Genomic DNA, 457640 nt, shown 5'->3' with positions numbered 1-457640 from the left:
TCGTGCGAATCGGTGATGTGACGCCGTTCACCGTGATCCCTCTTGTCGGAGTCGCAGGGTCGTTCTATCGTCGAGATGTATCGAGCCGATACATCAGCACGACATAAAGAGTCGATACATGGGCCCGCGACAGTGAGGAGGCGACGATGAGCCGACGTTCCGGCATCCTCGAATTCGCCGTACTCGGACTGCTTCGCGAGTCCCCGATGCACGGCTATGAGCTGCGCAAACGACTCAATACGTCGCTGGGGGTCTTCCGTGCCTTCAGTTACGGGACGCTGTATCCCTGCCTCAAGACGCTGGTCGCCAACGGCTGGTTGATCGAGGAATCGGGTCCTGGTCCCGCCGACGCCCATGCCGCACCACTCGCAGGGCGTCGCGCCAAGATCGTCTATCGGTTGACGGCGGAAGGTAAGGAGCACTTCGAGGACCTGCTCGCGCAGACCGGCCCCGATGCATACGAGGACGAGACCTTCGCCGCGCGATTCGCCTTCTTCGGGCAGACGTCACGCGATGTGCGGATGAGAGTCCTCGAGGGCCGTCGCAGTCGGCTGGAGGAGCGCCTCGAGAAGATGCGCCTCTCCTTCGCCCGCACGCGGGAGCGCCTGGACGACTACACGCTTGAGCTGCAGCGGCACGGCATGGAGTCCGTGGAGCGCGAAGTGCGCTGGCTGAACGAGCTCATCGAGAGCGAGCGCGCGGGACGCGACCAGCGACGGTCGGGCCCGGAGAGCGCAGCTCAGCAGGACACATCTGGAGAGACGGGCGGCCTGCCCCGGCACCGGGACAGCACCCGGCCGGATCCGTCCGATGACACCGCCATGTGAAGTCCGCTCAGGACTTCACCAGTACACACAGGGAGCAACCGGAATGGGTTCGGTTCGCGTAGCCATCGTCGGCGTGGGCAACTGCGCCGCCTCGCTGGTGCAGGGCGTCGAGTTCTACAAGGACGCTGACCCGGAGACCAAGGTCCCCGGCCTCATGCACGTCCAGTTCGGCGACTACCACGTCGGTGACGTCGAGTTCGTCGCCGCGTTCGACGTCGACGCGAAGAAGGTCGGCCTCGACCTCTCCGACGCCATCGGCGCCTCCGAGAACAACACCATCAAGATCTGCGACGTCCCGAACTCGGGCGTCCAGGTCCAGCGTGGCCACACGCTCGACGGTCTGGGCAAGTACTACCGCGAGACGATCGAGGAGTCCGCCGAGGCCCCGGTCGACGTCGTCCAGATCCTCAAGGACAAGCAGGTCGACGTTCTCGTCTGCTACCTGCCCGTCGGTTCCGAGGACGCTGCGAAGTTCTACGCGCAGTGCGCCATCGACGCCAAGGTCGCGTTCGTCAACGCTCTTCCGGTCTTCATCGCCGGCACCAAGGAGTGGGCGGACAAGTTCACCGAGGCGGGCGTCCCGATCGTCGGCGACGACATCAAGTCGCAGGTCGGCGCCACCATCACGCACCGCGTGATGGCGAAGCTGTTCGAGGACCGCGGTGTCCGTCTTGAGCGCACCATGCAGCTCAACGTCGGCGGCAACATGGACTTCAAGAACATGCTGGAGCGCGACCGCCTCGAGTCGAAGAAGATCTCGAAGACGCAGGCCGTCACCTCGCAGATCCGTGACCGTGAGCTGGGCGAGAAGAACGTCCACATCGGCCCGTCCGACTACGTCGCGTGGCTCGACGACCGCAAGTGGGCGTACGTCCGCCTCGAGGGTCGCGCCTTCGGTGAGGTCCCGCTGAACCTGGAGTACAAGCTCGAGGTCTGGGACTCCCCGAACTCCGCGGGTGTCATCATCGACGCCCTGCGCGCCGCGAAGATCGCCAAGGACCGCGGCATCGGTGGCCCGATCCTCTCCGCGTCCTCGTACTTCATGAAGTCCCCGCCGGTGCAGTACTTCGACGACGAGGCCTACAGCAACGTCGAGAAGTTCATCAAGGGCGAGGTCGAGCGCTGAGCGCCGACTTCTCCTGACGGCCGGCCCGGATGTTTCACGTGAAACCGTGAGGCATTCGTCGCCCGAGGCTGGTGAGGCCCCTGGATCGCACTCTCGTGCGCCGGGGGCCTTCCTCGTATGTGAGGCTGTGCCCCATGGCTGTCGTCCGTGACCTGCGTGTCCTGCTGTGTCTGCGTGACTTCCGGGGCCTGCTCACCCTGCGGCTGCTGTCCCAGGGGGCCGACGGCGTCTACCAGGTCGCGCTCGCCACCTACGTGGTGTTCTCCCCGGAGAAGCAGACCTCCCCGGCGGCGATCGCCTCCGCCATGGCCGTCCTGTTGCTGCCCTACTCGCTCGTGGGACCGTTCGCGGGCGTCCTGCTGGACCGCTGGCGCCGCAGGCAGGTCTTCCTCTACGGCAATCTCCTCCGCGTCGTGCTCGCCTCCGCGACGGCCGCCCTCATGCTGAGCCACGCGCCCGACTGGCTCTTCTACGCCTCCGCGCTCTGCGTCACCGCGGTCAACCGATTCGTTCTGTCGGGCCTTTCGGCCGCTCTCCCGCGCGTGGTCGACGCCGACCGCCTCGTCGTCGCCAACTCGCTCTCCCCGACCGCGGGGACGCTCGCCGCGACCGTGGGCGGCGGTCTGGCGTTCGTGGTGCGTATCGCCGCCTCGGACTCGGATGCGGCCGTCGTGCTGCTCGGCGCCTTCCTCTACCTCTGCGCGGCCCTCGCCTCGTTGCGCATGAACGTAGAACTGCTCGGACCGGACCCCGAGCTGGTGCGGCCACGCCTCGCCTCCGCGCTGTCCGGCGCGGCGCAGGACCTCGTCTCCGGCGTACGGCACCTCGCCTCCCGCCCGGCCGCCGCGCGCGCTCTGGCCGCGATGACAGCGATGCGGTTCTGCTACGGCGCCCTGCTCGTCATGGTGCTGATGCTGTGCCGGTACGCGTGGTCGTCCACGGACGCGCAGGGACTGGCCCTGCTCGGTACGGCGGTGGGGATCTCGGGGGCCGGGTTCTTCGTCGCCGCCGTCATCACTCCGGCCGCCGCAGGACGCTTCGGACCGGCAGGCTGGATGGCGATCTGCGCTGCCGTCGCCGCCGTCCTGGAGCTCGCCCTGGGGCTCCCCTTCGAGCCGGGCCCGACCATGGTCGCCGCCTTCGTCCTGGGGCTGTCCACGCAGGGCGCCAAGATCGCCACCGACACCGTCGTCCAGTCGTCCGTCGACGACGGCTTCCGGGGCCGGATCTTCTCCGTCTACGACGTCCTGTTCAACGCGTCGTTCGTCGGCGCGGCCGGAGTGGCGGCGCTGATGCTGCCGCCGGACGGGCGCTCGGTTCCCCTCGTGGTCCTGGTGGCGTCGGTCTACGCCGCCGTTGCGCTGACGATGCGCCGTCACCGTCGTTTCACGTGAAACAACGCCACCCCTTCAACGACTCTGGGCTCTGTTTCACGTGAAACAGAGCCCAGAGGTCAACGAAGAGCGCGTCAGTCCTGCGCCTGGTCCGCCCACCACTCCTTGAGCGCCGCGACCGCCGCGTCGTGCTCCATCGGCCCGTTCTCCAGACGCAGTTCGAGCAGGAACTTGTAGGCCTGACCGATCACCGGCCCCGGAGAAACGCCCAGCGTCTCCATGATCTGGTTGCCGTCGAGGTCCGGGCGGATCGAGTCCAGCTCCTCCTGCTCCTGGAGACGCTCGATGCGCTCCTCCAGACCGTCGTAGGCCCGCGAGAGCGTGTTCGCCTTGCGCTTGTTGCGGGTCGTGCAGTCGGAGCGGGTCAGCTTGTGCAGCCGCCCCAGGAGCGGTCCGGCATCGCGTACGTAGCGGCGTACGGCCGAGTCCGTCCACTCACCGGTGCCGTAGCCGTGGAAGCGCAGATGCAGCTCCACGAGGCGGGAGACGTCCTTCACCAGCTCGTTGGAGTACTTGAGCGCGGTCATGCGCTTCTTCGTCATCTTGGCGCCGACCACCTCGTGGTGGTGGAAGGAGACCCGGCCGTCGTTCTCGAAGCGGCGCGTGCGGGGCTTGCCGATGTCGTGCAGCAGGGCCGCGAGGCGCAGCGTCAGATCCGGGCCGTCGGTCTCCAGCGCCATCGCCTGCTCCAGGACGATCAGCGTGTGGTCGTAGACGTCCTTGTGCCGGTGGTGCTCGTCGCGCTCCAGACGCAGGGCGGGCAGCTCGGGCAGGACGCGCTCGGCCAGACCGGTGTCGACGAGCAGGGTGAGGCCCTTGCGCGGGTGCGCCGAGAGGATCAGCTTGTTCAGCTCGTCCCGGACCCGCTCGGCGGAGACGATCTCGATCCGGTCGGCCATCGCCGTCATCGCGGCGACGACCTCCGGGGCCACCTCGAAGTCGAGCTGCGCGGCGAACCGGGCCGCACGCATCATCCGCAGCGGATCGTCGGAGAAGGAGTCCTCGGGGGTGCCCGGCGTGCGCAGGATCCGCTCGGCCAGGTCCTTCAGACCGCCGTGCGGGTCGATGAAGTCCTTCTCCGGGAGCGCGACGGCCATCGCGTTCACGGTGAAGTCCCGGCGGACGAGATCTTCCTCGATCGAGTCGCCGTACGACACCTCGGGCTTGCGGGAGGTGCGGTCGTACGCCTCGGAGCGGTACGTCGTGACCTCGACCTGGAAGCTCTGGTCCTCACCGTCGACCCGGGCGTCCTTCTGGCAGCCGACGGTGCCGAAGGCGATCCCGACCTCCCAGACCGCGTCGGCCCACGGCCGGACGATCTTGAGTACGTCCTCGGGGCGCGCGTCGGTGGTGAAGTCCAGGTCGTTGCCGAGCCGGCCGAGCAGTGCGTCCCGGACCGAACCGCCGACCAGGGCGAGAGAGAACCCGGCCTCCTGGAATCTGCGGGCGAGATCGTCTGCGACAGGCGAGACACGCAGCAATTCGCTGACCGCGCGGTGCTGCACCTGGCTCAGGGCACTGGGGTTGTCTTCATTGGCGTTCGGCACAACAGGACAGGGTACGTGCCTCTCACCACCCGGGCCGAACCGTTAGCCGGGGCCGCGGCGTCCTCATGATTGCGGCCCCCTACCCTGGCTGCACGATCTTGCGGGGCGGACCCAGGCACTCAAGCCCAGCCCTGCTCGTTACGATGCGTGGACACATCTGCGACCACTGACGACGACGAGGGACGGACGAGCGCGTGGCCGAGGCGGCAGACTACCCAGGGATGAATCCCTCACCTGCCCGCCGACTGCTGCGGCGCACAGGAGCTCTGCTCGCCGCGGCGCCGCTCCTCGCGGCGCCCGCACTGCTCGTCGGCACCGCACCCGCGCAGGCCGACGCCCCTGCCGCCGCGAGCGCGGCGGCGACCGGCACGAGCACGGTCGACGTGGCGGTGAACGAGCTGTCGCCGAGCGCACCGGTCTCCGGCGACACCCTGACCATCAAGGGCAAGGTCACCAACAAGGGCAGGCAGGCCGTCACCGACGCGCACATCGGCCTGCGGGTCGGCACGTCGTACACCGGGCGCTCGTCGTTGGACCAGGCGGCGAAGAACGGGACGGGCGGCTCCCCGGACGGCTCCGAGGTCCCGGGCAAGTACGCGAAGAAGTTCGCGAAGCTGGAGCCCGGGGTCACCCAGGACTTCACGCTGTCCGTGCCCGTGAAGGCGCTGAACCTGGGCGCCGACGGCGTCTACCAGATCAGCGCCGCCCTCATGGGGCAGACCGCGGCGGCCCCGTACCAGCAGACGCTCGGCATCCAGCGGACGTTCCTGCCGTGGCAGCCCGACGCCGCCGGCACCAGGACGAGGACCACGGTCCTGTGGCCGCTGATCTCCGAGACCGGCCTCACCGCCGAGACGGGGACGAACGAGACGCAGACCGCGGTCTTCGGCAACGACGACCTCGCCAAGGAGATCGCCCCGGGCGGCCGCCTCCAGCAGATGCTGGCGCTCGGCAGCGCGCTGGACGTCACCTGGGTGATCGACCCCGATCTGCTCGCCTCGGTCGACGCCATGACGGAGGCGTACAAGGTCAAGGGAGCGGACGGCAAGCTCACCTCGGGCAGGCAGCAGGGTGTGGCCAACGAGTGGCTGAAGGACCTCCAAGCGGCGGTGCAGGACCAGAAGGTGGTCACGCTGCCGTTCGCCGACCCCGATCTGGCCTCGCTGGCCCACAGCGGCACGAAGGTCACCGGCTCGCTGAGCCACCTCAAGGACGCCACGGACGCCGCCGTGCGGGCCGTGGACACGATCCTCCACGTGACGCCGGACGCCTCCTACGCGTGGCCCGTCGAGGGCGCCGTGGACCGGGACATCGTCAAGGTCGCCACCTCCGCCGGCGCCAACAAGATCATCGCGCGCAGCGACAGCTTCGGTGAGTCCGAGAAACTCTCGTACACGCCGTCCGCGGCCCGGCCCATCGGCGGCGGCACCACAGCGGTGGTCGCCGACGCTCGCCTGTCGACCGCCTTCCAGGGCGACCTGACGAGCGCCGAGCACTCCACGCTCGCCGTCCAGGAGTTCCTCGCCCAGAGCCTGATGCTCGACCGGCAGACGGACCGTCAGCGCACCGCCGTGATCGCCCCGCAGCGCACGCCCACGGCAAGCCAGGCCCAGACGATGGCCAAGGCCGTGGCGGTGCTCCAGGGCGGCACCTGGACGCAGTCGCAGAGCCTGTCCGCGACCGCCTCGGCGAAGCCCGACCCGGGCGCGACGACCACTGTGCCGTCCTCACGCGCGTACCCCTCGAAGCTCCGCAAGCAGGAGCTGCCGCAGTCGGCCTTCGAGCAGATCCAGGCCACCCAGCGCGAGCTGGAGAACTTCAAGGTCGTCCTGACCGACGAATCCCGCGTGGTGACGCCGTTCGGGCGGGCCGTGGACCGGGAGATGTCCACGTCCTGGCGCGGCAGGACGGCGGCCTCCGACGGCTTCCGCACCGGCGTCTCGGAGTATCTGTCCGGCCTCACCGACCAGGTGTCGCTGATCGACAAGTCCGAGGTGAAGCTCTCCGGGCGCAGCGCGACCATCCCGGTGTCCGTGCAGAACAACCTGTGGCAGGACGTCGACCACCTCAAGCTGCGGCTCACGTCCGACAACGGCACCCGTCTGAAGATCGGTGACGGCGCCTCCCAGGAGCAGGAGGTGACGATCACCAGTGGCCACAGCCAGTCCGTGAAGTTCACCACCACGGCCAAGGCCACCGGCCCGGTCTGGGTCTACGCCCAGCTCCTCACCGAGGACAACCAGCCCTACGGCAAGCAGATCGCCTTCCAGGTCGACGTCACCGAGGTCACGCCGACCGTGATGCTCGTCATCGCCGGCGGCGTCCTGCTGCTGGTCCTGGCCGGGTTCCGCATGTACACCCATCGCAAGCGCGCCGCGGTCGAGAAGGCCGGGGAGCCGGACGAGCCGGGTACGGACGGCACGGACGACGGCCCGCGGGACGATGCGGAACCGGCCGCGCAGGCGGAGCCCGAGGACGAGGCGGCATCCCCCGCACGGGCCGACGTCCCGCAGCAGCCGAGTGACCCGGTGGCTGACACCGCTTCCGAAAGCACGGCCCCGTCGAGCACGGGTGAGAGAGTGGACCGTTGAGCGATGTCGTGGCCGGTGGGCCGGGGACGATGAGGTGGGGTAACCATGAACGCGCCGTACGACGGTGAGCGTGGCCAGGGCTCGGGCGGCTCTGCCTCGGGCGACGGCCGACCGTACGCCGGCTCCCACGGTGCCGGCGGGCAGGTCCCGCCGCCCCAGCCGGCCCCTGACGCGTATCCGCAGGACGCGTACCTCCAGGACGCCTACGACCAGGATCCGTACCGCGGCCAGGACCTGACCGCGCAGGACCCGGTCGGCGAGGCGCTGTACGACCGTGCCGCGCACCCGCCGCCGCCCCCGGGCACGTACCAGGCGCAGCCGCCGCTCTACGCCCAGCCCGCGAACCAGTACCAGCCCGACCCGCGCGTGTGGGCGCAGACGCCCGCGCCTGAGCCGGAGGGCCCCACGCAGTACCTGCCGTACGGCGACGACGCGCGGACCACGCAGTTCGTGGGCGTCGACGACCTGGTGACGCAGGCGAGCGAGGAGCGGCACGAGCCGGACGCCTTCGCGCACCTCTTCCGTGACCAGCAGCCCGGCTACAGCGGTGGTGGCCGTCCGCCGGTCCCGCAGCCGGTCGACGATCCGACCCAGGTCCTCGGCCAGGCCGCGGTGCCCGCCGCGCCGCCCGCCGCCGCGCCCGCACCCGCGGCCCCCAAGAAGGGCGGCCGCGCCTCCAGCCTCATGAAGTCGAGCGCGGTGATGGCGGCGGGCACGCTCGTCTCCCGCCTCACCGGCTTCGTCCGCACCATGGTGATCACCGCGGCGCTCGGCGCCGGACTGCTCGGTGACACCTGGACCGTCGCGTACACGCTGCCGACGATGATCTACATCCTGACCGTCGGCGGCGGCCTCAACTCGGTGTTCGTACCGCAGCTGGTGCGCGCCATGAAGGACGACGAGGACGGCGGCGAGGCCTTCGCCAACCGGCTGCTCACCCTGGTGATGGTGGTGCTCGCCGTCATCACGGCGATCGTCGTCTTCGCGGCGCCACTCCTGATCCACCTGATGTCGAACCCGGTGGCCAGCGACCCGGACGCCGACCGCGTGGGCATCGCCTTCGCCCGCTACTGCCTGCCCACGATCTTCTTCATGGGCGTGCACGTGGTCATGGGCCAGATCCTCAACGCCCGCGGGAAGTTCGGCGCGATGATGTGGACCCCGGTCCTCAACAACATCGTCATGATCTTCACGTTCGGCATGTTCCTGTGGGTCTACGGTCCCTGGTCGCAGACGGGCATGAAGGTCGGCACCATCCCCGACGAGGCCGTCACCCTCCTGGGCATCGGCACCCTGCTGGGCCTGGTCGTCCAGTCGCTGGCGATGATCCCGTACCTGCGCGAGACCGGCTTCCGCTTCCGGCTCCGGTTCGACTGGAAGGGCCACGGCCTCGGCAAGGCCGTCAAGCTCGCCAAGTGGACCGTGCTGTTCGTCCTCGCCAACCAGGCGGGCGTCGTCGTCGTCACCCAGCTCGCCACCGCGGCCGGCAAGGCATCCCCCGTGGACGGCACCGGCATCATGGGCTACTCCAACGCCCAGCTGATCTGGGGCATGCCGCAGGCGATCATCACCGTCTCGGTCATGGCCGCGATGCTGCCGCGCATCTCGCGCTCCGCCCACGACGGCGACTCGGGCGCGGTCCGCGACGACATCTCCTCCGGCCTGCGCACCTCGGCCGTGGCGATCGTCCCCGTCGCGTTCATGTTCGTGGCGCTCGGCATCCCGATGTGCACCCTGCTCTTCGGCTCCAGCGGCATCGAGTCCGCCCAGTCCATGGGCTACATCCTCATGGCGTTCGGACTCGGGCTGATCCCGTACTCCGTGCAGTACGTCGTCCTGCGCGGCTTCTACGCGTACGAGGACACCCGCACCCCCTTCTACAACACGGTGATCGTCGCCGCGGTCAACGCCGCCGCCTCGGCCCTCTGCTACGTGATCCTGCCCGCCCGCTGGGCCGTCGTCGGCATGGCCCTCTCGTACGGTCTCGCGTACGCGATCGGCGTCGGTGTCGCATGGCGGCGGCTGCGCAAGCGGCTCGGCGGCGACCTGGACGGTGCGAACGTCGTTCGTACGTACGCGCGGCTCTGCCTGGCGTCCGTACCCGCTACGGTCATCAGCGGCGGAATCGGGTACGCGCTCACCAAGGCCCTCGGCCACGGCGTGTTCGGCTCGATCGCCGCGCTGCTCGTGGGCTGCGTGGCGCTGCTCGGTGTCTTCTACGTGGCAGCCCGCAAGATGCGAATCGAAGAACTGAATTCACTGGTCGGAATGGTCCGTGGCCGTCTTGGTCGCTGACTCGGCCCGAAGTGCGCACAACCATCGGTGGCCACTGCGTGTCGTGCATAGCGCCGGACTGTGGGCACAATTGGCTTTGGCGTCGCAGTGAGTGCAACGGATGGGGAGGCAGGAACGACGGTGGCGGAACGGAGCACGGCTGCCGTCGACGTGGCCGACAACGGCGGGGACGAACCGCTGACCGCCAAGGCGGACAAGGCGGAGCGAGCCACGGCCGACGGTGTGGTCGACAGCGGGAAGCGGGACAGCACGGCGTCCGGGACGCCGGCGGACACCGCGGAGACGGGCACGCACGTGAGCCCCGGTAAGACATCACCTCCCGAGCTGCACAGCGGGCACAAGCTCGCGAGGCGCTATCGGCTTGAAGAGTGCGTCACACGTCTGGACGGTTTCAGCAGCTGGCGCGCGGTGGACGAGAAGCTGCGCCGCGCCGTCGGCGTGCACCTGCTGCCCGCCGACCATCCCCGGGCGCGCTCGGTGCTGGCCGCGGCCCGCTCGTCGGCGCTGCTCGGCGATCCCCGCTTCGTCCAGGTCCTGGACGCGGTCGAGGAGAACGATCTCGTCTACGTCGTCCACGAGTGGCTGCCCGACGCCACCGAGCTGACCGCGCTGCTCGCGGTGGGCTCGCTGGAGGCGCACGACGCGTACGACATGGTCACGCAGGTCTCGCACGCCATGGCCGCCGCGCACCGCGAGGGCCTGGCCCATCTGCGGCTCACGCCGAGCGCCGTGCTGCGCACGTCGACGGGCCAGTGGCGCATCCGCGGCCTCGCGGTGAACGCCGCGCTGCGCGGGATCACCTCCGACACCCCGCAGCGCACCGACGCCGAGGCGATCGGCGCGCTCCTGTACGCCTCGCTGACGCAGCGGTGGCCGTACGAGAACGACGCCTACGGCCTGGCCGGGCTGCCCAAGGACGTCGGGCTCATCGCACCGGACCAGGTGCGGGCCGGCGTCCACCGCGGTCTCGCCGAGCTCGCCATGCGCGCCCTCGCCAACGACGGGGCCACCGCGTCCCGTCAGGAGCCTCCGTGCACCACGCCGGAGGAGCTGGTGAAGGCCATCGGCGAGATGCCCAAGATCCGCCCGCCGGAGCCCGCGTTCACCGCGCCGCCGGAGTACCAGCGGACCACCTATCAGCAGGGCTCCTACGGCCGTCCTGCCGTGCCCGGCGCCACCCAGATCATCCCCACGCCTCCGCCCCCGTTGCAGAGCCGCACCGGCAAGGCCCTCAAGTGGGCCGTCTCGGCGCTGCTGATCGCCGCCCTGGGTCTCGGCAGCTGGCAGCTCGCGGACGCCCTCATGGACCACGGGAACTCCAGCGGCACGGAGGACACCCACACCACGGACGACGGCGGCAAGGACGACAAGAAGATCGCCAAGCCGATCAGCATCGCGGGCGCCAAGGAGTTCGTCGCCTCGGGCGACGCCCAGGCACCGCAGGACGTCGACAAGACGTACGACGACGACAGTGCCTCCTACTGGCGTACCTTCGCCTTCAAGGACGGCCCCGAGATGGTCATAAAGCCGGGTGTCGGCATCGTCTACGACCTCGGTTCCGCCAAGAACGTCTCTGCCGCGTCGATAAAGTTCCGCTACGCCGGTGACCACACCACGGTCTCGCTGTACGCGTCGAGCTCGCTCACCCCGTCCTCGGTGGACGGTCTGCAGCGGATCGGCCCCAAGACCGACACGACGAACACGTCGGCGAGCATCAAGGCCGACAAGCCGGTGAAGACGCGGTACGTGCTCGTATGGCTGACCGCGCTGCCCAAGGCGGGCCAGGATGGGTACAGCGGCGCCGGCTACAAGCAGGGCATCACGAATGTGAAGTTCACCGGCTGACGCACCGGGGCTCGACGGAGCCCACCACGGGGAGGGGGTTCGGCAGTGGACGACGCCTACGGCGGAGCGAGCGATCAGGACCTCCTCGCCCGCCACGTCGCGGGGGACCAGGACGCCTTCGGCGAGATAGTGCGACGGCACCGGGACCGCTTGTGGGCGGTGGCCCTGCGGACGCTGGGGGACCGCGAGGAGGCCGCCGACGCGGTGCAGGACGCGCTTGTCTCCGCCTACCGCGCCGCGCACACCTTCCGCGGGCAGTCCGCCGTCACGACCTGGCTGCACCGCATCACCGTCAACGCGTGCTTGGACCGGGCCCGCAAGGCGGCCTCCCGCAGAACCTCGCCGATGGACGACACCGAGCGCCTCGAACAGCTTCTGGAGCCCCAGGAGTCCGCGGACGCGCCCGTGGAGCGTGACGATCTGCACCGCGAGCTCCTGGGCGCCCTGGGGTCCCTTCCGGCCGATCAGCGGGCGGTGCTCGTTCTCGTCGACATGCAGGGCTATCCGGTGGCCGAGGCCGCCAGAATCCTCGATGTCCCCACAGGCACCGTGAAGAGCCGCTGTGCCCGTGGCCGAGCCCGGCTGCTTCCTCTTCTCGCGCACCTGCGGACGGAGAGCGGGCCGGAGAAAACCGACGGCGACGGCGACGCCGGCAAGAACCCGCCCCCTGGAAGGAACCGACCGCGGGGGACATCCGTCCCACCCGCAGCGGGACCTCGGGACGAGGCCGGACCACATGACTCGACTGCGGTGAAGGGCGGAGGTGGGCGAGCGTGACATCCACGACCGACACCGCGGAGCACCCTGAGGTCACCGAGATCTCCGATCTTGCCGAGGGGCTTCTGCCGCCGTCCCGCAGCTCCGACATCCGGCGGCACCTCGACGGCTGTGTCCTGTGCGCCGATGTCTACTCCTCGCTGGAGGAGATCCGCGGCCTGCTCGGCACGCTTCCCGACGCACCCCGTATGCCCGAGGACGTCGCCACACGCATCGATGCCGCCCTCGCCGCGGAAGCCCTCCTGGACGTCGTCGCGTACGAGGACGGGGAGAGCGACGAGAGCCGTGAGCGTGAAACGGCTCCTGTTTCACGTGAAACATCGGCCGAGCGTTCCGGTCCCGCACCGCGTCCCGCGGACCGGCCCTCCGGTCACGCCCCCTCCGCCACCGGACCGGGTCGCAGGTCGCGCGTCACCCGGCGCCGCACCGGCGCCGCCATCGGAGCCGTCCTCACAGCCGCCGCCATCGGTACGGGGGTCTTGCTCGCGCAGAGCGGCGGCGACACCTCGACCGTGAGCAAGACGCCGCCCAGCGCCAGTCAGAGCGCGTCGAGCTTCGCCAAGGCCAACCTGGAGTCGAAGGTCTCGGAGCTGCTGCACGAGGGAGACCCGACGACGCTCGGAACCGAGGGCACCAGTCCCAGGCCGTCTCTGAAGAACCCCGAAATCCCGAAGGCCGCGATGACTCCACCGGCCTGCGTCCAGCGCGGTACCCATCGCAACGAGGACCCGCTCGGGTTCAAGCAGGGCACGTACGAGGGGAAAGCCGTCTACCTCCTCGTGCTGCCCCACAGGAGCGATCCGGCGCACCGCGTCACGGCGTTCATCGTCGACGCGTCCTGCGCGGCGAAGAACTCCCCCGCAGCGGGCGAGCTGCTGTACACCCACTCATACAAGCGCGGCTGAACAGCATCCGAAGACGGTCCGGGCGTGCGCCCGGACACGTCGGGAATGCATGCCCCGTAGGATCCGTTGGGTGGGGTGAGAGTCCTGAGAAGAGGCTCCCCCGGCAGTACGCAGCAGTCCCGCAGAGACGAGGAATCAAGCCGTGAGTGACGTCCGTAACGTGATCATCATCGGCTCCGGGCCCGCCGGCTACACGGCGGCGCTCTACACCGCGCGCGCGTCGCTGAAGCCGCTGGTGTTCGAGGGCGCCGTCACCGCCGGTGGCGCCCTGATGAACACCACCGAGGTGGAGAACTTCCCGGGCTTCCAGGACGGCATCATGGGCCCCGAGCTCATGGACAACATGCGCGGCCAGGCCGAGCGCTTCGGCGCCGAGCTCATCCCCGACGATGTCGTGGCCGTCGACCTCAGCGGTGAGATCAAGACCGTGACCGATACCTCGGGCACCGTGCACCGTGCGAAGGCCGTCATCGTCACCACCGGCTCCCAGCACCGCAAGCTCGGCCTGCCGAACGAGGACGCGCTGTCCGGCCGTGGCGTCTCCTGGTGCGCGACCTGTGACGGCTTCTTCTTCAAGGACCAGGACATCGCCGTGATCGGCGGCGGCGACACCGCGATGGAGGAGGCCACCTTCCTCTCGCGCTTCGCCAAGTCCGTGACGATCGTGCACCGCCGTGACACCCTGCGCGCCTCCAAGGCGATGCAGGAGCGCGCCTTCGCCGACCCGAAGATCAAGTTCGTCTGGGACAGCGAGGTCGCGGAGATCAAGGGCGACCCGAAGCTCGCCGGTCTGACGCTGCGCAACCTGAAGACGGGCGAGACGTCCGAGCTGCCGGTGACGGGTCTGTTCATCGCGATCGGCCACGACCCGCGGACGGAGCTCTTCAAGGGCCAGCTCGAACTGGACGACGAGGGCTACCTGAAGGTCCAGGCGCCGTCGACGCGCACGAACCTGACCGGTGTCTTCGGCGCCGGTGACGTCGTGGACCACACCTACCGTCAGGCGATCACGGCGGCCGGCACCGGCTGCTCCGCCGCTCTCGACGCCGAGCGCTTCCTGGCCGCTCTCGCCGACGGCGAGGCCGCCGAGCCGGAGAAGACCCCGACCGCCACCGTCTGACCCCTGACTTCCCCCTCTCGCACCCCCCATAGAAAAGAGGAGCCCGCTGTGGCCGGCAACCTGAAGAACGTGACGGACGCCTCCTTCGACGAGGACGTCCTGAAGAGCGACAAGCCCGTCCTGGTCGACTTCTGGGCCGCCTGGTGCGGTCCGTGCCGCCAGATCGCCCCGTCGCTCGAGGCGATCGCGGCCGAGTACGGCGACAAGATCGAGATCGTCAAGCTCAACATCGACGAGAACCCGGGCACGGCCGCCAAGTACGGCGTCATGTCGATCCCGACCCTGAACGTCTACCAGGGTGGCGAGGTCGCCAAGACCATCGTCGGCGCCAAGCCGAAGGCCGCCATCGTGCGCGACCTCGAGGACTTCATCGCCGAGTAGTTCTCTGTTTCACGTGAAACATGAACGGGCCGACCCGCAAGGGTCGGCCCGTTCGACGCTCCGGTTCCGCAGAAGGGATCTCACAGCGGACGGAGCGCGGGTTCCTTCTGTACCGCTCCGAGAAGCCGGTCCAGCGCCATCTCCACGTCCTCTTTCCACGACAGCGTCGTCCGCAGTTCAAGCCTCAGCCGCGGGTACGAGGGATGCGGACGGACGGTCTTGAAGCCGACGGCCAGGAGATGGTCGGCGGGGAGCAGACAGGACGGCTCTTTCCACTGCGCGTCGCCGAAGGCCTCGATCGCCTTGAAGCCTCTGCGCAGAAGATCCTTCGCGACGGTCTGCACGATGACCCGCCCGAGCCCCTGGCCCTGATAGTTCGGAGTGATCCAGGCCGTCATCAACTGGACGGCATCAGGGGAGACGGGGCTCGTCGGAAAGGAAAGGGACCGCGGGACATAGGCAGGCGGCGCGTAGAGCACGAAGCCGACCGGGACGTCATCGACGTAGACGACGCGGCCGCAGGAGCCCCACTCCAGCAGAACCGCCGAGATCCACGCTTCCTTCTCCAGCTCCGGGGTCCCCGCCTTCACCGCGGCTTGGCCGCTGACCGGGTCCAGCTCCCAGAAAACACATGACCGGCACCGCTTGGGAAGGTCCGGGAGGTTGTCCAGCGTGAGCGGTACGAGCCGACGCCCCATGAAGGCAGTTCCTCGCTTTCTCCGCCGGCCGCAGCGCGGGCGGCTGTCAGAGCGCTTCGTTCCCTGAGCAGACTGCCGACGAACCCGCCGACGGCACCCAGGCCGAGACCTGCGGTCATCAGACCGCTTCGACTCACCGATCGCATGACCCCGCCCCCCTGAGGCACTGCCGGGTGGATGCGCTCTTCCCGATCGCATCGTAACCACGATGCGATTCCCTCGATACCGTAAGAAAGCAAAGAGCGGGCCGTGTTCCGGTACACACCGGACACAGCCCGCTCCCACGCACAGCACAGGACAGTCAGTCCTGTTCGTCGCCCTCGGTCTCCTCGGACTCTTCGGAGAGCCTGCTCTGGAGAACCGGTCCTTCGCCCGGAGCCAGCGAGCCGAGGATGCGCTCCAGATCGTCCATCGAGGCGAACTCGACGACGATCTTGCCCTTCTTCTGGCCCAGGTCGACCTTCACCCGCGTCTCGAACCGGTCCGAGAGCCGCGTCGCAAGGTTGCTCAGCGCCGGGGAGACCCGAGCACCGGCCCGCGGGCCCTTGGCCCGGGTCGTGCTCGTGGGCCGCGACCCCATGAGGGTCACGATCTCCTCGACGGCCCGCACGGAAAGCCCCTCCGCAACGATGCGGTGAGCGAGCCGGTCCTGCTCCTCCGAGTCCTCGACGGAGAGCAGCGCCCGGGCGTGACCCGCGGACAGCACACCGGCCGCCACCCGCCGCTGCACGGCCGGCGAGAGCTTCAGCAGACGCAGGGTGTTGGAGACCTGCGGGCGGGAGCGACCGATGCGGTCCGCCAGCTGGTCGTGCGTGCAGTTGAAGTCCTTGAGGAGCTGGTCGTAGGCGGCCGCCTCTTCCAGCGGGTTCAGCTGAGCCCGGTGCAGGTTCTCCAGGAGCGCGTCCAGGAGGAGCTTCTCGTCGTCCGTGGCCCGCACGATGGCAGGGATGCGGTCGAGCCCCGCCTCACGCGTGGCCCTCCAGCGCCGCTCGCCCATGATGAGCTCGTAGCGCGCCGGCCCCACCTGTCGTACGACGACGGGCTGCAGCAGGCCGACTTCCTTGATGGACGTGACGAGCTCGGCGAGGGCGTCCTCGTCGAACACATCACGCGGCTGGCGCGGGTTGGGCGTGATCGCGTCGAGCGGCAGCTCGGCGAAGTGCGCACCCGCGGGACGCACGAAGTCGTCCGCCGCGCCGTTCACCGACGCCTCGGTTTCCCGTGAAACATCGCTCTGCGACAGCGATGCCACCTTCGCCGCGGCCACTCCGCGCTCTGCCGTCAGCACCGGCATCGAGGCGGGAGAGGAAGAGGCTCCCCCTCCCGAAGCTGCCGGAATCGTCTTCTCAGGGGTGGGGGCAGCCGGAATCAGCGCGCCGAGACCACGGCCCAGTCCCCTCCGTCGGTCGCTCACTGAATCCCCTCCGCGGTGGTCTGCTGGTCAAGTTGAGTGCCCGTGTGGGCATGCTGGGCGTCGTAGTGAATGCCGACGCCACGCAGCGCCATCTCCCGTGCTGCCTCGAGGTAGGAGAGCGCACCGCTCGACCCTGGATCGTAGGTCAGAACGGTCTGTCCGTAGCTCGGCGCCTCCGAGATGCGGACCGAGCGAGGAATGCTCGTCCGCAGCACTTCCTTGCCGAAGTGGTTACGGACCTCGTCGGCGACCTGGGAGGCCAGCCGGGTGCGTCCGTCGTACATCGTGAGCAGGATCGTCGAGACGTGCAGCGCGGGATTGAGGTGCCCGCGGACGAGATCCACGTTGCGCAGAAGCTGGCCGAGGCCCTCCAGCGCGTAGTACTCGCACTGGATCGGGATCAGCACTTCCGCGCCGGCCACCAGCGCGTTGACCGTCAGCAGGCCGAGCGACGGCGGGCAGTCGATGAGGATGTAGTCCAGCGGCTGCTCGTACGCCTGGATCGCTCGCTGCAACCGGCTCTCACGAGCCACGAGGGAGACCAGCTCGATCTCCGCACCGGCGAGATCGATGGTGGCCGGAGCGCAGAAGAGCCCCTCCACATCCGCGACCGGCTGGACGACGTCCGAGAGCGGCCTGCTGTCCACCAGTACGTCGTAGATGGAGGGCACTTCGGCGTGGTGGTCGATCCCCAGCGCCGTCGAGGCGTTGCCCTGTGGGTCCAGGTCGATCACCAGAACGCGTGCACCGTGCAGCGCGAGCGACGCGGCAAGGTTGACCGTCGTCGTGGTCTTGCCGACCCCGCCCTTCTGGTTGGCCACCACCATGACGCGGGTCTGCTCAGGACGTGGCAGGCCCTCGCCCGCACGGCCAAGAGCTTCCACTGCCAGTTGGGCAGCGCGACCGATGGGTGTGTCGTCCATCGGGGGCGGTGTTTCACGTGAAACATCCTCCCCCGCCGACTCGGTGCGGGGACCGGGGACCGGATCGGTCATCGGTCCCGCGATGTTGGCGTCGGACCGCAAGGATTCACTCTCCTCGACTTCAGGCTCGCAATGAACAGAGCCTCCCATGCCTTCGGGGTCGAGAACCAGCGAGGCCCGGTCTTCTGTGGATGAATCCCCTTCTGTGGACAACTCCGTGCCCGTCACAGAGGACGATTCGAGAGTTCCGAGGGGCTTACGGTCGCGGGGAGCGGCCGCTGCGCGGCCGCGACTGATGATGCCATGCAGCAGTGAGCGACGTTTCACGTGAAACACGATGCACCGCGGCACAGCACGCACTCGTGCGACACCCCGAGATGCGTATGTTTGACAGCTTTTGTGGAGTACCGCTGGTTCTCACTATGGATCAGCGGTACTCATCACGGCCGGGTCAGGCGCTCAGCGACTCAACGCCTGCGCCGAGCACGCCCCGTACGAGCCGCCTTGGCCCGCTTGGCGGCGAAGCGCACACCGCCGGGGCTCTCCCCGACCTCCACCCGCACCACGGTCGAGAGCGGATCCACCACGCCCTCACCGACCTGCAGCACCGAGGTCGCGACGGCACCGAGCTTGCTCAGGGCCGCACCGGCACTCTTGACCTCTTCCTCGGCCGTGTCGCCCTTGAGCGCCAGCATCTCTCCGTACGGCCGCAGCAGCGGAACACCCCACGCCGCGAGCCGGTCGAGCGGTGCCACGGCGCGGGCCGTGACGACATGGACGGGCGGCAGCTTGCCGAGGACTTCCTCGGCCCGGCCGCGCACCACGGTCACATGGTCGAGCCCGAGCAGTTCGACGACCTCGGTGAGGAACGTCGTACGGCGCAGCAGCGGCTCCAGGAGGGTGATCTTCAGGTCAGGGCGGACCAGCGCCAGCGGGATGCCCGGCAGCCCGGCACCCGAACCGACGTCGCAGACGGTCACGCCTTCGGGTACGACCTCGGAGAGCACCGCGCAGTTCAGAATGTGCCGCTCCCACAGGCGCGGCACTTCGCGGGGGCCGATGAGGCCACGCTGCACTCCCGCGTCAGCGAGAAGCTCCGCGTACCGGACCGCGTCCGGGAAGCGCTCGCCGAACACCTCCCGAGCACGCTCCGGAGCCGGGGGGAGTTCTGCTGCCTCCGTCACGGGGACCGTCCTTCCGTACCTCACCGCTCCACCGCGTGGGTGGCTCTGATGAACAGGCTGACAAAGATCGGCCCCGCCTGCGAACAGACGGGGCCGGAGAGCGACGTACCGCTCAGGCAGGAAGCACGACGACGAAGCGCTGCGGCTCCTCGCCCTCGGACTCGCTGCGCAGTCCGGCGGCCTTGACCGCGTCGTGCACGACCTTGCGCTCGAACGGCGTCATCGGCTGCATCTTGACCGGCTCGCCGCTGTTCTTCACCTCGGCCGCGGCCTTGGCGCCCTGCTCGGTGAGCTCGGCACGCTTCTTGGCCCGGTATCCGGCGATGTCCAGCATCAGCCGGCTGCGGTCGCCGGTCTCCCGGTGCACCGCGAGACGGGTCAGCTCCTGAAGCGCCTCGAGGACCTCACCGTCACGGCCGACCAGCTTCTGCAGGTCGCGGCTGTTCGCGTCGCTGACGATGGACACCGCGGCACGGTCGGCCTCGACGTCCATGTCGATGTCACCGTCGAGGTCGGCGATGTCCAGCAGACCCTCGAGGTAGTCCGCAGCGATCTCACCCTCCTGCTCGAGGCGGGTCAGGGTGTCGCCACCCTCAGGAGCGGAGGTGGTGCCTTCCGTCACGGGAGGACTCCTTCTTGAGTCAAAGGCTTACGCCAGCGTCTTACGTCGAGGTCTTACTTCTTGGACGGGGACTTGGGCCGCTGCGGCCCGCCCTTTCGCTGCCCGGACTTGGCCTTGCTCCGCGCCTGGTTGCCACCGGCCGGCTTGGCCTTGGCGGCACCCTGACCGTTCTGCGGCTTGGCGGCGGCGTCCGACTCGGCCGCGTCCTTCTTCTCCAGCGACGGCTTGCCGGAGTCCTGCGCGGTGCCGTCGGACTTGGCCGCGGTGGGCCCCGACTGGCGCTGCGACTTGGACTGGCGCTTGGGCTGCTGGCGCTTGGGCGCACCCGAGGGCGTGCCGTCCTCGTCCAGGACAGCGGTGGACGTGCCGGCCACCACGGTGCCGTCGGCCTGGGCGGCGAGGCTGGCCTTGGTCAGACCGTTGATGAACTTGCGCTCGTACTCGTTGCGGTCCCGGCCCTTGGCGACGATCGCCTTGACGATGTTCCGCTCGCGCTTGGTGCGGGTCGCGCCGTGACCGACCACGTGCTTCTGCAGGCCCTCCAGCATCTTGGCCTGGGCCTTGCTGCCGGGGGTGGGGTTCCGGCTGATCACGTACATCTGCTGGCCCATGGTCCACACGTTGGTGGTCAGCCAGTAGACGAGGACACCGACGGGGAAGTTGATGCCCATGAACAGGAAGATGACCGGGAAGACGTACATCAGCATCTTCTGCTGCTGCATGAACGGCGTCTTGACCGTGAGGTCGACGTTCTTCGTCATCAGCTGACGCTGCGTGTAGAACTGCGACGCCGACATCATGATGATCATGACCGCCGTGACGACGCGGACGTCCATCAGCGTGGCGCCCATCTTGGCGACCTCGTCGGCGGTGTCCATGAACTTCGCGGCCAGCGGGGCACCGAAGATGTGGGCCTTCTGCGCGCTGTCGAGCAGCGACTGGTCGATGACGCCGATCTTCTTGTTCTCGGCGATGCCGGCCAGCGTGTGGTAGAGCGCGAAGAAGAACGGCGACTGCACGAGGATGGGAAGGCACGAGGAGAGCGGGTTGGTGCCCGTCTCCTTGTACAGCTTCATCATCTCTTCGGACTGACGCTGCTTGTCGTTCTTGTACCGCTCCTGGATCGCCTTCATCTGCGGCTGGAGCAGCTGCATGTTCCGCGTCGACTTGATCTGCTTCACGAAGAGCGGGATCAGGCAGATGCGGATCAGCACCACCAGGGACACGATGGAGAGACCCCAGGCCCATCCAGTGTCAGGGCCGAAGATGGCCCCGAAGACCTTGTGGAACTGGACGATGACCCAGGACACCGGGGTCGTGAGAAACGCGAAGACACCAGAAATCGCGTTGACGATATCGGAAATCATGTCCCTGATCAGGCTCCTTGGGCATGGGGCGGGGTCGCTGCGGACGGGCTGTCCTGGGCAGTGGCGCTGTCGTCCTGAACGACGGGGGCCGCTTTCTTGTCCCCGCGCAAGGCGTCGCGGAGCATCTCGTGCCAGCGCGGCCGCTTACGCGGCGGAACGTGGTCGACACCACCGTGGGACCACGGATTGCACCGGAGGATCCGCCAGGCGGTGAGGGCTGTTCCCTTGATCGCGCCGTGCCGGTCGATGGCCGTGAAGCCGTAGTGGGAGCACGACGGGTAGTACTTGCACACGGGACCGAGCAGCGGACTGATGGTCCACTGGTAGATCTTGATCAGTGCAAGCAGTGGGTACTTCATCGCGCGCCCCCTCCCAGCAGCCGCTGCAGGGCGGCATCCAGGTCTCGGGCCAGCTGTGCGTGGGAGGCGTCACCCGCACCGGGCAACGCACGTACGACTACCAGGCTACCTGGGGGCAACTGAGCCACCCGGTCGCGCATGAGGTGTCGAAGCCTGCGCTTCACCGTGTTCCGTACGACGGCGCCGCCCACGGCCTTGCTCACGACGAAACCCGCACGCGACGGGGGAACGCTCTCCCCAGGCACGTGCGGGTCCGTTGAACCGCTGCGTAGGTGGACGACGAGAAGCGGGCGTCCGGCCCGACGGCCTCGTCGTACCGCGGTCGCGAATTCTTCGCGCCGCCTCAGCCGATGCTCGGTAGGCAGCACGTCATGACCTGTTTACGCGATCAGGCGGACAGGCTGGCGCGACCCTTGCCACGGCGGTTGGCGAGGATCGCACGACCGGCGCGGGTCCGCATGCGAAGGCGGAAACCGTGGGTCTTGGCGCGACGACGGTTGTTCGGCTGGAAGGTGCGCTTGCTCACTCGGGGGCTCCTGAAAAACGTGGGTTGGCGGGACATCGCCTGGCTGTCACCGTGCGCCCACGAGTAGCTCGCAATACGCCCGAGTGCACCGCTAGACGGACCACAGAGAAGCTGAAAAAACTCGTGGACCGTGACCTTGCCCATCGGAGGCAGGCGGCAGCAGCCATCGACAACTCGACCTGGTTACGGTACGCGCGGCTACGCCATCCGGTCAAACCAGCGTCACGCGGGAGACACTGTCCACAGGCTGGGGACAACAACTTGAACCGCAGCGGTCGCGCTGACTACCGTGGCTGAACTCCGATTCGTTCCCTTCTCACCACCCCACCCGGTTTCCTTCCCGATCCGGCTCCGGCCTCCCCACCCAATCCGTCCCAGGAATCACACGTTCGTGGGACCAGCGAGAGAGCGTGCCCTGTGGCTGACGTACCTGCCGATCTTGCCGCAGTGTGGCCACGAGTTCTGGAGCAACTCCTCGGGGAAGGCCGCGGGCAGGGCGTCGAGACGAAGGACGAACACTGGATCAAGCGCTGCCAGCCCTTGGCCCTCGTCGCCGACACGGCCCTCCTGGCGGTGCCCAACGAATTCGCGAAGGGCGTACTCGAGGGCCGGCTCGCGCCGGTCGTGAGCGAGACCCTCAGCCGCGAGTGCGGCCGCCCCATCCGGATCGCGATCACGGTCGACGACTCCATGGGCGAGCCGCCCGCGCCCCCGGCCCCGCCGGTCCAGCAGCAGCGCTACGAGGAGTACGAGAGCTACCCGGACACCGAGCCGTCCTCCGCGCCCGGTCAGGGACACGAGCCGTACGAGAGCCGTGACACCCGCGACACCCACGACTCCTACACCGGCCGTGACGCCTACGGCGGCTACGACCCGTACGAGCGCCGGGGCGGGGACGACCGCGGCCAGGGCGGCCAGGCCGTCACCCGCGGCGACCAGCGCGACCAGCAGCAGCCCTCCCCGCGCGAGCGGGACCGTGAGCGCGAGGACCAGCTGCCGACCGCCCGCCCCGCCTACCCGGACTACCAGCGCCCCCAGCCCGGCGCCTGGCCCCGGCCGCAGCAGGACGACTACGGGTGGCAGCAGCAGCGGCTCGGCTTCCCCGAGCGCGACCCGTACGCGACGCCCCCGCAGCAGCCCCAGCACGACTACCGGCAGCAGGAGCGCCCGCCCTACGAGCCGCAGGGCTACGAGTCCGAGCGCGGCCGCTACGACCAGCAGCCGGAGCGCTCGCCGTACGAGCAGAAGCCGGTGGACCGCCCCTCCTACGAAGAGCGCTCCCCTTATGAGGAACGCGGCGGCTACGACGCGGCGCCGCGCGAGAGCCGGCGGCGGGACGGCGGCGAGCCCACGATGGGCGGCCGCCCCGGGCACGACGGCGGGCCCGGCCGCGGTGTGCCGTCGGGTGCCCCCGGTCCGCTGGCCGCGCAGCCGGCGCCCGCGACGGGCCCCGGTGAGCCGACCGCGCGCCTGAATCCCAAGTACCTCTTCGACACGTTCGTCATCGGCGCGTCGAACCGCTTCGCGCACGCGGCCGCGGTCGCCGTCGCCGAGGCGCCGGCCAAGGCGTACAACCCGCTCTTCATCTACGGGGAGTCGGGTCTCGGCAAGACGCACCTGCTGCACGCCATCGGTCACTACGCGCGCAGCCTCTATCCGGGCACGCGCGTGCGGTACGTGAGCTCCGAGGAGTTCACCAACGAGTTCATCAACTCGATCCGCGACGGCAAGGGCGACTCCTTCCGCAAGCGGTACCGCGAGATGGACATCCTGCTCGTCGACGACATCCAGTTCCTCGCGGACAAGGAGTCGACGCAGGAGGAGTTCTTCCACACCTTCAACACCCTCCACAACGCGAACAAGCAGATCGTGCTCTCCAGCGACCGGCCGCCCAAGCAGCTGGTGACCCTGGAGGACCGGCTGCGGAACCGTTTCGAGTGGGGCCTGATCACGGACGTCCAGCCGCCCGAGCTGGAGACCCGTATCGCGATCCTCCGCAAGAAGGCGGTGCAGGAGCAGCTCAACGCGCCGCCGGAGGTCCTGGAGTTCATCGCGTCCCGCATCTCGCGGAACATCCGTGAGCTGGAAGGGGCGTTGATCCGCGTCACGGCGTTCGCCTCGCTCAACCGGCAGCCGGTGGACCTGGGCCTCACGGAGATCGTCCTGAAGGACCTGATCCCCGGCGGCGAGGACGCGGCTCCCGAGATCACGGCGTCGGCGATCATGGCGGCGACCGCGGACTACTTCGGGCTCACGGTGGAGGATCTGTGCGGATCCTCGCGCAGCCGCGTGCTCGTGACGGCCCGGCAGATCGCGATGTACCTGTGCCGTGAGCTGACGGACCTCTCCCTGCCGAAGATCGGCGCGCAGTTCGGCGGCCGCGACCACACGACCGTGATGCACGCCGACCGCAAGATCCGCGCGCTGATGGCCGAGCGGCGCTCCATCTACAACCAGGTCACCGAGCTGACCAACCGCATCAAGAACGGCTGACAGCGGGCCGCTGACGGCTCTCGTACGTCCCTGAAGGGCGCTCCGGAACAACTCCGGGGCGCCCTTTTCGGTGTCTCCGGGGGCGCGGCGCGGGCCCCCGAGCTGAGCCGGTGTTCGATTCCGCAGCAAGTTACGGGGGTTCTCCACAGATGTGCCGGGTTTTTCCGGTCCACACCCTGGGGACCGGAAAGTTGTCCAGACGGCATCCACAGCGCAGGCGCATGACAGGGCATCAGCCCAGCTCAGAGGGCTGTGGATTCGTGGACAGACGATCTCCACACCCTGTGGACAGATTTTTCTTCCACAGGCTGTGCATGCCGTTGTCCACCGCCGACCCACAGGATGCCAGCTGTTGTGCACAGTGATCCGGAGCTTCTCCACACGGCTGTCCACTGTTCGGCAACGCGACGCGCCTCATCACCGTCGCGAGTGAAAGGCGTCACACCAAGGGGGTCGGTTGGGCTGTGGGGAACGCGGGCAAAGCTGGGGACGGCGCTGGGGAGAAGTCGCCTCAGCCTGTGCATCGGGTGTGCAGAACTTTCGCCCGTCCACAGAAGTGCCCTGTTTTCCACGGCCGCGGCCCACAGGCGCAGTGGACAAAAAACCGCCTCTGACCTGCGAAGAAGAGGTTTTCCACGGTTTCCACAGCCCCTACTACTACTGACAACTAGAGAGAGCTGGGAATCCGTATCGAAGCGGGGGCTGTGCACAACTCGCTCTCGGCACCTCGACCGCGCCTCGGCATGACTTGACCGAGGAAGGCACCAGCTGTCAGTGCGGTGCGTCAGACTGGTCCCCGGTGTTCATCCCCAGCTGTGGGTCGATCGACACCGACGTCAGCCGACGAAGACCGAAGACCGATGCAGGGCGAGAGCAGCCAGCAACAGCAGGAGGCGGCTTAAGTGAAGATCCGGGTGGAACGCGACGTACTCGCGGAGGCGGTGGCCTGGGCGGCGCGCAGCCTTCCGGCACGACCGCCTGCGCCCGTCCTCGCGGGCCTTCTGCTGAAGGCCGAGGAGGGCGCGCTCAGCCTGTCGAGCTTCGACTACGAGGTCTCGGCACGCGTCTCCGTGGACGCGGAGATCGACGAGGAGGGCACGGTGCTCGTCTCCGGCCGCCTCCTCGCCGACATCTGCCGCGCCCTGCCCAACCGCCCGGTGGAGATCTCCACAGACGGTGTACGGGCGACCGTGGTCTGCGGCTCCTCGCGATTCACACTCCACACGCTTCCTGTGGAGGAGTACCCGGCGCTGCCGCAGATGCCGACCGCCACGGGCACCGTCCCGGGCGACGTCTTCGCCTCCGCCGCGCAGCAGGTGGCCATCGCCGCCGGCCGCGACGACACGCTGCCCGTCCTCACCGGTGTGCGCATCGAGATCGAGGGCGGCACGGTGACCCTGGCGTCCACCGACCGCTACCGCTTCGCCGTGCGCGAGTTCCAGTGGAAGCCGGAGGACGACGAGGCGTCCGCGGTCGCCCTGGTGCCCGCCAAGACGCTCCTGGACACCGCCAAGGCCCTCACGAGCGGCGACACGGTCACCCTGGCGCTGTCCGGCTCGGGCGCGGGCGAGGGCCTCATCGGCTTCGAGGGCGCGGGCCGTCGCACGACCACCCGCCTCCTGGAGGGCGACCTCCCGAAGTACCGCACGCTGTTCCCGACGGAGTTCAACTCCGTGGCCGTGATCGAGACCGCCCCCTTCGTGGAGGCCGTCAAGCGTGTGGCCCTGGTCGCCGAGCGCAACACCCCGGTGCGGCTCAGCTTCGAGCAGGGCGTGCTCATCCTGGAGGCCGGCTCCAGCGACGACGCACAGGCTGTGGAAAGGGTCGACGCCCAGCTGGACGGCGACGACATCTCCATCGCCTTCAACCCGACGTTCCTGCTGGACGGCCTGAGCGCGATCGACTCCCCGGTCGCCCAGCTGTCGTTCACGACGTCCACCAAGCCCGCGCTGCTCTCCGGCAAGCCGGCCGTGGACGCCGAGGCGGACGACGCGTACAAGTACCTGATCATGCCGGTGCGGCTGTCGGGCTGAGGCCACCGCGGGGCGGGCCGCTCCCGGGTTCACCGGAGCGGCTTTGCCCACAGGTGGGCGGGAGCGTCCGGGTTTAGGCTCGGACGCGGGTACGAGACGGCACGCAGGCGTGCGTGCCCGTACCGCTCCACCCACCACCTCACGCCCCGTCGCAACGTAAGGAACCACTGATGGAGCTCGGTCTCGTCGGCCTCGGCAAGATGGGCGGCAACATGCGCGAGCGCATCCGCCGCGCAGGCCACACCGTCATCGGCTACGACCGCAATCCGGACCTCGCGGACGTCCACAGCCTCGAAGAGCTTGTGGGCAGCCTCAAGGGCCCGCGCGTGGTGTGGGTGATGGTCCCCGCCGGCGCCGCGACCCAGTCCACCGTCGACGAGCTGGCCGACCTGCTCGAGCCGGGCGACGTCGTCGTCGACGGCGGCAATTCGCGCTGGACGGACGACGAGAAGCACGCGGTCGAGCTCGGCATCAAGAACATCGGCTTCGTCGACTGCGGCGTCTCCGGCGGCGTCTGGGGCCTGGAGAACGGGTACGCGCTGATGTACGGCGGCGCGGCCGAGGACGTCGCCAAGGTGCAGCCGATCTTCGACGCGCTGAAGCCGGAGGGCGACTTCGGTTCGGTCCACGCGGGCAAGGTCGGCGCGGGCCACTTCGCGAAGATGGTCCACAACGGCATCGAGTACGCCATGATGCAGGCCTACGCCGAGGGCTGGGAGCTCCTGGAGGCCGTGGACTCGGTGACTGACGTCCGTGAGGTCTTCCGCTCCTGGCAGGAGGGCACGGTCATCCGTTCCTGGCTGCTCGACCTCGCCGTCAACGCCCTCGACGAGGACGAGCACCTGGAGCAGCTGCGCGGCTTCGCGCAGGACTCCGGCGAGGGCCGCTGGACGGTGGAGGCCGCGATCGACAACGCGGTGCCGCTGCCCGCGATCACCGCGTCGCTCTTCGCGCGCTTCGCGTCCCGCCAGGACGACTCGCCGCAGATGAAGATGATCGCCGCGCTGCGCAACCAGTTCGGCGGTCACGCCGTCGAGAAGAAGTAATCCACAGCTGTAGACAACCGCTGTTCAGAACGTTCGGAACGTTGGGGGAGGTCGGCCCACGACCATGCACGTCACGCATCTGTCACTGGCCGACTTCCGCTCGTACGCCCGGGCCGAGGTCGCCCTCGACCCGGGCGTCACCGCGTTCGTGGGCCCCAACGGCCAGGGCAAGACGAACCTCGTCGAGGCCGTCGGCTATCTGGCCTCCCTGGGCAGTCACCGCGTCTCCTCCGACGCGCCCCTGGTGCGCATGGGCGCCGAGCGCGCCGTCATCAGGGCCCAGGTGCGCCAGGGCGAGCGCCAGCAGCTGATCGAGCTGGAGCTGAACCCCGGCAAGGCCAACCGCGCCCGTATCAACAGGTCCTCGCAGGTCAGGCCGCGTGACGTGCTGGGCATCGTCCGCACGGTGCTGTTCGCCCCCGAGGACCTCGCGCTCATCAAGGGCGATCCCGGAGAGCGCCGCCGCTTCCTCGACGAGCTGATCACCGCCCGCTCGCCGCGCATGGCCGGGGTGCGCTCCGACTACGACCGCGTCCTCAAGCAGCGCAACACGCTCCTGAAGTCCGCGGCCCTCGCCCGCCGCCACGGCGGCCGCACCATGGACCTGTCCACGCTCGATGTGTGGGACCAGCACCTCGCGCGCGCGGGCGCGGAACTGCTCGCCCAGCGGCTCGACCTCATCGCGACACTCCAGCCGCTGGCCGACAAGGCGTACGAGCAGCTGGCCCCCGGCGGCGGACCGGTCGCCCTGGAGTACAAGCCGTCCTCGCCCGACATCGTCGGCCACGCGCGCGAGGAGCTGTACGAGCAACTGCTCGCGGCTCTGGAAGGCGCCCGCAAGCAGGAGATCGAGCGGGGCGTCACGCTCGTAGGACCCCACCGGGACGAACTGCTGCTCAAGCTGGGCCAGCTCCCCGCCAAGGGGTACGCGAGCCACGGCGAGTCCTGGTCGTACGCGCTGGCGCTGCGCCTGGCCTCGTACGACCTGCTGCGCGCCGAGGGGAACGAGCCGGTGCTCGTCCTCGACGACGTCTTCGCCGAGCTGGACGCCCGCCGCCGCGAGCGCCTGGCGGAACTCGTCGCGCCCGGTGAGCAGGTCCTGGTGACGGCCGCGGTCGACGACGACGTCCCCGGCGTGCTGACCGGCACCCGGTACGCGGTCTCCGAAGGCACCGTGGAGCGGCTGTGAGCGGCGACCAGCCGAAGCCGCAGCCCGAGGGCGGACCCGAGCCGTCCGGCGTCGACCTCGCGCGCGTGGCGCTGCGTGCGGCAAAAGAAGCGGCACGCGCGCGTGGTGCCTCGGCGCAGCAGAAGAAGCAGGCGCGGCGCGGCGGCGGACTGCGCTCCGGTGCGCGTGCCGACGGCCGCGACCCGATGGGGCTCGGCGCCGCCATCAACCGGCTGATCACCGAGCGCGGCTGGGAGGCGCCGGCCGCCGTCGGCGGGGTGATGGGCCGCTGGCCGCAGATCGTGGGTGAGGATCTCGCCAAACATTGCGTGCCTCAGAAGTACGACGAGGACGAGCGCGTCCTGGTGGTGCAGTGCGACTCGACGGCCTGGGCGACGCAGGTCCGGATGCTGGCTCCGCAGCTGGTCAGGCGCCTGAACGAGGACCTCGGGCACGGCACCGTGCGCCGCATCGACATCAAGAATCCCGGTGGTGGCCCCCGCCGCTACGGCCCCCTGCGCGCCCCCGGAAGCACCGGTCACGACTCCACCTTCGGGTGAGAGCGCGGTCACGGTAGCTGCTGGTTGACACCTCGAAGCGCTGAGTGCCGCTGTGAGCCTCTTGGAGCCCCTTTCCGAATGGGGGGAGTCGGCCGAGACCGGTTGAGGGCGGCACGTGCGGACTCAGGTACCGGCAAACCCCCATCACTGTCGGCGCTACCGGTACACTGGAGAGCAATCCCGCCCCACTTGTGGGACGCACCGAGCAAAGCTGACTAGGGCCTACCGAACCAACACGCCGCAGCCGCTCCGGCCACCAGCCGGGAGTCAGGCTTGTGCTGTGCCAGAAAGGGCGCTTCGTGGCCGATTCCGGCAACCCCAACGAGAACATCCCGTCCACCGACGCCGAGGCGCACGTAGGGGCCACAGAGGCCTCCTACGACGCCAGCGCGATCACCGTCCTCGAAGGGCTGGACGCGGTCCGCAAGCGACCCGGCATGTACATCGGCTCGACCGGTGAGCGTGGTCTGCACCACATGGTGCAGGAGGTTGTGGACAACTCCGTCGACGAGGCGCTGGCCGGCCACGCTGACACGATCGACGTGACGATCCTGCCCGACGGCGGCGTCCGCGTCATCGACAACGGCCGCGGCATCCCCGTCGGCATCATCCCGTCCGAGGGCAAGCCGGCCGTCGAGGTCGTGCTGACCGTCCTGCACGCGGGCGGCAAGTTCGGCGGCGGCGGTTACGCCGTCTCCGGCGGTCTGCACGGCGTCGGCGTCTCCGTGGTGAACGCGCTGTCCACCAAGGTCTCCGTCGAGATCAAGACCGACGGTTTCCGCTGGACGCAGGACTACAAGGCGGGCGTGCCGACCGCGCCGCTGGCGAAGCACGAGGCCACCGAGGAGACCGGCACCTCGGTCACCTTCTGGTCCGACGGCGACATCTTCGAGACGACCGACTACTCCTTCGAGACGCTGTCGCGGCGCTTCCAGGAGATGGCCTTCCTCAACAAGGGCCTGACGATCAAGCTCACGGACGAGCGCGAGTCGGCCAAGGCGACCGCCGGTGCGGACGCCTCCGAGGCGGGCGACGACACCGCTTTCGAGCCGCGCACGGTGACGTACCACTACGAGGGCGGCATCGTCGACTTCGTGAAGTACCTCAACTCCCGCAAGGGCGAGGTCGTCCACGACTCGGTGATCGACCTGGAGGCCGAGGACAAGGAGCGTCTCCTGTCCGTCGAGGTCGCCATGCAGTGGAACAGTAGTTACAGCGAGGGCGTCTACTCCTTCGCCAACACGATCCACACGCACGAGGGCGGCACCCACGAGGAGGGCTTCCGTGCCGCGCTGACCGGTCTCATCAACCGGTACGCGCGCGACAAGAAGCTGCTGCGCGAGAAGGACGACAACCTCACGGGTGACGACATCCGCGAGGGTCTGACCGCGATCATCTCGGTGAAGCTGGGCGAGCCGCAGTTCGAGGGCCAGACCAAGACCAAGCTGGGCAACACGGAGGCGAAGACCTTCGTGCAGAAGGTCGTCCACGAGCACCTCACGGACTGGCTCGACCGGAACCCGGTCGAGGCGTCGGACATCATCCGCAAGTCCATCCAGGCGGCCACCGCGCGCGTGGCGGCACGCAAGGCGCGCGACCTGACGCGCCGCAAGGGCCTGCTGGAGTCCGCCTCCCTGCCGGGCAAGCTCTCCGACTGCCAGTCGAACGACCCCACCAAGTGCGAGATCTTCATCGTCGAGGGTGACTCCGCCGGCGGCTCGGCCAAGTCCGGCCGGAACCCGCAGTACCAGGCGATCCTCCCGATCCGAGGCAAGATCCTCAACGTCGAGAAGGCGCGGATCGACAAGATCCTTCAGAACCAGGAGATCCAGGCGCTGATCTCGGCCTTCGGCACCGGAGTCCACGAGGACTTCGACATCGAGAAGCTCCGCTATCACAAGATCATCTTGATGGCGGACGCCGACGTCGACGGCCAGCACATCAACACCCTGCTGCTGACGTTCCTGTTCCGCTTCATGCGGCCGCTGGTCGAGGCGGGCCACGTCTTCCTGTCGCGGCCCCCGCTCTACAAGATCAAGTGGGGCCGGGACGACTTCGAGTACGCGTACTCGGACCGCGAGCGCGACGCCCTCATCGAGCTGGGCCGCCAGGCCGGCAAGCGCATCAGGGACGACTCGGTCCAGCGCTTCAAGGGTCTCGGCGAGATGAACGCCGAGGAGCTGCGCATCACGACCATGGACCAGGAGCACCGCGTCCTCGGCCAGGTCACGCTCGACGACGCCGCCCAGGCCGACGACCTGTTCTCGGTCCTCATGGGTGAGGACGTCGAGGCTCGCCGTTCGTTCATCCAGCGCAACGCCAAGGACGTCCGCTTCCTCGACATCTGAGTCGGTCTCAGCTGACCGCCGCAGAAAGGATCTTCACCAGCAATGGCCGACGAGAACACCCCCACGCCGCCTTCCGAGAACGAGGACGGCAGCGCCCTCGCGATGCGCATCGAGCCCGTCGGGCTCGAGACGGAGATGCAGCGCTCCTACCTCGACTACGCGATGTCCGTCATCGTGTCCCGCGCGCTGCCCGACGTACGGGACGGCCTCAAGCCCGTCCACCGCCGCGTCCTGTACGCCATGTACGACGGCGGCTACCGGCCCGAGAAGGGCTTCTACAAGTGCGCCCGCGTCGTCGGTGACGTCATGGGTAACTACCACCCGCACGGCGACTCCTCGATCTACGACGCCCTGGTGCGCCTCGCCCAGCCGTGGTCGATGCGCATGCCGCTGGTGGACTCCAACGGAAACTTCGGCTCCCCGGGCAACGACCCGGCGGCCGCCATGCGCTACACCGAGTGCAAGATGGCGCCGCTGTCCATGGAGATGGTCCGGGACATCGACGAGGACACCGTCGACTTCACGGACAACTACGACGGCCGCTCCCAGGAGCCGACCGTCCTGCCGTCCCGCTTCCCGAACCTGCTGATCAACGGCTCGGCCGGTATCGCGGTCGGCATGGCCACCAACATCCCGCCGCACAACCTGCGCGAGGTCGCGGCCGGCGCCCAGTGGTACCTGGAGAACCCGGAGGCCTCGCACGAGGAGCTCCTGGACGCTCTCGTCGAGCGCATCAAGGGCCCCGACTTCCCGACGGGCGCCCTTGTAGTGGGCCGCAAGGGCATCGAGGAGGCGTACCGCACCGGTCGCGGCTCCATCACGATGCGCGCGGTCGTCGAGGTCGAGGAGATCCAGAACCGCCAGTGCCTGGTGGTCACGGAGCTGCCCTACCAGGTCAACCCGGACAACCTCGCGCAGAAGATCGCCGACCTCGTCAAGGACGGCAAGATCGGCGGCATCGCGGACGTCCGCGACGAGACCTCGTCCCGTACGGGCCAGCGCCTCGTCATCGTCCTCAAGCGCGACGCGGTCGCCAAGGTCGTCCTGAACAACCTGTACAAGCACACCGACCTGCAGACGAACTTCGGCGCCAACATGCTGGCGCTCGTCGACGGCGTGCCGCGCACCCTCTCCCTGGACGCGTTCATCCGCCACTGGGTGACGCACCAGATCGAGGTCATCGTCCGCCGGACGAAGTTCCGGCTGCGCAAGGCCGAGGAGCGCGCCCACATCCTGCGCGGCCTCCTGAAGGCCCTGGACGCCATCGACGAGGTCATCGCCCTCATCCGGCGCAGCGACACCGTGGAGATCGCGCGAGAGGGCCTCATGGGCCTCCTCCAGATCGACGAGATCCAGGCCAACGCCATCCTCGAGATGCAGCTGCGCCGGCTCGCCGCCCTGGAGCGCCAGAAGATCGTCGCCGAGCACGACGAACTTCAGGCGAAGATCAACGAGTACAACGCGATCCTGGCCTCGCCCGAGCGGCAGCGCCAGATCATCAGCGAGGAGCTGCAGGCGATCGTCGACAAGTTCGGCGACGACCGGCGCTCCAAGCTGGTCCCCTTCGAGGGCGACATGTCCATCGAGGACCTCATCGCCGAAGAGGACATCGTCGTCACGATCTCGCGCGGCGGTTACGTCAAGCGGACCAAGACGGACGACTACCGCTCCCAGAAGCGCGGCGGCAAGGGCGTGCGCGGCACGAAGCTCAAGGAAGACGACATCGTCGACCACTTCTTCGTGTCCACGACCCACCACTGGCTGCTCTTCTTCACCAACAAGGGCCGCGTCTACCGCGCGAAGGCGTACGAGCTTCCGGACGCCGGCCGTGACGCGCGCGGGCAGCACGTGGCGAACCTGCTGGCCTTCCAGCCGGACGAGGCGATCGCCGAGATCCTCGCGATCCGTGACTACGACGCCGCGCCCTACCTGGTGCTCGCCACCAAGGCGGGCCTGGTGAAGAAGACGTCCCTGAAGGACTACGACTCGCCCCGTTCCGGCGGCGTCATCGCGATCAACCTCCGCGAGGCGGCGGACGGTTCGGACGATGAGCTGATCGGCGCCGAGCTGGTCTCCGCCGAGGACGATCTGCTGCTCATCAGCAAGAAGGCGCAGTCCATCCGGTTCACCGCGACGGACGACGCACTGCGCCCGATGGGCCGCGCCACGTCCGGTGTGAAGGGCATGAGTTTCCGCGAGGGCGACGAACTGCTCTCGATGAATGTCGTCAGGCCGGGTACGTTCGTGTTCACCGCCACCGACGGTGGGTACGCAAAGCGGACCAACGTCGACGAGTACCGCGTCCAGGGTCGCGGTGGCCTCGGCATCAAGGCCGCCAAGATCGTGGAGGACCGCGGCTCGCTGGTCGGCGCGCTGGTGGTCGAGGAGACCGACGAGATCCTCGCCATCACGCTGTCCGGCGGTGTGATTCGTACGCGAGTCAACGAGGTCAGGGAGACGGGCCGTGACACCATGGGCGTCCAACTGATCAACCTGGGCAAGCGCGATGCCGTCGTCGGCATCGCTCGTAATGCCGAGGCCGGCCGTGAGGCCGAGGAAGTCGACGGGACCGCCGAGCTGGTGGACGGTGCCGAGACCGACGAATCGGCCCAGGGCGAGACGGCCGTCGGAACGGACGAGGGCGAGCAGTCCTCGGCCGAGTAGCGCGAGGAGAGAGTCATCGTGAGCGGAGCCACGGGCGCAGGCTCTACCGGGACATCCACCGGTACGGAATCGGAGAGCGGCCGTGGCTCCGCTCGCGACGTCAAGGACTCGAGCGGCTCGGCGAACGCGCACGAGTCTCATGGATCCCAGGGGGGAACTGTGACGGACACCCGAGGTCCGCAGACCCAGCAGTACGCCGCCGGTGGCGGCGGGGCCCTGCCCGGCGAGCGGCAGCAGCCGCAGCAGCCGGCCGGGCCGTATCACCCGCCGCAGGCGTACCAGAACGCACCGGCGGGCGGAGCGGTGCGCAGGCCGCGTACGGGGGCGCGCACCACACCGCGCACCCGTAAGGCCCGCCTGCGCGTGGCCAAGGCCGACCCGTGGTCGGTGATGAAGGTCAGCTTCCTGCTGTCCATCGCGCTCGGCATCTGCACCATCATCGCGGCCGCCGTGCTGTGGATGGTCATGGACGCCATGGGCGTCTTCTCCACGGTCGGCGGCACGATCTCCGAGGCCACGGGCTCGAACGAGGGCAACGGCTTCGACCTCCAGTCGTTCCTGTCGCTCCCGCGCGTGCTGATGTTCACGACGGTCATCGCGGTCATCGACGTCGTCCTGGCGACGGCTCTCGCGACGCTCGGCGCGTTCATCTACAACCTCTCCGCGGGCTTCGTCGGCGGCGTCGAGCTCACGCTCGCCGAGGACGAGTGAGCCTCGTGGAGGTCTGAAGACCTGCTGGTGGGCGGGCCAGGACTATCGATTTTGGGACTGGCCCTCCAGTGCGCTAATCTTCAGGAGTCAGCGCGCGGGACACACACCGCAGAGCGCGGCGGGGCTATAGCTCAGTTGGTTAGAGCGCATCCCTGATAAGGATGAGGCCACAGGTTCAAATCCTGTTAGCCCCACATGCGAAAGACCCCCAGCCAGAATCGGCTGGGGGTCTTTGACATCTGCGGCCGGGCTGAGAGCGGCCTGCCTCGCCCTGAACAGGCCAGAGGGGCTCCCCATCATGAGCAGCACCATGTCGTCCTTTCCCGAGCGGATCGAGCTCTCGGGGGAGGGACTCGTCCTTCGCGACTGGACGGAGGCGGACCTGGCCGTGATGCCGGAGCTGTTCGACCACCCCGACATCGCGTACTGGACACCGATGGCCTCCCCCTTCGACGCGGACGCCGCCCGCGCGCGGCTGGACCGGGACCGGCAACTGCGGGCGGACGGTACGACGATCCTGCTCGCCATCACCGTCGACGGCGGCGCACCGCTCGGCGAGGTGATGCTGCGGCGTGCCTCCGAGGGCACGGAGCTCGGCTACGCGATCGGCCCGGCGCACCGCGGCCGGGGGCTGGCGGTGCGGGCGGTGCGGGTGATGGCCGCGTACGCCTTCGAGGAACTGGACGCGGAGCAGGTGATCCTGGAGTTGGAGGCCGAGAACGCCGCCAGTGTCGCCGTGGCCACCAAGGCAGGCTTCGAACTGCTCGACGTGCCGCTGATCACGGGTGACGAGAAGGGGCGGCCCTTCGCCCTGCAGACGTGGGGTCTCAACCGCTCCTGACCCGCTGCCCGCACCAGGGCCGGGCTGCTCTGCCCCACCCGGAAGAGGACATGCCGAAAGGGCCCTCTCAGCCGGATGTGCTGGCTGGGGCCTGGTGGTGCTTGTCCTATGTGGTGGTGCGGGGGCGTGCGGGAGACCCAGGAGCGGGCCGGTGGTTCTCGGCGGGTGGCGTGGGCGTGCCGCTGTGCGCGGTGCCGCGTCGTCGTCCCGTGCGCGTACTGCCTGTTGTGGCCGTCGTGCGAGCCACGTGCTGCTGGTGCTGACCGGTGTGCGGCCTACCTGCCGCTGCTACCACCCGTCGTGCGGCTTACGTGCCACTGGTACTACCTACCGTGCGTACGGGCTGCCGCAGGTGGTTCGTCCTGCTGGTTCCGTCCGCTTGCTGCTGTGCTCACCGCGTACTGCAAATGTTCGGTGCTGCTTGTGCTGCGCTGTTTTTCGGGCGTGCTGTTCTTGCCGCAGCGTGTGCCGCGCTCGCGCGCCTGCTTCCGCTGCTCTCTCAGGGCGCGTACGGGCTACAGCTGCCCCGCGAGTGCTTCGTTCGCCAGGTCCGTGTCGCTGTCGGACTGCTCGGAGTCGGCCGGCGGGCGGTGGCGGCAGCTGGGGGAGGAACCGTGGGCCTCGGCGCGGATGCGCTGCTTCATCGTCGGGGGCAGGGACCTCTTGAAGGCCCAGAAGGGATACGACGTCGTGGCGTCGGGGACGTCGGCCTCGATGGTCCGGTGCGCCTCCTCCGTCTGCTGGACGGGAGCTGCCGCGGCGGCCGGGGAGACGAGACCGAGCGCCGAGAAGAGCGCGATGAAGGCAGAGATGACGATGGTCCACAGCGTCATGACCTTGTTCTTGGTCATGGCCCCTCACTTTCAGGTTGGGCGATTTGCGTACTTTCCCAATGATGTGTACGCAGGGCCTCGACGGCGGGACCGACCCTCGCGGCGCGTCGATCTTCAGATGAACACCACTCGGATGGCCCCAAGCAGGGGCAAGAACGTCCATGACTGCTGAAAAGCAGCGAATCTCACAGTCCGGGAATGAGACAGCGTCGATCCCTGGAGCCGGTTGCTCCGATTCGACTGCTGTGACGCGGACGGGAGTTGAGGCGGGATCCAGGTCACCGATCGGTATCGGTCGGTGTGTATAGTCGGGCGCCAGAGGTCCCCTACGTCAATGAAAGACGAGGTCGCGCGGTGAAGAAGCTTCTCCTGGTCGCACTGGCCGCCATCGGCGGGCTCCTCGTGTACCGCCAGATCCAGGCGGATCGCGCCGAGCAGGATCTGTGGACGGAGGCGACCGACTCCGTGCCCACGGGTTCGTGAGTATCGACAACAGTCTCGTCATGGAGCCCCGGTCGCAGTAGCGGCCGGGGCTCCATGCTGTCCGGGTGCGGGGCGCTGTGAATCGTGCTCGGCCCTCGGCGCCGCGTTCACATCTGCGATGAAGCCTCTTGCGTCGGCGGAGTGAGTGGCGGGATTTACGGCGCGCGGCGGACAGCGCGCGCCCCGGGGCGGCAGGATGGCTGTTCATGAGGGGAGTCATGAGGCGGCTGTGGGCGGGGCGGCGTGGCCGGGCCTGGCTGACGGTCGTCGCCGGGGTGGGTCTGTGCGGGATCGCTGCGTCGGCCGGAGCGGTCGGCACCGGGGCGAGCGACCCGTACGTCTTCGCCGAGGGCGCGCAGAACGTACGGGGAACGCAGGGCGGAACGGGCGCGCCCAGGCTCACGACCGGTGAGACGTACCAGAGTTCGCTCGGAGCGGGGGCGAGCGCCACCGCCCACTACCGCGTGGCTCTCGACGGCGCTGCCAACGCCTATGTCTCCGTGGTCGCGGTTCCTCCGCTCGGCTCGGGAGTGAAGGCGGCGTCCTCGGACGGTGTCACCGTGACCCTTCAGGACCAAGGCGGGAACGAGTGCGACTCCCAGCGCGCGACCTTCCGTTCCGGCGCGTATCCGCGGCCCGTCGCGGCCGTCGTCGAGCGGCTCGTGAAGACGGGCGGCCTGCGGTGTCAGTCGGCGGGAATCTACGACGTGGCCGTGGAGCGGGTGGCGGAGTCCGACTCGACGGGCGGGACCTGGGGTCTCGAACTGAAGGTGGCCACCGAGCCCGGTCTGGTCACCCCGGCGACCAGTGAAGACCCGCGGACCTCGCCGTCGGCGACGGTACGGCCTCCGTCGGGGGCCGGCACGCAGCGCACCGGCGGCACCGGCTTCAACGACGCGCGGGCCCTGTCGGAAGGGGCCTGGAAGGACCGGGTCGGACCCGGGCAGAGCCATTTCTTCCGCGTCCCCGTGGACTGGGGGCAGCAACTGTCCGTCGACGCCGAGCTGAGTTCCTCCGCGGAGCGCTCCGCGCACGAGGGCGGCGTGAGCTCCGCGTTCGACGTGCGGCTGTACAACCCAGCGCGGGCCCCCGTCACGGCGAAGGACGCCGCGTACGAGGATGATCCGGCCTCGGTGACGCTCGATCCGCTGCCACCCGTGGCCTACGAGAACCGGTACCAGTCGCACGAGGACCGGGCGGCGATGCGGTTCGCGGGCTGGTACTACCTCGAGGTCACCGTGAATCCGGCGGTGGCTCAGAAGCTCGGGGACAAGGCGCCGCTGGTGACGCTGCGGGTGACCGTCGGCGGGAGCGCTGTCCAGCCGCCCGACTATGTACGGGAGGCGGGGGACTTCCAGATCACCGAAGCCGACCGGAAAGCCGCGGAGAACGGTGCGGGCGGGGCGGTGTGGGAGGACCTGGAGGTCGCGCAGGGTGGCGCTTCGGGCGGGTCCGCCGATGAGAAGGGCGGGCGCGGTGAATCGGACGGTTCTTCCGGCGCGGGTTCCGCCGATGCGGGCTCGTCCTCCGGGGCCGGGTCTGCCTCCTCCTCTTCTACGTCGCCGGGGAGCGCGGTGATGACGGTCATCGGCGTCGCCGGGATCGGGACAGGCACAGCGTTGCTGCTGTGGCTCGCGGTGTGGCGGGTGGTCGCGGTGCGGCGGGTGCGGGTGCGGAACTGAGGGGAGTGGCCGAGGCGGGGCGGGCCCGTCTCAGGCCTGGGTCAGCGCCCAGATCCCCACGCCGAAGCAGATCAGCGCGATGAGCACGACCGGGATCGTCACCCGTGGGGGTGGCCCGGGGCGCCGCCGGGGAACTTCCGCGTTCTCCGATGCGTACAGAGAGTGACGAACCTGATCGGGTGGGGTCACGGTCGTCACCGTGTGTGCGGATCGAGGGGAGAGGGAGAGGCCGTGGGGGGACGTGACGGCGGGGGCCGCGGACTTCGTCCGAGGAGCGGGTGCCGGGCGCTGGGGTTCGGGGACCGGAGCGGGCGGCGGCGTGACGGGCTGGACCGGCGGCATCGGAGGCACCGAGGACGGCTGCGGAGTCTGCTCCTCGGGTGGCGCCGGCGGCGGGAGATGGAAGCTGCCCGTCTCCGACATGGAGGGGAGGGGAGCTTGTGGAGCCGGTGGTTCGGGGTTCTGGGGGTTCTGAGAGGTCTGGGGGTTCTGCGAGGTCTCGGGATGCTGGGAGTTCTGAGCGGGCTCGGGGAGCTGGGGTCGCTCGGGCTCCGGCGCGAAGGTCGGCGTGGGCGCCGGTATGGGGACGGGAGAGAGGGCCGCGGGTATCGGCCCGGGAGTGGGAGTGACCGGCGGCACCGGTGGCGGCGGTGGCGTGAGCGGCTTCTCGGGCGCGGGGGCGGGCGTGGGGGCGGGCGCGGGCGCGGGCGGGGTCAGGGGCCGTTCGGGCACCACCGTCGACTGGGTGTGCGAGGAAGCGGGCGCGGGCGAGGGAGCCGTGGGGGCGTGCAGCGGGCGGGCCCTGCGGCCGCGGGTGGCCGGCCCCTCGGGGCTGAACCCCGGGGGCAGGGGGCCGAGTTGGTCGAAGACCTCGATCAGTTCGTCGTCGGGGCCCGGCTCCGGCAGGAGCTCGGCGGCGACGAGCAGCGCCTTGCGGGCCCCGGTCGCGGTGCGGAAGCGCGCCTCGGGATCCGGCTGCAGCAGCCCGGCGAGGACACCCCACAGCGGCCCTGGCACGCCCTGAGGGGGCCCAGGAGTGCCGTGCTCGGCGAAGTGTTCGATCAGGGCCTTGCTGTCCGGCTTGGCGCCCTCGAGGAGATAGAGCGCGACCAGACCGGCGGCGAACAGGTCGGCGGGAAAGTCCGGCTCGGCTCCCAGGGCCTGCTCGGGGGCGATGTAACCGGGCGTGCCCACCACATAGTTGGCCTCCGTCAGCCGCGGCTCGCCCTTGCGCATCGCGATGCCGAAGTCCGAAAGACGCAGATGCGGCAGGCCCGTGCCGGTGGCTTCGAGCAGGATGTTGGCCGGCTTGATGTCGCGGTGCACCACGCCTTCTCCGTGCACGGCGGCGAGCCCGGCCAGCAACTGGTCGAGCAGGAGACAGACGAACTGCGGGGGCAGTGGCCCGTAGTCGCCGATCAGGTGGGCGAGCGAGCCGCCCGAGACCAGGTCCATGGTGAACAGGACCTTGTCGTCGTCCGCGGCCCAGCTCGCCGGGGCGAGGACGTGCGGATGATCGATGCGCAGGGCCTGCTCGCGCACGAAGCGCAGCAGCGTGTGGGCGTCGCTCTGCTGCAGGACCTTGGCCGCCACATAGCGGTGGCGCCGGTGGTCCCAGGCGCGCCACACGGCGCCCACTCCCCCGCGGCCGATGGGGTCGGCCAGTTCGTACCGGCCGGCGAAGACCTCACCCATGGTCGTGCGTCGCTCCCCTCCCGGGCCCACGCTGCGCAGGGCTCCATCGGACGTCGCGCGAGATCCCCCGGCGCGGTGCGCGACCACCGTCGATGTCGGTGGTCACGGCACCGGCTGCCGTGCGGTGACCTCGGCGGATCAGCTCTGGTGCGCCTGGTAGTGGGCGACCGCGTCCGAGGTGCGTCCCGCGCCGTACACCCGGAGGAACTCTGCCAGTTCCGGGTGGGTCGCCGCGAGGGAGTCGGCGGCGTCGATGATGTCGCCGGCGGCGGAGACGGAGCGCAGCAGCGACTGGATCTCACGCACCACGCGCTTGACCGTCGGAGCGCCCGAACCGGAGGAGGTCTGGCCGGTGTTGGTGAGGACCGAGCCGCCCTGCGACTTCTTGATCTCGTCCATGCGCTCGGTGGCCTCGGCCGCGCTGACGCTGCCGTCGGCGACCTGCCCGGACAGTTCCTGCAACTGCTGCACGCGCTGCACCACCGCGGGGTTTCCGATCTTCGCGCGCTGACCGCTCATCAGCTGGGACAGCATGGGCGCGGACAGGCCGAGCACTCCCGCCAGACGGGCCTGGTTGAGACCGAGGTCCTCGATCAGCCGACGGAAGAGCGCCCCCAGCGGCTCCCCGTACCAGCTGCGCTGGAGCTCCCGGGCTCTTGCGGTAGCTTCCTGCTGTGCGGCGTCCATTGCGTCTCCCCATCGCTTCCCCAAGTACGGTGCTTCGCTGCCGCGAAGCACGTGGGGCATCTTACGGAGAGTGGTCGTCCGCCGGGACCCCCAATCCTTTTGCGGGATCCCGGGGGTGACCCGGTACTCTGGTCTGCGGTGCTCGCCCGGAGCGTGATTCATCCGGTGCGACGCGTCGTTTTCGGGGCCTTAGCTCAGTTGGTAGAGCGCTGTCTTTGCATGGCAGATGTCAGGGGTTCGACTCCCCTAGGCTCCACAGCGAAGAACCCCCTTGACCGTGTTTCCACAGGTCAAGGGGGTTCTTTCGTCGGACGTGGCGGTGTCCCGGAGTCAGTGCTTGTCGTCCGGGCCCGTCTCGGCCTCGGCCTGCTTGGCCTGGACCTCGGGGTCGAGGATGTCCTGGCCGCTGGGGTCGACCGAGGTCAGCGGGGCGGCGTCGGGCACCTCGGTGGCGGCCGGCGGCTCGACGAGCCAGTCCGGGTTGGCCTGCTTGTCCCACCACTTCCAGGCGACGAACGCCCCACCGGCCAGGATGCCCAGCACGGCCAGGCCCTTGGCGAGACGTCCGGCACGGGCCCGGCGCTCCTGCTTGCGGGTCAGCTTCCTGATCTGCTCAGGGGAGACCTGCCCGCGCAGCGCGGCGAATGCCGCGACGCTGCGGGCCGTCGCCTCGTCGCGGACCGGGCCGGCCGCGGCCACGGCGTGCTCCAGGCGCGGCTTGGAGTAGTCGGCGGCCTGCCGGGCAGCCGAGCGGGTGCGGACCGCTGCCTCGTGCGCGGCGTGATCGACCTTCGGCGGCACATGGGTGCGGGCCTGCTCCAGGCGCGGCGCGAGATGGGCGTCGTACTGGACGCGGGCTTGCTGCGCGGCCTGCGAGACCTTGGGAGCGAGCACGACACGGGCGTCGTGCGCGTACTGCGCGGCCTTGTCCTTGGCCGTCCCCGCGTAGGGCGCCACCACTTCCGCGGCGTGCAGCACGCTGTCCTTCGCCGAGCCGGTCGCGGCGCGCACGCTGTCGATGCGGGTCACGTGATCCTCCTCCTCGGTGGCGTATAGGTATTTCACCTTTCCACCCTTTTGCTGATCATGCCTGCTGGAAGTGCCCTACGGCGGTAAGGCTTGATAAGGATCGGTACCGATCAGTAAGGATCAGTACGAAGCGGAAAGAACGGTAAGAACGGTAAGGGCGGGTAAGACCGGTAAATAGGGCTTGGCGACGACAATGCCACGGATCGTGGCGGTGCGCTCCTGCTCTGTATCGAGTAGACCGGATTCCGGTGGCTGAAACCCCCGTACCTGCTCCGTGCGAGGATCGGGCGAGCACAGGAGACGACGGAAGGCGGATCGTGGCCGAGCAGCTGTATGCCACCCTCAGGACGAATCAGGGCGACATCGAGGTCAGGCTTCTGCCGAACCACGCGCCCAAGACGGTCAAGAACTTCGTCGAGCTCGCCAAGGGCGAGCGGGAGTGGACCAACCCGGAGTCCGGCGAGAAGTCCACGGACCCGCTGTACGACGGCACCGTCTTCCACCGTGTGATCAGCGGCTTCATGATCCAGGGCGGCGACCCGCTGGGGAACGGCACGGGCGGCCCCGGCTATCAGTTCGACGACGAGTTCCACCCCGACCTGGCCTTCACCAAGCCGTACCTGCTGGCGATGGCCAACGCCGGCCCGGGGACCAACGGCTCGCAGTTCTTCATCACCGTCTCGCCGACCGCCTGGCTGACCCGCAAGCACACCATCTTCGGCGAGGTCGTCGACGAGGCCAGCCAGAAGATCGTGGACACCATCGCCAAGGCGCCCACCAACCCGCGCACCGACCGCCCGGTCAACGACGTCGTCATCGAGTCGGTGACCGTCGAGACGCGTTAGAGCACGCGCCGGTAGCGCATCAGGGAACCAATGCGCCCCGCTCGTCCGTAAGGATGGGCGGGGCGGTGCGTTGTCGCGCGGCGCCTCATCACCGCTCTCACCTAGGGGACGACCGACATGGAACAGGCGCCCGGCAGCCCGCAGGAACCGCAGGACGCGCAGGGCCTGCCCGGCTGCTACCGGCATCCGGACCGGCCGACCGGCATCCGCTGCACCCGTTGTGAGCGGCCCATCTGTCCGGAGTGCATGGTCAGCGCCTCGGTCGGGTTCCAGTGCCCGGAGTGTGTGCGCAGCGGCTCGGGCACGGGGCACGCGGCCAGTGCCAGTCAGCCACGCACCATCGCGGGCGGCACGATCGCGAGCGACCCGCGGCTGGTCACCAAGGTGCTGATCGGGCTTTGTCTGCTCGCGTTCGTGTTCCAGCTGGCGGTTGGTGACTCCTTCGACGAACGCTTCGAGCTGTTCGGCCGCGCGCCGACGTCGGACTACGGTGCTTGGGAGGGCGTCGCCGAGGGCCAGTGGTACCGGCTGGTGACCTCGATGTTCCTGCACGTCGGCTATGTCCACCTCGCCTTCAACATGCTCAGCCTCTGGTGGATCGGAGGCCCGCTGGAGGCAGCGCTCGGCAGGGCGAGGTACATCGCCCTTTACTTCGTGTCCGGCCTCGCCGGTAGCGCCCTGACCTATCTGCTCACCGCGCCGAACCAGGCAACGCTCGGCGCCTCCGGAGCGATCTTCGGTCTCTTCGGCGCGACGGGGGTCCTGATGCGGCGCCTCAACTACGACCTGCGCCCTGTCATCGCGCTGCTCGTGATCAACCTGATCTTCACGTTCAACCCGGCGTTCAACATCGCCTGGCAGGCCCACATCGGTGGTCTCGTCGCCGGTCTGGCCGTCGGTTACGCGATGGTGCACGCCCCGCGGGAGCACCGTTCGCTCATCCAGTACGGGACCTGCGCGGTGGTGCTGCTCGCCGTGATCGTCACCGTCGTTGTCAGAACGGCTCAGCTCACCTGAGCGCAGTTATCCACCGTTGTTGGTGCCAGTTGTCCACAGTGGATCGGGCAGTGGGCACGACGGTCCGTAAACGACCTCGCCCCTCGCCTCTGACCTGGGATTTCCCCGGGAGAGGCAAGGGGCGAACGTGTGCTCGACGGGTGCTTGATTAGTCACACCAGCGTCAACAGTCTGAGGGTTATCCACAGATCGTAGAGTTATCCCCACTGTGGACAAGTGTTGTGGATAACTCAGTGGATAGCTTGGGGCAGAGCTGGCGCTCGGGCCGGAGTGTGCGCTATTTCCACTGGGTGGAGACGCCGAACCCGGCTGCGATGAAGCCGAAGCCCACCACGATGTTCCAGTTGCCGAACGCCTCGATGGGCAGCTGGGTGTCCGACACGTAGAAGACGACGATCCAGGCCAGCCCGATCAGGAACAGGGCGAGCATCACGGGAGCCACCCAACCGCGGTTGGTCAGCTTGATGTTGGCTGCCTGCTTCGACGCCGGCGGCGGCGTGTAGTCGGCCTTCTTGCGGATACGTGACTTCGGCACGAGGGTCTCTCCTGTCGATGCGCTGCGTGGCCGCGCAGGGAACGTGGGCTGGCTCCGGGCAGCGTACAAGCGGAACTTCAAAGGACTATGAGCGCTCCCCCGGCCGTCCGTTAGCGTAGTGCTTCCACGGCGTTGAAGGAGATAAGGGTACGTTGAGCAATTCTGCCGACCCCCGAAACCGCCCTGACCAGGGAGGTGCCCGCGGCCGTTTCCGGCCCGTGCGGGTGCTCACCGTGGGAGTTTTCGCCCTTGCCGGGCTGATCTTCTTCACCAGTTTCAATACGGCCAAGGGCACCAATATCCGCACGGATGCCTCTCTCCTGAAGCTCTCCGACCTCATTCAGGAGCGCAGCCACAAGAACCAGGAACTGGAAGCGGCCAACAGCGGCACCCGCGGCGACGTCGAGCGGCTCGCGCGGCGCGACGACGGCTCGACCAAGGCGGAGGACGAGAAGCTGGACCGCCTCCAGAAGGCGTCCGGCACCAAGAAGCTGACCGGCGAGGCGGTCTCCGTCACCCTCGACGACGCCCCCTCTGACGCCACCGTCCGGCTCCCCGGCTACCCCGACCCGCAGCCCGACGACCTCGTCATCCACCAGCAGGACCTCCAGGCCGTGGTGAACGCCCTGTGGCACGGCGGCGCCAAGGGCATCAAGGTCATGGACCAGCGCCTGATCGGCACGTCCGCGGTGCGCTGCGTCGGCAACACCCTGATCCTTCAGGGCCGCGTCTACTCGCCCCCGTACAAGATCACGGCCGTCGGTGACCCGGAGAAGCTGAAGGCCGCCGTCGCCGCCTCGCCCGAGATCCAGACGTACATGCTCTACGTCAACGCCTACGGGCTCGGCTGGAAAGTCGAGGACGACGGGGCGGTGACTCTTCCCGGCTACTCGGGCACAGTGGATCTCCACTACGCGAAGCCCGTGGAATAGGCGTGGAACAGCCGTGAAGTAGCTGCCCCTGGGGGACCAGTGTCGGTGCGAGTCGTCGTCCGGACGTTCAGCGAGTTGTGCATCACGGTGGGCGCCGTGATCGTGCTGTTCGTCGCGTACGTGCTGTTCTGGACCGGTGTGAAGGCCGACAGCGCGATGGACCACCAGATCGACGACCTCCAGAGACAGTGGGCGAAGAGACCGGTGGCCAGTGCCGCGCCGTCGGACGGGCCGACCGCTACCTCGCCGCCGAAGCCCGCCGCGTACCAGGACGGCAAGCCGTTCGCCGTGATGTACATCCCACGCCTTGGTTTCACGTGGAACAAGCCGGTCCTGGAGGACACCGACGTCGGCACCCTGAAGAAGGGGCTCGCCCACTACTCGGGGACCGCGCAGCTCGGGCAGAAGGGGAACTTCGCGGTGGCCGGCCACCGGCGTACGTACGGAGACCCGTTCAAGGACTTCCCGAAGCTGCGGCCCGGCGACGACGTGGTGCTCACGGACGGGACGACCTGGTTCACGTACGTCATCGACACCGAGCCGTACAAGACGCTGCCCAGCGATGTGGCCGTCATCGACCCGGTGCCGCCCAAGTCCGGATACACCGAACCGGGCCGCTATCTGACGCTCACGACCTGCGAGCCCGAGTGGGGTCACAGCCATCGGCTGATCGTGTGGGGGCACCTTGATTCCACTCAGCCTGTAGAGGCCGGGAAACCGAAAGCCCTGCGCCGTTAGTCTGGTGCCGTAGCGGACGGTGTGGAGGGAGCGACCGGCATGTACGGCTGGATCTGGCGGCATCTGCCGGGGAACGCTTGGGTGAGGGCACTGATTTCGGTCGTGCTGGTTCTGGCAGTCGTCTATGTGCTGTTCCAGTACGTCTTTCCGTGGGCCGAGCCGCTGCTGCCCTTCAACGACGTAACGGTGGACGGTCAGTGAGCACTCGAACGACCCGGGACGAGACGCGCGACGCGAACCGCAGGACGCGCATCCTCGTCGTCGACAACTACGACAGCTTCGTCTTCAACCTCGTCCAGTACCTGTACCAGCTGGGTGCCGAGTGCGAGGTGCTGCGCAACGACGAGGTGACGACCGCGCACGCCCAGGACGGCTTCGACGGCGTGCTGCTGTCGCCGGGACCCGGCGCCCCCGAACAGGCCGGTGTCTGCATCGAGATGGTGCGCCACTGCGCCGCGACCGGGGTGCCCGTCTTCGGCGTCTGCCTCGGCATGCAGTCGATGCAGGTGGCGTACGGGGGTGTGGTGGACCGGGCGCCGGAGCTGCTGCACGGCAAGACGTCCCTGGTGCGGCACGAGGGCAAGGGCGTCTTCGCCGGGCTGCCCGACCCCTTCACCGCGACCCGCTACCACTCGCTGGCCGCCGAACCGGGCACGGTCCCGGCCGAGATGGAGGTCACCGCCCGCACCGAGGACGGCATCATCATGGGGCTGCGCCACCGTGAACTGCCCGTCGAGGGCGTCCAGTTCCATCCGGAGTCCGTCCTCACCGAGCACGGGCACCTGATGCTGGCGAACTGGCTCGCGGAGTGCGGGGACACCGGCGCGGTCGCCCGATCGGCCGGGCTGGCCCCGGTCGTGGGCAGGGCCTCGGCGTGACCGCGGTGCGCCCCGAGCGCGAGGGTGGAGGGGAGTCGGGGGAGCTGGCGGACGCCGTGCGGCGCCTCGACGACCCCCTCAGCGACCCGTTGCCGGGGCAGCATCCCTCACCGTGGTTCAGGGCGGCGCAGGAAGAGCCACAGGCCGACCCTCAGCGGCCCGAGCCGGAGCCCGAGTGGTACGACCCCGACGGGTACGCGACGGACTGGTACGGCGGCGCTCAGCGGCCTTCTGAGCCGGCGCCCGCCCCGGCCCCCGCCCCGGCGCCCGGTCGTTCGGCACCGGCACCCGCACCGGCCGCCCCTCCGGCTCCCGCTCCGGCTCCCGCCCCCACCCCCGAGCCCGCCTTCATCCCCGTACGGGACGACGAGACGGTCGCGCTGCGCACCGCCGACACCCGGCGCGCGGCCGAGCCGGAGCCGCCCGTCGTCACCGGCGGCCGGGCCGAGCGCCGGAAGGCCGCCAAGCGCGGCGGCAGGCGGCACGCGGGAGCGCCCACCGCCGAGGACGAGCCGGCGACCGACGGCAGGCCGCTGAGCCGCGTCGAGGCCCGCCGGGCGGCGAAGGCGGCCAAGCCGGGCGCCGGGGTCATAGCCAGCCGCGCGATCGGCGAAGTCTTCATCACCCTCGGGGTGCTGATGCTGCTGTTCGTCACCTACCAGCTCTGGTGGTCGAACATACGGGCCCACAATCTGGCGGGCAGCGCGCGCGACCATCTCGAGGACGACTGGGCGAACGGCAAGCGCAAGCCAGGGACGTTCGAGCCGGGCCAGGGCTTCGCGATCCTCTACATACCCAAGCTGGACGTCGTCGTGCCGATCGCCGAGGGCATCAGCAAGACGAAGGTCCTCGACAAGGGGATGGTCGGGCACTACGGCAAGGACAGCATCCCGACCGCGATGCCGGACGCGAAGACCGGCAACTTCTCGCTCGCCGGGCACCGCAACACCCATGGCGAGCCGTTCCGCTACATCAACCGCCTGGAGCCGGGCGATCCGATCGTGGTCGAGACGCAGGACAAGTACTACGTGTACAAGATGTCCAGCAGGCTGAACCAGACCTCGCCGTCGAACACCGCGGTGATCGATCCGGTCCCGGCGGGTTCCGGATTCACCAAGCCGGGTCGTTACATCACTCTGACGACGTGCACTCCGGAATTCACCAGTACGTATCGAATGATCGTCTGGGGCAAGATGGTCGAGGAGCGCCCGCGCAGCAAGGGCAAGCCGGACGCGCTCGTCGAATAGCGAGTCGTGCAGGGCGCAGTCGACCACCGGTAGTACGGGCACAGGGACGGGGCAACAAGCAGTGGCAGCGACGACCACCGACCACGACGAGGACGCGGCCGAGCCGAAGGCCCCCTCTCCCACGCCCTCGCCGCGTCGCGGACGGCTCGCGACGGCCGTCAGCGTCTTCGGTGAACTCCTCATCACGGCGGGCCTGATCCTCGGCCTGTTCGTCGTCTATTCACTGTGGTGGACGAACGTCGTCGCCGACCGTGCCGCCCACAAACAGGGCGACAAGGTCCGTGAGCACTGGGGGGCCGGCGGGCCCGGCGCCCTGGACACCAAGGACGGCATCGGCTTCCTGCACGTCCCGGCGATGAAGAACGGCGAGGTGCTGGTCAAGAAGGGCACCTCGACGAAGATCCTCAACGACGGTGTCGCCGGCTACTACACGGACCCGGTGAAGGCGGACCTGCCGACGACCGACAAGAACGGCAACTTCTCGCTGGCCGCGCACCGCGACGGGCACGGCGCCAAGTTCCACAACATCGACAAGATCGATAAGGGCGACCCGATCGTCTTCGAGACCAAGGACGACTGGTACGTCTACAAGGTCTACGACATCCTCCCGGAGACCTCGAAGTTCAACGTCGACGTGATCGACCGGGTCCCCAAGGAGTCGGGCGTCAAGAAGCCCGGGAAGTACATCACGCTGACGACCTGCACCCCGGTCTACACGTCGGAGTACCGCTACGTGGTGTGGGGCGAGCTGGAGCGCGTGGAGAAGGTGAACAGCGACCGGACGCCGCCGAAGGAGCTCAGGTAGTACCTGAGGGACACGAGCAAAAAGGCCCCGCCCCTCCCGGAGGAGGAGCGGGGCCTTTCGCGTACGCGGGGTGCGGGTCAGCCGTTGTTGCCGCCGAGGAACCCGCCGTTGCCGTTCCCGCCGTTGTTGCCGCCGTTCCCGCCGATCGTGGTCAGGGTGACCGTGGCGCTGGCCGGGTCGACCTGGCTGCCGGGGGCCGGGTCCGCGTTGGCGACCACGGCGTTGTCGTCGCCGCTGCTGCCGTCCGCGAGCTGGATGTTCTTGAAGCCCGCGTCCTGGAGCATCTTCTTGGCGTCCTTGAGCGAGCGGCCGCGCACCTCGGGCACCGCGGTCTGGGCCGGTGCCTTCGCGACGGTCAGGGTGACCGTCGAGTTGGGGTCGGCCTGGGAGCCGGCGACGAGGCTCTGCTTGAAGACCTTGCCGGCCTCGACCGAGGCGTTCTCCTCCTCGGTGCAGGACGCCTTCAGGTCGGCCTCCTGGAGCTTGGCCGTGGCCTGGTCGCAGGTGAGGTTGGTGCCGGAGGACACGTCCGGGACCTGGGTCTGGGCCTTCTCCTTGGACACCGTGATGGTGACCTTGGAGCCGGACTGCTTCTCCTCGCCCGGGTCCGGGGTCTGGCTCAGGACCTTGCCGGGCTCCTGCGTGGACTCCTCGGACTTCACGTTGACCTCGAAGCCCTTGCCCTCCAGGATGCTGCGGGCCTCGTCCTCCGTCTTGCTGATGACGTTCGGGACCGCGACCTTCGGCGCGCCCGTCGACATCCGGAGGGTGATCGTGTCGCCCTTGGCGAGCGAGCCGTCCTCGGGGTCCTGCTTGCAGACGGTGTTGACGGGCTCGTCCTTGCAGGCCATGCTCGAGCCCTTTTCGACCTTCAGGTCGACGTTGCTCGCCTTCTTCTGGGCGGACTTGAAGGTCTCGCCCACCAGGTTCGGCACCGGAATCTTGGCATCGTCGCCGCTGCCGCTGTCGCTGGTGATCCACTTGCCGATCAGGATCGCCCCGATCAGCACCAGGATGCCCGCGACGATCAGCAGGATCGTCGACGTGCGGTTCTTGCCCTGCTGCTGGCGCCTGCGGTCGGGGCGGTCGTCGTAGCCGTAGCCGCCGTCGTCCGGGTTGACCGGGGGCAGCATCGACGTCGGCGCCGCGCCGTTCTGCTGGCCCAGCATCATCGTCTGCTGGTCGTTCGGGCCGCCGCCGTAGCCGACCGCGCCCATGGCGGCGGTGGCGGCGACGGGCTGCCCGTCGAGGCAGGCCTCGATGTCGGCGCGCATCTCGTCGGCCGACTGGTAGCGGTAGTCGGGGTCCTTCGTCAGCGCCTTGAGGACGATGGCGTCCATCTCGGGCGTGATCTCGGAGTCGAAGACCGACGGGGGCTGCGCCTCTTCGCGTACGTGCTGGTAGGCGACCGCGACCGGGGAGTCCCCGACGAACGGCGGACGGACCGTCAGCAGCTCGTACAGCAGGCAGCCGGTCGAGTAGAGGTCGGAACGGGCGTCGACCTGCTCGCCCTTGGCCTGCTCGGGCGAGAGGTACTGCGCCGTGCCGATGACCGCGGCGGTCTGCGTCATCGTCATGCCGGAGTCGCCCATGGCGCGGGCGATGCCGAAGTCCATGACCTTCACCTGACCGTTGCGGGTCAGCATGACGTTGGCCGGCTTGATGTCACGGTGGACGATGCCCGCCCGGTGCGAGTACTCCAGGGCCTGGAGGATGCCGACGGTCATCTCCATGGAGCGCTCCGGCAGGAGCTTGCGCCCGGAGTGCAGCAGCTCGCGGAGTGTGGAACCGTCGACGTACTCCATCACGATGTACGGGATGGAGACCTGGTCGACGTAGTCCTCGCCCGTGTCGTAGACCGCCACGATCGCGGGGTGGTTGAGCGAGGCGGCCGACTGGGCCTCCCGGCGGAACCGGGCCTGGAACGACGGGTCACGCGCGAGGTCCACCCGCAGCGTCTTCACCGCTACGGTGCGGCCGAGCCGGGTGTCGTGCGCGAGGTAGACCTCCGCCATGCCACCACGGCCGAGCACCTGGCCCAGCTCGTACCGGCCGCCGAGGCGACGCGGCTCTTCCATGGTTACCTACCAGCCCTCTCCGTCGGTCCCGACCGTCCCGTGCGGGGTCGGGCGGTGTGCTGTCCGGGCATACCGTACCCGGCTTGCCCAGCGTGACCTGGCCGCCACCGAGACCCGTGACAGGACCGGTATCGCCACGTGCGTCAATGTGAAGAACAGGTGACCGGGCTCACAGATTCTGGTGAAGCCCGGTCACGGTCCGTCGCTACTTGCTGTTGATGACCGCTTCCATCACGCTCTTCGCGATCGGGGCGGCCAGGCCGCCACCGGAGATGTCCTGGCGGCTGGCGTCGCTGTCCTCGACGACCACGGCCACCGCGACCGGCGTTCCGGAGCTGGTCTTGGCGTAGCTGACGAACCAGGCGTACGGCTTCTCGCTGTTGTCGACACCGTGCTGGGCGGTACCGGTCTTGCCGCCGACGGTGGCACCGGCGATCTTGGCGTTGCTGCCCGTGCCGCCCGGGTCGTTGACGACCGTCTCCATCATCGACTGGAGCTTCTGCGCGTTGTCCTCGGAGAGCGGCTGGCTCAGCTCCTCCGGCTCGGTCTTCTCGATGGTGTCGAGGTTCGAGGCCTTGAGCTCGTCGATCATGTACGGCTTCATCAGCTTGCCGTCGTTGGCGATCGCGGAGGCGACCATGGCCATCTGCAGCGGGGTGGCAGCGGTGTTGTACTGGCCGATGGACGACAGGGCGGTCTGCGACCGGTTCATGTCGTCGTCGAAGTTCGACGCGCTCGAGCGGACCGGGACGAACTGCTCCTTGTTGAAGCCGAACTTCTCGGCCTCCTCGACCATCTTCTCGTTGCCGAGGTCGGAGCCGATCTTGCCGAAGACGGTGTTGCAGGAGACCTTCAGGGCGACCCGCAGCGTCGCGTCCTTACAGGGGATGTTGCCCTCGTTCTTCAGCGGCGTCGTGGTGTCCGGCATGGTCCACGGCAGCGGCGTGTCCGTCTTCTGGTCCGGGTCGTAGTCGCCGCTCTCCAGCGCCGCCGCGGCCGTGACCAGCTTGAACGTCGAACCCGGCGGGTAGGTCTCGCGCAGCGCGCGGTTCAGGAGCGGCTTGTCCTTGTCCTTGTCCAGCTTGGAGAAGGTCGCGCCGTCGTCGTTGCTGTTGCCGGCGAACGACGACGGGTCGTACGACGGCGTCGAGGCGAGCGCGAGGATCTTGCCGGTGGACGGCTCGATGGCGGCCACCGCACCCTTGCCGCGGTTCTTCAGGCCGTCGTACGCGGCCTCCTGCGCCTTGGCGTTGAGGGTGGTGACGACGTTGCCGCCCTCCTTCTTCTTGCCCGTGACCATGTCGAGCGTGTTGCGGAAGAAGAGCCGGTCGTCGTTGCCGGTGAGGATCCCGTCCTCGATGGACTCGATCTGGGTGGCGCCGACGACCTGCGAGGCGTATCCGGTGACGGGCGACCACATGGGCCCGTCCTTCCAGGTCCGCTTGTACTTCAGGTCGGTACCGCTGGTCGCCTTCGAACCGGTGATCGACTTGCCGTCGACGATGATGTCGCCGCGCGGTGTCGAGTAACGGGCGATGGCGACGCGGCGGTTGTTGTCGTCGGAGGCGAGGCTGTCGGCCTTGACGTACTGGAGCCAGTTGTCGCGGATCAGCAGGGTCAGGACCAGGAGTCCGCAGAAGATCGCGATGCGGCGCAGGGGCTTGTTCACGGTCGGACCACCTGGGTCATCTCGGCGTCGGGGCTGGGCGTCGGGCTGGGGGCGGGCCGGCGCGCGGTGTCGCTGATGCGGATCAGGATGCCGATCAGCGCCCAGTTCGCGATCACCGAGGAACCGCCGTACGCGAGGAACGGCATCGTCATACCGGTCAGCGGGATGAGCCCCATGACACCGCCGGCGACGACGAAGACCTGGAGGGCGAAGGCGCCGGACAGACCGACGGCGAGCAGCTTGCCGAAGGGGTCGCGGGCGGCGAGGGCGGTGCGCACACCACGCTCGACGATCAGTGCGTAGATCAGCAGCAGCGCCATCAGGCCGGCCAGGCCCAGCTCCTCGCCGAACGTGGCGAGGATGAAGTCGGAGTTCGCGGCGAACCGGATCAGGTCGGAGTGGCCCTGGCCGAGACCGGTGCCCAGCGTGCCGCCGGAGCCGAACGCCCACAACGCCTGCATGGCCTGCTCGGAGTGGCCGCCCACGCCCTGCCGGCTGAGCAGGTACTCCTTCATCGGGTCGAGCCAGGCGTCGACACGCTGCTGGATGTGCGGCTCGAAGCTGGCCACACCGACGGCGCCGACCGCGGACATCATCAGACCGAAGACGATCCAGCTGGTCCGCTCCGTGGCGACGTACAGCATGATCACGAACATGCCGAAGAACAGCAGCGAGGTACCGAGGTCGGTCTCGAAGACCAGGATGAGGATCGAGATCGCCCACACCACGATGATCGGCCCGAGGTCGCGGCCGCGCGGCAGGTAGAGCCCCATGAAGCGGCGCGAGGCCAGCGCCAGCGCGTCCCGCTTCACCATCAGGTAGCCGGCGAAGAAGACGGCCAGGGCGATCTTCGCGAACTCACCGGGCTGGATGGAGAAGCCGCCGATGTGGATCCAGATCTTGGCGCCGTAGATGTTCACGCCGAGGCCCGGGACCAGTGGCAGCAGCAGCAGGACGATCGCGCCGAGCATCGAGATGTACGTGTAGCGCTGCAGGACGCGGTGGTCCTTCAGGAAGATCAGCACCACGATGAAGAACGCGATGCCGATCGCCGTGTACATCAGCTGCTTGGGCGCGGCACTGCCCGCCTGCCCGATCGACTGGAGCAGCTTCGACTGGTCGAGCCGCCAGATGACGACGAGCCCCAGGCCGTTGAGGAGCGTGGCGAGCGGCAGCAGCAGCGGGTCCGCGTACGCCGCGAATTTCCGTACGACGATGTGGGCGACGCCGGCGAGCAGGCCGAGACCGAGGCCGTAGCCCAGCAGTCCGGCCGGCAGCGAGCCGTCGAGCGCGAGGCCCACATTGGCGTACGCGAAGACCGGGATGACCACGGCGAACGCCAGCAGGGCCAGCTCGGTGTTGCGCCGGCTGGGTGCGCCGATCGCGCCGATGGTCGACGTATGGGTCGTGGAACTACTACTGAGAGAACTGCTCATGGCGTGCTGAGGCCCCCAACGGCTTCTACTGCTGTGCGCACGCCTTGGCCAGCTGCTGCTCTTCGTCGGAGAGAGTGGGGCCAGGAGTGGGCGTGGGAGAGGACTTGGACTTGCCGGACGGCGACGAGGACGAGTTCGGCGTGGGGGTGGCGGTCGCCACGCGGTACGACGCCTTGGACGCGGTCCCACCACTGGTGGTTCCGCCGGCTTCGCCCTCGCCGGTCTTGGAGTTCTTCTCGCTCTCGGCCTTCTGCCGCTCGGCCTGCTTCTCGCATGCCGTCGCCTGCGCGGACAGTTCGTCGATCTTGTCCTGGGCGGCTGCCAGGTCGCCTTCGGTGATGGTCGCCTCGACCTGCTTCTGCTGGTAGGGCGGCAGGTACTTGAGCGCGATCTCCGGGTGGTCCTTCTCCACCTTCGACAGGTTCACCCAGGCAAGGTCCTGGTTGATGCCGCGGTAGAGCGCCACGTGATCGTCGTTCGAGCCGACGAAGTACTGGGTCTGCGTCCAGCGGTAACCGCCGTAGAGACCACCGCCGATGACGCCGAGGGCGAGCACGATGTACAGCGATCTCTTGAGCCACTTGCGGCCGCGGCGCGGCTTGACGAAGTCCTCGTCCGTGTACGCGCCGAAGTCCCCCTCGGGCGCGTAACCGTCGGACTCTCCGCTGCCGGGCGGGCCGAACTCGCCGCCACCGCCCTGGCCCGGCACCGGCCGGTTCGAGCCGCGGCCGAGCGCCGCCGCGCGGCCCGCCGGGGTCTCCATGGCGCCGCTGTCGTGCAACTGGTGCTGGTTCTCGGCGACCGCGCCCACGATGACCGGGGCGTCGGAGATGTGTCCGGCGAGGGTGTCCCCGCCGTCGATGTCGAGGACATCGGCGACGATCACGGTGATGTTGTCCGGGCCGCCGCCGCGCAGGGCGAGCTGGATCAGGTCCTGGACGGTCTCCTGCGGGCCCTGGTAGCTGGCGAGGGTCTCCTCCATCGTCTGGTGGGAGACGACGCCGGACAGGCCGTCGGAGCAGATCAGATAGCGGTCGCCGGCCCGCACCTCGCGGATGGAGAGGTCGGGCTCGACGTGGTCGCCGCTGCCCAGCGCGCGCATGAGGAGGGACCTCTGCGGGTGCGTGGTGGCCTCTTCCTCGGTGATGCGGCCCTCGTCGACGAGGCGCTGCACCCAGGTGTGGTCCTGCGTGATCTGCGTGAGGACGCCGTCGCGCAGCAGGTACGCGCGCGAGTCGCCGACATGGACGAGGCCGAGCCGCTGGCCGGTCCACAGCAGGGCGGTGAGGGTGGTCCCCATGCCCTCCAGCTGGGGGTCCTCCTCGACCATCATGCGCAGCTGGTCGTTGGCCCGCTGCACGGCGGTGCCGAGCGAGGTCAGGATGTCGGAGCCGGGCACGTCGTCGTCGAGGGCGACGATGGTGGAGATCACCTCGGAGGAGGCGACCTCACCGGCGGCCTGGCCGCCCATGCCGTCGGCGATCGCGAGGAGCCGCGGACCGGCGTAGCCGGAGTCCTCGTTGCCCTCGCGGATCATGCCCTTGTGCGATCCGGCGGCGAAGCGCAGTGACAGACTCATGCGCACCTGCCCCGTTGATTCCGACTCCGGGTACATCCGCACGGTGCCCACCCTCCGGTCGGGAGCGTGCCGGTGTCCCGGTCCGGGACAACCGCGTCGGCTCGCTCGCTCCGCTCGCGCCTAATCATGATGTAGCACTACTTCCGCAGCTCGATGACGGTCTTGCCGATGCGGATCGGTGCACCCAGGGGGATCGGCGTGGGGGTCGTCAGACGGTTCCGGTCGAGGTACGTGCCGTTCGTGGACCCGAGGTCCTCGACGATCCACTGGCCGTCCCGGTCCGGGTAGATCCGGGCGTGCCTGCTGGACGCGTAGTCGTCGTCCAGCACGATCGTGCTGTCGTGCGCGCGGCCGAGCGTGATGGTCTGCCCCTGGAGGGCGACCGTGGTGCCCGTGAGGCTCCCCTCGGAGACCACCAGCTTGGTCGGGGCCCCGCGCCGCTGGCGGCCCCCCGCCTGCTGCTGGCGCTGCTGCGGCGGCGTGGCCGCCTGTCGTGCGGTCTGCTGCTGCTGGCGTCCGCTGTCACGGCGCGAGCCGCGAGCGGTGACGCGCGTGCCGAACAGGTCGCTGCGGATGACCTGTACGGCCACGATCACGAACAGCCACAGAACGGCCAGGAAACCCAACCGCATGACCGTCAGGGTCAGCTCTGACATTGCCCCCGCTTCACCCTTCGGCTTGCCGGTAAACGATGGTGGTTTGGCCCACGACGATCCGCGAGCCGTCGCGGAGCGTAGCGCGGGTCGTGTGCTGGCCGTCCACCACGATCCCGTTCGTGGACCCGAGGTCCTGGATCGTGGAGGGGGTACCGGTGCGGATCTCGCAGTGCCGGCGCGAGACGCCGGGATCGTCGATCCGCACGTCGGCCTCCGTGGAACGGCCGAGCACGAGGGTGGGGCGGGAGATCTGGTGGCGGGTGCCGTTGATCTCGATCCAGTGCCGGACGCGGGCGCCCGGCTGCGGGCCCGCGGGAGCGGCGGGCCGCTGCGCGGCTGGGGCCTGCGCGGGCCGGCCGGGCGGCGGCGCGGACGGCATCGGCGGGGCCGCCGCGGGCGGGTAGCCGTAGCCACCGGGCGCCTGCGGCCGGCCGGCCGCGGGGCGCTCGGCCCGCTCGGGCTGTGCCTGGCTGGTGGAGGAGGCGAGGGTGCGGCTGCGCACCCGGTACAGACCCGTGTCCAGGTCGTCCGCCTTCTCCAGGTGCACCTTGATGGGGCCCATGAAGGTGTACCGCTGCTGCTTCGCGTAGTCCCGCACCATGCCGGACAGCTCGTCGCCGAGCTGTCCCGAGTAGGGGCTCAGGCGCTCGTAGTCCGGTGCGCTGAGCTCCACGATGAAGTCATTGGGGACGACGGTCCGCTCGCGGTTCCAGATCGTCGCGTTGTTGTCGCACTCGCGCTGCAGCGCGCCCGCGATCTCGACGGGCTGGACCTCGGACTTGAAGACCTTCGCGAAGGTGCCGTTGACCAGACCTTCGAGACGCTGCTCGAACTTCTTCAGGACTCCCATGAGGCACCTCCTTCTTCGTAGCCGTCCTGCTTGCCGTGACGGTCGCGCTCTCGTGCTTCGTCGTACTGCTTACTGATCGTATCCACGCGTCGGGAAATCGGCTGGTTCCCCCTGTCCGCCCGGTCGACGAGTGTCGACGCTCACAGACTGCTCCGAGGCTTCCGCTACGGACCCTCTGGAGAGGGATCGTAGAGGTGGCCTCCGAACAGTGTCCCGTACGCGGCTGTGGAGCGGTCGGGGTCCGGCAAGGCCGCGACCGGACTGTGGCCGGCGCACGGCACCTGGGGGCCGCCGCCCCATGGTGAGGGGTGACGGCGACCTGCGTCGGGTGCCCGTCGGATGCCCGCGGAATCGGATGTGAATCCACCCCTGACAGCGTGCTAATCTTCTGCATGTCGGAAGGCGCCGGGCCCACAAGGGCAAGGAGCCGGAGGACACACCCAATGCGCGGGTGGCGGAATAGGCAGACGCGCTGGATTCAGGTTCCAGTGCCCGAAAGGGCGTGGGGGTTCAACTCCCCCCTCGCGCACAGCGAAAAGCCCCGCAGATCTTCGGATCTGCGGGGCTTTTGCGTTGCCGTGAACAGGAGCGTGCGCCGGTGTGCGAGGGGCACGCGGGGGCGTACGCGCGTGTGAGGCGCCGCGGGTCGACGGGGGGTCGACGATCCGCGGCGCCTCTGTGGGTTATGTCACCTTCGGACGATCACCTTCAGGCGGCGATGCGGGCGGCCACGGCCTTGCCCTTCTCCTGCGCGTCCTGGAGGGCCTTCTCGCGGGAGGCCTCGAAGAGGGGGACGAGCTCGGACATGGCCGGGTTCGTCGGGGCCATGGTCAGCTCCGGGACGATGAAGTCGAGGTCGAGCTGCAGGGTGTCGCGCAGGGTGGCGCCCAGGAAGTTCTGGACGTACTCCATGCCCTCGCGCGGGGTGCCCGGTGCGTAGGAGCCGCCGCGGCTGGCGACGACGGTGACCGGGGTGCCCTTGGCGGCCGGGGCGTCGATGCCCGCGGTGCGGCCGAACAGGATCACGTTGTCCAGCCAGGCCTTCAGCGTCGACGGGATCGAGTAGTTGTACATCGGGGCGCCGATCAGGATCGCGTCCGCGTTCTCCAGCTCCTCGATGAGCCGCACGCGCTCGGCGAAGGCGGCGGCCTGCTCGGGGGTGTGGTCGTCGGCGGCGGTGAAGCCGGCGAGGTGGGTGTCGGCGGTGATGTGCGGCACCGGGTCCGCTGCCAGGTCGCGGTAGACGACCGTGCCCTCGGGGTGCTGCTCCAGCCAGGCGTTGCGGAAAGCCTCCGTCACGGGGCGCGAGGACGAGGCGGAGCCGGAGAAGACCGAGGAGTCGAGGTGCAGCAGGGTGGCCATGGGGGGTGTCTCCCGACGTATGGGCTGTAGAAAGTACGTAGCTAGTAATAGCACAGGTACTTACTTTTTTTCATCTGCGTACGGGAAACCAGTACCCTGGCCCCATGGCGGGCAGCGAGCAGGACAGGAAGCGGGCGGACGCACGCGGTGCGCAGGCACCCGCGGTGCACACCCCGGAGGCGTGCTCGACGGTCGATATCGGCATGACCCGGGTCTTCGGGCTGCTCGGCAAGCGCTGGACGGGGCTGATCGTGGCCGCGCTGATCCAGCGGCCCGTGCACTTCGCCGACCTGCGCCGGGCCATCCCCGGCATCAGCGAACGCATGCTGTCCGACCGGCTCACGGAGCTGGGCAACGTCGGACTCGTCCTGCGCCAGGTAGACGAGGGGCCGCCGCTGCGGGTCTCCTACCGGCTCACCGAGGCCGGCTCGGCGCTGAAGCCGTCGCTGGACGAGCTGGGGGACTGGGCCGCGAAGTATCTGGGGGCCGAGGGCGGGACGTGCCCGGAGGAGTTCCGGAAGTAGCCCGACCGCGGGGGTGGCGCCGGGTCCGCGGCTGTGGAAAAACGGTGGTCGGGCGGCGGAGTTGTGCACAGGCCGTGGGTTTTCCACAGGGCCCGGCGGAGTGCGGTGCGCGGCGGTACGGTCGTGGCCGGTTCGACGAGCGGTGTGGTGTGCACGTGTCCCGTACGGGACGGGGGAGGCGATCGGCATGGGTGGAATCGGCGATGTGGTGGCTCTGCCGCGGCAGGGCGAAGGGGGCGGTCGGGTCCGGCGGCTGCCGCGGGTGGACGGATTCGCGGAGATCCTCGCGGAGACGGCGCGCGGCGAGTCCCCGAAGGCGGCCGGCAAGGCCCTGCGCGGCGACGTGCCCAGGGCCGCGCACGACGCCTTCGCGCCGGACGCGGGGCGGCCCGACGCGGTGACCGCCGTCGAGGAGTCCAATCGCGGCAGGATCGAGGAGCTGACCCCGATCCGGGTCGGGCGGATGGCCGCGACGCCCTTCGCCTTCCTGCGCGGCTCCGCCGGCCTGATGGCGTACGACCTGGCGCGCACCCCGCTGACCGGCATCGGCGCGCAGATCTGCGGCGACGCCCACGCCGCCAACTTCGGTCTGTACGGCGACGCCCGCGGCGGCCTCGTCATCGACCTGAACGACTTCGACGAGACGGTGCACGGCCCGTGGGAGTGGGACGTGAAGCGGCTCGCTGCCTCGCTGGTCCTCGCGGGCCGTGAGGCGGGGGCCGACGAGGACACGTGCAGGCAGGCGGCGCACGACGCGACGGGTGCCTACCGGCGCACCATGCGGCTGCTCGCGAAACTGCCCGCGCTGGACGCGTGGAACGCGATAGCGGACGAGGAACTGGTCTCGCACACCGACGCCCACGATCTGCTCGGCACGCTGGAGCGGGTCTCGGAGAAGGCGCGGAACAACACCAGCGGGCGGTTCGCCGCCAAGTCCACGATCGGGGTGGCGGGCGGCGGCAGGCGGTTCGTGGACGCGCCGCCGGTGCTGCGGCGGATACCGGACCAGGACGCGGCCGCCGTCGCCGGTTCGCTGGGGGCCTATCTGGCGACGCTGTCCGAGGACCGGCTGCCGCTGCTCGGGCGGTACGCGATCCACGACGTGGCGTTCCGGGTCGTCGGCACGGGAAGCGTGGGCACCAGGTCGTACGTGGTGCTGCTCCTCGATCACCGCGGAGAGCCGCTGGTGCTCCAGGTGAAGGAGGCGCGGCCGTCGGCGCTGCTGCCGCATCTGGCGACCGTCGGCTTCACGCCGGGACCGGTCGCGCACGAGGGGCGCCGGGTGGTGCTCGGGCAGAAGCGGATGCAGGTGGTCAGCGACGCCCTGCTGGGCTGGACCTCGGTCGGTGAACGGCCTTTCCAGGTGCGGCAGTTCCGCAACCGCAAGGGCAGCGTCGACCCGGCCGCGCTCGCCGCCGACGAGGTGGACGACTACGCGCGGATGACCGGAGCCCTGCTCGCCCGCGCCCATGCCCACAGCGCCGACCCGCGGCTGATCGCCGGGTACTGCGGGAAGAACGAGGAGCTGGACGAGGCCGTCGCGTCGTTCGCGGTGACGTACGCGGACCGCACCGAGGCGGACCACGCGGAGCTGGTGCGGGCCGTCAAGAAGGGGCGGGTGGCCGCGGAGGCGGGGGTCTGACGGCGCGGGGCCGGGATCGGGGGCGGGGCACCGGTCGGCGCCGGATCACCCCTGCCGGGCCGTGCCCTACGCTGGACGGGTGACGACCCCGGAGACCGACGACGTGGCAGGGCAGCCCGAGGAGCAGCCTCGGGAGCGGCTCAAGGACCAGCTGAAGGAACGGATCGAGCGGTCTCGGGAGCAGGAGCGCGAGCGGCCCGAGGAGCGACTGGAGCGGGCGGTGCGCGCCGCCGAGCAGGCGCTGATCGAGTTCGAGATCGCCGTGGAGACCTTCCGGGTCGAGGTGGAGAACTTCTCCCGCCTCCACCACCAGAAGCTCGGCCCGATGTACGCCCGGCTCGACGAGCTGGAGGCGCTGATCGCCGAGGCGACGGCCGAGCGCACCGGGGACCCGGAGGACCGCAGCCGGGCCGACGAGGCGCGGGCGCGGGTCATGCCGATGCCGGGTGTCGAGGAGCTGTTCCACGGGTGGATGGACGGGGACGGACTGTTCCCGGAGGCCGTCGCGATGCTCACCGACCAGCCGGTGCGCCCGCCGCAGCGGGTGCGGCCCAGCGAGGAGGCCCGCAAGCTCTACCGCGAGCTGGCCCGCAAGGCCCACCCCGACCTGGCCCAGGACGACCGGGAGCGGGAGCGGCGCGACGAGTTCATCTCGCGGGTGAACGCGGCGTACGCGCGCGGCGACGAGCCCCTGCTGCGGGAGCTCGCCGAGGAGTGGGCGGCGGGTCCGGTGCCGCCGGAGCGGGAGCCCTCGCCGAGCGAGGAGCTGTACGCCCGGCTCGACTGGCTGGCCCGGCGCAAGGAGCTGCTGACCGCCGTGGCCCGGGAGCTGGAGGAGGGCGCGATCGGCTCGATGCTGCGGATGGCGCCGGACGACCCGGACAAGCTGCTCGACGAGATCGCCGAGCAGCTGCTCGCGCAGGTCGCCGAGCGGGAGGCCGAGCTGGAGCGGATCACCGCGGGCTGATCGCGGTGATCGGTCGGGTAGCGTCGGGGGCATGGTCTTTGGTTCTGGTGTGCCCACGGTCGGTGTCGACGAGCTCAAGGAAGGCGACTTCCTGCTCGACGTGCGGGAGAACGACGAGTGGCACGCGGGTCACGCCGCGGACGCGCTGCACATTCCGATGAGCGAGTTCGTCGCGCGGTTCGGCGAGTTCACCGAAGCGGCCCCGCAGGACGGCCGGGTCAACGTGGTGTGCCGGGTCGGCGGGCGCTCCGCCCAGGTCACCGCCTATCTGGTGCAGCAGGGCATCGACGCGGTGAACGTCGCGGGCGGCATGCAGGCGTGGGAGGCGGCCGGCCGCCCCGTCGTGGACGACAAGGGACAGCCGGGCGCCGTCGTCTGAGCGGTGCCGCTCAGCCCAGGGGATGGGCGGCGAGCAGATCGCCGAGCGCCTCCTCGTGGGCGGCGGCCGGGCCGAGCGAGAGCTCCAGGTGCTTGGCCCAGGCGTGGTAGCGGTGCAGCGGGTAGTCCGTGTCGGCGCCGAAGCCGCCGTGCAGATGCTGCGCGGTCTGGACGACGCGGCGCACCCCGTCGGACGCCCAGCTCTTGGCGACCGCGACATCACCGGCGAGCGGCAGCGCGCCGCCCGCCCCGGTGCCGATCCGCCAGGCCGCCTGCCACAGGGTGGCTTCCATCGCGCGCAGATCGATGTAGCGGTCGGCGGCCTGGACGGCGACGGCCTGGAACGTGGCGATCGGGTACCCGAACTGCTCGCGCTTGCCCGCGTAGTCGCTGGTCATCTTCAGCACGCCCTCGCCGAGGCCGAGCGCCAGCGCGCAGGTGCCGGTGGCGAGCAGGTCGTGCAGCCGGGGCCAGGCCGCGGGATCCTCGACGAGGTCCCGGTCGTCCAGGTGCACCCCGTCCAGCCGCAGTTCGGCCAGGCGCTCTCCGGTCGTGGAGATCTGCTCGGTGAAGGTGAGCCCCGGCGGGGAGTCGCCGTCCCCGGCCGGGCAGGGCAGGACCGCCAGCACCGCGACGCCGTCACCGGTGTGCGCGGGGACGAGGACCCGGTCGGCGCCCCAGGCCCACGGCACCGCCGTCTGCACACCGTCGAGGACCCAGCCGCCGCCCGGGCCGGTGGCGCCCTCGCGGCGTGCGGTGACCGCCAGTTCGGCCGGGTCGTGCCCGGTGCGGCCTGACGCCGCCACGGTCAGGGCGACACGGCCGTCGGCCGCACGCGGGAGGATCTCCCGCTTCAGCTCGTCGCCGCCGTACGCCTCCACGGTCGCCGCCGCCGCGCTGTGCTCCAGGAGCGGGATGCGGGCGAGGACCTTCGCGGATTCGCGCAGCACCAGGCAGAGCGCGATGGCGTCGAGCCCGGCGCCGCCGTGCTCGGGCGTGATGAGCAGGCTGAGCAGATCGGCGTCGGCGGCCTTGGCCCACAGCGCGCGGTCGAAGTCCTCGGCCACGGCGCCGGAGGTGAGCGAGGGGCTGGGCACGCTGTCGGGCGCGACCGGCGTGAACACCGCCCGCGCCGCCTCGACCGCCGCCTGTTGCTCCTCGGAGAAGGTGAAGTCCACCGGCTGTCCTCCCGTTCCTGCTCGGCTCCCGGAATCCCAGCGGGATCTGACGGAGCGTCAAGATAGAACAGGTTCTACGAGAAGGGAACAGGTGCCGGGCGTCGCGGGGAGACGCGTGGCCGGGGCGCGGCGGTGCGGGTCAGCGGTCGAAGTCCAGCTCCACCTTCTCCGTGGTCGGCCGGGACTGGCAGGCCAGGACGTACCCCGCGTCGGTCTCCTCCGGTTCGAGCGCGAAGTTCCGGTCCATGTGCACCGATCCCGAGACGAGGAAGGCGCGGCACGTGCCGCAGACACCGCCCTTGCAGGCGTAGGGCGCGTCCGCGCGGTTGCGCAGCACCGCGTCCAGCAGGGACTCGCCGTCCCGCACCGGCCAGCTCCCCGAGCGGCCGTCGAGCTGCGCGGTGACCGTGCTGTGCGCGGGAGCCGAGGCCGGGGCAGGTACTGCGGTCGCATCGGCGGCCGGGCCGCCGTCCACATGGAAGATCTCCTCGTGGATGCGGGTCCGCCGCACACCGAGGCCGTGCAGCGCCCGCTCGGCGCCCTGCACCAGGCCGAAGGGGCCGCACAGGAACCAGCCCGCGATCCGCTCCACCGGCAGCAGCGCGGGCAGCAGCGCCGTCAGCCGCTCCTCGCCGAGCCGCCCCGAGACCGGGCCTGCCTGCTGCTCCTCCCGGGAGAGGACGGTGACCAGCTGGAACCGGTCCGGGTAGCGGTCCTTCAGGTCCGCGACCTCCTCCAGGAACATCGTCGAGGCCGTCGTCCGGTCACTGCGGATCAGGCAGAAACGGGCGTCCGGTGCCCGCTCCAGAAGCGTCGAGGCGATGGACAGCACCGGGGTGATGCCGCTGCCGCCGACCACCGCCGCGTAGTGCCCGGGGGCCGGGTCGAGGGTGAAGCGGCCGGCCGGGGTCATCACCTCCAGCTCGTCTCCCGCCGCGATCTCCTTGTGGGCGTACGTGGAGAACGCGCCGCCGTCGACCAGGCGCACGCCGACCCGCAGGGTGCGCGGGGCGCCGTCGGCCGGGGCCGCGGAGCAGATCGAGTACGTGCGGCGGACCTCCGCGCCGTCCACGGTGCGGCGCAGCGCGAGGTGCTGGCCCGGGGCGTGCCGGTACTGCTCGCGCAGCTCGTCGGGGACGGCGAAGGTCAGCGCCACGGAGTCGTCGGTGAGCCGGTCGACCGCCGTGACCCGGAGCCGGTGGAAGCGGGCCCGCGCGGGTGCTGCCATCACAGCTCCTTGAAGTGGTCGAAGGGTTCGCGGCAGTCGAGACAGCGGCGCAGCGCCTTGCAGGCGGTGGAGGAGAACCGGCTGAGCAGTTCGGTCTCGGCCGATCCGCAGTGCGGGCAGACCACCGGCTCGGCGATGTCGCGCCCGGTGACCGGAGCGGCGGCGGACCCGGCGGTGTGCCGGGTCGGCCCGAGCGCGACGGGGACCGGGCCCGCGGGGGCGCGGGTGGTGCGCGGGGGCGCGATCCCGAACTCCCGCAGCTTGCGGCGGCCTTCGGGACTGATGTCGTCCGTGGACCAGGCCGGGGAGAGGACCGGGCGGACGGTGACCTCGGGGATGCCGTGCTCGTGCAGGACCCGCTCGATGTCGGCCGACATGGCCTCGATCGCGGGGCATCCGGTGTAGGTCGGGCTCAGCTCGACCTCGACGCGGCCCGGGCCGAGCGTGTGCACGGCGCGCAGCACGCCCAGCTCCTCCAGGGTCAGCACCGGCAGCTCGGGGTCGGGCACCGAGCCCGCGAGGCGCCGCAGTTCGGTCTCCAGCGGGGTGAGCGGTGCGGTCACCATGTCGCCCCCGGGTGGCTGCGGTGCAGATGCTGCATCTCGGCGAGCATCCGGCCGAACGGCTCGGTGTGCAGGCCCTGGCGTCCCGCACCCGCGCGCCAGCCGCCGCTCTGCGGGCCCTCGGGGACGGTGAGCGTCGCTTCCAGCAGGACGTCCGTGACGGCCGTGGTCCAGTCGGCCCGCAGCTCCGCCCAGTCGACGTCCACTCCCGGGAGCGGCTGGAACATCTCGCCGGTGAAGCGCCAGAGCGCGTCGACCGCGCGTCCCATGCGCGCGTGGCTCTCCTCCGTGCCGTCACCGAGCCGCAGCGTCCACTGCCGTGCGTGGTCCCGGTGGTAGGCCACCTCCTTGACCGCCTTGGCGGCCAGGGGAGCGAACTCGCCCGCGCCGTCGGCCAGTCGGCCGTACAGCAGGTGCTGGTACGTGGAGAAGAACAGCTGGCGGGCGATGGTGTGGGCGAAGTCGCCGTTCGGCTGCTCGACCAGCTGGAGATTGCGGAAGTCGCGCTCCTCGCGCAGATACGCCAGCTCGTCCTCGTCGCCGACCGTGCTCAGCAGGACGCGGGCCTGGCCGAGGAGGTCCAGCGCGATGTTCGCCAGCGCGACCTCCTCCTCCAGGACCGGGGCGTGACCGGCCCACTCCCCCAGGCGGTGCGAGAGCACCAGGGCGTCGTCGCCGAGGGCCAGGGCGGCGGTGGCGGCGGTCGTGCCGCTCGCCTGCGCGGGCTGCGTCTGCTGCGTCACAGGTGCTTCACCCCTTCCGGGATCTCGTAGAACGTCGGGTGCCGGTAGGGCTTGTCGGCGGCCGGTTCGAAGAACGGGTCCTTCTCGTCGGGCGAGGACGCCGTGATCGCCGCGGACGGGACGACCCACAGGGAGACGCCCTCGCCGCGGCGCGTGTACAGGTCCCGGGCGTTGCGCAGGGCCAGCTCCGCGTCCGGGGCGTGCAGGCTGCCGGCGTGGGTGTGGGCGAGACCGCGGCGGGAGCGGACGAAGACCTCCCACAGGGGCCACTCGCCGGCGCCGCCGGGCGCCTTCGGGGTCTCGCTCATGCTGCCCTGCCTTCTCGGGTCGGTGCCGGATCCGTGGTGGCGCGCTTGGCCGCGTGGGCCGCGGCGGCCTCGCGCACCCAGGCGCCCTCGTCGTGGGCGCGCCTGCGCTGGGTGATCCGCTGTTCGTTGCACGGGCCGTTGCCCTTGAGGATCTCCTTGAACTCCGACCAGTCGATCGGGCCGAAGTCGTGCTGCCCCCGCTCCTCGTTCCACCTCAGGTCCGGGTCGGGGAGGGTCAGGCCGAGGGAGGCGGCCTGGGGGACGCAGATGTCGACGAAGCGCTGTCTCAACTCGTCGTTCGAGTGGCGCTTGATCTTCCACTCCATCGACTGGGCCGAGTGCGCCGACTCGTCGTCGGGCGGGCCGAACATCATCAGGGACGGCCACCACCAGCGGTCCACCGCGTCCTGGGCCATCGCGTGCTGGGCCTCGGTGCCACGGCTGAGGGCGAGCAGCAGCTCGTACCCCTGGCGCTGGTGGAAGGACTCCTCCTTGCAGACGCGGACCATCGCGCGGGCGTACGGGCCGTACGAGCAGCGGCACAGCGGGACCTGGTTCGTGATCGCGGCGCCGTCCACCAGCCAGCCGATCGCGCCGACGTCGGCCCAGGTCAGCGTCGGGTAGTTGAAGATCGAGGAGTACTTCTGGCGGCCGCTGTGGAGCTTGTCGAGCAGCTCGTCGCGGCTGGTGCCCAGGGTCTCGGCCGCGCTGTAGAGATACAGCCCGTGTCCCGCCTCGTCCTGCACCTTCGCCATCAGGATCGCCTTGCGGCGCAGGGACGGTGCGCGCGTGATCCAGTTGGCCTCCGGCTGCATGCCGATGATCTCGGAGTGCGCGTGCTGCGCGATCTGCCGCACGAGCGTGGCGCGGTAGGCGTCGGGCATCCAGTCGCGGGGCTCGATGCGCTCGTCCGCGGCCACCGCCGCGTCGAACACCGCCTGGAACTCCGCGGCGCGGTCGGCGCTGTCGGTGCTCTCCACGTGGTGCGGGGCTGCTGTCGCCATTCCCGGTTCCCCTCGAACTCGGCTGCCGATGACGAGCCGATGCGGGGGCGGCCGGGCCGCCACTTACTCCCGACCGATCGTTCGGTTCGTCGGATTCAATGGTGGGACCCGGCGCCGTAAGGTGTCAACCCTGAATGACCCGGCCTGTGGATAACCTCGGCCGCCTGTGTTTCGGGGCCGCTCCCCAGTACCGTGCCGGTGCGCCGCACCCGCGGGCCGACGGCGCGGAATCGGTTCGGCGGTGGACAGGCCGGAGACGACGGGACCGGGACGGGGATCGGGGAACTGTGATGAGAACGGAAGCAGGCGCTGCGGGCGAGGCCGACGGGCCCGCACCGGAGCCGCCGGCCGGACCACCGCCCGGAGGCGACGCGCCGCCGCCCGACGCGGTGCCCGAACCGCCCGCGCCGCAGCCCCGGCGCCAGGGCTTCGCCGCCCTCTCCCCGGCCGGTCAGACCGCCGCCTCGCTGGCCCTAGCGGGCATCGTCGTCGTCACGTGCGTCCACCTCCTGATGGTGTTCCTGCACGTCGCGCCGTCGAACACGATCACCAAGCAGTACGGCAAGGCGGTGGACCAATGGGTCTACCCCGAGTTCGAGCAGAACTGGAAGCTGTTCGCCCCCAACCCGCTGCAGCAGAACATCGCCGTCCAGGCCCGCGCCGAGGTGCGCGCCTCCGGCGGGGAGCAGCGCACGACCGGCTGGTACGACCTGTCCGCCGCGGACGGCGCCGCCATCAAGGGCAATCTGCTGCCCAGCCACACCACGCAGAACGAACTGCGCCGCGCCTGGGACGTCTACCTCGGCTCGCACGACGCGCAGAACCGGTCGACCAGCCTGCGGGGCACGCTCTCCGAGCAGTACCTGCGCCGCATCCTCGTGCTCCGTTTCGACCGGCTCGGCGTCGCCGGCCGGGGCGACGTGATCGAGCGCGTCCAGATCCGTTCCCGGTCGGTCACGATCGCGCCCCCGAAGTGGAGTGACGAGAAGGTGAACCAGAAGCCGGTCTACCGGCAGCTGCCCTGGTGGACGGTGACCTCGCGCGACGCGCCTCTCGACAGCGGCGCGCACGTGCGCGCGAAGGACCGGACGGACGGTGCGCGATGAGCGGCTTCCAGCACGACGCGGCGCCGGAGCGTCCTGAGACCCGGACCGGCGAGAGCCTCGGACAGCGCGTCTCCCGGGCGCTGAGCGGCGGAGTCGAGCGGGTCACCGCGTCCGCGCTCGGCCCCTACCAGAGCGCCGTGGTCCGCATCGGGTTCTCGGCGACCTGGCTGCTGTTCCTGCTGCGCGAGTTCCCGCACCGGCAGGAGATGTACGGCCCGGACGGCCCGTGGAGCTGGGGCATGGCCCAGCAGCTGATCGCGGACAACGGCGCCTTCACCGCGCTGATGTGGTCGGACGGCCGGGTGTGGTTCGAGTTCGTCTACGTGGCCGCGGTGCTCGCCTCCGCCCTGCTGCTCCTGGGCTGGCGCACCCGCACCATGTCGGTCCTGTTCATGATCGGCGTGCTGTCGCTGCAGAACCGCAGCGTCTTCATGGGCGACGGCGGCGACAACGTCATCCACCTGATGTCGATCTACCTGGTCTTCATCCGGTGCGGACAGGTGTGGTCGCTCGACGCGCGCCGGGCGGCACGCGCGCGTGAGGGCCGATCCGGGGCGTCGGGCGTGGACCTGGCCGGGCCCGTCCTGTGGTGGGCGTTCGGGCTCGCGCTCTCGACGCTCACGTTCACGGGGAAGGTGAGCGGCGGCTGGCTGCTCCTCTTCTGGGGGCTGTGGATCGGCCACGGGCTCTGGTGGTTTGCGGGCCGCCGCTCCGAGGACGGCGAGGCGCGGCGTTTGTTCGACGTCGTCGCCAACCTCGCGCACAACGCGGCCCTGCTGATCATCATGGTCGAGGCGTGCCTGATCTACGCGACGGCCGGCTGGTACAAGATCCAGGGCGGTCGCTGGCAGGACGGCACCGCGGTCTACTACCCGCTCCACCTGGACTACTTCTCGCCCTGGCCCGCCCTGGGCGATCTGCTCAGCGCCTTCGGCCCGATGGTGATGCTCGTGACCTACGGGACGGTCATCGTCCAGGTCGCCTTCCCGTTCACCGTCTTCAACCGCAAGGTGAAGAACGTGCTGCTGGTCCTCATGATCACGGAGCATGTGTTCATCGCGATCGTGCTCGGCCTGCCGTTCTTCTCGCTCGCGATGATCGCCGCCGACGCGGTGTTCCTGCCGACGTCCTTCCTGCGGCGGGTCGGCGGCTGGGCGGCACGCGCGCGTGAGCGGGTGGCCGGCGGGCGCGCGGGCGGCGGTGCGGTGGTGCCGGAGCAGCGCCCGGCGCAGGACGCCGAGCCGTCCACCGTGCGCACGTAGGCTTCCTGCCATGAGCAAGGCGAGCACGGCGGACGGGCACGGCGGACTCCACGAGGGGGCCGACGGCGCCGAGGAGGCCGTACGGGCCTGGCGGCGGGCCGCGGACACCGCGGTGCTCCTCGACGGCTTCCACGCTCTCAAGCACGCCCTGCGCTTCGGTGCCGACGTCCGCGTCGCGCTCGCCGCCGACAAGAAGGGGGCGGGCGCCTTGGCCGACGAGCTCGCCCCCGATGTCGCGGGGGAGCTGGCCGCGCGGCTCGTGGAGGTGCCGGGGGACCTACTGCGTTCCCTCGTGCCGCGCCTGCACCCCACCGGGGTCGCCGCGCTCGCCGGCCGCCCGTCGCGGGCCGGGAACCTGGCGGCCCTCGGCCGGACGGGACGCACCACCCCGGTGATCGTCCTCGACGAGCCGCGCAATCTCGGCAACGCGGGCGCCGTCATCCGCCTGGCCGCCGGGTACGGGGCGGCCGGGGTCGTCACGACGGGCAGCCTCGACCCCTGGCACCCCACCGTCGTCCGGGGCGGGGCCGGGCTGCACTTCGCGACCGCCGTGGAGCGGCTGACCGTCGACGACCTGCCCGAAGGACCGCTGTACGCGCTCGATCCCGAGGGCGCCGACATCCGCGGCCTGACCCTGCCGGACGACGCGCTGCTCGCCTTCGGGTCCGAGCGCAGCGGCCTCTCCGACGCCCTGCGCGCGCGTGCGGACCATCTGGTGTCGCTGCCGATGCGGCCCCAGGTCTCCAGCTACAACCTGGCCACCAGCGTCGGCATGACCCTCTTCCACTGGAGCGCGCACAGCACGCAGGCTCCCTGAGAGCCCGTCTCTGGCAGGCTCAGGCGCCGTCGCGCCTGACCTCCACCACCCGGAAGCGGTTCGCCACGAAGGCGCCGTCGCACAGGGCCGCGTTCGCCGCCGGGTTGCCGCCCGAGCCGTGGAAGTCGGAGAACGCCGCCGTCTGGTTCACGTACACCCCGCCCGTCAGGTTGAGCGAGAGCTGGGCGCACTCCTCCAGGCAGACCTCCTCGACGGCCTCGGCCACGTCGTCGGAGGTGGTGTACGCGCCGACCGTCATGGCGCCCTTCTCGCGCACCGTGCGGCGCAGCAGCTCCAGGCCGTCCCCGGTGGAGTCGACGGCGACGGCGAAGGAGACCGGGCCGAAGCACTCGCTCATGTAGGCCGCCTCGGCGTCGGGCTTGGTGCCGTCGAGCTTCACGATCACCGGGGTGCGCACCACGGCGTCGGGGAACTCCGCGTTCGCCACCTCCCGTGAGGGCAGGGCGACTTCACCGAGTCCGGGCGCCGCCTCCAGGCGGGCCTTCACGTCGGGGTTGACGAGCGCGCCCAGCAGCGCGGCCGCCCGCGCGTCGTCGCCGAGGAGGCCGGCGACCGCCGCCGCGAGGTCCGTGACCACCTCGTCGTACGACTTCGGGCCCGCGTCCGTGGTGATGCCGTCGCGCGGCACCAGCAGGTTCTGCGGGGTGGTGCACATCTGGCCGCTGTACAGGGACAGCGAGAACGCGAGGTTCGCCAGCATGCCCTTGTAGTCGTCCGTGCTGTCGATGACGACCGTGTTGACGCCCGCCTTCTCCGTGTAGACCTGCGCCTGGCGGGCGTGGGTCTCCAGCCAGTCGCCGAAGGCCGTCGAGCCCGTGTAGTCGACGATCCGGATCTCGGGGCGGACGGCGAGGGTCTTCGCGATGCCCTCGCCGGGGCGCTCGGCGGCGAGCGCCACCAGGTTCGGGTCGAAGCCCGCCTCGGCGAGCACCTCGCGGGCCACCCGGACGGTGAGCGCGAGCGGCAGCACCGCGCGCGGGTGGGGCTTCACCAGCACCGGGTTGCCGGTCGCGAGGGAGGCGAACAGGCCCGGATACCCGTTCCACGTCGGGAACGTGTTGCAGCCGATCAGCAGCGCGATGCCGCGCCCGACCGGGGTGAACTCCTTGGTCAGCAGCAGCGGATCGCGCTTGCCCTGGGGCTTGGACCACTGCGTCGCGTCCGGGGTGCGCACCTGCTCCGCGTACGCGTACGCCACCGCCTCCAGGCCGCGGTCCTGCGCGTGCGGGCCGCCCGCCTGGAACGCCATCATGAACGCCTGGCCGCTGGTGTGCATGACCGCGTGCGCGAACTCGTGGGTGCGGGCGCTGATCCGGGCCAGGATCTCCAGGCACACCACGGCCCGCAGCTCGGCGCCCGCCTCCCGCCACGCGCGCATTCCCGCGCGCATGGCGGGCAGCAGCACGTCCACGTCCGCGTGCGGATACGTGATGCCCAACTCGATTCCGTACGGAGAGACTTCACCGCCGACGAAATCGTCCGTGCCGGGCTGTCCGAGGTCGACGCGGGTGCCGAGCAGGGCGTCGAAGGCGGCCTTGCCCTCGGCCATGCTCAGGCTGCCGCCCTCGCTGCCGTACGCCTTCGGGTGCTCGGGGTGCGGGGACCAGTACGCGCGCGTGCGGATGGTCTCCAGCGCCTGGTCGAGAGTGGGCCGGTGCTGGGCGATCAGGTCGTGCGCGGTGCTTTCGGCGGCGGCCATGGCGGACCAACTCCTCCTCGGCTCCGGCTCCTCGTCGAGCCGGCTGGCCGGTTGGGACCGGGCGGTGCGGGGCTGGGCGACGGCGCCCAGCAAGAGTTAGAGTAACCGAACGATCGGTCGGGACAAGGGGGCGGGGAAAAGCTGTGGAAAACCCGTCCATCCGGCCCCGGGGAACCGGTCCGGACGTACGTACGGGAGGATCGCGCCATGACTGCACATGACCGCCTCGTCGGCGTGGTCGGCACCGGCACCATGGGTCAGGGCATCGCCCAGGTCGCGCTCACCGCGGGCCATCCCGTCCGGCTGTACGACGCCGTACCGGGCCGGGCCCGGGCGGCCGCCGAGTCGATCACCGCGCGCCTGGACCGGCTCGTCGAGAAGGGGCGCATGGGCGCGGAGGAGCGCGACGTGGCCGTCGCGCGCCTGGAGCCCGCGCAGACCCTCCACGAGCTGGCCCCCGCGGCCCTCGTCGTCGAGGCCGTCCTGGAGCAACTGGACGTCAAGCAGGAGCTGTTGCGCGAGCTGGAGGAGATCGTCGACGACGACTGCCTGCTCGCCACGAACACGTCGTCCCTGTCCGTGACGGCGATCGGCGGCGCGCTGCGCGTCCCCGGCCGCTTCGTCGGACTGCACTTCTTCAACCCGGCGCCGCTGCTGCCGCTCGTGGAGGTCGTCTCCGGCCACTCCACGGACGTCACCGCGGCCACGCGCGCGTACGAGACCGCCCGCGCCTGGGGCAAGACCCCGGTGGCCTGCGCCGACACCCCCGGCTTCCTGGTCAACAGGATCGCGCGGCCCTTCTACGCGGAGGCGTTCGCGGTCTACGAGGAGCAGGGCGCCGACCCCGCCACCATCGACGCGGTGCTGCGCGAGAGCGGCGGCTTCAAGATGGGCGCCTTCGAGCTGACGGACCTCATCGGCCAGGACGTGAACGAGGCGGTCACCCGTTCCGTGTGGGAGGGCTTCTTCCAGGACGCGAGGTTCCGTCCGTCCCTGGCCCAGCGCCGGCTCGTCGAGGCGGGACGCCTCGGGGTCAAGTCGGGCCAGGGCTGGTACGCGTACGGGGACGACGCCCGGGGCGACGACCGGGCCGAGCCGCACACCGCCGCCCCGGCCGCCCCGCCCGCGCGCGTGACCGTCGAGGGCGACCTGGAGAACGCGGGCGAGCTGATCGCCATGATGCGCGAGGCGGGCATCGAGGTCACCCAGGAGGAAGAGGACAAGGGCACCCGCATCGTGCTGCCCGGCGGCGGCCAGCTGGTGCAGGCGGACGGGCAGACGTCCATCGAGTTCCGGGACGTCGTCTACTTCGACCTCGCCCTCGACTACCGCTCCGCCACCCGCATCGCGCTCGCCGCCTGCCAGGACGGCAACCCGCGCACCCTGCGCGAGGCCGTGGGGCTCTTCCAGGCGCTCGGCAAGGAAGTGAGCGTCATCGGGGACGTCCCCGGCATGATCGTCGCCCGTACGGTCGCCCGGATCATCGACCTCGCGCACGACGCACTCGCGCGCGGGGTGGCCACCGAGGAGGACATCGACACCGCGATGCGGCTCGGCGTCAACTACCCCCTCGGCCCCTTCGAATGGAGCCGCAAGCTGGGCCGGAACTGGGCCTGCGGCCTGCTGGAGGAGCTGCGCGACCGGGACCCCTCAGGGCGCTGCGCACCCTCCCTCGCCCTGCTCAGGCACTCGTACGACCCCAAGAAGTGGGAGGGCTCCGCGTGACCACCGCACGGCGTGACACCTACACCCCGCAGTCCCTGCTCGCGGTCGCCGTGACCGTCTTCAACGAGCGCGGCTACGACGGCACGTCCATGGAGCACCTCTCCAAGGCGGCCGGCATCTCCAAGTCGTCGATCTACCACCACGTGACGGGCAAGGAGGAGCTGCTGCGCCGTGCCGTCACCAGGGCGCTCGACGGGCTCTTCGGGATCCTCGACGAGCCGCCCGCGCGCGAGGGGCGGGCGGTCGAGCGCCTGGAGTACGTCACCCGGCGCATGGTCGAGGTGCTGACCGGCGAACTGCCCTACGTCACCCTGCTGCTGCGGGTCCGCGGGAACACCGCCACCGAGCGCTGGGCGATGGAGCGGCGCAGGGAGTTCGACCACCAGGTCGCCGCGCTGCTCAAGGCGGCCGCCGCCGACGGCGACGTACGGGGCGACATCGAGGTGCGGCTCGCGACCCGGCTCGTCTTCGGAATGATCAACTCCATCGTGGAGTGGTACCGGCCCGGCCGCGGCGAGCTGGACAGCGCCGAGGTGGCCGAGGCCGTGGCGAAACTGGTCTTCGAAGGGCTGCGCAAAGAGGGCTGAGCAGCGCTCAGGCGTCCGCGGCCCCCGAATCGAGGGTCTCCTCCTCGAAGACCAGCAGCGTGCGGGTGCTGAGCACCTCGGGGATGGCCTGGAGCTTGGTGAGGACCAGTTCGCGCAGGGCGCGGTTGTCGCGGGTGTGCACCAGGATCAGGACGTCGAAGTCGCCGCTGACCAGGGCGATGTGCGCGGCCTCCGGCATCAGGCGCAGCTGGTCGCGGACCGTGCGCCAGGTGTTCTGGACGATCTTGAGCGTGATGTACGCCGATGCGCCCTGCCCGGCCCGCTCGTGGTCGACGCGGGCGCCGAAGCCGCGGATGACCCCGTCGTCGATGAGGCGGTTGATCCGCGCGTAGGCGTTCGCCCGTGACACATGGACGCGCTCGGCCACGGAGCGTATCGAGGCGCGGCCGTCGGTCCGGAGCATCTGGAGGATGTCGCGGTCGATGGAGTCCAGGGGCCGGGCCCCGGAGCCGTCGGCCATTTGTTCAGATGCCATGTGCCCCCGCCTCCTTACCATGGACGTACTGCATTCATCTCAGGCTGTGGAGAACCGTTTGTCCACAGCCTGGAGGGGCCTGTAGCCAAAATGTGCCGACGACCGAACAATCGGTAGGTGAGGCGGGTCACACCCGACGCGCTCTCGAACCGCTCCCACGAGGAGGTGTCGTCATGACGGTCATGGAACAGCGGGACTCCCGCACCACCCCCGTTCCGCCGCCCGCCTGGCAGCCCCGCACGGACCCCGCGCCGCTGCTGCCGGACGCGGAGCCGTACCGGGTCCTGGGCACCGACGCCGCCGCGCAGGCCGATCCGGCGCTGCTGCGCCGGTTGTACGCCGAGGTGGTGCACGGCCGCCGGTACAACGCGCAGGCGACCGCGCTGACCCGCCAGGGCCGCCTGGCCGTCTACCCGTCGACGACCGGCCAGGAGGCCGCCGAGGTGGCCGCCGCGCTGGTCCTCCAGGAGCGCGACTGGCTCTTCCCCAGCTACCGCGACACCCTCGCCGCCGTCGCCCGGGGCCTCGACCCCGTCCAGGCGCTCACGCTGCTGCGCGGCGACTGGCACACCGGATACGACCCGCGTGAGCACCGCATCGCACCGCTGTCGACACCGCTGGCCACCCAGCTGCCGCACGCCGTGGGCCTCGCGCACGCCGCCCGGCTCAAGGGCGACGACGTGGTGGCGCTCGCCATGGTGGGCGACGGCGGCACCAGTGAGGGCGACTTCCACGAGGCGCTGAACTTCGCCGCCGTGTGGCAGGCCCCGGTCGTCTTCCTCGTCCAGAACAACGGGTTCGCCATCTCCGTGCCGCTCGCCAAGCAGACCGCGGCGCCCACCCTGGCCCACAAGGCCGTCGGGTACGGGATGCCGGGCCGCCTGGTCGACGGGAACGACGCGGTGGCGATGCACGAGGTGCTTTCCGAAGCGGTCGCCCGCGCGCGTGAGGGGCACGGTCCGACGCTGGTGGAGGCCGTCACGTACCGCATGGACGCGCACACCAACGCCGACGACGCGACGCGCTACCGCACCGACGCCGAGGTCGAGACCTGGCGGGCGCACGACCCGATCCTCCTCCTGGAGCGCGAGCTGACCGAGCGCGGGCTCATCGACGACGCGGGCATCCAGGCCGTGCGCGACGACGCGGAGACCATGGCGGCCGGGCTGCGCGAGCGGATGAACCAGGACCCGGCGCTCGACCCGATGGACCTGTTCGGCGACGTGTACGCCGAGCGCACCCCGCAACTGCGGGAGCAGGCCGACCAGTTGCGGGCCGAGCTGGACGCCGAGGCGGAAGGGGACCAGGCATGACCACGGTCGCGAAGCCGCCGGCGGCCGGGTCGGCCAAGCCCGCCACCATGGCGCAGGCGCTGGGCCGCGCCCTGCGGGACGCCATGGCCGAGGACCCGTCCGTGCACGTCATGGGCGAGGACGTGGGCACCCTGGGCGGTGTCTTCCGGATCACCGACGGGCTCGCCAAGGAGTTCGGCGAGGACCGCTGCACCGACACCCCGCTGGCCGAGGCGGGCATCCTCGGCACCGCCGTCGGCATGGCGATGTACGGGCTGCGGCCGGTCGTGGAGATGCAGTTCGACGCGTTCGCGTACCCCGCGTTCGAGCAGCTGGTGTCGCACGTCGCGCGGATGCGCAACCGCACGCGCGGCGCCCTGCCGATGCCCCTGACCGTGCGGATCCCCTACGGCGGCGGCATCGGTGGCGTCGAGCACCACAGCGACTCCTCCGAGGCGTACTACATGGCGACGCCGGGCCTGACCGTCGTCACCCCGGCCACGGTCGCGGACGCGTACGGCCTGCTGCGGCAGTCGATCGCCTCGGACGACCCCGTGGTGTTCCTGGAGCCCAAGCGGCTCTACTGGAGCAAGGACACCTGGAACCCCGAGCGGCCGGCGGACGTTGAACCGATCGGGACGGCAGTTGTCCGCCGCCCCGGGACCGGTGCCACGCTGATCACGTACGGACCGTCGCTGCCCGTCTGCCTGGAGGCGGCCGAGGCGGCCCAGGCGGAGGGCTGGGACCTCGAAGTGATCGACCTGCGCTCGCTGGTGCCGTTCGACGACGCGACGGTGGCCGCGTCCGTGAGACGCACCGGGCGCGCGGTCGTGGTGCACGAGTCGGGGGGCTTCGGCGGCCCCGGCGGGGAGATCGCCGCCCGCGTCAGTGAGCGGTGCTTCCATTACCTTCAGGCGCCGGTGCTGCGGGTGGCCGGGTTCGACATCCCGTACCCGCCGCCGATGCTGGAGCGGCACCACCTGCCCGGTGTGGACCGGGTGCTCGACGCGGTGGCGCGACTGCAGTGGGACCAGTGAACATGGGACCCGTGACAGGGCCGGCGAGGGGTCCGGTGAGGGACGGTGGGCTGATGGCGCAGGTGCTGGAGTTCAAGCTGCCCGACCTCGGGGAGGGACTCACCGAGGCGACGATCGTGAGCTGGCTGGTGCGCGTCGGTGACGTGGTCGCCGTCGACCAGCCGGTCGTGGAGGTGGAGACCGCCAAGGCGATGGTCGAGGTGCCGTGTCCCTACGGGGGCGTGGTCACGGCCCGCTTCGGCGACGAGGGGGCCGAGCTGCCGGTCGGGGCCGCGCTGTTGACGGTCGCGGTCGGCGCCGAGGGCTCCGAGGATGCCGCCGCGCCGGTGCAGCCGGTGAAGGAAGCCGCGGCCCAGGAGAAGCCGGACGCTTCGGGGAACGTGCTGGTGGGATACGGGACCAGCGCCGCGCCCGCCCGCCGCAGGCGCGTGCGGCCCACGGCGGCGACCGGGGCCGGGGTGCCCGACCGGCGTGAGCCCCGGCGTGCCGAGTCCGCCGCCGTACCGACCGCCGTGTCCGGCGCGTCCACCACGGAGACGGTCGCGGAGACGTTCGCGGCGCGGCCCACCGGACCGGTCGCCGTGATCTCGCCGCTCGTGCGCAGACTGGCGCGGGAACACGGCCTCGATCTGCGGCAGTTGACCGGCTCGGGGCGCGACGGGCTCATCCTGCGCTCCGACGTCGAGCGGGCGGTGACGGAGCGTTCCGCCGCACCGCTGGTCACATCCGTCCCGGCGGGACCGGCAGTCCCGGCAGCCCCGGCAGCATCAGAGCCCTCGGCGACCCCGAACGCCCCGCAGGGCCACCGCACCCCGTTGCGCGGCATACGGGGCACGATCGCCGACAAGCTGTCCCGCAGCCGTACCGAGATACCCGACGCCACCTGCTGGGTGGACGCCGACGCCACGGAACTGCTGCACGCGCGCGCGGCGATGAACGCCGCGACCGGTCCGTCCGCCGGGCCGAAGATCTCCGTCCTGGCGCTCCTCGCCCGGATCTGCACGGCAGCCCTGGCCCGCTACCCGGAGCTGAACGCCACGGTGGACACGGCCCGCCGCGAGATCGTCCGGCTCGACGAGGTGCACCTCGGGTTCGCGGCGCAGACCGAGCGCGGCCTCGTCGTCCCCGTCGTACGGGACGCCCACACGCGCGGCGCCGAGTCGCTGAGCGCCGAGTTCGCGCGGCTCACCGACAAGGCCAGGACCGGGACCCTGACACCCGGGGAACTCACCGGCGGCACCTTCACGCTGAACAACTACGGGGTGTTCGGGGTCGACGGCTCCACGCCGATCATCAACCACCCCGAGGCGGCCATGCTCGGCGTCGGCCGGATCGCCGCCAAACCCTGGGTGCACGCAGGGGAACTGGCGGTCCGCCAGGTCGTCCAGCTCTCCCTCACCTTCGACCACCGGGTCTGCGACGGCGGCACGGCGGGCGGTTTCCTGCGGTACGTGGCGGACTGCGTGGAACAGCCGGCGGTGCTGCTGCGCACGCTCTGACCGGCCCGGCGTCGTCGGGGGGCGCCGCGTCGGTGTCCCCCGGGGTGGCAATGATCGGTTCTGCGCCCATACTCGGGGGATGACCGAAGCCGCCACGCCCGACCGGCGCACCGAACCCGCGTACGACGCCGTCGTCCTCGCGGGCGGTGCCGCGCGTCGGCTCGGCGGCGCCGACAAGCCCGGGGTGCGGGTCGGCGGCCGCGCCCTGCTCGACCGGGTCCTCGCCGCCTGCGCCGGGGCCCGGGACACCGTCGTCGTGGCCGCGCCCAGGCCGACCGCGCGCCCGGTCCGCTGGGCCCGCGAGGAGCCGCCGGGCGGTGGGCCGCTCGCCGCTCTGGGGGCGGGAGTTCGGGCCCTCGCAAGCACCGCGCAGACCGGTCCTGACACGGTCGTCGCGCTCTCCGCCGACCTGCCGTTCCTGGAGCCGCGCACCGTCCGGCTGCTGCTCGACACGCTCGCCGCGCAGGACGCCGAAGCGGCGCTGCTGACCGACGCGGACGGCCGGGACCAGCCGCTGGTGGCCGCCTATCGGGTGGCGCCGCTGCGCCGGACGCTGGACGCCCTGACGCGGGAGCACGGGGCGCTCACCGGGCTGCCGTTACGGCTGCTCACCAGGGATCTGCGGCTCGCCCGACGCACCGATCCCGTCGACCCCGCCGCCTCCTTCGACTGCGACACCTGGGACGACATCGCCGCCGCCCGATCACGGATCAGGGAGCATGGTCACGTGTTGGATGAATGGATCTCCGCAGCCAAGGACGAACTGGGTATCGACCTGGACGTCGACACCGGCGTCCTGCTCGATCTCGCCCGTGACGCCGCGCACGGGGTCGCGCGCCCCGCGGCACCGCTGACGACGTTCCTCGTCGGGTACGCGGCCGGGCGGGCGGGCGGCGGCCCCGAAGCCGTGGCCGCGGCCGCCGCCAAGGCCGCCGCGCTCGCCAACCGGTGGGCCGAGGAGGCCGCCGCGGCGGACGCCGAGTCCGGCGACGCGGGATGAGCGGGCCGCACGCGCGGGCCGCTCACGCCGACCCGCTGGACGGCGACGTCGAAGAGGCGCTCGCGCTGGCCAACGGCGGCCGGAGCGGGCCCCGGCCCGACGACGCCCCGGCTCCAACGGCTCCCGCCTCGCCGCAGACGCAGAGCTCGGCCCCCGCCCGTCCGGACCGCGACCGGCAGCCGGCCCCGCCCGGCGCCCGCCCGGCCCCGGACGCCCCGCACACCGCACCCGGCGCCCACGCCCACGGCTCCGGTGAGGGAACGTCATGGTCGGCCGCCCGCCGCGCCGCCGCCCAGGCCGGCCGGTCCGCGGCCCAGCACCGGGCCCGTACCCCGCAGGCCCCCCACCCCCGTACGACAGAGGCCCGCGCGGCGGAACCCCGGGTCCAGCCCGCGATGCCGGCCAGCGCCGTCGACGCGCTCGACGCCATCGCGCCCGTCCCCGTGGACGAGAACCAACTGCCGCTCCCCGGGCTCCCGTTCACCGACCACACCCCGCCGCCGCGGCCCGCCGCCGACAAGCAGGCCGACAAACAGGGCGAGGACGCCGAGGGCGCCGAGGACCCGAGCGAGCCCGCGCGGGTCCCGTCCGGCGCATCCCGCGTCCCGCTCGGCGAGGCCCTGGGTCTCGTCCTCGCCGCGCCCCTCACCGCCCTGACCGACCTGCCGTCCTTCGACACGTCCGCCATGGACGGCTGGGTCGTGGCCGGGCCGGGCCCCTGGGACGTCCGGGCCAAGGGGATCCTCGCCGGGCACGAGCCGCCGCCCGAGCTGTCCGACGGCGAGGCGGCGGCGATCGCGACCGGCGCCCGGATCCCGCCGGACACCACCGCCGTCATCCGCTCCGAGCACGGACACCTGGACGACCAGGGACGGCTGCACCCGCTGCGCGACGTCACGCACGGGCAGGACATCCGGCCGCGCGGCCAGGAGTGCCGCAGCGGTGAACTGCTGCTGCCCACGGGCGCGGTCGTCACCCCGGCGGTCCTCGGGCTGGCCGCCGCCGCGGGCTACGACGAGCTGACCGTCGTACCCCGCCCCCGGGTCGAGGTGCTCGTCCTGGGCGACGAGCTGCTGACCTCGGGGCGGCCCCGCGACGGCCTCATCCGGGACGCGCTCGGACCGATGCTGCCGCACTGGCTGCGCGCGCTCGGCGTCGAGGTCACGGCCGTGCGCAGGCTCGGCGACGACGCGAAGGCGCTGCTCAAGGCGGTACGGAAGTCCACCGCCGACCTGATCGTCACGACCGGCGGCACCGCGTCGGGCCCCGTCGACCACGTCCACCCCACCCTGCGCGCCGTCGACGCCGAACTCCTCGTGAACGGGGTCGCGGTCCGCCCCGGACACCCGATGCTGCTCGCCCGTCTCAAGGAGGGCCGGCACCTCGTCGGCCTGCCCGGCAACCCCCTCGCCGCCGTCTCCGGGCTGCTCACCCTCGCCGAACCGCTGCTGCGGGAGCTGTCCGGCCGGGCCGGGCACACGGAGCCGTACAGCGCCCCGCTCCACACCTCCGTCCACGGGCACCCGGGCGACACCCGGCTCGTCCCCGTCGTCGTACGGCAGGACGAGGGCAGCGGACACGACTGGGCGGTGCCGCTGCGCTACAACGGCCCGGCCATGCTGCGCGGCATCGCCGCCGCCGACGCCCTCGCGGTGATCCCGCCGGGCGGCGCCAAGGAGGGCCAGGAGGTCGAGATCCTCGACCTGCCGTGGTCCTGGGGGTCACGATGACCGCCGAACCCCGCCCCGCCACCTCACACATATCCGGGCCCCGCGCCAGCAGGGCCCTCAACTCGCGCGCAGAAGAAGGGTGTTTCACGTGAAACTGGCCGGCCATGACGCCATGGCGCGCCAAGCCGACGAGCGTACGACGACCTACCGGGTGAAACTGCCCCGGCGGGTCGTCGAGCGGCCGCTGCGTCAGGTCGCCCGCCGGGTCCTGATGGCGCTGACCGTGCTGCTGGCCACCGCGATGATCGTGTGGGCCGACCGCAGCGGCTACAACGACACGTCCGACGGCACGGTCGACCTTCTCGACTCCTTCTACTACGCGACCGTCACCCTCTCCACCACCGGCTACGGCGACATCGTGCCGGTCAGTGACTTCGCCCGTCTCATCAACATCTTCGTCATCACGCCGCTGCGCGTGCTCTTCCTGATCATCTTGGTCGGCACCACGCTCGAGGTCCTCACCGAACGGACCCGCGAGGAATGGCGTCTGAACCGCTGGAGGTCCACCTTGCGTGACCACGTCGTCGTCGTCGGCTTCGGAACCAAGGGCCGCAGCGCCGTGGAAACGGTCTGCGCCACCGGTCTCAAGCCCGAGCAGGTCGTGGTCGTCGACCCCAGCGGCAAGGCCATCGAGGCCGCCACCGCCCTCGGCTACGCGGGAGTCACGGGCGACGCGACCCGCAGCAGTGTGCTGCTCCGGGCCGAGGTGCAGCGGGCGCGGAAGATCATCGTCGCCACGCAGCGCGACGACACCGCCGTCCTGGTGACGCTGACGGCACGGCAGCTGAACCGCGCCGCGAAGATCGTCGCGTGTGTGCGCGAGGAGGAGAACGCGCCGCTGCTGCGCCAGTCGGGCGCCGACGCCGTCATCACCAGCGCCAGCGCGGCGGGCCGCCTGCTCGGCCTGTCGGTGCTCAGCCCGCACGCGGGCATGGTCATGGAGGACCTGATCCAGAAGGGCAGCGGCCTCGACCTGGTCGAGCGGACGGTGACCAAGCCCGAGGTCGGGCTGAAGCCTCGGGACACCGACGACCTGGTGGTCAGCGTCGTCCGCGGGCACCGGATGCTCGGCTACGACGATCCGGCGGTCGGCACGCTCCAGCTCACCGACCGGCTGATCACCATCGCGCGGGTCACGCCGACCCGGCAGGTGGTGCCCGACACGAAGCCGCTGCCGTAACGGACGGGAGTAGCCTCGCGGCCATGTATGCGATCACGATCCCGGAACCCGGCGGACCCGAGGCGCTCGTGTGGGCGGAGGTCCCCGACCCCGTGCCCGGCGAGGGGGAGGTCCTCGTCGAGGTCGTCTCCAGCGCCGTCAACCGCGCCGATCTGCTCCAGCGGCAGGGCTTCTACAACCCGCCGCCCGGCTCGTCCCCGTACCCCGGTCTGGAGTGCGCGGGGCGGATCGCCGCGCTCGGTCCCGGGGTCGGCGGCTGGTCGGTCGGCGACGAGGTGTGCGCGCTGCTCGTCGGCGGCGGTTACGCCGAGAAGGTCGTCGTCCCCGCCGGTCAGCTGCTGCCGGTGCCCCGCGGCATCGACCTCGTCACGGCCGCCGCGCTGCCCGAGGTGACCTGCACCGTCTGGTCGAACGTCTTCATGATCGCCCACCTGCGCCCGGGGGAGACCTTCCTGGTGCACGGCGGGTCCAGCGGCATCGGCACCATGGCGATCCAGCTGGCCAAGGCCGTCGGCGCCAAGGTCGCGGTGACCGCGGGCACCAAGGAGAAGCTGGACTTCTGCGCCGAGCTGGGCGCGGACATCCTCATCAACTACCGCGAGCAGGACTTCGTCGAGGAGATCCGCGAGAACACCGCGGGCGCGGGCGCGGACGTCATCCTCGACAACATGGGCGCCAAGTACCTGAACCGCAACGTCGACGCCCTCGCCGTCAACGGCCGGCTCGCCATCATCGGCATGCAGGGCGGCGTCAAGGGCGAGCTGAACATCGCCACGCTGCTGGGCAAGCGCGGTGCCATCACGGCGACCACGCTGCGGGCCCGCCCGCTCGCGGAGAAGGCGGCGGTCGTCGCGGCGGTGCGCGAGCACGTGTGGCCGCTGATCGAGGGCGGGCACGTACGGCCGATCGTGGACCGCAGCCTGCCCATGAGCGACGCGGCGCAGGGCCACCGGGTCCTGGAGGAGTCGGGCCACATCGGCAAGGTGCTGCTGAGGAACGCGTAGTCAGCGGCGCAGCCGCAGCGCCAGGAAGCCGAGCCCGAGCCCGGTCAGCAGCAGGCCCGCGCCCAGCGGCAGCACGTTGACGAGCGGTCCGCCGAGGCCCCGCCGGACCAGGGACTGGCGGGCGGCGGAGGGCCGCTCGGTGTCGCGCGGCGCGGGCGTCGCGGCCGGTTCCGAGGGCGGCGGCGCCTCGGTCTCGGACTTCTCCGGCGCGGGCAGCTCACGGCCGGGCGGGGTGCGGCCCACCCCCGCCCGGCTGCCGGCGAGGGATTCGTGCGGCGAGGGCTCGGCGGCGTACGCGCCGGAGCCCGGGAGCACGGCGCCCCCCAGGAACAGCGGCAGCGCGAGCAGCACGGCCAGCGCGCCCACCGCCCACCGAAGCCGCCCCATGCCCCTGCCCCTTCCGTCGATCACCCGATGTCTGTGCCAAGCCTCACATGGCTGGATAAAACGGGCACGCCGGATTTGAGGTCCGGCGGAACGGTGGATCAACCGGTAACGGGGGCACCACGGTCATGTGAGTGCTCGGTGCGAGAGAATGGCGGCATGGAGATGCCGAGGAACGAACAGTCGCCGGAGAACCCGCAGATCTTGGTCGTGGGCCAGGACGGAATGGCTCTGGGTGGCGGCTCAGACGACGGCTCCCGCGAGGTCCCGGTGACGGAGATGGTGGAACAGCCCGCCAAGGTGATGCGGATCGGCAGCATGATCAAGCAGCTGCTCGAAGAGGTGCGCGTGGCTCCGCTGGACGAGGCGAGCCGGCAGCGGCTCAAGGAGATCCACGCCAGCTCCGTCAAGGAACTGGAGGACGGCCTCGCGCCCGAGCTCGTCGAGGAACTGGAGCGGCTCTCCCTGCCCTTCACGGACGACGCGACGCCGACCGACGCGGAGCTGAGGATCGCGCAGGCCCAGTTGGTGGGCTGGCTGGAGGGCCTGTTCCACGGCATCCAGACCACGCTGTTCGCCCAGCAGATGGCGGCGCGGGCCCAGCTGGAGCAGATGCGCCGTGCGCTGCCGCCGGGCGTCGGTGGCGGTGACGACGAGGGCGAGGACCCCCGTACGGGCGGCCGCTCGGGCGGCCCGTACCTGTAGGGCGCGGCAAAAGGGCGCATCAATACGTGTAGAGCGCATCAGAACGGGAGACGGGTCCGGCCCGCGCGAGCAGCGCGGGCCGGACCCGTCTCGTGTGCGGTCGCCGCCCGAGTGAGCTTCGCCACCGGGCGCCGGGGCGGGATGCCCGTTACGTGACCGTTATGCGGGCAGTGGTCAGCGGAGCGGCACAGAATTGGCGCGCACGATTTGCATGGCCTGCACGCCAACGGGTTTGATGTCCGGTCCGTCTCGGGCCGGGGCGGTGTCCGGAGCCTGTAGCGTGGCCGCGACGGAGACCGTAATTCACAACCGCGCGTACTCCGACGGGATACAGGAATCCGGCAGCGCGCACAGAAACGACGGCGAGGACCGATGGCACAGGCAGGCGCTCAGGGCCCGTCCGACCCCGAGTCGACTGGCGGCGGTATGTCAGACGCGCCGGAGATGTGGGGCAACGGCGGGCTCGTCGGGGACGGCCGGTACCGGCTGACCCGCAGACTCGGCCGGGGCGGCATGGCCGAGGTGTTCGCGGCCGAGGACGTACGCCTCGGGCGCACCGTCGCCGTCAAGCTGCTCCGCGCCGACCTCGCCGAGGACCCGGTCTCCAAGGCCCGCTTCACGCGCGAGGCCCAGTCGGTCGCCGGCCTGAACCACCACGCGGTCGTCGCGGTCTACGACTCCGGTGAGGACCACGTGAACGGCTCGACCGTTCCGTACATCGTCATGGAGATCGTCGAGGGCCGCACCATCCGCGACCTCCTGCTCAACGCCGAGGCGCCGGGCCCCGAGCAGGCCCTGATCATCGTCTCCGGGGTCCTGGAAGCGCTCGCGTACTCGCACCAGCACGGCATCGTGCACCGTGACATCAAGCCCGCGAACGTCATCATCACCAACACCGGCGCGGTGAAGGTGATGGACTTCGGCATCGCGCGCGCCCTGCACGGCGCTCAGTCGACCATGACGCAGACCGGCATGGTCATGGGCACGCCCCAGTACCTCTCCCCCGAGCAGGCGCTCGGCAAGGCCGTCGACCACCGCTCGGACCTCTACGCGACGGGCTGCCTGCTCTACGAACTGCTCGCGCTGCGGCCCCCGTTCACCGGTGAGACGCCGCTGTCCGTCGTCTACCAGCACGTCCAGGACTCCCCCGTGCCGCCCTCCGAGGTCTCGGACGCGGTGCCGCCGGAGCTGGACGGCCTCGTCATGCGCTCGCTCGCCAAGGACCCGGACGACCGGTTCCAGACGGCCGAGGAGATGCGCGGGCTCGTCCAGTACGGGCTCCAGATGCTGTACGAGCAGGGCGGCCACACCGGCACCTGGAACACCGGTCCTGTCGGCCTGCACGAGGGCGGCGGCACCCCGGCGATGGGCGTCGCGGCCACCACGGTCATGCAGCCCGGTGACAGCGGTACGGCCGCCCAGCCGATGCTGCGTCCGCCGGGCGACGACGGCGGCTTCGAGGGCGGCGGGAACAAGGGCGGCGGCCGCGGCAAGCTGTGGATCGTGGCCGTGCTCGCGGTGATCGCGATCGCGGTCGGCGTCGCCTGGGCGGTCAGCAACAGCGGTGGCGAGAAGGGCGGCGGGACGAAGGAGTCGTCGACGCCGACCCAGTCCGAGACGAAGAAGTCCAAGGAGCCCTCGGACGAGGCGACCACCGAGGACACGGACACGGGCGACACCGGCGACTACACCAACCAGCCCCCGCCGGAGCAGACGACGCAGTCGACGCCCACCCGCCAGCCGACCAGCGAGGCGCCGTCGGACACGGGCTCGCCCACGGACGGCACGGACGGCGGTCAGAACACGGGCGGCGGCGGCACCGACGGCGGCACGGACGGCGGCACCGACGGAGGTACGGACGGCGGCACCGACGCCGGTACCTCGGACGGCGGCACCGACGCCGGGACGACCGACGGCAGCACGGCGGGCAACGGCGGCGCGACGCCGACCCCGCCCACGGCCACTCCCTGATCAGGGGCGCCGACCGGGGCCTGCCCGCCGCAGGTCCCGGTCAGGGCCGGCGTACCCGCACCGCAGGCGGCTCGACCGCGGCGGACCCGCCCCGCAGCTCGTGCACCGTCATGAACTGCGGGGTGACGCACAGATAGACCGGTTCGTAGATCTCGTCGTCCGCGTAGTGCGGGGCGGATCCGAAGAGTTCGAGCTCGGCCGTGCTGGGCTCGATCAGCTCGCAGGTGCCGACGCACTGCACCGACCACTGGCCCGGCTCACCCGGCCGCTCGGTGCCGAGGTTGTCCGCGCCGTACGCGACGACGCTGCCGACGCACGCCTGGTGGTAGCCGTAACCCCGGTGCATGCGCAGCAGCAGGCGGCCGTCGGCCACGACGTGGCGGGCGGCGGCGAGGAAGGGCAGGGCACGCATGCTGGTGGCGACTCTCCCGTACGGCACTCGGGAGAGAAGCTCGAAGCCGCGGTCCAGGTCCGGCTGCGTCTCGGAGGGCATGTCACCACTGTGCGATGCCGACAGCGCGCCGGAAAAGAGGAGCCCGCCCCGACCACGAGGGACCTACGTCCCGTGTGGGCGGGCATCCGGGTGAGCCGACGGTCACGGAGCGAACGCGCTCAGTGCTGCTTCTCGGCCTGCATACGGGCGACGTACGCGGCCGCCTGGGAGCGGCGCTCCATGCCGAGCTTCGACAGCAGGCTGGAGACATAGTTCTTGATCGTTTTCTCGGCGAGATGGAGGCGCTCGCCGATCGCGCGGTTGGTCATGCCCTCGCCGATCAGGTCGAGGATCTTCCGCTCCTGCTCGGTGAGGCCGGCCAGCCGGTCGTCCTCCTTGCTGCGGCCGCCGTCCCGCAGCCGCTCCAGGACCCGGGCGGTGGCCACGGGGTCGAGCAGCGACTTCCCGGCGGCGACGTCCCGTACGGCCGTCAGCAGCTCATTGCCGCGGATGGCCTTCAGGACATAGCCCGAGGCACCGGCCATGATCGCGTCGAAAAGGGCCTCGTCGTCCGCGAACGACGTCAGCATCAGGCACTTGATCGACTCGTCCTGGGAGCGGATCTCCCGGCACACCTCGACCCCGCTGCCGTCCGGCAGCCGCACGTCCAGGACGGCGACGTCGGGCCGGGTGGCGGGGATGCGCACCAGGGCGTCGGCCGCGGTGCCGGCCTCGCCGACGACCTCGATGTCGTCCTCGACCGACAGCAGCTCATGGACTCCCCTGCGGACCACTTCATGGTCGTCGAGGAGAAATACCTTGATTTTTCCGTCTTCGCGCACGGAGTCAGTCTCACATACGAACTCGCGCCGCGCCCTAGATGACCAAGGGGTGACCGGGATAACGTGCCGGTGTTCCGGCCCCCTGCCACGCTGTTACCAGGTGCCGTCGCACAGCTGTTGACCTGCGGCGCTCCGTCCGAGGTGCGATTACTAGGAAATCCAATCAACCACTTACTTGGAAATCCAAGCAAAATCGCAGGTCAGATGGGGTTTCGCAGATGTGTGACCCACTGGGTAACGTGCGGGGTGAAGGGTGCTTGCCGGAGCACTTGTCGCGCCTGTCTCCGACAACCTCGCACCCACCCCGTGCGTGGACGGATCAGGCGAGCCGAGCCGACTGGCCATCCGGCAATCCCGGGGGCCGGACCGACCGAGGAGCACACGTGACCGTTGACAGTGCTGCCAGCACTGGCGCAGCGCGCACCCCGCGCAAGCGGACTGCCGCGAGCAAGACTGCGAAGAAGTCCCCCGGGAGGACCGCAGCCGCCAAGGGGAAGTCGGACCTGGTCCAGCTCCTGACCCCCGAGGGCGAGCGGGTCAAGAGCACCGAGTACGACACGTACGTCGCCGACATCACCGACGACGCGCTGCGCGGCCTGTACCGCGACATGGTGATGGCCCGCCGCTTCGACGCGGAGGCCGTCACGCTCCAGCGCCAGGGCGAGCTGGGCCTGTGGCCCTCGCTGCTCGGCCAGGAGGCCGCCCAGGTCGGCTCCGCGCGCGCCACCCGCGACGACGACTACGTCTTCCCGACCTACCGCGAGCACGGCGTCGCCTGGTGCCGCGGGGTCGAGCCGGAGAACCTGCTCGGGATGTTCCGCGGCGTGAACAACGGCGGCTGGGACCCGAACACCAACAACTTCCACCTGTACACGATCGTCATCGGCTCGCAGACGCTGCACGCCACCGGCTACGCCATGGGCATCGCCAAGGACGGCGCGGACTCGGCCGTGATCGCGTACTTCGGCGACGGCGCCAGCAGCCAGGGCGATGTCGCGGAGTCCTTCACGTTCTCCGCCGTGTACAACGCCCCGGTCGTGTTCTTCTGCCAGAACAACCAGTGGGCGATCTCCGAGCCGACCGAGAAGCAGACCCGGGTGCCGCTCTACCAGCGCGCGCAGGGCTTCGGCTTCCCGGGCGTCCGCGTCGACGGCAACGACGTCCTGGCCTGCCTCGCCGTGACCCGGTGGGCGCTGGAGCGGGCGCGCGCCGGTGAGGGCCCGACGCTGGTCGAGGCGTTCACGTACCGGATGGGCGCGCACACCACCTCCGACGACCCGACGAAGTACCGGGCCGACGAGGAGCGCGTCGCGTGGGAGGCGAAGGACCCGATCCTGCGGCTGCGCGCGTACCTGGAGAACCACACCGACACCGGCGCGGAGTTCTTCACGGACCTGGAGACCGAGAGCGAGACGCTCGGCCGGCGGGTGCGCGAGGCCGTGCGCGGCATGCAGGACCCGGACCGGATGGCGATGTTCGAGCACGGGTACGCGGACGGGCACGCGCTCGTCGACGAGGAGCGCGCGCAGTTCGCCGCCTACCAGGCGTCGTTCGCGGAGGAGGGTGCCTGAGATGGCCGTACAGAAGCTCCCGATCGCCAAGGCGATCAACGAATCCCTGCGCACGGCGCTGGAGACCGACCCGAAGGTCCTCGTCATGGGCGAGGACGTCGGCAAGCTCGGCGGTGTCTTCCGGGTCACCGACGGGCTGCAGAAGGACTTCGGCGAGGACCGGGTCATCGACACCCCGCTCGCCGAGTCGGGCATCGTCGGCACCGCGATCGGCATGGCGCTGCGCGGCTACCGGCCGGTGGTGGAGATCCAGTTCGACGGGTTCGTCTTCCCCGCCTACGACCAGATCGTCACGCAGCTCGCGAAGATGCACGCCCGCGCCCTCGGCAAGGTCAAGGTGCCGGTCGTCGTGCGCATCCCGTACGGCGGCGGCATCGGCGCGGTCGAGCACCACAGCGAGTCGCCCGAGGCGCTGTTCGCGCACGTGGCGGGCCTGAAGGTGGTCACGCCGTCGAACGCGTCGGACGCGTACTGGATGCTCCAGCAGGCCATCCAGAGCGACGACCCGGTGATCTTCTTCGAGCCCAAGCGCCGCTACTGGGACAAGGGCGAGGTCGACACCGAGGCCGTCCCGGCCGATCTGCACAAGGCCGTCGTCGCCCGCGAGGGCACCGACCTGACGCTCGTCGCCTACGGGCCGATGGTGAAGGTCTGCCTGGAGGCCGCCACGGTCGCCGCCGAGGAAGGCACGTCCATCGAGGTCCTCGACCTGCGCTCCATCTCGCCGCTGGACTTCGACGCCGTGCAGAAGTCGGTGGAGAAGACGCGGCACCTGGTGGTCGTGCACGAGGCGCCCGTGTTCCTCGGCTCCGGCGCGGAGATCGCCGCCCGGATCACCGAGCGGTGCTTCTACCACCTGGAGGCGCCCGTGCTGCGGGTCGGCGGGTACCACGCGCCGTATCCGCCGGCGCGCCTGGAGGAGGAGTACCTGCCGGGCCTCGACCGGGTGCTCGACGCCGTCGACCGCTCGCTGGCGTACTGAGGGAGAGGTCGAACGTCATGGTGCGCGAGTTCAAGATGCCCGATGTGGGCGAGGGTCTGACCGAGGCCGAGATCCTCAAGTGGTACGTACAGCCCGGTGACACGGTCACCGACGGGCAGGTCGTGTGCGAGGTGGAGACGGCCAAGGCGGCCGTCGAGCTGCCGATCCCGTTCGACGGGGTCGTCGGCGAGCTGAAGTTCCCCGAGGGCACGACCGTCGACGTCGGACAGGTCATCATCTCGGTGCGGACGGCCGGGGAGGAGCCCGTCGCCGAGGCCCCTGTCCAGGAGACGGTCGAGGAGCCCGTCGCGGAGGAGGCGAGCGGGCGGCAGCCGGTGCTCGTCGGCTACGGCGTCGCCGAGTCCTCCACCAAGCGGCGCGCCCGCAAGGACCCCGCGGCCGCCAACGGCACCGCCGCGGCCGTCCTCACCGAGCAGCGGCCGCTGGCGAAGCCGCCGGTGCGCAAGCTGGCCAAGGACCTCGGGGTCGACCTGGCCACCGTGATCCCCGCGAACCCGGACGGGATCATCACGCGGGAGGACGTGCACGCGGCGGTGGCCCCGCCCGCGCCCGCCGCGCCCGAGGCCCCGGTGCGGGCCCCGGCTCCGGCGCCCGCCGCGGCGCCCGTGGCCTCGTACGACTCCGTGCGCGAGACCCGGATCCCGGTCAAGGGGGTCCGCAAGGCGACCGCGCAGGCGATGGTGGCCTCGAAGTTCACCGCGCCGCACGTCACCGAGTTCGTGACGGTCGACGTGACGCGCACGATGAAGCTCGTCGAGGAGCTGAAGTCCGACAAGGACATGGCGGGGCTGCGGGTCAACCCGCTGCTGCTCATCTCCAAGGCGCTGCTCGTCGCCATCCGGCGCAACCCGGAGGTGAACGCGTCCTGGGACGAGGCGGCCCAGGAGATCGTCCAGAAGCACTACGTGAATCTGGGCATCGCCGCCGCCACGCCCCGCGGGCTCATCGTCCCGAACATCAAGGACGCCCAGGCCAAGACGCTGCCCGAACTGGCGTCCGCGCTGGGCGAGCTGGTGGCCACCGCGCGCGAGGGGAAGACCTCGCCGGGTGCCATGCAGGGTGGCACCGTCACCATCACCAACGTCGGTGTCTTCGGCATCGACACCGGGACGCCCATCCTGAACCCGGGTGAGTCGGCGATCCTCGCCGTCGGGGCGATCAAGCTCCAGCCCTGGGTGCACAAGGGCAGGATCAAGCCGCGGCACGTGATGACGCTGGCTCTCTCCTTCGACCACCGCCTGGTCGACGGGGAGCTGGGGTCCAAGGTGCTCGCGGACGTGGCGGCCGTCCTCGAACGGCCCAAGCGTCTGCTGACCTGGTCCTAGAGCCGTACGACAGAAGGGGCACCCCGTGTGACGGGGCGCCCCTTCCTCGTGCCGCGCGGAACCTACTTCTTGAAGCCGTAGTCCATCAGCTTCTTGGCGTCCGACGTGCGGGCCGAGACGGAGGTCGACTTCAGGACCGTGCCGATCACCGTCTTGCTGCCGCGGGTCGCCGCGAACACCAGGCAGTAGCCCGCCTCCGGGCCGGAGCCGGTCTTCACGCCGATGGCGCCCGAGTACGAGCCCAGCAGGGTGTTCGTGTTGGTCCACGACATGTAGCGGTAGCCACCGGACTTCGTGGTGACCTTCTGCTTCGTCGACTTGGTCTTCACGACCGAACGGAACGTCGAGCTCTTCATGGCGCTGCTCGCGATCTTGGTGAGATCGCGCGGCGTCGAGTAGTTCGAGCCGTTGCCGATGCCGTCGAACGAGTCGAAGTGGGTGTTCTTCAGGTTCAGCTTCTTCGCCTCGGAGTTCATCTTGCCGATGAACGACTTCACGCGCGCCGAGCGGGTCGAGCCCGAGCCGAACTTGTCCGCGAGGGCGTACGCCGCGTCACAGCCCGAGGGGAGCATCAGCCCGTAGAGCAGCTGGCGGACGGTGACCTTGTCGCCGACGATCAGGCGGGCCGACGAGGCGCCCTTCGACACTATGTAGTCGCTGTACGCCTTCTGGACCGTGACCTTGCTGTCCAGGTTCAGGTTCGACTGGGCCAGCACCACCTTCGCGGTCATGATCTTCGTGGTGGAGCCGGTGGACAGCCGGGTGTCCGCGGACTTGGTGAACAGGGACGAACCCGTTCCGTTGTTCATCACGTAGCCGCCCTTGGCGGCGATGGACGGCTTGGCCGGTGCGGCGGCCTGGGCGGAGGTGGTCAGCACTCCGCTGGAGAGCAGGGCTCCCGAGACGAGAACAGCCATGCCCGTTATGCGTCTATTCAACTTGTACGCTCCAAATGCCCCTGGGAGGCGGCCCGTTGGGATAGGGCGCCCGCACTGAAGAGACGAATGAGGCGGGAGAAGGGTTGCACGGTTCCGTGCGACTTCCTGTGTCCCGCATGGTGGACGGCGGCCGACTTGCGTACGTGTTGTATCTATGATGTGCGCATGCCCTCGACCGTCACCGAAAAACGCCCGCCCGCCGCGGAGCGCGTCTACGACCACGTGAAGCGTGCCGTGCTCGAACGCCGTTATGAGGGAGGGACGTTGCTCACCGAGGGCGAGCTGGCCGAGGCGGTCGGCGTCTCCCGCACCCCGGTCCGCGAGGCCCTGCTCAAGCTGGAGGTCGAGGGACTGCTGCGGCTCTACCCGAAGAAGGGCGCCCTCGTGCTGCCCGTCTCCGCGCAGGAGATCGCGGACGTCGTGGAGACCCGGCTGCTCGTCGAGGAGCACGCGGTGCGCAAGGCCGTGCCCGCCTCCCCGTACCTCATCGAGCGGCTGACCGAGCTGCTCGAACAGCAACGCGCGCAGGTCGCCGCCGGTGAACTCGCCGAGGCCGCCGCCACCGACCGCTGCTTCCACGCGGAGATCGTGCGCAGCGGCAACAACGCGATCCTCTCCCGCGTCTACGACCAGATGCGCGACCGGCAGCTGCGGATGGGCGTCGTCGTGATGCAGGCCCACCCGGACCGCACGGCGAAGACCCTCGCCGAGCACGAGGAGATCCTCGACGCGCTGCGCGCCGGGGACATGGAGGCCGCCGTGACCGTGGTGCGCCGGCACGTCTCGCGCGTGCGCGACCTGGCCCGGGGTGAGGAACGATGAGCAGCTCCGCCGCCGCCCCGTCCCTGCCCGGCGATCCGCCCGGCGGCCGGCGGGCCGTCGTCGTGTGGTCGATCGGCGTCGCCGTCTACTTCGTCGCCGTCGTCTTCCGTACGTCGCTGGGGGTGGCCGGACTCGACGCCGTCGAGCGCTTCCACATCAACGCCTCGGCCCTGTCGACCTTCTCCATCCTCCAGCTGCTCGTGTACGCGGGCATGCAGATACCCGTCGGCCTGATGGTCGACCGGCTCGGCACGAAGCGGGTGCTCACGTTCGGCGTGGTGCTGTTCACCGTCGGACAGCTCGGCTTCGCGTTCTCGTCCTCGTACGGCATGGCGCTCGCCTCGCGCGCGCTGCTCGGCTGCGGGGACGCCATGACGTTCATCAGCGTGCTGCGGCTCGGCACGCGCTGGTTCCCCGCGCGGCGCGGTCCGCTGGTCGCGCAGCTCGCCGGTCTGGTCGGCATGGCGGGCAATCTGGTCTCCACCCTGGTGCTCGCCCGGCTGCTGCACGGGGTCGGCTGGGAGACGGCGTTCGCGGGCAGCGCGCTGCTCGGCGTCCTCGTCCTGGTCCTGATGGTGCTGTTCCTCAAGGACCACCCCGAGGGGTTCGAGCCCGCGCCGCTGCCGACGACGCACAAGGGCGCCGCGTACGTGCGTGCCCAGATCGCCGCGTCCTGGCGGGAGCCGGGGACCCGGCTCGGCCTGTGGGTGCACTTCACCACGCAGTTCCCGGCGATGGTGTTCCTGCTGCTGTGGGGGCTGCCGTTCCTGGTCGAGGCACAGGGCCTCTCGCGCGGGACGGCCGGCGAGCTGCTGACGCTCGTCGTGCTCTCCAACATGGTCATCGGGCTCGTCTACGGGCAGATCGTCGCCCGGCACCACGCGGCGCGGCTGCCGCTGGCGCTCGGCACCGTCGCCGCCGTGGCCGTGCTGTGGGCGGCGCCCATGGCGTGGCCGGGGCGGTCGCCGATGTGGCTGCTGCTCGTGATGTGCGTGGGGCTCGGCGCGTGCGGGCCCGCCTCGATGATCGGCTTCGACTTCGCGCGTCCGGCGAATCCGCCGGAGCGGCAGGGGACCGGGTCCGGGATCGTGAACATGGGCGGGTTCGTCGCCTCGATGACGACGCTGCTGGCCGTGGGCGTGCTGCTCGACGCGACCGGGGACAACTACCGGATCGCGTTCGCCGCGGTGTTCGTGCTGCAGGGGGTCGGGGTGAGCCAGATTCTGCGGTTGCGGAAGCGGGCTGCTCGGGCGGAGCGGGAGCGGCTGGTGGCCTCCCGGGTCACCTCGGTGCACGTTCCTGTGTGAGGCGCGGCGGGCCGGGGCGGGGTGAGCGCTCCAGCAGGCCCGCGCCCTACGACGTGACGACCAGCGCGTGCAGGATGGCTGTGGCCAGGTCCTGGTCGCCCTCGATCTTGATGCGGTCCGCGACCGACTCGGGGGTGACCCGGCCGCAGGACAGCCGGACGTACGTCTCCCAGTCCAGCGCGAGCGTCACCGCGGGACCCAGCGAGGGAGCGCCGTCGATCGTGCCCTTGCCCTCGGCGTCCACGCGGACCGTGCGCAGGAACTCCATCGGCCCGTGCACGTCGAAGACCACCGCCGAGTTCGCCGGGGCCCCCGCGTCCTTCGCGACGATCTTCGGCAGCACGGCGAGCAGCATGTCGCGGGTCACGTGCGCGCCCGGGGAGTCGAGGTTGCCCGGCTTGCCGAGCGCCCACCGCAGGTCCTGCTCGTGCGCCCAGATGTCGAACGCCCGCCGCCGCAGGGCGAACTCCAGCGTCTCCTCGACCGCGCGCGGGCCGCGCACGATGGTCTCGGGCTCACGGGTCTCGTTCCGCAGCTGCCGTGACCGGCGGATGATCGTGTACTCCAGCTCGGAGGCCATCTCCGGCGCCGTGTGGTGGCGGCGGACGTCGACCTGGACCTCCGTGTAGCGCTGCGCCTCCGTCTTCACGTGGTAGAGGTCGCGGGGCAGGGTGTGGATGGGCCGCGGGTCGCCGAGCATCTCGCAGTCCACGCCGATGACGTGCGAGACGATGTCGCGGACCGACCAGCCCGGGCACGGGGTCGCCCGGCTCCACTCGCCCTCCGCGAGCGGTGTGACCAGCTCGGATATCGCTTCCACGGAGTGGGTCCAGGCGTCGGCGTAGGACTGAAGGCTGGGGTGGAGACTCACGGAAGGGAACCCCTTGAACGGTTGGTGCGCGGTTGGTACACGGGCGGCGGGCACTTGCGGCGTGGGTGTCTTGGGAGGCTAAGTTACGCTGCCTCGAGGCACCCCTGCAGTGCTTTCGTGTGACGATCGTAGGCCGTTGTTGACGTGTAGCCGACGGCTCGAATGCCAGGACGGTGGTACTGTGCGCGCCTCCCTCATCCAGATCGCAGTAAACGAGGACGAATCGGTCAACGCCCGGCGGGACCGCGTGAGTTCGCTGGTCCGTGACCAGGCCGGGTCCGCCGATCTCGTCGTGCTTCCCGAGCTGTGGACGACCGGAGCCTTCGCCTACGAGCTGTTCGCGTCCGAGGCCGAGCCGCTGGAGGGGCCGACCTTCGAGGCGATGGCCAAGGCGGCGCGGGACGCGGGCGTGTGGCTGCACGCCGGGTCGATCCCCGAGCGGGACCCCGACGGGCCGCTGTACAACACCGCGCTGGTCTTCTCCCCCGACGGGGAACTCGCCGCCGCCTATCGCAAGATCCACCGGTTCGGCTTCGACAAGGGCGAGGCGGTGCTGATGAGCGCCGGGCAGGAACTGGTGACGGTCCGTCTTCCCGAGACCGTCGCCGGTGTGACGACCTGTTACGACCTGCGCTTCCCCGAGCTGTACCGGGGGCTCGTCGGGCGCGGTGCCGAGACGCTGATCGTCTCCGCCGGGTGGCCCGAGCGGCGGCGCGCGCACTGGACGCTGCTTGCGCAGGCGCGGGCTGTGGAGAATCAGGCGTTCGTGCTGGCCTGCGGGAGTGCGGGGACGCATGCCGGGGTTCCGCAGGCGGGGCACTCCATCGTGGTGGATCCCTGGGGCGAGGTTCTTGCCGAGGCGGGGGCCGGGGAAGAGGTGCTCCGGGTGTCGTTCGACCCGGGCCGGGTCGGGGAGACCCGGGACCAGTTCCCGGCGCTGAAGGACCGGGTGCTGGGGCTGGACGCGCCCCGGCGCTGATCCGGGCCGGGACCCGTTCCCGGCCGCGGCCCGGTGACCGCTTCTCGCGCGGTTCCCCGCGCCCCTGGGCCGTTCTCCACGCGCGCCACCGTCGTGGCTGGTCGCGCAGTTCCCCGCGCCCCTGAGATGCGCACTTCGTGCGGCATCTCATCGACAGAGGCGCGGCGGAGCCGCAGCCTCTGAAGGGGAGGCGGCGCGCAGCGCCTGCCTCAGGGGCGCGGGGAACTGCGCGAGAAGCGGCCACCGGCCGTCAGCCGACCGACGACCCATCAGGGGCGCGGGGAACTGCGCGACCGGCCTCAGTCCACGACGCCGCGTTCCTTCTCCGCGAGATGGATCACGCAGACCGCCACCGCGATCAGAAGGGCCGGATCGGCATCCTCCCGGATGACGTTCACGCCGTACGTGTCGCGCACCCGCAACCACCGCCGGGAGATCTCCGCGAGGAGTTCCCCCTCGTACTCGACGGCGAACTCCCGGTCCAAGATCTTGCCGCTGACGTCGAGCTCGGTCTCACCGTCGGCGAGCGCGACCCGGTAGTGGTTGCGCAGCAGGGAGAGCCGCTTGCGCTTCACGCGCGCCAGCTCCTCGTCGGCCCGCTCGATCACCATCGTGTCGCGCAGCGCGAACATCTTCTGGTGGATGTCGATGAGGACGCGCCCGTCGGCCCCCTTCAGCTCGAAGGTGTCGCGCAGCCGCATCGCCTTGCCGTCGACGAGGAACGCCTTGTGGCCGTTCTCGTCCTCGATCCAGTAGTCCTCGCCGATGGCGAAGAGCCGTTCCCTCACTTCGTAGCGCATACGTCGAGAGTGCCCCCAAGCCGCCGCCAGGACCCCTCCCCGTGCCCGAAAGGAGCAGCCGCGCCCCAAGACCCGTAGCAAACAAGACAGTTCGGTGGTGGCTGCAACCATTAGTGGAACGGGTGGGTCCTAGGAGATGGACGTGACTTGACGACCTGACCAATCGAAGGAACTCCCCACATGGCACGCGCACGACTTCGTCTCACCGCACCGCTGATGGCCGCCGCCCTCCTCGGCGGCGGGCTCGCCGCCCTCTCGCTCGCTCCGGGGGCATCCGCCGCCACCGCCGGCAAGGCCGACCGCGCCGACGACTTCAACGGCGACGGCTACGCCGACCTCGTCTCCGGCGCCGTCGGCGGCACCGTCTCCGGCAAGGCCGGGGCCGGCTACGTCGCGGTGACCTACGGGTCGCCGACCGGCCTGAACGCCGCGAACAAGACGCTGATCAGCCGCTCGACCGCCGGCGTCCCGGGCTCCGCCGCCGCCAAGGAGGGCTTCGGCGCCTACGTCACCAAGGGCGACCTCGACGGCGACGGCTACAGCGACCTCGTCATAGGCAGCACCAAGTCCACCACCGGCGCCGTCGTCCTGTGGGGCTCCGCCTCCGGCCTGACCGGCGGCACCGCGATCGCCGCGTACGGCCGCTCGCCCCAGATCGGCGACTTCGACGGCGACGGCAAGGCCGACCTGGCGCTGCTCGCCGCGATGGGCTCCTACGGCGACGACCCCGAGCACCAGGGCGCCGCGCTGTGGAAGGGCCCGGTCACCCGGGCCGGCGCCCCCGCCAAGAAGCTGGACTTCATGGACAAGTCCGAGTGGTGGGGCTACGGCAAGGACGACGCCACCTGCGTCGACGACCAGTACGGCTGTGTCGACGGCCCCGACTCGACGACCGGCCCGGTGATCTTCAAGGCGGTCGGCGACCTCAACGGCGACGGCCGCGACGACCTCGCCCTGCGCTCCTACAGCGGCGACGGCACGTGGAACAACACCGTCCTGTACGGCAGCGCCGCGGGCTTCAAGCGCGGCTGGGCGCCGGAGACCCAGGGCGCGCTCGCCGCCGGTGACGTGAACGGCGACGGCATCGACGACCTGGTCGTCGGCTCCGACCCCGAGGACTCCGACATCGGCGACACGATGCAGAAGGTCACCCTCGCGTTCGGCACGAAGGACGGCCTGAAGGGCGACCGCACCCAGGAGTTCGACCAGTCGCTGCCCGGCTTCTACGGCGCCCAGGAGGACGGCGACCACCTCGGTTCCTGCGTCGCGGTCGGCGATGTCACCGGCGACGGCAAGGCCGATGTCGCGCTCGGCATCTCCGGCGAGGACTTCAGCAACCTCGACGACGCGGGCGCGGTCGCACTGCTGCCCGGCTCCGCGGACGGCGTCACCGGCACCGGCTCCGTCGTCCTGAACCAGAACTCGGCGGGCGTCCCCGGCGTCGCCGAGAGCGGCGACCTGTTCGGCTCCGACTGCGCCCTGCTCGACGTGAACGGCGACGGCAGCCGCGACCTGGCCGCCTCCGCCACCGGCGAGAACGACTCCTCCGGCGCGGTGTGGACGTTCCCGGGCTCCGCGAGCGGCGTGACCGGCACCGGCTCGATCGCCCTCAACCCGACCGACCTCGGCGCTCCCGTCACCACGTCCCGCTTCGGCAGCCCGCTGAAGTAGGACATCTCCTCAGGACATCTCCTCAGGACACCTCGGAAGGGGCGCGGGCGACCGCGCCCCTTCACCGGCCTTTCGGCGCCGCCCGACGAGCGGAATCCGCCCGCTTCCCGTCTCCTGAACACATGACCAGGGACGACGAACTCGCCGCACTCAGGGCCCGGGTGAGCGAACTGGAGGCCGAGCGCCCCAAACGCCCCCGCTCCCGCCCGAAATCGGCCCTCGCCGTGGTCCTGGTCGTCCTCGTGGCGCTCCTCACCCCGCTGAGCGTGGTCGCCGTCTGGTCGAACGCCCTGATCGGCGACACCGACCGCTACGTCCAGACCATGGCCCCGCTCGCCGACGACCCCGACGTGCGCACGGCCGTCACCAACCGGGTGACCACGGCCGTCATGGACCGGATCGACGTCGCGGACCTGCTGAGCGGCGTCGCCCCCGCCGACCGCCCGCTCCTCGAAAAGGCGCTCGGCGCCGCCGACGGCCCCCTGACCAGCGGCCTCACCTCCCTGGTCCGCAACACCACCGAGAAGTTCGTGGCGAGCCCCGCCTTCACCACCGTGTGGAAACAGCTCAACCGCACCGCCCACGCCGCCGTCGACAAGGCGCTCACCGGCCACGCCGACGGCGCCGTCCAGATCGAGGACGGCGAGGTCACCCTCGACCTCGCCCCGGTCGTCGACCAGGTCAAACAGTCCCTCGTCGACCAGGGGCTCACCGTCGCCGGGAACATCCCCGAGGTGCACACGAGCATCACCCTCATGCAGTCCACCGGCGCCCTCGCGAAGGCCCGCACCGGCTTCCGCCTGCTCCAGCTGCTGTCCTGGGTGCTGCCGCTGCTCGTGCTCCTGCTGGCCGCCGGCGCGGTGCTGCTCGCCCGACGCAGGCGCCGCGCCCTGATCACCGCCGCCGTCGCGATCGCCGCCGGCGCGCTCGTCCTCGGCCTCGCCCTGTGGATCGGCCGCGCCGTCTACCTGGACGCCCTGCCCGCCGACGTCTCCCGGCCCGCCGCCGGAGCCGTCTACGACACCCTGGTCCGTTTCCTGCGCACGGCCGTCCGTGTCGTCGCCGTCGTCGGCGCGGTCGTCGCCCTCGCCTCCTGGCTGAGCGGGCCCGGCCGCTGGGCGCGGGCGGTGCGCGGCGCGTGGACCGGCGCGATCGGCTCCGTACGGGACACCCTGTTCACCGGCGGCTCCAACACCTTCGGCCCGGTCGGCCCGTGGGTGCACCGGATGCGTACGTGGCTGAATCTCACCGTCGCCGCCGTCGCCGCGGCCGTCCTGATCGCCTGGTCCTACCCCACCGCCGTCGTGGTCCTCTGGATCGCGGTCGTCGCCGTCTGCGCCCTCGCCGTGATCGAGTTCCTCGACGCGCCTACGCTGCCGCCGCCCGCCCTGCCGGAGGAGTCCGCAGACGACCCGCCACCGGCCGCTCCCGCGCGATGACGCACCCGGCGGAGATCCCCACGCACACCACCGTGAACAGCACGATCAGCCACGACAGCAGCGAGAAGACAAGACCGAACGGCCCGAACTCGGCCAGCGAGCGGTTCAGCGTGCGCGGCATGTAGAGGTGCGAGGCCCACGACAGGGACACCACGCCCGCACCCGTGAGCAGCGCGCCCGGCAGCAGCGGCAGCCACGGAACCCGCCCGCCGAGCAGCAGGTGCTGCGTCCACCACCACAGCAGGACGCTGGACGCGTACGACAGCGGGATGCCCAGCCACGAGCCCGCGCCGAAACCGCCGCGCAGCAGGTTCTGCGCGATGACGACGGCCAGCCACACGCACAGCCAGGCCACCCACCGCCACGCGATCAGCTTCAGACCGGCGGGCGGCAGCCCCCACGCCCGCTCGCACATCCGTTGCAGCGCACGGCTGCACGCGGTCGCCGACGCCAGCATGACCAGCGCGCCGACCACCCCCGAGGTGTCCCGCGCCGTCGAGTCACCGCTGTCCCCGCTCCCGTACACCTGCCGCACCTGAGCGAGCGAATCACCGCTCAGCCCGAGCGAACTGCGCGCCGACTCCAGCATCTGCTCCCGTACGGAGTCGGGCGCGAACGCGGCGACGACGAACAGGATCGGGACCGCCGTCAGGAACGTCTGCGCGGCGAGCCGGGTCGCGGAGTCCAGCAGGTTCACCGCGACCAGCTGCCGGGTCAGACGCGTGACGAACGGGAACTCCTCCCGGATCTCCCGCGCACGTGCGGCGGCCCACGCGGTCGCCCGCCCGACGGTGCTCGTGTCGCTCATAGCAGCCCAGCATGCGCACCCCACCGCCCACCACCGCGCTGCCGGACGCCGCATACCACCGGACGGCCCAAGGACCGGTACGGCTTTACGCCGTAATCGCCGGCGGGGCACCCGTGGCACCCTTGAATCATGGACGACTCCGCACCTGCCGCAACCCCCCGCCGTGCCCGCGTCCGCGCCCCCGAGCTGGTCGGCAAAGGCGGCTGGCTGAACACGGGTGGCACGGAGTACACCCTCGCGGACCTGCGCGGACGCATCGTGATCTTGGATTTCTGGACGTTTTGCTGCATCAATTGCCTGCACGTCCTCGACGAGTTGCGGGAGCTGGAGGAGAAGCACCGGGACACCGTCGTGGTCATCGGGGTGCACTCGCCGAAGTTCGTGCACGAGGCCGAGCACGGGGCCGTCGTCGATGCCGTCGAGCGGTACGGGGTGGAGCACCCCGTGCTCGACGATCCGGAGCTGGCGACCTGGAAGCAGTACGCGGTGCGGGCCTGGCCGACGCTCGTCGTGATCGACCCCGAGGGGTACGTCGTCGCGCAGCACGCCGGTGAGGGGCACGCGCACGCCATCGAGCGGCTGGTGGAGGAGCTGGAGGCCGAGCACACGGCCAAGGGGACGCTGCGGCGCGGTGACGGGCCGTACGTGGCGCCCGAGCCGGTCGCCACCGATCTGCGTTTTCCCGGCAAGGCGCTGCTGCTGCCCTCGGGGAACTTCCTGGTCAGCGACACCACCCGGCATCAGCTGGTGGAGCTGGCGGCGGACGGGGAGTCCGTCGTGCGGCGGATCGGGAGCGGGGAGCGCGGCTTCGGGCCCGCGTCGTTCAACGAGCCGCAGGGGCTCGCCCTGCTCGACGCCGACACCGTCGTCGTCGCGGACACCGTGAACCACGCGCTGCGCGCCGTCGACCTCACGACCGGCGCGATCAGCACCCTCGCGGGCACCGGGAAGCAGTGGTGGCAGGGATCGCCGACCAGCGGCCCGGCGCGCGAGGTCGACCTGTCCTCGCCGTGGGACGTGGCCGTCTTCGGCGGCAAGGTGTGGATCGCCATGGCGGGCGTGCACCAGCTGTGGACGTACGACCCGGTGGAGCGGACGGTGGGCGTCGCGGCGGGGACGACCAACGAAGGACTGGTCGACGGGCCCGGCGCCGAGGCCTGGTTCGCGCAGCCGTCCGGGCTCGCGGCCGGCGAGGACCGGCTGTGGGTCGCCGACTCCGAGACCAGCGCTTTGCGCTGGGTGGACCTCGACGGTGTCGTCCGCACGGCCGTCGGCACCGGCCTCTTCGACTTCGGGCACCGCGACGGGGCGGCCGGACAGGCGCTGTTCCAGCACCCGTTGGGCGTCACGGCGCTGCCCGACGGCTCGGTCGCGGTCTCGGACACGTACAACCACGCGCTGCGCCGCTACGACCCGGCGACCGGGCAGGTGAGCACGCTCGCCACCGATCTGCGGGAGCCGAGCGACGCCGTGCTCGTGGGCGACACCGGCGAGATCGTCGTCGTGGAGTCCGCCCGGCACCGGCTGACCCGGCTGCGGCTGCCCGAGGAGGCCGTGCGGGTCGACTCCGTCGCCCACCGCACCCAGCGCGCCGCCACCGAAGTGGCGGGCGGCAAGCTGCGGCTGGACGTCATCTTCCAGGCGCCGGCCGGGCAGAAGCTCGACACCCGGTACGGGCCCTCGACCCGGCTGCTCGTCTCGGCGACGCCGCCCGAGCTGCTCCTGGCCGGTGACGGCCCCGGCACCGACCTCGCCCGTGAACTGGTCCTGGACCCGGCGGTGCCGGAGGGCGTCCTGCACGTCTCCGCGATGGCCGCGTCCTGCGACGACGACCCGGCCAACGAGTACCCCGCCTGCCACGTCCACCAGCAGGACTGGGGCGTCCCGGTCGTGGTGGTCGCGGAGGGCGGGGCGGAGCGGCTGCCGCTGGTGCTGGCCGGGCTCGACGCCTGACCTTTCGGGGCGCGGTCAGTTCGCGTACGGCATCCGGGTGTTCCAGGACAGCACCTCGATGCCGTCGGCGCGCTTGCCCGCGTACTCGACCTCGCCGGGTGTCTTCAGGGTGACGAAGGCCCCGGAGGCGTCGGCGTCGTTCATCACCAGGGACAGCCGGATCGACGTGAAGTAGTCGTCCTCGGCCTTGACCTCCTGGTAGACGGGGAGCGCGGAGTAGACGGTGCCGCCGGCCGGGACGACCACGGGCTGCGCGGGCCGTACGTCGTCCTTGGCCACCGGCACGTCGCCGTTGGCGCCGCCCGGGGTGACGACCGGGAACTTCTGCACGGTGCAGGCGCTGCCGGACCTGTTGACCGCGGTGATCAGCAGGTGGTCGCCCTGCTGCTCCGGGTTCTTGCGCTTGAGGGTGTAGCCGAGCGAGGTGACCTTGCACTCGGGTGTCTTCGTCTTCGCCGTCGTCTTCGTCGTGTTCGTCTTGGTGGTCGTCGCGGCCGTCGTGCCGTCCGTGGTGTCGCTGTCGGCCGCGGCGGCCTTCGACGTGCCGTCCGCGGCGGCGCTCGCGCTCTTCGTGGCGGCGGCGCCCTCGTCCTTGACCCCGCCGCTCTTGCCGTCGGCGCCGCCGGAGCAGGCGGTGAGGGTCAGGCTGAGCACGGCGGCTGCGGTGGCGAGGACGGCCGTACGGGCAGTGGCGCGGGTCAGGTTGGTGCGGGTCATGGTGGTGCTCCCCCGGTTCCGTGCGCCCGCCTCCTTGGCCGGCGGGCTGCTGTGTCCCCTACGGTGCCCGCCGCGATCGCCGTTCGGTCGCCCTCGCGCTAACGCCCCGTCGCCGTTTGGCTGTCGGCCCGCGCCAACTGGCCCGCCGCCCGGAGCACCCCCTCCTCGAACCCCCGCAGCAGCGCGTCCTCGTGGGCCCGCCGCAGGTCGGCGCGGGCCTCCTCGGTACGGCCGAGGGCGAGCAGCGCGGCGCCGCGCGAGACGCGCAGCAGGATCTGGCGCAGCGGCGCGAGCCCTTCCGCCGCGGCGGCGGGCAGGGCGAGTCCGCGCTCCGTGCAGGAGAGCACGGCCGGATGGTCGCCGAGGGCGAGCAGGCGGCGGGCCCGGTGTTCGAGGGCGAGCAGCTCGGTGAGGACGTCGTCGGCGGCGCGGGCCAGTGCGACGGCGCGGGTCAGATGGGCGAGCGACTCGGGGCCCGGGGCGCCGGCCCGGTCCAGGGCGACGGCGAGGTTGACCAGGGCGGTGGCCTCGCTGGACGGGTCGCCCGCGCGGGCGGCGAGCTCCGGGGCGCGCTCCAGGTGCTCCAGGGCCCGGTCGAGCCGCCCCTCCTCGGTGAGGACCCAGCCGTACAGGGCGCGCACCCGCGCCTCGGCGTCCGGGTCGCCGAGCCGCACGGCCGCGGTGAGGCCCTGTTCGAGCAGGGGTATCCAGTCGTCGCGTACGTAGCCGACGATGGACGGCCACTGGAGGACGACGAGGCGCCAGGCCCGGTCGTCGAGGCCCGCGGCGAAGGCGGCACCGGCGGCCGCCGCGAGGTTCTCGCGCTGCGCGGCGAACCAGCCGAGCGCGCTCGCCCGGTCGGACAGCGCGGGTCCGCCGAGGTCGGCCCGCGCGTCCGGCGGGGGTGTGCAGCAGGGCCGGTCGTCGGGTTCGGCGACGGCGGCGGCGCGCAGGGCCGTGCGCACGTAGTGGTCGAGGAGACGGACGAGGGGTTCGCCGGAGGGTTCACCGGTGGAGTCGGCAGAGTCGGCAGAGTCGGTGGAGTCGGCCGGGTCGGGGTCGTCGGCCGTCCCGTGCCGGGCGGGTCCGCGCGCGTACAGGCGGACCAGGTCGTGCATCCCGTACCGGCCCGGGGACCGCTCGGTCACCAGGTGGGCGGCGGCGAGCCGGTCGAGCGCGGTGGCGGCGTCGGCGGGCGGGGCCGCGGTGAGGGCGGCGGCCGCGTACCGGTCGAGGTCGGGTCCCGGCAGGGCGCCGAGGCGGCGGAAGAGCAGCCGGGCGTCGGCGGGCAGGGCGCGCAGGGTGAGCCGCAGGGCGGCGGCGACCCCGGTGTCGTCGACGTCGAGGAGTGCCAGGCGGCGCTGTTCGTCGGCCAGTTCGTCGGCGAGGGCGGCCAGCGGCCACTGCGGCCGGGCGTTGATCCGGGCCGCCACGACGCGCAGCGCCAGCGGGAGGCCCGCGCAGAGGGCGGCGAGCCGGGCCGCGGCGGCGGGTTCGGCGGCGAGCCGGTCCTCGGCGCCGGTGGCCGCGGCGAGCAGCGTGGCGGACGCGGCGCCGTCGAGGACGCCGATGTCGACGGTCCGGGCCAGCTCGCTGACCGCGAGACCGTCCAGGCGCAGCCGTGAGGTGACCAGGGCGACGCTGCCGGGACCGGCCGGGAGGAGCGGGCGGACCTGGGCGGCGGTGCGGGCGTTGTCGAGGACGACGAGGGGGCGGCGCGCCTCCGTGCGGGCCCGGTACGCGGCGGCCAACGCGCCCGGCGTCTCGGGCAGTTCACGGCCCGGGACGCCGAGCGCGATCAGGAACTCGCGGAGCACGTCGGCGGTCTCCGGGCCGCTGTCGCCGCTCTCGCCGCTCCCGCCGCTTTCTGCGCTGAAGCCGCGCAGATCGGCGAAGAGCACGCCGTCGTGGTGGGCGCGTGCGGTGTGGGCCCAGTGCAGGGCGGCCGCGGTCTTGCCGACCCCGGCGGGGCCGGTGATGACGACGACGGCGTGTTCGCGGCGCGCGGCGGCGCCGATCGCGGCCAGCTCCCGGTCCCGGCCGACGAAGCCGCGCGGGGGACGGGGCAGCAGATCGGGTCCGGCGGCCTGCTCCGGCTCGGGGACGGAGACGGGGCCGGAGGAAGGCTGCGGCGGGGCCGCGCCGCCCGCCAGGATCTCGGCGTACGCCTCGCGCAGCCCGGCGCCGGGATCGACGCCGAGTTCCTCGGCGAGGAGGGTGCGGGTGCGGTGGTACTGGTCGATGGCGTCGGACTGGCGGCCCGAGCGGTACAGCGCCCGCATCAGGGCACCGGCCAGCGACTCCCGCATCGGGTGGGCGACGGCCTCGGCGTGCAGCAGCGAAGCGGCCCGTGCGTGGTCGCCGAACTCCCCGTAGGTGCGGGCGAGTTGTTCGACCGCCGAGAGCCTGGCCTCCTCCAGGCCGTCCGCCGCGACCCGCAGCGGGCCGCCGGTGGCGACGCCGACGAGCGCGGGCCCGCGCCACAGCGACAGCGCCTCGCGCAGCAGGGCGGCGGCGTCGTCGGGGGTGCGCTGGTCGTGCGCGAGCCGGACGAGTTCCTCGAAGCGGTGCGCGTCGAGCAGCGACTCGGGCATCTCCAGGACGTACGCGTCGCCGCGGGTGACGAGCCGGACGCCCCATTCGTCGGCGCCGCCCTGCGCGAGCAGCGCCCGCAGCCGCGACACATGGCCCTGGGCCACCGTTCGGGCGCGGGCGGGCGGGCCCTCGGGCCACAGCGCGTCGATCAGCTGGTCGAGCGGGACGGCGGTGTTGGGCCGCAGCAGCAGCGCCGCGAGCAGGCTGCGCCGCTTGGCGGGACCGAGGGGGAGCTCCCCGCTCTGTGTGGCCACGGCGACCGCGCCGAGCAGCCGGAACTCCACGACTGTGCTCCCCCTGAAACCCCGAGATCCCCGACAACGGCGAGGTGTCCAGGATACGGGGGAGCACGGGCGCCGGGTCCGTCAGAGGCGGGGCTCCCGGTCGTCCTCGACCACGGTGGTGTGGCGCGGGGCGAGGCCGCGGCGCCGGCCGACACTGCGGAAGACGACGAGCCCCAACAGGCCGACGATCATCAGGATCCAGCCGACGAGGTCGAGGTTGACGCCCTGCATGTGCCAGTCGGTCGCGAAGGCGAGGATCGCGCCCAGGGCGACCAGGATGATGCAACCTCCCAAACTCATGAGGTTCCTCCCCACAATTCTGTGTGACGCACGGGTACGTGGAAGCCCCGGGTACCCGGGGCTTCCCGCATCACACAGAAGTTCGGAACTCAGCTCTCCAACTAGCCTTCCAGGAAGGCCCAGAGCGCGTTCGCCAGGTGGAACGGGTCGTCCGCGCCGCACAGTTCGCGCACGCTGTGCATGGAGAGGATCGCCGCGCCGATGTCGACGGTCTTGATCCCGTGCCGGGCGGCGGTGATCGGGCCGATCGTCGTGCCGCACGGCATCGCGTTGTTGGAGACGAACGACTGGTAGGGCACGCCCGCCTTCTCGCACGCGGCGACGAACACGGCGCGGCCGACGCCGTCGGTGGCGTAGCGGTTGTTGACGTTCACCTTGAGGATCGGGCCGCCGTTGGCGCGCGGGTGGTGCGTGGGGTCGTGGCGCTCGGCGTAGTTGGGGTGCACGGCGTGCCCGGTGTCGGAGGAGAGGCAGACGGTCCCGGCGAAGGCCCGTGCCCGGTCCTCCGTCGACCCGCCGCGCGCGAAGACGGACCGCTCCAGCACGTTCCCGAGCAGCGGGCCGTCGGCGCCGGTGTCGGACTGCGACCCGTTCTCCTCGTGGTCGAAGGCCGCGAACACCGGGATGTACGGCAGCTCGTCGTGCTTGCTGACCTCGGTGATCGCGGCGGTGCAGGCGTGCACGGACAGCAGGTTGTCCATCCGCGGGCCGGCCACGAGCTCCTTGTCGCGGCCCAGGTAGGCGGGGGCCTCAAGGGCGTACGGCATGAGGTCCCAGCCGGTGATGGAGCCGCGCTCCAGGTCGTACTCGTCCTCGATGAAGGACAGCAGATCGCCCTCGTGGACGTCGCCGCCCAGGCCCCAGATGGGCTGCATGTGGCGCTGCTTGTCGAGCTTCAGGCCGTCGACGTTGACCCCGCGGTCCAGGTGGACGGCGAGCTGGGGCACGCGCAGCAGGGGCCGGTCGATGTCGATCAGGCGCTCGCCGCCGTCGCGCAGGGTGATCCGGCCGGCGAGGCCGAGGTCGCGGTCGAGCCAGGAGTTGAGCAGCGGGCCGCCGTAGATCTCGACGGCGATCTGGCGCCAGCCGTTGCTGCCCATGTCGGGCTGCGGCTTGACGCGCAGGTTCGGGGAGTCGGTGTGGGCGCCGACGATCCGGTACGGGGTGTGGGGCTTCGCTCCCCGCGGGACGTACCAGGCGATGATCGCGCCGCCCCGCGTGACGTACTTTCCACCGGTCTCGCCGTCCCAGGCGTCGGTCTCGGCGACCTGCTTGAATCCGGCCTTCTCCAGGCGGGCGGCTGCCGTGGCCACGGTGTGGTACGGGGTGGGGCTTGCCGCGAGGAAGGTCATCAGGTCGTCGGTGTGGCCGCGGTCGAAGGGGCCGGTGGATGTGCTCATGCCGCCAGGGTAGTGCGGCTCCCTGAGCGCCCGCTTCTCGCGCCCCCGGCCGCCGTTTCGGCCGGCCGGCCCCTGGCTGGTTCTTCGGAAGCGGCCACCGGCCCGCACACGACGAACAACCCAGGGGCGCGGGGAACTGCGCGACGAGGCCCGTCGGCTCTCCGGGCGGGAGGGGCGACGGGCCTCGGGGGAGGGTCGGGGTGGCGGGGTCTAGAAGGCGGCCTCGTCGAGGGTCATGACGTCCAGGCCCGTCTCACTGGTGCCCTGCGCCAGCTTGCGCGCGCCGGTGACCCCGGGCAGGACGTTCGCCGCGAAGAACTTGGCGGCGGCGACCTTGCCCTGGTAGAACGCGGCGTCCTTGCCGGAGACCCCGGAGGAGAGACGCTCGGCGGCGACGGCGGCACCCTTGAGCAGCAGGTAACCGACGACGACGTCACCGGAGGCCATCAGCAGACGGGTCGTGTTCAGGCCCACCTTGTAGATGTTCTGGGCGTCCTGCTCGGTGGCGGCCAGATCGGTGAGCATGACGCCCACGATGGCCTCCAGCTCGACGGCGGCCTTGGCCAGCGACTCGCGGGCCCCGGCCAGCTCGTCGCCGCCGGTCTCCACGGCGAGGAACTTCTTGATCTCCTCGGCCAGACCGTTCAGCGCGGCGCCCTGGTTGCGGACGATCTTCCGGAAGAAGAAGTCCTGGCCCTGGATGGCCGTGGTGCCCTCGTAGAGCGTGTCGATCTTGGAGTCCCGGATGTACTGCTCGATCGGGTACTCCTGGAGGAAGCCGGAGCCGCCGAAGGTCTGGAGCGACTGCGCGAGCTGCTCGTAGCCCTTCTCGGAGCCGTAGCCCTTCACGATCGGCAGGAGCAGGTCGTTCAGCGCGTGCTCGGCCGAGGCGTCCTCGCCCGAGGCCTCCTTGACCTGGATCGCGTCCTGCACCGAGGCGGTGTAGAGGACGAGCGAGCGCATGCCCTCCGCGTACGCCTTCTGCGTGAGCAGCGAGCGGCGCACGTCCGGGTGGTGCGTGACGGTGACCTTGGGCGCGGCCTTGTCGCCGAAGGCGGCGAGGTCGGAGCCCTGGACGCGCTCCTTGGCGTACTCCAGCGCGTTCAGGTAACCCGTCGACAGCGTCGAGATGGCCTTCGTGCCGACCATCATGCGGGCGAACTCGATGATGCGGAACATCTGGCGGATGCCGTCGTGCTTGTCGCCGATCAGCCAGCCCTTGGCGGGGTGCTGGTCGCCGAAGGTCATCTCGCAGGTGTTGGACGCCTTGAGGCCCATCTTGTGCTCGACGTTGGTCGCGTACACGCCGTTGCGCTCGCCCAGCTCGCCGGTCTCCCAGTCGAACTCGAACTTCGGGACCAGGAAGAGGGAGAGGCCCTTGGTGCCGGGGCCGTGGCCCTCGGGGCGGGCGAGGACGTAGTGGAGGATGTTCTCCGACATGTCGTGCTCACCGGACGTGATGAACCGCTTCACGCCCTCGATGTGCCACGAGCCGTCCTCCTGCTGCACGGCCTTGGTGCGGCCGGCGCCGACGTCCGAACCGGCGTCCGGCTCGGTCAGCACCATCGTCGAGCCCCACTGCTTCTCGACGGCGATCTCGGCGACCTTCTTCTGCGCCTCGTTGCCCTCCTCGAAGAGGATGCCGGCGAAGGCGGGGCCGGAGGAGTACATCCAGATCGCCGGGTTGGCGCCCAGGATCAGCTCGGCGAAGGCCCAGATCAGGGAGCGCGGGGCGGTGGTGCCGCCGATCTCCTCGGGCAGGCCCAGGCGCCAGTACTCGGAGTCCATGAAGGCCTTGTAGGACTTCTTGAAGGTCTCCGGGACCGGCGCGGTGTTCGTCTCCGGGTCGAAGACCGGCGGGTTGCGGTCGGCGTCCGCGAAGGACTCGGCCAGGTCGTTCTCGGCGAGACGCGTGGTCTCGCTCAGGATGCTCTTGGCGGTCTCGACATCCATCTCCGCGAACGGGCCGGAGCCGTACAGCTTGTCGCGGCCGAGCACCTCGAAGAGGTTGAACTCGATGTCGCGGAGATTCGACTTGTAGTGCCCCATGGCGACGGCTCCGTAAAGACTCGGGAGGGAGGGCCGACCGCGGCCGACCTCATACGCATACCAACTAGTAACCCCAGGATGCTACCCGTCGGTAATAAGAATCAACCCCTGTGGGGCCAACTGTGACGGAACGCTCCGCCACGCCTGCCGGGCGCGTGCGGGAATTCCACCACCGACGGGCCCTGCGAGTCCGGCGGTTCGCCGAACCGGGTCCGCCCCACCGAGCCGCCCGCCCTCGGTACCCTTGCCCCCATGTACGGATACGAGCGGGCCCCGGGCGGGGCGGGCGGTCAGCAGCAGTACGCACCGCCGCAGCAGGGCATGCCCCCGCAGGCCGGCATGGGCGGATACGGGCAGCAGGCGCCGCCGCTGTACCCGGAGCCGTCGCCGCCGTCGCTCGCCGACGCGGTCCGCGCGTTCACCACGGGCTCGATGTCCGCCGAGGACTTCCAGCAGATCTTCGCCTCGTCGAAGGTCTACTGCCCCCGCGGCGACACCCCGGGCTTCCTGGCGCTGCACAACACCCAGCAGCCCGTGATCCCGATGTTCACCACGCTCAAGGAGCTGCGCCGGTACGCCGGCAAGGAGTCCAAGTACTTCGTCATCACCGGCGCCGAGGTGATCGACCTGCTGCCCACCGGATACGGCTTCGTCCTCGACATGGAGGGCGAGCACCGGATGGTCTTCGACGCGAAGGCGGTCGAGCAGATGGTCGACTTCGCCATGCGCCGGATGTACGGCTGAGCCACGCGCGGCCGAGCGCCCGGACCCGCACTCGACACCCCGCACCCACAACGCCCGGAGGGAATGCCCTCCGGGCGTTCGGCGTTCTGAGTGGCAGAAAGTTCTACGTTCAACTAATATCGAGGCACGAGGAACCGAGGAGGTCCCCAAAATGCCCGCTGTGACCGTCGAGAACCCGCTGACCCTGCCCCGTGTGGCCGCGCCGTCCGACGCCGTGGCGCGCCCCGTGCTCGCCGTGACGACCGCGCCCACCGGCTTCGAGGGCGAGGGCTTCCCGGTGCGCCGCGCGTTCGCCGGGATCAACTACCGCCACCTCGACCCGTTCATCATGATGGACCAGATGGGCGAGGTGGAGTACGCGCCCGGAGAGCCCAAGGGCACGCCCTGGCACCCGCACCGCGGCTTCGAGACCGTCACGTACATCATCGACGGGACCTTCATCCACCAGGACAGCCACGGCGGTGGCGGCACCATCACCAACGGCGACACCCAGTGGATGACGGCCGGCTCGGGCCTGCTGCACATCGAGGCGCCGCCGGAGTCGCTCGTCATGTCCGGCGGTCTCTTCCACGGCCTCCAGCTGTGGGTGAACCTGCCCGCCAAGGACAAGATGCAGAACCCGCGCTACCAGGACATCCGCGGCGGCCAGGTCAAGCTGCTCACCACCGCCGACGGCGGCGCGCTGCTCCGCGTCATCGCCGGTGAGTTCGACGGCCACGAGGGCCCGGGCATCACGCACACGCCGATCACGATGGTGCACGCCACCGTCCGCCCCGGCGCCGAGGCCACCCTGCCCTGGCGCGAGGACTACAACGGCCTGGTGTACGTCCTCGCCGGACGCGGCACCGTGGGCACCGACCGCCGGCCCGTCCACATGGGGCAGACGGCCGTGTTCGGCGCCGGCTCGTCCCTGACCGTGCGGGCCGACGAGTCCCAGGACTCGAACACCCCCGACCTGGAGGTCGTGATCCTGGGCGGACAGCCGATCCGTGAGCCCATGGCGCACTACGGCCCGTTCGTGATGAACACCAAGGCCGAACTCCAGCAGGCCTTCGACGACTTCCAGGCCGGCCGCCTGGGCGTCGTCCCCAGCTCGGAGCGGCTGCCGCACACCAGCTGACAGCACGTCACCCGCGTGGCCCCGCCCGGAAGGTCGGGGCCACACGCGCGTGATGGCCTGGGAACGTGCAGACGACCCGACAGCCCCAGGACCCGCCCCCGGGCACCCCGCTGCTGCCCGAGGCAGCCCGGCGCACCGCCGCCTGGTGCGCGGTGGCCCTGCTCGTCACCGGCGTCGCCGCCGTCGCCGTCTGGCTCTGCATCGTGTTCAAGTCGGCGGTCACCCCCGTCCTGCTCGCGCTGCTCGGCACCGCGCTGCTCGCCCCCGTCTTCGAGTGGCTGAACCGGCGCAAGGTGCCGCGCGCCCTCGCCGCCGCGCTGACCTGCGTCGCCCTGATCGCCGTCGTCGGCGGCGCCGGGTACATCGTGGTCAAGGCGCTCATCGACACCGGCGACCAGATCGTCGACTCCGTCCAGGACGCGGGCGACTGGATCCGCGCGCACTTCGGGCTCTCCGGCGCCGACGACCTCGGCAATGTCGCCGACAACGCCAAGAGCCTGATCTCCAAATGGGGCTCCAGCCTGGCCGGCGGGGTGCTGACCGGGCTGTCGGTCATCGGCTCGCTCCTCGCGACCTCCGTCCTCGCGCTGCTGCTCACCTTCTTCTTCCTGAAGGACTCCAACCGCGCGGCGGGCCTCGCCCACGCCGTCGCCCCGCGCGGCGCCGGTGAGGTCATCGAGGCGATGGGGCGCCGCGCCTTCGAGGCGGTCTCCGGCTTCATGCGCGGGACGACCCTCATCGCGCTGATCGACGCCGTGTGCATCACCGTCGGCCTGCTGATCCTGGGGGTGCCCGGCGCGGTGGGCCTGGGCGCGCTCGTCTTCGTCGGCGCCTACATCCCCTACCTCGGCGCCACCATCTCCGGCGCCGTCGCCGTCCTCGTCGCCCTCGCCGACCGGGGCTTCGTCATCGCCCTGTGGACGCTCGGGGTGATCCTCGCGGTGCAGCAGCTGGAGGGGCACATCCTCCAGCCCATGATCCAGTCGCGCACGGTGCAGATGCATCCGGCGCTGGTGATGCTGGCGATCGCCGCCGGGGCCTCCGTCGCGGGCATCCTCGGGATGCTGCTCGCGGTGCCGCTGACGGCCGCCGCGTTCGGCATCATCGGAGAGCTGAGGAACCGCTACGCGAGCCCGTCCGAGCCCGCTGTTTCACGTGAAACCGCCGATTGAGTGACATCAGGCCGAGCGGCACCCGGCTCGGCGAGATCCGGCTCGGCCGGGTCCGACGGCTCGTACAGCTCGAACCAGATGCTCTTGCCCTCGCCCCGCGGGTCGACGCCCCACTTCTGGGCGAGCAGCTCCATCAGGACCAACCCGCGCCCGGAGGAAGCGAGTTCGCCGGGCCTGCGCTTGTGCGGCAGGTCGTCCGAGGCGTCGGCCACCTCCACCCGCAGGCGGCGCGGCCCCTCGCAGCCGCGGCCGACCTCGGCGACCATCAGGGCGTCGCCGTCGGTGTGCACCAGGACGTTGGTGACCATCTCGGAGACCATCAGCACCGCCGAGTCGACCTGGTCCTCGTCGGTCCAGTCGTGCAGCAGCTCGCGCAGCTGCTGACGGGCGACGGCGATCCGCTCCGGCTCGGCCTGCGCGATGGTCATGGCGGTGCGCCGGGCCGTGATGGGCACCCGCGACGCGGTCGCGCGGCGCAGCAGGAGCAGCGCTATGTCGTCCTCGCGGCGGTCCGCGAGCGGGCCCGTGGTGTGGTGCGAGGGCGGCCCGTGGACCGCCTGGACGAGGGCGTCCGCCAGCAGCTCCAGATCGTCGGCGGGGACCGCCTCCAGCGTCGTACGGATCCGGGACCAGCCGGAGTCGAGATCGTGCCCGCCCGTCTCGATCAGGCCGTCCGTGCAGATCAGCAGCGTCTCGGAGGGTTCCAGGGCGAGCCGGGTCGTCGGATAGTCGGCGTCGGGGTCGATGCCGAGCGGCAGGCCGCCCGCGGTGGGGCGCATCATCACCGTGCCGTCGGCGGTGCGTATGGCGGGGTCCGGGTGGCCTGCGCGGGCGATCTCCAGGGTGCCGGTGACCGGGTCGGCCTCGACGTACAGGCAGGTCGCGAAGCGCAGGTCCGACGGGTCCGCCGTGTCGGCGGTGCCGGCCGTGATCCCGTACAGGAAACGGGAGGCGCGGGAGAGGACCGCGTCGGGGCGGTGGCCCTCGGAGGCGTAGGCGCGCAGCGCGATCCGCAGCTGGCCCATGAGCCCCGCCGCGTGCACGTCGTGGCCCTGGACGTCACCGATGACCAGGGCGATCCGGCCGCTGGGCAGCGGGATCATGTCGTACCAGTCGCCGCCGACCTGGAGGCCGCCGCCGGTCGGGACGTAGCGGGCCGCGATGGTCATGCCCGGGATCTCGGGCCCGATCGAGGGCAGCATCGACTTCTGGAGGCCGTCGGTCAGCTCGCGCTCCGACTCGGCGACCCCGGCCCGGGACAGGGCCTGGGCCAGCATGCGGGCGACGGTGGTCAGCACCGAGCGCTCGTCCGGGGTGAAGGTGACCCGGTAGGCGAAGCCCGCCATCCACGCGCCGATGGTGCGCCCGGCGACGACGAGCGGCAGGAACGCCCAGGACTGCCGGTTGAAGCCGGCCGCGAGCGGCCAGGCCGCCGGGTAGCGGCGCCGGTACTCCTCGGGCGACGAGAGGTACACGGCGCGGCCGGTGCGGCAGACCTCAGCCGCCGGATAGTCGGTGGCCAGGTCCATGTCGGTGAAGGGGCCCTCGGCGCCGGGCTGGTGCCCGTGGTGGCCGATGACGGTGAGCCGGTCGCCCGCGACGCCGAACACGGCGAGGCCGTCGGGGGAGAACCCCGGCATGGACAGACCGGCCGCGACGCGCAGCACCTCCGCCGTGGAGTCGGCCTCGGCCAGCGCGCGGCCCGCGTCCAGCAGGAACGCCTCGCGGGAGCGGCGCCAGTCGCCGGTGACGGGGGTGCGGGAGGAGGCGCCGGGCGGCGGCTCCGCGACCTCCTGGAGGGTGCCGACCAGCTCGTACAGGTCCGGGGTGTCGCCGAGCATCACCGGCTTGGAGCGGCTGCGCACGGTGCGGATGACGCGGCCCTGGTCGTCCATGATGCGCAGCCGGGCCTCGGCGAGGGTGCCCTCGGCGACGGCGAGCCGGATGATGCCGTCGATCTCGTTCCAGTCCACCGGGTGGAAGCGGGCGCGGGCGCCGGACTCCGTGAGGGTGGTCGTGTGCGCGGGCAGCCCGACGAGGCGGGCGGCCTCCGCGTCGAAGGTGACCGTGCCCGCCCGGTTGTCCCAGCGCCACAGCCCGGTCGCGAGAGCGGCGAGGACGTCCTCCACCGGAGGGAGGGGGTCACCAGTGCGCATTGCTCCACTCTAGGAAGAGGTGATCGGTCACTGCCACCGAGAGTAGGGAGGAAGCGATCTTCGGGCGGCCGGTACCCTTGGGGAGATCCGGGTTGTCTCCCCGGGAACCCCGAGCGCAAAGGCTGGATGAACGACGATGCATCGGTACAGGTCCCACACCTGCGGCGAGCTCCGCGCCTCTGACGTCGGCTCCGACGTCCGGCTGAGCGGCTGGCTGCACAATCGCCGAGACCTGGGCGGCATCCTCTTCATCGATCTGCGCGACCACTACGGCATCACGCAGCTCGTCGCCCGCCCCGGCACCAAGGCCGCCGAGGTCCTCGACAAGCTCACCAAGGAGACGGTCGTCCGCGTGGACGGCAAGGTCGTCTCCCGCGGCGCGGACAACGTGAACGGCGAGCTGCCGACCGGCGAGATCGAGATCGAGGCCGCCGAGGTCGAGGTCCTGGGCGCGGCCCAGCAGATCCCCTTCACGATCAACGCGGACGACGGCGTGAACGAGGAGCGGCGCCTGGAGTACCGCTTCCTCGACCTGCGCCGCGAGCGCATGCACAAGAACATCATGCTGCGCAGCGCGGTCATCGCCTCGATCCGTTCGAAGATGGTCGCGCTCGGGTTCAACGAGATGGCGACGCCGATCCTCGCCGCGACCTCCCCCGAGGGCGCCCGCGACTTCGTCGTCCCGTCCCGTCTGAACCCCGGCAAGTTCTACGCCCTGCCGCAGGCCCCGCAGCAGTTCAAGCAGCTGCTGATGATCTCGGGCTTCGACCGCTACTTCCAGATCGCGCCGTGCTTCCGCGACGAGGACGCGCGCGCGGACCGCTCGCCGGGCGAGTTCTACCAGCTCGACGTCGAGATGAGCTTCGTGGAGCAGGAAGACGTCTTCCAGCCCATCGAGAAGCTCATGACGGAGATCTTCACGGAGTTCGGCGGCGGCCGCGAGGTCACGAGCCCGTTCCCGCGCATCCCGTTCCGCGAGTCGATGCTGAAGTACGGCAACGACAAGCCGGACCTGCGCGCCAAGCTGGAGCTCGTCGACATCACCGACGTGTTCGAGGGCTCGGAGTTCAAGGCGTTCGCGGGCAAGCACGTGCGCGCCCTTCCGGTGCCGGACACCGCCTCGCAGTCCCGCAAGTTCTTCGACGGCCTCGGTGACTACGCGGTCGAGCAGGGCGCGAAGGGCCTGGCCTGGATCCGCGTCGGCGAGGACGGCACGTTCGCGGGCCCGATCGCCAAGTTCCTCACCGAGGAGAACGTCAAGGTCCTCACCGACCGCCTCGGCCTGAAGGCCGGTCACGCCGTGTTCTTCGGCGCGGGCGAGTTCGACGAGGTCTCCAAGATCATGGGCGCCGTCCGCGTCGAGGCCGCCAAGCGCGCCGGCCACTTCGAGGAGGGCGTCTTCCGGTTCTGCTGGATCGTCGACTTCCCGATGTACGAGAAGGACGAGGAGACCGGCAAGATCGACTTCTCCCACAACCCGTTCTCCATGCCGCAGGGCGGTATGCAGGACCTGGAGGAGAAGGACCCGCTCGACATCCTGGCCTGGCAGTACGACATCGTCTGCAACGGCATCGAGCTGTCCTCCGGCGCGATCCGGAACCACGAGCCCGACATCATGCTCAAGGCCTTCGAGATCGCCGGGTACGAGGCCGAGACGGTCGAGGCCGAGTTCGCGGGCATGCTCCGCGCGTTCCGCTTCGGCGCCCCGCCGCACGGCGGGATCGCCCCGGGCGTCGACCGCATCGTCATGCTCCTCGCCGACGAGCCGAACATCCGGGAGACGATCTCCTTCCCGCTGAACGGCAACGCGCAGGACCTGATGATGGGCGCCCCGACCGAGCTGGACGAGACGCGCCTGCGCGAGCTCAACATCCAGCTGCGCAAGCCGGTCGAGAAGAAGTAGCACCGAGCCGCACCCGAAGGGGCCCGGAACCGTACGGACGGTTCCGGGCCCCTTCGCGTACGTACGTGTGGCGGGGCTTCTTATGAAACACACAGCCCCCACCCATCTCGGTGACAGCACCCGTCCCTAGGTTCCTCGCCCATGACGGACAACGAGGTACCTCAAAAGCGTTCTCGTACGGGCGAGTTGACGCGACGTCAGGCCGTGGTCGCCGGAGGCGCGGCGGTCGTGGCGGTGGCCGTCGGCGGTGGCGTCGCCCAGGCCCGGCAGCCCGGCAGGGGCGCGGAGCCCGCGCGGGAGGAGTGCTACCGGCTCACGGCGGAGACCACCGAGGGCCCGTACTACATCGACGCCGACAAGATCCGCCGGGACGTCACCGAGGACCGCGAGGGCATCCCGCTCGCCCTGCGCGTCAAGGTGATCGACAGCGACACCTGCCGCCCGCTGAAGCACGCCGCCGTCGACATCTGGCACTGCGACGCGCTCGGCCTCTACTCCGGCTACGAGGACGCCTCCCAGGGCGGCCCCGGCGGCCCGGGCGGCGGCGAACCCCCCACCGGCACGCCCACCGGGACGCCCACGGGCCCGCCGGGCGGCGGCGCCCCCGGCAAGACCGACCCCACCGACGACAAGCGGTACCTGCGCGGCACCTGGCTCACCGACGCCCACGGACACGTCGATTTCCGCACCGTCTTCCCCGGCTGGTACCGGGGCCGCGCCGTGCACATCCACACCAAGGTGCACGTCGGCGGGAAGATGACCGACAGCGGCTACGAGGGCGGGCACACCTGCCACACCGGCCAGTTCTTCTTCGACGAGACGTCCGTGCTCGCCTCCGCCGAGGTCGACCCCTACGCCACCAACACCACGGAACGCACCACGCTCACCGAGGACACCATCTACGACGGGAGCGGCGTCAGCGGCGGGCTGCTGCGGCTGCGCTACAAGAAGGACGACATCGCGCGCGGGGTCGTCGCGTCCATCACGGTCGGCGTGGACCCGGACGAGACCAACGACGGCGAGGACTGGGTGACGGCCACCGCCACCCCGTCAGCCTGACCGGGGCACGACGAGCCCCGACTCGTACGCCGCCACCACCGCCTGCGCCCGGTCGCGCACCCCCAGAAGATGCCGGACCACGTCCTGCACAACATCCAGAAGGCGTCCCCCATGACCGCCGGCCTCGCGGTGCAGACGACCACGGGCACCGGCACGGCCCCCCTCTCCCCGGGCGAGGGCCTGGCGGTCCTGGCCGGGTACGCGGGGGCGGCGCTGGCGGCGGGATGGCTGACGCTGCGGGGGAGGGACGCGTGAGGCCCCGCGCTCCCGCTCAGATCACCCAGAGCAGACCGTTGCCGCCCAGCAGGGTGCCGGTGGTCTGCTTCTGGCCCAGGGCCGTCGCGGTGAAGATCTTGCTGCCCGCGGCCGTCGGGCGGGACGTGCCGCCGGGCAGCATCCAGACCGCTCCCGTGGAGTTGTTCTCGTTCGCCGCGCCGACGAACAGCTCCGGCTTCCCGTCCTTGTCGATGTCGCCCGCCGACACCGTCGTACCGAAGAAGTCGTCTGTCTCGGAGCTGCCCGGGATGCCTGCCGTGTCCTGGTCGAAGGAGTAGGAGCCCGCGCCGAGCGCGCCGGAGGAGCGGCCGGGGATCACGGTGACCATGCCGGCGCGGTTCGCGGCCAGATCCTCGTACGGCGACCCGACGATGATGTCGGCGAGCCCGTCGCGGTTCAGGTCGGCGACGGCGAGCGCCCCGCCGAAGGCGTCGCCGCGCTCGCTGGTGCCGGGCACCGAGGCGGTGTTCTGCGTGATCTGTACGGGGGCCGTGGCGGGCGCGATGCCGTGCGCGGACCCGTACCAGACGAGGACCCGCCCGCCCAACTGGCCGTCGGTGCCCGCGTGTTCGGGTTCGTCGGGGTCGCCGGCCACCAGGTCGTCGTAGCCGTCGCCGTTGACGTCGCCGCTCGCCACGATGAGGCCGTTGCCCTGGAGTTCGTTGCCGTACGCGGGCGCCGCGTAGACGTCGCCGCCGGTCAGGCCCGTCAGGCGGGCGGTGGCGGTGGCGGGGTCGGGCGTGCCGTCGCCGTTGAAGTCGCCGAGCGCGACGGACTCGGTGGAGGGGGTGTTGTCGTTGTACGTGACCGAGCCGTGGCTGCCGGTCCTGCTGAACGGCCCGCTGACGTACACGGTCCCGTCCCATCCGGCGATCGCCAGCCTGGTCCGTGTGCCGGTGCCCTTGGAGAGCACCGCGACGTCGAGGCCGTAGTGGTTCGGCGCGCCCGCGGGGGTGGGCAGGTCCGTGGCGGTCGTCAGGCCCTTCGAGCTGCCCCACAGGACCGTCACCGTGCCCGCGTCGGTGCCCTTCGACGTGTCCTCGTACGGCGAGGTGACCACCAGGTCGGCGTACCCGTCGCGGTTGAGGTCCAGCGTGGCGGTGGCCGCGCCGAACCGGTCGTACGCCTCGGCGAGGCCCGGCACCCCGGACGTGTTCTGCGTGATCGTCGCGCGGCGGCTCGCGGACAGCCCGGACTTCGAGCCGTACAGCACGATCACCGCGCCGGCCGCCTCGTGCCCGGACACGTCCGCGCCCGGCGCGGGCACCACGGCGTCGCGGTAGCCGTCCCCATTGAAGTCCCCCGGCACCCCGCCGTGCACCGCCGACGCCGTCCCGGCCGGCACCAGCAGCCCGCCGACCATCCCCACGACCACCAGCGCGGCCGCTCCCCATCTGCGCATCCTGAGCCTCTCCCACCCCTTGTTCGACGCGCGCATCTTAGGGCTGGGCGGGGGTGCGGGACGGGGCAAGGGCCAAGTGTTCGCCGGGAGTTCAGGAAGGGTGCGGATGTGCCGTGACCGAGAGGTCGCTGTCAGTGGTGACCCGTACGGTGGCCGCGTACTTGATGCCCGCCCGCAGACGCAGAGGAGCGGCCCGCTGTGTCGCTGAACCAAGAGGACTTCGAGGAACTGGCCCGGCACGCCCTGCGGACGAACGAGTCGCTGCGGCTGGAGTTCATCGGCGGGAAACTGAGCGTCAAGGGCATGCCGGACGGCAGCCACAGCACGATCATCGCGTGGCTGACGCGCCGGTGCGTCCAGGCCGACGACGGGTGGTGGCTCCACGCGGGGCAGGGCCTGTACGTGGAGAGGGACCACCGGGGCAATGCTTACGCGGACGGCTCGCTGGCTCCCAGCGACACGTTCGTCGACCAGGGCGAATGGGCCTCTGCGGACGGCGTCCTCATGGCCGTCGAGGTGACCTCGCGCGACCAGGACACCAATCAACGCGACCGCGTCGACAAGCCCCGGGCGTATGCGGAGACGGGCATCCCCGTCTACCTGCTGATCGACCGTGACACCTGCGAGGTCAAGGTCCACTCGCAGCCCGACGGGGTGCGGTACGAGCAGGTGACCACCGTGCCGTTCGGCAAGACGGTCACCCTCCCGGAGCCGGTCGGGATCGAGTTGGAGACCGAGCCGCTCAAGGAGTGGGCGCGCTGAGCGGGTCCTGACATGACCGCGGCCCGGGACCGTGTGGTCCCGGGCCGCAGTCATGCGTGCCTACTGGTCCTTCTTCGGCTCCTCCAGGCGCGGGAAGAGGATCGCGCCCTTCGTGACCGTGGCACCGGCGGGGAGTCGGCCCCAGGTGCCGGCCATCTGGACCTGCTGGTCGGCGAGGGCGCCCAGGGACGCCTCGGCGCCCAGGGATTCCCAGAGCGCGGCCGAGGTCTCCGGCATGATCGGGTTCAGGAGCACCGCCACGGCGCGCAGCGACTCGGCGGCCGTGTAGAGGATCGTCGCCAGGCGGGCCTTGCCCTCGGGCGAGTCGTCCTTGGCGACCTTCCAGGGCTCCTGCTCCGTGATGTAGCCGTTGACCTGCTTCACGAAGTCGAAGATCGCCAGGATGCCGCCCTGGAAGTCCAGCTCCTCGCCGATCTTCCGGTCGGCCTCGGCGACGGCCTTGGCCAGGCCGTCCTGGACCGCCTGCTCGGCCGCGCCCGCGGCGGTGGCCTCGGGCAGCGCGCCGCCGAAGTACTTGCCGACCATGGCGGCCACGCGCGAGGCGAGGTTGCCGTAGTCGTTGGCCAGCTCGGAGGTGTAGCGGGCGGAGAAGTCCTCCCACGAGAACGAGCCGTCGCTGCCGAACGCGATGGCGCGCAGGAAGTACCAGCGGTACGCGTCCACGCCGAAGTGCGAGGTCAGGTCCTGCGGCTTGATGCCCGTCAGGTTCGACTTCGACATCTTCTCGCCGCCGACCATCAGCCAGCCGTTGGCCGCGACCTTGCCGGGAACCGGGAGGCCCTGCGCCATCAGCATCGCGGGCCAGATCACCGCGTGGAACCGGAGGATGTCCTTGCCGACCAGGTGCACGTTCGCGGGGAACGTCTCGTCGAACTTCTCCTGGTTCGCGCCGTAGCCGACGGCCGTCGCGTAGTTCAGGAGCGCGTCGACCCACACGTAGATGACGTGCTTGTCGTCCCACGGGACCGGGACACCCCAGTCGAACGTCGACCGCGAGATCGACAGGTCCTGGAGGCCCTGCTTGACGAAGTTCACGACCTCGTTGCGCGCCGACTCGGGCTGGATGAAGTCCGGGTTCGCCTCGTAGAGGGCGAGGAGCTTGTCGCCGTACTCGCTCAGCTTGAAGAAGTAGTTCTCCTCCTTGAGGATCTCCACCGGCTTCTTGTGGATCGGGCACAGCTTCGTGCCGTTCTCGTCCTCGATGAGGTCGCCGGGGAGCTTGTACTCCTCACAGCCGACGCAGTACGGGCCCTCGTAGCCGCCCTTGTAGATCTCGCCCTTGTCGTGGAGATCCTGGACGAACTCCTGAACGCGGTCCGTGTGGCGCTTCTCCGTCGTGCGGATGAAGTCGTCGTTCGCGATGTTCAGGTGCTCCCAGAGGGGCTTCCAGGCTTCGGTGACGAGCTTGTCGCACCACTCCTGGGGGGTCACTCCGTTCGCCTCGGCCGTGCGCATGATCTTCTGACCGTGCTCGTCCGTGCCGGTGAGGTACCACACCTTCTCGCCGCGCTGACGGTGCCAGCGCGTGAGCACGTCCCCTGCGACGGTCGTGTAGGCGTGGCCCAGGTGAGGAGCGTCGTTTACGTAATAGATCGGGGTGGAGACGTAGTACGCCTTCGCACCCTGCTTCTCGGTTCCAGTGGCCGCCATGGTCGAAATCCTACTGGCCCGGGGGAGGGCGATTCACCCGCGTTTCAGCGGGTGGACCGCCCCCGTCCGGTTCAGCCGGTCCGACCGGCGCTCACGGGCGCCAGCCGGCCAGCAGGCCCTCGTACAGTTCGGCGTCGGTCAGCTCCAGCGGGGACCGGCCCGCGTGGAACCAGCCGGTGTTGGCGGCCTTCAGCTTGCGCAGGTAGTCGAAGCCCTTGGACTCCGGGTCGCCGAACGCCACGAACCGGAAGTGGATCGAGTGGCTCGCCGCCTTCGCGAGGGCCTCGTTCGCCGGGCGCTGCACGTCCGGCGGGCCGTCGACCTGGAAGATCACCAGGGCGGGCGCGGTCGGGTCCGCGCTCTTCTCGTGGTGGGCGACGACCTCCTCGATCGCGCGGTGGTAGCTGGTGCGGCCCATCCGGCCCGCCGCCGCGTTCCACTCGTCGATCCTGCCCTCGTGCCCGGCGGTGTCGAGCGTGAGGTCGCCGGTGGCGTCGATGTCCGTGGAGAAGAACACCGTGTGCACGGTCGGGGTCTCCCGCTCGTCCAGGTGCGCGGCGAGCGCGAGGGTCTGCTCGGCGAGCGCCGCCGCCGAGCCGTCCTTGTAGTACGGGCGCATGGACCCGGACCGGTCGAGCACCAGGTACACCGTGGCCCGGGCCCCGGTCAGCCCGTGCTTCTTCAGGGCGGCACCGGCGGCCTTGTAGGCGGCGGCGAGGCCCGGGGCGCGGGTCTTGACGCGGGCGGCCGAGTGGGCCGGGGTGCCGGTGGCGGCGGCCACGGCGGGCTCGGATTCCGGGACGGCCGCGGGCTTGGGCTTGGCCTTGGCGGGCGCCTTCGCCTTGGCCCTCGTCCTGGGCGCGGGCCTGGCGGCGGCGGCCGGGATCTCGGCGGAGGGTTCGGCCGCGATCTCCGGCTTGGGCTCGGCCTCGGCGGGGGCCTCCGGCTCGGTGGCGGCTTCCGTGACGACGGGCGCCTCGGGGACGACCTGCGCCTCCGCGGCGGGCTCCGGCTTGGGTTCGGCCGGGGTCTCGGGGGCGGGCTCGGGCTTGGCGTCAGCCTCGGCCGGGGTCTCCGGCTCGGTCTCCGTCTCGGCTTCCGCCTGGACGGGCGCCTCGGTGGCGGTCTCCGGCTCAGCTTCGACCGGGATCTCGGGGGCGGGCTCGGGCTTGGCGTCAGCCTCGACCGGTGCCTCGGCCGGGGTCTCCGGCTCAGCCACGGCCTGGGTCTCGGCGGCGGGCTCGGGCTCGGCCTCGACCGGTGCCTCAGCGACCGGCTCGGCCTCAGCCGCGGCCGGTGCCTCCGCAGGGACCTCCGGCTCAGCCTCGGCCGGGGCCTCCGGCTCGGTCACGGCCTGCGGCTCGGCCGGGGCCTCCGCAGGTGACTCCATGGCCTGGGCCGGGACCTCCGCGGCGGGCTCCGCCTTGGTGTCCGGGGCGGCCGGGGCCGTCGGCGCCTCGGAGGCGATGCGCTCGTCGCCCACCGGAGCGGCCGGCTTCGGCACCGATACGTTGTCGAACGCGGCGGCGACGAGGTCGTCGGCCGCGCCGGCCTTCTTCGGGGCGGGGACCCTGGCCGATGCCTCCTTGGCGGACGCGGACGCGGACGCGGGGGCGGCGGCGGGGGCCGGTGCGGCCTCCGGTTCCGGCGCTGCCGCGGTCTCGTCCTTCTTACGGGACCGCCCGAACGCGTTCCGCAGCAGATCCAGAATGCCCATGTGCGCAACCTTCCGCATGAATAGGTCGAGTTGGTCCCGGTGCCCCTGGAACCCCTGGCCAGGGCGGACACGTAAGGTTAGCCGCCGCCGACGGGGATCTTGGGCAGGGGCAAGCCGATCGACCTCGCCGTATCACCGGCGATCTGCGGTTCTTCTCTTCTTCGGCGGACGCGCTTCAACCAATTCGCTTCCGGGGACGCACGATTGCCCGCTCAGCGGTCGCCGTCGCGGCGGTACAGCGCGAAACCCAGACTCGCCGCTCCGGTCGCGGCGACACCGGCACCCGCGGCGATCAGCAGCCCTCCGCCGGTGTCCGCCGGGGCCGCCGCGGGGCGCGCGGTGGCGTAACCGTCCGCGTGGGACGGGGCGTTGTCCGCCGAGGCCGTCGTGACGGGGACGGCCAGGGCGACGAGGGCGCCGCCGGCGAGGGTGGCGGTGCGGAGGAGGTGGCGGGTGGCGCGCATGGGATCGGTCTCCGTCGGTCGGTCGGACGGTGGTGTGCGGGGCTGCGTTGTCGAACGTAGGACGCGGTGCGCGCGGCCGTGTGTGGGTCACCCGTACGTTGTGTAACAGCCGGGCCGGGAGCCGACGAAGGTACGAAAGACCAGGCCGGTGGTCCGGGACCTTCGGCCCGGTCGTCGGCGCCGGTGGCGTCCGGCGCCCGGATCGGGGAGGCTCGCGTGCATGGTCTCAGTGGTGCAGAACGTCGCGATCGACTGTGCGGACGCCTATGAACTGGCCCGTTTCTGGAGCGCTGCCACCGGCAGTCCGCTGGACCCGGAGGACGGGCCCGGAGCGCACGAGACGCAGGTCCTGATGCCCGGCGGGCCCGCGCTCTACTTCAACCAGGTGCCCGAGAAGAAGGCGGGCAAGAACCGGATCCACCTGTGTCTGCGGCCCGAGACCTCGCGGGAGCAGGAGGTGGAGCGGCTGACCGGGCTCGGGGCGGTCCTCCGCGCCGATCACCGGCAGCCGGACGGTTCGGGCTGGGTGGTGCTCGCCGACCCCGAGGGCAACGAGTTCTGTGTGCTGCGCAGCGCCGCCGAGCGGGGCGCGACAGCAGAGGGCTGACCCGCGTCAGGGCTGACCCGCGTCAGGGTCCTTCGGCGACGCCGATGGCCCGTGCGGCCGCCACCTCCTGGCGTACGTGTTCCAGGACGCTCTCCTGCGATCCGGTCGCGCCGAAGTCGGCCCGCACCTCCCACAGCACCACCGAACTGCGCAGCCCCTCGGCCAACTCCCGCAACTGGCCCACCACCTGGGTCACCTCGGTCGGGGGCGGCGGCGGGAAGCCGTGCCGGACGCGGACCCGCGCCGCGGTCGTCGCGTCCACGATGCGCTCGACGGCGACGACCAGCGGCCACCAGGCGGCCGCCCGTCTCCCTGTGGGCGGCGGCTCGGTGAGCGCCCGCTGGAACTCGGCGCGGATGACGGACAGGTCCCGGTAGAGGCGGCGCCGCATCCGGGCCCGTACGGCGGGATCGGCGGTGCCCGCCGGGCCGAACGCGCACTCCACGTAGTCGGCCGCGTCCGCGACGGCGTCGGCGAGCCGGTCGCCGATCCGGGTGTGCCAGCTCTCCGGCCACAGCAGATAGCCCGCGACGAGCGCGATGGCGCAGCCCATCAGGCTGTCGAGCAGCCGGGGCCGGAGCAGGGCCGTGCCCTGGTGGTTGAGGATGTCGGAGAGCAGCAGGATCACGGGGGTGATGGCGGCGGTCTGGAAGCCGTAGCCGCGCGGGGTGAGCGCGGGGATCAGCGGGGCGAGCAGCATCATCACCGGCACGTCCCACCAGCCCAGCGGCACCTGGGCGAGCACGGCCGCGGCCAGCAGCAGGCCCGCCGCGGTGCCGAGGGCGCGCAGCACGGCCCGCGAGAACACCGACCCGAAGTCCGGCTTCATCACGAACGTGATGGTCAGCGCCACCCAGTACGAACGCGGCACCGGCACGATCGACACCAGCGCCTGGGCGAGGCCGATGCAGAGCGCGAGGCGCAGCCCGTAGCGCCAGGAGGTCGCGGAGAGCAGGACGTTGCGCGTCGCGCGGCGGGCCCTGACCCGGAGCGCGGCCGGGCGGCCGAGGCGGTCGTCGCCGTCGGTTCCGGCGTCGGTGACGTACGTGAAGTCGGGGTCGCCGCGCCGGGAGGCGACCTCTGCGGCGTGCCGCAGCGCGTGGTCGACGGCGCGGGAGGCCGGGCCGTCCGGTGCGGGCAGGTCGAGGGTGCCGACGTCGTCGGGGTGGCCGGTGGCGATGGTGTCGGCGAGGTGCCGTACGGCGGCGGGCACGGACGGCGACAGCGGGATGCCGCACTGGTGGGCGGCGGGTGCGGCCTCCACGATGGGGGTGACCGCGTTCAACTGGCTTATCAGGCGTACGAGTTCGGGGTTGCGGCCGTGGGCGAGGGCGCGGCGGGCGAGGACCAGGTCGTAGGACTGGTTCAGGGACTGGGTGACGGCGATGCGGGTCTCGGCGTAGGCGAGGTCGTCGGTGGCGGCGGCCTCCAGGAGGTTCGCGACGCCGCGGTACGTCGCCGCGACCGAGGCTCTTTCCGGGGCGCCCGCCCGCAGCGGCCAGGCCAGCAGGGCAAGGAGCAGGACCAGGAGGCCGCCACCGGTCATCAGCAGCGGCGCCAGCCACCAGGCGCCGGGCATCGGGAGGCCGGCGCCGACCACGCAGTTCAGGAGCAGCAGCAGGCCGGAGACGGAGGCCACGGCGCCGATCGTGGAGATCATGCCGGAGACGAGCGCGACGGCGGTGACCACGGCCACCGCGAGCCAGCCCTGGCCGAACACGGCTGATCCGAGGGTCACTCCGACCGCGCCGAACAGCTGCGGGACGGCGATGTTCAGGATCCGCATGCGGTAGGCGTCCGCCGTGTCTCCGATGACTCCGGAGAGGGCGCCCATCGCGGCGAGGGCGCCGTAGGTGACGTGGTCGGTGGCGAGGCCGATCGCGAGGGGGAGGGCGAGTGCCACGCTCGCCCGTGCCACGGCGGGCCAGGGGATCGGGGCGCGCTGGGGCCGCAGCGTTCTGACCAGCCAGTCGGGCGGGGTGATGCGGGGTGGCATGCCGTTCATTATGTGCGGCGGGGCTGATCGCGGGCTTGTCGTCCGCGCGCGCCACCGTCGTGGCTGCTTGCGCAGTTCCCCGCGCCCCTGGGTGGTCTTTCACGCGCGCCACCGTCGTGGTTGCTCGCGCAGTTCCCCGCGCCCCTGAGGCATGCGCTGCGCGCAGCCTCCCCTGAGGCTGCGCTCCGCGCGCCTCTCTCGATGAGATGCCGCACGAAGTGCGCATCTCAGGGGCGCGGGGAACTGCGCGACCAGCCACGACGGTGGCGCGCTCGGACGGCGACCGGGCGGTCGGTCACCGGCTCCCGGAGCGGAGCGGCGCCGTGGCCAGGCTCCAGATGACGAAGACGCCGATGCCGATCGAGATCAGGGACCAGACCGGGGCGTACGGGAGGAACATGAAGTACTCCACGATGTACAGCGCGGCCAGGCCGATGCCGGCGCCGCGGGCCCAGTCGGCGCCCTTGAGGAGGCCCACGCCGGTGAGGGCGACGAGGATGCCGATGACCAGGTGGATCCAGCCCCACGCGGTGAGGTTGAAGGAGTACGTGTAGTCGCCGATGCGCCCGTAGACGTCGTCCTTGGCGATCCCGGCGATGCCGTTGAGGATCCCGAGGATGCCGCTGACGAGCATCAGGACACCGGCGAACATCATGCCGCCGGTCGCCCAGCCCCCTCCGGACCCGGAGGGCGTCGTGGGCGGCGGCGTGCGGTGGTCGGCCGACCAAGCGGGGCCGGGCTCCTGCCCGGGGGTGGACTGGCTCATGGGGCACCCTCCTTCTGCGTCATCGGCAGGCTCCCTCCGGGCCGCCCCGACGGCATGCCGGACGCGGCCGAACGGGTGACCCCGCGCCGCCGCCCGAGCCCGAACCGCCCGGTCAGCCAGGAGGCCAGCGCCACGGCGAGCCCCACGCCCACGATGACCCAGGACGCGGTGCGCAGGGTCGCGGTGAGCGCGTCGTACACCGCCCCGGCGGCCCCTTCGTCGGCGCTGTCGGCGAGGTCGTTGAGGGTGAGCGCGCGGGCGATGACGAGGGCCAGCAGCAGCGCCCCCGCGCCGAGCGCCATGCCGATCGCGGTGGCGGTGACCGCGCGCCGGCGGCGTACGGCGAGGGCCAGACCCGCGACGGCGAACACGACGGCGGCCAATGGCAGCCACAGACCGGCGACTTGCAGCATGTGGAGCCCCTTGCGCAGTGAGTCGAGGTCGTCGGCGGGCAGCAGGGTGATCTCGGTGTGGGGGACGGGCAGCTGGGCGGCGAACGGCACGCCCTCGTCCTGGAGTTGCCGCTTGACCTGCTCGGTGACCGGCGCGAGGTCGAGGGTGACGGGCCCCTGACTGTCGTCGTCGATGGCCTGCTGCACGGCGTCGTGGGCGGCCCGGTTCGCGGTGTTCCACGCCTTCTGGAAGGCGGCGGTGCCGGTGAACGAGACGACGGCGTCGTGCAGATAGCCCTCGACGGTGGATTGCAGGGGGCCCACGTCGAGGTTCTTCGTGACGCCGTCGGTGATCGCGTCCGCGACGGCGTTCTGCACGTCGGGCTGGGTGGCGAGCGGCGCCATCGCGGCCACATAGCGGTCGCTGTCCCCGATCTCGTACTTCGCCCAGGTCGACAGGGTGCCCAGGGGCACGAGCAGACAGGCGAGGACGAGGAGCACGGTGGACAGGAGGGTTCGGGTCACCGTTCCAGGCAAGGGCCGGTCGCGGTGGGGCGCGAGCGGACCGGGGCCGCTCCGGTGGTCCGTTGGGCCGAACGGGTGTTTCCTGGAATGGGGAGCTTGGAGGCCGATCATGCGTCGTACGCCCATCGCCCTTGCCGCGTCCGCCCTGCTCACGGGTGGCGTGCTCGCCGTGTCGGCGGCGGCTCCAGCCAGTGCGAACAGTGGTGGCGGAGACGTCGTCTGGGGCACGGTGGCCTCGTCTACGGATCTCAACCTCCGTTCCGCGCCCAGCACTTCGGCGTCCGTCGTCTACCGGATGGCGCCGGGCAGCCAGGACCGTATCGAGTGCGTGACCCATGGCACGTCCGTGCACGGCACCTCGGACTGGTACTGGTTCACCGGGGCCCACGGCTGGGCGAGTGCCGCCTATGTGTCCATCAGCGCCAACCCGCCGAACTGCTCGGGGTCGTCGGTGCCGTGCCCGCCGGAGAAGCAGAAGCACGACAGCGGCCCGACCACCTGGTATTTCCGCTCGGACTACAGCGTGGAGTTCGGGGTCACCAGCTACTAGGAGGACGACGAAAGAGAGCGGGGAGGCCGGTCGGCCTCCCCGCTCTTCTCATGCCGCTCCGGCCGTCACACCGGGTCGGCGGCCGTGTAGTAGCGGTAGTAGACCATCGCGCTGGTCGCCGCCAGGACGATGAGGCCGAGCACGATCGGCCAGAGCACCAGGCCGGAGCCGAGGGAGCGCAGGAAGCCGATGGCGATGCCCGCGAAGGCGCCCCAGGTCACCGCCCGCAGCCCCAGATGGCGTCCGGCCTGCTGCCGGGACCACTGGTGGATGCCGAAGCAGAGGGCGGCGACGATGATGCCGGTGACGAAGCCGAGCGCGACGTTGCCGCCGGTCACGCCCTGCCCGAAGCGCTCGATGTTCGCCGCCCAGAAGCCGTAGAGGATGCCGGTGATCACCGGGACCGTGACGGCGGCGCTGGCGAGGGAGAGGCCGGAGGAGGCGCGCCGGGGCGCCGGGGCCGCATGCTGAGCCATGAGGGGCTCCTTTCCGCGGATGCGAAGCGGATCTGCGGCGGAACCGAGGCAGATCCGACGGGTTCCCCCGCTCTCCATTGACCTCTGATGGCCTACGTTCCGCAACATGCGCGGCACCGGACGTCGTGCTTCGCTGTGATCATGTCCCTCAACATCGTGCTGTTCGGAGCCACCGGCATGGTCGGCAGCCGCATCGCCGCCGAGGCCGTGGAGCGCGGCCACCGGGTCACGGCCATCAGCCGCTCCGGCGACTCCCCCGTGGCGGGCGTGACGGCCACCGCGGCGGATCTGACCGACCTGGAGCGCACGGCGGACGTGATCGCCGGGCACGACGTGGTGGCGTCCGCGGTGGCGCCGCCGCGCGACGGCAGCGACCCGAGGGCGCCGTTCCTCCGCGTGAACGAGACGCTGGTCGCCGGGGCGCGCAGGGCGGGCGTGGGACGGCTCGTCGTGGTCGGCGGCGCGGGCAGCCTGGAGGTGGCCCCGGGCGAGGCCCTGGCGGACCAGCCGGGCTTCCCCGACGCCTATCTCGGCGAGGCGCTGGCCCACCGGGACGTCCTGGCGTTCCTGCGCACGGTCGAGGACCTGGACTGGACGTACATCTCCCCGGCGGCGGAGATCGCGCCCGGGGAGCGTACGGAGGAGTTCCGGATCGGCGGCGACCGGCTGATGCTCGACGCCGACGGCAACAGCCGGATCAGCGCCGAGGACTACGCGATCGCCTTCGTCGACGAGGTCGAGCGGGACGGACACGCGCGCTCGCGCATGTCGGTCGCGTACTGAGACGCGTCACCGGAGGGACCGGCGGGCTCGTACAGGGCCGCGTCCGAGGGCGTCGCGTACGGCTTCACGCGTCCTTCCGTGCGCCGGATGACGGTGATCGCGGTGTCGTCGCTGGGCGTCCCGTGCCGGTGTCCGTGCAGGTCGAAGACGATGCGGCGGAGCAGTTCGGCGGGCGGCGCGTCCGCGGGCAGCCGCTCGGCGAGGCCCGGCATCCGGTCCCGTACGGGGTAGAAGACGCCGTCGTCGTCCCGGCACTCGGTGACGCCGTCGGTGAAGAGCACGAGGGTGTCCCCGGGCCGGAACGGCAGCCGCACCGGCTCGGGCAGCTCCGTGCCGAGCGCCCCCATGCCGAGCGGCACGCCGGACGGCACGTCGGGGGTGTGCACGCTGCCGTCGGCGCCGACGACCAGCGGCGGCTCGTGCCCGAAGTTCACGATGTCCACGGCGTCGACGCCGGGCGGGAAGTGCAGCAGCAGCGCCGTGGAGAACGCGTCCGGCAGCTCCTCCTCGCCCATCACCCGGGCCCACGCGCTGTACCGCTGCATGGCGATCTCCAGGCGGCGGGCCACCTCGCGCACATCGGCCTCGTGGTACCCGGCCTCGCGGAACGCGCCGAGCAGCGACGCCGACGCGGACACGGCCGGAAGTCCCTTGCCGCTGACGTCGCCGAGGACGGCGCGCACACCGTGCGGGGAGGGCTGGAAGTCGTACCAGTCGCCGCCGACCCGGGCCGCGCGGGCGGCCGGCTGGTAGAAGTCGGCGATGTGCAGATCGCCGACGTGGTCGGGCAGGGCGCGCATCACGGCCCGCTGGGTCGCCTCGGCGATGTCGATGACGGCCTGCACCCGGGCGTACTGCTCCTCGCGGCGGCGGGCGATCAGCACCCCCAGGAGGCCGCCGATGCCGATGAGCAGCGGGCCGAGCACGGCCCAGCCGCCGGACGGGATCGGGGAGAGGGCCTGGAGCACGATGTAGAGCGTGACCAGCACGCCGGTGACGGTCGCGGTCACCATGACGGAGGTCAGCGCCGCCACCACGATGGGCACCAGGCCGAGCAGCGCGCGGGTGCGGAAGTCGGCGGGGGTGGCCAGGTCCAGCGAGACGATGGTGACCACCACGACCAGCGTGACCAGCACCGCGGCACGCCAGCCACCCGTGGGGCGGACGGTCGTCCGGGCCGCACGGGTGGGCGAGGTGAAGCTGCTGGAGCCGGAGAAAGGCATACGAGTAAAGGGTCCGGGGACTTAATCGGCGCGGGTAGGGCCGAAGGTCCGTACGCTCCTGAGACCCGCGTCTCGTGACGTCAGTGGCGGGGGACGGTCACGAACCGTGAGGTGACCGCCAGGTCCGCCTCGATCCGGGCGGCCGTCGCACGCAGCGCCTGCGCCCAGGCGTCCCGCTCGCCGCGGCCCCGGTGGGCGGTGACGTCGAGCGCGGAGACGACGTCCCCGTCCCGCCCGCGCACCGGCACGGCCACCGACCACAGCCCGTCCTCGGGCCCGTCGGCGACCGCTTCCCCGGCCTCGGTCGCCAGCACCTGACCGGCCGCGGTCGCTCCGGCGGGCAGTCGGCTGCCGACGCCGATGTCGACGCTCATCACCCGGCGCGGCGCGACCCGCGCGGTGCTGCGCACCCACTCCCCGTCCGCCACCGAGAGCCCCACGGATTCGCCGAGCGCGTCCGACAGCGCGGCGAGGTGCGGCCCGGCGATCCGCGGCAGCGTCGTCCGCGACAGCGGCGCACAGCCCAGGCCGAGCACGCGCGGGGTGAGCCGGTAGAGGCGGTCGTCCTGGTGCACGTATCCCAGGTGCTCGTAGGTGAGGAGGGCGCGGCGGGCGGTGGCGCGGGAGAGCCCGGTGCCCTCGGCGACCCGGGACAGCGACAACGCGGGATGCTCCGCACTGAAGGCGGTCAGCACGGAGAGCCCACGCGCCAGCGCCTGAACAGGAGCACTGTCAAAACCAGCCCCTCCGGCGTTTGAGGAGCGGGGCCCGGGGCGGAGCCCCGTGACAGCGGCGGCATCCCGCAGCACCCCTTCCATGCCCCGCACACAGGAGACCAGAGCCCCCCGCACGGCTCCCGGCAGGGAATCAGCCGAGTGCCGACTGGTGTGGCTGACCACGCTCACGGCACACACGACATCCCCGGAAGCCCCCCGGACGGGCACCGCCACCGCGATCAGCCCCCGCTCGACGAGCTGATCGTCCACGGCCAGGTCGACGCCCCGCCGGAACACGATCCCCGGCGCCGAACCCTCCCCGGGCAGCAGATCCCCCACCCGGAAGCTGATCGACAGGGCACGGCGGCGCAGCACCTGGTGGACGAAGCGGATGTCGTCGCCGTCCGGCACGGCGAGGGAGACGGACTCGTCGAGCTCGTCGGCGAGCCGGTCGGCGAGCGGGCCGAGCAGCTCGGGCACCCGCAGCGCGTCGAGGAAGGCGTTGGCGACGGCCATCAGCGGCGGGGCGAGGGAGGCGTCACGCCCGTCGAGGCGGAGATACCCGAGGTGGGCGAGGGTCGCGCAGATCCGGTCGACCGTGGAGCGGGCGAGTCCGGTGGCCCGCGCCAGTTCGGCGAGGGCGAGGGTGCCGTCCGCGTCCGTGAGGCGCCGCAGCACGTCGAGGCCGCGCATCAGCGGGGCGACGGCCTCGGCGGGTGGGGGCGCGTGGGTCACGGACGGGGACGGCACTTCGAGCACGGGCCAACGGTAAGGGACTCCCGTCGGCTACCGGCGCAGCAGTTCCACCACGCGGTCGAGGGCGGCCGGGGCGAGGTGGCGGCGCAGGGCCTCCACGATCTCGTCGGGCGTCGAGCGGCTGTCCAGCTCGATTACGCCGTAATCGTTCCTCCGGCGCTCGCGCTTCTCGGTGCGGGCGGCGGGGACGGTCGCCCCGGTGACCGGTCCGGGCAGCGCCTGCTCGTCGCGGGGGAGCCGGGCGATGCGCCGGGCGTCCTCGACCGACACCCGCCCGTCGGCCAGCGCCTCCTGAAGGTCCTCGCGCAGCTTCATCAGGGAGAGGCGCTGCGAGATGAACCCCTGGGTCTTGCCGATGCGGGCGGCGACCTGCCGCTGCGAGTAGCCGTACGCGGTGATCAGGCCCTGGATCGCCTGGGCCTGCTCCAGCTCGGTGAGGTCGTCGCGCTGGACGTTCTCGATGAGCGCGTCCTCGTCGGAGCGGGTGGCGTCGTCGCGGACCAGGACGGGCACCTCGTCCAGGCCCGCGAGCCTGGCGGCGGCGAGCCGGCGGTGCCCGTGCAGCACGACGTACGGGGCCGGTCCCACGGCCTCCTTGTGGTGCGGGTGGGCGGCGAGGAAGACGGCGGCCGGGACGACGCCCAGGGCCTGGAGGACCCCGCGCTCGCGGACCGTCTCGGCGAGTCCTTCGAGGTCACGCAGCTCGTGGCGCGGGTTGTCGGGGTTCTCGGCGAGCTCGCCGACGGAGACGGTCAGCGGCTTGGTGTCCGGCCGCTTCCGCACCGCCGTCGCCATGGCCGGTTCGCCGTCCTTGGCCGCCGCAAGCAGGGACGACAGATCGGTCCTGCGCCCCATCAGACGGCCGCCTTCTTCTTCGTCGTACGGGACGTCTTCTTGCGCCGGGCGGGCTTCGGGATGGCGGCGAGGCCGACTTCCAGGGCGAGGCGGAAGAAGTCCTCGCGGGCCTGGAGGGCGACCTTGTTGGCGCCGTACTGGGTGACGACGAGCCCGTCCGCGCTGGCCCGCGTGTGCAGCTTGTAGTGGCGGACGACGGTGCGGGCGAGCGGCCAGCCCTGGCCCTCGACGAAGGCGCGGGTCTGCTCCAGGTCGGCCTTGCCGTCGCGCGGGTCCCAGTTGTTGATGACGACGCGGAACGGCAGCCCGCGCGGCTTCACGACCTTCTCGACCGTGCGCTGGGTGGGCTGGAAGCCGAGCGGCTCGGGCTCGATGGGGACGATGACGTCGGTGGCGTTGGACAGCACCGCGCGCAGCGCGTCGGCCGCCGCGCCCTTGCCGAGCGGGTCGGCGCCCTCGCCCTCGGCGAGGTCGAGCCAGCCCGGGGTGTCGACGAAGACGTGCTGGGCGGACGGGATGCGGGAGAGCGCCGCAAGGCCGGCCAGGTCGTCGTGGGCCTGGACGAAGTCGAAGGGGAGGCCGTCGCCGACGCGCTCGGACCACCACACGGCGGAGCCCTGCGGGTCGATGGAGACGGCGACGACGGGCGGCTGTTCGTCGCCGCCGCCGAGCGGGCCTCCGAGGACGTCGGCCGTCACGGCGGCGAGGTTCACGGCGAGCGTGGACTTACCGACGCCGCCCTTCTGGTTGAGGATCACGTGTACGTGTGCCACGAAAGCTCCCGGATCGGTGCGTTACCGGCGTAACCGATGAAGTGGGCCAAGGGGGTGTATTCGTGGTCACTGTGGCAGCGCGGCCGCTGACAGCCGGGGTGTACACGCCGTCAGGCGCCACAGGAGATGCCCCAGATGTCCGGCGGGACGACGCGTTCGCGGTGTCCTTCGGCGTCGAGGACGTGGGCGCCCAGCTTGTGCGCGCGCAGCGAGACCTTGGTGTCGGCGATGCGCAGTCCCGGCGCGGTGCGGGCCAGCTTCTCGGTGTAGCCGGGCAGGTCCTCGACGCGGCTCAGCCAGGCGCAGACGAAGAGGTTGTGCGGCCCGGTCACGGCGGTGACGGTACGGGTGCCGCGCAGCCTGGCCACCGACGCGGCGACCGGGACGAGCTGGTCCGGGGGTACGTCGGCGCAGATCAGGGCCCAGACCGGGCGGCCGGAGTGGCGCGGCGCCACTTCGGTTCTGAACAGCACGGCGTCGGTCGCCGCCAGCCGGGCGAGGCGGCGCCGCGCGGTCGACTCGCTGGTGCCGATCCGCTGGGCGAGGGTGGCGACGCCGGTACGGGCGTCCTCGGCGAGCGCGAGCAGCAGGCGCTGGTCGACCGGGCCGGGCGTGCCGAGGGGTGCGGCGCGGGCGGTGCGTCCCGGGCGCCCGTCGAGGTCCCGCACCGCGCGCAGTTGACGGGGCGTGAGCTGGTCCAGCCGGGTGGGCGCCGCCGGGGTGTAGAGGGCGGTGACGACATGGGTGCGGGTGGCGCGTACGCCGGGCAGCCGGTGCAACCGGTCCACCACATAGGCGTCCAGGGCGGCCGGGTCGGGCGCGGCGACGTACGCGACGAGGTCGGCGACGCCCGTGACGTGCTGCACGGTGAGGGTGCCGGGGTCCTCGGTGAGGGCGGCGGCGGTGGCCGGCACGGTGCCCGCCGCGCACTCGACCCTGATCCAGGCGGCGGTCACCGCGGGGCTGCCCGCCGTCAGCGCGCCCGGCAGCACCCCCGACCAGGCGTGGCCGCGCTCGGTGAGCCGGGCCCAGCGCCGGGCCAGGGTGTCGGCGGCGAAGCCGAGTGTCCCGGCGAGCTGGGCCCAGGTGGCGCGCGGGGCGAGCTGCAGTGCGTGGATCAGGGCGAGATCGGCCTCCGAGACGGCGGATTCCCGTGTGCGCACTGCCCCTCCTCGGTGGTTCTCCCGGTCGGCCCGGGCCGACGCCGCACACCGTACGAACATGATCCCCAGGCATATGCATTAAATAGGGCATGCGGGTCCCCGGGTGACCGAACGGGCCTTTGTGGCCGGAACCGGGGAACGCGTGACGACGACACCGCACCACACCGACGACGCGCCGGACGCCTCCCAACTGGTGGGCCGGGGCCGGGATCTGGCGGCCCTGCTGGTCCGGCTCGCGACCGCCCGCCTGGTCTGCCTGACGGGCCTGCCCGGTGTGGGCCGCACCCGGCTGGCCAGAGAAGCCGCAGGTCAGGTGCGCCGCGAGGTGGTGTGGGAGTCGGCCGCCTGCTACGAGCCGGAGATGCTGCCCGGGGTCGGGGCGCGGCTGCGGCACCGGTTCGCCGGGGCGCGCCGCCCGCTCCTCGTGCTCGACGACATCGACCATCTCGGCGGCGCGGCCACCGCCCTCGTCGCCTCGCTGCTGCTTGACCTGCCGGAGCTGACGGTGCTGGTCGTCGCGGAGCGGCCGTGCCATCTGCGCGGCGAGAGCGTCATGGTGCTGCGTCCGCTGGCCGTACGCGCGGCCCCCGGCGACGGCCGGCCGTCCGAGGCGCTGCAACTCCTGCGGGCCGTGCTCGGCGACGCGGCCGTGGACCGGGACCCCGGGGGCGCGGCCCGGCTGTGCCGGAGGTTCGGCGGGGTGCCGGGCCCGCTCCTCGAAGCGGCCCGCGCCGGGACGGCGGCCTGCGCGGACGAGGTCGGGCCGGAGCAGCGGGCGGCCGCGGCCCGCTAGTACGCCCGCTGCTCGCGCGTCGAACGGCTGCTGTGGCGCAGGCTCGCCGTCTTCGGGGACGGCTTCGGGCGGGCGGCGGCGGCCGAGGTGTGCGGCGGCGGCCGGCTCCCCGCCTCCGAGGTGCCGGTCGTCCTGGACCGCATCGCCCCGCACGTCCTGATCCGGGACCCGGACACGGCCCGCTACCACTTCCCACCCGCTCAACTAGCCGTCGCTCAGGCCGAGTTGGAGCGGTCGGACGAGTGGTGGTCGGTCGTCCTCGCCCACCGCTACCGGGCGCCCACCGGCGCGGAGTCGTAACCGGAGCCGGAGCCGGAGTCGTGGTCGCCCGTCGCCGCGCTGCTGCCGCCGCTCACCAGACCCAGTACGAGGAACAGTCCGACGAGGACCTGCCCGGCCGTGCTCATCATCAGCGGGCGGGTCGCCGACGGCCCGCGCACGACGCCGATGGCCGCGTCCGCCGACGACTGGTCGCCGAACAGCCGCTTCGGGTAGGCGGACGTGAGCAGCAGCAGGTACGCGGACACCCGCATCCGGTAGCGCAGGACGGCCGCCGTCGCCTCGAACAGCGGCTGCGGCATCCGCCCGAGGATCAGCACGATCAGCCACGTCACGAGGGCGACGGCCCACCACCCGGCCACCGCCAGGGACGTCACGATCGCCGCGGGGATGACGAGGATCAGCCGGAAGAACACCGCGAGCCGGTTCAGGGGCGTCGCCCGCAGCAGGACCCGCACCGGGTACCCGGCGGGCTCCCCGAGCACCTGGAAGGGCGGGTAGCGGTCCGTCAGCAGCATCGCCGACGCGTCGAACCGCGTCTCGTACGCGACGTACCCGGCGAGCCACCGCCACAGCGGGTCCGGCACCCGGCCGAGCACCAGCGTCGCGAACCAGGCGACGACCACCACGAAGAACGTGAGGAAGGACAGCACCGCGAGCACGATCGCGTGCGGCACCAGGAGCAGCAGCCGCAGCAGCACCGTCAGCCGGTGCTGCCGGCCGGGCGGCGGCACGTCGAGTTCGGGGAGGGGCTCGGCGCCGGGGGTCGGGGGGACGGTGCCGTACGGGGGCGAGGGGGCGGCCATGCGGCCACTCTGCCGAGCACGGCGGGGCGGGGCATCCGCTGGCGACCGATCGAGTGGCGGGCCCGCCGGGTGCCGCCCGGGAACGCGGAGAGGCGCGCTCCGGGTGGAGCGCGCCTCGGCGTGGTGCGGTCGCGGGGTCAGTGCCGGCGGGAGCGGCGGCGCATCGTGAACCCGGTCAGGGCGAGACCCGCGAGGAGCAGGGCCGCGGTGACGGCGAGCGCCGGGCCGAAGGACCAGCCGGTGTCGGGCAGTTGCCCGTGGCCGCCGCCGCCGTGGCTCGGCGACGGGCTGGGCGTGGGGCTGCCGCTCGGCGTCGGGGGGTTGTCGTAGGTGTTGGTGACGGTCGCCTGGGCGGGCCCGGTGGGCCGCAGCACGACGGTCGCGCTGCTGGTGTCGCCGTCGTCGTCCGACGCGGCGGGATCGGCGGCGACGGTGACCTCGTCGGCGTTGTCGGTGCCGGACTCGGTGACCGTGCACTCGGCGCCGACGGGCAGCCCGTCGATGGTCTGCCGTCCGGCCCCGTCGAAGGTCAACTGCTTCGGGAACCCGTCGAGTTCCTCACCGCGCCACACGCAGTCCACGTCGACGGTGAAGGGGCCGTGGTCGGCGCCGGAGGGGTCGTCGACCTTCTTGACGATGTCCAGGGAGCGCTGCGGGTAGTCGTTGGTGACGTCGACGACGCTGGGGGCGTCGGCGGTCGTCTCGGGCTTGATGGTGACGGAGGCGGCGTTCGCCTCGCCGTCGTGGTCGCTGGTCGCGCCGTCGGTGTCGGTCTCCCAGACCCGGCACACCGCGCCGGCCGGGACGTCGGTCACCGTGAACGGCTTGCCGGGGGTGATCTGTCCGGTGCCCTTGCGTACGTGGACGGGCTTGCCGGTGTCGGGGGTGACCACGCAGTCGTACGCGATGTCGTACGGGCCGGTGGTGGCGCCGTTCGGCGCGTGGGTGACGGTCTTGTCGACGCGGAGGGTGCCGTAGACCATGCCGATGCCGGACTTGGGCGGCTCGGTGACGGGCAGGACGACGGTGTTGCCGCCGACCTGGACGGTCTCCTTCTCGGCGAAGGAGTTCCAGGCCAGGGAGAGGTCGTCGCGGGAGCCCGGGTCCTTCAGGTCGGCGGGCGACGACATCGGGAAGCTGAGGGTGAAGCCGTCGCCGGGGGCGAGGCCGCCGTCGAAGTCGATGTGCGTGAAGAAGGCGCTGTCGTCCGCGGACCAGTCGCCGGTCCAGGTGGCGTCGGCGCAGTCGCGGGCCGGGGTGGGCACCTCGTCGCGGCAGGGCTGCGGCGTGGTGGTGTACTCGGCGCCGAGGGTGCCCGGACCGTTCAGGGTGACGGGTCCGGCCAGGCGCGGGCGCGGCTCCCACTCGGTGCCGCGGTCGGAGCCGCCGAGCAGGACACCGGTGTCACCGACGAACGGCAGGACGTCGAGCAGGTCGAAGTCGGTCGCCGGGTTGGTGCCGATGTTGTCGACGGTGATGAGCTGCCGGTAGTTCTGGCCCGGCAGGACCAGGGCGGTGCAGGGGTAGCGGGTGTAGGTGTCGCCGCCCACCGTCCGGTTCGGGCAGCGGCTGTCGCCGATCGGGATGTAATCGCCGGTCAGCGAGTTGTAGAAGCCCAGGTCGGGGTTGCCGGTGATCCACTTGTCGGCGTCGAAGGCGGTGCCCGCCTCGGTGGTCAGGGTGGCGGTGGAGGTGCAGTAGTGGCCGTCGCCGTAGGCCGGGTCGTCGTCGACCTCGCCGAGCCGCACGGAGGTGCTGTCGCACGGTACGTCCTTGCCGGGCGAGCCCGCGCCGAACGTGTTGGGGATCTTCGTGCCGGCCTCGACGCCGCCGCGCAGCTTCACGTGGAAGGTGATGGTGACGGTGGCGCCCGGGTACATCACCCAGTCGGGGAAGTCCCAGTGCAGGCCGGTGATCTTCCCGGCGTCGTTGCGGTCGGCGGTGAAGTCGACCTTGGCGGGCTTCGCCGTGCCGTCGGGGGTGGTGACGGTGATCGAGTAGTAGCCGCTGTTCCCGGCGAAGTCCTCGTCGACGATCAGGTCGGCCGGGATCGGGTCGGAGATCCGCAGCGGGTCGATGGGCGCGTTGCCGGTGTTCTTCACGGTCAGCGTGAAGGGCTGGGAGACACCGGGCTGGACGACGGCGTCCTTCTGCTTCGCCACGTACAGCTGCGGGGTGCCGTCGGTGATGTTCAGGTCGGCGTCGGCGGGCGGGATGGTGAAGGTGCCGTGGTTGTCGCTGGAGCCGCTGCCGGTGACCGTGTCCTCCAGGTGGGCCGGGATGTCCTTGGAAGGGTCCGAGCGCAGCGTCTGGCGGGGCTTGACGGAGAAGCAGACCGAGGCGGTCTTGCAGGCGCCGTCGAACGTGGGCGTGCCCTCCACCGGCACGATCTTGTCGCCGTCCTCGGAGCGGAAGCTGACGCGGATGCCGAGGACGTCGGAGGCGGAGACACCGGACGGCAGGCCGGGGGTGGTGCTGGTGGACCAGGTGCCCTCGGTGATCTCGGGGTTCGAGGTGCCGCAGCGGGCGGTGCACACGTCGACCTTGACCTGGTCGGCGCCCTTGGGGAAGGAGACGCCGTCCAGGGAGACGAAGTCGACGGCGTCGAAGAAGTCGGTGTCGAAGTCGGTCGCGGTCAGCTGGTGCAGGTTGACGTTGCCCTTGTTGACGACGGTCAGGGTGCCGGCGACGGTGACGGCCGGGGCGCCCGGGTAGGGGCGGGTCACGCTGGACGGGCTCAGCGACTTGTTCAGCGAGGCTTCCGAGCTGGCGTCGCCGACCTGGGAGGTCTGCGAGCAGAAGTCGTCGCCGAGCGACGCGCCGTCGCTGGTCGCGGCGGCGCAGTTGCTGATGACGGTGCCGTTGGGCACGCCGTCGCGCAGCTGCACGGTGACGTCGGCGTGCACCGAGGCGCCCACGGGCAGCCCGCCGGGCACGACGATCCGTACGCCCTTGGCGCGTTCCAGCAGCGCCGTGTCATCGGCGTCGTAGGCGACCCAGGCCCCGGCGTCGGGGTCGTAGACCTCCAGGTCGTAGACGAGGCCGACGGGGACGACGGACGGGGTGACGTCGGTGATGCGCACCGAGTCGAACGGGTTGGGGCTCGCCGTCGGGTCGGCGGGGTCGCTGACGATGACCGGTCCGTCGAGCGGCACGTTGCCGCGGTTGGTCAGCCCGATGGTGAAGTGGACCGGCTGGCCCGGCGGGACCGAGGTCTGGGAGGTGTCCTTGGTGCCGTTGCCGTCCTTGCGGGGCACTTCGACGTTCAGGTTGGTGCAGACGTTCCCCGCGGCGCTGCCCGATCCGTTGGACGGGTTGGCGGCCGAGCCGTCGGCGCAGTCCTTGACGCCGTCCTCGGCGTCGCCCTCGTCCGCCAGGTCGTTGAGGGTGCCGTGCACGTCCAGGCCCGCGGTCGCGTTCTGCGCGATGGTGCCCTTGCCGTTCGCGTCGGTGCCGCGGTAGGTCACGCTGATCGACGCGGCCGGGCCGCCGTCGGGGCAGCCGAGGTCGGCGGTCTGGGTGGCGGGCGGGTTGGTGAAGTTCTGGGCGGGCGGGGTCGAGCCGTCGCGGCAGGTGACGGTCAGGGTGGCCTCGGTGGCGCCCTCCGGGAAGCGGAGCCTGGCCTGCGTCATGTCCGTCTTGTCGAACTCGTTCGCCGCCGAGGTGGACGGCTCGGTGATGGTCATCTCGCTGACCGGGAACGGCGAGGTGTTCTTCGAGTCGATCGTCGCCGTGATGCCGGGCTTCGTGCCGATCACGGCGGTGCCGTCGGCCTGCCAGTCGTCGTCGGTGTCGGAGAAGATCTTCTTGCTCATGTCGATCGAGGCGACGTTGGGCAGGATGTCGTGCTTCGCGCACACGTCCTCGCCGTCCAGGTCACGGCGGAGCCGGAAGTCGATGGACGGGCTCGCGCAGTTCTCCACGGTCTGCCGGGTGTCGGGGTCGATCGCCTCCCCGGTGGACCGGTTCTCGTCGCGCAGCTTCACGTCCATCTCGACCTTGGCGCCCTCGGGGTCCGCGGGCAGCGGGGTGCCCGCGGAGTTGGAGAACGTGTAGACGATGCCGGTGATGTCGGCCGGGTCCACGCCCGCGGGCAGCTCGATGTCCGGACCCGGGCCCACCGGCCCGGCGATCAGTTCGTCGGGGGAGCAGCCGCCGCCGGGCTTCGTGCACACCGACACCTGCACCTGGTCGGCGCCGTTCGGCATCCGCGTGACCGGTCCGACCTGGGTGACGTCGAAGTTGTCGAAGAGATCGGGGTCGGTCTCGGTGATCATGATCGCGTTGACGTCCGTGGAGGTCGACGAGGTGTTCGCCGCGCCCAGCGTGATCTTCGAAGCGCCGCCGCTCTCGGCCACCGTCGACGACGGGCTCCAGGTCTTGGTGCCGGTCACCATCGGCCGGCGCGGGACGTGGACGGTCTGGGTGTCGGAGTCCGTCACCTCGGCGGCGTTGTCGGCGTCCGCCGTCGCCGTGTTGGTGATCGCGTCACCGTCGTTGAGGTCGGTGTTCTCCGGGACCCGGACGGTGATGAGGATGTCCTGCGAGCCGCCCGCCGCGAGCCCGGTCGAGCCCGCCGGGTTGGGCGGCGACGGCAGGGACTCGGTGAAGGTCGCGGTGAGCTTCCGGGTGTCCTCGTCGTAGTCGATGGTGTAGTTCGAGCCGTCCGACGGCACCGAGACCAGCTCCAGGCCCGCGGGCAGCACGTCCTCCATCGACGCGCTCACGCACGCCTCCGTCAGCGACGAGCACGACACGGTGATGCGGTAGGTGTACTCCGAGCCGGGCACCAGCGGGTCCGGAACGTCCACCGCCTGCTTGCTCACGGTCATCTGAGCGGTGTCGGCGGCCCGCTTGCCGGACGCCTTGGCCTTGGGCTTCTCCTTGGGCTTGTCCTTGTGCGGCTTCGACGGCGTGGGTGACGCCGACGCCGAGGCCGAAGGGCTCGCCGAAGCGGAAGGACTGGCCGAGGCCGAAGGACTGGCAGAGGTCTTCGACGGAACCGGATCGGCCCCCGCCATGGCCGGACCCGTCATCAGCGCGACCTGCGTGACCAGCAACGCGAGCACGGTGCGCGCCCGTGGTCGTCTCCAGTGCAACCTGCGCATCTACCTGTCTCTCTCTGGGCCCGGCCGAAGGACGATCCGTGGCGCTCCCGCTGACACACCATCAGAGCTATGCCGAAAACCGTAAAGGAGACAAATAAGACTATTGGTGTACGCCTCGCCGTACTGACGTACCGTCACCCGGCTGGGCGTCGCACTCGAACCAGACCGTCTTGCCCGGCGGATTCGGCGCCACGCCCCAGCGGTCCGTCAGCGCCTCTACGAGCATCAGGCCCCGCCCGTGCTCGGCCAGCCGGTCCGGCTCCTGGACCTCCGGCAGGCGTGGGTCCGTGTCCGTCACCTCCACCCGGACGCCGTTCGTGACGCGCAGGATCAGCACCCCGCAGGACCGCCCCGGCACGTGCCGGACCACGTTCGCCAGGAGCTCCGTCACCGCCAGCTCCGCCGCGTCCGTCAGTTCTGTCATCGCCCACCGGTGCAGGTAGGCGCGGACGATCCTCCGGATGTGCCGGGGTGAGTGGTCGCCGATGGTGAGGTGCATACGGTGTTGCTGGTGCACGGTGACTCCCGTGAGCGCGGGCCGAATTGAGCCCTTCGAGCGTGGCGCGGGGGGCTGCCGGGCGGCAGGGGGCGCATGCGAACGGGAGTGATCGTGAGGGTGTGATGCCAACGGTTGTCGCGGTTGGGGGTTGAGGCGCCCGTTCGGTGGCTACGGTCGGTCACGGCGGGGAAGCGAACCGTGACACCTGTTGGGGGTTCAGCCATGGCAGCAGCACACGTCCGGCAACTCGACGCGAGCGCGTCGCCGCTCGATCACTTCGGCTCCGAGCTGCGGTACTGGAGGGAGGCGGCGGGCTTGAGTCAGCCGCAGCTCGGCGCCAAGCTCTTCTGTACGGCTTCACTGATCGGCCAGGTGGAGACGGCCCACAAGGTCCCGACGAGGGAGTTCGCGGAGCGCCTCGATTCTGTTTTGCCGTCCGGGGGTGCCTTCGGGCGGCTGATCGGGCTGGTGCTGCGGACGCAGTTGCCGTCCTGGTTCCGCGAGATCGCGGGCTTGGAGGCTAAGGCCGAGTACATCTCCGTGTACGAGGCTCAGGTGGTGTACGGGCTCCTTCAGACCGAGGAGTACGCGCGGGCCGTCATGCAAGGGCCCCATCCCCCGAACCTCGATGAACTGGTCGCCGCCCGTATGGAACGCCAGCGGATCCTGAACCGGGACACCCCGGCGCAGGTATGGGTGGTGCTCGACGAAGCGGTACTGCGCCGCGAGATCGGTGGACGAAACGTCATGTGGAACCAACTGGCTCACCTGTTGGGATTCCGAGACCAGCGGGGCGTGAGCATTCAGGTCATGCCATTCTCGGTCGGCCAACACGCAGGCCTCACGGGTTCGTTCACCCTCATGAGGTTCGAGAGCGACCCCGATGTGCTGTACACCGAGGACTTCGCACAAGGTCACGCGACCGCCAACCCTGGGACGGTCAAGGAGGGTTCATTCCGTTACGCTCTCGTGCAGGCTGCCGCTCTCTCCGTAGAGGATTCAGCGGCACTGATCAGCCGCGTGATGGAGGAGCAATATGGCGGAGAACCTGATGCTGGAGAACGCGGCGTGGCGTAAGTCCAGCTACAGCGGTGACAGTGGCGGCCAGTGCATCGAGTGCGCGCACCTCGGAGCCCACATCGCCCTCCGCGACTCGAAGAACCCCGCCGGCGGCACCTTCACGGTCCCGCCGAAGGCGTTCTCGGCGTTCGTCGCGGCAGCGAGTCGCGGGGAGCTGTAGGGAGCAGGGCCGGGGTCGCCAGGAGCAGGACCCCGGCCACCGCCAGCGCCGGGCGCGTGCCGATGAAAGACGCCAGCGCGCCCCAGGTCAGGGTCAGGGTGGCCGTCACGGCGCGGCCGGTGACGGTCCAGGCCGTCAGGACCCGGGCCAGCCGGTCCGTGTCGGTGTGCCGGAGGCGCTCTTTGGCGAGGACCGGGTTGTAGACGCCGATGCACGTGATCAGGCCCAGCTCCACCACGATCACCGTGAGCAGCCCACCCGTACCGGTGCCGGTCAGGGCCAGCCCCACCGGCCAGCACACGCGGGCGGTGCCGCTCCAGCGCAGGACGCGCTGTTCCCCGTAACGGTGGACCAGGCGTGAGGAGAGGCGTGAGCCGATGAGGCCGCCGATGCACGGGATGCCGTAGGCGAGGCCGTACTCCCATGGCGGGAAGCCGAGTTCGCGGAGCATCAGGACGGCCATCAGCGGGGCGCCGACCATGATCAGGCCGTTGACGAGGGTCGAGTTCAGGAACAGGGCGCGCAGGTACGGGGTGCGCCAGAGGTAGCGCCAGCCCTCGGCGAGGTCGGCGGCGGTGAGCCGGTCGCCGGTGCGGGCGGGCGGCTCGGGTTCGGGCGCGCGGACGGCGCGGACCCCCACCGCCGACAGCAGATAGCTCAGCGCGTCGCCGACGACCGTCGTCACCGGGCCGAAGAGACCGATCGCGGCGCCCCCGAGCGGGGGCCCGAGGGCCGTCGTGGTCCAGGTCGTCGACTCGAAGCGGGCGCTGGCGGTCATGAGCCCGTCCTGGGGGACCAGCGCCTTCAGGTGCGCGCCGCTCGCGGAGCGGAAGACGATGTCGGCCGTGGCGACGACCACGGAGACGAGGACCAGCTGCGCGTAGGACAGCGCGTCCAGCGCGTACGCGACGGGGAGCGTGAGCAGGGCGGCGCAGCGCAGCAGATCGGCGCCGATCATCACGGGCCGCTTGCGGCGGAACTCCACCCACGGCCCCAGCGGCACCGCGAACACCGCGCCCGCCGCGACCCCGGCCGCCGCGAGGAACGACACCCGCGCGGGGCTGCTGTGCAGCACGGTCACGGCGATCAGCGCGAACGCGTCGAAGGCCAGCATCGTGCCCGCCGAGCTGACGGCGAACGCCGCCCACAGCCATCCGAAATCGCGCCCGAGCCGCCCGGCCCGCACCGCCCTCACCTCGCCCATGACCTGCGATCCAAGCCGCTGCCCCGGCCCGCGATCAAACAACCGACACGGCACCCCCGTACAACCCGTGGTTGTATGGCGGGGTGGATCCGGAAGTCGTACGCACCTTCGTCGCCGTCGCCGACGAGGGGCAGATCCAGCTCGCCGCCGCCGGCCTCGGCATCACCCAGCAGGCCGCCTCCAAGCGCGTCGCCGTCCTGGAGCGGCAGCTCGGCGTACGGCTGCTGCTGCGCACCCCGCGAGGCGCGCGCCTCACTCTCGACGGGCAGGCGTTCCTGCCGCACGCGCGTGCCGTCCTCGCGGCCGTCGCGGACGCGGAGGCGGCGGTGCGGCCCGGCGCCCGGCCGCTGCGCGTGGACGTGCTCGGTACGCGCGTGAGCACGGCCGGACTGCTCCAGGACTTCCACCACGCCCACCCGGACGCCGCCCTCGACGTCGTCGTGGTGCGCGCGGCGGGGCGGGCCGCGCTCGAAGCGGTCCGGGACGGGGGCGTGGACGCCGCGTTCTGGGCGCACAGCCTGCCCGCCGAGCGGCTGCCCGCGCCGGTGCGCACGGCCCGCGTCCTCGACGAGCCGGTGATCCTCGCCGTCGGGTCCGCGCATCCGCTGGCCGGTGCGCAGAACGTCTCCCCGGCGGAGCTGGCCGGGCTGCGGATCCTGATGCCGGGCCTGGACCCGACCACCGAATGGGGCGCGTACTACGCCGCGTTCGCGGCCGCGTTCGGCATCCGGCTCGACGCGTCGGCACCCGCGTTCGGCATGGAGCACATGGCGCGGACGATCACCGCGTCCGACGACCTGGGCACGTTCATCGGCACCCGCACCCCGCTCACCCGCCCCACCGGCCTCGGCCTGCACTTCCTCACCGTCACCCGCCCCACGCCCGTCTACCCGCACTGGCTGCTGTGGCGCGACGACAACCCGCACCCGGCGCTGCGCGCCCTGCGCACCTACCTGACCGGCCGCTACGCCCGCGAGCCGGTGCCCGGCGACGCGCTGTGGGTCCCGGACTGGCCCGCGAACCGGTCACCCGAGTAGCGCGCCCCCACATGCGTGAGCGCGCCCCCGGCCGCAGGCTCGGACCATGCGCACGCGTACCCCTCTCGCCTACTGCCTCGCCGCCGTGCTGCTGCTGACTGTCACGGCCTGCGGGGACAGCGACGACGACAACAAGCCCGACCCGATGCGGGACGACCAGTGGGCGCTCGACGCGCTCCACCTCCCCGACGCCTGGGACACCTCCAAGGGCGACGACACCGTCATCGCGGTCGTCGACACCGGCGTCGACCCCGACCATCCCGATCTCAAGGGCCGCCTCGTCGACGGCCACGACTTCGTCGACAACGACAACAAGCCCAAGGACTTAAACGGTCACGGCACCCACGTCTCGGGCATCGCCGCCGCCCACACCGACAACGGCGTCGGCATCGCGGGCGGCGCCCCCGGCGCGAAGATCATGCCGGTGCGGGTGCTCGGCGCCGACGGCTCCGGCTCCAACCAGAACATCAATCTGGGCATCAAGTGGGCCGCCGACCACGGCGCCGACGTCATCAACCTCTCGCTCGGCGAATCGGGCCTGATGGCCAAGCTGCTGCGCGGCGGCACCCTCAACGCGGCGATCAAGTACGCGTACGGCAAGGGCGTCACCGTCGTCGCGGCCGCCGGGAACGACGGCGACGACGTCCAGACGTACAAGGTCGGCACCCCGGTCCTCGTCGTCGGCGCCAGCGACACCGACGGCGCTCCGGCCTCCTTCTCCAACTTCGGTGTGGACGACGCCGTTTCGGCCCCCGGCGTCGACATCCTCTCCACCCTCCCCACGTACCGCACGAAGGAGACCCTGAAGGACACCTCCGGCTACGGGAAGCTGTCCGGCACCTCCATGGCGTCCCCGTACGTGGCCGCCGTCGCCGCCCTCCTGCACCACGAGGGCCTGAAACCGGACGAGATCATGTCGACGATCCGGTCCACGGCGAAGAACCCGAAGAACAACAGCAAGCTGGGCCTGGGCATCGTGGACGCCGAGGCCGCCGTCAAGAAGAAGGACTCGTAGTGACATTTGTACGGGGCGAGTGAGGACGGCTCGCTCTGCCGGGGGACCCCCTGTCTCCGCGAAGCTCGGTGATGCCGGGAAGGACCGGCGACACACTCGGACACAGGGGGACGGCCATGATCGTGCAGACGGCGGCCAGGACGACGACAGCGACGGCGGAGCGCGACGACTACCGGGACTTCCAGGGGCTGCCCGTCTGGTACTTCCCGATCGCGGGCTGCTTCGCCGGGGTCTTCGACATCGCCCGCGCCTACCCGACCGCGTACGGCGTGCTCCCGGTCCTCATCGTCCTCAACATGGCGCTCTCCCTCACCGTCCTCAAGAAGCGGATGCGCCTGATGAAGGCCCTGTGGAAGAACAAGCGGACCCGGCTGCTCGCCCTCGGCCTGGTCGCCGTCCGCTTCGCGGTGCACGCGCTGCTCGGCGCGGCCGGGTTCGCGGTCGGCACGGCCGTCGGCGGGGTGACGGTCGGCATCGTGATGGCCGTGCTCGGCACCGCGATGGCCTACGGCGACCAGTGGCTGATCCTGCGGACCCTGCGCCGTACTCAGTCCTGACCGTCGGCCGGCGCTTCCCTCGCGCGGCGGCGCCGCACGTTGTGCATCCGGACCGCCGCCGCGAGCACGATCAGCGCGACCCCGACGCCGACCACGGTGATCGCGCCCGTCGACACCGAGGCGACGTCCACCTCGAACGTCATCGGATCGCCCCACGGCTTGCCGTCGCTCGTCGTGTAGAGCCGGGCCGTGAGCTGCGCCTTGCCGTTGGCCTTCGCGGTGACGGAGAGCTGGTTGGTGTGGCTGGCCGAACCGGCCGCCTCCACCGCCAGCGTCGCGTCATTGATCCGCAGCCGCTCCGCGTCGCTGGACGTGACCCGCAGTTCGAGCCCGGCGACCGGCTGCTGGAGACCGTTGTCGACCGTCACCGGGATCGTGGCGTCGCCCGAGGTCACCGTCACCGTGGACTTCGGCACCATCCGCAGCGAGTCCACCGACGTGTCCAGGAACGCCCGCGTGCGCTGCTGGAACGTCTCCTGGTCGGCGTCGTCGTGCGCCCGCCAGGCCGTCGACAGGGCGCGGGCCATCGCCGCGTGCACGGAGGCCGCGGTCACCTTCGGGTCGGCGAGCACCTTCGAGAGCGTGGCGAGCCCGTCCAAGTCGGCTGCCACGTGCCCGAGTTGGCCGGCCGTCAGCTCGCTCGCCCGGAGCCGCGACGGGTACCCGGAGGAGGCGCCCGCCTGCCCGGTGACCGGGTCGTTGTCGGCGGTCCGGATGCCCTCCGGCTCCAGCCAGCCGTCGTCGGTGCCGGAGTCGATCGCGGCGGCCAGCGCGTTCGCCGCCGTGCCGGACAGCTCGCGGGGCGGGACGACGACGGGCCGCGTGTTCGCCTTCAGGAGCGCGGTGACCCGGTCGACGGTCTTCTGGTCCGGGGTGTCGGGCTTCTCCGAAGCGGAGGGGGAGGGCGAGCCGGAGGGGGACGCGTCGGAGCCGCTGGGGGACGGGGTGCCGGTCGACGGGATCCCTGCCACCGCGCTCGGCGACGCGCTCGGACTCGGACTCGCCGACGACGTGTCCTTCTCCTCGTCCTCGATACGGGACAGCGCCGTCGTCACGCCCGTGTCGTACGGCAGCGCCGTGATCGCGTCGTCGCCCTCGCCGAGGGTCACCGGGTCGTCCCCCGCCGGGGTGAGGCCCTGGCCGGAGGCAAGCATCCAGGTCACGTCCAGCTTGCCCGCGAGCGCGGTGATCCGGGTGTCGAGGGCGCCGTCCGCGGGCCAGCCGAGGCCCGACCGCGTACCGGTGCCGAGGATCGAGTCGACGTCCCTTTTGGCGTCCTCCGCGAGGTTCGCGACGACCTCGGTGAGGTCGTCGGTGTCGGCGGACGGGTGGTGGGCGAGGGAGGCGAGGTCGGTGTCCGCGTACGGCAGCAGCCACACGTCCCGGCCGCGCACCGCGCCCTTCAGATCGGCCAGCCACTCCCGGGCCGCGCTCTGCCCGGTGCCCTGCGTGCTGTCCTGCGGGTTGGAGGAATCGGCGCTGTCCGCGACGCGGTAGCCGCGCGCCATGGCCTGCGCGGCGAGCACCAGATCGGGGTCGAGGACCCAGTTCACGTCGCGGCCCTTGCCCGCGTCGACGACCTCGCGCAGCCGCCCGCCGTCCGCGAACAGGTCCGCCAGCTCGTCGGAGTCGAAGACCGGCCGCGCGTCGTCGCCCGAACCGAGCGCCGCCGCCGTCATGTGCGGGGTCGCCGTCACCGGCCACACCACGGCGGCGTGCCCGGCGTCCGTGCCGTCGTCCTCGGCCGCGTGCGCCGCCACCCCGCTCGTCGACGCCCCCAGCACCATGGCGGACACGACCCAGGCCCGCGCCGCCCCGAATCTGGCCATGTGCCCCTCGTACCTCCCGCTCGGTGTCCCGGAGGTTCGACATAACACCGTGGAAGGGGCGGTTCCGCGGACCGTGACGCCGGGCGGCGCGTCGGTCGGCCGCCGCACCGGCCTGGGCAACAGCCGCCGGGTCAGCCCTCGGTGGCCTCCAGGACCGCCCCGACGCGCAGCAGGTTCCCGTCCGGGTCGACCAGCGCGAACTCCCGCATCCCGTACACCGTGTCGTCCGGCTCGACGAGCCGCGGCGTCGCGTACGGGTCGGCGCTCAGACCGGTCGCCCGCCACTGCTCGTACAGCGCGTCGGCGACGTGCGCGCCCCCGTCGAGCCGCAGGTACGCCCCGTGCGCCGAGGTCAGCGGGTCGGTGCGGGGCGCGTGGAAGAAGTGCAGTTCGGCGTCGTCGCGTACGAGGATCAGATAGCCGTCGTCGGGCAGGTGCGTGGTGGCCTCGAAGCCCAGCGCCGCGTAGAAGTCGAGGGTCAGCGACAGGGTGCGGCTCGGCATGATGGGTGCGACGCGGCCGGTGAGGGGCGTGCGGGTCAAGAGGGATCTCCCTGGGGTGCTCGGCGGCGGAGCCGATGTCGCCCGATAGAGTGCGGCTCCCACGATGACGTCCTTGACGGAGTTTCCGTTGATTCCGTCGTTTCCGTTGATTCCGTCCTTCCGAGCATGACGCACCCGGCACGAGGTACCAGGCAGTGACTCCCGCGCATCCGACACCCGTGACGGTCGTGGGGATCGGCGCCGACGGCTGGCCGGGACTGCCGGCCGTCTCCCGGGCCGCGCTCGCCGACGCCGAGGTGATCATCGGCGGCCCGCGCCAGCTCGGCCTGCTCCCCGCCGACGCCTGCCCCGGTGAGCGCGTCGCCTGGCCGTCCCCGCTGCGGCCCGCCGTCCCCGGGCTCCTGGAGCGCCACCGGGGCTCCCGGCTCGCGGTCCTGGCCAGCGGCGACCCCATGTTCTACGGCATCGGCCGCACCCTCACCGAGATCGCCGGCGCCGACGCCTTCCGGGTCCTGCCGCACCCGTCCTCCGTCTCCTACGCGTGCGCCCGCGTCGGCTGGCCGCTGGAGGGCACCGAGACGGTGTCGCTGGTGGGCCGCCCGGCCGACCGGCTCGCCGCCGTCCTGCACCACGGGCGCCGGGTGCTCGTCCTGTCGGCGGGCGCGGACACCCCGGCGACGGTCGCCGCGCTGCTGACCGACCGGGGCTTCGGCCCGAGCCGGATGACGGTCCTGGAACAGCTCGGCGCCGAGTCCGAGGCCGCGTACGACGGCGTGGCCGAGGACTGGACGCGTCCGCCCGGCGACGCCCTGAACGTCATCGCCGTCGACTGCGTCCGCGCTCCCGGCGCCCTCCGGCTCGGCGCGGTGCCGGGGCTGCCCGACGCCGCGTACGAGAACGACGGGCAGCTCACCAAGCGCCATGTCCGCGCCGCGACCCTGGCCGCGCTCGCGCCCGCCCCCGGCGAACTGCTCTGGGACGTGGGCGGCGGCTCAGGATCGATCGCCGTGGAGTGGCTGCGCACGCACCCGTCGTGCCGCGCGTACACCGTCGAACGCTCGCCGGAGCGCGCCGAACGGATCACCCGCAACGCCGCCCGGCTCGGCGTCCCCGGCCTGCACGTCGTGACGGGCGCGGCCCCGGACGCGCTCGCCGGACTCCCGCGCCCCGACGCCGTGTTCATCGGCGGCGGACTCACCGCGCCGGGCCTGCTCGACGCCTGCTGGGAGGCGCTCGGCGACGGTGGGCGGCTCGTCGCGAACACGGTGACGCTGGAGTCGGAGGCGCTGCTCGCCGACCGGTACCGGCGCCACGGCGGCGACCTCACCCGGCTCTCCGTCGCGCACGCCGTGCCGGTCGGCGGTTTCACGGGCTGGCGTCAGGCGATGCCGGTCACCCAATGGTCAGCAACGAAGACAGCGGAGGCTGGTCCCTCATGACGGTCCACTTCATCGGAGCGGGCCCCGGCGCCGCCGACCTGATCACCCTGCGCGGCGCCCGCACCCTGGCCGCCTGCCAGGTATGCCTGTACGCGGGTTCGCTGGTCCCGGACGAACTCCTCGCGGAGTGCCCGCCGGACGCGAAGCTCATCGACACCGCCGACCTCGATCTCGACGCCATCGAGCGGGAGTTCGTGGCGGCCCACGAGGCCGGCCTCGACGTGGCCCGCCTGCACTCCGGCGACCCGTCGGTCTTCTCGGCGGTGGCGGAACAGATGCGCCGCCTGGACGCGCACGGCATCCCGTACGAGGTCGTCCCCGGTGTCCCCGCCTTCGCGGCGGCCGCGGCGGCCCTGAAGCGGGAACTGACCGTGCCCACGGTCGGCCAGACCGTCATCCTGACCCGCATCGCCCAGCAGGCCACCCCCATGCCGCCCGGCGAGGACCTGGCGACGCTGGGCGCGTCCGGCGCCCTCCTCGTCCTGCACCTCGGCGCCCGCTACGTCGACCGCATCGTCGCCGAACTCCTCCCGCACTACGGCGCCGACTGCCCCGCCGCGATCGTCGCCTACGCCAGCCGCGACAACGAACTCGTCCTGCGCGGCACCCTCGGCGACATCGCGGACCAGCTCACGTCCTCCGGCGTCCGGCGCACGGCGGTCATCCTGGTGGGCCGCACGCTCGGCGCCTCCCAGTTCCGCGACAGCCACCTGTACTCGACGGAGCGGGACCGGCACACCTGCTGACCCTGGAAAACCCGTACCGCCCCCACCCGCCGTGGCCCTACCATCCGGCCATGCCCCGCCCCTTCGGCTTCACCTACGACGAACACCCCGACGGCTCCGTGACGCTCACCCATCAGGGCCGCGCCGCCGGCACGCTGCGCGGCGCACGGGCCGAGAAGTTCCTCGCGGAGGTCGAGGCGGGGGACGCCCAGCTTGTGATGGCCCGCTGGACCGGCGCGTACAAGCACGGCAACGAACGCACGGCACGCAACCACCCGCGCAATCGCTGACGCCGCGGGCTAGGTTGCCCGCATGGACGAGTTCGACGGGGTGGAGGTCCGCGCGTTCCCGGACGCGGCGGCCTTCGAGGAGTGGCTGGCCGGGCACCACACGCGGCGCGAGGGCGTGTGGGTGAAGGTGGCCAAGAAGGCGTCGGGGATCGCCTCGGTCACGGACGACGAGCTGGTCGACATCGGCCTGTGCTGGGGCTGGATCTCCGGACAGCGGCGCGGCCTCGACGACCGCCACTACCTCCAGAAGTACGTGCCGCGCCGGGCCCGGAGCCTGTGGTCCCGGGTCAACGTCGAGAAGGTCGCCGCCCTGGCCGCCGCCGGCCGGATGCGGGAGCCCGGACTCGCCGAGGTGCGCCGGGCCCAGGAGGACGGCCGCTGGGACCGCGCCTACGCGTCCCAGTCGGCGGCCACCGTCCCCGACGACCTCACGGCGGCGCTCGACGCGAACCCGGCGGCCCGCACGGCTTTCGACGCCCTCGACCGGACCGCCCGCTACCTGGTCCTGCTGCCCCTGCTCCAGGCGACACAGGAGAACCGGCGGGCGCGCCTGGAGCGGGCGGTAAGAGCTCTGGAGGAGACGACCCACCGCAAACCCTGAACTCCCCTCCTCGCACCCCTACTTGAGAGCGACGCTGTCCCCGCCCGCGGTGACCGCCATCGTCGTCCCCGTACCGGCGAACACCCACCGCCAGGTACCGGACGACGTGGCCTTCATGGTCGTCTTCAGCTTGCCCTTGCTGTCGGTGGTCACCGTCTTCACCGTGGAGTACGACGAGCTGCCGGACTTCTTGAACTGGAGGGCGACGCGCTGCGCGGTGTACCCGGCGTAGACGTTCGTGTCCCAGTTCGCGCGGGTCAGCGCCCCGGTCACGGTCAGGGTGTGCCCCTTGGCCACGGGCTCGGGACCGGCCTGGGTGACGGCCAGCTCGGCGTACCGCTTGACCTTGACCGACTTGCTGCTGTTGAGCGCGTAGAAGTCCTGGTCCATGGCCGCGGCCTCGGCGTCGAGGTGCCAGGTCCCGGCCCGCCCGTTGGTCAGGTCGGCGTAGTCGTCGGAGTCGTTCGCGTCGAACACGTACTTCCAGGTGCACTTCATCGTGGTCGACGAGGGCCGCGAGCACGACGCGTCATCGGGAAACGCGATGTGCTTGTCCGGGCCGACCAGCTTGCCGCCCCAGATGCCACTGATCCCGGAGTCGTCCTTGGCGGTGGCGACGACGGTCACCGACTGCGCCTTGCTGACGCCGACGTTCACGGTGGACCTGCTGAACGTCACGGACGTGAACCGGGTGTCCCCCTTGTGACTGTCCGCCTGCGCGGCGGGCGCGAGCAGCGCGACCAGGGTCAGGGTGCCGCAGGCGGCGGTGGCGGCCGTTCGGATGCGCATGGTTCTCCCAGCGAGGATGAGCCGGATCTTGGTCCGGGCGGGGAGAAGACATTCGGCGGGCCCGGTTGGTTGTACGGGCGTCGGGGCGAATGACCCGGTGTGCTTGAGTGGACGAGCCCCCGTCCCCCTCGCTCATGGAGCCCCCGTTGACGCACGTACTCATCCTCGGTGGGACGACCGAGGCGCGGGAGCTGGCCGAGGTGCTGGACGGGCGGGTGCGGGTCACCAGTTCGCTGGCCGGGCGGGTTGCCGCGCCTCGGCTGCCCGTGGGGGAAGTGCGGGTCGGGGGGTTCGGTGGGGTCGAGGGGATGGTGGAGTGGGTGCGGGGGCACGGGGTGGATGCCGTCGTCGATGCCACCCATCCGTTCGCCGAGCGGATCAGTTTCAACGCCGCTCGGGCCGCCGGTGTCGCCCGGGTGCCGTTGCTCGCGTTGCGGCGGCCCGGGTGGGTCGCAGGAGAGGGCGACGACTGGCGGGAGGTCGGGTCGTCGGGGGAGGCCGCCGAGGTCGTCGGGAGGTTCCGGCGGGTGTTCCTGACCACCGGGCGGCAAGAACTCGCCGCGTTCGCGCACGTCGGCGGGGTGCACTTTCTCGTGCGGGCCGTGGACGCGCCCGAGCCGCCGTTTCCGGACGACATGGACGTGCTGCTCCAGCGCGGGCCGTTCACGCTGGAGGGCGAGCGGGAGCTCATCGCCCGGCATCGCATCGATGCCCTCGTGACCAAGGACAGCGGGGGCGCCGCCACCGCGCCCAAGCTCGTCGCCGCCCGTGAGGCCGGGATTCCGGTCGTCGTCGTGCGGCGGCCCCCCGTGCCGGAGGGGGTGGAGGCGGCGGCCACCGTGGTGGAGGCCGCCGCCTGGGTTCAGCGGGTCTCCGGGTAGCGGCGCGGGGTCCAGGCGATCGTCGTGCCGGTGCCGCGGGTCGCCGCCTGCGTCTGCGACGAGCCGATGATCAGCAACGTACGCATGTCGACGACCGCCGGGTCCAGGTCCGTCAGCCGCACCACGCGCACCGACTCCTCCGGGCCGCCCACGTCACGGGCCACCACGACGGGGGTGTCCGGCGCCCGGTGTTCCAGGAACAGTTCGCGGGCCTTCGCCACCTGCCACGTACGGCTCTTCGAACCGGGGTTGTACAGCGCCACCACCAGATCGGCGGCGGCCGCCGCGTGCAGCCGTTCCGCGATCACCTCCCACGGCTTCAGCCGGTCGGAGAGGGAGATCGTGGCGTAGTCGTGGCCGAGCGGGGCGCCCGCCTTCGCCGCCGCCGCGTTGGCCGCCGTCACACCCGGCAGAACGCGTACGGGAATGTCCGCGTACCGCTCCTCGCAGGCCACTTCGAGCACCGCCGTCGCCATCGCGAAGACGCCCGGGTCACCGCCCGACACGACGGCCACCCGGCGCCCGCGCCGCGCGAGATCGAGCGCGAACTCGGCGCGCTCCGACTCCACCTTGTTGTCCGAACCGTGCCGCCGCTGCCACGGCCGGGCCGGGACCCGGTCCAGGTACGTGGTGTAGCCGACCAGGTCGTCGCAGTTGGCGAGCGCGCCGCGCGACTCCGGGGTCAGCCAGGGCGCGCCCGCCGGGCCGGTGCCGACGACCACGACCTCGCCGTGCTCCGGTGCCTCGGCCGGTTCCGTCTCGACGCGCGACGGCAGCACCGCCACCGAGAAGTACGGGACCGTCTCCGGGTCGATCTCGGCGAGCCGGCCGGTGCGCTCGCCCGCCATGAACGCCCGTTCCACATAATGCGCGTCGTCGAGCCGGCCCGAACTCTCCAGCGCCGTACGGACCTTGGTGAACGTACGGCCCAGCTTCATGACGACCGCCGAGTCCGCCGCCGCGAGCCGCGCCGTCAGCTCGTCCTCGTCCAGCGTGCCCGGGATGACGGTCAGCGTCTCCTTGTCCTCGCAGAGCGGCTCGCCGAGCCGGGCCGCGGCCGCGCTGATCGAGGTCACACCGGGGATGACGGTGGTGTCGTAGCGGTCCGCGAGACGCTTGTGCATGTGCTGGTACGAGCCGTAGAAGAACGGGTCGCCCTCCGCCAGGACCGCGACCGTGCGGCCCGCGTCCAGGTGCGCGGCGAGCGTGGCCGCGGCCTCGGCGTAGAAGTCGTCGAGCGCGCCGCGGTAGCCGCCCGGGTGGTCCGTCGTCTCCACGGTGAGCGGGTACATCAGCCGCTCCTCGATCTGGCCCTCGCGCAGGTACGGCGCGGCGATCGAACGGGCGATGGAGCGGCCGTGCCGAGCGCAGTGGTACGCGATGACGTCGGCCTCGGAGATCGCCTTCACGGCGGCGACCGTCAGCAGGTTCGGGTCGCCGGGGCCGAGCCCGACCCCGTACAGCTTGCCGCTCATGCCCGGTCCTCCAGGATCTCCGCCTCGGTGGCTATCGCGTTCAGGGCCGCCGCCGTGATCGCGCTGCCGCCGCGGCGGCCCCGCACGATCAGGTACTCCAGGCCCAGGCCGGACGCGGCGAGGGCGTCCTTCGACTCGGCCGCGCCGACGAAGCCGACCGGGATGCCGAGGATCGCCGCCGGACGCGGGGCGCCCTTCGCGATCATCTCCAGGAGGTGGAAGAGGGCGGTCGGGGCGTTGCCGATGGCGACGACGGAGCCTTCGAGGCGGTCCCGCCAGAGTTCGAGCGCCGCCGCGCTGCGGGTGGTGCCCAACTCGGCTGCGAGGGACGGCACTTCGGGTTCGTTGAGGGTGCAGACCACGTCGTTGTCGGCGGGGAGCCGCTTGCGCGTGACGCCGCTCGCGACCATCCGCGCGTCGCACAGGATCGGCGCACCGGCGCGCAGCGCGGCGCGGGCCTTCGCCACGACGCCGGGCGAGTGGGCGATGTCCGGTACGAGATCCACCTGGCCGCAGGCGTGGATCATGCGGACCGCGACCTGGGCGACGTCGGCGGGCAGCGCGGCCAGGCCGGCCGCGGCCTCGGCGCGGATGGTGGCGAAGGACTCGCGGTAGATCGCCGCGCCGTCCTTCTCGTAGTCGTACAGGGACATGGGGTTCGGCTCTCTCAACGGGGGTGTGGGGCGGTGCGGGTGGTCGTGTCGTAGGCGCCGTCCGGGCGGGCCGTGATGTCGATGTACGTCGTCCCTGCCGGGTGGCCGCAGCGGCGTTCGCAGCCGGACCAGTAGGTGGGCAGGGTGGGGTGGGCCTCCGGCAGGTGGGTGCGGGCGTCTTCGCGTACGTCCGTGTGGGACTTGGCGCAGCCCGGGCTGCCTATGCAGGCGCCTACGCGGGTCCAGGGGGTTGTGTCCGGGGGGTCGTTCTCGGTGGCGCCGGGGATGACGATGCGGCGCCAGGGGGTGAGGCGGAGTTCTTGGGCGGGTGTTAGGGCGGCCCGGGCTGTCAGTTCGGCCCACTGGGTGGGGGTTGCCGTGCCGAAGGGGAGGGCGATGCCGCTTGTCGTCGGGTGCACGCCGGCGGGGGCTGGTCGCGCAGTTCCCCGCGCCCCTGGGGTGTTCGTCGTGTGCGGGCCGGTGGGGGCTGGTCGCGCAGTTCCCCGCGCCCCTGGGTTGTTCGTCGTGTGCGGGCCGGTGGCCGCTTCTCGCGCAGTTCCTCGCGCCCCTGCGGGGCGCTCCTTTTCGGGGGCATCGGCAAAATCAGCCCCTCCGGCGATTGAGGAGCGGGGTCCGGGGCGGAGCCCCGGGGCGGTACGCTCGATTCGGGCGCGCAACTCCGATGCGGACAAGCCGAGTTCGGCCACCCGCCACACCCGGCGGCCGGATATCTCCCGTGCCGCCGCCACGAACACCTCCGCCGCGATCACAGCAGCCCGCGCAGCATCCCCGTACGGCAGCAAAAACTCCGCGCCCCCGACCGACAGCAGCCCGTCACCCCCGGGCAGCCCGCGCAGCAGCACGTCCTGGCCGAGAGTGGCAACGTCCCCGCGCCCGTCGTCCAGGGCGAAAAGGAAACGGCCGGACAGTTCGGGTGTGACGGAACTCGCGATCAGCGCCGCGTCGAGCCCGCGCAGCCACCCGCGTACGTCGACGTGCCCGACCCCGTCGAGCCCCGACATCGGCGAGGCCACCACATTGCGGACGCGCTCGTGCGCGGGCGACGGCAACAGCCCGGCCGCACCGAGCGCGTCCGCCAACTCCCCGCCGCACCCGTCCCGCAGCCCGCGCAGCTGAACGTTCCCGCGCGACGTGAGGTGGAGGTTCCCGTCCCCGAGCCGCCCCGCGAGAGCGCCCAGCGCCCGCGCCTGCGCCACCGTCAGCACCCCGCCGGGAATCCGCACCCGGGCGAGGAAACCGTCGTCCGCCGCATGCAGCCGCAGCGCGCCCGGGCAGGCGTCGCCCCGGGCGGGATCAGCGGATATGTGAGTGGGGGACATGCCGGGGAGCATACCCATGGGCCTGTGACGGGCATCCCGTACCGGGGTGCGCACCGGCCCCGTACGATGGCGGCACAGACCACACATCGCCAGCGACGGCGACAGGGGAGGAAGCCGGTGCGAATCCGGCGCGGTCCCGCCACTGTGAGTCCCGTGCCCAGGCGCGGGACGAGCCAGGAACTCCTGCCGTCCAACGACCACCCGGGGCGCGGACACCCCGAGGAAGGCCAGCCGACGCATGCCCCAGCAGCTGCTGCTCCTGTCGACCTCCGACACCGACCTGCTCAGCGCCCGCGCGGCGAACAGCGCAGATGACGCGCCGGTCGAGTACCGCTTCGCGAACCCCTCCCGGATCAGCGTCGAGCACGATCTCGACGCACTCCTCGACGGCGCCGGCCTGGTCGTCGTACGGCTCCTGGGCGGGGTCCGCGCCTGGCAGGACGGCATCGACCGGCTGACCGCCGCCGGGGTGCCGCTGGTCGTCCTCACCGGTGAACAGGCCCCGGACGCCCAGCTGATGGCGGCCTCCACGGTGCCCGTCGGCATCGCGGCCGAGGCCCACAAGTACCTGGCGCACGGCGGCCCGGCGAACCTGACGCAGCTGGCCCGCTTCCTCTCCGACACCGTGCTGCTCACCGGCCACGGCTTCGAGCCGCCGCAGCCCGCGCCCGCCTGGGGCCCGCTGGAGCGCCCGGCGTCCGAGACCGCCGGCCCCACGGTCGCCGTGCTCTACTACCGCGCCCACCACATGAGCGGCAACACCGCCTTCGTGCACACCCTGTGCGACGCGATCGAGGCGTCCGGCGCCCGCCCGCTGCCGCTCTACGTGGCATCGCTGCGCACGCCCGAGCCCGAGCTGATCGAGGCGCTGACCGGCGCCGACGCCATCGTCACCACGGTCCTCGCGGCCGGCGGCACCCGCCCCGCCGAGGCGAGCGCCGGCGGCGACGACGAGGCGTGGGACGCGGGCGCGCTGACCGGGCTCGACGTGCCGATCCTGCAAGCCCTGTGCCTGACCTCGTCGCGCGCGGACTGGGAGGCCAACGACGAGGGCGTCTCCCCGCTCGACGCGGCGACCCAGATCGCGGTGCCGGAGTTCGACGGCCGCCTGATCACCGTCCCGTTCTCCTTCAAGGAGATCGACGAGGACGGGCTGCCCGCCTACATCGGCGACCCCGAGCGCGCCGCCCGCGTCGCCGGGATCGCCGTACGGCACGCCCGCCTGCGGCACATCCCCGCCGGTGACAAGAAGCTGGCGCTCGTCCTGTCCGCGTACCCGACCAAGCACTCCCGGATCGGCAACGCGGTCGGTCTGGACACCCCCGCCTCCGCGATCGTGCTGCTCAAGCGCCTCCTCGACGAGGGCTACGACTTCGGGGACCCGGCCGCGATACCGGGCCTCGCCTCCGGTGACGGCGACGAGCTGATCCGCGCGCTGATCGACGCGGGCGGCCACGACCAGGAGTGGCTGACCGAGGAACAGCTCGCCAAGAACCCGGTCCGCATCCCGGCCGCCGACTACAAGCGCTGGTACGCGACGCTGCCGCAGGAGCTGCGGGACGGCGTCGAGCGGCACTGGGGACCGCCGCCCGGCGAGATGTTCCTCGACCGCAGCCGCAACCCCGAGGGCGACATCGTGCTCGCGGCCCTGCGCCGCGGCAATCTGCTCATCCTCATCCAGCCGCCGCGCGGCTTCGGCGAGAACCCGATCGCGATCTACCACGACCCCGATCTCCCGCCGTCCCACCACTACTTGGCGGCCTACCGCTGGATCGCCGCCTCCGCCGACGACGGCGGCTTCGGCGCCGACGCGATGATCCACCTCGGCAAGCACGGCAACCTGGAGTGGCTGCCGGGCAAGAACGCGGGCCTGTCCGCCGCCTGCGCGCCCGACGCCGCGCTCGGGGACCTGCCGCTGGTGTACCCGTTCCTCGTGAACGACCCCGGCGAGGGCACCCAGGCCAAGCGCCGCGTCCACGCCACGCTCATCGACCACCTCGTGCCGCCCATGGCGCGCGCCGACTCCTACGGCGACATCGCGCGCCTGGAGCAACTGCTCGACGAGTACGCGCAGATCAGCTCGATGGACCCGGCGAAGCTGCCCGCGATCCGGGCGCAGATCTGGACGCTGATCCAGGCCGCCAAGCTCGACCACGACCTGGGACTCGAAGCCCGGCCGGACGACGACGGGTTCGACGACTTCCTGCTGCACGTCGACGGCTGGCTCTGCGAGGTCAAGGACGCGCAGATCCGCGACGGGCTGCACGTCCTCGGGCAGGCGCCGGGCGGTGCCGACCGGGTCAATCTGGTGCTCGCCATTCTGCGGGCGCGGCAGATCTGGGGCGGGAGTTCGGCGCTTCCCGGGCTGCGTGAGGCGCTGGGGCTCGATGAGTCGAAGGCGACCCGTGCCGATGCCGATGCCGCCGAGTCGACGGCCCGCGCTCTTGTCGAGGCCATGGAGGATGCTTCCTGGGAGCCGGAGGCGGTTTCCGCGGCGATCGAGCTCGTGTCACGGGGCTCCGCCCCGGACCCCGCTCCTCAATCGCCGGAGGGGCTTGTTTCGGATGCGGTCGCTGACATCCTCGCCTTCGCCGCCCGCGAAGTCGTCCCCCGTCTCGACGCCACCACCGCCGAACTCGACCACTCGGTCAGGGCGTTGGAGGGCCGCTTCGTTCCCGCCGGGCCCTCCGGGTCGCCCCTGCGCGGACTGGTCAACGTCCTCCCGACCGGGCGGAACTTCTACTCCGTCGACCCCAAGGCCGTCCCCTCCCGGCTCGCCTGGGAGACCGGGCAGGCCCTCGCCGAGTCGCTGGTGGACCGCTACCGGCAGGACAACGACGGGCAGTACCCGACCTCCGTCGGCCTCTCCCTCTGGGGCACGAGTGCGATGCGCACCGCCGGCGACGACATCGCCGAGGCGTTCGCGCTGCTCGGCATCCGCCCGGTCTGGGACGACGCCTCGCGCCGCGTCACGGGCCTGGAGGCGATCCCGTACGAGGAACTGGGCCGCCCCCGCATCGACGTGACCCTGCGCATCTCGGGCTTCTTCCGCGACGCGTTCCCGCACACCATCGGGCTGCTCGACGACGCGGTGCGGCTCGCCGCGTCCCTGGAGGAGCCGGACGAGCACAACCACGTCCGCGCCCACACCCGGGCCGACCTCGCCGAGCACGGCGACGAACGCCGCGCCACCACCCGCATCTTCGGCTCCCGGCCCGGCACGTACGGCGCGGGCCTGCTCCAGCTCATCGACTCCAAGGACTGGCGCACCGACGCCGACCTCGCCGAGGTGTACACGGTGTGGGGCGGCTACGCGTACGGCCGCGGCCTCGACGGGAAGGCGGCCCGGGGCGAGATGGAGACCGCGTACAAGCGCATCGCGGTCGCCGCCAAGAACACGGACACCCGCGAGCACGACATCGCCGACTCCGACGACTACTTCCAGTACCACGGCGGCATGGTCGCCACCGTGCGCGCGCTGCGCGGCACCGCGCCCGAGGCGTACATCGGCGACTCGACGCGCCCCGAGACGGTCAAGACCCGCACGCTCGTCGAGGAGACCTCGCGCGTCTTCCGGGCCCGCGTCGTGAACCCCAAGTGGATCGAGGCGATGCGCCGCCACGGCTACAAGGGCGCCTTCGAACTCGCCGCCACCGTGGACTACTTGTTCGGCTACGACGCCACGACCGGCGTCATCGCCGACTGGATGTACGACAAGCTCACGGAGACGTACGTCCTCGACGAGACGAACCGCCAGTTCCTCTCCGAGGCCAACCCGTGGGCGCTGCACGGCATCGCCGAGCGGCTCCTCGAAGCCGAGTCGCGCGGCATGTGGGAGAAGCCCGACCCGCAGGTCCTCGAAGCGCTGCGCCAGGTGTACCTGGAGACCGAGGGCGACCTGGAGTCCGACGAGTGACCGACAGGCCGTAAAGGTTGGCCGTAAAGGTTGTACGGGGCCCGCGCGAAAGATGTCACAGCCGTCGCGCGGCGAAACTCCCTACCCGCGGGCCCCATGGGTGACTTACGATGCTGCCGTCTTCGAGCCCGCGTTGACCAGTGGCTTCTCCGGTGGGGGGTTCCTCCGGCGCCCGGACGTCCGTGAGCTCTCGCAGCAGTACCGGCCGCTCTTCCGCCGGTTCACCCAGGGGGTTCCACACTCGTGCGCAGACGCGCTCTCTCCACCGCGACCGCTCTCGCGGTCCTCGCCGGTTCGGCCGCGCTCAGCGTGGCCGTGTCCGGCACCGCCGTCGCCGACTCGGCGAAGTCGCTGGGCGTCAGGACCGTCGCCGACATCGCCGTCGACGGCGTCCACAAGCGGGTCTATCTCTCGGCCCCGCAGGACAACGCGATCGTCGTCACCGACTACTCCGGTACCGAGGTCCAGCGCATCACCGGCCTCGACGGCGTGCAGGGCCTCGCCCTGTCCGCCGACTCCGGGCGGCTGTACGCGGCCGTGCAGAACACGGACAAGATCGCCGCGATCGACACGGCCGACACCACCAAGGTCACCTCCTACGACCTGGGCGGCGCCGACGCCCCGGAGGATCTCGCGGTGGCCGGCTCCACCGTGTGGTTCAGCTACGGCGCGGCCGCCGAGGGCTCCATCGGCTCCCTCGACCCGACGCAGGAGACCCCCGCGGTCTCCCTCGGCCAGTCCGGGCAGTCCTTCTACGGCGCCCCGGTGCTCGCCGTGTCCGCGGACGGCAGCGAGCTGGCGGCGGCCGAGAAGGACACCAGCGGCGGCTCCGTCGCGATCTACGACCTGAACGGCACGGCCGCCACCCAGCGCGTCGTCAAGGGCCTCGACGGTTCGTTCTACGACCAGCTCGCGTTCTCGCCCGACGGCAGCCAGCTGGTCACGGCCAGCGGCGCCCCGTACGAGCACCCGGCGTACTCGACGACCGACCTCAGCAAGGTGCACACCTACCCGTCCGGGGACTACGGCGCGGGCGTCGCCATCTCGCCCTCCGGCACGGTCGCCGCGGGCACCAGCTCCTGGTACGGCGACGACCTGCACATCTACCGGCAGGGCGGCACCGAGGCGATCCGCACCTACGAGTTCGGCAACACCTCCACCTCCAGCGGCGGCGACACCCTGATCGACGGCGTCATGTCGTGGTCCCCGGACGGCTCCACCCTGTTCGCGGTCTCCGACAACTCCGAGGGCAACATCCGGTTCCACTCCTACACGGACCCGAACCGCACCACCCCGACCCTGACGGTGAACGCCCCGTCGACGGCGACCCGCGCCAAGGCCCTGACGGTCAGCGGCAAGATCAGCTCGGCGGTCCCGTTCAGCACCCCCGCCAAGCTGACGGTCACCAAGACGGACCTCGACAACCCGAACGGCAAGGTCCTCACGACCGTCACCGCGAAGGCCGACGGCACGTACTCCTTCGGCGACACCCCGGCCGTCGGCGGCAAGGTCACCTACAAGGTCGCCTACGCCGGCGACGCCGACCACGCCGCGGTCACCAAGTCGGACTCGGTCGAGGTCTCCCGCAGCAGCACCTCGCTGACCCTGAACAAGAACAAGAACGTCTACGAGTACGGCTCCGACGTCACGTTCACCGCGCACCTCGGCACCACGTACAAGAACCGCACGGTGGCGATCTACGCCAACCCGTACGGCAGCGACAAGCCGAACAAGCTGGTGAAGTCCGGTAAGGTCAACTCCAGCGGCAACCTCTCCGTCACCCTGGACCTCACCCGCGACGTCACCCTCTCCGCGGTCTTCACGGGCGACGCCCGCTACAAGCCGAAGACGGTCACCAACACCGTCTACACGCGGGCCCGCTCCTCGGTCACGCTCTCCAACTACTACAAGAGCGGCACCATCGGCTCGCACAAGTACTACTACTTCCACAAGAACTCGACGGTCTACGAGACGACGTCGATGAACTACTACAAGGGCCGCAAGTTCCGCCTGGACCTCCAGATCTACGGCAACGGCTCCTGGCACTCCGCCGACAGCGAGTACATCAAGCTCGGCACCTCCGGCAAGACGAAGGTGAACATGGGCGCGGTCGGCGCCGCGGGCTACAAGTTCCGGCTGCGCGCGGTGTACGTCAACGGCTCGTCCGGCGACAACGTGAACACGGGCAAGTACAGCTCCTGGAAGTACCTGTACTCGACGAACTGAGTGCGCTGAGTGATCCACCCTTTCGGGCTCAGGCCGCCTTGCGGCCTGAGCCCGATGCCATGATGTCGGACATGGCAGAACCACTGCTCGAAGACGCCTTCTCCCGGCTCAGCGCGGCCGCCCCCGACGGGTGGCGCGTGGAGTTGATCGAAGGGGAGATCCACGTGACGCCTCCGGCGAACGGCGAGCACGAAGAGTACGTGTCCGAGGCGGCGGACCAGATCACGACCAGAAGGCAGGACCAGTCCCTGCGCAACTACACGGGCATCGGCCTGAACGTCCCCGGCGCCTCCCAGACCGGCCACGTGATCCCCGACCTCGTCGTCGCCCCCAAGGGGACCTTCGACAACAAGGAGGAGTGGCACGACCCGGCACCCGTCCTGATGGTCCCGCTCCCGGCCCCCCTCGGCTTCGACCTGGACACCGCCGAGTTCTGAGGCGGGTGCCTCCTAGCGCAGCGTCACCGTGAAGCTCCGGCCGTAGGCGTGCCGGGTGTGGATGTCGAGCCGGGTCCCTCCTGGGGCCCGGCTCACGCGTATCTCCTCGTCGCCGGAGGTCCTGCGCAGTCGGTGGCCGGGGAGGAAGACGGTCACCGTGTCCCGTTCGGTGGTGGGGTCACAGACGGCGACCGTGACGTCCTCCCCTCGTCTGACCAGGACGGATGCCGGTCCTTCGACCGTCAGGCCCGCCATGCGGTGGGTGCCGTCGGTGAAGGTGTTGGCGGTGGTCAGGGCGAGGGACGAGTGGTGAGCCGCCTGGCAGCGGGGCGTGTTCGACAGGAGGCGGACCGGGGTGCGTCGCGGGCGGTTCGGGGATGCGTTCGGGAGCAGCGCGTAGGCGAAGGACGTCGGTCGGGCTCCGGCGGGCTGGGCCACGGTCAGGGAGAAGACCTGCTTCGTCACCGGGTTGTCCGGGTTCGTGGTGCGGACCGTGCGGCGGCTGCGGGTCACTGTGGTGAGGAGCGGGGTCGGCGCCGGGCCCGCGAGGCGGAGGTAGCCGACGGCGACGTCCTGGGTGGTGTTCGACCAGTGGGTCCACGGGCCGTCCTCGGTAACGGTGACCCGGTCGGCCGGGGCCGCGATCCGGGCGTCGACCGTCGACGTCACGGCGCGGCCCGCACCCGGCGCGTCGCCGACGCCCGCCGAGACCACCACGATCTCGTCGTCAAAGAGGAACCAGGACCGGGTGGCCCGCGCGTTCCGGTACGCGACGAAGTCGTCCGGGAGGACCCCGGCCCGCTTGTCGCGCCACGGCACGTCGTCGGAGAGCACCCACCCGGCCGCGCCGTACCGGCCGTCGAGGACGGCGCCGCCCGAGTACGCCTGGGTCGCCGTCGGGAAGTAGACGTAGGTGTTCTGGGACTCGGAGGACGCCGTGAAGTTCAGAGGGTGCGACGGGTTGTCGTAGAAGAGGTCGCCGTCGTACAACTCCGGGACGGTGCGCCGGAGTTCGACCGGAGCGGTGACGCCCGGCAGGCCGTACGGGGAGACCGTCGTGAGGTGGTCGACGCCGAACGCCTGGGTCTGGTCCTGGCCGGAGAGGTAGAGGTGGTGGGCGCCCGCGCCCTGGAACCAGGGGAGCAGGTTCTCCCCGCTCATGTACTCGTACTGACTGATCCGGCGTGAGCTGCGGGACAGCGCGAACGCGTACCCGGGCCGCCGGTGCACCGTACGGTCCATGGCGTTGAAGGCGACGGAGCGGGCCGGCGGGTTGAGGTCGGCGGCCGGTATCGAGGCGTCGGCGAGGATCGCGGTGTAGCGGACGATGCTCAGCGGCGACACGAACACCGTGGGGTCGAGGGCGGCGCGCGACGCGGCCCGTACGTGCCTCACGTACCCGGCGAGGGCCGTCGCCCGGTCGCCGGTCGCGAGCGAGGCCAGATCGACCACCGCCTCGACGACCGTGGCCACGTCCGCGTACCCGGTGCCGGTGCGGGAGACCGCGCGGCCCTTCACGGCCTCCATCATCCAGCCCTCGAAGATCAGCGGCGCGAACCCGTCGCGCACCCAGCCGTCGATGACCGGCACCAGCGCGCCGCCGTCCGCGAAGCCCGTCCCGTCGAGCACCTTCAGGGTCTGCACGACCCGGCTGAGCAGGCCCTTCCCGTACGAGCCCGTGTACGCGACGGACGCGTGCTGGAGGAACGAGCCGTCGGCGTAGTAGCCGTCCGTCACCCCGTGCCGCAGCGCGTACGGGTCGATGGTCGCGAAGACGGTCAGCTGGTCGGTGAGCGCCTTGCGGATGCGGGCCTCGCCCTCGGCGCCGCCGACGAGGGCGCCCTGGAGGATGCGGTTGGTGGTGATGTCGGCGAGGTTGGCGCCGGTGTGGAACCGCGAGTCGAGATCGACGTCGCCGTCCTTGCCGTTGCGCAGATACGCGTCCATGGAGTCGAGGTAGGCGCCGGTCAGATCGGCGGAGGCGCTGTCGGTGCCGGCGAGCAGCACCAGGGTCCGGCTGACGTACTGGGAGATGCCGATCTCCCAGGTGAACCAGTTGCCGTAGTAGCCGCGCGACTGATCGCCGTAGTAGTGCGTGTGCAGCCAGGACAGCCCGTCCACCACGCGCCGCCGGACCGCTGAACTCCCGTACAGATCCGGGGATATGCCCGGGGTGCGGGTGGCGAGCACGATCTCGTACAGGCGCTGGAAGCTGGTGGAGAGGTTCGGGTCGCTGGTGCCGAGCGGGACCCCGGCGAAGAGTTCGCCGCCACCGGGCGAGGCAGCGTCGAGCGCGGCCAGGTTCGCCCGTGCCGTCCTCTCGACCGCCGCGACCTTGGCGGCCGTCTCCGCACGGGAGTTGGACTCCTCGGTCCCGGCGAAGATCCCCACCGTGTTGGCGAGCAGCCGCTCCACCCCGTCCGCGACATCGGCGGCGCTCGCCGGACCGGCGGGCACGGCGGCCAGCACCCCGCTCGCCGCCAGCGCGCCGAGCAGTCGTCTGCGAGTGATCTCCATCGGCTTCCTCCACGACGTGCTCGACGGGCGGGCGGCGGGAGTCAAGCAGACGGGCCGGGGGAGAACAAGGGTGCGGGTTAGGATCCGTGCCATGGCCGTGACCCTGCGCGACGTGGACCGTTTCGAGGCATTCAGGCCCCGCCTGGAGGCCCTCGCCTACCGCCTGCTCGGGTCGGCGAGTGAGGCCGAGGACGCCGCGCAGGAGACGTATCTGCGCTGGCAGGCCGCCGACACCGGGCGGATCGAGGTGCCCGAGGCGTGGCTGACCAAGGTGCTCACCAACTACTGCCTCACGCAGCTGACCTCGGCCCGCGCCCGCCGCGAGACATATGTAGGGGCCTGGCTGCCGGAGCCGCTGCTCGCCGGTGACCCGATGCTCGGCCCGGACGCCACCGCCGAGCAGCGGGACTCGGTCTCGTACGCGGTGCTCGTGCTCCTGGAGCGGCTGAGCCCGAACGAGCGGGCGGTGTACGTCCTGAAGGAGGCGTTCGCGTACTCCCACCGGGAGATCGCGGAGATCCTGGACATCAGCGAGGCCGCCAGCCAGCAGACCTTCCACCGGGCGCGCAAGCACGTCGCCGACGGCCGGGCCCGCAGCGAGATCGACGAGTCCGCCGCCCGGCGCATCGTGGCGGAGTTCCTGGAGGCCGCCACCAGCGGCCGCACCGAGCCGCTGGTGGCGCTGCTCACCCAGGACGTCACCGCGATCGGCGACGGCGGCGGGAAGGTCCCGGCGCGGGCCAGCGCGTTCGTGGGCGCGAAGGCGGTCGCCACGTTCATGCGGGGCCTGTTCAAGCCCGGCAAGTCCAAGCGGGACATCGTCGGCGGCTCGCCCGACGTGTACGTCACGACGGCCAACGGCACGGCAGCGATCGTCGTGGTCCTCGACGGCCGGGTCGTCGGCGTCATGTGCCCGGAGTTCGGGGCCGACGGCATCGCCTCCCTCCGCAGCCAGGTCAACCCGGACAAGCTGGAGCGCGCCACCCGCACCTGGGCGGCCGGCGAGCACGGGGAGCCGGTGCTGTCGGCGTTCCTCTGACCGGGCCGAGCAGGATGTGACGCGCGTCACGGCACGTTGCTGTCAGGAAACAGTGGGCTGTCCGGTTCAAGAGGCGAGCCCGCCCGGAACGGGGGCGGCCAGAGCCTGTAGGAGCCCGCCATGCAGCAGCACCGCATCGTCGTCCTCGGCGCCGGCTACACCGGAGCCACCGCCGCCGGCCGCCTCGCCCGGCGACTGCACCGCGACGACGTCCGCATCACCCTCGTCAACGCGGAGCCGGACTTCGTCGAGCGCGTCCGCCTGCACCAGCTCGCCACCGGCCAGGACCTCACCCGCCGCCCGCTGAGCGACATGTTCGCCGGTACGGGCGTCGACGTGCGGATCGCGGAAGTCACCGGCGTCGACGCCGAGCGCAAGGAGGTGACCCTCGTGACCGGGGAGGGCGAGGAGACACTCCCGTACGACTCTCTCGTCTACGCCCTCGGCAGCGGCTGGGACGACCACGGCGTGCCCGGGGCCGCCGCGCACGCCCACCAGATCGCGAGCCGTCCCGGCGCCCTGCGGCTGCGCGAGCGGCTGGCCGCGCTCGCGCCCGGGGAGCACGTGCTGGTCGTCGGCGCCGGTCTCACCGGCGTGGAGGCCGCGACCGAGATCGCCGAGGCCCGCCCCGACCTGGACGTGGCGCTCGCCGCCCGCGGCGCCCTCGGCGCTTGGCTCTCGGCCAAGGGCCGCGCCCACCTGCGCAAGGTCGTGGACCGGCTCGGCGTCACGGTGCACGAACACACCGCCGTGACGGCCGTCGACGCCGGCCAGGTGACCACCGGGGCCGGGGCGGCGCTGCCCGCCGCGGTGACCGTGTGGACCACCGGGTTCGCCGTCCACCCCATCGCCAAGGCCACCACGCTGGAGGTCTCGGAGACCGGGCAGATCGTCGTCGACCGCACCCTGCGCGCCGTCTCCCACCCGGACGTCTACGCCGTCGGCGACGCGGCCCTGGTGGAGGGTCCGGGCGACAAGCCGCTGCGGATGTCGTGCGCCTCGGGCGTCCCCTCGGCCTGGCAGGCCGCCGACGCGCTCGCCGCCCGACTGTCGGGCGGCAAGGTGCCGACGGTCCCGATCCGCTACTTCAACCAGTGCGTCTCGCTGGGCCGCAAGGAGGGCCTGATCCAGTTCGTCACCGCCGACGACCGGGCCAAGGACTCGGCCCTGACCGGCCGCACGGCCGCCCTCTACAAGGAGCTCGTCTGCAAGGGCGCGGCCTGGGGCGTCGCCCACCCCACCGTCGGGATGCCCGGCGGCCACCGCCGTGTGGTGGAGCAGCCGGACCGGGCCGCGGTCTGACCGCTCAGGCGGGCAGCCGTCCGATCAGGGCGGCGAAGTCCGTCCCCGGCGCCAGCGTCCCGAACGCCAGGCCCTGGTCGCCGCCGAGCCGCGACGCGCAGAACGCGTCGGCGACGGCGGCCGGGGCATGGCGGACGAGCAGCGAGCCCTGGAGCACCAGGGCCGCCCGCTCGATGACGCGGCGGGCGCGCAGCGGGGCGTCCTCGGTGAGCACCAGCTGCTCCCTCAACTCCCGCCAGGCGGCGTCCAGTCGGCGGTCGGCGCCGGACGCCGCCTCGATCTCCGTACGGAACGCCTCCAGGGACTCGGGTTCGCGGGCCAGGGCGCGCAGCATGTCGAGCGCGTTGACGTTGCCCGAGCCCTCCCAGATGCCGTTCAGCGGCGCCTCGCGGTAGAGGCGGGGCATGCCTGACGCCTCGTCATAGCCGTTGCCGCCGAGGCATTCCAGGGCCTCCGCGACGAACTGCGGCTGGCGCTTGCAGACCCAGTACTTGGCGACGGCGGTGGCCAGGCGCAGGAAGGCGCGCTCGCCGGTGTCGCCGCGCTGGGCCCGGTCGGCGGCCCCGGCCAGGCGCAGGCCGAGCGTGGTGGCGGCCTCCGACTCCAGGCCCAGGTCGCCGAGGACATTGCGCATCAGCGGCTGGTCGATGAGCTTGGCGCCGAACACCGAGCGGTGCCGGGTGTGGTGCGCGGCCTGGGCCAGCGCCTCGCGGATGTGCCCGGCCGAGCCGAGGACGCAGTCGAGCCGGGTCATCGTCACCATGTCGATGATGGTTCGCACGCCCTTGCCCTCGTCGCCGACGAGCCAGGCCACGGTGTCGTCGAACTCCGGCTCGCTGGAGGCGTTCGAGCGGTTGCCGAGCTTGTCCTTCAGGCGCTGGATGCGGAAGGTGTTGCGGCTGCCGTCGGGGAGCACGCGCGGCACCAGGAAGCACGAGAGGCCGCCGGGTGCCTGCGCTAGGACCAGGAACAGGTCGTTCATCGGGGCGCTGGTGAACCACTTGTGGCCCCGCAACCGCCAGGTGCCGTCGGCCTGTTCGACCGCCGCCGTGGTGTTGGCCCGTACGTCGGTGCCGCCCTGCTTCTCCGTCATGCCCATCCCGGCGAGCAGCCCGCGCTTGTCGGTGGGGGTGCGCAGGCCGGGCTCGTAGACGGTGGACGTGAGCAGCGGCTCGTAGGTCTTGGCGAGGTCGGGGGCGCGGCGCAGGGCCGGGATCACGGCGTACGTCATGGAGACCGGGCACATGTGGCCCTGCTCCATCATCGTGGCGACCATGAACGTCGCGGCGCGGGCGACATGCGCGCCGGACCGCTCGTCCGCCCAGGCCGAACCGGCGGCTCCCGCGCCGACGGTGGCGCGCATCAGGGAGTGGTAGGCGGGGTGGAAGTCGACCTCGTCGACGCGGTTGCCGTAGCGGTCGTGGGTGCGCAGTTCGGGCTCGCAGCGGTTGGCCTGCTCGGCCCAGTCGCGGGCCTCCGCGCTGCCGACGAGCCTGCCGAAGCGGTGCAGGTCGTCGAGGTGCCACGCGGCGCCCTCCCGCCGTACGCCGTCGAGGAGGACCGGGTCGTCGGCGGCGTCGTGACCGGTGAGCGGCGGTGCCTGGTTGGTGACCTCGTGGGTGACGGAGGCCGGGCGGCTGGTCACGGTCATGGGGCTCTCCCTGCGGGTTCGGGTCCGGTCGGGTCAGTTGCTCGGGGCGGCGGCGCCCGCGCAGCGCAGCACGGTGGCGGTGAGGTCGGCCAGCAGGGCGTCCGTGTCGGTGGAGTCCGGGGCGCCGAGCGGGTACGCGAGGACCTCGCCGACCGCGCCGGTGAGCGCGGCGGCGGTGATCTCGGCGTGCTGCGGCGGGAGTTGACCGGCCGCGATGCCCTCGCGGACCACCTCGGCGAAGAGCGCGCGGTAGCGGCGGCGGTGTTCGAGGCGCTCGGCCCCGACCGCCGGTTCGGCGGGGGCGGCGAGCAGCGCGTAGGCCAGGCCGCGGTTCTCCAGGGCGCGGCGGGCGAACACGGCGACGCCGGAGGCGAGCCGGGCGACGGGGTCGCCGGGCCCGCGCAGCACCGTCTCCAGGACCTCCACCTCGTGGCCCGCGGCCCGCCGGAAGACCTCGACGGCGAGCGCGGACTTGGACGGGAAGTGCTGGTAGACGGAGCCCGCCGCGATCCCGGCCGAGTCGGCGACGGCCGTCACCGACGCCTGGGACCAGCCGACTTCGGCGACGACGGCGGTGGCACACGCGATCAGATGCTCGCGGGCGGCGTCGAGGCGGCGCAGTTCGGCGGGGGTCTTGCGGTAGGCCATGCAAGCAGTGAACCACCATTCAGAACATCGCGCCATGGTCCGCGGCGCCTTGGGCGGCGGCACGGGAACGGCCCCGGGCGAGCGGTGCTCACCCGGGGCCGACGGTGTGGCGCGCGGCCGGCCGGCTCACCGGTCGGGGCGGTCCACCGTCTCGCCCCGGATCACCCGCGGCTGCTGCGCCGGTCCCTCCCCGGTCCCGTCGTCCTCCTTCAGCGCCCGCGCCTCGGCCTTGAGGATGCGGGCCGATTTGCCCGCACTGCGGACCAGGTCGGGCAGCTTCTTCGCGCCGATCACGACGGCGGCGATGATCAGGACGATGGCGATCTCGCTGAGGCCGAACATGTCAGTCCTCCCCGCCGTCGTCGGAACCCTCGTCGTCACCCTCGTCGTCGTCACCCTCGAAGAAGTCCCCGACCTCGTCGACCACTTCGGCGGCCACGAGCCCGCCGACCACGCCGACCGCGAGCCCGGCCGCACCCACCGCGACGGCCGTCCCGATGCCGGGACCGGAACGGTGCCCGTGATCGTGTCCGTGCCCGTGGTCGTCGCCGTACCCGTGGTGGCCCGCGTCGTACGCGGCATGGGACCCGTACGACGCGTGGTGGTCCAGGAGCTGCCGGACCCAGCCGTCGACCAGCGCGTTCCAGTCCTGCTGGTGGATGCCGTCGTGGGAGACCGTGAAGCGGGTGAGCGCGTCGTGCCCGCCGCCGAACGGGCCGCCGCGCTTGTCGGCCTCCAGGACCACCTCCATGCCGCCGGGGGTGGCGAGGAAGGTCACCTCGATCTCGTTGACCGCGTGCGCGTAATCCGGGGCCGGGATCAGCTCGATCTCCTGGTAGAAGGGGAGCTGCTGGCCGGTGCCGCCGATGCGCCCGTACTCCAGATCGGCCGACCGGAAGCCGAAGCCGAGCTGTCCGAACGCCTCCAGGATCGCCTCCTGCACCGGCAGCGGGCCCACGGTGAGCGGGTCGAGGTCGCCCTTGTCCTTGGCGCCGGCCACCGACAGCTCGGTGCGCACCCCGAGGACGACGCCGAGCCCCTGCCCGTACAGCTCGGTGACCGGGGTCTCCCAGGGGAGCGTCACGGAGAACGGCACCGTGTGCTCGGCGCCCGCCGTCAGCCGGAAGCCGCCGCCGACCACGAACCGGTCGAAGGCGACCGCGCCCACCTCCTCGTGGTCGCCCTGTTCGGCCTCGACCCGGGCCACCAGCTCCAGGGTGATGTGCTCGATGTCGAAGTCGCCGCTGCCGCCGCTGAGCCGGACCTGGCCCGACAGGGTGCCGCCGGGGGCGGCGGCCCCGGGCGCGAGGACGGTGTCGACGGTCGGGCCGCCCACGCCGAGTGAGCCGAGCAGTCGTTTGAACACCATCGAGGCGTTCACTCCCTTTTGTACGTAGGAGGGTTACGGGAATCACGGGGGTTACAGGGGTGGGGGCGCGGGAACTACACCGAACCCGGCCACGTTCTACAGGCGCGTAGAAGAATAGGCGTTTTTGCCGCGCCGCCCCACCGTGACGACCGACCGGGATCAGCCGATTCCCCGAGTGCGAAGGAGCCAGGCCCGCGATGGGTGAGCCCCCGAGTAGCCGACCGCCGATCATCGAGACACCCGGGCAGGGGGTGGGGCGGTCATGACCGAGGTGCTGTTGCTCGGCCTCGCGCTGCTGCTCACGCTCGCCTGCGCGCTGTTCGTCGCGGCCGAGTTCTCCCTGACGACGGTCGAGCGCGGTGAGCTGGAGCGCGCTGCGGCCGCCGGGGAGCGCGGCGCGGCCGGCGCGCTCAAGGCCGTCCGGCATCTGACGTTCCAGCTCTCCGGTGCTCAGCTCGGCATCACCGTCACCTCGCTGGTGATCGGCATGCTCGCCGAGCCCTCCCTGTCGGCGCTGCTGCGCGGCCCGCTGGAGGCGGCGGGGCTCGGCGGCGCCGCCCCGACGGTCTCCTCCGTGCTCGGCGTCGCCCTGTCCACCGTGGTCCTGATGGTCGTCGGCGAACTGGTCCCGAAGAACTGGGCGATCGCCCGCCCCGTCCCCGTGGCCAAGGTCGTCGCCGCGCCGCAGCGCGGATTCACCGCCGCCTTCGGGCCGTTCATCCGCCACCTGAACAACACGGCGAACCGCGCGGTGCGCCGCTTCGGCCTGGAGCCCGCCGAGGAGCTGGCCTCCGCCCGCACCCCGGAGGAGCTCGTCGCGCTCGCCCGGCACTCCGCCGCCGAGGGCGCCCTGGAGGCCGACTCGGCCGAACTGTTCGTGCGCACCCTGCACTTGAGCGACCTGACCGCGGAGAACGTGATGACGCCGCGCGTCGACGTCCGCTCCCTGGAGGCGCACGCCACGGCCGCCGACGCGGCGGCACTGACCCATGCCACCGGCCTGTCCCGCTTCCCCGTCCACCGCGACGGCCTCGACGACGTCATCGGCACCGTCCACATCCGCGACGTACTGGCCCTGGAGCCGGAGCGGCGGCCGCTCACCCCGGTCACCGAGCTGGCCACCAAGCCCCTCCTGGTCCCCGACAGCCTGCCCGCCGACCGGCTCCTGGAGCGGCTGCGCGAGACCCGCACGATGGCCGTCGTCATCGACGAGTACGGCGGCACCGCCGGGGTGGCGACCATGGAGGACATCGTCGAGGAGGTCGTCGGCGAGGTGCGCGACGAGCACGACCCGGTCAGCGCCCCCGACCTGCGGCCCGCCGACCCCGGCGCCGACGGCCGGTCCCGCTGGGAGGCCGAGGGCGGCGTCCGCATCGACGAGCTGGCCAGGATCGGCCTGGCCGCGCCCGACGGCCCGTACGAGACCGTGGCCGGACTCGTCGCCACCCGCCTGGCCCGCATCCCCGAGCCCGGCGACACCGTGGAGCTCGACGGCTGGCTCCTGACCGTGCTCGACGTCGACCACCACCGCGCGGACCGCGTCCGCGTCACCGCCCCGGCGGCCCCCGCCGCACCCCTGCCCAAGGACGCCCGATGACCGCCCTTCAGCTCGCCATCGGCGCCCTCACCCTGCTGACCAACGCGTTCTTCGTCGGCGCCGAGTTCTCCCTGATCTCCGTACGCCGCGACCAGATCGAGCCGCGCGCCCGCGAGGGGAGCAAGCGGGCGAAGACAGCGCTGTGGGCGCTCCAGCACATCAGCGCCATGCTCGCCACGGCCCAACTCGGCATCACCGTCTCCTCGCTGGTCCTCGGCGCCGTCGCCGAACCGGCCATCGCCCACCTCCTGGAGCCGGCCTTCGAGGCGGTCCACGTGCCGCATGCCCTCGTCCACCCGCTGTCCTTCGTCATCGCGCTGACCGTGGCGACGTACGCGCACATGCTCTTCGGCGAGATGGTCCCGAAGAACATCGCGCTCGCCGCGCCCGTGCGCACGGCCCTGCTGCTCGGCCCGCCGCTGGTCGGCCTCACCCGCGCCCTCGGTCCGGTCGTCTTCGGCATCAACGCCTTCGCGAACGCGCTGCTGAAGCTGCTCGGGGTCGAGCCGAAGGACGAGGTCGAGGCCGTCTTCACCGACGACCAGCTCGCCCGCATCGTCCTGGACTCCAGCGAGGCGGGGCTGCTCTCACCCGCCGACGGGGAGCGGCTGCGCGACGCCCTGGAGCTGGGCACCCGCCCGGTCGGCGAGATCGTGGTGCCCGCGCGGTCGATGCGCACGGTGCCGGACACCATCACGCCCGCGGGTCTCGAGCGGGCGGCGGCCGGGGCCGGGTTCTCCCGCTTCCCGGTGACCGGGGCCGACGGCACCGCGCTCCTCGGCTATCTGCACATCAAGGACACCCTCGGCATCGCCGACCGGGACCTGCCCTTCCCGCGCGGCGCCCTGCACCCGCTGACCCGGGTCCGCATCGACACCCCGCTCGACGACACCCTCACGGCGCTGCGCGCCCAGGGCGGCCATCTCGCCGCCGTCACCGGCGACAAGGGCACCGTGATCGGCTTCGTGACGATGGAGGACGTGCTGTCCGAACTCGTGGGCGGCCAGGGCGCGGGGCGGAACTTTCCGGGGGAGCGAATAGTTTCTACATAGCTGTAGAAGAATCCTGGAACGACTTTGATTCTCACCCTCGACCGAAGGAACACTCGTGGCCCTGTGGGACCGCATCAAGGAATCCGCGTCGACGATGCAGACGCAGCTGGTGGCGAAGAAGAACGACCTGAAGTCGGGCGCCTTCCGTGACGCATCGATGGCGATGTGCGCGCTGGTGGCGGCCGCCGACGGCACGATCGACCCGTCGGAGCGCCGCCGCGTCGCCCAACTCATCATGAGCAACGAGGTGTTGCAGAACTTCCCGGCGGACGACCTCCAGCGCCGCTTCGAGGCCAACCTGGACAAGCTGACCGCCGACTTCGACTTCGGCAAGGTCAGCGTGCTCCAGGAGGTCGCCAAGGCCAAGAAGAAGGAGGCCGAGGCGCGCGCCGTGATCCAGATCGGCATCGTCATCGGCGGCGCCGACGGCGACTTCGACGCCACCGAGCGGGCCGTCGTCCGCGAGGCGTGCCAGATGCTGGGCCTCGCCCCGCACGAGTTCGACCTCTAGCGGCCGGATGCCGGGGCGGCGGCGGTGAGCTGTGCCGCCGCCCCGGCACCCTCACTCACCAGGGCGTCGCCGCGTGCAGGGTGAAGGCCAGGGTCACCGCCGAGTTCGCCGAGGACATGGCCGAGGCCGCGGCCCCCGCGCCCGCCGTCCACACGGCGAGGCCCACGGTGGTGAACGCGGTGGGGCGGGCGGACGCCGGCGGCGCCGGAGCGAGCAGCGCCGCGACCCGGCGCGGCACCGGGCCCGGCGCGGCCAGGCCCGCGAAGACCGGTTCGCGCACCGCGCCGCCGGACAGGGCCACCTTGCCGATGGCCCGCGCCACCGCCCGGCGGTCCCCGACCCGGGCGGCGGCCTCCTCGTCGGCCCAGCGTTCCGCCGTGTACGCCACGGCCGAACTCAGCGGCCGCAGAAAGGGATTGAGCCGGGCCGCGAGCCGGACCGTGAGCAGATGCCGGTGGTGCCGGGCCGCCAGATGGGCCCGCTCATGGGCGAACACCGCCCGCCGCTCGGCCGGACGCAGCTCCGCGAGCAGCGCCGAACTGACCACGATCCGCCCGCGCCCGCCCCGGCGCCCCGGCAGCGCGTACGCGTACGCCTCCGCGTCGGGCAGCACCGCGACCTCCGTGGGCGGCAGACCGGCCAGCGCCTCATGGGCCCGCCGCCGCAGACCGGCGTGCCGCCACAGCGTGCGCACCCCGGCGACGACGGCGACCAGCGCCGGAATGGCCGCCTTGCCCGCGATCTCGTCCTGCGGCACCGCGGCCCGCACCTCCGGGTCCGACCAGCCGTCGGGCAGCGGGTTCCCGGGCAGCTGCGCCGTGCCGACCACCATCAGCAGCGCCAGACACAGCGTGCTGCACGCGGCCATCACCCCGGCGACGGCCGTGAGCAGCCGGGTCGCCGTACGCGGATGCAGCCGCTGGGCGGCGAGCCGGGCCACCGGCCAGGCCGTCAGCGGCAGCACCAGCGGCAGAAAGACGAAGATGCCCACGGCCTCAGGAGCCGGCTTCCTCGTCGGCCCGGTCGAGCAGGGCCCGCAGCACCTGCTCGTCGCCCTCGGGCAGCGACGTGACGAAGCTGGCCAGGACCGCCTCGCGGTCCTGCTCGCCGTCCAGCACCTTGCGCATCTTCAGCGCGGCGAGCCCGGCCTCGTCGGACGTCGGCGTCCACACGAACGACCGCCCGTCGCGCTCGCGCGTGACCACGTCCTTGGCGTGCAGCCGGGCCAGGATCGTGATGACCGTGGTGTAGGCGAGATCGCCGCCGAGCCGGTCGCGCACCCAGCCGGCGTTCGCCGGTCCGTCCGCGGAGCGCAGCGCGGCCAGGACCGCGAGCTCCAGTTCGCCCTGCGCGCGTCGACGGGGCTGTTGACGTGAATCCGGCACGCTGCTCCTCCTGATGTCGCGGGGTCGGCCCCTCCATCATCGCCGCTCGCCCGAGCGCGGAGCCCCCGGCCGTCCGGCCCCTCTAGAATTGCCGCCGTAACTGACGGACGGGAACGGACAGGACACGGGACGGGAGTGGGTCGGTGAGGCCAGGCTCAGGCGGTTCGGGACACCCGGGGATCCAGGGGCGCCCGGGGCACCCCGGACCCCCGGAGAACTCCGCCGATCCGTCCTCCGACGTGCTCGGCCAGGCCGCGGAGGCGTTCGGACTCCTCGCCTCCCCGGTGCGGCTGCACATGGTGTGGGCGCTCGCCCAGGGCGAGAGCGACGTCACCGGGCTCGCCGAGCGGGTGGGCGGCGCGCTGCCCGCCGTCAGCCAGCACCTGACCAAGCTGAAGCTCGCCGGGCTCGTCCGGTCCCGCCGCGAGGGCCGCCGCCAGGTGTACTACGTCGACGACCCCGACATCGTCACCGTGGTGCGGCTGATGGTCGGCCAGCTGACCGAGCGTGCCGAGCAGGCCGGGGCTCCCGTGCGCCGGCACCGCGCCGCCGGAGCCTGAAGGCACCGCCGTGGCCCTGCCCGACCCCGGTCCGGGATCCCGGCCGGCGCCCGCCGTGGGCCCCGTCGCCGGTGACCAGACCGTGCTCCAGACCCTGCGCGCCCTGGACACCGGACCGCGCGGCCTGACCGAGGCCGAGGCGGGACACCGGCTGGCCCGCTCGGGGCCGAACACGCTGCCCACGGCCCGGCCGATCTCCCTGCCCGTACGGTTCTGGCGCAGCCTGCGCGACCCGTTCACCGCCGTCCTGTTCTGCCTCGGGCTGGTCTCCGCGGTCGTCTCCGCGTGGGGCACCGCCTGCGTCATCCTCGCCCTGGTCATCGTCAGCTGTGCGCTGCGCGCCCGTGGCGAGCACCGTGCCGACCGGGCGGGCGCCGGGCTGCGCGAGCTGGTCGCGGGCACCGCCAGCGTCCGGCGCCGGGACAGCGCCGACGCCGAACCGCAGGCCCGCGAGATCCCGGTCGACGACCTGGTGCCGGGCGACGTGGTCCGGCTCGCGCCGGGCGACCTCGTCCCCGCCGATCTCCGCCTGATCAAGGCCCACGGACTGACCGTCCAACAGGCCGCGCTCACCGGGGAGTCGGCGCCCGCGCCCAAGCACCCCGTGGACGCCCCGGCCGCCGACGACACCGCCCATCTGTGCTTCCAGGGCAGCTCCGTCGCCTCGGGCAGCGGCACCGGCATCGTCGTGGCGACCGGCGCGGACACCCGGTTCGCCGCGGTGCGCGGCACGGGCCGCGGACGGACCGCCGAGCGCGCCCGCGACGGCACCGGCCCCTCCCCGGCCCCGCTCAGCGCCTTCGACCGCAGCGTCCACGGCATCTCCTGGACCCTGATCCGCTTCATGCTGATCACCCCGCCGCTGGTCCTGATGGCGAACGCGGCCCTGCGCGGCCGCGGTCTGGAGACCCTCCCGTTCGCCGTCGCGGTCGCCGTCGGACTCACCCCCGAGATGCTGCCGGTCATCGTCACCACCTGCCTGGCCCGCGGCGCCGCCCTCCTCGCCCGCGGCCACGGCGTCATCGTCCGGCGCCTGCCCGCCCTGCACGACCTCGGCGCCGTGGACGTCCTCTGCGTCGACAAGACCGGGACCCTCACCCAGGACCGCCCGGTCGTCGACCCCGGCCGCACCGACCCCGACGCCCTGCACTGGGCCGCCGTCTCCGCCTGGTGGACCCTCCAGGCCGCCGAACTCCCGCACCCCGACCCGCTCGACGAGGCGCTGCTCGACGCCGCCGACCTCGACCGCGTGGAGACGTACGATCCCGTCGACGCGCTGCCCTTCGACCCCGTACGCCGCCTCGCCACCGCCGTCGTACGCGAACCCGGCGCACTCGGCACCCATCTGCTCGTCGTGAAGGGCGCCGTCGAGGAGGTCGTCGAGCGGTGCGCGTTCGACGACCCGGCCGAGCGCGAGAAGCTGCTGGCCGAGGCCGCGGCGGCGGCCGGCGACGGGGTCCGGCTGCTGGCCGTGGCCACCGCGCACCGCCCCGCCCGCGCCCGCGGCTACACCCCGGCCGACGAGCGCGGCCTGGCCTTCCACGGCTTCGTCGCCTTCCACGACGCGCTCGCCGACACCGCCCACGACGCCGTACGCGCCCTCGCCGGCCAGGGCGTCACCGTCAAGGTCCTCACCGGCGACCACCCGGCCACCGCCGCCCGCGCCTGCCGCGACCTCGGCATCGACCCCGGTGAGGTGACCGTCGGCGCGCAGACCGCGGACCTCGACGACCGGGCCCTCGCCGAACTCGCCGCCCGCACCACGGTGTTCGCCCGCTGCACCCCCGCCGACAAGGCCCGCGTCGTCGCCGCCCTGCGCCTGCACGGGCACACCGTCGGCTTCCTCGGCGACGGCGTCAACGACCTGCCCGCGCTGCGCGCCGCCGACGTCGGCGTCTGCCCCCGCGACGGCGTCGACGTGGCCCGCGAGGACGCCGACGTGGTCCTCGCCGAGAAGGACCTCACCGCCATCGGCCACGCCGTCGACGCAGGGCGGCACTCCAGCGCCAACATCGCCTCCTACCTGCGCATCACGCTCTCCTCCAACCTCGGCAACGTCATCGCGATGCTCGCCGCCGGACTGCTGCTGCCGTTCCTGCCGATGCTCCCGGCCCAGGTCCTGGTGCAGAACCTGTGCTTCGACGGCGCCCAGCTCGCCCTCGCCCACGACCGCCCCGACCCGGCCGCGCTGCGCCGCCCCACCGTCCTGCGCCCGCGCGCCTTCCTGCGCTCCCTCACCGGCTTCGGCGTGCTCGGCGCCCTCGCCGACCTCACCACCTTCGGCGTCCTCGCCTGGGTCCTGCCGGGCACCCTCGACCTCGGCGACCAGGAGGGCTTCCACGCCGGATGGTTCACCGAGAACCTGCTGACCCAGGCCCTCGTCATGCTCCTGCTGCGCACCGGCCGCCGCACCGCCGAGGGCCGCACCCCGACGCCCGTACGCCGCTCGGCGACCGCCCTCGCGGCCGTCGGCATCGTGCTGCCGCTCTCCCCGCTCGGCCCGCTGCTCGGCATGACGGGCCTGCCGCTGATCTACTACCCGCTGCTCGCGGCGGTGCTCGCGCTGTACGCGGCCGCGCTGGTGGCCCTGCGCCGCCGGATGCCGCAGCCGCAGGGCGAGACCTCTCAGCCGTAGGACAGGTGGGAGCAGAGGTCGTCGTCGGCGGAGCGGGCCTCGGCGGCGACGCCGGACGGCACGGCGGTCGGCGCCGGTGACGCCGTCTGCGTACCGCCTGTGGGCGCGTGGTCGGAGCCGACCACGACGCTCAACCCGGTTCCGCCGCCGACGAGTTCGGCGCCGGGAAAGAGCCGGGCGAGTGCCTGTGCCTCGGCCTTCTCACCGCTGCCGCCGCCGTACGTGATGGTGGTCGTGGTGTGGTCCTGGGTGGCGGCGTTGCCGGTGGTGGTGACGGTGAAGCCGTGTCCGGTGAGGAGTTCGGCGGCGTCACCGGCGAGACCGGAGGTGCGGGTGCCGTTGTAGACGGCGACGGACGCGCCGTCCCCGTCGACGTCCTCGGTGGCGTCGGCCGACGGCGCGGCGCTCGACGCGGCGGCCCCGGCCGCCTTCCCGCCGCTGGCATCCTTGCCGTCGAGGGTGCGGTCGTCCTTCAGCGAGGCCCACAGCGCGTCGGCGTCGGGCTGCACGACGGCGACCCGGTTGCCCTGGTACTTCCAGGGCACGGTGATGAACTTCGTATTGTGGAGATCCACGTTCTTCATCGACATGGCGAAGGACAGCAGCTTGTCGGCCGTGCCGAGCCCGCTGTCGACGGTCATGGACTTCGTGGCGGCGTCGGCGAGCGGCAGCAGCCGGGTGGGCGTGAACCCGTCGTCCTTGATCTTCTTGATGAGGCTGGAGACGAACGCCTGCTGGCGCTTGATGCGCCCGATGTCGGAGCCGTCGCCGATGCCGTGCCGGATCCGTACGTAGTCCAGCGCCCGCTGCCCGGACACGGTCTGCACGCCCTTCGTGAAGATCCGGTCGCCCTGAGCGGCGCGGTGCGGATTGAGATCGTTCTCGTAGATGTCGTTCGGCAGGCACACCTTGACCCCGCCGACGACCTCGGTGAGCTTCGAGAACCCCTTGAAGTCGACGACGACGGTGTGGTCGACGCGCAGCCCGGTCAGCTTCTCCACGGTGTTCTGGGTGCAGGCCGGGTTGCCCTTGGCGGTCTCGCCGGTCGAGTACGCGGCGTTGAACATCGTGTCGTTCCGCGTCGCGCTCCACGACCCGTCGGGCAGCTTGCAGGGCGGGATCGTGACCAGGGTGTCCCGGGGTATGGAGACGCCGACGGCGTGCCGGTGATCGGCGTAGACGTGCAGCAGGAACGCGGTGTCGGAGCGGCCTATGTCGCTCTTGTCGCCGCCGCCGAGGGCGCTGTTTCCGTCGGTACGCGCATCAGTGCCGATCACCAGGACGTTCTCCCCCTTGGAGGCGTCGGCGTCCGGCCGGTTCTTGGAGACGCCGTCGGAGGAGAAGGTGTCGATGTTCCCGTTGAGCCGCAGATAGAGCCAGCCCGCGCCCGCCGTGACCAGCACCAGGAACGACAGCCCGACCACGAGCACCGGCCGCAGCCGCCGCTTGCGCCGTCTGGCCCGCGCCTTGGATGTCCGCGTCATCTCTGTGCCCTCGCGCCCTCGTCCGGTGGAACCAGAAGGTTGTACGGTTGCGCAATGTAGCAAGTAATTCTGAACGCCCCGCACTGCTGACCCGACACGAGGTGGCCCCATGTTCCGCAACGCCCTTGAGCCCTGGCACCTGCTGATCGTCGCGCTGGTGATCATCCTGCTCTTCGGCTCGAAGAAGCTCCCGGACACCGCCCGCTCCCTGGGCAAGTCGCTGCGCATCCTGAAGAGCGAGACGAAGGCGATGAAGGAAGAGAGCGGAGCGGACGCGGCGGCGCCCGCGGCCCCGGTGCGGCCGGCGGAGGCGGGGGAGCCGCGCTAGCGCCCGCCCCTGCCGCCCCTCACGGGCTGGCGCCGTCGAATCCGTAGCGCAGGGGTTCGCCGTGGCTGCTCAGGTCGCGCCGGTAGACGTACAGCGCCTCGGCCCGCAGCTCCGCGGGCCCGGCCGGGTCCTCCATCTCGCACGGGCGGGTGATCTGCACCACCGGCGGCCGGTCCGTGACGCGCAGGCGCAGCCCGTGGGCGGGGCCGCCTTCGAGGACGGCGAGTTCCCGGGCTGCTTGAGCGTGAGGGTTCATGGTCATTACTTTAAACATTGCGCAACCGTAGGAACGATCGCCTCGGCGCACACGTTGACGGGGTGACGGCACACCGAGTCGCAGGCAGCGACGACGCGAGCAACGGAGGTAGGAGCAGTGGGAGTTTCCCTGGCAAAGGGTGGCAATGTGTCCCTGAGCAAGGAGGCGCCCGGGCTGACCGCGGTCCTGGTGGGCCTCGGCTGGGACGTCCGCACCACGACGGGCGCCGACTACGACCTCGACGCGAGCGCCCTGCTGTGCGACGCGTCCGGGAAGGTCATCTCGGACCGGCACTTCATCTTCTACAACAACCTCACCAGCCCCGACGGCTCCGTCGAGCACACCGGTGACAACCTCACGGGTGAGGGCGAGGGCGACGACGAGAGCGTGAAGGTGAACCTGGCGGCCGTCCCCGCCGAGGTCGACAAGATCGTCTTCCCGGTCTCGATCCACGACGCGGAGTCGCGCGGCCAGAGCTTCGGCCAGGTGCGCAACGCGTTCATCAGGGTCGTGAACCAGTCGGGCGGCGCCGAGATCGCCCGCTACGACCTCTCCGAGGACGCCTCCTCCGAGACGGCGATGGTCTTCGGCGAGCTGTACCGCCACGGCGGCGACTGGAAGTTCCGCGCGGTGGGCCAGGGCTATGCCTCGGGCCTGCGCGGCATCGCACTCGACTTCGGGGTCAACGTCTGACGGACACTCAAGGCCCCGCCCGCCCGCGCAGTTGCCGCGCGCGGGCGGGCCGGGGCGTTGAGCGGCAGGGACGAACGCCACCTAGGAGTAGGCGGCCAGCAGCGCGGCGAAGAACCCGACCACCGCGGCAGCGAGAACCCGCGCCTTCCTCCAACCCCGCCCCGAGGCCTGCCGGTTCAGCTCCCAGGCGAACACCAGAGCGCTGCCGAACCCCAGCGCGCCCTCCAACAGAAACAGGATGGTGTGCACGGGCCCCTCCAATGATCATCAACCGCTCAAGAAGGCTACCTGCGGAAGCCCCCGCTACCCACTGATCATTCTCGGACGCGCCTCCGGACGCCCGTACCGAAGAATGCGCGGCAGCACGTCCCGCAGACGCGCCAAGTCCTCCGCGGGCGCACGAAGCACCGCCTCGACGACGGGATCGGTCAGCCCGAGGTCGCCCAGCGCCCCAGGATCCAAGGTCACACGCAACAGACCGTCGCTCAGCCACACTTCCTGTACGCAGCCGTAGGCGGTGCCCTGATCAGGGGTGACGAGGCAGTGCGTGTCCATGCCCAGAGACACTTCCTGCGCGTCCGGCTCGCCGAAGTCGCACATGAAGAACAGCGAGAACCCATCCTCGTCGCCGGACTCGGCCACCCCCGCCATCGGACAGTCGTCGACTTCCGGATCATCGACCCCGAACGCGAGCAGCGCTGTGAACCTGTATGTCATGCGGGAGTTCTAGCAGGGAGGCGTGTTGTCAGGGCAGCGGGAAGTCCGAACGACAGGCGTGACTCGCTACCGTGACGCCGGCAGCGTCGCCCAGCGGGTGACCGGCCATGCGACGACGAAGGCCCGGCCAATGACCTGGTCCTCGGCGATGGTGCCACCGCCGGGCAGATCCTGGTGGTACCGGGAGTCCGAGGAGTCCTGGCGGTGGTCACCCATCACCCAGATCCTCCCCTTGGGTACTTTGACCGGCCCGAACGGTTTGTCACCGCAGGGGGTGTCGCCGGGATAGATGTACGGATCGTCCAGTGCCTTCCCGTTGACCTTCACGGGGCCGTTCCCTGCGCACTCCACGGTGTCGCCTCCCACCGCGATCACCCGCTTGATCAGGTCCTTTTCGTCAGCCGACGGCATCAGTCCGACGAAGCTCAGAACCTTCTGCACCGCGTTCGGTTCCTCCGCACTGTCCGGGAGCCAGCCCCCGGGGTCATGAAAGACCACGACATCCCCGCGCTGCGGCTTGGAGCCGAACCACGGCGTCAGCTTGTCGACCAACACCCGGTCGCCCACCTGCAACGTGTTCTGCATCGACTCGGACGGAATCGAGAATGCCTGCACGAAGAACATCTTGATGACCAACGCGAGTACCAGCGCGACGCCGACGAGGATCGGCAACTCCCTCCAGAAGGAGCGCCCCTTCCGCCGACCCTCGCCTCTCTCGTCGCCGTCGATATCGTCGTCCCCGGATATCGACCCTGCGCCGGCGTCAAGCCCCTTCACCACCACGCCCCCACTCCTGCGCCCGAATCCGAGCGCATCGCGTCCCAGACGGCCCCCCGTGTGCACAGCAACGGGCCCACCACCGTCACAACGAACGAGAGTTCCCGGACTGCCGGCGCCCACTCGGGCGGAGCGGCCGCACGAACAAAGGGCCGCAGCGGTAGAACCGGAGCAACTGAGTAGCTGTGCTCATGTGCGGAGCCTGCCGTGTCGGCATGCTGGACGGGATGCGTTTCGACGGGTGTCGCCGGCGATCGGAGGGGCCATGGGTCTGAGGCCCGGAGGGGAACCGTCGACTGGCGAGCAGGTCGGTGTCAGCGCGGCGCTCCTCGTCATCGATCTGATGGCCATCGCCTATCTGCTGCTTCTCCGCTACGGAATGACGGGCTGGGCCGACGCCCACGACAGAGCGCATCCGCCCAATGCTCCCAGTGAGGCACTGCGGGGAATGTGGCTCCTCCTGGGCGGCGCGGTCGCCACAGGCGGCGGTCTCCTCGCTCTGGGATGGCGTATCCCGGGCGTCCTGCAACTGATCGTCCTGGGAGTCGGAGCGGGGCTGCTTGCCTGCTTCGCCGCACGCGGATAGCAAAAAGGCTCCGGTCGATGACCTGGGCCCTGGATGCTGCTCTGAACCATGGAGCGGGTGACGAGAATCGAACTCGCGCTCTAAGCTTGGGAAGCTTGGGTGATCTAGGGGGAGTTGGGCGTCTGACCTGCGGCGAGGCGGCTTTGTGGCCTGCGACGCTGACGGTCTATTTCCCCGCTGTTCCCTGTGGCTCCCCGCCCAGTCTGGCACGGGTCTGGCACGGCCTTGAGTGGCGAGGCAGCCGACCCTTTTCGCACCTTGATTCCGATCCTTCTGGCAGTTTCGATCCCGCCCCGGCACATCTGCGGGACACTGGCGGTGGCGCTTCAGGCCGGCCGGATCGGCGGGGCCTGTGGGGCGAAGGAGGCGGCGCGATGGCGCAGTGGGAGCGCGACGAACGTCTGGCGCGGGCGTTTCTGGATCTGGCCGACACTCTTCAAGAGGGCTTCTATCTGGTGGACTTTCTGCATGTGTTGACCGATCACATGCGTGAGTTGCTGGAGGTGACCGCGATCGGCGTCATCATGGTCGATGCCCAGGAACGGCTGGTCGATGTGACCGCTTCCACACAAGCAGCCCATCAACTCGAAGAAGTTCAGATCGAGTTCGACGAGGGCCCGTGCAAAGACTCTTGCCGGCAGCACGAGCAGATCGGCCCGCTGGACCTGACCGGGACGGCCGCCGCTGCCTGCTGGCCTCGCTTCACCAAAGCGGCCCGTGCGGCCGGATTCGCGACTGCGGCCGCGCTTCCGCTGCGCCTGCGCGAAGAAGTGATCGGCGCTGTGAACCTCTTCCACGCCCGGCCCAGCGGACTCACCTCGCAGGCCCTGCGTCTGGGACAGTCCCTGTCGGACGCCGCTACCATCGGCATCCTGCACCAACGCCTCTCCCAGGACCAGGCTGAACGAGTAGGTCAACTGCAGACCGCGCTCAACAGCCGCATCATCATCGAACAGGCCAAGGGCGCCCTCGGTGCCCACCTGGACATCGCGCCCGACGCCGCGTTCGAACGTCTGCGGGCCCATGCCCGCACCCACCGCACCTCCCTGACCCGGCTGTGCCGCAACGTCATCGAGGGCCACGTGAGCGCCGAGACGTTCACCAAGCCCACCGGCGGGCAACAGCACCTGTGAGCACATCGCACGCCCTGCGGTTTGCCTCACCGCATCCAACCTAGGAAGTGCCCGGTGACCGCAGACGCCCTGGACATCCCCGGCCTCCTGGCCCAAGCCATTCTCGCCGACCGGGGCTTGGCCGCGCTTTCACCTGCCGCCTGCGCACAGGCACTCGAACTGGACAGCCTCACCCTGTGCCTGCTCGACCACTCCGGCCTCGAACTGATCTGGTACGACCCCGAACACCACGCCGAGATCTCCTTCGAGGACCTCCAGTTCACCCTCGGCCAGGGCCCCACACTGGACGCGGCCCGCACCGGCGAACCCGTCCTCGTGCCGGACCTGCACACCGTTCCCGAAAGCCGGTGGCCCGCCTTCCTCCAGGCCATCGGTCGACATCACCCACGAGCCGTCTTCGCCCTACCGCTGACGCTGGGCGCCATCCGCCTCGGAGTCCTGACCGGCCACCGCAACTCCCCGGGCACCCTCACCCGCCCCCAGATACAGGCGCTCTTCGCCCTCGCCGAAGGAGCCGTCACCATCGTCACCACACCCCAAGGCATCCACGACATGCGGGCCGACCAGCCGATCTCCCTGCACCGTGCTGTCATCCACCAGGCAACCGGCGCCCTCACCGTCCGCCTCAACCTCTCCATCGACCAGGCACTCATACGCCTGCGTGCCTACGCCTTCACCTACAACCGCTCATTGCACGACGTTGCCAAGGACGTCGTCCAACACGGCTCCAGCCTCGACAAGCCACCCACCTGCTGACGCCCACCAGCCCGAGCGTCCTCGGCTGCTGAGGCTGTCATACGTCCCCGCACAGCGCTCCTCAGCCCTCATGCCGTCCGCTATCGAGCTGCATGCTTTCCAAGTCTGTTGGTCCTGCCCGTGACCCCGTCCGGGGCCGTTCACCTGCGTTCGAGTGCGGTCGATCGACGGGCGGCTTCCAGCTTCCGGCCCCTCCTGAACGGGCCCGACTGTCGCTGAATGAGACGGAAACTGAGACGGTGCTCCCCATGAGCGAGACACCAGACCCCGGCAACCCGAACGGCATCCAGGTGGGCGACATCTACGAGGACTGCTCGTTCCATCCGGTGCTGTGCACTGCGGTCGATGAGGTGGCGGGCGTCGTGCTCAGCGGCGTCTCCCTCATCGACGGCAGCTTCCCCCGCTCCTGCGATGCCCTTCACTGCGGGCCCATCCGAATCCACGTCGAGGACGTCATGACCATCAAGCAGGACCTGGAGGGCTATGCCCGCCGGCGGAAGGCAGAGCTACAGGCCAGGGACAACACCTGATCCGTAGATCTATGTGGATCGGTTGATGATGGCTAAATCGGTTGTCCTCCAGCCTGTCGGCGTCGCTAACAGATGGGGCCGGTTGCTGTGGTTGCTGTACTTCGCTGCTGTACGGCCGCCAGGCCCTGTCGCGGTCTGTCGGTACGAGCTTCGCTATCGGGTCCGGCGAGCGTCCCCCGTTGCGGTGGCTCAGAGACGATGAGCGGGGCCCTGCGCCTCATTCTTGAGTCGCTCCCCGCTGGCGCAGTGCGGAAGCCAGCCCGAGCACTCCTGCTGCGGCCGCGCATGCGCTCACGAGATCGCCCGCCGGCCGCCACGAGATCGAGACGATCACAATGACCGTGATGACCCAGAGGCGGCGGCCCTGGCTTGACAGGCCCTGGGGGGACAGGGAAAAACTCATGATGAGCCTCCTTAGGGAAGTTCCAGCCCACCTGCCGCACTCGCCGGGAAGCCTGAGCGGCCAGGTGGGTTGCTTGTTGCAGTCATCATGCGTGAGAGGCGCAATGCCGTGGTTGGGCAAGGTCGTGCTAGCGCCGGCGGCGTTTTCTGCGAGAGCCAAATTCGAGGTCTAACCAGCCCCTAGATCGAGGGGGGCCTACCGGCCTGACCTGGTGTTTCACACTTTGGCTTGATCTTTTCGGTGCATGAGCAAAACTATTACGCAAAGTTAGTCGGTAGCTACTTTGTGCAACCCGTCGTCCGGCTCGGGAGCCTTGCTGGTGCGTGAGTACGTAAATCACTTCTGAAGGGGTGCCTGTTCGGGTGGCCAGTGGAGTTCCGATGGCCTCACCAAGTGCGCCGCCCAAGTCAGGCCGAGTGGGCACGGAAAGCTCGCGGCGACTGTCGACCACCGTTTTAGGGGGCGAGGTTGAGCGACTTGGTCGCTGACCTGTGGACGAGGCGCTCTGGTGGACGCGGGGGTGCACGCCGCCCTGCCCGCGCCCGTCGTTCCCCGTGGCTCCTCTTTCGTGCTGGCGCGGTTGTGGCACGGGGGAGTGCTTGCCAAGTTGGCGATCTCACTTCGACGCAGTGGCCTGGCTACTCAGACGCGCCGCTAATCCATGATCTCGTAACGCCCCAAGCCGTGTCGTGCGGCCAGGGCAGCGACGGTGATCCCTTTATCGGTGAGAGCTTCGTCGCTGTCGGGGTACAGCTGCTGCGGCTTTAGGGGCGGTGCCCTCGTTCAGGTGAATCTGCGTTGAGGCTTTTACGGCCTTGTAGTCGTAAGGCAGGCCTTGGCTCTACAGTCGTGCCAGCCGCCACTGGGCTGGGGGGTGAGGCGGGGCGCGTGTGGCGTGTGGCGCAGACGAGTGATCAAAGCGGACATTTGATCATGAACTATGTCTTTATGTTGAGGCTCTGGGGGGTACAGTCTTGACTGAACCGTCTTTGCAGCGCTGTCCTGACTGTAGCCGGATCGTGTATGAGCGGGGAGCCTGTCACATGATCGAGGCTGCCCGGTCTGATGACGGACGCAGTCACCTGGACGAGTACTTGAACGCTTTGTTGTCTTCGAAAAAGGAGTCCGATCAAGAGCGGTTGGCTAATATCCTCATGCGATTCGAGGCATACGCGAGGCGGGGAACTCTTGAGGTGCCTCGAGAGCTCAATGAGTTGCGAGCTAACACGCTGTGGGAGTTCAAGGCGGGACGGGATCGCGTCCCGTTCTTCAGGCTTGAGGGGAGTCCATCGGCCGCCTTGAGAGTGACTCATGGATTCCTGAAGCGGCAACTGAGGACGCCGCTGAAAGAAATCAACTGGGCATTACGGATCCGAAGGGAAGATTTGGCATCATGACGCTATATGAGCGAATGGCCAAGTCGGATCGTGGCGCTCGACACTTGGCGTCGGCGCGCCTCCGGTTCGAAATCCTGCGCAAGCTGAACTTGGCTCTGGAAGCGTCCGGCTTGACGCAGAGCGCGCTTGCCGCGGCTCTAAAGGTTCGCAAGTCTGCCGTGAATCAAACTCTGCGTGGCGATGGCAATCTGCGCATCAAGACCCTGTCTGACTATCTTCACGCTTTGGGGTACGAGCTGGAGGTGCGCTTGGTCGAGGCGGGGGAGCCTCGGCGTGCCGCGCTGGAAGACCGCGATGTTCGTCCGGCGCCCATGGAGCTCTCAGGTGCGAAGCAGGCCGGCGAGGCTGTGAGCAGGGCTGATTCGAGACAGGTCGAGTCGATTCATGTCCTCCGCGGGAATGATTCCGGCCAAGACTTGCTTGTCGAAATGGCTATTCAGCCGGTTGGATCTAGGCGTCCGGAGTACACCTTCGAGGGGCGAATTCATGTAGTGGACAAAGAGCCGCTGCCGGATGGATTTCGACCTCTTGAGCGGCCGGAGGTCGTCTAGTGTCCGCAGAAGAGAGTGTGCAGAGGCGTGACCTTCTCGATTTGATCGAAAGGTGCGATCTGGTGCAGGTGAATACTCAAGAGTGCCACGCGGTTCGGCATTCGAGTTCGAATCCGGTGATTGTCAATGTCTCCCTCGGCTCGGAGATGTCACCTGGTGATGATCGAGTCGACTATCGGTTCACTATGACTAGTGAGATGGTGACCGGCGAGCAAGAGACCGTCGCTGAATTGAAGGTCGTAATGGTGGCTCGGTTTTCAATTTCTGAGGGTGCCGCAGCTGGAGAGGCTGTTCTCAGCGCCTTCGGGAATGAGGTTGCGACGATGGTCGTTTATCCGTACGTTCGGCAACAGACGCAAGATCTTGCAGGTCGCATTGGACTGCCGAACCTCACGCTGGGGCTGATGAAGCGAGATGACGGCAAACAGGTGGCTGCGTCGCTAGATCTCCTTCTGGGCACTTAGTAGGAAGCCCGTTCTCCAAGTGCGTGCGCGATAGCTCCCTCTGGCTCAGTGGAGCGGGTCGGGTGCGTGCTGCTGGTCGGCAATCCGCCCGGATACACATCTCAACCTCTGCTCCCATCCCGTCCGCCGTCGACCCACACACTGTGGAGCGGGCGTGGTTCATGGCGTCCAGGTAGAGCGCGCCACTGTACGAACGACCTGGACGCCATGGGCTGCGTCTGCTCGGCTCTGCCTGGGTCGACGGTGGACGGGATGGGAGCCCCCCCCCACGCTCACCACGATGTGCCCGCGGCCGGGAACGGCGCCCCCTCCCCCCGGTGCCGGCCGATCCCCCGCCGGAGGCATCGTCTGTGACCGCGGGCCGCGAACGTGCCGGGCTCGACTTATGCTCTCCGGGCCTATCCACTGTGGGCGGGCGTCGGCGCAGCCGGGGCAGCGCGGGCCGAAGGCATGAGCGCAGCCCCGAGCGGAGCCGGGAAGCCCGCCCGGCGGAGCGGAGCGCAGCCGGGTGCTTGAACCAGTAGAGAAAGTTGTTACTCAGGCGTCCGCAGGGATGTGCCAGAGCGGTGCTTGGTACTGCTTCGGGCGGCTGCTGAGCAGTAGGGCTCTCAGGCGCTGGCGTTGGGCCCCGTGGAGGCCGAGGGCTTCGGTGATCCTGCGGAATGTTGTGTGGGTGATGCCGCGGCCGCGGGCATCCGCTTCGAACTGGTCGAGTTGGCGGAGTGTGTCTGCAGGGTCGAGCTTCTGTTCCGGCTGGGTGGTGAGCCAGCTGGCCTTGTTGCGCTCGTAGTCGATCTCCGAGTAACCGCAGATTTCCCGGCTGTGCTGCTCCGCCTCGTCCAGACTCCTTGTGTCCAGGATGGCGCGGGCGAGTTCGTTGCGCTGCAACGTGTCGTCCAGGTCCGCTTCGTGGACGACGGGGCTCTCCTCAGTGAGCGGGACCGGTAGGCCGGCGTCCCTGACTTCGCAGAGGCCGCGGATGCCTCGGGCTGTGGCGGCCAGCATCGCCGTTGCCTCGGAGGGGTGCCATTCCAGTACGGAGCCGATCGGCTCGACGTGCTTAGTCGTGAGCTTCAGAGCTGCCGGGCCCACGCGGTCGTGCAGAGCCTCGGCAGGGATCTCCCCGTCCAGCCCCGGTCCGGCGACCAAGAGTCTTACCGATGCTTCGACTTGGCAGCACGCGGCCAGCGTCAAGGCGTCGGCGAGCGGGCTGCGGAGTGTGGGTTCGTCGCCCTTGGCGAGGATGTCGCCACCGACGTCCAGGAGGTCGATGGACTCCGGCTTCAGGTGGGTAAGCAGCTCTTCGAGCTGATGCGTGATGCCCTCGACGCCGTGGCGAGGATCGATCAGCGCAAGGGTGTTGGGGAGTTCAGCCGCCAGTCGGGGGAGTGTCGACCCTGAGGGTGCCACTGGCTTTGCGTCGCCCGGCACTGACGACACGCTTCGGGTCAGAGGGCGGAGGCCGGTGAAGTCGGCCGGTCCTCGCGGGCCCGGCACCGGATCGATCAGCAGGCGATCCCACGCATACGTGAGGATCGTCGCCGGACCTCCGGAGCCTCCGTAGAGGGCCCGGTCGAGCATTGCGGCGGCGACGGCGTCGCCCCCTCCTCCTGCTGCCACGATCAAGCGCGTCACCCGGGCAGCGTACGGGTTTGGGTGCTAGCCACTCACCCTATAGTGGCTACTGGTCATAGCCACTTAGGGAAGGGGATCTGATGCCGCAGATCGAAGAGACCCAGCCCAAGTACCTCCAGATCGCGCACCACATCCGCGATCAGATCTTGCGGGGCGACTTGAGGCCTGGCGACGAGGTTCCGTCGGAGCGCCAACTGGCCGCCGACTGGAAGGTCTCACGGCCAACTGCCGCGCGGTCGCTGGAAGCGCTGAGTCATCAGGGGCTGGTGGAGAAGAGGCAGGGGTCAGGCACCTACGTCCGTAGCCTCGCCGTGAATCGGCGTGCTCGGGAGCTCTACGGGCGCGCGAAGCAGACCGGCAAGATCTACACGCCCGGTGAGTACGCGGTCATCACCTCGGCCGGCTGGTTGGAGGCGCCTGCACATGTGGCGGAGGCGCTGAGCCTGGCGCCTGGAGCCCGCGCTGTGCACCGTCGCCGAGTGACGAAGAACGACACCGGGCCCATCACGATCTCGACGTCATGGTTCGGTGCCGACATCGGCGAGCGCGCGCCCAAGCTCCGTGATCCTGACCGGATTCAGGAGGGCACGCTCATGTACGTCGAGAACATGACTGGTCGCCAGGGCAGCTATGCCGAGGATCGGATGTGCGCCCGGTTGGCTACGGAGGACGAGGCGTCGGACCTGGAACTTGCCGCTGGTGCGGCAGTCTTGATCGTTCATCACGTGGTCTATGACCTGCAAGACCGTCCCATCGAGTTCGCTGAGGCCACGTACCCGCCCGGGCGTTGGGCGTTCGAGCAGGGTTACCCGATCGCCTAGAAAGTCGAGCTTCTCTCGGTGAACCGCTTGTGGCTCTGAGTGGCTAATGCCACTATCCAGTAAGTGGCTAAGGCCACTTAGTCGGAAGGGGCATGGCGTGAGCTGGGAGCATGGGGAGTTACGGCGGTCATCGCACGACGTGGTGTGCCGTGGATGCCGGGGTCGCGGGTGGAAGCGTGTTGGCTCCCGCTCGGGCCTGGCGGCCTCCGTCGCCGATGCTCGCGCCCACTCCACATCCAAGCGGCGCTGTCTCGACTGTGACGGCACCGGTAAGGAGTAGGCGTTCATGGCGGATGCTCATGATGGGCCTGGTGCGGCGATGCTGCCTCCGATGGGAGGCATGACCCTCTATCCGGTGCCCGAGTCCGTGTCCCGGGCTCGGCGGTGGTTTCGGAAGTTCACTGACACCTACGACCTGGTGTGCTCGGTCGACGACTGCGTACTGATGCTCTCCGAGCTGGTGACCAACGCCATCCTCTACGGGGAAGCTGAGGAGTCGTGGCGCGTGAGGGTCGAGTGGCGGCGAATGGGTGAGGCCCTGCACGTCGAGGTGCACAACCCCGGACTTCCTGCCGATGTGCACCTGTGCGATCCCGATGCCACTGACGCGCACGGACGGGGTCTGCGCTTGGTCGACGAACTGTCGGACTCATGGAGCGCGGGTCCTAGCCGCTTCGGCGGCACGGTTGTGTCCTTCCAGGTGGATAACGCCTGGAAGCCTTGAGGGCCCGGTCCTTTCCGTGTAGGGCGTGCATGGCCTCGTGCATTCACAGCCCCTCAACTGGCACGCGACGAGTAGCCGAGAGTGGACAGCAAAAAGGCCCCGGTCGATGACCTGGGCCCTGGATGCTGCTCTGAACCATGGAGCGGGTGACGAGAATCGAACTCGCGCTCTAAGCTTGGGAAGCTTATGTTCTACCATTAAACTACACCCGCGTAGTACCGCCGTTGAAGCGGCTTGTACCGCTGGACACTGTACCCCATGCCGGGCCCCGGGCGCTGAAGCCGTCGGGGCCCGGCTGCGTTGTGCGGCGTGGATGTGACTGCGGGTGAAGGGAGTTGAGGCGTACGGTGGGCGGACCGCGCGAGGGTTTCTCAGGGGTGTCCCGAGGTCGGAGTGCCGCCTGGATCCGCGTCCCTTTCATCCCGTAATGTGACCCCGTCGTCGGTCAGGAAACTGGCCCAATGGCTCGTGGGGAAGGGACTCCGGGACTTGATGGACTCGTTGGAACGCACCGTCGTCCGATGTGCCGAAGGGCACGTGTTCAGCACCGCTTCGTTCCCGATGCAGCAGGCCGACCGTCTCGGTCCGGGCCGGCTCATCCGGTGTCCGAAGTGTGCTCGGTTGCGGCACGCCGTTCCTGTGGGACCGCAGCAGCGGTAATCGCGGCACGGGTAGTCGCAGGTAGTCGTACGGACCAGGTCAAAGCGCGCGGGCCCGCCGATTGTGGCGGGCCCGCGCGCTCTGCGTATCCTCGGTGCGTGCTGCTCTCAGACAAGGACATCCGGGCCGAGATCGACTCCGGACGGGTACGGATCGATCCCTACGACGAATCGATGGTTCAGCCGTCGAGCATCGATGTGCGGCTCGACCGCTACTTCCGGGTGTTCGAGAACCACAAGTACCCGCACATCGACCCGAGCGTCGAGCAGGCCGACCTGACCCGGCTGGTGGAGCCGGAGGGCGACGAGCCGTTCATCCTGCACCCGGGTGAGTTCGTGCTGGCGTCCACGTACGAGGTCATCTCGCTGCCCGAGGACATCGCCTCGCGCCTCGAGGGCAAGAGCTCGCTCGGCCGCCTCGGGCTGGTCACGCACTCCACCGCCGGTTTCATCGACCCGGGCTTCAGCGGTCACGTCACGCTGGAGCTGTCGAACCTCGCCACGCTGCCGATCAAGCTGTGGCCGGGGATGAAGATCGGGCAGCTGTGCCTGTTCCGCCTGTCGTCACCCGCCGAGTTCCCGTACGGGAGCGAGCGCTACGGTTCGCGTTACCAGGGACAGCGCGGGCCGACCGCCTCGCGTTCCTTCCTCAATTTCCATCGGACCCAGGTGTGAGCGGCAGCGACATGAGTGACAGCAGCGGTACGGCCCCCGTGCGCGAGAACCTTACGTACGAGAAGTTCGGGGTCGCGATCCGCGAGCTCGCGCAGACCATCGCCGACGACGGGTACGAGCCCGACATCATCCTGAGCATCGCGCGCGGCGGCGTCTTCGTCGCCGGTGGCCTCGGGTACGCGCTGGACGTCAAGAACCTGAACCTCGTCAACGTCGAGTTCTACACCGGCGTGGGCGAGACGCTGGAGATGCCGGTCATGCTGGCTCCGGTGCCGAACGCCATCGACTTCTCCAACAAGAAGGTCCTGATCACCGACGACGTCGCCGACACCGGCAAGACGCTCAAGCTGGTGTACGACTTCTGCCTGGACACCGTGGCCGAGGTGCGGTCCGCCGTCGTCTATGAGAAGTCGCACTCGCTCGTGAAGTGCGAGTACGTGTGGAAGCGGACCGATGACTGGATCAACTTCCCGTGGAGTGTTGAACCCCCCGTCGTGAAGCGTGCCGGGCAGGTGCTCGACGCCTGAGGCCGTCTCCCGTGTACGTGAAAGGGGCCCGGCACCGTTCGACGGTGCCGGGCCCCTTCACCTGCGTACGGCGTGGCTAGAACGTGCCCAGCTTGATGATCGAGAGCAGGGCCACCAGCTGGATCGCCGAGGCCGCGAGGGCCTTGGGCCAGGGGAGGTCGTGGGACTTGGAGACCATCGTGGTGAGCAGGGCGCCCGCCGCGATCCAGGTCGCCCAGCCGAGGAGCTGGACGAACATCTCGTCGCCGCCGAGGAACATGCCGACCAGCAGGCGCGGGGTGTCCGTGAGGCAGGCGATCAGCATGGACAGGCCGACCGTGGGCTGCCAGGCGCCGTCGCCGCCGAGCTGGCGGGCCAGGGTGTGGGTGACCACGCCGAGGACGAAGAAGGAGATCGTGACCGCGACGCCCGTGGTGAGGACGTAGGGGATCGCCGACGAGAGCGTGGCGTTGATCACGTCCTCGCGGGCGCCGTCGAAGCCGAAGATGGCGATCAGGCCGTAGAGGAACGTGACGATGAGCGCCGGGGCCCACATCGCGTAGTCGCGCATCTGGAGGTAGGTCGGCGCGGGGCGGAAGACGACTCCGGTGAGGAGGTCCTTCCAGTGCAGGCGGGGGCCGATGGGGCCGGCCGGGGCCGCGCCCGCCTGGTAGGTGGAGCCCTGGCCGTACGGGTCCTCGTCCGGGTTCACCGAGAACGCCTGGGTGTGGCCCGGGTTGTTGGCCGCGTACGGGTCGTAGCCGCCGCCCTGCTGCGGGCGGGGCGCCTGCCGCGGGTCGCCGAAGTACTCCGGCTCGCCGTGTCCGCCCCCGCCGCCGTTGTTGCCCTGGGGCCACTGCTGCTGACCACCGCCGCCGCCGTAGTACTGCGGGGGGCCTTGGGGCGCTTCGCGGTTGTCCCGGCCGCGTCCGTTCCTGAATCCAGCCACGTAGTCGAACGTACCTGGTTTCGCCGGGGTCGATGCCGGGCCCGGGGGATCGGGCCCGGCATTGCGGCTGAGCTGTGACATCCCCTACGGGGTGCCCGCCGACGGGCCCTTAAGGGGCCAGCACCGTGCCGACCCCGGTGTAGCCGCCGGTGAGACCGAGCGCGGGGGCGCAGATGTAGAAGGAGCCGGTGACGGAGGTGCCGTGGGCGTTCCAGGTGCAGCCCGAGGAGTTCTCCGACGGGATGCCGACCGTGAGGTCCGCCTTGCCGTCGCCGTTGTTGTCGCTCAGGCTCACCGCGGAGCCGAACGCGTCGCCGTCCTCGGCCGCTCCGGAGATGCCGTCGGTGTCCTCGTTCAGGGCGCGGGCGCCGGTGCCGGTCGGTCCGTGGGCGGAACCGAGCAGCACCGTGACGGCGCCGGCGTTGCCTTCGCTGCCGATGGCTTCGCCGGGGGTGCCGACGGCGATGTCGCCGTAGCCGTCCTTGTTGGTGTCGCCGACGGCCAGGGAGTAGCCGAACTGGTCTCCCTTCTCGCCGGATCCGGGTACGCCCGCGGTGTCCTGGTCGATCAGCACGGGCGTCTGGGCCGGGTCGATGCCGGTGGGCCCGCCGAACCAGACGGAGATCTGGCCGCCGCGGTGCCCGCCGGGCTTGTCGCTGCTCGGATCGTCGTAGTCGCCGAGCACCAGGTCGCCGTAGCCGTCGCCGTTGGTGTCCGTGATGGCGCCGGTGGTGCCGTCGGCGCCGGTCAGCTCGGTGCGGCTGAACCTGCCGCCGTTCCAGTTGTCGAGGTAGACGCGGCCGCCGGGATCGTTGCTGTAGCGGCCGGGCAGCATGACGCGTTCGGCGGCGGCGTCGCCGTCCACGTTGCCGACGACGGCGGTGTGCGTGGTGCCCAGCAGATGGTCGTGGTCCGTGGCGGCCGGAGTACCGGTGCGGGTGAAGGGACCGGAGAAGTACTGGGCGGAGCAGCGGGAGCCGACGACGACATCGGGGTTGCCGTCTCCGTCGGTGTCGCCGGCCGCGAGACCCTCGCCGAAGGTGCAGCCGTCGTCGGGCAGGTAGGCGGGCTGGACGGTGGCTCCGGAGCCCAGGCCCGAGGCGCCGCCCCAGACCACGGTGAGGCTGCCGCGGTGGATGTCGGTGCCGACGGACTCACCCGGGTCACCGATGAGCAGGTCGGTGTATCCGTCCTGGTCCAGGTCGGCCGTGGCCAGGCTGTCGCCGAATCCGTCGCCCATCTCCGGGGAGCCCGGGATGCCGGTGGTGGCTTGTGTGATCGTCTTGCGCCGGTCGGCGCTGATGCCGGACGCGGAGCCGTAGAACACGGTCACGGCACCGGCGGTGTCCTTGCCCGACACCGTCGCCGAGGGGTCGGCCACGGCGATGTCGCGGTAGCCGTCGCCGTTGAAGTCACCGGTGAGCTTGGCCGCGGCGGCCGATGCCGGGGACGCCGGGAGGGCGAGGGCGCCGGAGGCGGTCAGGGCCGCGGCGAGGAGGAGGGTGGTGCGTCGGCGCATGGGATCTGCCTTTTGCTGGTCAAGGGGTGGCGCCGGGCCGCGGTGTGCGGCCCGGCGCCGGTGAGATCGCCCGAGAAGAGGGTCAGTTGGCCGCGTTCGCGCCGAACTCCGGGTAGCCCGAGGTGCTCACGGCGACCGAGGTGGCCGAGAGGGAGCGGGCGCCCGTGGTGGTGATCTTGGTGCCGTCGGACGGGAGGTAGGTGAGCGCGCCGTTGTAGTCGTTCTCGCCGACGGCGCCGACGACCAGGTCGGACTTGCCGTCCTTGTTGGCGTCGGTGAGCTTCACCTCGCTGCCGAAGAAGTCGTCGCGCTCGTCGCCGCCGGGCACGCCGGCCGTGGACTGGGCGAAGAACTGGGTGCCCGACGTGGTGTTCAGGCCGCTCGCGGAGCCGTACAGGACGGTGACGGAGCCGGTGTTGACGGCGGAGCCGAGGTTCTCGCCGGGGGCGCCGACGACGACGTCCGCGAAGGAGTCGCCGTTGATGTCGCCGAGGGCGAGCTCGCTGCCGAACCAGTCGCCGCGCTCCGAACTGCCGGGCACGTTGCCGGTGTTCTGCGTGATGTTGGTGACGGCGGCCGGGCCGGACGCCGAGCCGTAGGTGACGTGGACCTGGCCGCCGGTGACGGACTCGGGGACGGTGGAGGTGCTGCCGTCGGGGTTCTTGGTGTTCGGGTCCCAGTCCTGGCCGGTGACGATGTCGCCGAAGCCGTCGCCGTTGACGTCGCCGATGCCGGTGATGACACCGCGCTTGAGCTGCTTGGCGCCGCTCGTGGTCAGGCCGGACGCGGTGCCGGGCAGGTAGTAGTTGGTGTTCCAGCCGTCGGCGCTGGTGGTCTCGTAGCCGTTGGCGACGAGGTCGGTCTTGTGGTCGCCGTTCACGTCGCCCGCGAACAGGCTGAGGGGTCCTGCGCCGCTGCCGCTGATGATGTTCGGCTTGACGGTGTAGTGGCCGCCCAGGGAGGCGGACTTGGTCGTGCCGCCCTTGTAGACGTACAGGGTGGACGAGGACGAGCCGATGGCGAGGTCGTCCTTGCCGTCGCCGTTGAAGTCGCCGGCGGCCAGGGCCTGGCCCCAGCGGTCGTGCGAGGAGACGGCCGGGTCGGTGATGGTGGTGCCGCCCGTGAGGCCGCTCGGCGAGCCCCACACGATGGCGACGGTGCCGCCGTCGACGTCGTTGCCGACCTTCTCGTACGAGGCGGCGACGGCGAGGTCGTCGTAGCCGTCGTGGTTGAAGTCGCCGTAGGCGCTGCTCCACCCGAAGTGGTCGTACGCCTCGGCGGTGCCGGGGACGCCCGTCGTGTTCTGGCTGATCGTGGAGCGCTTGGCGGAGGTGATGCCGCTCGCCGACCCGTACAGGGCCACGATCTGGCCGGCTTCCTTGTGCCCGGACACCGTGGCGTCGCCCGCGGAGACCGCCAGGTCGCCGTAGCCGTCACCGTTGAAGTCCGCCTGCGGGTGGTGGACGGAGTCGGCCGCGCCCGCCGAGCCCGCGGAGGCGGCGAGCAGCCCGCCGGTCAGCGTGGCCGCGACCGCCGTCGCCGTCGCGAGGCGGATGCGGGCGGGGGAGGTGGCGGGGGTACGTCTGTGCTTGGCCATGCGGTGGGCTCCTGCGCAGGAAAGGGGATGTCTGGCGGACATCCGCGTCGATGAGGTGCCGTTCGGCTGTCGTTTGCCGGGAGTTGTCCCGTGCATGACCTTCCGGTCGGCGAACAGGAGACTCGTTGGGGGGTGCAAGGGTTGTACGGGAGCTGTGAGGAATTTGGGAGAACGGGAACCGGAAGGGCCCGATATCAGTCAGAGGGCAGACCGGCGGTGAACTCGGACGTCGAGAAGGTGACCTGGGGCTTCGCCGCGACGAGTGATGCCGTGCGCTCGCCCGTCAGGACCAGCACGGAGTCCTTGGCCGGGTCCGCGTCCGAGGTGCGCTGGACGACCAGGTCGTCCCGGCCGTCGCCGTCGTAGTCGGCGACGGCGATCACCCGGCCCCCGCCCGGGGAGCCCTTCACCACGCGCGTGCCGCCCGCCACCAGGCGGATCTTGCCGTCGCCGGACGCGATCAGGTCCGTACGGCCGTCGCCGTCGAGGTCGCCGGTGTCGAGGGCGGTGCCGGTGACGGGGAGCGTGCGGCCGGTCTTGAGGACGATGCCGTCGGCGGTCAGGACGGCCGAGCCGAAGCGGCCGAACGCCACGTCCGTGCCCGCCGGGTACGCGGCACCGGCCGTCGCGGGGCCGTTCGGGCCGCCCAGGGCGACGGCCGAGCGGGCGGCGCCGCCGTGGGAACGGACCAGGACGTCGTCGGTGCCGTCGCCGTTCACATCGGCGGCGGGCCCGGCAGGAACGTTTCCGGAGGACGGTACGAGACGGGCCGTGCCGCGCGGGGCGCCGGAACGGGTGAAGGGGCCCGGGAGGAAGGAGAGGCCGCCGTTGCTGGCGTGCACCACGAGGTCGGCCTTGCCGTCGCCGTCGAAGTCGCCGCACACGGGCTGGTCGGGCCAGTCGTTGCCGAGCCGCGCCTTCGCCGGGATCGCGACCTTCACGCCCTTGCCCGCGATCCCGCCGGGCGAGCCGAAGAGGATCTGGAGCGGCACGGGCGGCCGGCCCTGGCCGTCGTAGGGCGGGTCGGTCGAGACGACGAGATCGGTGAAGCCGTCCGCGTTCAGATCGCAGCTCGCCTCGGACGCGAACGCCGCCGGGATCTGGCCCTTCGTCGGCGCCGCGTACTTCGCCGGGGACAGCAACTGCCGTACGCCCGGGGTCAGTCCGTGCTTCTTCTTCCCGTACACGATGCCGATGCCCGCGTCGTCGCCGAGGCCGTCGTGCGCGAGATCGTCCAGTACGAGGTCGGGGGCGCCGTCCCCGTTGAAATCGGAGGCGGTCCGCGATCCGGTGCCGCGCGGGACCGGCAGTTCGGCCGTACGGGCGCTCTTGCCGGTCAGGGTGGTGGGGCGGTGGCTTGTCGAGGCGGCGGCGGTGTCGTCGCCGCTGCAGCCGGTCAGGGCGGCGAGGAGGAGGACGGTGCTCGTGGTGGCGACCGTGATGGTGGTGCGCCTTGTGCCTGTCATCGCAACGTCCCCGCTCACCTCATGAGTTCACAACCTCCACATGATGGCTGCCGTCGGGGGCGGGGTTAAGGGGTGCGGGGTGCCACGTTCGTCACGTTCCCCGCGCCCCTGGGTCGTTCTTCGGGTGCGGCCCGGTGGCCGCTTCTCGCGCAGTTCCCCGCGCCCCCAAAAACCTGCGTCTCGTCGTCGACCGCGGCCCGGTGGGGGCTGGTCGCGCAGTTCCCCGCGCCCCTGAGATGCGCACTTCGTGCGCCATCTCATCAACGGAGGCGCGCCACCGCCGCCCCACCAGGAGAGGCGCGCGGAGCGCAGCCTCAAGGGGAGGCGGCGCGAAGCGCCTGCCTCAGGGGCGCGGGGAACTGCGCGAGAAGCCCCACCGACCGGTGGGCGAAGTGCGACCTAGGGGCGCGGGGAACTGCGCGGGAAGCGGCCACCGGGTCGCACCCGAAAAACGACCCAGGGGCGCGGGCCCGGTCGCGGTGGTGGGTTCGGCACGGGGTCAGCCGCGAGGGTTGTACGGGACGGGACAGACGAAAGGGCACCCCGTCGGAACGGGGTGCCCTCAAGTGGCGTACGGCCAGGAGAAGTTACTTCACCGGCTCGGGCTCCGGCGCGTCCTCGGCCTCCGCCTCGCCCGCCGGGTCGGCGGGCGTCTTGACCGAGTCGAGCAGCAGCTGGGCCACATCCACGACCTGGACGGACTCCTTGGCCTTGCCGTCGTTCTTCTTGCCGTTGACCGAGTCGGTCAGCATGACGAGGCAGAACGGGCAGGCGGTGGAGACGATGTCCGGGTTCAGGGACAGGGCTTCGTCGACGCGCTCGTTGTTGATGCGCTTGCCGATCCGCTCCTCCATCCACATCCGCGCGCCACCGGCGCCACAGCAGAAGCCGCGCTCCTTGTGGCGGTGCATCTCCTCGTTGCGGAGACCCGGGACGTTGGCGATGATCTCGCGCGGCGGCGTGTAGATCTTGTTGTGGCGGCCCAGGTAGCACGGGTCGTGGTACGTGATGATGCCCTCGACCGGGGTCACCGGGACGAGCTTGCCCTCGTCCACCAGGTGCTGGAGCAGCTGGGTGTGGTGGATGACCTCGTAGTCGCCGCCGATCTGCGGGTACTCGTTGCCGATCGTGTTGAGGCAGTGCGGGCAGGTCGCGACGATCTTCTTGGCCGTCTTCGGCTTCTTGGACTCGTCGGTGACCTTGCCGTCGTCGTCGTACTCCTCGCCGAAGGCCATGTTCAGCGACATGACGTTCTCCTGGCCGAGCTGCTGGAACAGCGGCTCGTTGCCGAGGCGGCGGGCGGAGTCGCCGGTGCACTTCTCGTCGCCGCCCATGATCGCGAACTTGACGCCCGCGATGTTGAGGAGTTCCGCGAAGGCCTTCGTGGTCTTCTTGGCGCGGTCCTCCAGGGCGCCGGCGCAGCCGACCCAGTAGAGGTACTCGACCTCGGTGAGGTCCTCGATGTCCTTGCCGACGACCGGCACCTCGAAGTCGAGCTCCTTGAGCCACTCCAGGCGCTGCTTCTTCGCCAGGCCCCAGGGGTTGCCCTTCTTCTCCAGGTTCTTGAGCATCGTGCCCGCCTCGGACGGGAACGCGCTCTCGATCATCACCTGGTAGCGGCGCATGTCGACGATGTGGTCGATGTGCTCGATGTCGACCGGGCACTGCTCGACGCAGGCGCCGCAGGTGGTGCAGGACCACAGGACGTCCGGGTCGATGACGCCGTTCTCCTCGACCGTGCCGATCAGCGGGCGCTCGGCCTCGGCCAGCGCCTCGGCGGGCACGTCCTTGAGCTGCTCCTCGGTCGCCTTCTCGTTGCCCTCCATGTCCTTGCCGCCACCCGCGAGCAGGTAGGGGGCCTTGGCGTGCGCGTGGTCGCGCAGCGACATGATGAGGAGCTTCGGGGAGAGCGGCTTGCCGGTGTTCCAGGCGGGGCACTGCGACTGGCAGCGGCCGCACTCGGTGCAGGTGGAGAAGTCGAGCAGGCCCTTCCAGGAGAACTGCTCGACCTGGGAGACGCCGAACGTGTCGTCCTCGCCCGGGTCCTCGAAGTCGATCTCCTTGCCGCCCGAGGTCATCGGCAGCAGCGCGCCCAGGGACACGTCACCATCGGCGTTGCGCTTGAACCAGATGTTCGGGAAGGCGAGGAAGCGGTGCCAGGCGACGCCCATGTCGGTCTTCAGGGCGACCGTGATCATCCAGATGAAGGAGGTCGCGATCTTCAGGCCGGCGAAGAAGTACGTGAGGTTCTGGAGCGTGCCGATGCTCAGGCCCTTGAGGCCCGCGACCACCGGGTACGAGATGAAGAACGACGCCTCGTAGCTGTCGACGTGGTGCTGGGCGCCTTCGAGGGCGTGCAGCATGAAGATGCAGACGCCGACGATGAGGATGACGGCCTCGACGAAGTACGCCTGGCCGAAGTTCGACCCGGCGAAGCGGGACTTGCGGCCCGGCTTGTCGGGGCGGCTCAGCTGGCGGATCACGATGAGGACCGCGATGCCGAGGATCGTCATGGTGCCGATGAACTCGACGAACATGTTGTACGGCGCCCACTCGCCGATGATCGGCAGCAGCCAGTCGGCCTGGAACAGCTGGCCGATGGCGTTGACGATCGTCAGCAGCAGCGAGAAGAAGCCCACCGCCACGAACCAGTGCGCGACGCCGACGACGCCCCAGCGGTTCATCCGGGTGTGGCCGAGGAACTCCTTGGCCACGGTCACGGTGCGCTGGACGGGTTCGTCGGTGCGGGTGCCTGCGGGAACGTTCTGGCCGAGCCGCATGAAGCGGTAGATCTGCGCGATGGCCCGGACGAACAGGGCCACGCCGACCACGATCAGGGCCAGCGACACGATGATCGCGGCGAGTTGCATTTTGGGGGCTCCTCGGGCCTGCGAGGGGAGTCTTCTCGGGACACGTACTCGAACGGTGCTGATTACTAAGCGGTAACTTATGCAGTCCGTCTGAGACTACCCACTTACGCAATCGCAATGTAGTCGGCCCCATGGTGATCTGCGTCGCTGAGGGTCACCTCACGCGGCGCCGGCGCCGGGCGGGGCGAGACCAAAGCTGATCGTGTTATTCGCCCCATATTTGGACATAACGGAATAACTTATGTAGGGCTCCGGGTGGGCGCGACCCACCGTTGTCACCCCGATACCGCACCCGCAACTCACCGAGGGGCCCATGACGACCGCACCTCTGACACATCTGGTCACCGGCGGCGCGGGCTTCATCGGCTCGCATCTGACGGACGCGCTGCTCGCGCAGGGCCACACCGTCGTCGTCCTGGACGACCTGTCCACCGGGGACCGCGCCAACCTCGCCGTCGCCTGGCCCGACCCGCGGCTGCGCTTCGTGCGCGGCTCCGTCCTCGACGCCCGGCTCGTCGACGAACTGACCGCCCGCTGCGACCGCGTGACCCACCTCGCCGCGGCCGCCGGCGTCCTGCGCACCGCCGAGCAGCCGCTGCGGTCCTTCACCGCGACCGTGCGCGGCACCGAGAACGTCGTCGGGGCCGCCCACCGCCACCACCGCCCGCTGCTGCTCGCCTCCACCGGCGAGATCTACGGGAAGAACGGCGCGGACCCGGTCGCCGAGACCGCCAACCGGGTCCTCGGCCCGACCACCGTCGCCCGCTGGGCCCACCCCACCGCCCAGGCCGTCGACGAACTCTTCGCGCTCGGCCACCACCGCGAGTTCGGCCTGCCGGTGACCGTCGCCCGGCTCTTCACCACGGCGGGCCCGCGCCAGTCGCCCGCGTACGGGACGGTCGTGCCCCGGCTCGCCGCGCAGGCCGTCGCCGGGCAGCCGCTCACCGTGCACGGCGACGGCACCCAGCGGCGCTGCTTCGCGCACGTCGCGGACGTCGTCGACGCGCTGCTCCGGCTCCTCGACCACCCCGGCGCCGACGGCGAGGTCTTCAACGTCGGCAGCCAGGAGGAGACCACCATCGGCGACCTCGCGGGCATCGTCGTCGAACGCGCGGGCTCCCCGTCGCCGCTGCGCTTCATCCCGTACGAGGAGGTGTACGGCGGCGCCGGGAGCGGCTTCGACGAACCGGACCGGCGCATCCCCGACACCCGCAAACTGCGCGAACTCACCGGCTGGGAGCCGCGCCGCGGCCTCGTCGACATCGTGGACGCGGCGCTGCTCGACGCGGGCGGCGCCTTCCCGGGACCCGCCGCCCCGGCCCTCTTCCCGCCCGTCGCGGCACGGGCCTGACGTGCTGTACGGAGCGGCCGCCGCCGCGACCGCGCTGCTGCTCACCGCCGCCCTCGCCAGGGCCCTGCGCACCCTCGCCCTGCGCAGGGCGAGGCCCGCAAGAGCGGCCAGGACCAGGACCGCCCCGCGCGTCGGCGGGGTCGCCGTCGCCACGGTCACCGGCGCCGTCGCCGCGGTGGGCGCCGCCACCGGGCTCGCCCCGCTCGGCTCCGCCGCCGCCACGCTGCTGCTCGCCGCGGGCGCCGTCGCCGTGCTCGGTCTGCTGCACGATCTGCGGCCGATGGGGGCGCGGGCCCGCGTCATCGTGCAGGCGGGCGCGGCCACCGCCGTCGTGCACGGCACCCAGCTCGGCCTGGTCACCGGCGCCCTCGCGGTGCTCTGGATCGTCTTCGTGACCAACGCCTTCCAGCTCCTCGACCACTCCGACGGGGCCGTGGGCACGGTCGGCGTCGTCACCGCGCTGGGGCTCTGCCTGTGCGCGCCCGGGGCTCCGGTGCTCGTCCTCGCGGTGTTCGCGGCCTCGCTCACCGGGTTCCTGATGCACAACTGGCATCCCGCGCGCGTGGTGCTCGGCGACAGCGGCGCCCTGTTCACCGGGTTCCTGCTCGCGGGCGCGGCGCTCGTCGTGACCGACGGATCGGCCGCGCCCGCGGCGCCGGCCGCGCTGTTCGCCCTCACCGCGGTGGCCGCCACCGACACGGTGCTCGTCACCGTCTCCCGCCGCCGCGCCGGGCGCGGGCTGCTGCGCGGCGGCACCGACCACATCGCCCACCGGCTGCGCCGCCTGGGCCTGACCGCGCGCGGCGTCGCCGTCGTGCTCGGCGCCGCCACGGCCCTGTGCACGGCGACCGGGGTGCTGCTCCAGCGCGGCGTCGTCGGCGCGGCGGTGGCGTGGTGGCCGTTCGCCGCGGCCGCCGTGGCCGTCGTGCTGCTGCTGCGCGTGCCGGTCTACGCGGCGGTCCGGCGGGCCGCACCGGGGGTGACCTGGGAACTGGGGGGAACCGGGGGAGCCATGGGACGCAAGGGAGCAGAGAGATGCTGAACTTCGGCCGGACGCGCCGCCTGGTGCGCCAACTCGACCGCCACGAGATCGACCTGGTCCTGGAGTCGGGCCGCCCCGACGGAGCCTTCGGCCGCGCGCTGCGGCGGGCGGGCTACCGGGGCCGGATCGTGTCCTTCGAGCCGTTCGGCGGCGACCGGGCCGGGGTGCGCAGGGCCGCCGCCCGCGACACCGCCTGGCAGGTGCTGCCGTACGCGCTCGGGGACCGGGACAGCGCCTGGGTCCGGCGGCTCGACGGGATGTGGGAGGAGGTCGTCGCGCCCGGCGAGCGGGTGCTGCTGCACGTCGGCCACCGGCCCGAACTGCCCGAGGCCGTCGCGGGCGCCGGGGAGTTCGGCGACGACCTGACGCTCGTACGGTCCGAGACCGGGGACGATCTGACGCTCGCGCGGTTCGGGCTCGGCGACGGCGGCCGGACGCTCGTGCCGGCCGGGAGGGCCGGGGCATGAGGGTCGCGCTCGTCCACGGCTTCACCGGTTCGTCCGTGCCCGGCGGCGAGGACGACGCCGTCCTCGACCAGGCCGCCGCGCTGACCCGCGCCGGGCACGAGGTGCGCGTGGTCAGGGCCGGTGCCGGGCGGGACACGGCGGCGGAGCTGCGGGCGTGCGCGCCGGACGTGGTGCACGTCCACCAGCTGCTGCCCGGCGCCGACCGGGCCCGCGTCGCCGCGTGGGCCGGTCCGCTGGTGGTGACCCTGCACCGGCACCGGCCGCCGCTGCGGGACCCGCTGCTGCGCCGCGCCGACCGGGCGGTGGTGCTGTCCGAGGCGAGCCGGGACGGCTGGCTCGCGGCCGGGATGCCGCCCGAGCGGCTCGCCCTGATCCCCGACCACGTCCCGCCGGTGCCGGACCCGGATCCGCTGCGGCGGGCCGAGCGCACGGCGTGGGTGTGCGTCGGGCGGCTCGCGGTGGAGCGGGGCATTCTCGGTCTGTTGCGGCGCTGGCCCGCCGGGACCCGCCTCGACGTCGTGGGCACGGGCCCGCTGGAGCGCGAGTGCCGGGCCGCCGCGCCGCCGTCCGTCCGGTTCCTCGGGGTCGGCGAGCGGGGCGCGCTGCGCCGGTCGCTCACCGGCTACCGGGGCCTGGTCTTCCCCAGCGCCTGGCACGAGGGCGCCGTCCCGCTGGTCTATCTGGAGGCGCTGGCGGCGGGCCTGCCCGTGCTCGCCTACGAGGGCTCGGCCGTGCCTCGCGCGGTCCGCGCCGAGGGCACCGGCACCGTCACCACCCCGGACGCCCCGCTCCCCGCCGCCCTGGCCGCCGCCGACCACATCTTCCCGACCCTGCGCGAACACTGCCGCTCGGTCCACGCGAAGCGGTACGGGGAGGCGGTGTGGGTGGAGCGCACGGAGCGCCTGTACGCCGCCGTGGTCGGGGAGCGGGTGTGAGCGCCCCGGGCGCGCTGGCCGCCGCCCGCGACCGGATCACCGAGGAGCGGGTGCGCGCCACGCGGGCCCGGTACGGCCTGCGGCCCGGACTCACCGGCCTGTACGCGGGTGCGCTCGACGGCGCCGCACGGGTGCCGTTCCTGCTGGCAGCCGCCGACCGGACCGCCGCGCTGCTGCCCGGGTTCCGCCTGCTGGTCGCCGGGGACGGGGAGCGGCGCACGGCCGTCGAGGACCACGGCCCGCACGTCGTGCCCGTCCCCGGCGCCTCTGGGGACGACCACCGGGCACTGCTCGGGGCCGTGGCCGACGTGCTGCTCGCACCCGGCGCGGTGGGCCCGCTGGCCGCCGACTCGTTCGCGCTGCGCACGCCGCTGGTGATCACGGACCGGGCGGAGCGCGACCCGGGGTTCGGCTGTCTGGAGGACGGGCGGAACGCCGTCGTCGCCCCCGACGACCCGGACGCCTACGGCGCCGCCGTCGCCGAACTCCTCACCCGGCCACGCCGGTTGGCGTGCCTGCGGCGGGCCTGCCGGGCCGACGCGCAGCGGTACACGGTCGAGGGGAGGACGGCTCGGGCGGCGCACGGCGTGGAACACCTGGTGCATGGCATTCCGTGATCTCCTCCCGGCCCGGCGCTGGGTGCGCCGCACGCTGCTCGTCCTCGTCCTGCTGCTGACCACCGCGGCGGGCGCGGGCGCCTGGGCGTACGCGCGGCTCGACGGCAACATCCGCACCGACGAGGCCACCGACCAGGCCCTGGACGCGGACCACCACCGGCGGCCCGCGGCCCTGCGGTCGGGCGCCCAGAACATCCTGGTCATGGGCTCCGACATCGAGGCCACGAAGGACAGCCAGCGCTCGGACACCACGATGCTGCTGCACCTGTCGGCCGACCGGAAGCGGGCCGCGCTGGTGAGCGTCCCGCGTGACCTGATGGTCGACATCCCGGACTGCGCGCTGCCCGACGGCGAGCGCAGCGAGCCCGAGTACGCGCAGTTCAACTGGGCCTTCGAGCGGGGCGGCGCGGCCTGCGCGATCCGTACCTTCGAGGATCTGACGGGCGTCCGCGTCGACCACCACATGGTGATCGACTTCACCGGGTTCGAGAAGGTCGTGGACGCGCTCGGCGGCGTCGACGTGAAGGTGCCGCAGCGGATGCGGGTGCCCGGCGGCAAGGTCGTCCTCGACGAGGGCGAGCAGCACCTGACCGGCGAGCAGGCGCTGGTCTTCGTACGGGGCAGGACCGGGGTCGGCGACGGCAGCGACCTCCAGCGGATCGAGCGGCAGAAGGAGTTCGTGCGGCTGCTGCTCGGGCAGGTGCGCAAGGCGGGGCTGCTCGACCACAGTTCGCGGCTGTATCCGGTGCTCGACGCGGCGACGTCCTCGGTGACCGCCGACCGGGGCCTGGACTCGCTGGGCGAGCTGTACGGGCTCGCGGAGGCGGCGGGGCAGGTGCCGGCCGCGCGGACCGCGATCGTCACCGTACCGAGCGTCGAGCACCCGGACTACTGGGGCCGCTACATGCCGGTCGAGGACCAGTCCGAGGCCCTTTTCGAGGCGCTGCGGGAGGACGAGGAGCTGCCCGCGCACCTCTACAACGCCTATGACCCGGACAACGACGAACTCTGAGCCGTCAGGAAAGCAGCAGCTCAGAGGCATGATCACGCCGCATTGCGGATAAGGAGGAGATAAAAGTTGAGTGGGGTCGACTCAGGTCTGTTGACTCTGGGACGAGTGTCGTGCACTCTTGAGTCAGATCCACTCAAGTAAGCATTCTGGAGGAACTGAAATGGCACGTGCGGTCGGCATCGACCTGGGCACGACTAACTCCGTCGTCAGCGTTCTGGAAGGCGGCGAGCCCACCGTCATCACGAACGCGGAGGGCGCCAGGACCACGCCGTCCGTCGTCGCCTTCGCGAAGAACGGCGAGGTGCTGGTCGGCGAGGTCGCCAAGCGCCAGGCGGTCACGAACGTGGACCGGACCATCCGCTCCGTCAAGCGCCACATGGGCACTGACTGGAAGATCAACCTGGATGGCAAGGACTTCAACCCCCAGCAGATCAGCGCCTTCGTGCTGCAGAAGCTGAAGCGGGACGCCGAGGCGTACCTGGGCGAGAAGGTCACGGACGCGGTCATCACCGTTCCCGCGTACTTCAACGACTCCGAGCGTCAGGCGACGAAGGAGGCCGGCGAGATCGCGGGCCTGAACGTCCTGCGTATTGTCAATGAGCCGACGGCCGCCGCCCTGGCCTACGGTCTCGACAAGGACGACCAGACCATTCTCGTCTTCGACCTCGGTGGCGGCACCTTCGACGTCTCGCTCCTCGAGATCGGCGACGGCGTCGTCGAGGTGAAGGCCACGAACGGCGACAACCACCTCGGTGGTGACGACTGGGACCAGCGCGTCGTCGACTACCTGGTCAAGCAGTTCAACAACGGCCACGGCGTGGACCTCTCCAAGGACAAGATGGCGCTCCAGCGCCTGCGCGAGGCGGCCGAGAAGGCCAAGATCGAGCTGTCCTCCTCCACGGAGACCACGATCAACCTGCCCTACATCACGGCGTCCGCCGAGGGCCCGCTGCACCTGGACGAGAAGCTCACGCGCGCCCAGTTCCAGCAGCTCACGTCCGACCTGCTGGAGCGCTGCAAGACGCCGTTCCACAACGTCATCAAGGACGCGGGCATCCAGCTCTCCGAGATCGACCACGTCGTTCTCGTCGGTGGCTCGACCCGTATGCCGGCCGTCGCCGAGCTGGTCAAGGAACTGACCGCGGGCAACGAGGCCAACAAGGGCGTGAACCCGGACGAGGTCGTCGCCATCGGCGCCGCGCTCCAGGCCGGTGTCCTCAAGGGCGAGGTCAAGGACGTCCTGCTCCTCGACGTCACCCCGCTGTCGCTTGGTATCGAGACCAAGGGCGGCATCATGACGAAGCTCATCGAGCGCAACACGACCATCCCGACCAAGCGGTCGGAGATCTTCACGACGGCCGAGGACAACCAGCCGTCGGTGCAGATCCAGGTCTACCAGGGCGAGCGCGAGATCGCGGCGTACAACAAGAAGCTCGGGATGTTCGAGCTGACCGGTCTGCCGCCGGCCCCGCGCGGTGTCCCGCAGATCGAGGTCTCCTTCGACATCGACGCCAACGGCATCATGCACGTGACCGCGAAGGACCTCGGCACGGGCAAGGAGCAGAAGATGACCGTCACCGGTGGCTCCTCGCTGCCGAAGGACGAGGTCAACCGGATGCGCGAAGAGGCCGAGAAGTACGCGGAGGAGGACCACGCCCGCCGCGAGGCCGCCGAGTCGCGCAACCAGGGCGAGCAGCTCGTCTACCAGACGGAGAAGTTCCTCGCCGACAACGCCGACAAGGTCCCCGGCGATGTGAAGACCGAGGTCGAGGAAGCCGTCACCGAGCTGAAGGAGAAGCTCAAGGGCGAGGACCCGGCCGAGATCCGCACCGCCACCGAGAAGGTCGCCGCCGTCTCGCAGAAGCTGGGCCAGGCCATGTACGCCGACGCCCAGGGCGCGCAGGCCGCCGGTGGCGCCGAGGGCGCCCCGCAGGGTGACGCCAAGGCCGCCGACGACGACGTCGTGGACGCCGAGATCGTCGACGAGGACCGCAAGGACGGTGCCGCGTGACCGAGGAGACCCCGGGCTTCGACGAGAACGAGAAGCCTGACGTCCCCTCCGGCGCCACCTCCGACGACGCCGAGCCGAAGACCGCGCCCTCCGAGAAGGAGGGCGCGGCCCCGGCCGGGGACTCAGCTTCCAGCCAGCAAGCTGCCCAGGACGTCGCCCTGACGGCGCAGCTGGACCAGGTGCGCACCGCCCTCGGCGAGCGCACCACGGACCTCCAGCGCCTCCAGGCCGAGTACCAGAACTACCGTCGCCGGGTGGAGCGGGACCGCGTCACGGTCAAGGAGATCGCCGTCGCGAATCTCCTGTCCGAGCTGCTTCCCGTGCTCGACGACATCGGCCGCGCCCGTGAGCACGGCGAGCTCGTCGGCGGCTTCAAGTCCGTCGCCGAGTCGCTGGAGACGGTCGCCGCCAAGATGGGCCTTCAGCAGTTCGGCAAGGAGGGCGAGCCCTTCGACCCGACCGTGCACGAGGCCCTGATGCACAGCTACGCGCCGGACGTCACCGAGACGACCTGCGTGGCGATCCTGCAGCCGGGTTACCGGATCGGCGAGCGCACCATCCGCCCCGCGCGGGTGGCCGTCGCGGAGCCGCAGCCCGGCGCGCAGACCGTCAAGACCGAAAGCGCCGACGACGCGTCCGAGACCAAGGACGCCGAGAAGGAGACCGGTGGCCCGGAGGAGGGCTGACCACAACCCCGTGTCGACCGATGTGAGTGAGCCCGGTAAGGAGGGACGTCGAGGCCGATGAGCACGAAGGACTTCATCGAGAAGGACTACTACAAGGTCCTCGGCGTCCCCAAGGACGCCACCGACGCCGAGATCAAGAAGGCGTACCGCAAGCTCGCGCGGGAGAACCACCCCGACGCCAACAAGGGCAACCCGAAGGCGGAGGACCGCTTCAAGGAGATCTCCGAGGCGAACGACGTCCTCGGTGACCCCAAGAAGCGCAAGGAGTACGACGAGGCGCGCGCCCTGTTCGCCGGCGGCGGGTTCCGGCCCGGCGGCGCGGGCGGGGGCGGCACGTTCAACTTCGACCTCGGCGACCTCTTCGGCGGCGGGGCTCAGGGTGGTCCCGCCGGTGGCGGGGCCCAGGGCGGGTTCGGCGGAGGCATCGGCGATGTCTTCGGCGGCCTGTTCAACCGGGGCGGCGCGGGCACGGGCACCCGTACCCAGCCGCGCCGCGGCCAGGACATCGAGTCCGAGGTGACGCTCAGCTTCACCGAGGCGGTGGACGGGGCCACGGTCCCGCTGCGGATGTCCTCCCAGGCGCCCTGCAAGGCGTGTTCGGGCACCGGCGACAAGAACGGCACGCCGCGCGTGTGCCCGACCTGCGTCGGCACCGGGCAGGTCTCGCGGGGTGGCGGTGGCGGCTTCTCCCTCACCGACCCGTGCGTGGACTGCAAGGGCCGCGGCCTCATCGCCGAGACCCCCTGCGAGGTCTGCAAGGGGTCGGGCCGGGCCAAGTCCTCGCGCACGATGCAGGTCCGCATCCCCGCCGGAGTCTCCGACGGTCAGCGGATCCGCCTCCGTGGCAAGGGCGCGCCCGGCGAGCGGGGCGGTCCGGCGGGCGACCTGTACGTGGTCGTGCACGTCGACAAGCACCCGGTCTTCGACCGTAAGGGCGACAACCTCACGGTGACCGTGCCGGTCACGTTCACCGAGGCCACGCTCGGCGGCGAGGTGAAGGTGCCGACGCTCGGCGGCCCCGCCGTCACCCTGAAGCTGCCCGCGGGCACGCCGAACGGGCGGACGATGCGGGCCCGCGGCAAGGGCGCCGTACGCAAGGACGGCACCCGCGGCGACCTGCTGGTCACCGTGGAGGTCGCGGTCCCCAAGGACCTGTCCGACGACGCCCGTTCGGCCCTCGAGTCGTACCGCGAGGCGACTGAGGACACCGATGTGCGGGCAGAACTGTTCCAGGCCGCGAAGGGAGCTTGAGCCAGATGGACGGGCAGCATTCTCGACGGCGCGCGAATCCGTACGAACTGACCGACGAGACACCGGTGTACGTGATCTCGGTGGCGGCCCAACTGTCCGGCCTGCACCCTCAGACCCTGCGCCAGTACGACCGCCTCGGCCTGGTCTCCCCCGACCGCACGGCCGGGCGCGGCCGCCGCTACTCGGCCCGCGACATCGAACTGCTCCGCCAGGTGCAGGAGTTGTCGCAGACCGAGGGCATCAACCTGGCGGGCATCAAGCGCATCATCGAGCTGGAGAACCAGGTCACGGCACTCCAGTCCCGGGTGGCGGAACTCTCCGCCGCCGTGGAGGGAGCCGCCGCGGCCATGCAGCAACGTGAAGCGGCGGTGCACGCCTCGTACCGCCGCGACCTGGTCCCGTACCAGGAGGTGCAGCAGACCAGCGCGCTGGTGGTGTGGCGGCCGAAGCGGCCGCAGGACTGACCTTGTGCGTGCGAAGGGCCCCGGAGACGTGATGTCTCCGGGGCCCTTTCGCATGTCCTGCGGTACGGGGTCAGCCGCTGATCGTGAACGTCCTGCTGTTGTTCTTCAGGTTCGGGTCGAAGGCGCTGATGGTCAGCTCCGGGTCGTTGTTGCGGGTGGCCACGGTGCCGGAGGCGCCGAGGGCGTCGGCCGAGTCGATCCGCAGCTTGAAGGGGAAGACCGTACGGTCCTTCTCCCACTGGAGGATCGGCGTGCGGCACACGTAGGTCACGCCGCCCGTGTGCTCGCACATGGCGGGCTTCTTGGTGACGGTCGTCCCGGCGGGCAGGGTGACGTCCACGGTGGCGACGCTCGCGCCGGCGCCGAGGGAGGCGACCCAGGCCGGGCCCCGGTTGAGGACGCCGATCCGCGCGGTGACGGTGTCGCCGACGGCGGCTCCGGTGATGTTCGGGGCGGTGGCCCTCAGGTCCGCGGTGTTGGCGGCGGTCAGCGTCCGCGCCCGGTAGTTGTCCTCCAGGTTGAGGTCGTCAGTGTCGGCGGCCCGCAGCGACGCGGTGACCTGCTCGGGGACGAAGTCCTCCCCGCTGCCCCGGACGAACGGCCGTCCCGCGAGGGCCTGCTCGTAGGCCTCGTCGGTGTAGGTCGCCACCTGGTAGTCGAAACGCTCGTACAGCGCGGCGCCCGTGGTGCGCACGGCGGTCGCGGGCGACAGGTCGTACGTCTGGCCCGGCGCGACGGCCCGGTCCAGGACGCACACGGCGGTCGTGCCCGCCTTCTGGTCGGTGTCCGCGTACGTGCAGTTGCCGTAGCGGTGCGCCAGGTCCAGGCCGTGCGAGGCGAAGAGGGTGAGGATCGTGCGGTCGGCCGTCCGGTTCCCGGAGTTCGTCAGGCGCACCGGCTGCGCGACATCGCTGTCGATGTCGACCTTGGTGTTGAAGGGCAGCTGGTTGAGGCCCAGATCGGGGCCGTTGGCCACGGTGATGTGCGTGTCCGCCGGGTACGCCTCGAGCGTGCCGAAGCTGCTGTCGGCGCTCGCCGAGTAGTGCAGGTACGCGGACGCGTCGGCCGGGGCGTCGGCCTCGGTGCGGATGCCGAGGGTGGCGGCGGTGATCCACGGCGAGCCGTCGAGGGTGCCGAAGGAACACGTCGCCTTCAGCGAACTCCCCGCCTCCTCGGTGCAGTTGGCGGGCCAGGTCACATCCGCGATCCCGGCCAGCTCGCCCGCGTCCACGGTGAGCGTGCCGCCGGAGACGGAGTTGTTGGTGTTGTCGTGGTAGAGCTGCACGTCGACGGACTGGCTCTCGACGTTGCCGTCCTCGTCGGCCCCCGGCAGCACCAGGTCGTACGGGGCCGAGATCCACAGGGTGTCGTTCTCGGCCGGCTCGTCGGCGACGGCCGGTGCGGCCGCGGCGGCGGTGATCAGGGCGGCGGCCGCCAGGGCGGTGAACGCGGCGCGGCTGCGGCGCGGGGAGACGGCGGTGGGCTGGCGCATCGGCTCAGCGGCTCCTTGTACGGGGAACAGGGGACGGGACGTCAAGGTGACCGCCGGGACCGGGACGAGGTTGCCCTCGCCGGGCGAACTTGATCTAGGAGTTACCTGTGGGGAGCCTGTGACGGTCCGCACCCGTCGCGATGCCGCAGGATGGACCCATGACCGAGATCCGCACCCCCCGCCTCCTCCTGCGCCGCTGGCTCCCCGACGACGACCTGGTCCCGCTCTCCGAGATCCAGGCCGACCCGGCCGTGATGCAGCGCATCGGCGACGGCACCCCGCGCTCCCTCGACGAGACGGCCGAGGACATCGAGCGCTGGGAGGAGGAGTGGGACGACGAGGGCTTCGGCATCTTCGCCGTCGAACTCCTCGGCTCGGGCGAGCTGGCCGGCGCGGTGGGCCTGTACGTTCCCGAGGCGCCGCCGAAGATCGCGGACCACATCGGCATCCAGTGGCGGCTGGCCCGCCAGTTCTGGGGCCAGGGCTACGCGTCGGAGGCGGCCCAGGCGTCCCTGGAATACGCCCTCCAGGACCGTGGCATCGACCGCGTCGTGGCGGCCGCCGCCCCGGACGACGCCTCCTCGATGAAGCTCCTCCACAAGCTGGGGATGACGGCTACGGGGGAGGACGAGGGGTTGCGGCTGTACGCGATCGATCTGAGCGAGTACGAGGGGTAGGACGGCTGCTGACGCCTGTGGATCGAATATCCGCGACGGCCCGCGCTGCCGTGTGCGACAACGCGGCCCGTCTCTCTGCTACTTGCGGCGCTTCCAGAAGTTGTCCCACCACTTCACGCGGTCCGCGGAGCTGCTGGGCATGACAGCGCGGGCAAGTAGGACGAGCAGCGCGAGAGCCAGCAGAGCGCACACCGCCCACCACGGTGTTTCGGGTGGGAGGAGGCCGACCATGGACATGAATAATCTCCGGCTATCCCCATGCCTGACGCCCGTTCGCACTGCTCACAGCCTCTCCCTGGAGGCGTGCGGTACGAACGTTCAGGCAGCTTTTGGGTGGAGGGAGATCAAGTATTGGGGTGCCCGAGGGACGCACGTGCCGCGAAGCCGGGCTACGGCGCAGGGAGCCGTGGGTGTGGGAGCGGGGGGTGGCCGGGGCAGTTGCAGCCGCAGGGCGTGGAGCAGTTGTTGAAGCAGCCGCGCCAGAGCCTCGAAGAAGAGACAGAGAGGACGTTTTCCTCCGCCTCTGCGTGCGCGTCGGTTCCGGCGGAGCAGGTGCTTCAGGAGAGCTTGGACGACCTCTTCTGCTGTCCGCCTCAGTTTCGAACCGATGTCCTGCATCTGACGAAAGAGCTGCTGAATCCCCAGGAACACCTCTTCCATCGCGGCCCAGTCGACGGTGAGGTGCTCAACGAACGCGTCGGGGTCACCTTCGTGGGGCGATGGCGATGAGGACACGGGTGCAGCCTACGGTCTGGATCCTTGCTTCGTGACCGAATGCCGAAGGGACGGGCCGAGCGGGCAAGCCCTCAGCTCCTGATGGCATACGCGACGAACCCGGCCCAGGCCGCGGGGGGCACCGTGAGGTGCGGGCCGGTGGGGTTCTTGGAGTCGCGGATGTGGGTGGTGCCGGGGGTGTGGGCGATCTCTACGCAATCCGGGTTGCTGCTGTCGCTGCTGTAGCTGCTCTTGAACCAGGCCAGTTCGGACGCGTTCATGTTTCTCCCAGCACTTGCTCGATGAAGGCCAGAGACTCCTCTGGGGAGAGGGCCTGGGCCCGGATGATGCCACACCGTAGTTCGATGACGCGGACCTGCTTCGGGTCGGATACGGGGCGGCTGGCGAAGTCGTCCTCGCAGCGTCCGATGGCTGTCCCGTCCTTGAACTTCAGCACCTCCATCTTGCCGAGCATTCCGGCGTGGCCTTCGCGTGCCGTCGGCATCACCTGGATGTCCACGTGGGGCAACGTGCCCAGTTCCAGTAGACGTTCGAGCTGGCGCCGCAACACCATCTTCCCTCCGACAGGCCGCTGGAGCGTTACCTCTTCCTGAACGAAACTGAGGGTTGGTGCGGGGGCACGATCAAAGATCGACTGCCTGGCCGTGCGCCCGGCCACCGCTCGCTCGATTCGCTCCGCAGGAAGGGCGGGGCGCCAGGTCGAGAAGAGCGCTTGAGCGTACTCGCCGGTCTGCAGCAGCCCGTGCAGGTTGTGGTTCCCGTACGCCGTAAGCTCCACGGCCCTCGACTCCGCTTCGGCGATGTCGCGCACCTTCTTCGGATACCGGAGCTTGGCGGCATCCTCCTTCAGCTCCTTGATGCGCCCGCCCGCGTTCAGGGCCTCGTCGGCCCTGTCGAGGTACTCGGGGCGCGGGATCCGGGTCCCGCTCTCGACCTTGTAGACGGTCCCCTCGCCGTACCCGAGGGCGGTACCGAGTTCTGAGGCCCGGAGCCCGACCGACTCCCGCCACCCCTTCAACTGGCGCCCGATCAGAGCCAGTACAGCCGCCCCCTCCTCATCCCCGGGTTCCAGCTCCCAGCCGTCACCATCAGCCATCCCGCACACCTCCAGACCACCGAACTCCCCGACGTCAACGGCCGTACCCCACGCCAGTGTTGGACAGCCTGTACAGCCCTGGACAAAAGCTGGACAGTCACCGTACGTAGCGGCCATGTCGCGGGTCAGAGTAGGCAGCCGCGGCCACGCTGAGTGACATGAACGAGAAATTCACGGTGCTGCTGTCACCCACGCCCCGCGCGGCCCGCCTCGCGCGCCTGCTGACCGCCGAACACCTGCGCATCTGGGGACACCCGTGCCTACTGGACCCGGCGGAGCACATCGTGGCGGAGTTGGCCGCGAACGCCGTCACGCACGCCCGCGTCCCCGGCAGGGACTTCCGCCTCGGGCTCTACGTCACTGAGGGCGCCGTCAGGATCGAGGTGACCGACACGCGAGGCGACCGCATGCCTCAAGTCTGTTGCGGTGAGGGCGAATCGGGGCGCGGGCTGATCCTCGTAGAAGCACTCGCCGACCGCTGGGGCGTCGACGAGGGACCGGCCCCGCGCAAGACGGTCCGGGCCGAGCTGGACCTCGTACGACCGGCGCCCGGAAACCCGAACTCCGGTGCCCCCGACGCCAACCCCAAAGACACATCACTCAGGGGAAAGGAACCGGACCAAGCCCACCCCGCCCTCCGCGCCGGAGGCGTTCACTCTCACCGGTGAACATCGCCAACTCGGCTGGCAATTGCCCCGGTTGCCTGGCTTACGCTCAGCGCCACACAGCAGAACAACCGCAGACATACGTCGGCCCCCGGCCGGGACTAGCGATCCCGATCGAGGGCCTGACCATCAAGGAAGAAAGCACCTTCCCAATGGATACCCAGAACCCTAGCGCGCCCTCGCGCGCCCCGGGCCGGATCCCGGCGGATGTCCCCCGTGCGGGGATCGTCCACGAACATGTGCGACACGAATCGCACTTCACGGTCGTCGGCAACCACCTCGCCCAGCACCGCGAGCTGTCCGGCCTCGCCATCGGTCTCGGCGTCCACATCCAGTCACTCCCGGCGGGAGCGCGGGTCGACGTCAGGACGCTCGCCGCCCGCTTCCCGGAGGGCACCACCCGGATCGCCGCCGCCCTGCGCGAACTGGAAGCCCACGGTTACCTGCGCCGGGAACGGCACCGCACTCCCGACGGCCGGGTCCGTACGCGGACGGTGTCCTGCAACCGGCCGGGCGCCACCCCGCACCCGGAGCCGACTCGGCCCCGGCGGAAACCCAGAACGGCCAAGCCGCTCACCGTCCCCCACCCCGAACACCGGCCGAGCCCCACCACCCTCCAGGCCGCGACGGACCTCCTCGCCGGCCTGCACCGCGCCGACGCCCGCCTGACCCTGTCGCGGCGCGACACCGAACGCCTCGCCCCCGGCGTCGTCGCCTGGCTCGAACGGGACCTCACGCCCGCCGCCGTCCGCCACGCCCTGACCCGCGACCTCCCCGAGGGCAGGCCGATCCGCAGCCCGGCAGCCCTCCTCGCCCACCGCCTGACGGCGAACCTCCCGCCGAGGCCACCCGCGTTCAGAACCCCAGCGCCCCCGGCCCCCGTACGCCACCCCCTCCACAACTGCGATACCTGCGACCGCGCCTACCGGGGGCCGGAGGCGGGGCACTGCCCGGGGTGCCGAACCGCGCCGCGCTGATCGCGTCGTGCTTGTGCCGTCTGTACACCGAGCCCACACTGGAAAGGAGGTGCGCCACGATGACCGCTCTTGCACATGAGAGGCCCGAGACCATGCCGGACACCGGGATCGAGCACGCGGTGAACGACGCCGACGCGTCGGAGCTCGACAAGACCTTGTGGCAGGCATGGAAGGCCATGGAACTCCCCGAGGGCTATCACGCCGAGATCATCGAGGGAGCCATCGACGTGTCGCCCACCGGACGCGTGACCCACGCCCAGGCCGCCAACCGTGTGCGACGGGCCTTGGACAGGTATCTGGCGGGCGGCGACCACGCCGCGCATCAGGACACGAACGTGATCCACCGGCTCAAGTCCTGGATTCCCGATGCCTTCGTGGGGCCGGAGGACCTGGAGCTGTACGCGGACGAGGACGGTCTCGGGGTGAAGGCCGAGGCCGTGTCGCTGGTCGTGGAGGTCGTGTCTCCGGGCAAGCACAACCAGGACCGGGACCGGACACGCAAGCGCCGTGAGTACGCCCGCGCGGGGATCGCCGTGTACGTGCTCATCGACGATTACGACGACGGAGGAACGGTCACCGTTCTGTCGGATCCCCGCAGGGATCGGGCCGACTGGGCGGTGGTGCACCGCGCCCCCTACGGCAGCGAGGTCACCGTCCCCGAGGGCCCGGCCAAGGGCTTCGTCATCGACCGGGCGATCACCGGGCCGCGCCGCACCTGACCGCCCGCGTCCGCCCTTACCTGTCACGTAATCGACCGCCCCCGCCCCACCCGGCACCCTGAAGTCACCGGAACCCGGGCGGCGCACTCCGTCCGGGCTCCGGGGCCACGAGTTCAGACGTACGTGACTTCAGGAGGCACCCGCGATGACTGCCGACACGATCAGCTACGACACCGCCGTCGCCCGCTACTTCGACGCCTGGAACGCCCGTACCCCCGAAGACCGCGCCAAGGCCGTCGCCGTCGCCTGGGCCGAGGACGGTACTTATACCGACCCGCTCGCCGACGTCACCGGGCACGACGGGATCGGTGCCGTCATCGGGGCCGCGCACGAGCAGTTCCCCGGGTTCTTCTTCCGGGCGCTCGGGGGTGTCGACGGGCACCACCGGCTGGTGCGGTTCGGGTGGGAGCTGGTGTCGGAGGAGGACGGCAGCGCGCCCGTCGCCGGGTTCGATGTCGTCGAGCTGGACGAGGACGGACGGATCCGCGCCGTTCATGGATTCCTGGACCGGGTGCCTGCCTGAGAGACGCCCGAGGACGTGGCGGAAAAGTGAGCATCCTGTGAACACGGAACGGATGTCCAGTATTCGCCCCTTGGGGGGACTTCCGACTTCATGTGGGGAAGTAACGGACGCGGTTTCGTTGCGGTATTGGTTCACCTCTTGACGCTGAATGTGCCGCCGAGTTGGCTTCGAGCCACCTCGGCCGCACCGTCGCGGCCACGTCAGGGAGGTATCCGTAATGAACACGCGAATGCGATGTGCCACGACAGCGGGCGCCGCATCCGTCCTGCTGGTCTCGCTCACGGCCTGCGGTGGTGTGCTGCCCGGGGGGAGCAGCGACAGCAGCGCTCCCGTGCGCAAGGGCAACGATGTCAAGATAGGTCTGCTCCTTCCGGAGAAGGAGGCCGCTCGCTACGAGAAGTTCGACCGGCCGATCATCGAGAAGCAGATATCCGAACTCACGGACGGCAAGGGCAAGTTCGTATACGCCAACGCCGACCAGGACGCCGATCTTCAGAACCAGCAGCTTCAGAAGATGATCGACGAGAAGGTCGACACGGTGATCGTCGACTCCGTGGACGCGCACACGATCCGCGCTTCGGTGCAGAAGGCGAAGGACGCGGGCATCCACGTCATCGCCTACGACCGCCTCGCCGAGGGCCCGGTCGACGCGTACGTCGGCTTCGACAACGAGCTGGTCGGCCAGACCCAGGGCAAGGAACTCGTCGCCGCCGTCGGCACGGACGGGGACAAGAAGGCCAACGTTGTCATGATCAACGGCTCGCCGACCGACCCGAACGCCGCGGACTTCAAGAAGGCCGCGCGCGAGGAGCTGGGGAACTCGGTGACGGTCGCGAAGTCGTACGACACCGTGGCCTGGAAGCCGCAGAACGCCAAGGCCAACATGGAGCAGGCCATCGCCGCGCTCGGCGCCTCGAACATCGCGGGCGTCTACTCGGCGAACGACGGCATGGCGGCCGGTGTGATCGCGGCACTGAAGGGTGCCGGTGTCACCAAGATGCCGCCCATCACGGGCCAGGACGCCGAACTCGCCGCCGTCCGCCGCATCCTCACCGGCGACCAGTACATGAGCGTCTACAAGCCCTACCCGGACGAGGCCGCGACCGCCGCCGAGATGGCGGTCCGCATCGCCCAGGGCCGCGACATCGAGTTCGAGGCCCTGGCCACCAGCCGCACCGACAGCCCGACCGACAAGCAGATCCACACGGCGAGCATCAGCGTCGTGGCGCTGAAGCGGTCCAACATCGAGCAGACGGTGGTCAAGGACAAGATCTACACGGTCAAGCAGATCTGTTCGGGCGGGTACGCGACCGCCTGCGCCGAGGCCGGCCTGAAGTGACCGGTGCGACGGGGCGGACGGGCGGGGTGCCTCACGTCTCCTGGTCCAGGATGCCCGACCGGCCGATGAGATAGCCCAGTTGGGCCCTGCTGTCACTGCCGAGGGTCGCGGCGAGCTTGGCGATGTGGACCCGCACGGTGCGGATGTTCACGCCGAGGCGCTCGGCGATGACCGCGTCCGTGTGGCCCTCGGTGAGCAGGGTCGCGATGGTGCGCTGCCGGGTGGTGACACCGCCCGGCGACGGCTCCTCGCCCAGATCGAGCGGGAACATGGGGGTGGCGAGCCGCCACAACCGCTCGAAGGTGGTGGCGAGATAGCTGATCAGGGCCGGGTGCCGGATCTCCAGCGCGACCGTGCGGTCCGGGTTCGCCGGGATGAAGGCCACGGTCCGGTCGAGCATGACGAGCCGCTCGGTCACCTCGTCGAGGGTGCGCACCTGGACGTCCCCGGTCAGTCCCTCGTAATGGGCGAGGACGGCCGGGGAGTGGCGCGAGGCGTGCTGGTACAGCGTGCGCATACGGCCGCCGCGGCTGAGCAGTTCCTGCTCGCGCGGCAGGCTCGTCGCGAGGACGGACGCGGGACGGGCCGGTCCGGGCTGGATGGTCAGCAGCTCGCTCGACGACTCGTCGGTGGCCTCCGCGATCGCGTCGTTGATGCGCCGCAGGCCGAGCAGCACGCCGATCAGCGGGGCGTTGGGCACCGCGGCCCGCTCCGCGTCGAGCGCCATCAGCGACGCGAACGTCTCGGCGAGCTTCGCCTCCTGGCTGCGCCGCTGCACGATGTCCTGCTCGATCGCCTTCAGCAGCCCCGGCAGCGCGATCGCCGGCGGGACGGGCCGCAGCCACTGCGGGTCCTCGGCGTCCGTGTGGAGCAGCCCGTACGCCTCCAGACAGGGGGTCGGGGAGGTCTCCTGGCGCAGCACGCGGCCTTCGCGCAGGGTGCGGGTGTACAGACTCATCCCGGCTTCGCACAGTTCGCCGACGCCGTGGGGGTGGCCCTGCGCGGTCACGAATGACTCTCTCTGTTCGGGTCGGGCGTATCTGTCTCCAGAAGTCCCGAGCGGGCGATGAGGTAGCCGAGCTGGGCCCGGCTGCCGCTGCCCAGGGCCGCCGCCAGCTTGGCTATGTGCGCACGGCACGTACGGACGTTCATCCCCAGGCGGCGGGCGATCGCCTCGTCGACATGGCCGTCGACGAGGAGCTTGGCGATCGAGCGCTGCACTCCGGTGATGCCGTCGGTGGGCGGCGCGTAGGGCGCTTCCTCCAGGAGGGGCACGGCACGCCCCCACAACTGCTCGAAGACCGTGGTCAGATACTCGACCAGGCCGGGATGGCGCAGTTCCAGGGCGACTTCGGTGTCTCCCCGGGTGGGGATGAAGGCCACCGTACGGTCGAAGATCATGAGTCGCTCGATGAGTTCCTCAAGAGTCCTGATCTCGACGTTTCCGCGCGCCATGTGCTCGGCATAGACCAGCGTGCCCTGGCTGTGGCGGGCGGTGTGCTGGTAAAGGGTGCGCATCGTGATGCCGCGCTCTATGACGTCCTGGCCGCGCTCCAGGGCCTCGGTCAGCGAGTGTTCGCTGCGGCCGCCGCCCGGCTGGACGGTGAGGATCTCGGAGGTGCACTCCGCTATGGCCAGCTCGATCGCCGAGTTGATCCGGTTGATGCCTTCGAGCACGGTGATCGCGTGGGTTGTCGCCGGATCCTGTGCGCTGATCGCCATGAAAGGTTCGAAATAGTTGGCGAGGTCGACGGCGAGGCTCCGGCGCTCCTGTATCTCGCGCTCGATGGGGTGCAGCCGCTGGGCCAGCGCCGCCGCGGGAGGCACCGGCCGCAGCCAGTTGGCGTCGTCCGGGTCCGGGTGGAGCAGGGCGAAGTCCAGCAGACATGGCGCGGGCACCACTTCGGTGCGCGCGATACGCCCGGAGTGCAGGGCATGGGCGTACAACCGCCTGCCCTCGTCACACAATTCGGCCGCAGCATGGGGATGTGTCCCATGTGGCTGTTTTGCTATCACTTGCTCACCCCCCAGGGTCCTGAACGTGCAGGAACATGATGCATCGATCCTGTGGTGTTTGCGTGGCCGAATGAGCCATCGTCTTGGGGAGCCGGGGGAGAGTAGCCATGGAAGTGAGGACGAAGCCCACTATGCGCAAGGAAATGCTTCGCTCGATACTGGTGGGTGCCTTCTCCGCCGGGCTGGCCTTCGGCGCTGCCGGCGCCCTGGATCTGTCGTGGAGTTCGGCGCCTGCCGGTTCGGGCACCTCGGTGTCGCAGGCCGTGGCGCCGCCGGACCTGTCGTGGAGCAAGGCGCCCGCCGGCGCGACGACGGTGCGGCCCGCGGATCTGTCGTGGAGCACGGCACCCGCCGATTCGGTCGTGCGGCTCGTGGACCTGTCGTGGAGCTCGGCCCCGGCCGGCGCGACGCAGGCCCGGCCCGCGGACCTGTCGTGGAGCAGGGCAACCGCCGGTACGGCGGCGGTTCGGCCCGCCGACCTGTCGTGGAGCACGGCGCCCGCCGGCTCGGCGACGGTGACGCAGGCCGTGGCACCCCCCGACCTGTCCTGGAGCACCGCCCCCGTGGACGGTGCTGCATGATCACCCCACCGGACGACAGAACCCTGCGCCGCGAGATGGCGATCGCCTACCGCTCCGGTTGGCACACCATCGACCTCGTGACGGCTATCCCGAACGCCGGTGACTCCCTCATGGTCACCCTGTTCGGAGAGCCGATCGTCGTGGTGCGGGAGGATGACGACGACATCCGGGCCTTCCGGTGTCTGCGTCGGCCGCGCGGCGCCCCACAGCCGGTGCGGTCGGTCGTCCGGTACGGGATGATCTTCGTGAATCTGGACCAGCGTGACCATCAGCTGGTCGGCGAGGCAGGACCCGAGGCCTCGCAGGCGCCCCGAGAGGCGTCCCCTCGCACCACAGCCACCCCCCCGCAGTGCCTGACGCGATGCCCCCGTCGTTGTAGATCGCGCAGGTGCTTCCCCCCGCAGCGGCGTCACCGTGGACCTGAAACACGGTGGCGCCGCTGCAGTTTTGCGTGCGGCCGCAGTCGCCGGTGCCGCTACCCGGCGTCCGGCTCCGGGTCGAAGACGGCGTTCCCCATCGCGCGGGTCACCGCGATCTCGATGACCACCCGCTCCGGATTGGGCCGGGGCGCCTTGTAGCGCTCCGTGTAGCGGCGCTCGGCGTCGGCCACGCTCTCCGGATCCGTGCGCACGGTGGCCCGCCCCTCCAGCGTGGCCCAGCGCCGCCCGTCGACCTGGCAGACCGCGACCGGCCCCGGCCCGTCGAGCAGGTGCGCGGCCTTGCGGGTCCCCTTCCCGGTGATCACCCGGGCCACCCGCGCCTCGGCGTCGTAGGTCACGCCGACCGGGACGACGTGCGGTGTGCCGTCGCCGCGCAGGGTCGTCAGGGTGCACAGATGCCGTTCTCGCCAGAAGCTGAGAAAGGCGTCGGGAGGGTTGTCGAGGTCGATCCGCTTGGCCATGCCCCGGAACCTACCGTGAACCCGCCGGGCGGCCTTCCGGCTCCGAGGTTGAGTGGAATAGACTCAACTTTGTCTACGTTGGTGGAGTCAGAGCTAGTACCCGTATCCGCAGTACCAAGGACGTGGAGGAGAACAGGCACGTGGACGCCGAGCTGACGAACCGGAGCCGCGACGCGATCAACGCGGCGAGCAGCCGGGCCGTGTCCGGGGGGCACCCGGATCTGACCCCGGCCCATCTGCTGCTTTCGTTGCTGGAGGGGCAGGACAACGAGAACATCGTCGACTTGCTGGCCGCCGTCGAGGCGGACCAGGCGCAGGTCAGGGCGGGCGCGGAGCGCGTACTGGCGTCGCTGCCCAGCGTGACCGGGTCGACGGTCCCGCCGCCGCAGCCCAGCCGCGACCTGCTCGCGGTGATCGCCGACGCCGACGAGCGGGCCAAGGAGCTGGGCGACGAGTTCCTCTCCACCGAGCACCTGCTGATCGCCCTCGCCGCCAAGGGCGGCGCCGCAGGTCAGGTGCTGACCGAGAATGGGGCCAGTGCGAAGAAGCTGGCCGAGGCCTTCGCGAAGAGCAGGGGAGGGCGCCGGGTGACGACACCCGACCCCGAGGGGTCCTACAAGGCGCTGGAGAAGTTCGGTACGGACTTCACCGAGGCCGCCCGCGAGGGCAAGCTGGACCCCGTCATCGGGCGTGACCAGGAGATTCGCCGGGTGGTCCAGGTACTGTCCCGCCGCACCAAGAACAACCCCGTGCTCATCGGCGAGCCCGGCGTCGGCAAGACCGCCGTCGTCGAGGGCCTCGCCCAGCGCATCGTGAAGGGCGACGTCCCGGAGTCCCTGAAGGACAAGCGGCTCGTCTCGCTCGACCTCGGTGCAATGGTTGCGGGTGCGAAGTACCGGGGTGAATTCGAGGAGCGTCTGAAGACCGTTCTCTCCGAGATCAAGGAGAGCGACGGTCAGGTCATCACGTTCATCGACGAGCTGCACACCGTCGTGGGCGCGGGCGCCGGCGGCGACTCCGCGATGGACGCGGGGAACATGCTGAAGCCGATGCTCGCCCGCGGTGAGCTGCGCATGGTCGGCGCCACGACGCTCGACGAGTACCGCGAGCGCATCGAGAAGGACCCGGCGCTGGAGCGCCGCTTCCAGCAGGTGCTGGTCGCCGAGCCGTCCGTCGAGGACTCCATCGCGATCCTGCGCGGGCTCAAGGGCCGCTACGAGGCCCACCACAAGGTCCAGATCGCGGACAGCGCCCTCGTGGCCGCCGCCACCCTCTCCGACCGCTACATCACCTCCCGCTTCCTGCCGGACAAGGCCATCGACCTCGTCGACGAGGCGGCCTCCCGGCTCCGCATGGAGATCGACTCGTCCCCGGTCGAGATCGACGAGCTCCAGCGCTCCGTCGACCGGCTGAAGATGGAGGAGATGGCGATCGGCAAGGAGACCGATCCGGCCAGCAGGCAGCGCCTCGAGAAGCTGCGCCGCGACCTCGCCGACAAGGAGGAGGAGCTGCGCGGACTCACCGCCCGCTGGGAGAAGGAGAAGCAGTCCCTCAACCGCGTCGGTGAGCTGAAGGAGAAGCTCGACGAACTGCGCGGACAGGCCGAGCGGGCCCAGCGCGACGGCGACTTCGACACCGCGTCCAAGCTGCTGTACGGCGAGATCCCCACCCTGGAGAGGGACTTGGAGGAAGCCTCCGAGGCCGAGGAGGAGGTCGCCCGGGACACCATGGTGAAGGAGGAGGTCGGCTCCGACGACATCGCGGACGTCGTCGCCTCCTGGACGGGCATCCCGGCCGGACGCCTGCTGGAGGGCGAGACGCAGAAGCTGCTGCGCATGGAGGACGAGCTCGGCAAGCGCCTCATCGGCCAGTCCGAGGCCGTCCGCGCCGTGTCCGACGCCGTCCGCCGCACCCGCGCGGGCATCGCCGACCCCGACCGCCCCACCGGCTCCTTCCTGTTCCTCGGCCCGACGGGCGTGGGCAAGACGGAACTGGCCAAGGCGCTCGCCGACTTCCTCTTCGACGACGAGCGGGCCATGATCCGCATCGACATGAGCGAGTACAGCGAGAAGCACTCGGTGGCCCGGCTCGTCGGGGCGCCCCCCGGCTACGTCGGCTACGAGGAAGGCGGCCAGCTCACCGAGTCGGTGCGCCGGCGCCCGTACTCGGTCGTGCTCCTCGACGAGGTCGAGAAGGCGCACCCGGAGGTCTTCGACATCCTGCTCCAGGTGCTCGACGACGGCCGGCTCACCGACGGCCAGGGCCGCACGGTCGACTTCCGGAACACGATCCTGATCCTCACGTCGAACCTGGGCAGCCAGTTCCTGATCGACCCGATGACCTCGGCCGACGAGAAGAAGCAGCAGGTCCTGGATGTCGTCAGGGCCTCTTTCAAGCCGGAGTTCCTGAACCGGCTCGACGACCTCGTCGTCTTCTCCGCCCTGGACAAGGACGAGCTGCGCCGCATCGCCGGCCTCCAGCTGGACCGCCTCGCCAAGCGCCTGGCGGACCGCCGCCTGACGCTCGACGTCACGGACGCCGCCCTGACCTGGCTCGCGGACGAGGGCAACGACCCGGCCTACGGCGCCCGCCCACTGCGCCGCCTGGTCCAGACGGCCATCGGCGACCGCCTGGCCAAGGAGATCCTGTCCGGCGAGATCACGGACGGGGACACGGTCCGGGTGGACGTGTTCGGGGACGGGCTGATCGTGGGGGCGGAGGCGGCTTCGGGGAAGACGCTGTAGCGGAGAGCGGCCCCGCGCCCCCAGGGGCGCGGGGCCGTGCCGATCGGCGGCTGCGCCGCGGGCGGCCCCACCGGCTCGCAGCCGGGAGCGAACAGAACCGGGCACACGGGGTCCCGGGCTTGCCCCCGAGGGCCCCTCCTGGGAGAGGATGGCCGCATCCGTACGAAGGGAACAAGCGCGTGAGCATCGACCCGTCCTCGATTCCGAATTTCGGGGGACAGCCTCAGCAGCAGGGGGCGGGACCGGCGGGCCCCGTCATTCCTGACCAGGACCTGGTCAAGCAGCTGCTCGACCAGATGGAGCTCAAGCACGTCGTCGACGACGAGGGTGACCTCGCGGCGCCGTGGGAGGAGTTCCGCACGTACTTCATGTTCCGCGGCGAGGGCGACCAGCAGGTCTTCTCGGTGCGGACGTTCTACGACCGGCCGCACGCCATCGAGGTGAAGCCGCGGCTCCTGGAGTCGATCGACGACTGGAACCGCCGGACCCTGTGGCCCAAGGTCTACAGCCACACCCACGACGACGGCACGGTCCGCCTCATCGGTGAGGCCCAGATGCTGATCGGCACCGGTGTCTCCCTGGAGCACTTCGTGTCGTCGACCGTCAGCTGGGTGCGCGCCGCGATCGAGTTCGACCGCTGGCTGGTGGAGGAGCTCGGCCTGGAGGCGGACGTCGACTCGGCCGTGGACGACGAGAAGCCCGGCGACGACGCCGAATAGAGCACCGCCCGGCTACAGCGGTCTGTGGGCGTAGACCAGCAGATACGTTCCGTACGCCACCGAGAGCCCGGCCAGCGCACCCACCACCAGGAGGGCCTGCGCGGGCCGGGTTCTCGCCGTCCTGGCCAGGGCGCACGCCAGCGGCAGCAGCAGCGGGAACGCGGGCAGCAGGAAGCGCGGCTTGGACTCGAAGAAACCGGAGCCGCAGACCGCGATCGACAGCAGGACGCCGCTGTAGACGAGCAGCGGCAGCGGCGCCCGGTCCAGGAGCAGCAGCGCGAACAGCAGCACGCCCGCCGCCACGATCACCAGCGCCATGGGGAAGACGAAGTGATCCCCGCGCAGCAGCATCCGCCGGGCGAACCGCGCCGACCCGATCCCCAGGTCGAACGTCGACCCCCACGCTCGCTGCACCGCGAAGTACCCGCCGAGCAGATCGCCCTCCCGCCGTCCCACCCACAGGACGTACGCGGCCCAGCCGGCCGGGGCGAGCAGCGCGCCCGTCCACAGCCTGTGGGGAACGCGGCCGCGGCGCCGGACCAGTTCCCAGGCGGCGGTGGCGAGGACGGCGGCGGCCACCGCGAAACCGTTCGGCCGGGCCAGGCCCGCGAGCGCGGCCAGGGCGCCCGCCCAGATCCAGCGGCCGGTCAGCACCGCGTACAGCGACCAGGCGGCCAGCGCCGTGAGCACCGGTTCCGTGTAGCCCATGGACAGCACCACCGAGTGCGGCAGCACGCCCCACAGCACGACGAGCAGCGTCGCCGCGGTCGGGCCGTGCAGCCGCAGCCCGATGCGGTGGATGCCGAGCGCGGCGGTGGCCGTCGCGGCCCAGGCGATCAGCAGGCCGCAGGCGCCGGCGTCGAGCATCGGCAGCAGGGTGTGCGCGGCGCGGATCAGGGCCGGGTACAGCGGGAAGAAGGCGAGGTCCTGGTAGAGGAGGCCGGGGCCGGGGTGGAGGGTGCGGGCGCCGTAGCCGTTCGCGGCGATGCCGAGGTACCAGATCGAGTCCCAGGAGCGGCCGAGCAGCGCCCAGGATTTCTCGCCGGTGAACGCGAGGGCGGCCATGCCGGTCAGGCGGACGGCGGCGAACAGGGCCAGGGCCCGCAGCGCCGTGTCCGTCGTGCGGGGCCGGGCGATGGTGGCTGAGGGGGCGTCAAGTAGGGCGGTGGTGCTCGGCTCGGTCACATCCGAACCCTGCGATGCGGGTGGCGCCGGCGCGAGTCGGGGTGCGCCGACCGGGTTCGTCTTTCTGGCGCGCCACCGTCGTGGCCGGTCGCGCAGTTCCCCGCGCCCCTGGGACGAGCTTCAGAGTGCCTTGAGGCGGCCCACGGCGTCCGTCAGGACGGATTCCCGCTTGCAGAAGGCGAAACGGACGAAGGGGGCCCCGGCCTCCCGGTCGTCGTAGAACACGGCGTTCGGAATGGCGACGACCCCGCAGCGCTCGGGCAGCGCCCGGCAGAACGCGAAACCGTCGTCGAACCCGAGCGGCCGGATGTCGGTCGTCACGAAGTACGTGCCCTGCGGCCGGAACACCCCGAACCCCGCGTCGGCGAGCCCCGCCGTCAGCAGATCCCGCTTGGCGGTCATCTCGGCGCGGAAGTCCGAGAAGTAGGAGTCGGGCAGGGCGAGGGCCTCGGCGACCGCGTACTGGAACGGTCCGGCCGAGACGTAGGTGAGGAACTGCTTGGCGGAGCGCACGGCCGTGACCAGCTCCGGCGACGAGGTCACCCAGCCGACCTTCCACCCGGTGAAGGAGAACGTCTTGCCCGCCGACCCGATCGTCACGGTCCGCTCCCGCATCCCGGGCAGCGTGGCGAGCGGCACGTGTTCGGCGTCGTCGTAGGTCAGGTGCTCGTAGACCTCGTCGGTGACGACGAGCAGGTCCCGCTCGACGGCCAGTTCGGCGATGGCGGTCAGTTCGGCGCGGGTGAGGACGGTGCCGGTGGGGTTGTGCGGGGTGTTGACGAGGAGCAGCCGGGTGCGCGGGGTGACGGCGGCCCGCAGCTCGTCGAGGTCGAGGCGGAACGCCCCGGAGTCCGGGCGCAGGGTGACCGGCACGCGCGTACCGCCCGCGAGCGCGATGCTCGCCGCGTACGAGTCGTAGTACGGCTCGAAGGCGATCACCTCGTCACCGGGCTCGACCAGGGCGAGCAGCGAGGCGGCGATGGCCTCGGTCGCGCCCGCGGTGACCAGCACCTCGCGGTCGGCGTCCAGCTCGATGCCGTACCGGCGCTTCTGGTGATCCACGATGGCGCCACGCAGCTCGGGGACGCCCGGCCCCGGCGGGTACTGGTTCCCGCGCCCGTCCCGCAGCGCCCGCACCGCGGCCTCCCGCACCTGCTCGGGCCCGTCGGTGTCGGGGAACCCCTGCCCGAGATTGACGGCACCGGTGGAGACGGCCAGCGCGGACATCTCCGCGAAGATCGTGGTCCCGAACTCGGCGAGACGGCGGTTGAGGAGGGGGCGGGTGCGGGAGGTCATGGGCGTCATCCTGCGCCGGGGGGCGGACGTTCATCAACTCGCGCTCTCCGGCGGGCGGCCTCGAGATGCGCGGCGCCCGCTCGATGTGCCGGCGCCTAGTATCCGCCGGGACCGGGGACCACCGCAGCGACGAGGGGTATTTCGTGGATGAAGCGTCGTACGTCCGCTTCCAGGGCACCGAACGGCACGAGCGCGGGCACTTCCCCGGGGTGTTCGTGCTGGCGAACGAGCTGGCCGCGCAGGGCAGGCTGACGGACGAGCAGTACCGGTTCTGGAGGGCCTCCAACGACTGGTACGACGCCAACTATCCGAACCCGACACACGTAGACCCGCGGGTCTACGACCGTGAGCTCCACCCCGGCGCCGTCGCCTGGTTCAAGAAGTCCGCCGACGACCTCATCGGGCGCGTGGCCGGATATCTGGAACTCCTCGCCGCGCACGGGGTGGAGTGCCGTCGGCTGGAGTCCGCGGACCCCGGCAGGGTCGTCTACGAGGACGCGTACCAGATCGTGGTCATGCCCTCGGAGGAGCCCGGGCACCGTCCGCCCGGCTAGATCGCGGGACTCCGTGTGGCCGGAAACCTCTGGAGTTGCTCAACTCTGCTTTGGCCGCGTTCGGGCAGGGGCATCCCCCTTGCACGCCCGCACGGGGCGCCCCTCGGGGGATTCGGGGGAAGGGAAAGGAGGGCCGGTGATGGGAGCAGTTTTCGTCGGGGTCTTCGTGGTGCTGGTCGTCGCCATCGTGGTCGCAACGGCCAGGGCGGGCGGCAGTGGCCGTGCGCCCAGTACGTCGTTGAGGAAGAAGAAGTCGCGTTCGCGGGGTGCGAGCAGCAGTTGGTGGGCCGGGGGCGGGGCCGCGAGCTCCGGCGGGGCGTCGTGCTCCTCCGGGTCGTCCGGTCATCACGGGCACTCCTGCGGGGGCGGTCACTCGTGCGGCGGCGGGGGCAGCTCCTGCGGGGGCGGCTCGTCGTGCGGCGGCGGTGGAGGGTGCGGCGGCGGCAGCTGACGTCGCGCCCACGGGAGGTGTGCGGCCCGCGTAGAGGCGACTGACACGGGGCAGTCGGTCCACGCGGGCCGTTCGCGTGCCCGGGCCGGCGGGAGGCCGAATGATGTCCGTACATGTGTCCAGAAAAGACCCGAAGGGTGTGCGCCCGGCGCATTCGGATGCCCGCGGAGGTTGAACAGTTGAGCTGTGCAGCGCTCGGGGGGATGGAAACCCCGTCAAGTTGGGTAAAAACGCTGTGACGGCGTCATCGCCCATGATTCCCTTTTAACCGTCAACTCAGCCCTCGTACCGCGTATTCACAGCGCTCGCGTGGGCACGAGCCGGTCCCTTTGCCCAAGCCGGCCCCACCTCCCTTTGCGTGCTAGCGGAGCCGACCCATGCTCACGACCCTGAACACCGCCTACACCGACACCAGCGCGGACGACCTGGCCTGGACCCTGGGCCGTGAGCCGCTTCCCGCGCTCGCCACCCTCGACCTGCAACTTTCCGGAGCCACGCTCCAGTTGAGGCTGCTCGGCGCCTCCCACCAGGTGCTCCTGGAGGAGGAGAACGGCAGCTGCTCGGAGACCGTGGCCTGTATCCCGGGCAGCAGCACCCCGCTGCCGCTCGGTGTCGCCGAGCGCGTCGGCGACTGGGAGTACGAGTTCGCGGCCCGGGTCGAAGACCTGACGCCGGGGCAGTTCGCCGGACGCGCACAGGAACTGCTCGCTCTGGTGTCCGACCATCCGAACGGTCTGGCCGGGGTCTTCCCCGGCAGCCCGCACGCCTTCACCGCCATGCTCGCCCAGCGGCACGACGGCCAGGTGCACTGGCGCACCTGGCACGCGTACCCGCAGGACGGTCAACTCGTCGCCACCCGCACCCGGGTGGGTGTGCGAAGGGCCGCCCCCGTGCTGCTCTGACCCGTGCCGTCATGATCCCCGCGCGTGCCCGGGTATGCCTGCGCGCCGGTTTTCCACACGTGTGGGTGACGGGACGGAGTTGTGCGGTGACGTAGCGTTCCCTGAGTGATCGATCCGCACGCCCCTGCCCCGCACTCGGGGGTCCCGCGGTCCCGGGGCGAGCCGGGCCGGGCCCCGCTCCCGGTCAAGCCCGGCACCGGCCGGTTCCTGGTCCTCGCCGGCGTCTTCGTCTGCGCGGCCTGCGGACTGGTGTACGAACTCGAACTGGTCGCCCTCGCCTCGTACCTGATGGGCGACTCGGTCACCCAGGCGTCCGTGGTGCTGTCCGTCATGGTCTTCGCCATGGGCCTCGGCTCGCTCGCCGCCAAGCGGCTGCGCTGCCGTCCCGCCGCCGGGTTCGGGATGCTGGAGACCCTGCTCGCGCTGGTCGGCGGGTGCAGCGCCATGGCCCTGTACGCCGTGTTCGCCTGGACCGGTGGCTGGGGCGGGGTCTGGGGCGACGGGCCGAGATATCTGCTCGTCGGCTTCTCGCTCGCCATCGGGGTGCTGATCGGCGCCGAGGTGCCGCTGCTGATGGTGCTCATCCAGCGGATCCGGCGGCAGGACCCCGGCGGCGCGGTCGCCGACCTGTTCGCCGCCGACTACGTGGGCGCGCTGGTGGGCGGGCTCGCCTTCCCGTTCGTCCTGCTGCCGCTGCTCGGGCAGTTGACGGGAGCGCTGCTGACCGGCGTGGTCAACGCCGTGGCGGGCGGGGCGCTCGTCCTCGGGCTGTTCCGGCGGGATCTGAGCCGGCGGGGGCGCTGGCTGCTGCTGGTCGCCAATGTCACGGTGCTCGCGATGCTGGCCGCCGCGTGGGTGCTCGTCGACGACTTCGAGCGGGCGGCGCGGCACGCCATGTTCGGCGCGCAGGTGCGGGTCGCCGTGCAGAGCGAGGTGCAGGAGGTCGTGCTGACCGGCGGTGAGCAGGGGCGGCCGCTCGGGCTCTACCTCGACGGCCGGCTCCGCGTGCGCGGCGACGACGCTGCGCGCTACCGCGCCGACCTCGTCGACCCCGCGCTGCGCGACGGGCCGCGCGGGCGGGTGCTCGTGATCGGGGGCGGGGACGGGATCGCTGCGCGCGAGGTGCTGCGGTTCGGCGGGGTGCGCCGGGTCGACGTCGTCGACACCGACCCCGAGGTGGTGCGGCTCGCCCGGCGGGATCCGGGGCTCAGTGCGCTGAACGGGCGGGCGTTGAGCGATCCGCGCGTGCGCGTCGTCACCGGGGACGTGTTCGGGCTGCTGCGGGGCGGGGAGTCGCTCGGGGGGCCGTACGACGTCGTGATCTGCGATCTGCCCGATCCGGCGCTCACCAGCAGTACGAAGTTGTACTCGCAGGAGTTCTACGGGCTTGTGGTGCGGGTGCTGGGGGAGCGGGGGCGGGTCGTGGTGCACGGGGGGTCGGTTTCGGGGCGCTTTTGGACTGTGGGTGAGACGGTGCGGTCGGCTGGGCTCCGGGTCGTTTCGTACCGGGGGCGTGGGGGTGGCGGGTTCGTTCTGGGCGGGTTCCGGGTGCCGTCGCCCGGTCCGCTCCCGGTGATCCGCCCGGACCGCGCCTACGCCCCGTCGACGCTGGTGCATCCGCGGTACGGGGCCGGGTAGGGGTTGTCGTTCGGGTGCGGCTCCGGTGGGAACTGCGCGAACGAGCCCCACCGGCCCGCGCCCGGGGATGAATGCGGCTTTGGCGCGGCGAACACGGGTCAAGCACCGCAGGGAGTCGGTAGGGTCGGCTGGCATGGAGCATGAGGTGTTCGTTCCGGTTCCGGCGGAGTCTGTCAGGGCGGTGCTCGGCGACCCCCTTCGGGTGGCCCGGGCCCTGCCCGGGTTCCAGCGCGACGCGTCCGGCGACGGCGGCCGCCTCAAGGTCAGGATCGGCGGACACACCATCACGTACCGCGGCACCGTCACGGTGGACCGCACTGAGGACGGCCGCCTCGCGGTGAGCGGCGACGCCGTCGAGGCCCGCGGCACCGGCGCCGTGACCTTCGCCGTCACCGCCCGCGCCGCCGCGGCCGAGGGCGGCACCACCGTCACCTTCACCGGCACCGCGACCGGCGACGGCCGCGTCGCCGAACTCCCCGCCGACGCGGTGGAATCGGCGGCCCAGCGCCTGCTGAACCGTTTCGCGGAGAACCTCGCGGCGGCCGGACAGGAACCCGGCAGCGACCCGGAGGAGGACCGGGCCGGAGACGACGGCACCGAGGCCCCGGAGCCGACCGTGTACGAGGCCGAGGTGCCGCCCCCGTCCCTCGAACCCGAGACGGACCTGCCCCCCGAGCCGGCCGCCGCCCACGCCCGCCGCACGATGATCGGCCGCAGCGCCGAGGAGGTCGACCACGCCCCGCCGCGCGGCCGCTACGCCCCCGTGCCCGCCCCGGCCGGCGCCACGGCGAGCGCCACCCTGCGCTGGGCGGCCCCCGCCGCCGCCCTCGCCGTCGCCTCCGCGATCGTGGTCGGCCGCGCGCTGCGCAGGCGCCGCTGAGCGGCCGGGGCCCCGCCCCGCATAGGGTCAGTGGTCGTGACGACACAGGAAACGACGCTGACCGCGGGCGACGCGGAAGTGACCGTGGCGCCGGGCAACGGCTGCCGCATCGGCAGTCTGAAGATCGCCGGGACCGAACTGCTCCGGCAGGGCGAGCGCTACGGCTGCTTCCCGATGGTGCCCTGGTGCGGCCGGATCGCGGACGGCCGGTTCATGGACGGCGGCCACGTCCACCAGATGCCGCTGAACTCCCCGCCGCACGCCATCCACGGCTTCGCCCGGGACGCCGAGTGGACGACGGCGCGGGCCTCGGCGACCGAGGCCGTGTTCACGTACGACCTCACCGACCCGTGGCCCTACCCCGGCCGGGTCACCCAGGTCGTCGCCCTCACCGAGGACGCGCTGACGCTGACGCTCGGCATCGAGACGTACGGCGACTCGTTCCCGGCGCAGGCCGGCTGGCACCCCTGGTTCAACCGGCGGCTGGGCGACTCCCAGGTGGAGATCGCCTTCGACGCCGCCTGGCAGGAGGAGCGGGGCGCCGACCATCTGCCCACCGGCCGCCGCATCGACGTGCAGCCGCAGCCCTGGGACGACTGCTTCGGCATGCCCGACGGCGTGGACGTGACCCTGACCTGGCCCGGAGCGTTCGAGGTGAACGTGAGGAGCCGGGAGCCGTGGGTCGTCGTCTACGACGAGCAGGACGCCGCCGTGTGCGTCGAGCCGCAGACCGGCCCGCCGAACGGGCTCAACACCGCCCCGCGCCTCGTCACCCCCGTGGAGCCGCTGGAGGCCAGCACCACGTGGACCTGGCGGCGGCTTTAAGCTCTTGGGCATGACGACGAACGACGTGCGGGACGCCCTGCTCCAGCAGATCAAGGACAAGGCCGTGGTGCACGGCAAGGTGACGCTCTCCTCCGGGCTCGAGGCCGACTACTACGTCGACCTGCGCCGCGTCACCCTCGACGGCGAGGCCGCCCCGCTCGTCGGCCAGGTGCTGCTCGACCTCACGAAGGACCTGGAGTTCGACGCGGTCGGCGGACTCACGATGGGCGCCGACCCCGTCGCCGGCGCGATGCTGCACGCCTCCGCCGCCCGCGGCGAGCGGCTCGACGCGTTCGTGGTCCGCAAGGCCGCCAAGGCGCACGGCATGCAGCGCCGGGTGGAAGGCCCTGACATCAAGGGCCGTCGCGTGCTCGTCGTCGAGGACACGTCCACCACCGGCGGCTCCCCGCTGGAGGCCGTGGCCGCGGTGCGCGAGGCGGGCGCCGAGGTCGTCGGCGTCGCCACCATCGTCGACCGCGCCACCGGCGCCGCCGAGAAGATCACCGAGGGCGCCGGGGTCCCGTACCTCTTCGCCTTCTCCAAGGACGAGCTCGGCCTCGACTGACCTCCGGACTGGAGCATTCGCACAAGTCTGGAAAGATGGGGCCGACGATGAAGTCACCCCATGGTGCTTGGTGAGGTCGGACCACCGGTCAGGACACCAGAACAACCTCAACCCGCAATCGCGCTTCACGAGGAGACGGCAGATGCCCATCGCAACCCCGGATCAGTACAACGAGATGCTCGACCGGGCCAAGGCGGGGAAGTTCGCCTACCCGGCCATCAACGTCTCCTCGACGCAGACGCTGAACGCGGCGCTGCAGGGCTTCGCCGAGGCCGAGTCCGACGGCATCATCCAGATCTCCACCGGTGGCGCCGAGTACCTGTCGGGTCAGGGCGTGAAGGACATGGTCGTCGGCGCGCAGGCGCTCGCCGAGTTCGCCCACGTCGCCGCCGCGCGCTACGACAACAAGATCGCGCTGCACACCGACCACTGCCCCAAGGGCAAGCTGGACGGTTACGTGCGCCCGCTGCTCGACATCTCCGCCAAGCGCGTCGAGGCCGGCGGCCTGCCGCTGTTCCAGTCGCACATGTGGGACGGCTCGGCCGAGACCCTCGCCGACAACCTGGACATCGCCCAGGAGCTGCTCGCCAAGGCCAAGGCCGCGCACATCATCCTGGAGATCGAGATCACCCCGACCGGCGGTGAGGAGGACGGCGTCTCGCACGAGATCAACGACAACCTCTACACCACGGTCGACGACGCGGTGCGCACCGTCGAGGCCCTCGGCCTGGGCGAGAAGGGCCGCTACCTGCTCGCCGCCTCGTTCGGCAACGTGCACGGCGTGTACAAGCCGGGCAACGTCGTGCTCCGCCCCGACCTGCTCGCCGACCTGAACGCGGGCATCGCCGAGAAGTACGGCAAGCCGGCCGGCTCCAAGCCGTTCGACTTCGTCTTCCACGGCGGCTCGGGCTCGACCCTGGAGGAGATCCGCACCGCGCTGGAGAACGGCGTCGTGAAGATGAACCTCGACACCGACACCCAGTACGCCTTCACGCGGCCCATCGCCGGCCACATGTTCGAGAACTACGACGGCGTCCTGAAGGTCGACGGCGAGGTCGGCAACAAGAAGACGTACGACCCGCGCGTGTGGGGCAAGAAGGCCGAGGCGGGCATGACCGCCCGCATCGTCGAGGCCTGCGAGAGCCTGCGCTCGACGGGCACCCGCATCAAGTAACCCGGCGTTTGTCGTCGGGCGCGGCCCGGTGGCCACTTCTCGTGCGGTTCCCCGCGCCCCTCAGGGGCGCGGGGAACCGCACGACCGGCCACGACGAGAGCCGCGGCCGGAGAACGAGAGTGGTATGGCGTACGACTTTGACATCGTTGTCGACCGGCGCGGCACCTGGTGTGTGCAGTGGGACGGCATCGCGGACCGGTTCCCCGTGCCGGATCTGCTCCCGTTCACCATCTCCGACATGGACTTCCGGTCCCCGCCGGAGGTGCTGGACGCGCTGACGGCACGTATCGGGCACGGCGTGTTCGGCTACACGGACTGGCAGAACGACGACTTCCGCGGCGCGATACGCGACTGGTACCGCGACCGGTACGCGACCGAGGTGGACGTCGACCGGCTCGTGTACGCGCCCTCGGTGCTCAACCAGATCGCGCAGCTGCTGCGCATGTGGACGGTCCCGGGTGACGCCGTCGTCGCGCACACCCCGACCTACGACGGCTTCCGCAAGTGCGTCACCGGCCTCGGCCGCGAGCTGCGCACCGTCGGCGTCGACGACTGGGACGGCCTGGAGCGGGAGCTGGCCCGCACCGACGCCCGCGCCCTGTTCCTCTGCTCGCCGCACAACCCGACCGGGCACGTGTGGACCGACGCCGAGCTGCGGCGGATCGCCGATCTCGCGCGCACCCACGGCATCGCCGTCATCAGCGACGAGATCCACTCCGACCTCACGCACGACGGCTACGCCCACCGGCCGTTCACGGCGTACGGCGACGGGCTGCGCTGGGCGCTCGTCACCTCCGGCAGCAAGTCCTTCAACTTCCCCGCGCTGAGCGGCAGTTACGGCTTCGTCGGCGACCCGGACGACCACGCCGAGTTCCTCCGCAGGATGGGGCACGACGAGGGCCTGGAGTCACCGGCCGTGCTCGCGCTGACCGCGCACATCGCCGCCTACCGCGAGGGCGGCGCCTGGCTCGACGAGCTGCGCGCGTACACGTACGGCAATCTGCGGCTCCTGGAGGACCGGCTCAAGGAGAGCTTCCCCGAGCTGGACTGGCGGATCCCGCAGGCCGGATATCTCGCCTGGATCGACCTGCGGCCGGTCGGCATCACCGCCGACGAGGAGCTGCAACGGGTCCTCGTCGAGCGGGAACGGGTGGCGATCATGCCGGGCGGGACCTACGGCTCGCCGGGGTTCGTGCGCCTGAATCTCGGGTGCCCGCGCAGCAAGGCGGAGGCCGGGATCGAGGCGCTCGTGAGGGCCGTCGCGACCGTCCGGGCCGATGCCGCAGACTGGAACCCATGAGCCTTCACGAGAACCTGCTCGGGGGACCGCCCCCGACCCACCTGCCCGACGACCCGGAGCCCCGCGAGCTGCTGGCCGCCGACACGCCGCCGGCGGACGTCGCCGCGAAGTACCCGACCTCCTCGCTCGCCTGGGCGCAGCTCGCCGACGCGGCCTTCGAGCGGGGCAGCGTCGTGGAGTCGTACGCGTACGCCCGCACCGGATACCACCGCGGCCTGGACTCCCTGCGCCGCGCCGGCTGGAAGGGCCACGGGCCCGTGCCGTGGGAGCACGAGCCCAACCGCGGCTTCCTGCGCGCCCTGCACGCCCTGGCCCGCGCCGCCGGTGCCATCGGCGAGCAGGAGGAGTACGAGCGCTGCACGCAGTTCCTGAAGGACTCCTCGGCGACGGCCGCGCAGACCCTCGGCTAGTACCGGTTCCTTCCTGAGGCCCGCCTGTGATCAGGCGGGCCTTGCCGTTTCGGGGCACGATTGTGAAGGATGCGAGGTGGGGACCGGGGCCCCGTGCCGGTAACGGCAGGGCGGACCGCTACCCGTAGTACGCAACAGGAGACAGCGATGTCCCACGACGCGGATCACGAGGCACCCTCCGGCACGGAGGAGACCGCCGCACCGCATCTCGACTTCGCGGGCACCACGCCCTACGAGGACTACGTCCAGGCCGATGTCCTCACCCACCTCCAGACCCTGCGCTCGGACGATCCCGGCGAGATGGTCTTCCTGGTGACGACCCAGGTCATGGAGCTGTGGTTCACCGTCATCGTGCACGAGTGGGAGACCGCGAGCCGGGCCCTCGCCGCCGACGACGTGCCCACCGCGATCGCCGCGCTCAAGCGGTCGGTACGCGAGCTGGAGGCGCTGAACGCCTCGTGGCGGCCGCTCGCCCAGCTCACCCCGGGCCAGTTCAACTCCTACCGGGCCGCGCTCGGCGAGGGCTCCGGGTTCCAGTCGGCGATGTACCGGCGCATGGAGTTCCTGCTCGGCGACAAGTCGGCGTCGATGCTGGTCCCGCACCGCGGCGCCCCGCGCGTCCACGCCGAGCTGGACAAGGCGCTGCACGAGCCGAGCCTGTACGACGAGGTGCTGCGCCTCCTCGCCCGGCGCGGCCACGCCGTGCCGCGCTCCGTCCTGGACCGGGACGTGTCGCGCCGCTACGAGCCGTCGCCGGAGGTCGAGGCGGTGTGGACGACGCTGTACGCGGGTGACGAGAGCGCCGAACTCGCCCGGCTCGGCGAGGCGTTGAGCGATGTCGCGGAGCTGGTGTGGCGCTGGCGCAACGACCATCTGGTGGCGACCCGGCGCGCGATGGGCGCCAAGACGGGCACCGGCGGCTCCGCCGGTGTGGCCTGGCTGGAGAAGCGGGCGCGCGGCAATGTCTTTCCGGAACTGTGGACGGCGAGGTCCCATGTCTGATCTGCTCCCTGACCTGTCGGAGCGCGCGCGGAAGCTGGACGCCGCCGACGAACTGGCCGCCGTCCGCGAGGAGTTCGTCCTCGACGACGTGGTGTACCTGGACGGGAACTCGCTCGGCGCGCTGCCGGTGAACGTGCCGGGCGCCGTCGAGGACGTCGTCCGCCGCCAGTGGGGCGAGCTGCGCATCCGGTCGTGGACCGAGTCGGGCTGGTGGACGGCGCCGGAGCGGATCGGCGACCGGATCGCCCCGCTGCTCGGCGCGGCCCCGGGCCAGGTCGTGGTCGGCGACTCCACCAGCGTCAACGTGTTCAAGGCGCTGGTGGGCGCGGTGCGGCTCGCTCCCGAGGGGCGCGACGAGATCCTGGTGGACGCGGCGACGTTCCCCACGGACGGTTACATCGCCGAGTCGGCGGCCCGGATGACCGGCTGCACGGTCCGGGCGGTGGACCCGGGCGCGGTGCCGGACGCGCTCGGCCCGCGTACGGCGGCGGTGCTCCTGAACCAGGTCGACTACCGCACCGGCCGCCTGCACGACCTGCCCGCGCTGACGGCGGCGGTCCGCGCGGCCGGGGCCGTCTCCGTCTGGGACCTGTGCCACAGCGCGGGCGCGCTGGAGGTCGGGCTCGACGCGCACGGCGTGGACCTGGCGGTCGGCTGCACCTACAAGTTCCTGAACGGCGGCCCGGGTTCACCCGCGTACCTGTATGTGCGCGCCGAGCACCAGGAGCGGTTCGACTCGCCGCTGCCGGGCTGGAACTCGCACGCCGAGCCGTTCGGGATGCGGGCCGCCTACGAGCCCGCCGACGGCGCGGTACGCGGCCGGGTCGGCACCCCGGACATCCTGTCGATGCTCGCCCTGGAGGCGGCCCTCGACGTGTGGTCGCGGCCGGACGTCTCGGTCGCCGCGGTGCGCGCCAAGTCCCTCGCGCTGACCGACTTCTTCCTGGAGTGCGTGGCGGCGTACGTGCCCGAGGGGCGGGTCGAGGCCGTCACCCCGGCCGCCCACGCCGAGCGGGGCAGCCAGGTCGCGCTGCGCTGCGCGGACGCCGGGGAGGTCATGGGGCGGCTGATCGCGGCGGGCGTCGTCGGTGACTTCCGGGCGCCGGACGTGCTGCGGTTCGGGTTCACCCCGCTGTATCTGGGCTTCGCCGAGGTGGAGCGGGCGGCGCGGGTGCTGGCCCGGGAGCTCAGCTGACGTAGACCCCGGCCGTGGCCGCCGCGACGGCGGCGGCGACGGCCCGGTCCGCGTCCGCCTCGGTGGGCGCGGCGCCGGTCGTCAGCATCCGGTAGTAGAGCGGGGCGGACACCGCGCGGACGACCTCGGCGGCGTCCGTCCCGGCGGGCAACTCGCCCCGGGTGACGGCCTCTTCGACGGCCGGCGCCCACTCGGCGACGCGCACCTCGTAGAACTGGCCCAGCGCCTGCGCGGTCCGTTCGTCGCAGGTCGCGGCCGCGATCACCGCGCGGAACAGGGGGCCCTGCCGGGGATCCGTCAGGGTCCGCTGCACCAGGCGGGCGTTGGCGGTCAGGTCGCCGTGCAGCGAGCCGGTCGCCGTGCGCGGCAGCGACTCCTCGGCCATCTCGGCCAGCAGGTCCGTGACGAGCCCCGTGGGGGAGGTCCAGCGCCGGTACACGGTGGTCTTGCCGACCTCCGCGCGGCGCGCGATGTCGGCGAGGTCGAGCTCGGCGAAGCCCCGCTCCGCCAGGACGTCGCCGGCCGCCGCGAGCACCGCGGCGCGGACCCGGGCGGTGCGGCCGCCGGGGCGGAGGGTGCCGGGTTCGGGTTCTGTGCTCATGCCGGAAGAGTAACGGAACCGCAGGACCGTTTATTCGGTCGTCATGGTGACTGTGCGTGTCGACGGACGTGATCTCCCTGGTAGCGTCCGCTTACCCCGCTGGTTCCTCTGGGCGTTGAGAGGTTGGAGCATGCCGGACGAAGCCGTCGCCCGCGACAAGGCCGAGGAGACATCGGCCTTCTCGCACCCCGCCGTCCCCCCGGACGTCACTGCCGCGTACGGCGATCACCCGGATCAGGTAGTCGACTTCTACGCGCCGCGGGACGCCGCCGGTCCGGCCCCGCTGGTCGTCGCCCTGCACGGCGGCGCGTGGCGGGCCCCGTACGACCGCACGCATCTGAGCCCGCTGTGCGACTTCCTCGCGCGGCGCGGGTTCGCCGTGGCCAACGTCGAGTACCGGCGCGGGAGTTCGCTGCCGCATCAGGGGGCCGGCGGGCCGGTCGCGGGGCGGTGGCCGGAGACGTTCGACGATGTGGCGGCCGCGTTCGACGCGCTGCCCGCGCTGGCCGCCGAGCATCTGCCCACGGCGGACGCCCGGCGCGTCGTCGCCGTCGGGCACTCCGCGGGTGGGCAGCTCGCGCTGTGGGCGGCGGCGCGGCATGTGCTGCCCGAGGACGCGCCCTGGTTCACCCGGGCTCCGGCGGCCCTGCGCGGGGTCGTCGCGCTCGCTCCGATCGCGGATCTCGCGCTTGCGGAGGAGTTGGGGGTGTGCGGGGGCGCCGCCGGTCAACTCCTGGGCGGTGAGCCCGGGTTGTTCGATGCGCGCCGCCCGTACGCGGATCCCTCCCTCCTCCTCCCGACAGGCATCGCCACCACGCTGGTCCAGGGACGTACGGACACCACGGTGCCGGTCGCTCTCGCGGAGGCGTATGCCGATGCGGCGGCGAAGGCCGGTGAGGTCGTGGGGGTCACGTTCTTGGAGGAGGTCGGCCACTTTCCGCTGATCGATCCGGCGGCTGATGCCTGCGCGGTGGTCGCGGAGGAGATCGAGCAGCTGGCTTGTTGATCGCCGGGTGCGCGTGGGTGGGTGGCTGGTCGCGCAGTTCCCCGCGCCCCTAAAGGCCTGCGTTTCGTCGTCGGGTGCGGGCCGGTGGCCGCTTCTCGCGCAGTTCCCCGCGCCCCTGAGGCAGGCGCTACGCGCCGCCTCCCCTTCAGAGGCTGCGCCTCTGTTGATGAGATGGCGCACGAAGTGCGCATCTCAGGGGCGCGGGGAACTGCGCGACCAGCCACGACGAGACCCGCAGACGAGGGCGCGTAGTACTCAGGGCGGACCCGGGGGACCCGTCTCCCTGGGGACGACCGGGGATGCGGCGGAGCCGTACCGTCGGGGCATGACCGAGACGACCAGCAGCGCGGGCACGCGAGAACGCAGCCCCGAGTTCAGTTCTGTGCAGTCGGCGCTGCGAGGCTTGCGCGCGGACCTCTTCCGGGACGTGCGGGCCTACCGCCCGCTGCCGCGCCTCGCGACGGACGGCCCGTTCGCCCGGCTGTTCCCGGAGCAGATACGGCGGGAGCTGGACATCGTGCCGCACATCGTCGTCGTGTGCCTGACGCTGATCAGCCTGGGGATCGGCGCGCTGGCCTCCGCCGACGAGTTCGCCGCCCTGGCCCTGGGGGCGATCGCGGCCGCCCCCGTGGCGCTCACCCTGGTGCGCCCGGTGTTCGCCTGGTGGATCTCGCTGGCCGCCGCCCCGGTCCTCGTCGTGGAGGGCGGCGGCCTCTACCCGTGGGCCGGCGGCAGCATCTTCGCGCACACGGCGGTGATGGCGATCGTCGCCGCCCGCACCCGCCCGCGCACGGCGGCGTGGATGTGGGCGATCAGCGGGGTGTACGGGGTGGTCGGCGGCGGGCTGTTCGGCGGCTGGTACGACAGCGATGCGGTGCCGATGGCGATGTTCTCCGGCGTCGTGCTCGCCCTCGTCGTCCTGATCCAGGTGAACCGCACCACCCAGCGCCAGGTCGTCGCCGAGCGCACCGTCACCGCCGTCGAGCGCGACAAGCGGACCCTGCTCGAAGAGCGCACGACCATCGCGCGGGAACTGCACGACGTCGTCGCCCACCACATGTCGGTGGTGGCGATCCAGGCGGAGGCGGCCCCCTACCGCGTCGAGAACCCCCCGCCCGAGCTGGAGCAGGCGTTCGTCACGATCCGGGAGAACGCGGTGGCGGCCCTGACCGAGCTGCGCCGGGTCCTGGGCGTCGTACGGGTGGAATCGGCCGCGTACCCGACGGCGCCCGACGCCCCGCAGCCCACGCTCGCCGACCTCGACCGGCTCCTGGAGAACGTGCGGGAGGCGGGCCTGACCGTCACCAGGACCGTCACCGGCGCGGTCCGCGACCTGCCGCCCGGCGTCGAGCTGTCGGCGTACCGGATCGTGCAGGAGGCGCTGAGCAACACCCTGCGCCACGCGCCCGGCGCCGAGGCGACCGTCGAGGTCAGCTACGTGCTCGGCGGGCTCGGCCTGCGCGTCGTCAACGGCCCGGCCACCGGCCTGCTGAAGCCCTCGCCCGGCGCCGGGCACGGCATCACAGGGATGCGGGAGCGGGTCTCCATGCTCAGCGGCGAGATGACGGCGGGGAAGACGGACGACGGCGGCTACGAGATCACGGTCTTCGTGCCGGTCGCCACCGCGCCGGAGGCCGACGCATGATCAAGGTGCTGATCGCCGACGACCAGATGATGGTCCGCGAGGGATTCTCGGTGCTGCTCAACGCGATGCCCGACATCGAGGTCGTCGGCGAGGCGGTCAACGGCATCGAGGCGGTCGCCCGCGTCCGCGACCTGGCCCCCGACGTCGTCCTCATGGACATCCGCATGCCCGAGATGAACGGCATCGACGCGACCCGCGAGATCGCCGCCGCCGGAACCGCGACGAAGGTCCTCGTCCTGACCACCTTCGATCTCGACGAGTACGTGTACGAGGCGCTGCGGGCCGGCGCCTCCGGGTTCCTCCTGAAGGACGCCTCCGCCCGCCAACTCGCCGACGGGGTACGGGTGGTGGCGTCCGGCGAGGCGCTGCTCGCGCCGTCCGTGACCCGCCGCCTCATCACCGAGTTCTCGAAGCTGTCCGACACCCCGAAGCTCCCGGCGGCGCAGAACCCGGGCGCGTACGGCGAACTCACCGACCGCGAGACCGAGGTCCTCGTCCTCATCGCGCAGGGCCTGTCGAACTCCGAGATCGCCGAACGGCTCGTCGTCGCCGAGTCGACGATCAAGACCCACGTCAGCCGCATCCTGGTGAAACTCGGCCTGCGCGACCGCACCCAGGCGGCCGTCTTCGCCTACGAGGCCCGCCTGGTGACCCCCGGCTGACGTCCCCTGAGCGAGCGAAGCCCGCTTCAGGGGTGCGGGGAACTGCGCGACCAGCCACGACGAAAGCCGCACCCGCCCACCCGGAGCAACCCGGCAGACGAGCACCCCCTACCCGCACCCCACCCCCGCGCACTAACGTCACGCCATGAACGACACCGCCCCCTTCGACCCCTGGTCCCCGGCCTTCCTGACCGACCCGTACCCCGCGTACGCGGAACTCCGCGAGCAGGGCCGGGCCCACTGGTTCGAGCCCACGAACCAGTACCTGATCCCGCACCACGCCGACGTCTCCGCGCTGCTGCGCGACCGCAGACTGGGCCGCACCTACCAACACCGCTATGCCCACGAGGAGTTCGGCCGAACGGCGCCGCCGCCGGAGCACGAGCCGTTCCACACCCTCAACGACCACGGCATGCTCGACCTGGAGCCGCCGGACCACACCCGCATCCGCCGCCTCGTCTCCAAGGCGTTCACCCCGCGCACGGTGCAGCGGCTCCAGCCGTACGTGGAGAAGCTGGCCTCCGATCTGGTGGCCGGGCTCGTCGCGGACGGCGGCGGCGATCTGCTCACGCAGGTCGCCGAACCCCTCCCCGTCGCCGTCATCGCCGAGATGCTGGGCGTGCCCGAGGCCGACCGGGCTCCGCTGCGGCCCTGGTCGGCGGCGATCTGCGGGATGTACGAGCTGAACCCGCCGGAGGAGGTCGCGCGGGCCGCCGTGACGGCATCCGTCGAATTCACCGCGTATCTGCGGGAGTTGATCGCCGAGCGGCGCGCGGCCCCGGGCGACGATCTCGTCTCCGGGCTCATCGCCGCCCATGACGACGGCGACCGGCTCACCGAGCAGGAGATGATCTCGACCTGCGTCCTGCTGCTCAACGCGGGCCACGAGGCGACCGTCAACTCCACGGTGAACGGCTGGGCGGCCCTCTTCCGCCACCCCGAGCAGCTCGCCGCCCTGCGCGCCGACCACTCCCTCGTGCCGTCCGCGATCGAGGAGCTGATGCGCTACGACACCCCGCTCCAGCTCTTCGAGCGCTGGGTCCTGGAGGACATCGAGATCGCGGGCACCACCATTCCGCGCGGCTCGGAGGTGGCCCTGCTCTTCGGCTCGGCCAACCACGACCCGGCGGTCTTCGCCGACCCGTCCCGGCTCGACCTGACCCGCGCCGACAACCCGCACATCTCCTTCTCGGCGGGCATCCACTACTGCATCGGCGCACCGCTGGCCCGGCTCGAACTCGCCGCGTCGATGCGGGCGTTGCTCACCCAGGCGCCCACGCTGCGGCTCGCCGCCGAACCGGAGCGCAAGCCGAACTTCGTCATCCGGGGTCTGGCGGGCCTTGCCGTCGAGGTCTGAGCAGCCGTTGCAGTACAAGCCCGCCGAGGGTGCCGACGGCGATGCCCCCGGCGAGGCAGACGGGCAGCGCGAGATACACGAGCCGCCAGTCGGGGCCCGTCTCGAACCGGTGGACCCGCCCCTCGGTGAGCCCGAACCAGACGGCGAGTCCGAGACCGAGTCCGGCGAGCGCGGAGAGGCAGCCGGCGGTGGCTTGTGTGCGTTGGCCCATGTCCGTAACGGACGCTGAATCCTTTCTTCCGGGTTCCCGCACGGCTTACGGGGGCCCGAGCGCGGGTCAGGAGGACAGATCGCGGCGCCGCAGCCCGGCGAGCCCCGCCGCGACAAGGACCGCCGCGATCCCGGTCAGCGCGAGGACCGGGCCCCATGCCATCTCCCCGCCCGGCAGCTTCGGCAGGTGCCCGAAGGGGGAGAGGTTCAGCACCGTCTGCGGCAGGTCGAGCGCGGGGCCGATCCAGCCGAGCAGCAGCGCCGCGCCCGCCGCGCCCCAGCCGCCGCCGACGGCGGCCCGCGGGGCGAGCCCGTGGAGGAGCACCGCCACCGCGCCGAGCGTCCAGACGGCGGGGAGCTGGACCAGGCAGGCGCCCACGACCGGGCCGAGGCCGTGCCCGTAACCGGCCGCCAGACCGAGCCCGCCGAGCAGCATGACGAGCACGGCGCCCGCGAACGCGACGGTCAAGTGGCCCGCCGCCCAGCGCAGTCGGCCCACCGCGCCGGACAGCACCGGCTCGGCGCGCTGGGCCGTCTCCTCGGCGTGCATCCGCAGGACCGCCTGGACGACGTAGAGCGCGGCGACCATTCCGAGCAGTCCGGTCATCCCGGCGAGGAACGCGTCCGTGAGCCCGGACTGTCCGCCCATCCGCTCGATGATCCGGCGGGTGTTCTCGCTGTCGCCGACCAGGTCCGTCGCCCCGTCGGTCACCCCGCCGAGGACGACGCCCGAGGCGAGGAAGGCGAGGGACCAGCCGAGGAGGCTGCCGCGCTGCAACCGCCACGCGAGCCCGCCCGCCGACCCGATGCGCCCCCGGGCGGGCCCGGGCCGCGACGGCCAGAAGCTCATGCCGATGTCGCGCCGCCCGGCCAGTACGTACGCCACCGCGCCCTGGGCGAGGGCGGCCGCCGCGAACAGCAGCAGCACCCACCAGCGTTCACCGGCGTAGGCGTGGATGTTCTCCAGCCAGCCGATGGGGGAGAGCCAGGTCAGCACCGACGAGCCGTCGGCGGTGCCCGCGTCCCCGGCCGCGCGCAGAACGAACGCGGCGCCCAGCAGGCCCGCGCTCAGCCCCCGCGCGAGCCGCGCGCTCTCGGTGAACTGGGCGACGATCGCCGCCAGCGTCGCGAACACCATCCCGGCGCCACCGGTCGCGAGGCCGAGGGCGAGCGCCCCCGCGAACCCCGAGTCGGCGGTCAGCGCCATGCCGACCGTGATGAGCGCCGCCACCGCGGCGTTGGCGACGAGCGCCGCGAGCAGCGCGGAGGTGAGCGGCGCCCGGCGGCCCACGCCCGCCGCGGAGACCAGCTCCTGCCGCCCGCTCTCCTCCTCGTCCCGGGTGTGCCGTACGACGATCAGCAGGCTCATCGCCGCCGCGAACAGCCCCGCGTACGCGCCCACCCGCCAGACGGTGAGACCGCCGAGCGAGTCGTCGAGCGCCGGGCCGTACAGGGCGCGCAGCGAGCCGTTCGCCCGCATGGTGGTCAGCACTCCGGCGCGCTGGTCGGCCGTGCCGTACAGGCCGTTCAGCGTTCGCGGCATGGAGATCACGGTCAGCGCGACGACGTAGACCCACAGCGGGAGCATCAGCCGGTCGCGGCGCAGCGCGAGCCTCAGCAGCGTCCCGGTGCCCGCCACCGCGGTCATCGCGCGGCCACCCCCTCTTGGGCGTAGTGCCGCAGGAACAGCTCCTCCAGGGTGGGCGGGGTGCTGGTCAGCGACCGTACGCCCGACGCGGTCAGGGCGCGCAGTACGGCGTCGAGCTTGTCGGTGTCGACCTGGAGCCGGACCTGGTGGCCCTGGACGTCGAGGTCGTGGACGCCGGGGAGGGCGGTCAAGTCCGCCGGTTCCCGGGCCAGTTCGGCGGTGATGCTGGTCCGGGTCAGGTGGCGGAGGTCGGCGAGGGTGCCGCTCTCGACGGTCCGTCCGTTCCTGATGATGGAGACCCGGTCGCACAACTCCTCGACCTCGCTGAGGATGTGGGACGACAGCAGCACGGTCTGCCCGTGCTCGCGGACGGCCTCCTCCACGTACGTCTGGAAGACCTCCTCCATCAGCGGGTCGAGCCCGGAGGTGGGCTCGTCGAGGATGAGCAGGTCGACGCCCGACGCGGCGAAGGCGGCGACGAGGGCGACCTTCTGCCGGTTGCCCTTGGAGTACGTGCGGCCCTTCTTGGTGGGGTCCAGCTCGAACCGCTCGATGAGCTCGGCCCGGCGCTTCGGGTCGAGCCCGCCCCTCAACCGCCCGTACAGATCGATGACTTCACCGCCGCTGAGGTTGCGCCACAGCGTCACGTCACCCGGGACGTACGCGATCCTGCGGTGCAGTTCCACGGCGTCGGCCCACGGGTCGCGGCCGAGCAGCTGCACGGCTCCGGAGTCGGCGCGCAGCAGGCCGAGCAGGACGCGGAGGGTGGTCGACTTGCCCGCCCCGTTCGGCCCGAGGAAGCCGTGCACCTCTCCGGCCTCGACGTCCAGGTCGAGCCCGTCGAGGGCGTGCGTGCGGCCGAACGACTTGTGCAGCCCGGAGACGGTGATTGCCTTCGTCATGTTGGTGAAAGTACGCTGGTTTCACAAATTTGTGAAGTTAAGGAAGCATATAAACTCAGCAGCTCTGAACGTCGAGCAAGGAGCGGGGTATGGACACCGCAGAGGCGCGGGCCCGGTTCGTCGAGCGGTTCGCGGCGCAGCTGGTCGAGGCCGGCATGACCCGGATGCCCGCGCGGATCTTCGCGGCGCTGCTCGCCTCCGACTCCGGGGCGCTGACCTCGGCCGAGCTGGGGGAGCGGCTGCGGGTGAGCCCGGCCGCGGTCTCGGGGGCGGTGCGCTATCTGACCCAGCAGCACATGGTCACCCGGGAGCGCGAGCCGGGGACCCGGCGGGATCTGTTCCGGGTGCACGACAACCAGTGGTACGAGGCGCTGACCAACCGGGACAACGTGCTCAAGCGCTGGGAGGACGTCCTGCGCGAAGGAGCCGACGCCATCGGCGCCGGCTCCCCGGCCGGCCGGCGCCTCGCCGAGACGCTGGCCTTCTTCGAGTTCGTCCAGACCGAGCTGGCCGAGATGATGGAGCGCTGGCGGGAGCACCGCAAGACGCTCGATCTGGACGGAGACCCTTTGTAGGGCTCAGACCGCGGACCAGCCGCCGTCCACCGGAAGGACGGCCCCGCTGATGTTGCTCGCCGCGTCCGAGGCCAGGAACACGATGGCCGCGGCCTGGGTCTCGGCGCCGGCCGGGGTGCCGACGTTGCCCATGTAGGCGCCGAGCGCCCGCGGGCCCGCGGCCTCGGGGTCGACGGTGAGCTGGATGTTGGTGACCGTGCCGCCGGGCGCGATGGCGTTGGCCCGTATGCCCTGGCCCCGGTACATCACGGCGATCGACTTCGTCAGTCCTACGATGCCGTGCTTGGCGGCGGTGTAGGCGGCACCGGCGGCCGAGCCGCGCAGCGCGGCCTCCGACGCCGTGAAGACGATCGCGCCCCGCCCGGCCTCCAGCATGTGCGGGACCACGGCCCGGGACAGCAGGAACGGCGCCGTGAGGTTGATCCGCAGCAGCCGCTCCCACTCGGCGTCGGTGACATCGGCGACGGCCGACATCGAGTCCATGATCCCGGCGTTGTTGACGAGCACGTCGACCGCGCCGAACCGCGCGAGCGCCGTCGCCACGACCTCGTCGACGACCTTCTGCTCGCTCAGGTCGCCGACGACGGCGACGGCGGTGCCGCCCGCGCCCTCGATCTCGGCGACCACCGCGGCGGCCGCCTCGGCGTTCAGATCGGCGACGACCACCCGGTCGCCCTGCCCGGCGAAGGCGAGCGCGGCGGCCCGCCCGATGCCGGAACCGGCTCCGGTGACGACGACGGCGCGGTTGTTGTCGGTGCTCACGTGGTGCTCCTCGGTGGTGCTCGGTACTTCGGGGTGGGGCGGTACTTCCGGGTGGGGCGGTGGGTCAGGACTGCGGGGCCGGGGCGAGGTCCGCCGGGGCCGGCTCGGCCGCGGTGACGGCCTGCGCCTTGCGGTACGGGATCGTCAGCGTGATCAGCGCGGCGACGACCGCGACGCCGCAGCCGAGGAGCATGCCGGTGCGGAACGCGTTCTCCGACGGCAGCGTGATCGGCCCGAGCTGCGTGGTCATCTGGGCGAGGACGACGCCGATCACGGCCGCCGACACGGAGGTGCCGATGGAGCGCATCAGGGTGTTGAAGCTGTTGGCCGCCGCGGTCTCCGACTGCGGCACGCCGCCCATGATCAGGGCGGGCATGGCCCCGTACGCGAGGCCGACACCGGCGGTGATGACGCACATCGCGACCATCAGCTGCCAGGCGGCGCCCATCAGGAAGACCGAGATGCCGTAGCCCGCCGCGATCACGATCGTGCCGAGCAGCAGTGTCAGCTTCGGGCCGTGCTTGCCGGTGAGCTTTCCGCCCAGCGGCGCGACGACCATCATCATCAGGCCGCCCGGCATCATCCACAGGCCCATCGCCATCATCGACTGCCCGAGCCCGTAGCCGGTCGCCTTCGGCAGCTGGAGCAGCTGCGGCACGAGCAGCGACGAGGCGTACATCGCGAAGCCGACGACGACCGAGGCCGCGTTGGTCAGCAGCACCTGCGGGCGGGCCGTGGTGCGCAGGTCGACCATCGGCTCGGCGGTGCGCAGCTCCCACAGGCCCCAGCCGCCCATGATCACGACGGCGGCGGCGAAGAGGCCCAGCGTGGTGCCGCTGCCCCAGCCCCAGTCGGCGCCCTTGGACACGGCGAGCAGCAGGGCCACGAGTCCGGCGCCCAGTCCTGCGGCGCCCGCGTAGTCGAAGCCGCCCGCGGTCTCCCGGCGCGTCTCGTTGTCCGGTACGACGACCTTGTAGAGCACGCCGATGACCACGCTCAGCGCGGCCGACACCCAGAACAGCACCCGCCAGCTGCCGTAGTCCGCGATCGCGGAGGCGAAGGGCAGGCCGAGCGCGCCGCCGATGCCGAGCGAGGCGCTCATCAGGGCGATGGAGGTGCCGAGCTTCTCCGGCGGTACGAGGTCGCGGAGCAGGCTGATGCCGAGCGGCACGAGGCCGACGCCGAGCCCTTGCAGCGCGCGGCCGGTGATCATCGTCGCCAGGTTCGTGGAGAGCGCCGCGACGACCGAGCCCAGGACCAGCGGCACGGTCGAGACGAGCAGCATCCGCCGCTTGCCGTAAAGGTCGCCGAGGCGGCCCATGATGGGCGTCGCCACGGCGGCGGCGAGCAGGGTGACGGTGGCGACCCAGGTCGCGTTCGACGCGGAGGTGTCGAGGATCGTGGGCAGTTCGCCGAGCAGGGGCACGACCAGCGTCTGCATGATCGAGGCCACGATGCCGCCGAACGCGAGGACGGCGACGATGCGCCCGGAGCCCGCGGCTTCGGGCTTGCTTGCTTCCATGACTGACAGTGCTCCTTGTCGATGAGGCCCTCCGCGTTTCTGCGGGCGGGGCATGTGCACCGTACATCCGATGTGCATGATGCACAACGTATGTATGGCGCACATCTCGCGTGATATACCTGCTGGCAGGGGCGAATGCGAGAAAGGTGAAGGTGGCGGTGGACGTGGGCGTGGACGAGGTGGGCAAGGTCGCGGGCAAGGACAGGACCACGCGCCAGGTCGAGTTCGAGACCATGCTGCTCGGCCGGCACGGCTACCTGTTCGGTCCGCGGGCCAGAGGTGCCGACTGGCATCTCGACCGCAGCGCCTACATCCTGCTCACCCGGATCCAGATGGTCGGGCCGATGTCGATCGGCCAGCTCAGCGAGGCGACGGGGCTCGATGCCTCTACGCTCAACCGGCAGACGGCGGCGATGATGCGTGCCGGGCTCGTCGAGCGGATTCCGGATCCGGACGGGGGGATCGCCCGTAAATTCCGGATCACCGGGGAGGGCGGGAGGTTCCTCGATGACGACCGGGCGCGGTATCTCGGGGTGCTCGAAGGGCTCATGGAGGACTGGAGCGAGGACGAGGTGGCTGATTTCGCCGCCGGCCTGCAACGCTTGAACCGAGCCATCGAACGCCTGGACGGCCGCCCCTGGCCCCGCCCTTAGCGCGCCGGGTCCCTTCGCCCGCGGCTCCGGTGGGGGCTGGTCGCGCAGTTCCCCGCGCCCCTGGGTGGTCTTTCACGCGCGCCACCGTCGTGGCTGGTCGCGCAGTTCCCCGCGCCCCTGAGATGCGCACTTCGTGCGCCATCTCATCAAGGGAGGCTGCGCGCAGCGCATGCCTCAGGGGCGCGGGGAACTGCGCGAGAAGCCCCACCGGGCCGCGGGCGAAGAACTGCTCAGGGGCGCGGGGAACTGCGCGACCAGCCCCCACTCGCCCGCAGTCGACCGGCGACCCCCGCCGTCCGGGGACCCCGCCGTCCGGGGGAAACTCGGGGCTGGTTCGGCCCGCCCGTTAGGTGGTCACTTGTCCGCCCGATATGCCCTATAGGTCGGTAGTCATAGGAGCGTACTGGTAGGGCGGTGGATCCGGATGGACGGGGCGACCCGGTCGGTGATCATGCGGTGGGCAGGCCCCGCGCTGGGGGCGCTGATGGCCGTCGCCTGCGTTCTGGCGGGCCCGGGCCAGACCGGAGGCCGGGCGGCGGCAGCCGCGGCGGCGGCGCAGAACCCGTTGTCGGTCACCTTCGTGGCCCGCAAGTGCCCCCAGTACACCGACGTGATGGCCAACAAGGCCCGCAACAACATCCAGGAGTCCCTGCGCGACCTGGGCCCGGACTCCAACTACGCGTCCGGAGAGGCGGTCTCGGCCGCCAAGGAGGCGGCCGGCACCCCGCTCCCGCCGTGCGAACCGCTGCCCGACTGGACGTTCTCCACCGGCAGCGGCATCACCTCGAAGTCGACGGCGTCGCTCAACCTGAGCACGGTCACCACCGCGTACCGGCAGAACATCACCACCAAGGCGAGCACCCCCGAGCTCGACGACCAGGGCAACGACACCGGCCGCACCCTCGAAGGCGCCGTCACCGTCGACCTCGACTCCCGGGAGCTCGGGGCCGGTTCGGGCCTGATCGCGCAGGGCGGCACCAAGTCCCAGACGCTCAACGGCCTCCAGGAGCAGTACGGGTTCGCCGCGCTGCGCTGCGCGCAGGACTCCGTCAACGGCGACAACGTCGAGTACGTGACGTTCCCCTCCGGCTCCCGGCACGTCTTCTGCTACTACTACGCGGTCACGCCCCCGCCGGACGCCGGCACCATCAAGGTGATCAAGAAGGTGCAGCCCAAGACGGCGGGCGCCGGTGACTTCCGCTTCGACGGCAACCTCTCCTATGCCGACACCAACAACGACGGCACCAACGACTTCGTGCTGCGCGCCTCGGCCCAGCAGGACGACTCGATGACGTTCATCCGCGGCGCGGGCGGCACCCCGTGGACGTTCAAGGAGGTCGTGCCCCCGAACAGCGGCTGGACCCCGCCGACGATCCCCCGGTGCACCGTGGTCGGACCCGGCGGAGGCGAGGGCAGCAGCCAGGTCGAAGTGGACTCCACCGGCGCCGCCTCCGTGAAACTGGGCGCGGGCGACACCGTCACCTGCACGTACACCAACACCAGAACCAGCGGGAAGGCGCTGCTGGAGAAGGAGTCGATCGGCGGCACCGGCACCTTCGACATCGACCTCAAGCCGCCGCCCGGCGCGACCCCGATCGCCGTCAGCCCGGTCACCACGACCCAGGAGAGCGTGCCGGTCACCGTGGCCGAGGCTCCGGCGGGGGCGACCCCGGGCACGTACACGATCGACGAGACGATCCCGCGGCCCGACGGCACCGGCACCTGGAACCTGGAGAGCCTGAACTGCAACGGCACCGAGGTGCCGATCACCAAGGGCCCCGCCACCGACAGCGCCCCGCTCGGCACCTGGCACGCCTCCTACGACGTGGCCTCCGTCGACGACGCGACCTGCCTGCTCACCGACAAGTTCACGCCCGGCGGCGCCATCAACATCGAGAAGGTCACCGAGGGCGGCACCGGCACCTTCGCGTACGACATCGTCGCCCAGCCGGACAGCAGGCGGCGGGACGACGCCACCTACCGCTCCACCGCCACCACCGAGTCCGAGGGCGTCGCCGTCACCGCGCACCCCGAGGACGGCAGCGGCGGCCCCGCCGCCGACGGGCTGACCGTGGACGACAGCACGCCCTACACCGTGCAGGAGTACCTGCCGCCGCCCACCGCCGCGGGCCACTGGGAGATGACCGACGCCGACTGCGGCACGGCCGGATCGGACGTGGACACCGAGCAGGGCACCGTACAGGTCCGGCTCACCGCCGACGACCCGCGCCCCACCTGCCGGTTCACCAACCGCTTCGTCGAGGTGGGCACCCTCGACGTCACCAAGCGCACCACCGGCGACACCGCCTTGCGCCCCGGCGCCGCGCACCTCGCCCTCAGCTGCGCCGACGGCACCGAGGACGCCCTGGACATCGCCGCCGGAGACACCTCGGGCGCCCTCACGCGGCACGCCTTCGGCAACTCCACCACCTGCCGGCTGGAGGAGACCGCCACCGGCGCCGGTGACGGGGTCGACGTCGACACCTCGGCGGTGCTCACCGTGGCGGGCGGGGAACCGCAGAAGGTCACGCTGGGCGAGAGTTTCCCGGTCCGGACGGGCGAGGCGGTCTCGGTCGTCGTGACCAACGTGTTCAAGGCACCGCCGCCGCCGACGTCACCGCCGCCCACGTCCCCGCCCCCGACCTCCGCGCCGCCCACCTCGCCGCCCCCGACCTCGCCGCCCCCGACCTCGGGTGTCCCGACCACGCCGCCGCCGGTCACGCCGCACCCCGGCCCGTCGCACCCCGGCCACCACCTGGCCGACACCGGCACCTCCACGACGGCCCTGTGGCTGGCCTTCGCCGCCGCCCTCGCGGTGGCCCTCGGCACCCTCACGGTGACCGCGATGAGGCGCCGCTAGAGCGCCGGAGCGGGAGCGCGGGGGCCGGTGCTCACGGCAGCGCCAGCCCCCACGCCCCGACCCGGACCGTCCAGGTCCGCCGCCGCACCGGCCCGCCGATGGCCACGGAGTCCGACCGGTAGCGGAAGTCCTCGCCGGTCACCGTGACCGTACGGGCCCGGACGCTCAGGCCCGCCGTCCGCGCGCACCGCACCTCCACCCGCGCCAGCCCCGTCCCGGTCGCGGGCCCCACACGGACGCCCTCCACCGGCTGGTCCAGATCCACCAGGGTCACCCCGTCCGCCTCCACCCGCAGCCGCGCGGGCGCCACGGTGTCCGCGGGGTCCGGCCGGGGCGGCCGCGCCGCCAGCGAGCGCACCAGCGAGCGGCACGTCCGCAGCCACGGCCGCCCGTCGCCGGACTCCGCCGGGGCCTCGGCCAGCGGCGGGATGCGCAGATCGCCGAGGACCACCCCGTCGCTGTCGTCGACCAGCAGATCGAGCCGCCGCTCCGTGCCGTACAGCGCGGCCCGCGCCGCGGCGACCGCCCCCGACGGCACGCCGAGCGACCGCGCGAGCGAGACCCCGGTCCCCACCGGCACCATCGAGAGCACCGCGCCGGACAGCTCGCGCTCCCGGTGCAGCAGCGACACCGCGCGCAGCAGAGCGCGGTCGTCGCCGACCACCACGGGCCGTCGCGCACCCCGCTTGGCCAGCGCTTTCGCGAAATCCTCCGGGCCGTCCGGCAGGCACACCTTGGCCGTGGCGCCCGCGCACAGCACATCCTTGGCGATCCGCACGGACTCCCCGTCCGCGCGCCGGGCGAAGGGATCGACGATCACCAGAAGCTGCCGTGACAGCCCCGCGCCCGTGTCGTCCGCGCGGTCAGATGGATGGTCCAAAGCCGCCACCTCGGCCTTGCCTCGCTTCCTCGGGTAGCATCTTTGTGCAAGAGCCCCTTGCGCTATTGCGCCAGGGGCTTCGTCTATTCCGGGGCACCCCAAGGCTCACGAAGGCCCGCCGCACCGACGCGGCGCCGGCCCCTGACCTTGGACATGCCCCGCCCGGAAGGGGTGTACGCCTGTGCCCGCACTTGTGCTGCTCGGTGCTCAGTGGGGTGACGAAGGCAAGGGAAAGGCCACCGACCTGCTCGGTGGATCCGTGGACTATGTGGTGCGCTACCAGGGCGGCAACAACGCCGGTCACACGGTCGTCGTAGGCGACCAGAAGTATGCGCTCCACCTCCTCCCTTCCGGGATCCTCTCGCCGGAGTGCACACCGGTCATCGGAAACGGTGTCGTCGTCGACCCGTCGGTCCTGCTCTCCGAGCTGAGCGGTCTGAACGAGCGCGGCGTCGACACCTCCAAGCTGCTGCTCAGCGGCAACGCGCACATCATCACGCCGTACAACGTGACGGTCGACAAGGTGACGGAGCGCTTCCTCGGCAAGCGGAAGATCGGCACCACCGGCCGCGGCATCGGCCCGACCTACGCGGACAAGATCAACCGCGTCGGCATCCGCGTCCAGGACCTCTACGACGAGTCGATCCTCACCCAGAAGGTCGAAGCCGCTCTCGAGGTCAAGAACCAGCTCCTGACCAAGCTCTACAACCGCCGCGCCATCGAGGCGCAGCAGGTCGTCGAGGAGCTGCTCGGCTACGCGGACCAGATCAAGGGCTATGTCGCCGACACCACCCTGATCCTCAACAACGCGCTGGACGAGGACAAGGTCGTGCTCTTCGAGGGCGGCCAGGGCACGCTCCTCGACATCGACCACGGCACGTACCCCTTCGTCACCTCGTCGAACCCGACCGCGGGCGGCGCCTGCACGGGTACGGGCGTCGGCCCGACGAAGATCGGCCGGGTCATCGGCATCCTGAAGGCGTACACGACCCGTGTCGGCGCCGGACCGTTCCCGACCGAGCTGTTCGACCAGGACGGCGAGGACCTGCGCCGCATCGGCGGCGAGCGCGGTGTCACCACCGGCCGTGACCGTCGCTGCGGCTGGTTCGACGCGGTCATCGCCCGCTACGCGACCCGCGTGAACGGCCTGACGGACTTCTTCCTCACCAAGCTCGACGTCCTCACCGGCTGGGAGCAGATCCCGGTCTGTGTCGCGTACGAGATCGACGGCGAGCGCGTCGAGGAACTCCCGTACAGCCAGACCGACTTCCACCACGCGAAGCCGGTCTACGAGTACCTGCCCGGCTGGTCGGAGGACATCACGAAGGCCAAGACCTTCGCGGACCTCCCGAAGAACGCGCAGGCGTACGTGAAGGCGCTGGAGGACATGTCCGGCGCCCCGATCTCGGCCATCGGCGTCGGCCCCGGCCGCGACGAGACGATCGAGATCAACTCGTTCCTGTAGGACGCCCGCAGGACGACGGTCGTTCAGTGCCCCGGTCCGCCTCGGCGGGCCGGGGCACCGTCCGTCCAGGGCTCAGCCGCTCTTCGTGTACGTCAGGGTCTGCTTCTTGCCCGTCGCGTCGACCATGACGCGGCGCAGCTCGCCCGAGGGCAGGACCGTTATGGTGCTGGGCCGGCCCGGGGCGCAGTCCGCGCGGGGTTCGGCGACCACCAGGTCGGTGCCGCCGATGCGCAGGGTGGAATCACTGGCCGACGTCAACTGGCCCTGGAAGACGCAGTGGTAGGGCGCGCCCTCCTTGTCGTAGCCGTCCGCCGTCATCGACAGGACCGTGTCGCCGGTCCCGCCCTGCTGGATGGTGATCTGCCGGGGGTGGTGCCCCAGTTCGTTGTCGATCGCGCCGTCCCACGTGCCCAGGTACTTCTCCGGTATCGCGCCCGCGTCACCGCCCGACTGCGGGGACGGCGACTCGACCGTCCCGGTGGGTGTGGTCGGCTGCTGCGAGGCCGGGGCGTCCTGGCCCTGCGTGGAGGTCTGGGGCGACGCGGACGACGACACCGGGGCCGTGGACCCCGCGCCGCCGGCCTGCGGCGACCCGCTCCCCCCGCTGCCGTCGTCCTTCATCAGCGCGTACACCGAACCGCCCGCGCCGAGCGCCACGATCAGCGCCACCGCGACGAGCGCCGCCGACGAGCGGGTGCGGCGCGGCTCCTGCGCGGGCAGCGGCGCGGGACCGTAGGGCGGGGTCTGGCTCCAGCTGCCCTGGTGCGGGTAGCCGTACGCCGGAGCCTGGTGCGGATAGCCGTACGCGGGCGGGTTCGGCACGGCCGCCGGGGCGGCCGGTGTGCTCTGGCTGACGACCACCGTCGGCAGATGGTTCACCGGAGTCGCGCCGCCGGGCGCGCCGGGCGGAGGCGGCGCGGGCGCCGGTACGGGCGCCGGGGCGTCGCCGCCGTCGGGATCCTCCGAGTCGAGCAACTGCACCGCGTGCCGCCCGAGTTGGGCCACCAGCGCGCCGGGCAGCCACGGGTCGCGGGTGCGGCCGCCGTCGCCCAGGGTGTCCTCGGCGCCGGTGCGCTCCAGGATCTCGGCGGGCGTCGGCCGCTCCCGGGGCTCCTTGCGCAGACAGTCCCGGACCAGCTCGTGCAGCCCCTCCGGCAGGGCCGTCAGATCCGGCTCCTCCTGGGCTATCCGGAACATCAGGGCGTGCACCCCGCTGTTGGACGTGCCGAACGGCAGCGCGCCCGTCGCCGCGTACGCCAGCACCGAGCCCAGGCAGAACACGTCGCAGGCCGGGGTGATCCGGTCGCCGCGCACCTGCTCGGGTGCCATGAATCCGGGCGAGCCGACCAGCGCGCCGGTCCGCGTCAGACCGCCGTCGGTGATCGTCTCCAGCGCGCGGGCGATGCCGAAGTCGATGACGCGCGGGCCGTCGATCGTCACCAGCACGTTCGACGGCTTCAGGTCGCGGTGGACGATCCCGGCCGCGTGCACGTCCTTGATCGCGTGGGCGAGGCCGGCCGCCAGGATGCGTACCGAACGCTCCGGCAGCGCGCCGTAGTCGTGCGAGACGACCTGCTGGAGCGAGGGCCCCGCCACGTACGCGGTCGCCACCCACGGGACCTGCGCCCCGGTGTCCGCGTCGAGCACGCTCGCCGTCCAGGCGCCGCCGACCTGCCGGGCGGCCTGCACCTCCTGCCGGAACCTGTCCCGGAACTCCTCCTGCTCCGCCAGCTCCTCGCGCACCAGCTTCACGGCGACGGTGCGCCCGCGCTCCGAGCGCGCCAGATACACCTGCCCCATGCCGCCCGCGCCGAGCCGGCCGAGCAGCCGGTACGCCCCGATGCGCTGCGGGTCCCCCGGTCCCAGAGCCTCAAGTCTGTCCATGTCGCGCCACCCTCCCCCGGTATGTGTGCAACAAAACCGAGAATAGTGCCGACCTACGACAGAGGGACCCTTACTGGCTTCTACGGTTCCGTAACGGACCTGTCCTGATAAGGGCCCCGCCCAGGGCCCTTCCGGCGGCGGGCGACAGACTGTCGTGTTCCCCGGCGTCCCGCAGACAGGACGCCGATGGCACCCGGGGGCGGCGCACCTTTACCCTCGGCCCCATGACCCCTCAGCCGAATCCCCAGGTCGGCGCCGCCGTCAAGGCCGCGGACCGCAAGCACGTGTTCCACTCCTGGTCCGCACAGGAACTCATCGATCCGCTCGCCGTCGCCGGTGCCGAAGGCTCGTACTTCTGGGACTACGACGGCAACCGCTACCTGGACTTCACCTCCGGGCTCGTCTACACGAACATCGGGTACCAGCACCCGAAGGTCGTCGCCGCGATCCAGGAGCAGGCGGCGACGATGACGACCTTCGCGCCCGCGTTCGCCGTCGAGTCGCGCTCCGAGGCCGCACGCCTCATCGCCGAGCGCACCCCCGGCGACCTCGACAAGATCTTCTTCACCAACGGCGGCGCGGACGCCGTCGAGCACGCCCTGCGGATGGCCCGGCTGCACACCGGCCGCCCGAAGGTGCTCTCCGCGTACCGCTCGTACCACGGCGGCACCCAGCAGGCGATCAACGTCACCGGCGACCCGCGCCGCTGGGCCAACGACAGCGGCTCGGCCGGTGTCGTGCGCTTCTGGGCGCCGTTCCTGTACCGCTCGCGCTTCTACGCCGAGACGGAGGAGCAGGAGTGCGCGCGCGCCCTGGAGCACCTGGAGTCGACGATCCAGTTCGAGGGTCCGGCCACCATCGCCGCGATCATCCTGGAGACCGTCCCGGGCACGGCCGGCATCATGCTGCCGCCCGCCGGCTATCTCGCCGGTGTCCGCGAGCTGTGCGACAAGTACGGCATCGTCTTCGTCCTCGACGAGGTCATGGCGGGCTTCGGCCGCACCGGCCAGTGGTTCGCCGCCGACCTGTACGACGTCACGCCCGACCTGATGACCTTCGCCAAGGGCGTGAACTCGGGCTATGTGCCGCTGGGCGGTGTCGCGATCTCCGGCGCGATCGCGGAGACCTTCGCCAAGCGCCCGTACCCCGGTGGTCTCACCTACTCGGGGCACCCGCTGGCCTGCGCCGCCGCCGTCGCCACCATCAACGTGATGGCGGAGGAGGGCATCGTCGAGCAGGCCGCGAGGACCGGCGCCGAGATCATCGAGCCGGCCCTGCGCGAGCTCGCCGAGCGGCACCCGTCGGTGGGCGAGGTGCGCGGTGTCGGCATGTTCTGGGCCCTGGACCTCGTACGGGACAAGGAGACGCGCGAGCCGCTGGTGCCGTACAACGCGGCCGGTGCGGACAACGCGCCGATGGCCGCGTTCGGCGCCGCCGCCAAGAAGAACGGCCTGTGGCCCTTCATCAACATGAACCGTACGCACGTCGTGCCGCCGCTGAACATCACCGAGGCGGAGGCCAAGGAGGGCCTCGCCGCCCTCGACGCGGCGCTGAGCGTCGCGGACGAGCACACGGTCTAGCGCTCGGTTTCCGGTGGGCCGGGGCCCGGCCCACCGGAACGGTTCAGCTGAAGATGATCATCGAGCCCTGGGCCAGGCTGCGGGTCGCCGCCTGGTGCAGGCCCAGCCACACGTGACGCTCCCGCGCGAACGGGCTGTCGTCGAGCGGCACCGCGGCCGCCGGCTCTTCCAGCGCGGTGGGCCCGGCGGGCGGCGCGGGCGCCGACGGCGGGTTCGACGGGTCGATCCCGATCGCCGCGGCTACGTACTCCAGTTCCCGCAGCAGCGCGTGCGACGAGCCCAGCGGGCCGCCCCCGGCGAGCAGTTCGTCGTTGGACAGCGGGGTCGGGAAGTCCACGGGCACGTACGCGCCCGCGTGGTCGTAGTGCCACACCAGATGCGAACTCTGCGCCGTCGACTCGAACATCTCCAGCAACTGCTCGTAGTCCCCGCCGAGTTCGTCGACCGGCGTCACCGCGAGCCCGCACAGCTGGAGCAGGTACGCCCGGCGCAGGAAGTGCAGCGCGTCGTAGTCGAACCCCGCGACCGGGGCCACGTCGCCCGAGAGCCCCGGCATGTACGAGTAGACCGGCACCGGCGGCAGTCCTGCCTCGTGCAACGCCTTGTCGTAGAGCGCGAGTTCGTCGGCGAAGGGATTGTCGGGGCTGTGGCACAGCACGTCGACGAGGGGGACGAGCCACAGGTCACAGGCCAAGGGGGCTCCTTAGAGTCGGACGTCCTGCGTAGCGCAAGGGTAGTGCGCGGCGGGCCGGGGCAGACCTGTCTTGCAGGGAAGCGTTCAGCGGGATCCTGCGCCGGTGAGGCGCTCGACCAGCGCGAGCGAGTCGGCGTTGTACGCGGCGATGATCGCGTGCGCGCGGCGCGGGTCCCGGGCGGCGAGGGCGTCCACGAGCTCGCAGTGCCCGGCCCACAGGCTGCCCTTCAGATCCCCGGCCCGGCGCAGGTGGGGCACCGTGTACATCCAGGACTGGACGCGCAGCCGGTGGAAGAAGTCGGAGAGGTAGGGGTTGCCGAAGAGCGCCGAGAGCTCCCGCCAGAACCGCAGGTCGTAGCCGATCAGCACGTTCAGATCGCCGGCGGTCGCGGCGCGGGCCGCCTCCTCGCCGCGGCGGCGCACTCCGGCCAGGGCCTCGAAGGTGCCCGGATCCTCGGGGGCGTTCTCGGCGAGCCCGCGGAAGATGCCGTCGGCGACCAGGCTGCGGGCCTCGATCATGGCGCGGTGGTCGGCCAGCGAGTACTCGTGGACGCGGAAGCCGCGGTGCTGGGCGGAGTCGAGGAGGCCCTGGGCCGTGAGGTCGACCAGGGCCTCGCGGACGGGGGTGGCCGAGACGCCGTAGCCGTCGGCGATCTCCTTGACGGTGAATTCCTGGCCCGGGGTGAGGCGGCCGCTCAGGATCTCGTCGCGCAGGGCGTCCGCGATCTGCTGGCGCAGGGTGTTGCGGGTGACGGCGGGGGCGTCGGATGCGGGCACGCGTCCCCTCCGGGGGCAGCTGGTCGATGTGTTCGGGTCAGCCTAGCTGCGGGCCGCCTTTTACGGTGCGTGGGCAGCCACCGGTCTCGTCGTGGCTGGTCGCGCAGTTCCCCGCGCCCCTGGGCCGTCGCTCGTGTGCGGCTCTCGTCGTGGCTGGCCGCGCAGTTCCCCGCGCCCCTTGCGGGGCTTGTCGCGCCCTGCGGCGGAGCCGCTGATGTGCACAGTCCCGCGCCCCTGACGGGGCGCCTCAGTCGAGGTCCCCAGCCTTGGGCAGTCTGCCGCCTGGGGCGGCAGGGTGGGCAAGGCGGCACCCCGGCGCGGGGGGGAGCGTTCCGGGCGGCCCCTACCGCGGCTCCGGAGGGCGTTGGCGGGGCATGTTCGGGCGGGTGCCCGGGGGGAGGGGGAAGCGGGGGATGCCGTTCGTCTCCGGGGAGCGGGGGGTCGGGCTCGGGATCGAGGACTGCAGGATCAGCGGCGCGGGGCCGGAGCGGAACTCCACCATCCAGTCCGTCGTCTCGGCCCGCACCAGCTCCGTCACGTCCTCGGAGAACCGCCGCAGCACCCCCAGACACCGCTCGGCGGCCTCGCTCGCGGTCCCGTCGGCGGGCCCCAGCACCTCACGGACGCTCTCCGACGCCCAGTCGAACTGGAGCACCAGCAGTCGCCGCTGCACCGCCTGTGCCGTGGCGACATCCCTTATCCAGCCCGAGGTCAGCCCGAAGTACCGGTCGCAGCCGACGCTCGCCACGGCCAGCAGCAGGGCGAGATACCCCCACGGCGCCGTCCCCGACGCGGTGCCCGTCAGGTCGAGCAGCGGCAGCACCCCGGCGCACACGGCCCCGAACACGGCCGCCGCCCGCAGCGCCCGAGCGCCCCGGCGCTTCCAGATCCGGTCGGCGAGATAGCGGTCCGCGGTCCGCAGGGCGCCCCGCTCGACCCACCGGTACAGCTCGTCGAGCCGCTCGGCGGGCTCGCCCCAGTCGCCGAGCGGGAACGCCCGCCCGGTGAGGTCGCCGGCACCCTCCTGGGGCGGTCCTTCGGGCTGCATCTCCGGCTGACTCACCCGGCACTCCCTCGACTGGTCACGGCTGGGGCTCGATGTGCAGCATCTTCCTACCGCCCAATGGGTGGCCAAGGTCCCGTTTTCGCGGGTTTTACGCCTAGAAGTGGGCCTTCATCAGGTATAGGGCCGCGGGCGTTCTCACTCGAAAGAGTGCAGTCAAAGGTGCCAGGGCGGTGGCTCCCCGGACCACGTAGGCTCGGTACTACTCAGACCGCACGCACCCGGACCCCAGGAGTTGACCGTGATCCCCGGTGGTGGCCAGCCCAACATGCAGCAGCTGCTCCAGCAGGCCCAGAAGATGCAGCAGGACCTCGCGAAGGCTCAGGAAGAGCTGGCGCAGACCGAGGTCGAGGGCCAGGCGGGCGGCGGCCTCGTCAAGGCGACCGTGACGGGCTCGGGCGAGCTGCGGGCCTTGACGATCGACCCGAAGGCGGTCGACCCCGAGGACACCGAGACCCTCGCCGACCTGGTCATCGCGGCGGTCGCGGCGGCCAACGAGAACGCGCAGACGCTGCAGCAGCAGAAGCTCGGCCCGCTCGCGCAGGGCCTCGGCGGCGGCAGCGGCATCCCGGGCCTCCCCTTCTAGGGCGGGCGCCGACTACCGTACGTACCGAGCGACACCCCACCGGAAGGCGACTGATCCGTGTACGAAGGCGTGGTCCAGGACCTCATCGACGAGTTGGGCAGGCTGCCCGGCGTCGGTCCCAAGAGCGCGCAGCGGATCGCCTTCCACATCCTCCAGGCGGAGCCCACCGACGTCCGGCGGCTCGCGCAGGCGCTGATGGAGGTCAAGGCGAAGGTCCGCTTCTGCGCCACGTGCGGAAACGTGGCGCAGGAGGAGCTGTGCAACATCTGCCGGGACCCGCGCCGCGACCCCTCCGTCATCTGCGTGGTCGAGGAGCCCAAGGACGTCGTCGCCATCGAGCGGACCCGTGAGTTCCGCGGGAAGTACCACGTCCTCGGCGGTGCCATCAGCCCGATCGAAGGCGTGGGTCCGGACGATCTGCGTATACGAGAACTTCTCGCGCGGTTGGCCGACGGGACGGTCACGGAGCTGATCCTGGCCACTGATCCCAACCTGGAGGGCGAGGCCACGGCGACGTACCTCGCCCGCATGATCAAGCCCATGGGCCTGAAGGTCACCCGCCTGGCCAGCGGCCTCCCCGTCGGGGGCGACCTGGAGTACGCGGACGAGGTCACCCTCGGCCGTGCCTTCGAGGGGAGACGACTCCTAGATGTCTGATGCCACCCTGCACGCCACGAGCCAGGACCCGAACGACTTCGCGGTCCAGATCTCCGACCAGATCGAGTCGTTCATCGTCGCGGTCGCCGAGATCGCCAAGGGCGACGAGCCGGACTCCGCCGTGCCGTTCCTCCTCCTGGAGGTCTCCCAGCTGATGCTGGCGGGCGGCCGGCTCGGCGCGCACGAGGACATCGTCCCGGACGAGCGCTACGAGCCGGACCTCGGCCCGGAGGCCGATGTCGACGAGCTGCGCGAGCGGCTGGCCAGAATGCTCGACCCGATCGACGTCTACTCCGAGGTCTTCGACCCGTACGAGCCCCGCAAGGCGCCCGTCGCGGCCCGGATCTCGGACGATCTGGCCGATGTCGTCACCGACCTGCGGCACGGCATGGCGCACTACCGCGCGGGCCGGGTGACCGAGGCCCTGTGGTGGTGGCAGTTCTCGTACTTCTCCAACTGGGGCTCGACCGCCTCGGCCACCCTGCGCGCCCTCCAGTCCCTGGTCGCCCACGTCCGCCTGAACCAGCCGCTGGCGGAGCTGGACGGCCTCGACACCGACGAGGACCTGTCCACCGGGGAAGGCACCCTGGAGGAGGAGGCGGGCCGTGTCATGGCGGAGGAGATCGCCGCTCCTCTGGGCCTGCGCACGGTGAAGTGAGCACCCCTCCGATGTGACCCGCCCCACGATTCCGGTTGACCCCGGAGGGCGTGGGCATGTGCTTGTCCGGAGCGGCCGGACGCCGATGGCCAGTTGGCCCGGTGATCACTTCGTGGGCGGGACATCTCACGATGCGATATAGCCGGGGCGGAATTCGGCCGCTCGTTAAACTGAGCCGACCGCCATGCATGCGCATGCGCGGTGACAGACGGACTGAGCGAGGAGCGCACGTGGGCCTTGTCGTGCAGAAGTACGGAGGCTCCTCCGTAGCCGATGCCGAGGGCATCAAGCGGGTCGCCAAGCGCATTGTGGACGCCAAGAAGAACGGCAACCAGGTGGTTGTCGTGGTGTCCGCGATGGGCGACACGACGGATGAGTTGATCGATCTCGCCGAGCAGGTATCCCCGATCCCTGCCGGACGAGAGTTCGACATGCTGCTGACCGCCGGGGAGCGGATCTCCATGGCCCTGCTGGCCATGGCGATCAAAAACCTGGGCCACGAGGCCCAGTCGTTCACGGGCAGTCAGGCCGGTGTCATCACCGACTCGGTCCACAACAAAGCCCGGATCATCGACGTCACGCCGGGCCGCATCAAGGAGTCCCTGGACGACGGCAACATTGCCATCGTCGCCGGGTTCCAGGGTGTCTCGCAGGACAAGAAGGACATCACCACGCTGGGCCGTGGCGGTTCCGACACGACCGCGGTCGCCCTTGCCGCCGCGCTCGACGCCGAGGTCTGCGAGATCTACACCGACGTCGACGGCGTGTTCACCGCCGACCCGCGCGTGGTGAAGAAGGCGCGGAAGATCGACTGGATCTCCTTCGAGGACATGCTGGAGCTCGCCAGCTCCGGGTCGAAGGTGCTGCTCCACCGCTGCGTGGAGTACGCCCGTCGCTACAACATCCCGATCCACGTGCGGTCCAGCTTCAGCGGACTGCAGGGCACGTGGGTCAGCAACGAACCGCTCGTGAAGAAGCAAGGGGCAGAGTCCGTGGAGCAGGCGATCATCTCCGGTGTCGCGCACGACACCTCCGAGGCGAAGGTCACCGTCGTCGGCGTTCCGGACAAGCCGGGCGAGGCCGCGAAGATCTTCCGGGCCATCGCGAACGCCGAGATCAACCTCGACATGATCGTCCAGAACGTGTCGGCGGCGTCGACCGGTCTGACGGACATCTCCTTCACGCTGCCCAAGACCGAGGGCCGCAAGGCCATCGACGCCCTGGAGAAGCAGCGGGCCACTGTCGGCTTCGACTCGCTGCGCTACGACGACCAGATCGCCAAGATCTCGCTCGTCGGCGCCGGTATGAAGACGAACCCGGGTGTCACGGCCGGCTTCTTCGAGGCGCTGACCGACGCGGGCGTCAACATCGAGCTGATCTCGACCTCCGAGATCCGCATCTCGGTGGTCACGCGCGCCGACGACGTGAACGAGGCCGTGCGCGCCGTGCACTCCGCCTTCGGGCTCGACTCGGACTCCGACGAGGCCGTGGTCTACGGAGGCACCGGCCGCTGATGGCCGAAAACTCCATGCGGCGTCCGACGCTCGCGGTCGTGGGTGCGACCGGGAGCGTCGGCGCCGTTCTGCTGCAACTGCTGTCGCAGCGTGCGGACATCTGGGGCGAGATCCGGCTCGTCGCCTCCCCGCGCTCGGCCGGGCGCAAGCTCACCGTGCGCGGCGAGGAGGTCGAGGTCGTCGCCCTGGAGGAGTCGGTCTTCGACGGGGTCGACGTCGCCATGTTCGACGTGCCCGACGAGGTGGCCGCCCAGTGGGCGCCGATCGCCGCCGCCAAGGGCGTGGTCGTCGTCGACAACTCCGCGGCCTTCCGGATGGACGCCGACGTGCCGCTCGTCGTCCCCGAGGTCAATCCGCACGCCGCGCGCGTGCGGCCGCGCGGCATCATCGCCAACCCGAACTGCACGACCCTGTCGATGATCGTGGCCGTCGGCGCGCTGCACGCCGAGTTCGGCCTGCGCGAGCTGGTCGTCTCCTCGTACCAGGCGGTGAGCGGCGCGGGCCGCTCCGGTGTCGAGACCCTGCGCGCCCAGCTGTCGCTCGTCGCCGGTACGGAGCTGGGGACGAGCCCCGGCGATGTGCGCCGTGCCGTGGGCGACGCCACCGGCCCGTTCCCGGAGCCGGTCGCGCTGAACGTCGTACCGTGGGCCGGTTCGCTCGCCGACGACGGCTTCTCGACCGAGGAGATGAAGGTGCGGGACGAGTCCCGCAAGATCCTCGGGCTGCCGGAGCTGAAGGTCGCCGTGACCTGTGTCCGGGTGCCGGTCGTCACGACGCACTCCCTCACCGTCCACGCCCGCTTCCAGAGCGAGGTCACCGCGGACGGGGCGCGCGAGATCATCGCCACCGCGCCGGGCGTCGTGCTCTTCGACAACCCGGGCGCGGGCGAGTTCCCGACGCCCGCCGACGCGGTGGGCACCGACCCGACCTGGGTGGGCCGCGTGCGCCGCTCGCTCGACGATCCGGCCGGACTCGAACTCTTCGTGTGCGGGGACAATCTGCGCAAGGGGGCCGCGCTGAACACCGCGCAGATCGCCGAACTGGTGGCGGCGGAGTTTTCCGCGAGCTGATCCCCGCCCCTATGTCGGGATATAGGGGCCCGCGCCGTGTCCGGCCTGCGGTCTGCCCCTTCCCATATGCGGATTCGATCTTAAAATCTGTGTAGGTTCTGTGTGTGACGTTGGTCCAGACCACTTGCTGGCGGGCCGTTGAGCGTTCGAAGATTTCCCTCCCCACCCCGCAACCGCACGCGGGGTGGGGAGCGTCTTTAGCGGGCGTCCTCGGGGGACTCGCGCGCAGGGCGCAATAGGGGCATAGGGGAAGAGCAGGTACGCATGTCGGCATGGAGCGCGGTGCCACCGCTGTCGGGGGCGAAGGGTGTCGCAAATCGGGTGTCGGACGCGTACAACCCTGACGGGGGGAAGCGTGTCCAACAAGCGTGGCAGAGGTACTCGACTTCACAGCGGTACAAGCGAGAGGCACGGCGGTTCTCCGCCCACCCCTCGCACCCCTCGGCGTGCGCCGTGCTCGGGGGCGGGCGCCCGGCGGCATGCCGGTGATCGCCCCCATGCCCGCGAGCATTCCGACGCAACTGCAGGGCGCTGACGACACGATGGCGGCCGGCACCACAGTCGATCACCTCACCGAGACGTATCGCGCCCACTACCGCTCCCTGCTCGGACTCGCGGCGCTGCTCCTCGACGACACCGCCTCCTGCGAGGACGTCGTGCAGGAGGCGTTCATCCGGGTCCACTCGGCCCGCAAGCGCGTGCGCGACCCCGAGAAGACGCTCGCGTACCTGCGCCAGACCGTGGTGAACCTGTCGCGGTCCACGCTGCGCCGGCGCATCCTCGGCCTGAAGCTGCTCACCAAGCCGATGCCCGACATGGCGAGCGCGGAGGAGGGGGCGTACGACCTCCTGGAGCGCGACGCCCTGAAGAAGGCGCTCAAGGGGCTCCAGCGGCGCCAGCGCGAGGTCCTCGTGCTGCGCTACTTCGCGGACATGACCGAGGCGCAGGTCGCCGAGGCGCTCGGGATATCCCTGGGCTCCGTGAAGGCCTACGGCTCCCGCGGCATCGCGGCCCTGCGCGTCGCCATGGAGGCGCCGGCATGAGCACCCCGGACCGAGAACAGCACGGCCAGGACGGCCGGGCCCCGGAGGCGCGCTCCGGGGGGCACGACGAGCACCACATGCACCACACGGACGACCGACACGCTGGGAACTCAACTGTGAACGACGGACCCCGTCGCCCGGCCGATGCGGCGGCCGACGACGAGCTGGCGCTGCGACGCATGATGCGGCAGGTCGTCGAGGAGATCGAGCCGTCGGACGCCGCGCTGGAGAAGCTGCGGCGCGCGGTGCCGGCCCGCCGGGCCCGCAAGCGCCAGGCCACGGTCGGCGCGATCGCCGCCGGGGTCTTCGTCGCGATGGCGATCCCCGCGGTGCTGCACGTGACGAGCACGGGCTCGCCCGACCACCCGTCCATCGCGGGCAACAGCACGGCCACGCACAAGGGAAAATCCCCCGGAGCCGGCGACAAGCAGTCGGGCGGCTCGGCCGGGCCCTCCGAGCAGCACGGCAAGGACGGGAAGAAGGGCGAGAAGGGCGACGGTGACAAGAGCGCGGGTGGCGGTGCCACCGCCGGCGCCGATCCCGCGTCGACGGCCGCCGCGTCCTCCCCGACCTGCGACGCGGCCGAGCTGGGCACTCCGGTGCCGACGGTCGGCGCCCCCGACGCCAGCGGCGCGGTCTACGGCTCCTTCCGCGTCACCAACACCTCGGCCGGCAACTGCACGATCGACAGCCCCGGCAGCATCGTCACCATCGCGCAGGGCGCGGCCAACCCCTCGGCGGTGAACGTCGTGGACCACACCACCGGCGACCGGGCGTCCGGCCTGCCCGACCCGGCGACCCAGCCGACCCAGCTGGTCCTGGAGCCCGGCAAGGCGTACGAGGTGCGGTTCGCCTGGGTGCCGTCCACGCCGTGTTCGGCGGGCGGTGACGGCGGCGGGACCGGCGGCACCGGGGGCGGCGGGGAGCCGACTCCGACGCCGTCGACGAGCGGGGACACGACGCCCACCACGGGCGACAGCTCCGCCTCCGCGCAGCTCGCACCCCAGCTGGGCTCGGACGGGGAGGACGGGAGCGTGGTCGTCTCGCACACCGCGGAGCCCGGGTCGCCCTCGGCCGCCGCGACGATCCCGGACGCGTGCGCCGGGACGGTGTACAAGACGGGACTGCTGCCCGCGTCCTGACCGTCAGGCCTGTGCGGCGCCCTGTTCGTCCGGGGCGCCCAGGCCCAGCTCCGCGTCCCGGATGGTCTCGGCCTCGCGCCGGACCAGGCGGAACCACATGAACACGACGAAGCCCGCGAAGACGAACCACTCGCCGGTGTAGCCGAGGTTCTGGAACGCCTTCAGGTCCAGGCCGCTGCCCTGCGCGGCGGTGGCCGGGACGGGCTTCATTGACCCGTCGGCCTTGTCGAGCGTCACCCAGGCGTCGTACACGTCGTACGGCACCAGGTTCACGAGCGACGCGGCGCTGATCATGCCGAGCTGTCCTGAGGGCAGACCGCCGGTGGCCGTCACCCCGTTCGACCCCTGGGACTCGGAGGCCTGGAGCGCGCCGGTCACCGTGACGTCGCCGGTGGGCGCGGCGGGCGCCTTCGCGGCGGACGCCGTGCCGGGCAGCCAGCCGCGGACCACCGGGAGCGCCTTGCCCGTGCCGTCGACCTTCAGCAGCGTCACGACGTAGAAGCCGTTCCGCCCGTCGAGGTCGCGGTTGGGGACCAGGAGCTGCTTGCCGTAGTGCCCGGTCGCGGTGGTCCGCTTGCCGGAGGTGTCGGTGGAGACCGGGAGCAGGGCGGCGAGCGGGCGGGCCGCCGCCGTCCTGTTGGTCTCCGTCTGCTCCGTCGCCGTCCGGTGGTTGTCCATCCGGCCCTCGAAGCGGCTGAGCTGCCACGAGCCCATGTACAGGCAGAACGGGATCGCGAGCAGCACGAAGAGGTGGATCCCCAGCCAGCGGGGGGTCAGCAGGAACCGGTACACGCCTTCTACGGTACGGGTCCGATATAAAGCCACATCCCGCGCCCCCCGCCGCCGCCCCGCCGGGCGGCTCAGGCCGGCAAGTGGCGCCTCGCGAAGTCCAGTTCGAGCGCTACCTGCTTGATGCGCTCGTCGACGACGAGCGAGCCGTGCCCCGCCTCGTACCGGTACACCTCGTGCACCGCGTCGCGCGCGGCGAGCCGGTCCACGTAGTGGTCGATCTGGCGGATGGGGCAGCGCGGGTCGTTGAGCCCCGCCGAGATGTAGACCGGGGCCTTCACGTCGTCGACGTACGTGATCGGGGACGACGCCGTGAAACGGTCCGGGACCTCGTCGGGCGCCCCGCCGAACAGGGTCCGGTCGAGCGCCTTGAGGGCCTCCATCTCGTCCTCGTACGCCGTGACGTAGTCGGCGACCGGGACCGCCGCGAGGCCCACGGCCCAGGCGCCGGGCTGGGTGCCGATGCCGAGCAGGGTGAGATAGCCGCCCCAGGAGCCGCCCGCCAGGACGAGGCGCTCGGCGTCGGCGAGGCCGGAGGTGACCGCCCATTCGCGGACAGCCGCGATGTCCTCCAGCTCGATCAGGCCGACCCGGTGCTTGAGGGCGTCGGTCCACTCCCTGCCGTAGCCGGTCGAGCCCCGGTAGTTGACCCGGACCACCGCGTACCCGTGGTCGACCCAGGCCGCCGGGCCCGCCGCGAAGGAGTCCGAGTCGTGCCAGGTGGGGCCGCCGTGGATCTCGAAGACGGTGGGCAGCGGCCCGCTCGCCCCGGCCGGCTTCTGCACGAGCGCGTGGATACGGCCGCCGGGGCCCTCCACCCAGACGTCCTCGACCGGCACGGAGGCGGGCGCGCGCATCCCGGGCGGATCGAGGACGACCTCGCCGGTCGTCGAGCGCACCACCGGCGGCTCGGCGGCCGACGACCACAGGTACTCGACGCTGCCGTCGGGCCGGACCGTGGCGCCGGAGACGGTGCCCGCGGGGGTGTCGACCCTGGTCAGCGCGCCGGAGCCGAACTCGTACCGCCACAGGTCGCCGCGGGCCTCGAATTCATGGGCGATGAGCAGCGCCGAGCCGTCCGGGTACCACTCCGCCGAGACGTCGCCCGGCAGGTCGAGGGCCAGGTCGGTCTGGGTGCCGGAGGCGATGTCCCACACCATCGGCTCCCAGCGGCCGCGCCGCTGGTGCCCGACGAGCAGCCGGGTGTCGCCCTCGACGGGCGCGAAGCCGAGCACTTCGAGGCCCAGCTCCTTCTCGCCGCTCTCGGTGTCGTCCAGCTCCGCGACGGTCGAGCCGTCGAGCCGGACCACGCGCAGCGCGGAGTGCATCGCGTCGCCGTGCTCGGTGTGCTCGATCGCGATGAGGGTGCCGTCGTGGCTCAGGTCGCCGACGCCCGCGGACTCGCGGTGCCGGTAGATCTCGGCCGGGGCGTCGGCGCCCGGCCGCACGACGTGGAGCGTCGTGCCGTCCTCGTCCGTGGACCGGCCGACCACGGCCGTCCGCCCGTCCCGGCCGATCGCGAGGCCCGCCGGGTACGAGGGGTCGAGCCCCGGCACGGCCTCGGTGTCCGCGCCGCCGCCGAAGGGCTGGCGCAGCCAGACGCCGAACTCGTCGCCGTCCTTGTCGCTGAACCACCAGATCCACTCACCGTCGGGGGAGAGCACCCCGTCCGTCGTCCCGTTCGCCCGGTCCGTCGCCTGGCGCTGGGTGCCCGTGGCTCTGTCCCAGGCGTACAGCTCGTACGTCCCCGTCGCGTTCGACACGAAGAGGGAGCGGGCCGGGGCGTCCTCCGCCCAGTCGGGCAGGGACACGCGCGGCGCCCGGAAGCGCTTCTCCCAGTCGGGCATGGACCCGTTGCTGTCACTCATGGCCCCATAGTGCCCGGCCCCGCCGACACTTCGCCGACAGGCCCCCACAGCCTGTGGAAAACCTTTGGCGGTACGCGATCAGGGGCGGCGAGACCCGGCCGGGTGGTGCGTCCGAGGGGAGCGGCCGGGTCCGCCTCGCAGGTGGCCCCCTGTGCTGCACGCCTGCCGTCCGCCCACCGTGACACGGGAGGGGGGAGAGGATGAACAGCGCCGACGCAGTTCATCCGCATGTCCCATGTACGGCGACGGTGAGGGGAATCTACGCCTTTGCGCCGCGTCCCGGAATACCTCGCGCATATATCTGTTCCGCGAGCCGTGATCCCTCTCCCCGAGTGGCAGCTCCGGCCCGCTCGGGTGAGGCTGACCGGGGGAACCCGGGGGCGTGCGCGACGGGAGACGGTGAGCGATGTTCGCAGCTCTGGGGCGGTTCGTGGTCCGCAGGCCGTGGTGGGTGATCCTCGGCTGGGTGGTGGTCGCGGCGGCGGTGATCTCGCTGGCGCCGAAACTGACCTCCAGCTCCGACGAGGCGAGCTTCCTGCCCGACAGCTACGAGTCGATCAAGGCGGCCGACGTCCAGGAGACGGAGTTCCCGAAACAGCAGAACATCGGGGCCGTCATCGTCTTCCAGCGGTCCGACGGCGAGAAGCTGACCGCGGCCGACTCCGCCGAGATCGTCCGCGTGTCCAGGGAACTCACCGCCAAGGACATCCCCGAGGTCGACGCGGTCGTCCCCGGCAAGGCCTCCCCGAACGGGCTCGTGCAGACCTCCATGGTCGCCATGCCGAAGATCACCGACCCGTCGGACACCTCCGAGCAGGACGCCGTGAAGACCCTGCGCGGCGACCTCCAGCAGGAGATCAAGGGCGCCGGCCTGCACGCCGGGATCACCGGCTCCGCCGCCACCGCCCTCGACGAGTCCGAGGCGTCCGAACGCGCGGGCCTGCTGGTCGGCGTCGGCACCATCGTCATCATCGTCGTGCTGCTCCTGCTGATCTTCCGCAGCCCGATCATCGCGCTGCTCCCGGTCGTCCTGATCGGGCTCATCTCGCCGCTCGCGACCGGTCTGATCGCCTCCGCCAACAAGGCGTTCGACATGAAGGCCGACTCCTCGATCCAGGAGCTGCTCACCGTCGTCCTGTTCGGCGTCGGCACCGACTACATCCTGTTCCTGCTGTTCCGCTACCGAGAGGCGCTGCGCGACGGGGAGGACCCGAAGGCGGGCATGGTGCACGCCGTGGAACGGGTCGGCGAGGCCATCACCTCGGCGGCCGGCGCGGTCATCGTCGCGTTCGCGGCCCTCGCGCTCTCCACCCTCGGCATGCTCAAGTCGATGGGCCCGGCGCTCGCCATCGCCGTCTTCGTGACGCTGTGCGCCGGGCTGACGCTCGTACCCGCGGTTGTCTCGCTGCTCGGTACGAAGGTGTTCTGGCCGTCCAAGTCCTGGCAGCGGGAGCCGACCGGGACCGGGTTCGCCCGGCTCGGCGGGGCGATCGGGCGGCGGCCCGCCGTGTGGGCGCTGGTCTCCGCGCTCGTCATGGGCGTGCTCGCGCTGGGCGCCCTCGGCTACAAGGCCAACTTCGACCTCTCCACGTCGTCGCTGCCCAAGACCAAGGAGTCCATGGTCGCCCTCGACGACCTGGAGAAGGGCTTTCCCGCGGGCACCACCGACCCCACCAGCGTCTACCTCACGTCGGACTCGGACACCCCGCTCACCGTGGCGCAGACCGCCGCGTTCCGGAAATCCCTGTCCGAGGTCGACGGGGTCGGGACCGTCGGCGCGGCCACGCGCTCCACGGACGGCACCGCCGCGGCCTACAGCGTGATCCTCGACGATCCGCCGGCCTCCGACGCCGCCATGTCCACCGTCCGCGACGACCTGCGGCCCGCCGCCCGGGCCGACGCGCCGGACGGCACCAAGGCGCTGGTCGGCGGCATCACGGCCGTCTACGTCGACATCAACAAGGCCGTCGACCGGGACTACTCCGTGGTCTTCCCCGTCGCCGCGCTCTGCATCATGGTCATCCTGGGTCTGCTGCTGCGCAGTCTGGTCGCGCCCTGGTACCTGATGGCGTCGGTGGCGCTCGGGTTCGGCGCCACGCTCGGTGCCACGTCGTTCCTGTTCACGCAGATCGGCAGTCAGCCCGGGCTGATGTTCATGCTCCCCGTGATCATGTACTTGTTCGTGGTCGCGCTCGGCACCGACTACAACATCCTGATGGTGTCGCGGCTGCGCGAGGAGGCGCGGGCCGGGCGCAGTCCGCATGACGCGGCCGGGACCGCCGTGCGGCATTCCGGGCCGACGATCGCCTCGGCGGGCGTGATCCTGGCCGGGACCTTCGCCACCCTGATGCTGGCCGGGAACTCGACGCTGTCGCAGATGGGGTTCGCGCTGTCGTTCGGCATCGTGATCGCGGCGTTCGTGATGGCGATGGTCTTCACCCCGGCCCTGACGGCCCTGATCGGCCACGCCGCCTGGTGGCCCGGCCACGGCGACCGCCGCCCGAAGTAGCCGTTTCGGGTGCACCACCGTCGTGGCTGGTCGCGCAGTTCCCCGCGCCCCTGAGATGCGCACTTCGTGCGCCATCTCATCAAGAGAGGCGCGGCGGAGCCGCAGCCTCTGAAGGGGAGGCTGCGCGAAGCGCATGCCTCAGGGGCGCGGGGAACTGCGCGACCAGCCACGACGCTACCGGGCCGGGGCCTGGGGCACCGTCGGAGGTGGGGTCGCCTCGGCGGGGGTCGCTGCGTAGGAGAAGGCCAGGATCAGGAGGGCGGCGACGGCGCACACGGCGGCCTCCGCGCGGAGCACAAGCCCCCGCCGAACCCTCCGCCCCCGATGCAGCAACTGGTTCAGAGCGCGCTCGGCACCATGGTGCAGGGCGCGCGAGTCGGCGTAGCGCGGGTCGTCGCCCGGCACCGGATTGGCGGCGCGAAGGAGGGCCAGGTCATCGGTCACGGGCGTGGTCTCCTGCGGTGACGGTCATGTTCATCCGGTCGATCTCGGCGCGCAACCGGCGCCGGGCACGGTGCAACCGCATCGCGGCGGCGCTCCGACTGCACTCCAGGGCGACGGCCAGCTCGTCGACGCCCAACTCCTCCCAGGCCGTCAGGCGCAACGCCTCCTGATCGGCCGGGTTCAGCCGCGCCAGCGCCTCATGGATCCAGGCGCCGGGCTCCTCGCTGTCGGGGCCCGCCACGATCTGCCGGTGCTGGGCGCGTTCGTGGTGGCCGATGCGGTCGAGCAGACGGCGGCGCCGGCCCAGGCCCCGCACGGTGTTGGCGAGGCAGTTGCGGGCGACGGCGTACAGCCACGGCAGCGGCGTCTCGGGCGGCAGCTCGCCCCGGCGCCGCCACGCTATGGAGAAGACGTCGGCGACGACCTCCTCGACCTCGTGGGCGGCCCCGGGGTCCAGGCGGCGCGCGACGAAGCGGCTGACGGCCCAGTAGTGGGCGCGGTAGGCCGCCGCGAAGGCGTCGTCCGTCGTGCTGCCGCTCATGCCTGTGCCCGTGGTGCGTCCGTGCTCATGCCCGGTCTGTGTCCGGCTCCGCCCCGATGTTCACAGGTGCGGTGTGTGATCTTCCGGGCAGGGGTGCGCGGTGACGTGCGGGCCGGGCCCGGACACGTACCGGGCATGAGAGGGAAGAGAGGGTGGCTGACCACCACCGATCACAAGACCATCGGCACGCTGTATCTCGTCACGTCGTTCGGGTTCTTCTGCCTGGCCGGGGTGCTCGCGCTGTTCATGCGGGCCGAACTGGCCCGTCCCGGCACGCAGATCCTGTCGAACGAGCAGTTCAACCAGGCGTTCACGATGCACGGCACGATCATGCTGCTGATGTTCGCGACACCGCTGTTCGCCGGGTTCGCGAACTGGATCACGCCGCTGCAGATCGGCGCGCCGGACGTGGCGTTCCCGCGCCTGAACATGTTCGCGTACTGGCTCTACCTGCTGGGGTCGCTGATCGCCGTGGGCGGTTTCCTGACGCCCCAAGGAGCGGCGGACTTCGGATGGTTCGCGTACGCGCCGCTGTCCGACGCCGTCCATTCGCCGGGGATCGGCGCCGACATGTGGATCATGGGGCTTGCCCTCTCCGGCTTCGGCACGATCCTCGGCTCGGTCAACTTCATCACGACGATCGTCTGCATGCGGGCGCCCGGCATGACGATGTTCCGGATGCCGATCTTCACGTGGAACGTGCTGCTGACGGGCGTACTCGTCCTGCTCGCCCTCCCGGTTCTCGCGGCCGCGCTGTTCGCCCTGGAGGCGGACCGGAAGTTCGGGGCGCACGTCTTCGAGGCGGCGAACGGGGGCGCGCTGCTCTGGCAGCACCTGTTCTGGTTCTTCGGGCATCCGGAGGTCTACATCATCGCGCTGCCGTTCTTCGGGATCATCTCCGAGGTGATCCCGGTCTTCAGCCGCAAGCCGATGTTCGGCTACCAGGGTCTGGTGGGCGCCACCATCGCGATCGCGGGTCTGTCGGTGACGGTGTGGGCGCACCACATGTACGTCACGGGCGGGGTGCTGCTCCCCTTCTTCTCCTTCATGACGTTCCTGATCGCCGTGCCGACCGGCGTGAAGTTCTTCAACTGGATCGGCACCATGTGGCAGGGCTCGCTGTCGTTCGAGACGCCGATGCTCTACGCGATGGGGTTCCTGATCACCTTCGCGTTCGGCGGTCTGACCGGGGTGATCCTCGCGGCGCCGCCGCTGGATTTCCACGTCGGCGAGACGTACTTCGTCGTCGCCCACTTCCACTACGTCATCTTCGGCACCGTCGTCTTCGCGATGTTCGCCGGATTCCACTTCTGGTGGCCGAAGTTCACGGGGAAGATGCTCGACGAGCGGCTCGGGAAGGTGACGTTCTGGACGCTGTTCATCGGCTTCCACGGCACGTTCCTGGTGCAGCACTGGCTGGGTACGCGGGGCATGCTGCGGCGGGTGCCGGACTATCTGGCGGTGGAGGGGCTGACCGGGCTCAACACCGTCTCGACGATCTTCTCGTTCGTGCTGGGCATGTCGTTCCTGCCGTTCCTCTACAACGTGTGGCGGACGGCCCATTACGGGAAGCCGGTCGGGGTCGACGATCCGTGGGGGCACGGGCGTTCGCTGGAGTGGGTCACGTCGTGCCCGCCGCCGCGGCACAACTTCGTTGCTCTGCCGCGCATCCGGTCGGAGTCGCCGGCGTTCGACGTACGGGAGGCGCGGTGATCCGGGAGATCGAGGGGTACCTGGAGGCCACTGTGGCGGCGCGCCGGTTCACCGAACGGGTGCCGTGGCTGACGGAGACGCAGGCCGCCGACATCCAACGGGCCTACGTGGAAGCCCACGTGAGATCGCTCCGGGCCACGGCGGCCCGAGCCGAAACCCAGTACCGCCTGCTCCGAGCCCGCCTGCTGACGGCCGCCTTCTTCATCGGCGTGGGCGCCGCCGGGGTGACAGCCATCGCAGCCAAAATCCTGAGCAGCACGCCTTGACAGCGCGCTACCGCCGTGGCTGATCGCGCAGTTCCCCGCGCCCCTAAAACCATCTCCCACGCGCGCCACCGTCGTGGCCGGTCGCGCAGTTCCCCGCGCCCCTGAGATGCGCACTTCGTGCGCCATCTCGTCAACGACAGAGGCGCGGCGAAGCCGCAGCCTCAAGGGGAAGGCGCGCGAAGCGCAGCCTTCAGGGGCGCGGGGAACTGCGCGAGAAGCGGCCACCGGCCCGCGCCCGGAGAACGGCCCAGGGGCGCGGGGAACTGCGCGGCCAGCCCCCACCGGCCCGCGCCCGACCGAGTCACCGCAACCCGTGCCTCCGAGCAACCATCCGCTCCGAAACCCCCCGCGGCAGCACCCGCCGCAAAGCGAAGACCACCGGCGCATTGCTCCCCACGGCATAGAACGGCCGAAGCCGCCCGGCCTCCACCGCCGAGACGACCTTCGCGGCGACCTTCTCGGCCGAGATCCCGTTCGCCTCATTGCGATTGAGCGCGGCGAGCATGGTGTCGTAGGCGGCGCGGAACGGCGAGTCGACCCCCACGTACTGGGTGCGCCGCTCACTGATCCCGGTGGCGATCGACCCGGGCTCGACGGTCGTGATGCCGACCCCGTACCCCGCGTACTCCCGCCGCGCGGCGAGCGCGAACCCCTTGATGGCGGCCTTGGAGGCGACGTACGACGACCGGTAGGCGAGCGGGAAGCTGGCCAGCATCGAGCCGACCATGACGACCCGCCCGTACCCCCGCTCCCGCATCCCGGGCAGCACCAGCTGACTGAGCCGCACGGCCCCGAACACGTTCAGCTGGAACAGCCGCCGCACCGCGTCCATCGGCAGCTCCTCGAAGGGGCCGCTCTGCGACTCACCGGCGTTGTTGACGAGGACGTCGACCTCCCCGGCGGCGGCCGCGCACGCCTCGATGCTCGCCTCGTCGGAGAGATCGAGGGCCAGGTAAGTGACCCCGGCGACAGGGGAGTTGACCTTCTCTGGGTTCCGGCTCGTGCCGTACACCCGGTACCCGCGTGAGACGAGCGCGGCGGCGACGGCCGCCCCGATCCCCGACGACGCGCCCGTCACGAGCGCGGTGCGCGTCACGCGAGGCTCCTGGCGAGCGCGCGCCCGGCGGCCCGCCCGGAGAAGATGCAGCCGCCGAGGAAGGTCCCTTCGAGCGCGTTGTACCCGTGCACCCCGCCACCGCCGAACCCGGCGACCTCCCCGGCCGCGTACAGCCCCTCGAAGACGGAACCGTCACCGCGCACGACCTGCGAGTCGAGGTTCGTCTCCAGGCCGCCCAGCGTCTTGCGGGTCAGCACGTGCAGCCGTACGGCGATCAGCGGGCCCTGCGCCGGGTCGAGCAGCCGGTGCGGCTTGGCGACGCGGGTGATGCGGTCGGGCAGGTAGGAACGGGCGTTGCGGACCGCCATGAGCTGGAGGTCCTTGCTGTAGCCGTTCTTGACCTCCCGGTCCCGGGCCACGATCTCCCGCTCGACCTGCTCGTACTCGACGGGCGTGTCCGGCGTCAGCTCGTTCATGGCCGCGACGAGGTCCTTCAGGTTCCTGCGGACGACGAAGTCCTCGCCCTTGTCGAGGAACGCCTGGACGGGCCCCGGCGCCCCCTTCTTCACGCGCTGGAGGACGAGCTTCATGTCCTTGCCGGTGATGTCGGGGTTCTGCTCGCTGCCGGAGAGCGCGAACTCCTTCTCGACGATGGCCCGGGTGAGGATGAACCACGTGTGGTCGTGGCCGGTCGCGGTGATGTGCTGGAGCGTGGCGAGCGTGTCGTGCCCGGGGAAGAGCGGCGCGGGCAGCCGCTTGCCGGTGGCGTCCAGCCACAGCGACGACGGGCCGGGGATGATCCGGATGCCGTGGCCGGGCCAGATCGGGTCCCAGTTCTTCAGGCCCTCCGTGTAGTGCCACATGCGGTCGCGGTTGACGACGGAGGCCCCGGCGTTCTCGGTGATCTCGATCATGCGGCCGTCGACGTACGCGGGCACGCCCGTCACCATCGACGCGGGCGCCGGGCCGACCCGGTCGGCCGGCCAGTTCTTGCGGACCAGGTCGTGGTTGCCGCCGATGCCGCCGGAGGTGACGACCACTGCCTTGGCGCGCAGTTCGAAGTCGCCGACGGTCTCGCGGGAGGAGGCGACGCCGCGCGGCTCGTCCGAGGGGGCGAGCAGGGAACCCCGTACGCCGACGGCCGCGCCGTCCTCGACGATCAACTCGTCCACCCGGTGGCGGTACTCGAAGGTGACGAGGCCGCGCTCGGCCGCCTCCAGGACCGGCTCACGGAAGACGCGGACGACCTCGGGGCCGGTGCCCCAGGTGAGGTGGAAGCGGGGCACCGAGTTGCCGTGCCCGGTCGCGGTGCCGGAACCGCGCTCGGCCCAGCCGACGTTCGGGGTGACCTTCAGCCCGAGCCCGTACAGGTAGTCCCGCTTCTCCTCGGCCGCGAACCGCACATACGCCTCGGCCCACTTGCGCGGCCACCGGTCCTCGGTCTCCCGGTCGAAGCCGGCCGAGCCCAGCCAGTCGGCGAGGGCCAGCTCGTAGGAGTCCTTGATGCCCATGCGCCGCTGCTCGGGGCTGTCGACGAGGAACAGGCCGCCGAGCGACCAGAAGGCCTGCCCGCCCAGGTTGGCGGCGTTCTCCTGGTCGACGAGCACGACGCGCTTGCCCGCGCGGGTCAGTTCGTACGTGGCGACGAGCCCGGCGAGCCCGGCTCCCACGACGATGACGTCGGCGACATCGGCGTTGGTGTCACTCATGCGCTCTCCAAGGGGGTGCTGTAGGCGGTCAGTACGTTCATGAACAGGGCGTGCCTGCGGTCCCGTACGGCTGCGTCGTCGGGCTGGAGCAGCACCTGCACGGCGGTCCCGTCGTGCACGGCGACCAGCGCGTCTCCCAGGGCCCGCCGGTCGGTGACCCGGCGCCCCAGCTGCTCCAGGGCGGCCACGAGCACCGGAAGCACGGCCTCGCGGATCGCCTCCTCGCGGGCGGCCATCACGCGTCGCAGGCCGGGATTGCGCAGGGCGTGCGCCGTGAACTCGGCGGTGATCCGGTACCAGGCGTCGTCCACGGGGGTCGCCTCGACGGCGGCGCGCACGGCTGCCTCGGGATCGGTCGGGTCGAGGCTGTCGAGGGCGGCCCGCACATCGTCGAGCATCCGCGCCGACCGCTCTTCCCACAAGGCGAGGAACAGCTCATCGAGGGACGAGAAATTGGAGTAGAAAGCGCCGCGCGTGAACCCGGCCCGCTCACAGACCTGCTCGACGGTGGAGCGGCCGAAGCCCTCCTCGGCGAACACGTCGAACGCGGCCGCGAGCAGCCGCTGCCGCGTACGCGCACGCCGCTTCGTCACTGTCCCGGCCACGGTCACCTCGCTCGAACCACAAATGGATACAGGAACGTATTCGATACGTTCCTGTATCCACAAGGGTTCGGTCAGGGGCCGCTCAGAGTCGGCGCAGGCTCAGGCGAAGATCTCCACGAACGACCAGATGGCGAGGCCGAGCATGCAGACGCCGCCGACGCGCTGCACGGTCTTCAGCGGCACCCGCTTGGCGATGAACCGGCCCGCGACCAGGGCGAGTCCGGAGACCGAGATCAGCGCGAGGAACGAGCCGATGGCGGTCGACCACGTGCCGTTCGTGGCGGCCAGGTTGGCGGTGGTGATCTGGGTCAGGTCGCCCCACTCGCCGATGAAGACGGCCATGAAGGCGGTGCCGAACACCGGCCAGAACCCGGTGACGGTCTTCGCGCCGGACTCGTCGTCGCCGTCCTCGTCGTCCCCGCCGCGCAGCAGCATGAAGGCGCCGAACAGGAACATCAGGCCGGAGACCAGCTTCACGATCCAGCCGGGGAGCAGGCCGAGCAGCGACCCGGCGCCGACGGCGATGGCGACGTGCACGGCGAACGCGGCCGAGGTGCCGAACCATACGTAGATCGGCTTCATCCGGGTGCCCATGGCCAGTGAGGCGAACATGGTCTTGTCCGGGAGCTCGGCCAGGAAGATCAGGCCGAAGGCGGTGACGATCGCCACGGGATCGAGATGCATCGGAGGTCGGTTCTCTCTGTACGGGCCCCAGCCGGGCCCGTGAACCCACCCGCTCCGGGGGACCACTCGACCCGGCAGCGGCCATGGGCAGGCTGCCTGGTCGAAGGTCTCGCCCACCCGGCCGGATCGGCGCGGGCCCGGCCACCGGGAACCCGGGGGTTCCAGTGTGTCGACGACCGGTTCGCGGGGCTACTCCCCTTCGCTTGCTCCCACCAGGGTACATGCGGCCCGAGAGGCCCGCAGTGCCCCGGATCACTCCCCGCCGCGGGCGGCCAGCACGCAGAACTCGTTGCCCTCGGGGTCGGCGAGCACCACCCAGGGCTGCTCGCCCTGCCCGATGTCGACGCGCCGCGCGCCGAGCGCCTCCAGCCGGGCCACCTCGGCGGCCTGGTCGGCGGGCCGGAAGTCGAGGTGCAGCCGGCCCCGGTGCCGGACGACCTCGTCGGCGCGGACGAAGTCGATGCCCGGGGTCCGGTCCGCCTCCGGGCGGATCTCGAACTCGTCGTCGGACGTGTACGTCACGACCCAGCCGAGCGCCCCGGCCCACCAACGGCCCAGGGCGGCCGGGTCCGCGGTGTGGACGACCACCTGTTCCCAGTTCAAGGTCATGCGCGGAGTGTAGAAGCGCCCTGGTCCATTTAAGGGGAACTGGTATTCGGCCTTTCGGTTTAAGATCGCGTCGATCGGCCAGGGGGGCGGATCTTTCAGGGGCTTTTGGGGGCGACGCCGATGGGTGTCATCGCAGGTGCTGTCGTGGTGGTGCTGGTCGTGGTGCTGGTGTGGTGGGTCGTCAGGACCTACAACCGGCTCGTCCGGCTGCGGAACCAGACACAGGCGTCATGGGCGCAGATCGATGTGCAGCTGAAGCGGCGGCACGAGCTGATCCCGAATCTCGTCGAGGGCGCGCGCGGTTACGCCGCCCACGAGAAGTCCACCTTCGAGGCGGTCACCGCCGCGCGCGGGGCAGCCGTCAGCAGCGGCCTCGGGGTCACGGACAAGGCCGCCGCCGAGGACGCGCTCACCGCGTCGCTCGGCGGGCTGTTCGCACTCGGCGAGAGCTACCCCGAGCTGAAGGCGGACCAGCACTTCTCCACCGTGCAGGCCGAGTTGAGGTCCGCGGAGGACAAGATCGCGTACGCGCGGCAGTTCTACAACAGCGCCGTGCAGAGCTACCACACCGCGCTGGAGAGCTTCCCGGGGAACATCGTGTCGGGCTTCGGCGGCGGGCACGGGCGGCGGGAGTACTTCGAGGCCGCGGGCGCGCCGCAGGACGCCGTCCAGGTGCGCTTCTGATGAGCCACACCGATCAGCTCTACTGGGGCGGGGCCGCCCTGATCGTGCTCTGGCTGCTCCTCTTCGGCCTCTCGCTGCTCGCCACCCGCAACGGCACGGTCACCCCGGCGCCCGCGACCCAGGAGTTCGGGCCCGACCCGGAGTCCCCGGCCGTGGTCAGCTTCCTCGGCAACAACTGGCGGGGCGTCGGGTCCGCCGCCGCGGCCACCCTGCTCGACCTCGCCGCCCGCGGCTACATCGAGCTGCGCCAGCCCGCCGACGACCCGGCCGCCAGCACCGTGCACGTCACGGACGAGGGCCGGGCCGCGCAGGACCTGCGGCCCTACGAGGGGCGCGTCCTGGAGCGCGTGATCAGCCGGACCGCCGAGGGCGGAGCCCCCATCGGGGCGATCGCCTTCCGCGACGCCAAGCGCGCCGCCGCCTTCAACGCGGAACTGCGCAAGGACATCGTCGCCGAGGCCCGGCTGCGCGGCCTGTCCCGCTCCCGGTTCGCGTCCTGGCTGGCGGGCGGGCTGATGCTGCTCGCCTTCGTGCCCGGCGTCCTGTTCGCCCTGGCCGCGCTGATGGGTCACCACAACATCCGCGCCGCGTTCGTCGTCGGCGTGCTCCCGGCGTCCGCGATGTGCTGGCTGCTGGCCAAGGTGCTGGGCGAGCGCGCGACCCCGCGCGGCCTGGAGCGCGCCGGGCACTGGGCCGGACTGCGTTCCTGGCTGACCGCGCACGAGGACTTCGCCCGGCTGCCCCCGGCCGCCGTCGCCGTCTGGGACCGTTATCTCGCCTACGGGACCGCGCTCGGCGTCACCAGCCTGGCCGGCCGTCTCCTCGGCTTCGACGCCGGTGATCGCCGCCGCGTCTGGTCCTCGTACGGCGGGACCTGGCGCCCGGTGCGGATCCGCTACCCGCGGCTGCTCCCCGGCTTCGGCGCCTCGAAGGGGCGGCTGCTCCAGCTGGCCGCCGCCGCGGGTCTGGTCGCCGCGGCCCTGGTCGCCTTCGGAGTGCTGCGCCAGCCCGACTGGACGATCGCGGCCGACGGCGGCACCTGGCGCCGCCCCGGCCTGGTCCTCAGCCTGGGCTGGGTGGTCAGTCTGCTGCTCGGCGTCATCGTGGCCGGGAAGTTCCGGCGCTGGACGCTGTTCCTGGCGTTCCTCGCGACGATGCCCGGCAACTTCGCGAGCGGCACCCACGGCTGGTGGCACGACGCGGCGGCCCAGGACGGCCCGGTCCCGGTCGAGTGGGCGGCGATCGTCGTCTTCGGGGCGCTGGCCGGGTACTTCGTGGTCCTGGCCTGCCTGGAACTGCGTGCGCCCCACACGATCACCGGCGAGGTGCTGCGGGTGGAGTGGCGCAAGGACAGGAGGGCGGCGCGTTTCCTGGCCCTGGACGAGGGCGGCACGGACCTGACCACGGCCTGGGCCCTGCCCGCCGCCTCCCGCGGCATCGCGACCGGCGCCCAGGTCCGCCTGACCGTCTCCCGCGGCACCCGGACCATCCGCTCGGCGGAACTGGTCCGGGCCGCCCTGTGGGAGGGCGACTGGTCCGAGGCGTCGGCGCCGGGGCGGGCCACCGCGTAGGCACGTCAGTCCTGGGCGGCGCGGGGCCGGCTGGAGTACGGCAGCAGTGCCGTCTCCCGCGCGTTCTTGACCGCGGCGGCGATCAGCCGCTGCTGCTGCGCCGTGACCCGGGTGACCCGGCGGCTGCGGATCTTGCCCCGGTCGGAGAGGAACCTCCGGAGCAGATCGGTGTCCTTGTAGTCGATGTACGAGACGTCGGGGGCGAGGAGGGGACGGGAGCGGGGCTTCGGGGACTTGCGGGCTGCGGTGGTCCGTCGGGACATGAGGGTTCCTTACGAGGTTGTCGGGATCGGCACGGAACGGGGGCCGGGTCTCAGGCGTCGAGGAACGGCGCGAAGGACGCCGGGAGATGGCGCCACTTCTCCGGCCCGGCCGCGTACTCGGCATCGGTGAGCAGGCACGAGTCGAGGAGCCGCTCGATGCCGCCGCCGTCGAGGCCGGGGGAGGTGAAGACGAGGTGCTGGCAGCGGTCCCCGTGCTCCGGATGCCAGTCGATCGCGGCGGCCGCGCGCCGCACCGGCGGCATCAACTCCCATCCCGCGTCGGGCAGCGCGGCCATCCACGGCCCCGCGTTCTCCACGCACAGCGCCCCGCCCGCGCAGTCCCAGGCGAGCAGGCTGTCGGTGCGGTCGGCGAGCCAGAACCGGCCCCGGCTGCGCGCGGCGGCGCAGCAGAGGTCTTCGAGTGCCTGGAAGAGCCGCTCGGGGTGAAAGGGGCGGGTCTGGTGCCAGACCAGCGTGCTCACGCCCGACTCGTCGGCCTCCTGGGGCAGCAGCGCGGACGCGGGATGCTGCGCCGACGCGGCGGCCTCGACGTCGAACCCGGCGAAGGCCAGCGCCGCGAGTTCGCCCGACGCCGCGTCGACCCGGCGGGCGGTGGGGTGGAGCTGGGTGAGCAGCGCGTGATCCTGCTCGTCCGCCTCCGGGTCGTCGACGAGGGCGAGCACGGGCGCGTACTCCACCTGCCGGGCCCAGGTGTCGGCGACGGTGCGCCGGTCCGTCGCGGCGGCGGCGAGGCCGGCCTCGGCGAGGTCGTCGCCGTTGCCCAGGTAGGGCAGGACGAGGGCCGGGGAGACCGCGGTGATCACGTTGGTCAGCAGCAGCTCGTCGCCGCTGTGGGCCGCGACGACCTCGGCCATGGCCTTCGGCTCGACCGAGTCCCACAGCTCGACGACCGCGAGCCGGGTCGTGCCCTCCGCGGCCAGCCGGTCCAGCTCCGGTACGAGGTCCTCGCGCAGGGCGCAGCAGGCGCAGTCGTTGACCAGGGGTGCGTCGCCCGTGGCCAGGACACCGGAGGCGTCGCGGACGACGCGGCGCACGGTCCCCTGCGTGGCGGTGGCGAGGTCGTGGTGGAGCGCGACGCTCCCGGGAACGGCCGTCAGCAGCCGCTCGACGACGTGTCGGCGGGCGTCGGCGTGCAGCCCGCCGACGATGACGACCGGCAGTGGTTCGTTGCGAGACATGCGAGACATGGGTCTACTATATGGGAATGGTTTCCATTATCAATAAGGCGGTCGGCGACCAGGCCGCGATCCACGAGAGGCAGGTCTCTCCATGTCCGCCCACTGCCAACTGACCGGCGCCCGGCCGGGATTCGGCAATTCCATCTCCCACTCCCACCGGCGCACCTCCCGCCGCTTCGACCCGAACATCCAGCGCAAGCGCTACTGGCTGCCCGGCGAAGGGCGCTATGTGCGTCTGACGTTGAGCGCCCGCGGCATCAAGACGGTCGACGTCATCGGCGTGGAAGCGGCCGTCGCGCGCATCCGCGCCCGGGGAGGGAAGGTCTGATGGCCAAGCAGAGCAAGATCGCGAAGAACGAGCGGCGCAAGGCCGTCGTCGCCCGGTACGCGTCCCGCCGCGCGGAGCTGAAGGAGATCGTCCGCCGCCCGTCGTCGACCCCCGCCGAACGCGCCGCGGCCCAGTCCGAACTGGCCCGCCAGCCCCGCGACGCGAGCCCCACCCGCGTCCGCAACCGCGACAGCGTGGACGGCCGCCCCAGGGGGCACCTGCGCAAGTTCGGGATGTCCCGGGTACGGGTGCGCGAGCAGGCGCACGCGGGGTTCCTGCCCGGGGTCACCAAGTCGTCCTGGTAGCCGCGCCCGACTGCCCCGACCGGCAGGGGAGGTTGTGCTCATCGGCCACGTTTTCCCGGGGGGTACTGGCGGCCCGGGGTCTGGGTACACGGCCCGTATGGGCACTGATCCGCTGGATGGACCGTGCGCTTCGAGCGGTGGCGCACGGGCCGGGTGCGTACAAGGACAATCCGTCGACGGCCGCGATCGGGCCGCCGGCGTGCGGAACCGCGTCGTCGACGGCCGCGACCGGTCCGGCGATGCGTGGAACCGCGTCCTCGGCCCCTGTGGGGCCGCGGTCGACGGGAGGCCGTCGGCCGCCGCCTTGCGGCGCCGCGGAGCGGGAGCGCCGAATCCGGGCGTGCTGGAGCGGGCGAACGAACAGATCGCCCGCTCCCGGAGACTGCTGGCGGCCAGCCGGGAACGGATGGAGCGCAGTGAGGCGGCGCTGCGTCGCTCGGCCAGGTGGGTGTCCCCTCGCGGGGCCGATACCGCCGGCCGGAATCGCTAGCCGACACCGCCGGTCGATACCGCCGGTCGATACCGCCGGCCGGAACCGCTAGCCCGAACCGCTAGCCCGAACCCCTAGCGCGAACCGCTAGCCCGAACCGCTGGGCCGGGCCTGCTGATAGAGCGTCATCAGCACCCCGTGCACCGGCTGGTCCTCCCCGTCCTCCTCCGCCTCGTCGACCAACTCGGCCAGCATCTCGCCGAGTTGCTTCGCCCTCGCGGGGCTGAGCCGCAGATGACGCAGGGTCAGCTGCGGCTCGACGGGGGCGCGGTCCAGTTCCTGGGCCACCGCGGCGAACATCGCCGCCGTGCCCGCCGCCTGAGGTTCGGCGGCGACCATGCGCCGGGCCGTGCGCTGGTAGTACTGCTCGGTGCCGCCGCGCACCTGACGGGTCTCGGCGACGTGCGCGAGACCGGCCTCGCGGAGCACCTTGAGGTGGTGGGCGACGTTGCCCTTCTTGGCGTCGAGCTGCACCGCGAGTTGGCTGATCGTGGCGGGCCGTTGCCCCAGGGCGAAGAGCAGGCGCTGGCGCAACGGGTGCGCGAGCGCCGCGAATTGCTCGGGCGCGCCGATCTCCAGGACGTCCTCGGGAGGCGGCGGGTGGACGGGCTGATCGCTCATACCGAAAGTGTCTAAAACTATTGACGCTTTCGCAAGGGCGGTGCTCTACTCCCTGCCATGACGACCGTGACGAAGCTTCTGCCCGCGCCTGTCATCGAGGAGACGGCCCGACTGCTGACCGAGCACTACGTGTTCCCCGACATCGCCGAGCAGGTGGCCGGCCTGCTGCGCCGACGCCTGGCCGAGGGGGCCTACGACGTCGACGACGCCGAGGAGCTCGCCCGACTGGTCACCGCGGACCTCCAGTCCGTCAACGGCGACCGGCACCTGAGACTCAAGCACCACGCCGACGCGGTCCCCCCGAAGCGCGGGGCGGCCACCCTGGAGGCCATGCGCCGGGACTTCGACGCCTCGCTGGGCGGCGCGCCCCTGGTGCGGCTGCTCGACGGGCAGGTCGCCGTGGTCGAGCTGGCCCCGATGCTGTTCCCGCTGGAGTGGGCCGCCGAACCGCTGAGCGCCGCCTTCACCGTGGCCTCCCGCGCCCGGGCCCTGATCGTGGACCTGCGCGCCAACCGCGGCGGCGACCCGGACACCGTCGCCTTCGCGTGCAGCTACTTCCTCGACGAGCGCACCCACCTCAACTCCATGTACTGGCGCGACGGCGACCGCACCGAGCAGTCCTGGAGCTTGCCCCACGTCCCCGGCGCCCGCTTCGGCGGCAGCAAGCCGCTGTACATCCTGACCAGCGGAAGCAGCTTCTCCGCCGCCGAAGAACTGGCGTACGACCTTCAGCAGCTCGGCCGCGCCGTGGTCGTCGGCGAGCCCACCCTCGGCGGCGCCCACCCGTGCAACGGCTGGACCGTGCACCAGAACCTGGAGGCCACCGTCCCCGTCGGCCGCGCCGTCAACCCCGTGTCCGGCACGAACTGGGAGGGCACCGGCGTGCGGCCCGACATCCCGTGCGCCGCCGCCGACGCCCTCGACCGCGCCCACGCGCTGGCCCTCGCCCGCCTGGCGGACTGACCTCAGGCCCGCCGCAGGGGTGCGAGCGCCGAGGTCAGGGTGACGACCTCGGTGAGCAACTGGCGCAGCGCGCCGTCCTGGCGCTCGGCGGGCGCGAAGGTCGTGTACTGCTCGAAGTCGCTCTGCAACGACAGATGGACCTGCGTGTGCACGGCCGTCAGCTGGACCGCCCCCGCGATGTGGCGCAGGTGGTCCAGGGCGCGGGCGCCGCCGACGTTGCTGCCGTAACCGACGAACCCGGCGGCCTTGTTGTTCCACTCGTTGTAGACGAAGTCGATGGCGTTCTTCAGCGCGGCCGGGATCGAGCGGTTGTACTCGGGCGTGACGAACACGAATCCGTCGAGCGCGCCGATCTTCGCGGCCCAGGCGCGGGTGTGGTCGTGCTCGTAGTCACCGAGCCGCGGTGAACGCGGCTCGTCGAACAGCGGCAGGCTGTAGTCGGCGATGTCGACGACCTCGAACGCCGCGTCGTCGCGTTCCCCGGCGGTCTTCTCGACCCACCGCGCGATCTGCGGTCCCACGCGTCCGGGCCGGGTGCTGCCGAGGATGATGCCGATCGTGGGCATTGCGTCTCCAGATGTACGGGCGGTCGGACGGGAAGCAGCGGTGCTCGGAGCGCGGGGGGCCGGTGACGGCCGGCAGGTCCCCGAAGGGGCCGACGGCGCGCGCTAGGACGGCCCGAACCGCGCCGCGACCGACTCCAGTTCGGTGATCGAGCCGGACATGATCGTGCGCACGTGCTCCGTGACGACCTCGGCGGGCCAGTCCCACCAGGCCACCGCGAGCAGCCGCGCGATGTCCTCGTCCCCGAAGCGTGTGCGGATGAGGCGGGCCGGGTTGCCGCCGACGATGCCGTAGTCGGGGACATCGCTGGTGACCACGGCTCCGGTGGCGATGATCGCGCCGTGCCCGATGCGGACGCCGGGCATCACGGTCGCGCCGTTGCCGAACCAGACGTCGTTGCCCACCACCGTGTCCCCGGGGTTCGGCAGCCCCGTGAGCAGATCGAAGTGGTCGGCCCAGGAGCCGCCCATGGTGGGGAACGGAAAGGTGGAGGGCCCGTCCATCCGGTGGTTCGCGCCGTTCATGATGAACCGCGTCCCGGTCCCGAGCGCGCAGAACTTCCCGATCACGAGCCGCTCGGGCCCGTAGTGGTACAGCACGTTGCGCGTCTCGAACGCGGTCGGCTCGTCCGGATCGTCGTAGTACGAGTACGCGCCGACCTCGATCAGCGGGGACTTCAGCAGCGGCTTCAGCAGGACGACGCGGGGCTGCTCCGGCATGGGATGGAGGATCGTCGGGTCGGCGGGAACGGGCGGCATCGCGGTGACGGTTCCTCTCGCACGGCTCTCACTACTGCTACAGCTGTCGCATTAAGATGAGGATGCTCGCACGCCCGGGCCCTTTGATCAACCGATTACGGCACAAGGAAAACGGGATACGCGGGATACACGGGATACGCGGGATACGGGGACACGGGAGATGAGAGGTGCGATGACCGACAACCCTGCGGCGACGCCGGACCGCCGCCCCGGGGGCCGCACCGCCCGCGTCCGCGCCCAGGTCCTGGACGCGGTACGGGCCGAACTCGCCGAGCGCGGCCACGAGGGCCTCACGATGGAGGGCGTCGCGACCCGCGCGGGAGTCCACCGCACGACGGTCTACCGGCGCTGGCACGACGTGGGCGGCCTGCTCGCCGACGTCATCGACGCGGCCGGCGAGACCGACTGGCAGCCCCCGGACACCGGCTCGCTGCACGGCGACCTGACGGCCCTCAACGAGGAGATCCAGGAATCCCTGCTCGTGCGGCCGTCGTTCGCCGTCGCGCTGGTGGCCGCCTCGTTCCACTCCGAACAGGCCGCGCGAGCCCAGACCCGCCTGTGGGCGGACCGCTACGCCCAGTGCGAGATCCTGGTCGCCCGAGCGGTGGCCCGGGCCGAACTCCCGCCCACGGACGCCCGCGCCCTGCTGATCACGGCCACGGCCCCGCTCTACCACCACCTGGTACTCCTGCGCTCGGCCCCGGACCCGCACCTCCCGGAACGGTCGGCCGCGACGACCGTGGCGGCGGCGAGGGCGGGCGCCTTCTCCTTGTGAGTACGGGAGTTGTGGCATTCCGGGCCTCCTGGCGCACCACCCCACGTCACAGGAGAGTGACAACGACCGCACAGGACCCCGCCCGTCGCGGATGATGCAGCGTCAACACAGCACATCTCATGGGGGAATCATGCGCACCCGCATCGCCGCGGCCGTCCTGGCCGCACTGCTCTCCACCGGCGCTGTCGCCTGCGGCGGCAGCGACACCGAGGCCGACCCGGCCGCCTGCAAGGCCGCCATGAAGAAGCAGTTCGACGAGGCCATGAAGAAGGGCGGCGACGCGTCCGCCGCCGACGGGCGTCCCGAAGCCTGCGAGGGCATCGACGACAAGACCGCGCAGCGCTTCGCCAAGGAACTGATGGGCGACGCCATGGACGACGCCATGAAGTCCGCCGTGCCCGACATCGACCCGGACGACGTCACCGCGTCCCCGCCGAACGCCGACGACGTCCAGGAGAGCCTCGACGCCATCGAGAGCGACCTGGACGACGTCCTCGACGAGGCCGGCATCACACCGACCCCGTAACCGGTGGAGGGGCGCCCGGACCGGCGACTCCCGTGCCGGCGCCCTTCCCGACTATCCGCCGGCCTGGTCGCCCCCTCGCCTCGCCGTTCCGGGGTGACCGGGCCCCCAGCCGGCGGGCGTAGACCTCCTGCATCTCGGCGGCGGTGACGTCACGCTCGGTCACTTTCCGGCCAGGAACAACTGGGTGGTTCCGTGGAACTTCCGCTCGCGACAGGGAAGACTCATCAGGTGGACTCGTCGTCTGCCGGTTGCGGGAGGGACCATGCGTGATGCCGTTAAGTCGACTCTGCCTCTCTCGAGCGAGCAGGCGCGGCTGGACTGCGGACTCGTCACTGCGCAAAGCATCGAGCTGCGCGCCTGGGCAGCGGATCTGAGGGCCAGGGATCGTCACATGCGGTCCCGGGCCGAGGAGATGATGCTCCACGCATGGGACATGGGACATGGGGCAGCGGGCCGCCGCACTGATCGCCGCCTCAGCTCCTGCCGCCCCCGGGGAACCGCTCGCGGCAGAGCCGGCCGTCGTGGTCGATCAGGCGACCGGCGTCATCTCCGCACAACTGGGCTGCTCGATCGCCGAAGCCCTGGCACACCTGCACGAGCGCAGCCGCCGACAGAGACAGACTCTGGAATCCGTTGCCCACCACGTCGTGAACAGCCTCGACGTGAACCCCGGCGAGCCGAGATTCTGATCGCCGATCCCCGCACACAGAAACAGGTGAGGCGCCCACCGAATCCGGTGGGCGCCTCACCTGCTGTTTTGGCTGTCGGGGTGGCGGGATTTGAACCCACGACCTCTTCGTCCCGAACGAAGCGCGCTGCCAAGCTGCGCCACACCCCGATGTCGTTGCTCCGCTTCCCGCAGTGCTGCAGGTCCTGGCGACGTCATTTACTTTAGCCCACCGGGGCCCGGAGACGAAATCCGGTTTTGGGGGGCGCGGATCTCGGGCCTGATGTGGTCCAGGGCAACCAGGGCCAGGGCCAGCAGGTAGAAGGCCGCGCCGAAGAGGACCGCGTTCGTGAGGACGCCGGGGTAGCCGTGGGCGTCGACGTCCAGGAACGGGTACGGGTAGCGGGCCGGCGTGCCCGGGGTCATGATCGCGCCGCGGATCAGGGCGAAGCCGAAGTAGGCGAGCGGGTAGAGCAGCCAGAGGGCCGCGTGGCGCGGGCGGAGGAGGCCGGGGCGGGTCAGCAGGAGCCAGTCCAGGAGTACCGCGACGGGCGTGACGGTGTGCAGGAGCTGGTTGGAGACCGTGCGCCAGCCCGTCATCACGTGGGCCGGGTCGTCCGTCATGGAGAAGCCGGACGAGGAATTGGCCAGGACGAAGTGGTAGACGAGGCCCGTGATGCAGATGAAGAGCAGGGTGCCGCCCGTCAGGAGGGGCGTCAGAGGCGGCCGGGCGGTCCAGGCGTGCCGGGCCGAGAGGGCGAGGACGACCGCGACCAGGATGTTCGACTGGATCGTGAAGTAGCTCAGGACGCGCAGGACGCTGTCGCTGATCGTCAGGTCGATGACGATGCCGGTCAGGGCCGCGAGGGCGATCAGACAGCGGAACGCCGCCGCGACGGGGCGGCGGCGGACCGGGACGACCGCCTCCGCCGGAACGGAGGCGGCGGAGTTCGGCGTGATCATGCGATCCACCGTACGTCCGGGCGGGACGGTCAGCCGGTCGGCGTCCTCGGGGCCAGCGTCAGCAGCGTCGCCTCCGGCGGGCAGGCGAAGCGGAACGGGGTGTAGCGGTTCGCGCCGCAGCCCGCCGAGACGTGGAGGTAGGAGGTGTTGCCCTCCGCCGTGTGCCGCGACAGGCCCTTCACGCGGTCGGTGTCCAGGTCGCAGTTGGTGACCAGGGCGCCGTAGAAGGGGACGCAGACCTGGCCGCCGTGCGTGTGCCCGGCCAGGATCAGCGGGTAGCCGTCCGCGGCGAAGGAGTCCAGGACCCGCAGGTACGGGGCGTGGACCACGGCCATCGTGAAGTCCGGGCCGGCCGTGGGGCCGCCCGCCACCTCCGCGTACCGGTCGCGCTTGATGTGCGGGTCGTCCAGGCCGGTGAAGCCGATCTCGACGCCTGAGACCTTGAGGCTGCCGCGCGTGTTCGTGAGGTTCAGCCAGCCGGCCTCGTCGAAGCCGTCGCGCAGGTCCTCCCACGGGTTGTGGATGGCGCCGACGACCGGCGGATTGCCGTTCAGACCGTGGCGGCCCTGCACCTTCTCCAGGAGGTACCGGGCAGGGTTGCGGGGCCGCGGCCCGTAGTAGTCGTTGGAGCCGAACACGTACGCGCCCGGGAACTCCATCAGCGGCCCGAGCGCGTCGAGCACCTCGGGCACGCCCTCCGGGTCGGAGAGGTTGTCGCCCGTGTTGATGACGAAGTCGGGGCGGAGCCCGGCCAGCGAACGCAGCCAGCGCTGCTTCTTGCGCTGCCCGCCGACCATGTGGATGTCGGAGACCTGGAGGACGCGCAGCGGCTGCATACCGGGGGGCAGGACCGGGACCGTGACGCGTCGCAGGCGGAAGGAGCGGGCCTCGAAACCCGCGGAGTAGGCGACGGTGGCGGCGCCCGCCGCCACGATGCCAGCAGAGACCTTCAGGGGAATCCCGTATCGCGCGCGCATGTGTCCCATCGTGTCAGACGGGCGGTGCCCCGGAAATCGGCGGGCGTGACGCCCCGTACACCTGCGACAATCACGTCATGACCACGCTCAAGTCGAAGCTGCACGACGACCTCAACGCCGCGATCAAGGGGCGTGACGAGCTGCGCTCCTCGACGCTCCGGATGACCCTCGCCGCCATCACGACCCAGGAGGTCGCCGGCAAGGAGAAGCGCGAGCTCGCCGATGACGAGGTGCAGGCGGTGATCGTCAAGGAGGCGAAGAAGCGCCGCGAGGCGGCCGAGGCGTTCGAGAAGGGCGGGCGTGCCGAGTCGGCCGCCCGTGAGCTCGCGGAGGGCGAGGTGCTCGCCGAGTACCTGCCGCAGCAGCTGTCCGACGCCGAGCTGGAGCAGATCGTCGGGCAGGCGGTCGAGGAGGCGAAGGCGGCCGGTGCCGAGGGCCCGCGCGCCATGGGCCAGGTCATGAAGATCGTGAAGCCGAAGGTCGGGGACCGCGCCGAGGGCGGCCGGGTCGCCGCCGCGGTCAAGAAGCTGCTCGCCGGCTGAGGCGGAGAACCGGAGAGGCCGGGCAACCGGAAACCCGGAAAGCCGGAAAAGGGGCGCCCCCGTCGGGGGGCGCCCCTTTCAGTTCCGGAGGCGGGGGCTAACGGCCCCAGCCGCCGCCGTTCCCGTTCCCGCCGTTGTCGTTCCCGCCGTTCCCCTGGCCCTGGAACAGCCCGTCGGGGAAGGTCGGATCGGGGTCGGTGTCGCCGGGCTTGGCGTCGCCCTGGCCCTGGTCGCCGCCCTGGTCGCCCTTGTTCTTGTCCTTGTCCTTGCCCTTGTCCGGGTCGGGGATGTCGACCATGGTGAAGCCCGGGGCCTCCTTGCCGGACAGGGCGCCGGTCATGGCCGACCGCCAGATCGGGCCGGGCGTGTCGGCGCCGTAGACCTTGTCGTGGTAGCGGCCGCCGATGGTGATGTTGGTCATCTCGACGCCCTGCGAGGCGCTGCCGACCCAGACGGCGCCCGACAGGTTCGGCGTGTAGCCGACGAACCAGGCGTTCTTACGGGCGTCCGTCGTACCCGTCTTGCCGGCGTTGTCCCGGTCGGAGAGGCCGGCCTGCTGGCCCGTACCGGAGTCGGTCACACCGCTGAGCAGCGTATTGATCTTGTCCGCGGTCTGCGTCGACATGGCGCGCGAGCACTTCGACTTCGGGACGGCCAGCGACTTGCCGTTGGCGTCCGTGATCGACTGGATGGCGATCGGGGTGCAGTACGTGCCCTCGTTGGCGAACGCGGCGTACGCGGAGGCCATCGTCAGCGGCGACAGACCCGTCGAACCGAGGGTCATCGACGAGGGCACCTCGGGCACCTTCGTGCCGTTGCCCTGGACCACGCCGAGCTTGTCGGTCATCTTCACGACCGGGCACATGCCGGTGTCGGCGAGCATCTCCACGAAGTACGTGTTGATGGACTTCTCCATCGCCTCCTTGAGGCGATAGGGGCCGGACTCCGACTCGTTCTCGTTCTCCAGCTTGTAGCCGCCGTCGTTGGTCCACGGCTTGCCGCTGCACGTCTGCACGGTGTCCGGGTACGGCATCTGGTACGGCGCCGGGAACTGCTGGGTGATCGGCGTGCCGTTCTCCAGCGCGGCCGCCGCCAGGAACGGCTTGAACGTCGAACCGGTCGGGAAACCGTAGTTGGAGCCGTGGTAGGCCGAGTTCACCGAGTAGTTGATCGACGTCTCGTTCTTGCCGTAGCCGTACGGCTTCGACTGGCCCATGCCGAGGATCTTGCCGCTGCCCGGCTCGACGAGCGTGACTGCCGTGGCGACCGAGTCCGTCTGGTACACGTTGCTCTTGATGGAGGCCTGGACCGATTCCTGGGCCTGCGGGTCCAGCGTCGTCCGGACGGTCAGACCGCCGCGGCTCCAGAGCTTGGCGCGCGCTTCCTTCGTCTTGCCGAAGGCCGGGTCGTTCTTCACGACCTGCTCGACGTAGTCGCAGAAGAAGGCCGCGCCCTTGACCGCGGTGATGCAGCCGTTCTGCGGCTTGCTGACCTTCAGCCCGAGGGCCGTCTGCTTGGCCTTGTCGGCCTCGGCCTGCGAGATGTCGTGGACGTCGGCCATGCGCTGGAGCACGACGTTGCGCCGCTTCTTCGCCTCGGCCTCGTCGTTGACCGGGTCGTAGCGGCTCGGCGACTGGACGATGCCCGCGAGGAGCGCGGCCTCCTGGACCGTCAGGTCCTTGGCCGACTTGGAGAAGTAGCGCTGGGACGCGGCCTCGACGCCGTACGCCTGCTGACCGAAGTACGTGATGTTCAGGTAGTTGGAGAGGATCTTCTTCTTGCCGAGGTCCTTCTCGATCTGGATCGCGTACTTCAGCTCGCGGACCTTGCGCCCGATCGTCTGCTGGGTGGCCTGCGCCAGCTTCGTCGGGTCGTCGCCCGCCTCCTCCATGAACACGTTCTTCACGTACTGCTGGGTGAGGGTGGACGCGCCCTGGGCGACGCCGCCGCCCCGCGCGTTCGCGTTGATGGCGCGCAGGATGCCCTTCGCGTCGATGGCCCCGTGCTCGAAGAAGCGCGAGTCCTCGATCGCGACGATCGCCTTCTGCATGTACGGGGAGATCTCGTCGAGCTTCACCACGGTGCGGTCGCGGTCGTAGACCGTCGCGAGCTTCCCGCCCTGGGCGTCCAGGATCGTGGTGCGCTGGCTGAGCGGCGGCTGCTTCAGTGCGGCCGGGGTCTCGTCGAATTCCTCGACCGAGCCCTTCGCGGCCAGGCCGAGCGCGCCCGCGGCGGGCAGCGCGATTCCGGCGAGCACGGCTCCCGCGAGCACGCTGACACCGAGGAACTTGGCGGCCTGTTGAGCCGGCGACATACCGCCGCCGTCACCGGCCGAGCGCTTCTTTCCCATGCAGGGCAGCCTACGTTCTGATTCTCCGGACAGGCGTATATGCCTTGGCCTAAGCTGCACTCAACTGTCACAGCAGTGCGGTCTCGTATCAAGACGTGGGACGGCCCCGAAACGTTCCCGGCACTTCTTTCCTTACCTCTGACGTGCCTCTTGTAGTCATTCCTGTGCCTGCCGCGACCCCTCGCGCAGGGCCCGGAAGCTGTCCGAAACCGCCTCGTGTGTCACCCGACGCCCGTTGTGACGCAAGTGAAGTGTCCATATTTGCCGGGGTTGTTACGCATGTCTCCCGGTCACTCCGTCGGGTGATCTGCCGCTTACGCATAGTCCGTTCGGGCCATTCAAGATTGGGCCCGAAGGGGGTGTTGCGCTGTGCCCACCTTCCGTAACGTCCTCAACTGGCGGCGGTGAATATGCCGCTGCCGCCGTGGGGGAGCCTCGATTCGGGAGAGGACGGCGCCGGTATGGGCTGGGTAGTCGACTGGAGTGCGCAGGCGGCCTGCCGCACTACCGATCCGGATGAACTGTTCGTTCAAGGAGCAGCGCAGAACCGGGCGAAAGCGGTGTGCACGGGATGTCCCGTGCGGACCGAGTGCCTAGCGGACGCGCTCGACAATCGCGTCGAGTTCGGTGTGTGGGGTGGCATGACGGAGCGGGAGCGCCGGGCACTGCTGCGCAGGCGTCCGACCGTCACCTCGTGGCGCCGGCTGCTGGAGACGGCGCGTACGGAGTACGAGCGCAGTGCGGGCCTGCTGCCCGCGGAGCTCGACAACGACGAGACGTACGAGAGGTTCGCCGCCGTCGGATAGGACGGCGCCGCACCCTTTCGTACACACGAGTACCGGAGCCCTGACCGGCTCCGGGCCGCGACCGCACGGCCGACGTGCGGGCGCGTACGGCTCACTCAGCTCCGGCCGGAGTGCCACCGGCCGCGAGCCGGTCTCCGATGTCCCTGAGGCCTGCCAGGTCGTGCACATCGCCGGGCAGCGCCGCGATCTCGGCCACGGCGACCTCGGGGTGGAGCGCGGTGAAGCGGTCACGCGTGCGCTGTTCACGCGCGACGAGCCGCATCCGCTCGGCGTGCAACCGCAGAAGTCCCGCGGTCAATTGCTCGGTGCTGGGGTGTGCGGGAGTCTCCGCTGCGGCGGGGGAGCCGGACGCGGGATCGGAAGGCGTACGCACCTCTTCCTTCCCGGGCGCCTGATCCACAATGCCGCGCTCGTCAAGATTTTCCGCGGCGGCCAGCGCCCGCTCGGCGGAGAGCCGGTCGGCGCCGCTGCCGTGCACCCGGTTCAGCACCAGACCGGCGAGCGGCATCCGCTCCGCGGCCAGGCGTTCCACGAAGTACGCGGCCTCGCGCAGCGCGTCCCGCTCGGGCGCGGCGACGACGAGGAAGGCGGTGCCGGGCGCCTGGAGGAGCTTGTACGTGGCGTCCGCGCGCGTACGGAATCCGCCGAACATGGTGTCCATCGCGGCCACGAACGTCTGTACGTCACGCAGCAGCTGCCCGCCGAGGAGCTTGCCGAGCGCGCCCGTCATCATCGACATCCCGACGTTCAGGAACTTCATCCCGGCCCGGCCGCCGACCTTCGCGGGGGCCATCAGGACGCGGATCAGCTTGCCGTCGAGGAACGAGCCGAGCCGCTTGGGCGCGTCCAGGAAGTCCAGCGCCGAGCGGGACGGCGGGGTGTCGACGACGATCAGGTCCCAGGTGTCCCGGGCCCTGAGCTGGCCCAGCTTCTCCATCGCCATGTACTCCTGCGTGCCGGCGAAGCCCGCGGAGAGCGACTGGTAGAAGGGGTTGTTCAGGATCGCCTCGGCCCGCTCGCCGTCCGCGTGCGCCTCGACGATCTCGTCGAAGGTGCGCTTCATGTCGAGCATCATGGCGTGCAGCTCACCGCCGGCCGCGTCGCCGGTCGCCTCGACGCCCTTCACCCGGCGCGGCACGTTGTCCAGGGAGTCGATGCCCATCGACTGGGCGAGGCGCCGGGCCGGGTCGATGGTCAGCACGACGACCTTGCGGCCGCGCTCGGCGGCGCGCAGGCCGAGCGCGGCGGCGGTGGTGGTCTTGCCGACCCCGCCGGAGCCGCAGCAGACCACGATGCGGGTGGCCGGGTCGTCGAGCAGCGGGTCGATGTCGAGCGCGCCTGCAGGGTTCAGCGTCATCGAAGCGGTCCCTCAGATCCCTTGCTGTCGCAGTTCCTCGGCGAGCGTGTACAGGCCCGCGAGGTCCAACCCCTCGGTGAGCAGCGGGAGTTCGTGCAGCGGCAGCTCCGCCCCGGTGAGCAGCTCGCGCTGGGCGCGCTCCAGGACGTACCGCTCCGCGTACTCCTCGGCCTGCGCGAGCAGCGGCCCCACGAGCCGCTTCGCGCCGCTGAGCCCGGCCGCCGTCAGGGCCCCGGTGACCTCCGGCGCGACCGACGGTGAACGGGTCAGCGCCAGTGCGGGTTCCCCCAGGAGCGCGGGTCGCACCATGTTCACCATGATCCGTCCTACGGGCAGCTGCGCGGCGCGCAGTTCGGCGACCCCGTCGAGGGTCTCCTGCACCGGCATCTCCTCCAGGAGGGTCACGAGGTGCACCTCGGTCTGCGGGGACTTGATGACCCGCATGACCGCCTGGGCCTGATTGTGTATCGGGCCCATCCTGGCCAGCCCGGCGACCTCGTCGTTCACGTTCAGGAAGCGGGTGATGCGCCCGGTGGGCGGGGCGTCCATCACCACGTAGTCGTACGCGTACCGGCCCTGCTTGTCCTTGCGCCGGACGGCCTCGCACGCCTTGCCGGTCAGGAGTACGTCCCTGAGGCCCGGCGCGATGGTCGTGGCGAAGTCGATCGCGCCCAGCTTCTTCAGGGCGCGGCCGGCGCCGCCCAGCTTGTAGAACATCTGGAGGTAGTCCAGCAGCGCCAGTTCCGGATCGATGGCGAGCGCGTACACCTCCCCGCCGCCGGGCGCGACGGCGATCTTCCGCTCCTCGTAGGGGAGTGTCTCCGTCTCAAAGAGCTGTGCGATGCCCTGCCTGCCCTCCACCTCCACCAGGAGAGTGCGCTTGCCCTTCGTCGCGAGGGCGAGCGCGAGTGCGGCGGCGACCGTGGTCTTTCCGGTACCGCCCTTGCCGCTGACGACCTGGAGCCTGCTCACGTATTCGAGCGTAACCAGAACGCGGCCCGATCACGCAGCAGCCTCCGGAACGACGCACCTGACTTCGGCGGCTACAGTCGGCCCCATGGCTAAGAAGTGGGAGTACGCGACTGTGCCGCTGCTGGTGCACGCGACGAAGCAGATCCTGGACACCTGGGGCGAGGACGGCTGGGAGCTCGTCCAGGTCGTGCCCGGACCGAACAACCCCGAGCAGCTGGTGGCGTACCTGAAGCGGGAGAAGAGCGCGTGAGCGGCGCGGTGGAGGCGCGGCTCGCCGAGCTGGGCCTGACCCTGCCGCCCGTCGTGCCGCCGGTCGCCGCGTACCAGCCGGCCGTGCGGTCCGGTGTCTACGTGTTCACGGCCGGGCAGCTCCCGATGGTCGACGGCAAGCTGACGCTGACCGGCAAGGTCGGCGCCGAGGTCACCGCCGACGAGGCCAAGGAGCTGTCGCGGATCTGCGCGCTGAACGCGCTGGCCGCCGTGAAGTCCGTCGCCGGTGACCTGGACCGCATCGCGCGTGTCGTGAAGGTCGTCGGCTTCGTCGCCTCCGCCGCCGACTTCACCGGGCAGCCCGGTGTCATCAACGGCGCCAGCGAGCTGCTCGGCGAGGTCCTCGGCGACAAGGGCGTGCACGCCCGCAGCGCCGTCGGCGTCGCGGTGCTGCCGCTGGACTCGCCGGTCGAGGTCGAGATCCAGGTGGAGCTGGTTCCGGAGGCCTGAGTCACGAACCCCGCGCCCCTGGACGAGCGAAGCTCGTTTCAGGGGCGCGGGGAACTGCGCGAGAAGCGGCCACCGGCCCGCGCTCGGCGAATCGCCTCTCGAACATCCCGTCGAGTCGGGATAGCCTCCGGCCATGTCCAACGGCCAGTGGTACCCCCCTGAGTGGCCGGAACGCATCCGCGCCCTCGCCGCCGGCACACTGACGGCCGCGACCCCGCGCCGCGCCGCCACCGTCATGCTGCTCAGGGACGCCCCGGGCGCCTCCGGCGGCCTGGAAGTGCACATGCTGCGCAGACGGACGTCGATGGCCTTCGCGGCCGGTGCGTACGCGTACCCCGGCGGCGGCGTCGACCCGCGCGACGACGACCGGCAGGTGCGCTGGGCGGGCCCCTCCCGGCAGACGTGGGCCGAGCGGCTCGGCGTGCCGGAGAAGGACGCCCAGGCGATCGTCTGCGCGGCCGTGCGCGAGACCTTCGAGGAGGCGGGCGTACTGCTCGCCGGCCCGACCCCGGACAGCGTCGTCGACGACACCACCGGCGACCAGTGGCAGGAAGCCCGGCAGGCGCTGATCGCCCGCGATCTGTCCTTCGCCGAGTTCCTGGACCGGCGCGGCCTGGTGCTGCGCTCCGACCTGCTCGGCGCGTGGGCCCGCTGGATCACCCCCGAGTTCGAGCCGCGCCGCTACGACACCTGGTTCTTCGCGGCCGTGCTCCCGGCCGGCCAGCGCACCAGCGACGACTCCTCCGAGGCCGACCGCACCGTGTGGATCCGCCCCGAGCGGGCCGCCGCCGCGTACGACCAGGGCGAGTTGACGATGATGCCGCCCACCATCGCGACCCTGCGCACCCTCACCGCGTACCCGGCCGCCCACGACGCCCTGGCCGGGGCCGAGGGGCGCGACCTGACGCCCGTACTGGCGCAGGCCCGGCTGGAGGCGGGCGAGGTGGTGCTGTCCTGGCCGGGGCACGAGGAGTTCACCAAGCACATTCCGACCGGCGGGAGCAACTGACCGATGACCGAAGCCGCCGCCCTGCCCGGCCAGCCGCGCGGCGGGGTGCTGTCCGGCCCCGCCACCGCCCGCGCCGTCAACGTGCTCGCGCCGAACGCCTCCGCGATGACCCTCGACGGCACCAACACCTGGATCGTCGCCGAACCCGACAGCGACCTCGCCGTCGTGATCGACCCGGGCCCGCTCGACGACGGCCACCTGAAGAACGTGATCGCCGTCGCCGAGAAGGCCGGCCGCCGCATCGCGCTCACTCTCCTCACGCACGGCCACCCCGACCACGCCGAGGGCGCGGGCCGGTTCGCCGAGCTGACCGGCACGAAGGTGCGCGCGCTCGACCCGGCGCTGCGCCTCGGCGACGAGGGCCTCGCGGCCGGTGACGTCGTCACGACCGGCGGCCTGGAACTGCGCGTCGTCCCCACCCCCGGCCACACCGCCGACTCGCTGAGCTTCCATCTGCCCGCCGATCAGGCCGTGTTGACCGGCGACACCGTCCTCGGCCGGGGCACGACGGTCGTCGCGCACCCGGACGGCCGCCTCGGCGACTACCTCGACACCCTGCGCCGGCTGCGCTCGCTCACGGTCGACGACGGGGTGCACACGGTGCTGCCCGGGCACGGACCGGTCCTGGAGGACGCCCAGGGCGCCGTCGAGTTCTACCTCGCGCACCGCGCCCACCGGCTCGCCCAGGTGGAGACCGCCGTCGAGGACGGGCACACGACGTCCGCCGCGGTCGTCGCCCACGTGTACGCGGACGTGGACCGCTCCCTGTGGCCGGCGGCCGAGCTGTCCGTCCTGGCCCAGCTCGACTACCTGCGCGAACACGGACTGATCTAGTGGTTCACCGGTCCGCGGGCCAGTCGATGCCGAGCGCCGCGATCCGGTCCGGGTCGGCGATGATGTCGACGCCCACGACCCGGCCCGCGCGGAAGGTGAACCAGCCGACGGTGACCACCTTGCCGCCGGGCGCCGCCACCATGCCGACGCCGTCGCCGACGAACGCCGCGAAGGTGTCCGGGGCCATCCGCCCGTACAGCGCCGCCTGACCGGCCACCTTGAGGGCGCCGCGCACCAGCAGCGCCGCCGTGCCCGGGCCCTGGTCGACCCGGAGCAGCACGTCCGGGTCGAGGAGTTCGAGCAGCGCCTCGAAGTCACCGGCGCGGGTCGCGGAGACCCAGGCGTCGATCACCTCGCGCTGGCGGGCCAGACCGGTGTCGGCCGGCGCGGTGGCGCCCTGCACGCGGCGGCGCGCGCGGCTGGCCAGCTGCCGGGTCGCCGCGGGCGTGCGCTCCACGATCGGCGCGAGTTCCTCGAACGGCACGGCGAACATGTCGTGCAGCACGAACGCCAGCCGCTCGGCGGGCGCGAGTGTGTCGAGCACGACCAGCAGCGCGAGCCCCACGGTGTCGGCCAGTTCGGCCTCGTGGACCGGGTCGGCGGGCCTGACCACCGGATCCGGCAGCCGGAACTCACCGCCGCCCCCCTCCTCCAGCGGCTCCTCGCGGCGCGTGGACCGGGCCCGCAGCATGTCGAGGCAGATCCGCCCGACGACGGTCGTCAGCCAGCCGCCGAGGTTGCGGACCTCGCCGTCGTCGGCCCGTTGCAGCCGCAGCCACCCCTCCTGGACCGCGTCCTCCGCCTCGGTCAGCGACCCGAGCATCCGGTACGCGACGGAACGCAGCCGCCCGCGCTCGGCCTCGAAGCGGGTGGCCAGCTCGGCCTGTGTGGTCATGGTGCGGTTCCCTCCCCTGTGTGCCCTGAGCGGTGTCGGTGCGCTCAGGTGTCCTTCGTGCCGTGCACGCGCGCGTACTCGTCCGCGAGCCAGGGCCCGAGCTCCTCGGTGTACGAGCGCAGCGCGCCGGGATCCCCGGTGGGCGCGTACCCGGCCGCCGCCGCGGCCCGGACCTGCGGCGCCCATTGCGGGTAGTACTCCGCGAACACCTCGGCCATCCGGTCCAGCTCGCCGGTCCAGCCGTTCCAGCGGGGCATGACGAGCGTGAACGCGGTGCGGACGAGGCCGCGGGCGATGATCCGGTCCAGCGCGCGCCGCTCGTCCTCGGCGGCGGCCCGCGCGATCCGCTCGCGCCAGCGGGGCAGGCGGGCGGCCAGGTCCCCGTTGGTCTCGCGGGCCAGCCGCGAGGTGGGGCGGTAGCGCGGGAGGTCCTCGGCCAGGTCCTCCCCGAGCAGGGGCGTGCACAGACAGGCCACGAACCACCCCATGTCGTACGTCTCGGCCGCGCTCAGCAGCCGCGCCCGCCCGTAGACGAGCGTGCTCACCCCGTCGACCTGCGGGAACTCCTTGTCCAGCGCGGCGTCGAGACTGCGCGCGTCGGCGCGGTCGGCCTCGGTGGGTCCGGCGCGCAGCACGAGCAGCAGGTCGAGGTCGGAGCGGCCCGGCCGCGCGGTGCCGCGGGGCACGGACCCGTACAGGTAGGCGCTCGTCAGACGTGCGCCGAAGACGTCGAGCAGCCGGTCGCGGGCGGCGGCCACGACGGGGCGGAAGGGTTCCTGGACGCGGCCCAGGGAGCCTTCGCGCGCGATGTATCCCTGGGCGTCGAGCCCACGGTTCGGATCGGCCATGGGGCAACTGTGCAGGGAACAGGCGCCCGGAGCACGGTATTTCCGCGGTTCTACGCCGACGGGTCCCGCCACGAGGTGTGGCGGGACCCGTCGGGCGGAGCCGGAGTCAGCGGGAACGCTTCGCGAGGCGCTCCACGTCCAGCAGGATCACGGCGCGCGCCTCCAGGCGCAGCCAGCCGCGGCCCGCGAAGTCCGCCAGCGCCTTGTTCACCGTCTCGCGGGAGGCGCCGACCAGCTGGGCCAGCTCTTCCTGCGTGAGGTCGTGCACCACGTGGATGCCCTCCTCGGACTGCACGCCGAAGCGGCGCGACAGGTCGAGGAGCGCGCGGGCGACACGGCCGGGCACGTCGGAGAAGACCAGGTCGGACATCTGGTCGTTCGTCTTGCGCAGGCGCCGGGCGACGGCGCGCAGCAGGGCGGCGGCCACCTCCGGGCGTGCGTTGAGCCAGGGCTGGAGGTCGCCGTGGCCGAGGCCGAGCAGCTTCACCTCGGTCAGCGCGCTGGCGGTCGCGGTGCGCGGCCCGGGGTCGAACAGCGACAGCTCGCCGATCAGCTCACCGGGGCCGAGCACGGCCAGCATGTTCTCCCGGCCGTCCGGGGAGGTGCGGTGGAGCTTCACCTTGCCCTCGGTGACCACGTACAGCCGGTCGCCGGGGTCGCCCTCGTGGAACAGGGCGTCACCGCGCGCGAGGGTCACCTCACTCATGGAGGCGCGGAGCTCCGCGGCCTGCTCGTCATCGAGCGCCGCGAAGAGCGGGGCGCGCCGCAGAACGTCGTCCACGAGTTTCTCTCCTATGTCGCCTGCACTGTGGGGTCGGGAAGCCTTTCCCGACTGCCCATTTTGCCGGACGGTCCAAACAGTGTGATCAGTCACTCAGCTACAAGTCTGCCGCACCTGCGTCACAACCCGAGGGGGAGGGGGCCAAACGGGGGCCGATCCAGTGGCTCCGGGGCGGATGTCAGTAGCTGGCTCTAGGCTGGCCGGGTGTCCAAAAAGCCGGTGAGAGCGCAGGCGGCGGGGGCCGTGGCGAGATCGGCCGCCCCTGTTTCCGCTGTGGGCGAACATGCCCGTACGGAGGCCGTGGCCTGCGCCGTTCCGGTCGCCGCAGAGCCCGGTTCCGTACAGGGGAAGGCTGCCCAGTAGATGCCCGCGAAGAAGAAGGCGGCCACCGAGAAGGCGCCGCCGAAGAAGACGGCGCCCACGAAGGCGGCCACCGAGAAGGCCGCGTCCAAGAAGGCAGCAGCGCCCAAGAAGGCCGTCGCGTCCAAGAAGGCTGTCGCCAAGCCCGAGTCCCGTACCGCTCTGGTCCGCCGCGCCCGCAGGATCAACCGCGAGCTCGCGGAGACGTACCCGTACGCCCACCCCGAGCTGGACTTCGAGAATCCCTTCCAGCTCCTCGTCGCCACGGTGATGTCGGCCCAGACGAACGACCTGAGGGTCAATCAGACGACCCCGGGGCTCTTCGCGAAGTACCCGACCCCGGAGGACCTCGCGGCGGCCGTGCCGGAGGAGGTCGAGGAGCTGATCCGGCCGACCGGGTTCTTCCGCGCGAAGACCAGGTCGATCATGGGCCTCGCCAAGGCGCTGTCGGAGGAGTTCGGCGGTGAGGTCCCCGGCCGCCTCGAAGACCTGGTCAAGCTGCCCGGAGTGGGCCGCAAGACGGCGTTCGTGGTGCTGGGGAACGCGTTCGGCAGGCCCGGCATCACGGTCGACACCCACTTCGGCCGGCTCGTGCGCCGCTGGAAGTGGACCGAGGAGACCGACCCGGACAAGGTCGAGAAGGCCGTCGGCGAGCTGTTCCCGAAGAGCGACTGGACCCAGCTCAGCCACAACGTGATCTTCCACGGCCGCCGGATGTGCCACGCGCGCAAACCGGCCTGCGGAGTCTGCCCGATCGCCCCGCTCTGCCCGGCGTACGGCGAGGGCGAGACGGACCCGGAGAAGGCGAAGAAGCTGCTCAAGTACGAGAAGGGCGGCTTCCCGGGCCAGCGGCTGAACCCGCCGCAGGGGTATCTGGACGCGGGCGGCATCGCGGCCCCGCCGCTGGGCGGTGCCACGTCCGGGTGACGGACGGCGAAGGCGGAACGAAGAGGGGGCGGTCGGGCGTTGGGTCCATCACGACAGGTACGGGGGTGGCGATGAAGCACGTGAGCGAGATCGGTGGAATCGGCGGGGCGAGTGGTGCCCCGGGCGAGGGTGACGGTCCGGACGTCACCGTGCGCACGGACGGCCTCCCCGCCTGGCTCGACCCGGTCGCCGACGCCGCGGCCACGCTCCGCGGTGAGCAGCTCAGCCGGTTCCTGCCGCCCAAGGACGGCGCGGGCCGGCAGTCCGCGGTGCTGATCCTGTTCGGCGAGGGCGCCCGCGGGCCCGAGCTGCTGCTCATGGAGCGCTCGGGGTCGCTCAGATCGCATGCGGGCCAGCCCTCGTTCCCCGGCGGCGCACTCGACCCGGAGGACGGCGACCCGCGCACCCAGGGCCCGCTGCGGGCCGCCCTGCGCGAGGCATGGGAGGAGACCGGCCTCGATCCGCACGGCGTGCAGCTCTTCGGCGTCCTGCCCAAGCTCTACATCCCGGTGAGCGGATTCGTCGTCACGCCCGTACTGGGATGGTGGCGGACACCCACTCCTGTCGCGGCGGTCGATCCGGCGGAGACGGCCCGGGTCTTCACGGTCCCGGTGGCCGACCTCACCGACCCGGCCAACCGGGCGACGACGGTCCACCCGAGCGGCCACCGCGGTCCGGCCTTCCTCGTGGAGTCGGCGCTGGTGTGGGGGTTCACGGCGGGCGTGATCGACCGATTGCTGCACTTCGCGGGCTGGGAGCGCCCGTGGGACCGGGAGAACACGGTGTCACTCGACTGGCGCTCATGACAGGGTGGTCGCCGTACTGTGCAATGCCGGTGACTGCGATGTGAGGCGAGGCGTGACGAGGCGGGGCGTGACGAGGGCGGGGCTGTAGACGGTGAACGTGCTGGACATCCTCCTGCTCGCCGCAGCCGTGTGGTTCGCGGTCGTCGGCTACCGCCAGGGCTTCGTCGTCGGCATCCTGTCGGTGATCGGCTTCCTGGGCGGCGGTCTCGTCGCGGTCTACGCGCTGCCCCCGCTGTGGGGCGCGATCACCGACGACGCGGCCGTCTCGACCACCGCCACGGTCGTCGCCGTGGTCGTCGTCATCGTCTGCGCCTCGGTCGGCCAGGCCTTCACCACCCACTTGGGCAACAAGCTGCGCAGATACATCACCTGGTCACCGGCGCGCGCGCTGGACGCGACGGGCGGCGTCCTGGTCAATGTGGCGGCGATGCTGCTGGTGGCGTGGCTGGTGGGTTCCCTGCTCGCCGGGACGACGATGCCCACGCTCGGCAAGGAGGTGCGCGGCTCCAAGGTGCTGCTCGGCGTCTCCCGCGCGCTGCCCGCGCAGGCCGACTCCTGGTTCGCGAACTTCACCACCACCCTCGCGCAGAACGGATTCCCCCAGGTCTTCAGCCCGTTCGCGAGCGAGCCGATCACCGAGGTCCGCCCGCCCGACCCGGCTCTCGCGAAGAGCCCGGTCGCCGCGCGCGCCCAGCGCTCGATCGTCAAGGTCGTGGGCCAGGCGCCCAGTTGCGGCAAGGTCGTGGAGGGCACCGGCTTCGTCTTCGGCTCCCGCCGCGTCATGACGAACGCGCACGTGGTGGGCGGCGTCGACGAGCCCACCGTCCAGATAGGCGGTGAGGGCGTGAAGTACGACGCGAAGGTCGTCCTCTACGACTGGAAGCGCGACATCGCCGTCCTGGACGTGCCGTCCCTGAAGGCGCCCGTGCTGAGCTTCGCGCGGACCGACGCACAGCGCGGCGGCGGCGCGATCGTCGCGGGCTTTCCGGAGAACGGCGCGTACGACGTGCGCCCCGCGCGCGTGCGCGGCCGGATCGACGCCAGCGGCCCGGACATCTACCACCGGGGCACGGTCGAGCGCGACGTGTACTCGCTGTACGCGACGGTGCGTCAGGGCAACTCGGGCGGCCCGCTGCTGACCCCCGACGGCAAGGTCTACGGCGTGGTCTTCGCGAAGTCCCTCGACAACGACGAGACGGGTTACGCCCTGACCGCCGACGAGATCGCCACCGACATCACCCGGGGCCGCACGGCGTCCCAGCAGGTGGACACGGACGCCTGCGCGCTCTGAGTTCCCGGACTCCGGTGCCGGTCCGGGGAGTTCAGCTGCGGCTGGTGTGCCGCAGTCGCGCCGACATCCAGCGGGCCCGACGCCGCAGGATACGCGGAATGCCCAGCCGGGGATCGTGCGCCGGATCGTCCTGCGGCGCTCCCCTCTGAGGTGTGCCCAGCGTCATTGCCGGGCGGCGGTTGCGTGCTGCGTCACTGTAATCGTGCGTCCAGCCCATACCTCGACGTGTGCCCGTGCCCCATGGTCGGTAACCTCCCCCACGGTCCCCAAATTGGCGTATGCGGCAGGCAATTGGCTGTTCGTAGGACAGGTGTTCCTGCCCGTATACCGGGCACTCACCGACCGCTCACGCCCGGTCACTCAGCGGCCTACCGGTCGGGCTCGGGGTCCTTCAGCCAGTTCACGAGTTCCTTGGAGAACGCCTCGGGATCCTCCTCGTGCGGGAAGTGCCCGAGACCGTCGAACAGCCGCCAGCGGTACGGCGCTTCGACGTACTCGCCGGATCCGGCCGCACTCCGGGTGCGCATCACGGGATCGAGCGAGCCGTGCAGATGCAGCGTGGGGACCCGCACCGGCCGCTTCATGCGCCGGTTGAACTGAATGCCGTCGGGCCGGGCCAGCGAGCGCACCATCCACCGGTACGGCTCGATCGAGCAGTGCGCCGTCGACGGGATGAGCATCGCCCGCTGATAGGTCAGCACCGTCTCGTCGTCGGGCTGGTGCGGCCCCGACCAGTCCCGTACGAGCTTGCCGACCAGCGCGCCGTCGTCGGCGACGAGCTGACGCTCCGGCAGCCACGGCCGCTGGAAGCCCCAGACGTAACTGCCCGAGCGCGACTGGCGGTAGTCGGCGAGCATCGCCGAGCGCCAGCGGCGCGGGTGCGGCATCGAGGACACGACGAGCCGGCGCACCAGCTTGGGCCGCATCACGGCCGCCGTCCACGCCAGATAGCCGCCGAGGTCGTGCCCCACGAGCGCCGCGTCCGGCTCGCCCAGCGAGCGCACGACTCCGGTGATGTCGAGCGCCAGGTTCGCCGGGTCGTAGCCGCGCGGCGTCCGGTCGCTGCCGCCCACGCCCCGCAGGTCCATGGCAACGGCCCGGAACCCCGCGTCGGCCAGCGCGCCGAGCTGGTGCCGCCACGTCCACCAGAACTGCGGGAAGCCGTGCAGCAGCAGGACCAGCGGTCCGTCACCCATTTCGGCGATGTGGAACCGCGCGCCGTTGGCGGCGACGTCCCGGTGGAGCACCTCTCTCCCGCCGGGGACGTCCAGGCGTACGACAGAAGCGGGCGGCTGTGCGGCCGAAGGAGTGGCGGGGTCCGTCATGAAGACGAGCGTGCCACAGCCTCGATGGCCTCGGGGACACGGTCGCCCGGCACCTCGCGCGGGTGCGGCTTGGCGTGCTGGAGGACGCCGGCCGTCTCCTTGACGGACGCGGCCACCTTCTGCGGGCCCTTGCCCTTCCTGGCCTTCTTGAAGAAAGCGAAGGCGATGAGGCCGAGCACGAGGAAGAGGACCACACTCGCCGCGAAGGAGAGCAGGAAGCAACAGGCGAGGTTCCAGCCGCCCGTGCCGTTGTGGCCGCCGGTCCAGGCGTTGATGCCGTAGGCGAGGGCGAAGCTCAGCATGGGCAGCGAGAAGATCAGCACGGTCACGGCCACCAGGGCCAGGACGCTGCCGATGCCGCCGCGCGTGACGTCCCGCTTCAGCTGCGCCTTCGCCAGCGCGATCTCGTCGTGCACCAGTGCAGACATTTCGGCGGTCGCCGAGGCGAACAGCTGGCCGATGCTGCGTTCGGCGCCGACCGGGCTGCCGTCGGGTGCGCTCATCGCGTTACTCCCTGTTGTTCTGTCGGTGCTCCGTATGTGCGGACTCGTTGTCAGATCATGCCGGACGCTCGTCCTCGTCGCCTGCCCCGGCCGCCACTTCGGCACGCCTGCGGTGTTCCGCGGCCTTCTTCTCGTAGATCTCGGCCATACGGAGGTGGTACTCCGGATTGTCCTGTTCGTAGATGTCGGGGATGCCGTCCTGGTCCTCGTCGCGCTCCTCGGTCTCCCACAGGGCGCGGTACTTGGCGTTCCGCATCTTCAGCAGCACGCTGCTGAGCACGGCCGCGATCAGTGAGCCCATCAGGACGGCCGCCTTGACCTCGTCGGTCAGCAGCGGGTCGTCGGTGAAGGCGAGTTCGCCGATGAGCAGCGAGACGGTGAAGCCGATCCCGGCGAGCGAGGCGACGGCGAACACGTCCGCCCAGGCCAGTTCATCGGGCAGCGAGGCCTTGGTGAACCGGGCCGTCAGCCACGTACCGCCGAAGATGCCGACGGCCTTGCCGACGACGAGACCCAGCACCACACCGAGCGTCTCCGGCCGGGTGAACACCTCGCCGAGCGCGCCGCCCGACACCGCGACACCCGCGCTGAACAGCGCGAACAGCGGCACCGCGAGACCCGCCGAGAGGGGCCGGACGAGGTGCCCGATGTGCTCGCCGGGGGAGTGCGCCTCGCCCTCCTCGCGGTGGCAGCGCAGCATCAGGCCCATGGCGACACCGGCGATGGTGGCGTGGATGCCGCTGTTGTACATCAGGCCCCAGATGACCAGGGCGAGCGGCACATAGACGTACCAGCCACGCACCCGCTTGCGCAGGAGCAGCCAGAAGACCGCGAGGCCGACGAAGGCGCCGATGAGGGCGGCGACGTTGATGTCGCTCGTGAAGAAGACCGCGATGATCAGGATCGCGAAGAGGTCGTCGACGACGGCGAGGGTGAGCAGGAAGGCGCGCAGCGCGCTCGGCAGCGAGGTGCCGATGACGGCGAGCACGGCCAGCGCGAAGGCGATGTCGGTGGCGGTGGGCACGGCCCAGCCGGACAGGGAGCCGCCGCCGGTCGAGGCGACGACCGTGTAGACGATCGCGGGCATCGCCATGCCGCAGAGGGCGGCGACGACCGGCAGCGCGGCCGCTTTCGGGTCGCGCAGATCGCCCGCGACCAGCTCGCGCTTGAGTTCGATGCCGGCGACGAAGAAGAAGACCGCGAGGAGCCCGTCGGCCGCCCAGTGCTGGACGGAGAGGTGCAGGCCGAGCGCGGACGGGCCGAAGTGGAAGTCGCTGAGGGACTCGTAGCTGTGGCTGAGCGCCGGTACGTTCGCCCAGATCAGGGCGGCGACGGCGGCGGCGAGGAGCAGGACGCCGCCGACGGTCTCGGTGCGCAGCGCCTCGGCGACCGCGTTCCGCTCGGGCAGGGAGATCCGGCCGAGGACGGTGCGGTCGTTCTTGCTCTGCTTCTGGGGCGCTGTCACGAGGGGACCTCCGGTCGGGCACGGCTGATGACATCGCCGACCAGACTTCCCGGCACACCCTGTGAACTTCATGGCGCGTTCTTGACGCGCTCTTCACCCTACCGGGTGTACCGGAGACGGACCTGGTGATCATCACCCTACGCACGAAACGGGCACCCGGCGCGTTCGCCGAGTGCCCGTCCCCTCTATGGCCGTGGAGGCTCAGTCCTCGCTGGGGGCCGCCGGCAGCTTGTTCTGGATCAGGTCCATCACGGAGGAGTCGGCGAGCGTGGTGACGTCACCGACCGCGCGGTTCTCCGCGACGTCGCGGAGGAGGCGGCGCATGATCTTGCCGGACCGGGTCTTGGGCAGCTCGGCGACCGGCAGGACCCGCTTGGGCTTGGCGATCGGACCGAGCACGGAGCCCACGTGGTTGCGCAGGTCGGCGACCAGGGACTCGTCCTCCGCGTTGGCGGTGCCGCGCAGGATCACGAAGGCGACGATGGCCTGGCCGGTCGTCTCGTCGGCGGCGCCGACCACGGCGGCCTCGGCGACGGCCGGGTGCGACACGAGCGCCGACTCGACCTCGGTGGTCGAGATGTTGTGCCCGGACACGAGCATCACGTCGTCGACGCGGCCGAGGAGCCAGATGTCGCCGTCCTCGTCCTTCTTCGCGCCGTCACCGGCGAAGTACTTGCCCTCGAAGCGCGACCAGTACGTGTCGATGAACCGCTGGTCGTCGCCCCAGATGGTGCGGAGCATCGACGGCCACGGCTCGGTGAGGACCAGATAGCCACCGCCGCCGTTCGGCACCTCGTTGGCCTCGTCGTCGACGACGGTCGCCGAGATACCGGGCAGCGGACGCTGGGCGGAGCCCGGCTTGGTCTCGGTCACGCCCGGCAGCGGCGAGATCATCATCGCGCCGGTCTCGGTCTGCCACCAGGTGTCCACGATGGGGCACGTGTCGGCGCCGATGTTCTTCCGGTACCAGACCCAGGCCTCGGGGTTGATCGGCTCACCGACCGACCCGAGCACGCGCAGGCTGGACAGGTCGAACTTCGCGGGGATGTCGTCGCCCCACTTCATGAACGTACGGATCGCGGTGGGCGCCGTGTAGAGGATCGTGACGCCGTACTTCTGCACGATCTCCCAGAAGCGCCCCTGGTGCGGGGTGTCCGGGGTGCCCTCGTAGATGACCTGCGTCGCGCCGTTCGAGAGCGGGCCGTACGTGATGTACGAGTGGCCGGTGACCCAGCCGATGTCGGCCGTGCACCAGTAGACGTCGGTCTCCGGCTTGAGGTCGAAGACGGCGTGGTGGGTGTAGCTGGCCTGCGTCAGGTAGCCGCCCGAGGTGTGCAGGATGCCCTTCGGCTTACCCGTCGTGCCCGACGTGTACAGGATGAAGAGCGGCTGCTCGGCGTCGAACGCCTCCGGGGTGTGCTCCGCCGACTGCTTGCCGACGACGTCGTGCCACCACACGTCGCGGCCCTCGGTCCAGGCGACGTCCTGCTTGGTGCGCTGCACGACGAGGACCTTGTCGACGGATACGCGCGTCAGCGCTTCGTCGACGGCGGGCTTGAGCGCGGAGGGCTTGCCCCGGCGGTAGCCGCCGTCGGAGGTGATGACGAGCTTGGCGTCGGCGTCCTCGATGCGCTTGGCGATGGCGTCGGCCGAGAAGCCGCCGAAGACGACGGAGTGCGCGGCGCCGATGCGCGCGCAGGCGAGCATCGAGATGACGGCTTCCGGGATCATCGGCAGGTAGACGGCGACGCGGTCGCCCTTCTGCACGCCCAGCTCGGTCAGCGCGTTCGCCGCGCGGCTGACCTCGTCCTTCAGCTCGGCGTAGGTGATCGCGCGGCTGTCGCCCGGCTCGCCCTCGAAGTGGATGGCGACCCGGTCGCCGTTCCCGGCCTCGACGTGGCGGTCCACGCAGTTGTACGCGACGTTGAGCTTGCCGTCGGCGAACCACTTCGCGAACGGCGGGTTCGACCAGTCGAGGGTCTCGGTCGGCTCGGTGGCCCAGGTGAGGCGGCGGGCCTGCTCGGCCCAGAAGCCCAGCCGGTCAGCCTTGGCCTGCTCATACGCCTCGGCCGTGACGTTGGCGTTCGCGGCCAGGTCAGCGGGCGGCGCGAAGCGTCGCTCTTCCTTCAGAAGATTGGCCAGGCTCTCGTTGCTCACGGCTTCTGCCTTTCCCAAGGTGTCCGTTGTGTCCCAGGCCACAGCTCATCAGACGTCGCCCCCTGGTGACAAGGGGTGTCCGAGAATTGGTTTAGACCTGTAGGCCGGGGTTCATGCGTGTGGCTCCCGGCGGTGCCGGGAGCCACACGCTCTCACTTCTCCCACGGATCCGGGAAAGCGCCGGTTCAGGCGCGGGCGGCTCCGGTGTCCTCGTAGGCGGCCGCCTCGACCTGGCCGAAGACGGGATCACGCTCTTCCAGCAGGTAGGCCTGGGCCTCGCCGACGTGGAAGTACATCCCGTGCAGTTCGAGCGAGCCCTCCTCCAGGGCGCGAGCGACCGACTCGTGCGCCCGCAGATGCTCCAACTGCTGGACGACATTGGTCAGACAGAGCTGCTCGATCGAATCGGCCGGCGCCCGGCCCGCGAGCCGCGCCCAGGGCAGCCCCTCGTCGCCCATCCGCTCCAGGCTCGGAATCCCGTGCCGCAGCCACCGCTTGAGCGGGGTGAGCGCCCCGGGTGCGGACGGCGGGGTGCTCAACAGCGCCTGCATGGCCCCGCATCCGGAGTGCCCGCACACGGTGATCGACTGGACCTTCAGGACGTCGACGGCGTACTCGATGGCGGCGGCGACCGAGTCGTCCCCGCTCTCGGCGCCCGGCAGCGGCACCAGATTCCCGACGTTCCGCACGACGAAGAGATCGCCGGGGCCGCTCGACGTGATCATCGACGTGACGACCCGGGAGTCCGCGCAGGTCAGGAAGAGCTGCGTGGGCTTCTGCCCCTCCCGCGCAAGGCGGGCCAGCTCACCGCGGACCAGCGGCGCCGTGTTCCGCTGGAACGCGCTGATGCCGCTCGCCAGATGATGCCCACCGCGCGGCGGCGCCGCTTCCTGCGGGGCGTCCGTGTGCGGCCGGTCGTCGCAGTGGTGGTTGCGCCAGGGCGTCCAGGGGCGGCAGCAGGCGTGCGAGGCGCTCGCGGGCTCGGCGATCCGCGCGCCCCCGCGCCCGGCCACCTCGACCTGACCGCCCTGGGTGGTGTGGGCCTTCTGCCAGCCCTGCAGGGCGTCGTACGCGGCATGGTCCATGAATGATCCGTCCAACTCCACTACGCAGGTGGCCCCTTGGGGGACCTGATGAAGGGTGCGGCTCAGCCGCGGCACGGCCAGGAACGTCAACTGGCCGCGGACGCGCACATGGTGGACGCCGCGGGCGTCCTCCTCGCGCGTGATCCGGGTGCGCGCGAGGCGCTGCATCGCGACGCCGACGGCGACCGCGACACCGAGACCGACGCCTTCGAGCACGCCGAAGACGACGACGCCGAGGGTGGTCACGACGTAGACGAGCACCTCACGGTGGCGGGTGACCGTGCGGATGTGGTGCAGGGACACCATCTGGATGCCGACCATCATCACCAGCGCGGCGAGCGAGGCGAGCGGGATCAGCTCCAGGACGGGGACCAGGAGGAGCGTGGCGGCTACTACCCAAACGCCGTGCAGCGCCGCGGAGTTCCCGCTCACGGCGCCCGCGTTGATGTTCGCCGTGGTGCGCACCGCGACGCCCGCGACGGGCAGCCCGCCGAGCGAACCGGAGACGATGTTCGACGCGCCCTGGGAGAGCAGCTCGCGGTCCAGGTTCGAGCGGCGCATCTCGGGCGGCAGGTCGGACCGTCCGGCGGCCATCTTGTCCGCGGCGACGGCGCCGAGCAGCGACTGCACGCTGCACACCAGGGTGGTGGTCAGCACGGCCGCGGCGACGCCGAGCACCGGCCCCTCGGGCAGCCCGGCCAGCGCGTGGCTGCTCCAGGACGGCAGGTCGACCTCGGGCAGGCGCAGCCCGAACAGCGCGGCGACGGCGCTCGCGGCGGTCACGGCGACGAGCGCGCCCGGGATCTTGCGGGTGACGCGCCCGACGCTCCCGGGGATCCTCGGCCAGGCGAGCAGCAGGGCGATGGTGAGGACGCTGATGCCGAGCGCGGCGGGCTGCAGGTTCGCCAACTGGGCGGGCAGGGCGCCCAGATTGGCGAGCACGGAGCTCTGGGGGGTGCCGCCGAGGACGATGTGGACCTGGGCGACGGCGATGGTGATGCCGATACCGGCGAGCATGCCGTGCACCACGGCGGGGCTGACGGCGAGCGCCGTGCGGGCCACGCGCAGGCAGCCGAGCCCGAGCTGGGCGACGCCCGCCATCACGGTGATGGCGCAGGTGGTCCGCCAGCCGTAGCGCTGGATCAGCTCGGCGGTGACGACGGTGAGGCCCGCGGCGGGGCCGCTGACCTGGAGCGGGGAGCCGCCCATGACACCGGCGACGATGCCGCCGACGGCGGCGGCGACCAGCCCCGATTCCAGGGGCGCGCCGGTCGCCAGGGCGATGCCGAGGGACAGCGGGAGGGCGATCAGGAAGACCGCGATGGACGCCGAGAGGTCGGCGCCCGCGATGCGGAAGCGGCGGCGGGGCGCCGGCGGTGGACTGTGGGCCGGGTGGGCGGCGTCTGTCGGCTCGCCCGGTCGTTCGGAGTCACTGGCGCGGGTGGGTACGCAGGCTGACATGTTTCCCGTCTCCTCCGGGGTGCAGCGCGGTCGCGGAATGGGGTCGCGGCCGTGGTTCACGGCGTGCAGCGGCGGGATGAAAATTCGACGTTCGATATCAACGCTCGGTAAATGAATAGTAATGCAGAGTAAAGAATCTAGCGGGGCTAAATGGGCAAATGGGGCAAGACTTCACTCTGAGTAGTGAACTAAAACTTTGGTCGGCTTGTCGTACAAAACGTGTGCGGCCTTCGTGTGACGGTGACGGCGCCGCCCGCCGGAAGCGGGCATTTCTCGCATTCACCTCCTGTCAGCCGACTCCAGGAAGTAGGTGGGCGGAAGATGGCCGCCACCCGAAGGAACGCTCCCCGCCCGTCCGTGCGGCTCGCCGCGGGCATCACCGCCGCCGCGGCCTGCGCCGCGGCCCTCGCCGGCTGCGGCACGGACGCCCCGCCGCACCAGGGCGCCCCGGGCCCGAAGAAGGCCGCCGCGCCCCACAAGGGCGCTCCGGGCAGCGTGCTCCGCCTCATCGGCGACGGCTCGACCGCGTACACCGGTCGCCAGCCGCACCTGCCCAGGGCCGACCGCCTCAAGGCGGGACAGAAACCGCCCCAGTTCGTCGTCTTCTCCTGGGACGGCGCGGGCGAGGACAGCCAGAAACTCTTCTCGCACTTCCGCAACGTCGCCAAGAAGAACAACGCGACCATGACGTACTTCCTCAGCGGCGTGTACATGCTCCCCGAGGACAAGGCGGGCGAGTATCACGCGCCGCAGCACTCGCCGGGCCGCTCCGACATCGGCTTCAACGACCTCAAGGGAATCAAGGACACCGCGGAGCAGGTGCGCGGCGCCTGGCTCGAGGGCAACGAGATCGGCACCCACTTCAACGGCCACTTCTGCGGCAAGGACGGCGGCGTCGGCCAGTGGTCGGTGGCCGAGTGGAAGAGCGAGATCGCCCAGGCCAAGTCGTTCGTGAAGTCGTGGAAGACCAACACGGGCCTGAAGAAGGCGGCGCCGCTGCCCTTCGACTACGACAAGGAACTCATCGGCGCCCGCACGCCCTGCCTGGAGGGGCAGAAGAACTTCATGCGCGCGGCCCACGACCTGGGCTTCCGCTACGACACCAGCGGCGTCAACAACCAGGTCTGGCCGAAGAAGAAGGACGGCCTGTGGGACCTGTCCATGCAGCTCGTGCCGTTCCTCGGCCACTCCTACGAGCAGCTGACCATGGACTACAACTTCGCCGTGAACCAGTCCGGCACCATGCACGGTGACCCCGCCAAGCACGCCTACTGGGGCAACCAGATGCGCGACAGCCTGCTGGCGGGCTTCAACCGCGCCTATCAGGGCAACCGCGCCCCGCTGATCATCGGCAACCACTTCGAGTCGTGGAACGGCGGCACCTACATGCGCGCCGTCGAGCAGACCGTGGAGAAGGTCTGCAACAAGCCCGACGTCCGCTGTGTGTCCTTCCACCAGCTCGCCGACTGGCTCGACGCCCAGGACACCAAGACCCTGGGCAAGCTCGCCGAACTGCCGGTCGGCACGGCCCCCGCGCAGGGCTGGCCCGCCTTCCTCAACGGCGGCAGCCCGGCCCCGGCCCCCAAGGGGGTGCCGGGAGCACCGGCCGCGAAGCCGTAGCCGAGGTCAGGCGCTGGCCGTGACACTCTCCTGAAGCGTGAAGCCGGGGTCGACCTGAGAAGCCAGGTCGGCCCCGGTCTTCTCGTTGCCCCAGTTCTGGGCGTTCTTCACGTGGAAGTGGACCATCTGGCGCGTGTAGCGCTCCCAGTCGCGGGCCTCGTACGTCGCGTCGGCCGCGGCCTGAAGCGCGCGCAGGGAGGCCCTGTTGGGCTCCTCCAGGAGGTCGAAGCGCGGCGGGCGTCCCTTTTCCATGGCGCGCACCCAGTCGGAGTGCCCGACGGTGACGAGCAGGTCGTCCCCGACCTCGGCGCGCAGGAAGTCGAGGTCGTCCTGGCCCTGCACCTTGTTCCCCACGACCTTCAGCGCGATGCCGAAGTCCCGGGCGTACTCCTTGTACTGGCGATAGACGGAGACCCCCTTGCGTGTCGGTTCTGCGACGAGGAACGTCATGTCGAAGCGGGTGAACATGCCCGAGGCGAAGGAGTCCGAGCCTGCGGTCATGTCGACCACCACGTACTCGCCGCGGCCGTCGACCAGGTGGTTCAGACACAGCTCCACCGCTCCGGTCTTGGAGTGGTAGCAGGCGACACCGAGGTCGGCTTCGGTGAACGGCCCGGTGACCATCAAACGCACGGCGTCACCGTCGAGTTCCACCTCCCGGGCGCAGGCGTCGTACACCGGGTTGTTCTCCCGCACCCGCAGCAACCGCGAGCCCTCGCCGGGCGGCGTCGTCTTGATCATGGTGTCGGCGGAGGCGATGCGCGGGTTCGAACCGCGCAGATAGTCCTTGATGAACGGCAGCCGCGCGCCGAGCGCGGGCAACTCGGCGGCGACGTCGTCGTCGAGGCCGAGGGCCGGGCCCAGGTGCTGGTTGATGTCGGCGTCGACGGCGATGACCGGCGACCCGGTGCTGGCGAGGTGGCGGATGAAGAGCGAGGACAGCGTGGTCTTGCCGCTGCCGCCCTTCCCGACGAAAGCGATCTTCATGTTCACCAAGGGTAGTGCGATCGTTACCCTTCGTGGTGCTCGCGCGTGAAGAAGACCACTCCTTCGTGGGGCGCGAGCCCCGGGACCGTAGGGTCGTACTCATGAGTACGACAGCCGACCCCCTCGCCACGCTCGCGACCCTGCCGGGCGTGGCCGACTCCGTGGATTCCGTGCGCAAAGCCGTGGACCGGGTCTACGGGCACCGGGTCATGCGGCGCCGCAGCAACGAGGTCACCTCCGAGGCCGCGCTGCGTGGCGCTCGCGGCAGCGCGGCGCTGTCCGGCGCGGACTGGAACCTCGAAGAGGTCCGCCGCCGTACCGACTTCAGTGGCGCCGACGGCGACCCGGAGGCGCCCGTGGTGGGCGCCGCCCTGCGGCTGACCGCCGAGGCGGGTCAACTCCTGTCCATCTGGCGGCAGTCACCGCTGCGGGTGCTCGCGCGCCTGCACCTGGTCGCGGCCGCCGATCAGGGCGACACGGTGGGCCGGCCGCGCACGCCCGGCGAGCCCGTGGACGAGCCGCTGGTCGAGTTGCCGGTGCCGGACGCGGACGAGGTGGCGGCCCGCCTCGAAGGGCTCGCCCAGCTGATCATCACGGGAAGTGCGGCACCGGCCCTGGTGAGCGCCGCCGTCGTGCACGGCGAACTGCTCGCGCTGCGCCCCTTCGGCTCGCACAACGGCCTGGTCGCGCGAGCCGCCGAACGCATCGTCCTGGTCGGCAGCGGCCTCGACCCGAAGTCGATCTGCCCCGCCGAGGTGGGCCACGCGGAGCTGGGGCGCGCGGCGTACGCCGCCGCGCTCGAAGGCTATGTCTCCGGTACGCCGGAGGGGATGGCCGCGTGGATCGCGCACTGCGGCAAGGCCGTGGAGCTGGGGGTCCGGGAGTCGACCGCGGTGTGCGAGGCGCTGCAGCGCGGCGCGGCCTGAACAGGGTTGCGGCGGTACGAGGTCTCGTACCGCCGCTGGCATGTCCACTGGGTTACCAAGCGTCCTCGATGTGTTGCCCATCAGGTCGGGTACTTTGCCCGTCGCCTGGTGCGGCTGGCCCGTAATCGACGGGTCGACGTCGCGTGGGTGCCCGGTGTTCATGCTCGGTCCGTGGGGCCGTATCTGCGTGTGAAGGTGATCCTCTCGGATGTCCCTGGTCTCGCGGGCCGTTGACTCCTTTGTACTCCTCGCCCGGGTGATGCGAAACCCCTGACCGCACTTCTTTACTTTTAGTTTCAAACAGGGGCGAATCGGGCGGGAGTCGAGCGCTCTTCCCGGACGGGCCCTAGGTGCTCGGGAGTGCCCGGCGACGACTGGCGTACCAGACGAGCCCCGCCGTCGCGGCGGCCGTACCGAGCGCGGCCGCGGCGACCAGCGCCGGACGCGACGGGGCGGAGAGATGCGGCAGCCGCTTCTTGAGGCGGACCGGCTTGTGGAAGTCGAGAATCGGCCACTCACGCGCGAGTGCCTCACGCCGCAGCGCCCGGTCGGGATTGACCGCGTAGGGGTGCCCGACGGAGCTCAGCATCGGCAGGTCCGTCGCCGAGTCGCTGTACGCGTAGCAGCGCGCGAGGTCGTACCCCTCGGACGCGGCGAGTTCCTTGACGGCCTCCGCCTTGGTGGGCCCGTACGCGTAGTACTCCACCTCGCCGGTGAAGCAGCCGTCGTCGCCGACCACCATGCGGGTGGCCACCACCCGGTCCGCGCCCAGCAGCTCGCCGATCGGTTCGACGACCTCGGCGCCCGAGGTGGAGACGATGACCACGTCCCGGCCGGCGGTGTGGTGCTCCTCGATGAGGGACGCCGCCTCGTCGTAGATGATCGGGTCGATCAGGTCGTGCAGCGTCTCGGCCACGATCTCCCGCACCTGCCGCACGTTCCAGCCGCGGCACATCGCCGACAGGTACTGGCGCATGCGCTCCATCTGGTCGTGATCGGCGCCCCCGGCCAGGAAGACGAACTGCGCGTAGGCCGTGCGCAGCGCGGCCCTGCGGTTGATCAGTCCGCCTCGGTAGAACGATTTGCTGAACGTGAGCGTGCTCGACTTGGCGATGACGGTCTTGTCCAGGTCGAAGAACGCCGCTGTGCGGGGCATGGAGTGGTGCAAGGAGTGGTTTTCCACAAGCCCGAGCATAGGCGCCCACCATTCGGCGTAAGCTGGGGCGCGTGGGTTTGCCTGAGAAGGCTCTCGGGTACACCATGGAAGTCACGGATCGTTCGCGACCGTGCTAACCCGGTCTGGCTCCTCCCCCCCCGAGTCGGACCGTGGGGACGACCCCCGCTCTCCCCCCCGGCGGGGGTCGTCGCATGTCCGGACCCGTTTTCGGGTCCTTTTTTCTTGCCCGTTCCCCCTGGTTTCCGCCTCCGAGGCTCGGTCTCGACCTGAGGCGTGATGGTCACGCTCGGTGACCAAAAGGATGCGTTGTGGAAGGGGGTGGGGGGTCCCTGGGCGGTTCCGGAAGGGGGTCTGTGTGGTTCCCGACACGTTCCCGACGGGCTTCCCGGGCTCGTTCCCGAACCGGTTCCCGAACCCGTTCCCGCGACGGCTCCGGGATGTCACCGGTATGGGTGAGCGGGATATTCACAACCCTTCTCGCGTCCACAGTTTTTGACCAAGATCCACATGATTTCCGGGATCGCTGCACGGTGATTCCGCAGGCGAAGTCCGGGTCGCGGTTCACGGCCGGTTCGTTATGACGAGCCGCGCCGGCGACCGGTATTCGGCGCCGTGGCGCCGGTGACTTCGCCGCGGACCGGCTCGCCCGAGTGGCGGGCGAGAGCGCGGAGACAGGGGGATCGGATCGTGGTGGAGGCCAGTGCGGTGGAGCCGCGGGGCGGGCGGCGGGTGCCGCTGATCGTGACGGAGGACGTGGGGCTCCTCGACGACCTGCTGCGGCTGTGCGCGGCGGCGGGGGTGCGGCCCGAGGTGGGGCACGGGGCGCCGGAGGGCAGAGGCCGCTGGGAGGCGGCACCCCTGGTGCTGGTCGGGGGTGACGCGGCGGGGCGGCTGCGCGGCGCCGCCCGGCGGGACGGGGTGATGCTCGTCGAGCGGGACCAGGACGACCCCGGGGTGTGGCGGCGGGCCGTGGAGATCGGCGCCGAGCAGGTGCTGATGCTGCCGGACGCCGAGCAGTGGCTGATGGACCGCATCGCCGACGTCGCGGAGGGCGCGGGCCGGCCCGCGCTGACCGTCGGCGTCCTCGGCGGCCGGGGCGGTGCCGGGGCCTCGACGCTGGCCTGCGGCCTCGCGGCGGCGTCCGCCGCTGCGGGGCGGCGCACCCTGCTGGTCGACGCGGATCCGATCGGCGGCGGCCTCGACGTCCTGCTCGGCGGGGAGGCGGCGGACGGGCTCCGCTGGCCCGCGTTCGTCCACTCCCGCGGCCGGGTCGGCGCCACCGCGCTGGAGGAGTCGCTGCCGTGCCTGGACGGCCTGCGGGTGCTCAGCTGGGATCGCGGCGAGCTGACGGCGCTGCCGCCCGAGGCGATGCGCGTGGTGCTCGCGGCAGGGCGGCGCAGAGGCGGGGCCGTCGTGGTGGACCTGCCCCGCAGGATCGACGCGAGCACGGTCGAGGCGCTGGCCCAGCTCGATCTGGCGCTGCTCGTGGTGCCGCCCGAGCTGCGGGCCGTCGCCGCCGCACGGCGGGTGGCCGACACCGTGGGCATGGTGGTGCGGGATCTGCGGGTGGTGACGGCGCCCGCACGCGGAGCGCGGCACTCGGGGGCCCTCGACGCGGACGAGGTGGCCCGGCTGCTCGGACTGCCCCTGGCCGGGGAGCTCCCGCTGGACGCGGGCGTGCTGGCGGGACGGACTCCCCAGGAGGCGTCCGGCGGACCGTTGCGGCGGTTCTGCACGGGGTTCTGGGAGCGGGTGCCGGTGGCCGTGGAGCAGGGGGAGACGCCATGAGCGCGGTGGTCGGGGCGCGGATGCTCGACGGGGTGCGGCAGTGGCTCGCGGAGACCGGCTCGGAGGCGACGCCCGCGCGCGTGGCCGAGGCGCTCAGGGCCCAGGGCCGGGTCCTCGGCGACGCCGAAGTGCTGGGCGTCGCGGGGCGGCTGAGGTCCGAACTGGTGGGCGCGGGCCCCCTGGAGCCGCTCCTCGCCGACCCCTCGGTGACCGATGTGCTGGTCTCGGCGCCCGACCGGGTCTGGGTCGACCGGGGCGGCGGCCTGGAGCGGGCCGATGTGGCCTTCGAGAGCGCCGCCGCCGTCCGGCGACTGGCCCAGCGGCTGGCGGCTGTGGTGGGGCGCCGCCTCGACGACGCCCGGCCCTGGGTGGACGCGCGGCTGCCCGACGGGACCCGGCTGCACGCGGTCCTGCCACCGGTCGCGGTCGGGTGCACGTGCCTGTCGCTCCGGGTCGTCCGTCCTCGGGCGTTCACCCTGCGGGAGCTGGTGGCGGCGGGGACGGTGCCACCGGGCGGGGACCGGGTCCTGCGGGCGCTGCTCGACGCCCGGCTCTCGTTCCTGATCAGCGGCGGCACGGGCAGCGGCAAGACGACGTTGCTCAGCGCGCTCCTCGGCCTGGTCGGCCCGGACGAGCGCATCGTCCTCGCCGAGGACTCCGCCGAGCTGCGCCCCGACCACCCGCACGTGGTGCGCCTGGAGGCGCGGCCCGCCAACCAGGAGGGGGCCGGGGCCGTCGGCCTGGACGACCTGGTGCGGCAGGCGCTGCGGATGCGGCCGGACCGGCTCGTCGTCGGCGAGGTGCGCGGCGCCGAGGTCGTCTCGCTCCTGGCCGCGCTCAATACCGGCCACGAGGGCGGCAGCGGCACCGTGCACGCCAACGCGGCGGGCGATGTGCCGGTGCGTCTGGAGGCGCTGGGGACAGCGGCAGGGCTCGACCGGGCGGCGCTGCACAGCCAGCTGGCGGCCGCGGTGTCGGTGGTGCTGCATCTCGTACGGGACCGGGGCGGTCGGCGCCGGATGGCGCAGGTGCGGGTGTTGGAGCGGGACGCGCAGGGATGGGTGCGGGCCGTACCGGCGCTGGAGTGGCGCGAGCGGGGGTTCGCGCCCGGCGAGGGGTGGGAGCGGCTGGGCGGCCTGTTGGGGGTGCGACTGGAGTGAGGGGCGCGGCGTGCTGCCGAGATAGGCGATGGGCGTGACGGGTCAGGTGGAGGAGGGCGGGAGTGGAGATGTCCGGTGTCGTGGAGGTGGGGCTGATCGGGGTGGCGGCCGTGGCGTGGGTCGTGCGCGTGCGGGAGGCCGAAGCGCGGAGAGTGCGGGCGGTGTTCGGCGAGGCGGCGGGCGTCGCGGCGGTGCCGGTCTGGCGGAGTACGGGCGAGCGCTGGTGGAGGTGGCTGCGTGGCCGGCCCGAGTGGGGGTGCGCGGTGATCGGCGCGGCCATCGGGGCCGTGGGGGCCTCGCCGCTGCCGCTGGTCCTGGGCGCCTGCGCGGTGCCCGTGGCGGCCCGGGCCCGGCGGGGGAGAGCGGCGCTGCGGGCGCGGGAGCGGCACGGGGACGCGGTGATCCGGCTGTGCGAGGTGCTGGCCGGAGAGGTCCGGGCGGGGCGGCAGCCGGGCGCGGCGCTGACCGTCGCCGTGCGGGAGTCGGGCGCGTTGTCCGGGGCCGGGAGCGCGGCGGTGACGGCGGCGGCCCGGTTCGGCGGGGACGTGCCCGGAGCGCTGCGGGTGGCGGCCGGGGAGCCGGGCGCCGAGGGGCTGCACGGACTCGCGGCGTGCTGGCACGTGGCGGTGGACCGGGGCGCCGGACTCGCGGCCGGACTGGAGCGGCTCGCGGACGCGCTGCGGGCGGAGCGGGATCAACGGGCGGATCTGCGGGCCCAGTTGGCGGGCCCCTGGTCCACGGCGGTGATGCTCGCCGGGCTGCCGGTGCTCGGGCTGCTGCTCGGATCGGCGCTGGGCGCCCGGCCGTTGCGGGTGCTGCTGCACACCGGGGCCGGTGTGGGGTGCCTGGTGGTGGGCGGGGTGCTGGAGGGAGCGGGGTTGTGGTGGGCGTCGCGGATCGTGCGCGGGGCGGAGGCGTGAGGGCGCCGTGACGTGGTTGGACGAGTGGGTCGGATGCGATGGACGGGAGCGGTGAGGGGCATGGACGTTGTCCACAGGCTGGGGGCGGTGCTGTGTGCGGCGCTGGCGGCGGTGTGGCTGGGACGGGCGGTCGAGACGCGGTGGCGGGAGCGGGAGCTTCGGCGGCGGGTGCGGCTGGTGCTCGACGTCGTCGCCGTGGACGCGGCGCGGCGGGGCCTTCAGGTGCCGGGCGTGGTGCGCCGGTGGGCTCCGGTGGCCGGGGCCGTGAGCGCCGGGTACGTGGTGGTCGGCGGGGCGGCGGGGTTGCTCGTCGGAGCCGTCGCGGGTGGTGCCGTGTGGCGGTGGCTGCGGGGCCGGGCGGTGTCGTCCGGGGCGGACGAGGCAGCCGAGGCGGTGCGCCAACTGCCGCTCGCGGCCGATCTGCTGGCCGCCTGCATCGCGGCCGGGGCGGATCCGGTGGAGGCGGCGCGGGTCGTCGGGGAGTCGGTGGGCGGGCCCGTCGGGAGAGGGCTCGCGAGGGGTGCGGCGCAGGTACGGCTCGGCGGTGAACCGGGCGTGGCATGGCGGGAGTTGGCGGCGCTGCCCGGCGCCGGTGTGCTGGTGCGGCTGTTGGAGCGGGCCGGTGAGTCCGGGGCGCCGGCGGCGGGGCCGGTCGCCCGGATCGCCGCCGAGTGCAGAGCGGAGCGCGGGCGCAGAGCGACGGCGGTGGCGCGTCGGGCGGCGGTGGCCGTCACCGCTCCGGTGGGGCTGTGCTTTCTGCCCGCCTTTCTCGTGATCGGGGTGCTGCCGGTGGTGATCGGCCTCGGCGACGGAATGCTGGGCGGCCGCTGAGCGGCAAGGGGAGTTCCGGAACGTCCGGAGCTCCGAAGTGGACACATTCGTAGGGGGTTGAGATGAACGGAACGCGTGGGACGAGGGCGACGAGCAGGTGCCGGCGGCTGCGGGGAGGGCTCCTGGCGTGGGCGCGGGGTGTGCGGTCCGCGGCGCGCAAGGACGCCGGGATGGTCACGTCGGAATACGCGGTGGGGCTGATCGCGGCGGTCGGATTCGCCGGAGTGCTCTACCAGGTGGTGACGAGCGATGTGGTCCAGTCGACGTTGCAGTCGCTGGTGGCTAAGGCGCTCCATGGCTCGTTCTGAAACGGGCCGGGACCGGTGCCGGGGCCGGGATCGGGGTCGGGATCGTGGGTTCGTGACGGCGGAGGCGGCGGTGGTGCTGCCCGTGCTTGTGGCGTTCACGATGGCGCTGGTCTGGGCGGTGGTGGCGGCGTCCGAGCAGATCCGGTGCGTGGACGCCGCGCGGACCGGGGCCAGGGCGGTGGCCCGGCAGGAGCCGGAGAGCGCCGCCGTGGCCGCGGCCCGGGAGGCCGCCCCGCGGGGCGCGCGGGTCGAGGTGAGACGGGAGGGCGAGCTGGTCCGGGTGACGGTGCTGGCCCGGGCGGCCGGGCCGGGCCCGCTCGGCGTGGAGTTGAGCGCGGAGGCCGTGGCGGCGGCCGAGGAGACGACTGCCCCGGACACCGCTCCGGGGGAGGGGCGGGAGACGGCGTGAAAGGAGGGCGGAACAGCACGGGACGGCGTTCACGGCTGAGAGGGGACCGAGGATCCGCGACCGTCTGGGCGGTCATGGCGATGGCCGTGGTGGGCGCCGTCTTCGGGGGCGTCCTCGCGCTGGGACAGGCGGTGCAGCTCCGGCACCGAGCGGGCGGCGCGGCCGACCTGGCCGCGCTCGCGGCGGCCGACCAGTGGACGGAAGGCAGCGCGCGGGCCTGCGCGCTGGCCGACCGGGTGGCCCGGGCACAGGGGGCGAGAGTCGTACGGTGCGCCGTCCACGGGGAGGTGGCCGAGGTGACGGCGGGGGCGGGCAGCGGGGTACTGGCGACCGAGGTACGGGCACGGGCGGGGCCTGCTGGGGCGGTACAGGCGAGACCCGGGGCCGGATCCGGGGCCGGTCCCGATCCGGGCTTTGACCCCGACGGCCCCGACGGGCTCGACGGGCTCGACGGCCCCGACGGGCTCGACGACCCCGACCCGCGATGAACCCGCGACGCGACTCCCTACGGCGCCTGTTTCAGCAGCGTCGACAGGAGTCGAACCGCCCCGCGCTTGTGCAGCGGATCGTTGCCGTTGCCGCACTTGGGGGACTGGATGCACGACGGGCAGCCGGCCTCGCACTCGCAGGAGGCGATGGCCTCGCGGGTGGCGGTCAGCCACTCCTTGGCGGTGTGGAAGGCGCGCTCGGCGAAGCCCGCCCCGCCGGGGTGGCCGTCGTAGACGAAGACCGTCGGCAGCAGGGTGTCCGGGTGCAGCGGGATGGAGACGCCGCCGATGTCCCAGCGGTCGCAGGTGGCGAAGAGGGGGAGCAGGCCGATGGAGGCGTGTTCGGCGGCGTGCAGGGCGCCGCCGAGGATCTCGGGGTTCACCCGGGCGGCGTCCAACTGGTCCTCGGTGACCGTCCACCACACCGCGCGGGTGCGCAGCGTACGAGGAGGGAGGTCGAGTTTCGTCTCGCCGAGCACTTCGCCGGTGATCAGGCGGCGGCGGAGATAGCCGACGACCTGGTTGGTCACTTCCACCGATCCGTAGCACAACGAGCCGTCGCCCCAGGGGACTTCGACGTCCGTCTCCAGGATGGAGATGGCCGTGGTGTCGCGGGCCGTCGTGGAGTACGTGGGGTTCGCCGGTTCGACCAGGGCGACGTTGTCGTCGAGGTCGAGCTGCTTGACGACGTAGGTGCGGCCCTGGTGGAGGTGGACCGCGCCGTCGTGGACGGTGGTGTGGGCCGAGCCGGCGTCGACCGTGCCGAGGAGCCGGCCGGTGCTCGCCTCGACGATCTGGACCGGGTCGCCGCCCTCGCCGCGGATGTCGGCCAAGTCGGCGGCGGACTCGCGGCGCGTCCAGTGCCAGGCCTTGGTGCCGGAGCGGCGGCGCAGCAGCTTCGCCGCCTCCAGCTGCGGGAGGAGATCGCCGACAGCCGGGCCGAAGAGGGCGAAGTCCGGTTCGGTTAGGGGGAGTTCGGAGGCGGCCGCGCACAGGTGCGGGGCCAGTACGTACGGGTTGTCGGGGTCGAGGACCGTCGACTCCACCGGCTGCTCGAAGAGGGCCTCCGGGTGGTGGACCAGGTAGGTGTCCAGGGGATCGTCGCGGGCCACCAGGACCGCGAGCGCTCCCTGGCCCGAGCGGCCTGCCCGGCCCGCCTGCTGCCACAGGGAGGCGCGGGTGCCCGGATAGCCGGCGATCACCACGGCGTCGAGGCCGGAGACGTCGATGCCGAGTTCGAGGGCGGTGGTGGCGGCGAGGCCGAGGAGTTCGCCGGAGTGCAGGGCGGCTTCGAGGGCGCGGCGCTCCTCGGCGAGATAGCCGCCGCGGTAGGCGGCCACCCGGCGCGGCAGCGAGCGGTCGATCTCGGCCAGACGTTCCTGGGCGATCACCGCGATCAGCTCGGCGCCGCGCCGGGACCGTACGAAGGCGACCGAGCGGATGCCCTGCACGGTGAGGTCGGTGAGCAGGTCGGCCGTCTCGGCGGTCGCCGTGCGGCGCACCGGGGCGCCCTTCTCGCCCTGCATCTCGGTGAGGGGCGGCTCCCAGAGGGCGAAGACGAGCTCGCCGCGGGGCGAGGCGTCGTCGGCGACCTCGACGATCGGCAGGCCCGTCAGGCGCTGTCCGGCGACGGCGGGATCGGCCGCCGTGGCGGAGGCGAGGAGGAAGACCGGCTCGGAGCCGTAGCGGGCGCAGAGGCGGCGCAGGCGGCGCAGGATCTGGGCGACGTGGCTGCCGAAGACGCCGCGGTAGGTGTGGCACTCGTCGATGACGACGTACTTGAGGGCCTTGAGGAAGGAGGACCAGCGGGGGTGCGAGGGCAATATGCCGCGGTGCAGCATGTCGGGATTGGTGAGGACGTAGTTGGCGTACTGGCGAACCCACTCGCGTTCCTCGAACGGAGTGTCGCCGTCGTACACCGCCGGCCGGATCGCCGTGCCCAGCGGTTGTGAAAGTTCCTTCACCGATCGGCACTGGTCCGCTGCGAGCGCCTTCGTCGGGGCGAGGTAGAGCGTGGTCGCCCCGCGGCCGTTCGGCGCCTCGGAGCCGTCCAGGAGCGCCGACAGGGCCGGGACGAGGTACGCCAGGGACTTTCCGGAGGCCGTGCCGGTGGCCACGACCACCGACTCGCCGTCGAGCGCGTGCTCCGCGGCCAGTGCCTGGTGGGCCCAGGGGTGCTCGATTCCGGCCTCCTGGACGGTCGCGACGACCTCGGCCCGGATCCGATCCGGCCAGACTGCATGACGTCCCGGACGAGGGGGCAAGTGCTCCGTATGGGTGATGCGCGCAGCCCTGCTCGGACCCGTGGCGAGCCTGTCCAGAATCGCCCCGGGAGCAGGGCGGGAGGCGTCGGATGCCGCGGGTCGTTCGGATCGGTGATTCTTGGCCATCGGCTCCGAGTCTGTCACTGGCGTGACGGACAATGCTTCCAAGGCGTCGTGCATGCCTGCTGGTAAGTGATTGAATGCCTTCGCGGCTGGCGAACCGTCCCGGGGGATCAAGCCGAGGTGTCCCCGAGGGGCGACCGCTCGATAGCAAGGTGCTGGAGGATCCGTGGACCTGTCCCTGTCGACCCGTACCGTCGGCGATCGTACGGTCGTCGAGGTCGGTGGAGAAATCGATGTGTATACCGCGCCCAAGCTGCGCGAGCAGCTGGTCGAGCTGGTGAATGACGGCAGTTTCCACCTTGTCGTCGACATGGAGGGCGTGGACTTCCTCGACTCCACCGGGCTCGGCGTGCTGGTCGGCGGCCTGAAGCGGGTGCGTGCCCACGAGGGCTCGCTGCGCCTGGTCTGCAACCAGGAGCGCATTCTCAAGATCTTCCGGATCACCGGTCTGACCAAGGTGTTCCCGATCCACACCTCGGTCGAGGAAGCCGTCGCGGCGACCGACTGAGCCGGCGAGCAGGCCCGAGCCGCCCGGCGCGTCCGCCGGGTGACTGGGTCGGCTCATCGCGGGAAGATCGATAGAGAGACGGGGATCGGGCGGCCAAGAACCGTGCCCGGTCCCCGAGAGCACGCCCGTACGTCCGAGGGGGATGCATGGCCACCGTCGAACTCCGCTTCAGCCCTCTGCCCGAGCACGTCCGCACGGCCCGCCTGGTGGCGGCCGCGATGGCGCGCAGGGCGGGCGTGGACGAGGCCGTGCTCGACGAGGTCAGGCTCGCCGTGGGCGAGGCCTGCTCCCGCGCCGTCGGCCTGCACCAGGCGGGCGGCATCACGGCGCCGGTGCTGGTGGCGCTGATCGAGGAGGAGAAGCAGTTCTCCATCGAGGTCGGTGACGAGGCGCCGCACGCGACCATCGCGGCCCCCGGTGTCGCCGGTACGGGTGAGGAGCCGGACCCGGAGGGCGAGGACGAGATGGGCCTCGCGGTCATCAGCGGCCTCGTCGACGACGTCGAGGTCACCGCGGACGCGGACGGCGGACTCATCCGGATGAGCTGGCCGACGCTGCCCGCGACCCTGCTGCCGTAAAGCGTCCACCGCTCTGCGCTTGTGCGCTTTTTCTCAAGCCTCTGATCACCGTAAAGGCGATCAGAGGCTTTCTTGTTTTCTAGATCGATTTTTCGGTGCGCATCTCTAGATCGTCTTTCCCGCTAATGCCCTCAATGAATTAGCGGGGTTTATGGATCATTCTTCTGGTGGAGAACAATTCCGTTTGCGGCGCCCTGTTGAGATCAGGTTCCGCTCCCTACAATCCGTCCACATCTTGAGCTCAGCCCAAGCGTCAAGGAGGACGAATGGCGGAGCCTTCTCAGTTCGCAAGCCTCGCAGCCGCAGTTCTGACGGACGACAACCGACTGATCGTGATCGTCATCGCGCTCGTCGCGCTCGCGGCGCTCGCCGTCGCAGGGGTCCTGGTGCGTCAGGTGCTCGCGGCGGGCGAGGGCACTCCATCCATGAAAGAGATCGCGGCCGCGGTGCAGGAAGGCGCGAAAGCGTATCTGGGGCGACAGCTGCGCACCCTCGGTGTATTCGCCGTCGTGGTGTTCTTCCTGCTCCTGCTGCTGCCGGCCGACGACTGGAATCAGCGCGCCGGGCGTTCGATCTTTTTCTTGATCGGCGCGGTCTTCTCGGCGATCACCGGCTATATCGGAATGTGGCTGGCGGTGCGCAGTAATGTGCGTGTGGCCGCGGCGGCCAGGGAAGCGACACCGGCGGAGGGCGAGCCGGAAAAAGATCTCACCACGGTCTCGCACCACGCAATGAAGATCGCATTTCGCACGGGTGGCGTCGTCGGCATGTTCACCGTGGGGCTCGGACTGCTCGGCGCCTCCTGCGTCGTCCTCGTCTACGCCGCCGACGCGCCCAAGGTGCTGGAGGGATTCGGGCTCGGCGCCGCGCTGATCGCCATGTTCATGAGGGTCGGCGGCGGCATCTTCACCAAGGCCGCCGACGTCGGCGCCGACCTGGTCGGCAAGGTCGAGCAGGGCATTCCGGAGGACGATCCGCGCAATGCCGCGACCATCGCGGACAACGTGGGCGACAACGTCGGCGACTGCGCCGGAATGGCCGCCGACCTCTTCGAGTCGTACGCCGTTACGCTGGTCGCCGCGCTGATCCTCGGCAAGGCGGCCTTCGGCGACTCGGGGCTCGCGTTCCCGCTGATCGTGCCCGCGATCGGGGTGCTCACGGCGATGATCGGCATCTTCGCCGTCGCGCCGCGCCGGACCGACCGCTCGGGCATGAGCGCCATCAACCGCGGCTTCTTCATCTCCGCGGTGATCTCGCTCGCCCTGGTGACCGCGGCCGTCTTCCTGTACCTGCCGGGCAAGTACGCCGACCTGGACGGGGTCACCGACGCCGCCATCCGGGCCAAGGACGGAGACCCGCGGATCCTCGCGGTCGTCGCCGTCGCCATCGGCATCGTGCTCGCGGCCCTCATCCAGCAGCTCACCGGCTACTTCACCGAGACCACCCGGCGCCCCGTCAGGGACATCGGCAAGACGAGCCTGACGGGCCCGGCGACCGTGGTCCTCGCGGGCATCTCGGTGGGGCTCGAATCGGCCGTCTACACGGCGGTGTTGATCGGGCTCGGCGTCTACGGCGCGTTCCTGCTCGGCGGCACGTCGATCATGCTCGCGCTGTTCGCGGTCGCGCTGGCCGGCACCGGGCTGCTCACCACCGTCGGCGTGATCGTCGCCATGGACACCTTCGGGCCCGTCTCCGACAACGCCCAGGGCATCGCCGAGATGTCCGGCGACGTCCAGGGCGCGGGCGCCCAGGTGCTCACCGACCTCGACGCCGTCGGCAACACCACGAAGGCCATCACCAAGGGCATCGCCATCGCCACGGCCGTCCTCGCGGCGGCCGCGCTCTTCGGCTCGTACCGCGACGCGATCCTCACGGCCGCGAGCGACGTCGGCGAGAAGGTCGGCGAGGGCGGGCCGATGAACCTGGTCATGGACATCTCGCAGCCCAACAACCTGGTGGGGCTCATCGCCGGAGCCGCGGTGGTGTTCCTCTTCTCCGGACTCGCCATCAACGCCGTCTCGCGGTCGGCGGGTTCGGTGGTCTACGAGGTGCGGCGGCAGTTCCGCGAGCACCCCGGGATCATGGACCACACCGAGAAGCCGGAGTACGGGCGCGTCGTCGACATCTGCACCAAGGACGCGCTCAGGGAGCTGGCCACGCCCGGCCTGCTCGCCGTCATGGCGCCGATCGCGATCGGCTTCACGCTCGGCGTCGGCGCGCTCGGCGCCTATCTCGCCGGAGCGATCGGCACCGGCACGCTGATGGCGGTGTTCCTGGCCAACTCCGGTGGCGCGTGGGACAACGCCAAGAAGCTCGTCGAGGACGGCCACCACGGCGGCAAGGGCAGCGAGGCGCACGAGGCCACCGTCATCGGCGACACGGTCGGCGACCCGTTCAAGGACACCGCGGGCCCGGCCATCAACCCGCTCCTGAAGGTGATGAACCTCGTCGCGCTGCTGATCGCGCCCGCGGTCGTCAAATTCAGCTACGGCGACGACGCCAGCGTGCCCGTGCGGGTCGCGATCGCCGTCGTCTCGCTCGGCGTCATCATCGGCGCGGTATACGTCTCCAAGCGGCGCGGCATCGTCGTCGGTGACGACCCGGACGGCGACGGGAAGCCCGGGCGGGTGCCCGAGCAGGCGGACCCGGAGGTGGTGTCGCAGCGCCGGTAGAACTGACCCGGCCTCAACAGGTGGGCGGTGGGCGTGCTTTGGCGCGCTCGCCGCCCACCTGCGTGTCCGGGGCCGCGGTGAACTTCTCGGCGCGTAACCCGTGAGCCTTCTCTCCCTTGGTGCAAATGGCTGCTAAAGGTCAATAAAGCGGTCTTATTGAACGCCCGAGGTGCACTTGCCGTGTGCTCGGCGTGTAAGTTCCGGGGCCGTAAGCCATGGAAGGGACCAACCCGGTGAACAAGAAGCTTGCAGCCGCACTGTCCGGCGGTGCGGTACTGGTACTGGCGTTGTCGGGCTGCAGCGACGACAGCAACGAGAAGCTGGACTCCTGGGCCAAGCAGGTCTGCGACAAGGTCCAGCCGCAGGCGAAGAAGATCGAGTCCGCGAACGCGGCGATCCAGAAGCAGACGTCGGACAACAGCGCGCCGGCCGACGTCAAGAAGACGGACGCCCAGGCGTTCCAGGACATGTCCGACGCCTACAAGGCGATCGGCGACGCGGTCGACAAGGCAGGCGCCCCGCCGGTCGACGACGGCAAGACCAAGCAGCAGGACGCGGTCCAGGAACTGGACAAGATCTCCACGTCCTACGCGGACCTGAAGGCGCAGGTCGACAAGTTGGACACCGACGACCAGGCCAAGTTCGCCGAGGGGCTCAAGGGCATCGCGGGTGAGCTGGACAAGCTCAGCCAGAGCGGCAGCGACGCCCTCAAGAACCTGGAGGAGGGGGACGTGGGCAAGGCGATGGCGAAGCAGGAGAGCTGCAAGAGCGCATCCGCTACGCCGTCGGCCTCGTAGTCCGGCCCTGCCTCCGACGCCCCCGGAGCCGCGCTTGCGCGCGGCACTGGGGGCGTTGTTCTTCGGGCTGCGGGCCGGTGGGGCTTCTCGCGCAGTTCCCCGCGTCCCTGAGGCGAGCTTCGCCCGCGCGGGGCGCATGCCTCAGGGGCGCCGCCCGGCAGACGCGTCACAATGGGCGATGTGAGTTCTCCCGTTGCCGCCCCCCTGCCCGCCGCCGACCGCCCGGACGCCACCCGCGACCTGCGCGCCGCGCTCCTCGAAGCCGAGTTCACCGCCGACGGGCTGCTCGACCTGCTCGGAGCCCCCGCCTACGCCGCGCTCGCCCGCAGCGAGACCGTGCCCGCGCTGCGCGCCACCCGGGGCGAGCGCCCCCTGGAGACGCTCGTCCGGCTCTTCCTGCTCCAGCAGCCCGTCGCCCGCGACCGGCTGGCCGCCGTGCTCGACGTCGCCGCCTGCGTGGAGAGCGGCTGGCTGCGGGAGACGGGCGGCGACGAACTGGCCGCGACCGTCGACGTACGCCCGTACGGCGGCCCGGACGGCGAGGACTGGTTCATCGTGTCCGACCTCGGCTGCGCCGTCGGCGGCGCGGGCGGCATCGGCTCGCGCGACGAGGGCGTCGTCCTCGGCGTCGGCGGCGCGTCCACCACGCTCGCCGCGATCACCGTCCGCACGCCCGTCGGCTCCGCGCTCGACATCGGCACCGGCTCCGGCATCCAGGCGCTGCACGCCTCTCGGCACGCCACCCGGGTCACGGCGACCGACCTCAACTCCCGCGCCCTGCACATCACCGCGCTGACCCTCGCCCTGTCCGGCGCCCCCGCGGCCGACCTGCGCGAAGGCTCGCTGTACGAGCCGGTCGGCGACGCCGACGACGCCCGGTACGACCTGGTCGTGTCGAACCCGCCGTTCGTGATCTCGCCCGGCGCCCGGCTCACCTACCGCGACGGCGGGATGAGCGGGGACGATCTGTGCCGCTCGATCGTTCAGGGAGCGGGGGAGCATCTGAACGAAGGGGGCTACGCCCAGTTCCTGGCCAACTGGCAGCACGTCGAGGGGGAGGAGTGGACCGAGCGGCTGCGCTCGTGGGTGCCGCGCGGCTGCGACGCCTGGATCGTGCAGCGCGAGGTGCAGGACATCACCCAGTACGCCGAGCTGTGGCTGCGCGACGCCGGTGACCACCGCACCGACCCGGCGGAGTACGCGGCCCGGTACGACGCATGGCTGGACGAGTTCGAGGCGCGCAAGGTGAAGGCCGTCGGCTTCGGCTGGATCTCCCTGCGCCGCACCGCCCATGACGAGCCGTCGATCGTGGTCGAGGAGTGGCCGCACCCCGTGGAGCAGCCGCTCGGCGAGGTCGTGCGGTCGCACTTCGAGCGGGTCGACTGGCTGCGCACGCACGACGACGCGGCGCTGCTCCAGTCGTCCTTCGTGCTGGCCGCCGAGGTCGTGCAGGAGCAGGTCGGGCTGCCGGGCGCCGAGGACCCGGAGCACGTCGTGCTGCGCCAGGGCCGCGGGATGCGCCGGGCCACGAAGGTGGACACGGTCGCCGCCGGGTTCGCCGGGGTGTGCGACGGTTCGCTGAGCGCCGGCACGATCCTGGACGCCATCGCCCAACTCGTCGGCGAGGAGCCGGTGTTGCTGCGCGACCAGGTCCCCGCGCAGATCCGCACCCTCGTCGAGCAGGGCTTCCTCGATCCGGCCGCGCCCGCCGCACCGGCCGCCGACACGGCCGGCTAACCGCTCTTCGCCTGGTGCTGTACGGGAGTTCACCCCGGGTTGGCCTGTGCCTGTCACCGTCACCTGCCTGGGTACCGCGACCGGTACCCGTGATCCGGGAGGCAAGGCGATGGAGAGTACCCCCGCGCTCTTCGCGGGCACGGTGTTCGCGCTGTTCGGAGCGGGCCTCGTGGCATGGACGGGGGCGCGCACCCTGCACCGGGAGCCGGTGATGGACGCCGCGCATCCGGTGGCCGCGGCGGTGCTCACCGGCGTGGTCGGGGTGGTGTCCCTGGGGCTCGCGGTGTGGTGCTTCGGACAGGCGTGACCGTCCGGCGGCCGAACGCACGACAGGGCCCGCTCCGCGATCGCGGAGCGGGCCCTGTCATGCGTACAGGCGTCAGCCGCGCAGCACGCGGCCCTGCTTGTCGGTGCGGTCGTTGCTCGTGAAGAACAGGATCGCGTCGATCAGGGCCCAGATGCCCAGGCCGCCGCAGGTCAGCAGCTGGGCGACGCCGACGCCGACGCTGCCGACGTAGAAGCGGCCGATGCCGAGGCCGCCGAGGAAGAGCTGGAGCACGCCCGCGACGATCTTCGACTTGTCGGAGTACGGGCGGCCCTGCGGGTCGTAGCCGTACGGGGCGTTGGGGTCGGACTGCGCGGGGTTGGACATGCGCGATGCTCCTCGGGGACAACACAAGACACGGCACGCGGCCGTGTTCCTGAGCGGATGTGATGAGTGAGGCAGATGCGCCGTGTGGGGACGTTGCGCGCCTCGGAACGCACAAATTTACGGGTACTTGGGCTGCGCTTGACGCGATTACAAGGTTTCGTGGCGGGTTTGTGACCTGAGAGGACGGTGGTGCGGGTGAGGTCGCGCTGCCGCCTCGCACAGCCGTCACCGACGACGGCTGAGAGAGCGTCAGAAGACGTTGCGCAGCACGGTCCAGACGAGCGCGGTCACCAGGATCGCCGCCTGGCCGCGGCCGGAGATCCGGGGCTGCCAGCGGCGTCCGCGCAGCCCCTCCCAGGCCCAGCGGCCCAGCAGCGCGAGGGCGAACGGGGCCGCGAGGAGCAGCATCCGGTTGTCGTGCCAGGCCGCCGTGAACTGGCCGTGCATCAGGTCGTACACCATGCGGGTGCCGCCGCACGCCGGGCAGAGCTGCCCGGTGGCCCACTGGAACGGGCAGCGGGGCAGCCAGTGGCCCGGCTCGTGCGGGTTGGTTCCGTAGAGATGGAACGCGCCGACGGCGCCCGCGGCGAGCACCCCCACGGGGGCCGCCGCCGGGTGCCGCCACCACGCCCGGGCCCGGTTCGGGCCGTCAGCTGCGCAGGACACGGCCGTTCGAGTCCGTGGTGTTGTCGCTGGTCAGCAGGATGATGCCGTCGATCAGGGCCCAGATGCCGAGGCCGCCGCAGGTGAACAGCTGGGCCAGGCCGAGGCCGACGTGGCCGATGTAGAAGCGGCCGATGCCGAGGCCGCCCAGGAAGAGCTGGAGCACGCCCGCGACGATCTTCGACTTGTCGGAGTACGGCCGGCCGTACGGGTCGTAGCCGTAGGGCGCGTTCGGGTCGTAGCCCATGCCCATGCCGGGTCCCTGCGGAGGCGGGTAACCGCCGGGCGCACCACCGGGGGCGCCGCCCGGATACCCGTATCCGGGACCGGGCTGCGAGCCCGCCTGCGGGTAGCCGTAGCCGGGCTGGGTGGAGCCCTGCTGCGGATAGCCGTACGGCCCCTGGCCGGGCGGGCCCTGCGGCGGCTGCGGAGGCTGCTGGCCGTAGGGGTTCTGGTCCTTCGGCGGCTGGCCGTAGGGATTGCTGTCGGACATCGGGGTGCTCCTGCGATCGGGAAGCCTGGGGACGCGCCGGAGGCTCCCACGGGCTCCCCCAGCCACCCGCCATCTTGTCAGGAGCGGCCCGGGACGGGGAGTGAGGGCGGGCCGCGGCCTTCCCGACCTGGGCCGGACCGGGACACTCGGGACAGGGCCCGGAGCAGGACCGGTGACCGTGATCGGGACACTCGGCACAGAAAAGTGGCACACACAGTGAGGACGCGGGTACCCGGAGCGCGTGGCTCCGCTCCCCGGTCCGGGGGCAGGATCACGAGGAGTCGGGTTACCGTTCCGAGTGGCTGCTGCGTGCTTTTCCCGTTTGACACACCGGCGGGAGGTACCGTCACACTCCGCAGCAGTGCCAATCAGCGGCGCCAGCCGCGACCAGAGAACGGCCCAGACCGCCGACCGGAGAGAAGAGCGAAGTTGTCCCCGACCAGCGAGACCGCACAGGGCGGCCGCCGACTCGTCATCGTCGAGTCGCCCGCCAAGGCGAAGACGATCAAGGGCTACCTCGGCCCTGGATACGTCGTCGAAGCGAGCGTCGGGCACATCCGCGACCTCCCCAACGGCGCCGCGGAGGTGCCCGACAAGTACACGGGCGAGGTGCGCCGCCTCGGCGTCGACGTCGAGAACGACTTCGAGCCGATCTACGTCGTCAACGCCGACAAGAAGTCCCAGGTCAAGAAGCTCAAGGACCTGCTGAAGGACTCCGACGAACTCTTCCTGGCCACCGATGAGGACCGCGAGGGCGAAGCCATCGCGTGGCACCTCCTGGAGGTCCTGAAGCCCAAGGTTCCCGTCCACCGGATGGTCTTCCACGAGATCACCAAGGACGCGATCCGCTCCGCCGTGGCCAACCCGCGCGAGCTGAACAAGCGCATGGTCGACGCCCAGGAGACCCGCCGCATCCTCGACCGTCTGTACGGCTACGAGGTCTCGCCGGTCCTGTGGAAGAAGGTCATGCCGCGCCTGTCGGCGGGCCGCGTCCAGTCGGTGGCCACCCGCCTCGTCGTCGAGCGGGAGCGCGAGCGCATCGCCTTCCGCTCCGCCGAGTACTGGGACCTGACCGGCACCTTCGCGACCGGCCGCGCCGGTGACCCGTCCGACCCGTCCTCCCTGGTCGCCCGCCTGTCCGCGGTCGACGGCAAGCGCATCGCGCAGGGCCGCGACTTCGACTCGCTCGGCCAGATCAAGGGCGGCAACTCGGCGAACACCCTGCACCTGGACGAGGCGAACGCGCGAGCGCTCGCCGCCGCCCTGGAGCACACATCGTTCTCCGTCCGTTCGGTCGAGTCCAAGCCGTACCGCCGCTCGCCGTACGCCCCGTTCCGTACGACGACGATGCAGCAGGAGGCCTCGCGCAAGCTGGGCTTCGGCGCCAAGGCGACCATGCAGGTGGCCCAGAAGCTGTACGAGAACGGCTTCATCACCTACATGCGTACGGACTCCACGACCCTGTCGGACACGGCGGTCTCCGCCGCCCGCGCCCAGGTCACGCAGCTGTACGGCTCGGACTACCTGCCGGACAAGCCGCGCACGTACGCCGGCAAGGTCAAGAACGCGCAGGAGGCGCACGAGGCGATCCGTCCCTCGGGCGACCGCTTCCGCACGCCCGCCGAGACCGGCCTGACCGGCGACCAGTTCCGTCTGTACGAGCTGATCTGGAAGCGCACCGTCGCCTCCCAGATGAAGGACGCGGTCGGCAACAGCGTCACCGTCAAGATCGGCGGCACCTCCTCCGACGGCCGCGACGCCGAGTTCAGCGCGTCCGGCAAGACCATCACCTTCCACGGCTTCCTGAAGGCCTACGTCGAGGGCGCCGACGATCCGAACGCGGAGCTGGACGACCGCGAGCGGCGCCTGCCGCAGGTCACCGAGGGCGACGCGCTGTCCGCCGAGGAGATCTCGGTCGACGGCCACGCGACCAAGCCCCCGGCCCGCTACACCGAGGCCTCGCTGGTCAAGGAGCTGGAAGAGCGCGAGATCGGCCGCCCGTCGACGTACGCGTCGATCATCGGCACGATCCTCGACCGCGGCTACGTCTTCAAGAAGGGGACGGCCCTGGTGCCCTCCTTCTTGTCGTTCGCCGTCGTCAACCTGCTGGAGAAGCACTTCGGCCGGCTCGTCGACTACGACTTCACCGCCAAGATGGAGGACGACCTCGACCGCATCGCGCGGGGCGAGGCCCAGTCCGTGCCGTGGCTGAAGCGTTTCTACTTCGGCGAAGGCGACGGCACCCCGGGCACGGGCGGCGCGGCCGACGCGGGCAACGGCGACGGGGACCACCTCGGCGGCCTGAAGGAGCTCGTGACCGACCTGGGCGCGATCGACGCCCGCGAGGTCTCGTCCTTCCCCGTCGGCAACGACATCGTGCTGCGCGTCGGGCGCTACGGCCCGTACGTCGAGCGCGGCGAGCGCGACTCCGAGAACCACCAGCGCGCGGACGTCCCCGAGGACCTGGCGCCGGACGAGCTGTCCGTCGAGTACGCGGAGGAGCTGCTCGCCAAGCCCAGCGGCGACTTCGAGCTCGGCACCGACCCGGCGTCCGGCCACCAGATCATCGCCAAGGACGGCCGCTACGGCCCGTACGTCACCGAGGTGCTCCCCGAGGGCACCCCGAAGACCGGCAAGAACGCGGTGAAGCCGCGGACGGCGTCGCTGTTCAAGTCGATGTCGCTGGACACGGTGACGCTGGACGACGCCCTGAAGCTGATGTCGCTCCCGCGCGTGGTGGGCGCCGACGCCGAGGGCGTCGAGATCACCGCGCAGAACGGCCGCTACGGCCCGTACCTGAAGAAGGGCACGGACTCGCGCTCGCTCACGGCCGAGGAGCAGCTCTTCACGATCACGCTGGAAGAGGCGCTGGAGATCTACTCCCAGCCCAAGCAGCGCGGGCGCGCGGCCGCCAAGCCGCCGCTGAAGGAGCTCGGCACCGACCCCGTCAGCGAGAAGCCCGTCGTCGTGAAGGACGGCCGCTTCGGCGCGTACGTCACCGACGGCGAGACCAACGCCACGCTGCGGGCCGCCGACTCCGTCGAGGACATCACGCCCGAGCGCGGCTACGAGCTGCTCGCGGAGAAGCGGGCCAAGGGTCCGGCCAAGAAGACGGCGAAGAAGGCCGCCAAGAAGGCGCCGGCCAAGAAGACCGCCGCCAAGAAGACGACCACGGCGAAGAAGACGGCGGCCAAGAAGACCACCGCGAAGAAGACGACGGCCGCGGCCAAGAAGGCACCCGCCAAGAAGGCGACCGCTTCCAAGGCCACCGCCTCCGAGGCGGCCGACGAGTAGGAAGCCGAGGCTCCGGCGGACCGGTTTGCCTGGTAGGGCACGGTTTGCCGAAGCGGCCTTTGTACGTAGACACATGGACGCCCCCGGGAGTTGTACCGGGGGCGTCCATTTGTTCGGGCCGGGCCCACGGAGTGTCGGCCGGTCCCGATAGGCTGGACGAATGACCCGTGCCGAGCAGCCAACGGCCCCCCACACGGCCCCCGACGACGCCCTGGTAGCGGACTCCCGAGAGCGCGCCGTGCGCGCGCTCCTGCGTGTGCCCCAGTTGAAACGACTGTGGTCCGCGCAGCTCGTCGGTGGGGTCGGTGATGTCCTCGGGCTGCTTGTGCTGGTGGTGCTCACGCTTCAGGCGGCCATTTCCGAAGGGTCGTTCGGCGGCGGATACCGCGGTGTCGCCTTCGCCGTCACCGCCGTGTTCGGGGCCCGCGTCCTGTCCACCCTGCTCTTCGGAGCGGTGCTGCTCGGGCCGCTGACCTCGCTGACCACCCCAGGCGGCCCGCTCGACCGGCGCTGGACCATGGTCGTCGCCGACGGCCTGCGGGCCGCGCTGCTGATCGTCGCGCCCCTGTGGATCGACTGGACCCCGGACAACGCGCTGGCGCTGATCCTCGTGACGGCCTTCGTCGTCGGGGTCGCCGAGCGGTTCTGGACCGTCGCCAAGGAGAGCGCGGCGCCCGCGCTGCTGCCCGCGCCGCCCCTGGAGGGCGCGGCCGTGCGGCCGCTGCCCGACCACATGGACGCGCTGCGGCGCCTCTCGCTGCGCACCACGTTCGTCGCCGTGCCGCTGGCGGCCGCGGTCCTCCTGGTCGTCTCCCTCGTGCAGAACCTGATCGGCGCGGGCCTCGACTGGTTCGACCTGCACCAGGTCGCCCTCTCGTCGTACGTGGCCGCGGGGCTCTTCGCCGCCTCGCTGTCCGTCGTCTTCTTCCTCGAACTGCCCGACACGCAGACCCCGCGCGCGCGGTCGCCCCTGGAGGGGCTGCGCCGGCCGCGGACCGCCACCGGCCCGGACAAGGGACGTACGGGAGCCATCCCGCTGCTCGTCCTGGCCTGCGCCGCCGTCGCCGGGGCCGTCTCGGCCGCCGTCGCCGTGTCCGTGCTCCAGGCCAAGGACCTGGACGGCGGCCCGGTCACCTTCGGGCTGCTCGTGCTCGCGCTCACCGGCGGCACCGTCGTCGGCATCAGGTCCGCGCCGTCCGTGCTGCCGTCGCTCTCGCGGCGCCGCCTGCTGGCCCTCGCCATCGCGCTCACCGGCATCGGACTGCTCGCCGCCGGCCTCGTGCCGGACGTCACCACGGTGATCCTCATCCTCGCGCTCTCCGGCGTCACCGCGGGCATCGCCGCCAACACCGGGCACACCCTCCTCGACCAGGAGGCCGAGGAGTACCGCAGGACCCGGACCACCGAACACCTCCAGGCCGTCGTACGGGTCTCCCTCGCACTCGGCGCCCTGATCGCGCCGCTGCTCGCCGCGCTGATCGGGCCGCACCGCCTGGAGAGCGGCAAGTTCGTCTTCGCGCACGGCGGCGCCGCGTTCACCCTGATGCTGGTCGGCGCGCTGCTGCTGCCCGTCGCCGCCCTGGTCCTCGCCAAGGCCGACGACCGCAGCGGCGTACCGCTCCGCCACGACCTGCGCGACGCGCTGCTCGGCGGGCACGACCCGGCGCAGGCCCCGGCCACCACCGGCTTCTTCATCGCCCTGGAGGGCGGCGACGGCGCCGGCAAGTCCACCCAGGCCCAGGCGCTCGCCGAGTGGATCCGCGACAAGGGCCACGAGGTCGTCGTCACGCGCGAGCCGGGCGCCACCCCGGTCGGCAAGCGGCTCCGGTCGATCCTGCTCGACGTCTCCTCGGCGGGCCTGTCCCACCGCGCGGAGGCGCTGCTCTACGCCGCCGACCGCGCCGAGCACGTCGACACCGTCGTCCGCCCCGCCCTGGAGCGCGGCGCCATCGTCATCTCCGACCGGTACATCGACTCGTCCGTCGCCTACCAGGGCGCGGGCCGCGACCTGTCGCCGGTCGAGGTCGCCCGGATCAACCGGTGGGCCACCAGCGGTCTCGTGCCGCATCTGACCGTGCTGCTCGACGTCGACCCGGAGGCCGCCCGCGAGCGGTTCACCGAGGCGCCCGACCGGCTCGAGTCGGAGCCGGTGGAGTTCCACGCGCGCGTGCGCTCCGGTTTCCTCACCCTCGCCGCCGGCGACCCCGGCCGGTACCTCGTCGTCGACGCCGGGCAGGAGCCGGAGGCGGTCACCACCGTCATCCGGCACCGCCTCGACACGCTGCTCCCGCTCTCCGAGGCCGAGATCCAGGCCCGCGAGGAGGCCCGCAGGGCCGCCGAGGAGGAAGCGCGCCGCAAGGCCGAGGAAGAGGCCGCCCGCAAGGCGGAGGAGGAGCGCGTCGAGCGCGAGCGCCAGGAGCAGATCGCCAAGCTGCGCGCCGAGGAGGAGGAGCGCAAGCGCCGCGAGCTGGAGGAAGCCCAGCGCATCGAGGCCGAGCGCCAGGCCGAGGAGGCCCGCAAGCGCGCCGAGGAGTCGCGCCGCAAGGCCGAGGAGGAGCGCGTCAGGCTGCTCGCCGAGGAAGCGGCCCGCAAGAAGGAAGAGGAGCGCCGGGCGCGGCAGGCCGAGGAGGAGGCGCGGCTGCGCGCCGAGGCCGAGGAGCGGCGCCTGGAGAAGCAGCGCAAGGCCGAGGAGGCGCTGCTGCGGGCCGAGGAGGCCCGGCGGCTCGCCGCGCAGGCCAGTGCCGCGGCCGCGGAGACCGGCCGGACGGTGCAGTTCCGCAAGGTCGAGGACGCCAAGCCGGCTTCGGCCGCCCCGGACGTCCAGGACACCCCGAGTGTTCCGGGTGTCTCGGGTGTCATGGGCGTTCCGGACAACGAGGTGACCGTGCCGACGCCGGTCGTGCGGATCGAGGACCTGTCCGCCGCCGAGCAGACCGCGGTGCTGCCCGCGGTCCCGTCCTCGGACGCCGAGGAGACCGCGGTGCTGCCGCAGCCGCCCGCCGGCGCCTCGGACGAGACGGCCGTGCTGCCGCAGGTGCCGGACCCGTCAGGGGACTCGGGGAGCCGGGTGCCGCCGGGTTACTTCCGTGACGAGCGGCCGGCGCCGGAGGGTTCCGCGGAGCGCACGGCCGAGCTGCCGCAGATCGACGAGGAGGGCCGGCCGCGCCGCCGCCCCCGCCCCGACTGGGCGGAGGAGACCCCGCTGGACGACCTGCCGTCGCTGGCCGACGAGCTGCTCGGCGGCCGGGACGACGACGAGGACGGGCGGGGGCGCCGGGGCGGGCGCCGCCGCTAGGGCGTGTCCGCCGGGTCGGCTGGGCCCGGGGCGGCTGGGCCCGGGGTGGCCAGGCGCAGTTCCACCCAGTCGACCGTGTCGCCGTCCAGCCGGTACCGGTCGACCTCCACCGTGAACCCGGCCCGTTCGGCGAAGCGCAGGCCCGCCGCGTTCGAGACGAGCACCACGGTCTCGATCGCGGTGGCGCCGCGCGCGCGGGCGGCGGCGAGCCCGCGCTCGTACAGAACCCGGCCGTAGCCCCGGCCGCGGTGGTCCGGCAGCACCCGGGCGATCACCGTGGCGGTGCCGTCCGCCCGCGGCGGGCGCACGGTCGTGCAGCCCACGAGGACGTCTCCCGCGTAGGCGGACTCCAGGACGTTGCGCCCGGCCCGTTCGCGTACGTCGTCGAGGCCGAGCCGAGCGGATTCGGCGGGCACGATGATGTTGTGCGCGTGCTGCCAGTCGGCGAGCAGGGCGTCGGGGGAGCCGCTGTGCAGCGGTTCGATGCGGAGATCGGTCATCGTCGTATCCAACTCCGCCGGTGCCCGGTTGTCAGCCGGGTTGTCAGTGCGGCCCGGCACAATGGCTACAGCTCGAGGAAGGGGCGGTGGGCCCATGCCCGTATGGGACGACCTGGTCGGTCAGGAGCGCGTGATCACGTCGCTGGACGCGGCCGCGCGGGACGCGGACGCCCTGGTGACGGCTGCCGCCTCGGACACCCCGCCGCCACCCGCGTCGAAGATGACGCACGCCTGGCTGTTCACCGGGCCGCCCGGCGCGGGCCGGGTCACCGCGGCCCGCGCGTTCGCCGCCGCCCTGCAGTGCGTGTCCCCGGACCGGGCGCTCGGCGGCATGCCCGGCTGCGGGTTCTGCGACGGCTGCCACACCGCCCTGCTGGGTACGCACGCGGACGTGTCGACGATCGCGGCCGACGGCGCACAGATCCTCGTCGCCGACATGCGCGACACCGTCCGCAAGTCGTACACGGCCCCGGCGGGCGGCCGCTGGCAGGTGATCCTCGTCGAGGACGCGGAGCGGCTGAACGAGAAATCGGCGAACGCCGTGCTGAAGGCCGTGGAGGAGCCCGCCCCCCGCACGGTCTGGCTGCTGTGCGCGCCCTCCGTGGAGGACGTGCTGCCGACCATCCGCTCCCGCTGCCGTCTGCTGACCCTGTCCACCCCGGGCGTCGACGCCGTCGCCGACATGCTCGTACGACGTGACGGGATCGAGCCGGCCGTCGCCGCGTCGGTCGCCCGCGCCACCCAGGGGCACATCGACCGGGCCCGCCGTCTGGCCACCGACCCGCGCGCGCGGGAGCGCAGAGCCGCCGTACTGAAGATCCCGCTGCGTGTCGAGGACATCGGCGGCTGCCTGAAGGCGGCGCAGGAGCTGGTGGACGCGGCGGCCGAGGACTCCAAGCAGCTCGCCGAAGAGGTCGACACCAAGGAGACCGAGGAGCTGAAGGCGGCGCTCGGCGCGCAGAGCGGCGGGCGGATGCCGCGCGGCACGGCCGGCGTGATGAAGGACCTGGAGGACAAGCAGAAGCGCCGCCGCACCAGATCGCAGCGCGACAGCCTCGACCTGGCCCTCACCGACCTCACCGGTGTGTACCGGGACGTGCTCGCGATGCAGCTCGGTTCGGCGGTGGCGCTGGCCAATGTCGAGATCCAGGACACGCTGGAGCGGGTCGCCCGGGGCAGCTCGCCCGAGTCGACGCTGCGCCGGATCGAGGCGATCGGGGCGTGCCGGGTGGCCCTGGACCGCAATGTCGCGCCGCTGCTCGCGGTGGAGGCGATGACGGTGGCGCTGCGGGCGGGATAGGCCGGCGTGGGGCGCGATCGGTGAGATCATCCGACAGCGCAGAGTCACACACGTGCTGCGGAGCGTTACGCTCGGGCGATGCACCTCAGGCGCCCCTCTCCGACCTCGCCCCGCCGCAAGGCCGCCCTGCTCGCTGCCTCGGCCCTCCTGCTGACCGGTATGGCGGGCTGTTCCCCAGGGAGTTCGGGCACCGCCGACGCCGCCTCCCTGGCGGCGCTGCCCGGCGCGACCCCGGCCGACCTGGCCTCGTATTATCACCAGTCGCTCAAGTGGCGGGCGTGCGGAGTCGCGGGCTTCCAGTGCGCGACCCTCAAGGCGCCGCTCGACTACGACAAGCCGTCCGAGGGCGACATCGACCTCGCGATCTCCCGCAAGAAGGCCACCGGCCCCGGCAAGCGCCTCGGCTCGCTCCTGGTCAACCCGGGCGGTCCCGGCGGCTCGGCGATCGGCTACCTCCAGGCGTACGCGGGCATCGGCTACCCCGCCGGGGTCCGGGCCCGCTACGACATGGTCGCCGTCGACCCGCGCGGCGTCGCCCGCAGCGCGCCCGTCACCTGCCTCGACGGCAAGCAGATGGACGCGTACACGCAGACGGACATGACCCCGGACGACGCGCGCGAGAAGACCGAACTGAGCGCCGCCTACCAGAAGTTCGCGTCCGGCTGCGAGTCGCACGACGCGACGTCGAGGCGCGTGTTGCCGCACGTCTCCACGGTCGAGGCGGCCCGCGACATGGATCTCGCGCGGGCGGCGCTCGGCGACGAGAAGCTGACCTACGTCGGCGCCTCGTACGGCACCTTCCTCGGCGCGACGTACGCGGGCCTGTACCCGGAGCGGGTGGGCCGGCTCGTCCTGGACGGCGCGATGGACCCGTCGCTGCCGGCCCGCGAGCTGAACCTGGAGCAGACCGCCGGTTTCGAGACGGCGTTCACCTCCTTCGCGAAGGACTGCACGGCCCGCGCCGACTGCCCGCTCGGCACCGGCACGCCGGACGAGGCGGGACAGCGCCTGAAGGCCTTCTTCGCCGCCCTCGACCGCACCCCGCTGGCCACCGGCGACCCCGACGGCCGCAAGCTCGGCGAGGCGCTCGGCACCACCGGAGTGATCGCGGCGATGTACGACGAGGGGGCCTGGCCGCAGTTGCGGGACGCGCTGACCTCCGCGCTGAAGAAGAAGGACGGCGCGGGCCTGCTCGCCCTGTCGGACAGCTACTACGAGCGCGACCCCGACGGCTCCTACGCCAACCTCATGTTCGCCAACGCCGCCGTGAACTGCCTCGACCAGCCCCCCGCCTTCACCTCCGCCAAGGAGGTCCAACAGGCCCTCCCCGACTTCGAGAAGGCCTCGCCGGTCTTCGGCCCCGGCCTCGCCTGGGCCTCCCTGAACTGCGCGAGCTGGCCGGTCCCGGCGACCGGCGAGGCCCACCGCATCACGGCCGACGGCGCCGCCCCCATCGTCGTGGTCGGCACCACCCGCGACCCGGCCACCCCCTACGGCTGGGCCAAGTCCCTCGCCTCCCAGCTCTCCTCCGGCCGCCTGCTGACCTACGAGGGCGACGGCCACACGGCGTACGGCCGCGGCAGCACCTGCATCGACAGGGCGATCGACACCTACCTCCTGACCGGCACCCCGCCGACCGACGGAAAGCGCTGCTCATAGCCGGTGCGACGTGATCGTGCCCTGGTCGAAAAGGGTGGGCGGAGCACCCCCCGGGAGCGTGTAGGATTGACGACGTTGCCAACGCACTCCGGTGCGCGCGACGGCGCCGCCTTAGCTCAGATGGCCAGAGCAACGCACTCGTAATGCGTAGGTCTCGGGTTCGAATCCCGAAGGCGGCTCAGCTGGGAAACCCCAGGTCGGATCTCATCCGGCCTGGGGTTTCGTCGTTTCTGGGTCGATGTACGTCTACGGCCCTCGGCGAGGCGCGGCCTGACTGAGTGTCATGCCCCAAGCCCGCGCTCAGGCCGCCTCGTGCTTCAGGGCCGGGCCGAGGAGCAGGCCGCCGTCTATGACGAACTCCGAGCCGGTGGCGAAGGAGGCGTCGTCCGAGGTGAGGAAGAGCAGGGCTCGGGTGATGTCGGCGGGCTCGCCGAGGCGGGGGATCGCGAACGGTTCGGGGGAGTAGAAGTCGGCGATCGGGGTGTCGCTGCCCGCGGCGGGCTCGGTGATGAACGGGGTGGCGATCACGCCGGGGTGGATGGCGTTGACGCGGATGTGGTCGCGGCCCAGTTCGAGTGCGGCCGTCTTGGTCAGGCCGCGTACGGCCCACTTGCTCGCCACGTAGGGGGAGTGCATCGCCGTGCCGCCCACGCCGGAGGTGGAGGCGATGTTGACGATGACGCCGCCGCCGTTGCGGCGCAGCGAGGGGGCCGCCGCCTTGATGCCGAGGAAGGTGCCGGTGAGGTTGACCTCGAGGATGCGGTCCCACACGCGGCGGTCGGTGGTCTCGACGGGGGCGGCGGGGTTCTGCACGCCGGCGTTGTTGACCAGCACGGCGAGGGGGCCGAAGCGGTCCTCGGTCGCGGTGACGGCGGCGTTCCAGGAGTCCTCGTCGGTGACGTCGAGACGGACGGCGAGGGCGCGGTCGCCGAGTTCGGCGGCGAGGGCCCGGGCCCGGTCCTCCGCGATGCCGGCGATCACGACGTTGGCGCCCTCCGCGTGGTAGGCGCGGACGTGGCCGGTGCCCTGGCCGCCGGTTCCGCCGGTGACGAGCACGGTGCGGTGGTCGAAGCGTCCCATGGTGGATCCATTCGCGAGCGGTGGTGAGTCGAGTGACTCGTCTTGCTTTCGACCGTACGAAACGGCTTGGTGGTGAGTCAAGTGACTCACCTCGCCTATGGTGGAGGGATGACCACGGAGCCGTCGGCCTACCACCAGCGCGTCGCCGAGGAGAAGCGGGCGGCGATCCTGCGCGCGGCCACCCGGCTGTTCCTGGACTCCGGGTACGACCGGACGTCGCTGGCCAAGATCGCCGAGGCGGCCGGGGTGTCGAAGGCGACCCTGTTCAAGCAGTTCCCGACCAAGGCGGCGCTGTTCGACGCGATCGTCGGCGCGTCCTGGCAGGCGGGGGACGGCTCCGGGGACGCCCCGCCACCGGGCGACCTCCGGGCCGGTCTCGCCCTGATCGGCCGGCGCTACGTCGCCCTGCTCACCCGCCCGGACATGGCCGACCTGTTCCGGATCGTCATCGCCGAACTGCCGCGCTTCCCGGAACTGGCCGAGTCGCAGTTCAACCACGGCAAGATGCCCTACTTCGACTCGGTGCGCCGTTATCTGGAGGCGGAGCGGGACGCCGGCACGATCCGGCTGGAGGACGCCGAGCTGGCCGCGACCCAGTTCCTCGGCATGATCTCCAACTACGTGTTCTGGCCCCGGATGCTGCTGCCCCACTGGGCCCCGGACGGCGCTGCCGTCGAGCGTGTGGTCGACGAGGCCGTGTCGATGATGGCGGCCAGGTACGCCGCGACCGCGGACTGAGGCGGCGTACCCGGCGGGAGCCGATCGCGGGAGTCGGTCAGCGGGCGGCGAGCGCCCGGATCTCGGCGGCGATCAGTGCGGGGTCCTCCTCGGCCATGAAGTGGCCGCAGGACACCGTGCGGTGCTCCAGGTCGTCGCTCCAGGCGCTCCACAGGCCCTGCGCGTGGTAGCCGAGGGCGGCGCCCCAGTCCTGCTGAAGGACGGTCACCGGCATGGCCAGCTGGTTGCCCGCCTCCTTGTCGGCGGTGTCGTGGTCCACGTCCACGCCGGCCGAGGCGCGGTAGTCGGCGACGATCGACGGCACGGCCGCCGCGGACGCCGCGAGGTAATGGGCCCGTACGTCGGCGGGGAGCGCCTCCGGGTCCTTGGTCCAGGCGTTCAGGAAGTAGGCGAAGAACGGGTCGGCGGCCGCCTGGATCATCTCCTCGGGCAGGCCGGGGGCCTGGGCCATCAGGTAGAGGTGGAAGCCGACCGCGGCGGAGACCCCGTGCAGGGCGTCCCACATGTCGAGGGTCGGCAGGACGTCCAGGAACAGGGCGCCGGAGACGGTGTCCGGGTGGTCCATGGCGGCGCGGAAGGCGACCAGGGCGCCGCGGTCGTGACCGGCCAGGGTGAACCGGTCGTGTCCCAGTTCGGCGGCGAGGCGTACGACGTCACGGCCCATGGTCCGCTTGGAGTAGACGTCGGGGCCGGTCTCGGCGGGCTTGTCGCTGGCGCCGTAGCCGCGCAGGTCGGGGCAGATGACGGTGTGGTCGGCGGCGAGGTCGGCGGCGACGTGCCGCCACATCAGGTGGGTCTGCGGAAAGCCGTGCAGCAGGACGACCGGGGCTCCCGTCCCGCCGACGGCGGCGTTCAGGGTGACGCCGTCGTCGACGCGTACGCGGTGCTCGGTGAAACCGGGGATGCTCGGGGTTGTCGTGGTCATCGTGGCTCCAGTGGTTCGTGTCTGTTCTCGTGGCAGAGTGGAAAGCTCGGGCCCGCCGTCTCGGCGTTCCGCGTCGTGCACCCAGCCTGTGGGCCCCGGATCAGCGATCGATGAGTGCGTGGACGCGGGGCACCCGCGAAGTGCGGGGTAGCCGCGAGATGCGGGACACCCGCGAAAGGACCCGGGCGTGGGCGTGGAGTTCGGACTGCTGGGGCCGGTGGCCGTCTGGGACGCCGACGGCTCCGCCCTCCCGCTCGGCGCGCCCCGCCACCGCGAGGTGCTCGGACGGCTGCTGATCGCCCGGGGCCGGGTGGTGCCGGTGGGGCGGCTGGTGGCGGATCTGTGGGAGGGCGGGCCTCCGGCGGGTGGCGTGGGTGCGGTCCGTACGTTCGTCGCGGCGCTGCGCCGGGCTCTGGAACCCGGGCGGCCGCCCCGGGAGCCGTCCCGTCTGCTCGTCACCGAAGGACCCGGGTACGCCCTGCGGGCCGGGCGCGAGGCGGTGGACGCCTGGCGGTTCGAGGACACCGCCGCGCGGGCCGCCGAGGCCGCGCCCCACGCCGCCGTCCGGCTCTGGGACGAGGCGCTCGCCCGCTGGCGCGGGCCCGTGCTGGCCGACTTCCCCGACGCCGCGTGGGCCGCCGCCGAACGGGCCCGCCTGGAGGCGCTGCGCCTCGACGCGGTCGAGCGGCGGGCCGACGCGCTGCTGGCGACCGGCGCCGCCCGGGACGCGGTGGCCGATCTGCGGGCCCATGTCGCCGCGCACCCCGGCCGCGAGGACGGCTGGGTGCTGCTGGCCACGGCGCTCGACCGCGCGGGGCGGCGCGGCGAGGCCCTGGAGACGCTCGACCAGGCCCGCGGCGCCCTCGCCCGTGGCTCCGGCGGCGCCCTGGCCCGCGCGGAGGCCCGCATGCTCGGCGGTCGGGCGGACCCCGAACCGGCGGGCGCTGCCGACAGCGTCTGGGACCGGGCGGCGGCGTCCTGGGACCGCTCGGTGCCCGCCCGCTCGCGGGCCCGGCTGCACGCCACCGCCGGACTGCTCCGGGACCTCGCGGTGACCGGACCCGACGGCCTGGAGGAGGCGCACCGGCACCGGCGTGACCTGGTCGCGGCGGCCGAGACGACCGGCGACCCGGACCTGGCCGCCCGGATCATCGGCTCCTACGACGTCCCGGCGGTGTGGACCCGCGCCGACGACCCGGACGGCGCCGGTGAACTGTCCCGGGCCGCCGCCCGCGCCGCCGCCCGGCTCGGCCCGGACGGCCCGCCCGCGCTGCGCGCCAGGCTGCTGTCCGTCGTGGCCGTCGAGTCCCGGGGCGACGCCGCCGCCGACGCGCCGCTGCCCCGCGCGGCCGACGCCCCCGTCGTCGAACCGTGGCGGCTGCGCGCCGAACGCGCCGCCGAGGAGGCCGTCCGGCTCGCCCGGGGCCTGGGCGACCCCACGCTCCTGGCGTTCGCCCTCAACGGCGCCTTCATGCAGGCGTACGCCGCCTGCGGATCGGCCGCCCGCCGCGAAGCCCTCGGCACCGAACTGACCCGGCTCGCCGTCGGCCACCAGCTCGCCGGGCACGAGGTGCTGGGCCGCATCATCCGCCTCCAGGCGCTCGCCGGGCTCGGCGACTTCGCGCAGGGGGACGCCGAGGCCGAGGAGATCGACCGGCTCGCGCACCGCAACGAACGGCCGCTCGCCGCGGTGTTCACCGCCTGGTACCGGGCGCTGCGCATCTGCGAGACCGACGGCCGGCCCGCCGCCCGATCCCCGTACGCGCGTGTCCTGGCGGAGACCGCCGACTGTGGCATGCCCGGGCTCACCCGGGGAGCCGCTGCCCTCGTCGCGCTGGTTCCGGTCATGCGGGGCGACGCCCTGCCGGATCCTGATGACTTCGCGGGCGTGGACCAGGGTCCGTACGGACCCTGGCTCGAACCCCTTCTGCTGGCCGCCTCCGGCGCGGCCGACGAAGCGCGCCGGGCCCTGTCGACGGTGCCCCGGCCGCCGCACGACCTCCTCCAGGAGGCCCTGTGGTGCGTACTCGCCCGTGCCGCCGCCTCCGTGGGACATCTGCCGGTGCTGCGCCGCGCCCGGGACGAACTCGCGTCCGCCGAGGGCGAGTTCGCCGGGGCGGGCAGCGGCCTGGTCTCCTTCGGCCCGGTCGCCCGCCACCTGGCCGCCGTCGACGAGGCACTCGGCGGGCACGCCCCTTCCCCGGCCGGGCCGGCCGACGGCAACCCCTGAGAGCCACCGACCCGGCCCCCCGGGACGCGAGCGGCCTACGTCGTCGGCGACCTGACCTCGGTCGCCCGGTCCTCGGTCGCCCGGTCCTCGATCACTCGGTCCGCGACCGCCGCCCGCCGCCCCCGGACCGGAGTGCCGTGCGCCGTCACGATTCCCGCGATGACCAGCGCCGCTCCCAGCGGCTGGTTCCACGCGAGCTGTTCGTCCAGGAGCAGGATGCCCGCCGTGACGCCGACGACCGGGGTCAGATAGGTGACCGCGGAGGCGTTCACCGCGCCCCACGCCTGGACGATGTTGTTGTTCCACAGGTAGGCAAGGCCGGTGCTGAGGGCGCCCAGGGCCAGCATGGAGAGGGCGATCGGCACGTCGATCCGGGGCATCGGCCGCGCCACCCAGGGCGTCGCCACCAGCATGACGGCCGCGCCGATGGTCACCTGCACGAAGGCGACGCTCACCGCCGGAAGCCCGAGCGGTGTGACGAACCGGCGCAGGTAGACGAAGGCGACGCCGTAGCAGGAAGTGGCGCCCAGGCAGGCGAGCCCGGCCAAGAGTCGGCCGCCGTCCCCCAGACCGCTCGGGCCGATCAGCACCAGGACCCCGGCGAACCCGGCGAACAGGCCCGCCGTGCGGCGCCGGCCGAGCCGCTCGTCCGCCAGAGCGACCGCGCCGACCGCGAGGGTCAGCAGGGGAGTGGTGGCGTTGAGGATGCTCGCCATGCCGGAGTCGAGTCGCTGTTCGGCCCAGGAGAAGAGCAGGAACGGCACGACGCACAGCAGGACGGACACCACGGAGAGCCGCAGCCAGAGCCGGGGATCCCGGGGAACCGCGGCGCGGGTCACCGCCATGACGACGCAGAGCGCCAGCGCGCCCAGCACCAGCCGGGACCACACCACCTGAGCGGGCGTCAGTCCTTCGAGCCCGACCTTGATGAACAGAAAGCTCGAACCCCACGCGCAGGCCAGCGCGACGAACTGAGCCCCGATGCGCACGCGCACGCCGACGCCCCCTCCCCTTGTGAGTTCTGCGTACCGGTCCTTGTTCTGTGCCGGCCCTCGTTCTGTCCGGTCCCTACTCCGCGACGGCTTGGACCGGTGCCGCGATGGATGCCACCGCGGGCGCCACGATCCGTACGTAGTCCTCGGTGGCCATCACCACCGACCGGTCCAGCCGCCCCGCGTTGAACGCGATCTCCTCGTGCGCCGCGAGGAACTCCGCGTCCGCGACGACCGGCAGGTCGCCGGAGAGCGACAGCGGAGGGATGGCGCCGACCACGCAGCCGGTGAGCTGCTCGGCCAGGTCCGAGGGGGCGAAACCGCCCTTGCGGCCCTCGACCGCGGCCACGACCTTCTTCAGGTCCGCGCGCCGGTCGCCCGCCAGCACCGCGAGGACCGCGGGCGACTCGATGCCCTTCACCCGGCACACGAGGGCCTTGGCACCCTGGGACACCTGGGTGCCGCGCACCTCCGAGACCTCTTCGGAGCGGCCTTCGGGCGGGTGCTCCACCACGCGGAACCGGGCGCCCTGGCGGGTGAGGAGGTCGACGATCTGCTCGAACGGACTCAACTGCGGCCTCCCAGGGCCTCTCGGGACGTACGGTCGCGGAGCGGGGCCGCGTAGCGCCGCTCCAGCCGGCTGACGAAGGTGTCCACGAAGGACGGCGGCACCTGGGTCCAGGACCGCCAGTCCCGCGTCGCCTCCGCAAGGTACGACATCCGCCGTAAGTGCTTCCAAGTGCCGTCACCCGTAGGGGAGATGGCGTCCGTGCCGAGATCCACCGGCAGATGGGCGCAGAGCGCCTCCAGGTAGTCGGTGTAGACGCCGCTGCCGAAGTTCACGCGGGCGACCCCGTGCGCCGAAAGCGCCGCGAGGTCGACCCGCGAGAGCGAGGTGCCGCCGTGCACGACGAGAGCCCGGCCGGTGCCCGCCAGTGTGGCGGTGAGGGCCTGGACGAGCCCGTGGTCGATCGCCGCGTACCGGTGCTCGCGCGCCGGTTCGGTGGCGAAGACCTCGTCCCACAGCCCGGTCTTGCGCCGGGTCTTGGCCAGCCGTCGCTCCAGCCACTCCTTCTCCAGGAGGTCGATCAACGGCCGCTGGAACACCGGGACATGGGCCCGCGCCTCCCGGAACACGGCGTCGAGCCGCGGTCCGCCGTCCCGCCCGGCGCCGTCCGCCGCGGCCCGGCGGGCGAGGGCGGCCACCAGCCGGTGCTCGGCCGAGTACCCGGGCAGCCCGGCGTCGTCGAGACCCTTCTCCACGCGCGCGCAGGCCTCGGCGAAGGCGTGCAGGTCGTCTCCGGTGGCCCGGTCGTCGAGCAGGCCGACGTCCGCCAGCGAACGGCGGGTGGCCGCGAAGCCGTAGTCGAAGCTGTGGAACTGGCCCACGTGCGCCCCGACGAGATCGAGATCGGTGTTCTCGACGAACCGGGTGAAGTCGCTCGTGGTCGTCTTGTTCCACTTGCGCAGCCCGGCCCCGTCGATGGAGCCGATCTCGCCCTCGACCAGGACGCCGTAGCGCCGCGCCAGTTCGGTGGCGGCGTTGGTGAACAGCACGTTCTGATGGAGCGTACGGCCGGATCCGTCGACCATCACCGAGTCGAATCCGGCCTCGCAGGCGGCCTGGATCACCTCGTAGTCGTCCGCGTGGTCGAGGTGCAGCGACAACCGGGACCCGACGACGGTGTTGAGCCGGTCGACGTCCTGGCGCAGCGTGTGGAAGACCTCGGCGACGGCCCGGGCGGGCCCCCGGCCCGCGCTGTCCGCGAGGAACAGCAGGGCCTCCTGCGGTGAGATCTCGCAGTACACCTCGCGCCCGGTGCGCGCCGACAACAGCGCGTACGGCAGCAGCATGGACGGGTGCTTCACGTTGAAGTTCGGCATCGTCCCGGCCCATCGGGCGGGCACGGCCGCCGGACGGTCGGCCCGCGGGATGCCGGGACGGCTGTTGCGCAGTTCCCAGTGGCACTCGTGCCGTACGCGCTGGACCTCGGCGAGGAAGTCGGGCAGGTCGGTGTCGCCGGGCGACAAGGTCCGCACCAGCGGACCGAGGGCGCGGGGGTCCAGGGCCCGGCGGTCCTCGACCATGAAGACCACGCCGAGCAGCGGGTCGTCGCGGCGCAGCGCCTCGGTGCGGCGCGCCGCCCATGCCATCGCGGCCAGGCCGCTGACCGGCAGTTCCTCGCACACGAACGCCACCGACTGGGCGGCGAGTGTGTCGAGCACCCGTTCGCACGACAGCCGCTCGTCGGCGATCACGGTCCGCAGGCCGAGCCGTTCGAGCAGTGCTCGGGCCCAGTGGGTGTGCCAGACCTCCGCGCCGATCACGGCGTGCGGGGCGTCGGCGCGGCGCCGCCCGGTGACGACGGCCCGAACGCCGGGAGGCAGGGGCGGCGGAGGCGGGGCGGAGACGTCCGCCGGGGGAGCGCTGCTCACCGGAACACCTCCCCGAGGAGCCGGGCCGCGGCCGGCGAGTCCACGTGGGCGTCGAAGGAGTAGGCGAGCCGGTCCAGGGGGTGGTGCCGGAGCAGATCGGCGACCTCGGCGCGCACCGCCGCGGGCTCCGCCCGGCGCAGCACCACCTTCGCCACCAGCCGGGCCACCTCCCGCATCTCCGCCTCGCGCATCCCGCGCCGGGTCATCGCCTGGACGCCGAGCCGGAGGCCGTGCAGTCCGTTGGCGCCCGGCACCTCGATGTTGGTGGTGCGGATGCCGGCGCGCGCGAGATCTCCCAGGGACAGCCGCAGCGCGTCGGCGGCCGACCCCGTGACGATGTGCACCTGGTGCGTCTCGGTGAAGCCGAAGGACTCCCCGGAGACCCGCACCCCCTCCTCGTGCAGGGCGTGTGCGAGCGCCGTGGCGTTGGCGACGATCTGACGCGCGTAGTCGTGGCCGTAGAGGGCGATCTCGGACAGGGCCACGTACATGGGGGCGATCAGCTCGGCGTGCGAGTTGCTCTGCATCCGGGGGCAGACCCAGTCCGAGATCGCCCTGAGCTTCGGGTGGTCGGCGTCCCGGAAGGCGATGTACGCCTTCTGCGGCCCGGCGATGGTCTTGTGCGTGTTGCCGTGCACCGCGTCCGCGCCGAGCAGGGCCGGCTGCGGCAGCGCGCCGCCCGCGATCAGGGCGCCGTCGTGGCTCGCGTCGTAGGCGAGGAAGACGCCCTCGGGCAGCGCGGCCCTGATCTGCGCCAGCGGCTGCCAGCGGAGTTTGAACGACTGGTCGAGGATGACGAGCTTGATCTCCGGGTGTTCGGCGCACAGGGTGGCCAGCCGGTCCACATCGATGAGCAGGGTCCGGTTGACCATCGGCAGGTGGTAGGTGTTGACGCCCGCCGCGGCGGCCAGCGACTCCAGCGCGAAGTGGCCGCCGTCCTTGTGCGCGAAGTGCACGAAGCCGTCGCCCCGCCCGCAGGCGCCGAGAAGTACGGCCTGCTCGGCGACGGAGCCGCCGTTGGGCCGCCAGTCGAAGGTGGCCGCCTCGAAGAGCTGCCGCCCGATTCCGGTCAGCTTTCCCACCAGGGACGCGTTCGCCCCCGAGTCCGGGAAGGCCCACTCGCCCGCCTCGGACGGGTACGGCGGGGCGAACTCGTAGAAGCCGCCCTGAAGCCCGCTGCCGAGCATCCGGACCAGCCTGCTCGGGTAGTTCTCGCTGGCGGTGAGGCTCAGGTGCTGCTCGCGGTAGGTGTTGTCGAGCACGAAGTCCGAGGCGAGCCGCTCCAGCAGGTGCGCCACCCGGTCGTCCGGGCGCACCGGGCCGAGGACGTCGCCGTGCTCCTCGGCGGCTTCCTCGACGATCTCCTCCGCCTCGGCTGCCGCCGCCCGGGCCTCGGCGTCCGCCAGCCCTATGTCCCGGCCCTGTTCTGCCACCTGCATGAAAACAACCCCCCGGTCGCCCGTCGAAAAAGAACGGCACTTTTCTGGCCGCGGTGAATGTACGAGGGAGATCGGCGGAGGCCGGTCGGGCGGTGGCTCGAATTCGATCCGCCGAACACCGGGTTCCGCCCCGCCGTGCCGCCTGGGTAAAAGCCGTGCGGCCGTCGCGCGGGGTGAGCGTGGAACGGGTGAGGTTGGCGCAAAAGGTGATCTGCCGGTACGGAATTGGAGATTCCGTCACGGGGGAATCGGTGCCGGACATCCGGATACCGGGACGGGGCATCACGGGCCGCTGTCCGCGTGTTCCGGCTGCAACATTTCCCGGGGCCGTCGCATCAGTACGGGTGTAGGCGCGACGAAGGGGGAGCGGGCCGGATGAGGCGGTCGCTTGATGGGGCGTTCCGGGAGTTCGCCGAGGGGAGATCGGGGCAGCTGTTCCGGTCCGCCTGCCTGTTGACCAGCGGGGATGTGCATCTCGCCGAGGATCTTGTGCAGGAGACCCTCGGGAAGATGTACGTCGTCTGGGCGCGGCCCGCGGTGCGGGGCGGGAATCCGGCGGCGTACGCGCAGACCGTGCTCGTACGGACGTTCCTCGCGCACCAGCGGCGGCGGTCGGCCGGGGAGCGGCCGTCCGGTGATCTTCCGGAGAGGGCGGCGGCGGGGGCCGGTGACGCGTCCCTGCGGCTGACCCTGCTCGACGCGCTGCGTGGATTGCCGCCGAAGGACCGGGCCGTGGTCGTGCTGCGGTACTGGGAGGACCGGTCGATCGAGGAGACCGCGGACGCGCTGCATCTCAGCTCGGGCGCCGTGCGCACCCGCAGCAGCCGCGCGCTGGCCCGGCTGCGTGAGCAACTCGGCGGCAGCATCGGGGAGTTCGCCGCGCGGTGAGCCGCGCGCCATCACGTACGTACGACGGACGACAGGCTGATCTGGAGAGGGTGGCGAGATGGGCGCGGACGCGTTCGAGGAGAAGATCGGCGGGGCGCTGCGGCGTACCGGGGAGGGGTTCGTCGCCGAGGACCGGGCGGCGCTGGTGGAGCGGGGGATGCTGAGCGGGCGCCGGAGGCTGCGGCGCAGGCGGGCCGGTGCGGTGGGCGGGAGCGTGGCGGCGCTGGCCGCCGTCGGGCTCGGGGCCTCGTACGTGGGCGGGGCGTTCGACTCCGTCACCGTCGAGGAGCAGGGGGTGGCGGCTCGGCCCGGCGCGACCGCTGCCCAGAGCAAGGAGCAGAGCAAGGAAGGGAGCAAGGAGAAGGCCGGGAAGGCGCACGGGGCGGGGCCCGCCGTCTCCTCGGAGAAGATTCTCGGCATACTCCAAAAGCTGCTCCCCGAAGGGAAGTTCAGCGGTCAGGAGGGGCGGGGGACGGGCGAGCTGCCCGGTCCGTTCGCGCACCTCGTGTACGACGACCGGCACGGCAAGGCCGCGATCGGTGTGAGCTTCGGCGCCGTCGACCCGGACGGCGCCGGTGTCGCCGAGCAGCTGAAGTGCCCGGACAAGTCGTTCGTACCGTACGACGAGTGCGGCAACGAGAAGCTGTCCGACGGATCGCGGCTGATGCTGATGCGCGGTTACGAGTATCCGGACCGGCGCGTCGACACCAAGTTGTGGACGGCGTTCCTCGTCACGCCCGAGGGGTACACCGTCACGGCGAGCGAGTGGAACGCGCCCGCGGAGAAGGACGCCGCCGTCACCCGGCCCCGGCCGCCGCTCAGTATCGCGCGGTTGCGGATGCTCGTACTGGCCGAGGAGTGGCGGCCCGTGCTGCGCGCCCTCCCCGCCGCGCCCGAGGAGCCGCTGTCCCAGCCGCCCGCCCAGGGGCTCGACCAGGCGTCGATCCTGACGAAGCTCACGTCGCTGCTGCCCGGCCGGGTGAAGGTGACCGGTCAGGGCGGGCAGGACGCCGAGTACGCGTACGTGATCGTCGACGACGGCAAGGGCGCGACCCTCGTCCAGATCAATGTGCAGCCTCACATGAAGGACGCGGAGAGCCAGCTCTTCGGGAGCGGTACCGAGGTGCGGCCCGACGGCACGAAGGTCGTCACACGTCAGGGCGACGGGGACGACAAGGGCGGGGCCGGGATCGTGATGTGGACCGCCGACACGATCCGCCCGGACGGGCTGCGGGTCGCGGTCTCCGCCTTCAACTCCGGTGCGCAGGACAAGGACGCGACGCGTCCCGAACCGGCCCTCACCATGGCGGAGTTGAAGGCCATCGCGCTGTCGGAGAAGTGGCGGGCGGGCGAGTAGGCGGTCACTTCGCGTCGGCGTAGCACTCCACCGTCGCCACCGTGAACGGGAACCGCACCGGCGTCTGCCCGAACGTCAGGCGTCCCGCCAGGCCGGAGGCCGACCGGATCGCGTCCGCGACCCGGTCGGCCTCCTCCTGCGGGCAGTGCACGATCACCTCGTCGTGCTGGAAGAACACCAGCTCGCCCGCCATGCCGTCGAGCTCTCGGCGCAGCGCGGCCAGCATCAGCAGCGCCCAGTCGGCGGCGCTGCCCTGCACCACGAAGTTACGGGTGAAGCGGCCGCGCGCCCGGGAGTTCGACGAGGCGTAGCCGTACGTGGACGAGGACGCGGAGGACGGTCCTTCCGGGTCGTCCTGCGGGATGCCGGCCTCCTCCTGGTCCGCCGCGTTCACCGCCGGGGGACAGGTGCGGCCCAGCCAGGTGCGCACCAGGCGGCCCTCCTCACCGGCCCGGGCTGCCTCGTCCACGTAGGCCACCGCGCGCGGGAAGCGGCGGCGCAGCAGTGCCAGGTTCTTCAGGCCGTCGCCCGACGTCTGGCCGTATATGGCGCCCAGCACCGCGATCTTGGCCTGGCCGCGGTCGCCGGAGAACGCCTTGTCCGAGACCGACTGGTACAGATCGCCGTCCTGGGCCGCGACCTCCATGAACGCCGGGTCGCGCGAGATCGCGGCGAGCACCCTCGGCTCCATCTGCGCGGCGTCCGCGACGACGAGCCGCCAGCCGGGGTCGGCGATCACCGCGCGGCGCACCACCTTGGGGATCTGGAGCGCGCCTCCGCCGTTCGTCGTCCAGCGGCCCGAGACCGTGCCGCCCGGCAGGTACTCGGGTCTGAAGCGGCCGTCCCTCACCCAGTCCTGGAGCCAGGACCAGCCGTGCGCGGTGTAGATCCGGTACAGCTTCTTGTACGCGACGAGGGGCTTCACCGCCGGGTGGTCGACGGTCTCCAGCTCCCAGCGGCGGGTCGACGTCAGCTTGATGCCCGCCTGCGCGAACGCCTTCACCACGTCCGCCGGCAGGTCCGGGCGCACCCGTCTGCCGAACGCCGCCGAGACCTCGTCCGCCAGCTCGGCGAGGCGGCGCGGTTCGCCGCCGCCCGCGTAGCGGTCGCCGAGCAGTTCGGTGAGCAGGGCGCGGTGCACGTCCGCGCGCCACGGCAGGCCCGCCGCGTGCATCTCGGCGGCGACCAGCATGCCCGCGGACTCGGACGCCGTCAGCAGGCGCAGGCGGTCCGGGTGGGCGGTGGTGGTGTGGCGGCGCTGCTGGTCCGCGTAGACGTCGAGGAGGTCGGTGAGGGGGACGTCGACGGGTGGGCGGGGTTCGAACAGGGAGGACTGGGAGGCGGGGTCCGCCGTGCGTGGGGGTGGGTCCGGGGGGACGGGGCCGCCGCGGAGTCTGGCCAGGGCCGCGGCGGCCGAGCGGGGTTCTCCGTGTCTGCCCTCGTGGGCGAGGAGGAGGGTTTCGGCGGCCTCGATGTCGTAGCAGCGGTCGATCTTGATTCCGGCCGCGAGGAGGCGGGGGTAGACGGTGTGGGTGTCGCGCCAGACCCAGCGGGTGGCCTCCGGCCTGGTGCGGACGGCTTCTTCCAGGTCGGGTTCGTGGGTGACCGGGGCTTTGGGGCGGCCGTCCGGGGCCAGCGGCGCGATGTCGGCGCCGCCGTGCTCGGTGGGGGCCAGGGCCCAGCGTTCGGTCATGTCGCCGAGTGTCACATCCGGGACTGACAGCGGCCCGAGCCGATCGTTCGCCCGCGGGTCGCGTCGTGGCCGGCCGCGCAGTTCCCCGCGCCCCTGGGTGGTCGGTCGGCTGACGGCCGGTGGGGCTTCTCGCGCAGTTCCCCGCGCCCCTGAACCGAGCTCCCGCTCGATCAGGGGAGGCGGCGCGAAGCGCCTGCCTCAGGGGCGCGGGGAACTGCGCGACCAGCCACGACGAGAGCCGCGCGTGACGAACTGGTTTTCAGGGGCGCGGGACGCCGTCGCCGGAGGCGCGGACTCGGGCGTGGACCGTCCAGGGGTCCGCCACCGGGCCCAGATGGGTCAGTTTGTCGGGGTTGATGACGTTGCGGATGGCGTGGACGTGGCCGTCGTGGATCTCCAGGGACATGGTGTGCAGCACCTTTCCGTCCTGGTCGCGGAAGAGCGCGCCGGGCTCCCCGTTCACCCGGAGCGGCTCGCACGTCAGGCCCGCGCGGGTCATCTTGGGGAAGACGGTGCCGAGGAGGCGGGAGACGTTGTCGGCGCCGAGGATCGCCCGGGCCAGCTGCGGAGCCTTGCCGCCGCCGTCGCCGGCCATGGACACATCGGCGGCGAGCAGATCCCGTAGACCGGGGACGTCACCGTCGAGCAGCGCGTCGAAGAAGCGCGCCGCCAGCCGGTCCCGTTCGGCGCGGTCCGCCTCGAAACGGGGGCGGTCGGCCGCCATGTGCCGCCGCGCCCGCACCACCAGCTGACGGCACGCGGACTCGGAGCGGCCGACCGCGGACGCCACCTCGTCGTAGCCGAAGTCGAAGACCTCGCGCAGGACGAAGGCGGCCCGTTCCAGCGGGCTGAGGCGTTCGAGGAGCAGCAGGGCGGCCGTCGACACCGAGTCGGCGAGTTCGGCCGCCCGCGCCGGGTCCTCGTACGGGTCGGAGAGCAGCGGCTCCGGGAACCACGGGCCCACGTACGCCTCGCGCCGCACCCGCGCCGAGCGCAGCACGTCGATCGAGAGCCGGGTCACCGTCGCCGAGAGGAACGCCTTCGGCGAGCGCGGTTCGGTCGCCGTCGCCGCGTACCGCAGCCAGGTCTCCTGGACGGCGTCCTCGGCCTCGCTCACGCTGCCCAGGATGCGGTACGCGATCGAGAACAGCAGCGGGCGCAGCTCCTGGAACTCCTCGGTCCTGGTGCCGTTCATCGTGATCCTTCCTCGTGGGCGCGGCGCAGGAGGCCGGCGGTCCGGCGTTCCACGGCCCGGACGGTGGCGGTCACGGCGGCGTCGAGGTGGCCGTGGTGCGCGGAGTACGGCAGCACGGCGCCCCCGGCCTCCAGCACCGCGATCTCCGGGTCCGACAGATGGTGCGCCGGCGCCGGCGCGGACGCCCACGCGACGATGTGCGGGACACCGGCGGCCTGCGCCGCGGCCAGCAGATGGTCCGTGCCGGGGGCGCCCCGCGCGGTCATCCGGTGCACGATCGCGTCCGGCCGCGCCGCGCTCACCGTCACCCCCACGGACACGGCGTCACGCCCGTCCATCACCATGCCCCGCGCTCCCCACCGCGCCAGCGTGTCCACCAGGTCCTCGCTCGTCGTCGTCGCCGTGACCCGGTGCCCCCGCAGCACGAAACGCGCCACCAGAAGCCGTCCGGCCGTCCCGGCGCCGTCCGCCAGGAACACGCGCACGATCATGCCCGCCGCGGCTCAGCCCGTGAAGGACTCGGGACCGAACCGGCCCCAGGCCACGAAGGCCGCCAGAACCAGATAGACCACGTTCAGCGCCACGAGCGGGTACTCGCCGAGCCGGCCGTGGGTGATCATCGCGCCGGTCATCAGGGCGATCCAGCAGACGGCGGTCACCGGTACCAGGACCGGCGCGACGCCCAGCGCGGCGGGCAGGATCAGCCCGGCGGCGGCCAGCAGCTCCAGCATCCCGAGGCCCTTCACGAAACCGGCGCCGGCCCCGGCCGTCCAGCCGCCGCCGTGCGCCGCGGCCAGCTTCTCCTTCGGTACGAACGTCTTGGTGACGCCGCCGGTCAGTGCGACCGCGGCCAGCAGGCCCGTGGTGATCCACAGTGCGAGGTTCATCGTCCGCTCCTCGTGCGTCGGGGGTACGTGCTCGGTGTACGACCCCATGGACGAGACGGCGCCCGCGCCTGTGACATCTTCGGTTCCATGAGCGACAGCACTGTCGAGCGGGCCTTCGCGGCCGCGCTGTACGACACCGGCGACCTGGACCTCGGCGCGTCCCTGCTCGCCGCCGACCCGGCCGCCGACACCGAACTCGCGCTGCGCGGGAACGAGTTCGTGCGCCGGGCCTGGGAGCGGGGGTGGCAGCCCGCCGACGTGCTGCGCATGGTCGTACGGGACGAAGGACTCGGCGCCGGGCACGTGGCGCTCGCCGCCCGGCTGATCCGGGCCGAGACGCGCCGCTACGACACGCTTCCGGCGCGCTGGGCGGGCCAGCTCGCCGAGTTGCCCGAACCGGACGAGGGCGCGCGCCAGGACCGGTTCTCCGCCGCGACCGTCGCGCTGGAGCTGTACCGGCTGCTGCTGCGGCTGCCCGCGATCGAACCGGTCGGGCCCGTGCCCGGCGCCGCCGTCACCGTGCCCGTCGTCGGTGAGCCGCGCACGCTCGCCCGGATCCGGGCCCTGCTGGCCAAGGCGGAGGCCACCGGCTATCCGCCGGAGGCCGAGGCGCTCACCGCCAAGGCGCAGGAACTGATGGCGCGGCACTCGGTCGACGAGGCGCTGCTCGCCTCCCGTACGCACGCGAAGGACACGCCGGGCGCGTGCCGGATCGGGGTCGACGCGCCGTACGAGACCGCGAAGGCGGTGCTGCTCGACGCGGTGGCGGGGGCCAATCGGTGCCGGGCCGTGTGGAACAGCGCGTTCGGGTTCTCGACCGTGGTCGGGTTCGAGGCCGATCTGGAGGTCGTGGAGCTGCTGTACACGTCGCTGCTCGTGCAGGGAGACCGGGCGATGACGCGGGCCGAGGCGGAGCAGCGGGCCGGGGGGCGGCGGCGTACGAAGACGTTCCGGCAGTCGTTTCTGGCGGCGTACGCGCAGCGGATCGGGGATCGGCTGGCTGCCGTCGCCGGGGATGTCGCCGGTGGGGAGGGGGAGTTGTTGCCGGTGCTCGTGGCGCGGGATGTCGCTGTCGCGGGGCGGGTCGACGAGATGTTTCCGGCGACTGTGGTGACTCGGGTTCGGGGGGTTTCGGACGGGGCCGGGTGGGACGAAGGCGGCGCCGCCGCCGACCGCGCCCGCCTCCGCCCGGGCGACCCCGCTCTGCGCCGTTCCCCGCGCCCCTGAAGATCCGCGTCTGCCCCACGGGGTCTCGTCGCGACCTGCGGCCCGGTGGCCGCTTCTCGCGCAGTTCCCCGCGCCCCTGAGATGCGCACTTCGTGCGCCATCTCATCAAGAGAGGCGCGGCGAAGCCGCAGCCTCAAGGGGAAGGCGCGCGAAGCGCAGCCTTCAGGGGCGCGGGGAACTGCGCGGCCAGCCCCCACCGGGCCGCAGACGAAGTACGACCCAGGGGCGCGGGGAACTGCGCTGCCGCACCCGGCGACGGTCAGTGGGCGGCCGTGTGCTCGATTCGGTTCAGGACGCGGTGGTGGCGGGCCGCATGGGCGAAGTCCGGGACCACCCGGGTCCCGTCCACCACATCACGGCGGATCTGCGCATACGCCGCCCCCACGTTGTACGCGTCGGTACCGCGCAGAGCGGCCAGCGCCGGGTCGAAATAGTGCTCGGGGACCGTGAGCGGAGCCAGGGCGGAGTCCGCGCCGCGCGCCCCGGCGAGGGTGTACTCGCCCATCTGCAGATGCCCGTGGTCACCGGTGACGACGAGATCGCCGTCCGTACCGTTGATCTCCCAGAGGAAGTTCGTGCCCCGCGACACCCCGCCCCGGTAGTGCACCGAGGCCACCGCCCCGGAGGAGAGCACCCCGCCCAGCACGAGCTGGTCGGCGACGTCGGGCCGGTGGATCCGGCCGGCGTCGTCCGGGACCGTCCGGCGCCGCGTGGCGGTGACCGCGCTGATCTCCTCGACGTCACCGAGCACCGCGGTCACCGCGTCGAGGGTGTGCCCGAAGGGGATCGTCAGCATGTTCGCCCCGGAGGCGCGGTCCAGCAGATAGGCGCCGCCCTCGTGGACGGAGGCGCCCCAGCCCCGCGCGGAGGCCACCACGCTGGTGGAGAGCACCTCGCCGACATAGCCGTCCGCGATCAGATCGCGCAGATGCCGTACCAGCGGCGCCGAGCGCGCCTGCAACCCGGTGAAGGTGCGCAGCCCGCGCGCGGCGGCCAGCGAAGCCAGCTCCTCGGCCTCGCCGGGGCCGGTGCCCAGCGGCCACTCGGAGAGCACCGCCTTCCCGGCGCCGAGCGCGGCCCGGATGATCTCCCGGTGGTCCGGCACCTTCACGGTGACCACGACGAGATCCACCTCGTCGGCCGCCGCCAGTTCGGCCGCGCTGCCGTACGCCCGCGCCACCCCGTGCTTCTCGGCGGCCTGCCGCGCGGACTCGGGGCTGCTCGCGGAGAGCGCCCGCACCTCGAAACCGTCGAGCAGCCGCAGCGCGGGCAGATGGGCGTGGGAGGCCCAGCCGCGCCGGGCGGAGAGACCGACGATGCCGACGCCGATGGGGGGCTGGGGCTGCGCGGGCGACGGCATGGCTGACTCCTTCAGCGGACGACGGACAGCGGATAGAATGTTCGACGCAAGGCGAACACCTAACGACCGCGAGTGTACGCACGGCATCGAACACTCCGCAAGATCGGGAGCGCACACCATGACGGCCACCCAGGACGCGACGGGCCCGGCGAGCCACCGCGCCGCGCCCGTCCACATCCACCCCCGGGACGTCACCCTGGAGGCGGCCCTGCTCGCCCTGGCCGACCCGGTCCGCCGCACCCTCGTGCGCGAGCTGGCCGCGGCCGGTCCCTGGGAGCGGACCTGCGGCACCTTCGACGTGCCGGTCACCAAGGCCACGCTGAGCCGCCACTTCGCCGTCCTGCGCGAGGCGGGCCTGCTCGAACAGAAGGACGCGGGCGCCCGCCGGCTGAACCGGCTGCGCCGCGAGGAGTTCGACGAGCGCTTCCCGGGCCTGCTCGCCCTGGTGCTCGCCGACCGGCTCTGACGGAACCGGGCCGACCGGCTCCCCGTAGCCGATTGCCCGTATTGTGGCGATGTGAGCTGGTTCCGGGCGCTGAAGGACACCACCCGCTCGGGGCTGACCGTCGAGCGGAAACGACTGGAACCCCTGATCGCCCTGCGCGGCGCCGCGGGGCTCGCGATCGTCGTCGCCATCAGCCTGGCGGCGTTCGGGCCCGCGGTGGCGGCGGGCTCCGCGTTCGGCGCGTTCCAGGCGGCGATCGCCACCTTCCAGCGCAGCTGGCGGCCGCGCCCCGAGCTGGCCATCGCCTCCGGCACCAGCCTCGGCGTCTCCACCTTCCTCGGCTACCTCACCGGCTCCCACCTGTACCTGTTCGTGCCGCTGCTCGCCCTGTGGACGTTCCTGGCGGGCCTGGCCTGGGCGGCGGGCCCGACCATCGGCATCATCGCCTCCTCCAACGTGGCGATGATGCTGGTCACCATCACCCTGCCCACCTCGATCGCCGAGGCCGCCGGGCACGCCGCGATGATGGTCTTCGGCGGCCTCGTCCAGGCCACCCTGGTGGTCCTCTTCCCCGTACGCAGATGGGGAGCGCACCGCGACGCCCTCGCCGACGCGCTCGCCGCCGAGGCCGACTACGCGCGCCGGCTGCGCCACGACCCGCTCGCGCCGTTCGACCCGCAGCCGCTGATGCTCGCGCGCAGCGCCGCCGCCCTCACCCCGCGCCAGGCCCGCACCCGCCCCGCCCAGCTGCACGGCGCCCGGGGCCTGGCCGAACGGATCCGCCCCGTCCTCGCCTCCCTCGCCGACCCGGCGGTCGGCGTCCCCGAGGAGGGCGACGAGCGCGACCGGGTCCGCGAACTCCTCGCCGCCGCCGGATCGATCCTCGACGCCGCCGCCCGCGCCATCCGCACCGGCGCCCCGGTCCGCGTCCCGGCCCCGGCCGTGGCCGCCCTGCGCACCCCGGACACCGGCGCCATCCTGGCCGGACCGCCGCACCGCGCGGCCACCCGGCTCGGCTCGCTCCTGAGGGACGTACTGGAGACGGCCGGCGAGGTCGACCCGCCGGGCCACCCGGCGGAACACCTGTGGCAGCGGCTCCCGGCGCGGCTGCCCGGCCACCTCGGCGCGCGCGCCACCGCGAGCCCGGGTCCCGTCGCCGGACCGCCGCCCGCCCTGCCCCGCCCGACCCTCGTGAAGCTGGTCCCCACCGCCGTACGGGCCATCAGGAAGGAGGCCCGCCCCGGCTCACCGATCCTGCGCCACGCCACCCGGGTCAGCGCCGTCGCGGTCGTCGGCTACGTGACCGGCGACCTGCTGCCCCTCGGCCACGGCTACTGGGCGCCGATGGCCGCCGTCATGGTGATGCGCCCCGACTTCTCGCAGACGTACTCGCGCGCGGTCGCCCGCTTCGGCGGCACCCTCGTCGGTGTGACCGTGGCGACGGCCGTCGTCCAGCTCGCCCACCCGGGCACCTGGACCTCCGCCACGCTCGCCGTCGTCTGCGCGGCCCTGATGTACCTGCTGATGCGCACGGGACAGCTCGCGGCGCAGGCGTGCGTCTCCGCGTACGTCGTCTTCCTGCTCGGCATGGGCGGCCAGACCTGGGACCAGACGGTGCCCGAGCGGGTCGTGCTCACTCTCGCCGGCGGAATCCTCGCGATGCTCTCCTACGCCCTGTACCCGGCCTGGGAGACCCCGCGGCTGCGCACCCGGCTCGCCGAGCGGCTGGTCGCGGTCGGCGAGTACGCGGCCACCGTCGTCGGCCACTACGCCCACCCGGCGGGCAAGTCCTGCCCGGACGTCCGCGCCGCCCTGCTGGCCGCCCGGGACGCCCACATCGCCTGGGACCAGGCGGCGGACCGGGCCAGGACCGAACCCGTACGCCACCGCGGCCTGTCCCGCACGGCCGCCGACGACGCGGCGCACGCCCTGCACCACCTGGGCCGGGTCGCGATGCTGATGGAGGCCCATCTCCCGGAGCGCGACGCCACCCCGGTGCCCGCCGCCGACGAGCTGGCCGAGGCGCTGCGCACGGCGACCCGCGACGGCGCCCGCGCCATCCGCGAGCGCCGCATCCCGCGCTGGAAGCCGGTCCGCGAGGCCCTCGACGCCTGGGACGGCGACGGCGTCCCCGACCGGGTCGTGCGCCGGGGCGGCGGCCTGCTCCTGGAGGCCCTGGACGAGGTCACCGAGGCCCTGGACACCGACGAGCCGCCCATCTCGGTGAAGCCCGGACCGGACGAGTGATCCTCAGCCCGTCGGCAGGCCGCTCGGCAGCGAGGTCGGCAGATCCGTCGGCAGCTGTCCGTTCGCCGACTTCTTGAAGGTGTCCTGCGCCCCGGCCTTCCACGAGACCTTCATCGTCGAGCCGTCGTTGGACTCGATCGTGCCCGCGGTGCGAGTGGTGTCGCCGTCCGCGCAACGCAGGCTCAGCGTCTCCTCGCCGGCCAGCGTGCCGGTGCACAGGTGCCCGTCGCCCGTGCTCAGCGACGCCTGCTGCCCGCCGATCACCAGCACCACCGGCTTGCCGTCCGTGGTCGCGGACCAGATGCCCACGGGGTCCTTCGAGGACCCGGAGCCCGAGTCGGAGCCCGACGCGCCGTCCGACGATCCCGCGGTCGGCGCCGCCGCAGAGGAGGACCCCGCGGCTCCCTTGTCCGAACCGCCGTCGTCGCCGCTGCAACCGCTCACGGCCAGCGCCGCCACCGCGGCGGCGGCCCCGGCGGCGATCCGTACGTTCCTGCTGTGCACAAGGTCCCCCAGTGTCACTGCTGTTACCGACGAGTCGAGCCAGCAAGTTACCAGGGGTCAAGGAAGCGCGGAAGCATCTATTGAAAATGGGAGTCGTTTTCATTACAATGCCCGCATGGCACGCAACGAACTCCGTCCAGTGATCAAGCTCAGGTCCACCGAGGGCACGGGCTTCACCTACGTCACCCGCAAGAACCGGCGCAACGACCCCGACCGCATGACCCTGCGCAAGTACGACCCCGTCGCGGGCCGGCACGTCGACTTCCGAGAGGAGCGCTGACCGCATGAACACCGCGATCCACCCCGCCTACGGGCCGGTCGTCTTCCGCGACCGCGCCGCGAACCACGCCTTCCTGACCCGCTCGACCATGACGAGCGAGAAGACGGTCGAGTGGGCGGACGGGCACACCTATCCCGTCGTCGACGTCGAGATCTCCGACGTCAGCCACCCCTTCTACACCGGTAACCAGCGCGTGCTGGACACCGCCGGACGCGTCGAGCGCTTCGAGCGCCGGTACGCGAAGACGTCCGGCGCCCCGAAGTCCGGGCGGTGAGCGGCGAGCGGCAGGTCCCGTACGCCCCCTGAGATCAGAAGGGGAAGCGGGACCTGCCGTGCTGCACCGAGATCCACTTCTGGGTGGTGAAGGCCTCGACCGTCGCGCTGCCGTTGAGCCGCCCGATGCCCGAGCGCTTCTCGCCGCCGAACGCCACGAGCGGCTCGTCGTGCACGGTCCCGTCGTTGACGTGGATCATGCCCGTGTCGATCTGCTGGGCGAACGCCACACCCCGCTCGACATCGGCCGTGTGCACGGCCCCGCTCAGCCCGTACGGGGTGTCGTTGGCGATCCGCACCGCCTCCGCGTCCCCGTCGAAGGGGATGAGCAGCGCCACCGGGCCGAAGATCTCCTGCCGCAGCACGGGGGAGTCGGCCGGCAGCCCGGTCAGCACCACGGGCTCGACGACATTGCCCTCGACCCCGCCGCGGACCAGCGCCGTCGCGCCCTCGGCGAGCGCCTGCTCCACGACGGCGGAGAGCGCGTCCGCCTGGTTGGAGCTGATGACCGGGCCGATCACGGTCTCCGGGTCGCGCGGGTCGCCCGCCTTCAGCGCCTTCACCTTGGCGACGAACTTCCGGGTGAACTCCTCCTCGACCTTGCGGTCCACGAGGATCCGGTTCGCCGCCATGCAGACCTGGCCCTGGTGCACGAAGCGGCTGAACACGGCCGCGTCCACCGCGTAGTCGACGTCGGCGTCGTCCAGGACGGCCAGCGCGCTGTTCCCGCCCAGCTCCAGCACCGCGTACTTGAACTGTGCGGCGCACACCGTCGCCACGTGCTGCCCGACCTTGTCGGAGCCGGTGAAGGAGATCACCTTCGGCACCGGGTGGGTGAGCAGCGTGTCGCCTATCTCGGCGATGTCGGTGATGACCACGTTGAGCAGCCCGGCCGGCAGCCCCGCGTCCTCGAAGATCTTCGCGATCAGGGAGCCGCCGCAGACCGGGGTGTCCTGGTGCGGCTTGAGCACCACGCCGTTGCCCAGCGCCAGGGCGGGGGCCACCGACTTGAGGGAGAGCAGGAAGGGGAAGTTGAACGGCGAGATGACGCCGACGACCCCGACCGGCACCCGGTAGAGCCGGTTCTCCTTGCCGTCCACCGGCGACGGGATCACCTCGCCCTGCGGCAGGCCCGTCAGCCGGATCGACTCGCGCAGGAACTCCTTGGCGAGGTGCAGCTCGAACCCGGCCTTCACGCGGGTGCCGCCGAGCTCGTCGATGATCGCCTCGGCGATCTCCGGCTCGCGCTCCTCGACCAGGTGCAGCGCCCGCTCGAAGACCGCCCGGCGGGCGTGCGCGGTGGTCCTCGCCCACTCCTTCTGCGCCCGCTCGGCGGCCCGGTACGCCTCGTCGACCTGCTCCACCGAGGCGACGGTGATCGCCGCGAGCTTGTCACCGGTGTACGGGTCGATGTCGATGATGTCCCAGGCTCCGCGCCCGGTGCGCCATTCGCCGTCGATGTACTGCCGGTCCAGTTCGGTGAAGTAGGACGGGAGGGCCATGGTGAGTTCCCTTGCTGCAGCGCCGGACACCTGAGATTCCGTCATGGTACGACCGCAGCTGCCCACTTGCCGTCCCGTGCCGATCAACTGCGTTTGTATTTACGCGAATTCGATCCGGGTCAGTCGGGCAACTCGGACAGAATGCGCCGCAGCAGCCGGGCGCTCTCCTCCGGTGAGGGGCACTGCGCCTGGAGGGCCACCATCGCCGTCTCGTACTGGGCGACGTCCTCGCGCTTGTCCAGATAGAGCGCGCTCGTGAGCTGTTCGAGGAAGACGACGTCCGAGAGGTCGGACTCGGGGAAGGTGAGAAGGGTGAAGGTGCCCGACTCGCCCGCGTGCCAGCCGTGGCTGAACGGCATGATCTGGAGTGTGAGATGCGGCAGTTCGGCCGCCTCGATCAGATGCTCCAGCTGGCCGCGCATCACCGCGGGCCCGCCGTGCACCCGGCGCAGCGCGGCCTCGTCGAGCACCAGGCTGACGTGCGGCGCGCGCTCGGCGACCAGGATCTTCTGGCGCGCGAGGCGCAGCGAGACCCGTCGGTCGATGTCCTCGGCGGGCGCCCCGCGCATGCCCTGGGCGACCACCGCGTGCGCGTACGCCTCGGTCTGGAGCAGGCCGTGCACGAACTGCGCCTCGTACCCGCGGATCAGTGACGCGGCGCCCTCCAGGCCGACATAGGTCTGGAACCAGCCGGGCAGCACATCCGAGTAACTGTGCCACCAGCCCGCGACGTTGGCCTCCTTGACGAGCGAGAGCAGTGCCTCGCGCTCGGTCCCGTCGGTCACGCCGTAGAGCGTCAGCAGGTCCTCGACGTCCCTCGCTTTGAAGCTCACCCGTCCCAACTCCAAGCGGCTGATCTTCGATTCCGAGGCGCGGATCGAGTAGCCGGCGGCCTCCCTCGTGATGCCGCGCGATTCCCTCAGGCGCCTCAGTTGTGAGCCCAGCAGAATGCGCCGCACCACCGAGCCGCTCGACTCCCCAGCGGTCACGTCTCTTCCTCCCCATTGGTTCAGGGGGCGAAGTCTGCCACTTAAACGCTCCTGCGCGTACTCGCTTGGTTACAGAAACGGAAAGATCACGAAAGGGCTGCGCAAGAAGTCGTAGGGAGAAATGAGCAAGAAGCGGTACGGGAACGTCCAAGTCTGGCGCGTGCACGTGCATCTGCCCTTGCATCCGGTGTACGCATTCGGAACGATGGCCGTCACCACCGCTCGCTACGTACTGCGAAACTGGGGAGTGCCTCGCATGGGGACGAACGGATCGACCATGCTCGAGTCTGCCGACGTGTTACGGCAGGGTCTTCCCCCCATCGATCCCTCGGCCGTCTCCAGCGCCGCGTCCTGCGCGCTGCCGGCCCGCTACGAAGCGGTGCGCAGCGCACGGGAGTTCACCCGCCGCACGCTGTCCGACTGGGACGTGGCCGAGCGCTTCGACGACATCTGTCTGGTCGTCTCCGAGCTGGTCACCAACGCGCTGCGGCACGCACTGCCCGCGGACGCCCCGCACAACCAGGACCCGCCGGTGCGGCTGCACTTGATGCGCTGGACCTCGCGGGTGGTGTGCGCGGTGCGCGATCCGAGCGACGACAGCCCGGAGGTCGGGGACCGCGAGGACGTCGTGGACGACTTCTCCGCGGAGTCGGGCCGCGGGCTCTTCCTCGTCGGCTCCTTCAGCGACAGCTGGGGCTGGCACCCGCTGGCCGGAACGCTGAGCGGCAAGGTCGTCTGGGCGCTGTTCAGGCTCTGAGGGCGGACCCGTCCCGGCGTGCGGACGGTCGGGGACCGGCAGGTGCGGTGTCTACGCGCGTCGGTCCAACGCCCGCCGCGGGAGGGCCCGTTCGGCGCGGGTCGTCACGCGCCGGCCACCAGATGGTCGAACTCCCCGTCCTTCACGCCGAGCAGCATCGCCGCTATCTCGGCCGGGGTGTAGACGAGCGCGGGCCCCTCGGGGAAGTTGGAGTTGCGCACGGCCACCCGGCCGCCGGGCAGTTTCGCGAACTCCACACAGGATCCCTGGGAGTTGCTGTGCCGGCTCTTCTGCCAGACCACTCCGTGCAACTCCGTGGCAGCCATGCCGTTGTACACGTGGTCCACGGTTCGCTCCCGGTGGTGCGGTAGGTGCTGCATATGTGAACTGGTCCGCCCGGTCCCGTGACGGCTGTCGACTCGTGTCGGAGCAGCGGTGAGCTGCTGTGACCCGCCCAGGATCATAGCTTCGTTCACATGCAGCTGCATGGGCAGATGCACGTGCACACGGGGTGTTCCCCTGGTTACAGCTCTGCCACCGTCTGCCCCGGGCGGCCGCCCGTCATGCGAACGTCCGTGCCCGCCATGCGTGTTCCCGCCGCGAAACACGGGCGGCCGCTTCCGGCTTGCGGACAGAACCTGACCGCAAGTCTGTCTACCTTCGTCCGTACCGAGCAAGAACACCGCACGACGGAAGGCAGTCCGATGGTCATGCACGTGAACCCCGAAGCCCGCGGCGACGAGCTGGGGGCGCTCCTCGCCTTCATCGACGAGCAGCGCGGCGGCATCCGGCGCGCCCTGCTCGGCCTCACCGACGAGCAGGCGTCGTCGAAGCCGACCGCGAGCGACCTCTCCCTCGTGGGCCTCGCCAAGCACGTGGCGCACGTCGAGAAGGGCTGGATCGAGCTCGCCCGGCGCACCGCCGCCGAGCGCAGCCGCGAGGAGTACGTCGACGGGTTCCGGCTCCTGGAGGGCGAGTCGGTGCAGTCGGTCCTCGCCCACTGGGACGAGGTGGCCGCCGACACGGAGAAGTTCTTCCGGGCGGCCCCCAGCCTCGACGACACCTTCCCGCTGCCGGACGAGCCGTGGTTCCCCGACGGCCAGGAGGTCTCGCTGCGCTGGCTCGCCCTGCACCTGATCCGGGAGACCGCCCGGCACGCGGGCCACGCCGACATCATCCGCGAGAACCTCGACGGCAAGACCGCCTTCGAGCTGGTCGCCCTGTCCTTCCAGTGACGCCCTAGGCTGGCGCGCATGTCAGCCATCCGTCTCCTGGTGCTCAACGCCGTACGCCAGCACGGCCGTGCGCACGGCTACCAGGTCCGCGGCGACCTGGAGTACTGGGGCGCGCACGAGTGGTCGAACGCCAAGCCGGGCTCCGTCTACCACGCGCTGAAGCAGATGGCGAAGCAGGGACTGCTCCTCGCGCACGAGGTCGCGCCGTCCACGGCCGGCGGCCCGCCGCGCACCGAGTACGAGATCACGGGGCGCGGCGACGAGGAGTACCTGCGGCTGCTGCGCGAGGCCCTGGTCTCGTACGGCCAGAAGCCCGACGTCCTCGTGGCCGCGCTCGGCGGCATGGTGGACCTGCCGCGCGCCGAGGCGGTGTCGCTGCTCAAGGAGCGGCTGCGCTCCATCGGCGCCTGGCGGTCCACCGTCACCGGGCACTACACGCCCGAGGAGGGGCCCGGACAGCTCGGGCACATCGGCGAGATCATGAACTACTGGGTCCACTCCGCGGACTTCGGCACGGAGTGGACCGAGGGGCTCATCGCGCGCATCGAGGGCGGGGCGTACGTCTTCGCGGGCGAGGCCGGCGAGCCGTTCGTCGGGGTGCTCGCCGAGGGCGAGGCGAACCCGTACGCGACGGCCGAGCGACACCCCGGCGACCGGCTGTAGCGCCCTCGCTCAGTGGTGGAAGCCCGTGGCCGCGTCCCGGTCCCGGGTGAACGGGTGCGGCTGGCGGCGCAGTTCGGGCAGCAGCCGGTTCAGGTCCTCGATCAGCAGCTCGCCGAGGTCGGACGAGAAGCCGTTGCGGCACACCACGCGCAGCACGGCCAGATCCTGCCGGTGCGCCGGGAAGGTGTACGCGGGGACCAGCCAGCCCCGCTCGCGCAGCCGCCGGGACACGTCGAACACGTCGTACGCCTTGACGTCGGGGGCCGTCGTGAAGGCGAACACGGGCAGTTCGTCGCCCCGCGTGAGCAGCTGGAAGTCGCCCAGCGCCTCGATCCGTTCGGCGAGACCGCGGGCCACGTCGCGGGTCGCCTGCTGGACCGCCCGGTAGCCCTCGCGGCCGAGCCGCAGGAACGTGTAGTACTGGGCGACCACCTGGGCGCCCGGCCGCGAGAAGTTCAGGGCGAACGTCGGCATGTCGCCGCCCAGGTAGTTCACGTGGAAGACGAGCTCGTCCGGCAGCGCGTCCGCCGTGCGCCACAGCACCCAGCCCACCCCCGGGTACACCAGGCCGTACTTGTGCCCCGAGGTGTTGACGGAGGCCACGCGCGGCAGCCGGAAGTCCCAGACCAGGTCCGGGTCGAGGAACGGCGCCACCATCGCGCCCGACGCCCCGTCCACGTGCACGGGGATGTCGAGCCCCGTCCGCTCCTGGAGGCCGTCGAGCGCCGCGCACAGCTCGGCGATCGGCTCGTACGACCCGTCGAAGGTCGAGCCGAGGATACCGACGACCCCGATGGTGTTCTCGTCGCACAGCTCGGCCGCGGCCGCCGGGTCGAGATGGAACCGGTCGCCCTCCATCGGCACCTGCCGCGCCTCGACCTCCCAGAAGTTGCAGAACTTCTCCCAGCAGACCTGCACGTTCACGCCCATGACGAGGTTGGGGCGGGCCTCGGGCGACGGGTAGCGGTCGGCGTTCTTCTTCATCCAGCGCCGCTTGAGGGCCATCCCGGCGAGCATGCACGCCTCGCTGGAACCGGTGGTGGAGCAGCCCACGGCGGCCGACGGATCGGGCGCGTTCCACAGGTCGGCGAGCATCGCGACGCAGCGCCGCTCCAGCTCGGCCGTCCGCGGGTACTCGTCCTTGTCGATCATGTTCTTGTCCCGGCACTCGGCCATGAGGACACCGGCCTGCGGCTCCATCCACGTGGTGACGAAGGTGGCCAGGTTGAGCCGGGAGTTCCCGTCCAGCATCAGTTCGTCGTGGACGAGCTGGTACGCGGTCGTGGGCGGGAGGGGGCTGTCCGGCAGCCGGTGCTTGGGCGGTGCGTCCGTCATGCCGGCGGTCGGATCGGCCTCGCCGTAGAAGGGGTTGACGGCGAGCGTGCGCTCGCCGGGCTTCTCCGAAGGACTCTGATGCAGCGGCGACATGTCCGTGACTCCTTCTGTCCGCTACGGAACGGTGGGTGAGGCTCAGCGCAACGAGGCGCCGTCCTCCGACAGTTGCATCTGCGGCCGTCCCGTCACCAGGAGCCAGGCGGGCAGAGACGCGATGCACATGAGGGCGATGATCGCGGGCGAGGCGACGAGGACCGCCGCCGTGAAGAGGCTGACCCAGCCGGACCGGGTGACGGCGAGCAGCACGCCCAGGACGCCCGCCGCGATACCGACCGAGACGTTCACCCCGGGGACGAGCGCGTGCGCGAACAGGCCGAACGCGGCGCCGACGAAGACCGCCGGGAAGATCCGTCCGCCGCGGAACCCGCAGGACGCGGCGATCAGCAGCGCCGCCAGCTTCACCACGGCCAGCACCGCGAACGCCCCGGCCGAGCGGCCGTCCGGGTCCGCGGCGATCTCCTTGACCTCTTCGAGCCCCTTGAACAGCGTCAGATGGCCGCCGAGCGCGCCGAGCAGCCCGAGGACCAGGCCGCCGACGGGCAGCATCAGCATCGGGTGGCCCAGCCGCCCGAAGGCGCCGTGCACGTACGGGAAGGCGTAGACGGCGGTCATGGTGAGCGCGGCGGCCGCGCACGCGACCACGATCGCGGAGAGCAGGTCGGCCCAGCCGGGTCCGGTGAACCGGGGGAGCCCCAGGTCGAAGGTGGGGGAGGCGACGAGCGTGGTGGTCAGGGCACCCGCGGAGGCGGCGAGCAGCGGCCCGAAGAGGTTGTCCCACAGCGAGCCCTTGATCGGCATCGCCCGCCCGGCGAGCGCCTCGGAGACCAGCAGCGCGGCGGCGACCGGCGTGCCGAACAGGGCGCCGATGGTCGCCGCCGAGGCCAGGTTCGGCCACAGGGCACCCGGCACCTTCGGCAGGAGCGTGCGGCCGAGCCAGAACATCAGGCCCACGTTCACCGCGATGATCGGGTTCTCGGGGCCGAGGCTCGGCCCGCCGGCCAGCATCAGGGCGGCGGCCACCGCCAGGCCCGGCAGGACGTACAGCTTCAGCGGCGCCTCGCCGCCGAGGCCCATCGTCGCCGGGTCGGGGCCCGCGTGCCCGGGGGCCTTCCAGACCACGAGCCCGACGAGCACGCCCGTCGCGGTGAGCATGACGATGATCCACAGGGACGAGTAGCGGCCGATGCCGAGCGCGTCCGGCAGATCGCCCCACAGCACGTCCTGGAGCCGCTCGGCGAGCCAGCTCAGCGCCAGGAACAGCAGGCTGCACAGGACGCCGATGACGAGCGCGGGCGCGACCATCGGGAGCAGGGTGCGCGCCGACACGGCGGGAGGCGCCGGGGGAGGGGCCGCCGGCGGATCCGGTGGCGTCGCGGCGTCGGCTTCGGCGGGGGTGCTCACGCCGTCACCCTAAGCGGACATTCCCTACATAACACCCGGAAGGTTCTCGTCGAACGCGGGAGGCCACGACTTGCACCTCACGTGGCGTGAGGGGTCAGGCTGATTCCCGTACGGCACGGAAGGCACCCATGAGAGGGGGCGGCGCATGAGCTGGTCGATCGGCCAGGTGGCCGGATTCGCCGGGGTCACGGTGCGCACCCTGCACCACTACGACGAGATCGGCCTGCTCGTCCCGAGCGAGCGCAACCACGCGGGACACCGCCGCTACAGCGAGCCCGACCTCGACCGGCTCCAGCGGATCCTCTTCTACCGGGAACTCGGCTTCCCGCTCGACGAGGTCCACGCCCTGCTCGACGACCCGGGGACCGATCCCCGGGAGCATCTGCGCCGTCAGCACGACCTGCTCGTCGCACGCATCGAGAAGCTGAAGAAGATGGCCGACGCCGTCGAACACGCCATGGAGGCACAGAGGATGGGAATCCGGCTCACCCCCGAGGAACGGTTCGAGGTCTTCGGGGACAAGGACCCCGAGCAGTACCGCGAGGAGGCCGAGCAGCGCTGGGGCGGCACCGAGGAGTACGCCGAGTCGCAGCGCCGGACCGCCTCGTACACCAAGGAGGACTGGAAGCGGCTCCAGGCCGAGGTCGACGACTGGAGCGCGCGCTACGCCGCCCTGGTCGCCTCCGGCGCCGCCGCCGACGGCGGGCCCGCCATGGACCTCGCCGAGGAGCACCGGCGGCACATCTCGCGCTGGTTCTACGACTGCCCGCACGCGATGCACGTCTGCCTCGGCGACATGTACGTGGCCGACGCGCGCTTCAAGGCGTTCTACGACTCCATGGGCGAGGGCGTCGCCGAGCATCTGCGTGACGCGATCCACGCGAACGCGGTCCGGTCATAGGGCGGTCATAGGCCGGTCATAACGACAGGATCGGCACAGTTGCGGCACAGCCGGGTCCCAGGGGGACGGTGGAACCTGGCAAGCTCTCCCGGCGTTGGTAACTTTGCCTAGCCGTTGCTGTTGTCTTTCTATCCCTCCAGGAGTCCGGCCCCGTGATGACACTTGCTCTCGGACCCAGCTGGCTGGACCCGGACCATCTGCTGAACACGTTCGGCATCTGGGGTCTGCTCCTGATCGTGTTCGCCGAGTCCGGGCTGCTGATCGGCTTCTTCCTGCCGGGCGACTCGCTGCTCTTCACCTGCGGTCTGCTGATCACGGCGGGCACCCTGGACTTCCCGCTCTGGGCGGCCATCGCGCTGATCTGTGTCGCCGCGATCCTCGGTGACCAGGCCGGCTACATCTTCGGCAAGAAGGTCGGTCCCTCGCTGTTCAAGCGGCCGGACTCGAAGATCTTCAAGCAGGAGAACGTGACGAAGGCCCACGAGTTCTTCGAGAAGTACGGCCCGAAGTCCCTGGTCCTGGCCCGCTTCGTGCCGATCGTGCGCACCTTCACGCCGATCATCGCGGGTGTCTCGGGGATGCGGTACCGCTCGTTCATCACGTTCAACGTGATCGGCGGGGTGCTCTGGGGCGCCGGCGTGACGCTGCTCGGGTCCTGGCTGGGCAACATCGAGTTCGTGCACAAGAACATCGAGGCGATCCTGATCCTGATCGTCCTCGTCTCGGTGGTCCCGATCGCGATCGAGTTCCTGCGCGCCCGCAGCAAGTCGAAGAAGGCCGCGTCGGCCCCGGGCCCCGACTCCGCCCAGCCGTCCCCGTCCCAGCGCGGCCGCCACGCCAAGCGCTAGCCCTCCGGGCACGCCTCGAGTCGTGGTTCGGCCGCGCCCCCAAAGGCATGCGCTGCGCGCAGCCTTCCCCTGAGCGAGCGGAGCTCGCTTCAGGGGCGCGGGGAACTGCGCGAGAAACCCCCACCGGGCCGCGGACGAAAGGCGGACCCGGTGCTAGAAACCCCGGGTGCGCTTGGCGGCGCGGCGGCCCTCGGCGCCGGGGGACTTGATGAAGAGGCGGGAGATCTCCCCACCCAGGTTCACCCCGATCGCGATGGCCATGGCAAGCGCGGCGGCCTTGGACAGCGACACCAGCCCCTTGTCGACATCGCTCTGGGCAATGGCCAGCAGCCCGAAGTACGTCGCGGAACCCGGCAACAGAGGCCCGATCGCGGCAGTCACGTACGGCAGCGCCGAAGCGAACTGATACCGCGAGAAGAGCTGCCCGAACAGACCGACGAGCCCCGCCGCGGCGGCGGTGGACGCCACCGGCGAGATGTCGCCCGCGTTGTGCATGGCGCCGTAGACCACCCAGGCGACCCCGCCGTTGAGCGTCACGGCGATCACCGTCGACCGCTCCTGCTGCAACAGCACGGCGAAGGCGAGCGACAGCGCCATCGACGCGGCGATCTGCCAGTACGGCCGCGGGGTCCCCGACAGCTCGGCGTCCGGGTTGAGCTGCGCGTGCAGCTGCACCCCCACGTACAGCATGATCAGCACGCCGACGACGATGCCGACGAAGAAGTACATGACTTCGAGGAGCCGGGCCGCGGCCGTGATGTAGAAGCCGGTCAGACCGTCCTGCACGCCGGCCACCAGCGCCCGCCCGGGCAGCAGCGCGAACAGCCCACCGGTGATCACCGCGGACGCCCGCACATCCACGTAGTTGTGGGCCAGGGTCAGCAGGATGCCGATCGCGGCGGGCGGCATCGCGGCCACCGTGAACTGGTAGAACTCCGGGAACCCGCGCCCCGCGCACAGCCACGCCAGCCGGTCGCCCAGCATCGCGCCGATCGCCGCGGCGACGAACACGATGAGGTCACCGCCGACGAGGATCGAGGCGGACCCGGCGAGCAGCCCGCTCGCCCCGGTGAGCGCCCAGCCCGGGTAGGGGTGCCGGTTACGACGGATCTCGGCGAGCCGCCGGTAGGCGTCCTCCAGGGAGATGTGGGCGGCCTCGTCGTCCTCGTCGCTGATGTCGTCGACCAGCCGGAACACGGCCGCGAGCCGGTTGTAGTCGGTGCCCCGGCGGCGCACGGTCCGCGAGGCCGTCACCGGGTCGTCCACCAGCGACGGCTGGAACGTGATCGACAGCAGCGTGAACGTCACCGTCGGCTCGCACCGGTCGAGCCCGTAGGACCGGCACACGGCGAACATCGCCGCCTCCACGTCCTCGGCGCCCTCACCACCGGCGAGCAGCAGCTCCCCGATACGCAGCGTCAGGTCGAGCACGCGCGGCACGGCGGGCCCGGCGTCGTCCTCCTTCTGCGGCTTCTCCGGCGCGGGCCGCTCGGCGACCGGCAGCCGCAGCATCGTGCGCATCCGGTCCTGCCAGGGCGCCTCTTTGGTCAGCCGGACCACCGGAATGCCGTGCGCCGGAGTGAAGGCGGGCGGCGACTGCCGGGCGCTGTACGTCCGCGGCGGCGTGAACGCCGACCCCTCCTGCTCCACGGGCTCGGCGGGCGGCGCGTTGAACCCCTCGGGGAGCGCGAACTCCGAGGTGGTCGAGCCGGATTCCTCCTCCACCACCGGCGCGGGTGCCACGATCCCGATGGGTTGCGTGAACGCGCTGCGTGCCTCGTCGGACTGCGGCTTGCGGTCCTCGGGGGCCTCGGTCTCCCGGTCCGTCACCTCGTGCCCTTCTCGCCCTTCTGATGATCACGCCTCTCCAGGCGTCTACCTCCGGTACGCCTCAGTATGCGCACAGAAACGCGGGCGGGCCGCACGACAGATGTCGTACGGCCCGTCCGGCGGACAGCGCAGGGGCACTACGCCCGACGGCTCAGTGGCCGCCCTGGTCCTGAGCACGCTTGTACGAGCGCTCGATCTCGGCCTCGGCCTCGGTGCGGCCGACCCAGTCGGCGCCCTCGACGGACTTGCCGGGCTCCAGGTCCTTGTAGACCTCGAAGAAGTGCTGGATCTCCAGGCGGTCGAACTCGGAGACGTGGTGGATGTCGCGCAGGTGCTCCATCCGCGGGTCCGTCGCGGGGACGCACAGCAGCTTGTCGTCGCCACCGGCCTCGTCCGTCATCCGGAACATGCCGATCGCGCGGCACTTGATGAGACAGCCCGGGAACGTCGGCTCGTCCAGGATGACCAGCGCGTCCAGCGGGTCGCCGTCCTCGCCGAGCGTGTTCTCGACGAAGCCGTAGTCCGTCGGGTAGGCGGTCGAGGTGAACAGACGACGGTCGAGACGGATGCGACCGGTCTCGTGGTCGACCTCGTACTTGTTCCGCGATCCCTTCGGAATCTCGATCGTGACGTCGAACTCCACCGGTGGCTCCTCCATGATCAACACAAACTTCTGGTGGTTAAGTGTCCCCTACGCAGGTGTGTGATCGCGAAAGGGGCTGGTCCGCGGTGCCGGAGCTGAAGGCTTCGCAGCTCGTTACGGGCGTTGCGAAGACCAAGACCAGGCAGTTCACGGTGGGAGCGACGGCGGTGGGTGTGGCCTTCGCCGCCCTGGTGGCGGTCGCGACCGGCCCCTGGGACTCCTCCGGTCAGCGTAAGGCCGAGGCGGACCGGGCGGTCTCCCAGGGCAGCCGGGGTGGTGCAGATCACGGCCGTACGTCCGCGGGGGCGTCGGCCGCGGCCCCCAGCGCCCCCGCGGTCCTCGCCGCGCCCGGGGCGTCGGTGCCGGGCCCGACGGAGCACGCCCTGGCCGACGTACTGGACCCGCTGCTCAAGGACGCGGCCCTGGGCCCGCGCCGCACCGCCGCGGTCGTCGACGCCGCCACCGGCAAGCGGCTCTACGGAAAGTCGGCGGGCGACGCCCTCACCCCCGCGTCCACGACGAAGCTGGCCACCGCGGTCGCCGCGCTCACGGCGGCGGGCCCCGGCCACCGCATCGCCACCCGTACGGCCCTGGAGCAGGACACGAAGGAACTGCTGCTGATCGGCGGCGGCGACCCCACCCTGACGGCCCGCGACAAGAATCCCTACGACGCCGCGAGCCTCACCACCCTCGCCGACCGGACCGCCGCCTCCCTCAAGGACGCCGGCACCACCGAGGTCACGCTCTCGTACGACACCTCGCTGTACTCGGGACCGTCGCTGCACCCCATCGGCGTGAACGACAACCTCGCCCAGGTCTCCGCCCTGATGACCGACGAGGCCCGCACCGACGACTCCAACAGCGGCCCGGCGCCGCGCGCCGCCGATCCCGCGGCGTCGGCGGCGCAGAAGTTCGCGGACCTGCTGCACGAGCGCGGCATCAGGACCAAGGGCGCCCCCGGCCCCGGCAAGGCCTCCGGGCAGGCCGAGGACGTCGCCAAGGTCGAGTCGCCGCCCCTGTCCGCCCTCGTCGAGCGCATGCTCACCAACAGCGACAACGACATCGCCGAGGCCCTCGCCCGGCAGACCGCGATCGCCGCCGACGAGAGCCACGACTTCGACGGCGCGGGCCGGGCCATCAAGAAGCAGCTGAAGAAGCTGGACCTGCCGCTGTCCGGCACCCACTTCTCCGACGGCAGCGGCCTCGACCGCACCGACAAGGCCTCCGCCGCCCTGCTCACCGGCCTGCTCGCCGAGGCCGCCGACCGCAGCCGCCCCGAGCTGCGCTCCCTGCTCACCGGCCTGCCCGTCGCGGGCTTCACCGGCACCCTCGCCCACCGCTACACGGACGAGGCCGACGCCTCCGGAACCGGCCTGGTCCGCGCCAAGACCGGCACCCTCACCGGCGTGAACACCCTGGCCGGCACGGTCGTCGACGCCGACGGCCGCCTGCTGGCCTTCGCCTTCATGACCGAGGGCGCCCCCGGCCCCCAGTCCGCCCAGGCCGTCCTGGACCGGCTCGCCTCCTCCGTCGCCAACTGCGGCTGCCGCTGAAGCGTCAGGGTTCAGTCAGGGTCCAACCCCCTCCCCGTACCCGAAGGGTCACGTACCGTTGACGCATGACGAGCTTCGGCGGAGCGGCTTCGGCAGGAATGGTCGACTGGAACCTCGCGGTGGCCACGGCGACCCGACTCGTACGGCCCGGCCCGGAGGTGAGCCGTGACGAGGCGCGCGCCGTCGTCTCCGAGCTGCGCCGGCACGCCAAGGCCTCGGAGGAGCACGTCCGCGCGTACACGCGCATGGCCTCCGACGACATGCACGACACCCCCGTCCTCGTGGTGGACCGCCCGGGCTGGGTGAAGGCGAACGTCGCGGGCTTCCGCGAACTCCTCAAGCCGCTGCTCGACAAGATGCAGGAGCGCCGCGGCCCGGGCGCCGGCGGCGCCGTCCTCGGCGCGGTCGGCGGCAAGGTCACCGGCGTCGAGCTGGGCATGCTGCTGTCGTTCCTGTCCTCCCGCGTCCTCGGCCAGTACGAGACCTTCGCCCCCGCCACCAGCGACCTCCCCGCCGCGCCGAACGGCGGCGGCAGGCTGCTGCTCGTCGCGCCGAACATCGTGCACGTGGAGCGCGAACTCGACGTGGACCCGCACGACTTCAGGCTCTGGGTCTGCCTGCACGAGGAGACCCACCGCACCCAGTTCACGGCCGTGCCCTGGCTGCGCGACCATCTGGAGGGCGAGATTCAGTCGTTCCTGGAGGAGACCGAGGTCGACCCGTCGACGTTCCTGGAGCGGATCAGGGAAGCCGCGCAGTCCCTCGCCGGGGGACGCCCGGAGGGCGAGGAGGACGACGGCGGGCGCTCCCTCGTCGAGCTGGTCCAGTCGCCCGCCCAGCGCGAGGTCCTCGCCCGCCTCACCGCCGTGATGTCCCTGCTCGAAGGGCACGCGGACTACGTGATGGACGGCGTCGGCCCCGACGTCGTACCGACCGTGGGAGAGATCCGCGAGAAGTTCCAGCAGCGCCGCCAGAAGGGCGCCTCCCGGCTCGACATGGCCCTGCGCAAGCTCCTCGGCCTCGACGCCAAGCTGCGCCAGTACCGCGACGGCGAGCGATTCGTACGAGCCGTCGTCGACCAGGTCGGTATGGACGGCTTCAACCGTGTCTGGACATCGCCGAACACCCTCCCCACCAAGGCGGAGATCGCCAAACCGGCGGACTGGGTCGCGCGGGTGCACAACAAGACAGACGGCGCCCACGACGCCTCGTAAGGCACGCCCAAAATTGCTCAGGATCACCCATCCGAGGGACCGTGGCCCGTGGGCTGGCGTGCAATGCTCAGGGAATGGCTCGTCTCTGTCACCATCGACACACTCTGCGTGACCGAAATCACCGAGTCACCGTTGAGCGACTGAGCCGTCGCGCACGGCTCACGAGTTGGCGCCCACTCCCCTAGACAACGGAATGAAGGGAACCGGACATGGGTCCCCATCCTGCGGTCGCGGCGATACGCCTGGCGGTCCGCCGCGTCCTCCACGACATCCTCAACGCACAGCCCGCATCCCCCACGCCCCCCACACCCCCCGAGCGGCCCCTGGTCCTCGTCGCCTGCTCCGGCGGCGCCGACTCCACGGCGCTCGCCTCCGCCCTCGCCTTCGAGGCCCCCAAACTCGGCATCCGGGCCGGCGGCATCACCGTCGACCACGGTCTGCAGTCCGGCTCCGACTCCCGCGCCGAGGACGTCGTCCTGCGCCTGACCGCCCTCGGACTGGCCCCGGCCGAGTCCGTCGCCGTGCAGGTCGGCCGCGACGGAGGCCCGGAAGCGGCCGCCCGCGACGCCCGCTACGCCGCCCTCGACGCCGCCGCCGAGCGTCTCGGCGCGGCCGCCGTCCTGCTCGGCCACACCCGCGACGACCAGGCCGAGACCGTGCTGCTCGGCCTCGCCCGCGGCTCCGGCATCCGCTCCCTGTCCGGCATGGCCGCGATCTCGGGGGTCGACGGCCGCTACCGGCGCCCCTTCCTCCACCTCGACCGGCAGACCGCCCGCAAGGCCTGTCTCGTCCAGCACCTCCCGGTCTGGGACGACCCGCACAACACCGATCCGGCCTATACGAGGTCCAGGCTGCGGCACGAAGGACTGCCCGCCCTGGAGAAGGCGCTCGGCAAGGGCGTCGTCGAGGCGCTCGCCCGTACGGCCCAGTTGTCCCGCGACGATGCCGACGCGCTGGACGCCTGGGCCGCGCAGGCCGCCGAATCCGTCTGCGACGCCGCCGGACTCCTCGAATGCGCCAAGCTCTACGCGCTGCCGCCCGCCGTGCGCCGCCGCATCCTGCGCCGGGCCGCCATCGAGGCCGGGGCCCCGGCCGGCGCCCTGTTCGCCCGGCACATCGAAGAGGTGGACCGCCTGATCACCGGATGGCGGGGCCAGAAGGAGATCAATCTCCCGGGCAAAGTCGTCGCCCAGCGGCAGGGTGGCAGACTGGTCATCCGGCAAGGCTGACACCGCGGCTCACGTCGCGGCGGCCGGTGGGACGACCGAAAGTGATGCGGGTGGACGCGAAAGACATGGGCACCGACCTCAAGTCGGTGCTCATCACCAAGGAAGAGATCGACGCGAAGCTGGCCGAGCTGGCAGCCAAGGTCGATGCCGAATACGCGGGCAAGGACCTGCTCATCGTCGGGGTCCTCAAGGGCGCTGTGATGGTCATGGCGGACCTGGCTCGCGCCCTGTCCACCCCCGTCACCATGGACTGGATGGCGGTGTCGTCGTACGGCTCCGGCACCCAGTCCTCGGGTGTCGTGCGGATCCTCAAGGACCTCGACACCGACATCAAGGACAAGCACGTCCTGATCGTCGAGGACATCATCGACTCCGGTCTGACGCTGTCCTGGCTGCTGACCAACCTCGGCACCCGCGAGCCCGCCTCCCTGGAGGTGTGCACGCTGCTGCGCAAGCCCGAGGCGGCCAAGGTCGACATCGACGTCAAGTGGGTCGGCTTCGACATCCCGAACGAGTTCGTGGTCGGGTACGGCCTCGACTACGCGGAGAAGTACCGGAACCTGCCGTTCGTCGGCACGCTGGCCCCGCACGTCTACGGCGGCTGAGGTCACGTCAGACGGCGGGAACCCTCAGGGGCTTCCCGCCGTTGGAGCATGCGAAGGCGAGATTGTCGGACGTCCCCTGCGACTTCGGGTGACAATGCTGGGGTACCGTCCGAAGAACAGTTCTTCAAACAGCTTCAAACAGGTTCAAGAGCTCAACAGCTTGAAACAGCCTTATCAAACTCACTATGGCAGGAGGGACGGGGCGGAACCGCTCCGTATGGATGGACGTGAAGCGATACTTCCGTGGGCCGGTCATGTGGATCGTGCTGGCCGTCCTTGCCGTGGTCGTGTTGATGCAGGTCGTCGGCTCGTCCGGCGGCTACAAGACGGTGGACACCGGCCAGGTCATTCAGGCCATCGACAAGAACCAGGTCCAGCAGGCCAAGATCACCACCGGTGACGAGAACACCATCAAGGTCGAGCTGAAGAGCGGCGAGAAGGTCGACGGCTCCAGCAAGATCCAGGCGAGCTACATCGGCGACCAGGGCGTCGACGTGGCCAAGTCCCTGCAGTCCAAGTTCGAGGACAAGCAGATCCCCGACGGTTACACCGTCTCCCCGACGAAGCAGAACGCGTTCGTCAGCATCCTGCTGTCGCTGCTGCCCTTCGTCCTCATCGTCGTCGTCTTCCTGTTCCTGATGAATCAGATGCAGGGCGGCGGCTCCCGGGTCATGCAGTTCGGGAAGTCCAAGGCCAAGCTCATCACCAAGGACACCCCGAAGACGACGTTCGCCGACGTGGCGGGCTCGGACGAGGCGGTCGAGGAACTCCACGAGATCAAGGAGTTCCTCCAGGAGCCGGCGAAGTTCCAGGCCGTCGGCGCCAAGATCCCCAAGGGCGTTCTGCTGTACGGCCCGCCCGGTACCGGCAAGACGCTCCTCGCGCGCGCCGTCGCCGGCGAGGCCGGGGTGCCCTTCTACTCGATCTCCGGTTCCGACTTCGTCGAGATGTTCGTCGGTGTCGGTGCCTCCCGAGTCCGTGACCTCTTCGAGCAGGCCAAGGCGAACGCCCCGGCGATCGTCTTCGTCGACGAGATCGACGCGGTCGGCCGCCATCGCGGCGCCGGCCTCGGCGGCGGTCACGACGAGCGCGAGCAGACGCTCAACCAGCTGCTCGTCGAGATGGACGGCTTCGACGTGAAGGGCGGCGTCATCCTGATCGCCGCCACGAACCGGCCCGACATCCTCGACCCCGCGCTGCTGCGTCCCGGCCGCTTCGACCGCCAGATCGCGGTCGACCGCCCGGACATGCAGGGCCGTCTGGAGATCCTCAAGGTCCACCAGAAGGGCAAGCCGGTCGCCCCGGACGTCGACCTGTCGGCCGTCGCCCGCCGCACCCCCGGCTTCACCGGCGCGGACCTGTCGAACGTGCTGAACGAAGCGGCGCTCCTCACGGCGCGCAGCGACAAGAAGCTGATCGACAACCACATGCTGGACGAGGCGATCGACCGTGTGGTCGCGGGCCCGCAGAAGCGGACCCGGATCATGTCGGACAAGGAGAAGAAGATCACCGCGTACCACGAGGGCGGTCACGCCCTGGTCGCGGCGGCGTCTCCGAACTCCGACCCGGTGCACAAGATCACGATCCTGTCCCGCGGCCGCGCGCTCGGGTACACGATGGTGCTCCCGGACGAGGACAAGTACTCGACCACGCGCAACGAGATGCTCGACCAGCTCGCCTACATGCTGGGCGGCCGGGCGGCCGAGGAACTGGTCTTCCACGACCCGACCACCGGCGCGGCCAACGACATCGAGAAGGCCACCTCCACGGCCCGCGCGATGGTCACGCAGTACGGCATGACCGAGCGTCTCGGCGCGATCAAGTTCGGCGGCGACAACAGCGAGCCGTTCCTCGGCCGCGAGATGGCGCACCAGCGCGACTACTCGGAAGAGGTCGCCGCGCTCGTCGACGAAGAGGTCAAGAAGCTCATCGAGACGGCGCACAACGAGGCCTGGGAGATCCTCGTCGAGAACCGCGACGTTCTCGACAACCTGGTCCTCGCGCTGCTGGAGAAGGAGACGCTGAACAAGGAGCAGATCGCCGAGATCTTCGCCCCGATCGTGAAGCGTCCGGCCCGCCCCGCGTGGACCGGCTCCTCCCGCCGTACCCCCTCGACCCGCCCGCCGGTGCTCTCCCCCAAGGAGCTCTCACTGACGAACGGGGCGAACGGCTCGGCGACCGCCATCGAGACCACCACCCCGGTGGACACGGTGAAGGACGACCGCCCCGAGAGCTGACGGCACCCTTCACAGGGCCCGGAATGCAGGCCGCGTCCCCCACGCTTTACGGTGTGGGGGACGCGGCCTTTTGTCTGTCTGGGGGCCGTGCCGGATGTCCGTACAAGGAAGAGGCACGACATGACCGACCCGGTGACGCTGGACGGCGAGAGCTCGATCGGCGAGTTCGACGAGAAGCGGGCCGAGAGCGCCGTGCGCGAACTCCTCATCGCGGTCGGCGAGGACCCGGACCGCGAGGGCCTCCGGGAGACTCCGGCGCGGGTGGCTCGGGCGTACAAGGAGATATTCGCCGGCCTGTGGCAGAAGCCCGAGGACGTGCTGACGACGACGTTCGACCTGGGCCACGACGAGATGGTCTTGGTGAAGGACATCGAGGTGCAGTCCAGCTGTGAACATCATCTGGTCCCCTTCGTGGGCGTGGCCCACGTCGGGTACATCCCGTCCACCGACGGCAAGATCACCGGCCTGTCGAAGCTGGCCCGCCTCGTCGACGTCTACGCCCGCCGCCCCCAGGTCCAGGAGCGGCTGACGACCCAGATCGCGGACTCCCTCATGGAGATCCTGGAGCCGCGCGGCGTCATCGTGGTCGTCGAGTGCGAGCACATGTGCATGACGATGCGCGGGGTGCGCAAGCCTGGCGCCAAGACCATCACGTCCGCGGTGCGCGGGCAGCTGCGTGACCCGGCCACGCGCAACGAGGCGATGAGCCTGATCATCGGCAGGTGATCACGGGCCCGTGCGGGCCCGCGTCACGCCACCGGCGCGGTGCCCTCCGTGTCCGTGTCGTCGTCCTCCGGGAGCTTGCAGACGCGCTCCAGGAAGATGGCCGCCGCGATGACGGCGATGCCGGCGAGGACCGAGAAGCCGGCGTAGATCGCCTGGTCGCGGCGGACCGGGATGTCCAGCTCCTCCAGCAGGAAGACGCCCGTGCCGCCGTACATGCCGGCGACGAGCGCCGCGACCAGTGCGCTGGCCTGGCCGAAGACCAGCGCGCGGGCCGCCATCATCGGGTCGACGCCCTTGGCGCCGGGGCGGCGCTCGCGCTGGGCGCGCAGCCGGGAGCGGATGGAGAGGGCCGTCGCCAGCAGGACGACGGCGATCACCGCGAGCACGATGGGCGCGGCCAGCGGAACGCTGGGCAGGGTGCCCAGCGAGTTCCACAGGCGGGCGCCCGCCCAGGACAGCACCCCGGCGGCCACGAAGAGGCCGGCCAGAGTTCTGATGCGCAGTTGCTTCATCGCGGTTGCTTCATCCCCGTCGGTCGCCCGTCAGCCGTGCGTGGCCGCACGGCTCTGCCCATCAGACCCTAACGATTACTCGGGCAGCCGGAGTTCCAGGTCGGCGCGGGCGGCCACGCCCTCGCGGGTCACCGCGGCGAGCAGGTCGGTGACCGGGCCGCGGCCGGGGAGCTGTGCCTCGGGGTCCACGTCGTGCCAGGGCGCGAGCACGAAGGCGCGCTCGTGGGCCCGGGGGTGGGGGAGGGTCAGCACCGGGTCGTCGGAGACCACGTCCGCGTACGCGACGATGTCGACGTCGATGGTGCGCGGGCCCCAGTGCTCGTCCCGGACGCGGTGGAAGGCCTCCTCGACCGCGTGGGCGCGCTCCAGGAGCGAGTCGGGCGGGAGGGTCGTCTTGAGGACGATCACCGCGTTGAAGTACGAGGGCTGGCTGTCGGGGTCGACGCCCCAGGGCTGTGTCTCGTAGACGGGTGAGACGGCCTTGACGCGGACGCCGGGGGTGTCCTCCAGGGCGTCCACGGCGCCCTGGAGGGTCTCCAGGCGGTTCCCCAGGTTCGAGCCGAGGGAGAGCACGGCCAGCTTGGGGTTGGACAGGGTGCTGTCAGCGGCGTCGACCTGCTCCATCACGGAGGTCGGTACCGGCTGAACGGTCGGGTCGAACGGAGTTTTGTTCATACTCGGCTCCGGGTGATGGTGACGGTCACGTCGTCGAAGGGCACGGTGATCGGTGCGTCCGGCTTGTGGACGCAGACCTCGACCTCCTGGACTCCCTCGTGCTTCAGGCAGGCGTCGGCGATGCGCTGGGCCAGGGTCTCGATGAGGTCGACGGGCTCGCCCTCGACGGCGGCCACGACCTCCTCGGCCACGATGCCGTAGTGCACGGTCTTCGCCAGGTCGTCATCGGCCGCCGCGGCCCGGGTGTCCAGCCCGAGCACCAGGTCCACGATGAAGGTCTGCCCCTCCTCGCGCTCCTTGGGGAAGACGCCATGGTGCCCGCGGGCCTTGAGGCCGCGCAGCGCGACACGATCCACGCGAATCACTCCTGCAGTCGTCGGTAGGGGCCGGTCCTGTCGATGTGCGGTCGACGTACCGGCCTCGATCGAATCTACCTGCGAGCACTGACATCCCCTGCCCGTGGGGGCTATGGACAGACAGGCCTGAGGCTGGTAGCCGCCCCTACCCAGGCGGCTGGAAAACCAACCACGAGCGCGTGATTCCGGCCCTTTCGAGGGGGTCCGCCCACTCAGGCGGGTGACCCGTCCCCGTCCGTGTTGCCGCTGTCCCCGGGGCCGTCCGCGGGATCTGTGGGGCCTGTGCCGTCCGCGTCGTCCATCAGGCCGTCGAGGGCGTCGGTCTCGTCGTCCGACTCCGCGAGCACGGGGGAGGCGTGGTGGGACCACAGCTTCCAGCCGTCGCGGGTGCGCCGGAACACGTTCGTGGCGACGACGCGCTGGCCGACCAGCGGGCCCAGCTCGTCGCTGTCCTCGGGCGCGGGGCCGCCGCTGAGGATGTTCTCCGTGCAGGTGACCATGGCGGTGTCGCCGACCACGCTGATCCGGACATCCGTCAGGAAGAACTGGATGTACTCGGTGTTCGCCATGATCAGGGCGTACGAGCGCAGCACCTCGCCGCGGCCCGTGAGCACCGGCCAGCCCGGGTGCACGCAGTGGATCGAGGTGTCCTCGGCGTCGTCCGGGTCGGCGTCCTCGGCGTAGCTGACGTCCTCGGGTGCCAGCCAGAGCGAGGTCAGCTCCTCGAAGTCGCCGCGCTCCTGAGCCTCGTAGAAGGAGCGGTTGGCCGTGTCGACGGCCTGGGTGTCGGTGCCGGTCACTGGGCTCCCTCGACCGCGCGGGCCACGCGGACGGCGTCGGCGGTGGCCCGGACCTCGTGGACGCGCACGGCCCAGGCGCCGGCCTGGGCGGCCAGCGCGGAGACGGCGGCGGTGGCGGCGTCGCGCTCGCGCGCGGGCGGCGGGGCGCCCTGCTCGTCGGCCAGTACGCGGCCGAGGAACCGCTTGCGGGAGGCCGCGACCAGCACCGGGTGGCCGAGCGCGCGGACCGCGTCGAGGTGGGCGAGGAGGGCGAGGTCGTGCTCGGCCTCCTTGGAGAAGCCGAGGCCGGGGTCGACGACGATGTGCTCGGGGGCGATGCCGCCCTCGATGATGGCCTGCACGCGCGCGTGCAGCTCGTCGACGACCTCGGGGACGACGTCGTCGTACGTGCCCCGGACGGTGGCTCCTTCGAGGAAGCCGCGCCAGTGCATGACGACGAAGGGGGCGCCTGCGGCGGCGACGACCGGGACCATGGCGGGGTCGGCGAGGCCGCCGCTCACGTCGTTGACCAGGGCGGCGCCCGCGGCCAGGGACTGCTCGGCCACGCTGGCGCGCATGGTGTCGACGGAGATCGTGACGCCCTCGGCGGCCAGGCCCCGCACGACGGGGATGACGCGCTTGAGCTCCTCGTCCTCGTCGACCCGGGCGGCGCCGGGGCGGGTGGACTCGCCGCCCACGTCCACCAGGTCGGCGCCCTCGGCGACCAGGTCGAGGCCGTGTTTGATCGCGGCGGTGGTGTCGAACCAGTGGCCGCCGTCCGAGAACGAGTCCGGGGTCACATTGACGACTCCCATGACCGCGCAGCGGTCCCATACGGGGAGATTGGCTACGTGGCCTCGGCGGACCTGCGACGTGCTCATGCTTCCAGCCTAGAGCCGGATGGGGAGTGCCCCGCCCCGGTGGGCCCGCGGGGACGTCAGGCGGCGTGGGCCTCCTCCTCCCGGCGGGTGTGGGCGCACGGGCGCGGCTGCGGTGCCCGGCGCCGCAGCACCCCCGGCATGCGCAGGTGCACGAACCCCTCCGCGCGCATGGCGGCCCAGCCGATCCGGGGGAGGTCCTTCGAGGAGCGGTAGACGACGAAGCGGGGCTCCCAGCGGGGGCGGAACTTCGCGTTGAACCGGTACAGCGACTCGATCTGGAACCAGCGCGACAGGAAGACCAGCAGGCCGCGCCAGGCGCGCAGGACGGGTCCTGCGCCGATCTTCTCGCCCCGCGCGAGTGCCGAGCGGAACATCGCGAAGTTGAGCGAGACATGGCTGATCCCCAGCGTCGGGGCGGCCTGGAGGGCGGCCACGATCAGCAGCTCGTTCATCCCCGGGTCGGCGGTGCGGTCGCGGCGCATCAGGTCGAGGGAGACGCCGGTGTCGCCCCAGGGCACGAAGTGCAGCACCGCCTTGAGGTCGCCGTACGGGCCGGGGGCGCCCGATGAAGCGGGGTCGCTCTTGTGGGCCGTGGCGATCAGACAGTCCCCGTCGGCCGCGTCGCCGATGCGGCCCAGCGCCATGGAGAAGCCGCGCTCGGTGTCGGTGCCGCGCCAGTCGTCGGCGGCGCGGCGGACCCGGTCCAGCTCGCCGGGGCCGAGGTCATGGATGCGCCGGACCCGGGTCTCGTAGCCGGCGCGCTCGATCCGCTTGACCATCTGGCGCACGTTGCGCATCGCGCGGCCGGTCAGGGCGAAATCCGCGACGTCCACCACCGCCTCGTCGCCCAGCTCCAGCGCGTCCAGGCCGGTCTCGCGGGTCCACACCTCGCCGCCCGTCTCGGAGCAGCCCATGACGGCCGGGGTCCAGGAGTGGGCCCGCGCCTCGTCCATGAACCGCTCGATGGCGCCCGGCCACGCCTCCACGTCGCCGATGGGGTCGCCGCTGGCGAGCATTACGCCGGAGACCACGCGGTAGCAGACCGCCGCCTTGCCGCTGGGCGAGAACACCACGCCCTTGTCGCGGCGGAGCGCGAAGTGGCCGAGTGAGTCACGGGCGCCGTGCCGGTCCAGCAGGGCCCGCAGTCTGCTCTCGTCGTCCTGGGCGAGGCGGGCCGCCGGGTGCTCGGGCCGGAAGGCGAAGTAGACCGTGGTGAGCGCGGTGACCATGCCGAGGGCGCCGAGCGAGACGGCGACCGTGCGGGAGGTACTACCTGTGTAGTCGAGCGGCCCGTCGAGGCCGAACAGGCCGTACAGGACGTGCTGCAGACGGTCCGCCAGGCTCGGGTCGCCGACCAGGCGGCGCGGGTGGGTGCTGACGATGAGCAGCCCGATCAGGATCGAACCGGCTCCCATGACCACGAAGTTGGCCAGCGCCCGCCAGCGGCTGCGCGGGTCGGGCAGCGCGTCGAACTGCGCGCGGTGCTTGGCGAGGAGCCACAGCAGCAGGAGCGGGATGACGACGCCCGCGAAGGAGTGCCGGTACGCGAACTGCGCGCACGCGCCGATCGGCAGCAGCACCACGGCGGCCCGCCAGGCCCGCCGCTTGCGGCGCCGCAGGCCGTGCGCGAGCAGCAGCAACAGGACGCCGCTGCTGAGCGCGAAGGCGGCGGCGAACGGGCCGAGGGTGCCGGGCAGCACCTCCGCCAGGGTGTGCATCCGGCTGTGCCGGAAGCGCGGGAAGGCGCCGGCCGCTATGTCCAGGAGGCCGACGAGGAGGCAGGCACGGGCGATCACAGTCGGTACGGCCTCCGGGCGCGGGCCGCGCGCAGCGCGCCTCATCCGGCGTGCAACCCCCTGGGAGTTTTCCGCATCTATCCTGGCGAACATCGCATTCCCGTGGTTCTGCGAGAAACGTGAACGCGGTGCCATGTCCGGCATCCCGCGACTTGCGCCCTCTAGGACGGGGTGAGCGGGAATCGGGTTCACTCCCGGACCGAAAAGACCCCGCGTCTTTCGGCCGACGGCGTCAACTCATCCATGGGAAAGGTCCGATGGGGCTCACGAGCCATGAAGTCCTCGCGTCGGCGGTCCTGCTCGCCGTGGTGCTGTTCGCGGGCACGGTGCTGTTCTGGCCGCGTCTGGCGCACCGGTCGTGGCGGTCCGTCATGGGGCGCGTCGGACTGCTGTTCGCGACGCAGGTGGCGGTGTTCGCCGCGGTCGGCCTGGCCGTGAACCACGCGTACGGCTTCTACGCGACCTGGGCGGACCTCTTCGGGCAGGAGCAGGGGCAGGGTGTGGTGACCGACCACGACGTGGCCGGGACCAGGGCGCCGGTCCATGTGGTCGGCACCCAGGACGTCGGGGTGTCCGGCGGGGCCCGGCCATCCGTCGGAGGACAGGTGCAGAAGGTCGACATCGTCGGGCGTACGTCCCACATCGCGGCGCCCGCCTACGTCTATCTGCCGCCCGAGTACTTCCGGCCGCGCTACGCGCGCCGTACGTTTCCCGCGTCCGTCGTTCTGACCGGCTATCCCGGTACCGCGGAGGCGCTGATCAGGGGGCTGCGCTATCCGCAGACCGCCCACGCGCTGGCGGCGGCAGGGCGGATGCGGCCGATGATCCTGGTGATGCTGCGGCCCACCGTGGCACCGCCGCGCGACACCGAGTGCGTGGACGTCCCGGGCGGCCCGCGCACGGAGACCTTCTTCGCCACGGACCTGCCGCGGGAGGTGGGGGCGCGCTACAGGACCGCGAGGAAGTGGGGCGTCGTCGGCGACTCCACAGGTGGTTACTGTGCGCTGAAACTGGCCCTGCACCACCCCGGCGTCTTCGGAGCGGCCGCCGGCCTGTCCCCGTACTACCGGGCGGCCCAGGACCCGACGACGGGCGACCTCTTCCACGGGAACGCCCGCTCGCGCGAGCGGGCCGATCTGGACCGCTACCTGAACGACATGCCGCCGCCCGCGACCTCGCTCCTGGTGACCAGCAGCAGGCAGGGCGAGCACAACTACAGGGCGACTCTCGACTTCATCCGGCGGGTGAAGGCGCCCACGCGCGTGTCGTCTATCGTCCTCGACAGCGGTGGGCACAACTTCAACACCTGGCGGCGGGAGATCCCGGCGACCCTGGAGTGGCTGAGCCGACGCCTCTAGATCCTCGGTCCCTACGGCTACTTGAGGAGCGGCGCGACCGTCTCCAGTTCGACCTCCGCGCGCGGGATGGCCCGCGCGTCCGCGGCGGTGGAGCGGCGCAGGGCCTCGTGCAGCCGGGCCGGGGTGAGCACGCCGAGGAAGCGGCCCTGGCTGTCCTCGTCGATGACCGCGATCCAGCCCGCGTCGTGCTGGAGCATCGTGGCGAACGCCTGCTTGAGCGAGGCGCCGACCGGCAGCCAGGCCTCCATGCGGCGGGCCCGGTCGCGGACCGTGGCGCCCTTTCCGGTGCCCTCGCGCGCGTGCTCGGCGGAGAGCCAGCCGTGCAGGTTGTTGTCGTCGTCGAGCACGACGGCCCAGCGTGCGTCGAGCTCCCTGGGCAGCGGGTCGTCGAGGTGGACCACGGGGGGCTGCTCCAGGTCGCCCTCCTCGATGGGGGTGACGGAGAGCCGCTTCAGGCCGCGGTCGGCGCCGACGAAATCGGCCACATAGGGGGTCGCGGGGGTGCCGAGGACGGCCGGCGGGGTGTCGTACTGCTCGATGCGGCCCTGTCCGTAGACGGCGATGCGGTCGCCGAGCCGGACGGCCTCCTCGATGTCGTGCGTGACGAACAGGACGGTCTTGTTCAGCGTCTGCTGGAGGCGCAGGAACTCGGTCTGGAGATGGTCGCGGACCACCGGGTCGACCGCGCCGAACGGCTCGTCCATCAGCAGCACCGGCGGGTCCGCGGCGAGCGCCCGGGCCACGCCCACCCGCTGGCGCTGTCCGCCGGAGAGCTGCTCGGGGTAGCGGTCGCCGAAGACCTTCGGGTCCAGGCCCACCAGGTCGAGGAGTTCGGCGGCGCGCTCGCGGGCCTTGGCACGCTTGACGCCGAGGAGGTGCGGCACGGTCGCCGTGTTGTCGAGGACGGTCTTGTGCGGGAAGAGGCCGACCTGCTGGATGACGTATCCGATGCGGCGGCGCAACTGCACCGGGTCGATACCGGATATGTCGTCCCCGTCGAGGAATATCCGGCCCTCGGTGGGTTCGATGAGCCGGTTCACCATCTTCATCGTCGTGGTCTTGCCGCAGCCCGACGGGCCGACGAGCGTGACCAGTTCGCCCTCCTTCACCTCGAAGGACAGGTCGTCGACGGCAGTGGTGCCGTCCGCGTACCGCTTGCTGACGTGCTCGAACCGGATCATGGGAAGCCATTCTGCCGGGGTCTGGTCGGGTACGGGCCGCCGCGTTCACGGCAGTTGTGTGAAGGCAGTGTTGCGGGCGGGGGTCGGGTCTCGGCCATTGTCAGTCGTGCCCGCTAGGGTCGTCGACAGTCGAAAACGTGCGTGCGCGGGTACGGATACCTGACATACGTTCGGTGAAACGGGGGAGGGGGGCGGGGTGAGCGAGCAGAACTGCCTGGTGACCAATGACTGGGTGTGCGGGGAGTATCTGCGCACCCGCGGTCAGGAGTTGACCGACGCGACCGTGCAGCACCTGGGCATCACCGTCGCCGCGGTGCTGATCGGCGTCCTGATCTCCTTCCCGCTCGCGCTGCTCGCGCGGCGCAGAAAAGCGTTCGCCGGACCGGTGCTCGGCCTGACCACGATCTTCTACTCGGTCCCGTCACTGGCGATGTTCTCGCTGCTGCTGCCCCTGTTCGGGCTCTCGGCCTCGCTGGTGGTCACGGGACTCGTGCTCTATTCGCTGACGATCCTCGTGCGCAACATCCTGGCGGGCCTCCAGGCCGTGCCGGAGGAGGCCAGAGAGGCCGCGCGCGGGATGGGGTACGGGCCGCTGCGGCTGCTGTGGGAGGTCGAACTGCCGCTGGCGCTCCCGGCGATGCTGGCCGGCGTGCGCATCGCCACGGTCTCCACGGTGGCGCTCACCACGGTCGGCGCGATCGTGGACTACGGCGGTCTCGGCACCCTGATCCTCGACGGCCTGCACAGCGACTTCAAGGCGCAGGTGCTCACCGCCTCCGTGCTGTGCGTGCTGCTCGCGATCCTCGCCGACCTGCTGCTGCTCGGCGTCCAGCGGTGGCTGACGCCGTGGACGCGCGCGACGGCCGTACGGGGCGGCCGCGGCCCCCACAGACGCAAGACCGTCACCGCGGTGGAGCCCGACATGCCGGAGAAGGTCGCATGAACGCGATATCGGGGGCCTACGACTGGCTGACCACGGGGGCCAACTGGCAGGGCGAGAAGGGGGTGTGGCACCGCCTCTCCGAGCATCTGTACTTCAGCGGGGTCGCCCTCGCCGTCGCCTGCCTGATCGCGCTGCCGCTGGCCCTGTGGCTCGGCCACATCGGCAAGGGCGGCGCCCTGGCGGTCAACATCTCGAACGTGGGGCGTGCGGTGCCCACCCTGGCCGTCCTGGTGCTGCTCACGCTCACCCCGCTCGGCCGCCACGGCGATCTGCCCACGCTGATCGCGCTGGTCCTCTTCGCGATACCGCCCCTGTTGACGAACGCGTACGTGGGCATGCGCGAGGTCGACCGCGCGGTGGTGGAGGCCGCGCGCGGTATGGGGATGAGCGGCCGCCAGGTGTTCGCGCGGGTCGAACTGCCGCTGGCGTACCCCCTGGTGATGACCGGGCTCAGGTCGGCCGCGGTGCAGGTGATCGCGACGGCGACGCTGGCCGCGATGGCGGGCGAGGGCGGGCTCGGCCGGATCATCACGGCCGGCTTCAGCTTGCAGAACACGCCGCAGGTCGTGGCGGGCGCCGTCCTCGTGGCCGTGCTCGCCCTGGTCGTGGAGGGCGTGTTCGTGGCGGTGGGCCGGTTCCTCGACCCGGCGCGAGGGCGGGCGTGACCCGCGGGTGTGACAAGGGTTCCCGGCGGCACGGCGTGGTGCCGTCCGTCAGCAGTGCGACAGCCAGCCAGCAGGGCGACAGCAGTGCCAGCAGTGCTACCAGTGCTACCAGTGCTACCAGTGCAACGAGGAGAGCGATGAACAGCAGGACGCACGGCAGGACGCGTCGCATGGCCCTGGCGGTCGTGGCGGCGGGAGCCCTGACCGCGGGTCTCACCGCGTGCGGCGGTGACAGCCTGGAGGGCGACAAGGGCGGTTCGGCGAGCGCGGGCGACGGCAAGAAGGGCAAGATCGTCATCGGCGCCGCCAGTTTCACCGAGGCCAAGGTGATGGGCGAGCTGTACCGGCAGATATTGGACGACGCCGGGTACGACGCGTCGGTCAAGACGGTGGAGAACCGCGAGATCTACGAACCGCAGCTCGCGAAGGGCGCCATCGACGTGGTGCCCGAATACGCGGCGACGCTCGCCGAATTCCTCAACCTGAAGAAGAACGGCTCGGACGCGAAGACCGTCGCGTCCAGTGATGTCGACGCGACGATGACCGCGCTGCGTGGACTCGCCGAGCCGGAGGGCCTGAAGGTTCTGGACGCCGGAGAGGCCGTGGACCAGAACGCGTTCGCGGTGACCGAGGCGTACGCGAAGAAGCACAATCTGAAGACCCTTTCCGATCTCGGCAAGTCCGGCGAGAAGGTCAAGATCGCGGCCGGTGACGAATGCGAGACCCGGCCGTTCTGCGCCCCGGGTCTGAAGAAGACGTACGGAATCGACGTCACCGGCATCGACCCGAAGGGCGTCGGCACCACCCAGTCCAAGCAGGCGGTGAAGAACGGGCAGGACCAGCTCGTTCTGACGACCACGACCGACGCGACGCTGAAGAACTTCGGACTCGTTCTCTTGGAGGACGACAAGAAGCTGCAGAATGCGGACAACATCGTTCCGGTCGTGAACGCGAAGGACGCGGGAGACAAGGCGATAGCCGATGCCCTCGGCAAGCTGACCAAGGTCCTCACCACCGACGACCTGGTGGAGTTGAACCGCAAGGTCGACGCCGAGCGGCAGAAGGAAGCCGATGTCGCGAAGGACTATCTGGAGGCCAAGGGCCTCGTCAAGAAATGATCTTGATCGCCAAGTGAGTCGTTTCTGGCGTGAGTTCGGTGGTTTCTGCGTCGCCTGCGCCCGGATTTTGCCGGGCGGGGCTTCGCGATTCGCCTACGCGCGGTAAGTTTCTGGCCATGCCACGTGGACGCCACCGCCATTCCCCACCCCTGCACCGCCTGTTGCCGCCTTCGGTGATCGCCGGTGCGCCTCTCGTGTGCGCGGGCGGCGCCTGGCTGTCCGGCGATCCGCTCGTGCTGCGCGGCATCACCGCCGCCGCGGCCGCGGCGGCCGTCGTCGGTGCCGTCGTGATGCGCCGCTGGGACCGGCTCGCGGGCAAGCAGGTCGCCGATCTGACCCGGGGCGCCGCGAGCGAGCGCTGGCGGCACGAGGAGGCCGTGGCGGAGCTGGAGGGGGATCTGGAGGAGTCGCGCGAGCTGCGCACCCGTCTGGAGGGCAAGCTCCGCTCCAAGCGTTCCGAGCTGGCGGGGCTGCGCAATGAGCACGCCGCGCTGCTGCGCCGGTACGCCACCGCGGAGACGGAGCGGGCCAGCGCCCTGGAGGGCCGGCGCCGGCTCGCCATCGAGGCGTCGGCGCCCGCGAAGGCGCTGCCCCCGGCCCGGTCCGCCGAGCCGGTGGCGAAGGCTCCGGCTCGGGCCCCGATCCAGGTCACCCCGTCGCTGTACCTGCGGGCGAACGCGGCGCTCGACCGGCTGGCCCGGCCCGCCGCGCCCGCCCCCGTCGCGGAGGAGACCGATTCCCGGGGGAAGCCCCGGGCGGCGTCCGGTCACTTCACGGTGCCGGCCGCCGCGGCCGTGGTGCCCCCGGCGGCACCGGCCCGCAGGTCCCTCGTGGGCGGCTTCGACTTCTTCGGCACCGGGGACTCCGCGGTGGCGCACGACGAGGACCTGGCCGACGTCGTCGGGGAAGAGGCGCTCGCCGAGCAGAAGAAGCAGAAGGCCGAGCGGGGAAAGGCAGCCGCCGCGGAGAAGCCCGGGACGGCGGACCCCGAGACGCACAAGGCCGAGACCGAGACCACCGACGAGGCTGACAAGGCCGATACGACCGACAAGGCCGACAAGGAAGTCATCGACCTGACGGCTCATGACGAGACCGAGCAGATCGACATGGGCGAGCTGAGGTCGGCTCTGCGCGCGTGAAACACGTGGTGACGAGGGCGCTCCGCCGGTGGCGGGGCGCCTTTCTCGTGCGCTCAGCCGTTGTGCGCCCGGCTGTAGTTCGCCCCGCCTTCGTGCGTCGGCCGCCCAGCCGCAGCACGTCCAGCCGCAAAACGCCCCGCCGCTTACGCTCCCTAAGGCGCCGACGACCCGCTCATCCACCGGTCGGGCCGCGCTCCCTTGCGTCCGGTCCGCGAGCGGTCCGCCTGCGCCCGCAGCAGTTCCGCCGCCTCCTGGGCGTCCCGCAGGCGCGCCGTGACCGTCTTGTCGGCGCCCGTGTCCAGGTGGAGTCCCGCGAGGCGCCAGCAGCGCTCCCAGGGGCCCTGGGTGAGGCGCACGCTCTGCACCTTGGCGTGCGGGACGAGCGAGATCCGGCGCTGGAGCAGCCCCTCCCGGGCGGCGAACACGGTCTCCGTGACGGACACCCCGTACGCCCGCCACCACACCGGTACGCACCAGTGCCCGCGCCGCGGCGCCCCCGTGAAGTCGCCCGGCTTGGGCACCTCGACGCCCGGCAGGATGCGCGCGATGACGTCCTCGGCCTGCTCGCGCGGGGCGACGGGAACCAGGACCGAATTGGACGACCCCGCCACATGCAGCTCGACCCGGACCCAGTCGCGCCGCCGCCACAGCAGCGGCTGCACGATCCGCACGGTCTGCACCCGGCCGGGCGGCACCGTCTCGTGCACCCGGTCGAGCAGCCCGTGGTCGATGCGCAGCCCGTCCGGGGACTCGCCGACCGTCCAGTCGTACTCCTTGATGAAGCGGCCCGCGCTGTTGGTGAACGCCCCGCCGGCCAGCGGCACGGCGACCGCGATCACTGTCCACAGGTTGTGGGTGGCGAACCACAGGAACGTCGGTACGGCGGCCGCCGCGAGCAGCATCGCCCACGGGGTGCCCGTCAGCAGCAGCGCCACGGCGAGCATGCTCGGGGGCGTGCGCAGGATCTGCCGCGCCGGTGCCTCGCCCACCTCGTGGGCCGACTCCGGGGCGAAACCGGCCGCACGCGCGAGCAGTTCGGCCCGCAGATCGCGGGCCTCCTTCTCTCCCAGGTAGGCGAGCTCGTCCTTCTTGTCGGTGCCGACGACGTCGAGCTTCAGCTTGGCCACGCCGACGAAGCGGGCCAGGAGCGGCTGGGTGACGTCGACGGCCTGAAGGCGGTCGAGCCGGATGTGGGCGGTGCGGCGGAACAGCAGGCCCGTACGGATGCGCAGTTCGGTGTCCGTCACCCCGAAGTGCGTGAACCACCAGGTGAGGAACCCGTACAGGGCGGCCGCCGGCACCAGGACGCCGAGGCCGATCGCCAGGGTCGCGGCGGTGAGCTGGGCGAGCTGGCGCTGCGCCTGGTCCATGTCGTGGACGGCCCAGCCGAGCAGAACGGCTATCGGCGCCCAGGCGCGGCGCAGCGGTGTGACGGGGTGCAGGCGCCGCTCCCGTACGCTCTGGGGCTGCTCGTGGCCCGTGACGTCCTCGGGGGCGTGGGCGGCCGTCACAGGCCCGCCGATCGGGCTTCGCCGAGCTCGGTGAGGCGGTCGCGCAGCCGTTCCGCCTCGGCCGGGACGAGTCCGGGGATCGTCGCGTCGGTGGCGGCGGCCGCGGTGTGCAGTTGCAGGCTGGCCAGGCCGAACTTCCGCTCCAGGGGGCCCGAGGTCACCTCGACGAGCTGCATCCGCCCGTACGGCACGATCGTTTCCTCACGCCACAGCACCCCGCGGCTGATCAGCAGGTCGTCGGCGCGCTCGGCGTACCGCCACGAGCGCCAGTTGCGGCCGAGCATCGGCCAGCCCCACGCCAGCACCGCCAGCGGCAGCAGCGCGAACGCCGCCCACGGCGCTCCCGCGACGATCGTGAGCAGCACCGCGACCCCGACGGCGATCGGCACCATCCAGAGCACGAGCAGCAGCCGGCGCAGTCTCAGCAGCCCGGACGGCAGCCCGGTCCAGTCCGGTCCTGCCCCGCCGCTCTCCCCGGTGCCGCCCTCCTGGTCCTTGATCCCCGTCGGCCCCATCGGCCCCACCGCCCCCGTCGCCCCTGTCTCCATGGATTCACCCTACGTAGGAGAGACTGTCCGCATGACGCCCACGACTCAGGCCACGGTCGGCATCGGTGGTGCCGCGGAGAGCACCGACATGGTGCTCAACATCGGTCCGCAGCATCCCTCCACCCATGGTGTGCTGCGCCTGCGTCTCGTGCTCGACGGCGAGCGGATCCAGCACGCGGAGCCGGTGATCGGCTACATGCACCGCGGTGCCGAGAAGCTGTTCGAGGCGCGGGACTACCGGCAGATCGTGATGCTCGCCAACCGCCACGACTGGCTGTCCGCGTTCTCGAACGAGCTGGGTGTCGTGCTCGCCGTCGAGCGGATGCTGGGCATGGAGGTCCCCGAGCGCGCCGTCTGGCTGCGGACCCTGCTCGCCGAGCTGAACCGTGTGCTGAACCATCTGATGTTTCTGGGTTCGTACCCACTCGAACTGGGCGGAATCACTCCGGTCTTCCACGCCTTCCGCGAACGCGAGGAACTCCAGGCCGTCATGGAGGAGATCTCCGGCGGGCGCATGCACTACATGTTCAACCGGGTCGGCGGCCTGAAGGAGGACCTGCCGCTCGGCTGGACCACGCGCGCGCGGGACGCCGTCGCGTCCGTCCGCTCCCGGATGGACGTCTACGACCGCCTCGTCCTCGGCAACGAGATCTTCCGGGGCCGCACGCGCGGGGTGGGCGTCCTGTCCGCGCAGGCCGCGCACTCCTACGGGGTCTCGGGGCCGATCGCCCGCGCCTCCGGCGTCGACTTCGACCTGCGCCGCGACGAGCCGTACCTCGCCTACGGAGAGCTTCAGGACACCCTGAAGGTCGTCACGCGGCAGGAGGGCGACTGCCTGGCCCGCTTCGAGTGCCTGCTCGAACAGACCCACAACGCGCTCGACCTCGCCGACGCCTGCCTCGACCGCGTCGCGGACCTCCCGCAGGGGCCGGTCAATCAGCGCCTGCCGAAGGTCCTCAAGGCGCCCGAGGGCCACACGTACGCCTGGACGGAGAATCCGCTCGGCATCAACGGCTACTACCTCGTCTCCAAGGGCGAGAAGACCCCGTACCGCCTCAAGCTGCGCTCCGCGTCGTACAACAACATCCAGGCGCTCACCGAACTGCTGCCGGGCACGCTCGTCGCCGACATGGTGGCGATCCTCGGGTCACTGTTCTTCGTGGTCGGCGACATCGACAAGTAGGCCCTCCAGAGGCAGCTCCACCGGTTCGACGAGCCACCCGAAGTCGCCGAGCCCGCCCCGGGCCGTCAGCTCCGCCGCCTCACCCGCGCGCGCGAGCGCCCGTACGTACGCGGCCGGGTCCCGGGACGCGAGGGACAGCGGCGGGCGGTCCGCGCCGACGCCGAGCGCGCGCAGCGCGGCGCGCTGGCCGAGCAGCCGGGCCGCGGGTCCGGTCGCGCAGGCGTCGAGCGCCACATGGGCCGTGATGTCGCGGGACCCGTCGGGCACCGGCGGCACCTCGCGTCCCTCCTTGAAGCCCGTCAGCGTGCCGAACGGCGGACGCGCCCCGCGCGCGTGGGTGTAGTCCACGGCGACCGCGAGACCGCGCTCCACCGTGCCCACGGCCGCCGCCCACGCCGTGTCCCGGTCCAGCCCGATCTCGGCGCGCAGCCCCGGCTCGGACGGCAGCGGCCACCAGGTGTCGAGCCAGCGCCGTTCCGCGTCGCCGAGCGGTGCGGGGGAGAGGGACTCCGTGCCGTCCTGCCGTACGAGGACGAGCCGGGCGGTGCCGTCCTCGTCGGTCTCCACGACCTCGACCGGGACGTTGTCGAGCCACTCGTTCGCGAACAGCAGGCCGGTGATCCCGGCGGGCGGCTCGGACCGCCACTCGATCCGGTGATCGAGGTCCGCGGGACGCCCGGCGATCTCCACCGCGCAGGCGTGCACGCGTGCGTGCACGCTCTCCGGCAGCTGCTCCAGGACCTCCGACACCAGCTCGCCGCGCCCCGCCGCCATGTCGACGAACGTCAGCCTCTCCGGCCTGCCGAGCGCCGTGTCCACCCGGCACAGCAGCTCGGCGACGGCCCCGGCGAACAGCGGGGACGCATGGACCGACGTGCGGAAATGACCGGCGGGGCCCTCGGGCCCGCGATAGAAGCCGGCCGGCCCGTACAGGGCCCGCTCGGTCGCCGCGCGCCAGCCGTGCGCGCCGCCGTCTCGTCCGTCCCCGGTCACGTTCTCCACGACTGAAGGCTATGCGCGCCGGGCGCGTGCGCCTCCACCTTGCGGAGTACGCGCGCCGGGTGCGGATCGGTCCTCCGGTTGACCCCCGCGGGCCGCACGGCTACCTACTCTGGGTTACGTGCAGCGCGTCTATGACTTCCTCCGCAGACACCCGACCTGGGTCGACGGCTTCTGGGCCGTGATCCTGTTCGGGATGTCGGTGGTGACCGTCTCCAGCGGCAACGGGGACCTGCACCGCGGCAACCAGGTGGCGGGCATCGTCTGCGCCGTCCTGCTGAGCGTCGTGGTCACGCTGCGCCGCCGGATGCCGGAGCGGATGCTGATCCTCGCGATCGTGACCGGTCTGGCCCAGCTGGTCTTCGACGCGGAGACCAGTCCCGGTGACTTCGCGATGCTGGTGATCGTCTACACCTGCGCGGCGAACGGGGCGCGCTGGTCGTCCCGGCTCGCCCTCGGCGCGGGCCTGTGCGCGGCGCCGCTCGCACAGTTGCGCTGGCCCGAGGAGCAGGCCGGCTCCCTCGGGCAGATCGCCGTCACGATCTTCACGATGGTGCCGTTCGCCCTCGCCTGGGTCCTCGGCGACTCGCTGCGCACCCGCCGCGCCTATCTCGCCGAGCTGGAGGAGCGCGCGGCCCGCCTGGAGAAGGAGCGCGAGGCGCAGTCGAAGGTCGCGGTCGCGGCCGAGCGGGCGCGCATCGCGAGGGAGCTGCACGATGTCGTCGCGCACAACGTGTCGGTGATGGTGGTGCAGGCGGACGGCGCCGCGTACGTCCTGGACACCGCGCCCGACCAGGCGAAGAAGGCGCTGGAGACGATCTCGGGGACGGGCCGGCAGGCGCTCGCCGAGATGCGCAGGCTGCTCGGCGTCCTGCGGACCGGCGAGCGCGAGAAGGGCGAGGAGTACGTGCCGCAGCCCGACGTCGAGCAGATCGAGGACCTGGTGAGCGAGGTGCGTACGGCGGGACTGCCCGTCGACTTCAAGGTCGAGGGCACCCCGCGCCCGCTGCCGAGCGGCGTCGAGCTGACCGCGTACCGCATCGTCCAGGAAGCCCTCACCAACACCCGCAAGCACGGCGGCCCCAACGCGGGGGCGAGCGTCCGCCTGGTCTACTTCGACGACGGCCTCGGGCTGCTCGTCGAGGACGACGGCAAGGGCGCCCCGCACGAGCTGTACGAGGACGGGGGCGCCGACGGCCGCGGCCACGGGCTCATCGGGATGCGGGAGCGCGTCGGTATGGTCGGCGGCACCCTGGACGCGGGCCCGCGCCCCGGCGGTGGCTTCCGCATCAGCGTCCTGCTGCCCCTCAAGCCCGCCCATTGACACGTACCAGCGAAGGAACGGGATCGATGTCGATCAAGGTCATGCTCGTCGACGACCAGGTGCTGCTGCGCACCGGCTTCCGGATGGTGCTCGCCGCCCAGCCGGACATGGAGGTCGTGGCGGAGGCGGGCGACGGTGTCGAGGCACTGGAAGTACTGCGGGCCACGGCCGTGGACGTGGTCCTCATGGACGTACGCATGCCGAAGCTCGACGGAGTCGAGACGACGCGGCGCATCTGCCAGGACCCGAACCCGCCGAAGGTCCTCATCCTGACCACGTTCGACCTGGACGAGTACGCGTTCTCCGGGCTCAAGGCGGGTGCCTCGGGCTTCATGCTCAAGGACGTGCCGCCCGGCGAACTGCTCACCGCCATCCGCGCCGTGCACAGCGGCGACGCGGTGGTCGCCCCGTCCACCACCCGGCGGCTGCTCGACCGGTTCGCGCCGATGCTGCCCAGCAGCGCCAAGGAGCCGCAGCACGAGCAGCTGGCGCGGCTCACCGAGCGCGAGCGCGAGGTCATGATCCTGGTCGCCCAGGGCCTGTCGAACGGCGAGATCGCGGCCCATCTGGTGCTGTCCGAGGCCACGGTGAAGACGCACGTGGGCCGCATCCTGACCAAGCTCGGCCTGCGCGACCGCGTCCAGGTCGTCGTCCTCGCCTACGAGACGGGACTCGTCAGAGCGGGCGGCGGAGCCTGAGGGGCCGGCTCAGCGCAGCACCCCTTCGATGAAGTCCCCGCCGAGGCGTGACACCACGCTCAGGTCCAACTGGTGCTGCACGTAACGGCCCTGGCGGCGGGTGGTGATCAGGCCCGCCTTCTTCAGCACCGACAGATGCCGGGAGATCTCCGGGGCGGTCATGCCGTGCGAGTCGGCCAGCTCGCCCGTCGTGTACGAGCCGCGCGCCAGGTGGCGGCAGAGCCGCATGCGGACCGGGTGGGCGAGGGCCGACATGCGCAGGGTCAGCTGCTCCACCGAGGTCGGCACGGTGAGGCCGGGGGAGGAGATCGGGTACGTGATCAGCGGCTGCCAGCCCTTGCGGTGCAGCACCCACAGGTGCGGCCACCCCAGGCTGGTCGGGATCAGGACCAGGCTGCCGGAGCCCGTCTTCGTCTGCCCCACGGAGATCTTGTCGACGACGACGGCCCGCCCCGGCTCGTCCAGCGAGACCGACCCCGAGACCGCGGAGAGCGCGTCCGCGACGCCCTTGCGGCGCAGCAGCTCCGTCTTGTGCCGCGCGTCGGCCGCCAACTGGTGATGCACGCGCCCCCACACGTCGGAGAAGAACGCCTCGTCGCAGTCCTGCATCAGCTCCCGGAACCAGGCCCTGATGACGGGCGGATCCTCCAGCAGGCGCTGGGTGAAGCGCACTTGGTGGGTGCCGCGGGCCGCCGCCAGCTCCAGTGCGCGCTCCCGCGCACGCGGGTCGTCGAGCCGGGAGACGTCCCGCGCCGCGTACTCCGACTGGCAGGTGAACTCCAGGGCGGCGTCCACGAACTGCTCGTCGGAGAGCTTGTCCAGCAGGTCCAGCTCCTCGGTGAGCGTGGCGCCGGGCAGGGTGTGCCGGCCCGGTATCCCGGCGGAGGGGGTGAAGACGTCCGAGAACGTCGTCCGCCACAGGAAGTCCGCCTCGCACATCCGGTCCGCGAGACACGGGTCGAGGCGTGCGGTCACGCTCGTCGTCCACCCCTGGAGCCCCGGGTGGTGCGCGGGCTCGGCCAGCGCGTGCAGCGCCGCGCCCATCTCGGCCAGGGGGGAGGGCGCGAAGTGGATCCGCTCGGCCGTCAGGCCGGTGATGTCGATGCGCACGCTCATGACCCCATGGTGCACGCCGCCACCGACAGCCGGGTCCTCGATTGACGGCTCTCGTCAATCGACGTGACCGGGCCGCGACGGAGGGCGCAGTCTCGTGGTCATCGGCCCCCAAGCCTGACAAAGAGCATTTTTCGGGGCGCAGAGTGACAATCGAGATGATGAGCGAGGTGGTCGTCATGACCGTCACCCAGCAGTACGCGCTGGACGTCTACCGGGCCGCACAGCGCGGCGAGGCCGCCCCGCCGGCCCCGCTCCTGAACGAGGCGGCAGCGGTGCGCGATCTGCGCGACTACCGCCGCTTCCGGGCGGTCCTGGCGGAGCGCCCGGCGGGCGGCCGGATCCGCGCCGCGCTGGCCCGGCGCCTGTCCGGGCACCGGGGCCGGCGCGGTCACGCCGCCGGGTGCTGAGTCCGGCTCACGGCAGACGCCGTACGAAGTCCGCGACGGCCGCGCGGACGTCGTCGGCGCTCCACTCCAGGCCCGGCGCGGCGACCGTGACCTCGGTGACGGAGAGCCCCGGCGCCCCGCTCACCGGCCACCAGCGCCCGAACAGCGCCGTCTTCGTCTCCTCCGCCTGGGACACCGCCGCCTCCGTGAGCACGTCGGTGTCGTAGGGCAGCAGCACCCGGAACGCGTGCGTGTGCGGCTCCTCGGGGTGCACCCGGGCCCAGGCGAGGCCCGCCTCGGCGAAGCCCTCCCGCAGCGCCCGCGCCACCACGCGCGCGTGCGCCACGTACTCCGGCAGCCGCGGCAGCTCCCGCTCCAGGCCGACCAGCGCCGCGATCGCCTGCGGGAACTGGTGGAAGACCTGGCCGCCGTAGCGGTGCCGCCAGGCCCTGGCCTCGTCGATGAACGACCGCGGGCCCGCGAGCGCGGCGCCGCTGAGGCCGCCGAGCGACTTGTAGAACGACACGTAGACGCTGTCCGCGAGGTCGGCGATCTCGTCCAGCGGGCGTCCGAAGTGCGTCGTGCACTCCCACAGCCGCGCCCCGTCGAAGTGCACCACCGCGTCCCGCGCGCGTGCCTCCTCGCAGACCTCCTGGAGCTCCTCCCACGTGGGCAGCACGAAACCGGCGTCCCTGAGCGGCAGTTCCACCATCAACGTGCCGAACGGCTCGTCCATGCCGTGCACCTCGTCCGCCGTGAACTGCCGCGCGGCGGTCGTCGGGTGCACCGCGCGCAGGCCGGACACCGTGGACAGCGCCTCCCGCTCGTGGACCTCCGGGTGGGCCAGCGGGTGCAGGGCCACCGTGGAGTTGCCGGTACGGCCCGCCCAGCAGCGCAGCGCGACCTGCTGCGCCATGGTGCCGGTGGGGAAGAACGCGGCGGCCTCCTTGCCGAGCAGCCCGGCGACCCTCTCCTCCAGATCGGCGACGACCCCGTCCCCGTACAGGTCGACGGTGCCGGAAAGGTCGGCCACCGTGCCCGCCGCGTCGGTCAGGCGCGCCCAGTGCTCGCCCATGGTGGCCGTGTGCGGGCCGCGCGCCAGGACGCGCGTCGCGCCCCGGAAAGCGGCGATGCGCCGTGCTGTCTGTTGCTTCTCGTCAGGGACGTCCATGCGCCGCATCATGTCGCACACGCGTACGCGTGCGCTTCCCCACAGCCTGTGGACAGCCGAGGCCCGTCCGGCCAGATAGCGTTAACATGACGAGAAATCGTCCGGTACCCCGAGCGGACTGGAACGGAAGGCCGTCGCCCCGTGACCTCAGCCCCACAGTCACCCCGATCCGAACCCACCGATCCCAAGGACCGGCCCGCCCGCCTCACGGTCGGCGTCGTCGGCGCGGGCCGGGTGGGACCCGCGCTCGCCGCGTCCCTGCAGCTGGCCGGACACCGGCCGGTCGCCGTCTCCGGAGTCTCCGACGCCTCCGTGCGGCGGGCCGCCGCACTGCTCCCCGACGTCCCCCTCGTCCCGCCCGCCGAGGTCCTCGCACGGGCCGAGCTGGTGCTGCTGACCGTGCCCGACGACATCCTGCCCGGACTCGTCGAGGGCTTCGTCGAGACCGGCTCGATCCGGCCGGGCCAGCTCCTCGTGCACACCTCGGGCCGGTACGGCGCCAAGGTCCTCGACCCGGCCCTGCGCGCGGGCGCCCTGCCGCTCGCGCTGCACCCCGCGATGACGTTCACCGGCACCGCCGTCGACGTCCAGCGCCTGGCCGGCTGCTCGTTCGGCGTGACCGCCCCCGAGGAGCTGCGGCTGGCCGCCGAGGCCCTGGTCATCGAGATGGGCGGCGAGCCCGAGTGGATCGCCGAGGAGATGCGCCCGCTCTACCACGCGGCCCTCGCGCTCGGCGCGAACCACCTGGTCACCCTGGTCGCCCAGGCCATGGACCTGCTCCGCGACGCGGGCGTCACCGCCCCCGACCGGATGCTCGGCCCGCTGCTCGGCGCGGCCCTGGACAACGCCCTGCGTTCCGGCGACGCCGCGCTCACCGGCCCGGTCGCGCGCGGCGACGCGGGCACCGTCGCCGCCCATGTCGCGGAGCTGCGCGTGCACGCCCCGCAGGCCGTCGCCGGATACCTCGCGATGGCCCGCGCCACCGCCGACCGCGCCCTCGCCCACGGCCTGCTCAAGCCGGAGCTGGCCGAGGACCTGCTCGACGTGCTGGCCACGGGCGCGGAGGAGACCCGATGAGCGCCAAGATCGTCCACACCGGCGAGGAACTGCGCGCACGCACGCGTACCGGCAAGCGCGTCGTCGTCATGACCATGGGCGCCCTGCACGACGGCCACGCCACCCTCGTCCGCACCGCCCGCGAGCGCGCGGGCACCGACGGCGAAGTGGTCGTCACCGTCTTCGTGAACCCGCTGCAGTTCGGCGCGGGCGAGGACCTCGACCGCTACCCGCGCACCCTCGAAGCCGACGTGAAGATCGCCGGACAGGCGGGCGCCGACCTGGTGTTCGCGCCGTCCGTCGACGAGGTCTACCCCGGCGGACAGCCCCAGGTCCGGATGGCGGCGGGCCCGATGGGCGAGCGCCTCGAAGGCGCCTCGCGCCCCGGCCACTTCGACGGCATGCTCACCGTCGTCGCCAAGCTGCTGCACCTCACGCGCGCGGACGTCGCCCTGTTCGGCCAGAAGGACGCCCAGCAGCTCGCCCTGGTCCGCCGCATGGTCCGCGACCTGAACTTCGACGTCGACATCGAGGCCGTGCCCACGGCCCGCGAGAGCGACGGCCTGGCCCTCTCCTCGCGCAACCGCTATCTGTCGCCGGCCGAGCGCCGCACCGCGCTGGAGCTCTCCCGCGCCCTGTTCGCGGGCCGCGACCGGCACGCCGCCCAGGAGGCCCTGCGCGCGCGTGCCGCCGAGAGCCCCACCCCGCGCGCGCGTGCCCGCGCGCTCGACGCGCTCGGCGAGGCCCGCGCCGCCGCCGACGCGCACGCGGTGGCCTCCCCGGGCGGCCCCGCCGCCGTGCTGGCCGCCGCCCGCCAGGTCCTGGACGAGGCCGCGCGCCTCGGCCCGCCGGTCGAGCTGGACTATCTGGCGCTGGTCGACCCGGCCGACTTCACCGATGTACGGGACGGCTTCGAGGGCGAGGCCGTACTCGCGGTCGCCGCCCGCGTGGGCACGACCCGGCTGATCGACAACCTGCCGCTGACCTTCGGAGGTCACCTGTGACGAGCACAGGCATAGCACTCCACGCCCCCGCCCCCGGCTGGAACCTCGACGCCGACGTGGTCGTCGTCGGCTCCGGCGTCGCGGGCCTGACCGCCGCGCTGCGCTGCGAGGCCGCGGGCCTGCGCACCGTCGTCGTCACCAAGGCCCGCCTCGACGACGGCTCCACGCGCTGGGCGCAGGGCGGCATCGCGGCCGCGCTCGGCGAGGGCGACACCCCCGAGCAGCACCTCGACGACACCCTGGTCGCGGGCGTGGGCCTGTGCGACGAGAACGCCGTGCGCACCCTGGTCACCGAGGGCCCCGACGCCGTACGCCGCCTCATCGCGACCGGCGCCCACTTCGACGAGACCGCGGACGGCGCCCTCGACCTGACCCGCGAGGGCGGCCACCACCGCCGCCGCATCGCCCACGCGGGCGGCGACGCCTCGGGCGCCGAGATCTCCCGGGCCCTGGTCGAGGCGGTCCGCACGCGCGGGCTGCCCACGGTCGAGAACGCCCTGGTGCTCGACCTGCTGACGGACGCCGAGGGCCGCACGGCCGGCGTCTCCCTGCACGTGATGGGCGAGGGCCAGCACGACGGCGTGGGAGCCGTCCTCGCCCCCGCAGTCGTCCTCGCGACCGGCGGCATGGGCCAGGTCTTCTCCGCGACGACGAACCCGCACGTGTCCACCGGCGACGGCGTCGCCCTCGCCCTGCGCGCCGGCGCCGAGGTGAGCGACCTCGAATTCGTCCAGTTCCACCCCACCGTGCTCTTCCTGGGCGCGGACGCCGAGGGCCAGCAGCCGCTCGTCTCCGAAGCCGTCCGCGGCGAGGGCGCCCACCTGGTCGACGCCGACGGCGTGCGCTTCATGGTGGGCCAGCACGAACTCGCCGAGTTGGCGCCCCGCGACATCGTCGCCAAGGGCATCACGCGCCGCATGCAGGAGCAGGGCGCCGAGCACATGTACCTCGACGCGAGGCACTTCGGCCGCGAGATGTGGGAGAAGCGGTTCCCCACGATCCTGGCCGCCTGCCGCGCCCACGGCATGGACCCGGTCACCGAGCCCATCCCGATCGCCCCGGCCGCGCACTACGCCTCCGGCGGCGTCCGCACCGACCTGCACGGGCGCACCACGATCCCCGGCCTGTACGCGTGCGGGGAGGTCGCCTGCACCGGCGTCCACGGGGCGAATCGCCTGGCCTCCAACTCCCTCCTCGAAGGCCTCGTCTACGCCGAGCGCATCGCGGACGACATCAAGAAGGAGCACGCGGAGAATCACCTCCACGCGCGCGTGCCCGCTCCCGTCCCGCACCCCGAGACCCCGGCCCACCCCCTGCTGCCCGCCGAGGCCCGCTTCGCCATCCAGCGCGTGATGACCGAGGGCGCGGGCGTACTGCGCTCCGCTGACTCCCTCGCCGAGGCCGCCGCGCGGCTCGGCCGGATCCACGCCGACGCCGCGGGCGCCCTCGCGGAGCACGGCAAGACGGCCGTCCCCGGCGTCGACACCTGGGAGGCCACCAACCTGCTGTGCGTGGCCCGCGTCCTGGTCGCCGCCGCCCGCCGCCGCGAGGAGACCCGCGGCTGCCACTGGCGCGAGGACCACGCGGACCGCGACGACGCGAACTGGCGCCGCCACATCGTCGTACGCCTGAATCCCGACCGAACTCTGGCCACGCACACCACACAAACAGCAGACTTCCCGGCAACGGTAAAGAACCCTCAGGAGCAGTGACCGACGTGAGCGCCACCCCCGACCTCCCCCTGGCAGACGCCGACACCGGCGGCTGCGGCGACAACTGCGGCTGCGCCGACGCCGACACCGACGTCATGGAGTGCGGCCTCGACCCGTCGCTGGCCCAGCTGCTCCTCGACGCCGGTCTGCACCCCGTCGAGATCGAGGACATCGCCCACATGGCGATCGCCGAGGACCTCGACGGCGGCGTGGACGTCACCACCGTCGCCACGATCCCTGAGGAGGCCGTCGCCACGGCCGACTTCACCGCCCGCGAGGCCGGTGTCGTCGCGGGCCTCCGGGTCGCCGAGGTGATCGTCTCCGTCGTGGCGAGCGACGAGTTCGAGGTCGAGCGGCACGCCGAGGACGGCGACCGGGTCGAGGCCGGCCAGAAGCTCCTCTCCGTCACCACCCGCACCCGCGACCTGCTCACCGCCGAGCGCAGCGCGCTCAACCTCCTGTGCCGCCTCTCCGGCATCGCCACCGCCACGCGCGCGTGGGCGGACGCCCTGGACGGTACGAAGGCCAAGGTGCGCGACACCCGCAAGACCACCCCGGGCCTGCGCTCCCTGGAGAAGTACGCGGTCCGCGCCGGCGGCGGCGTCAACCACCGCATGTCGCTGTCCGACGCGGCCCTGGTCAAGGACAACCACGTCGTCGCCGCGGGTGGCGTGGCAGCGGCCTTCCAGGCCGTACGCGACCGCTTCCCCGGCCTGCCGATCGAGGTCGAGGTCGACACCCTGCACCAGCTCCGCGAGGTCCTCGACGCGGGCGCCGACCTGATCCTCCTGGACAACTTCACGCCGTCCGAGACGGAGGAGGCGGTGGCCCTCACCAACGGGCGGGCGCTCCTGGAGTCCTCGGGCCGTCTCACGCTCGACAACGCGGGCGCGTACGCGCGTACCGGCGTCGACTTCCTCGCCGTCGGCGCGCTGACCCACTCCTCGCCGATCCTCGACATCGGCCTCGACCTGCGGGAAGCGACCGCCTGATGCTGCTCACCATCGACGTGGGCAACACCCACACCGTGCTCGGCCTGTTCGACGGTGAGGAGATCGTCGAGCACTGGCGCATCTCCACCGACGCCCGCCGCACCGCCGACGAGCTCGCCGTCCTGCTCCAGGGCCTGATGGGCATGCACCCGCTGCTCGGCGACGAACTCGGCGACGGCATCGACGGCATCGCCATCTGCTCGACCGTCCCCTCGGTCCTGCACGAGCTGCGCGAGGTCACCCGCCGCTACTACGGCGACGTCCCCGCCGTCCTGGTCGAACCCGGCATCAAGACCGGCGTCCCGATCCTCATGGACAACCCCAAGGAAGTCGGCGCCGACCGCATCATCAACGCGGTCGCGGCCGTCGAGCTGTACGGCGGTCCCGCGATCGTCGTCGACTTCGGTACCGCGACGACGTTCGACGCCGTGTCCGCGCGCGGGGAGTACACCGGGGGCGTGATCGCCCCCGGCATCGAGATCTCGGTGGAGGCCCTCGGCGTACGCGGCGCGCAGCTCCGCAAGATCGAGCTGGCCCGGCCGCGCAGTGTGATCGGCAAGAACACCGTCGAGGCGATGCAGTCGGGCATCGTCTACGGGTTCGCCGGGCAGGTCGACGGGGTGGTCAACCGGATGGCCAAGGAGCTGGCCGACGACCCGGACGACGTCACGGTCATCGCCACGGGTGGGCTCGCGCCGATCATCCTCGGCGAGGCCTCGGTGATCGACGAACACGAGCCGTGGCTGACCCTGATCGGCCTCCGCCTGGTCTACGAACGCAACGTCAGCCGCCTCTGAGGCCCGCTCCCGGGTGCGGGTGCGCCGTGGCCGGTCGCGCAGTTCCCCGCGCCCCTCGAAGATCTGCGTCTGCCCCACGGGGCTCTGTCGCTACCTGCGGGCCGGTGGCCGCTTCTCGCGCAGTTCCCCGCGCCCCTGGACGAGCGGAGCTCGTTTCAGGGGCGCGGGGAACTGCGCGACCAGCCACGACGGCGCCGCACCCGACCGACAACCCGGAAACCCGGTCCGAGCGGAGCGATGGCGCGCCGGAGAATTGCCGGTTAACCCGATTTGCCCGAAATAAGCCGTACCGTCACCCCATGCCCACGCCCTACGGAAACCGCGGCGGCATGGCGTTCGGCGCAGAAGAGCTGCGTGTGCTCCGACGTGCCCTCGCCCTTGCCCTCCACCCCAGCCCCGCCTCGGACACGGACGTCCGGGAATGTCTCCGGCTCGCGGAGTCGGTCGACGAGGCCGCCCGGGAGAGCGCCCGGATGCGGGCGTTCCTGCTCGCCGACCTCGACCGCTACCGGGCCGCCCTGCCCGGCACCGTCACCGGCTACCTGAGCCTGCTCCAGGACGCCCTGGCGGCGGGCCACCAGCCCGGCGCCGACGACCTCGCGGCGCTGCGCGCCCTGCGCGGCAACGCCACGGCGGCGGCCCTGCTCGACCGCTGCCGGGCGCTCGCCGAACAGAGCGTGCGCGACCGGCTCGACGCCCGGCACCGCCCGCGCGTCCCGGCCTCCCGCGCGCGCCTGCTGGCCCTGCCCGGCGGCCGCTGCGCCGCCGACCGCCCCACGGCGCCGGGGCCCGCGACCCCGGAGCGCCCCGTGCCGACCCCGGCCGAGGTGTTCCCGCCCAAGCGCCGCCCCGCCCAGCCCCCGGCCCCGCCGCAGCGACTGGCCGCGGGCTAGCTACTCTGGGGGCATGGAATACGTTTCCGCGCTCGTGCCCCCGGTAGTGATGGCCGCGTTCTTCATCGGCCTGATCGTGACGATCGTGAAGTCGCAGGGCGGCGACAAGAAGGCCAAGGAGGACGCGGCCGTCGACGCCGCCCTCGCGCGCGCCGAGGCCGCCCGGCAGCCCGAAGCCGGCTGACGCCGCGCTCCGGCCCTGGACAGGGGCGCCCCGGCGGGCGCCCCTTTTGGCATTGATCGACGCCGTTCGAGATCTCTCGCCACGTCCGACGGGGAATTGCCGACTTCTCCCACTATTGTGCTCTTCGTGCCGCGCCCCTTGGGAGAACTCGAAGACACAGTCATGACACGGGTGTGGAACTGGAACCGCCCGGTGACGGTGAGAGAAGTGCTGGAGGACCTCCAGCAGGAACGGTCCATCGCCTACACAACGGTCATGACCGTATTGGACAATCTCCATCAGAAGGGCTGGGTCCGCCGGGAAGCGGAGGGCCGGGCTTATCGATATGAGGCGGTCTCCACCCGCGCCGCCTACTCGGCCGCGCTGATGAACGACGCATGGGCGCAGAGCGACAACCCCGCCGCCGCGCTCGTCGCCTTCTTCGGCATGATGTCGCCGCGCCAGCGCGAAGCGCTCCGGGACGCCATGCGGATCGTGCAGCCCGACACCACTTCCGAGGCCGAGCCGGAAGCCGGGCCCGAAGCCACGGCCGAAGTCGCGCCGCCGGAAGTCGTGCCACCCGGAGAAGCGGCCCAGGAGCGCGGGCGATAGCGTCCGGACATGCCAGCAGAGCTCCCCGAAGTCGTCCCGGTCCCCGAATCCTCCGCCCCAAAAGCCATCACCGTACGCCGGGCGCGCACCGCCGATGTGCCGGAGGTCCGCCGACTCCTCGACGCCTACAGCCGACAGGGGATCCTGCTCGACAAAGCCACGGTGACGCTTTACGAGGACATCCAGGAGTTCTGGGTCGCCGAACGCGACGACAACGCCGAGGTCGTCGGCTGCGGAGCCCTGCACATCATGTGGGAAGACCTGGCCGAGGTGCGCACTCTCGCGGTGAATCCACTGGCCAAGGGCTCGGGCGTGGGGCATCAGGTGCTGGAGAAGCTGTTGCAGACCGCGCGCTGGATCGGTGTTCGCCGGGTTTTCTGCCTCACCTTCGAAGTCGAGTTCTTCGCCAAGCACGGCTTCGTGGAGATCGGTGAGACACCCGTCGATACGGTTGACACCGATGTCTACAGCGAGCTGCTGCGTTCCTATGACGAGGGCGTCGCGGAGTTCCTCGGTCTCGAACGAGTGAAACCGAACACCTTGGGTAACAGCCGGATGCTTCTGCATCTGTGATCGCCGCGGACCGATATTCCGGCAAGCGCCAACCACCCGGGCTCTATGTCCGAAACGCGCATGTTTTCGGTCTGCCTGGGCAGCTTCAACTCCTGGATCTCTCCCGGATCTCAGCCAGGGGTTTGTGTTTTTCCGGCAAAAGCGGTTTGCTTTCCGACGTACTGCAGTACTGCATATAACAAGGGGACGGCGAATCAGCGGCCGTGGTCGCAGGGTCGGCCCTTCAGATATCGATGAAAGGAAATCCGGTGGCACAGAAGGTTCAGGTCCTTCTTGTCGATGACCTCGACGGCGGCGAGGCGGACGAGACCGTGACGTTCGCGCTCGACGGCAAGACGTACGAGATCGACCTCACCACCGCGAACGCGGACAAGCTCCGCGGTCTCCTCGACGCGTACGTCAAGGGCGGCCGTCGCACCGGTGGTCGCGCCGCCGGTGGCCGGGGCAAGGCGCGCGCCGCGTCCGGTGGCAACCAGGACACGGCGCAGATCCGCGCGTGGGCGAAGGACAACGGCTACGAGGTCAACGACCGCGGCCGCGTCCCCGCCTCCATCCGTGAGGCCTACGAGAAGGCCAACGGCTGACGCGTCGCTCCGTGCGTCGCACGGCGCAGCCGGGCCCGCTGGCAGTGGGTCGCCGCTGTGTCCACGAGTCGTACGAGATCGGGGGCGCCCCCACCGCCCCCTGCGACCGACCAGGTCGAGACGGCCGACAGGCTCGTCAGGGCCGGCAGCACCGGCTCCACCTCGCGTCCGGGCTCCGGGGGCCGCACCCACACGGCGGCCTCCTGCGAGCCGGCCCGGCCCGGCGGCGTCGGCGCGTCGATGAATCCGCCCGCCCCGACCGCGACGAGGTCCAGGGGGAGATCCCCCCACTCCAGCCAGTCCAGCAGCCCCGGCACCTCGTCCGCGCTGCCGGCGGCCACCAGGAGCTGCATCGTCTCCCCGTTCAACGCCACCGGTGAGCGGGGATCGCACCTGCGCAGCATCCGGAACCCGGCGTCGGCCGGAATCTCCAGTACGTCGAACCGCAGTCCCGTGTGCAGCCGTACCCCGTCGGGGCCGGACTCCGTGGCCCAGCCCAGCTCGTCCTCGTACCACTGCTGGACCGTGAGGACGGCGTCGAGCGGCCGGCGCGGGGCGGGAAAGGGGGCGACCATGCCAGGAGCAACCGCCGGGAGCACCCGCAAGTTACGCAGTGTCGTTGGTTGAATGCGCTCCGTGTCCGAAATGGGGGCGTAAAGGGGTGTTCGGCGGGGCAAGGATGTTCGCCCGTAGCGGAGGGAACCGGCGTGCGCCGCATGGAGTGTCAGTCCCTGCGGGTAAGACATCCCTAGTGGGAGGGTCGACACGCTCGGCCGCGGGAGCCCGCGTTCGCCATCGGCGTAGTGGCGGTGTGGCTATCCGCTTGGCCTGCGGGAACATCGTCTCGCACCATCGGGTTGGAGAGGATGTCGGCGTTCGGGGCAGGAGATCCCCCGGGAAGAAGGCCGGGTGTCGGCAGTTGGAATGAGCGGTCCCCGCTTGCGGGACTAAGCTGCGGAAGGACAGGGAGGGGACCGACCCCTTACTGCCTGACCGCTCTGAGGAGCGATTAACGATGTTCGAGAGGTTCACCGACCGCGCGCGGCGGGTTGTCGTCCTGGCTCAGGAAGAAGCCCGGATGCTCAACCACAACTACATCGGCACCGAGCACATCCTCCTGGGCTTGATCCACGAGGGCGAGGGTGTCGCCGCTAAGGCCCTGGAGAGCCTCGGGATTTCGCTCGAGGCGGTCCGCCAGCAGGTGGAGGAGATCATCGGTCAGGGCCAGCAGGCCCCGTCCGGGCACATCCCCTTCACCCCCCGTGCCAAGAAGGTCCTGGAGCTGTCGCTCCGCGAGGCCCTTCAGCTGGGCCACAACTACATCGGCACGGAGCACATCCTGCTCGGCCTGATCCGTGAGGGCGAGGGCGTCGCCGCCCAGGTCCTGGTCAAGCTGGGCGCAGATCTCAACCGGGTGCGGCAGCAGGTCATCCAGCTGCTCTCCGGCTACCAGGGCAAGGAGACCGCCACCGCCGGCGGGCCTGCCGAGGGCACGCCCTCGACGTCCCTGGTCCTCGACCAGTTCGGCCGCAACCTGACGCAGGCCGCTCGTGAGTCCAAGCTCGACCCGGTCATCGGGCGCGAGAAGGAGATCGAGCGCGTCATGCAGGTCCTGTCGCGCCGTACCAAGAACAACCCGGTCCTGATCGGTGAGCCCGGCGTCGGCAAGACCGCCGTCGTCGAGGGTCTCGCCCAGGCCATCGTCAAGGGCGAGGTGCCCGAGACGCTCAAGGACAAGCACCTCTACACGCTTGACCTGGGCGCGCTGGTCGCCGGCTCCCGCTACCGCGGTGACTTCGAGGAGCGCCTGAAGAAGGTCCTCAAGGAGATCCGCACCCGCGGCGACATCATCCTGTTCATCGACGAGCTGCACACGCTCGTGGGTGCGGGTGCCGCCGAGGGCGCCATCGACGCGGCTTCGATCCTGAAGCCGATGCTGGCCCGCGGTGAGCTCCAGACCATCGGCGCCACCACGCTCGACGAGTACCGCAAGCACCTGGAGAAGGACGCCGCGCTGGAGCGCCGCTTCCAGCCCATCCAGGTCGCGGAGCCGTCGCTGCCGCACACCATCGAGATCCTCAAGGGTCTGCGCGACCGCTACGAGGCCCACCACCGTGTCTCGATCACGGACGAGGCCCTCGTGCAGGCCGCGACCCTGGCCGACCGGTACATCTCGGACCGCTTCCTGCCGGACAAGGCGATCGACCTGATCGACGAGGCCGGTTCCCGGATGCGCATCCGCCGGATGACCGCGCCGCCGGACCTCCGCGAGTTCGACGAGAAGATCGCGGGCGTGCGTCGCGACAAGGAGTCGGCCATCGACTCCCAGGACTTCGAGAAGGCAGCTTCGCTCCGCGACAAGGAGAAGCAGCTGCTGGCGGCGAAGGCCAAGCGCGAGAAGGAGTGGAAGGCCGGCGACATGGACGTCGTCGCCGAGGTCGACGGCGAGCTGATCGCCGAGGTCCTCGCGACCGCCACCGGCATTCCGGTCTTCAAGCTGACCGAGGAGGAGTCCTCGCGTCTGCTGCGCATGGAGGACGAGCTCCACAAGCGGGTCATCGGCCAGAAGGACGCCGTCAAGGCGCTCTCGAAGGCGATCCGTCGTACGCGGGCCGGTCTGAAGGACCCGAAGCGTCCGGGTGGTTCGTTCATCTTCGCCGGTCCGTCCGGTGTCGGTAAGACCGAGCTGTCCAAGGCGCTCGCCGAGTTCCTCTTCGGCGACGAGGACGCGCTGATCTCCCTCGACATGTCGGAGTTCAGCGAGAAGCACACGGTCTCGCGTCTCTTCGGTTCGCCCCCCGGCTACGTGGGCTACGAAGAGGGCGGCCAGCTGACCGAGAAGGTGCGCCGCAAGCCGTTCTCCGTCGTCCTCTTCGACGAGGTGGAGAAGGCCCACCCGGACATCTTCAACTCGCTGCTCCAGATCCTGGAGGACGGTCGCCTGACCGACTCCCAGGGCCGCGTCGTGGACTTCAAGAACACGGTCATCATCATGACGACCAACCTTGGAACCCGTGACATCTCGAAGGGCTTCAACCTGGGCTTCGCGGCTCAGGGCGACACGAAGACCAACTACGAGCGCATGAAGAACAAGGTGTCGGACGAGCTCAAGCAGCACTTCCGCCCCGAGTTCCTCAACCGTGTGGACGACGTCGTCGTCTTCCCGCAGCTGACCCAGGAAGACATCCTCGCGATCGTCGACCTGATGATCGGCAAGGTGGACGAGCGCCTGAAGGACCGGGACATGGGCATCGAGCTCTCCCAGTCCGCCAAGGAGCTGCTGTCGAAGAAGGGTTACGACCCGGTTCTCGGCGCGCGGCCGCTGCGTCGCACGATCCAGCGCGAGGTCGAGGACACGCTCTCGGAGAAGATCCTCTTCGGCGAGCTGCGTCCGGGCCACATCGTGGTCGTGGACACCGAGGGCGAGGGCGAGAACAAGACCTTCACCTTCCGGGGTGAGGAGAAGTCGGCCCTCCCCGACGCCCCGCCGATCGAGGACGCGGCTGCCGGTGGCGGCCCGAACTTGAGCAAGGAGGCGTAGCCCCTCCGGGGTGAGCCAGTGAGAAGGGGGCCGGTGCTTTTCAGCACCGGCCCCCTTTCGCATGCCCGGTTCACCGTGGGATGAGGGTGATCTCGGCGCGGGGGAAGAGCCGGGCGTACCGGTCGGCCGAGAGGGTCTTGCCCGGGAGGTTATGGATGAACACCTGCTTCACGTGGGGGAGCCGGTGCGGCAGGGCATCGATGTCCTCGGAGCCGAGCACCTGGGTCAGGGTCAGGGTGGTGACGCCGGGCAGTTCAGGCAGCTTCGCGAGGGCGCCGGGCAAGACCTGGAACAGGGCGGCGTCGAAGGCCAGGGAGGTCAGAGCCGGCAAGGCGGCGATCTCCTGCCAGTCCATGGTGGGGGGAGTCAGGGTGAACGCCGCGAGGCTCAGGGTCGAGAGCGTCTGCCAGTGCCGGAGGCCCCGCAGCCCGGTCGTCCTGATGGCGTGGTGGTCGAGGAAGAGGAACTCCAGGGGTGCGTCGACGGGCAGTCGCTGAACCAGCGAGGTTCCCGGCACGACACCGGTCAGGGAGAGGCGCCTGAGTGAGCGCAGTCCGGCCAGCCCCGCCACGCTGCCGTCACAGGCGAGGAACGTGAGCGGTAGGGCGGAGAGCGGAGCGACGTCCCGGACATTCGGGCAACCGGCTATCTGAAGCCAGTCGAGCGCATGACACGCGAGCAGGGCGCTCAGGTCTTCGACCATGGGGTTGTCCTGCAGGGCCAGGTAGGTCACCGTGCCGGGTGCTCGAAGCGCGGCAAAGATGTCCCGCAACGTGTGCGGCCCACGGAACAGCAGTTCCCGCCACGGCCGCATCTGTGCCAACGCAGCGACCTGATCGGGGAGTTCACAGGGCAGGTGGAGGTCTTGTCGGACCAGATGGTCCAGCACCTCCGACGCGTACTCCTCCGTCCCGAACCGCTCCCACGTCCCCGCCAGCTGCCGTCGGACATCGAGCGACGCATGCTCCCGGTACCGCCGCAGTACTCCCAGCGCCCCGACCGGCTCCTGCGAGCCCAGGATCGAGGCCGTGATCGTCACCCCGTGGGCCTCCTCGTCGCTGAGCCCCTCCGGGCCCGGCAGCAACTCCAGTACCAGGGGACCCGCCTCGGCCAGTTCCTTCGCGGCGGCGGACGTGCGCGGCGGAATCAAGGCCGCCGCGGCCCGTTCCACCTCCGCCCGCACGTCGGGGGCCAGCGTCGTCGCGTGTTCCAGGCAGGCCAGGGCCAGCAGGGTCAGGCGCGGGGTGCCGGAGGCGAGCAACTCGCGCAGGAGTGCCGGGCGTTCGCCGGGGCGGGCGTGGGCCACCGTCATGCGGATCGCGTCCTCGCCCGACGGGTCGTCGGAGAGGCGCTGGACGAACGGCAGCGCCAGGCCCTCCTCGACGGCGTGCCGGGCGGCCAGGTAGTCCTGGAACGTACGGTGCACGAAGTCGACGACGCCGTCGGCGGGTTGGCGGAGAAGGCCGCTGCGGAGGAGCAGCGCGGAGAGGACCGCCGGAGCATCGCCCAGGGGTGACGCCGAGGCGACCGACGGGAGGCGGCGCTCCAGTGCGGCCTCCGCCGCGTCCCGGCTCATCTCCGTACGGCCGCCGAGGAACAGCGCGTAGGCGAGGTGCTGCAGGAGTTCGAGCTGGGCCTCCTCGCCCAGGTCGACCCCGGCCATGCCGCGTTCCCGGTCGCGTCGCGTCAGCAGCATCGACAGGGCCGCGTCGTACAACTCCTTGCGGCCCGTGGGCAGATAGCCGCGCCGCTCCCGGTGCAGCGCGCAGATCAGCCCGCACATGAGGGGGTTGGTGGCGAGCCGGGCCAGATCGCGCTTGGTGCGCAGCGCGTCCAGGAGCGCACCCTCGTACGCGCCCGCGTCGGCGGCCGTGTGCCAGCGGCGTACGAACGTGGCGACGTCGGCGCCGCGCATCGGCGGCAGCAGCACCTCGCGGAAGCCGGAGTCGGCGAGCCAGTCGGCGCGGACGGCGGTGGGGCGGGAGGTGAGCAGCCAGCGGTTGCCCGCGTACGCGCCGATCAGCGAGGTCACCCAGTCACGGACACGGTGCCGGTCGGCGGCCGGGATCTCGTCGAGCCCGTCCACCAGGACCAGGGCGCGGCCGGTTCCGAGGACCCGCTCGGCCCAGCCGCCGGGGGCGGTCAGCGGGCAGCCGACCGAGGAGAGGAAGTCCGCGGGGGCGGGCAGCGCGGCGGTGCGGACGAGGGTGCGCAGCGGGAGGACGAACGGGACGCGGTCGGCCGCGGTGACCGCCAGCCACTGGATCAGCGTCGTCTTGCCGGAGCCCGCCTCGCCGCGCAGCAGCACCCGGTCGTGATCGTCGTCGAACGCGTCCTCGGCGCGGATCCGGGCCGGCGCGACAGCCGCCGGAAGGTCGTCGAAGGAGCCCGCGGGCGCGGTGGTCGTCGCCTCCAGGCTCAGGTACGCCACCTCCAGCGGCCAGCGTTCGGGCGCGTCCCGCAGGTCGATGCCGTAGATCGTCAGGTGCCGGTGGCGCTCGGCCACGTAGGAGAGGTAGCGCCGCTCGAAGGCGGTGTCCTGGGCGTCGGCGGGCGGGGTGCGGCGGATCAGCTCGTCGGTCTTCGCGAGGAGTTCGTGCTGGCCGCGGCTCTGTTCGACGAGGGTGCGCGCGACGAACGTCGACCGCTGGGTGAAGAACTGCAGGATGTGGTCGCAGGCCCAGCCCGTGACCGTGTCGAGAAAGAGGTCCGCGTCGGCGGAGAGGCCGGGGTCGGGGGCGGCGCGGCGCAGTGCGCGGGCCAGCGCGGTGGGGCCGAGGCGCACGGCCTGTACGTCGTCCATGGCCAGGTCGCCCAGTGCGTGCAGGGTGTCGGCCAGCGCGTGCACGACCGGCTCGGTCTCGGCGGCGGGGAACGGCGGTTCGCCCGGTCCGTCGAGCGCGGCCGTCACCAGGCGGCGGGCGAGGCGGAGCAGGTCGTCGGCGGTGAGGGTGCGTTTCTCGCCGCGGAACGAGACGAGCCCCGAGAGGCGGACGGGCCGGTCGGTGAGGCCGGCTCCCGGGCCCTCCTGGACGATCAGCTTCCGGAGCGCGGGGACGAGCGCGCTCGATGCCAGCCGGGTACCGAGCACAGCGGGATCCATGGCTCGGGAGCGTAGCCCCGATCACACTCGCGGGAGGTTCGATCTTGCTGTTCGGTGACATGACGCACAGGGTCATCAGGGCCTACTAGGGGCGGTAGGAGTCCGGCGGGGTCGTGGGGTGGTTGTTACACGGCTGATGGGTTCGAGTGAAATGTCCGTTTCTCGGGTGTGGCGGGGTGAGGGTGGCCGCGCGGCCCGGGGGAGCCTCCGCGAAGAGGGGTTAAACATCAGATCGGGGGATAAGTCGGACGAATTCCGCCCCTTGATCGACAGCTGTCAAGCAATCAACGTTTTGTGGCAGTTGTACGAGAGTGAGTAGTAGATGGGGCTTTTGGGCGGGCTTGGGGGAGCGGGTTACACAGGGATGGCCGACCCGGTGGCACCAAGCGGTGCGCCGGGTCTCCCCACGTCCCCGAAGCAAGGTCTCCCTCCATGTCGAAGCGCACCCTGTCCCTCCGCCCCGGTACGTCGAAGCTCCGCAACCGTGCCGCCGTCGTGGCCGCCGGCCTCGGAATGACGGCGGCGCTGGGCGCCGGGGCCGCGTTCGCCGCCGACGGGCAGGCCGCCGCACTGCCGAGCGGGGCCGCCGCCTCCGTCAAGGCGCAGGCCGCCGCCCAGGCCAAGGCCGCCACCTCCGCCAAGCAGGTCGCCGCCAAGAAGGCCGCCTCCTGGGTCGACCCGGTCGCCCACTACACCCTCTCCGCGGGCTACGCGCAGGGCGGCAACATGTGGGCCACCGGTCACCACTCCGGCCAGGACTTCGCCGTGCCGACCGGCACCTCGGTCATGGCCGCGCACGGCGGCACCGTCGTCAAGGCCGGCGGCAACGGCGCCGGTGACGGCTCCGCGTACGGCAACGCCGTCGTGATCAAGCACAGCAACGGCACGTACTCCCAGTACGCGCACCTGTCCCGGATCGACGTGCACGTCGGCCAGTCGGTCGCGACGGGCCAGCACATCGCGCTGTCCGGCAGCACCGGCAACTCCAGCGGCCCGCACCTGCACTTCGAGATCCGTACGACGCCGAACTACGGCTCCGCGGTCAACCCCGTCGCCTTCCTGAAGGCGCAGGGCGTGACCGTCTGACCGACGGCTCTCAGTGCTTGTGGGCCTGAGTGATCAGGTCCGTGGCGACCTCGAGGATGGCGAGACGCTTCTCCTCGGGGTCGCCTTCCACGTCCCTGAGGACGAACATCCCCGCGTGCATCGAGAACAGCGCGCTGACGCAGCGCACGCGATCGGTCAGTGAGGCGTCCTCGGGCAGCAGCTGGGTGATCAGGTCGTGCATCCGGTCCTTGAAGTTCTCGCCGATGCTCAGCTCGCGCATCTGCGCCTGGTTCTCCTGCATGAAGCGGAAGAGCGGCGAGGCATCCGACAGTGCCTCGCTGTAGCGGGTGAGGATCTCCCGCTTGGTCTCCAGGGGGACGGGGCGCGGCTGCTCCTTGGCCCAGGTGATCAGCTCGTCGATCGGCCTCATCAGATCGCTGAAGAGGCTGACGAGGATGTCTTCCTTGGTCTTGAAGTGGTAGTAGAGCGCCGCCTTGGTGACGCCCAGCCGCTCGGCGATCTCTCTCAGGGACGTCTTCTCGTAGCCCTGCTCGGCGATCAGTTCGAGGGTCACGTCCTGGATGCGCTGGCGGGTGTCCCCGCGGCGCTGCTGCGGCTTGCTGCTGCCCGTGACCATCTGTGCCCCTTGCTCGCCCGCTCTTGGCTCTCGGCTCTTGGGAGAAAACTTACTTGACGACCGGCTAGTTGTCGCCCTACCTTCCCCATTGTAAGGAACTAGCCGGTCGGCAAGTAAGTGGGAGTGTGGGGGACATGGCGCAGACGAAGAAAGCGGCGGGCAGCGGGGAGCAGGTGAAACAGCCGCAGCCGCGCAGTGTGCGCGTCGTGCTGATGGCGCTGATGATCGCCATGCTGCTCGCCATGCTCGACAACATGATCGTGGGCACCGCGATGCCGACGATCGTCGGTGACCTCGGCGGCATCGAGCACCTGTCGTGGGTCGTCACGGCCTACACGCTCGCCACCGCCGCCTCCACGCCCATCTGGGGCAAGGTCGGTGACATGTACGGCAGGAAGGGCGCCTTCCTGACCTCCATCGTCATCTTCCTGATCGGCTCCGCGCTCAGCGGCATGGCCCAGGGCATGACCGAGCTGATCGCCTTCCGGGCCGTCCAGGGCCTCGGCGCCGGCGGTCTGATGGTCGGCGTGATGGCCATCATCGGTGACCTCATACCGCCCCGGGAGCGCGGCAAGTACCAGGGCATGATGGCCGGTGTCATGGCGCTCGCCATGATCGGCGGGCCGCTCGTCGGCGGCACCATCACCGACCACCTCGGCTGGCGCTGGACCTTCTACATCAACCTGCCGATCGGCGCCGTCGCGCTGATCATGATCACCGCCGTGCTGCATCTGCCGAAGAAGCGCTCGGGCGGTTCCATCGACTATCTCGGCGCCGCGCTGCTCACCGTCGGCATCACCTCGATCGTGCTGGTCACGACCTGGGGCGGCAGCGAGTACGCGTGGGGCTCCGCCGTGATCATGGAGCTCATCGGGCTCGGGGTCGCCGCGCTCGTCGGGTTCGTCTTCTCGCAGACCAGGGCCGCCGAGCCGATCCTGCCGCTGCACATCTTCCGCAGCCGCAACTTCACCCTGATGTCGGTGATCGGCTTCATCACCGGGTTCGTGATGTTCGGCGCCGTGCTCTTCCTGCCGCTGTACCAGCAGTCCGTGCAGGGCGCGTCCGCGACCAACTCCGGGCTGCTGCTCCTGCCCATGCTGCTGTCGATGATGGTCGTCTCGCTCGTCGCGGGGCGGGTCACCACGAACACCGGCAAGTACAAGATGTTCCCGATCGTCGGCAGCGTGCTGATGATCGGCGGGCTGTTCCTGCTCGCGCAGATGGACACCGGCACGTCGCGGTTCATGTCCGGCGTCTACATGGCGGTGCTCGGCGCCGGCATGGGCTGCCTGATGCAGATCACCATGCTCGTCGCGCAGAACAGCGTCGAGATGAAGGACATGGGCGTCGCGTCCTCGTCGACCACGCTGTTCCGGACGCTGGGGTCGTCGTTCGGTGTCGCCATCATGGGCGCGCTGTTCAACAACAAGGTGCAGGACGTCATGGCCGAGCGGGCGGGTGCGCTCGGCGGCAGGATGACCGAGAAGTCGGCGCAGCTGGACGCCGCGAGTCTGGCCAAGCTGCCGGCGCCGGTGCGCGAGGCGTACGAGTTCGCTGTGTCGTCCGGGACGCATGTGGCGTTCCTGCTCGGGTCGGTCGTCGCGGTCGTGGCGTTGATCGCGGCCGTGTTCGTCAAGGAGGTCGCCCTGCGCGGGGGGCCTGCCGGCGAGGACCAGGACGCTGTGCCCGGCGGGGCCGTGGTGGCGGAGCCCGTCTGACCGTCCGGCCTGCCGAGCGGCTTCCGGTGCTTCGGCGCCGGGGGCCGCTTTCGCTTTGGCGGGCGGTCGGGCTCCCTGGAGCCGCGCCGCCGGGGCCGCGCCCCGGGGCCCTTCGTTCGGGTGCGGGCCGGTGGGGGCTGGTCGCGCAGTTCCCCGCGCCCCTGGGGGGTTCGTTCGTGTGCGGCGCCGTCGTGGCTGGTCGCGCAGTTCCCCGCGCCCCTGGGGGTTCGTTCGTGTGCGGCCCGGTGGCCGCTTCTCGCGCAGTTCCCCGCGCCCCTGAGATGCGCACTTCGTGCGGCATCTCATCAGGGGAAGGCGCGCGAAGCGCAGCCTTCAGGGGCGCGGGGAACTGCGCGACCAGCCACGACGAGAGGCGCGCGTGGGAACTGGTTTTAGGGGCGCGGGGAACTGCGCGACCAGCCACGACGAGAGGCGCGCGTGGGATCTGGTTTTAGGGGCGCGGGGAACTGCGCGAGAAGCCCCCACCGGGGCGCGGATGAAGGACTGCCCAGGGGCGCGGGGAACTGCGCGAGAAGCGGGCACCGGGCTGCACCCGGAGAACGAGTGGCGGGCCCGCGCAGGTTCACATGGTGTCGGGCAGTCGGAAGATCGGGAAGCTGCCCGTGTTGGTCGGGGCGTGTTCGGGCAGCCAGAGCACCGCCACCGCGCCCTCGGCCGGGGTACCGGATGCCGCGCCCGGCGGGCGTACGTTGCGGAACGTGAGGCGGGCACCCAGCACCTGGGCCTGACCGGCCGCGATGGTCAGCCCGAGCCCGTGCCCGTGCCCGGCACGGTCGGCCGCGCCGGTGCGGAACCGGCTGGGCCCCTCTTCGAGCAGGTCCTCCGGGAAACCGGGACCGTGGTCGCGGACCCGGATGACCCGGCCCTCGACGCTGACCTCTATCGGCGGCCGTGCATGCTTGGCGGCGTTCGCCAGGAGGTTGAACAGGATGCGCTCCAGACGGCGCGGATCCGTGGTCACCTCCGACTCGTGTATGACGCTGACCGTGATCCCGTCGAAGGCACGGGCCGCGACCCGGCGGCTGACGAACTCGCCCAGCATGATGTCCTGCAACTCGGCCCGCTCCGCCGAACTGTCCAGACGGGCCACCTCCAGCACATCCTCGACGAGCGTCCGCATCGCCTGCGCCCGGTCCTTGACCAGCTCGCTGGGCCGCCCGGGCGGCAGCAGCTCGGCGGCGGTGAGCAGCCCGGTGACCGGCGTGCGCAGCTCGTGCGCGATGTCCGCGGTGACCCGGCGCTCGGCCTCAAGGCGCTGCTTGAGCGCGTCGGCCATGGCGTCCACGGCCTGCGCGAGGTCATCGGTCTCGTCCCGGACGACCCCGCCGATGGCCTCCCGTACGCGCACGTGCGTCTGCCCCTGCGCGACCTCCCGGGCCGCGCTCGCCGCCTTGCGCAACCGCCGCGAGAGCTGGCCGCCGATGAGCACCCCGAGCGCGCTGCCGCCGAAGACGACCGCGATGGAGCCGATGATCAGCGCCTGGTCGAGGTCCTTCATCACGGTCGCGCTGCGATCGGTGAACCGGGTGTGCACCGACAGCACGCCCCCGTCGGCCAGCGGCACCGCGGCCCAGATGTCCGGCACCCCGTCGGACGGCTCGGACACATAGGTGGCGCGGCGCCCGTCGAGCACCTTGGCGCGCAGCTCGGCGGGGAGCGCCGGATCGTCGACCCGGAAGCCGACCGGCAGATTGCCGCCGCGCGCCTCGTACTGCCGCTGCACGAACTGGATCCGCTCGTCCTGCACGTCCCGGGCGTTGTCCAGCATCGAGACCCGTGCCGCGTTGTGCACGACCAGGCTGAGCGCGATCGCCACCAGCGCCCCGACCAGCGCGATGGCCACGCTGATCTTCCAGCGCACGCCACTGCGCAGGCTGCGCCGCAGCCGCCGCGGCAGCAGATGCCGCAGCCGCGCCGTCCCGGGCCTGTCCGCGGGCCCCCTCATATCTGCTGTCCCATCCCGTTCCACCAGGCCGTGCCCGGCCCGTGCCGTCGAGCCGGCTCAGGCCTTCAACTTGTAGCCGAAGCCGCGGACCGTCTCGATCCGGTCCTGGCCGATCTTGGTGCGCAGCCGCTGCACATGGACGTCGACGACGCGGGTGTCCCCGCCCCAGCCGTAGTCCCACACGCGCTCTAGCAGCTTGTCGCGGGACAGGACCGTGCCGGGCGCCGAGGAAAACTCCAGGAGCAGCCGCATCTCGGTCGGCGTCAGCGCCACCTGCGTACCGCCCTTGGTGACCTCCATGCCCTCCGTGTCGATCTCCAGATCGCCGAAGTGCAGCACGGCACCGGGACCGGCGTCCGCCGTCTCCGCGCCGCCGGAGCCGCCCGCCGCCGGACCGCCCGCGTGCCCGAAGCGGCGCAGCACGGCCCGGATCCGGGCCACGAGCACCGCCCCGTCGAACGGCTTGGTCACGTAGTCGTCCGCCCCCGCCTCCAGGCCGAGCACGACGTCGATGGAGTCCGCGCGCGCGGAGAGCATGATCACCGGGACGGTCGACTCGTCGCGGATCCGGCGGCACAGCGAGACCCCGTCGAGCCCCGGCACCATCACGTCGAGCAGCGCGATGTCGGGCCGGTCCGCGCGGAACGCCTCCAGGCCCGCCAGCCCGTCCGGCATCGCGGTGACCACGAAACCGTCCCGCTCCAGGGCGAGCTGGGTGGCCTCGCGGATGACGTCGTCGTCCTCGACGAACAGGACGTGGGTCTGCTCGCCCCTGCGCTCCGCCATGTGCTGCTGTCCCTTCCGTTCCCGTACCGTCCGAGCCGTCCCGCCGGCCGCGTCAGCCGTCCTCCGGCGCGGGCGACGCCGACTCCCCGTCCACCGCGTGGCTGTAGTCGTTGTGCGTGCGCTCCACCTCGGTGAAGCGGCCGCCGCTCCAGCGGTAGGTGAGGATCTCCTCGCCCGACGGAGAGGAGACGGAGTCGCCCTTCTCGTACACCTGCTTGGTGACCACGAGATCACCTCGGTCGATCTCCGCGTACACCGGGGGTTCCTCGGCCTGGAAGACATTCTTGTACGTGCCGTCGTCGTCGCGATACACGTACGTGCCGATGCCCACGGCATCGCCGCAGGTCATCACGTTCACCACGATGTCGTTCGACGTACCGCCGGTCAGGTTCCCGTAGCTCACGTCGACCGGGTACTCCTTGGCCACGCACGGCTTCAGGTCGCGCTTGATGTCGGCGCTGACCTTCGGGTCGTCCTTCACCAGCCGCACCGCGTTCACCGACGCGGGGGTCGGGGACGGGGAGGGGGGTGCGGCGGCCTCGTCCGGCTCGGGGCTCACCGTGGCGGCCGGCGCGGTCGAGCCGACCGGGTCGGTCCGGGCGGGCCCCTCGTCACGGGCGCCGGTGCCGCCCGCCGAGCAGGCCGCGAGCGCCCCGGCGAAAAGCCCGAGGGCGGCGAGCCCGGCCAGTACCGGACTCCCCGCCTTGCCTGCCCGAAGGGTCCCTCGAAGGACTCGGTGCAGGATCCTGCTCAGGGCTCCGCGGAACCCCGTCCCAGAGGCACGTGTGCCTAGGCCGCGCAACGCTCCCGCTCCTCACGACGGTCGAGCGCGCCCGCCACCAGTTCCTCCCGGTCCCGGTTCTCCAGCTCTTCGCGGAGCCGGGCCAGGGCCCGGTGCAGCGTGCTCTTCACGGTTCCGGCCGACATTCCGAGGGCGGCGGCCGTCTCCTCTGTGGACATCTGCTCCCAGTGTCGCAGCACCACGACACTGCGCTGCTTCGGAGCCAGCACCTTCATGACGTCCATCAACAGGGCACGGTCCGCGTGCTGCTCGGTGGAGTCGTCGATCGTCGACTCCGGAAGCTGCTCGGTCGGGACCTCCTCCAGCTTCCGGGCCCGCCACCACTCGGTCCGCGTATTGATCATGACGCGGCGCAGATAGGCGTCGGCCAGGCGCTTGTCCGCTATGCCGTCCCACCGCCCGTACGTCCGCACGAGCGCCGTCTGCAGCAGGTCCTGGGCGTCGACGGGGTCCGGCACCAGACGCCGGGCGCTGCGCAGCAGAGCGTCCTGCCGCGTCCGGACGTACTCCTCGAACTCGAGCACCTCACCGCCGTGCGCCATGATGAACCGCCTCCCGATCCCGCTTGCTCCCCGTGGTCCGCACTGGTCGTGTGCGGTGTTGAGAAGAAGCTACGGAGGCGTTGTCACGGCACTGTCCGTTCCAGCCTTCGACGAACGCACGGCTGTCCGTCGGTTCTGTAACGGAGCTGAGAATCGGCTGAATGTCTCCGGCCGTCGGCGCAGGTCTCAGCCGGCCGGAAGCCGGTACAGACCGCCCGCGAGCGGCTCCACCAGACCATCGCCGACCAGGCCGTCCAGCGCCCGGGCCCGCTGCACCGGATCGTCCCAGACCCGGTCCAGCGCCGCCTGCGGAACCGGAGCGACCGCGTCCCGCAACACGGCGAGCAGCTTGCCCCGCACCTGACGGTCCGTCCCCGCGTACGTCTGTCCGCGCCGCGGCGGCCCCTCGTGCGCGGGCTTCCCGGCGAGCCGCCACGCGCACAGCGCGGCGATCGGGCACCGGTGGCACTCCTCGCCCTTCGCGGTGCACACGAGGGCGCCCAGCTCCATCGAGGCGGCGGCCCACTTGGCGGCAGTGTCCTCCTGCTCCGGCAGCAGGGTCCGGGCCAGCTTCCGCTCGGCGGCGGTGGTCGCGTTCGGCGGGAACTGCACGCCCGCCACGGCGCGGGCGAACACCCGCCGCACGTTGGTGTCGAGCACCGCGTGCCGCTGCCCGTACGCGAACGAGGCGACCGCGGCGGCCGTGTACTCCCCGATGCCCGGCAGAGCGAGCAGCTGGGCGTGACCGGTCGGTACGTCGCCGCCGTGCCGTTCCGTTATGGCGACGGCCGCGCCGTGCAGCCGCAAGGCGCGGCGCGGGTAGCCGAGCCGGCCCCAGGCACGGACGGCTTCGCCGGGGGCGTCCTCGGCGAGGTCGGCGGGGCGCGGCCAGCGGGCGAGCCACTGTTCGTAGACCGGCAGGACCCGGCTCACCGGGGTCTGCTGCAGCATGAACTCGCTGACCATCACGCCCCACGGGCCGGCCTCTGGGCGACGCCAGGGCAGGTCACGGGCGTGCTCGTCGAACCAGTCGATGACCGGTTCGTGGAGATCGGTCCGCTCGGCGGGTGCGTTCTCGGGAGTCTTCGTGGGCGCAGTCATGGCACTGCCGATCCTGCCACGGGTGGAGGGCACCCCGGGACGGACGGCGCCGCCGCCGTCACCCGGGGGCCGCGCTTTGTTACCGGGCGGCTCGGGGAGAGGAGGGGCGGCGGACGGTACAGGTGGATACCTGACGATCGACAGGGGCGGTGCGGACGGCCGCGCTTGTACCGTCGACCGAGTGAACCGTCGACGCCGGGTCGCCGTGCTCGTGGACCTCTCGCTCTGGGTGGCGCTGTGCCTGCCGGTGCTCGACGCGGGACCGCACGACGGCGGCATACGAAGCGGGCCTGCTCACGTGAGGTGACATCACGTCAGCAGGCCCGCTTCGTGCCGGGTGTTCGGGGATCAGCGGCGATGTGCCCCGCGTCGCGGCGCCGTGCCGGGCCGCGCCGCGCGGGTGGCCGGGCCCGGACCGGCGAACCACAGCACCAGACCGTTCCGCGACCCCCGCATCGTGCCGACGAGCCGCGCCGCCGCCGGTGCGCACAGCCGGGAGAAGAGGACGGCGACGAAGGTGCCGAGGAGCAGGCCCACCGCGACGTCGTGCGGGTAGTGCACGCCCACGAAGACCCGGGAGAACGCCATCATGATCGCCATCGGCACCGTCAGCCAGCCGATCTTCGGCCAGGCCAGCGCGAGCCCCACGGCCGCCGCGGCGGCGATGGTGGAGTGATTGGACGGGAACGACCAGTCTCCGTAGGCGGGGCAGTCGATCAGCGGCGCCAGCGCTCCGCTCACCGCCCGGCACGGCCGGTCCTCGTCGATCCCCGACTTGGCCACCTCGCTGATCACGTACGCCACGGCGGTGCCCAGGGGGGCGAGCACCGCGACGGCGAGGGCCCGCGGATCGCCGCGCCGCGCCCGCCACCAGGCGACGACGAAGAGCACGGCGAAGAGCAGCAGCCCCAGTTCGGTCCACACCTCCATCAGGTGCTGGAACCACGACGGAGTGTCGTGGGCGAACTGCAGGATGTCGCGATAGAGATCGGAGTCAATGGTTCCCATGGTGCCGGACAGTATGCAATACAAGGTGAGTGGCACTTCCGGCGACGGTCACCGCCCGCACCTGACGAAAGACAGGGGTCGCCGTGTGTCCGCGCGAGACGGGGGCATGATGATGATCCTGAAAACTTGCTGTCCGGTGCGGCGGGTGGACACCGGACAACCGCCCGATCTCTCGTAAGGTTTGAGCCGTGGGATCTCTGCGCAATCCGATCGGGCCGCTTCCCTCCTCCATCTACTGGCGCCGGAGGGGCGTTCTGGTGTCCGTTGTGGCGTTGCTCGCGCTGCTGATCGTCTGGATCGTCAACTTGGGCGGCGGGGGCGGGAACAACGGCGCGGGGGGTGCGAACGGCAAGCACCCGACGCAGTCCATCACGCCCGGCCCCTCCGGCTCCGGCCCCGCGATCAGCCAACATCCCGGCGGGCGCGACACATCGGGCGGCTCCGGCGGCGACGCGGGCAGCGGCTCCGGCGACGGCTCGGGCGACGGGAGCGGTGGCGGTTCGGACGGCACCGGCGGCTCGGACGACTCGGCCGGCGGCGGCGACGGCGCGGGCAGCGGCGGCGGTACGGCGTCGGGCGACCAGGTCCCGGCAGGGTCCAAGCTGCCCGACTGCACGGCGGGCGGGGTGACCCTCTCGGTGCGCAGCCTCCACAACTCGTACGCGCCCGGGGAGAAGCCGCGCATCGAGCTGGCCGCGAAGAACTCCACGGACACGTCCTGCAAGGTCGATCTGGGCCCGCGCACGGCGGTCGTGACGATCACCAAGGCGGACGGCGACAAGGAGTTCTGGTCGTCGAAGGACTGCCCGTCCGACAACGCCGCGGGCCTCCTGCTGCGCGTCCCGGCGGGCGGCAAGGTCACCCACACCCTCACCTGGGACCGCCGGCCGAGCGCCCCCCGGTGCGCGACCCCGCCGGCGGGCGCGGCCACCCCGGGCACCTACCTGGTAGAGGCAAAGGCCCCCCAACTCACGGGCACCCAAACCTCATTCGTCCTCAAGGCGGACTAGCGCCGAGGACGAGCGCCCCGTCAGGGGCGCGGGGAACTGCGCGAGCAACCCACCACAACGGGAAGCCGACGACGAACCCCAAAGGCGCCCCGCACCCCCAAAGACCCCGGGGACCACGCCACCCGCCAAACCGGCGGAGCTACACGTACCGCTCCAGAATCGAAGACTCCGCAAGCCGCGAAAGCCCCTCCCGCACACTGCGGGCCCGCGCCTCCCCGACCCCGTCCACGGTCTGGAGGTCGTCGACGCTGGCGGCGAGCAGCTTCTGCAGCCCGCCGAAGTGCTCCACGAGACGGTCGATGATGGCCCCGGGCAGCCGCGGCACCTTCGCGAGGAGCCGGAAACCGCGCGGCGAGACCGCCGAGTCCAGCGCCTCCGGCGACCCCGTGTACCCCAGCGCCCGCGCCACGATGGGCAGTTCGAGCAGCTCGCCGTGGTGCAGCGAGTCCAGCTCGGAGAGCGCCTCGTCGACCGTGCGGGAGCGCTTGGCGGTCGGCTCGGGCACATAGTCCCGTACGACGAGCTCGCGCTCGGGCTCGACGCCCGCGATCAACTCGTCGAGCTGGAGGGCGAGAAGCCGCCCGTCGGTGCCCAGCTCCACCACGTACTCGGCGATCTCCGTGGCGATCCGGCGCACCATCTCCAGGCGCTGGGCGACCGCGGTGACGTCCCGGACCGTGACCAGGTCCTCGATCTCCAGGGCGGAGAGCGTGCCCGCCACCTCGTCGAGCCGCAGCTTGTAGCGCTCCAGGGTCGCGAGCGCCTGGTTGGCCCGGGACAGGATCGCCGCCGAGTCCTCCAGGACGCGGCGCTGCCCGTCCACGTACAGCGCGATCAGCCGCATCGACTGGGACACGGAGACCACCGGGAAGCCGACCTGCTTGCTGACGCGGTCGGCGGTGCGGTGCCGGGTGCCGGTCTCCTCGGTGGGGATCGTCGGGTCCGGCACCAGCTGCACACCGGCGCGCAGGATCTTGCTGAGGTCGGAGGAGACCACGATGCCGCCGTCGAGCTTGCACAGCTCGCGCAGGCGCGTGGCCGAGAACTCCACGTCCAGGACGAAACCGCCGGTGCACATCGACTCCACGGTCCGGTCGGAGCCGAGGACGATGAGACCGCCGGTGTTGCCGCGGAGGATGCGCTCCAGACCGTCGCGCAGGGCCGTACCGGGCGCCACGGCGCTCAGCGAGGCGCGCATCAGAGTGTCCGCACCGGAACTCCCGCCGGACTTGCCGGGAGCTGTCGCCCGGTCGTTGGCTGCCACTGCACTCCTCCGGATCGCAGGCTTTTGGGGTGCCCTGGGGTTCTTCGCCTTCGTCCGTCGTGTTCGTACGCACGGGCGAGACCTGGGCAAAGTCTACCGGCGGTCCTCCGTCTCCCGTGGGGCCTCTCGCCGACGGCTCTTCGGCAGCACCCGCAGCGCGTCCCCTATATCGGCGACTTCCAGGACCTTCATACCGGCCGGGACCTTGCCCGGATCGCCCGGGACGAGGGCATGGGTGAAGCCCAGCCGGTGCGCCTCGGCCAGCCGGCGCTGCACGCCCGTGACCCTTCTGACCTCGCCCGCCAGGCCCACTTCTCCGATCGCCACGAGATTCTTGGGCAGCGGGGTGTCGCTCGCCGCGGAGGCCAGCGCCAGCGCGATCGCGAGGTCCGCGGCGGGCTCGGTGAGCTTCACGCCGCCGACCGTCGCGGAATAGATGTCCCTTTTGCCCAAGGCGCTGATCTTGCCCCGCTGTTCGAGCACCGCCAGCATCATCGAGACGCGGGAGGTCTCCAGGCCCGATGTGGTGCGCCGGGGCGAGGGGATCTGCGAGTCGACGGTGAGCGCCTGCACCTCGGCGACCAGCGGGCGGCGGCCCTCCAGGGTGACCGTGAGGCAGGTGCCCGGCACCGGCTCGTCGCGCCGGGTCAGGAACAGGCCGCTCGGGTCGGCCAGGCCCGTGATGCCCTCGTCGTGCAGCTCGAAGCAGCCGACCTCGTCCGTCGTCCCGTACCGGTTCTTCACACCGCGGACCAGGCGCAGGCGCGCGTGCCGGTCGCCCTCGAAGTTCAGCACCACGTCGACCAGGTGCTCCAGGAGGCGCGGGCCCGCGATGGTGCCCTCCTTGGTGACATGGCCCACCAGGAGCGTGGACATGCCGCGCTCCTTGGAGGCACGGATCAGCGCCCCGGCCACCTCGCGGACCTGCGCCATGCCGCCCGGCGCGCCGTCGATCTCCGGCGAGGCCACCGTCTGTACGGAGTCCAGGACCAGCAGCGACGGCTGCACCGCGTCCAGATGGCCGAGGACGGCGGACAGGTCCGTCTCGGCCGCCAGGTACAGATGGTCGTCGATGGCGTGGATGCGGTCCGCCCGCAGCCGCACCTGGGACGCCGACTCCTCACCCGTCACGTAGAGCGTCTTGTGCTGCTCGCTCGCCGACTTCGCGGCGACGTCGAGCAGCAGCGTGGACTTGCCGACGCCGGGCTCGCCCGCGAGCAGCACCACCGCGCCGGGCACCAGACCGCCGCCGAGCACCCGGTCCAGCTCGGGCACACCGGTGGTGCGGGCCGTGGCCTGCCGGCCGTCCACCTCGCCGATGGGCAGCGCGGAGGTCGTGACGCGGCCGGGCGCGGTCGTGCGCACCGCCGGGGCGCCGTACTCCTCGATCGTCCCCCAGGCCTGGCACTCGCCGCAGCGGCCCAGCCACTTGACCGTCTGCCAGCCGCACTCGGTGCAGCGGTACGACGGTCGTTGCTTGCCGCTGTTCGCGGATTTGGTACGCGTGGCCATGGGCGAAACCGTAGCGGGCGGCACTGACAGTCCCTCCGGGCCACCTGCCGACGGTCGCCCCGCGTAGCCGTGCTGGCCACGGCATCAGCCTCGAATGCGGGGTTCCTGTCCTCTTTTGAGGGATCGTTTCACCCGTAAGGATTAAATGTGCTCAAGGGGGCGGAAGGGGCCCTACCCGCCGCCTACGGTCGCACAGGTGACAAGCAGCAGGCCGGAAACCCCGACACACCCGACCGGCGCACACCGGGCGCACCGCGCCGGGGCGAGGCGGCCGGTGCCGCGCACCGCCCCGCAGCGCCCGCCCGCGCGCTACGAGCCGTGTCTGGACGGCCTGTTCACCTACTGCCTCTCCGTGCTCTGCGACCACGACGAGGCGATCGCCGCCCTCGGGGACGCCCTCGCCCTCGCCGAGCGGCGCGGCTCACGCGGGCCCGACGCGGAGAGCGACCGCAGGGCGTGGCTGTACGCGCTGGCCCGCTGGTCCTGTCTGCACCGCCTGACGGAGGCCAAGCGCCGCAGGCAGCGGGCGCACGCGGCCGGCTCCGCCCCGGACACCAAGAGTGCCCCGGAGGCGCCGCAGGACGGCCTCCTCCAGGAGGAGCGCCGCCGCCAGCTCGCGCTGCTCGCCTGGCCGGAGGCGGCCGGCACCAGCCCCGAGCAGCGCGAGGCGCTGGAGCTCGCGGTGCGCCACCAGCTGTCCGCCGCCGAGGTCGCCGCCGTGCTCGGCACCGATCCGGGCGCCACGCGCGAGCTGCTCTCCGTCGCCGCCTGCGAGGTCGAGCGGACCCGCGCCGCGCTCGCCGTCGTCGAGACGGGCACCTGCCCCAGCGTCAACCGCCTCACCGGGGACAATCAGCTGCTGCTGTCCAGCGCGCTCCGCCGCGAGCTGGTGCGCCACGTGGACGACTGCCCGCGCTGCCGCCGCACCGCCGAGCGCGCCGTCCCCGGCGCCTGGCCCGGCACCTCGGTCACCCCCGCCGCGCTGCCCCTCGCCGAGGCCCCCCGCGCGGCCCTGCACCACGCGATGCACGCCGCCCACGGCGCGCACCTGCGGGCCCCGCGCTTCGACCGGCGCGGCTTCCCGATGGACCCCAAGGACCGCGCGGCCCGCCGCGACCGCCTTCGCGCGCGTGCCCTCACGACGACGGTCGTCGCCACGGTCGTCGCGGCCCCCGTCTTCGCCCTGTGGGCCGCCTACCGCGGCGCACCGCTGACCGGCGAGGGCAACGACGGCCGGTCGGTCAGCGCCAGCGAGGCCGAGGGACCGGACGGCCTGGACGGCGAGCGCGCCGACGGCACGGGATTCGGCTACGAGAACGCGGGCAACGCCAGTACGACGCCCGACCCCCGCTTCACCGCGGGCAGCCGCTCGCCCGACGTCTCCGTGGAAGTGATCTCGCCGCCCACGCGCGCGAGTTCGGGCCCCGGCCGGCTCACCGTGACGGCCCAGCCCAGCGGCGGCGCGACGCTCATCACGCTGACGGCGTCCGGCAGCGGCCCCGTGCACTGGTCGGCGTCCACCGGCGCCTCCTGGCTCTGGCTGAGCCAGACGTCGGGCACGCTGAAGCCCGGCGAGTCCAGCACGATCCGGGTGTACGTGGATCACGACCGCGAGCCGGCCGGGCACTGGAGCGCGCGCATCGCCGTCGATCCGTCCGGCGCGGTCATCTCCCTCGACGGCTACGGACGCGGTCCGGGCGGCGGCCACCACCACCCCGGCCACGGCGGCGGACATCACGGCGGCGGCTCGTCGTCGCCGTCCGAGCCGGACCCCACACCGACGCCCAGCGACCCGGGCACCACCGACCCGGACCCCACTCCGACACCGAGCGACCCGGCGACCAGCGAGCCCGAGCCCACCGCGTCCGACACGGCGAGCCCGGGCCCGGGGGACCCGACGGCGCCGCCGCAGTCCCCCTGAGGGCCGGAGCCGTGACGGGCCGCGGGGTCAGGAGGCGGCGGGGTCCGCCGGGTGCGGGGCGAGCAGGGGCAGCCCCTTGGGCAGGGCGGCCAGCCGCTCCTCGCACAGCTCGACCAGCTTCGCGTACCCCTCGGGGCCCATCAGCTCGGTCAGCTCCGGGCGGTAGGAGACGTACACCGGGTCACCGGCGCCGTGCGCCGAGGTCGCCGACGTGCACCACCAGTGCAGGTCGTGGCCGCCCGGACCCCAGCCGCGCCGGTCGTACTCACCGATCGAGACCTGGAGCACACGCGTGTCGTCCGGCCGGTCGATCCACTCGTAGGTCCGCCGGACCGGCAGCTGCCAGCACACGTCCGGCTTCGTCTCCAGCGGCTCGCGGCCCTCCTTGAGAGCCAGGATGTGCAGCGAGCAGCCCGCGCCGCCCTTGAAGCCCGGGCGGTTCTGGAAGATGCACGAGCCGTTGTACGGGCGGGTCTGCCGCTCGCCGTCCTCGTCCTTCGACACCCAGCCCGACTCCGTGCCGACGTCGTGGTGCTGCCAGATGTCGGGCGTGAGCCGGTCCACGAACCCGGCCACGCGCTTCTCGTCGTCCTCGTCCGAGAAGTGGGCGCCCAGCGTGCAGCAGCCGTCGTCCGCGCGCCCCGCCTGGATGCCCTGGCAGCCACTGCCGAAGATGCACGACCAACGAGAGGTCAGCCATGTCAGATCACAGCGGAAGACCTGCTCGTCGTCGGCCGGATCGGGGAACTCGACCCAGGCGCGCGGAAAGTCGATGGCCTTCTCGTCCTGCTTCAAGTCCTGGCCCTGCTTCAGCAGTGCCGACTTGGCCTTCTTTTCGCTCTTACCGCTTTTGTCGGCCTTGGCCTTTTTCGTCTTTGGCACCGTTCCAGAGTAAGCGCGCCGAGGGGTTCGGTCGGACCTTCCCTGCCGGGGGACGTCACGGGCGCAGTAGCGTTCCGTACATGAGACTCGGTGTCCTCGACGTGGGTTCGAATACGGTCCATCTGCTGGTGGTGGACGCGCACCCGGGTGCCCGGCCGCTGCCCGCGCACTCGCACAAGGCCGAGCTGCGGCTCGCCCAACTCCTCGACGACCGCGGGGCGATCGGCCCCGACGGCGTGGAGCGGCTCGTCGGCACGGTCAGAGGCGCCCTGGAGGCCGCCGAGGACAAGGGTGTCGAGGACCTGCTGCCGTTCGCCACGTCGGCGGTGCGCGAGGCGACCAACGCGGACGAGGTCCTGGCCCGCGTCAAGGACGAGACCGGCGTCGAACTGCGGGTGCTCACCGGCGCGGAGGAGGCGCGGCTCACGTTCCTCGCCGCCCGCCGCTGGTTCGGCTGGTCCGCGGGCAAACTCCTCGTCCTGGACATCGGCGGCGGCTCGCTCGAAATCGCGTACGGGATGGACGAGGAGCCGGACGCCGCGGTGTCGCTGCCGCTCGGCGCCGGGCGGCTGACGGCGGGCTGGCTGCCCGGCGACCCGGCGGACCCCGCCGACGTGAAGGCGCTGCGCCGGCACGTGCGGGCGCAGATCGCGCGCACGGTGGGGGAGTTCAGCCGGTTCGGGGCGCCGGACCACGTCGTCGCCACGTCCAAGACGTTCAAGCAGCTGGCCCGGCTCGCCGGGGCGGCCCGCTCCACCGACGGGCTCTACGTCCAGCGGGAGTTGAAGCGCAGATCCCTGGAGGACTGGGTGCCGCGGCTCGCCTCCATGACGGAGACCGAGCGCTCGGAGCTCCCCGGCGTCTCCGAGGGCCGCGCCGGCCAGCTCCTCGCCGGAGCCCTGGTCGCCGAGGGCGCGATGGACCTCTTCGGCGTGGAGACCCTGGAGATCTGCCCCTGGGCCCTGCGCGAGGGCGTCATCCTCCGCCACCTCGACCAGATGCCCCCACACTCCTGACACCCCGCCCCGCCGTCTTGGGCAATCTGCCGCCAAGGGCGGCAGGGTGGGCAAGGCGGCCCCCCGGCGCGGGGCGAGCGCCCATCCGGCCCGAGCCCCGGCCCGGCGCCCGCACCCCGGCCCCGCCCCGCACCCCCGGCGACGGGCCCCCACCATCAAGCCACCCACCCCCACCCCCGAAAAGGACCGCCTCCCCACCCCGAGGAGAAGGCCCGTACTCTGTCCCCGTGGCAGAACCAGTGGTGCGCATCCCGGATGCGAAGGTCGCCCTGTCGACGGCCTCGGTCTATCCGGAGTCCACGGCGACGGCCTTCGAGATCGCCGCACGCCTGGGCTACGACGGCGTAGAGGTCATGGTCTGGACCGACCCCGTGAGCCAGGACATCGAGGCCCTGCGCCGCCTCAGCGACTACCACCGGATCCCGATCCTGGCCGTCCACGCCCCGTGTCTGCTGATCACGCAGCGCGTCTGGTCCACCGACCCCTGGACGAAGCTGCAGCGCGCGAAGAGCGCGGCCGAGCGCCTCGGCGCCTCGACGGTGGTCGTCCACCCGCCCTTCCGCTGGCAGCGCCAGTACGCCCGCGACTTCGTCGGCGGCATCTGGCGGATGGCGGACGAGACGGACGTCAGGTTCGCCGTCGAGAACATGTACCCGTGGCGCTACCGGGACCGCGAGATGCTCGCGTACGCGCCCGACTGGGACGTGACGAAGGACGACTACCGTCACTTCACCGTCGATCTCAGCCACACGGCGACGGCCCGCACCGACGCCATGCACATGATCGACCGGATGGGCGACCGCCTCGGCCACGTCCACCTCGCGGACGGCAACGGGTCGAACAAGGACGAGCACCTGGTCCCCGGCCGCGGCACCCAGCCCTGCGCCGAACTCCTCGAACGCCTCGCGACCGGCGGCTTCGACGGCCACGTCGTGATCGAGGTCAACACCCGCCGGGCCATGTCGAGCGCCGAGCGCGAGGCCGACCTCGCCGAGGCCCTGGCCTTCACCCGCCTGCACCTGGCCTCCGCGGTCCGGGTGCCGCGTCCATGACGGACCCCGAACGCCCCGAACACCCCGCCCGCCCGGAACCCGCGCGCCGCCGGGGACGCCCGTCCCGTACGCGCACGGAGGGCGGCCCGGACACCCGGCAGCTGATCCTCGCCGCGGCCCGCGAGGAGTTCGCCGAGCGGGGCTTCGAGAAGACGTCCGTACGCGGCATCGCGAAGGCGGCCGGCGTCGATCCGGCGCTCGTGCACCACTACTTCGGCACCAAGGAACAGGTCTTCGCCGCGTCGATCGAGGTGGCGTTCGCCCCCGCGCTGCAAGCGCCCGCCGCGGTGGAGGACGGCCCGCTCGACGCGGTCGGCGAGCGGCTGACCCGTTTCATCTTCGGCGTCTGGGAGAACCCGGCCACCCGGGCCCCGCTGCTCGCCATCGTGCGCTCCGCCGTCAACAACGAGACCGCGGCCGCCGTCTTCCGGCGCCTGATCGCGGCCCAGCTGCTCTCCCGGCTCGCCCGCCGCCTCGACGTGCCGGAGCGGGAGGCCGAGCTGCGGGTCTCGCTGGCCGCCGCGCAGCTGGTGGGCACGGCGATGCTCCGCTACGTGATCAAGGCGGAACCGCTGGCGTCCGCCGACGCCGAGGACGTCATCACCCGGCTCGCGCCCGTGGTCCAGCGCCACCTCACAGGCCCGTAGCGGCGCGGGGCCCGGTCCGGAACCGTGAGACGCCCGTCCCGCCATCCGGACACCCGGTCCGGATGACAGACCGGCGGCGTAGGCTCGTGAGCCAGTCTTTTCTGTTTGACTTTCTGCCTGACTTTTCTGTCTGACGGTCCGCCCCCGCGGACCCGACCTGAAGGAGCGAGCGGCGATGCCCGAGCTGAGGTCCCGCACAGTCACCCACGGCCGCAACATGGCGGGCGCCCGCGCCCTTATGCGCGCCTCCGGTGTACCCGGTGCGGACATCGGCCGGAAGCCGATCGTCGCGGTCGCCAACTCGTTCACGGAGTTCGTGCCGGGCCACACGCACCTGGCGCCGGTCGGCCGCATCGTGAGCGACGCCATCACGGCCGCGGGCGGCATCGCCCGCGAGTTCAACACCATCGCGGTCGACGACGGCATCGCGATGGGCCACGGCGGCATGCTCTACAGCCTGCCCTCGCGCGACCTGATCGCCGACTCGGTCGAGTACATGGTCGAGGCGCACTGCGCGGACGCGCTGGTCTGCATCTCGAACTGCGACAAGATCACCCCCGGCATGCTGATGGCGGCGCTCCGCCTCAACATCCCGACGGTCTTCGTCTCCGGCGGCCCGATGGAGTCCGGCCGGGCCACCCTGGTCGACGGCACGGTCCGCACGCTCGACCTGGTCGACGCGATGTCGGAGGCGGTCAACGACAAGATCTCCGACGAGGACATCCTCCGTATCGAGGAGAACGCCTGTCCGACCTGCGGCTCGTGTTCCGGCATGTTCACCGCCAACTCGATGAACTGCCTCACCGAGGCCATCGGCCTGAGCCTCCCGGGCAACGGGTCGGTGCTCGCCACGCACACCGCCCGCAAGGCGCTGTACGAGCGCGCGGGCGCCACGGTCGTCGAGCTGACGAAGCGCTACTACGGCGAGGACGACGCCTCGGTCCTCCCGCGCAACATCGCCACGCACGCCGCCTTCGAGAACGCCATGGCGCTCGACATCGCCATGGGCGGCTCCACGAACACGATCCTGCACCTGCTGGCCGCAGCCCAGGAGGCCGAGGTCGACTACAACCTCGACCACATCAACGCGGTCTCGCGCCGCGTCCCCTGCCTGGCCAAGGTCGCGCCGAATGTCGCGGGCTCGAAGACGTACTACATGGAGGACGTGCACCGCGCCGGCGGCATCCCCGCCCTGCTCGGCGAGCTGTACCGGGGCGGTCTGCTCAACGAGGACGTGCACACGGTCCACAGCCCCTCCGTCAAGGAGTGGCTGGACACCTGGGACGTCCGCAGCGGCTCGACCTCCGAGGAGGCCCTCGACCTGTGGCACGCGGCCCCCGGCTGCGTCCGCTCCGCCGAGGCGTTCTCGCAGTACGAGCGCTGGGACACCCTGGACACGGACGCGGCGGGCGGCTGCATCCGTGACGTCGCCCATGCCTACTCGGCGGACGGCGGCCTCGCGGTCCTCAAGGGCAACCTGGCGGAGGACGGCTGCGTCGTGAAGACGGCCGGCGTCGACGAGTCGATCTGGACCTTCGAGGGCCCGGCCGTCGTCTGCGAGTCGCAGGAGGAGGCCGTCAGCAAGATCCTCACCCAGCAGGTCAAGGAAGGCGACGTCGTCGTCATCCGCTACGAGGGCCCCAAGGGCGGCCCGGGCATGCAGGAGATGCTGTACCCGACCTCGTACCTGAAGGGCCGCGGCCTGGGCAAGGTCTGCGCGCTCGTCACCGACGGCCGCTTCTCCGGCGGCACCTCGGGCCTGTCCATCGGCCACGCCTCGCCCGAGGCGGCGGCGGGCGGCACGATCGCGCTCGTCGAGGACGGCGACCGCATCCGCATCGACATCCCGAACCGCACCATCGAGCTGCTGGTCGCGGACGAGGAGCTGGCCGGCCGCCGCGCGGCCCTCGACGGGGTCTACGCCCCGAAGAACCGCGAGCGCAAGGTCTCCCAGGCCCTGCGCGCGTACGCCGCGATGGCCACCAGCGCCGACAAGGGCGCGGTCCGCGACGTGTCCAAGCTGGGCTGACCGGCCGAGGCACCGCCTCACCAGTCTTCGGGGTGGCTCCCGTCCATCCCGAAGACACTGCCGTCGGGCGCGCCCGCGTACACCTTCCCGCCGATCACCACGGGCGCCGGCAGCTCGGCGACCAGCCGGTCGGAGCGCGGGGCGGGCCGCGGGCGCGTCTGCGCGAGCGGCGCCCCGGTGCGCGCGGACGCGGCGATCAGCCGCCCGTCGGTCGCCGTGTAGTAGAGGCTGCCGCCCGCCGCGACCGGCCGTGAGGGACGGCTGACCGAGGTGTCCCGCTGCCAGCGCACCGCCTCCCCCTTCGCCGTGCCCGGCCGGGTGTCGACGGCGTACACCAGGCCACCGGCCGCGTACACGTACACCGTCCCGCCGCTCTCGGCGGCCTGCGCCTGATCGACCGGCACCGGCATGGCGACCCGGTGCACCGCGTGCGTACCGGTGTCGACCCGGACCACGGCGTCGGTCATCTGCCGCAGGTCCAGGGAGAGCAGGTGCAGCGCGTCGTCCCCGGCCGCGACGGGGCGCAGATAGCCGCTCGCGCGGGTCGACCACGTCACCCGCCCGTCCTTCGCGGAGACCGCGCCGACCGTGGTCGCGGAGCCGTCCGCCGTCGGCGTCGCCCTGAAGAACGTATCCGCGCCGCCGGCCATCCACTGCGCCCCGGCCTCCCCGACGCTCCGGGCCCACCGCTGCCGCCCGGTCGCGCTGTCCAGAGCCCGCACGGTGCCGTCCGGCGCGACGAGCAGCGTGGTGTCGGCGGAGTGCTCGACGGAGTCCAGGCCCGCGGTGCCGCGGGTCCAGCGCGCCTTTCCGGTACGGGGATCGAGCGCCGTCAGCCGGCCGTCGGCGACGACGTGCAGCAGCCCGCCGGACAGTGCGCTGGGCCCCTGCGGCTTCCCGCCCGCCCGGAACCGCCAGAGGACCCGGCCGTCCGCCGGATCGAGCCGCGCGGCGACGCCGTCGTCCGTCACGCAGTACAGCGCGCCCCCGCCCGCGAGGCAGGCGGGCGGATTGCCGCCCGAGGAGTCGAGCCGGACGCTCCAGGGCGTGAAGGCGGTGGCCGAGGCGGTGAGCCCGGACCGCGCCGGACCCTCCTGACCGCCCGGGGACAGCGCGCCGGTGGCCAGCGCCGCGACACCGCCGACGAGCAGGACGCCCACGGAGGCGCCCAGGACCACCCGGGACCGCCGCCCGCGCCCGGCCGCCGCACCGGTGCCGGTGTCCGTCGTCCGACCGCTCCGCGTCGACAACCGCGCGCCGCCGGAAGCGACCCGCTCGCTCGCATCCGGCGCGCGCTGCGCCGGTATGCGCGGCACCGCCTCCGGCTCCTCCGGGAGTTCACGCAGGGCGTCCATGATCTCGGCGGGGGAGGGCCGCTCGGCCGGGTCCTTGGCCAGACAGCGCCGGATCAGCGGCACGAGCGCGTCGGGGACGCCGGACAGCTCCGGTTCGTCGTGCACCACCTGGTACGCGACGAGGTACGGGCTGTCCGAGTCGAAGGGGCCGCGCCCGCTCGCCGCGTGGGCCAGCACGGCGCCCATGGCGAACACGTCGGCGGCCGGGCCCACTTCGCGCGGCCGCTGGAACTGCTCCGGAGCCATGAACGGCGGTGAGCCGATCAACTTGCCGGTCTCCGTACGGAGTTCACTGTCCACGGGACGCGAGATGCCGAAGTCGATGACCTTCGGGCCGTCGGCGGCGAGCAGCACATTGCTCGGCTTCAGGTCGCGGTGCACCACGCCGACGCGATGGATGTCGTGCAGCGCCTCCGCGAGCCCGGCCCCTAGCCTGCGCACCTCGGAGACGTCCAGCGCGCCGTTCCGCTTCACGCGCTCCGCGAGGGTGTCGCCGGGGATGAACAGCGTGGCCATCCACGGCAGGCGGGCGCCCGGGTCGGCGTCCACGACCGGCGCGGTGAAAGCGCCGCTGACCCGGCGCGCGGCACTGACCTCCTGCCGGAAACGGGCCCGGAACTCCGGATCCGCCGCGTAGTGGGCGTGCACGATCTTGACGGCGAGCCGCAGCCCGGAGGCGGACGTGGCCAGATGGACCACGCCCATGCCGCCCGTTCCCAGGCATTCCTCCAGGCGGTAGCGACCGGCATAGCCCGGACGCTCCGCTTCCGGTCCGGGTCCGGTGCTGCGCAGCGGCGGCATCGTCCACCCCCGTGTATTCGAGTCCGCAAGCGCGACGCACGGAGCCTAGTCGATGGTGCGTGCGATGCCTCAGGGGCTTGCTAGCCTGCGCGCGTCGCACGGCGCGACGCGCGTCACAGACGTCAACGGGGGAGTTACACATGGCTGTTGAGAACACCGACATAGCGGACAAGAGCGGCATCGAGAGCGTCGCGGCGACGGCCACCCGCTACCCGGTCGCCCCGGGCATCCGCCTCAAGGTCCGCAGCGGCCCCGGCACCCAGTACGAGCTGCTGCGCACCCTGCCGGCCGGCGCCAGCGTGCCGATCACCTGCCAGCGGCCCGGCGAGTGGGTCACCGGCACCTACGGCACCACGAACATCTGGGACAACATCGGCGGCGGCCAGTACGTCTCGGACTCCTACGTGAAGACGGGCAGTGACGGTTACGTGGCAGGGCGCTGCTCCTGACGGACGGCACCGGGCCGGTCCCGCGTCCCGCGGCCCGGCCCGGTGATAATCGAACCGTGAGCGACGACACCGGCACCCCCACCCCGAGCATCCCCATGGCGGACACCCCCGGCCCCCGCCCCGAGGAGATCCGTTTCTTCGGTACGACCTGGGCCGACCACAGCGGCCACTACGGGCTGCGCCGCGCAGGCGTCGGCATCGGCGCCCTCGTGCTGGCCGTCGCCGGCTGCTTCGTGCTGCGCTTCGCCTACCAGGGCCTTGCCATGGCCGACGTGGGCTCGTTCGTGAACGTCCTGCTCGTCGCCGCGTTCGCGATCTGCAGCGCCCTCGGCTTCAGCCGCACCTGGGGCGCCTTCTCCGAGCGCCCCGACGCCGAGAAGCAGGCGTCCCTGCGCGGCTTCCTCGCGATCGGCTTCGTCGGCGTCCTCCTCGCGTACGCCCTGCGCTGCGTCACCGAGGCCCCCGGCGAGAAGCTGCGGCGCCGCGAGTACGAGACCGCGCGCGACCAGTACGAGCGCCGCACGAAGCGGCGCACCGGCAACCCGTCGAAGAAGAAGTCCGGCGGCAGACAGCGCAAGAGCTGACCGCCTCCTGACACCCGGCGCCGCGCCCCGCGACGATGGCGCCATGACAGACGAACCGCCGCTCGACGCCCGCCCCGCCGCCGACTTCGCGCTCTCCTTCGACGGGGTCGCCGCCCAGTACGCCACGGCCCGCCCGAGCTATCCGCCCGCGCTCCTCGACACCGTCGAGGAGCTGACCGGCACCTCCCTGCGCGGAAAACGGGTCCTCGACGTGGGCGCGGGCACCGGCATCGCCACGGCCCTGCTGCGCGACCGGGGCGCCGACGTCATCGCCGTGGAACCGGGACCCGGCATGGGCGCCCAGTTCCGCACGACCCTCCCCGACGTCCCGCTGGTCCGCGCCTACGGCGACGCCCTCCCGTTCGCCGACGCCACCGCCGACCTCGTCACCTACGCCCAGTCCTGGCACTGGACCGACCCGGCCCGCTCGATCCCCGAGGCCCTGCGCGTCCTGCGCCCCGGCGGCGCGCTCGCCCTGTGGTGGAACGTCCCCGACCCGGACGTCGCCTGGTCCGCCGCCCAGGAACACCGCCTCCAGGACCGCCTGCCCGGCTACCACCGCCACGGCGTCAGCGCCGACGCGCCCCGCCTCATCACGGACCTGGGCCTGACCCCGGCCCCCACCACCGCCTTCCGCCGCCTGCACTGGACCCGCCGCATCCCCGTCGACCTGCACCTGGCCCATCTCGCCAGCCGCTCGTACTTCGTCGTCCTGGGCCCCGAGCGCGCGAAGCCGGTCCTGGACGACGAGCGCGCCCACCTCCTGCGCGACTTCCCCGACGGCACGGTCGAGGACGCCTACGCCGTGGACCTCACCGTCGTACGCCGCCCTTGACCGAGGCCGCCCCGAGCGAGATATTCATCAGGTGATGAATAAAACGTCCTCCGATGCCGAGGGAGGGCCGGCGGTCCACGCCACCGGCCTCTCCGTCGTCCGCGGCACCCGCCGGGTCCTGCGCGACCTCGCCTTCACCGTCCCGCGCGGCCGGATCACCGGCCTCCTCGGCCCGTCCGGCTGCGGCAAGTCGACCCTGCTGCGCGCCCTCGTCGGCACCCAGGCCAAGGTCACCGGCACCCTCACGGTCCTCGGCCGCCCGGCGGGCCACCCGAGCCTGCGCTCACGGATCGGCTACGTCACCCAGGCGCCGTCCGTCTATCTCGACCTGACCGTCCACCAGAACCTGGACCACTTCGCCGCGATCCTCCTCCCCGGCCGCGCGGCAGCGGACCGCCGCCGCACGGAGATCGACCGCGTCCTGGCCGCCGTGGACCTCACCACCCACACCCACGCCCTCGCCGGCACCCTCTCCGGCGGCCAGCTCAGCCGGGTCTCCCTGGCGGTGGCCCTCCTCGGCACCCCCGACCTCCTGGTCCTGGACGAACCGACGGTCGGCCTCGACCCGGTCCTCCGCCGCGACCTGTGGCGCCTCTTCCACGACCTCACCCGCACCCACGGCACCACCCTCCTCGTCTCCTCCCACGTCATGGACGAGGCCGAGCGCTGCGGCCGCCTCCTCCTGCTGCGCGACGGCGAACTCCTCGCCGACGACAGCCCCGAGGCCCTGCGCACCACGACCGGCACCGACACGGTCGAGGACGCCTTCCTGCACCTGGTGGACGCGGCATGAACATCCACCGCACCACCGCCACCGCGACCCGGGTCCTGCGCCAGCTCCGCCACGACCCCCGCACCATCGCCCTGATGCTCCTGGTCCCGTGCCTGATGCTGCTCCTGCTGCGCTACGTGTTCGACGGCAGCCCCGGCACCTTCGACTCCATCGGCGCCTCGCTCCTCGGCATCTTCCCGCTGATCACGATGTTCCTGGTGACGTCGATCGCGACCCTGCGCGAACGCACCTCCGGCACCCTCGAACGCCTCCTCACGATGCCCCTGGGCAAGGGCGACCTGATCGCGGGCTACGCCCTCGCGTTCGGCACCGTCGCGGTCGTCCAGTCGGCGCTGGCCACGGGCCTCGCGCTCTGGGTCCTCGACCTGAACGTCACCGGCTCGGCCTGGCTGCTCCTCCTGGTGGCCCTGCTCGACGCCCTGCTCGGCACGGCCCTCGGCCTCTTCGTCTCGGCCTTCGCGGCCTCCGAGTTCCAGGCGGTCCAGTTCCTGCCGGCGGTGATCTTCCCCCAGCTCCTCCTGTGCGGCCTGTTCACCGCCAGGGACACCATGCAACCGGTACTGAAGGCGATCTCGAACGTCCTCCCCATGTCCTACGCGGTCGACGGCATGAACGAGGTCCTGCGCCACACCGACCCCACCGCCACCTACCTCCGCGACGTCCTGATCGTCGCCGGCTGCACCGTCCTGGTCCTGGTCGTCGGCGCGGCCACCCTGCGCCGCCGCACCCCCTGACCCGCGTCCGCCCACCGGACACCCGCAGGGCCCCGCCCCGCCCGATGCGAGGATGCCCAGGACCCCATGCACGGAACGGGACGACGCAAGCCACGCACCACGGGAGGTCCACGCCCATGAGCCACAAGGTCGCCGTACTCGGCACAGGCAAGATCGGTGAAGCCCTGCTCAGCGGAATGATCCGCGGCGGCTGGGCCCCGGAGGATCTCCTGGTCACCGCCCGCCGCCCGGAGCGCGCCGAGGAACTGCGCACCCGGCACGGCGTCACCCCCGTCACCAACCAGGAGGCCGCCAAGCAGGCCGACACCCTGATCCTGACGGTGAAGCCCCAGGACATGGGCACCCTCCTCGCCGAACTGGCCCCCCACGTCCCGGCCGACCGTCTGATCATCAGCGGCGCGGCCGGCATCCCCACCACGTACTTCGAGGAACGCCTCCCCGAGGGCACCCCGGTGGTCCGCGTCATGACGAACACCCCGGCCCTCGTCGACGAGGCGATGTCCGTCATCTCCGCCGGCACCCACGCCACCGAGGCCCACCTGGCGCACGCCGAGGACATCTTCGGTTCGGTCGGCAAGACCCTCCGCGTCCCGGAGAACCAGCAGGACGCCTGCACCGCCCTCTCCGGCTCGGGCCCGGCCTACTTCTTCTACCTGGTCGAAGCCATGACGGACGCCGGCATCCTCCTGGGCCTCCCGCGCGACAAGGCCCACGACCTCATCGTCCAGTCCGCGATCGGCGCGGCCACGATGCTCAGGGACAGCGGCGAACACCCGGTCAAGCTCCGCGAGAACGTCACGTCCCCGGCCGGTACGACCATCAACGCGATCCGCGAGCTGGAGAACCACGGCGTACGCGCCGCCCTCATCGCCGCCCTCGAAGCGGCCCGCGACCGCAGCCGCGCCCTGGCCTCCGGCAACAACAGCTGACATCTGCCTCGCGCACGGGCCCGGGGCATGGGGTTGACACGCCCCGGGCCGATCCGTAATGTGCTCCGAGTTGCCCGACGTGAGCGCCGACTCCGGTTGGTCCCCGGGCAGCCATTCCGCAAGACCCACTCAAACGCACGACGACTGGTTTCTCTCTGTCGTCGTGACACTGTTTGCGTGCGCTTTTGCGAAATGAGGAATCTCCGTTCGAAAGACCGGAGAGCCCGGACCCCGATTAGCTCGGGAGCCCGGATTCCGCTAAAGTCTCACTCGTCGGAACGGCCCCAACAGGCCGGGAAGACAAGCCCGCTGACTGGGAATCAGGCCCGAAAGGATCTGATAGAGTCGGACTCGCCGGAAAGCCGAAAGGCCGGAAAGCGAAGCAAGACCCCGAGGAAATCGGCCGGTGAAACGGTCTGATAGAGTCGGAAACACGAAATACCGAAGGGAAGCGCCCGGAGGAAAGCCCGAGAGGGTGAGTACAAAGGAAGCGTCCGTTCCTTGAGAACTCAACAGCGTGCCAAAAATCAACGCCAGATATGTTGATACCCCGTCTCCGGCCATCAGGCTGGGACGAGGTTCCTTTGAAAAAGTCCTGCCGGTCACTGACTGGCAGGCGCACAGCGAGGACGCT

422 protein-coding genes, 6 tRNA genes, 3 pseudogenes and 1 riboswitch are annotated in these 457640 nt (G+C 71.5%); of the genes and pseudogenes, 246 read left to right on the top strand and 185 right to left on the bottom strand.

Annotated features, from left to right (window positions below):
- Window positions 1-146: 146 nt before the first annotated feature.
- The 3 genes from K377_RS11155 to K377_RS11145 all read left to right on the top strand — a co-directional run bounded on the left by K377_RS11155 (window position 147) and on the right by K377_RS11145 (window position 3347).
- The gene (locus tag K377_RS11155) at window positions 147-827 is read left to right on the top strand and encodes a PadR family transcriptional regulator (protein ID WP_111663066.1); all 681 of its coding nucleotides are present in this window, start codon (window positions 147-149) and stop codon (window positions 825-827) included.
- A 43-nt stretch (window positions 828-870) separates the two neighbouring features.
- Window positions 871-1953 carry an inositol-3-phosphate synthase gene (locus K377_RS11150; protein WP_111663065.1) on the top strand — a complete coding sequence of 361 codons (1083 nt, stop codon included), beginning with the start codon at window positions 871-873 and terminating at the stop codon, window positions 1951-1953.
- 134 nt (window positions 1954-2087) lie between these two features.
- Window positions 2088-3347 (top strand): MFS transporter, encoded by a 1260-nt coding sequence (locus K377_RS11145; RefSeq protein WP_111663064.1) that lies wholly within the window; start codon window positions 2088-2090, stop codon window positions 3345-3347.
- Between the two features lie 74 nt (window positions 3348-3421).
- Here the strand turns inward: K377_RS11145 and K377_RS11140 are convergent, their stop codons facing one another.
- On the bottom strand, window positions 3422-4894 hold the full coding sequence (locus tag K377_RS11140; RefSeq protein WP_111663063.1) for a CCA tRNA nucleotidyltransferase: 1473 nt from the start codon (window positions 4892-4894) through the stop codon (window positions 3422-3424).
- Window positions 4895-5115: 221 nt separating this feature from the next.
- Between K377_RS11140 and K377_RS11135 the strand changes: the two genes are divergently transcribed.
- From K377_RS11135 to trxA, 7 genes are all read left to right on the top strand, one after another.
- On the top strand, window positions 5116-7485 hold the full coding sequence (locus K377_RS11135) for a DUF6049 family protein (RefSeq protein ID WP_111663062.1): 2370 nt from the start codon (window positions 5116-5118) through the stop codon (window positions 7483-7485).
- Window positions 7486-7530: 45 nt separating this feature from the next.
- Window positions 7531-9780 (top strand): murein biosynthesis integral membrane protein MurJ, encoded by a 2250-nt coding sequence (murJ, locus tag K377_RS11130; RefSeq protein WP_111663061.1) that lies wholly within the window; start codon window positions 7531-7533, stop codon window positions 9778-9780.
- 120 nt (window positions 9781-9900) lie between these two features.
- Window positions 9901-11625 carry a protein kinase family protein gene (locus K377_RS11125; protein ID WP_111663060.1) on the top strand — a complete coding sequence of 575 codons (1725 nt, stop codon included), beginning with the start codon at window positions 9901-9903 and terminating at the stop codon, window positions 11623-11625.
- 45 nt (window positions 11626-11670) lie between these two features.
- The gene (sigM, locus tag K377_RS11120) at window positions 11671-12402 is read left to right on the top strand and encodes an RNA polymerase sigma factor SigM (protein ID WP_111663059.1); all 732 of its coding nucleotides are present in this window, start codon (window positions 11671-11673) and stop codon (window positions 12400-12402) included.
- Window positions 12399-13307 carry a hypothetical protein gene (locus K377_RS11115; RefSeq protein WP_111663058.1) on the top strand — a complete coding sequence of 303 codons (909 nt, stop codon included), beginning with the start codon at window positions 12399-12401 and terminating at the stop codon, window positions 13305-13307. The genes sigM and K377_RS11115 overlap by 4 nt, the downstream gene beginning before the upstream one ends.
- Before the next feature lie 142 nt (window positions 13308-13449).
- On the top strand, window positions 13450-14427 hold the full coding sequence (gene trxB / locus K377_RS11110) for a thioredoxin-disulfide reductase (protein ID WP_111663057.1): 978 nt from the start codon (window positions 13450-13452) through the stop codon (window positions 14425-14427).
- Window positions 14428-14475: 48 nt separating this feature from the next.
- Entirely contained in the window at window positions 14476-14808 is a 333-nt protein-coding gene (gene trxA, locus K377_RS11105; RefSeq protein ID WP_111663056.1) for a thioredoxin, read from the top strand.
- Between the two features lie 80 nt (window positions 14809-14888).
- Here trxA and K377_RS11100 read toward each other — a convergent pair whose 3' ends face one another.
- The 9 genes from K377_RS11100 to rpmH form a co-directional block, all read right to left on the bottom strand.
- Window positions 14889-15506, bottom strand: coding sequence for a GNAT family N-acetyltransferase (locus K377_RS11100; RefSeq protein WP_111663055.1), 618 nt, complete (start codon window positions 15504-15506; stop codon window positions 14889-14891).
- A 301-nt stretch (window positions 15507-15807) separates the two neighbouring features.
- Window positions 15808-16920 (bottom strand): ParB/RepB/Spo0J family partition protein, encoded by a 1113-nt coding sequence (locus K377_RS11095; protein ID WP_111663054.1) that lies wholly within the window; start codon window positions 16918-16920, stop codon window positions 15808-15810.
- Window positions 16917-17993, bottom strand: a complete 1077-nt coding sequence (locus K377_RS11090; protein ID WP_111663053.1) for a ParA family protein — start codon at window positions 17991-17993, stop codon at window positions 16917-16919. The genes K377_RS11095 and K377_RS11090 overlap by 4 nt, the downstream gene beginning before the upstream one ends.
- A 317-nt stretch (window positions 17994-18310) precedes the next feature.
- Window positions 18311-19027, bottom strand: coding sequence for a 16S rRNA (guanine(527)-N(7))-methyltransferase RsmG (gene rsmG / locus K377_RS11085; RefSeq protein ID WP_111663052.1), 717 nt, complete (start codon window positions 19025-19027; stop codon window positions 18311-18313).
- Between the two features lie 112 nt (window positions 19028-19139).
- Window positions 19140-19649, bottom strand: coding sequence for a R3H domain-containing nucleic acid-binding protein (locus tag K377_RS11080; protein ID WP_111663051.1), 510 nt, complete (start codon window positions 19647-19649; stop codon window positions 19140-19142).
- A gap of 53 nt (window positions 19650-19702) precedes the next feature.
- The gene (yidC, locus tag K377_RS11075) at window positions 19703-21016 is read right to left on the bottom strand and encodes a membrane protein insertase YidC (protein ID WP_111663050.1); all 1314 of its coding nucleotides are present in this window, start codon (window positions 21014-21016) and stop codon (window positions 19703-19705) included.
- A gap of 8 nt (window positions 21017-21024) precedes the next feature.
- Window positions 21025-21375, bottom strand: coding sequence for a membrane protein insertion efficiency factor YidD (gene yidD / locus K377_RS11070; protein WP_111663049.1), 351 nt, complete (start codon window positions 21373-21375; stop codon window positions 21025-21027).
- Window positions 21372-21743: a ribonuclease P protein component gene (rnpA, locus tag K377_RS11065; RefSeq protein ID WP_111663048.1), complete on the bottom strand. Its 372-nt coding sequence runs from the start codon at window positions 21741-21743 to the stop codon at window positions 21372-21374. The genes yidD and rnpA overlap by 4 nt, the downstream gene beginning before the upstream one ends.
- Window positions 21744-21763: 20 nt before the next feature.
- Window positions 21764-21901, bottom strand: a complete 138-nt coding sequence (rpmH, locus tag K377_RS11060) for a 50S ribosomal protein L34 (RefSeq protein ID WP_006381191.1) — start codon at window positions 21899-21901, stop codon at window positions 21764-21766.
- 417 nt (window positions 21902-22318) lie between these two features.
- On the opposite strand from rpmH, the gene dnaA reads away from it, so the two are divergent.
- The 10 genes from dnaA to K377_RS11005 all read left to right on the top strand — a co-directional run bounded on the left by dnaA (window position 22319) and on the right by K377_RS11005 (window position 35765).
- On the top strand, window positions 22319-24394 hold the full coding sequence (gene dnaA / locus K377_RS11055) for a chromosomal replication initiator protein DnaA (RefSeq protein ID WP_111663047.1): 2076 nt from the start codon (window positions 22319-22321) through the stop codon (window positions 24392-24394).
- Between the two features lie 902 nt (window positions 24395-25296).
- Window positions 25297-26427: a DNA polymerase III subunit beta gene (gene dnaN, locus K377_RS11045; RefSeq protein WP_111663046.1), complete on the top strand. Its 1131-nt coding sequence runs from the start codon at window positions 25297-25299 to the stop codon at window positions 26425-26427.
- A 170-nt stretch (window positions 26428-26597) separates the two neighbouring features.
- Window positions 26598-27473, top strand: coding sequence for a phosphogluconate dehydrogenase (NAD(+)-dependent, decarboxylating) (gnd, locus tag K377_RS11040; protein WP_111663045.1), 876 nt, complete (start codon window positions 26598-26600; stop codon window positions 27471-27473).
- Between the two features lie 64 nt (window positions 27474-27537).
- Entirely contained in the window at window positions 27538-28662 is a 1125-nt protein-coding gene (gene recF / locus K377_RS11035; protein ID WP_111663044.1) for a DNA replication/repair protein RecF, read from the top strand.
- Window positions 28659-29201 (top strand): DUF721 domain-containing protein, encoded by a 543-nt coding sequence (locus tag K377_RS11030; RefSeq protein WP_111663043.1) that lies wholly within the window; start codon window positions 28659-28661, stop codon window positions 29199-29201. Before recF ends, K377_RS11030 begins: the two co-directional genes overlap by 4 nt.
- Before the next feature lie 275 nt (window positions 29202-29476).
- Window positions 29477-31549 carry a DNA topoisomerase (ATP-hydrolyzing) subunit B gene (gene gyrB / locus K377_RS11025; RefSeq protein ID WP_111663042.1) on the top strand — a complete coding sequence of 691 codons (2073 nt, stop codon included), beginning with the start codon at window positions 29477-29479 and terminating at the stop codon, window positions 31547-31549.
- A gap of 42 nt (window positions 31550-31591) precedes the next feature.
- A complete protein-coding gene (gyrA, locus tag K377_RS11020; RefSeq protein WP_111663041.1) occupies window positions 31592-34213 on the top strand; it encodes a DNA gyrase subunit A in 2622 nt (873 codons plus the stop codon).
- Between the two features lie 18 nt (window positions 34214-34231).
- Complete coding sequence (locus K377_RS11015; protein ID WP_111663040.1) at window positions 34232-34924, top strand: DUF3566 domain-containing protein; 693 nt, start codon at window positions 34232-34234, stop codon at window positions 34922-34924.
- 120 nt (window positions 34925-35044) lie between these two features.
- Window positions 35045-35118: transfer RNA gene (locus K377_RS11010), tRNA-Ile, on the top strand.
- A gap of 104 nt (window positions 35119-35222) precedes the next feature.
- Window positions 35223-35765 (top strand): GNAT family N-acetyltransferase, encoded by a 543-nt coding sequence (locus K377_RS11005; RefSeq protein WP_111663039.1) that lies wholly within the window; start codon window positions 35223-35225, stop codon window positions 35763-35765.
- 515 nt (window positions 35766-36280) lie between these two features.
- Here the strand turns inward: K377_RS11005 and K377_RS11000 are convergent.
- On the bottom strand, window positions 36281-36616 hold the full coding sequence (locus K377_RS11000) for a DUF6344 domain-containing protein (protein ID WP_111663038.1): 336 nt from the start codon (window positions 36614-36616) through the stop codon (window positions 36281-36283).
- Between the two features lie 336 nt (window positions 36617-36952).
- Between K377_RS11000 and K377_RS42030 the strand changes: the two genes are divergently transcribed.
- Window positions 36953-37081, top strand: coding sequence for a DLW-39 family protein (locus tag K377_RS42030; RefSeq protein ID WP_003999697.1), 129 nt, complete (start codon window positions 36953-36955; stop codon window positions 37079-37081).
- Between the two features lie 218 nt (window positions 37082-37299).
- Window positions 37300-38763, top strand: a complete 1464-nt coding sequence (locus tag K377_RS10990; RefSeq protein ID WP_111663036.1) for a hypothetical protein — start codon at window positions 37300-37302, stop codon at window positions 38761-38763.
- 30 nt (window positions 38764-38793) lie between these two features.
- Here K377_RS10990 and K377_RS10985 read toward each other — a convergent pair whose 3' ends face one another.
- Both K377_RS10985 and K377_RS10980 read right to left on the bottom strand, forming a co-directional pair.
- On the bottom strand, window positions 38794-40458 hold the full coding sequence (locus K377_RS10985) for a serine/threonine-protein kinase (RefSeq protein ID WP_111663035.1): 1665 nt from the start codon (window positions 40456-40458) through the stop codon (window positions 38794-38796).
- A 138-nt stretch (window positions 40459-40596) separates the two neighbouring features.
- Window positions 40597-41145 (bottom strand): DNA-binding protein, encoded by a 549-nt coding sequence (locus tag K377_RS10980; RefSeq protein WP_111663034.1) that lies wholly within the window; start codon window positions 41143-41145, stop codon window positions 40597-40599.
- Window positions 41146-41328: 183 nt separating this feature from the next.
- Here K377_RS10980 and K377_RS10975 point away from each other — a divergent pair.
- Window positions 41329-41401, top strand: a tRNA-Ala gene (locus tag K377_RS10975).
- A 74-nt stretch (window positions 41402-41475) separates the two neighbouring features.
- Here K377_RS10975 and K377_RS10970 read toward each other — a convergent pair.
- Window positions 41476-42174, bottom strand: a complete 699-nt coding sequence (locus K377_RS10970; RefSeq protein WP_111663033.1) for a DUF5324 family protein — start codon at window positions 42172-42174, stop codon at window positions 41476-41478.
- 317 nt (window positions 42175-42491) lie between these two features.
- On the opposite strand from K377_RS10970, the gene K377_RS10965 reads away from it, so the two are divergent.
- Both K377_RS10965 and K377_RS10960 read left to right on the top strand, forming a co-directional pair.
- Complete coding sequence (locus K377_RS10965; protein ID WP_111663032.1) at window positions 42492-43019, top strand: peptidylprolyl isomerase; 528 nt, start codon at window positions 42492-42494, stop codon at window positions 43017-43019.
- A gap of 117 nt (window positions 43020-43136) precedes the next feature.
- Entirely contained in the window at window positions 43137-44036 is a 900-nt protein-coding gene (locus K377_RS10960; protein ID WP_111663031.1) for a rhomboid family intramembrane serine protease, read from the top strand.
- 277 nt (window positions 44037-44313) lie between these two features.
- On the opposite strand, the gene crgA is transcribed toward K377_RS10960, so the two are convergent.
- The gene (crgA, locus tag K377_RS10955; RefSeq protein WP_111663030.1) at window positions 44314-44571 is read right to left on the bottom strand and encodes a cell division protein CrgA; all 258 of its coding nucleotides are present in this window, start codon (window positions 44569-44571) and stop codon (window positions 44314-44316) included.
- A 152-nt stretch (window positions 44572-44723) separates the two neighbouring features.
- Here crgA and K377_RS10950 point away from each other — a divergent pair, with 152 nt between their 5' ends.
- From K377_RS10950 to K377_RS10925, 6 genes are all read left to right on the top strand, one after another.
- On the top strand, window positions 44724-45503 hold the full coding sequence (locus K377_RS10950; protein WP_111663029.1) for a DUF881 domain-containing protein: 780 nt from the start codon (window positions 44724-44726) through the stop codon (window positions 45501-45503).
- Window positions 45504-45548: 45 nt separating this feature from the next.
- Entirely contained in the window at window positions 45549-46241 is a 693-nt protein-coding gene (locus tag K377_RS10945) for a class E sortase (protein WP_111663223.1), read from the top strand.
- Window positions 46242-46280: 39 nt separating this feature from the next.
- The gene (locus tag K377_RS10940; protein WP_030685828.1) at window positions 46281-46442 is read left to right on the top strand and encodes a hypothetical protein; all 162 of its coding nucleotides are present in this window, start codon (window positions 46281-46283) and stop codon (window positions 46440-46442) included.
- Entirely contained in the window at window positions 46439-47119 is a 681-nt protein-coding gene (locus K377_RS10935; protein ID WP_111663028.1) for an aminodeoxychorismate/anthranilate synthase component II, read from the top strand. Before K377_RS10940 ends, K377_RS10935 begins: the two co-directional genes overlap by 4 nt.
- Entirely contained in the window at window positions 47116-48366 is a 1251-nt protein-coding gene (locus tag K377_RS10930; RefSeq protein ID WP_375605919.1) for a class E sortase, read from the top strand. Before K377_RS10935 ends, K377_RS10930 begins: the two co-directional genes overlap by 4 nt.
- 61 nt (window positions 48367-48427) lie before the next feature.
- Complete coding sequence (locus K377_RS10925) at window positions 48428-49171, top strand: class E sortase (RefSeq protein ID WP_111663027.1); 744 nt, start codon at window positions 48428-48430, stop codon at window positions 49169-49171.
- 77 nt (window positions 49172-49248) lie between these two features.
- Here the strand turns inward: K377_RS10925 and pknB are convergent, their stop codons facing one another.
- From pknB to K377_RS10890, 6 genes are all read right to left on the bottom strand, one after another.
- On the bottom strand, window positions 49249-51249 hold the full coding sequence (pknB, locus tag K377_RS10920; protein WP_111663026.1) for a Stk1 family PASTA domain-containing Ser/Thr kinase: 2001 nt from the start codon (window positions 51247-51249) through the stop codon (window positions 49249-49251).
- Between the two features lie 205 nt (window positions 51250-51454).
- Window positions 51455-52918, bottom strand: a complete 1464-nt coding sequence (locus K377_RS10910; protein ID WP_111663025.1) for a penicillin-binding protein 2 — start codon at window positions 52916-52918, stop codon at window positions 51455-51457.
- The gene (locus K377_RS10905; RefSeq protein WP_111663024.1) at window positions 52915-54354 is read right to left on the bottom strand and encodes an FtsW/RodA/SpoVE family cell cycle protein; all 1440 of its coding nucleotides are present in this window, start codon (window positions 54352-54354) and stop codon (window positions 52915-52917) included. The genes K377_RS10910 and K377_RS10905 overlap by 4 nt, the downstream gene beginning before the upstream one ends.
- Window positions 54355-54379: 25 nt before the next feature.
- On the bottom strand, window positions 54380-55933 hold the full coding sequence (locus K377_RS10900; RefSeq protein WP_237551470.1) for a Stp1/IreP family PP2C-type Ser/Thr phosphatase: 1554 nt from the start codon (window positions 55931-55933) through the stop codon (window positions 54380-54382).
- A 137-nt stretch (window positions 55934-56070) separates the two neighbouring features.
- Window positions 56071-56589, bottom strand: a complete 519-nt coding sequence (locus tag K377_RS10895; protein ID WP_111663023.1) for an FHA domain-containing protein — start codon at window positions 56587-56589, stop codon at window positions 56071-56073.
- 10 nt (window positions 56590-56599) lie between these two features.
- On the bottom strand, window positions 56600-57439 hold the full coding sequence (locus K377_RS10890; RefSeq protein ID WP_111663022.1) for a DUF3662 and FHA domain-containing protein: 840 nt from the start codon (window positions 57437-57439) through the stop codon (window positions 56600-56602).
- A 445-nt stretch (window positions 57440-57884) separates the two neighbouring features.
- Here K377_RS10890 and K377_RS10885 point away from each other — a divergent pair.
- Window positions 57885-57968: transfer RNA gene (locus K377_RS10885), tRNA-Leu, on the top strand.
- 179 nt (window positions 57969-58147) lie between these two features.
- On the opposite strand, the gene K377_RS10880 is transcribed toward K377_RS10885, so the two are convergent.
- The gene (locus K377_RS10880; protein WP_111663021.1) at window positions 58148-58801 is read right to left on the bottom strand and encodes an FMN-dependent NADH-azoreductase; all 654 of its coding nucleotides are present in this window, start codon (window positions 58799-58801) and stop codon (window positions 58148-58150) included.
- A 203-nt stretch (window positions 58802-59004) separates the two neighbouring features.
- Between K377_RS10880 and K377_RS10875 the strand changes: the two genes are divergently transcribed.
- From K377_RS10875 to K377_RS10860, 4 genes are all read left to right on the top strand, one after another.
- Window positions 59005-59325: a helix-turn-helix domain-containing protein gene (locus K377_RS10875; protein WP_237551495.1), complete on the top strand. Its 321-nt coding sequence runs from the start codon at window positions 59005-59007 to the stop codon at window positions 59323-59325.
- A 187-nt stretch (window positions 59326-59512) separates the two neighbouring features.
- Window positions 59513-60967, top strand: coding sequence for a DUF2252 domain-containing protein (locus tag K377_RS10870; protein WP_111663019.1), 1455 nt, complete (start codon window positions 59513-59515; stop codon window positions 60965-60967).
- A gap of 79 nt (window positions 60968-61046) precedes the next feature.
- Window positions 61047-61934 carry a hypothetical protein gene (locus K377_RS10865; protein ID WP_111663018.1) on the top strand — a complete coding sequence of 296 codons (888 nt, stop codon included), beginning with the start codon at window positions 61047-61049 and terminating at the stop codon, window positions 61932-61934.
- A 31-nt stretch (window positions 61935-61965) separates the two neighbouring features.
- The gene (locus K377_RS10860; RefSeq protein WP_111663017.1) at window positions 61966-62313 is read left to right on the top strand and encodes a rhodanese-like domain-containing protein; all 348 of its coding nucleotides are present in this window, start codon (window positions 61966-61968) and stop codon (window positions 62311-62313) included.
- A 10-nt stretch (window positions 62314-62323) separates the two neighbouring features.
- Here the strand turns inward: K377_RS10860 and K377_RS10855 are convergent, their stop codons facing one another.
- From K377_RS10855 to paaA, 6 genes are all read right to left on the bottom strand, one after another.
- On the bottom strand, window positions 62324-63490 hold the full coding sequence (locus K377_RS10855; protein ID WP_111663016.1) for an acyl-CoA dehydrogenase family protein: 1167 nt from the start codon (window positions 63488-63490) through the stop codon (window positions 62324-62326).
- A 139-nt stretch (window positions 63491-63629) separates the two neighbouring features.
- Window positions 63630-64718 carry a 1,2-phenylacetyl-CoA epoxidase subunit PaaE gene (gene paaE, locus K377_RS10850; protein ID WP_111663015.1) on the bottom strand — a complete coding sequence of 363 codons (1089 nt, stop codon included), beginning with the start codon at window positions 64716-64718 and terminating at the stop codon, window positions 63630-63632.
- Window positions 64718-65284, bottom strand: coding sequence for a 1,2-phenylacetyl-CoA epoxidase subunit PaaD (gene paaD / locus K377_RS10845; RefSeq protein ID WP_111663014.1), 567 nt, complete (start codon window positions 65282-65284; stop codon window positions 64718-64720). The genes paaE and paaD overlap by 1 nt, the downstream gene beginning before the upstream one ends.
- On the bottom strand, window positions 65278-66024 hold the full coding sequence (paaC, locus tag K377_RS10840; protein WP_111663013.1) for a 1,2-phenylacetyl-CoA epoxidase subunit PaaC: 747 nt from the start codon (window positions 66022-66024) through the stop codon (window positions 65278-65280). The genes paaD and paaC overlap by 7 nt, the downstream gene beginning before the upstream one ends.
- A complete protein-coding gene (gene paaB, locus K377_RS10835) occupies window positions 66021-66332 on the bottom strand; it encodes a 1,2-phenylacetyl-CoA epoxidase subunit PaaB (RefSeq protein ID WP_111663012.1) in 312 nt (103 codons plus the stop codon). The genes paaC and paaB overlap by 4 nt, the downstream gene beginning before the upstream one ends.
- Window positions 66329-67336 carry a 1,2-phenylacetyl-CoA epoxidase subunit PaaA gene (gene paaA, locus K377_RS10830; RefSeq protein WP_111663011.1) on the bottom strand — a complete coding sequence of 336 codons (1008 nt, stop codon included), beginning with the start codon at window positions 67334-67336 and terminating at the stop codon, window positions 66329-66331. The genes paaB and paaA overlap by 4 nt, the downstream gene beginning before the upstream one ends.
- A 290-nt stretch (window positions 67337-67626) precedes the next feature.
- On the opposite strand from paaA, the gene K377_RS10825 reads away from it, so the two are divergent.
- From K377_RS10825 to K377_RS10815, 3 genes are read left to right on the top strand one after another with little or no spacing between them, the layout of a single operon-like run.
- Window positions 67627-68442 carry a DUF5819 family protein gene (locus K377_RS10825; RefSeq protein WP_111663010.1) on the top strand — a complete coding sequence of 272 codons (816 nt, stop codon included), beginning with the start codon at window positions 67627-67629 and terminating at the stop codon, window positions 68440-68442.
- Window positions 68439-69704 carry an HTTM domain-containing protein gene (locus K377_RS10820; RefSeq protein WP_111663009.1) on the top strand — a complete coding sequence of 422 codons (1266 nt, stop codon included), beginning with the start codon at window positions 68439-68441 and terminating at the stop codon, window positions 69702-69704. The genes K377_RS10825 and K377_RS10820 overlap by 4 nt, the downstream gene beginning before the upstream one ends.
- A 10-nt stretch (window positions 69705-69714) precedes the next feature.
- Window positions 69715-70521, top strand: a complete 807-nt coding sequence (locus K377_RS10815; protein ID WP_111663008.1) for an RNA methyltransferase — start codon at window positions 69715-69717, stop codon at window positions 70519-70521.
- Between the two features lie 19 nt (window positions 70522-70540).
- On the opposite strand, the gene paaN is transcribed toward K377_RS10815, so the two are convergent.
- On the bottom strand, window positions 70541-72241 hold the full coding sequence (paaN, locus tag K377_RS10810) for a phenylacetic acid degradation protein PaaN (protein WP_111663007.1): 1701 nt from the start codon (window positions 72239-72241) through the stop codon (window positions 70541-70543).
- A gap of 207 nt (window positions 72242-72448) precedes the next feature.
- Here paaN and K377_RS10805 point away from each other — a divergent pair, with 207 nt between their 5' ends.
- Window positions 72449-73966, top strand: a complete 1518-nt coding sequence (locus K377_RS10805; protein WP_111663006.1) for a 3-hydroxyacyl-CoA dehydrogenase — start codon at window positions 72449-72451, stop codon at window positions 73964-73966.
- Entirely contained in the window at window positions 73963-74553 is a 591-nt protein-coding gene (locus K377_RS10800) for a TetR/AcrR family transcriptional regulator (protein ID WP_111663005.1), read from the top strand. Before K377_RS10805 ends, K377_RS10800 begins: the two co-directional genes overlap by 4 nt.
- A gap of 7 nt (window positions 74554-74560) precedes the next feature.
- On the opposite strand, the gene K377_RS10795 is transcribed toward K377_RS10800, so the two are convergent.
- The gene (locus K377_RS10795; protein WP_111663004.1) at window positions 74561-75049 is read right to left on the bottom strand and encodes an Lrp/AsnC family transcriptional regulator; all 489 of its coding nucleotides are present in this window, start codon (window positions 75047-75049) and stop codon (window positions 74561-74563) included.
- 173 nt (window positions 75050-75222) lie between these two features.
- On the opposite strand from K377_RS10795, the gene pdhA (K377_RS10790) reads away from it, so the two are divergent.
- The 7 genes from pdhA (K377_RS10790) (at window position 75223) to K377_RS10760 (ending at window position 83791) form a co-directional block, all read left to right on the top strand.
- Window positions 75223-76362 carry a pyruvate dehydrogenase (acetyl-transferring) E1 component subunit alpha gene (gene pdhA, locus K377_RS10790; protein ID WP_111663003.1) on the top strand — a complete coding sequence of 380 codons (1140 nt, stop codon included), beginning with the start codon at window positions 75223-75225 and terminating at the stop codon, window positions 76360-76362.
- Window positions 76359-77378, top strand: coding sequence for an alpha-ketoacid dehydrogenase subunit beta (locus K377_RS10785; RefSeq protein ID WP_111663002.1), 1020 nt, complete (start codon window positions 76359-76361; stop codon window positions 77376-77378). The genes pdhA (K377_RS10790) and K377_RS10785 overlap by 4 nt, the downstream gene beginning before the upstream one ends.
- A 53-nt stretch (window positions 77379-77431) precedes the next feature.
- Window positions 77432-78877, top strand: coding sequence for a dihydrolipoamide acetyltransferase family protein (locus tag K377_RS10780; RefSeq protein ID WP_111663001.1), 1446 nt, complete (start codon window positions 77432-77434; stop codon window positions 78875-78877).
- A 79-nt stretch (window positions 78878-78956) separates the two neighbouring features.
- Window positions 78957-79877 (top strand): NTP transferase domain-containing protein, encoded by a 921-nt coding sequence (locus K377_RS10775; protein ID WP_111663000.1) that lies wholly within the window; start codon window positions 78957-78959, stop codon window positions 79875-79877.
- Window positions 79874-81607 (top strand): molybdopterin-binding protein, encoded by a 1734-nt coding sequence (locus tag K377_RS10770; RefSeq protein WP_111662999.1) that lies wholly within the window; start codon window positions 79874-79876, stop codon window positions 81605-81607. Before K377_RS10775 ends, K377_RS10770 begins: the two co-directional genes overlap by 4 nt.
- A gap of 88 nt (window positions 81608-81695) precedes the next feature.
- Window positions 81696-82787, top strand: coding sequence for a TrkA family potassium uptake protein (locus tag K377_RS10765; RefSeq protein ID WP_111662998.1), 1092 nt, complete (start codon window positions 81696-81698; stop codon window positions 82785-82787).
- Window positions 82788-82810: 23 nt separating this feature from the next.
- On the top strand, window positions 82811-83791 hold the full coding sequence (locus K377_RS10760; protein ID WP_111662997.1) for an NAD(P)H-quinone oxidoreductase: 981 nt from the start codon (window positions 82811-82813) through the stop codon (window positions 83789-83791).
- Here K377_RS10760 and K377_RS10755 read toward each other — a convergent pair whose 3' ends face one another.
- Entirely contained in the window at window positions 83792-84178 is a 387-nt protein-coding gene (locus K377_RS10755; protein WP_202454902.1) for a hypothetical protein, read from the bottom strand.
- Between the two features lie 156 nt (window positions 84179-84334).
- On the opposite strand from K377_RS10755, the gene K377_RS10750 reads away from it, so the two are divergent.
- Window positions 84335-84880, top strand: a complete 546-nt coding sequence (locus tag K377_RS10750) for a bacterial proteasome activator family protein (RefSeq protein ID WP_111662996.1) — start codon at window positions 84335-84337, stop codon at window positions 84878-84880.
- Between the two features lie 426 nt (window positions 84881-85306).
- A complete protein-coding gene (locus tag K377_RS10745; RefSeq protein ID WP_375605918.1) occupies window positions 85307-86851 on the top strand; it encodes a protein kinase in 1545 nt (514 codons plus the stop codon).
- Between the two features lie 40 nt (window positions 86852-86891).
- On the opposite strand, the gene K377_RS10740 is transcribed toward K377_RS10745, so the two are convergent.
- Both K377_RS10740 and K377_RS10735 read right to left on the bottom strand, forming a co-directional pair.
- Window positions 86892-87344 (bottom strand): pyridoxamine 5'-phosphate oxidase family protein, encoded by a 453-nt coding sequence (locus tag K377_RS10740; RefSeq protein ID WP_111662994.1) that lies wholly within the window; start codon window positions 87342-87344, stop codon window positions 86892-86894.
- 119 nt (window positions 87345-87463) lie between these two features.
- Window positions 87464-88126 carry a response regulator transcription factor gene (locus K377_RS10735; RefSeq protein ID WP_111662993.1) on the bottom strand — a complete coding sequence of 221 codons (663 nt, stop codon included), beginning with the start codon at window positions 88124-88126 and terminating at the stop codon, window positions 87464-87466.
- 383 nt (window positions 88127-88509) lie between these two features.
- Here K377_RS10735 and pdhA (K377_RS10730) point away from each other — a divergent pair, with 383 nt between their 5' ends.
- The 3 genes from pdhA (K377_RS10730) to K377_RS10720 are packed head-to-tail and all read left to right on the top strand — an operon-like array spanning window position 88510 to window position 92025.
- Window positions 88510-89697 carry a pyruvate dehydrogenase (acetyl-transferring) E1 component subunit alpha gene (gene pdhA, locus K377_RS10730; protein WP_111662992.1) on the top strand — a complete coding sequence of 396 codons (1188 nt, stop codon included), beginning with the start codon at window positions 88510-88512 and terminating at the stop codon, window positions 89695-89697.
- Between the two features lies 1 nt (window position 89698).
- Complete coding sequence (locus K377_RS10725) at window positions 89699-90679, top strand: alpha-ketoacid dehydrogenase subunit beta (RefSeq protein WP_111662991.1); 981 nt, start codon at window positions 89699-89701, stop codon at window positions 90677-90679.
- A 17-nt stretch (window positions 90680-90696) separates the two neighbouring features.
- The gene (locus K377_RS10720; RefSeq protein ID WP_111662990.1) at window positions 90697-92025 is read left to right on the top strand and encodes a dihydrolipoamide acetyltransferase family protein; all 1329 of its coding nucleotides are present in this window, start codon (window positions 90697-90699) and stop codon (window positions 92023-92025) included.
- 62 nt (window positions 92026-92087) lie between these two features.
- On the opposite strand, the gene K377_RS10715 is transcribed toward K377_RS10720, so the two are convergent.
- On the bottom strand, window positions 92088-92942 hold the full coding sequence (locus K377_RS10715) for a D-alanyl-D-alanine carboxypeptidase family protein (RefSeq protein WP_111662989.1): 855 nt from the start codon (window positions 92940-92942) through the stop codon (window positions 92088-92090).
- 186 nt (window positions 92943-93128) lie between these two features.
- On the opposite strand from K377_RS10715, the gene K377_RS10710 reads away from it, so the two are divergent.
- Together K377_RS10710 and K377_RS10705 are read left to right on the top strand one after the other, a co-directional pair.
- Window positions 93129-93785, top strand: coding sequence for a GntR family transcriptional regulator (locus K377_RS10710; RefSeq protein WP_111662988.1), 657 nt, complete (start codon window positions 93129-93131; stop codon window positions 93783-93785).
- On the top strand, window positions 93782-95092 hold the full coding sequence (locus K377_RS10705) for a nitrate/nitrite transporter (protein WP_111662987.1): 1311 nt from the start codon (window positions 93782-93784) through the stop codon (window positions 95090-95092). The genes K377_RS10710 and K377_RS10705 overlap by 4 nt, the downstream gene beginning before the upstream one ends.
- 46 nt (window positions 95093-95138) lie before the next feature.
- Here the strand turns inward: K377_RS10705 and K377_RS10700 are convergent, their stop codons facing one another.
- A complete protein-coding gene (locus tag K377_RS10700) occupies window positions 95139-95963 on the bottom strand; it encodes a maleylpyruvate isomerase family mycothiol-dependent enzyme (RefSeq protein ID WP_111662986.1) in 825 nt (274 codons plus the stop codon).
- Between the two features lie 181 nt (window positions 95964-96144).
- On the opposite strand from K377_RS10700, the gene K377_RS10695 reads away from it, so the two are divergent.
- On the top strand, window positions 96145-96942 hold the full coding sequence (locus K377_RS10695; RefSeq protein WP_111662985.1) for a carbon-nitrogen family hydrolase: 798 nt from the start codon (window positions 96145-96147) through the stop codon (window positions 96940-96942).
- A 299-nt stretch (window positions 96943-97241) separates the two neighbouring features.
- Here the strand turns inward: K377_RS10695 and K377_RS10690 are convergent, their stop codons facing one another.
- Complete coding sequence (locus tag K377_RS10690) at window positions 97242-97742, bottom strand: LURP-one-related/scramblase family protein (RefSeq protein WP_111662984.1); 501 nt, start codon at window positions 97740-97742, stop codon at window positions 97242-97244.
- A 180-nt stretch (window positions 97743-97922) separates the two neighbouring features.
- Here K377_RS10690 and K377_RS10685 point away from each other — a divergent pair, with 180 nt between their 5' ends.
- The gene (locus K377_RS10685; protein ID WP_111662983.1) at window positions 97923-99413 is read left to right on the top strand and encodes a VCBS repeat-containing protein; all 1491 of its coding nucleotides are present in this window, start codon (window positions 97923-97925) and stop codon (window positions 99411-99413) included.
- Between the two features lie 122 nt (window positions 99414-99535).
- Complete coding sequence (locus tag K377_RS10680; RefSeq protein WP_111662982.1) at window positions 99536-100852, top strand: hypothetical protein; 1317 nt, start codon at window positions 99536-99538, stop codon at window positions 100850-100852.
- On the opposite strand, the gene K377_RS10675 is transcribed toward K377_RS10680, so the two are convergent.
- A complete protein-coding gene (locus K377_RS10675; RefSeq protein WP_111662981.1) occupies window positions 100782-101660 on the bottom strand; it encodes a YhjD/YihY/BrkB family envelope integrity protein in 879 nt (292 codons plus the stop codon). The two genes, K377_RS10680 and K377_RS10675, sit on opposite strands and share 71 nt — an antisense overlap.
- A 129-nt stretch (window positions 101661-101789) precedes the next feature.
- Between K377_RS10675 and K377_RS10670 the strand changes: the two genes are divergently transcribed.
- A complete protein-coding gene (locus tag K377_RS10670) occupies window positions 101790-103613 on the top strand; it encodes an NHL domain-containing thioredoxin family protein (protein ID WP_111662980.1) in 1824 nt (607 codons plus the stop codon).
- Window positions 103614-103628: 15 nt separating this feature from the next.
- Here K377_RS10670 and K377_RS10665 read toward each other — a convergent pair whose 3' ends face one another.
- The 5 genes from K377_RS10665 to K377_RS10645 all read right to left on the bottom strand — a co-directional run bounded on the left by K377_RS10665 (window position 103629) and on the right by K377_RS10645 (window position 110958).
- A complete protein-coding gene (locus tag K377_RS10665) occupies window positions 103629-104330 on the bottom strand; it encodes a DUF4232 domain-containing protein (protein ID WP_111662979.1) in 702 nt (233 codons plus the stop codon).
- A 98-nt stretch (window positions 104331-104428) separates the two neighbouring features.
- The gene (locus K377_RS10660) at window positions 104429-107209 is read right to left on the bottom strand and encodes a BTAD domain-containing putative transcriptional regulator (RefSeq protein WP_111662978.1); all 2781 of its coding nucleotides are present in this window, start codon (window positions 107207-107209) and stop codon (window positions 104429-104431) included.
- A gap of 81 nt (window positions 107210-107290) precedes the next feature.
- On the bottom strand, window positions 107291-107509 hold the full coding sequence (locus tag K377_RS10655; RefSeq protein WP_111662977.1) for a DUF6458 family protein: 219 nt from the start codon (window positions 107507-107509) through the stop codon (window positions 107291-107293).
- Window positions 107510-107610: 101 nt separating this feature from the next.
- Entirely contained in the window at window positions 107611-108909 is a 1299-nt protein-coding gene (locus K377_RS10650; RefSeq protein WP_111662976.1) for a M18 family aminopeptidase, read from the bottom strand.
- Between the two features lie 210 nt (window positions 108910-109119).
- Window positions 109120-110958: an acyl-CoA dehydrogenase gene (locus K377_RS10645; RefSeq protein WP_111662975.1), complete on the bottom strand. Its 1839-nt coding sequence runs from the start codon at window positions 110956-110958 to the stop codon at window positions 109120-109122.
- Window positions 110959-111210: 252 nt separating this feature from the next.
- Between K377_RS10645 and K377_RS10640 the strand changes: the two genes are divergently transcribed.
- The 3 genes from K377_RS10640 (at window position 111211) to K377_RS10630 (ending at window position 113994) form a co-directional block, all read left to right on the top strand.
- Window positions 111211-111702 carry an SseB family protein gene (locus K377_RS10640; RefSeq protein WP_111662974.1) on the top strand — a complete coding sequence of 164 codons (492 nt, stop codon included), beginning with the start codon at window positions 111211-111213 and terminating at the stop codon, window positions 111700-111702.
- A gap of 151 nt (window positions 111703-111853) precedes the next feature.
- The gene (locus K377_RS10635; RefSeq protein ID WP_111662973.1) at window positions 111854-112822 is read left to right on the top strand and encodes a pirin family protein; all 969 of its coding nucleotides are present in this window, start codon (window positions 111854-111856) and stop codon (window positions 112820-112822) included.
- Window positions 112823-112887: 65 nt separating this feature from the next.
- A complete protein-coding gene (locus K377_RS10630; RefSeq protein ID WP_111662972.1) occupies window positions 112888-113994 on the top strand; it encodes an AI-2E family transporter in 1107 nt (368 codons plus the stop codon).
- On the opposite strand, the gene K377_RS10625 is transcribed toward K377_RS10630, so the two are convergent.
- Window positions 113946-116150 carry a SpoIIE family protein phosphatase gene (locus tag K377_RS10625; RefSeq protein ID WP_237551469.1) on the bottom strand — a complete coding sequence of 735 codons (2205 nt, stop codon included), beginning with the start codon at window positions 116148-116150 and terminating at the stop codon, window positions 113946-113948. The genes K377_RS10630 and K377_RS10625 overlap by 49 nt on opposite strands.
- Window positions 116151-116286: 136 nt before the next feature.
- Here K377_RS10625 and aspS point away from each other — a divergent pair, with 136 nt between their 5' ends.
- The 3 genes from aspS (at window position 116287) to K377_RS10605 (ending at window position 119367) form a co-directional block, all read left to right on the top strand.
- The gene (gene aspS, locus K377_RS10620; RefSeq protein WP_111662971.1) at window positions 116287-118053 is read left to right on the top strand and encodes an aspartate--tRNA ligase; all 1767 of its coding nucleotides are present in this window, start codon (window positions 116287-116289) and stop codon (window positions 118051-118053) included.
- Between the two features lie 141 nt (window positions 118054-118194).
- On the top strand, window positions 118195-119112 hold the full coding sequence (locus tag K377_RS10615) for an intradiol ring-cleavage dioxygenase (protein ID WP_111662970.1): 918 nt from the start codon (window positions 118195-118197) through the stop codon (window positions 119110-119112).
- A 69-nt stretch (window positions 119113-119181) separates the two neighbouring features.
- A complete protein-coding gene (locus K377_RS10605) occupies window positions 119182-119367 on the top strand; it encodes a hypothetical protein (protein WP_181512530.1) in 186 nt (61 codons plus the stop codon).
- 16 nt (window positions 119368-119383) lie between these two features.
- Here K377_RS10605 and K377_RS10600 read toward each other — a convergent pair whose 3' ends face one another.
- Window positions 119384-120790: an FG-GAP-like repeat-containing protein gene (locus K377_RS10600; RefSeq protein ID WP_111662969.1), complete on the bottom strand. Its 1407-nt coding sequence runs from the start codon at window positions 120788-120790 to the stop codon at window positions 119384-119386.
- A gap of 198 nt (window positions 120791-120988) precedes the next feature.
- Between K377_RS10600 and K377_RS10595 the strand changes: the two genes are divergently transcribed.
- Entirely contained in the window at window positions 120989-121552 is a 564-nt protein-coding gene (locus K377_RS10595; RefSeq protein WP_111662968.1) for a Uma2 family endonuclease, read from the top strand.
- Window positions 121553-121612: 60 nt separating this feature from the next.
- Here the strand turns inward: K377_RS10595 and metG are convergent, their stop codons facing one another.
- The 3 genes from metG to K377_RS10580 all read right to left on the bottom strand — a co-directional run bounded on the left by metG (window position 121613) and on the right by K377_RS10580 (window position 125404).
- Window positions 121613-123223 (bottom strand): methionine--tRNA ligase, encoded by a 1611-nt coding sequence (gene metG, locus K377_RS10590; protein ID WP_111662967.1) that lies wholly within the window; start codon window positions 123221-123223, stop codon window positions 121613-121615.
- Window positions 123224-123314: 91 nt separating this feature from the next.
- Window positions 123315-124940, bottom strand: a complete 1626-nt coding sequence (locus tag K377_RS10585; RefSeq protein WP_111662966.1) for a VWA domain-containing protein — start codon at window positions 124938-124940, stop codon at window positions 123315-123317.
- Between the two features lie 212 nt (window positions 124941-125152).
- Window positions 125153-125404, bottom strand: coding sequence for a hypothetical protein (locus tag K377_RS10580; protein ID WP_111662965.1), 252 nt, complete (start codon window positions 125402-125404; stop codon window positions 125153-125155).
- 220 nt (window positions 125405-125624) lie between these two features.
- On the opposite strand from K377_RS10580, the gene K377_RS10575 reads away from it, so the two are divergent.
- The gene (locus K377_RS10575) at window positions 125625-126011 is read left to right on the top strand and encodes a VOC family protein (RefSeq protein ID WP_111662964.1); all 387 of its coding nucleotides are present in this window, start codon (window positions 125625-125627) and stop codon (window positions 126009-126011) included.
- A 22-nt stretch (window positions 126012-126033) separates the two neighbouring features.
- Here K377_RS10575 and K377_RS10570 read toward each other — a convergent pair whose 3' ends face one another.
- The 3 genes from K377_RS10570 to K377_RS10560 all read right to left on the bottom strand — a co-directional run bounded on the left by K377_RS10570 (window position 126034) and on the right by K377_RS10560 (window position 129690).
- Complete coding sequence (locus tag K377_RS10570; RefSeq protein WP_111662963.1) at window positions 126034-128007, bottom strand: FUSC family protein; 1974 nt, start codon at window positions 128005-128007, stop codon at window positions 126034-126036.
- A 295-nt stretch (window positions 128008-128302) separates the two neighbouring features.
- Window positions 128303-128773 (bottom strand): hypothetical protein, encoded by a 471-nt coding sequence (locus tag K377_RS10565; RefSeq protein ID WP_111662962.1) that lies wholly within the window; start codon window positions 128771-128773, stop codon window positions 128303-128305.
- The gene (locus K377_RS10560) at window positions 128770-129690 is read right to left on the bottom strand and encodes a hypothetical protein (RefSeq protein WP_181512529.1); all 921 of its coding nucleotides are present in this window, start codon (window positions 129688-129690) and stop codon (window positions 128770-128772) included. The genes K377_RS10565 and K377_RS10560 overlap by 4 nt, the downstream gene beginning before the upstream one ends.
- 109 nt (window positions 129691-129799) lie before the next feature.
- Between K377_RS10560 and K377_RS10555 the strand changes: the two genes are divergently transcribed.
- Window positions 129800-130240, top strand: a complete 441-nt coding sequence (locus K377_RS10555) for an SH3 domain-containing protein (protein WP_146614715.1) — start codon at window positions 129800-129802, stop codon at window positions 130238-130240.
- Window positions 130241-130305: 65 nt separating this feature from the next.
- Here the strand turns inward: K377_RS10555 and K377_RS10550 are convergent, their stop codons facing one another.
- Complete coding sequence (locus K377_RS10550; RefSeq protein WP_111662960.1) at window positions 130306-130716, bottom strand: hypothetical protein; 411 nt, start codon at window positions 130714-130716, stop codon at window positions 130306-130308.
- Between the two features lie 141 nt (window positions 130717-130857).
- Between K377_RS10550 and K377_RS10545 the strand changes: the two genes are divergently transcribed.
- Window positions 130858-131499 carry an NAD(P)-dependent oxidoreductase gene (locus K377_RS10545; protein ID WP_111663219.1) on the top strand — a complete coding sequence of 214 codons (642 nt, stop codon included), beginning with the start codon at window positions 130858-130860 and terminating at the stop codon, window positions 131497-131499.
- On the opposite strand, the gene K377_RS10540 is transcribed toward K377_RS10545, so the two are convergent.
- From K377_RS10540 to K377_RS10520, 5 genes are all read right to left on the bottom strand, one after another.
- On the bottom strand, window positions 131427-132722 hold the full coding sequence (locus tag K377_RS10540; protein ID WP_111662959.1) for a PP2C family protein-serine/threonine phosphatase: 1296 nt from the start codon (window positions 132720-132722) through the stop codon (window positions 131427-131429). The genes K377_RS10545 and K377_RS10540 overlap by 73 nt on opposite strands.
- 80 nt (window positions 132723-132802) lie before the next feature.
- Window positions 132803-134197, bottom strand: coding sequence for a helix-turn-helix domain-containing protein (locus K377_RS10535; protein WP_309252220.1), 1395 nt, complete (start codon window positions 134195-134197; stop codon window positions 132803-132805).
- Between the two features lie 27 nt (window positions 134198-134224).
- A complete protein-coding gene (locus K377_RS10530) occupies window positions 134225-135049 on the bottom strand; it encodes a ParB/RepB/Spo0J family partition protein (RefSeq protein WP_111662958.1) in 825 nt (274 codons plus the stop codon).
- Entirely contained in the window at window positions 135049-135822 is a 774-nt protein-coding gene (locus K377_RS10525; RefSeq protein WP_111662957.1) for a ParA family protein, read from the bottom strand. Before K377_RS10525 ends, K377_RS10530 begins: the two co-directional genes overlap by 1 nt.
- 110 nt (window positions 135823-135932) lie before the next feature.
- Window positions 135933-136985 (bottom strand): Lrp/AsnC family transcriptional regulator, encoded by a 1053-nt coding sequence (locus K377_RS10520; RefSeq protein ID WP_111662956.1) that lies wholly within the window; start codon window positions 136983-136985, stop codon window positions 135933-135935.
- 142 nt (window positions 136986-137127) lie between these two features.
- Here K377_RS10520 and K377_RS10515 point away from each other — a divergent pair, with 142 nt between their 5' ends.
- Window positions 137128-137778 carry an AAA family ATPase gene (locus tag K377_RS10515; RefSeq protein ID WP_161195028.1) on the top strand — a complete coding sequence of 217 codons (651 nt, stop codon included), beginning with the start codon at window positions 137128-137130 and terminating at the stop codon, window positions 137776-137778.
- Window positions 137779-137865: 87 nt separating this feature from the next.
- Complete coding sequence (locus K377_RS10510) at window positions 137866-138078, top strand: hypothetical protein (RefSeq protein ID WP_111662954.1); 213 nt, start codon at window positions 137866-137868, stop codon at window positions 138076-138078.
- Here K377_RS10510 and K377_RS10505 read toward each other — a convergent pair.
- The 3 genes from K377_RS10505 to K377_RS10495 all read right to left on the bottom strand — a co-directional run bounded on the left by K377_RS10505 (window position 138048) and on the right by K377_RS10495 (window position 144488).
- Window positions 138048-138863: a DUF4389 domain-containing protein gene (locus K377_RS10505; protein WP_111662953.1), complete on the bottom strand. Its 816-nt coding sequence runs from the start codon at window positions 138861-138863 to the stop codon at window positions 138048-138050. The two genes, K377_RS10510 and K377_RS10505, sit on opposite strands and share 31 nt — an antisense overlap.
- Before the next feature lie 137 nt (window positions 138864-139000).
- A complete protein-coding gene (locus tag K377_RS10500) occupies window positions 139001-143923 on the bottom strand; it encodes a DUF5979 domain-containing protein (protein ID WP_146614714.1) in 4923 nt (1640 codons plus the stop codon).
- Between the two features lie 148 nt (window positions 143924-144071).
- Window positions 144072-144488 (bottom strand): ATP-binding protein, encoded by a 417-nt coding sequence (locus K377_RS10495; protein ID WP_375605917.1) that lies wholly within the window; start codon window positions 144486-144488, stop codon window positions 144072-144074.
- 204 nt (window positions 144489-144692) lie between these two features.
- Here K377_RS10495 and K377_RS10490 point away from each other — a divergent pair, with 204 nt between their 5' ends.
- Window positions 144693-145547: a helix-turn-helix transcriptional regulator gene (locus K377_RS10490; protein WP_111662950.1), complete on the top strand. Its 855-nt coding sequence runs from the start codon at window positions 144693-144695 to the stop codon at window positions 145545-145547.
- Window positions 145507-145710: a DUF397 domain-containing protein gene (locus tag K377_RS10485; protein ID WP_111662949.1), complete on the top strand. Its 204-nt coding sequence runs from the start codon at window positions 145507-145509 to the stop codon at window positions 145708-145710. The genes K377_RS10490 and K377_RS10485 overlap by 41 nt, the downstream gene beginning before the upstream one ends.
- Here the strand turns inward: K377_RS10485 and K377_RS10480 are convergent.
- The gene (locus tag K377_RS10480; protein WP_111662948.1) at window positions 145649-146914 is read right to left on the bottom strand and encodes an MFS transporter; all 1266 of its coding nucleotides are present in this window, start codon (window positions 146912-146914) and stop codon (window positions 145649-145651) included. The two genes, K377_RS10485 and K377_RS10480, sit on opposite strands and share 62 nt — an antisense overlap.
- Window positions 146915-146997: 83 nt before the next feature.
- Between K377_RS10480 and K377_RS10475 the strand changes: the two genes are divergently transcribed.
- The 3 genes from K377_RS10475 to K377_RS10465 all read left to right on the top strand — a co-directional run bounded on the left by K377_RS10475 (window position 146998) and on the right by K377_RS10465 (window position 149523).
- The gene (locus tag K377_RS10475) at window positions 146998-147951 is read left to right on the top strand and encodes a LysR family transcriptional regulator (protein ID WP_111662947.1); all 954 of its coding nucleotides are present in this window, start codon (window positions 146998-147000) and stop codon (window positions 147949-147951) included.
- 46 nt (window positions 147952-147997) lie between these two features.
- Window positions 147998-148966, top strand: a complete 969-nt coding sequence (locus K377_RS10470) for a S8 family peptidase (protein WP_111662946.1) — start codon at window positions 147998-148000, stop codon at window positions 148964-148966.
- A 116-nt stretch (window positions 148967-149082) separates the two neighbouring features.
- Window positions 149083-149523 carry a hypothetical protein gene (locus tag K377_RS10465; RefSeq protein ID WP_111662945.1) on the top strand — a complete coding sequence of 147 codons (441 nt, stop codon included), beginning with the start codon at window positions 149083-149085 and terminating at the stop codon, window positions 149521-149523.
- Here K377_RS10465 and K377_RS41620 read toward each other — a convergent pair.
- Together K377_RS41620 and K377_RS10455 are read right to left on the bottom strand one after the other, a co-directional pair.
- Window positions 149514-151352, bottom strand: coding sequence for a DUF6049 family protein (locus K377_RS41620; RefSeq protein WP_111662944.1), 1839 nt, complete (start codon window positions 151350-151352; stop codon window positions 149514-149516). The genes K377_RS10465 and K377_RS41620 overlap by 10 nt on opposite strands.
- Window positions 151353-151483: 131 nt before the next feature.
- Window positions 151484-151894, bottom strand: coding sequence for a VOC family protein (locus K377_RS10455; RefSeq protein WP_202454898.1), 411 nt, complete (start codon window positions 151892-151894; stop codon window positions 151484-151486).
- 155 nt (window positions 151895-152049) lie between these two features.
- On the opposite strand from K377_RS10455, the gene cbiE reads away from it, so the two are divergent.
- The 4 genes from cbiE to K377_RS10435 are packed head-to-tail and all read left to right on the top strand — an operon-like array spanning window position 152050 to window position 154910.
- Window positions 152050-153294 (top strand): precorrin-6y C5,15-methyltransferase (decarboxylating) subunit CbiE, encoded by a 1245-nt coding sequence (cbiE, locus tag K377_RS10450; protein WP_111662943.1) that lies wholly within the window; start codon window positions 152050-152052, stop codon window positions 153292-153294.
- Window positions 153291-154040, top strand: coding sequence for a precorrin-4 C(11)-methyltransferase (gene cobM / locus K377_RS10445; protein ID WP_111662942.1), 750 nt, complete (start codon window positions 153291-153293; stop codon window positions 154038-154040). Before cbiE ends, cobM begins: the two co-directional genes overlap by 4 nt.
- A gap of 50 nt (window positions 154041-154090) precedes the next feature.
- Window positions 154091-154309 (top strand): hypothetical protein, encoded by a 219-nt coding sequence (locus K377_RS10440; protein ID WP_111662941.1) that lies wholly within the window; start codon window positions 154091-154093, stop codon window positions 154307-154309.
- A gap of 22 nt (window positions 154310-154331) precedes the next feature.
- Window positions 154332-154910: a YdeI family protein gene (locus K377_RS10435; protein ID WP_111662940.1), complete on the top strand. Its 579-nt coding sequence runs from the start codon at window positions 154332-154334 to the stop codon at window positions 154908-154910.
- A gap of 18 nt (window positions 154911-154928) precedes the next feature.
- Here K377_RS10435 and K377_RS10430 read toward each other — a convergent pair whose 3' ends face one another.
- Entirely contained in the window at window positions 154929-155699 is a 771-nt protein-coding gene (locus K377_RS10430) for a calcium-binding protein (RefSeq protein WP_111662939.1), read from the bottom strand.
- 146 nt (window positions 155700-155845) lie between these two features.
- Here K377_RS10430 and K377_RS10425 point away from each other — a divergent pair, with 146 nt between their 5' ends.
- Window positions 155846-156580 carry a cobalt-precorrin-6A reductase gene (locus K377_RS10425; protein ID WP_237551467.1) on the top strand — a complete coding sequence of 245 codons (735 nt, stop codon included), beginning with the start codon at window positions 155846-155848 and terminating at the stop codon, window positions 156578-156580.
- Here K377_RS10425 and K377_RS10420 read toward each other — a convergent pair.
- From K377_RS10420 to K377_RS10410, 3 genes are read right to left on the bottom strand one after another with little or no spacing between them, the layout of a single operon-like run.
- The gene (locus K377_RS10420; RefSeq protein WP_111662938.1) at window positions 156562-158055 is read right to left on the bottom strand and encodes a precorrin-2 C(20)-methyltransferase; all 1494 of its coding nucleotides are present in this window, start codon (window positions 158053-158055) and stop codon (window positions 156562-156564) included. The two genes, K377_RS10425 and K377_RS10420, sit on opposite strands and share 19 nt — an antisense overlap.
- Window positions 158052-158708 (bottom strand): precorrin-8X methylmutase, encoded by a 657-nt coding sequence (locus K377_RS10415; RefSeq protein ID WP_111662937.1) that lies wholly within the window; start codon window positions 158706-158708, stop codon window positions 158052-158054. The genes K377_RS10420 and K377_RS10415 overlap by 4 nt, the downstream gene beginning before the upstream one ends.
- Before the next feature lie 14 nt (window positions 158709-158722).
- Complete coding sequence (locus K377_RS10410; RefSeq protein ID WP_237551466.1) at window positions 158723-160048, bottom strand: cobalamin biosynthesis protein CobG; 1326 nt, start codon at window positions 160046-160048, stop codon at window positions 158723-158725.
- Between the two features lie 107 nt (window positions 160049-160155).
- A riboswitch (cobalamin riboswitch) is annotated at window positions 160156-160231 on the top strand.
- A 55-nt stretch (window positions 160232-160286) separates the two neighbouring features.
- On the opposite strand from K377_RS10410, the gene cobN reads away from it, so the two are divergent.
- The 3 genes from cobN (at window position 160287) to K377_RS10395 (ending at window position 166627) form a co-directional block, all read left to right on the top strand.
- Complete coding sequence (gene cobN, locus K377_RS10405; protein WP_111662935.1) at window positions 160287-163964, top strand: cobaltochelatase subunit CobN; 3678 nt, start codon at window positions 160287-160289, stop codon at window positions 163962-163964.
- Window positions 163965-164207: 243 nt separating this feature from the next.
- Window positions 164208-166190, top strand: coding sequence for a WD40 repeat domain-containing protein (locus tag K377_RS10400; RefSeq protein ID WP_111662934.1), 1983 nt, complete (start codon window positions 164208-164210; stop codon window positions 166188-166190).
- 71 nt (window positions 166191-166261) lie between these two features.
- On the top strand, window positions 166262-166627 hold the full coding sequence (locus K377_RS10395; RefSeq protein ID WP_237551465.1) for a Uma2 family endonuclease: 366 nt from the start codon (window positions 166262-166264) through the stop codon (window positions 166625-166627).
- Between the two features lie 12 nt (window positions 166628-166639).
- Here K377_RS10395 and K377_RS10390 read toward each other — a convergent pair whose 3' ends face one another.
- Window positions 166640-169144 (bottom strand): polysaccharide lyase family 8 super-sandwich domain-containing protein, encoded by a 2505-nt coding sequence (locus K377_RS10390; protein WP_111662932.1) that lies wholly within the window; start codon window positions 169142-169144, stop codon window positions 166640-166642.
- A gap of 91 nt (window positions 169145-169235) precedes the next feature.
- On the opposite strand from K377_RS10390, the gene sigJ reads away from it, so the two are divergent.
- Together sigJ and K377_RS10380 are read left to right on the top strand one after the other, a co-directional pair.
- Window positions 169236-170183: an RNA polymerase sigma factor SigJ gene (gene sigJ / locus K377_RS10385; RefSeq protein ID WP_111662931.1), complete on the top strand. Its 948-nt coding sequence runs from the start codon at window positions 169236-169238 to the stop codon at window positions 170181-170183.
- 120 nt (window positions 170184-170303) lie between these two features.
- Window positions 170304-171485 (top strand): NAD(P)/FAD-dependent oxidoreductase, encoded by a 1182-nt coding sequence (locus tag K377_RS10380; protein WP_111662930.1) that lies wholly within the window; start codon window positions 170304-170306, stop codon window positions 171483-171485.
- Window positions 171486-171489: 4 nt separating this feature from the next.
- Here the strand turns inward: K377_RS10380 and K377_RS10375 are convergent, their stop codons facing one another.
- The 4 genes from K377_RS10375 to K377_RS10360 all read right to left on the bottom strand — a co-directional run bounded on the left by K377_RS10375 (window position 171490) and on the right by K377_RS10360 (window position 175153).
- Window positions 171490-173136 carry an acyl-CoA dehydrogenase family protein gene (locus tag K377_RS10375; protein ID WP_111662929.1) on the bottom strand — a complete coding sequence of 549 codons (1647 nt, stop codon included), beginning with the start codon at window positions 173134-173136 and terminating at the stop codon, window positions 171490-171492.
- Between the two features lie 33 nt (window positions 173137-173169).
- Window positions 173170-173784, bottom strand: coding sequence for a TetR/AcrR family transcriptional regulator (locus tag K377_RS10370; protein WP_111662928.1), 615 nt, complete (start codon window positions 173782-173784; stop codon window positions 173170-173172).
- A 126-nt stretch (window positions 173785-173910) separates the two neighbouring features.
- On the bottom strand, window positions 173911-174126 hold the full coding sequence (locus tag K377_RS10365) for a twin-arginine translocase TatA/TatE family subunit (protein WP_111662927.1): 216 nt from the start codon (window positions 174124-174126) through the stop codon (window positions 173911-173913).
- Between the two features lies 1 nt (window position 174127).
- A complete protein-coding gene (locus K377_RS10360) occupies window positions 174128-175153 on the bottom strand; it encodes a sporulation protein (protein ID WP_111662926.1) in 1026 nt (341 codons plus the stop codon).
- Between the two features lie 262 nt (window positions 175154-175415).
- Here K377_RS10360 and K377_RS10355 point away from each other — a divergent pair, with 262 nt between their 5' ends.
- The 3 genes from K377_RS10355 to K377_RS10345 are packed head-to-tail and all read left to right on the top strand — an operon-like array spanning window position 175416 to window position 178313.
- Window positions 175416-176750, top strand: coding sequence for a hemolysin family protein (locus K377_RS10355; protein WP_111662925.1), 1335 nt, complete (start codon window positions 175416-175418; stop codon window positions 176748-176750).
- On the top strand, window positions 176747-177802 hold the full coding sequence (locus K377_RS10350) for a hemolysin family protein (protein ID WP_111662924.1): 1056 nt from the start codon (window positions 176747-176749) through the stop codon (window positions 177800-177802). Before K377_RS10355 ends, K377_RS10350 begins: the two co-directional genes overlap by 4 nt.
- 55 nt (window positions 177803-177857) lie before the next feature.
- On the top strand, window positions 177858-178313 hold the full coding sequence (locus K377_RS10345) for a tellurite resistance TerB family protein (protein WP_111662923.1): 456 nt from the start codon (window positions 177858-177860) through the stop codon (window positions 178311-178313).
- Window positions 178314-178368: 55 nt separating this feature from the next.
- On the opposite strand, the gene K377_RS10340 is transcribed toward K377_RS10345, so the two are convergent.
- A complete protein-coding gene (locus tag K377_RS10340) occupies window positions 178369-179304 on the bottom strand; it encodes a M56 family metallopeptidase (RefSeq protein WP_111662922.1) in 936 nt (311 codons plus the stop codon).
- Between the two features lie 4 nt (window positions 179305-179308).
- Entirely contained in the window at window positions 179309-179698 is a 390-nt protein-coding gene (locus K377_RS10335; RefSeq protein WP_111662921.1) for a BlaI/MecI/CopY family transcriptional regulator, read from the bottom strand.
- Window positions 179699-179877: 179 nt separating this feature from the next.
- Here K377_RS10335 and K377_RS10330 point away from each other — a divergent pair, with 179 nt between their 5' ends.
- Both K377_RS10330 and mgtA read left to right on the top strand, forming a co-directional pair.
- Complete coding sequence (locus tag K377_RS10330; protein ID WP_111663215.1) at window positions 179878-180258, top strand: metalloregulator ArsR/SmtB family transcription factor; 381 nt, start codon at window positions 179878-179880, stop codon at window positions 180256-180258.
- Between the two features lie 10 nt (window positions 180259-180268).
- The gene (gene mgtA / locus K377_RS10325) at window positions 180269-182893 is read left to right on the top strand and encodes a magnesium-translocating P-type ATPase (RefSeq protein ID WP_111663214.1); all 2625 of its coding nucleotides are present in this window, start codon (window positions 180269-180271) and stop codon (window positions 182891-182893) included.
- Here mgtA and K377_RS10320 read toward each other — a convergent pair.
- Entirely contained in the window at window positions 182884-184377 is a 1494-nt protein-coding gene (locus K377_RS10320) for an LCP family protein (protein ID WP_111662920.1), read from the bottom strand. The two genes, mgtA and K377_RS10320, sit on opposite strands and share 10 nt — an antisense overlap.
- Window positions 184378-184486: 109 nt before the next feature.
- On the opposite strand from K377_RS10320, the gene tatA reads away from it, so the two are divergent.
- Window positions 184487-184705, top strand: a complete 219-nt coding sequence (gene tatA / locus K377_RS10315; protein WP_111662919.1) for a Sec-independent protein translocase subunit TatA — start codon at window positions 184487-184489, stop codon at window positions 184703-184705.
- Window positions 184706-184724: 19 nt separating this feature from the next.
- Here the strand turns inward: tatA and K377_RS10310 are convergent, their stop codons facing one another.
- A complete protein-coding gene (locus tag K377_RS10310; RefSeq protein ID WP_111663213.1) occupies window positions 184725-184961 on the bottom strand; it encodes a hypothetical protein in 237 nt (78 codons plus the stop codon).
- Between the two features lie 117 nt (window positions 184962-185078).
- Between K377_RS10310 and K377_RS10305 the strand changes: the two genes are divergently transcribed.
- Window positions 185079-185654 (top strand): TerD family protein, encoded by a 576-nt coding sequence (locus tag K377_RS10305; protein ID WP_111662918.1) that lies wholly within the window; start codon window positions 185079-185081, stop codon window positions 185652-185654.
- 81 nt (window positions 185655-185735) lie between these two features.
- On the opposite strand, the gene K377_RS41615 is transcribed toward K377_RS10305, so the two are convergent.
- From K377_RS41615 to lepB, 3 genes and pseudogenes are all read right to left on the bottom strand, one after another.
- Window positions 185736-185903 carry a hypothetical protein gene (locus tag K377_RS41615; protein WP_161195027.1) on the bottom strand — a complete coding sequence of 56 codons (168 nt, stop codon included), beginning with the start codon at window positions 185901-185903 and terminating at the stop codon, window positions 185736-185738.
- 54 nt (window positions 185904-185957) lie between these two features.
- Window positions 185958-186371 carry an Imm10 family immunity protein gene (locus K377_RS10300; RefSeq protein WP_111662917.1) on the bottom strand — a complete coding sequence of 138 codons (414 nt, stop codon included), beginning with the start codon at window positions 186369-186371 and terminating at the stop codon, window positions 185958-185960.
- 78 nt (window positions 186372-186449) lie between these two features.
- Window positions 186450-187148 (bottom strand): annotated as a pseudogene (lepB, locus tag K377_RS10295) (signal peptidase I); the annotation flags it as partial.
- 265 nt (window positions 187149-187413) lie between these two features.
- Here lepB and K377_RS10290 point away from each other — a divergent pair.
- The 4 genes from K377_RS10290 to K377_RS10275 all read left to right on the top strand — a co-directional run bounded on the left by K377_RS10290 (window position 187414) and on the right by K377_RS10275 (window position 190153).
- A complete protein-coding gene (locus tag K377_RS10290) occupies window positions 187414-187734 on the top strand; it encodes a DUF6234 family protein (protein ID WP_111662916.1) in 321 nt (106 codons plus the stop codon).
- A 374-nt stretch (window positions 187735-188108) separates the two neighbouring features.
- On the top strand, window positions 188109-188867 hold the full coding sequence (locus K377_RS10285) for a GAF and ANTAR domain-containing protein (protein WP_111662915.1): 759 nt from the start codon (window positions 188109-188111) through the stop codon (window positions 188865-188867).
- A 54-nt stretch (window positions 188868-188921) separates the two neighbouring features.
- The gene (locus K377_RS10280; RefSeq protein ID WP_161195026.1) at window positions 188922-189623 is read left to right on the top strand and encodes a GAF and ANTAR domain-containing protein; all 702 of its coding nucleotides are present in this window, start codon (window positions 188922-188924) and stop codon (window positions 189621-189623) included.
- Window positions 189624-189871: 248 nt separating this feature from the next.
- Entirely contained in the window at window positions 189872-190153 is a 282-nt protein-coding gene (locus K377_RS10275) for a hypothetical protein (protein ID WP_111663211.1), read from the top strand.
- 217 nt (window positions 190154-190370) lie between these two features.
- Here K377_RS10275 and K377_RS41335 read toward each other — a convergent pair whose 3' ends face one another.
- Entirely contained in the window at window positions 190371-190556 is a 186-nt protein-coding gene (locus K377_RS41335) for a hypothetical protein (protein ID WP_146614713.1), read from the bottom strand.
- Window positions 190557-191949: 1393 nt separating this feature from the next.
- On the opposite strand from K377_RS41335, the gene K377_RS10265 reads away from it, so the two are divergent.
- The gene (locus K377_RS10265) at window positions 191950-192504 is read left to right on the top strand and encodes a helix-turn-helix domain-containing protein (RefSeq protein WP_111662912.1); all 555 of its coding nucleotides are present in this window, start codon (window positions 191950-191952) and stop codon (window positions 192502-192504) included.
- Window positions 192504-192968 (top strand): hypothetical protein, encoded by a 465-nt coding sequence (locus K377_RS41330; protein WP_146614712.1) that lies wholly within the window; start codon window positions 192504-192506, stop codon window positions 192966-192968. The genes K377_RS10265 and K377_RS41330 overlap by 1 nt, the downstream gene beginning before the upstream one ends.
- A gap of 537 nt (window positions 192969-193505) precedes the next feature.
- Here the strand turns inward: K377_RS41330 and K377_RS10260 are convergent.
- Window positions 193506-194603 carry a DUF1152 domain-containing protein gene (locus tag K377_RS10260; protein ID WP_258395008.1) on the bottom strand — a complete coding sequence of 366 codons (1098 nt, stop codon included), beginning with the start codon at window positions 194601-194603 and terminating at the stop codon, window positions 193506-193508.
- An 80-nt stretch (window positions 194604-194683) separates the two neighbouring features.
- On the opposite strand from K377_RS10260, the gene K377_RS10255 reads away from it, so the two are divergent.
- Window positions 194684-195424 (top strand): GntR family transcriptional regulator, encoded by a 741-nt coding sequence (locus K377_RS10255; RefSeq protein WP_111662911.1) that lies wholly within the window; start codon window positions 194684-194686, stop codon window positions 195422-195424.
- Window positions 195425-195764: 340 nt separating this feature from the next.
- A complete protein-coding gene (locus K377_RS10250; RefSeq protein ID WP_237551464.1) occupies window positions 195765-196148 on the top strand; it encodes an ATP-binding protein in 384 nt (127 codons plus the stop codon).
- Between the two features lie 138 nt (window positions 196149-196286).
- Here the strand turns inward: K377_RS10250 and K377_RS10245 are convergent.
- Window positions 196287-196360: transfer RNA gene (locus K377_RS10245), tRNA-Gly, on the bottom strand.
- A gap of 546 nt (window positions 196361-196906) precedes the next feature.
- On the opposite strand from K377_RS10245, the gene dcd reads away from it, so the two are divergent.
- Together dcd and K377_RS10230 are read left to right on the top strand one after the other, a co-directional pair.
- Entirely contained in the window at window positions 196907-197482 is a 576-nt protein-coding gene (dcd, locus tag K377_RS10235) for a dCTP deaminase (protein ID WP_111662908.1), read from the top strand.
- A gap of 11 nt (window positions 197483-197493) precedes the next feature.
- The gene (locus K377_RS10230) at window positions 197494-198009 is read left to right on the top strand and encodes a phosphoribosyltransferase (protein ID WP_111663209.1); all 516 of its coding nucleotides are present in this window, start codon (window positions 197494-197496) and stop codon (window positions 198007-198009) included.
- A 76-nt stretch (window positions 198010-198085) separates the two neighbouring features.
- Here K377_RS10230 and K377_RS10225 read toward each other — a convergent pair whose 3' ends face one another.
- The 5 genes from K377_RS10225 to K377_RS10205 form a co-directional block, all read right to left on the bottom strand.
- A complete protein-coding gene (locus tag K377_RS10225) occupies window positions 198086-199018 on the bottom strand; it encodes a Yip1 family protein (protein WP_111662907.1) in 933 nt (310 codons plus the stop codon).
- 28 nt (window positions 199019-199046) lie between these two features.
- Complete coding sequence (locus tag K377_RS10220) at window positions 199047-200456, bottom strand: FG-GAP and VCBS repeat-containing protein (protein ID WP_111662906.1); 1410 nt, start codon at window positions 200454-200456, stop codon at window positions 199047-199049.
- Window positions 200457-200538: 82 nt separating this feature from the next.
- A complete protein-coding gene (locus tag K377_RS10215) occupies window positions 200539-202053 on the bottom strand; it encodes a VCBS repeat-containing protein (protein ID WP_111662905.1) in 1515 nt (504 codons plus the stop codon).
- A gap of 194 nt (window positions 202054-202247) precedes the next feature.
- The gene (locus K377_RS10210; RefSeq protein ID WP_111662904.1) at window positions 202248-203519 is read right to left on the bottom strand and encodes a VCBS repeat-containing protein; all 1272 of its coding nucleotides are present in this window, start codon (window positions 203517-203519) and stop codon (window positions 202248-202250) included.
- Between the two features lie 587 nt (window positions 203520-204106).
- The gene (locus K377_RS10205; protein ID WP_111662903.1) at window positions 204107-206389 is read right to left on the bottom strand and encodes a (Fe-S)-binding protein; all 2283 of its coding nucleotides are present in this window, start codon (window positions 206387-206389) and stop codon (window positions 204107-204109) included.
- A 313-nt stretch (window positions 206390-206702) separates the two neighbouring features.
- On the opposite strand from K377_RS10205, the gene K377_RS10200 reads away from it, so the two are divergent.
- From K377_RS10200 to K377_RS10155, 10 genes are all read left to right on the top strand, one after another.
- Entirely contained in the window at window positions 206703-207740 is a 1038-nt protein-coding gene (locus K377_RS10200) for an NAD-dependent epimerase/dehydratase family protein (RefSeq protein WP_202454897.1), read from the top strand.
- A gap of 1 nt (window position 207741) precedes the next feature.
- Window positions 207742-208782, top strand: coding sequence for an MraY family glycosyltransferase (locus tag K377_RS10195; protein ID WP_111662902.1), 1041 nt, complete (start codon window positions 207742-207744; stop codon window positions 208780-208782).
- Window positions 208776-209249 carry a hypothetical protein gene (locus K377_RS10190; RefSeq protein WP_111662901.1) on the top strand — a complete coding sequence of 158 codons (474 nt, stop codon included), beginning with the start codon at window positions 208776-208778 and terminating at the stop codon, window positions 209247-209249. Before K377_RS10195 ends, K377_RS10190 begins: the two co-directional genes overlap by 7 nt.
- Window positions 209246-210184 carry a glycosyltransferase gene (locus tag K377_RS10185; protein WP_111662900.1) on the top strand — a complete coding sequence of 313 codons (939 nt, stop codon included), beginning with the start codon at window positions 209246-209248 and terminating at the stop codon, window positions 210182-210184. Before K377_RS10190 ends, K377_RS10185 begins: the two co-directional genes overlap by 4 nt.
- Window positions 210181-210801, top strand: a complete 621-nt coding sequence (locus K377_RS41610) for a glycosyltransferase (RefSeq protein ID WP_161195025.1) — start codon at window positions 210181-210183, stop codon at window positions 210799-210801. Before K377_RS10185 ends, K377_RS41610 begins: the two co-directional genes overlap by 4 nt.
- A complete protein-coding gene (locus tag K377_RS10175; RefSeq protein ID WP_111662899.1) occupies window positions 210788-211813 on the top strand; it encodes an LCP family protein in 1026 nt (341 codons plus the stop codon). The genes K377_RS41610 and K377_RS10175 overlap by 14 nt, the downstream gene beginning before the upstream one ends.
- A 160-nt stretch (window positions 211814-211973) precedes the next feature.
- Window positions 211974-213824, top strand: coding sequence for a molecular chaperone DnaK (gene dnaK, locus K377_RS10170; protein WP_111662898.1), 1851 nt, complete (start codon window positions 211974-211976; stop codon window positions 213822-213824).
- Window positions 213821-214510: a nucleotide exchange factor GrpE gene (grpE, locus tag K377_RS10165; protein WP_111662897.1), complete on the top strand. Its 690-nt coding sequence runs from the start codon at window positions 213821-213823 to the stop codon at window positions 214508-214510. Before dnaK ends, grpE begins: the two co-directional genes overlap by 4 nt.
- A gap of 57 nt (window positions 214511-214567) precedes the next feature.
- Window positions 214568-215761, top strand: a complete 1194-nt coding sequence (gene dnaJ / locus K377_RS10160; protein ID WP_111662896.1) for a molecular chaperone DnaJ — start codon at window positions 214568-214570, stop codon at window positions 215759-215761.
- A 5-nt stretch (window positions 215762-215766) separates the two neighbouring features.
- Window positions 215767-216225: a heat shock protein transcriptional repressor HspR gene (locus K377_RS10155; RefSeq protein ID WP_111662895.1), complete on the top strand. Its 459-nt coding sequence runs from the start codon at window positions 215767-215769 to the stop codon at window positions 216223-216225.
- Window positions 216226-216295: 70 nt separating this feature from the next.
- Here K377_RS10155 and K377_RS10150 read toward each other — a convergent pair whose 3' ends face one another.
- Complete coding sequence (locus tag K377_RS10150; protein ID WP_111662894.1) at window positions 216296-217717, bottom strand: hypothetical protein; 1422 nt, start codon at window positions 217715-217717, stop codon at window positions 216296-216298.
- Between the two features lie 158 nt (window positions 217718-217875).
- Here K377_RS10150 and K377_RS10145 point away from each other — a divergent pair, with 158 nt between their 5' ends.
- Both K377_RS10145 and K377_RS10140 read left to right on the top strand, forming a co-directional pair.
- Window positions 217876-218394, top strand: coding sequence for a GNAT family N-acetyltransferase (locus K377_RS10145; RefSeq protein WP_111662893.1), 519 nt, complete (start codon window positions 217876-217878; stop codon window positions 218392-218394).
- A 453-nt stretch (window positions 218395-218847) separates the two neighbouring features.
- A complete protein-coding gene (locus K377_RS10140; protein WP_146614710.1) occupies window positions 218848-219123 on the top strand; it encodes a hypothetical protein in 276 nt (91 codons plus the stop codon).
- A 77-nt stretch (window positions 219124-219200) separates the two neighbouring features.
- On the opposite strand, the gene K377_RS10135 is transcribed toward K377_RS10140, so the two are convergent.
- Window positions 219201-219389: a DUF397 domain-containing protein gene (locus K377_RS10135; protein ID WP_111662891.1), complete on the bottom strand. Its 189-nt coding sequence runs from the start codon at window positions 219387-219389 to the stop codon at window positions 219201-219203.
- A complete protein-coding gene (locus K377_RS10130; protein ID WP_111662890.1) occupies window positions 219386-220225 on the bottom strand; it encodes a helix-turn-helix transcriptional regulator in 840 nt (279 codons plus the stop codon). Before K377_RS10130 ends, K377_RS10135 begins: the two co-directional genes overlap by 4 nt.
- A 158-nt stretch (window positions 220226-220383) precedes the next feature.
- On the opposite strand from K377_RS10130, the gene K377_RS10125 reads away from it, so the two are divergent.
- The 5 genes from K377_RS10125 to K377_RS10105 all read left to right on the top strand — a co-directional run bounded on the left by K377_RS10125 (window position 220384) and on the right by K377_RS10105 (window position 224448).
- Window positions 220384-220893, top strand: a complete 510-nt coding sequence (locus K377_RS10125) for an ATP-binding protein (RefSeq protein ID WP_111662889.1) — start codon at window positions 220384-220386, stop codon at window positions 220891-220893.
- 149 nt (window positions 220894-221042) lie between these two features.
- On the top strand, window positions 221043-221867 hold the full coding sequence (locus K377_RS10120; protein ID WP_111662888.1) for a helix-turn-helix domain-containing protein: 825 nt from the start codon (window positions 221043-221045) through the stop codon (window positions 221865-221867).
- Between the two features lie 59 nt (window positions 221868-221926).
- The gene (locus tag K377_RS10115) at window positions 221927-222586 is read left to right on the top strand and encodes a Uma2 family endonuclease (RefSeq protein WP_111662887.1); all 660 of its coding nucleotides are present in this window, start codon (window positions 221927-221929) and stop codon (window positions 222584-222586) included.
- 145 nt (window positions 222587-222731) lie between these two features.
- The gene (locus tag K377_RS10110; protein WP_111662886.1) at window positions 222732-223109 is read left to right on the top strand and encodes a nuclear transport factor 2 family protein; all 378 of its coding nucleotides are present in this window, start codon (window positions 222732-222734) and stop codon (window positions 223107-223109) included.
- A gap of 217 nt (window positions 223110-223326) precedes the next feature.
- The gene (locus K377_RS10105; protein ID WP_161195024.1) at window positions 223327-224448 is read left to right on the top strand and encodes a sugar ABC transporter substrate-binding protein; all 1122 of its coding nucleotides are present in this window, start codon (window positions 223327-223329) and stop codon (window positions 224446-224448) included.
- 31 nt (window positions 224449-224479) lie between these two features.
- Here K377_RS10105 and K377_RS10100 read toward each other — a convergent pair whose 3' ends face one another.
- Both K377_RS10100 and K377_RS10095 read right to left on the bottom strand, forming a co-directional pair.
- A complete protein-coding gene (locus K377_RS10100) occupies window positions 224480-225457 on the bottom strand; it encodes a LuxR C-terminal-related transcriptional regulator (RefSeq protein WP_111662884.1) in 978 nt (325 codons plus the stop codon).
- Window positions 225454-226464, bottom strand: a complete 1011-nt coding sequence (locus K377_RS10095) for a helix-turn-helix transcriptional regulator (protein ID WP_181512528.1) — start codon at window positions 226462-226464, stop codon at window positions 225454-225456. The genes K377_RS10100 and K377_RS10095 overlap by 4 nt, the downstream gene beginning before the upstream one ends.
- A 143-nt stretch (window positions 226465-226607) precedes the next feature.
- On the opposite strand from K377_RS10095, the gene K377_RS10090 reads away from it, so the two are divergent.
- Both K377_RS10090 and K377_RS42210 read left to right on the top strand, forming a co-directional pair.
- Entirely contained in the window at window positions 226608-227045 is a 438-nt protein-coding gene (locus K377_RS10090) for a hypothetical protein (RefSeq protein ID WP_146614709.1), read from the top strand.
- A pseudogene (locus K377_RS42210) lies at window positions 227042-227365 on the top strand (hypothetical protein); the annotation flags it as partial. The gene K377_RS10090 and the pseudogene K377_RS42210, both read left to right, overlap by 4 nt.
- A gap of 155 nt (window positions 227366-227520) precedes the next feature.
- On the opposite strand, the gene K377_RS10080 reads toward K377_RS42210, so the two are convergent.
- Window positions 227521-227946: a pyridoxamine 5'-phosphate oxidase family protein gene (locus K377_RS10080; RefSeq protein ID WP_111662882.1), complete on the bottom strand. Its 426-nt coding sequence runs from the start codon at window positions 227944-227946 to the stop codon at window positions 227521-227523.
- A 140-nt stretch (window positions 227947-228086) separates the two neighbouring features.
- Between K377_RS10080 and clpB the strand changes: the two genes are divergently transcribed.
- Both clpB and K377_RS10070 read left to right on the top strand, forming a co-directional pair.
- The gene (gene clpB / locus K377_RS10075; protein ID WP_111662881.1) at window positions 228087-230690 is read left to right on the top strand and encodes an ATP-dependent chaperone ClpB; all 2604 of its coding nucleotides are present in this window, start codon (window positions 228087-228089) and stop codon (window positions 230688-230690) included.
- Between the two features lie 179 nt (window positions 230691-230869).
- Complete coding sequence (locus K377_RS10070; RefSeq protein ID WP_111662880.1) at window positions 230870-231409, top strand: YbjN domain-containing protein; 540 nt, start codon at window positions 230870-230872, stop codon at window positions 231407-231409.
- A gap of 12 nt (window positions 231410-231421) precedes the next feature.
- On the opposite strand, the gene K377_RS10065 is transcribed toward K377_RS10070, so the two are convergent.
- Both K377_RS10065 and K377_RS10060 read right to left on the bottom strand, forming a co-directional pair.
- The gene (locus K377_RS10065; protein ID WP_375605916.1) at window positions 231422-232594 is read right to left on the bottom strand and encodes a hypothetical protein; all 1173 of its coding nucleotides are present in this window, start codon (window positions 232592-232594) and stop codon (window positions 231422-231424) included.
- 120 nt (window positions 232595-232714) lie between these two features.
- Window positions 232715-233899 (bottom strand): pyridoxal phosphate-dependent aminotransferase, encoded by a 1185-nt coding sequence (locus K377_RS10060; RefSeq protein ID WP_111662879.1) that lies wholly within the window; start codon window positions 233897-233899, stop codon window positions 232715-232717.
- Window positions 233900-234033: 134 nt separating this feature from the next.
- On the opposite strand from K377_RS10060, the gene K377_RS10055 reads away from it, so the two are divergent.
- The 11 genes from K377_RS10055 (at window position 234034) to kynU (ending at window position 244786) form a co-directional block, all read left to right on the top strand.
- On the top strand, window positions 234034-234444 hold the full coding sequence (locus K377_RS10055; protein WP_111662878.1) for a hypothetical protein: 411 nt from the start codon (window positions 234034-234036) through the stop codon (window positions 234442-234444).
- 828 nt (window positions 234445-235272) lie between these two features.
- Window positions 235273-235797 (top strand): DUF2617 family protein, encoded by a 525-nt coding sequence (locus K377_RS10045; protein ID WP_111662876.1) that lies wholly within the window; start codon window positions 235273-235275, stop codon window positions 235795-235797.
- A 105-nt stretch (window positions 235798-235902) separates the two neighbouring features.
- Entirely contained in the window at window positions 235903-237435 is a 1533-nt protein-coding gene (locus tag K377_RS10040; protein WP_111662875.1) for a polyamine aminopropyltransferase, read from the top strand.
- Window positions 237436-237568: 133 nt separating this feature from the next.
- A complete protein-coding gene (locus tag K377_RS10035; protein WP_111662874.1) occupies window positions 237569-238315 on the top strand; it encodes an SRPBCC family protein in 747 nt (248 codons plus the stop codon).
- Window positions 238316-238351: 36 nt separating this feature from the next.
- The gene (locus K377_RS10030) at window positions 238352-239140 is read left to right on the top strand and encodes an aldose 1-epimerase (protein ID WP_111663204.1); all 789 of its coding nucleotides are present in this window, start codon (window positions 238352-238354) and stop codon (window positions 239138-239140) included.
- 10 nt (window positions 239141-239150) lie between these two features.
- Window positions 239151-239705 (top strand): orotate phosphoribosyltransferase, encoded by a 555-nt coding sequence (gene pyrE, locus K377_RS10025; RefSeq protein WP_111662873.1) that lies wholly within the window; start codon window positions 239151-239153, stop codon window positions 239703-239705.
- 142 nt (window positions 239706-239847) lie between these two features.
- Window positions 239848-240879 carry a class II fructose-bisphosphate aldolase gene (gene fbaA, locus K377_RS10020; protein ID WP_111662872.1) on the top strand — a complete coding sequence of 344 codons (1032 nt, stop codon included), beginning with the start codon at window positions 239848-239850 and terminating at the stop codon, window positions 240877-240879.
- A 124-nt stretch (window positions 240880-241003) separates the two neighbouring features.
- Complete coding sequence (locus K377_RS10015; RefSeq protein ID WP_111662871.1) at window positions 241004-242179, top strand: MalY/PatB family protein; 1176 nt, start codon at window positions 241004-241006, stop codon at window positions 242177-242179.
- The gene (locus K377_RS10010; protein ID WP_111662870.1) at window positions 242176-242589 is read left to right on the top strand and encodes a DUF3151 domain-containing protein; all 414 of its coding nucleotides are present in this window, start codon (window positions 242176-242178) and stop codon (window positions 242587-242589) included. Before K377_RS10015 ends, K377_RS10010 begins: the two co-directional genes overlap by 4 nt.
- A 147-nt stretch (window positions 242590-242736) precedes the next feature.
- Window positions 242737-243591: a tryptophan 2,3-dioxygenase family protein gene (locus K377_RS10005; RefSeq protein WP_111662869.1), complete on the top strand. Its 855-nt coding sequence runs from the start codon at window positions 242737-242739 to the stop codon at window positions 243589-243591.
- Window positions 243584-244786 (top strand): kynureninase, encoded by a 1203-nt coding sequence (gene kynU, locus K377_RS10000; RefSeq protein WP_111662868.1) that lies wholly within the window; start codon window positions 243584-243586, stop codon window positions 244784-244786. Before K377_RS10005 ends, kynU begins: the two co-directional genes overlap by 8 nt.
- Here kynU and K377_RS09995 read toward each other — a convergent pair.
- Window positions 244779-245387 carry a TetR/AcrR family transcriptional regulator gene (locus tag K377_RS09995; RefSeq protein WP_111662867.1) on the bottom strand — a complete coding sequence of 203 codons (609 nt, stop codon included), beginning with the start codon at window positions 245385-245387 and terminating at the stop codon, window positions 244779-244781. The genes kynU and K377_RS09995 overlap by 8 nt on opposite strands.
- A gap of 130 nt (window positions 245388-245517) precedes the next feature.
- On the opposite strand from K377_RS09995, the gene K377_RS09990 reads away from it, so the two are divergent.
- The 4 genes from K377_RS09990 (at window position 245518) to K377_RS09975 (ending at window position 250057) form a co-directional block, all read left to right on the top strand.
- Window positions 245518-246393 (top strand): alpha/beta hydrolase, encoded by an 876-nt coding sequence (locus K377_RS09990; RefSeq protein WP_111662866.1) that lies wholly within the window; start codon window positions 245518-245520, stop codon window positions 246391-246393.
- A 325-nt stretch (window positions 246394-246718) separates the two neighbouring features.
- Window positions 246719-248038 carry a sensor histidine kinase gene (locus K377_RS09985; protein ID WP_111662865.1) on the top strand — a complete coding sequence of 440 codons (1320 nt, stop codon included), beginning with the start codon at window positions 246719-246721 and terminating at the stop codon, window positions 248036-248038.
- Window positions 248035-248700 carry a response regulator transcription factor gene (locus K377_RS09980; protein ID WP_111662864.1) on the top strand — a complete coding sequence of 222 codons (666 nt, stop codon included), beginning with the start codon at window positions 248035-248037 and terminating at the stop codon, window positions 248698-248700. The genes K377_RS09985 and K377_RS09980 overlap by 4 nt, the downstream gene beginning before the upstream one ends.
- Window positions 248701-248845: 145 nt before the next feature.
- Window positions 248846-250057 (top strand): cytochrome P450, encoded by a 1212-nt coding sequence (locus K377_RS09975; protein WP_111662863.1) that lies wholly within the window; start codon window positions 248846-248848, stop codon window positions 250055-250057.
- Here K377_RS09975 and K377_RS09970 read toward each other — a convergent pair.
- The 3 genes from K377_RS09970 to K377_RS09960 all read right to left on the bottom strand — a co-directional run bounded on the left by K377_RS09970 (window position 250020) and on the right by K377_RS09960 (window position 252817).
- Window positions 250020-250268 (bottom strand): hypothetical protein, encoded by a 249-nt coding sequence (locus K377_RS09970; protein ID WP_111662862.1) that lies wholly within the window; start codon window positions 250266-250268, stop codon window positions 250020-250022. The two genes, K377_RS09975 and K377_RS09970, sit on opposite strands and share 38 nt — an antisense overlap.
- A 66-nt stretch (window positions 250269-250334) precedes the next feature.
- Window positions 250335-251915, bottom strand: a complete 1581-nt coding sequence (locus K377_RS09965; protein WP_111662861.1) for an ABC transporter permease — start codon at window positions 251913-251915, stop codon at window positions 250335-250337.
- The gene (locus K377_RS09960) at window positions 251912-252817 is read right to left on the bottom strand and encodes an ABC transporter ATP-binding protein (RefSeq protein WP_111662860.1); all 906 of its coding nucleotides are present in this window, start codon (window positions 252815-252817) and stop codon (window positions 251912-251914) included. Before K377_RS09960 ends, K377_RS09965 begins: the two co-directional genes overlap by 4 nt.
- A gap of 89 nt (window positions 252818-252906) precedes the next feature.
- Here K377_RS09960 and K377_RS09955 point away from each other — a divergent pair, with 89 nt between their 5' ends.
- Complete coding sequence (locus tag K377_RS09955; RefSeq protein ID WP_111662859.1) at window positions 252907-253392, top strand: GbsR/MarR family transcriptional regulator; 486 nt, start codon at window positions 252907-252909, stop codon at window positions 253390-253392.
- Window positions 253393-253395: 3 nt separating this feature from the next.
- Here the strand turns inward: K377_RS09955 and K377_RS09950 are convergent, their stop codons facing one another.
- Both K377_RS09950 and K377_RS09945 read right to left on the bottom strand, forming a co-directional pair.
- Window positions 253396-254154 (bottom strand): SDR family NAD(P)-dependent oxidoreductase, encoded by a 759-nt coding sequence (locus K377_RS09950; RefSeq protein WP_111662858.1) that lies wholly within the window; start codon window positions 254152-254154, stop codon window positions 253396-253398.
- A gap of 64 nt (window positions 254155-254218) precedes the next feature.
- A complete protein-coding gene (locus tag K377_RS09945) occupies window positions 254219-255676 on the bottom strand; it encodes an MFS transporter (RefSeq protein WP_111662857.1) in 1458 nt (485 codons plus the stop codon).
- Window positions 255677-255909: 233 nt separating this feature from the next.
- Here K377_RS09945 and K377_RS09940 point away from each other — a divergent pair, with 233 nt between their 5' ends.
- Complete coding sequence (locus K377_RS09940; protein WP_111663203.1) at window positions 255910-256329, top strand: MarR family winged helix-turn-helix transcriptional regulator; 420 nt, start codon at window positions 255910-255912, stop codon at window positions 256327-256329.
- Between the two features lie 424 nt (window positions 256330-256753).
- The gene (locus tag K377_RS41605) at window positions 256754-259189 is read left to right on the top strand and encodes a hypothetical protein (RefSeq protein ID WP_181512527.1); all 2436 of its coding nucleotides are present in this window, start codon (window positions 256754-256756) and stop codon (window positions 259187-259189) included.
- Between the two features lie 31 nt (window positions 259190-259220).
- Here the strand turns inward: K377_RS41605 and K377_RS09930 are convergent, their stop codons facing one another.
- A complete protein-coding gene (locus K377_RS09930; RefSeq protein ID WP_202454894.1) occupies window positions 259221-260069 on the bottom strand; it encodes a diacylglycerol kinase family protein in 849 nt (282 codons plus the stop codon).
- Between the two features lie 181 nt (window positions 260070-260250).
- Between K377_RS09930 and K377_RS09925 the strand changes: the two genes are divergently transcribed.
- On the top strand, window positions 260251-261534 hold the full coding sequence (locus tag K377_RS09925; RefSeq protein WP_111662856.1) for an adenylosuccinate synthase: 1284 nt from the start codon (window positions 260251-260253) through the stop codon (window positions 261532-261534).
- A gap of 72 nt (window positions 261535-261606) precedes the next feature.
- On the opposite strand, the gene K377_RS09920 is transcribed toward K377_RS09925, so the two are convergent.
- The gene (locus K377_RS09920; RefSeq protein WP_343238089.1) at window positions 261607-263418 is read right to left on the bottom strand and encodes a serine/threonine-protein kinase; all 1812 of its coding nucleotides are present in this window, start codon (window positions 263416-263418) and stop codon (window positions 261607-261609) included.
- A gap of 224 nt (window positions 263419-263642) precedes the next feature.
- On the opposite strand from K377_RS09920, the gene K377_RS09915 reads away from it, so the two are divergent.
- A complete protein-coding gene (locus tag K377_RS09915; RefSeq protein ID WP_111662855.1) occupies window positions 263643-264998 on the top strand; it encodes an aspartate aminotransferase family protein in 1356 nt (451 codons plus the stop codon).
- A gap of 43 nt (window positions 264999-265041) precedes the next feature.
- Here the strand turns inward: K377_RS09915 and K377_RS09910 are convergent, their stop codons facing one another.
- The 3 genes from K377_RS09910 to K377_RS09900 form a co-directional block, all read right to left on the bottom strand.
- Entirely contained in the window at window positions 265042-265692 is a 651-nt protein-coding gene (locus K377_RS09910) for a hypothetical protein (protein ID WP_111662854.1), read from the bottom strand.
- An 84-nt stretch (window positions 265693-265776) separates the two neighbouring features.
- Complete coding sequence (locus K377_RS09905; protein ID WP_111662853.1) at window positions 265777-266469, bottom strand: GntR family transcriptional regulator; 693 nt, start codon at window positions 266467-266469, stop codon at window positions 265777-265779.
- Between the two features lie 343 nt (window positions 266470-266812).
- Window positions 266813-267532: an SLATT domain-containing protein gene (locus K377_RS09900; protein ID WP_111662852.1), complete on the bottom strand. Its 720-nt coding sequence runs from the start codon at window positions 267530-267532 to the stop codon at window positions 266813-266815.
- A 241-nt stretch (window positions 267533-267773) separates the two neighbouring features.
- On the opposite strand from K377_RS09900, the gene K377_RS09895 reads away from it, so the two are divergent.
- From K377_RS09895 to K377_RS09865, 7 genes are all read left to right on the top strand, one after another.
- Entirely contained in the window at window positions 267774-268118 is a 345-nt protein-coding gene (locus K377_RS09895; protein ID WP_111662851.1) for a YbaB/EbfC family nucleoid-associated protein, read from the top strand.
- Window positions 268119-268175: 57 nt separating this feature from the next.
- The gene (gene recR / locus K377_RS09890) at window positions 268176-268775 is read left to right on the top strand and encodes a recombination mediator RecR (protein WP_059194093.1); all 600 of its coding nucleotides are present in this window, start codon (window positions 268176-268178) and stop codon (window positions 268773-268775) included.
- Window positions 268768-269433, top strand: a complete 666-nt coding sequence (locus tag K377_RS09885; protein WP_111662850.1) for a DUF5063 domain-containing protein — start codon at window positions 268768-268770, stop codon at window positions 269431-269433. Before recR ends, K377_RS09885 begins: the two co-directional genes overlap by 8 nt.
- Window positions 269434-269663: 230 nt before the next feature.
- The gene (locus tag K377_RS09880) at window positions 269664-270947 is read left to right on the top strand and encodes an aspartate kinase (RefSeq protein ID WP_111662849.1); all 1284 of its coding nucleotides are present in this window, start codon (window positions 269664-269666) and stop codon (window positions 270945-270947) included.
- Window positions 270947-272017 (top strand): aspartate-semialdehyde dehydrogenase, encoded by a 1071-nt coding sequence (locus K377_RS09875; protein WP_111662848.1) that lies wholly within the window; start codon window positions 270947-270949, stop codon window positions 272015-272017. The genes K377_RS09880 and K377_RS09875 overlap by 1 nt, the downstream gene beginning before the upstream one ends.
- A gap of 368 nt (window positions 272018-272385) precedes the next feature.
- The gene (locus K377_RS09870) at window positions 272386-273060 is read left to right on the top strand and encodes a SigE family RNA polymerase sigma factor (RefSeq protein ID WP_111662847.1); all 675 of its coding nucleotides are present in this window, start codon (window positions 272386-272388) and stop codon (window positions 273058-273060) included.
- Window positions 273057-274202, top strand: a complete 1146-nt coding sequence (locus tag K377_RS09865) for a hypothetical protein (protein WP_111662846.1) — start codon at window positions 273057-273059, stop codon at window positions 274200-274202. The genes K377_RS09870 and K377_RS09865 overlap by 4 nt, the downstream gene beginning before the upstream one ends.
- Window positions 274203-274205: 3 nt before the next feature.
- Here K377_RS09865 and K377_RS09860 read toward each other — a convergent pair whose 3' ends face one another.
- Window positions 274206-274994, bottom strand: a complete 789-nt coding sequence (locus K377_RS09860; RefSeq protein WP_111662845.1) for an SURF1 family protein — start codon at window positions 274992-274994, stop codon at window positions 274206-274208.
- 68 nt (window positions 274995-275062) lie between these two features.
- Entirely contained in the window at window positions 275063-276859 is a 1797-nt protein-coding gene (locus tag K377_RS09855; RefSeq protein ID WP_111662844.1) for a prolyl oligopeptidase family serine peptidase, read from the bottom strand.
- 406 nt (window positions 276860-277265) lie between these two features.
- Between K377_RS09855 and K377_RS09850 the strand changes: the two genes are divergently transcribed.
- A complete protein-coding gene (locus K377_RS09850) occupies window positions 277266-279368 on the top strand; it encodes an MMPL family transporter (RefSeq protein ID WP_111662843.1) in 2103 nt (700 codons plus the stop codon).
- Between the two features lie 174 nt (window positions 279369-279542).
- Here K377_RS09850 and K377_RS09845 read toward each other — a convergent pair whose 3' ends face one another.
- Both K377_RS09845 and K377_RS09840 read right to left on the bottom strand, forming a co-directional pair.
- On the bottom strand, window positions 279543-279812 hold the full coding sequence (locus tag K377_RS09845) for a hypothetical protein (protein WP_111662842.1): 270 nt from the start codon (window positions 279810-279812) through the stop codon (window positions 279543-279545).
- On the bottom strand, window positions 279802-280353 hold the full coding sequence (locus tag K377_RS09840; RefSeq protein WP_111662841.1) for an RNA polymerase sigma factor: 552 nt from the start codon (window positions 280351-280353) through the stop codon (window positions 279802-279804). The genes K377_RS09845 and K377_RS09840 overlap by 11 nt, the downstream gene beginning before the upstream one ends.
- 135 nt (window positions 280354-280488) lie before the next feature.
- Here K377_RS09840 and ctaD point away from each other — a divergent pair, with 135 nt between their 5' ends.
- Together ctaD and K377_RS09830 are read left to right on the top strand one after the other, a co-directional pair.
- Window positions 280489-282066, top strand: a complete 1578-nt coding sequence (gene ctaD, locus K377_RS09835; protein ID WP_111662840.1) for a cytochrome c oxidase subunit I — start codon at window positions 280489-280491, stop codon at window positions 282064-282066.
- A complete protein-coding gene (locus K377_RS09830) occupies window positions 282063-282332 on the top strand; it encodes a hypothetical protein (protein WP_111662839.1) in 270 nt (89 codons plus the stop codon). The genes ctaD and K377_RS09830 overlap by 4 nt, the downstream gene beginning before the upstream one ends.
- 301 nt (window positions 282333-282633) lie before the next feature.
- On the opposite strand, the gene K377_RS09825 is transcribed toward K377_RS09830, so the two are convergent.
- The 5 genes from K377_RS09825 to K377_RS09805 all read right to left on the bottom strand — a co-directional run bounded on the left by K377_RS09825 (window position 282634) and on the right by K377_RS09805 (window position 286996).
- Window positions 282634-283428 (bottom strand): SDR family oxidoreductase, encoded by a 795-nt coding sequence (locus K377_RS09825; RefSeq protein ID WP_181512526.1) that lies wholly within the window; start codon window positions 283426-283428, stop codon window positions 282634-282636.
- Entirely contained in the window at window positions 283425-285098 is a 1674-nt protein-coding gene (locus K377_RS09820; RefSeq protein ID WP_111662837.1) for an FAD-binding dehydrogenase, read from the bottom strand. The genes K377_RS09825 and K377_RS09820 overlap by 4 nt, the downstream gene beginning before the upstream one ends.
- The gene (locus K377_RS09815; RefSeq protein WP_258395007.1) at window positions 285095-285691 is read right to left on the bottom strand and encodes a TetR/AcrR family transcriptional regulator; all 597 of its coding nucleotides are present in this window, start codon (window positions 285689-285691) and stop codon (window positions 285095-285097) included. Before K377_RS09815 ends, K377_RS09820 begins: the two co-directional genes overlap by 4 nt.
- A gap of 111 nt (window positions 285692-285802) precedes the next feature.
- The gene (locus K377_RS09810; RefSeq protein ID WP_111662836.1) at window positions 285803-286387 is read right to left on the bottom strand and encodes a TMEM165/GDT1 family protein; all 585 of its coding nucleotides are present in this window, start codon (window positions 286385-286387) and stop codon (window positions 285803-285805) included.
- A 252-nt stretch (window positions 286388-286639) separates the two neighbouring features.
- Entirely contained in the window at window positions 286640-286996 is a 357-nt protein-coding gene (locus K377_RS09805; protein ID WP_111662835.1) for a VOC family protein, read from the bottom strand.
- A 120-nt stretch (window positions 286997-287116) separates the two neighbouring features.
- Here K377_RS09805 and K377_RS09800 point away from each other — a divergent pair, with 120 nt between their 5' ends.
- Together K377_RS09800 and K377_RS09795 are read left to right on the top strand one after the other, a co-directional pair.
- Window positions 287117-287680: a LemA family protein gene (locus K377_RS09800; RefSeq protein WP_111662834.1), complete on the top strand. Its 564-nt coding sequence runs from the start codon at window positions 287117-287119 to the stop codon at window positions 287678-287680.
- Window positions 287680-289251 carry a DUF2207 family protein gene (locus K377_RS09795; RefSeq protein WP_111662833.1) on the top strand — a complete coding sequence of 524 codons (1572 nt, stop codon included), beginning with the start codon at window positions 287680-287682 and terminating at the stop codon, window positions 289249-289251. Before K377_RS09800 ends, K377_RS09795 begins: the two co-directional genes overlap by 1 nt.
- Window positions 289252-289256: 5 nt before the next feature.
- Here the strand turns inward: K377_RS09795 and rpsR are convergent, their stop codons facing one another.
- Both rpsR and K377_RS09785 read right to left on the bottom strand, forming a co-directional pair.
- On the bottom strand, window positions 289257-289514 hold the full coding sequence (gene rpsR / locus K377_RS09790) for a 30S ribosomal protein S18 (RefSeq protein WP_111662832.1): 258 nt from the start codon (window positions 289512-289514) through the stop codon (window positions 289257-289259).
- A 50-nt stretch (window positions 289515-289564) separates the two neighbouring features.
- Window positions 289565-290713, bottom strand: a complete 1149-nt coding sequence (locus K377_RS09785) for a GTP-binding protein (protein ID WP_111662831.1) — start codon at window positions 290711-290713, stop codon at window positions 289565-289567.
- Window positions 290714-290804: 91 nt separating this feature from the next.
- Here K377_RS09785 and rpmB point away from each other — a divergent pair, with 91 nt between their 5' ends.
- Complete coding sequence (gene rpmB, locus K377_RS09780) at window positions 290805-291041, top strand: 50S ribosomal protein L28 (RefSeq protein ID WP_111662830.1); 237 nt, start codon at window positions 290805-290807, stop codon at window positions 291039-291041.
- A complete protein-coding gene (gene rpsN / locus K377_RS09775) occupies window positions 291041-291346 on the top strand; it encodes a 30S ribosomal protein S14 (protein ID WP_111662829.1) in 306 nt (101 codons plus the stop codon). The genes rpmB and rpsN overlap by 1 nt, the downstream gene beginning before the upstream one ends.
- A gap of 577 nt (window positions 291347-291923) precedes the next feature.
- Here rpsN and K377_RS09770 read toward each other — a convergent pair.
- Window positions 291924-292457 (bottom strand): helix-turn-helix transcriptional regulator, encoded by a 534-nt coding sequence (locus K377_RS09770; RefSeq protein WP_111662828.1) that lies wholly within the window; start codon window positions 292455-292457, stop codon window positions 291924-291926.
- A gap of 57 nt (window positions 292458-292514) precedes the next feature.
- On the opposite strand from K377_RS09770, the gene K377_RS09765 reads away from it, so the two are divergent.
- Window positions 292515-293420, top strand: a complete 906-nt coding sequence (locus tag K377_RS09765; protein ID WP_111662827.1) for a S41 family peptidase — start codon at window positions 292515-292517, stop codon at window positions 293418-293420.
- Window positions 293421-293422: 2 nt separating this feature from the next.
- Here K377_RS09765 and K377_RS09760 read toward each other — a convergent pair whose 3' ends face one another.
- Entirely contained in the window at window positions 293423-293986 is a 564-nt protein-coding gene (locus tag K377_RS09760) for an NADPH-dependent FMN reductase (protein WP_111662826.1), read from the bottom strand.
- A gap of 102 nt (window positions 293987-294088) precedes the next feature.
- Window positions 294089-294742, bottom strand: coding sequence for a CatB-related O-acetyltransferase (locus tag K377_RS09755; protein WP_111662825.1), 654 nt, complete (start codon window positions 294740-294742; stop codon window positions 294089-294091).
- 172 nt (window positions 294743-294914) lie between these two features.
- On the opposite strand from K377_RS09755, the gene K377_RS09750 reads away from it, so the two are divergent.
- From K377_RS09750 to K377_RS09740, 3 genes are all read left to right on the top strand, one after another.
- The gene (locus K377_RS09750) at window positions 294915-295517 is read left to right on the top strand and encodes a TetR/AcrR family transcriptional regulator (protein ID WP_111662824.1); all 603 of its coding nucleotides are present in this window, start codon (window positions 294915-294917) and stop codon (window positions 295515-295517) included.
- Window positions 295518-295647: 130 nt separating this feature from the next.
- Window positions 295648-296043: a hypothetical protein gene (locus K377_RS09745; protein ID WP_181512525.1), complete on the top strand. Its 396-nt coding sequence runs from the start codon at window positions 295648-295650 to the stop codon at window positions 296041-296043.
- 440 nt (window positions 296044-296483) lie between these two features.
- Window positions 296484-296732 carry an ANTAR domain-containing protein gene (locus K377_RS09740; protein ID WP_111662823.1) on the top strand — a complete coding sequence of 83 codons (249 nt, stop codon included), beginning with the start codon at window positions 296484-296486 and terminating at the stop codon, window positions 296730-296732.
- Window positions 296733-296807: 75 nt separating this feature from the next.
- Here K377_RS09740 and K377_RS09735 read toward each other — a convergent pair.
- The 3 genes from K377_RS09735 to K377_RS09725 form a co-directional block, all read right to left on the bottom strand.
- A tRNA-Pro gene (locus K377_RS09735) sits at window positions 296808-296881 on the bottom strand.
- A gap of 48 nt (window positions 296882-296929) precedes the next feature.
- Complete coding sequence (locus tag K377_RS09730; RefSeq protein ID WP_111662822.1) at window positions 296930-297673, bottom strand: Pr6Pr family membrane protein; 744 nt, start codon at window positions 297671-297673, stop codon at window positions 296930-296932.
- A gap of 29 nt (window positions 297674-297702) precedes the next feature.
- Window positions 297703-298650, bottom strand: a complete 948-nt coding sequence (locus K377_RS09725; protein WP_111662821.1) for a metallophosphoesterase — start codon at window positions 298648-298650, stop codon at window positions 297703-297705.
- 77 nt (window positions 298651-298727) lie between these two features.
- On the opposite strand from K377_RS09725, the gene K377_RS09720 reads away from it, so the two are divergent.
- Window positions 298728-299192: a GatB/YqeY domain-containing protein gene (locus K377_RS09720; protein ID WP_111662820.1), complete on the top strand. Its 465-nt coding sequence runs from the start codon at window positions 298728-298730 to the stop codon at window positions 299190-299192.
- 97 nt (window positions 299193-299289) lie between these two features.
- Here K377_RS09720 and K377_RS09715 read toward each other — a convergent pair whose 3' ends face one another.
- The gene (locus tag K377_RS09715) at window positions 299290-301542 is read right to left on the bottom strand and encodes a transglycosylase domain-containing protein (protein WP_111662819.1); all 2253 of its coding nucleotides are present in this window, start codon (window positions 301540-301542) and stop codon (window positions 299290-299292) included.
- A gap of 461 nt (window positions 301543-302003) precedes the next feature.
- Here K377_RS09715 and K377_RS09705 point away from each other — a divergent pair, with 461 nt between their 5' ends.
- Complete coding sequence (locus tag K377_RS09705; protein WP_181512524.1) at window positions 302004-302348, top strand: WhiB family transcriptional regulator; 345 nt, start codon at window positions 302004-302006, stop codon at window positions 302346-302348.
- 91 nt (window positions 302349-302439) lie between these two features.
- Here the strand turns inward: K377_RS09705 and K377_RS09700 are convergent, their stop codons facing one another.
- Together K377_RS09700 and K377_RS09695 are read right to left on the bottom strand one after the other, a co-directional pair.
- Window positions 302440-303705, bottom strand: coding sequence for an ArsA family ATPase (locus tag K377_RS09700; protein WP_111662817.1), 1266 nt, complete (start codon window positions 303703-303705; stop codon window positions 302440-302442).
- 12 nt (window positions 303706-303717) lie between these two features.
- Entirely contained in the window at window positions 303718-304677 is a 960-nt protein-coding gene (locus tag K377_RS09695; protein WP_111662816.1) for an ArsA-related P-loop ATPase, read from the bottom strand.
- A gap of 85 nt (window positions 304678-304762) precedes the next feature.
- On the opposite strand from K377_RS09695, the gene K377_RS09690 reads away from it, so the two are divergent.
- The 4 genes from K377_RS09690 to K377_RS09675 all read left to right on the top strand — a co-directional run bounded on the left by K377_RS09690 (window position 304763) and on the right by K377_RS09675 (window position 307240).
- Complete coding sequence (locus tag K377_RS09690) at window positions 304763-304927, top strand: DUF4177 domain-containing protein (RefSeq protein ID WP_111662815.1); 165 nt, start codon at window positions 304763-304765, stop codon at window positions 304925-304927.
- On the top strand, window positions 304924-305397 hold the full coding sequence (locus tag K377_RS09685) for a RidA family protein (RefSeq protein WP_111662814.1): 474 nt from the start codon (window positions 304924-304926) through the stop codon (window positions 305395-305397). The genes K377_RS09690 and K377_RS09685 overlap by 4 nt, the downstream gene beginning before the upstream one ends.
- 133 nt (window positions 305398-305530) lie before the next feature.
- Window positions 305531-306406, top strand: coding sequence for an NUDIX hydrolase (locus K377_RS09680; protein ID WP_111662813.1), 876 nt, complete (start codon window positions 305531-305533; stop codon window positions 306404-306406).
- Between the two features lie 3 nt (window positions 306407-306409).
- Window positions 306410-307240, top strand: a complete 831-nt coding sequence (locus K377_RS09675; RefSeq protein ID WP_111662812.1) for an MBL fold metallo-hydrolase — start codon at window positions 306410-306412, stop codon at window positions 307238-307240.
- 4 nt (window positions 307241-307244) lie between these two features.
- On the opposite strand, the gene K377_RS09670 is transcribed toward K377_RS09675, so the two are convergent.
- The 3 genes from K377_RS09670 to K377_RS09660 all read right to left on the bottom strand — a co-directional run bounded on the left by K377_RS09670 (window position 307245) and on the right by K377_RS09660 (window position 309764).
- The gene (locus K377_RS09670) at window positions 307245-308135 is read right to left on the bottom strand and encodes a sigma-70 family RNA polymerase sigma factor (protein ID WP_111662811.1); all 891 of its coding nucleotides are present in this window, start codon (window positions 308133-308135) and stop codon (window positions 307245-307247) included.
- Window positions 308136-308179: 44 nt separating this feature from the next.
- Entirely contained in the window at window positions 308180-308983 is an 804-nt protein-coding gene (locus K377_RS09665; protein ID WP_111662810.1) for a nucleotidyltransferase domain-containing protein, read from the bottom strand.
- 106 nt (window positions 308984-309089) lie between these two features.
- Window positions 309090-309764, bottom strand: coding sequence for a Crp/Fnr family transcriptional regulator (locus K377_RS09660; protein WP_016642758.1), 675 nt, complete (start codon window positions 309762-309764; stop codon window positions 309090-309092).
- Between the two features lie 363 nt (window positions 309765-310127).
- On the opposite strand from K377_RS09660, the gene nth reads away from it, so the two are divergent.
- The 3 genes from nth to K377_RS09645 all read left to right on the top strand — a co-directional run bounded on the left by nth (window position 310128) and on the right by K377_RS09645 (window position 313148).
- Window positions 310128-311051 (top strand): endonuclease III, encoded by a 924-nt coding sequence (gene nth, locus K377_RS09655; RefSeq protein ID WP_111662809.1) that lies wholly within the window; start codon window positions 310128-310130, stop codon window positions 311049-311051.
- A gap of 71 nt (window positions 311052-311122) precedes the next feature.
- On the top strand, window positions 311123-311857 hold the full coding sequence (locus K377_RS09650) for a CoA pyrophosphatase (RefSeq protein ID WP_111663199.1): 735 nt from the start codon (window positions 311123-311125) through the stop codon (window positions 311855-311857).
- A gap of 91 nt (window positions 311858-311948) precedes the next feature.
- Entirely contained in the window at window positions 311949-313148 is a 1200-nt protein-coding gene (locus tag K377_RS09645; RefSeq protein WP_111662808.1) for a MarP family serine protease, read from the top strand.
- A gap of 31 nt (window positions 313149-313179) precedes the next feature.
- Here K377_RS09645 and K377_RS42205 read toward each other — a convergent pair whose 3' ends face one another.
- The 6 genes from K377_RS42205 to K377_RS09615 form a co-directional block, all read right to left on the bottom strand.
- Complete coding sequence (locus K377_RS42205) at window positions 313180-313365, bottom strand: hypothetical protein (protein WP_111662807.1); 186 nt, start codon at window positions 313363-313365, stop codon at window positions 313180-313182.
- Window positions 313366-313516: 151 nt separating this feature from the next.
- Entirely contained in the window at window positions 313517-314473 is a 957-nt protein-coding gene (locus K377_RS09635) for an alpha/beta fold hydrolase (protein ID WP_111662806.1), read from the bottom strand.
- Window positions 314470-314976, bottom strand: coding sequence for a phage holin family protein (locus K377_RS09630; protein ID WP_111662805.1), 507 nt, complete (start codon window positions 314974-314976; stop codon window positions 314470-314472). Before K377_RS09630 ends, K377_RS09635 begins: the two co-directional genes overlap by 4 nt.
- A 55-nt stretch (window positions 314977-315031) precedes the next feature.
- On the bottom strand, window positions 315032-316441 hold the full coding sequence (gene nhaA / locus K377_RS09625; RefSeq protein ID WP_111662804.1) for a Na+/H+ antiporter NhaA: 1410 nt from the start codon (window positions 316439-316441) through the stop codon (window positions 315032-315034).
- 201 nt (window positions 316442-316642) lie between these two features.
- Entirely contained in the window at window positions 316643-318640 is a 1998-nt protein-coding gene (gene acs / locus K377_RS09620) for an acetate--CoA ligase (protein ID WP_111662803.1), read from the bottom strand.
- A gap of 143 nt (window positions 318641-318783) precedes the next feature.
- Entirely contained in the window at window positions 318784-321144 is a 2361-nt protein-coding gene (locus K377_RS09615) for a bifunctional SulP family inorganic anion transporter/carbonic anhydrase (protein WP_111662802.1), read from the bottom strand.
- Window positions 321145-321465: 321 nt separating this feature from the next.
- Here K377_RS09615 and K377_RS09610 point away from each other — a divergent pair, with 321 nt between their 5' ends.
- On the top strand, window positions 321466-322764 hold the full coding sequence (locus tag K377_RS09610; RefSeq protein ID WP_111662801.1) for a hypothetical protein: 1299 nt from the start codon (window positions 321466-321468) through the stop codon (window positions 322762-322764).
- A gap of 6 nt (window positions 322765-322770) precedes the next feature.
- Here the strand turns inward: K377_RS09610 and K377_RS09605 are convergent, their stop codons facing one another.
- Window positions 322771-323751 carry an ATP-binding protein gene (locus K377_RS09605; RefSeq protein WP_111663198.1) on the bottom strand — a complete coding sequence of 327 codons (981 nt, stop codon included), beginning with the start codon at window positions 323749-323751 and terminating at the stop codon, window positions 322771-322773.
- A 101-nt stretch (window positions 323752-323852) separates the two neighbouring features.
- Here K377_RS09605 and K377_RS09600 point away from each other — a divergent pair, with 101 nt between their 5' ends.
- Window positions 323853-324677, top strand: coding sequence for a Fic family protein (locus K377_RS09600; RefSeq protein WP_111662800.1), 825 nt, complete (start codon window positions 323853-323855; stop codon window positions 324675-324677).
- Window positions 324678-325023: 346 nt separating this feature from the next.
- On the opposite strand, the gene K377_RS09595 is transcribed toward K377_RS09600, so the two are convergent.
- Window positions 325024-325872 (bottom strand): HAD family phosphatase, encoded by an 849-nt coding sequence (locus tag K377_RS09595; protein ID WP_111662799.1) that lies wholly within the window; start codon window positions 325870-325872, stop codon window positions 325024-325026.
- A 669-nt stretch (window positions 325873-326541) separates the two neighbouring features.
- Between K377_RS09595 and ssd the strand changes: the two genes are divergently transcribed.
- From ssd to K377_RS09560, 7 genes are all read left to right on the top strand, one after another.
- Window positions 326542-327642, top strand: a complete 1101-nt coding sequence (ssd, locus tag K377_RS09590) for a septum site-determining protein Ssd (protein ID WP_258395006.1) — start codon at window positions 326542-326544, stop codon at window positions 327640-327642.
- Window positions 327639-328802: a TadA family conjugal transfer-associated ATPase gene (locus K377_RS09585; RefSeq protein WP_111662798.1), complete on the top strand. Its 1164-nt coding sequence runs from the start codon at window positions 327639-327641 to the stop codon at window positions 328800-328802. The genes ssd and K377_RS09585 overlap by 4 nt, the downstream gene beginning before the upstream one ends.
- 68 nt (window positions 328803-328870) lie before the next feature.
- Window positions 328871-329722 (top strand): type II secretion system F family protein, encoded by an 852-nt coding sequence (locus K377_RS09580; protein ID WP_111663195.1) that lies wholly within the window; start codon window positions 328871-328873, stop codon window positions 329720-329722.
- A gap of 60 nt (window positions 329723-329782) precedes the next feature.
- Entirely contained in the window at window positions 329783-330553 is a 771-nt protein-coding gene (locus K377_RS09575) for a type II secretion system F family protein (protein ID WP_111663196.1), read from the top strand.
- 62 nt (window positions 330554-330615) lie between these two features.
- Window positions 330616-330861 (top strand): DUF4244 domain-containing protein, encoded by a 246-nt coding sequence (locus tag K377_RS42830; protein WP_111662797.1) that lies wholly within the window; start codon window positions 330616-330618, stop codon window positions 330859-330861.
- A gap of 52 nt (window positions 330862-330913) precedes the next feature.
- The gene (locus K377_RS09565) at window positions 330914-331270 is read left to right on the top strand and encodes a TadE family type IV pilus minor pilin (protein WP_375605915.1); all 357 of its coding nucleotides are present in this window, start codon (window positions 330914-330916) and stop codon (window positions 331268-331270) included.
- 74 nt (window positions 331271-331344) lie between these two features.
- Entirely contained in the window at window positions 331345-331758 is a 414-nt protein-coding gene (locus K377_RS09560; RefSeq protein ID WP_181512522.1) for an Rv3654c family TadE-like protein, read from the top strand.
- A 17-nt stretch (window positions 331759-331775) separates the two neighbouring features.
- Here the strand turns inward: K377_RS09560 and K377_RS09555 are convergent, their stop codons facing one another.
- The gene (locus tag K377_RS09555) at window positions 331776-334202 is read right to left on the bottom strand and encodes a DEAD/DEAH box helicase (protein ID WP_111662795.1); all 2427 of its coding nucleotides are present in this window, start codon (window positions 334200-334202) and stop codon (window positions 331776-331778) included.
- Window positions 334203-334311: 109 nt separating this feature from the next.
- Here K377_RS09555 and bldG point away from each other — a divergent pair, with 109 nt between their 5' ends.
- From bldG to K377_RS09525, 6 genes are all read left to right on the top strand, one after another.
- The gene (gene bldG, locus K377_RS09550; protein ID WP_003975386.1) at window positions 334312-334653 is read left to right on the top strand and encodes an anti-sigma factor antagonist BldG; all 342 of its coding nucleotides are present in this window, start codon (window positions 334312-334314) and stop codon (window positions 334651-334653) included.
- A 146-nt stretch (window positions 334654-334799) separates the two neighbouring features.
- Window positions 334800-335231 (top strand): ATP-binding protein, encoded by a 432-nt coding sequence (locus K377_RS09545; protein ID WP_111662794.1) that lies wholly within the window; start codon window positions 334800-334802, stop codon window positions 335229-335231.
- A gap of 266 nt (window positions 335232-335497) precedes the next feature.
- Window positions 335498-337903, top strand: a complete 2406-nt coding sequence (locus K377_RS09540; protein ID WP_111662793.1) for a sodium-translocating pyrophosphatase — start codon at window positions 335498-335500, stop codon at window positions 337901-337903.
- Between the two features lie 215 nt (window positions 337904-338118).
- On the top strand, window positions 338119-338700 hold the full coding sequence (locus tag K377_RS09535) for a small secreted protein (RefSeq protein WP_111662792.1): 582 nt from the start codon (window positions 338119-338121) through the stop codon (window positions 338698-338700).
- A gap of 171 nt (window positions 338701-338871) precedes the next feature.
- Entirely contained in the window at window positions 338872-340437 is a 1566-nt protein-coding gene (locus K377_RS09530) for a methyltransferase (RefSeq protein WP_161195023.1), read from the top strand.
- Window positions 340438-340546: 109 nt separating this feature from the next.
- Complete coding sequence (locus K377_RS09525) at window positions 340547-340744, top strand: hypothetical protein (RefSeq protein WP_146614708.1); 198 nt, start codon at window positions 340547-340549, stop codon at window positions 340742-340744.
- Between the two features lie 72 nt (window positions 340745-340816).
- Here K377_RS09525 and K377_RS09520 read toward each other — a convergent pair whose 3' ends face one another.
- The 3 genes from K377_RS09520 to K377_RS09510 all read right to left on the bottom strand — a co-directional run bounded on the left by K377_RS09520 (window position 340817) and on the right by K377_RS09510 (window position 342245).
- The gene (locus K377_RS09520; RefSeq protein WP_111662790.1) at window positions 340817-341089 is read right to left on the bottom strand and encodes a TM2 domain-containing protein; all 273 of its coding nucleotides are present in this window, start codon (window positions 341087-341089) and stop codon (window positions 340817-340819) included.
- Window positions 341090-341338: 249 nt separating this feature from the next.
- On the bottom strand, window positions 341339-341755 hold the full coding sequence (locus tag K377_RS09515) for a DUF2752 domain-containing protein (protein WP_111662789.1): 417 nt from the start codon (window positions 341753-341755) through the stop codon (window positions 341339-341341).
- Window positions 341739-342245 (bottom strand): TM2 domain-containing protein, encoded by a 507-nt coding sequence (locus K377_RS09510; protein WP_111662788.1) that lies wholly within the window; start codon window positions 342243-342245, stop codon window positions 341739-341741. Before K377_RS09510 ends, K377_RS09515 begins: the two co-directional genes overlap by 17 nt.
- Before the next feature lie 429 nt (window positions 342246-342674).
- Here K377_RS09510 and topA point away from each other — a divergent pair, with 429 nt between their 5' ends.
- Together topA and tmk are read left to right on the top strand one after the other, a co-directional pair.
- Window positions 342675-345539 (top strand): type I DNA topoisomerase, encoded by a 2865-nt coding sequence (gene topA / locus K377_RS09505; RefSeq protein ID WP_111662787.1) that lies wholly within the window; start codon window positions 342675-342677, stop codon window positions 345537-345539.
- A 160-nt stretch (window positions 345540-345699) separates the two neighbouring features.
- Window positions 345700-348834 carry a dTMP kinase gene (gene tmk, locus K377_RS09500; RefSeq protein ID WP_111662786.1) on the top strand — a complete coding sequence of 1045 codons (3135 nt, stop codon included), beginning with the start codon at window positions 345700-345702 and terminating at the stop codon, window positions 348832-348834.
- Here the strand turns inward: tmk and K377_RS09495 are convergent.
- Window positions 348831-349334: a GNAT family N-acetyltransferase gene (locus tag K377_RS09495; RefSeq protein ID WP_111662785.1), complete on the bottom strand. Its 504-nt coding sequence runs from the start codon at window positions 349332-349334 to the stop codon at window positions 348831-348833. The genes tmk and K377_RS09495 overlap by 4 nt on opposite strands.
- Before the next feature lie 94 nt (window positions 349335-349428).
- Between K377_RS09495 and K377_RS09490 the strand changes: the two genes are divergently transcribed.
- From K377_RS09490 to K377_RS09480, 3 genes are all read left to right on the top strand, one after another.
- On the top strand, window positions 349429-350634 hold the full coding sequence (locus tag K377_RS09490) for a DNA polymerase III subunit delta' (RefSeq protein WP_111662784.1): 1206 nt from the start codon (window positions 349429-349431) through the stop codon (window positions 350632-350634).
- A gap of 78 nt (window positions 350635-350712) precedes the next feature.
- Window positions 350713-352293, top strand: a complete 1581-nt coding sequence (locus tag K377_RS09485) for an alpha/beta hydrolase (RefSeq protein ID WP_111662783.1) — start codon at window positions 350713-350715, stop codon at window positions 352291-352293.
- A 105-nt stretch (window positions 352294-352398) separates the two neighbouring features.
- Window positions 352399-352472 (top strand) — tRNA-Thr (locus tag K377_RS09480).
- 121 nt (window positions 352473-352593) lie between these two features.
- Here K377_RS09480 and K377_RS09475 read toward each other — a convergent pair.
- The gene (locus K377_RS09475; RefSeq protein WP_111662782.1) at window positions 352594-353373 is read right to left on the bottom strand and encodes an SDR family NAD(P)-dependent oxidoreductase; all 780 of its coding nucleotides are present in this window, start codon (window positions 353371-353373) and stop codon (window positions 352594-352596) included.
- Between the two features lie 108 nt (window positions 353374-353481).
- Here K377_RS09475 and K377_RS09470 point away from each other — a divergent pair, with 108 nt between their 5' ends.
- Window positions 353482-354111: a TetR/AcrR family transcriptional regulator gene (locus tag K377_RS09470; RefSeq protein ID WP_111662781.1), complete on the top strand. Its 630-nt coding sequence runs from the start codon at window positions 353482-353484 to the stop codon at window positions 354109-354111.
- Window positions 354112-354148: 37 nt separating this feature from the next.
- On the opposite strand, the gene K377_RS09465 is transcribed toward K377_RS09470, so the two are convergent.
- Entirely contained in the window at window positions 354149-355036 is an 888-nt protein-coding gene (locus tag K377_RS09465) for an alpha/beta fold hydrolase (protein ID WP_111662780.1), read from the bottom strand.
- A gap of 187 nt (window positions 355037-355223) precedes the next feature.
- Here K377_RS09465 and K377_RS09460 point away from each other — a divergent pair, with 187 nt between their 5' ends.
- A complete protein-coding gene (locus tag K377_RS09460; protein WP_111662779.1) occupies window positions 355224-357266 on the top strand; it encodes a BTAD domain-containing putative transcriptional regulator in 2043 nt (680 codons plus the stop codon).
- Window positions 357267-357301: 35 nt separating this feature from the next.
- Here K377_RS09460 and K377_RS09455 read toward each other — a convergent pair whose 3' ends face one another.
- The 4 genes from K377_RS09455 to K377_RS09440 form a co-directional block, all read right to left on the bottom strand.
- Complete coding sequence (locus tag K377_RS09455) at window positions 357302-358261, bottom strand: DMT family transporter (RefSeq protein ID WP_111662778.1); 960 nt, start codon at window positions 358259-358261, stop codon at window positions 357302-357304.
- 73 nt (window positions 358262-358334) lie between these two features.
- Window positions 358335-358829: a YbaK/EbsC family protein gene (locus K377_RS09450; protein ID WP_111662777.1), complete on the bottom strand. Its 495-nt coding sequence runs from the start codon at window positions 358827-358829 to the stop codon at window positions 358335-358337.
- On the bottom strand, window positions 358826-360694 hold the full coding sequence (locus tag K377_RS09445) for a class II fructose-bisphosphate aldolase (protein WP_111662776.1): 1869 nt from the start codon (window positions 360692-360694) through the stop codon (window positions 358826-358828). The genes K377_RS09450 and K377_RS09445 overlap by 4 nt, the downstream gene beginning before the upstream one ends.
- Window positions 360691-362133, bottom strand: a complete 1443-nt coding sequence (locus tag K377_RS09440) for a hypothetical protein (protein ID WP_111662775.1) — start codon at window positions 362131-362133, stop codon at window positions 360691-360693. Before K377_RS09440 ends, K377_RS09445 begins: the two co-directional genes overlap by 4 nt.
- Window positions 362134-362508: 375 nt before the next feature.
- On the opposite strand from K377_RS09440, the gene K377_RS09435 reads away from it, so the two are divergent.
- Complete coding sequence (locus tag K377_RS09435; RefSeq protein ID WP_111662774.1) at window positions 362509-363021, top strand: SigE family RNA polymerase sigma factor; 513 nt, start codon at window positions 362509-362511, stop codon at window positions 363019-363021.
- 58 nt (window positions 363022-363079) lie between these two features.
- Window positions 363080-364378, top strand: a complete 1299-nt coding sequence (locus K377_RS09430) for a hypothetical protein (protein ID WP_111662773.1) — start codon at window positions 363080-363082, stop codon at window positions 364376-364378.
- Window positions 364379-364382: 4 nt separating this feature from the next.
- Here K377_RS09430 and K377_RS09425 read toward each other — a convergent pair whose 3' ends face one another.
- The 4 genes from K377_RS09425 to K377_RS09410 form a co-directional block, all read right to left on the bottom strand.
- Entirely contained in the window at window positions 364383-366071 is a 1689-nt protein-coding gene (locus K377_RS09425) for a bifunctional 3'-5' exonuclease/DNA polymerase (RefSeq protein WP_111663192.1), read from the bottom strand.
- Window positions 366072-366330: 259 nt separating this feature from the next.
- Window positions 366331-367266, bottom strand: a complete 936-nt coding sequence (locus tag K377_RS09420; RefSeq protein WP_111662772.1) for an RNA polymerase sigma-70 factor — start codon at window positions 367264-367266, stop codon at window positions 366331-366333.
- The gene (locus tag K377_RS09415) at window positions 367263-367745 is read right to left on the bottom strand and encodes a hypothetical protein (protein ID WP_146614707.1); all 483 of its coding nucleotides are present in this window, start codon (window positions 367743-367745) and stop codon (window positions 367263-367265) included. The genes K377_RS09420 and K377_RS09415 overlap by 4 nt, the downstream gene beginning before the upstream one ends.
- A 24-nt stretch (window positions 367746-367769) precedes the next feature.
- A complete protein-coding gene (locus tag K377_RS09410; RefSeq protein WP_111663191.1) occupies window positions 367770-368153 on the bottom strand; it encodes a DoxX family protein in 384 nt (127 codons plus the stop codon).
- An 87-nt stretch (window positions 368154-368240) separates the two neighbouring features.
- On the opposite strand from K377_RS09410, the gene K377_RS09405 reads away from it, so the two are divergent.
- Complete coding sequence (locus K377_RS09405; protein ID WP_111662770.1) at window positions 368241-369380, top strand: DUF2786 domain-containing protein; 1140 nt, start codon at window positions 368241-368243, stop codon at window positions 369378-369380.
- 259 nt (window positions 369381-369639) lie between these two features.
- Here K377_RS09405 and K377_RS09400 read toward each other — a convergent pair whose 3' ends face one another.
- Entirely contained in the window at window positions 369640-370740 is a 1101-nt protein-coding gene (locus K377_RS09400) for a Gfo/Idh/MocA family protein (protein WP_111662769.1), read from the bottom strand.
- A 118-nt stretch (window positions 370741-370858) separates the two neighbouring features.
- Between K377_RS09400 and K377_RS09395 the strand changes: the two genes are divergently transcribed.
- The gene (locus tag K377_RS09395; RefSeq protein ID WP_111662768.1) at window positions 370859-371206 is read left to right on the top strand and encodes a helix-turn-helix transcriptional regulator; all 348 of its coding nucleotides are present in this window, start codon (window positions 370859-370861) and stop codon (window positions 371204-371206) included.
- A gap of 51 nt (window positions 371207-371257) precedes the next feature.
- Window positions 371258-373432, top strand: a complete 2175-nt coding sequence (locus K377_RS09390) for an FUSC family protein (RefSeq protein ID WP_111662767.1) — start codon at window positions 371258-371260, stop codon at window positions 373430-373432.
- 3 nt (window positions 373433-373435) lie between these two features.
- Here K377_RS09390 and K377_RS09385 read toward each other — a convergent pair whose 3' ends face one another.
- Window positions 373436-373936, bottom strand: a complete 501-nt coding sequence (locus K377_RS09385; RefSeq protein WP_258395004.1) for a hypothetical protein — start codon at window positions 373934-373936, stop codon at window positions 373436-373438.
- 115 nt (window positions 373937-374051) lie between these two features.
- Between K377_RS09385 and rpmG the strand changes: the two genes are divergently transcribed.
- Window positions 374052-374216 carry a 50S ribosomal protein L33 gene (gene rpmG, locus K377_RS09380; RefSeq protein ID WP_111662765.1) on the top strand — a complete coding sequence of 55 codons (165 nt, stop codon included), beginning with the start codon at window positions 374052-374054 and terminating at the stop codon, window positions 374214-374216.
- A gap of 4 nt (window positions 374217-374220) precedes the next feature.
- Window positions 374221-374490, top strand: coding sequence for a type B 50S ribosomal protein L31 (locus K377_RS09375; protein WP_111662764.1), 270 nt, complete (start codon window positions 374221-374223; stop codon window positions 374488-374490).
- Window positions 374491-374524: 34 nt separating this feature from the next.
- Here the strand turns inward: K377_RS09375 and K377_RS09370 are convergent, their stop codons facing one another.
- The gene (locus K377_RS09370; protein ID WP_111662763.1) at window positions 374525-375991 is read right to left on the bottom strand and encodes an aldehyde dehydrogenase family protein; all 1467 of its coding nucleotides are present in this window, start codon (window positions 375989-375991) and stop codon (window positions 374525-374527) included.
- Between the two features lie 119 nt (window positions 375992-376110).
- Complete coding sequence (locus tag K377_RS09365; protein WP_111662762.1) at window positions 376111-376980, bottom strand: helix-turn-helix transcriptional regulator; 870 nt, start codon at window positions 376978-376980, stop codon at window positions 376111-376113.
- Window positions 376981-377236: 256 nt separating this feature from the next.
- Here K377_RS09365 and K377_RS09360 point away from each other — a divergent pair, with 256 nt between their 5' ends.
- Window positions 377237-377737 carry an ATP-binding protein gene (locus K377_RS09360; protein WP_181512520.1) on the top strand — a complete coding sequence of 167 codons (501 nt, stop codon included), beginning with the start codon at window positions 377237-377239 and terminating at the stop codon, window positions 377735-377737.
- A gap of 104 nt (window positions 377738-377841) precedes the next feature.
- Here K377_RS09360 and K377_RS09355 read toward each other — a convergent pair whose 3' ends face one another.
- Window positions 377842-378084, bottom strand: a complete 243-nt coding sequence (locus K377_RS09355) for a DUF397 domain-containing protein (protein ID WP_111662761.1) — start codon at window positions 378082-378084, stop codon at window positions 377842-377844.
- Between the two features lie 357 nt (window positions 378085-378441).
- On the opposite strand from K377_RS09355, the gene K377_RS09350 reads away from it, so the two are divergent.
- Entirely contained in the window at window positions 378442-378972 is a 531-nt protein-coding gene (locus K377_RS09350; protein ID WP_111662760.1) for a DinB family protein, read from the top strand.
- Window positions 378973-378990: 18 nt separating this feature from the next.
- Window positions 378991-379635 carry a PadR family transcriptional regulator gene (locus K377_RS09345; RefSeq protein ID WP_111662759.1) on the top strand — a complete coding sequence of 215 codons (645 nt, stop codon included), beginning with the start codon at window positions 378991-378993 and terminating at the stop codon, window positions 379633-379635.
- 9 nt (window positions 379636-379644) lie between these two features.
- On the opposite strand, the gene K377_RS09340 is transcribed toward K377_RS09345, so the two are convergent.
- The gene (locus tag K377_RS09340) at window positions 379645-381063 is read right to left on the bottom strand and encodes a glutamate decarboxylase (RefSeq protein ID WP_111662758.1); all 1419 of its coding nucleotides are present in this window, start codon (window positions 381061-381063) and stop codon (window positions 379645-379647) included.
- 42 nt (window positions 381064-381105) lie between these two features.
- Complete coding sequence (locus K377_RS09335; protein ID WP_375605914.1) at window positions 381106-382431, bottom strand: ion channel protein; 1326 nt, start codon at window positions 382429-382431, stop codon at window positions 381106-381108.
- Window positions 382432-382576: 145 nt separating this feature from the next.
- Here K377_RS09335 and K377_RS09330 point away from each other — a divergent pair, with 145 nt between their 5' ends.
- Window positions 382577-383332 (top strand): MerR family transcriptional regulator, encoded by a 756-nt coding sequence (locus tag K377_RS09330; protein ID WP_111662757.1) that lies wholly within the window; start codon window positions 382577-382579, stop codon window positions 383330-383332.
- Window positions 383333-383487: 155 nt separating this feature from the next.
- Window positions 383488-384150, top strand: a pseudogene (locus tag K377_RS09325) (DedA family protein); the annotation flags it as partial.
- A gap of 183 nt (window positions 384151-384333) precedes the next feature.
- Here the strand turns inward: K377_RS09325 and K377_RS09320 are convergent.
- Window positions 384334-386010 (bottom strand): threonine/serine exporter ThrE family protein, encoded by a 1677-nt coding sequence (locus K377_RS09320; RefSeq protein ID WP_111662755.1) that lies wholly within the window; start codon window positions 386008-386010, stop codon window positions 384334-384336.
- 151 nt (window positions 386011-386161) lie between these two features.
- Window positions 386162-386653, bottom strand: a complete 492-nt coding sequence (locus tag K377_RS09315; protein ID WP_111662754.1) for an inorganic diphosphatase — start codon at window positions 386651-386653, stop codon at window positions 386162-386164.
- A gap of 86 nt (window positions 386654-386739) precedes the next feature.
- Between K377_RS09315 and dacB the strand changes: the two genes are divergently transcribed.
- The 6 genes from dacB (at window position 386740) to folE (ending at window position 394217) form a co-directional block, all read left to right on the top strand.
- Window positions 386740-388206: a D-alanyl-D-alanine carboxypeptidase/D-alanyl-D-alanine-endopeptidase gene (dacB, locus tag K377_RS09310; RefSeq protein ID WP_111662753.1), complete on the top strand. Its 1467-nt coding sequence runs from the start codon at window positions 386740-386742 to the stop codon at window positions 388204-388206.
- A gap of 65 nt (window positions 388207-388271) precedes the next feature.
- Window positions 388272-389420 (top strand): zinc-dependent metalloprotease, encoded by a 1149-nt coding sequence (locus K377_RS09305; protein WP_111662752.1) that lies wholly within the window; start codon window positions 388272-388274, stop codon window positions 389418-389420.
- 209 nt (window positions 389421-389629) lie between these two features.
- Window positions 389630-390649: a tRNA lysidine(34) synthetase TilS gene (gene tilS, locus K377_RS09300; RefSeq protein WP_111662751.1), complete on the top strand. Its 1020-nt coding sequence runs from the start codon at window positions 389630-389632 to the stop codon at window positions 390647-390649.
- A gap of 44 nt (window positions 390650-390693) precedes the next feature.
- The gene (gene hpt / locus K377_RS09295; protein ID WP_111662750.1) at window positions 390694-391254 is read left to right on the top strand and encodes a hypoxanthine phosphoribosyltransferase; all 561 of its coding nucleotides are present in this window, start codon (window positions 390694-390696) and stop codon (window positions 391252-391254) included.
- Window positions 391255-391475: 221 nt separating this feature from the next.
- The gene (gene ftsH, locus K377_RS09290) at window positions 391476-393491 is read left to right on the top strand and encodes an ATP-dependent zinc metalloprotease FtsH (RefSeq protein ID WP_111662749.1); all 2016 of its coding nucleotides are present in this window, start codon (window positions 391476-391478) and stop codon (window positions 393489-393491) included.
- Between the two features lie 120 nt (window positions 393492-393611).
- A complete protein-coding gene (gene folE / locus K377_RS09285) occupies window positions 393612-394217 on the top strand; it encodes a GTP cyclohydrolase I FolE (protein ID WP_111662748.1) in 606 nt (201 codons plus the stop codon).
- A gap of 23 nt (window positions 394218-394240) precedes the next feature.
- On the opposite strand, the gene K377_RS09280 is transcribed toward folE, so the two are convergent.
- The 6 genes from K377_RS09280 to K377_RS09255 form a co-directional block, all read right to left on the bottom strand.
- Window positions 394241-394729 (bottom strand): DUF3180 domain-containing protein, encoded by a 489-nt coding sequence (locus tag K377_RS09280; RefSeq protein ID WP_111662747.1) that lies wholly within the window; start codon window positions 394727-394729, stop codon window positions 394241-394243.
- A gap of 75 nt (window positions 394730-394804) precedes the next feature.
- On the bottom strand, window positions 394805-395404 hold the full coding sequence (gene folK / locus K377_RS09275) for a 2-amino-4-hydroxy-6-hydroxymethyldihydropteridine diphosphokinase (protein WP_111662746.1): 600 nt from the start codon (window positions 395402-395404) through the stop codon (window positions 394805-394807).
- Window positions 395401-395760 carry a dihydroneopterin aldolase gene (gene folB, locus K377_RS09270; RefSeq protein WP_111662745.1) on the bottom strand — a complete coding sequence of 120 codons (360 nt, stop codon included), beginning with the start codon at window positions 395758-395760 and terminating at the stop codon, window positions 395401-395403. Before folB ends, folK begins: the two co-directional genes overlap by 4 nt.
- Window positions 395761-395972: 212 nt before the next feature.
- Entirely contained in the window at window positions 395973-396560 is a 588-nt protein-coding gene (locus K377_RS09265; RefSeq protein WP_258395003.1) for a nuclear transport factor 2 family protein, read from the bottom strand.
- Complete coding sequence (folP, locus tag K377_RS09260) at window positions 396557-397420, bottom strand: dihydropteroate synthase (RefSeq protein ID WP_111662744.1); 864 nt, start codon at window positions 397418-397420, stop codon at window positions 396557-396559. Before folP ends, K377_RS09265 begins: the two co-directional genes overlap by 4 nt.
- 56 nt (window positions 397421-397476) lie before the next feature.
- A complete protein-coding gene (locus K377_RS09255) occupies window positions 397477-399261 on the bottom strand; it encodes a phosphatidylglycerol lysyltransferase domain-containing protein (RefSeq protein ID WP_181512518.1) in 1785 nt (594 codons plus the stop codon).
- A 212-nt stretch (window positions 399262-399473) separates the two neighbouring features.
- Here K377_RS09255 and K377_RS09250 point away from each other — a divergent pair, with 212 nt between their 5' ends.
- A complete protein-coding gene (locus K377_RS09250) occupies window positions 399474-400574 on the top strand; it encodes an esterase family protein (RefSeq protein ID WP_111662742.1) in 1101 nt (366 codons plus the stop codon).
- A gap of 17 nt (window positions 400575-400591) precedes the next feature.
- Here K377_RS09250 and K377_RS09245 read toward each other — a convergent pair whose 3' ends face one another.
- Window positions 400592-401755: an ABC transporter ATP-binding protein gene (locus K377_RS09245; RefSeq protein WP_111662741.1), complete on the bottom strand. Its 1164-nt coding sequence runs from the start codon at window positions 401753-401755 to the stop codon at window positions 400592-400594.
- A gap of 196 nt (window positions 401756-401951) precedes the next feature.
- Here K377_RS09245 and K377_RS09240 point away from each other — a divergent pair, with 196 nt between their 5' ends.
- The 4 genes from K377_RS09240 (at window position 401952) to K377_RS09225 (ending at window position 405620) form a co-directional block, all read left to right on the top strand.
- The gene (locus K377_RS09240) at window positions 401952-402698 is read left to right on the top strand and encodes an ABC transporter permease (RefSeq protein ID WP_111662740.1); all 747 of its coding nucleotides are present in this window, start codon (window positions 401952-401954) and stop codon (window positions 402696-402698) included.
- A complete protein-coding gene (locus K377_RS09235; protein WP_111662739.1) occupies window positions 402695-403363 on the top strand; it encodes an ABC transporter permease in 669 nt (222 codons plus the stop codon). The genes K377_RS09240 and K377_RS09235 overlap by 4 nt, the downstream gene beginning before the upstream one ends.
- A 137-nt stretch (window positions 403364-403500) precedes the next feature.
- Window positions 403501-404481 carry an ABC transporter substrate-binding protein gene (locus K377_RS09230; RefSeq protein ID WP_111662738.1) on the top strand — a complete coding sequence of 327 codons (981 nt, stop codon included), beginning with the start codon at window positions 403501-403503 and terminating at the stop codon, window positions 404479-404481.
- A gap of 116 nt (window positions 404482-404597) precedes the next feature.
- Window positions 404598-405620 (top strand): hypothetical protein, encoded by a 1023-nt coding sequence (locus K377_RS09225; protein ID WP_111662737.1) that lies wholly within the window; start codon window positions 404598-404600, stop codon window positions 405618-405620.
- Window positions 405621-405772: 152 nt separating this feature from the next.
- On the opposite strand, the gene K377_RS09220 is transcribed toward K377_RS09225, so the two are convergent.
- On the bottom strand, window positions 405773-407131 hold the full coding sequence (locus K377_RS09220) for a PH domain-containing protein (RefSeq protein WP_111662736.1): 1359 nt from the start codon (window positions 407129-407131) through the stop codon (window positions 405773-405775).
- Window positions 407128-407679, bottom strand: a complete 552-nt coding sequence (locus K377_RS09215; RefSeq protein ID WP_375605913.1) for a PH domain-containing protein — start codon at window positions 407677-407679, stop codon at window positions 407128-407130. The genes K377_RS09220 and K377_RS09215 overlap by 4 nt, the downstream gene beginning before the upstream one ends.
- 31 nt (window positions 407680-407710) lie before the next feature.
- Here K377_RS09215 and K377_RS09210 point away from each other — a divergent pair, with 31 nt between their 5' ends.
- Window positions 407711-408862, top strand: a complete 1152-nt coding sequence (locus tag K377_RS09210; RefSeq protein ID WP_111662734.1) for an NADH-quinone oxidoreductase subunit D — start codon at window positions 407711-407713, stop codon at window positions 408860-408862.
- Here K377_RS09210 and K377_RS09205 read toward each other — a convergent pair.
- Window positions 408827-409855, bottom strand: coding sequence for an SAM-dependent methyltransferase (locus tag K377_RS09205; RefSeq protein WP_111663188.1), 1029 nt, complete (start codon window positions 409853-409855; stop codon window positions 408827-408829). The two genes, K377_RS09210 and K377_RS09205, sit on opposite strands and share 36 nt — an antisense overlap.
- Before the next feature lie 127 nt (window positions 409856-409982).
- On the opposite strand from K377_RS09205, the gene K377_RS09200 reads away from it, so the two are divergent.
- Together K377_RS09200 and K377_RS09195 are read left to right on the top strand one after the other, a co-directional pair.
- Window positions 409983-411185 (top strand): sensor histidine kinase, encoded by a 1203-nt coding sequence (locus tag K377_RS09200; RefSeq protein ID WP_111662733.1) that lies wholly within the window; start codon window positions 409983-409985, stop codon window positions 411183-411185.
- 26 nt (window positions 411186-411211) lie between these two features.
- The gene (locus K377_RS09195) at window positions 411212-411883 is read left to right on the top strand and encodes a response regulator transcription factor (protein ID WP_111662732.1); all 672 of its coding nucleotides are present in this window, start codon (window positions 411212-411214) and stop codon (window positions 411881-411883) included.
- Between the two features lie 9 nt (window positions 411884-411892).
- On the opposite strand, the gene K377_RS09190 is transcribed toward K377_RS09195, so the two are convergent.
- Window positions 411893-412999 (bottom strand): DUF5937 family protein, encoded by a 1107-nt coding sequence (locus K377_RS09190; RefSeq protein ID WP_111662731.1) that lies wholly within the window; start codon window positions 412997-412999, stop codon window positions 411893-411895.
- A gap of 158 nt (window positions 413000-413157) precedes the next feature.
- Between K377_RS09190 and K377_RS09185 the strand changes: the two genes are divergently transcribed.
- Window positions 413158-413406 (top strand): hypothetical protein, encoded by a 249-nt coding sequence (locus K377_RS09185; RefSeq protein ID WP_111663187.1) that lies wholly within the window; start codon window positions 413158-413160, stop codon window positions 413404-413406.
- A 7-nt stretch (window positions 413407-413413) separates the two neighbouring features.
- Here K377_RS09185 and K377_RS09180 read toward each other — a convergent pair whose 3' ends face one another.
- Window positions 413414-414568 (bottom strand): low specificity L-threonine aldolase, encoded by a 1155-nt coding sequence (locus K377_RS09180; protein WP_111662730.1) that lies wholly within the window; start codon window positions 414566-414568, stop codon window positions 413414-413416.
- Between the two features lie 129 nt (window positions 414569-414697).
- Here K377_RS09180 and K377_RS09175 point away from each other — a divergent pair, with 129 nt between their 5' ends.
- The 10 genes from K377_RS09175 to K377_RS09135 all read left to right on the top strand — a co-directional run bounded on the left by K377_RS09175 (window position 414698) and on the right by K377_RS09135 (window position 422942).
- Window positions 414698-415633: a Rossmann-like and DUF2520 domain-containing protein gene (locus K377_RS09175; protein WP_111662729.1), complete on the top strand. Its 936-nt coding sequence runs from the start codon at window positions 414698-414700 to the stop codon at window positions 415631-415633.
- A complete protein-coding gene (panC, locus tag K377_RS09170; protein ID WP_111662728.1) occupies window positions 415630-416616 on the top strand; it encodes a pantoate--beta-alanine ligase in 987 nt (328 codons plus the stop codon). The genes K377_RS09175 and panC overlap by 4 nt, the downstream gene beginning before the upstream one ends.
- Window positions 416613-418328: an L-aspartate oxidase gene (locus K377_RS09165; protein WP_111662727.1), complete on the top strand. Its 1716-nt coding sequence runs from the start codon at window positions 416613-416615 to the stop codon at window positions 418326-418328. The genes panC and K377_RS09165 overlap by 4 nt, the downstream gene beginning before the upstream one ends.
- On the top strand, window positions 418325-419320 hold the full coding sequence (gene nadC, locus K377_RS09160; protein ID WP_111662726.1) for a carboxylating nicotinate-nucleotide diphosphorylase: 996 nt from the start codon (window positions 418325-418327) through the stop codon (window positions 419318-419320). The genes K377_RS09165 and nadC overlap by 4 nt, the downstream gene beginning before the upstream one ends.
- On the top strand, window positions 419320-420117 hold the full coding sequence (locus tag K377_RS09155) for a type III pantothenate kinase (RefSeq protein ID WP_111662725.1): 798 nt from the start codon (window positions 419320-419322) through the stop codon (window positions 420115-420117). The genes nadC and K377_RS09155 overlap by 1 nt, the downstream gene beginning before the upstream one ends.
- 329 nt (window positions 420118-420446) lie before the next feature.
- Window positions 420447-421010, top strand: coding sequence for a hypothetical protein (locus K377_RS09150; RefSeq protein WP_111662724.1), 564 nt, complete (start codon window positions 420447-420449; stop codon window positions 421008-421010).
- Window positions 421011-421023: 13 nt separating this feature from the next.
- Window positions 421024-421194, top strand: a complete 171-nt coding sequence (locus K377_RS41600; protein WP_181512516.1) for a hypothetical protein — start codon at window positions 421024-421026, stop codon at window positions 421192-421194.
- Between the two features lie 126 nt (window positions 421195-421320).
- The gene (locus K377_RS09145) at window positions 421321-421785 is read left to right on the top strand and encodes a BlaI/MecI/CopY family transcriptional regulator (RefSeq protein WP_111663186.1); all 465 of its coding nucleotides are present in this window, start codon (window positions 421321-421323) and stop codon (window positions 421783-421785) included.
- Window positions 421786-421794: 9 nt separating this feature from the next.
- Window positions 421795-422358 (top strand): amino-acid N-acetyltransferase, encoded by a 564-nt coding sequence (locus tag K377_RS09140; protein WP_111662723.1) that lies wholly within the window; start codon window positions 421795-421797, stop codon window positions 422356-422358.
- Window positions 422359-422606: 248 nt separating this feature from the next.
- Window positions 422607-422942: an Lsr2 family protein gene (locus K377_RS09135; protein ID WP_111662722.1), complete on the top strand. Its 336-nt coding sequence runs from the start codon at window positions 422607-422609 to the stop codon at window positions 422940-422942.
- On the opposite strand, the gene K377_RS09130 is transcribed toward K377_RS09135, so the two are convergent.
- Window positions 422921-423517, bottom strand: a complete 597-nt coding sequence (locus K377_RS09130; RefSeq protein WP_111662721.1) for an SCO3374 family protein — start codon at window positions 423515-423517, stop codon at window positions 422921-422923. The genes K377_RS09135 and K377_RS09130 overlap by 22 nt on opposite strands.
- A 440-nt stretch (window positions 423518-423957) precedes the next feature.
- Here K377_RS09130 and K377_RS09120 point away from each other — a divergent pair, with 440 nt between their 5' ends.
- Window positions 423958-426483 (top strand): ATP-dependent Clp protease ATP-binding subunit, encoded by a 2526-nt coding sequence (locus tag K377_RS09120; protein WP_111662720.1) that lies wholly within the window; start codon window positions 423958-423960, stop codon window positions 426481-426483.
- A 70-nt stretch (window positions 426484-426553) separates the two neighbouring features.
- On the opposite strand, the gene K377_RS09115 is transcribed toward K377_RS09120, so the two are convergent.
- On the bottom strand, window positions 426554-429586 hold the full coding sequence (locus K377_RS09115; RefSeq protein ID WP_111662719.1) for an NACHT domain-containing NTPase: 3033 nt from the start codon (window positions 429584-429586) through the stop codon (window positions 426554-426556).
- Window positions 429587-430018: 432 nt separating this feature from the next.
- Between K377_RS09115 and K377_RS09110 the strand changes: the two genes are divergently transcribed.
- Window positions 430019-430672 carry a M23 family metallopeptidase gene (locus K377_RS09110; RefSeq protein ID WP_111662718.1) on the top strand — a complete coding sequence of 218 codons (654 nt, stop codon included), beginning with the start codon at window positions 430019-430021 and terminating at the stop codon, window positions 430670-430672.
- Window positions 430673-430682: 10 nt separating this feature from the next.
- On the opposite strand, the gene K377_RS09105 is transcribed toward K377_RS09110, so the two are convergent.
- A complete protein-coding gene (locus tag K377_RS09105) occupies window positions 430683-431270 on the bottom strand; it encodes a TetR/AcrR family transcriptional regulator (RefSeq protein ID WP_111662717.1) in 588 nt (195 codons plus the stop codon).
- 134 nt (window positions 431271-431404) lie between these two features.
- On the opposite strand from K377_RS09105, the gene K377_RS09100 reads away from it, so the two are divergent.
- On the top strand, window positions 431405-432988 hold the full coding sequence (locus K377_RS09100) for an MDR family MFS transporter (protein WP_111663185.1): 1584 nt from the start codon (window positions 431405-431407) through the stop codon (window positions 432986-432988).
- A gap of 583 nt (window positions 432989-433571) precedes the next feature.
- Here K377_RS09100 and cseC read toward each other — a convergent pair.
- From cseC to K377_RS09075, 5 genes are all read right to left on the bottom strand, one after another.
- Window positions 433572-434954: a two-component system sensor histidine kinase CseC gene (gene cseC / locus K377_RS09095; protein ID WP_237551460.1), complete on the bottom strand. Its 1383-nt coding sequence runs from the start codon at window positions 434952-434954 to the stop codon at window positions 433572-433574.
- A 57-nt stretch (window positions 434955-435011) separates the two neighbouring features.
- Window positions 435012-435740 (bottom strand): two-component system response regulator CseB, encoded by a 729-nt coding sequence (gene cseB, locus K377_RS09090; RefSeq protein WP_111662716.1) that lies wholly within the window; start codon window positions 435738-435740, stop codon window positions 435012-435014.
- Window positions 435741-435792: 52 nt separating this feature from the next.
- Window positions 435793-436482: a hypothetical protein gene (locus K377_RS09085; RefSeq protein ID WP_375605920.1), complete on the bottom strand. Its 690-nt coding sequence runs from the start codon at window positions 436480-436482 to the stop codon at window positions 435793-435795.
- A gap of 47 nt (window positions 436483-436529) precedes the next feature.
- Entirely contained in the window at window positions 436530-437084 is a 555-nt protein-coding gene (locus tag K377_RS09080) for a SigE family RNA polymerase sigma factor (RefSeq protein ID WP_111662715.1), read from the bottom strand.
- Window positions 437085-437270: 186 nt separating this feature from the next.
- Window positions 437271-438185, bottom strand: coding sequence for an A/G-specific adenine glycosylase (locus K377_RS09075; protein ID WP_111662714.1), 915 nt, complete (start codon window positions 438183-438185; stop codon window positions 437271-437273).
- A gap of 181 nt (window positions 438186-438366) precedes the next feature.
- On the opposite strand from K377_RS09075, the gene K377_RS42200 reads away from it, so the two are divergent.
- Window positions 438367-438492: a hypothetical protein gene (locus tag K377_RS42200; protein ID WP_258395002.1), complete on the top strand. Its 126-nt coding sequence runs from the start codon at window positions 438367-438369 to the stop codon at window positions 438490-438492.
- 41 nt (window positions 438493-438533) lie between these two features.
- Here K377_RS42200 and K377_RS09070 read toward each other — a convergent pair whose 3' ends face one another.
- Window positions 438534-439193: a phosphatase PAP2 family protein gene (locus K377_RS09070; protein WP_181512515.1), complete on the bottom strand. Its 660-nt coding sequence runs from the start codon at window positions 439191-439193 to the stop codon at window positions 438534-438536.
- Between the two features lie 188 nt (window positions 439194-439381).
- Here K377_RS09070 and K377_RS09065 point away from each other — a divergent pair, with 188 nt between their 5' ends.
- Window positions 439382-440203 (top strand): hypothetical protein, encoded by an 822-nt coding sequence (locus K377_RS09065; RefSeq protein WP_111662713.1) that lies wholly within the window; start codon window positions 439382-439384, stop codon window positions 440201-440203.
- A gap of 139 nt (window positions 440204-440342) precedes the next feature.
- On the opposite strand, the gene disA is transcribed toward K377_RS09065, so the two are convergent.
- Window positions 440343-441467, bottom strand: a complete 1125-nt coding sequence (disA, locus tag K377_RS09060; RefSeq protein ID WP_111662712.1) for a DNA integrity scanning diadenylate cyclase DisA — start codon at window positions 441465-441467, stop codon at window positions 440343-440345.
- 93 nt (window positions 441468-441560) lie between these two features.
- Window positions 441561-442979, bottom strand: a complete 1419-nt coding sequence (gene radA, locus K377_RS09055; protein ID WP_111662711.1) for a DNA repair protein RadA — start codon at window positions 442977-442979, stop codon at window positions 441561-441563.
- A gap of 196 nt (window positions 442980-443175) precedes the next feature.
- On the opposite strand from radA, the gene K377_RS09050 reads away from it, so the two are divergent.
- Window positions 443176-444900, top strand: a complete 1725-nt coding sequence (locus K377_RS09050; protein WP_111662710.1) for a hypothetical protein — start codon at window positions 443176-443178, stop codon at window positions 444898-444900.
- 27 nt (window positions 444901-444927) lie between these two features.
- Here the strand turns inward: K377_RS09050 and K377_RS09045 are convergent, their stop codons facing one another.
- Window positions 444928-445782, bottom strand: coding sequence for a hypothetical protein (locus K377_RS09045; RefSeq protein WP_111662709.1), 855 nt, complete (start codon window positions 445780-445782; stop codon window positions 444928-444930).
- An 80-nt stretch (window positions 445783-445862) separates the two neighbouring features.
- On the opposite strand from K377_RS09045, the gene K377_RS09040 reads away from it, so the two are divergent.
- The 4 genes from K377_RS09040 (at window position 445863) to ilvD (ending at window position 450526) form a co-directional block, all read left to right on the top strand.
- Window positions 445863-446798 carry a Ppx/GppA phosphatase family protein gene (locus tag K377_RS09040; protein WP_111662708.1) on the top strand — a complete coding sequence of 312 codons (936 nt, stop codon included), beginning with the start codon at window positions 445863-445865 and terminating at the stop codon, window positions 446796-446798.
- 227 nt (window positions 446799-447025) lie between these two features.
- The gene (locus K377_RS09035; RefSeq protein ID WP_111662707.1) at window positions 447026-447850 is read left to right on the top strand and encodes a sugar phosphate isomerase/epimerase; all 825 of its coding nucleotides are present in this window, start codon (window positions 447026-447028) and stop codon (window positions 447848-447850) included.
- Window positions 447847-448497: a TetR family transcriptional regulator gene (locus K377_RS09030; protein WP_111662706.1), complete on the top strand. Its 651-nt coding sequence runs from the start codon at window positions 447847-447849 to the stop codon at window positions 448495-448497. Before K377_RS09035 ends, K377_RS09030 begins: the two co-directional genes overlap by 4 nt.
- Window positions 448498-448672: 175 nt before the next feature.
- Complete coding sequence (ilvD, locus tag K377_RS09025; RefSeq protein ID WP_111662705.1) at window positions 448673-450526, top strand: dihydroxy-acid dehydratase; 1854 nt, start codon at window positions 448673-448675, stop codon at window positions 450524-450526.
- 17 nt (window positions 450527-450543) lie between these two features.
- Here the strand turns inward: ilvD and K377_RS09020 are convergent, their stop codons facing one another.
- Window positions 450544-452682 carry a serine/threonine-protein kinase gene (locus K377_RS09020; RefSeq protein WP_111662704.1) on the bottom strand — a complete coding sequence of 713 codons (2139 nt, stop codon included), beginning with the start codon at window positions 452680-452682 and terminating at the stop codon, window positions 450544-450546.
- A gap of 140 nt (window positions 452683-452822) precedes the next feature.
- Between K377_RS09020 and K377_RS09015 the strand changes: the two genes are divergently transcribed.
- The 6 genes from K377_RS09015 (at window position 452823) to proC (ending at window position 457006) form a co-directional block, all read left to right on the top strand.
- On the top strand, window positions 452823-453131 hold the full coding sequence (locus K377_RS09015) for an SH3 domain-containing protein (protein ID WP_111662703.1): 309 nt from the start codon (window positions 452823-452825) through the stop codon (window positions 453129-453131).
- A gap of 56 nt (window positions 453132-453187) precedes the next feature.
- Entirely contained in the window at window positions 453188-453715 is a 528-nt protein-coding gene (locus K377_RS09010) for a tripartite tricarboxylate transporter TctB family protein (protein ID WP_111662702.1), read from the top strand.
- Window positions 453716-453758: 43 nt separating this feature from the next.
- Window positions 453759-454550, top strand: a complete 792-nt coding sequence (locus K377_RS09005) for a class I SAM-dependent methyltransferase (RefSeq protein ID WP_111662701.1) — start codon at window positions 453759-453761, stop codon at window positions 454548-454550.
- 34 nt (window positions 454551-454584) lie between these two features.
- Window positions 454585-455343 carry an ABC transporter ATP-binding protein gene (locus K377_RS09000; RefSeq protein WP_111662700.1) on the top strand — a complete coding sequence of 253 codons (759 nt, stop codon included), beginning with the start codon at window positions 454585-454587 and terminating at the stop codon, window positions 455341-455343.
- A complete protein-coding gene (locus K377_RS08995; RefSeq protein WP_111662699.1) occupies window positions 455340-456077 on the top strand; it encodes an ABC transporter permease in 738 nt (245 codons plus the stop codon). The genes K377_RS09000 and K377_RS08995 overlap by 4 nt, the downstream gene beginning before the upstream one ends.
- A 116-nt stretch (window positions 456078-456193) precedes the next feature.
- Window positions 456194-457006 carry a pyrroline-5-carboxylate reductase gene (gene proC, locus K377_RS08990; RefSeq protein WP_111662698.1) on the top strand — a complete coding sequence of 271 codons (813 nt, stop codon included), beginning with the start codon at window positions 456194-456196 and terminating at the stop codon, window positions 457004-457006.
- The last annotated feature ends 634 nt before the right edge of the window (window positions 457007-457640 follow it).

The organism is Streptomyces sp. PsTaAH-137 (assembly GCF_003259365.1).
Classification (GTDB): Bacteria; Actinomycetota; Actinomycetes; order Streptomycetales; family Streptomycetaceae; genus Streptomyces.
This window is presented reverse-complemented; position numbering and strand designations above follow the sequence as displayed.

Coding starts and splice junctions, on each gene's coding strand:
- K377_RS11155 (WP_111663066.1), top strand. CDS start 147: ATGAGCCGACGTTCCGGCATCCTCGAATTCGCCGTACTCGGACTGCTT.
- K377_RS11150 (WP_111663065.1), top strand. CDS start 871: ATGGGTTCGGTTCGCGTAGCCATCGTCGGCGTGGGCAACTGCGCCGCC.
- K377_RS11145 (WP_111663064.1), top strand. CDS start 2,088: ATGGCTGTCGTCCGTGACCTGCGTGTCCTGCTGTGTCTGCGTGACTTC.
- K377_RS11135 (WP_111663062.1), top strand. CDS start 5,116: ATGAATCCCTCACCTGCCCGCCGACTGCTGCGGCGCACAGGAGCTCTG.
- murJ (WP_111663061.1), top strand. CDS start 7,531: ATGAACGCGCCGTACGACGGTGAGCGTGGCCAGGGCTCGGGCGGCTCT.
- K377_RS11100 (WP_111663055.1), bottom strand. CDS start 15,506: ATGGGGCGTCGGCTCGTACCGCTCACGCTGGACAACCTCCCGGACCTT.
- K377_RS11090 (WP_111663053.1), bottom strand. CDS start 17,993: ATGGGAGGCTCTGTTCATTGCGAGCCTGAAGTCGAGGAGAGTGAATCC.
- yidC (WP_111663050.1), bottom strand. CDS start 21,016: ATGATTTCCGATATCGTCAACGCGATTTCTGGTGTCTTCGCGTTTCTC.
- yidD (WP_111663049.1), bottom strand. CDS start 21,375: ATGAAGTACCCACTGCTTGCACTGATCAAGATCTACCAGTGGACCATC.
- gnd (WP_111663045.1), top strand. CDS start 26,598: ATGGAGCTCGGTCTCGTCGGCCTCGGCAAGATGGGCGGCAACATGCGC.
- recF (WP_111663044.1), top strand. CDS start 27,538: ATGCACGTCACGCATCTGTCACTGGCCGACTTCCGCTCGTACGCCCGG.
- gyrA (WP_111663041.1), top strand. CDS start 31,592: ATGGCCGACGAGAACACCCCCACGCCGCCTTCCGAGAACGAGGACGGC.
- K377_RS11005 (WP_111663039.1), top strand. CDS start 35,223: ATGAGCAGCACCATGTCGTCCTTTCCCGAGCGGATCGAGCTCTCGGGG.
- K377_RS11000 (WP_111663038.1), bottom strand. CDS start 36,616: ATGACCAAGAACAAGGTCATGACGCTGTGGACCATCGTCATCTCTGCC.
- K377_RS10990 (WP_111663036.1), top strand. CDS start 37,300: ATGAGGCGGCTGTGGGCGGGGCGGCGTGGCCGGGCCTGGCTGACGGTC.
- K377_RS10985 (WP_111663035.1), bottom strand. CDS start 40,458: ATGGGTGAGGTCTTCGCCGGCCGGTACGAACTGGCCGACCCCATCGGC.
- K377_RS10980 (WP_111663034.1), bottom strand. CDS start 41,145: ATGGACGCCGCACAGCAGGAAGCTACCGCAAGAGCCCGGGAGCTCCAG.
- K377_RS10960 (WP_111663031.1), top strand. CDS start 43,137: ATGGAACAGGCGCCCGGCAGCCCGCAGGAACCGCAGGACGCGCAGGGC.
- K377_RS10940 (WP_030685828.1), top strand. CDS start 46,281: ATGTACGGCTGGATCTGGCGGCATCTGCCGGGGAACGCTTGGGTGAGG.
- pknB (WP_111663026.1), bottom strand. CDS start 51,249: ATGGAAGAGCCGCGTCGCCTCGGCGGCCGGTACGAGCTGGGCCAGGTG.
- K377_RS10905 (WP_111663024.1), bottom strand. CDS start 54,354: ATGAGCAGTTCTCTCAGTAGTAGTTCCACGACCCATACGTCGACCATC.
- K377_RS10900 (WP_237551470.1), bottom strand. CDS start 55,933: ATGAGTCTGTCACTGCGCTTCGCCGCCGGATCGCACAAGGGCATGATC.
- K377_RS10895 (WP_111663023.1), bottom strand. CDS start 56,589: ATGTCAGAGCTGACCCTGACGGTCATGCGGTTGGGTTTCCTGGCCGTT.
- K377_RS10890 (WP_111663022.1), bottom strand. CDS start 57,439: ATGGGAGTCCTGAAGAAGTTCGAGCAGCGTCTCGAAGGTCTGGTCAAC.
- K377_RS10880 (WP_111663021.1), bottom strand. CDS start 58,801: ATGGCCACCCTGCTGCACCTCGACTCCTCGGTCTTCTCCGGCTCCGCC.
- K377_RS10875 (WP_237551495.1), top strand. CDS start 59,005: ATGACCCGGGTCTTCGGGCTGCTCGGCAAGCGCTGGACGGGGCTGATC.
- K377_RS10870 (WP_111663019.1), top strand. CDS start 59,513: ATGGGTGGAATCGGCGATGTGGTGGCTCTGCCGCGGCAGGGCGAAGGG.
- K377_RS10860 (WP_111663017.1), top strand. CDS start 61,966: ATGGTCTTTGGTTCTGGTGTGCCCACGGTCGGTGTCGACGAGCTCAAG.
- paaE (WP_111663015.1), bottom strand. CDS start 64,718: ATGGCAGCACCCGCGCGGGCCCGCTTCCACCGGCTCCGGGTCACGGCG.
- paaD (WP_111663014.1), bottom strand. CDS start 65,284: ATGGTGACCGCACCGCTCACCCCGCTGGAGACCGAACTGCGGCGCCTC.
- paaB (WP_111663012.1), bottom strand. CDS start 66,332: ATGAGCGAGACCCCGAAGGCGCCCGGCGGCGCCGGCGAGTGGCCCCTG.
- paaA (WP_111663011.1), bottom strand. CDS start 67,336: ATGGCGACAGCAGCCCCGCACCACGTGGAGAGCACCGACAGCGCCGAC.
- K377_RS10825 (WP_111663010.1), top strand. CDS start 67,627: ATGAGAACGGAAGCAGGCGCTGCGGGCGAGGCCGACGGGCCCGCACCG.
- K377_RS10820 (WP_111663009.1), top strand. CDS start 68,439: ATGAGCGGCTTCCAGCACGACGCGGCGCCGGAGCGTCCTGAGACCCGG.
- K377_RS10815 (WP_111663008.1), top strand. CDS start 69,715: ATGAGCAAGGCGAGCACGGCGGACGGGCACGGCGGACTCCACGAGGGG.
- paaN (WP_111663007.1), bottom strand. CDS start 72,241: ATGGCCGCCGCCGAAAGCACCGCGCACGACCTGATCGCCCAGCACCGG.
- K377_RS10805 (WP_111663006.1), top strand. CDS start 72,449: ATGACTGCACATGACCGCCTCGTCGGCGTGGTCGGCACCGGCACCATG.
- K377_RS10795 (WP_111663004.1), bottom strand. CDS start 75,049: ATGGCATCTGAACAAATGGCCGACGGCTCCGGGGCCCGGCCCCTGGAC.
- pdhA (WP_111663003.1), top strand. CDS start 75,223: ATGACGGTCATGGAACAGCGGGACTCCCGCACCACCCCCGTTCCGCCG.
- K377_RS10785 (WP_111663002.1), top strand. CDS start 76,359: ATGACCACGGTCGCGAAGCCGCCGGCGGCCGGGTCGGCCAAGCCCGCC.
- K377_RS10780 (WP_111663001.1), top strand. CDS start 77,432: ATGGCGCAGGTGCTGGAGTTCAAGCTGCCCGACCTCGGGGAGGGACTC.
- K377_RS10775 (WP_111663000.1), top strand. CDS start 78,957: ATGACCGAAGCCGCCACGCCCGACCGGCGCACCGAACCCGCGTACGAC.
- K377_RS10770 (WP_111662999.1), top strand. CDS start 79,874: ATGAGCGGGCCGCACGCGCGGGCCGCTCACGCCGACCCGCTGGACGGC.
- K377_RS10760 (WP_111662997.1), top strand. CDS start 82,811: ATGTATGCGATCACGATCCCGGAACCCGGCGGACCCGAGGCGCTCGTG.
- K377_RS10755 (WP_202454902.1), bottom strand. CDS start 84,178: ATGGGGCGGCTTCGGTGGGCGGTGGGCGCGCTGGCCGTGCTGCTCGCG.
- K377_RS10750 (WP_111662996.1), top strand. CDS start 84,335: ATGGAGATGCCGAGGAACGAACAGTCGCCGGAGAACCCGCAGATCTTG.
- K377_RS10745 (WP_375605918.1), top strand. CDS start 85,307: ATGTCAGACGCGCCGGAGATGTGGGGCAACGGCGGGCTCGTCGGGGAC.
- K377_RS10740 (WP_111662994.1), bottom strand. CDS start 87,344: ATGCCCTCCGAGACGCAGCCGGACCTGGACCGCGGCTTCGAGCTTCTC.
- K377_RS10725 (WP_111662991.1), top strand. CDS start 89,699: ATGGCCGTACAGAAGCTCCCGATCGCCAAGGCGATCAACGAATCCCTG.
- K377_RS10720 (WP_111662990.1), top strand. CDS start 90,697: ATGGTGCGCGAGTTCAAGATGCCCGATGTGGGCGAGGGTCTGACCGAG.
- K377_RS10715 (WP_111662989.1), bottom strand. CDS start 92,942: ATGGCTGTTCTCGTCTCGGGAGCCCTGCTCTCCAGCGGAGTGCTGACC.
- K377_RS10710 (WP_111662988.1), top strand. CDS start 93,129: ATGCCCTCGACCGTCACCGAAAAACGCCCGCCCGCCGCGGAGCGCGTC.
- K377_RS10705 (WP_111662987.1), top strand. CDS start 93,782: ATGAGCAGCTCCGCCGCCGCCCCGTCCCTGCCCGGCGATCCGCCCGGC.
- K377_RS10690 (WP_111662984.1), bottom strand. CDS start 97,742: ATGCGCTACGAAGTGAGGGAACGGCTCTTCGCCATCGGCGAGGACTAC.
- K377_RS10685 (WP_111662983.1), top strand. CDS start 97,923: ATGGCACGCGCACGACTTCGTCTCACCGCACCGCTGATGGCCGCCGCC.
- K377_RS10680 (WP_111662982.1), top strand. CDS start 99,536: ATGACCAGGGACGACGAACTCGCCGCACTCAGGGCCCGGGTGAGCGAA.
- K377_RS10675 (WP_111662981.1), bottom strand. CDS start 101,660: ATGAGCGACACGAGCACCGTCGGGCGGGCGACCGCGTGGGCCGCCGCA.
- K377_RS10670 (WP_111662980.1), top strand. CDS start 101,790: ATGGACGACTCCGCACCTGCCGCAACCCCCCGCCGTGCCCGCGTCCGC.
- K377_RS10665 (WP_111662979.1), bottom strand. CDS start 104,330: ATGACCCGCACCAACCTGACCCGCGCCACTGCCCGTACGGCCGTCCTC.
- K377_RS10655 (WP_111662977.1), bottom strand. CDS start 107,509: ATGAGTTTGGGAGGTTGCATCATCCTGGTCGCCCTGGGCGCGATCCTC.
- K377_RS10650 (WP_111662976.1), bottom strand. CDS start 108,909: ATGAGCACATCCACCGGCCCCTTCGACCGCGGCCACACCGACGACCTG.
- K377_RS10645 (WP_111662975.1), bottom strand. CDS start 110,958: ATGGGGCACTACAAGTCGAATCTCCGCGACATCGAGTTCAACCTCTTC.
- K377_RS10640 (WP_111662974.1), top strand. CDS start 111,211: ATGTACGGATACGAGCGGGCCCCGGGCGGGGCGGGCGGTCAGCAGCAG.
- K377_RS10635 (WP_111662973.1), top strand. CDS start 111,854: ATGCCCGCTGTGACCGTCGAGAACCCGCTGACCCTGCCCCGTGTGGCC.
- K377_RS10625 (WP_237551469.1), bottom strand. CDS start 116,150: ATGCGCACTGGTGACCCCCTCCCTCCGGTGGAGGACGTCCTCGCCGCT.
- aspS (WP_111662971.1), top strand. CDS start 116,287: ATGCATCGGTACAGGTCCCACACCTGCGGCGAGCTCCGCGCCTCTGAC.
- K377_RS10615 (WP_111662970.1), top strand. CDS start 118,195: ATGACGGACAACGAGGTACCTCAAAAGCGTTCTCGTACGGGCGAGTTG.
- K377_RS10605 (WP_181512530.1), top strand. CDS start 119,182: ATGCCGGACCACGTCCTGCACAACATCCAGAAGGCGTCCCCCATGACC.
- K377_RS10600 (WP_111662969.1), bottom strand. CDS start 120,790: ATGCGCAGATGGGGAGCGGCCGCGCTGGTGGTCGTGGGGATGGTCGGC.
- metG (WP_111662967.1), bottom strand. CDS start 123,223: ATGGCGGCCACTGGAACCGAGAAGCAGGGTGCGAAGGCGTACTACGTC.
- K377_RS10585 (WP_111662966.1), bottom strand. CDS start 124,940: ATGGGCATTCTGGATCTGCTGCGGAACGCGTTCGGGCGGTCCCGTAAG.
- K377_RS10580 (WP_111662965.1), bottom strand. CDS start 125,404: ATGCGCGCCACCCGCCACCTCCTCCGCACCGCCACCCTCGCCGGCGGC.
- K377_RS10575 (WP_111662964.1), top strand. CDS start 125,625: ATGGTCTCAGTGGTGCAGAACGTCGCGATCGACTGTGCGGACGCCTAT.
- K377_RS10570 (WP_111662963.1), bottom strand. CDS start 128,007: ATGCCACCCCGCATCACCCCGCCCGACTGGCTGGTCAGAACGCTGCGG.
- K377_RS10565 (WP_111662962.1), bottom strand. CDS start 128,773: ATGAGCCAGTCCACCCCCGGGCAGGAGCCCGGCCCCGCTTGGTCGGCC.
- K377_RS10555 (WP_146614715.1), top strand. CDS start 129,800: ATGCGTCGTACGCCCATCGCCCTTGCCGCGTCCGCCCTGCTCACGGGT.
- K377_RS10550 (WP_111662960.1), bottom strand. CDS start 130,716: ATGGCTCAGCATGCGGCCCCGGCGCCCCGGCGCGCCTCCTCCGGCCTC.
- K377_RS10545 (WP_111663219.1), top strand. CDS start 130,858: ATGTCCCTCAACATCGTGCTGTTCGGAGCCACCGGCATGGTCGGCAGC.
- K377_RS10540 (WP_111662959.1), bottom strand. CDS start 132,722: ATGCCTTTCTCCGGCTCCAGCAGCTTCACCTCGCCCACCCGTGCGGCC.
- K377_RS10530 (WP_111662958.1), bottom strand. CDS start 135,049: ATGGGGCGCAGGACCGATCTGTCGTCCCTGCTTGCGGCGGCCAAGGAC.
- K377_RS10505 (WP_111662953.1), bottom strand. CDS start 138,863: ATGGCCGCCCCCTCGCCCCCGTACGGCACCGTCCCCCCGACCCCCGGC.
- K377_RS10490 (WP_111662950.1), top strand. CDS start 144,693: ATGGCAGCAGCACACGTCCGGCAACTCGACGCGAGCGCGTCGCCGCTC.
- K377_RS10485 (WP_111662949.1), top strand. CDS start 145,507: ATGGCGGAGAACCTGATGCTGGAGAACGCGGCGTGGCGTAAGTCCAGC.
- K377_RS10480 (WP_111662948.1), bottom strand. CDS start 146,914: ATGGGCGAGGTGAGGGCGGTGCGGGCCGGGCGGCTCGGGCGCGATTTC.
- K377_RS10470 (WP_111662946.1), top strand. CDS start 147,998: ATGCGCACGCGTACCCCTCTCGCCTACTGCCTCGCCGCCGTGCTGCTG.
- K377_RS10465 (WP_111662945.1), top strand. CDS start 149,083: ATGATCGTGCAGACGGCGGCCAGGACGACGACAGCGACGGCGGAGCGC.
- K377_RS41620 (WP_111662944.1), bottom strand. CDS start 151,352: ATGGCCAGATTCGGGGCGGCGCGGGCCTGGGTCGTGTCCGCCATGGTG.
- cobM (WP_111662942.1), top strand. CDS start 153,291: ATGACGGTCCACTTCATCGGAGCGGGCCCCGGCGCCGCCGACCTGATC.
- K377_RS10440 (WP_111662941.1), top strand. CDS start 154,091: ATGCCCCGCCCCTTCGGCTTCACCTACGACGAACACCCCGACGGCTCC.
- K377_RS10435 (WP_111662940.1), top strand. CDS start 154,332: ATGGACGAGTTCGACGGGGTGGAGGTCCGCGCGTTCCCGGACGCGGCG.
- K377_RS10430 (WP_111662939.1), bottom strand. CDS start 155,699: ATGCGCATCCGAACGGCCGCCACCGCCGCCTGCGGCACCCTGACCCTG.
- K377_RS10420 (WP_111662938.1), bottom strand. CDS start 158,055: ATGAGCGGCAAGCTGTACGGGGTCGGGCTCGGCCCCGGCGACCCGAAC.
- K377_RS10415 (WP_111662937.1), bottom strand. CDS start 158,708: ATGTCCCTGTACGACTACGAGAAGGACGGCGCGGCGATCTACCGCGAG.
- K377_RS10410 (WP_237551466.1), bottom strand. CDS start 160,048: ATGTCCCCCACTCACATATCCGCTGATCCCGCCCGGGGCGACGCCTGC.
- cobN (WP_111662935.1), top strand. CDS start 160,287: ATGCCCCAGCAGCTGCTGCTCCTGTCGACCTCCGACACCGACCTGCTC.
- K377_RS10395 (WP_237551465.1), top strand. CDS start 166,262: ATGGCAGAACCACTGCTCGAAGACGCCTTCTCCCGGCTCAGCGCGGCC.
- K377_RS10390 (WP_111662932.1), bottom strand. CDS start 169,144: ATGGAGATCACTCGCAGACGACTGCTCGGCGCGCTGGCGGCGAGCGGG.
- sigJ (WP_111662931.1), top strand. CDS start 169,236: ATGGCCGTGACCCTGCGCGACGTGGACCGTTTCGAGGCATTCAGGCCC.
- K377_RS10380 (WP_111662930.1), top strand. CDS start 170,304: ATGCAGCAGCACCGCATCGTCGTCCTCGGCGCCGGCTACACCGGAGCC.
- K377_RS10375 (WP_111662929.1), bottom strand. CDS start 173,136: ATGACCGTGACCAGCCGCCCGGCCTCCGTCACCCACGAGGTCACCAAC.
- K377_RS10370 (WP_111662928.1), bottom strand. CDS start 173,784: ATGGCCTACCGCAAGACCCCCGCCGAACTGCGCCGCCTCGACGCCGCC.
- K377_RS10365 (WP_111662927.1), bottom strand. CDS start 174,126: ATGTTCGGCCTCAGCGAGATCGCCATCGTCCTGATCATCGCCGCCGTC.
- K377_RS10360 (WP_111662926.1), bottom strand. CDS start 175,153: ATGGTGTTCAAACGACTGCTCGGCTCACTCGGCGTGGGCGGCCCGACC.
- K377_RS10355 (WP_111662925.1), top strand. CDS start 175,416: ATGACCGAGGTGCTGTTGCTCGGCCTCGCGCTGCTGCTCACGCTCGCC.
- K377_RS10350 (WP_111662924.1), top strand. CDS start 176,747: ATGACCGCCCTTCAGCTCGCCATCGGCGCCCTCACCCTGCTGACCAAC.
- K377_RS10320 (WP_111662920.1), bottom strand. CDS start 184,377: ATGACGCGGACATCCAAGGCGCGGGCCAGACGGCGCAAGCGGCGGCTG.
- tatA (WP_111662919.1), top strand. CDS start 184,487: ATGTTCCGCAACGCCCTTGAGCCCTGGCACCTGCTGATCGTCGCGCTG.
- K377_RS10310 (WP_111663213.1), bottom strand. CDS start 184,961: ATGAACCCTCACGCTCAAGCAGCCCGGGAACTCGCCGTCCTCGAAGGC.
- K377_RS10300 (WP_111662917.1), bottom strand. CDS start 186,371: ATGACATACAGGTTCACAGCGCTGCTCGCGTTCGGGGTCGATGATCCG.
- K377_RS10290 (WP_111662916.1), top strand. CDS start 187,414: ATGGGTCTGAGGCCCGGAGGGGAACCGTCGACTGGCGAGCAGGTCGGT.
- K377_RS10285 (WP_111662915.1), top strand. CDS start 188,109: ATGGCGCAGTGGGAGCGCGACGAACGTCTGGCGCGGGCGTTTCTGGAT.
- K377_RS10275 (WP_111663211.1), top strand. CDS start 189,872: ATGAGCGAGACACCAGACCCCGGCAACCCGAACGGCATCCAGGTGGGC.
- K377_RS41335 (WP_146614713.1), bottom strand. CDS start 190,556: ATGAGTTTTTCCCTGTCCCCCCAGGGCCTGTCAAGCCAGGGCCGCCGC.
- K377_RS10265 (WP_111662912.1), top strand. CDS start 191,950: ATGACGCTATATGAGCGAATGGCCAAGTCGGATCGTGGCGCTCGACAC.
- K377_RS10255 (WP_111662911.1), top strand. CDS start 194,684: ATGCCGCAGATCGAAGAGACCCAGCCCAAGTACCTCCAGATCGCGCAC.
- K377_RS10250 (WP_237551464.1), top strand. CDS start 195,765: ATGACCCTCTATCCGGTGCCCGAGTCCGTGTCCCGGGCTCGGCGGTGG.
- K377_RS10230 (WP_111663209.1), top strand. CDS start 197,494: ATGAGTGACAGCAGCGGTACGGCCCCCGTGCGCGAGAACCTTACGTAC.
- K377_RS10225 (WP_111662907.1), bottom strand. CDS start 199,018: ATGTCACAGCTCAGCCGCAATGCCGGGCCCGATCCCCCGGGCCCGGCA.
- K377_RS10220 (WP_111662906.1), bottom strand. CDS start 200,456: ATGCGCCGACGCACCACCCTCCTCCTCGCCGCGGCCCTGACCGCCTCC.
- K377_RS10215 (WP_111662905.1), bottom strand. CDS start 202,053: ATGGCCAAGCACAGACGTACCCCCGCCACCTCCCCCGCCCGCATCCGC.
- K377_RS10210 (WP_111662904.1), bottom strand. CDS start 203,519: ATGACAGGCACAAGGCGCACCACCATCACGGTCGCCACCACGAGCACC.
- K377_RS10205 (WP_111662903.1), bottom strand. CDS start 206,389: ATGCAACTCGCCGCGATCATCGTGTCGCTGGCCCTGATCGTGGTCGGC.
- K377_RS10200 (WP_202454897.1), top strand. CDS start 206,703: ATGACGACCGCACCTCTGACACATCTGGTCACCGGCGGCGCGGGCTTC.
- K377_RS10190 (WP_111662901.1), top strand. CDS start 208,776: ATGCTGAACTTCGGCCGGACGCGCCGCCTGGTGCGCCAACTCGACCGC.
- K377_RS10185 (WP_111662900.1), top strand. CDS start 209,246: ATGAGGGTCGCGCTCGTCCACGGCTTCACCGGTTCGTCCGTGCCCGGC.
- K377_RS10175 (WP_111662899.1), top strand. CDS start 210,788: ATGGCATTCCGTGATCTCCTCCCGGCCCGGCGCTGGGTGCGCCGCACG.
- dnaK (WP_111662898.1), top strand. CDS start 211,974: ATGGCACGTGCGGTCGGCATCGACCTGGGCACGACTAACTCCGTCGTC.
- dnaJ (WP_111662896.1), top strand. CDS start 214,568: ATGAGCACGAAGGACTTCATCGAGAAGGACTACTACAAGGTCCTCGGC.
- K377_RS10155 (WP_111662895.1), top strand. CDS start 215,767: ATGGACGGGCAGCATTCTCGACGGCGCGCGAATCCGTACGAACTGACC.
- K377_RS10150 (WP_111662894.1), bottom strand. CDS start 217,717: ATGCGCCAGCCCACCGCCGTCTCCCCGCGCCGCAGCCGCGCCGCGTTC.
- K377_RS10145 (WP_111662893.1), top strand. CDS start 217,876: ATGACCGAGATCCGCACCCCCCGCCTCCTCCTGCGCCGCTGGCTCCCC.
- K377_RS10135 (WP_111662891.1), bottom strand. CDS start 219,389: ATGAACGCGTCCGAACTGGCCTGGTTCAAGAGCAGCTACAGCAGCGAC.
- K377_RS10130 (WP_111662890.1), bottom strand. CDS start 220,225: ATGGCTGATGGTGACGGCTGGGAGCTGGAACCCGGGGATGAGGAGGGG.
- K377_RS10125 (WP_111662889.1), top strand. CDS start 220,384: ATGAACGAGAAATTCACGGTGCTGCTGTCACCCACGCCCCGCGCGGCC.
- K377_RS10120 (WP_111662888.1), top strand. CDS start 221,043: ATGGATACCCAGAACCCTAGCGCGCCCTCGCGCGCCCCGGGCCGGATC.
- K377_RS10115 (WP_111662887.1), top strand. CDS start 221,927: ATGACCGCTCTTGCACATGAGAGGCCCGAGACCATGCCGGACACCGGG.
- K377_RS10110 (WP_111662886.1), top strand. CDS start 222,732: ATGACTGCCGACACGATCAGCTACGACACCGCCGTCGCCCGCTACTTC.
- K377_RS10105 (WP_161195024.1), top strand. CDS start 223,327: ATGAACACGCGAATGCGATGTGCCACGACAGCGGGCGCCGCATCCGTC.
- K377_RS10090 (WP_146614709.1), top strand. CDS start 226,608: ATGCTTCGCTCGATACTGGTGGGTGCCTTCTCCGCCGGGCTGGCCTTC.
- K377_RS10080 (WP_111662882.1), bottom strand. CDS start 227,946: ATGGCCAAGCGGATCGACCTCGACAACCCTCCCGACGCCTTTCTCAGC.
- K377_RS10060 (WP_111662879.1), bottom strand. CDS start 233,899: ATGACGCCCATGACCTCCCGCACCCGCCCCCTCCTCAACCGCCGTCTC.
- K377_RS10045 (WP_111662876.1), top strand. CDS start 235,273: ATGCTCACGACCCTGAACACCGCCTACACCGACACCAGCGCGGACGAC.
- K377_RS10035 (WP_111662874.1), top strand. CDS start 237,569: ATGGAGCATGAGGTGTTCGTTCCGGTTCCGGCGGAGTCTGTCAGGGCG.
- pyrE (WP_111662873.1), top strand. CDS start 239,151: ATGACGACGAACGACGTGCGGGACGCCCTGCTCCAGCAGATCAAGGAC.
- fbaA (WP_111662872.1), top strand. CDS start 239,848: ATGCCCATCGCAACCCCGGATCAGTACAACGAGATGCTCGACCGGGCC.
- K377_RS10015 (WP_111662871.1), top strand. CDS start 241,004: ATGGCGTACGACTTTGACATCGTTGTCGACCGGCGCGGCACCTGGTGT.
- K377_RS10010 (WP_111662870.1), top strand. CDS start 242,176: ATGAGCCTTCACGAGAACCTGCTCGGGGGACCGCCCCCGACCCACCTG.
- K377_RS10005 (WP_111662869.1), top strand. CDS start 242,737: ATGTCCCACGACGCGGATCACGAGGCACCCTCCGGCACGGAGGAGACC.
- kynU (WP_111662868.1), top strand. CDS start 243,584: ATGTCTGATCTGCTCCCTGACCTGTCGGAGCGCGCGCGGAAGCTGGAC.
- K377_RS09995 (WP_111662867.1), bottom strand. CDS start 245,387: ATGAGCACAGAACCCGAACCCGGCACCCTCCGCCCCGGCGGCCGCACC.
- K377_RS09990 (WP_111662866.1), top strand. CDS start 245,518: ATGCCGGACGAAGCCGTCGCCCGCGACAAGGCCGAGGAGACATCGGCC.
- K377_RS09985 (WP_111662865.1), top strand. CDS start 246,719: ATGACCGAGACGACCAGCAGCGCGGGCACGCGAGAACGCAGCCCCGAG.
- K377_RS09980 (WP_111662864.1), top strand. CDS start 248,035: ATGATCAAGGTGCTGATCGCCGACGACCAGATGATGGTCCGCGAGGGA.
- K377_RS09975 (WP_111662863.1), top strand. CDS start 248,846: ATGAACGACACCGCCCCCTTCGACCCCTGGTCCCCGGCCTTCCTGACC.
- K377_RS09970 (WP_111662862.1), bottom strand. CDS start 250,268: ATGGGCCAACGCACACAAGCCACCGCCGGCTGCCTCTCCGCGCTCGCC.
- K377_RS09965 (WP_111662861.1), bottom strand. CDS start 251,915: ATGACCGCGGTGGCGGGCACCGGGACGCTGCTGAGGCTCGCGCTGCGC.
- K377_RS09960 (WP_111662860.1), bottom strand. CDS start 252,817: ATGACGAAGGCAATCACCGTCTCCGGGCTGCACAAGTCGTTCGGCCGC.
- K377_RS09955 (WP_111662859.1), top strand. CDS start 252,907: ATGGACACCGCAGAGGCGCGGGCCCGGTTCGTCGAGCGGTTCGCGGCG.
- K377_RS09945 (WP_111662857.1), bottom strand. CDS start 255,676: ATGGAAGCAAGCAAGCCCGAAGCCGCGGGCTCCGGGCGCATCGTCGCC.
- K377_RS09940 (WP_111663203.1), top strand. CDS start 255,910: ATGCTGCTCGGCCGGCACGGCTACCTGTTCGGTCCGCGGGCCAGAGGT.
- K377_RS41605 (WP_181512527.1), top strand. CDS start 256,754: ATGGACGGGGCGACCCGGTCGGTGATCATGCGGTGGGCAGGCCCCGCG.
- K377_RS09920 (WP_343238089.1), bottom strand. CDS start 263,418: ATGGACAGACTTGAGGCTCTGGGACCGGGGGACCCGCAGCGCATCGGG.
- K377_RS09915 (WP_111662855.1), top strand. CDS start 263,643: ATGACCCCTCAGCCGAATCCCCAGGTCGGCGCCGCCGTCAAGGCCGCG.
- K377_RS09885 (WP_111662850.1), top strand. CDS start 268,768: ATGTCTGATGCCACCCTGCACGCCACGAGCCAGGACCCGAACGACTTC.
- K377_RS09875 (WP_111662848.1), top strand. CDS start 270,947: ATGGCCGAAAACTCCATGCGGCGTCCGACGCTCGCGGTCGTGGGTGCG.
- K377_RS09865 (WP_111662846.1), top strand. CDS start 273,057: ATGAGCACCCCGGACCGAGAACAGCACGGCCAGGACGGCCGGGCCCCG.
- K377_RS09855 (WP_111662844.1), bottom strand. CDS start 276,859: ATGAGTGACAGCAACGGGTCCATGCCCGACTGGGAGAAGCGCTTCCGG.
- K377_RS09850 (WP_111662843.1), top strand. CDS start 277,266: ATGTTCGCAGCTCTGGGGCGGTTCGTGGTCCGCAGGCCGTGGTGGGTG.
- K377_RS09840 (WP_111662841.1), bottom strand. CDS start 280,353: ATGAGCGGCAGCACGACGGACGACGCCTTCGCGGCGGCCTACCGCGCC.
- ctaD (WP_111662840.1), top strand. CDS start 280,489: ATGAGAGGGAAGAGAGGGTGGCTGACCACCACCGATCACAAGACCATC.
- K377_RS09820 (WP_111662837.1), bottom strand. CDS start 285,098: ATGAGTGACACCAACGCCGATGTCGCCGACGTCATCGTCGTGGGAGCC.
- K377_RS09810 (WP_111662836.1), bottom strand. CDS start 286,387: ATGCATCTCGATCCCGTGGCGATCGTCACCGCCTTCGGCCTGATCTTC.
- K377_RS09805 (WP_111662835.1), bottom strand. CDS start 286,996: ATGACCTTGAACTGGGAACAGGTGGTCGTCCACACCGCGGACCCGGCC.
- K377_RS09800 (WP_111662834.1), top strand. CDS start 287,117: ATGGGTGTCATCGCAGGTGCTGTCGTGGTGGTGCTGGTCGTGGTGCTG.
- K377_RS09795 (WP_111662833.1), top strand. CDS start 287,680: ATGAGCCACACCGATCAGCTCTACTGGGGCGGGGCCGCCCTGATCGTG.
- rpsR (WP_111662832.1), bottom strand. CDS start 289,514: ATGTCCCGACGGACCACCGCAGCCCGCAAGTCCCCGAAGCCCCGCTCC.
- K377_RS09785 (WP_111662831.1), bottom strand. CDS start 290,713: ATGTCTCGCAACGAACCACTGCCGGTCGTCATCGTCGGCGGGCTGCAC.
- rpmB (WP_111662830.1), top strand. CDS start 290,805: ATGTCCGCCCACTGCCAACTGACCGGCGCCCGGCCGGGATTCGGCAAT.
- rpsN (WP_111662829.1), top strand. CDS start 291,041: ATGGCCAAGCAGAGCAAGATCGCGAAGAACGAGCGGCGCAAGGCCGTC.
- K377_RS09770 (WP_111662828.1), bottom strand. CDS start 292,457: ATGAGCGATCAGCCCGTCCACCCGCCGCCTCCCGAGGACGTCCTGGAG.
- K377_RS09765 (WP_111662827.1), top strand. CDS start 292,515: ATGACGACCGTGACGAAGCTTCTGCCCGCGCCTGTCATCGAGGAGACG.
- K377_RS09760 (WP_111662826.1), bottom strand. CDS start 293,986: ATGCCCACGATCGGCATCATCCTCGGCAGCACCCGGCCCGGACGCGTG.
- K377_RS09755 (WP_111662825.1), bottom strand. CDS start 294,742: ATGCCGCCCGTTCCCGCCGACCCGACGATCCTCCATCCCATGCCGGAG.
- K377_RS09750 (WP_111662824.1), top strand. CDS start 294,915: ATGACCGACAACCCTGCGGCGACGCCGGACCGCCGCCCCGGGGGCCGC.
- K377_RS09745 (WP_181512525.1), top strand. CDS start 295,648: ATGCGCACCCGCATCGCCGCGGCCGTCCTGGCCGCACTGCTCTCCACC.
- K377_RS09740 (WP_111662823.1), top strand. CDS start 296,484: ATGGGGCAGCGGGCCGCCGCACTGATCGCCGCCTCAGCTCCTGCCGCC.
- K377_RS09730 (WP_111662822.1), bottom strand. CDS start 297,673: ATGATCACGCCGAACTCCGCCGCCTCCGTTCCGGCGGAGGCGGTCGTC.
- K377_RS09725 (WP_111662821.1), bottom strand. CDS start 298,650: ATGCGCGCGCGATACGGGATTCCCCTGAAGGTCTCTGCTGGCATCGTG.
- K377_RS09720 (WP_111662820.1), top strand. CDS start 298,728: ATGACCACGCTCAAGTCGAAGCTGCACGACGACCTCAACGCCGCGATC.
- K377_RS09715 (WP_111662819.1), bottom strand. CDS start 301,542: ATGGGAAAGAAGCGCTCGGCCGGTGACGGCGGCGGTATGTCGCCGGCT.
- K377_RS09705 (WP_181512524.1), top strand. CDS start 302,004: ATGGGCTGGGTAGTCGACTGGAGTGCGCAGGCGGCCTGCCGCACTACC.
- K377_RS09700 (WP_111662817.1), bottom strand. CDS start 303,705: ATGACGCTGAACCCTGCAGGCGCGCTCGACATCGACCCGCTGCTCGAC.
- K377_RS09690 (WP_111662815.1), top strand. CDS start 304,763: ATGGCTAAGAAGTGGGAGTACGCGACTGTGCCGCTGCTGGTGCACGCG.
- K377_RS09680 (WP_111662813.1), top strand. CDS start 305,531: ATGTCCAACGGCCAGTGGTACCCCCCTGAGTGGCCGGAACGCATCCGC.
- K377_RS09675 (WP_111662812.1), top strand. CDS start 306,410: ATGACCGAAGCCGCCGCCCTGCCCGGCCAGCCGCGCGGCGGGGTGCTG.
- K377_RS09670 (WP_111662811.1), bottom strand. CDS start 308,135: ATGACCACACAGGCCGAGCTGGCCACCCGCTTCGAGGCCGAGCGCGGG.
- K377_RS09665 (WP_111662810.1), bottom strand. CDS start 308,983: ATGGCCGATCCGAACCGTGGGCTCGACGCCCAGGGATACATCGCGCGC.
- nth (WP_111662809.1), top strand. CDS start 310,128: ATGCCCGCGAAGAAGAAGGCGGCCACCGAGAAGGCGCCGCCGAAGAAG.
- K377_RS09650 (WP_111663199.1), top strand. CDS start 311,123: ATGAAGCACGTGAGCGAGATCGGTGGAATCGGCGGGGCGAGTGGTGCC.
- K377_RS42205 (WP_111662807.1), bottom strand. CDS start 313,365: ATGGGCTGGACGCACGATTACAGTGACGCAGCACGCAACCGCCGCCCG.
- K377_RS09635 (WP_111662806.1), bottom strand. CDS start 314,473: ATGACGGACCCCGCCACTCCTTCGGCCGCACAGCCGCCCGCTTCTGTC.
- K377_RS09630 (WP_111662805.1), bottom strand. CDS start 314,976: ATGAGCGCACCCGACGGCAGCCCGGTCGGCGCCGAACGCAGCATCGGC.
- K377_RS09615 (WP_111662802.1), bottom strand. CDS start 321,144: ATGTCAGCCTGCGTACCCACCCGCGCCAGTGACTCCGAACGACCGGGC.
- K377_RS09610 (WP_111662801.1), top strand. CDS start 321,466: ATGGCCGCCACCCGAAGGAACGCTCCCCGCCCGTCCGTGCGGCTCGCC.
- K377_RS09605 (WP_111663198.1), bottom strand. CDS start 323,751: ATGAAGATCGCTTTCGTCGGGAAGGGCGGCAGCGGCAAGACCACGCTG.
- K377_RS09600 (WP_111662800.1), top strand. CDS start 323,853: ATGAGTACGACAGCCGACCCCCTCGCCACGCTCGCGACCCTGCCGGGC.
- K377_RS09595 (WP_111662799.1), bottom strand. CDS start 325,872: ATGCTCGGGCTTGTGGAAAACCACTCCTTGCACCACTCCATGCCCCGC.
- K377_RS09585 (WP_111662798.1), top strand. CDS start 327,639: ATGAGCGCGGTGGTCGGGGCGCGGATGCTCGACGGGGTGCGGCAGTGG.
- K377_RS09580 (WP_111663195.1), top strand. CDS start 328,871: ATGTCCGGTGTCGTGGAGGTGGGGCTGATCGGGGTGGCGGCCGTGGCG.
- K377_RS09575 (WP_111663196.1), top strand. CDS start 329,783: ATGGACGTTGTCCACAGGCTGGGGGCGGTGCTGTGTGCGGCGCTGGCG.
- K377_RS42830 (WP_111662797.1), top strand. CDS start 330,616: ATGAACGGAACGCGTGGGACGAGGGCGACGAGCAGGTGCCGGCGGCTG.
- K377_RS09560 (WP_181512522.1), top strand. CDS start 331,345: ATGGCGATGGCCGTGGTGGGCGCCGTCTTCGGGGGCGTCCTCGCGCTG.
- K377_RS09555 (WP_111662795.1), bottom strand. CDS start 334,202: ATGCACGACGCCTTGGAAGCATTGTCCGTCACGCCAGTGACAGACTCG.
- K377_RS09545 (WP_111662794.1), top strand. CDS start 334,800: ATGGCCACCGTCGAACTCCGCTTCAGCCCTCTGCCCGAGCACGTCCGC.
- K377_RS09540 (WP_111662793.1), top strand. CDS start 335,498: ATGGCGGAGCCTTCTCAGTTCGCAAGCCTCGCAGCCGCAGTTCTGACG.
- K377_RS09535 (WP_111662792.1), top strand. CDS start 338,119: ATGGAAGGGACCAACCCGGTGAACAAGAAGCTTGCAGCCGCACTGTCC.
- K377_RS09530 (WP_161195023.1), top strand. CDS start 338,872: ATGGGCGATGTGAGTTCTCCCGTTGCCGCCCCCCTGCCCGCCGCCGAC.
- K377_RS09525 (WP_146614708.1), top strand. CDS start 340,547: ATGGAGAGTACCCCCGCGCTCTTCGCGGGCACGGTGTTCGCGCTGTTC.
- K377_RS09520 (WP_111662790.1), bottom strand. CDS start 341,089: ATGTCCAACCCCGCGCAGTCCGACCCCAACGCCCCGTACGGCTACGAC.
- K377_RS09510 (WP_111662788.1), bottom strand. CDS start 342,245: ATGTCCGACAGCAATCCCTACGGCCAGCCGCCGAAGGACCAGAACCCC.
- tmk (WP_111662786.1), top strand. CDS start 345,700: ATGACCCGTGCCGAGCAGCCAACGGCCCCCCACACGGCCCCCGACGAC.
- K377_RS09495 (WP_111662785.1), bottom strand. CDS start 349,334: ATGACCGATCTCCGCATCGAACCGCTGCACAGCGGCTCCCCCGACGCC.
- K377_RS09490 (WP_111662784.1), top strand. CDS start 349,429: ATGCCCGTATGGGACGACCTGGTCGGTCAGGAGCGCGTGATCACGTCG.
- K377_RS09485 (WP_111662783.1), top strand. CDS start 350,713: ATGCACCTCAGGCGCCCCTCTCCGACCTCGCCCCGCCGCAAGGCCGCC.
- K377_RS09475 (WP_111662782.1), bottom strand. CDS start 353,373: ATGGGACGCTTCGACCACCGCACCGTGCTCGTCACCGGCGGAACCGGC.
- K377_RS09470 (WP_111662781.1), top strand. CDS start 353,482: ATGACCACGGAGCCGTCGGCCTACCACCAGCGCGTCGCCGAGGAGAAG.
- K377_RS09465 (WP_111662780.1), bottom strand. CDS start 355,036: ATGACCACGACAACCCCGAGCATCCCCGGTTTCACCGAGCACCGCGTA.
- K377_RS09440 (WP_111662775.1), bottom strand. CDS start 362,133: ATGCAGGTGGCAGAACAGGGCCGGGACATAGGGCTGGCGGACGCCGAG.
- K377_RS09435 (WP_111662774.1), top strand. CDS start 362,509: ATGAGGCGGTCGCTTGATGGGGCGTTCCGGGAGTTCGCCGAGGGGAGA.
- K377_RS09430 (WP_111662773.1), top strand. CDS start 363,080: ATGGGCGCGGACGCGTTCGAGGAGAAGATCGGCGGGGCGCTGCGGCGT.
- K377_RS09425 (WP_111663192.1), bottom strand. CDS start 366,071: ATGACCGAACGCTGGGCCCTGGCCCCCACCGAGCACGGCGGCGCCGAC.
- K377_RS09420 (WP_111662772.1), bottom strand. CDS start 367,266: ATGAACGGCACCAGGACCGAGGAGTTCCAGGAGCTGCGCCCGCTGCTG.
- K377_RS09410 (WP_111663191.1), bottom strand. CDS start 368,153: ATGAACCTCGCACTGTGGATCACCACGGGCCTGCTGGCCGCGGTCGCA.
- K377_RS09405 (WP_111662770.1), top strand. CDS start 368,241: ATGAGCGACAGCACTGTCGAGCGGGCCTTCGCGGCCGCGCTGTACGAC.
- K377_RS09400 (WP_111662769.1), bottom strand. CDS start 370,740: ATGCCGTCGCCCGCGCAGCCCCAGCCCCCCATCGGCGTCGGCATCGTC.
- K377_RS09395 (WP_111662768.1), top strand. CDS start 370,859: ATGACGGCCACCCAGGACGCGACGGGCCCGGCGAGCCACCGCGCCGCG.
- rpmG (WP_111662765.1), top strand. CDS start 374,052: ATGGCACGCAACGAACTCCGTCCAGTGATCAAGCTCAGGTCCACCGAG.
- K377_RS09375 (WP_111662764.1), top strand. CDS start 374,221: ATGAACACCGCGATCCACCCCGCCTACGGGCCGGTCGTCTTCCGCGAC.
- K377_RS09370 (WP_111662763.1), bottom strand. CDS start 375,991: ATGGCCCTCCCGTCCTACTTCACCGAACTGGACCGGCAGTACATCGAC.
- K377_RS09360 (WP_181512520.1), top strand. CDS start 377,237: ATGGGGACGAACGGATCGACCATGCTCGAGTCTGCCGACGTGTTACGG.
- K377_RS09350 (WP_111662760.1), top strand. CDS start 378,442: ATGGTCATGCACGTGAACCCCGAAGCCCGCGGCGACGAGCTGGGGGCG.
- K377_RS09345 (WP_111662759.1), top strand. CDS start 378,991: ATGTCAGCCATCCGTCTCCTGGTGCTCAACGCCGTACGCCAGCACGGC.
- K377_RS09340 (WP_111662758.1), bottom strand. CDS start 381,063: ATGTCGCCGCTGCATCAGAGTCCTTCGGAGAAGCCCGGCGAGCGCACG.
- K377_RS09330 (WP_111662757.1), top strand. CDS start 382,577: ATGAGCTGGTCGATCGGCCAGGTGGCCGGATTCGCCGGGGTCACGGTG.
- K377_RS09305 (WP_111662752.1), top strand. CDS start 388,272: ATGACGAGCTTCGGCGGAGCGGCTTCGGCAGGAATGGTCGACTGGAAC.
- tilS (WP_111662751.1), top strand. CDS start 389,630: ATGGGTCCCCATCCTGCGGTCGCGGCGATACGCCTGGCGGTCCGCCGC.
- hpt (WP_111662750.1), top strand. CDS start 390,694: ATGCGGGTGGACGCGAAAGACATGGGCACCGACCTCAAGTCGGTGCTC.
- ftsH (WP_111662749.1), top strand. CDS start 391,476: ATGGACGTGAAGCGATACTTCCGTGGGCCGGTCATGTGGATCGTGCTG.
- folE (WP_111662748.1), top strand. CDS start 393,612: ATGACCGACCCGGTGACGCTGGACGGCGAGAGCTCGATCGGCGAGTTC.
- K377_RS09280 (WP_111662747.1), bottom strand. CDS start 394,729: ATGAAGCAACTGCGCATCAGAACTCTGGCCGGCCTCTTCGTGGCCGCC.
- folK (WP_111662746.1), bottom strand. CDS start 395,404: ATGAACAAAACTCCGTTCGACCCGACCGTTCAGCCGGTACCGACCTCC.
- folP (WP_111662744.1), bottom strand. CDS start 397,420: ATGAGCACGTCGCAGGTCCGCCGAGGCCACGTAGCCAATCTCCCCGTA.
- K377_RS09255 (WP_181512518.1), bottom strand. CDS start 399,261: ATGAGGCGCGCTGCGCGCGGCCCGCGCCCGGAGGCCGTACCGACTGTG.
- K377_RS09250 (WP_111662742.1), top strand. CDS start 399,474: ATGGGGCTCACGAGCCATGAAGTCCTCGCGTCGGCGGTCCTGCTCGCC.
- K377_RS09245 (WP_111662741.1), bottom strand. CDS start 401,755: ATGATCCGGTTCGAGCACGTCAGCAAGCGGTACGCGGACGGCACCACT.
- K377_RS09235 (WP_111662739.1), top strand. CDS start 402,695: ATGAACGCGATATCGGGGGCCTACGACTGGCTGACCACGGGGGCCAAC.
- K377_RS09230 (WP_111662738.1), top strand. CDS start 403,501: ATGAACAGCAGGACGCACGGCAGGACGCGTCGCATGGCCCTGGCGGTC.
- K377_RS09225 (WP_111662737.1), top strand. CDS start 404,598: ATGCCACGTGGACGCCACCGCCATTCCCCACCCCTGCACCGCCTGTTG.
- K377_RS09215 (WP_375605913.1), bottom strand. CDS start 407,679: ATGGAGACAGGGGCGACGGGGGCGGTGGGGCCGATGGGGCCGACGGGG.
- K377_RS09210 (WP_111662734.1), top strand. CDS start 407,711: ATGACGCCCACGACTCAGGCCACGGTCGGCATCGGTGGTGCCGCGGAG.
- K377_RS09195 (WP_111662732.1), top strand. CDS start 411,212: ATGTCGATCAAGGTCATGCTCGTCGACGACCAGGTGCTGCTGCGCACC.
- K377_RS09190 (WP_111662731.1), bottom strand. CDS start 412,999: ATGAGCGTGCGCATCGACATCACCGGCCTGACGGCCGAGCGGATCCAC.
- K377_RS09185 (WP_111663187.1), top strand. CDS start 413,158: ATGAGCGAGGTGGTCGTCATGACCGTCACCCAGCAGTACGCGCTGGAC.
- K377_RS09180 (WP_111662730.1), bottom strand. CDS start 414,568: ATGATGCGGCGCATGGACGTCCCTGACGAGAAGCAACAGACAGCACGG.
- panC (WP_111662728.1), top strand. CDS start 415,630: ATGAGCGCCAAGATCGTCCACACCGGCGAGGAACTGCGCGCACGCACG.
- K377_RS09155 (WP_111662725.1), top strand. CDS start 419,320: ATGCTGCTCACCATCGACGTGGGCAACACCCACACCGTGCTCGGCCTG.
- K377_RS09150 (WP_111662724.1), top strand. CDS start 420,447: ATGGCGTTCGGCGCAGAAGAGCTGCGTGTGCTCCGACGTGCCCTCGCC.
- K377_RS41600 (WP_181512516.1), top strand. CDS start 421,024: ATGGAATACGTTTCCGCGCTCGTGCCCCCGGTAGTGATGGCCGCGTTC.
- K377_RS09140 (WP_111662723.1), top strand. CDS start 421,795: ATGCCAGCAGAGCTCCCCGAAGTCGTCCCGGTCCCCGAATCCTCCGCC.
- K377_RS09130 (WP_111662721.1), bottom strand. CDS start 423,517: ATGGTCGCCCCCTTTCCCGCCCCGCGCCGGCCGCTCGACGCCGTCCTC.
- K377_RS09120 (WP_111662720.1), top strand. CDS start 423,958: ATGTTCGAGAGGTTCACCGACCGCGCGCGGCGGGTTGTCGTCCTGGCT.
- K377_RS09115 (WP_111662719.1), bottom strand. CDS start 429,586: ATGGATCCCGCTGTGCTCGGTACCCGGCTGGCATCGAGCGCGCTCGTC.
- K377_RS09110 (WP_111662718.1), top strand. CDS start 430,019: ATGTCGAAGCGCACCCTGTCCCTCCGCCCCGGTACGTCGAAGCTCCGC.
- K377_RS09105 (WP_111662717.1), bottom strand. CDS start 431,270: ATGGTCACGGGCAGCAGCAAGCCGCAGCAGCGCCGCGGGGACACCCGC.
- K377_RS09100 (WP_111663185.1), top strand. CDS start 431,405: ATGGCGCAGACGAAGAAAGCGGCGGGCAGCGGGGAGCAGGTGAAACAG.
- cseC (WP_237551460.1), bottom strand. CDS start 434,954: ATGAGGGGGCCCGCGGACAGGCCCGGGACGGCGCGGCTGCGGCATCTG.
- cseB (WP_111662716.1), bottom strand. CDS start 435,740: ATGGCGGAGCGCAGGGGCGAGCAGACCCACGTCCTGTTCGTCGAGGAC.
- K377_RS09080 (WP_111662715.1), bottom strand. CDS start 437,084: ATGGCGCACGGCGGTGAGGTGCTCGAGTTCGAGGAGTACGTCCGGACG.
- K377_RS09075 (WP_111662714.1), bottom strand. CDS start 438,185: ATGACTGCGCCCACGAAGACTCCCGAGAACGCACCCGCCGAGCGGACC.
- K377_RS09070 (WP_181512515.1), bottom strand. CDS start 439,193: ATGGGAACCATTGACTCCGATCTCTATCGCGACATCCTGCAGTTCGCC.
- radA (WP_111662711.1), bottom strand. CDS start 442,979: ATGGCCACGCGTACCAAATCCGCGAACAGCGGCAAGCAACGACCGTCG.
- K377_RS09040 (WP_111662708.1), top strand. CDS start 445,863: ATGAGACTCGGTGTCCTCGACGTGGGTTCGAATACGGTCCATCTGCTG.
- K377_RS09030 (WP_111662706.1), top strand. CDS start 447,847: ATGACGGACCCCGAACGCCCCGAACACCCCGCCCGCCCGGAACCCGCG.
- ilvD (WP_111662705.1), top strand. CDS start 448,673: ATGCCCGAGCTGAGGTCCCGCACAGTCACCCACGGCCGCAACATGGCG.
- K377_RS09020 (WP_111662704.1), bottom strand. CDS start 452,682: ATGCCGCCGCTGCGCAGCACCGGACCCGGACCGGAAGCGGAGCGTCCG.
- K377_RS09015 (WP_111662703.1), top strand. CDS start 452,823: ATGGCTGTTGAGAACACCGACATAGCGGACAAGAGCGGCATCGAGAGC.
- K377_RS09005 (WP_111662701.1), top strand. CDS start 453,759: ATGACAGACGAACCGCCGCTCGACGCCCGCCCCGCCGCCGACTTCGCG.
- K377_RS09000 (WP_111662700.1), top strand. CDS start 454,585: ATGAATAAAACGTCCTCCGATGCCGAGGGAGGGCCGGCGGTCCACGCC.
- K377_RS08995 (WP_111662699.1), top strand. CDS start 455,340: ATGAACATCCACCGCACCACCGCCACCGCGACCCGGGTCCTGCGCCAG.
- proC (WP_111662698.1), top strand. CDS start 456,194: ATGAGCCACAAGGTCGCCGTACTCGGCACAGGCAAGATCGGTGAAGCC.